Origin of the sequence: Micrococcus endophyticus, from assembly GCF_014205115.1 — a bacterium.
GTDB lineage: Bacteria > Actinomycetota > Actinomycetes > Actinomycetales > Micrococcaceae > Micrococcus > Micrococcus endophyticus.
The window spans coordinates 335,667-797,039 of the sequence record NZ_JACHMW010000001.1; the positions used below are offsets into that span (position 1 = coordinate 335,667).

At 74.4% G+C, this 461,373-nt stretch carries 384 protein-coding genes, 3 tRNA genes, 3 rRNA genes and 3 pseudogenes (2 of these 393 running past the window's edge); 237 read left to right on the plus strand and 156 right to left on the minus strand.

The window, feature by feature from the left end; genetic code table 11:
- Positions 1–289 carry the start of a 2,3,4,5-tetrahydropyridine-2,6-dicarboxylate N-succinyltransferase gene (gene dapD / locus HDA33_RS01650; protein ID WP_184170228.1) on the minus strand. 677 nt of this gene lie to the left of the window's left edge, so 289 of the gene's 966 nt are visible here — the first part of the coding sequence; its start codon is at positions 287–289; the stop codon falls past the left edge of the window.
- A 69-nt stretch (positions 290–358) separates the two neighbouring features.
- Here dapD and dapE point away from each other — a divergent pair, with 69 nt between their 5' ends.
- Positions 359–1,498, plus strand: coding sequence for a succinyl-diaminopimelate desuccinylase (gene dapE, locus HDA33_RS01655; protein ID WP_184170231.1), 1,140 nt, complete (start codon positions 359–361; stop codon positions 1,496–1,498).
- A gap of 96 nt (positions 1,499–1,594) precedes the next feature.
- Here dapE and HDA33_RS01660 read toward each other — a convergent pair whose 3' ends face one another.
- The 4 genes from HDA33_RS01660 to HDA33_RS01675 all read right to left on the minus strand — a co-directional run bounded on the left by HDA33_RS01660 (position 1,595) and on the right by HDA33_RS01675 (position 5,020).
- Positions 1,595–2,482: an amino acid ABC transporter permease gene (locus HDA33_RS01660; RefSeq protein WP_184170233.1), complete on the minus strand. Its 888-nt coding sequence runs from the start codon at positions 2,480–2,482 to the stop codon at positions 1,595–1,597.
- Positions 2,479–3,159 (minus strand): amino acid ABC transporter permease, encoded by a 681-nt coding sequence (locus tag HDA33_RS01665; RefSeq protein WP_158494365.1) that lies wholly within the window; start codon positions 3,157–3,159, stop codon positions 2,479–2,481. Before HDA33_RS01665 ends, HDA33_RS01660 begins: the two co-directional genes overlap by 4 nt.
- Positions 3,160–3,266: 107 nt before the next feature.
- A complete protein-coding gene (locus HDA33_RS01670; protein ID WP_184170236.1) occupies positions 3,267–4,157 on the minus strand; it encodes a glutamate ABC transporter substrate-binding protein in 891 nt (296 codons plus the stop codon).
- Positions 4,158–4,195: 38 nt separating this feature from the next.
- The gene (locus tag HDA33_RS01675) at positions 4,196–5,020 is read right to left on the minus strand and encodes an amino acid ABC transporter ATP-binding protein (RefSeq protein WP_420826905.1); all 825 of its coding nucleotides are present in this window, start codon (positions 5,018–5,020) and stop codon (positions 4,196–4,198) included.
- A gap of 112 nt (positions 5,021–5,132) precedes the next feature.
- On the opposite strand from HDA33_RS01675, the gene HDA33_RS01680 reads away from it, so the two are divergent.
- The 3 genes from HDA33_RS01680 (at position 5,133) to HDA33_RS01690 (ending at position 6,624) form a co-directional block, all read left to right on the plus strand.
- Positions 5,133–5,933: an LOG family protein gene (locus tag HDA33_RS01680; RefSeq protein WP_184170239.1), complete on the plus strand. Its 801-nt coding sequence runs from the start codon at positions 5,133–5,135 to the stop codon at positions 5,931–5,933.
- On the plus strand, positions 5,930–6,274 hold the full coding sequence (locus HDA33_RS01685) for a cell division protein DivIVA (protein WP_184170241.1): 345 nt from the start codon (positions 5,930–5,932) through the stop codon (positions 6,272–6,274). Before HDA33_RS01680 ends, HDA33_RS01685 begins: the two co-directional genes overlap by 4 nt.
- Positions 6,275–6,453: 179 nt before the next feature.
- Positions 6,454–6,624, plus strand: a complete 171-nt coding sequence (locus HDA33_RS01690) for a DUF3117 domain-containing protein (protein ID WP_017489063.1) — start codon at positions 6,454–6,456, stop codon at positions 6,622–6,624.
- A 64-nt stretch (positions 6,625–6,688) separates the two neighbouring features.
- Here the strand turns inward: HDA33_RS01690 and HDA33_RS01695 are convergent, their stop codons facing one another.
- Entirely contained in the window at positions 6,689–7,339 is a 651-nt protein-coding gene (locus HDA33_RS01695) for an O-methyltransferase (RefSeq protein ID WP_184170244.1), read from the minus strand.
- A 216-nt stretch (positions 7,340–7,555) separates the two neighbouring features.
- Between HDA33_RS01695 and HDA33_RS01700 the strand changes: the two genes are divergently transcribed.
- Positions 7,556–8,422, plus strand: coding sequence for a zf-HC2 domain-containing protein (locus HDA33_RS01700; RefSeq protein ID WP_184170247.1), 867 nt, complete (start codon positions 7,556–7,558; stop codon positions 8,420–8,422).
- Positions 8,423–8,482: 60 nt separating this feature from the next.
- Positions 8,483–9,088: a twin-arginine translocase TatA/TatE family subunit gene (locus HDA33_RS01705; protein ID WP_184170250.1), complete on the plus strand. Its 606-nt coding sequence runs from the start codon at positions 8,483–8,485 to the stop codon at positions 9,086–9,088.
- Positions 9,089–9,103: 15 nt separating this feature from the next.
- Here HDA33_RS01705 and HDA33_RS01710 read toward each other — a convergent pair whose 3' ends face one another.
- The 3 genes from HDA33_RS01710 to HDA33_RS01720 are packed head-to-tail and all read right to left on the minus strand — an operon-like array spanning position 9,104 to position 12,393.
- A complete protein-coding gene (locus HDA33_RS01710) occupies positions 9,104–10,252 on the minus strand; it encodes an Mrp/NBP35 family ATP-binding protein (RefSeq protein WP_184170252.1) in 1,149 nt (382 codons plus the stop codon).
- Positions 10,249–11,085 (minus strand): DUF1003 domain-containing protein, encoded by an 837-nt coding sequence (locus HDA33_RS01715; RefSeq protein WP_184170255.1) that lies wholly within the window; start codon positions 11,083–11,085, stop codon positions 10,249–10,251. The genes HDA33_RS01710 and HDA33_RS01715 overlap by 4 nt, the downstream gene beginning before the upstream one ends.
- 39 nt (positions 11,086–11,124) lie before the next feature.
- On the minus strand, positions 11,125–12,393 hold the full coding sequence (locus HDA33_RS01720; RefSeq protein WP_184170258.1) for a magnesium transporter MgtE N-terminal domain-containing protein: 1,269 nt from the start codon (positions 12,391–12,393) through the stop codon (positions 11,125–11,127).
- Positions 12,394–12,485: 92 nt separating this feature from the next.
- On the opposite strand from HDA33_RS01720, the gene HDA33_RS01725 reads away from it, so the two are divergent.
- Positions 12,486–13,322: a YflT domain-containing protein gene (locus HDA33_RS01725; protein ID WP_184170261.1), complete on the plus strand. Its 837-nt coding sequence runs from the start codon at positions 12,486–12,488 to the stop codon at positions 13,320–13,322.
- 52 nt (positions 13,323–13,374) lie between these two features.
- Here the strand turns inward: HDA33_RS01725 and HDA33_RS01730 are convergent, their stop codons facing one another.
- The gene (locus tag HDA33_RS01730; RefSeq protein WP_184170264.1) at positions 13,375–15,171 is read right to left on the minus strand and encodes a pyruvate kinase; all 1,797 of its coding nucleotides are present in this window, start codon (positions 15,169–15,171) and stop codon (positions 13,375–13,377) included.
- A 33-nt stretch (positions 15,172–15,204) separates the two neighbouring features.
- On the minus strand, positions 15,205–16,815 hold the full coding sequence (locus tag HDA33_RS01735) for an aminopeptidase P family protein (protein ID WP_184170268.1): 1,611 nt from the start codon (positions 16,813–16,815) through the stop codon (positions 15,205–15,207).
- A 62-nt stretch (positions 16,816–16,877) separates the two neighbouring features.
- On the opposite strand from HDA33_RS01735, the gene HDA33_RS01740 reads away from it, so the two are divergent.
- On the plus strand, positions 16,878–17,738 hold the full coding sequence (locus HDA33_RS01740; protein WP_184170272.1) for a PHP domain-containing protein: 861 nt from the start codon (positions 16,878–16,880) through the stop codon (positions 17,736–17,738).
- Positions 17,739–17,884: 146 nt separating this feature from the next.
- Here HDA33_RS01740 and HDA33_RS01745 read toward each other — a convergent pair whose 3' ends face one another.
- The 5 genes from HDA33_RS01745 to HDA33_RS01765 all read right to left on the minus strand — a co-directional run bounded on the left by HDA33_RS01745 (position 17,885) and on the right by HDA33_RS01765 (position 24,076).
- Positions 17,885–19,786: a DEAD/DEAH box helicase gene (locus HDA33_RS01745; RefSeq protein WP_184170275.1), complete on the minus strand. Its 1,902-nt coding sequence runs from the start codon at positions 19,784–19,786 to the stop codon at positions 17,885–17,887.
- A 255-nt stretch (positions 19,787–20,041) separates the two neighbouring features.
- Positions 20,042–21,607, minus strand: a complete 1,566-nt coding sequence (locus HDA33_RS01750; protein ID WP_184170278.1) for an RNB domain-containing ribonuclease — start codon at positions 21,605–21,607, stop codon at positions 20,042–20,044.
- Between the two features lie 72 nt (positions 21,608–21,679).
- The gene (locus HDA33_RS01755; RefSeq protein ID WP_017489253.1) at positions 21,680–21,904 is read right to left on the minus strand and encodes a DUF3107 domain-containing protein; all 225 of its coding nucleotides are present in this window, start codon (positions 21,902–21,904) and stop codon (positions 21,680–21,682) included.
- A gap of 124 nt (positions 21,905–22,028) precedes the next feature.
- Positions 22,029–22,694 carry a TetR family transcriptional regulator gene (locus tag HDA33_RS01760; RefSeq protein ID WP_184170280.1) on the minus strand — a complete coding sequence of 222 codons (666 nt, stop codon included), beginning with the start codon at positions 22,692–22,694 and terminating at the stop codon, positions 22,029–22,031.
- Positions 22,695–22,723: 29 nt separating this feature from the next.
- A complete protein-coding gene (locus HDA33_RS01765; protein ID WP_184170283.1) occupies positions 22,724–24,076 on the minus strand; it encodes a glutamyl-tRNA reductase in 1,353 nt (450 codons plus the stop codon).
- Between the two features lie 154 nt (positions 24,077–24,230).
- Between HDA33_RS01765 and hemE the strand changes: the two genes are divergently transcribed.
- The 6 genes from hemE to HDA33_RS01795 are packed head-to-tail and all read left to right on the plus strand — an operon-like array spanning position 24,231 to position 31,063.
- Positions 24,231–25,454, plus strand: a complete 1,224-nt coding sequence (hemE, locus tag HDA33_RS01770; protein ID WP_184170286.1) for a uroporphyrinogen decarboxylase — start codon at positions 24,231–24,233, stop codon at positions 25,452–25,454.
- On the plus strand, positions 25,451–26,956 hold the full coding sequence (locus tag HDA33_RS01775) for a protoporphyrinogen/coproporphyrinogen oxidase (RefSeq protein WP_184170288.1): 1,506 nt from the start codon (positions 25,451–25,453) through the stop codon (positions 26,954–26,956). Before hemE ends, HDA33_RS01775 begins: the two co-directional genes overlap by 4 nt.
- Positions 26,957–27,005: 49 nt before the next feature.
- Complete coding sequence (gene hemQ, locus HDA33_RS01780) at positions 27,006–27,722, plus strand: hydrogen peroxide-dependent heme synthase (RefSeq protein ID WP_184170292.1); 717 nt, start codon at positions 27,006–27,008, stop codon at positions 27,720–27,722.
- Positions 27,722–29,077, plus strand: coding sequence for a ferrochelatase (locus HDA33_RS01785; RefSeq protein ID WP_184170295.1), 1,356 nt, complete (start codon positions 27,722–27,724; stop codon positions 29,075–29,077). Before hemQ ends, HDA33_RS01785 begins: the two co-directional genes overlap by 1 nt.
- Positions 29,078–29,082: 5 nt before the next feature.
- A complete protein-coding gene (hemC, locus tag HDA33_RS01790) occupies positions 29,083–30,222 on the plus strand; it encodes a hydroxymethylbilane synthase (protein ID WP_184170298.1) in 1,140 nt (379 codons plus the stop codon).
- Position 30,223: 1 nt separating this feature from the next.
- Positions 30,224–31,063, plus strand: a complete 840-nt coding sequence (locus tag HDA33_RS01795) for a uroporphyrinogen-III synthase (RefSeq protein ID WP_184170301.1) — start codon at positions 30,224–30,226, stop codon at positions 31,061–31,063.
- 27 nt (positions 31,064–31,090) lie between these two features.
- On the opposite strand, the gene HDA33_RS01800 is transcribed toward HDA33_RS01795, so the two are convergent.
- The 3 genes from HDA33_RS01800 to brnQ form a co-directional block, all read right to left on the minus strand.
- A complete protein-coding gene (locus HDA33_RS01800) occupies positions 31,091–31,372 on the minus strand; it encodes a hypothetical protein (RefSeq protein ID WP_184170305.1) in 282 nt (93 codons plus the stop codon).
- 99 nt (positions 31,373–31,471) lie between these two features.
- Entirely contained in the window at positions 31,472–32,536 is a 1,065-nt protein-coding gene (locus tag HDA33_RS01805) for an NYN domain-containing protein (protein WP_184170308.1), read from the minus strand.
- A gap of 10 nt (positions 32,537–32,546) precedes the next feature.
- A complete protein-coding gene (gene brnQ / locus HDA33_RS01810) occupies positions 32,547–33,941 on the minus strand; it encodes a branched-chain amino acid transport system II carrier protein (protein ID WP_184170311.1) in 1,395 nt (464 codons plus the stop codon).
- 142 nt (positions 33,942–34,083) lie between these two features.
- Here brnQ and hemB point away from each other — a divergent pair, with 142 nt between their 5' ends.
- Entirely contained in the window at positions 34,084–35,070 is a 987-nt protein-coding gene (gene hemB, locus HDA33_RS01815; RefSeq protein WP_184170314.1) for a porphobilinogen synthase, read from the plus strand.
- Entirely contained in the window at positions 35,067–36,392 is a 1,326-nt protein-coding gene (hemL, locus tag HDA33_RS01820) for a glutamate-1-semialdehyde 2,1-aminomutase (protein WP_184170316.1), read from the plus strand. The genes hemB and hemL overlap by 4 nt, the downstream gene beginning before the upstream one ends.
- Before the next feature lie 123 nt (positions 36,393–36,515).
- On the opposite strand, the gene HDA33_RS01825 is transcribed toward hemL, so the two are convergent.
- Positions 36,516–37,202: a 3'-5' exonuclease gene (locus HDA33_RS01825; protein ID WP_184170318.1), complete on the minus strand. Its 687-nt coding sequence runs from the start codon at positions 37,200–37,202 to the stop codon at positions 36,516–36,518.
- A gap of 78 nt (positions 37,203–37,280) precedes the next feature.
- Between HDA33_RS01825 and HDA33_RS01830 the strand changes: the two genes are divergently transcribed.
- The 3 genes from HDA33_RS01830 to HDA33_RS01840 are packed head-to-tail and all read left to right on the plus strand — an operon-like array spanning position 37,281 to position 44,658.
- A complete protein-coding gene (locus HDA33_RS01830) occupies positions 37,281–37,685 on the plus strand; it encodes an MGMT family protein (RefSeq protein ID WP_184170321.1) in 405 nt (134 codons plus the stop codon).
- Positions 37,682–41,098, plus strand: a complete 3,417-nt coding sequence (locus HDA33_RS01835; protein WP_184170324.1) for an ATP-dependent helicase — start codon at positions 37,682–37,684, stop codon at positions 41,096–41,098. The genes HDA33_RS01830 and HDA33_RS01835 overlap by 4 nt, the downstream gene beginning before the upstream one ends.
- Positions 41,086–44,658, plus strand: a complete 3,573-nt coding sequence (locus tag HDA33_RS01840; RefSeq protein WP_184170327.1) for an ATP-dependent helicase — start codon at positions 41,086–41,088, stop codon at positions 44,656–44,658. Before HDA33_RS01835 ends, HDA33_RS01840 begins: the two co-directional genes overlap by 13 nt.
- Here the strand turns inward: HDA33_RS01840 and HDA33_RS01845 are convergent.
- Positions 44,645–45,754 carry a phosphotransferase gene (locus HDA33_RS01845; protein WP_338104219.1) on the minus strand — a complete coding sequence of 370 codons (1,110 nt, stop codon included), beginning with the start codon at positions 45,752–45,754 and terminating at the stop codon, positions 44,645–44,647. The two genes, HDA33_RS01840 and HDA33_RS01845, sit on opposite strands and share 14 nt — an antisense overlap.
- A 72-nt stretch (positions 45,755–45,826) precedes the next feature.
- On the opposite strand from HDA33_RS01845, the gene nudC reads away from it, so the two are divergent.
- On the plus strand, positions 45,827–46,846 hold the full coding sequence (gene nudC / locus HDA33_RS01850; RefSeq protein WP_184170330.1) for an NAD(+) diphosphatase: 1,020 nt from the start codon (positions 45,827–45,829) through the stop codon (positions 46,844–46,846).
- Between the two features lie 15 nt (positions 46,847–46,861).
- Positions 46,862–48,991 (plus strand): ATP-dependent DNA helicase UvrD2, encoded by a 2,130-nt coding sequence (locus tag HDA33_RS01855; protein WP_158492808.1) that lies wholly within the window; start codon positions 46,862–46,864, stop codon positions 48,989–48,991.
- Positions 48,992–49,064: 73 nt separating this feature from the next.
- Here the strand turns inward: HDA33_RS01855 and HDA33_RS01860 are convergent, their stop codons facing one another.
- Positions 49,065–49,835 (minus strand): ThiF family adenylyltransferase, encoded by a 771-nt coding sequence (locus HDA33_RS01860; protein ID WP_246416842.1) that lies wholly within the window; start codon positions 49,833–49,835, stop codon positions 49,065–49,067.
- Positions 49,836–49,934: 99 nt separating this feature from the next.
- Between HDA33_RS01860 and HDA33_RS01865 the strand changes: the two genes are divergently transcribed.
- Entirely contained in the window at positions 49,935–50,765 is an 831-nt protein-coding gene (locus HDA33_RS01865; RefSeq protein WP_184170333.1) for a M48 family metallopeptidase, read from the plus strand.
- A gap of 64 nt (positions 50,766–50,829) precedes the next feature.
- Here HDA33_RS01865 and HDA33_RS01870 read toward each other — a convergent pair whose 3' ends face one another.
- On the minus strand, positions 50,830–52,230 hold the full coding sequence (locus HDA33_RS01870) for a zinc-dependent metalloprotease (protein ID WP_184170336.1): 1,401 nt from the start codon (positions 52,228–52,230) through the stop codon (positions 50,830–50,832).
- Between the two features lie 194 nt (positions 52,231–52,424).
- Between HDA33_RS01870 and HDA33_RS01875 the strand changes: the two genes are divergently transcribed.
- From HDA33_RS01875 to HDA33_RS01885, 3 genes are all read left to right on the plus strand, one after another.
- Complete coding sequence (locus HDA33_RS01875) at positions 52,425–53,495, plus strand: YlbL family protein (protein WP_338104220.1); 1,071 nt, start codon at positions 52,425–52,427, stop codon at positions 53,493–53,495.
- A gap of 131 nt (positions 53,496–53,626) precedes the next feature.
- On the plus strand, positions 53,627–56,827 hold the full coding sequence (locus HDA33_RS01880; RefSeq protein WP_184170339.1) for a UPF0182 family protein: 3,201 nt from the start codon (positions 53,627–53,629) through the stop codon (positions 56,825–56,827).
- A 186-nt stretch (positions 56,828–57,013) separates the two neighbouring features.
- Positions 57,014–57,087: transfer RNA gene (locus HDA33_RS01885), tRNA-Met, on the plus strand.
- A gap of 265 nt (positions 57,088–57,352) precedes the next feature.
- Here HDA33_RS01885 and HDA33_RS01890 read toward each other — a convergent pair.
- The 3 genes from HDA33_RS01890 to HDA33_RS01900 all read right to left on the minus strand — a co-directional run bounded on the left by HDA33_RS01890 (position 57,353) and on the right by HDA33_RS01900 (position 62,057).
- Positions 57,353–58,753 (minus strand): sodium/glutamate symporter, encoded by a 1,401-nt coding sequence (locus HDA33_RS01890; protein ID WP_017488800.1) that lies wholly within the window; start codon positions 58,751–58,753, stop codon positions 57,353–57,355.
- 172 nt (positions 58,754–58,925) lie between these two features.
- On the minus strand, positions 58,926–59,753 hold the full coding sequence (locus tag HDA33_RS01895) for a PspA/IM30 family protein (protein ID WP_184170342.1): 828 nt from the start codon (positions 59,751–59,753) through the stop codon (positions 58,926–58,928).
- Between the two features lie 141 nt (positions 59,754–59,894).
- Positions 59,895–62,057, minus strand: a complete 2,163-nt coding sequence (locus HDA33_RS01900) for a TPM domain-containing protein (protein WP_184170345.1) — start codon at positions 62,055–62,057, stop codon at positions 59,895–59,897.
- Between the two features lie 288 nt (positions 62,058–62,345).
- Between HDA33_RS01900 and HDA33_RS01905 the strand changes: the two genes are divergently transcribed.
- Both HDA33_RS01905 and HDA33_RS01910 read left to right on the plus strand, forming a co-directional pair.
- Complete coding sequence (locus tag HDA33_RS01905; RefSeq protein WP_338104221.1) at positions 62,346–63,677, plus strand: S1C family serine protease; 1,332 nt, start codon at positions 62,346–62,348, stop codon at positions 63,675–63,677.
- Positions 63,674–64,450 carry a PIG-L family deacetylase gene (locus tag HDA33_RS01910; protein WP_184170350.1) on the plus strand — a complete coding sequence of 259 codons (777 nt, stop codon included), beginning with the start codon at positions 63,674–63,676 and terminating at the stop codon, positions 64,448–64,450. The genes HDA33_RS01905 and HDA33_RS01910 overlap by 4 nt, the downstream gene beginning before the upstream one ends.
- A 78-nt stretch (positions 64,451–64,528) precedes the next feature.
- Here HDA33_RS01910 and HDA33_RS01915 read toward each other — a convergent pair whose 3' ends face one another.
- The 5 genes from HDA33_RS01915 to folP all read right to left on the minus strand — a co-directional run bounded on the left by HDA33_RS01915 (position 64,529) and on the right by folP (position 69,374).
- Complete coding sequence (locus HDA33_RS01915; protein ID WP_184170353.1) at positions 64,529–65,974, minus strand: anti-sigma factor; 1,446 nt, start codon at positions 65,972–65,974, stop codon at positions 64,529–64,531.
- A gap of 7 nt (positions 65,975–65,981) precedes the next feature.
- Positions 65,982–66,542 carry a tRNA (cytidine(34)-2'-O)-methyltransferase gene (locus HDA33_RS01920; protein ID WP_420826906.1) on the minus strand — a complete coding sequence of 187 codons (561 nt, stop codon included), beginning with the start codon at positions 66,540–66,542 and terminating at the stop codon, positions 65,982–65,984.
- 65 nt (positions 66,543–66,607) lie between these two features.
- Positions 66,608–67,567, minus strand: a complete 960-nt coding sequence (locus tag HDA33_RS01925; RefSeq protein ID WP_184170356.1) for a J domain-containing protein — start codon at positions 67,565–67,567, stop codon at positions 66,608–66,610.
- Positions 67,564–68,379 (minus strand): dihydrofolate reductase family protein, encoded by an 816-nt coding sequence (locus HDA33_RS01930; protein WP_184170359.1) that lies wholly within the window; start codon positions 68,377–68,379, stop codon positions 67,564–67,566. The genes HDA33_RS01925 and HDA33_RS01930 overlap by 4 nt, the downstream gene beginning before the upstream one ends.
- Entirely contained in the window at positions 68,376–69,374 is a 999-nt protein-coding gene (gene folP, locus HDA33_RS01935) for a dihydropteroate synthase (protein WP_184170362.1), read from the minus strand. The genes HDA33_RS01930 and folP overlap by 4 nt, the downstream gene beginning before the upstream one ends.
- A gap of 135 nt (positions 69,375–69,509) precedes the next feature.
- Between folP and HDA33_RS01940 the strand changes: the two genes are divergently transcribed.
- From HDA33_RS01940 to secA, 10 genes are all read left to right on the plus strand, one after another.
- A complete protein-coding gene (locus HDA33_RS01940) occupies positions 69,510–70,784 on the plus strand; it encodes a cysteine desulfurase family protein (protein WP_184170365.1) in 1,275 nt (424 codons plus the stop codon).
- A complete protein-coding gene (gene mnmA / locus HDA33_RS01945) occupies positions 70,781–71,917 on the plus strand; it encodes a tRNA 2-thiouridine(34) synthase MnmA (RefSeq protein WP_184170367.1) in 1,137 nt (378 codons plus the stop codon). The genes HDA33_RS01940 and mnmA overlap by 4 nt, the downstream gene beginning before the upstream one ends.
- 9 nt (positions 71,918–71,926) lie before the next feature.
- Positions 71,927–72,364: a chorismate mutase gene (locus HDA33_RS01950; protein ID WP_246416844.1), complete on the plus strand. Its 438-nt coding sequence runs from the start codon at positions 71,927–71,929 to the stop codon at positions 72,362–72,364.
- Complete coding sequence (locus tag HDA33_RS01955; RefSeq protein ID WP_184170372.1) at positions 72,357–73,460, plus strand: hypothetical protein; 1,104 nt, start codon at positions 72,357–72,359, stop codon at positions 73,458–73,460. The genes HDA33_RS01950 and HDA33_RS01955 overlap by 8 nt, the downstream gene beginning before the upstream one ends.
- Before the next feature lie 118 nt (positions 73,461–73,578).
- Positions 73,579–74,259: an MtrAB system response regulator MtrA gene (mtrA, locus tag HDA33_RS01960; RefSeq protein ID WP_184170374.1), complete on the plus strand. Its 681-nt coding sequence runs from the start codon at positions 73,579–73,581 to the stop codon at positions 74,257–74,259.
- 4 nt (positions 74,260–74,263) lie between these two features.
- A complete protein-coding gene (gene mtrB, locus HDA33_RS01965) occupies positions 74,264–76,219 on the plus strand; it encodes an MtrAB system histidine kinase MtrB (RefSeq protein WP_184170377.1) in 1,956 nt (651 codons plus the stop codon).
- Positions 76,216–77,973 (plus strand): LpqB family beta-propeller domain-containing protein, encoded by a 1,758-nt coding sequence (locus HDA33_RS01970; protein WP_184170380.1) that lies wholly within the window; start codon positions 76,216–76,218, stop codon positions 77,971–77,973. Before mtrB ends, HDA33_RS01970 begins: the two co-directional genes overlap by 4 nt.
- Positions 77,974–78,082: 109 nt before the next feature.
- Complete coding sequence (locus tag HDA33_RS12845; protein WP_184170383.1) at positions 78,083–78,898, plus strand: ComF family protein; 816 nt, start codon at positions 78,083–78,085, stop codon at positions 78,896–78,898.
- A gap of 151 nt (positions 78,899–79,049) precedes the next feature.
- Positions 79,050–79,730, plus strand: coding sequence for a ribosome hibernation-promoting factor, HPF/YfiA family (hpf, locus tag HDA33_RS01980; protein ID WP_184170385.1), 681 nt, complete (start codon positions 79,050–79,052; stop codon positions 79,728–79,730).
- Between the two features lie 175 nt (positions 79,731–79,905).
- On the plus strand, positions 79,906–82,641 hold the full coding sequence (secA, locus tag HDA33_RS01985) for a preprotein translocase subunit SecA (RefSeq protein WP_184170387.1): 2,736 nt from the start codon (positions 79,906–79,908) through the stop codon (positions 82,639–82,641).
- A 113-nt stretch (positions 82,642–82,754) separates the two neighbouring features.
- Here secA and HDA33_RS01990 read toward each other — a convergent pair whose 3' ends face one another.
- The gene (locus tag HDA33_RS01990; RefSeq protein WP_184170389.1) at positions 82,755–83,309 is read right to left on the minus strand and encodes an Rv3235 family protein; all 555 of its coding nucleotides are present in this window, start codon (positions 83,307–83,309) and stop codon (positions 82,755–82,757) included.
- A gap of 50 nt (positions 83,310–83,359) precedes the next feature.
- A complete protein-coding gene (locus tag HDA33_RS01995; protein WP_246416847.1) occupies positions 83,360–84,160 on the minus strand; it encodes a LysM peptidoglycan-binding domain-containing protein in 801 nt (266 codons plus the stop codon).
- 157 nt (positions 84,161–84,317) lie between these two features.
- On the opposite strand from HDA33_RS01995, the gene HDA33_RS02000 reads away from it, so the two are divergent.
- On the plus strand, positions 84,318–84,875 hold the full coding sequence (locus tag HDA33_RS02000; RefSeq protein ID WP_184170391.1) for a hypothetical protein: 558 nt from the start codon (positions 84,318–84,320) through the stop codon (positions 84,873–84,875).
- Between the two features lie 109 nt (positions 84,876–84,984).
- On the opposite strand, the gene HDA33_RS02005 is transcribed toward HDA33_RS02000, so the two are convergent.
- Positions 84,985–85,209 carry a helix-turn-helix domain-containing protein gene (locus HDA33_RS02005; RefSeq protein ID WP_184170395.1) on the minus strand — a complete coding sequence of 75 codons (225 nt, stop codon included), beginning with the start codon at positions 85,207–85,209 and terminating at the stop codon, positions 84,985–84,987.
- A 230-nt stretch (positions 85,210–85,439) separates the two neighbouring features.
- On the opposite strand from HDA33_RS02005, the gene HDA33_RS02010 reads away from it, so the two are divergent.
- Genes HDA33_RS02010 through HDA33_RS02020 form a run of 3 tightly spaced genes read left to right on the plus strand, consistent with a single transcriptional unit; the run spans position 85,440 to position 89,358 of the window.
- Positions 85,440–86,090, plus strand: coding sequence for an SAF domain-containing protein (locus HDA33_RS02010; RefSeq protein ID WP_158492529.1), 651 nt, complete (start codon positions 85,440–85,442; stop codon positions 86,088–86,090).
- Complete coding sequence (locus HDA33_RS12595) at positions 86,087–87,880, plus strand: CpaE/TadZ family protein (RefSeq protein ID WP_338104222.1); 1,794 nt, start codon at positions 86,087–86,089, stop codon at positions 87,878–87,880. The genes HDA33_RS02010 and HDA33_RS12595 overlap by 4 nt, the downstream gene beginning before the upstream one ends.
- Positions 87,850–89,358, plus strand: coding sequence for a sensor histidine kinase (locus HDA33_RS02020; protein WP_184170398.1), 1,509 nt, complete (start codon positions 87,850–87,852; stop codon positions 89,356–89,358). The genes HDA33_RS12595 and HDA33_RS02020 overlap by 31 nt, the downstream gene beginning before the upstream one ends.
- Before the next feature lie 75 nt (positions 89,359–89,433).
- Here the strand turns inward: HDA33_RS02020 and HDA33_RS02025 are convergent, their stop codons facing one another.
- Positions 89,434–89,682 (minus strand): WhiB family transcriptional regulator, encoded by a 249-nt coding sequence (locus HDA33_RS02025; RefSeq protein WP_002854852.1) that lies wholly within the window; start codon positions 89,680–89,682, stop codon positions 89,434–89,436.
- A gap of 367 nt (positions 89,683–90,049) precedes the next feature.
- Here HDA33_RS02025 and HDA33_RS02030 point away from each other — a divergent pair, with 367 nt between their 5' ends.
- Positions 90,050–90,523, plus strand: a complete 474-nt coding sequence (locus HDA33_RS02030; protein ID WP_184170401.1) for a hypothetical protein — start codon at positions 90,050–90,052, stop codon at positions 90,521–90,523.
- 105 nt (positions 90,524–90,628) lie between these two features.
- Here HDA33_RS02030 and HDA33_RS02035 read toward each other — a convergent pair whose 3' ends face one another.
- Positions 90,629–91,000 carry a DUF1844 domain-containing protein gene (locus tag HDA33_RS02035; protein WP_158494420.1) on the minus strand — a complete coding sequence of 124 codons (372 nt, stop codon included), beginning with the start codon at positions 90,998–91,000 and terminating at the stop codon, positions 90,629–90,631.
- A gap of 294 nt (positions 91,001–91,294) precedes the next feature.
- Between HDA33_RS02035 and infC the strand changes: the two genes are divergently transcribed.
- The 4 genes from infC to HDA33_RS02055 all read left to right on the plus strand — a co-directional run bounded on the left by infC (position 91,295) and on the right by HDA33_RS02055 (position 94,156).
- Complete coding sequence (infC, locus tag HDA33_RS02040) at positions 91,295–92,344, plus strand: translation initiation factor IF-3 (RefSeq protein WP_338104224.1); 1,050 nt, start codon at positions 91,295–91,297, stop codon at positions 92,342–92,344.
- 103 nt (positions 92,345–92,447) lie between these two features.
- The gene (rpmI, locus tag HDA33_RS02045; RefSeq protein WP_158492533.1) at positions 92,448–92,642 is read left to right on the plus strand and encodes a 50S ribosomal protein L35; all 195 of its coding nucleotides are present in this window, start codon (positions 92,448–92,450) and stop codon (positions 92,640–92,642) included.
- An 89-nt stretch (positions 92,643–92,731) separates the two neighbouring features.
- Complete coding sequence (gene rplT, locus HDA33_RS02050; RefSeq protein ID WP_158492534.1) at positions 92,732–93,118, plus strand: 50S ribosomal protein L20; 387 nt, start codon at positions 92,732–92,734, stop codon at positions 93,116–93,118.
- A gap of 138 nt (positions 93,119–93,256) precedes the next feature.
- On the plus strand, positions 93,257–94,156 hold the full coding sequence (locus HDA33_RS02055) for a TrmH family RNA methyltransferase (protein ID WP_184170404.1): 900 nt from the start codon (positions 93,257–93,259) through the stop codon (positions 94,154–94,156).
- 146 nt (positions 94,157–94,302) lie between these two features.
- Here the strand turns inward: HDA33_RS02055 and HDA33_RS02060 are convergent, their stop codons facing one another.
- Positions 94,303–94,572, minus strand: coding sequence for a GlsB/YeaQ/YmgE family stress response membrane protein (locus HDA33_RS02060; RefSeq protein WP_017489561.1), 270 nt, complete (start codon positions 94,570–94,572; stop codon positions 94,303–94,305).
- Positions 94,573–94,727: 155 nt separating this feature from the next.
- On the minus strand, positions 94,728–96,035 hold the full coding sequence (locus HDA33_RS02065) for an MFS transporter (RefSeq protein ID WP_246417006.1): 1,308 nt from the start codon (positions 96,033–96,035) through the stop codon (positions 94,728–94,730).
- A gap of 63 nt (positions 96,036–96,098) precedes the next feature.
- Between HDA33_RS02065 and HDA33_RS02070 the strand changes: the two genes are divergently transcribed.
- The gene (locus HDA33_RS02070) at positions 96,099–96,611 is read left to right on the plus strand and encodes an NUDIX domain-containing protein (RefSeq protein WP_184170407.1); all 513 of its coding nucleotides are present in this window, start codon (positions 96,099–96,101) and stop codon (positions 96,609–96,611) included.
- Positions 96,612–96,662: 51 nt separating this feature from the next.
- On the opposite strand, the gene HDA33_RS02075 is transcribed toward HDA33_RS02070, so the two are convergent.
- The gene (locus HDA33_RS02075; RefSeq protein ID WP_184170410.1) at positions 96,663–97,751 is read right to left on the minus strand and encodes an Rv2578c family radical SAM protein; all 1,089 of its coding nucleotides are present in this window, start codon (positions 97,749–97,751) and stop codon (positions 96,663–96,665) included.
- An 82-nt stretch (positions 97,752–97,833) separates the two neighbouring features.
- Here HDA33_RS02075 and HDA33_RS02080 point away from each other — a divergent pair, with 82 nt between their 5' ends.
- Positions 97,834–98,505, plus strand: a complete 672-nt coding sequence (locus HDA33_RS02080; RefSeq protein WP_184173716.1) for a pyroglutamyl-peptidase I — start codon at positions 97,834–97,836, stop codon at positions 98,503–98,505.
- 20 nt (positions 98,506–98,525) lie between these two features.
- Here HDA33_RS02080 and HDA33_RS02085 read toward each other — a convergent pair whose 3' ends face one another.
- Complete coding sequence (locus HDA33_RS02085) at positions 98,526–98,996, minus strand: hypothetical protein (protein WP_246416848.1); 471 nt, start codon at positions 98,994–98,996, stop codon at positions 98,526–98,528.
- Positions 98,997–99,082: 86 nt separating this feature from the next.
- Here HDA33_RS02085 and pheS point away from each other — a divergent pair, with 86 nt between their 5' ends.
- The 3 genes from pheS to HDA33_RS12600 all read left to right on the plus strand — a co-directional run bounded on the left by pheS (position 99,083) and on the right by HDA33_RS12600 (position 103,428).
- The gene (gene pheS, locus HDA33_RS02090) at positions 99,083–100,165 is read left to right on the plus strand and encodes a phenylalanine--tRNA ligase subunit alpha (RefSeq protein ID WP_184170413.1); all 1,083 of its coding nucleotides are present in this window, start codon (positions 99,083–99,085) and stop codon (positions 100,163–100,165) included.
- A 3-nt stretch (positions 100,166–100,168) separates the two neighbouring features.
- A complete protein-coding gene (pheT, locus tag HDA33_RS02095) occupies positions 100,169–102,745 on the plus strand; it encodes a phenylalanine--tRNA ligase subunit beta (protein ID WP_184170416.1) in 2,577 nt (858 codons plus the stop codon).
- Between the two features lie 287 nt (positions 102,746–103,032).
- Complete coding sequence (locus HDA33_RS12600) at positions 103,033–103,428, plus strand: 4'-phosphopantetheinyl transferase family protein (RefSeq protein WP_246417007.1); 396 nt, start codon at positions 103,033–103,035, stop codon at positions 103,426–103,428.
- Between the two features lie 94 nt (positions 103,429–103,522).
- Here HDA33_RS12600 and HDA33_RS02105 read toward each other — a convergent pair whose 3' ends face one another.
- The 3 genes from HDA33_RS02105 to HDA33_RS02115 all read right to left on the minus strand — a co-directional run bounded on the left by HDA33_RS02105 (position 103,523) and on the right by HDA33_RS02115 (position 110,057).
- Positions 103,523–104,863: a M1 family metallopeptidase gene (locus tag HDA33_RS02105; RefSeq protein WP_184170419.1), complete on the minus strand. Its 1,341-nt coding sequence runs from the start codon at positions 104,861–104,863 to the stop codon at positions 103,523–103,525.
- Entirely contained in the window at positions 104,860–108,870 is a 4,011-nt protein-coding gene (locus HDA33_RS02110; protein ID WP_184170422.1) for a Pls/PosA family non-ribosomal peptide synthetase, read from the minus strand. The genes HDA33_RS02105 and HDA33_RS02110 overlap by 4 nt, the downstream gene beginning before the upstream one ends.
- A 185-nt stretch (positions 108,871–109,055) precedes the next feature.
- Entirely contained in the window at positions 109,056–110,057 is a 1,002-nt protein-coding gene (locus HDA33_RS02115) for a quinone oxidoreductase family protein (RefSeq protein ID WP_158494429.1), read from the minus strand.
- Between the two features lie 85 nt (positions 110,058–110,142).
- Here HDA33_RS02115 and argC point away from each other — a divergent pair, with 85 nt between their 5' ends.
- Genes argC through HDA33_RS02145 form a run of 6 tightly spaced genes read left to right on the plus strand, consistent with a single transcriptional unit; the run spans position 110,143 to position 116,098 of the window.
- Entirely contained in the window at positions 110,143–111,183 is a 1,041-nt protein-coding gene (gene argC, locus HDA33_RS02120; RefSeq protein ID WP_184170425.1) for an N-acetyl-gamma-glutamyl-phosphate reductase, read from the plus strand.
- Positions 111,180–112,340 carry a bifunctional glutamate N-acetyltransferase/amino-acid acetyltransferase ArgJ gene (gene argJ / locus HDA33_RS02125; RefSeq protein ID WP_184170428.1) on the plus strand — a complete coding sequence of 387 codons (1,161 nt, stop codon included), beginning with the start codon at positions 111,180–111,182 and terminating at the stop codon, positions 112,338–112,340. The genes argC and argJ overlap by 4 nt, the downstream gene beginning before the upstream one ends.
- 11 nt (positions 112,341–112,351) lie before the next feature.
- Positions 112,352–113,362 (plus strand): acetylglutamate kinase, encoded by a 1,011-nt coding sequence (gene argB, locus HDA33_RS02130; RefSeq protein ID WP_184170431.1) that lies wholly within the window; start codon positions 112,352–112,354, stop codon positions 113,360–113,362.
- Complete coding sequence (locus HDA33_RS02135) at positions 113,359–114,639, plus strand: acetylornithine transaminase (RefSeq protein WP_184170434.1); 1,281 nt, start codon at positions 113,359–113,361, stop codon at positions 114,637–114,639. Before argB ends, HDA33_RS02135 begins: the two co-directional genes overlap by 4 nt.
- Positions 114,636–115,610 carry an ornithine carbamoyltransferase gene (argF, locus tag HDA33_RS02140; protein ID WP_184170437.1) on the plus strand — a complete coding sequence of 325 codons (975 nt, stop codon included), beginning with the start codon at positions 114,636–114,638 and terminating at the stop codon, positions 115,608–115,610. Before HDA33_RS02135 ends, argF begins: the two co-directional genes overlap by 4 nt.
- Entirely contained in the window at positions 115,610–116,098 is a 489-nt protein-coding gene (locus HDA33_RS02145; protein WP_158494434.1) for an arginine repressor, read from the plus strand. Before argF ends, HDA33_RS02145 begins: the two co-directional genes overlap by 1 nt.
- 61 nt (positions 116,099–116,159) lie before the next feature.
- Here the strand turns inward: HDA33_RS02145 and HDA33_RS02150 are convergent, their stop codons facing one another.
- Positions 116,160–116,975, minus strand: a complete 816-nt coding sequence (locus HDA33_RS02150; RefSeq protein ID WP_158494435.1) for a hypothetical protein — start codon at positions 116,973–116,975, stop codon at positions 116,160–116,162.
- Positions 116,976–117,248: 273 nt separating this feature from the next.
- Complete coding sequence (rpf, locus tag HDA33_RS12850) at positions 117,249–118,136, minus strand: resuscitation-promoting factor Rpf (protein ID WP_184170440.1); 888 nt, start codon at positions 118,134–118,136, stop codon at positions 117,249–117,251.
- A 612-nt stretch (positions 118,137–118,748) separates the two neighbouring features.
- Between rpf and HDA33_RS02160 the strand changes: the two genes are divergently transcribed.
- From HDA33_RS02160 to HDA33_RS02230, 15 genes are all read left to right on the plus strand, one after another.
- On the plus strand, positions 118,749–119,990 hold the full coding sequence (locus HDA33_RS02160; protein ID WP_017488686.1) for an argininosuccinate synthase: 1,242 nt from the start codon (positions 118,749–118,751) through the stop codon (positions 119,988–119,990).
- Between the two features lie 88 nt (positions 119,991–120,078).
- Entirely contained in the window at positions 120,079–121,539 is a 1,461-nt protein-coding gene (gene argH, locus HDA33_RS02165; protein ID WP_184170443.1) for an argininosuccinate lyase, read from the plus strand.
- A gap of 150 nt (positions 121,540–121,689) precedes the next feature.
- Positions 121,690–123,978: a HelD family protein gene (locus HDA33_RS02170; RefSeq protein WP_184170446.1), complete on the plus strand. Its 2,289-nt coding sequence runs from the start codon at positions 121,690–121,692 to the stop codon at positions 123,976–123,978.
- Positions 123,979–124,047: 69 nt separating this feature from the next.
- A complete protein-coding gene (gene tyrS / locus HDA33_RS02175) occupies positions 124,048–125,406 on the plus strand; it encodes a tyrosine--tRNA ligase (protein WP_158494439.1) in 1,359 nt (452 codons plus the stop codon).
- A 752-nt stretch (positions 125,407–126,158) separates the two neighbouring features.
- Positions 126,159–127,681 (plus strand): 16S ribosomal RNA (locus HDA33_RS02180).
- Positions 127,682–128,123: 442 nt separating this feature from the next.
- Positions 128,124–131,216: ribosomal RNA gene (locus HDA33_RS02185) — 23S ribosomal RNA — on the plus strand.
- 190 nt (positions 131,217–131,406) lie between these two features.
- Positions 131,407–131,523, plus strand: a 5S ribosomal RNA gene (gene rrf, locus HDA33_RS02190).
- Together the 16S, 23S and 5S rRNA genes form the textbook arrangement of a ribosomal RNA operon.
- Before the next feature lie 777 nt (positions 131,524–132,300).
- Positions 132,301–133,242: a hypothetical protein gene (locus HDA33_RS12615; protein ID WP_338104225.1), complete on the plus strand. Its 942-nt coding sequence runs from the start codon at positions 132,301–132,303 to the stop codon at positions 133,240–133,242.
- Positions 133,239–134,075, plus strand: a complete 837-nt coding sequence (locus HDA33_RS02200; protein WP_158494441.1) for an HAD-IIA family hydrolase — start codon at positions 133,239–133,241, stop codon at positions 134,073–134,075. The genes HDA33_RS12615 and HDA33_RS02200 overlap by 4 nt, the downstream gene beginning before the upstream one ends.
- The gene (locus tag HDA33_RS02205) at positions 134,068–134,913 is read left to right on the plus strand and encodes an SAM-dependent methyltransferase (protein WP_184170451.1); all 846 of its coding nucleotides are present in this window, start codon (positions 134,068–134,070) and stop codon (positions 134,911–134,913) included. The genes HDA33_RS02200 and HDA33_RS02205 overlap by 8 nt, the downstream gene beginning before the upstream one ends.
- Positions 134,914–135,051: 138 nt before the next feature.
- The gene (locus HDA33_RS02210; RefSeq protein ID WP_158494443.1) at positions 135,052–136,140 is read left to right on the plus strand and encodes an NAD kinase; all 1,089 of its coding nucleotides are present in this window, start codon (positions 135,052–135,054) and stop codon (positions 136,138–136,140) included.
- Positions 136,137–137,879, plus strand: a complete 1,743-nt coding sequence (gene recN, locus HDA33_RS02215; protein WP_158494444.1) for a DNA repair protein RecN — start codon at positions 136,137–136,139, stop codon at positions 137,877–137,879. The genes HDA33_RS02210 and recN overlap by 4 nt, the downstream gene beginning before the upstream one ends.
- A 113-nt stretch (positions 137,880–137,992) precedes the next feature.
- Positions 137,993–138,700 (plus strand): NUDIX domain-containing protein, encoded by a 708-nt coding sequence (locus HDA33_RS02220; protein ID WP_184170454.1) that lies wholly within the window; start codon positions 137,993–137,995, stop codon positions 138,698–138,700.
- Entirely contained in the window at positions 138,697–139,689 is a 993-nt protein-coding gene (xerD, locus tag HDA33_RS02225; protein WP_420826907.1) for a site-specific tyrosine recombinase XerD, read from the plus strand. The genes HDA33_RS02220 and xerD overlap by 4 nt, the downstream gene beginning before the upstream one ends.
- 9 nt (positions 139,690–139,698) lie before the next feature.
- On the plus strand, positions 139,699–141,408 hold the full coding sequence (locus HDA33_RS02230; protein ID WP_081091340.1) for a CTP synthase: 1,710 nt from the start codon (positions 139,699–139,701) through the stop codon (positions 141,406–141,408).
- Positions 141,409–141,661: 253 nt separating this feature from the next.
- Here the strand turns inward: HDA33_RS02230 and HDA33_RS02235 are convergent, their stop codons facing one another.
- Genes HDA33_RS02235 through HDA33_RS02250 form a run of 4 tightly spaced genes read right to left on the minus strand, consistent with a single transcriptional unit; the run spans position 141,662 to position 146,018 of the window.
- On the minus strand, positions 141,662–142,807 hold the full coding sequence (locus HDA33_RS02235) for a bifunctional 2-methylcitrate synthase/citrate synthase (RefSeq protein ID WP_184170457.1): 1,146 nt from the start codon (positions 142,805–142,807) through the stop codon (positions 141,662–141,664).
- A 60-nt stretch (positions 142,808–142,867) separates the two neighbouring features.
- Entirely contained in the window at positions 142,868–143,806 is a 939-nt protein-coding gene (gene prpB, locus HDA33_RS02240) for a methylisocitrate lyase (RefSeq protein WP_158492047.1), read from the minus strand.
- Positions 143,806–145,332: an MmgE/PrpD family protein gene (locus tag HDA33_RS02245; protein ID WP_017489411.1), complete on the minus strand. Its 1,527-nt coding sequence runs from the start codon at positions 145,330–145,332 to the stop codon at positions 143,806–143,808. Before HDA33_RS02245 ends, prpB begins: the two co-directional genes overlap by 1 nt.
- Positions 145,329–146,018: a GntR family transcriptional regulator gene (locus HDA33_RS02250; RefSeq protein WP_184170460.1), complete on the minus strand. Its 690-nt coding sequence runs from the start codon at positions 146,016–146,018 to the stop codon at positions 145,329–145,331. The genes HDA33_RS02245 and HDA33_RS02250 overlap by 4 nt, the downstream gene beginning before the upstream one ends.
- Before the next feature lie 205 nt (positions 146,019–146,223).
- Between HDA33_RS02250 and HDA33_RS02255 the strand changes: the two genes are divergently transcribed.
- Positions 146,224–148,179, plus strand: coding sequence for an AMP-binding protein (locus HDA33_RS02255; protein ID WP_184170463.1), 1,956 nt, complete (start codon positions 146,224–146,226; stop codon positions 148,177–148,179).
- Positions 148,180–148,186: 7 nt separating this feature from the next.
- Here HDA33_RS02255 and HDA33_RS02260 read toward each other — a convergent pair whose 3' ends face one another.
- Entirely contained in the window at positions 148,187–148,903 is a 717-nt protein-coding gene (locus tag HDA33_RS02260; protein ID WP_184170466.1) for a response regulator, read from the minus strand.
- The gene (locus tag HDA33_RS12985; RefSeq protein ID WP_338104361.1) at positions 148,900–149,160 is read right to left on the minus strand and encodes an ATP-binding protein; all 261 of its coding nucleotides are present in this window, start codon (positions 149,158–149,160) and stop codon (positions 148,900–148,902) included. The genes HDA33_RS02260 and HDA33_RS12985 overlap by 4 nt, the downstream gene beginning before the upstream one ends.
- Before the next feature lie 132 nt (positions 149,161–149,292).
- Between HDA33_RS12985 and HDA33_RS02270 the strand changes: the two genes are divergently transcribed.
- The 7 genes from HDA33_RS02270 to HDA33_RS02300 all read left to right on the plus strand — a co-directional run bounded on the left by HDA33_RS02270 (position 149,293) and on the right by HDA33_RS02300 (position 155,918).
- A complete protein-coding gene (locus HDA33_RS02270) occupies positions 149,293–150,153 on the plus strand; it encodes a ParA family protein (protein WP_051040013.1) in 861 nt (286 codons plus the stop codon).
- 223 nt (positions 150,154–150,376) lie between these two features.
- Positions 150,377–151,333, plus strand: a complete 957-nt coding sequence (locus HDA33_RS02275; protein WP_158494450.1) for a pseudouridine synthase — start codon at positions 150,377–150,379, stop codon at positions 151,331–151,333.
- The gene (locus HDA33_RS02280; protein ID WP_184170468.1) at positions 151,330–152,490 is read left to right on the plus strand and encodes a prephenate dehydrogenase; all 1,161 of its coding nucleotides are present in this window, start codon (positions 151,330–151,332) and stop codon (positions 152,488–152,490) included. Before HDA33_RS02275 ends, HDA33_RS02280 begins: the two co-directional genes overlap by 4 nt.
- A gap of 1 nt (position 152,491) precedes the next feature.
- The gene (gene cmk / locus HDA33_RS02285; protein ID WP_158492038.1) at positions 152,492–153,223 is read left to right on the plus strand and encodes a (d)CMP kinase; all 732 of its coding nucleotides are present in this window, start codon (positions 152,492–152,494) and stop codon (positions 153,221–153,223) included.
- A complete protein-coding gene (gene der / locus HDA33_RS02290; RefSeq protein ID WP_184170471.1) occupies positions 153,220–154,758 on the plus strand; it encodes a ribosome biogenesis GTPase Der in 1,539 nt (512 codons plus the stop codon). Before cmk ends, der begins: the two co-directional genes overlap by 4 nt.
- A 143-nt stretch (positions 154,759–154,901) precedes the next feature.
- Positions 154,902–155,495, plus strand: a complete 594-nt coding sequence (locus tag HDA33_RS02295; RefSeq protein ID WP_158494451.1) for a hypothetical protein — start codon at positions 154,902–154,904, stop codon at positions 155,493–155,495.
- Positions 155,496–155,844: 349 nt separating this feature from the next.
- Positions 155,845–155,918: transfer RNA gene (locus HDA33_RS02300), tRNA-Pro, on the plus strand.
- Between the two features lie 210 nt (positions 155,919–156,128).
- Here the strand turns inward: HDA33_RS02300 and HDA33_RS02305 are convergent.
- From HDA33_RS02305 to HDA33_RS02320, 4 genes are all read right to left on the minus strand, one after another.
- Entirely contained in the window at positions 156,129–157,298 is a 1,170-nt protein-coding gene (locus HDA33_RS02305; protein WP_338104226.1) for a tyrosine-type recombinase/integrase, read from the minus strand.
- 43 nt (positions 157,299–157,341) lie between these two features.
- Entirely contained in the window at positions 157,342–157,554 is a 213-nt protein-coding gene (locus HDA33_RS02310) for a helix-turn-helix transcriptional regulator (RefSeq protein WP_184170477.1), read from the minus strand.
- A complete protein-coding gene (locus tag HDA33_RS02315) occupies positions 157,551–158,132 on the minus strand; it encodes a hypothetical protein (protein WP_184170480.1) in 582 nt (193 codons plus the stop codon). Before HDA33_RS02315 ends, HDA33_RS02310 begins: the two co-directional genes overlap by 4 nt.
- Positions 158,133–158,214: 82 nt before the next feature.
- On the minus strand, positions 158,215–159,933 hold the full coding sequence (locus HDA33_RS02320; RefSeq protein WP_184173724.1) for a type IV secretory system conjugative DNA transfer family protein: 1,719 nt from the start codon (positions 159,931–159,933) through the stop codon (positions 158,215–158,217).
- Positions 159,934–160,700: 767 nt separating this feature from the next.
- Here HDA33_RS02320 and HDA33_RS12990 point away from each other — a divergent pair.
- The gene (locus HDA33_RS12990; RefSeq protein WP_184170483.1) at positions 160,701–163,178 is read left to right on the plus strand and encodes a tetratricopeptide repeat protein; all 2,478 of its coding nucleotides are present in this window, start codon (positions 160,701–160,703) and stop codon (positions 163,176–163,178) included.
- A gap of 42 nt (positions 163,179–163,220) precedes the next feature.
- Here HDA33_RS12990 and HDA33_RS02330 read toward each other — a convergent pair.
- The 5 genes and pseudogenes from HDA33_RS02330 to HDA33_RS12625 all read right to left on the minus strand — a co-directional run bounded on the left by HDA33_RS02330 (position 163,221) and on the right by HDA33_RS12625 (position 167,102).
- A pseudogene (locus HDA33_RS02330) lies at positions 163,221–164,723 on the minus strand (ATP-binding protein).
- Positions 164,720–165,160, minus strand: a complete 441-nt coding sequence (locus HDA33_RS02335; protein ID WP_184170486.1) for a hypothetical protein — start codon at positions 165,158–165,160, stop codon at positions 164,720–164,722. Before HDA33_RS02335 ends, HDA33_RS02330 begins: the two are co-directional and overlap by 4 nt.
- A protein-coding gene (locus HDA33_RS02340; RefSeq protein WP_184171058.1) for an IS3 family transposase occupies positions 165,157–166,307 on the minus strand; the annotation gives its coding sequence in 2 pieces (ribosomal slippage) (positions 165,157–166,037 and positions 166,037–166,307; 1,152 coding nt in all). Before HDA33_RS02340 ends, HDA33_RS02335 begins: the two co-directional genes overlap by 4 nt.
- A gap of 246 nt (positions 166,308–166,553) precedes the next feature.
- Positions 166,554–166,766, minus strand: a pseudogene (locus tag HDA33_RS12620) (DNA-processing protein DprA); the annotation flags it as partial.
- 21 nt (positions 166,767–166,787) lie between these two features.
- Entirely contained in the window at positions 166,788–167,102 is a 315-nt protein-coding gene (locus tag HDA33_RS12625) for a hypothetical protein (RefSeq protein WP_246416849.1), read from the minus strand.
- A 214-nt stretch (positions 167,103–167,316) separates the two neighbouring features.
- Here HDA33_RS12625 and HDA33_RS02350 point away from each other — a divergent pair, with 214 nt between their 5' ends.
- The 3 genes from HDA33_RS02350 (at position 167,317) to HDA33_RS02360 (ending at position 171,416) form a co-directional block, all read left to right on the plus strand.
- Positions 167,317–167,649, plus strand: a complete 333-nt coding sequence (locus HDA33_RS02350) for a sulfate permease (RefSeq protein ID WP_184170489.1) — start codon at positions 167,317–167,319, stop codon at positions 167,647–167,649.
- A gap of 240 nt (positions 167,650–167,889) precedes the next feature.
- Positions 167,890–168,855 carry a HamA C-terminal domain-containing protein gene (locus tag HDA33_RS02355; protein WP_184170493.1) on the plus strand — a complete coding sequence of 322 codons (966 nt, stop codon included), beginning with the start codon at positions 167,890–167,892 and terminating at the stop codon, positions 168,853–168,855.
- Positions 168,852–171,416: a DEAD/DEAH box helicase gene (locus HDA33_RS02360; RefSeq protein WP_184170496.1), complete on the plus strand. Its 2,565-nt coding sequence runs from the start codon at positions 168,852–168,854 to the stop codon at positions 171,414–171,416. Before HDA33_RS02355 ends, HDA33_RS02360 begins: the two co-directional genes overlap by 4 nt.
- A gap of 430 nt (positions 171,417–171,846) precedes the next feature.
- Here HDA33_RS02360 and HDA33_RS02365 read toward each other — a convergent pair whose 3' ends face one another.
- Complete coding sequence (locus tag HDA33_RS02365; RefSeq protein ID WP_184170499.1) at positions 171,847–172,368, minus strand: adenine phosphoribosyltransferase; 522 nt, start codon at positions 172,366–172,368, stop codon at positions 171,847–171,849.
- Between the two features lie 198 nt (positions 172,369–172,566).
- Between HDA33_RS02365 and HDA33_RS12630 the strand changes: the two genes are divergently transcribed.
- The 10 genes from HDA33_RS12630 (at position 172,567) to HDA33_RS02410 (ending at position 183,840) form a co-directional block, all read left to right on the plus strand.
- Positions 172,567–172,716 (plus strand): twin-arginine translocation signal domain-containing protein, encoded by a 150-nt coding sequence (locus HDA33_RS12630; protein WP_246416850.1) that lies wholly within the window; start codon positions 172,567–172,569, stop codon positions 172,714–172,716.
- 144 nt (positions 172,717–172,860) lie between these two features.
- A complete protein-coding gene (locus HDA33_RS12870; protein ID WP_338104228.1) occupies positions 172,861–173,955 on the plus strand; it encodes a M28 family peptidase in 1,095 nt (364 codons plus the stop codon).
- Positions 173,956–174,067: 112 nt separating this feature from the next.
- Positions 174,068–175,606 (plus strand): oligopeptide:H+ symporter, encoded by a 1,539-nt coding sequence (locus tag HDA33_RS02375; RefSeq protein WP_184170502.1) that lies wholly within the window; start codon positions 174,068–174,070, stop codon positions 175,604–175,606.
- An 85-nt stretch (positions 175,607–175,691) separates the two neighbouring features.
- The gene (gene gcvH, locus HDA33_RS02380) at positions 175,692–176,078 is read left to right on the plus strand and encodes a glycine cleavage system protein GcvH (RefSeq protein WP_017488669.1); all 387 of its coding nucleotides are present in this window, start codon (positions 175,692–175,694) and stop codon (positions 176,076–176,078) included.
- Positions 176,079–176,185: 107 nt separating this feature from the next.
- Positions 176,186–176,611: an FHA domain-containing protein gene (locus HDA33_RS02385; RefSeq protein ID WP_184170505.1), complete on the plus strand. Its 426-nt coding sequence runs from the start codon at positions 176,186–176,188 to the stop codon at positions 176,609–176,611.
- Between the two features lie 12 nt (positions 176,612–176,623).
- Positions 176,624–177,376: a transcriptional regulator FtsR gene (gene ftsR, locus HDA33_RS02390; RefSeq protein ID WP_184170508.1), complete on the plus strand. Its 753-nt coding sequence runs from the start codon at positions 176,624–176,626 to the stop codon at positions 177,374–177,376.
- Entirely contained in the window at positions 177,373–177,885 is a 513-nt protein-coding gene (locus HDA33_RS02395; protein WP_184170511.1) for a bifunctional nuclease family protein, read from the plus strand. The genes ftsR and HDA33_RS02395 overlap by 4 nt, the downstream gene beginning before the upstream one ends.
- Before the next feature lie 217 nt (positions 177,886–178,102).
- Positions 178,103–178,666: a MerR family transcriptional regulator gene (locus tag HDA33_RS02400; protein ID WP_017488665.1), complete on the plus strand. Its 564-nt coding sequence runs from the start codon at positions 178,103–178,105 to the stop codon at positions 178,664–178,666.
- Positions 178,667–178,777: 111 nt separating this feature from the next.
- The gene (locus HDA33_RS02405; protein ID WP_184170514.1) at positions 178,778–182,296 is read left to right on the plus strand and encodes a pyruvate carboxylase; all 3,519 of its coding nucleotides are present in this window, start codon (positions 178,778–178,780) and stop codon (positions 182,294–182,296) included.
- 77 nt (positions 182,297–182,373) lie between these two features.
- Positions 182,374–183,840, plus strand: coding sequence for a mycothione reductase (locus HDA33_RS02410; RefSeq protein WP_184170517.1), 1,467 nt, complete (start codon positions 182,374–182,376; stop codon positions 183,838–183,840).
- Between the two features lie 80 nt (positions 183,841–183,920).
- On the opposite strand, the gene HDA33_RS02415 is transcribed toward HDA33_RS02410, so the two are convergent.
- Both HDA33_RS02415 and HDA33_RS02420 read right to left on the minus strand, forming a co-directional pair.
- Positions 183,921–185,756 carry an AMP-dependent synthetase/ligase gene (locus tag HDA33_RS02415; RefSeq protein ID WP_184170520.1) on the minus strand — a complete coding sequence of 612 codons (1,836 nt, stop codon included), beginning with the start codon at positions 185,754–185,756 and terminating at the stop codon, positions 183,921–183,923.
- A 136-nt stretch (positions 185,757–185,892) separates the two neighbouring features.
- The gene (locus HDA33_RS02420; protein ID WP_221432943.1) at positions 185,893–186,702 is read right to left on the minus strand and encodes an alpha/beta hydrolase; all 810 of its coding nucleotides are present in this window, start codon (positions 186,700–186,702) and stop codon (positions 185,893–185,895) included.
- Positions 186,703–186,770: 68 nt separating this feature from the next.
- On the opposite strand from HDA33_RS02420, the gene HDA33_RS02425 reads away from it, so the two are divergent.
- Both HDA33_RS02425 and HDA33_RS02430 read left to right on the plus strand, forming a co-directional pair.
- Positions 186,771–187,478: a 1-acyl-sn-glycerol-3-phosphate acyltransferase gene (locus tag HDA33_RS02425; protein WP_184170523.1), complete on the plus strand. Its 708-nt coding sequence runs from the start codon at positions 186,771–186,773 to the stop codon at positions 187,476–187,478.
- Positions 187,479–187,556: 78 nt separating this feature from the next.
- Entirely contained in the window at positions 187,557–188,969 is a 1,413-nt protein-coding gene (locus tag HDA33_RS02430) for a class II 3-deoxy-7-phosphoheptulonate synthase (protein WP_184170526.1), read from the plus strand.
- Between the two features lie 12 nt (positions 188,970–188,981).
- On the opposite strand, the gene pknB is transcribed toward HDA33_RS02430, so the two are convergent.
- Together pknB and HDA33_RS02440 are read right to left on the minus strand one after the other, a co-directional pair.
- A complete protein-coding gene (gene pknB / locus HDA33_RS02435) occupies positions 188,982–190,928 on the minus strand; it encodes a Stk1 family PASTA domain-containing Ser/Thr kinase (protein WP_221432945.1) in 1,947 nt (648 codons plus the stop codon).
- A gap of 55 nt (positions 190,929–190,983) precedes the next feature.
- Positions 190,984–192,120 (minus strand): LysM peptidoglycan-binding domain-containing protein, encoded by a 1,137-nt coding sequence (locus tag HDA33_RS02440; protein WP_184170529.1) that lies wholly within the window; start codon positions 192,118–192,120, stop codon positions 190,984–190,986.
- A gap of 334 nt (positions 192,121–192,454) precedes the next feature.
- Between HDA33_RS02440 and HDA33_RS12640 the strand changes: the two genes are divergently transcribed.
- Positions 192,455–192,853, plus strand: coding sequence for an Rv2175c family DNA-binding protein (locus HDA33_RS12640; protein WP_184170532.1), 399 nt, complete (start codon positions 192,455–192,457; stop codon positions 192,851–192,853).
- A 70-nt stretch (positions 192,854–192,923) separates the two neighbouring features.
- On the opposite strand, the gene HDA33_RS02450 is transcribed toward HDA33_RS12640, so the two are convergent.
- Complete coding sequence (locus tag HDA33_RS02450; RefSeq protein ID WP_184170535.1) at positions 192,924–194,039, minus strand: polyprenyl synthetase family protein; 1,116 nt, start codon at positions 194,037–194,039, stop codon at positions 192,924–192,926.
- Positions 194,040–194,118: 79 nt separating this feature from the next.
- Here HDA33_RS02450 and dinB point away from each other — a divergent pair, with 79 nt between their 5' ends.
- The 24 genes from dinB (at position 194,119) to nrdR (ending at position 221,867) form a co-directional block, all read left to right on the plus strand.
- Positions 194,119–195,393: a DNA polymerase IV gene (gene dinB, locus HDA33_RS02455; RefSeq protein ID WP_184170538.1), complete on the plus strand. Its 1,275-nt coding sequence runs from the start codon at positions 194,119–194,121 to the stop codon at positions 195,391–195,393.
- Between the two features lie 141 nt (positions 195,394–195,534).
- On the plus strand, positions 195,535–195,942 hold the full coding sequence (locus HDA33_RS02460) for a DUF3040 domain-containing protein (protein ID WP_184170541.1): 408 nt from the start codon (positions 195,535–195,537) through the stop codon (positions 195,940–195,942).
- Positions 195,943–196,273: 331 nt separating this feature from the next.
- Positions 196,274–196,705 carry a division/cell wall cluster transcriptional repressor MraZ gene (mraZ, locus tag HDA33_RS02465; RefSeq protein WP_017489691.1) on the plus strand — a complete coding sequence of 144 codons (432 nt, stop codon included), beginning with the start codon at positions 196,274–196,276 and terminating at the stop codon, positions 196,703–196,705.
- Between the two features lie 143 nt (positions 196,706–196,848).
- Positions 196,849–197,844, plus strand: coding sequence for a 16S rRNA (cytosine(1402)-N(4))-methyltransferase RsmH (gene rsmH / locus HDA33_RS02470; protein WP_017489692.1), 996 nt, complete (start codon positions 196,849–196,851; stop codon positions 197,842–197,844).
- Positions 197,841–198,446: a cell division protein FtsL gene (gene ftsL / locus HDA33_RS02475; RefSeq protein ID WP_184170544.1), complete on the plus strand. Its 606-nt coding sequence runs from the start codon at positions 197,841–197,843 to the stop codon at positions 198,444–198,446. The genes rsmH and ftsL overlap by 4 nt, the downstream gene beginning before the upstream one ends.
- Entirely contained in the window at positions 198,443–200,269 is a 1,827-nt protein-coding gene (locus tag HDA33_RS02480) for a peptidoglycan D,D-transpeptidase FtsI family protein (RefSeq protein ID WP_184170547.1), read from the plus strand. Before ftsL ends, HDA33_RS02480 begins: the two co-directional genes overlap by 4 nt.
- Before the next feature lie 38 nt (positions 200,270–200,307).
- On the plus strand, positions 200,308–202,077 hold the full coding sequence (locus tag HDA33_RS02485) for a Mur ligase family protein (RefSeq protein WP_184170550.1): 1,770 nt from the start codon (positions 200,308–200,310) through the stop codon (positions 202,075–202,077).
- Complete coding sequence (locus tag HDA33_RS02490; RefSeq protein ID WP_184170553.1) at positions 202,074–203,597, plus strand: UDP-N-acetylmuramoyl-tripeptide--D-alanyl-D-alanine ligase; 1,524 nt, start codon at positions 202,074–202,076, stop codon at positions 203,595–203,597. Before HDA33_RS02485 ends, HDA33_RS02490 begins: the two co-directional genes overlap by 4 nt.
- Complete coding sequence (mraY, locus tag HDA33_RS02495) at positions 203,594–204,721, plus strand: phospho-N-acetylmuramoyl-pentapeptide-transferase (protein WP_184170555.1); 1,128 nt, start codon at positions 203,594–203,596, stop codon at positions 204,719–204,721. Before HDA33_RS02490 ends, mraY begins: the two co-directional genes overlap by 4 nt.
- Positions 204,718–206,304, plus strand: a complete 1,587-nt coding sequence (gene murD / locus HDA33_RS02500) for a UDP-N-acetylmuramoyl-L-alanine--D-glutamate ligase (protein ID WP_338104230.1) — start codon at positions 204,718–204,720, stop codon at positions 206,302–206,304. The genes mraY and murD overlap by 4 nt, the downstream gene beginning before the upstream one ends.
- 59 nt (positions 206,305–206,363) lie before the next feature.
- Positions 206,364–207,653 (plus strand): putative lipid II flippase FtsW, encoded by a 1,290-nt coding sequence (gene ftsW, locus HDA33_RS02505; protein ID WP_184170558.1) that lies wholly within the window; start codon positions 206,364–206,366, stop codon positions 207,651–207,653.
- Positions 207,653–208,783, plus strand: a complete 1,131-nt coding sequence (murG, locus tag HDA33_RS02510; RefSeq protein ID WP_184170561.1) for an undecaprenyldiphospho-muramoylpentapeptide beta-N-acetylglucosaminyltransferase — start codon at positions 207,653–207,655, stop codon at positions 208,781–208,783. Before ftsW ends, murG begins: the two co-directional genes overlap by 1 nt.
- Entirely contained in the window at positions 208,780–210,267 is a 1,488-nt protein-coding gene (gene murC, locus HDA33_RS02515; protein ID WP_184170564.1) for a UDP-N-acetylmuramate--L-alanine ligase, read from the plus strand. Before murG ends, murC begins: the two co-directional genes overlap by 4 nt.
- Positions 210,268–210,332: 65 nt before the next feature.
- Positions 210,333–211,061, plus strand: coding sequence for a cell division protein FtsQ/DivIB (locus tag HDA33_RS02520; RefSeq protein ID WP_184170567.1), 729 nt, complete (start codon positions 210,333–210,335; stop codon positions 211,059–211,061).
- A 325-nt stretch (positions 211,062–211,386) separates the two neighbouring features.
- Positions 211,387–212,631 carry a cell division protein FtsZ gene (gene ftsZ, locus HDA33_RS02525; protein ID WP_184170570.1) on the plus strand — a complete coding sequence of 415 codons (1,245 nt, stop codon included), beginning with the start codon at positions 211,387–211,389 and terminating at the stop codon, positions 212,629–212,631.
- The gene (locus HDA33_RS02530) at positions 212,628–213,449 is read left to right on the plus strand and encodes a laccase domain-containing protein (protein ID WP_184170573.1); all 822 of its coding nucleotides are present in this window, start codon (positions 212,628–212,630) and stop codon (positions 213,447–213,449) included. Before ftsZ ends, HDA33_RS02530 begins: the two co-directional genes overlap by 4 nt.
- Complete coding sequence (locus HDA33_RS02535) at positions 213,446–214,243, plus strand: YggS family pyridoxal phosphate-dependent enzyme (RefSeq protein ID WP_184170577.1); 798 nt, start codon at positions 213,446–213,448, stop codon at positions 214,241–214,243. The genes HDA33_RS02530 and HDA33_RS02535 overlap by 4 nt, the downstream gene beginning before the upstream one ends.
- Positions 214,244–214,360: 117 nt before the next feature.
- A complete protein-coding gene (locus HDA33_RS02540) occupies positions 214,361–215,002 on the plus strand; it encodes a cell division protein SepF (RefSeq protein WP_184170580.1) in 642 nt (213 codons plus the stop codon).
- A 7-nt stretch (positions 215,003–215,009) separates the two neighbouring features.
- The gene (locus HDA33_RS02545; protein ID WP_184170583.1) at positions 215,010–215,306 is read left to right on the plus strand and encodes a YggT family protein; all 297 of its coding nucleotides are present in this window, start codon (positions 215,010–215,012) and stop codon (positions 215,304–215,306) included.
- 156 nt (positions 215,307–215,462) lie between these two features.
- Positions 215,463–216,128, plus strand: coding sequence for a DivIVA domain-containing protein (locus HDA33_RS02550; RefSeq protein ID WP_184170585.1), 666 nt, complete (start codon positions 215,463–215,465; stop codon positions 216,126–216,128).
- A 56-nt stretch (positions 216,129–216,184) separates the two neighbouring features.
- Positions 216,185–216,655: a signal peptidase II gene (lspA, locus tag HDA33_RS02555; RefSeq protein WP_184173732.1), complete on the plus strand. Its 471-nt coding sequence runs from the start codon at positions 216,185–216,187 to the stop codon at positions 216,653–216,655.
- A gap of 5 nt (positions 216,656–216,660) precedes the next feature.
- On the plus strand, positions 216,661–217,623 hold the full coding sequence (locus HDA33_RS02560; protein WP_184170588.1) for an RluA family pseudouridine synthase: 963 nt from the start codon (positions 216,661–216,663) through the stop codon (positions 217,621–217,623).
- Positions 217,624–217,735: 112 nt separating this feature from the next.
- On the plus strand, positions 217,736–221,332 hold the full coding sequence (gene dnaE, locus HDA33_RS02565; protein WP_184170591.1) for a DNA polymerase III subunit alpha: 3,597 nt from the start codon (positions 217,736–217,738) through the stop codon (positions 221,330–221,332).
- A gap of 43 nt (positions 221,333–221,375) precedes the next feature.
- A complete protein-coding gene (gene nrdR / locus HDA33_RS02570) occupies positions 221,376–221,867 on the plus strand; it encodes a transcriptional regulator NrdR (RefSeq protein ID WP_184170594.1) in 492 nt (163 codons plus the stop codon).
- 202 nt (positions 221,868–222,069) lie between these two features.
- Here nrdR and ppgK read toward each other — a convergent pair whose 3' ends face one another.
- On the minus strand, positions 222,070–222,894 hold the full coding sequence (ppgK, locus tag HDA33_RS02575) for a polyphosphate--glucose phosphotransferase (protein WP_158494486.1): 825 nt from the start codon (positions 222,892–222,894) through the stop codon (positions 222,070–222,072).
- Positions 222,895–222,915: 21 nt separating this feature from the next.
- Positions 222,916–223,860 (minus strand): type I methionyl aminopeptidase, encoded by a 945-nt coding sequence (map, locus tag HDA33_RS02580; protein WP_184170597.1) that lies wholly within the window; start codon positions 223,858–223,860, stop codon positions 222,916–222,918.
- Positions 223,861–223,896: 36 nt separating this feature from the next.
- On the opposite strand from map, the gene HDA33_RS02585 reads away from it, so the two are divergent.
- Positions 223,897–224,109 carry an SPOR domain-containing protein gene (locus tag HDA33_RS02585; RefSeq protein WP_184170600.1) on the plus strand — a complete coding sequence of 71 codons (213 nt, stop codon included), beginning with the start codon at positions 223,897–223,899 and terminating at the stop codon, positions 224,107–224,109.
- A gap of 109 nt (positions 224,110–224,218) precedes the next feature.
- On the opposite strand, the gene panB is transcribed toward HDA33_RS02585, so the two are convergent.
- A complete protein-coding gene (gene panB / locus HDA33_RS02590; protein WP_184170603.1) occupies positions 224,219–225,085 on the minus strand; it encodes a 3-methyl-2-oxobutanoate hydroxymethyltransferase in 867 nt (288 codons plus the stop codon).
- Between the two features lie 37 nt (positions 225,086–225,122).
- On the opposite strand from panB, the gene glnA (HDA33_RS02595) reads away from it, so the two are divergent.
- On the plus strand, positions 225,123–226,463 hold the full coding sequence (gene glnA, locus HDA33_RS02595) for a type I glutamate--ammonia ligase (protein ID WP_184170607.1): 1,341 nt from the start codon (positions 225,123–225,125) through the stop codon (positions 226,461–226,463).
- Positions 226,464–226,473: 10 nt separating this feature from the next.
- Complete coding sequence (locus HDA33_RS02600) at positions 226,474–229,626, plus strand: bifunctional [glutamine synthetase] adenylyltransferase/[glutamine synthetase]-adenylyl-L-tyrosine phosphorylase (RefSeq protein ID WP_184170610.1); 3,153 nt, start codon at positions 226,474–226,476, stop codon at positions 229,624–229,626.
- Positions 229,627–229,698: 72 nt separating this feature from the next.
- On the opposite strand, the gene HDA33_RS02605 is transcribed toward HDA33_RS02600, so the two are convergent.
- Positions 229,699–230,703, minus strand: coding sequence for an LLM class flavin-dependent oxidoreductase (locus tag HDA33_RS02605; protein WP_184170613.1), 1,005 nt, complete (start codon positions 230,701–230,703; stop codon positions 229,699–229,701).
- A gap of 199 nt (positions 230,704–230,902) precedes the next feature.
- Positions 230,903–232,327, minus strand: coding sequence for a type I glutamate--ammonia ligase (glnA, locus tag HDA33_RS02610; RefSeq protein WP_184170616.1), 1,425 nt, complete (start codon positions 232,325–232,327; stop codon positions 230,903–230,905).
- A 151-nt stretch (positions 232,328–232,478) separates the two neighbouring features.
- Between glnA (HDA33_RS02610) and HDA33_RS02615 the strand changes: the two genes are divergently transcribed.
- Positions 232,479–232,979 carry an RDD family protein gene (locus HDA33_RS02615; RefSeq protein WP_049146950.1) on the plus strand — a complete coding sequence of 167 codons (501 nt, stop codon included), beginning with the start codon at positions 232,479–232,481 and terminating at the stop codon, positions 232,977–232,979.
- Positions 232,980–233,083: 104 nt separating this feature from the next.
- On the opposite strand, the gene HDA33_RS02620 is transcribed toward HDA33_RS02615, so the two are convergent.
- From HDA33_RS02620 to lipB, 3 genes are read right to left on the minus strand one after another with little or no spacing between them, the layout of a single operon-like run.
- On the minus strand, positions 233,084–233,896 hold the full coding sequence (locus tag HDA33_RS02620) for a DUF4191 domain-containing protein (protein ID WP_184170619.1): 813 nt from the start codon (positions 233,894–233,896) through the stop codon (positions 233,084–233,086).
- Between the two features lie 26 nt (positions 233,897–233,922).
- Positions 233,923–234,930 carry a lipoyl synthase gene (gene lipA, locus HDA33_RS02625; protein WP_184170622.1) on the minus strand — a complete coding sequence of 336 codons (1,008 nt, stop codon included), beginning with the start codon at positions 234,928–234,930 and terminating at the stop codon, positions 233,923–233,925.
- Complete coding sequence (gene lipB / locus HDA33_RS02630; RefSeq protein WP_184170625.1) at positions 234,927–235,628, minus strand: lipoyl(octanoyl) transferase LipB; 702 nt, start codon at positions 235,626–235,628, stop codon at positions 234,927–234,929. Before lipB ends, lipA begins: the two co-directional genes overlap by 4 nt.
- Positions 235,629–235,736: 108 nt before the next feature.
- On the opposite strand from lipB, the gene HDA33_RS02635 reads away from it, so the two are divergent.
- Positions 235,737–237,422, plus strand: a complete 1,686-nt coding sequence (locus tag HDA33_RS02635) for a serine/threonine-protein kinase (RefSeq protein ID WP_184170628.1) — start codon at positions 235,737–235,739, stop codon at positions 237,420–237,422.
- A 116-nt stretch (positions 237,423–237,538) separates the two neighbouring features.
- On the opposite strand, the gene HDA33_RS02640 is transcribed toward HDA33_RS02635, so the two are convergent.
- The 4 genes from HDA33_RS02640 to HDA33_RS02655 all read right to left on the minus strand — a co-directional run bounded on the left by HDA33_RS02640 (position 237,539) and on the right by HDA33_RS02655 (position 242,895).
- Positions 237,539–237,883: a hypothetical protein gene (locus HDA33_RS02640; RefSeq protein WP_010078527.1), complete on the minus strand. Its 345-nt coding sequence runs from the start codon at positions 237,881–237,883 to the stop codon at positions 237,539–237,541.
- A gap of 18 nt (positions 237,884–237,901) precedes the next feature.
- Positions 237,902–239,758, minus strand: coding sequence for a 2-oxoglutarate dehydrogenase, E2 component, dihydrolipoamide succinyltransferase (gene sucB / locus HDA33_RS02645; protein WP_184170631.1), 1,857 nt, complete (start codon positions 239,756–239,758; stop codon positions 237,902–237,904).
- A gap of 109 nt (positions 239,759–239,867) precedes the next feature.
- Complete coding sequence (gene lpdA, locus HDA33_RS02650) at positions 239,868–241,247, minus strand: dihydrolipoyl dehydrogenase (RefSeq protein WP_158491978.1); 1,380 nt, start codon at positions 241,245–241,247, stop codon at positions 239,868–239,870.
- A 115-nt stretch (positions 241,248–241,362) separates the two neighbouring features.
- Positions 241,363–242,895: a leucyl aminopeptidase gene (locus HDA33_RS02655; RefSeq protein WP_184170634.1), complete on the minus strand. Its 1,533-nt coding sequence runs from the start codon at positions 242,893–242,895 to the stop codon at positions 241,363–241,365.
- 233 nt (positions 242,896–243,128) lie between these two features.
- Between HDA33_RS02655 and HDA33_RS02660 the strand changes: the two genes are divergently transcribed.
- The 3 genes from HDA33_RS02660 (at position 243,129) to HDA33_RS02670 (ending at position 247,071) form a co-directional block, all read left to right on the plus strand.
- Positions 243,129–244,085 carry a PAC2 family protein gene (locus HDA33_RS02660; RefSeq protein WP_158494495.1) on the plus strand — a complete coding sequence of 319 codons (957 nt, stop codon included), beginning with the start codon at positions 243,129–243,131 and terminating at the stop codon, positions 244,083–244,085.
- Positions 244,086–244,121: 36 nt separating this feature from the next.
- Positions 244,122–245,246 carry a DUF4192 family protein gene (locus HDA33_RS02665; protein WP_184170637.1) on the plus strand — a complete coding sequence of 375 codons (1,125 nt, stop codon included), beginning with the start codon at positions 244,122–244,124 and terminating at the stop codon, positions 245,244–245,246.
- A 172-nt stretch (positions 245,247–245,418) separates the two neighbouring features.
- Complete coding sequence (locus HDA33_RS02670; RefSeq protein ID WP_184170640.1) at positions 245,419–247,071, plus strand: RNA polymerase sigma factor; 1,653 nt, start codon at positions 245,419–245,421, stop codon at positions 247,069–247,071.
- A 94-nt stretch (positions 247,072–247,165) separates the two neighbouring features.
- Here the strand turns inward: HDA33_RS02670 and HDA33_RS02675 are convergent, their stop codons facing one another.
- Complete coding sequence (locus HDA33_RS02675) at positions 247,166–247,375, minus strand: DUF7455 domain-containing protein (RefSeq protein WP_080981729.1); 210 nt, start codon at positions 247,373–247,375, stop codon at positions 247,166–247,168.
- A gap of 261 nt (positions 247,376–247,636) precedes the next feature.
- Between HDA33_RS02675 and HDA33_RS02680 the strand changes: the two genes are divergently transcribed.
- Entirely contained in the window at positions 247,637–249,742 is a 2,106-nt protein-coding gene (locus HDA33_RS02680) for a DNA gyrase/topoisomerase IV subunit B (RefSeq protein WP_017489671.1), read from the plus strand.
- Between the two features lie 539 nt (positions 249,743–250,281).
- Here HDA33_RS02680 and HDA33_RS02685 read toward each other — a convergent pair.
- From HDA33_RS02685 to HDA33_RS02705, 5 genes are all read right to left on the minus strand, one after another.
- The gene (locus tag HDA33_RS02685) at positions 250,282–251,355 is read right to left on the minus strand and encodes an NAD-dependent epimerase/dehydratase family protein (RefSeq protein ID WP_184170643.1); all 1,074 of its coding nucleotides are present in this window, start codon (positions 251,353–251,355) and stop codon (positions 250,282–250,284) included.
- A complete protein-coding gene (locus HDA33_RS02690) occupies positions 251,352–254,291 on the minus strand; it encodes an alpha/beta fold hydrolase (protein WP_184170646.1) in 2,940 nt (979 codons plus the stop codon). The genes HDA33_RS02685 and HDA33_RS02690 overlap by 4 nt, the downstream gene beginning before the upstream one ends.
- Positions 254,292–254,313: 22 nt before the next feature.
- Positions 254,314–255,345 (minus strand): 3-oxoacyl-ACP synthase III, encoded by a 1,032-nt coding sequence (locus HDA33_RS02695; RefSeq protein WP_017489669.1) that lies wholly within the window; start codon positions 255,343–255,345, stop codon positions 254,314–254,316.
- A 132-nt stretch (positions 255,346–255,477) separates the two neighbouring features.
- Positions 255,478–256,452, minus strand: coding sequence for a M48 family metalloprotease (locus HDA33_RS02700; protein WP_184170649.1), 975 nt, complete (start codon positions 256,450–256,452; stop codon positions 255,478–255,480).
- Positions 256,453–256,470: 18 nt separating this feature from the next.
- Complete coding sequence (locus tag HDA33_RS02705; protein WP_184170652.1) at positions 256,471–256,815, minus strand: BlaI/MecI/CopY family transcriptional regulator; 345 nt, start codon at positions 256,813–256,815, stop codon at positions 256,471–256,473.
- Between the two features lie 167 nt (positions 256,816–256,982).
- On the opposite strand from HDA33_RS02705, the gene HDA33_RS02710 reads away from it, so the two are divergent.
- The 3 genes from HDA33_RS02710 to cydC are packed head-to-tail and all read left to right on the plus strand — an operon-like array spanning position 256,983 to position 263,339.
- Complete coding sequence (locus HDA33_RS02710; protein ID WP_095347518.1) at positions 256,983–258,563, plus strand: cytochrome ubiquinol oxidase subunit I; 1,581 nt, start codon at positions 256,983–256,985, stop codon at positions 258,561–258,563.
- Positions 258,564–258,591: 28 nt separating this feature from the next.
- A complete protein-coding gene (gene cydB / locus HDA33_RS02715; protein WP_049147391.1) occupies positions 258,592–259,614 on the plus strand; it encodes a cytochrome d ubiquinol oxidase subunit II in 1,023 nt (340 codons plus the stop codon).
- Complete coding sequence (gene cydC / locus HDA33_RS02720; RefSeq protein WP_338104231.1) at positions 259,611–263,339, plus strand: thiol reductant ABC exporter subunit CydC; 3,729 nt, start codon at positions 259,611–259,613, stop codon at positions 263,337–263,339. The genes cydB and cydC overlap by 4 nt, the downstream gene beginning before the upstream one ends.
- On the opposite strand, the gene HDA33_RS02725 is transcribed toward cydC, so the two are convergent.
- Positions 263,290–265,893, minus strand: a complete 2,604-nt coding sequence (locus HDA33_RS02725) for a DNA gyrase/topoisomerase IV subunit A (RefSeq protein WP_184170655.1) — start codon at positions 265,891–265,893, stop codon at positions 263,290–263,292. The two genes, cydC and HDA33_RS02725, sit on opposite strands and share 50 nt — an antisense overlap.
- A gap of 49 nt (positions 265,894–265,942) precedes the next feature.
- On the opposite strand from HDA33_RS02725, the gene HDA33_RS02730 reads away from it, so the two are divergent.
- Genes HDA33_RS02730 through HDA33_RS02740 form a run of 3 tightly spaced genes read left to right on the plus strand, consistent with a single transcriptional unit; the run spans position 265,943 to position 270,575 of the window.
- Positions 265,943–268,672: a bifunctional acetate--CoA ligase family protein/GNAT family N-acetyltransferase gene (locus HDA33_RS02730; protein ID WP_158493219.1), complete on the plus strand. Its 2,730-nt coding sequence runs from the start codon at positions 265,943–265,945 to the stop codon at positions 268,670–268,672.
- Positions 268,673–268,728: 56 nt separating this feature from the next.
- Entirely contained in the window at positions 268,729–269,397 is a 669-nt protein-coding gene (locus HDA33_RS02735) for a DUF5998 family protein (protein WP_017489515.1), read from the plus strand.
- The gene (locus HDA33_RS02740) at positions 269,394–270,575 is read left to right on the plus strand and encodes an alkaline phosphatase family protein (RefSeq protein WP_184170658.1); all 1,182 of its coding nucleotides are present in this window, start codon (positions 269,394–269,396) and stop codon (positions 270,573–270,575) included. Before HDA33_RS02735 ends, HDA33_RS02740 begins: the two co-directional genes overlap by 4 nt.
- A 104-nt stretch (positions 270,576–270,679) precedes the next feature.
- Here the strand turns inward: HDA33_RS02740 and sepH are convergent, their stop codons facing one another.
- Positions 270,680–272,284 carry a septation protein SepH gene (gene sepH / locus HDA33_RS02745; RefSeq protein ID WP_184170661.1) on the minus strand — a complete coding sequence of 535 codons (1,605 nt, stop codon included), beginning with the start codon at positions 272,282–272,284 and terminating at the stop codon, positions 270,680–270,682.
- Between the two features lie 293 nt (positions 272,285–272,577).
- Between sepH and HDA33_RS02750 the strand changes: the two genes are divergently transcribed.
- Positions 272,578–272,877, plus strand: a complete 300-nt coding sequence (locus HDA33_RS02750; RefSeq protein ID WP_184170665.1) for a DUF4193 domain-containing protein — start codon at positions 272,578–272,580, stop codon at positions 272,875–272,877.
- A gap of 19 nt (positions 272,878–272,896) precedes the next feature.
- Here the strand turns inward: HDA33_RS02750 and HDA33_RS02755 are convergent, their stop codons facing one another.
- Positions 272,897–273,439, minus strand: a complete 543-nt coding sequence (locus tag HDA33_RS02755) for a DUF3093 domain-containing protein (protein ID WP_184170668.1) — start codon at positions 273,437–273,439, stop codon at positions 272,897–272,899.
- Positions 273,440–273,557: 118 nt separating this feature from the next.
- Between HDA33_RS02755 and dut the strand changes: the two genes are divergently transcribed.
- The 4 genes from dut to HDA33_RS02775 are packed head-to-tail and all read left to right on the plus strand — an operon-like array spanning position 273,558 to position 275,867.
- On the plus strand, positions 273,558–274,040 hold the full coding sequence (dut, locus tag HDA33_RS02760; RefSeq protein WP_338104232.1) for a dUTP diphosphatase: 483 nt from the start codon (positions 273,558–273,560) through the stop codon (positions 274,038–274,040).
- Positions 274,037–274,804 (plus strand): DUF3710 domain-containing protein, encoded by a 768-nt coding sequence (locus HDA33_RS02765; RefSeq protein ID WP_184170674.1) that lies wholly within the window; start codon positions 274,037–274,039, stop codon positions 274,802–274,804. The genes dut and HDA33_RS02765 overlap by 4 nt, the downstream gene beginning before the upstream one ends.
- The gene (locus HDA33_RS02770) at positions 274,801–275,151 is read left to right on the plus strand and encodes a single stranded DNA-binding domain-containing protein (protein WP_338104233.1); all 351 of its coding nucleotides are present in this window, start codon (positions 274,801–274,803) and stop codon (positions 275,149–275,151) included. Before HDA33_RS02765 ends, HDA33_RS02770 begins: the two co-directional genes overlap by 4 nt.
- Entirely contained in the window at positions 275,148–275,867 is a 720-nt protein-coding gene (locus HDA33_RS02775; protein ID WP_184170677.1) for a DUF3159 domain-containing protein, read from the plus strand. The genes HDA33_RS02770 and HDA33_RS02775 overlap by 4 nt, the downstream gene beginning before the upstream one ends.
- Here HDA33_RS02775 and HDA33_RS02780 read toward each other — a convergent pair.
- Positions 275,759–276,532: a potassium channel family protein gene (locus tag HDA33_RS02780; RefSeq protein WP_184170680.1), complete on the minus strand. Its 774-nt coding sequence runs from the start codon at positions 276,530–276,532 to the stop codon at positions 275,759–275,761. The two genes, HDA33_RS02775 and HDA33_RS02780, sit on opposite strands and share 109 nt — an antisense overlap.
- Positions 276,529–277,236, minus strand: coding sequence for a potassium channel family protein (locus HDA33_RS02785; RefSeq protein WP_184170683.1), 708 nt, complete (start codon positions 277,234–277,236; stop codon positions 276,529–276,531). The genes HDA33_RS02780 and HDA33_RS02785 overlap by 4 nt, the downstream gene beginning before the upstream one ends.
- A gap of 146 nt (positions 277,237–277,382) precedes the next feature.
- On the opposite strand from HDA33_RS02785, the gene HDA33_RS02790 reads away from it, so the two are divergent.
- The 7 genes from HDA33_RS02790 to HDA33_RS02820 all read left to right on the plus strand — a co-directional run bounded on the left by HDA33_RS02790 (position 277,383) and on the right by HDA33_RS02820 (position 287,990).
- Positions 277,383–279,356, plus strand: coding sequence for an amino acid permease (locus HDA33_RS02790; RefSeq protein WP_184170685.1), 1,974 nt, complete (start codon positions 277,383–277,385; stop codon positions 279,354–279,356).
- Positions 279,357–279,498: 142 nt separating this feature from the next.
- The gene (locus tag HDA33_RS02795) at positions 279,499–280,971 is read left to right on the plus strand and encodes a class I SAM-dependent RNA methyltransferase (protein ID WP_184170688.1); all 1,473 of its coding nucleotides are present in this window, start codon (positions 279,499–279,501) and stop codon (positions 280,969–280,971) included.
- A 204-nt stretch (positions 280,972–281,175) separates the two neighbouring features.
- On the plus strand, positions 281,176–283,878 hold the full coding sequence (gene acnA / locus HDA33_RS02800; RefSeq protein ID WP_184170691.1) for an aconitate hydratase AcnA: 2,703 nt from the start codon (positions 281,176–281,178) through the stop codon (positions 283,876–283,878).
- A 172-nt stretch (positions 283,879–284,050) separates the two neighbouring features.
- The gene (gene dxs / locus HDA33_RS02805) at positions 284,051–286,066 is read left to right on the plus strand and encodes a 1-deoxy-D-xylulose-5-phosphate synthase (RefSeq protein WP_184170694.1); all 2,016 of its coding nucleotides are present in this window, start codon (positions 284,051–284,053) and stop codon (positions 286,064–286,066) included.
- Positions 286,063–286,581, plus strand: coding sequence for a hypothetical protein (locus tag HDA33_RS02810; protein WP_184170697.1), 519 nt, complete (start codon positions 286,063–286,065; stop codon positions 286,579–286,581). The genes dxs and HDA33_RS02810 overlap by 4 nt, the downstream gene beginning before the upstream one ends.
- Positions 286,582–286,585: 4 nt before the next feature.
- On the plus strand, positions 286,586–287,560 hold the full coding sequence (locus tag HDA33_RS02815) for an aldo/keto reductase (protein WP_184170700.1): 975 nt from the start codon (positions 286,586–286,588) through the stop codon (positions 287,558–287,560).
- A gap of 13 nt (positions 287,561–287,573) precedes the next feature.
- Positions 287,574–287,990, plus strand: a complete 417-nt coding sequence (locus HDA33_RS02820; protein WP_184170703.1) for a PLD nuclease N-terminal domain-containing protein — start codon at positions 287,574–287,576, stop codon at positions 287,988–287,990.
- A 28-nt stretch (positions 287,991–288,018) separates the two neighbouring features.
- Here the strand turns inward: HDA33_RS02820 and HDA33_RS02825 are convergent, their stop codons facing one another.
- Complete coding sequence (locus HDA33_RS02825) at positions 288,019–288,555, minus strand: QcrA and Rieske domain-containing protein (RefSeq protein ID WP_184170706.1); 537 nt, start codon at positions 288,553–288,555, stop codon at positions 288,019–288,021.
- 128 nt (positions 288,556–288,683) lie between these two features.
- On the opposite strand from HDA33_RS02825, the gene HDA33_RS02830 reads away from it, so the two are divergent.
- Complete coding sequence (locus HDA33_RS02830) at positions 288,684–289,334, plus strand: hypothetical protein (protein ID WP_184170709.1); 651 nt, start codon at positions 288,684–288,686, stop codon at positions 289,332–289,334.
- A 123-nt stretch (positions 289,335–289,457) separates the two neighbouring features.
- Positions 289,458–290,417, plus strand: coding sequence for a GNAT family N-acetyltransferase (locus HDA33_RS02835; protein ID WP_184170712.1), 960 nt, complete (start codon positions 289,458–289,460; stop codon positions 290,415–290,417).
- Positions 290,418–290,631: 214 nt separating this feature from the next.
- Here the strand turns inward: HDA33_RS02835 and HDA33_RS02840 are convergent, their stop codons facing one another.
- The 5 genes from HDA33_RS02840 to msrB all read right to left on the minus strand — a co-directional run bounded on the left by HDA33_RS02840 (position 290,632) and on the right by msrB (position 296,568).
- The gene (locus HDA33_RS02840) at positions 290,632–292,800 is read right to left on the minus strand and encodes a 3-hydroxyacyl-CoA dehydrogenase NAD-binding domain-containing protein (RefSeq protein WP_184170715.1); all 2,169 of its coding nucleotides are present in this window, start codon (positions 292,798–292,800) and stop codon (positions 290,632–290,634) included.
- A gap of 66 nt (positions 292,801–292,866) precedes the next feature.
- Entirely contained in the window at positions 292,867–294,117 is a 1,251-nt protein-coding gene (locus HDA33_RS02845; protein ID WP_184170718.1) for a ribonuclease D, read from the minus strand.
- Between the two features lie 90 nt (positions 294,118–294,207).
- Complete coding sequence (locus HDA33_RS02850) at positions 294,208–294,837, minus strand: DUF3000 domain-containing protein (RefSeq protein ID WP_184170721.1); 630 nt, start codon at positions 294,835–294,837, stop codon at positions 294,208–294,210.
- A 70-nt stretch (positions 294,838–294,907) separates the two neighbouring features.
- On the minus strand, positions 294,908–296,041 hold the full coding sequence (locus HDA33_RS02855; protein WP_184170724.1) for a beta-eliminating lyase-related protein: 1,134 nt from the start codon (positions 296,039–296,041) through the stop codon (positions 294,908–294,910).
- Positions 296,038–296,568, minus strand: coding sequence for a peptide-methionine (R)-S-oxide reductase MsrB (gene msrB, locus HDA33_RS02860; protein ID WP_184170726.1), 531 nt, complete (start codon positions 296,566–296,568; stop codon positions 296,038–296,040). Before msrB ends, HDA33_RS02855 begins: the two co-directional genes overlap by 4 nt.
- Positions 296,569–296,655: 87 nt before the next feature.
- On the opposite strand from msrB, the gene HDA33_RS02865 reads away from it, so the two are divergent.
- A complete protein-coding gene (locus HDA33_RS02865; RefSeq protein WP_184170729.1) occupies positions 296,656–298,050 on the plus strand; it encodes an alpha/beta hydrolase family protein in 1,395 nt (464 codons plus the stop codon).
- Positions 298,051–298,102: 52 nt separating this feature from the next.
- On the opposite strand, the gene HDA33_RS02870 is transcribed toward HDA33_RS02865, so the two are convergent.
- On the minus strand, positions 298,103–300,208 hold the full coding sequence (locus tag HDA33_RS02870) for a M3 family metallopeptidase (RefSeq protein WP_184170732.1): 2,106 nt from the start codon (positions 300,206–300,208) through the stop codon (positions 298,103–298,105).
- 181 nt (positions 300,209–300,389) lie between these two features.
- Here HDA33_RS02870 and HDA33_RS02875 point away from each other — a divergent pair, with 181 nt between their 5' ends.
- From HDA33_RS02875 to HDA33_RS02910, 8 genes are all read left to right on the plus strand, one after another.
- The gene (locus tag HDA33_RS02875) at positions 300,390–301,148 is read left to right on the plus strand and encodes a YebC/PmpR family DNA-binding transcriptional regulator (RefSeq protein ID WP_184170735.1); all 759 of its coding nucleotides are present in this window, start codon (positions 300,390–300,392) and stop codon (positions 301,146–301,148) included.
- A gap of 38 nt (positions 301,149–301,186) precedes the next feature.
- On the plus strand, positions 301,187–301,831 hold the full coding sequence (gene ruvC / locus HDA33_RS02880) for a crossover junction endodeoxyribonuclease RuvC (protein ID WP_184173738.1): 645 nt from the start codon (positions 301,187–301,189) through the stop codon (positions 301,829–301,831).
- A 191-nt stretch (positions 301,832–302,022) separates the two neighbouring features.
- Entirely contained in the window at positions 302,023–302,664 is a 642-nt protein-coding gene (gene ruvA, locus HDA33_RS02885; protein WP_184170738.1) for a Holliday junction branch migration protein RuvA, read from the plus strand.
- Positions 302,661–303,683 carry a Holliday junction branch migration DNA helicase RuvB gene (gene ruvB, locus HDA33_RS02890; RefSeq protein WP_184170741.1) on the plus strand — a complete coding sequence of 341 codons (1,023 nt, stop codon included), beginning with the start codon at positions 302,661–302,663 and terminating at the stop codon, positions 303,681–303,683. The genes ruvA and ruvB overlap by 4 nt, the downstream gene beginning before the upstream one ends.
- A gap of 60 nt (positions 303,684–303,743) precedes the next feature.
- On the plus strand, positions 303,744–304,208 hold the full coding sequence (yajC, locus tag HDA33_RS02895; RefSeq protein ID WP_184170744.1) for a preprotein translocase subunit YajC: 465 nt from the start codon (positions 303,744–303,746) through the stop codon (positions 304,206–304,208).
- Between the two features lie 72 nt (positions 304,209–304,280).
- On the plus strand, positions 304,281–306,122 hold the full coding sequence (gene secD / locus HDA33_RS02900; protein ID WP_184170746.1) for a protein translocase subunit SecD: 1,842 nt from the start codon (positions 304,281–304,283) through the stop codon (positions 306,120–306,122).
- Entirely contained in the window at positions 306,119–307,159 is a 1,041-nt protein-coding gene (gene secF, locus HDA33_RS02905) for a protein translocase subunit SecF (RefSeq protein WP_017489153.1), read from the plus strand. Before secD ends, secF begins: the two co-directional genes overlap by 4 nt.
- A 155-nt stretch (positions 307,160–307,314) precedes the next feature.
- Positions 307,315–309,615, plus strand: a complete 2,301-nt coding sequence (locus HDA33_RS02910; protein ID WP_184170748.1) for a RelA/SpoT family protein — start codon at positions 307,315–307,317, stop codon at positions 309,613–309,615.
- A gap of 18 nt (positions 309,616–309,633) precedes the next feature.
- Here HDA33_RS02910 and HDA33_RS02915 read toward each other — a convergent pair whose 3' ends face one another.
- Positions 309,634–310,218, minus strand: coding sequence for a hypothetical protein (locus HDA33_RS02915; protein WP_184170751.1), 585 nt, complete (start codon positions 310,216–310,218; stop codon positions 309,634–309,636).
- A 129-nt stretch (positions 310,219–310,347) separates the two neighbouring features.
- Positions 310,348–312,066 carry a DUF349 domain-containing protein gene (locus HDA33_RS02920; RefSeq protein WP_184170754.1) on the minus strand — a complete coding sequence of 573 codons (1,719 nt, stop codon included), beginning with the start codon at positions 312,064–312,066 and terminating at the stop codon, positions 310,348–310,350.
- A 179-nt stretch (positions 312,067–312,245) separates the two neighbouring features.
- Here HDA33_RS02920 and hisS point away from each other — a divergent pair, with 179 nt between their 5' ends.
- On the plus strand, positions 312,246–313,631 hold the full coding sequence (gene hisS, locus HDA33_RS02925; RefSeq protein WP_184170757.1) for a histidine--tRNA ligase: 1,386 nt from the start codon (positions 312,246–312,248) through the stop codon (positions 313,629–313,631).
- Positions 313,632–313,833: 202 nt separating this feature from the next.
- Here hisS and HDA33_RS02930 read toward each other — a convergent pair whose 3' ends face one another.
- Complete coding sequence (locus tag HDA33_RS02930; RefSeq protein ID WP_184170760.1) at positions 313,834–315,144, minus strand: amino acid permease; 1,311 nt, start codon at positions 315,142–315,144, stop codon at positions 313,834–313,836.
- Positions 315,145–315,353: 209 nt separating this feature from the next.
- Here HDA33_RS02930 and aspS point away from each other — a divergent pair, with 209 nt between their 5' ends.
- Complete coding sequence (aspS, locus tag HDA33_RS02935; RefSeq protein WP_184170763.1) at positions 315,354–317,189, plus strand: aspartate--tRNA ligase; 1,836 nt, start codon at positions 315,354–315,356, stop codon at positions 317,187–317,189.
- Positions 317,190–317,422: 233 nt separating this feature from the next.
- Positions 317,423–317,962, plus strand: a complete 540-nt coding sequence (locus tag HDA33_RS02940; RefSeq protein WP_184170765.1) for a DUF4232 domain-containing protein — start codon at positions 317,423–317,425, stop codon at positions 317,960–317,962.
- A gap of 261 nt (positions 317,963–318,223) precedes the next feature.
- On the opposite strand, the gene dtd is transcribed toward HDA33_RS02940, so the two are convergent.
- Together dtd and HDA33_RS02950 are read right to left on the minus strand one after the other, a co-directional pair.
- Positions 318,224–318,676: a D-aminoacyl-tRNA deacylase gene (gene dtd / locus HDA33_RS02945; protein WP_184170768.1), complete on the minus strand. Its 453-nt coding sequence runs from the start codon at positions 318,674–318,676 to the stop codon at positions 318,224–318,226.
- A 68-nt stretch (positions 318,677–318,744) separates the two neighbouring features.
- Positions 318,745–320,457, minus strand: a complete 1,713-nt coding sequence (locus tag HDA33_RS02950) for a choice-of-anchor I family protein (RefSeq protein WP_184170770.1) — start codon at positions 320,455–320,457, stop codon at positions 318,745–318,747.
- A 198-nt stretch (positions 320,458–320,655) separates the two neighbouring features.
- On the opposite strand from HDA33_RS02950, the gene HDA33_RS02955 reads away from it, so the two are divergent.
- The 27 genes from HDA33_RS02955 (at position 320,656) to HDA33_RS03085 (ending at position 351,246) form a co-directional block, all read left to right on the plus strand.
- Entirely contained in the window at positions 320,656–322,086 is a 1,431-nt protein-coding gene (locus HDA33_RS02955) for a replication-associated recombination protein A (protein WP_184170772.1), read from the plus strand.
- A 157-nt stretch (positions 322,087–322,243) separates the two neighbouring features.
- Entirely contained in the window at positions 322,244–322,789 is a 546-nt protein-coding gene (locus HDA33_RS02960) for a YflT domain-containing protein (protein ID WP_246416851.1), read from the plus strand.
- Positions 322,790–323,153: 364 nt separating this feature from the next.
- Positions 323,154–323,888: a 30S ribosomal protein S4 gene (gene rpsD, locus HDA33_RS02965; protein ID WP_338104024.1), complete on the plus strand. Its 735-nt coding sequence runs from the start codon at positions 323,154–323,156 to the stop codon at positions 323,886–323,888.
- Between the two features lie 157 nt (positions 323,889–324,045).
- On the plus strand, positions 324,046–325,446 hold the full coding sequence (locus HDA33_RS02970; RefSeq protein ID WP_221432951.1) for an amidohydrolase family protein: 1,401 nt from the start codon (positions 324,046–324,048) through the stop codon (positions 325,444–325,446).
- A gap of 38 nt (positions 325,447–325,484) precedes the next feature.
- Positions 325,485–325,880, plus strand: a complete 396-nt coding sequence (locus tag HDA33_RS02975; protein WP_184170775.1) for a hypothetical protein — start codon at positions 325,485–325,487, stop codon at positions 325,878–325,880.
- Positions 325,877–328,588, plus strand: a complete 2,712-nt coding sequence (gene alaS / locus HDA33_RS02980; protein ID WP_184170778.1) for an alanine--tRNA ligase — start codon at positions 325,877–325,879, stop codon at positions 328,586–328,588. The genes HDA33_RS02975 and alaS overlap by 4 nt, the downstream gene beginning before the upstream one ends.
- Positions 328,548–329,117 carry a Holliday junction resolvase RuvX gene (ruvX, locus tag HDA33_RS02985; RefSeq protein ID WP_184170781.1) on the plus strand — a complete coding sequence of 190 codons (570 nt, stop codon included), beginning with the start codon at positions 328,548–328,550 and terminating at the stop codon, positions 329,115–329,117. Before alaS ends, ruvX begins: the two co-directional genes overlap by 41 nt.
- On the plus strand, positions 329,114–330,373 hold the full coding sequence (locus HDA33_RS02990; RefSeq protein WP_158494538.1) for an endolytic transglycosylase MltG: 1,260 nt from the start codon (positions 329,114–329,116) through the stop codon (positions 330,371–330,373). Before ruvX ends, HDA33_RS02990 begins: the two co-directional genes overlap by 4 nt.
- Entirely contained in the window at positions 330,373–331,344 is a 972-nt protein-coding gene (locus HDA33_RS02995) for a shikimate dehydrogenase family protein (RefSeq protein WP_184170784.1), read from the plus strand. The genes HDA33_RS02990 and HDA33_RS02995 overlap by 1 nt, the downstream gene beginning before the upstream one ends.
- 70 nt (positions 331,345–331,414) lie before the next feature.
- Positions 331,415–332,650, plus strand: coding sequence for a chorismate synthase (gene aroC, locus HDA33_RS03000; protein ID WP_158493326.1), 1,236 nt, complete (start codon positions 331,415–331,417; stop codon positions 332,648–332,650).
- Positions 332,651–332,703: 53 nt separating this feature from the next.
- Positions 332,704–333,330, plus strand: a complete 627-nt coding sequence (locus HDA33_RS03005; RefSeq protein WP_338104234.1) for a shikimate kinase — start codon at positions 332,704–332,706, stop codon at positions 333,328–333,330.
- Complete coding sequence (gene aroB, locus HDA33_RS03010; protein ID WP_158493328.1) at positions 333,327–334,502, plus strand: 3-dehydroquinate synthase; 1,176 nt, start codon at positions 333,327–333,329, stop codon at positions 334,500–334,502. The genes HDA33_RS03005 and aroB overlap by 4 nt, the downstream gene beginning before the upstream one ends.
- Before the next feature lie 118 nt (positions 334,503–334,620).
- Entirely contained in the window at positions 334,621–335,184 is a 564-nt protein-coding gene (gene efp / locus HDA33_RS03015) for an elongation factor P (RefSeq protein ID WP_026106924.1), read from the plus strand.
- The gene (nusB, locus tag HDA33_RS03020; protein WP_017488904.1) at positions 335,177–335,629 is read left to right on the plus strand and encodes a transcription antitermination factor NusB; all 453 of its coding nucleotides are present in this window, start codon (positions 335,177–335,179) and stop codon (positions 335,627–335,629) included. The genes efp and nusB overlap by 8 nt, the downstream gene beginning before the upstream one ends.
- A gap of 191 nt (positions 335,630–335,820) precedes the next feature.
- Complete coding sequence (pyrR, locus tag HDA33_RS03025) at positions 335,821–336,438, plus strand: bifunctional pyr operon transcriptional regulator/uracil phosphoribosyltransferase PyrR (protein ID WP_184170789.1); 618 nt, start codon at positions 335,821–335,823, stop codon at positions 336,436–336,438.
- 4 nt (positions 336,439–336,442) lie between these two features.
- Positions 336,443–337,426: an aspartate carbamoyltransferase catalytic subunit gene (locus tag HDA33_RS03030; protein WP_158493330.1), complete on the plus strand. Its 984-nt coding sequence runs from the start codon at positions 336,443–336,445 to the stop codon at positions 337,424–337,426.
- On the plus strand, positions 337,423–338,802 hold the full coding sequence (locus HDA33_RS03035) for a dihydroorotase (RefSeq protein ID WP_158493331.1): 1,380 nt from the start codon (positions 337,423–337,425) through the stop codon (positions 338,800–338,802). Before HDA33_RS03030 ends, HDA33_RS03035 begins: the two co-directional genes overlap by 4 nt.
- Positions 338,799–339,428 (plus strand): PH-like domain-containing protein, encoded by a 630-nt coding sequence (locus HDA33_RS03040; RefSeq protein WP_158493332.1) that lies wholly within the window; start codon positions 338,799–338,801, stop codon positions 339,426–339,428. Before HDA33_RS03035 ends, HDA33_RS03040 begins: the two co-directional genes overlap by 4 nt.
- Positions 339,425–340,612 (plus strand): glutamine-hydrolyzing carbamoyl-phosphate synthase small subunit, encoded by a 1,188-nt coding sequence (gene carA, locus HDA33_RS03045; protein ID WP_184170792.1) that lies wholly within the window; start codon positions 339,425–339,427, stop codon positions 340,610–340,612. Before HDA33_RS03040 ends, carA begins: the two co-directional genes overlap by 4 nt.
- Before the next feature lie 3 nt (positions 340,613–340,615).
- Positions 340,616–343,912 (plus strand): carbamoyl-phosphate synthase large subunit, encoded by a 3,297-nt coding sequence (carB, locus tag HDA33_RS03050; protein WP_184170795.1) that lies wholly within the window; start codon positions 340,616–340,618, stop codon positions 343,910–343,912.
- 50 nt (positions 343,913–343,962) lie between these two features.
- Positions 343,963–344,784 (plus strand): orotidine-5'-phosphate decarboxylase, encoded by an 822-nt coding sequence (pyrF, locus tag HDA33_RS03055; protein ID WP_246417039.1) that lies wholly within the window; start codon positions 343,963–343,965, stop codon positions 344,782–344,784.
- A 152-nt stretch (positions 344,785–344,936) separates the two neighbouring features.
- The gene (gene mihF / locus HDA33_RS03060; protein WP_184170798.1) at positions 344,937–345,251 is read left to right on the plus strand and encodes an integration host factor, actinobacterial type; all 315 of its coding nucleotides are present in this window, start codon (positions 344,937–344,939) and stop codon (positions 345,249–345,251) included.
- A 72-nt stretch (positions 345,252–345,323) separates the two neighbouring features.
- Positions 345,324–345,974, plus strand: a complete 651-nt coding sequence (gene gmk / locus HDA33_RS03065; protein ID WP_158493337.1) for a guanylate kinase — start codon at positions 345,324–345,326, stop codon at positions 345,972–345,974.
- Positions 345,975–346,042: 68 nt separating this feature from the next.
- Positions 346,043–346,483, plus strand: coding sequence for a DNA-directed RNA polymerase subunit omega (rpoZ, locus tag HDA33_RS03070; protein ID WP_158493338.1), 441 nt, complete (start codon positions 346,043–346,045; stop codon positions 346,481–346,483).
- A 7-nt stretch (positions 346,484–346,490) separates the two neighbouring features.
- The gene (locus tag HDA33_RS03075) at positions 346,491–347,792 is read left to right on the plus strand and encodes a bifunctional phosphopantothenoylcysteine decarboxylase/phosphopantothenate synthase (RefSeq protein WP_184170801.1); all 1,302 of its coding nucleotides are present in this window, start codon (positions 346,491–346,493) and stop codon (positions 347,790–347,792) included.
- A 15-nt stretch (positions 347,793–347,807) separates the two neighbouring features.
- Entirely contained in the window at positions 347,808–349,070 is a 1,263-nt protein-coding gene (gene metK, locus HDA33_RS03080; protein ID WP_158494547.1) for a methionine adenosyltransferase, read from the plus strand.
- A gap of 97 nt (positions 349,071–349,167) precedes the next feature.
- Positions 349,168–351,246 carry a primosomal protein N' family DNA-binding protein gene (locus HDA33_RS03085; RefSeq protein ID WP_184170805.1) on the plus strand — a complete coding sequence of 693 codons (2,079 nt, stop codon included), beginning with the start codon at positions 349,168–349,170 and terminating at the stop codon, positions 351,244–351,246.
- Between the two features lie 87 nt (positions 351,247–351,333).
- Here the strand turns inward: HDA33_RS03085 and HDA33_RS03090 are convergent, their stop codons facing one another.
- Complete coding sequence (locus tag HDA33_RS03090) at positions 351,334–352,380, minus strand: alpha/beta fold hydrolase (RefSeq protein ID WP_184170808.1); 1,047 nt, start codon at positions 352,378–352,380, stop codon at positions 351,334–351,336.
- Between HDA33_RS03090 and HDA33_RS12645 the strand changes: the two are divergent.
- From HDA33_RS12645 to holA, 7 genes and pseudogenes are all read left to right on the plus strand, one after another.
- Positions 352,375–352,746, plus strand: a pseudogene (locus HDA33_RS12645) (FGGY-family carbohydrate kinase); the annotation flags it as partial. The gene HDA33_RS03090 and the pseudogene HDA33_RS12645 overlap by 6 nt on opposite strands.
- Positions 352,747–352,861: 115 nt before the next feature.
- Positions 352,862–354,136, plus strand: coding sequence for a YkvI family membrane protein (locus HDA33_RS03100; protein WP_184170811.1), 1,275 nt, complete (start codon positions 352,862–352,864; stop codon positions 354,134–354,136).
- A gap of 128 nt (positions 354,137–354,264) precedes the next feature.
- A complete protein-coding gene (leuS, locus tag HDA33_RS03105; RefSeq protein WP_184170814.1) occupies positions 354,265–356,772 on the plus strand; it encodes a leucine--tRNA ligase in 2,508 nt (835 codons plus the stop codon).
- Between the two features lie 32 nt (positions 356,773–356,804).
- On the plus strand, positions 356,805–357,779 hold the full coding sequence (locus tag HDA33_RS03110; RefSeq protein WP_184170817.1) for a DegV family protein: 975 nt from the start codon (positions 356,805–356,807) through the stop codon (positions 357,777–357,779).
- 101 nt (positions 357,780–357,880) lie between these two features.
- Positions 357,881–358,789 carry a ComEA family DNA-binding protein gene (locus HDA33_RS03115; protein WP_184170820.1) on the plus strand — a complete coding sequence of 303 codons (909 nt, stop codon included), beginning with the start codon at positions 357,881–357,883 and terminating at the stop codon, positions 358,787–358,789.
- Positions 358,786–361,425 carry a ComEC/Rec2 family competence protein gene (locus HDA33_RS03120; RefSeq protein ID WP_184170823.1) on the plus strand — a complete coding sequence of 880 codons (2,640 nt, stop codon included), beginning with the start codon at positions 358,786–358,788 and terminating at the stop codon, positions 361,423–361,425. The genes HDA33_RS03115 and HDA33_RS03120 overlap by 4 nt, the downstream gene beginning before the upstream one ends.
- Before the next feature lie 9 nt (positions 361,426–361,434).
- Entirely contained in the window at positions 361,435–362,454 is a 1,020-nt protein-coding gene (gene holA, locus HDA33_RS03125; RefSeq protein ID WP_184170826.1) for a DNA polymerase III subunit delta, read from the plus strand.
- 65 nt (positions 362,455–362,519) lie between these two features.
- Here the strand turns inward: holA and rpsT are convergent, their stop codons facing one another.
- Together rpsT and HDA33_RS03135 are read right to left on the minus strand one after the other, a co-directional pair.
- Entirely contained in the window at positions 362,520–362,786 is a 267-nt protein-coding gene (rpsT, locus tag HDA33_RS03130; protein WP_002854699.1) for a 30S ribosomal protein S20, read from the minus strand.
- A gap of 281 nt (positions 362,787–363,067) precedes the next feature.
- Positions 363,068–363,754, minus strand: a complete 687-nt coding sequence (locus HDA33_RS03135; protein WP_184170829.1) for a type II toxin-antitoxin system PemK/MazF family toxin — start codon at positions 363,752–363,754, stop codon at positions 363,068–363,070.
- Between the two features lie 113 nt (positions 363,755–363,867).
- On the opposite strand from HDA33_RS03135, the gene lepA reads away from it, so the two are divergent.
- Together lepA and hemW are read left to right on the plus strand one after the other, a co-directional pair.
- Positions 363,868–365,727, plus strand: a complete 1,860-nt coding sequence (lepA, locus tag HDA33_RS03140; protein ID WP_017489171.1) for a translation elongation factor 4 — start codon at positions 363,868–363,870, stop codon at positions 365,725–365,727.
- Complete coding sequence (hemW, locus tag HDA33_RS03145) at positions 365,728–367,005, plus strand: radical SAM family heme chaperone HemW (RefSeq protein WP_158494554.1); 1,278 nt, start codon at positions 365,728–365,730, stop codon at positions 367,003–367,005.
- 75 nt (positions 367,006–367,080) lie between these two features.
- On the opposite strand, the gene HDA33_RS03150 is transcribed toward hemW, so the two are convergent.
- Both HDA33_RS03150 and HDA33_RS03155 read right to left on the minus strand, forming a co-directional pair.
- Positions 367,081–367,500, minus strand: coding sequence for a DUF4870 domain-containing protein (locus HDA33_RS03150; RefSeq protein ID WP_158494555.1), 420 nt, complete (start codon positions 367,498–367,500; stop codon positions 367,081–367,083).
- A 104-nt stretch (positions 367,501–367,604) separates the two neighbouring features.
- Positions 367,605–368,465: a DUF3097 domain-containing protein gene (locus HDA33_RS03155; RefSeq protein ID WP_158494556.1), complete on the minus strand. Its 861-nt coding sequence runs from the start codon at positions 368,463–368,465 to the stop codon at positions 367,605–367,607.
- A 168-nt stretch (positions 368,466–368,633) separates the two neighbouring features.
- Here HDA33_RS03155 and hrcA point away from each other — a divergent pair, with 168 nt between their 5' ends.
- The 10 genes from hrcA to HDA33_RS03205 all read left to right on the plus strand — a co-directional run bounded on the left by hrcA (position 368,634) and on the right by HDA33_RS03205 (position 379,282).
- On the plus strand, positions 368,634–369,647 hold the full coding sequence (gene hrcA, locus HDA33_RS03160) for a heat-inducible transcriptional repressor HrcA (RefSeq protein WP_184170832.1): 1,014 nt from the start codon (positions 368,634–368,636) through the stop codon (positions 369,645–369,647).
- An 89-nt stretch (positions 369,648–369,736) separates the two neighbouring features.
- Positions 369,737–370,870, plus strand: coding sequence for a molecular chaperone DnaJ (gene dnaJ, locus HDA33_RS03165; protein WP_184170835.1), 1,134 nt, complete (start codon positions 369,737–369,739; stop codon positions 370,868–370,870).
- Positions 370,867–371,631, plus strand: a complete 765-nt coding sequence (locus HDA33_RS03170; RefSeq protein ID WP_184170838.1) for a 16S rRNA (uracil(1498)-N(3))-methyltransferase — start codon at positions 370,867–370,869, stop codon at positions 371,629–371,631. The genes dnaJ and HDA33_RS03170 overlap by 4 nt, the downstream gene beginning before the upstream one ends.
- Before the next feature lie 80 nt (positions 371,632–371,711).
- A complete protein-coding gene (locus tag HDA33_RS03175; RefSeq protein ID WP_234404065.1) occupies positions 371,712–372,743 on the plus strand; it encodes a PhoH family protein in 1,032 nt (343 codons plus the stop codon).
- On the plus strand, positions 372,733–373,206 hold the full coding sequence (gene ybeY / locus HDA33_RS03180) for an rRNA maturation RNase YbeY (protein ID WP_184170844.1): 474 nt from the start codon (positions 372,733–372,735) through the stop codon (positions 373,204–373,206). The genes HDA33_RS03175 and ybeY overlap by 11 nt, the downstream gene beginning before the upstream one ends.
- 10 nt (positions 373,207–373,216) lie before the next feature.
- The gene (locus HDA33_RS03185) at positions 373,217–374,545 is read left to right on the plus strand and encodes a hemolysin family protein (RefSeq protein WP_184170847.1); all 1,329 of its coding nucleotides are present in this window, start codon (positions 373,217–373,219) and stop codon (positions 374,543–374,545) included.
- Between the two features lie 62 nt (positions 374,546–374,607).
- Positions 374,608–375,573, plus strand: coding sequence for a GTPase Era (gene era / locus HDA33_RS03190; protein ID WP_184170850.1), 966 nt, complete (start codon positions 374,608–374,610; stop codon positions 375,571–375,573).
- A 297-nt stretch (positions 375,574–375,870) separates the two neighbouring features.
- Positions 375,871–377,604 (plus strand): 2-isopropylmalate synthase, encoded by a 1,734-nt coding sequence (gene leuA / locus HDA33_RS03195; protein WP_184170853.1) that lies wholly within the window; start codon positions 375,871–375,873, stop codon positions 377,602–377,604.
- Complete coding sequence (gene recO, locus HDA33_RS03200; RefSeq protein ID WP_184170856.1) at positions 377,601–378,422, plus strand: DNA repair protein RecO; 822 nt, start codon at positions 377,601–377,603, stop codon at positions 378,420–378,422. The genes leuA and recO overlap by 4 nt, the downstream gene beginning before the upstream one ends.
- Positions 378,419–379,282 carry an isoprenyl transferase gene (locus HDA33_RS03205; protein WP_184170858.1) on the plus strand — a complete coding sequence of 288 codons (864 nt, stop codon included), beginning with the start codon at positions 378,419–378,421 and terminating at the stop codon, positions 379,280–379,282. Before recO ends, HDA33_RS03205 begins: the two co-directional genes overlap by 4 nt.
- Here HDA33_RS03205 and HDA33_RS03210 read toward each other — a convergent pair.
- A complete protein-coding gene (locus tag HDA33_RS03210; protein ID WP_184170861.1) occupies positions 379,222–380,334 on the minus strand; it encodes an alpha/beta hydrolase in 1,113 nt (370 codons plus the stop codon). The genes HDA33_RS03205 and HDA33_RS03210 overlap by 61 nt on opposite strands.
- 57 nt (positions 380,335–380,391) lie before the next feature.
- Between HDA33_RS03210 and HDA33_RS03215 the strand changes: the two genes are divergently transcribed.
- Positions 380,392–381,519: a quinone-dependent dihydroorotate dehydrogenase gene (locus tag HDA33_RS03215; RefSeq protein ID WP_184170864.1), complete on the plus strand. Its 1,128-nt coding sequence runs from the start codon at positions 380,392–380,394 to the stop codon at positions 381,517–381,519.
- An 85-nt stretch (positions 381,520–381,604) separates the two neighbouring features.
- Here HDA33_RS03215 and HDA33_RS03220 read toward each other — a convergent pair whose 3' ends face one another.
- Positions 381,605–382,228, minus strand: coding sequence for a DUF3043 domain-containing protein (locus HDA33_RS03220; protein WP_184170867.1), 624 nt, complete (start codon positions 382,226–382,228; stop codon positions 381,605–381,607).
- Between the two features lie 71 nt (positions 382,229–382,299).
- On the opposite strand from HDA33_RS03220, the gene HDA33_RS03225 reads away from it, so the two are divergent.
- The 5 genes from HDA33_RS03225 to HDA33_RS03245 all read left to right on the plus strand — a co-directional run bounded on the left by HDA33_RS03225 (position 382,300) and on the right by HDA33_RS03245 (position 387,551).
- Entirely contained in the window at positions 382,300–383,703 is a 1,404-nt protein-coding gene (locus tag HDA33_RS03225; RefSeq protein WP_158492828.1) for a dipeptidase, read from the plus strand.
- Between the two features lie 133 nt (positions 383,704–383,836).
- Positions 383,837–384,229 carry an iron-sulfur cluster insertion protein ErpA gene (gene erpA / locus HDA33_RS03230; RefSeq protein ID WP_017488331.1) on the plus strand — a complete coding sequence of 131 codons (393 nt, stop codon included), beginning with the start codon at positions 383,837–383,839 and terminating at the stop codon, positions 384,227–384,229.
- A 297-nt stretch (positions 384,230–384,526) separates the two neighbouring features.
- On the plus strand, positions 384,527–385,444 hold the full coding sequence (gene ctaC, locus HDA33_RS03235; RefSeq protein WP_476703394.1) for an aa3-type cytochrome oxidase subunit II: 918 nt from the start codon (positions 384,527–384,529) through the stop codon (positions 385,442–385,444).
- On the plus strand, positions 385,444–387,153 hold the full coding sequence (ctaD, locus tag HDA33_RS03240) for an aa3-type cytochrome oxidase subunit I (RefSeq protein WP_158492827.1): 1,710 nt from the start codon (positions 385,444–385,446) through the stop codon (positions 387,151–387,153). The genes ctaC and ctaD overlap by 1 nt, the downstream gene beginning before the upstream one ends.
- On the plus strand, positions 387,150–387,551 hold the full coding sequence (locus HDA33_RS03245) for a cytochrome c oxidase subunit 4 (RefSeq protein ID WP_184170870.1): 402 nt from the start codon (positions 387,150–387,152) through the stop codon (positions 387,549–387,551). The genes ctaD and HDA33_RS03245 overlap by 4 nt, the downstream gene beginning before the upstream one ends.
- Positions 387,552–389,093: 1,542 nt before the next feature.
- Here the strand turns inward: HDA33_RS03245 and qcrB are convergent.
- The 4 genes from qcrB to ctaE form a co-directional block, all read right to left on the minus strand.
- Complete coding sequence (gene qcrB, locus HDA33_RS03250; protein ID WP_184170873.1) at positions 389,094–390,797, minus strand: cytochrome bc1 complex cytochrome b subunit; 1,704 nt, start codon at positions 390,795–390,797, stop codon at positions 389,094–389,096.
- 5 nt (positions 390,798–390,802) lie between these two features.
- Complete coding sequence (qcrA, locus tag HDA33_RS03255; protein ID WP_158492824.1) at positions 390,803–391,879, minus strand: cytochrome bc1 complex Rieske iron-sulfur subunit; 1,077 nt, start codon at positions 391,877–391,879, stop codon at positions 390,803–390,805.
- A gap of 69 nt (positions 391,880–391,948) precedes the next feature.
- Positions 391,949–392,755, minus strand: a complete 807-nt coding sequence (gene qcrC, locus HDA33_RS03260) for a cytochrome bc1 complex diheme cytochrome c subunit (protein ID WP_158492823.1) — start codon at positions 392,753–392,755, stop codon at positions 391,949–391,951.
- Positions 392,756–392,841: 86 nt separating this feature from the next.
- The gene (gene ctaE, locus HDA33_RS03265) at positions 392,842–393,480 is read right to left on the minus strand and encodes an aa3-type cytochrome oxidase subunit III (RefSeq protein WP_455565735.1); all 639 of its coding nucleotides are present in this window, start codon (positions 393,478–393,480) and stop codon (positions 392,842–392,844) included.
- Positions 393,481–393,672: 192 nt separating this feature from the next.
- On the opposite strand from ctaE, the gene trpD reads away from it, so the two are divergent.
- Both trpD and HDA33_RS03275 read left to right on the plus strand, forming a co-directional pair.
- Positions 393,673–394,731 carry an anthranilate phosphoribosyltransferase gene (gene trpD / locus HDA33_RS03270; protein ID WP_158492822.1) on the plus strand — a complete coding sequence of 353 codons (1,059 nt, stop codon included), beginning with the start codon at positions 393,673–393,675 and terminating at the stop codon, positions 394,729–394,731.
- Between the two features lie 112 nt (positions 394,732–394,843).
- A protein-coding gene (locus HDA33_RS03275) for an IS5 family transposase (protein ID WP_184170876.1) occupies positions 394,844–395,738 on the plus strand; the annotation gives its coding sequence in 2 pieces (ribosomal slippage) (positions 394,844–395,200 and positions 395,202–395,738; 894 coding nt in all).
- Here HDA33_RS03275 and HDA33_RS03280 read toward each other — a convergent pair.
- From HDA33_RS03280 to HDA33_RS03310, 7 genes are all read right to left on the minus strand, one after another.
- Complete coding sequence (locus HDA33_RS03280) at positions 395,735–396,757, minus strand: cytochrome c oxidase assembly protein (protein ID WP_223247519.1); 1,023 nt, start codon at positions 396,755–396,757, stop codon at positions 395,735–395,737. The genes HDA33_RS03275 and HDA33_RS03280 overlap by 4 nt on opposite strands.
- A 91-nt stretch (positions 396,758–396,848) precedes the next feature.
- Positions 396,849–397,079 carry a hypothetical protein gene (locus HDA33_RS03285; protein ID WP_127913478.1) on the minus strand — a complete coding sequence of 77 codons (231 nt, stop codon included), beginning with the start codon at positions 397,077–397,079 and terminating at the stop codon, positions 396,849–396,851.
- A gap of 55 nt (positions 397,080–397,134) precedes the next feature.
- Positions 397,135–397,818 (minus strand): vitamin K epoxide reductase family protein, encoded by a 684-nt coding sequence (locus HDA33_RS03290; protein WP_080695921.1) that lies wholly within the window; start codon positions 397,816–397,818, stop codon positions 397,135–397,137.
- Between the two features lie 8 nt (positions 397,819–397,826).
- On the minus strand, positions 397,827–398,579 hold the full coding sequence (locus HDA33_RS03295) for a thioredoxin domain-containing protein (protein WP_158493424.1): 753 nt from the start codon (positions 398,577–398,579) through the stop codon (positions 397,827–397,829).
- A gap of 80 nt (positions 398,580–398,659) precedes the next feature.
- Entirely contained in the window at positions 398,660–399,577 is a 918-nt protein-coding gene (locus HDA33_RS03300; RefSeq protein ID WP_158493425.1) for a cation diffusion facilitator family transporter, read from the minus strand.
- 39 nt (positions 399,578–399,616) lie between these two features.
- Complete coding sequence (locus HDA33_RS03305) at positions 399,617–400,363, minus strand: cation diffusion facilitator family transporter (RefSeq protein WP_069942017.1); 747 nt, start codon at positions 400,361–400,363, stop codon at positions 399,617–399,619.
- Positions 400,360–400,692 carry an ArsR/SmtB family transcription factor gene (locus HDA33_RS03310; protein WP_020628509.1) on the minus strand — a complete coding sequence of 111 codons (333 nt, stop codon included), beginning with the start codon at positions 400,690–400,692 and terminating at the stop codon, positions 400,360–400,362. The genes HDA33_RS03305 and HDA33_RS03310 overlap by 4 nt, the downstream gene beginning before the upstream one ends.
- Before the next feature lie 142 nt (positions 400,693–400,834).
- Here HDA33_RS03310 and HDA33_RS03315 point away from each other — a divergent pair.
- Positions 400,835–401,729, plus strand: a protein-coding gene (locus HDA33_RS03315; protein ID WP_184170879.1) for an IS5 family transposase whose coding sequence is annotated in 2 segments (ribosomal slippage) — positions 400,835–401,191 and positions 401,193–401,729 — 894 coding nt in all. Because the reading frame shifts where the segments join, the coding sequence is not laid out codon by codon here.
- Here HDA33_RS03315 and HDA33_RS03320 read toward each other — a convergent pair.
- Together HDA33_RS03320 and HDA33_RS03325 are read right to left on the minus strand one after the other, a co-directional pair.
- Entirely contained in the window at positions 401,726–402,007 is a 282-nt protein-coding gene (locus tag HDA33_RS03320; RefSeq protein WP_017488339.1) for an Lrp/AsnC family transcriptional regulator, read from the minus strand. The two genes, HDA33_RS03315 and HDA33_RS03320, sit on opposite strands and share 4 nt — an antisense overlap.
- A gap of 127 nt (positions 402,008–402,134) precedes the next feature.
- A complete protein-coding gene (locus HDA33_RS03325; RefSeq protein ID WP_158492786.1) occupies positions 402,135–402,551 on the minus strand; it encodes a DUF3054 domain-containing protein in 417 nt (138 codons plus the stop codon).
- A gap of 74 nt (positions 402,552–402,625) precedes the next feature.
- Here HDA33_RS03325 and HDA33_RS03330 point away from each other — a divergent pair, with 74 nt between their 5' ends.
- Together HDA33_RS03330 and HDA33_RS03335 are read left to right on the plus strand one after the other, a co-directional pair.
- Complete coding sequence (locus tag HDA33_RS03330; RefSeq protein WP_184170882.1) at positions 402,626–403,252, plus strand: hypothetical protein; 627 nt, start codon at positions 402,626–402,628, stop codon at positions 403,250–403,252.
- Between the two features lie 250 nt (positions 403,253–403,502).
- Positions 403,503–403,745 carry a superinfection immunity protein gene (locus HDA33_RS03335; RefSeq protein WP_158492784.1) on the plus strand — a complete coding sequence of 81 codons (243 nt, stop codon included), beginning with the start codon at positions 403,503–403,505 and terminating at the stop codon, positions 403,743–403,745.
- A 107-nt stretch (positions 403,746–403,852) separates the two neighbouring features.
- On the opposite strand, the gene HDA33_RS03340 is transcribed toward HDA33_RS03335, so the two are convergent.
- Together HDA33_RS03340 and HDA33_RS03345 are read right to left on the minus strand one after the other, a co-directional pair.
- Entirely contained in the window at positions 403,853–404,401 is a 549-nt protein-coding gene (locus HDA33_RS03340) for a maltokinase N-terminal cap-like domain-containing protein (RefSeq protein ID WP_184170885.1), read from the minus strand.
- 81 nt (positions 404,402–404,482) lie between these two features.
- Positions 404,483–406,588: an NADPH-dependent 2,4-dienoyl-CoA reductase gene (locus HDA33_RS03345; protein WP_184170888.1), complete on the minus strand. Its 2,106-nt coding sequence runs from the start codon at positions 406,586–406,588 to the stop codon at positions 404,483–404,485.
- Between the two features lie 148 nt (positions 406,589–406,736).
- On the opposite strand from HDA33_RS03345, the gene HDA33_RS03350 reads away from it, so the two are divergent.
- The 3 genes from HDA33_RS03350 to HDA33_RS03360 all read left to right on the plus strand — a co-directional run bounded on the left by HDA33_RS03350 (position 406,737) and on the right by HDA33_RS03360 (position 408,882).
- On the plus strand, positions 406,737–407,213 hold the full coding sequence (locus tag HDA33_RS03350) for an NfeD family protein (protein ID WP_184170891.1): 477 nt from the start codon (positions 406,737–406,739) through the stop codon (positions 407,211–407,213).
- Positions 407,214–407,264: 51 nt separating this feature from the next.
- Positions 407,265–408,446: an SPFH domain-containing protein gene (locus tag HDA33_RS03355; RefSeq protein ID WP_184170893.1), complete on the plus strand. Its 1,182-nt coding sequence runs from the start codon at positions 407,265–407,267 to the stop codon at positions 408,444–408,446.
- A gap of 88 nt (positions 408,447–408,534) precedes the next feature.
- Positions 408,535–408,882: an RNA polymerase-binding protein RbpA gene (locus tag HDA33_RS03360; RefSeq protein ID WP_158492780.1), complete on the plus strand. Its 348-nt coding sequence runs from the start codon at positions 408,535–408,537 to the stop codon at positions 408,880–408,882.
- Positions 408,883–408,996: 114 nt separating this feature from the next.
- Here the strand turns inward: HDA33_RS03360 and HDA33_RS03365 are convergent, their stop codons facing one another.
- The 10 genes from HDA33_RS03365 to HDA33_RS03410 form a co-directional block, all read right to left on the minus strand.
- The gene (locus HDA33_RS03365) at positions 408,997–409,728 is read right to left on the minus strand and encodes a polyprenol monophosphomannose synthase (protein ID WP_184170896.1); all 732 of its coding nucleotides are present in this window, start codon (positions 409,726–409,728) and stop codon (positions 408,997–408,999) included.
- Between the two features lie 91 nt (positions 409,729–409,819).
- Entirely contained in the window at positions 409,820–410,926 is a 1,107-nt protein-coding gene (locus HDA33_RS03370) for a hypothetical protein (protein ID WP_184170900.1), read from the minus strand.
- A 10-nt stretch (positions 410,927–410,936) separates the two neighbouring features.
- Complete coding sequence (locus HDA33_RS03375) at positions 410,937–413,942, minus strand: DEAD/DEAH box helicase (protein ID WP_184170903.1); 3,006 nt, start codon at positions 413,940–413,942, stop codon at positions 410,937–410,939.
- A gap of 76 nt (positions 413,943–414,018) precedes the next feature.
- A complete protein-coding gene (gene tatC / locus HDA33_RS03380) occupies positions 414,019–414,873 on the minus strand; it encodes a twin-arginine translocase subunit TatC (RefSeq protein WP_184170906.1) in 855 nt (284 codons plus the stop codon).
- 19 nt (positions 414,874–414,892) lie between these two features.
- Complete coding sequence (gene tatA / locus HDA33_RS03385) at positions 414,893–415,165, minus strand: Sec-independent protein translocase subunit TatA (protein WP_158494583.1); 273 nt, start codon at positions 415,163–415,165, stop codon at positions 414,893–414,895.
- Positions 415,166–415,201: 36 nt separating this feature from the next.
- Positions 415,202–417,307, minus strand: coding sequence for a helix-turn-helix transcriptional regulator (locus tag HDA33_RS03390; RefSeq protein ID WP_184170909.1), 2,106 nt, complete (start codon positions 417,305–417,307; stop codon positions 415,202–415,204).
- Positions 417,308–417,321: 14 nt separating this feature from the next.
- Entirely contained in the window at positions 417,322–417,717 is a 396-nt protein-coding gene (locus HDA33_RS03395) for an FKBP-type peptidyl-prolyl cis-trans isomerase (protein ID WP_017488239.1), read from the minus strand.
- 32 nt (positions 417,718–417,749) lie between these two features.
- On the minus strand, positions 417,750–418,835 hold the full coding sequence (locus tag HDA33_RS03400; protein ID WP_184170912.1) for an FKBP-type peptidyl-prolyl cis-trans isomerase: 1,086 nt from the start codon (positions 418,833–418,835) through the stop codon (positions 417,750–417,752).
- A gap of 59 nt (positions 418,836–418,894) precedes the next feature.
- The gene (pafA, locus tag HDA33_RS03405; protein ID WP_184170915.1) at positions 418,895–420,289 is read right to left on the minus strand and encodes a Pup--protein ligase; all 1,395 of its coding nucleotides are present in this window, start codon (positions 420,287–420,289) and stop codon (positions 418,895–418,897) included.
- A complete protein-coding gene (locus HDA33_RS03410) occupies positions 420,286–420,477 on the minus strand; it encodes a ubiquitin-like protein Pup (RefSeq protein ID WP_017488237.1) in 192 nt (63 codons plus the stop codon). The genes pafA and HDA33_RS03410 overlap by 4 nt, the downstream gene beginning before the upstream one ends.
- Before the next feature lie 124 nt (positions 420,478–420,601).
- Here HDA33_RS03410 and HDA33_RS03415 point away from each other — a divergent pair, with 124 nt between their 5' ends.
- Together HDA33_RS03415 and HDA33_RS03420 are read left to right on the plus strand one after the other, a co-directional pair.
- The gene (locus tag HDA33_RS03415; protein WP_017488236.1) at positions 420,602–421,066 is read left to right on the plus strand and encodes a pyrimidine dimer DNA glycosylase/endonuclease V; all 465 of its coding nucleotides are present in this window, start codon (positions 420,602–420,604) and stop codon (positions 421,064–421,066) included.
- 40 nt (positions 421,067–421,106) lie between these two features.
- A complete protein-coding gene (locus HDA33_RS03420; protein ID WP_184170918.1) occupies positions 421,107–421,700 on the plus strand; it encodes a cyclodeaminase/cyclohydrolase family protein in 594 nt (197 codons plus the stop codon).
- Between the two features lie 15 nt (positions 421,701–421,715).
- Here the strand turns inward: HDA33_RS03420 and dop are convergent, their stop codons facing one another.
- From dop to HDA33_RS03445, 5 genes are read right to left on the minus strand one after another with little or no spacing between them, the layout of a single operon-like run.
- Positions 421,716–423,443, minus strand: coding sequence for a depupylase/deamidase Dop (gene dop / locus HDA33_RS03425; RefSeq protein WP_338104239.1), 1,728 nt, complete (start codon positions 423,441–423,443; stop codon positions 421,716–421,718).
- Positions 423,440–425,185: a proteasome ATPase gene (gene arc, locus HDA33_RS03430; RefSeq protein WP_420826908.1), complete on the minus strand. Its 1,746-nt coding sequence runs from the start codon at positions 425,183–425,185 to the stop codon at positions 423,440–423,442. Before arc ends, dop begins: the two co-directional genes overlap by 4 nt.
- A gap of 7 nt (positions 425,186–425,192) precedes the next feature.
- On the minus strand, positions 425,193–426,257 hold the full coding sequence (locus HDA33_RS03435; RefSeq protein WP_158492767.1) for a tRNA (adenine-N1)-methyltransferase: 1,065 nt from the start codon (positions 426,255–426,257) through the stop codon (positions 425,193–425,195).
- Between the two features lie 23 nt (positions 426,258–426,280).
- Complete coding sequence (locus HDA33_RS03440; protein WP_184170923.1) at positions 426,281–427,423, minus strand: M50 family metallopeptidase; 1,143 nt, start codon at positions 427,421–427,423, stop codon at positions 426,281–426,283.
- Complete coding sequence (locus tag HDA33_RS03445; protein WP_184170926.1) at positions 427,420–428,178, minus strand: HAD family hydrolase; 759 nt, start codon at positions 428,176–428,178, stop codon at positions 427,420–427,422. Before HDA33_RS03445 ends, HDA33_RS03440 begins: the two co-directional genes overlap by 4 nt.
- A 93-nt stretch (positions 428,179–428,271) precedes the next feature.
- Here HDA33_RS03445 and HDA33_RS03450 point away from each other — a divergent pair, with 93 nt between their 5' ends.
- A complete protein-coding gene (locus HDA33_RS03450; protein ID WP_184170929.1) occupies positions 428,272–429,222 on the plus strand; it encodes a PAC2 family protein in 951 nt (316 codons plus the stop codon).
- Positions 429,223–429,235: 13 nt separating this feature from the next.
- Here HDA33_RS03450 and mshC read toward each other — a convergent pair whose 3' ends face one another.
- The 3 genes from mshC to HDA33_RS03465 all read right to left on the minus strand — a co-directional run bounded on the left by mshC (position 429,236) and on the right by HDA33_RS03465 (position 431,701).
- Positions 429,236–430,507, minus strand: coding sequence for a cysteine--1-D-myo-inosityl 2-amino-2-deoxy-alpha-D-glucopyranoside ligase (gene mshC, locus HDA33_RS03455; protein ID WP_184170932.1), 1,272 nt, complete (start codon positions 430,505–430,507; stop codon positions 429,236–429,238).
- Between the two features lie 65 nt (positions 430,508–430,572).
- Positions 430,573–431,406: an undecaprenyl-diphosphate phosphatase gene (locus HDA33_RS03460; protein WP_184170935.1), complete on the minus strand. Its 834-nt coding sequence runs from the start codon at positions 431,404–431,406 to the stop codon at positions 430,573–430,575.
- A gap of 70 nt (positions 431,407–431,476) precedes the next feature.
- The gene (locus HDA33_RS03465) at positions 431,477–431,701 is read right to left on the minus strand and encodes a hypothetical protein (RefSeq protein ID WP_184170938.1); all 225 of its coding nucleotides are present in this window, start codon (positions 431,699–431,701) and stop codon (positions 431,477–431,479) included.
- Positions 431,702–431,804: 103 nt separating this feature from the next.
- Between HDA33_RS03465 and HDA33_RS03470 the strand changes: the two genes are divergently transcribed.
- A complete protein-coding gene (locus tag HDA33_RS03470) occupies positions 431,805–432,044 on the plus strand; it encodes a DUF5703 family protein (protein WP_184170941.1) in 240 nt (79 codons plus the stop codon).
- 103 nt (positions 432,045–432,147) lie between these two features.
- Here the strand turns inward: HDA33_RS03470 and HDA33_RS03475 are convergent, their stop codons facing one another.
- Positions 432,148–433,473 carry a M20/M25/M40 family metallo-hydrolase gene (locus HDA33_RS03475; protein ID WP_184170944.1) on the minus strand — a complete coding sequence of 442 codons (1,326 nt, stop codon included), beginning with the start codon at positions 433,471–433,473 and terminating at the stop codon, positions 432,148–432,150.
- A 112-nt stretch (positions 433,474–433,585) separates the two neighbouring features.
- Here HDA33_RS03475 and HDA33_RS03480 point away from each other — a divergent pair.
- Together HDA33_RS03480 and malQ are read left to right on the plus strand one after the other, a co-directional pair.
- A tRNA-Leu gene (locus tag HDA33_RS03480) sits at positions 433,586–433,669 on the plus strand.
- A 136-nt stretch (positions 433,670–433,805) separates the two neighbouring features.
- Entirely contained in the window at positions 433,806–437,303 is a 3,498-nt protein-coding gene (gene malQ, locus HDA33_RS03485) for a 4-alpha-glucanotransferase (RefSeq protein WP_246416852.1), read from the plus strand.
- 108 nt (positions 437,304–437,411) lie between these two features.
- On the opposite strand, the gene HDA33_RS03490 is transcribed toward malQ, so the two are convergent.
- From HDA33_RS03490 to HDA33_RS03500, 3 genes are read right to left on the minus strand one after another with little or no spacing between them, the layout of a single operon-like run.
- Positions 437,412–438,305, minus strand: coding sequence for a MaoC/PaaZ C-terminal domain-containing protein (locus HDA33_RS03490; RefSeq protein WP_184173752.1), 894 nt, complete (start codon positions 438,303–438,305; stop codon positions 437,412–437,414).
- Positions 438,306–438,307: 2 nt separating this feature from the next.
- A complete protein-coding gene (locus tag HDA33_RS03495; protein WP_184170950.1) occupies positions 438,308–439,657 on the minus strand; it encodes a 3-oxoacyl-ACP reductase in 1,350 nt (449 codons plus the stop codon).
- Positions 439,658–439,685: 28 nt separating this feature from the next.
- Positions 439,686–441,014, minus strand: a complete 1,329-nt coding sequence (locus HDA33_RS03500; RefSeq protein ID WP_184170953.1) for an acetyl-CoA C-acetyltransferase — start codon at positions 441,012–441,014, stop codon at positions 439,686–439,688.
- A 119-nt stretch (positions 441,015–441,133) separates the two neighbouring features.
- On the opposite strand from HDA33_RS03500, the gene HDA33_RS03505 reads away from it, so the two are divergent.
- Both HDA33_RS03505 and HDA33_RS03510 read left to right on the plus strand, forming a co-directional pair.
- On the plus strand, positions 441,134–441,850 hold the full coding sequence (locus tag HDA33_RS03505; RefSeq protein ID WP_184170957.1) for a TetR family transcriptional regulator: 717 nt from the start codon (positions 441,134–441,136) through the stop codon (positions 441,848–441,850).
- The gene (locus HDA33_RS03510) at positions 441,847–443,970 is read left to right on the plus strand and encodes an acyl-CoA dehydrogenase family protein (protein ID WP_184170960.1); all 2,124 of its coding nucleotides are present in this window, start codon (positions 441,847–441,849) and stop codon (positions 443,968–443,970) included. Before HDA33_RS03505 ends, HDA33_RS03510 begins: the two co-directional genes overlap by 4 nt.
- A gap of 75 nt (positions 443,971–444,045) precedes the next feature.
- Here the strand turns inward: HDA33_RS03510 and glgA are convergent, their stop codons facing one another.
- Positions 444,046–445,254 carry a glycogen synthase gene (gene glgA / locus HDA33_RS03515; protein ID WP_184170963.1) on the minus strand — a complete coding sequence of 403 codons (1,209 nt, stop codon included), beginning with the start codon at positions 445,252–445,254 and terminating at the stop codon, positions 444,046–444,048.
- Positions 445,255–445,369: 115 nt separating this feature from the next.
- Between glgA and glgC the strand changes: the two genes are divergently transcribed.
- Complete coding sequence (gene glgC / locus HDA33_RS03520; RefSeq protein ID WP_184170965.1) at positions 445,370–446,614, plus strand: glucose-1-phosphate adenylyltransferase; 1,245 nt, start codon at positions 445,370–445,372, stop codon at positions 446,612–446,614.
- 213 nt (positions 446,615–446,827) lie between these two features.
- Positions 446,828–449,509 (plus strand): aminopeptidase N, encoded by a 2,682-nt coding sequence (gene pepN, locus HDA33_RS03525; RefSeq protein WP_184170968.1) that lies wholly within the window; start codon positions 446,828–446,830, stop codon positions 449,507–449,509.
- A 94-nt stretch (positions 449,510–449,603) separates the two neighbouring features.
- Here the strand turns inward: pepN and HDA33_RS12650 are convergent, their stop codons facing one another.
- From HDA33_RS12650 to HDA33_RS03555, 7 genes are all read right to left on the minus strand, one after another.
- Entirely contained in the window at positions 449,604–449,876 is a 273-nt protein-coding gene (locus HDA33_RS12650) for a hypothetical protein (RefSeq protein ID WP_246416853.1), read from the minus strand.
- Positions 449,792–450,409, minus strand: coding sequence for a hypothetical protein (locus tag HDA33_RS03530; RefSeq protein WP_246416854.1), 618 nt, complete (start codon positions 450,407–450,409; stop codon positions 449,792–449,794). Before HDA33_RS03530 ends, HDA33_RS12650 begins: the two co-directional genes overlap by 85 nt.
- 61 nt (positions 450,410–450,470) lie before the next feature.
- A complete protein-coding gene (locus HDA33_RS03535; RefSeq protein WP_184170971.1) occupies positions 450,471–451,529 on the minus strand; it encodes a lipoate-protein ligase LplAB in 1,059 nt (352 codons plus the stop codon).
- Between the two features lie 257 nt (positions 451,530–451,786).
- A complete protein-coding gene (locus HDA33_RS03540) occupies positions 451,787–452,044 on the minus strand; it encodes a type B 50S ribosomal protein L31 (RefSeq protein ID WP_017489131.1) in 258 nt (85 codons plus the stop codon).
- A 187-nt stretch (positions 452,045–452,231) separates the two neighbouring features.
- Entirely contained in the window at positions 452,232–453,092 is an 861-nt protein-coding gene (locus tag HDA33_RS03545; RefSeq protein WP_184170974.1) for a TrmH family RNA methyltransferase, read from the minus strand.
- The gene (locus tag HDA33_RS03550) at positions 453,085–453,930 is read right to left on the minus strand and encodes a TSUP family transporter (protein ID WP_184170977.1); all 846 of its coding nucleotides are present in this window, start codon (positions 453,928–453,930) and stop codon (positions 453,085–453,087) included. The genes HDA33_RS03545 and HDA33_RS03550 overlap by 8 nt, the downstream gene beginning before the upstream one ends.
- Positions 453,927–454,751, minus strand: coding sequence for an ABC transporter ATP-binding protein (locus tag HDA33_RS03555; RefSeq protein ID WP_184170980.1), 825 nt, complete (start codon positions 454,749–454,751; stop codon positions 453,927–453,929). Before HDA33_RS03555 ends, HDA33_RS03550 begins: the two co-directional genes overlap by 4 nt.
- A gap of 85 nt (positions 454,752–454,836) precedes the next feature.
- Between HDA33_RS03555 and serB the strand changes: the two genes are divergently transcribed.
- Positions 454,837–455,673, plus strand: coding sequence for a phosphoserine phosphatase SerB (serB, locus tag HDA33_RS03560; RefSeq protein WP_184170983.1), 837 nt, complete (start codon positions 454,837–454,839; stop codon positions 455,671–455,673).
- Positions 455,674–455,775: 102 nt separating this feature from the next.
- Here the strand turns inward: serB and HDA33_RS03565 are convergent, their stop codons facing one another.
- Together HDA33_RS03565 and HDA33_RS03570 are read right to left on the minus strand one after the other, a co-directional pair.
- Positions 455,776–456,540, minus strand: coding sequence for an SDR family oxidoreductase (locus HDA33_RS03565; protein WP_158493130.1), 765 nt, complete (start codon positions 456,538–456,540; stop codon positions 455,776–455,778).
- A gap of 44 nt (positions 456,541–456,584) precedes the next feature.
- Positions 456,585–457,331, minus strand: a complete 747-nt coding sequence (locus HDA33_RS03570; RefSeq protein WP_158493129.1) for a beta-ketoacyl-ACP reductase — start codon at positions 457,329–457,331, stop codon at positions 456,585–456,587.
- Positions 457,332–457,498: 167 nt separating this feature from the next.
- Here HDA33_RS03570 and HDA33_RS03575 point away from each other — a divergent pair, with 167 nt between their 5' ends.
- From HDA33_RS03575 to HDA33_RS03585, 3 genes are read left to right on the plus strand one after another with little or no spacing between them, the layout of a single operon-like run.
- Complete coding sequence (locus HDA33_RS03575) at positions 457,499–457,969, plus strand: DUF3099 domain-containing protein (protein WP_184170986.1); 471 nt, start codon at positions 457,499–457,501, stop codon at positions 457,967–457,969.
- A complete protein-coding gene (locus tag HDA33_RS03580; RefSeq protein WP_246416855.1) occupies positions 457,966–458,325 on the plus strand; it encodes a hypothetical protein in 360 nt (119 codons plus the stop codon). The genes HDA33_RS03575 and HDA33_RS03580 overlap by 4 nt, the downstream gene beginning before the upstream one ends.
- Entirely contained in the window at positions 458,322–459,239 is a 918-nt protein-coding gene (locus tag HDA33_RS03585) for an SURF1 family cytochrome oxidase biogenesis protein (RefSeq protein ID WP_184170989.1), read from the plus strand. The genes HDA33_RS03580 and HDA33_RS03585 overlap by 4 nt, the downstream gene beginning before the upstream one ends.
- A 9-nt stretch (positions 459,240–459,248) precedes the next feature.
- Here the strand turns inward: HDA33_RS03585 and HDA33_RS03590 are convergent, their stop codons facing one another.
- Positions 459,249–460,847: an ABC-F family ATP-binding cassette domain-containing protein gene (locus tag HDA33_RS03590; RefSeq protein ID WP_158493126.1), complete on the minus strand. Its 1,599-nt coding sequence runs from the start codon at positions 460,845–460,847 to the stop codon at positions 459,249–459,251.
- A gap of 124 nt (positions 460,848–460,971) precedes the next feature.
- On the opposite strand from HDA33_RS03590, the gene ypfJ reads away from it, so the two are divergent.
- On the plus strand, positions 460,972–461,373 hold the 5' portion of the coding sequence (gene ypfJ, locus HDA33_RS03595) for a KPN_02809 family neutral zinc metallopeptidase (protein ID WP_184170992.1). The gene runs 534 nt beyond the window's last position; 402 of the gene's 936 nt are visible here — the first part of the coding sequence; it begins with the start codon at positions 460,972–460,974; its stop codon lies beyond the right edge, outside the window.

Below are 461,373 nucleotides of genomic sequence, written 5' to 3' on the forward strand. Positions count from 1 at the left end.
CGAGGCGGTGGGACAGGGCGTGCAGGCGCAGCCACGCGTCCTCGGCGGTCGCGGGGGCGGCGTCGAGGTCCGCCTCCAGCTCGACCACGGACTGGGTGGTGCCGCGGTCCGCGTCGTCCGCGGCGAGGGAGCGCAGGGTCTCGGCGAGGGCGGCGTCCGCGTCGGCGAGCGGGCCGGCCACGGGGGCCGGGAACCACACGTCGAGCACGGTGCCGTCGGCGGCCGTGGTGGCCAGGCCGTGGCCGGAGACGAGGCGGGCGGAGGGATGCTGGGCAGCGGTCTCGGTCATGCGTCCCAGGATAACGACGGGCCCGGACGCGGCCCGGGGGAAGACGGACCGCGTCCGTAGACTGGACGCATGACTGAGACCGCCGCCCCTTCCCTGCCCGACCTCGCCGATCCCGGCCTCGACGTCGCGGAGCTCACCGCCGTCCTGCTGGACGTCCCGTCGGTCTCGGGGGACGAGGGTCCGCTCGCCGACGCCGTGGAGGCCGCGCTGCGCGCCCTGGGAGGGCTCGAGGTGCGGCGCTTCGGGGACGCCGTGGTGGCCCGCACCGACCTCGGCCGGGACACCCGCGTGATCCTCGCCGGCCACCTGGACACGGTGCCCCTGCCCACCGTGCCCGGCTCCCGCGGCACCGTGCCCTCGGCCTGGGAGGGGGACGTGCTCTACGGCCGCGGCGCCGTGGACATGAAGTCCGGGGTGGCCGTGCAGCTGGCCCTCGCCGGGCGCTACGGCCGCGCGGACGGGCCTGCCCCCGCGCACGACGTGACGTGGGTGTTCTATGACCACGAGGAGGTCGCCTCGGACCTCTCCGGCCTGGCCCGGGTGGCCCGGCAGGCCCCCGAGCTGCTCGAGGGCGACTTCGCGGTCCTGCTCGAGCCCACCGACGGCGTCGTGGAGGGCGGGTGCAACGGCACCTGCCGGTACCGCGTCTCCTTCTCCGGGGTGGCGGCGCACTCGGGCCGCGCCTGGCGCGGGGAGAACGCGATCCACAAGCTCGGCGCGGTCCTCACGGCCCTGGCCGCCCACGAGCCCGCCACAGTCACCGTGGAGGGCCTGGACTACCGCGAGGGCCTCAACGCGATCCGCGTGGCCGGGGGAGTGGCGGGCAACGTCATCCCGGACGCGGCCCACGTGGACGTGAACTACCGCTTCGCCCCGGACAAGACCCTCGAGCAGGCCCACGCCCGCGTCCGCGAGGTCCTGGAGGGCGTCGGCGTGGACTGGGACGCCCAGGTGCGCATCGACGACGCCTCGCCCGCCGCCCGGCCCGGCCTCGACCGGCCCGCCGCGGCCGCGTTCGTGGCCGCGGTCGGGGGAGAGCCCCAGCCCAAGTACGGCTGGACGGACGTGGCCCGGTTCTCCGAGCTCGGCGTGCCCGCCGTGAACTTCGGCCCGGGCGACGCGCTGCTGGCCCACACGGACGACGAGCACGTGCACCGGGCCGCCGTCCACGCGTGCCTCGACGCCCTCGACGCCTGGCTGGCCGGCTGACGCCCGGCCCGCCCGCCGCGGGGATCTCGTCCCGCGCAGACGACGACGGCGCCCCACCGGTCGGACCGGTGGGGCGCCGTCGTCGTTCGGGGCCGGTCAGGCCGGCTTGTCCGTCGGCGCGCCGACCACGGGCGTGGTCGGGGCGCCGGCGTCGCCGGCGGCGCGCGAGGACAGCCGCCGGGACAGGCGGGTGGCCGCCCACGTGAGGAGGAAGTTGATGACGATGAAGATCAGCGCCGCCACCACGAGGGACTGCAGGATGTTGCCCTGACCCGAGCCGAGCTGGCGGGCGTACTGCAGCAGCTCGAAGAAGCCGATCAGGTAGCCCAGCGCGGAGTCCTTGAGGATCACCACGAACTGGCTCAGGAGCGAGGGCAGCATCGCGATGAGCGCCTGCGGGACCTCCACGAGGCGCAGCGACTGCGTGCTGGTCATGCCCACCGCCGCGGCGGCCTCGCGCTGGCCCTTGGGCAGGGAGCGCACGCCGGAGCGCACGAGCTCGGCGATCACCGAGCCGTTGTACAGCGTCAGGGCGACGATCACCGCGTAGTACGGGCTGTCCGCGGGGGCGATCACCCCGGTGCGCGCCACCTGGGCGAACACCTGGTAGAAGAACACCATCATGATGAGCACGGGCACGGCGCGGAAGAACTCCACCACGAGGCCCGCGGCGCCCCGGAGGGGGGCGAACGGCGCCAGGCGCAGGAAGCCGAACACGAGGCCGAACACCACGGAGGTCAGCACCGCGATGGCCGCGGCCTGGACGGTGAACTGCAGTCCGGGCAGGTAGTAGTTCGTCCACGCGTTGGCGTCGAGGGCGGCGGTCCAGCGGCGGGCCTCGAGCTGGTCGGCGTCCGCCATGCGCATCAGCACGACGACGGCCAGGGCCAGCACCGCGGCGAGCGCGACGAGGTTGGCGATCAGGATGCGCCGGCGGGCCAGGGGGCCCGGGGCGTCGAAGAGGACGGAGGCCTGGGAGCTCATCGTGCCACCGCCCACTTGTCGGAGGCCCACGTGGTGAGCAGGCCGATCGGGATCACGATCAGGCAGAAGCCGATCGCGAAGGTCAGGAAGATCGCCACCATCACGTCCGGGCTGAACTCGATCATGCGCTTCATCAGGCCCGAGGCCTCGGCCACGGAGGCCGCGGCTGCCACGGTGGTGTTCTTGGTCAGCGCGATGACCGTGTTGCCGAGCGGGGTGATGGCGCCGCGCAGGGCCTGCGGCAGGATGACGTGCCGCGCCGCGGGCAGGAACCCGAGCCCGATGGCGCGGGCCGCCTCGGCCTGCCCCAGGGGCACCGTGTTGACGCCGGAGCGGATGGCCTCGCACATGAACGCCGCGTGGTACAGCGAGAGGGCGATCACGGCGTAGATGAAGAAGTTCAGCGTGAAGTCCGAGGAGAAGGTGATCTTCAGCTGGCCCCAGACGGCGAGCACGCCGAGGAGCATGACGATCGTCAGCGGGGTGTTGCGGACGACGTTGACGTAGGCGGTGCCGATCGCGCGCAGCGAGGGCACGGGGGAGATGCGGAACAGGGCGAGCACGACGCCGAGGACGAACGAGCCCAGGGTCGCGAGGAACGCGAGCCTGATGTTCGTCCAGAACGCGAGCGGGATGTCCGCGCCGTAGTCCGCGAGGAGCGAGGAGATCGATTCCATGACTTCTCCGAGGGTCGGGACGGAGCTGACGGGGGCCGGATCGCCGCGGGGCGGGCCGGGGCGGACCGCTCAGGTCACGCCCCGGGCCCGCCCCGCGACGGGTGGGATCAGGAGCAGGACTCGAACTCGGCGTCCGCGCCGGAGTTCAGGGCCTCGTCGTACTCGTAGCCGGTGCCCTCGGTGTTGGCGTCGAGGGACTCTTTCCAGGCGCCGGAGTCCTTCATCTCCTTGATGGCCTCGTTGATGTCCTCGCAGCGGTCGTCGCCCTTGGCGATGCCGACGCCGTAGCGCTCGGTGGTGAAGGTGTTGCCGACGACCTTGAACTTGCCCTTGTTGGCGTCGGTGGCCGCGAGGCCGGCGAGGATGATGTCGTCCGTGGTCACGGCGTCCACCTGGCCGGACTCGAGGTAGGTGACGCACTCGGCGTAGCCGCCCTGCTCCACCAGGTTCACGCCGGTGGCGAACTGGTCCTTGATCTTCTGGGCGGAGGTGGAGCCGGTGACCGAGCAGAGGTTCTTGCCGTCCAGGGCGTCCGGGCCGGTGATCTCGGTGTCGTCCGCGCGGACCAGCAGGTCCTGGCCGGCCACGAAGTACGGGCCGGCGAAGTCCACGCGCTCCTTGCGGGCGTCGGTGATGGAGTAGGTCGCGAAGATCATGTCGACCTCGCCGTTCTCCAGGGCGTTCTCGCGGTTGGCGGACGGGGTCTGCACCCACTCGATGTCGCCCTCGGCCACGCCCAGCTTGTCCGCCACGTAGCGGGCCACGTCGGTGTCGAAGCCGGTGGGCGCCCCGGAGCCCTCGCGGAAGCCGAGGCCGGGCTGGTCGAACTTGATGCCGATGCGCAGGCCCTCGCCGGAGCCGGCGGACTGGGAGCCGCCGGCGGGGGCGGAGCCGGAGCCCTCGCCGCCGCCCTGCTGGGCGGAGGGGGAGCAGGCGGTCAGGGACAGGGCGGCCGCGGCGGTGACGGCGGACAGGGTCAGGAGGTTCTTGCGGAACATGGTGCTCTCCTCGGGGTCGGTGCGGGGACGGGGACGGGTCAGTGCGCGAGGATCTTGCCCAGGAAGTCCCGGGCGCGCTCGTGCTGGGGGGCGGTGAAGAACGACTCGGGGTCGGTGTCCTCGAGGATGGCGCCGTCGGCCATGAAGACCACGCGGTCCCCGGCCTTGCGGGCGAAGCCCATCTCGTGGGTGACGACCACCATGGTCATGCCGCCCTCGGCGAGCTGGACCATGACGTCCAGCACCTCCTGGACCATCTCGGGGTCGAGGGCGGAGGTCGGCTCGTCGAACAGCAGCGCCTTGGGCTCCATGGCCAGGGCGCGCGCGATGGCCACGCGCTGCTGCTGGCCGCCGGAGAGCTGGGCGGGCGTCTTCTTGGCCTGCTGGGCCACGCCCACGCGCTCGAGCAGCTCCATGGCGTGGCGCTCGGCGTCCGCCTTGCGCTTGCCCTTGACCTTGATCGGCCCCAGGGTGACGTTCTCGAGGATCGACTTGTGCGCGAAGAGGTTGAAGGACTGGAACACCATGCCCACCTCGGCGCGCAGCTGGGCCAGCTGCTTGCCCTCGGCCGGTAGGGGCTGCCCGTCGAGGAGGATGCGGCCGCCGTCGTCGTCGATGGTCTCGAGGCGGTTGATGGTGCGGCAGAGCGTGGACTTGCCGGAACCCGAGGGGCCGACCACGATCGCCACCTGGCCGCGGGGGATGCGCAGGTCGATGTCCTTCAGCGCGTGGAAGTCCCCGAAGTGCTTGTTGACGTTCTCGAGGACGATCAGGTCGTCGCCCGAGGCCGCACGCGAGCGGCGCGGGGCCGCCTCGTCGCGGGCGTGGGCGCCGTGGGGCTCCTCAGGCGTGATCTGCGTCATGGCACTGGAATATATCGCACCTCACTTCCGCCCCCGCGCGTCGACGGGCTCGACGCCGCGCCGCGGGGACGACGCCGGACGCCCCGGCGGGCCCGCTCGCTAGGCTGGCGCCATGGACCCCGACCAGCACCCCAGGACCGACGCCGTCCCCGCGCCCGAGCGCGTCCGCCGTGGCGGGCAGGTGCTGCGCGGCGAGGCCGCCCGCCGGCCCACCTTCGACCAGCTCCTGCTCGACGCCCGCCACCCGGGGGACGCCCTGCCGCCCGCCGCCGACCTGGCCTCCACCACCTCCGAGGCCTGGCGCGTGCTGCGCATCCAGGCCGAGTTCGTGGAGGGCTTCGGCACCCTGGCCGGGATCGGCCCCGCCGTCTCGGTGTTCGGCTCGGCCCGCACGCCCGAGGACAGCCCCGAGTACGCGCTGGCCCGCGAGGTGGGGGCCCGCCTGGCCGAGGCCGGGTTCACCGTGATCACCGGCGGCGGGCCCGGGTCGATGGCCGCGGCCAACCGCGGCGCCCACGAGGCCGGCGGCGAGTCCGTGGGCCTGGGCATCGAGCTGCCCTTCGAGGCCGGCCTGAACGAGTGGGTGCACGTGGGGGTGGACTTCCGCTACTTCTTCGCCCGCAAGGTGATGTTCCTGAAGTACGCGCAGGGCTTCGTGGTGCTGCCCGGCGGCTTCGGCACCCTGGACGAGCTGTTCGAGGCCCTGACCCTCGTGCAGACCGGCACGGTGACCCGGTTCCCCGTGGTCCTCGTGGACTCCTCCTTCTGGGGCCCGGTGGTGGACTGGATCCGGGGCACGCTCGTGGAGCGCGGGATGATCTCCCCGGGGGACCCCGAGATCTTCCACGTGGTGGAGACGGCCGAGGAGGCCGTCGACTGCGTGCTGCGCGTGTGCGGGCCGGGTGCCCCGTGAGCACGCCCCTGTGGATCGCGGTGATCGCCGCGCTCGTCGTCGTGGTGGCCGCCCTGGCCGCCGCGGCCGCCGGCCGCCTCACCCTGCGGGCCGGGGAGCCCGCGGGGCAGGCTCCGGTCCACCCCGTGGCGCTGCCCGAGCGGCCGCGGGCCGACGACGTGGCCTTCGTGCGGCTCGCCGTGGCCGTGCCCGGCTACCAGCGGGACCAGGTGGACGCCGTGCTGCTGAGCCTGCGCGACGCCCTCGCGGACCGCGAGGACCAGGTCGCCGCGCTGCGCGCGCGCCTCGCCGAGCTCGAGGCGGACGCCGCCCGGGACGCCGAGCGGACGGGGCCGCGCTGAGCGTCGCCCGCCGCGCGGACGGGCCCCGCGTTTGGCGCGGCGGCGCGCCGTCCGCGATAATGGTGATGTGACCGGCCTCGCGTGCGACTGTGCGCGCGGGTGCCGGAGGCGTCCAGACACGCCCGCTCCCGCGGTCGCCGGACGTCGAGACGGGAACATCATCCAGAAGGGAAGTCGCAATGGCCGCCATGAAGCCCCGCACCGGGGACGGTCCCATGGAAGTGACCAAGGAGGGGCGCAGCCTGATCATGCGCGTGCCGATCGACGGCGGCGGCCGTCTCGTGCTGGAGATCAACGCGGACGAGGCCCGCGAGCTCAAGGAGTGCCTGGAGGGCGTCATCCAGGGCTGAACGCCGACCGCCTGCGGAACCCCGCGCACCGTCACGGTGCGCGGGGTTCCTGCATTCGACGGGGTCAGCGGCGCACGGCGATCAGCACGCCCGTGCCGGAGGGCACGACGGCGGAGACCCAGCCCTCGTCCTCGCGGATGAGGCGGTCCACGGCGCGGGCCGAGACCGTGGACTCCCCGCGCACGGCCGGGCGGGGCACGCGGTCGGCGTCGAGGGCGTCCACGAGCACGAGCACGCCGCCGGGGGCGAGCATGCGCGCGGCCTGCTCCACGTCGAACTGGCGGGAGGCGGGGTCGCCGTCCACCACGACCATCTCGTAGGCGCCGCTGGTGAGGCGGGGGAGGACCAGGCGGGAGCGGCCCGTGATCATGCGGGTCCGGCCGGTGGGCAGGCGGGCCTCGGAGAACGCCTCGCGGGCGGCCCGCTGGGCCTCGGCGTCCGGGTCCACGGTGGTCAGCACGGTGCGCTCGGGCAGGCCGCGCATCAGCGCCAGCCCCGAGACGCCGGCGCCCGTGCCGACCTCCACCACAGCCGAGGGGGCGCGCGTGGCGGCCAGGACGGCCAGCAGGGCCGCCGTCCCCTCGCTCACGGGGCGCACGTCCAGCTCGGCGGAGCGCTCGCGCGCCCGCAGCACCACCTCGTCCTCGACGCCGCGGCTCTCCGTCCACGCCCACGAGGCGTGCTTGACGGTGGGCTGGGGCTGCAGGGCGCTCATGGCTGACTCCGGGACGACGAGGGTGAAGGGGGACGCGCCCGCGGCGCAGGCGACGCGGGCCAGTGTACGGGCAGGTTCGCACGTCCGACTCAGAATTCTCCCAGGAGCCGGGCCGATGATGGAGCGCGGAGCAGACCGACCGTCCCGGCGAGCGCGAGGGCGGCGCCGGGCCGCCCGCCCTCGCGGCGGGCCGACGAGGACGGAGGACGCAGTCGCATGGGACGTGGACACACGCTTCGCCACCTCGACGCCTACCTCGAGGACGCCCTGCCCTCCGCCTCCCGCCGGCGCATCGCCCGCCACCTGGACGGCTGCCCCGACTGCCGCGCCGCTGTCCGCGCCCGGGCCCGCGTCCTCGCCGCCGCCCGCACCGTCCACCAGCGCCCCGCCGGCGTGGTCGCCTCTCCGGTGCTGCGCTCGCGCGGGATCTCCGGCCGCGTCGTCGTGGGACTGCTGGCGTTCGTGGTGCTCGTCGGCGGCCTGCTCGCCGCCGTCTGGATGGCCGGGGCGCCCCGGGCCGGGGTGGCCCGGCTGGCTCCGAGCCACACGGACGCCGTCGGCCTGGTGAGCGGCGGGTCCGCGGACGGGCGCGTCGCCGTCGCCCAGCTGCGCGGCCACGGCTGGACCGTGCCCTCCCTGCTCGGGGCGGGCCTCGAGCCCCTCACTGTGGACGCGGCGCAGACGCCGCGGGACGTCGAGGTCGTCGTCGGCTGGGGCCTGCAGGAGCCTACCGTCACGGTGCGCGAGTGCCGCCCGCGGATCGCCGGAGCCGCCCCGGAGGGCTGCGCGTCCGCGGCCCCGCTGCCCGCGGACGCCCAGGAGCGCACCCTCGCCGGCGGGGACGTCTACCGCATCCAGCCCGCCGAGGCGGACGGGGCGTGGACCGCCGAGCTGACCACCGCCCAGGCCGCCTACCGCGTGGAGGCCCGCCTGCCGGACGAGCGCGCCGACGCCGTCCTCACCCACCTGCTCGTCTCGGAGCGCTCGCGGGTGCGCGAGCTCGGCGGCCCGGACGCCGTGGAGGAGCGCCTCGAGCGCGGCATCGAGCGCATCGTGGAGTCCGTGCCCCGCGTCCGGGACTGAGCCCGCCGCGGTCCCCGCATCCCGCGTCCGCGCGCACCGTGCTCTAGTAGAGTGCGGATCGTGTTTGGAATCAACGGCTCCGAGCTGGTCATCCTCGTGGTGCTCGCGATCGTGATCCTCGGGCCCGACAAGCTCCCGGAGTACACGCGCATGCTCACGGAGTGGCTGCGCACCCTGCGGGACAAGGCCGAGGGCGCCAAGACGCAGTTCAAGGAGGAGACCGGCACGGACTTCGACGAGGTGGACTGGCGCAAGTACGACCCCCGCCAGTACGACCCCCGCCGGATCATCCGGGACGCCCTGCGCGAGCCCGTCGGCGGCTCCTCCACCCCCGCCTCCCGCGCCTCGGCCGCCACCGGCGTGCGCGCCGAGGACGTGCACGGCGGCCTCACCCGCCAGGACCTCGTGGACATGGATCCGCGCTCCCTCTTCCGTCGCCCGGCCGGCGCCGGCAGCTCGGCCGCCCCGGCGGCGTCCTCCGGATCCGCGGCCCCGGCCGCGGGCGCCTCGCTCGCGACGGGCGCCGCGGTGGGCGGCGCCGCCGCCGCGCTGATGGCCTCGGGCCGCGCCGAGGAGGCCGTCGCCGAGGAGCGGCCCGCCGTCGAGCCGGACCCCCTCGAGCTGCTGGGGCTGGCGCCTGCCCCCTACGACGTCGACGCCACCTGAGCCGCCGCCCGCGCCTCAGCGCGGGGACAGGGGCAGTCGCCGCCCGGCCAGGCCGCGCGGCCGCACCGCGAGGCGCTCGGCGACCCCGGCCAGCGCCCGTCCCGCGGGGCTGTCCGGCGCGGAAAGGACCACCGGGTCGCCGGAGTCGCCGCCGCGGCGCAGGGCCGGGTCCAGCGGCACGGAGCCCAGCAGGGGCACCGCCGAGCCCAGCACCCGCGCCAGCCGGTCCGCGACCTCCTGGCCGCCGCCGGCGCCGAACACGTCCAGCACGGTGCCGTCCGGCAGCGTCATCGGGCCCATGTTCTCGATCACCCCGGCCACGGCCTGACCGGTCTGCTCGGCCAGCTGGCCGGCGCGCGCCGCCACCTGGGCGGCGGCGTGCTGCGGAGTGGTGACCACGAGCAGCTCGGAGGCGGGCAGCAGCTGCGCCGTCGAGATCGCGATGTCCCCGGTGCCCGGGGGCAGGTCCACGAGGAGCACGTCCAGGTCGCCCCAGTGCACGTCCGTGACGAACTGCTCGAGCGCGCGGTGCAGCATGGGCCCGCGCCAGGCCACCGGCCGGTCCTCGTCCAGGAACATGCCGATGGAGATGACCTTCACGTCCCGCACCACGGGCGGCAGGATCATGCGGTCCAGCTTGGTGGGGGAGGCGGTGACGCCCAGCAGCCCCGGGATGGAGTAGCCGTGCACGTCCGCGTCGATCAGGCCCACGGCCAGCCCGCGGGCGGCCAGGGCGACGGCGAGGTTGGCGGTCACCGAGGACTTGCCCACCCCGCCCTTGCCGGAGGCCACGGCGAGCACCCGGGTCAGCGAGCCCTCGCCGAAGGGGTTGGCCGGGCGGGCGGCGCGCAGGGCGTCCTGCAGGGCCAGCCGGCGCTCGGGGCTCATCACGCCCGTGCGCACGTCCACCGCGTCGCAGCCGGGCACGTCGGCGACGGCGGCCGCGACGTCGCCCTGGATGGTCCCGCGCAGCGGGCAGGCCTCGATGGTCAGCAGCACGGTCACCTCGACCGTGCCGGGGGCGGTCTCCACGACCGACTCCACCATGCCCAGCTCCGTCACCGGGCGGCGGATCTCCGGGTCCTGGACGGTGGCGAGCCGGTCCAGGACCCGCCGCTCCAGGTCCGTGCGGACCTCGGGCACGTGCAGGCCCAGATCGCTCATCGTGCGGCTCCGTCCGCGTCGTCCCGGCCGTCGACGGCGCGGCCGGCCTCCGGGCCGGCGTCCTGCCCGGCCTGCGCGGACTGCGCGGACTGCGCCGCCTGGGCGGCCTCGCGCGCCGCGATCACCGCGAGCGTGGTGGTGGAGGGGTCCACGCCGTCGTCGCCGGCGCGCCGCTCGTCCCGGCCGCGGTCCCGGCCCTTGTGCTTCTTCTGCTTGCGGGGGCGGGGCTCGGCCCCGGGGTCGGTCCGCTCGCGGCGGCCCTCGGCCAGCTCGGCGCGCAGCTCCGCCCGGATCTCCTCGCGCAGCTCGGCGCGCAGGGCCTCGCGCAGCTCGTCCCGCAGGTCCTCCTGGACCCCGCGCAGCTCGCCGCGCACGAAGTCGCGGGTGGCGACCTCCTGGACGGCCAGGCGCAGCCCGGAGATCTCCCGGGTGAGGAACTCGGTGTCCGCGAGGTTCCGCTCGGCCCGGTCCCGGTCCTCGCGCAGGGCAACCTTGTCCCGGTCGTCCTGGCGGTTCTGGGCCAGCAGCAGCAGCGGCGCCGCGTAGGAGGCCTGCAGCGAGAGCATCAGGGTGAGCGCCGTGAAGCCCAGGGCCGCCGAGTCGAAGCGCAGGTCCTCCGGGCCGAACGTGTTCCATCCCAGCCACGCGGCGCAGAACAGCGTCATCCAGACGAGGAACTGCGGCGTGCCCATGAACCGGGCGATGCCCTCGGTGGCCTCGCCGAACGCGTCCGGGTTGGGCGCGAGGCGGGGCACCCGGCGCCCGCTGGCGCTCAGGGGGGTGTCCAGGCCGGTGCCCCGGCTCGGGCGGGCGTCTCGGGACGTCTGGGACATGGTCACTCCTCCGGTGTCGGGCGGCGGCAGGCCGCGGGGTCAGGCTGCGGGGCGGGGATCGTGGTCGTCATGGTCCATGGCCCGCCAGTCGTCCGGGAGGATGTGGTCCAGGACGTCGTCCACGCTCACGGCGCCCACCACGCGGTGGTGCTCGTTCACCACGGGGATGCTGGTGAGGTTGTAGGTGGCCAGCTCGCGGGTGACGTGGGCGATCGGGGCGAGGTCCGAGACGGGCTCGAGGTCCTTGTCCATGATGTTGCCCACGGCCTCCGGCGGCGGGTAGCGCAGCAGCCGCTGGAAGTGGACCACGCCGAGGAACCGGCCCGTGGGCGTCTCCAGCGGCGGGCGGGCCACGATCACCAGGGAGGCCAGGGCGGGGGAGATCTCCTGCTGGCGGATGGTGGCCATGGCCTCGGCCACGGTGGCTTCGGGCGGCAGGATGACGGGCACGGGCGTCATGACGGAGCCCGCGGTGCCCTCCTCATACTCGAGCAGGCGCCGCACGTCCTCGGCCTCCTCGGGCTCCATGCGCTCCAGCAGCAGCTCCTGCTGGGAGTCGGGCAGCTCGTGGAGGAGGTCGGCGGCGTCGTCCGGGTCCATCTCCTCGAGCACGTCCGCGGCGCGGTCGATGTCCAGCTGGGAGAGGATCTGCACCTGGTCGTCGTCGGGCAGCTCCTGGAGCACGTCCGCGAGGCGCTCGTCCTGCAGCTCGCGGGCCACCTCCACGCGCCGCTTCTCCGGCATCTCGTGGAGCATGTCCGCGAAGTCGGCCGGCTTGAGGTCCTCGTGGGCGGCGAGGAAGCTGGTGGCCGCCTGGGGCTCGGCCTGGCCGGTCCAGCGGGCCTCGTCCCAGTCCAGCAGCAGGTGCTCGCCGCGCTGGGCCCGGCCGAAGGGGCCCCGCCCCACGATCCGGCGCACGTAGAGGTCCGAGACCAGCCAGTCGCCGTTGCGCTGCTGCTCCAGGCCGATGTCCTCCAGGAACGCCTCGCCGGAGCCGTCCGTGAGCCGCACCCGGCGGTCGAAGAGGTCGGCGGCCACGGTCTGCTCGGCGCCGCGGCGGGAGAACCGGCGCAGGTTGATCAGGCCGGTGGTGATGATCTGCCCCGAGTCCATGGAGGTCACCCGCGTCATCGGCACGAAGACGCGCTTCTTGCCGGGCACCTCGATCACGAGGCCGGTGGCGAACGGGGGCACGGCGGGGCCGCGGTCCAGGACGACGACGTCCCGCAGCCGGCCGAGGCGGTCGCCCAGGGGGTCGAAGACGTCCAGGCCCAGCAGCCGGGCCACGAAGATCTTGGGGGAGCTCACCGCCCCAGCCTACGGCGTGCGCCCCGTGCGCCCCGTGTCCGCGCACGGCGGAGTCCCGCCCCGCCCCGCGCCCGGGCGGGCACAATGGGGTCATGTCCTTCATGATGTCCAGCCCCCCGCCCGGCGCCGACCGGGGCCTGCCCCGCGGCGAGCTCCTGGCCACCTACGCCTCGTACGCGGACGCGCGCGAGCAGGTGGACCGCCTCGCGGCCACGGACTTCCCGGTGAGCGCGGTGTCGATCGTGGGCAAGGACCTGCGCGTGGTCGAGCGCGTGCGCGGCCGCCTGAACTACGCGCAGGTGGCGCTGTCCGCCGGCGTGCGCGGCGTCTTCTTCGGCGGCCTGATCGGCGTCTTCCTCTTCCTCCTCACGCCCGAGGGCGGCGCGGGGCAGATCCTCACCTCGATGCTGCTGGGCCTGGCCGTGTGGCTGATCTTCGGCGTGATCGGCTTCGGGATGCGCAAGGGCCGGCACGGCTTCGCCTCCTCCCAGGCCGTGGTGCCCACTGGCTACGACCTCGTGGTCGCCTTCGAGCACGCCGCCCGGGCCCGCACCGAGCTGGGCCTCGGCGGGGCGGCCGCCACGGCCGCCGCCGCGGTCTCCACGTCCCCGGCGACGCCGGCCCCCGCGGCCCCGCAGGCCGGGCCCGCCCAGGACGGAGCGGGCCAGGTCGACGCCCCCCGGCCCGACGCGCCCCAGGCGGACGCTCAGCATGCACCCCAGGCCGGGGCGCCGTCGTCGGGCGGGTCCCACGCCGCCCCGGACGCCGACGCACAGCCGGCCGGGGCCGAGGCGGCGCCGGCCGCCGGCGCCGTGCCCACCGGGCTGGACCGCTCCTACGGCGTGACCCTGCCGCCGGAGGAGGTGGCCAAGCTCATCCAGGCCCGCGGCGGGCAGGCGAGCCGGCCGCAGGAGGACCCCCGGGACTGAGCCCGGCCCAGCGGGGTCCGGCACAGAGAGGACCCGCTCAGAGAGACCCGACTCAGAGGGACCAGGACTCCAGCCGACGGAGCATGTCCCGCTTCTTGCGGGCGTGCCCGCCCATGCGCCCCAGGATGTCGCCGAGGGCCGTGATGGCCTCCTCGATGTAGGGCCCCTTGTTGAGCATCGCGGCCTCGGCGCGCTGCGCCATGGCGGCGTCGGTGATCTCCGCGCGAGAGGGCAGGCCGGTCTTGGCGAGGGACTCGAGGATCTGGGTGGCCCAGATCGCCGGCACGTGCGCGGCCTCGCACAGCCACAGGATCTCCTCCTGCAGCTCCGCCATCCGCTCGAACCCGGCCTCCACCGCGAGGTCGCCGCGGGCGATCATCACGCCCACGTCCCGCCATCGCATGGCCTCCAGGAGCATCCGGGGCAGCTGCTCGAAGGCGGCCACGGTCTCGATCTTCAGGGTGATGTCCACGTCCGTGGCGTCCTCGGCGGCCAGCGCGTCGATCAGCTGGGCGACGTCCTCGGCCGAGCGCACAAAGGACAGGTTCACCATGTCCGCGTGGCGGGCCACGAAGGGGATGTGCGCGAGGTCCTCGTCCGTGAGCGCCGGGATGGACAGCGCGGTGTCCGGGAAGTTCACGCCCTTCTCGGCCTTGAGCTTCGTCCCGTTCGGACCGGCCTCGGTGACCTCCAGCGTGATCTCGTCCGCGTCCGCCGCGCGCACCACGGCGTCGATCTTCCCGTCGTCGATGGACACGCGGTCCCCGACCGCCACGTCCTCAAACGCCTGAGCCAGGGTCAGCCCGATGCGGTACGGGGGAGCGCTCGCGGCGGGGACCGGATCCAGGGAGCGGGCGAGCACCACCTGATCGCCGCGGCGCACCCGCATGGACTGCTCCAGCGGCGCCAGCTCCCCGACCGTCAGGGTCCCGCGCGGGGTGTCCACGGCCAGGCCGGTGCCCCAGTAGACCGTCTTGTCCGCGCGCACCAGCGCGCCCGCGGTCCCGGCCTGCTCCACGGTCAGGACGCGGTGCGAGCCGCGGGCGTCCGTCAGCTCGACCTCGTCGCCGGCGGCCAGGCCCGCCAGGACCTCGGCGCCGGCCTCCGTCACCGGGACGACGACGGCGCCGGCGGGCGCGTCCGCCGCCTCGGCCCCGGCCGCGGCCAGCCACACGCGGGAGGGCTCCGTGACCAGGCCGGCGGGCGTGCGGGCGGGCTTGACCTTCACGACGCGCGGGCCCGGCTGGATCGGGCCGGTGCGCACCTTGGGCCCGGCCAGGTCCATGGCCACCAGGGGGGCGGGGCGCTCGGGGGTGGCGCAGGCGCGGACCGCCTCGATCATCGCGGCCCAGGCCGCCTCGTCGTCGTGCGCGCAGTTCACGCGCGCCAGGTCCATGCCCGCCTCGGCCATCCGCGCCACGAGGTCCGGGTCCCGCGCGGCCTCGGAGGGCAGCGTCACCATGATCCGGGCGGCGCGGTCCGGCCGGGCCGGGCCCAGCAGCCGGTCCGCGTCCCGGGCCAGGATCTCCCGGCCCCGCGCCGGGGTGAGCGCGTCGTCGTCGGGGGAGGGGGCGTCCTCGCCGTCCAGGGCGCGGACGGCGGCGAGCACCGCGTCCACGTGGCCCAGCACGCCGGCCTCCATGCGGCCCAGTGAGGAGAGCCCGACGTCGCTCAGCGCGTCCTGCAGGGGGCGCAGGTCGGTGCCGCGCAGGGCGACGTAGTGCACGAGGTTCCGGGCCGAGGCCCGGTGGCGGTCCCGGACGCGGGAGATGAGGTCGGCGTGCTCCGCCTCGGCGGAGAGGAGGCGGTCGCGGAGGGCGGTGAGCTCGGTGGTCAGGTCGATACCCATGGTCCGAACCCTAGGAGCGCCCTCCGCGCCGGATCACGCCTGGAGCCGCGCCATCCAGGCCTCGATCTCGTCCGGGGTGCGGGGGAGGGCCGCGGAGAGGTTCTCGGCCCCGTCCTCGGTCACGAGGATGTCGTCCTCGATGCGCACGCCGATGCCGCGGTACTCCTCCGGCACGGCCAGGTCCTCCTCCTTGAAGTACAGGCCCGGCTCGATCGTGAAGACCATGCCCGGCTCGAGCACGCCGTCCAGGTAGAGCGCGCGCTTGGCCTGCGCGCAGTCGTGCACGTCGAGGCCGAGGTGGTGCGAGGTGCCGTGGGGCATCCAGCGGCGGTGGTGCTGGCCGTCCTCGGACAGGGCCACCTCGGCGGACACGGGCAGCAGCCCCCAGTCGGCGAGTCGCTCGACGAGCACGCGCATGGCCTCGGCGTGGATCTCCCGGAAGCGGATGCCCGGGCGCACGATCGCGTACGCGGCGTCCGCCGAGTCCAGCACGGCCTGGTAGATCCGGCGCTGCACGTCCGTGAAGGAGCCGGAGACCGGCAGGGTGCGGGTGATGTCCGCGGTGTAGAGGGAGTCGTCCTCCACGCCCGCGTCCAGCAGCAGCAGGTCGCCCTCGCGCACCGTTCCGGTGTTGCGGATCCAGTGCAGGATGGTCGCGTTGTTGCCCGAGGCCGCGATCGTGTCGTAGCCCAGGTCGTTGCCCTCGAGTCGGGCGCGGGCGAAGAAGGCGCCCTCCACCACGCGCTCGCCGCGGGCGTGGCCCACCGCGCGCGGCAGGGCCCGCACGACGTCCTCGAAGCCGGAGATCGTGGCGGCCACGGAGGCGCGCATGCGCTCCACCTCCCACTCGTCCTTGACCAGGCGCAGCTCGGAGAGGAACTCGGCGACCTGCGCGTCCGCGGAGGCGGCGGCCTCCGCGTCCACGCCGGCCTCGGCGCGCACGCCGGCCAGCAGGGCGTCCATGTCCTGGTCGGCCTCGCGCAGCAGGCGCACGGCGGTGCCGTCCGCGGAGACGTTCTTGGTGACGGCGGACTCGAGCTCCTCGAGCCCGGCGGTGCGCAGGCCCGTGCGGGCGGCCAGGCCGGCGAGCGTGGGGCGCGGGCCGATCCAGAACTCGCCGGCGCGGGCGTCCGCGTAGAACTGCTCCGTGTCCCGGCCCGCCAGGGGACGGAAGTACAGGGTGGCCGCGTGGTCCGAGCCGCCGTCCCCGGCGCCCGGGTCCGTGGGCTCGAGCACGAGCACAGCGTCCGGCTCGTGGTCCACGCCGAGGCCCGTGAGGTGCGCGAAGGCCGAGTGCGCGCGGAAGCGGTAGTCCGTGTCGTTCGAGCGGACCTTCAGGCGGCCGGCGGGGACCACGATCCGCTCGCCCGGGTAGCGGGCCGAGACGGCGGCGCGGCGCCGGGCCGCGTGCGGGGCCGAGGCGTCCTGCGCGGGCAGCTCGTCCGAGGACGGCGCCCAGTCGGCGCCCATGAAGGCGCGGAAGGCGTCCGAGGACGGGCGCTGCGAGCGGTTCTCCACGCGCTCGGCCAGCGGCTGGGGGCTCACCGCGCCCTCGGCGTCGACGCCCGCCTCGGGGGTGGCGGCGGGGTCCTGGGGGCGGTCCTGGTCGGCGTGGTGTGCGGGGTGCTGTGCGGCATCGGTCATCCCCCCATCATGGCATCGCCGGGGAGCGGCACCGCCGGGGCTGGCCCGCGCGCCTCGGTAGCATGGCACGCATGGCCCGCTACGACCTCCACTCGCACTCGATCGAGTCCGACGGCACCGAGCCGCCGGCCGACGTGGTGCGCGCGGCGGCCCGGGCCGGCCTCGACGGTCTGGCCCTGACGGACCACGACACCACCGCCGGCTGGGCGGCCGCGGCCGAGGCCGCGCTCGCCGAGGGGATCGCGTTCGTGCCGGGCATGGAGATGTCCTGCATGGCGGCGGACGGGACGAGCGTGCACGTGCTCAGCTACCTGCACGACCCCGCGGACCCCTCGCTGCTGCGCGAAATCGGCACCGCCCGCTCGGCGCGCCTGACCCGTGCGCAGGAGATGGTGGACCGCCTGGCCCGGGACTACCCGATCACGTGGGAGCTCGTGCAGGAGCACGCCGCCGAGGGCGCCACCATCGGCCGTCCGCACCTGGCGGACACGCTCGTCACCCTCGGCGTGGTGGAGGACCGCTCCGCCGCGTTCGCGCACATCCTCACGGGTCGCTCGAAGTACTACGTGCCGCACTACGCGCCGGACCCCGCGATCGCCGTGGAGCTGATCCGCTCCGCCGGCGGCGTGCCGGTGTTCGCCCACCCGCGCGCCGTCACCCGGGGCCGGGTGGTGGGCGTGGAGGTCATCGAGGAGATGATCGACGCCGGCCTGGCCGGGCTCGAGGCGGACCACCGGGACAACCCCGAGGAGGAGCGCTCCTGGCTGCGCGAGGTCGCCGCCCGGCACGACCTGTTCGTGACCGGCTCCTCCGACTACCACGGCACCGGCAAGCCGAACCTGCTGGGGGAGTTCAGCACGGGCGAGGACGTCCTCGCCGAGATCGAGCGCCAGGGCACCGGCGCCGCCGTCGTGCGCGGCTGACCCGCGCCCGACTCCGCTCACCCCCGGCGCGCCGCGCGTCGGTCGCTCCCGGGGACGCTGTCGTGCGGGAAACGGGAGAGCCTCCCGGACCACGCTCGCGCGTGGCCCGGGAGGCTCTCGTCTCGTCCGGGCGGGGGCGGGGACGGTCAGCCGTCCACGACCTCCCCGTTGCGACGGCGGGTGCGGGTGCGGCCGCCGCGGCGACGGCGGGCCTCGGCCCGGGCCTCGGCGCGCTCGGCCATGCGGGCCTCCGTGCGCTCGACGCCGGCCACCGGCTGCTTCGCGCGGGCCTCGGACGCCTCGGTGCGGGACTCGCCGCGGGTGCGGGACTCGCCGGAGCGCCCGCCCCGGCCACGGCCCGTCGACTCGCCGCGGCCGCCCTCGCGCCCGGCACGCTCGCCGCCGCGCCCGCGGCCCTTCGACTCGCCGGCCTCCTCGCCGCGCGCCGGGGACTGCTCGGCGTCGCGGCCACGGCCGCCCTCGCGACCGGCCCGCTCGCCACGACCGCCCCGGCCGCCATCGCGGCCGCCGCGCTCGTCGTCACGGGAGCGCCCGCCGCGACCGCCGCGGCTGCCGCGCTCGCCACGTCCGCCGCGACCGCCCCGGCCGCCGTCGCGCTCGCCGTCACGGGTGCGCCCGCCGCGGCCGCGCGGCGCGGACTCGGGACCGCCGAGGTCCTCGAGCACCTCGCCCTCGAGGCCCTCGAGCACGCGCTTCTCCTTGGGCAGGCGACCCTTGGTCCCCTTGGGGATGCCCAGGTCCGCGAACAGGTGCGGCGAGGAGGAGTAGGTCTCCTGCGGCTCGGGCTGGCCGAGGCCCAGCGCCTTGTCGATCAGCGACCAGCGCGGCATGTCCTCCCAGTCCACGAGGGTCACGGCCACGCCCTTGTTGCCGGCGCGGCCCGTGCGGCCCACGCGGTGCACGTAGGTCTTCTCGTCCTCGGGGGCCTGGAAGTTGAACACGTGCGTGACGTCGTCCACGTCGATGCCGCGGGCGGCGACGTCGGTGGCCACGAGGATGTCCACCTTGCCGTTGCGGAACGCGCGCAGGGCCTGCTCGCGGGCGCCCTGGCCGAGGTCGCCGTGCAGGGCGCCGGCTGCGAAGCCGCGGGCGGTCAGCTCGTCCGCCACGCGGGCGGCGGTGCGCTTGGTGCGGGTGAAGATGATGGTGCGGCCGCGGCCCTCGGCCTGCAGCGCGCGCGCCACGAGCTCGTCCTTGTCCATGTGGTGGGCGCGGTAGACGAGCTGGCGGATGTCCTTCTTCGTCAGGCCCTCGTCCTCGGGGTCCGCGGCGCGGATGTGCGTCGGCTGCGTCATGTACCGGCGGGCCATGGCGACGACGGGGCCCGGCATGGTGGCCGAGAACAGCATGGTCTGGCGGACGGCGGGCACGGCGCCGAGCAGGGTCTCGACGTCCGGCAGGAAGCCGAGGTCCAGCATCTCGTCCGCCTCGTCCAGGACCACGGTGTTCACGAGGTCCAGGCGCAGGTGGCGCTGGCGCATGAGGTCGATCAGGCGACCGGGGGTGCCGACGACGACCTCGACGCCGCGCTGCAGCTCCTCGATCTGGGGCTCGTAGGCGCGGCCGCCGTAGATGGTGGCGATGCGCAGCGGGCGCTGGGCCGCGGCGGCCGTGAGGTCGCCGGCCACCTGCACGGCGAGCTCGCGGGTGGGGGCCACGATGAGGGCCTGCGGGGCGCCCGCGGAGCCCTTCGCCTCCAGCTTGTCCCAGCCGGGCTCGCCCGGGCCGATCGCGCGCTGCAGCGCGGGGATGCCGAAGCCGAGGGTCTTGCCGGTGCCCGTCTTGGCCTGGCCGATGATGTCGTGGCCGCCGAGGGCCACCGGCAGGGTCATGGCCTGGATGGGGAAGGGGTGGACGATGCCCCTGGCCTCGAGGGCCTGGACGATCGCGGGGTGCACGCCGAAGTCGGCGAAGGTCTGCTCGGGGGCCGTCTCGACGGCCTCCTCGGTGACGATCTCCTCGGCGATCTCGGCGACCTGGGGGTCGACGTCGGCCGGGGCGGGGGTGTGCTCGGAGTTCTGGGTCATGGCGACTCGCGTTCCTGTTCGGGCGCCGGCACGGCGGGCGGGAGGGCCCGGACGCGCCGTGCGCGCGGTTCATGGCGGAAGCCGATCGCGGGGCAAGCACGCGGGGCGGCCGGCGGGCGGCGCCCCGTGGAACCGGGCCGGGCGCGCCGTGCGAGGGCGGGCCGTGCCGGATCCGGCAGGTCATGGCGCCGTCCCGGGCGTCAGGGGCGCGGGCGGCGGGTCAGGGTGATCAGAGAGCGACCGGTCATCCTGGGGTCAGCGTGAGCTGTGCGGCCAGTCTACCCCGGAGGCCGTGACCTCGCCCGAGGCCCGGTCGACGCCCTCGATCCGCACCCGCACCCGGGTGCCCGGCTCGGCCTCGCCCGGCACGCGCAGCGTCACGGCGGGATCCAGGAGCCAGACCTCGGCGCCGCCCTTCACGCCGCGCACGGCGATGCCCGCGAGCTCGGCACCCACGTGGTCCTGGAGGGCGGCCGCCTCCACGAGGTCCGTCGCGGCGCGGTCTGCGGCCGAGGTGCGCCGCGAGGACTCGGTCATGAGCGCGGGCAGCTCCGGCAGGGCCGCGCGGGCCCACTCGGGAGCGGGGGCGCCGGTGGCGTGCGCGTGGCACAGGGCGAGCACGAAGCGGTCCACGAGCCGGCGCAGGGGAGCGGTGGCGTGGGCGTAGGGCGCGGCGAGCGCCGCCTGCTCGGGCTCGGACGGCGGGGTGCGCAGCTCGGGATCCTCGGCGTGAGCGTCGAAGGCGGTGTAGCCGGCGCCGCGGAACAGGCTGGTGGCCTCGTGCAGCACGGCCAGGTGTCCGGGGTCCGCCGGGTCCAGGGTGCGCAGGTAGGCGCCGTAGTCCTGGCCCTCCTCCCACGGGGCGCCGAGGGCGCGCGTGCGGGAGCGGAAGGCCGCCACGGCCTCGGCGTCCGGGGCGGGCATGGTCCGCAGGATCCCGACCCCGGCCTCGAGCATGAGCCGCGCGGCGGCCATCCCGGTCATCAGGGACAGCTGCGCGTTGTGGTCCTCGGCGGGCAGGGGCGCGCGCTGGACGAGGCAGTGGCGGCCGTCCTCGGCCACGTGGACCTCCTGGTCCGGCAGGTTCAGCGAGGCGCCGCCGCGGGCGGCCTCCTGGGCGGCGCGGCGGCGGCCCACCTCGGGCAGCAGGGCGAGGGAGTTCCGCAGCGGCGCGTCCCAGCCGCGGTGGGCGGCGTGGTCGGCCTCGTCGAGGCCCGGGCGCGGCGCCGCGGGGGCCTCGGCGTCCGGGAGGGCGTCGAGGAACGCCTGGACCTGGGCGTAGGTCAGCTGGGCGCGGGAGCGGATGCGGGCCCGCTGCAGGGACGTGTTCACGACGGCGCCCGCGGCGTCCAGCACGAAGGTCCACACGAAGGCGGGGCGCTCCCGGTCCGGGAGCAGGGAGGCGGCGTCCTCGCTGAGCGCCTCGGGGTGCAGGGGCACGCGCCCGTCCGGCAGGTACACGGTCTGGCCGCGGCGGCGGGCCTCGGCGTCCACGGCGCCGCCGGGGGCGACGAATGCGGGCACGTCGGCGATGGCGTAGCGGACGGTGATCGCGTCCCCGTCCGCGGCCTCGAGGTGCAGGGCCTGATCCAGGTCCGTGGAGCCGGCGGGGTCCACCGTGACGAACGGGACGTCCGTGCGGTCGGCGTAGGCCGGGTCCGAGGCCAGCGCGGCGAGCACGTCCCGCGCGGCGGCGTCGGCCTCCTCGAGGACCTCGGGCGGGAAGCCCGCGGGCAGCTCCTGTTCCGTGCGCAGCGCGGCCAGGCGCTCGATCAGGCCCGGGTCGGGGCGCCCGCGGAGGGCGACGGCGCGGTGCGGCATGGGCGGGCTCCTCGGGGATCGACGGCGGAGACGACGCACGCCCCGGTGGATCACCGGGGCGTGCGGGGCGGGTCAGGAGGCGGCGAACCCGAGGGGGCCGGACTTCTTCGCGTTGATCTCCACGAAGCCGATCCGGTCGCCGGGGACCACCACCTGGCGGCCCTTCGCGTCCGCGAGGACCAGGGTGGAGCCGTCCGCGACGGCCGCGTCCACGAGGGAGCGGACCTCCTCCGCGGGCTGCTCGCTCTCGATGACGACCTCGCGGCCGACGTGCTGCACTCCGATGCGGATCTCCATGGGGACCTCTTCTTCCTCGTCGCGTCCTGTGCGGTCTGCGGTCAGCCTACGGGACGGGCACGAGGCGCGGCGGGGCGTCGGCGGCGTTCACCCGCGGGCGAAAACCGGCCTCGGGGCCGCCGCGTCAGAGGGCGTCCTCGTCCGTGGGCAGCGTGGCCAGGCCCCGCCAGACCAGCGCGTCCACCGTCCGGGCCATCTCCGCGGCGGGCGGGCGGGCCTGGACGTCGAGGCGGTCGGCCCAGTGCCGCGCCGCGCCCAGCAGCAGCCCCACCAGCCCGCGGGAGAGGACCTCGGCCTCGGCCTCGCCCACCGACGTGTCGGCGCTGATGGTCCGGGTGATCTCCGAGGAGAGCAGCCGGTGCACGGCCTCGCTGCGCGAGCGGACCTCGGGGTCCTGGTCGGCGCCCGAGTCGAAGACCAGGCGGTGGGTGCGCTCGGGGGCGCCCATGTACTCGAAGAAGGCGGCCACGGTGGCACGGACGCGCTCGCGGTTGTCCCGGCCGCGGCGGGCGTCCATGGCGGCGCCCAGGCGCTCCTGGAGGTCGGCCACCTCGGCGTCGAGCAGCTCCAGGAACAGCTCGTGCTTGCCGGGGAAGTGTTGGTAGAGCACCGGCTTGGACACCTCGGCGCGCTCGGCGATCTGGTCCATGGACGCGCCGGCGTAGCCCTCGGCGGCGAACACGGCGCGCGCGCAGCCCAACAGCTGGCGGCGGCGCTCCTCGCGCGGCAGGCGGGTGGACCGCGCGGACTCATCCGGGGCCTCGACGGCGGGGGCGGGGCGGTCGGTCACGGTGCCTCCTGGCGTGGGAGCGGGCGGGCTCAGGCGATGCGCGCCGTGCCGGCCTCGTCCTCGTGGGCGGGACAGCCGGCGTCGGGACGCTCGGCGGGGGAGGACGTCGAGCCCGGGGGCTCGATCCCGAAGACGGCCTCGAGGCCGTCCTCGTAGCGGTCCAGTCGGCCCTCCGCGGCGAGCCGCTTTGCCCGCACGCTGGGCTCGTGCAGGAGCTGGTTGACCATGCGGCGCAGGGCGAACTCCACCTCCTCGGCGGCGGCCGTACAGCCGTGACGGGCGCGCACGCGCTCCATCTCCCGGTCCAGGGCGGCGAGGGTGTGGCGGCGCAGGGCCTTGATCGAGGCGTCGGCGCTGCGGCCGCGCTGGGCGTCGCGGTACTCGGCCACGGCGCCGTCCACGAGCACCCGGGCCTCGGCGACGGCGGCCCGCGCCTGCTCCGGGGCGGCCAGGCGCACGGACTCCAGGGTGATGAGGTCGACGCCCGGCAGGTCGCCGACCGCGGGGTCGAAGTCGCGGGACAGGGCGAGGTCCACCACGGTGAGCGGGCGGTCCGCGTCCTCGCGCAGCTCCTGGAGGCGCTCGGGGCTGATCTGCCGTTCGCCGCCGGAGGAGCCGATGATCACGTCCGCCTCGGCGACGGCGCCGGCCACGGCCTCGCCGCCGAGCGCGAGGGCCCAGCCGCCGCGGTCCGCGACGAACTGCTCCGCGCGGCCCGAGGCCGAGTGCACGCCGACGGTGGTCGCACCCCGGTCCGCCAGCTGCGCGAGCGTAGTGCCGGCGTAGGCGCCCGTGCCGATCAGCAGGATGGTGGCACCGGCCCAGAAGTCGCGCTGGGCCGCAGCGTCGGTGAGACCGCGCAGCTCCTCCGCGAGGTCCAGGGCGACGGAGACGACCGAGCGGCCGGCCGCGCCGAGCGCCGTGTGGGAGCCGACGTCCTTGGCCGTGCGGGTGGCGAACTCGAACAGGCGCACCAGCGAGCCGGACGCGGTCCCGGACTCGCGCGCCATGGACAGGGCCCGGCGGACCTGCCCGGCGATCTCGCGCTCGCCCACCACGGCGGAGTCCAGGCCGGCGCCCACCTCGAACAGGTGGCGGGCCGTGGCCTCGGAGTCGAGCACGCGGAAGGCGGAGCGGACGGCCTCGTCCGGCAGGGACGAGTGGGCGGCCACGGCGGCGACCAGCCCCTCGCGGGCGGCCTCGACGCCGGACTCGTCCGCCTCCGCGTAGATCTCCACGCGGTTGCAGGTGGCCAGCACCACCGCACCGGCCGCGCCGCTTCCGGGCAGGGCCGGGCCGACCCCGGTGGCGCCGGCGCTGAGGCGGGCCACGGTGTCCAGGTCCAGGTGCTGGTGGGACGCGACGAGAGAGAAGACAGTCACAACGTCCGCCATTCTAGCCCGGCCCCGGCGGCCGCTCCGGGAAGGGTCGCCTGCCCCGCGCCCGGCCTGAGCCCCGCACGTGAGACGGCCGTGAGAGGCATCACAGGCGGTGCGGATGTGCCACCGCGCCGTCGCCGATGGGAGACTGGGGGGCATGTCCGACCTGTCCCAGACCTCTGAGATCCGCGCGGGCGCCCCCGCGCTGCCCGCCGATCACCCGTTGCGCACGCAGGATCCCGCCCGCTCCACGGCGGCCAGCCCGCTCGTGCGCGCGCTGCGCGGCCAGCGGCCCGATCGGCATCCCGTGTGGTTCATGCGCCAGGCCGGGCGCTCCTTGCCGGAGTACCGCGAGGCCCGCGCGGGCATCGGCATGCTCGAGTCCTGCCTCATGCCCGACCTCGTGCGCGAGATCACCCTGCAGCCGGTGCGCCGCCACGACGTGGACGCCGCCATCTTCTTCTCCGACATCGTGGTGCCGCTGCGCCTGGCCGGGGTGGACGTGGAGATCCAGCCCGGCGTGGGCCCCGTGCTCGGCCGTGCGGTGCGCACCGCCGAGGACGTCGCCGCCCTGCCGGTGCTCGAGGACTCCGCGCTCGACGTGATCCGCGAGGCCGTGTCCTCCACCGTCGCCGAGCTCGGGCCCCGCCCGCTGATCGGCTTCGCCGGCGCCCCGTTCACGCTCGCCGCCTACATGGTGGAGGGGCGCCCCTCCCGCGACCACTTCGGGCCCCGCCGCATGATGCACGGCGACCCCGAGGCCTGGGCCGCCCTCGCCGGCTGGGCCGCCACCGTGTCCGGCCAGTTCCTGCGGGCCCAGCTCGAGGCCGGCGCCTCCGCCGCCCAGCTGTTCGACTCGTGGGCCGGCTCCCTCTCCGCCGAGGACTACCTCGAGCACGTGCAGCCGCACTCCCGGGCAGCCCTCGCGCACGTCGACGATTTGGCCGGCCCCGGCGTGGACGGCGGCGCGCCGCTGCTGCACTTCGGCACCGGCACCGGCGAGTTCCTCCACCACCTGCGCGACGCCGGCGCGTCCGCGGTCGGCGTGGACCACCGCCTCACCCTCTCCGAGGCACACCGCCGCCTCAGCGAGCGCCCCGGCCCGGACGGCCGCACCGCCGTGCCGCTGCAGGGCAACATCGACCCCGCGCTGCTGGCCGCCCCGTGGCCGGTGCTCGAGGCCCACGTGCGCGACGTCGTCGCCTCCGGTGCGGCCGCCCCGGGCCACGTGGTCAACCTGGCCCACGGCGTGCCCCCGGAGACCGACCCGACCGTGCTGACCCGCGTGGTCGAGCTGATCCACTCCCTGCCCGTCTCCGAGCGCGAGGGCCAGGACCCCGCCCCGCCGGCCGGGGCCGCCGCGGGAGAGGGGCGCGCATGAGCGGGACGGCGCTCGTCGTCGGCGGCGGGATCGCGGGCCTCGTGGCCGCGCACCGCCTGTGCGCGGCAGGCTGGGAAGTGACCCTCGCCGAGGCCACCTCGGTCCTCGGCGGCGCCGTCTCCGCCCGCTTCCTCGACGTGCCCTCGCACGGGGAGACCGGGGCGCCCGAGTCCCAGACGCTCGAGCTGGACGCCGGCGCCGAGTCCTTCGCCGTGCGCGGCACCGCCGTGCGCGCGCTCCTGGAGGAGCTGGGCCTGGGCGGCAAGGTCGTCGCCCCCGAGCCCCTCGGCTCCTGGCTGCACGGCCCCGCGGGCCCCGTGCCCGCCCCCCGTCTCGGCCTCGCCGGCATCCCCGGTGACCTCGAGGCCGAGGACCTCGCCGCGGCCCTGAGCGGACCGGGCCTGGCCCGGGCCCGCGAGGACGCCGTGGCCCCCATGGACCGCTGGGCCGACGCGCTCGCCGCGGGCGAGCCCGTCACCGTCGCCGCGATCGTCGCCGACCGCCTGGGGGAGGAGGTGCTCGAGCGCCTCGTGGCCCCCGTGGTGGCCGGCGTGCACTCGGCCGACCCCGCCGTCGTCGAGCTCGAGCGCGTGGCCCCCGGCCTGCTCGCCTCCGCCGTGGAGCACGGCGGCCTGGCCGCGGGCGTCGCCGCCCTGCGCGGCTCCAGCACCCCCGGCTCCCTCGTGGCCGGCGTGGACGGGGGCATGTCCCGCGTCACCGGACGCCTCGTGGACGCGTTGCGCGAGGCCGGCGCCACCGTGCTGCGCGGCGTGCGCGTGGCCGCCCTGTCCCGCGTGCCCGCCACGGGCGGCTGGTGGGCCCAGATCTCCGACCGCGACGACGAGGTCGTCCGCGGCCTCGACGTGGACCGCGTGGTGCTCGCCGTGGACGGCGCCACCGCGTGGGACCTGCTTGCCCCGCTCTCCGGCGGCGACCTCGACCCGGACGCCGGCCCCGCGCTCGGCGACGGGGTCGCGCTCACCACCCTCGTGGTGGAGGCCCCCGGCCTCGACGCCGCCCCCCGCGGCACCGGCGTGCTCGTCGGCGCCGGCACGGACGTGGCCGCCAAGGCCCTCACGCACGCCACCGCCAAGTGGGCGTGGCTGCGCGAGGTCGTGGCCCGCCCGGACCACGACGGCGTCGCCCGGCACCCGCACCGCCACGTCGTGCGGCTCTCCTACGGCCGCTCCGGCGCCGAGCCCGGCGGCCTGGGCCACCGCAGCACGGACGAGGAGCTGCTCGCCCGGGCCGTCGTCGACGCCGCCGCCCTCACCGGCGTGCCCCTGTCCGAGCAGGACGTGGTGGCCCGCGCCGTCGTGCGCTGGCGCCCCTCCATCCCGCCGCAGGCCGGCCCGGACCGCGAGGCCGCCGACGCGCTCATCGCGTGGTCGCGCGGCCAGGCCGGACTCGACCTGGTCGGCAGCTGGGTGCACGGCACCGGGCTGGCCGCCGTCGTCGCCGGCGTGGACCGCGCCTTCGACGCCCCGACCCCCGCGGGCTGAGCCCGCCCCGCCCACCCCTTCACGCCCCCGTATCCCGAGGAAGAGGACCATGACCAAGGACACCACCACCACCCCAGCCGAGGCCGGCAAGGACTGGTTCACCACCTACACCGTGTTCGCCCGCCCCCAGGGCCAGCCGGGCTGGCTCGGCCTCGAGGGCCGCGACGCCAAGAAGGCCGTCCGGGAGTTCGACGCCCTCGTGGCGGACCTCGCCGAGGCCGGCGTCACCGTCCGCGGCGTGTACGACGTCTCCGGCATGCGCGAGGCCGGCGACGTGATGGTCTGGATGTACGGCCAGGTGCCCGAGGACCTGCAGGCCGCCATCCGCCGCCTGCGCCGCACCCGCCTGCTCGAGCGCACCACCATGGTGCTCTCCGCGATGGGCGCCGACCGGCTCGCCGAGTTCAACAAGGACCACATCCCCGCCTTCGCGATGGGCCGCAAGGCCCTGCCGTGGCTGTGCTTCTACCCGTTCGTGCGCTCCTACGACTGGTACGTCATGGAGCCCAAGGAGCGCGCCCGCATGCTGCGCGAGCACGGGCAGCTCGGCCAGGAGTTCCCGCAGGTGTGGGCCAACACCACCAGCGCCTTCGGCCTCAACGACTGGGAGTGGCTGCTGGGCCTCGAGGCCCCCGAGCTCAAGGACCTCGTGGACATGATGCGCCACCTGCGCAACAACGAGACCCGCCTCTACGTGCGCGAGGAGGTCCCGTTCTACACGGGCCGCCTCGTGGAGACCGCCGACCTGCTGGAGGTGCTGGCCTGATGACCGCCGCCCCCGAGCCCCGCGCCGACGCGCCCGTCCACACCGGCCCGGACGCCGGCGTCGCCCCGACCCTGCGCGCCCCCGAGAAGGCCGCCGCCGGCGTCGACTTCGACGTGTGCGGCGTGATGGCCCCCAAGGACTACGACGCCCTCCTGCTCGCCTCCTTCGGCGGGCCCGAGGGCCAGGACGACGTGATCCCGTTCCTGCGCAACGTCACGCGCGGGCGCGGCATCCCGGACGAGCGCCTCGAGGAGGTCGCCACCCACTACCGCGCCAACGGCGGCGTCAGCCCCATCAACGCGCAGAACCGCGCGCTGAAGGCGGCCATCGAGGACGAGCTGGCCGCCCGCGGCCTGGACCTGCCCGTGTACTGGGGCAACCGCAACTGGGAGCCCTACTTCCCGGACACCCTCGAGCGGATGCACGCCGACGGGCACCGCCGCATCCTGACGGTCACCACCTCCGCGTACTCCTGCTACTCGTCGTGCCGCCAGTACCGCGAGGACATGGGCATGGCCATGGAGCAGACCGGCCTGACCGGGAAGGTGGACCTGGACAAGACGCGCCAGTACTTCAACCACCCCGGCTTCATCGAGCCGTTCCGGGACGGCCTGCGCGCCGACCTCGCTTCCCTGCGCGAGGAGCTGGGGGACGACGCGCGGATCCACGTGCTCTTCGCCACGCACTCCATCCCCACCTCCGACGCCGCCGCCGCCGGCCCGCGCGGCCTCGCCGCCGACCTGCGCGCCCAGGCCGGCGCCGAGCCGGGCGAGGAGGGCGCGGATGTGTACTCGGCGCAGCACCTCGACGTGGCCCGTGAGATCCTCGCCGGCGTGCCCGAGGCCGCGGACGTGCCGTGGTCGCTCGTGTACCAGTCGCGCTCCGGCCCGCCCTCGGTGCCGTGGCTCGAGCCGGACATCAACGACGCGATGGAGCACCTCGCGGGCGAGGACGCCGAGACGGACGCGCAGGGTCGTGCCGTGGCGGGCTTCGTCGTCGTGCCCCTGGGCTTCGTCTCGGACCACATGGAGGTCCTCTGGGACCTCGACACCGAGGCCCGGCAGACCGCCGCCGACCTCGGAGTGGGGTTCCGGCGCAGCCCCACCCCGGGCACCGACCCGCGGTTCGTCTCCGGGCTCGTGGACATCGTTGAGGAGCGGCTGGGCCGGCGCGAGGGCCGCGCCGCGGCCGGCTGCTTCCCGGCCTGGTACGACGTGTGCCGGCCGGACTGCTGCACCAAGGTGATGCGCGACGGCACCGTGCGCCCGACCACCTCCGCCGTGGACGCGGACGTGCGCGGCCTGACCGAGCACGAGGCCGGCACCGCGCCGGCCGGCCGCACCGAGGAGGGCTGAGGACCATGTCCACGCTGCGCATCGGCACGCGGGGCTCGGCCCTGGCCACCACCCAGACCACGCACGTGGCCCAGGCCCTGGCCGAGCGCGCCGGGCTCGACCACGAGCTCGTGGTGATCCGCACGGAGGGGGACGTGACCACCGGCTCGCTCGCCTCCCTCGGCGGGACCGGCGTGTTCGCCTCGGCCCTGCGCGCGGCGATCCTCGACGGGGCCGTGGACCTCGCGGTGCACTCCCTCAAGGACCTGCCGGCGGCCCAGCCGGACACCCTCGAGATCGCGGCGGTGCCCGAGCGGGCCGACCTGCGTGACGCCCTGTGCGCCCGCGACGGCCTCACCCTGGCCACGCTGCCCGAGGGCGCCCGCGTGGGCACGGGCTCGCCGCGCCGCGTGGCCCAGCTCAAGGCCCTGCGCCCGGACCTCGTGCTCGTGGACATCCGCGGCAACGTGCAGACGCGCTTGGCGCGCGTGCCCGGGCTCGAGCAGCACGACGACGGCGCCCCCGCCGCCGCCGGCTCCCCGCGGGGGGACCTGGACGCCGTGATCCTCGCGTGCGCCGGCCTGGACCGCCTGGGCCTGGACCACGTGATCACCGAGCGGATCGACCCGGACGTGATGGTCCCGGCCCCCGGCCAGGGCGCCCTGGCCGTGGAGGTCCGCGCCGAGGACGAGTCCTTCCTCGGCGCGGCCCTGCTGGAGCCGGACGCTCCGGTGGGCCGCCTGCGCGCCGGGCTCGAGCTCGTGGACGACCGCGCCACGCACGTGGCCGTGACGGCCGAGCGCGCCCTGCTGCGCCGCCTGGAGGCCGGCTGCGCCGCCCCGATCGGCGCGGTGGCGCGCGTGGTGGACGGCGAGGCTGGCGCCCCGCGCATCGAGATGACCGCCATGGTGGCCGCCGTGGACGGCTCGCGCGTGCTGCGACGGACCTCCTCCGTGCAGCTCGACCCTGTCCCCGAGGACCTGGCCGCGGACCCCGCGGCCGCCGACGAGTGGCTCGAGGACACCCTGTTCGTGGCCGCCGAGGCGCTCGGCGTCCACGTGGCCGAGCAGTTCGTGGCCGAGGGCGCGGACCTGCTGCCGGGCACGGTGCGCGGGGTGTCCGCGACCGCCCTCGAGGCCGCGCCGCAGTCCGACGACCCGGCCTGAGATGCGCGTCCTGCTCACCCGCCAGCCGGCCCAGGCCGGCGACCTCGAGGCCGGTCTCGCCGGCGCCGAGGTGGCGGGGCGGCGGCTGCGGGTCGGCTTCCTGCCGCTGACCGACTTCGCGCTGCCCGACGACGACGGCCCGCTGCGCGCGCTGCTCGCGGACTGGGCGGGGGTCGACGGTGATGCGGCCGGGCCGGGGCGCTCGGACGGGTCCCGCTGGCTCGTGCTGACGAGCCCCAACACCGTGCGCGCACTCAGGGCCGTCGGCTGGGACGGCCATGTCCCAGTGGGTGCGCGGATCGCGGTCACCGGACCGGGCACGGCACGGGTGCTGACCGAGGCGGGCTGCGACGCGGCGCCGTGGCTGCCGCCCGAGGACCGCTCCGCCGAGGGCCTGATCGCCGGACTCGCCGCCCTGCACCCCCGCGGTGCCCGTGCGTGGCTGCCCCAGTCCGATCGGGCCCGGCCCCGCCTCGCCGACGGCCTGCGCGCGGCGGGCTGGGACGTGCGGACCGGGCTCGCCTACCGGACGGTGCCGTATTCGGCGCAGGCCGGCAGGCGGCTGCTCGACGCGGCGGCGGACGAGGGCCGGGGGGACGTCGTGACGCCCGCGCGGCTGGCCGCGGTCGCGGCGGGGACCGCCGTGGTGCTCACCAGCTCCTCCGCGGCGGAGGAGTTCGTGGCCGCGGGGCTGACGCCGCTGGTGGGGGAGCGGGTGCGGCTCGTGGCGATCGGCGCGCCGACCCGTGACACGTGTGCGCGGCGGGGTCTGCCCCTGCTCGGGACGGCCCCCACGCCGGACGCGGCCGGAGTGCTGGCCGTGCTGCGCGCTGCGGCCTGAGCCGCCCGGCCGCACGCGAGGCGAGGCTCAGTCGGGGCGGTCGCCGTCCGGGTCGGTCGCGTCGTCCTCCGTCGGCGCGGGGCCGGCGTCGTGCCTCTCGTCCTGCGGCACGCCGGTGGCGGAGGCCATCAGGTCCACCCGCGGCTCGCGGAGGATGGCGACGGCCACGTTGTTGAACCCCGTGTTGGACAGCAGCTGCGAGGCCTCCTCGTCCGTGAGGTCGTAGGCGTGGGCGAGCATGCGCACGTTCTCCGTGTAGAAGGCGTGCAGGCGGTCGACCCCGCGCAGGAAGTCCAGCGTGTTCCCCATGGCGGGGAGCCTACCGGGCGGGCGTGGTGGCCGGGTGGCCGGCGGGTGAACGGCCGGTGGACCGGCCCGCCGGCCGCGGGGGACGACGGGCCGCGGCGCTCAGCCCTCGGCGCGGCGGCTGCGGCGGCGGACCAGCGAGACCTCCATGGTCCGGCCCTCGGTGCGGGTGCGCAGGTACGGCTGGTCCTCCACGAGGGTGGAGAGCTTGGAGTGCCCGAAGTCGCGCGGGTCGAAGTCCACGTGGGTGCGGCTCAGGTGCTGGCCGATGAGGGACAGCGTGGCCCAGCCGTCGTCGGTGCTCGTGGCGTTGACGGCCTTGGTGAGCGCGGCCTGCAGGTCGATGCGCGGGGCGGCGTCGGCCTCGTCGTGCTCGGGCTCGGCCTCGACCGGCACCTCGGGCGGGGTCGGGTCCTCGGTGACGTCCGACGACGACGCACGGCGGCCCCGACGGCCGGCTCCGGACTTCGCCTCCGGGCCCTTCCCGTCCCTGCCGGTGGCGGCGTCCCCGGCGGGCGCCGCGTCGGCGGCGGGGGCCTCGGCGTCCGCGTCCGTGGCCTCGGGGGTGTCGGTGGCGTCGGTGGTCTTCGACCCGCGACCGCGGCCTCGACCGCCGCGGCGGGACCCCGAGCGGCCGGAGCCCTCGGACGCCTTGGCGTTCTCCTCCTTGGCGGGGGCGTCCTCACCCGTCTCGTCGTCGTCGACGTCCTGGTCCGTGGCGGTGCCGAGCAGCTCGAGGTAGATGAACTGGTCCACGGCGTTGCGCAGCGAGGCGGGGGTCTTGCGGGCGCCCAGGCCGATCACCCGCTTGCCGCCCTCGCGCAGGCGGGTGGCCAGGCGCGTGAAGTCGGAGTCGGAGGAGACCAGGGCGAACGCGTCCACGTTGCCCATCCAGAGCAGGTCCATCGCGTCGATGATGAGCGCGGAGTCCGAGGAGTTCTTGCCCACGGTATAGGCGAACTGCTGGACCGGCTGGATCGCGTGGTGGTTCAACGCCTTCTTCCAGCCGTTCAGGTTGGTGGTGGTCCAGTCGCCGTACGCGCGCTTGATCGTGGGGGTGCCGTAGGTGGCCAGCTCCTCGAGGATCAGGGGGGCGAACTTGGGGGAGACGTTGTCGCTGTCCATCAGGACGGCGATGCGCAGGGATGCGGGGGTGGGTTCGGGCATGTGTTCCACCCTAGTCGGCGGCGGTGCGCCCGTGGCCGGCGGCGATCGGGGTCGCCTCCCGCTCGCCCCGGCGCGGGCGGGGCCGCGAGGCGGCGGCCACCGTGCCGACGACCAGCCCGACGAGCGCCGGGACCACCCAGCCGAAGCCGACCGCGTAGCCGGGCAGCACCCGACCGGCCAGGCCCGTCAGGGCGGTGACGGGGGCCGTCGTTCCGAGCGACTCCGGCAGGGCGCCCAGCAGGTCGAAGACGGCGGCGAACCCCGTGCAGGCGACCACCCAGCGGGCCACCGCCGGGCGGTCCCGCACCCAGGCCCAGGCGAGCCCGAGCAGGATGACGACGACGGCGATCGGGTAGAGGAGCATCAGCACCGGGACGGACCAGGCGATGATGGCCTCCAGGCCCAGGTTGGCGAGCGCGAAGGACACCACGAGGAAGAGGCCCGCCCACAGCCGGTAGGACCCGGGGAACATCTCCGCGAACATCTCGGCGCACGCCACGATCAGTCCGATGCAGGTCTTCAGGCACGCGACGAAGACGATGGCCGCGATGAGGTACGCGCCCGCCGTGCCGAAGAAGTGGCTCGCGGTGCGGGCGAGGACGTCGCCGCCGTTCGCGGCCTGCGCGAACGCACCGTGGCTCGTGGCGCCGATGTACGCCAGCGAGGCGTAGACCACCGCCATCGCCGCGCCGCCGAGCAGCCCCGCCTTGCCCAGCTCCACCGCCATGCGGCGCGGACCCGTCACGCCCAGGCGCCGGGCGGCGTCGACGATCACGACCGCGAAGGCGAGTGAGGCGAGCGCGTCCATCGTGGTGTAGCCGTCCAGCAGGCCCCGCACGAGCGCCCCGTCGGCGTAGGCGGGTGCGGGCGAGGGCAGGGCGCCCGTGCTCATCGGGGCGACGACGGCGGCCGCCACCAGGGCGCCGAGCAGGACCAGGAACGCCGGGGTCAGGTACCGCCCCACCCACTCCATGAGCCGGCCCGGACGGAACGCCGCGACCGCGGCGACCGCGAAGAACGCCGCGGTGAAGCCGAGCAGCCGCAGGCTGCCGTCACCCGCCAGGGGCGCGACACCGATCTCATAGGACACCGTGGCGGTGCGGGGGATGGCGAAGAGGGGGCCGATCGTCAGGTACAGCAGGCACGTGAACGCCACGGCGAAGCGCCGGGAGACGGGCACCGTCATCTCACGGGCCGAGCGCGCCCCCGTCACCGCCGAGGCGACGATGCCCAGGACCGGCAGCCCCACTGCCGTGACGAGGAAGCCGAGCGTGGCCGGCGTGACCGCGTCGCCCGCGTCCCGGCCCAGGGACGCGGGGAAGATCAGGTTGCCGGCGCCGAAGAACAGGCCGAACACGAGCGAGGCCAGCAGCAGGGTCTGACCGGGGCGCAGGCGCGGGGGCATCACGGGCCTCTCGACGGCGGACGGGGCGCCACGACTGTACCCGGCGCGCAGACTCGTGGAGCGGCCGAGCCACGCCCGGGGAGCGATCAGCCTCCGCGCCTAGACTGGACGGGTCCCCGAACCAGGAGCGTGTGACCCCGTCATGTCCTTCCCGCTGCACCGTCCCCGGCGTCTGCGCCGGTCCGCCGCAATGCGCCGTCTCGTGGCCGAGACGCGCCTGCACCCGGCCGAGCTGATCCTCCCGGCCTTCATCAAGGAGGGCGCGCCCGAGCCGATCGCCATCGCGTCGATGCCCGGCGTCGTGCAGCACACCTCGGACACCCTCAAGGCCGCTGCCGCCGAGGCCGCCGAGCTGGGCCTGGGCGGGATCATGCTGTTCGGCGTGCCGGAGACGCGCGACGCCGTCGGGAGCGCCTCCCTGGACCCCGAGGGCGTGCTGAACCAGGCGATCCGGGACGTGAAGTCCGAGGTGGGCGACGCCCTCGTGGTGATGTCCGACCTGTGCCTGGACGAGTTCACGGACCACGGCCACTGCGGCGTGCTCACCGAGGACGGCGCCGTGGACAACGACGCCACCCTGGACATCTACGCGCAGATGGGCGTGGCCCAGGCCGAGGCCGGCGCGGACGTGCTCGGCCCCTCCGGGATGATGGACGGCCAGGTCCGCGTCATCCGCGAGGCCCTCGACGCCGCCGGCCACGTGGACACGGGCATCCTCGCCTACGCGGCCAAGTACTCCTCGGCGTTCTACGGCCCGTTCCGGGACGCCGTCGACTCCCAGCTCACCGGCGACCGCAAGACCTACCAGATGGACGCCGCCAACCGGACCGAGGCGCTGCACGAGGTCGCCCTGGACCTGGAGGAGGGCGCGGACATGGTGATGGTCAAGCCCGCCATGAGCTACCTGGACATCGTCCGGGACGTCGCCGAGCTGGCCGACGTGCCGGTCTCGGCGTACCAGATCTCGGGGGAGTACGCGATGATCGAGGCCGCCGCCGCGAATGGCTGGATCGACCGGAAGGCCTCCATCGTGGAGTCCGTGCTCTCCATCCGGCGCGCCGGCGCCGACACCGTGCTGACCTACTGGGCGGCCGAGCTCGGCCGCTGGATGAAGGAGGGGTCCCTGTGACCACGTCCACCCGCACCACCAACGCCGCCGCCTTCGCCGCGGCCCAGGCCGTCATCCCCGGCGGCGTCGACTCGCCCGTGCGCGCCTTCGGCTCCGTGGGCGGCACGCCCCGGTTCATGGCCGGCGCCCGCGGGCCCTACCTGACCGACGTCGAGGGCCGCGAGTACGTGGACCTCGTCTGCTCGTGGGGCCCCATGCTGCTGGGCCACGGCCACCCCGAGGTGACGGAGGCCGTCCACGCCGCCGTCGACCGCGGCCTCGGCTTCGGCACCTCCACCCTCGAGGAGACGGCGCTCGCCGAGCTGATCGCCGCCAAGGTCCCGGTGGAGCGCGTGCGCTTCGTGTCCACGGGCACCGAGGCCACCATGACCGCGCTGCGCCTGGCGCGCGGCGTGACGGGGCGCAACCTCATCGTGAAGTTCGCCGGCTGCTACCACGGCCACTCGGACGGGCTGCTCGCCGCCGCCGGCTCCGGCGTGGCCACCGCCGCCCTGCCCGGCTCCGCGGGCGTCACCGAGGCCGCCGCCTCCGAGACCCTCGTGGTGGACTACAACGACCGCGACGCCCTCGAGGCCGTGTTCGCCGAGCACGGCGAGCGCATCGCGGCCCTCATCACCGAAGCCGTGCCCTGCAACATGGGCGTCGTGGAGCCCGCCGAGGGCTTCAACGCGTTCCTGCGCGAGATCACCGCCCGCCACGGCGCCCTGCTCATCTGGGACGAGGTCCTCACCGGCTTCCGCGCCACCGCCACGGGCGGCTGGGGCCTGTCCGGCCAGGTGGACGGCTGGACGCCGGACATCTGGTGCTTCGGCAAGGTGATCGGGGGCGGCATGCCCGCGGCCGCGCTCGCCGGCTCCGCGGAGATCATGAACCACCTGGCCCCGCTGGGCCCCGTCTACCAGGCGGGCACCCTCTCCGGGAACCCGGTGGCCATGGCCGCCGGCCACGCCACCCTCTCCCGGGCCGATGACGCCGTCTACGCCGCCCTGCAGCGCGCCTCCGACGCGGTCCGCGAGGGCCTCGTGGCGGCCCTGGATGCCGAGGGCGTGGACCACTCGATCCAGCGCGCCGGCACCCTGTTCTCCGTGGCCTTCGGCACCTCCGGGACCGGCGTGCGGGACTACCGGGACGCGCAGGCCCAGGAGGCCTTCCGCTACGCGCCCTTCTTCCAGTCCATGCTGGAGTCCGGCGTGTACCTGCCCCCGTCCGTGTTCGAGGCCTGGTTCGTCTCCGCGGCGCACGACGACGCGGCGGTGCAGCGGGTGCTCGACGCGCTGCCGGCCGCCGCGAAGGCCGCCGCGGCCGCCACGCCGCAGGGCTGAACCACCGGGGGCCCGAGCCCGCGCACGCCCCGCCCGACGGCCCCGCCGCCGGTCCCGCCCGCCGGGATCGACGGCGGGGCCGTCCGTGCGTTCGGCGGGGGACGGCGTCTCGTCGGCGTCCCGTCAGCGGCCGGACTCGACCGGCCAGTCCCGGGAGACCGTGGCCTGGGGGTCCTTGCGGCGCAGGTACTCCTCGAAGCTCTCGGCCTGCTCGGCCTTCCAGCGCACCTGCCGCTCGTGCAGCTCCGCCGGGTCCACGCGCAGCTGCTCGTGCCGCTCGGCGAGGGCGTCGGCCACCTGCACGGCGGCCAGGGCGTCCGCCGCCGAGGTGTGGGCGTTCTCCAGGGTGACGCCGTAGTGCTCGGAGACGGCCGAGAGGGTGCGCTTGCCCTTGCGGAACCGGTCCACCTGCTTGTCCAGCACGAACGGGTCGATCACCGGGCGCGCCTCGAGCGGGGCCAGGCCGTGCCGCCGCGCCTCCCGGTCCATCACGGTGAAGTCGTACACGCCGTTGAACGCGACCACCGGGATGCCCGCGGCGAACAGGTCGCGCAGGGTCTCCGTGATCTCCGTGACGCCCTGCGCGGCGGGCATGCCCTCGGCCTGGGCGCGCTCGGTGGTCACCCCGTGGACCTCCGCCGCCTCCGCGGGGATGGGCACGCCCGGGTCCAGGAGCCACTCGGCCGAGGCCGTGGCCCGGCCCTGCGCGTCCACCATCACCAGGGTGGCGGTCACGATCAGGGCGGAACGCGGGTCGCGCCCCGTGGTCTCGAGGTCGAAGCCGGCGCGGATGCTCTGATGCCAATTCACGGGGCTCACGCTACCCGCCGGTCCGGACACGGCACGCGGCGCACCGCCTGGCCCCGCCGTCCCGTGCAGGATGGGACCGTGACGACGCCGCCCGCCGACCCCCGTCCCGTCCCGGACGGCCCGCTGACCCTGGGGGAGGGGCTCGAGGCCGTGGCCCGGCTCGTCCCGGCCGGGCGGGCGGTCAGCTACGGGGGCCTGGCCGGGCTGCTGGGCGTCGGCGGACCGCGCCAGGCCGGCCGGGCCATGGCCGAGTCCGCCCCCGGCACGCCGTGGTGGCGCGTCGTCGGGGCCGACGGGTCGCTCCCCGGGGAGCTGGCGGGGCGGGCCGCCGTCGAGCACGCGCGCGAGGACACGCCGGTCCGCCCGGGCGGGCGCGTGGACCTGCGGCGGGCCCGCTGGGAGCCGGACGAGGCGGCGCTGGGCGCCGTGGCCGCGATCGCCGCGCGTATCGTGTCCGGGCCCGGTGCGAGGATGCAGGCATGACCTGGCAGGCAGACGAGGACCTCCTCCTGGACGACGACGCCGCGGCCCCCGAGCGCGCGGCGCGGCTGGTGAGCCCGGCGGCCGCGCCGGCCGAGCGGGTCGCGCTGACCCCGGAGCAGGAGGCGGTGGCCGCGATGGGCCCGGGCCACGGGGCCGTGCTCGTGCTGGGCGCGCCCGGCACGGGACGCACCACCGTGGCCGTGGAGTACGCCGCGCGCCGGCTCGAGTCCGGGACGGACCCGGAGTCCCTGCTGCTGCTCGCCCCGAGCCGGGACGCCGCCGCCCGCCTGCGGGACGCGCTGACCCGCCGCCTCGCCGCCGCCGGCCGCGGCACCCGCGCCGTCACGCCCGTGCGCACGTGGACCTCCTACGCGTTCGACCTGCTCCGCCGGGCCCGCGTCACCGGCCCGCTGAGCCACCTGCCCGTCGCCCCCCGCCTGCTCACGGGCGCGGAGCAGGACACCGTGATCGCGGAGCTCCTGGAGGGGTACGCCGCCGGCCACGCCGAGGCGCCGCGCTGGCCGCAGGACGTGGCCGCCGCCGTCGAGACCCGCGGCTTCCGCCGCGAGGTGCGCGAACTGGTGGACCGCATGAGCGAGTTCGGCGTGGAGCCCGGCCGACTGCAGGAGCTCGGGGCCGCGCACGCCCGGCCGGTGTGGGAGGCGGCCGCCGTGCTGCTGCAGGACTACCGGGACCGGATCGACCTGGGCCTGGCCGAGGCGTTCGACGCGGCGGGGCTGATCTCCGCCGCGGTGCGCGTGCTCACGGAGCGCCACCCGGAGGACCCCGAGCGCGACGCCGCCGCCCTCGCCTTCGCCGCCGCCGAGCGGGAGCGGCTGCGCACGCTCGTGGTGGAGGACCTCCAGGAGGCGACCCCGGCCGTCCACGACCTGCTCGCCGTGCTGGGCCGCGGCCGGGACGTCCTGCTCACGGCCGGCCCGGACACCGCCGTCGAGGGCTTCCGCGGGGCGCGCCCGGACCTCGTCTCGCGCTACCCGCAGGCCCTCGACCCCGACCCGGTGCCCGGAGCCCCGGAGGCACCGTCGCCCGAGGAGCGCACCCGCGTGCTCACGCAGGGGCACCGCATGGCGCCCGAGGTGCAGGACGCCTTCCTGCGGGTGGCGCGCCGGGTGCGCCAGCGCACCGCCGCCGTCGAGCACACCCGCACGCAGACCGCCCCCGCGGACGGCCCCGGCACGGTGCGCGGCCACGTGGTCCCCACCCGCGCCCACGAGGACCAGCTGGTGCTCGAGCGGGTGCTGCGCGTGCACCACGAGGACGAGGTGCCCCTGGACCGCATCCTCGTGGTGGCCCGCTCCGGCTCGCGGGTGGCCGCACTGGCCCGCCACCTCGAGGCCGAGGGCGTGCCCGTGCTGCGCGACGCCGCCGGCCTGGTGCTCAAGGAGGAGCCCGCCGTCGCCCCGCTGCTCACGCTGCTGGCCGCCGCCGGTGCGCTCGCGGACGACCCCGAGGCCGGCGTGGAGGACGTGCTGGACCCGGACGAGGTGGTGGCGCTGCTCACCGGCCGCTACGGGATGGCCGGGGCGCTGCACGTGCGCCGGCTGCGCCAGGACCTGCTCGCCGCCGAGCGCGGCCGCGGCGGACGGCGCTCCTCGGACGCCCTGCTCGCCGCCGCCCTGCTGGACCCGGCCCTGGCCGGGCCGGAGCACGAGCGGCACCGGGCCCTGCGCCGCGTGCACTGGATGCTGCAGGCGGGGCTCGAGGCCGCCCGCGCCCCGTCCGCCTCGCCCGAGGCGGTGCTGTGGGCGCTGTGGTCGGCCTCCGGCCGGGCCGAGCGGTGGCGCTCGACCGCGCTGCGCCCCGCCGAGCACGCGAACGACCGCCGCGAGTCCCGCCGCGCGGACGCGGACCTGGACGCCGTCGTCGCGCTGTTCAAGGTGGCCGAGCGCTTCGTGGACCAGTTCCCGGGCGCCGCCCCGGAGGCCTTCGCGGTGTACATGGAGTCCCAGGACCTGCCCGTGGACACCCTGGCCCGGCGCGCCGAGGCCGGCGACGCCGTGCACGTGCGCACGCCCGCGGCCGCCGCCGGACAGGAGTGGGACACCGTGATCGTGGTGGGCCTGCAGGAGGGCGTGTGGCCCAACACCCGCCTGCGCGGTCAGCTGCTCGGCGCCACCGACCTGGCGGACCTGCTCACCCTGCCCGAGGGCGGCGCCTGGCCCACCGACCACCGCACCCGGCTGCAGGAGGTGCGCCAGGACGAGCTGCGCATGCTCGCCGCCGCCGTCTCCCGCGCCCGCCGCCAGGTGGTCGTCACCGCCGTACGGTCCGCTGAGGACGCGCCCTCGGACTTCCTCGACCTCGTGGACCCGCCCGAGCGGCTGCCCGCGCCGGCCCGGGACGAGGCCGGGGTGCGCCGCCTCACCGCCGTGCCCGACCCGATCACGGCGCCCGCCCTCGCGGGCACGCTGCGCCGCCGCCTCGAGGAGGACCCGGGTCAGGGCCCCGCGGCCGCCGGCCTGGCCGCCCTGGCCCGGGACGGGGTGGGCGTCGCCGACCCGCGGCGCTGGTGGGGCCTGCTGCCGCTGTCCACCGACGCCGCGCTCGCGGACCCGGCGCAGGACGTCGTCGCCCTCTCGCCCTCCCGCGTGGAGACCGCCCTGCACAACCCCCTGAACTGGCTGCTCTACCACGTCGGCGCGACGGCCGGCGGCACCCTCGCCCAGTCCGTGGGCACCCTGGTGCACTCCGTGGCCGAGCACCACCCCGAGGGCGTGCCGGAGCAGGTGCGCGCCGAGCTCGAGCGTCGCCTGCCCGAGCTGGGCCTGCCCGAGGGCTGGATCACCGAGATCGAGCACGAGCGGGCCCGCGCCCTCGTGGACGCCTACATCGGCTACTGGAGCATCGCCCGGGACGCCGGCCGCCGCCCCGTGGCCCAGGAGGTGCGCCTGCTCGCCGAGCTCACGTGGGGCGGGACCACCGTGCGCATCACCGGCGTGGTGGACCGGCTCGAGGCGGACGCGGAGGGGCGGCCCTTCATCGCCGACCTCAAGACCGGCCGCAGCGCCCCCACCGGCCCCGAGATGGCGCGCCAGCCCCAGCTCGCCGCCTACCAGGTGGCCGTCCTCGCCGGCGGCCTCGCGCAGATCCGCGACGACCCGGACGCCGACCCCGCCCTGCGAGCGGCGCTCGCGGACCTGGCCCGGCCCGCCGCCCCGGCCGGCGCCGCGCTCGTGCAGCTCGGCGCCGGCACCCAGAAGACCAAGGTCCAGGACCAGCCCGCCCTCGGGCCGGAGGACGACTGGGCGCTCGAGCAGGTCTTCACCGCGGCCCGGCGCACCGTCGGGCCCCGGTTCCTGGCCATCCACGAGGCCGGGGGCCGCCGGTGCGCGCTGCCCTCCGTCTGCCCGCTCTGCTCCGAAGGAAGGCAGGTCACCGAATGGCCCCGCTGACCGGCGGCCCCGCCGCCCCCGACGCCGGCCGCCCCGCCGGACCCGACGCCGTGCCGGCCGACCGCCCGGGCACCGCGGACGCCGTGCACGCCCCGCAGGACATCGCCGCCCGGCTGGGCCTGCCCGCACCCACCGAGGAGCAGGCCGAGGTGGTCACCGCGCCCCTGGCGCCGCGGCTCGTGCTGGCCGGCGCCGGCTCCGGCAAGACCGCCACCATGGCCGACCGCGTGGTGTGGCTCGTGGCCAACGGCGTCGTGCGCCCGGACGAGGTCCTCGGCGTCACCTTCACCCGCAAGGCCGCCGCCGAGCTCGCCGAGCGGATCAACGGCCGCGTGGACGCCCTGCTGCGCTCCGGGCTGCGGATCCCCGGCTTCGACGGCGAGCCCGAGGACCTGGGGCGGGCGTCCGTGTCCACCTACCACTCGTACGCCGGCGCCCTGGTGCGGGACCACGGGCTGCGCATCGGCGTGGAGCCGGAGGCCCGGCTGATGGGCGGGGCGGACGCCCACCGCCTCATGGGCTCCGTGGTGCGCTCCCACCCGGTGGTCGCGGACACGCTCGGCGTGGCCCCCTCCCGCCTCGTCTCGCAGGCCCTGCACCTGGCCGGGGACATGGCCGAGCACCTCGTCACCCCGGAGGAGGTCCGCACCCACCTGGCCCGCGTGGCGCAGCAGGGGCGGGACCTGCCGCTGCCGCCCCGCACGAAGGCCCCCACGAAGGAGATCGCCGCGTTCTTCACGGGGCTCGCCGACCGGGCGCTCATGTCCGACCTCGTGGCCCGCTACGACGAGGTCAAGCGCGAGCAGGACGTGATGGACTTCGGCGACCTGCTGCGGCACGCCGCCCGGATCGCCTCCGAGGTGCCGGCGGCGGGGGAGCAGGAGCGGGCCCGGTTCCCCGTGGTGCTCCTGGACGAGTTCCAGGACACCTCGCACGCGCAGATGCGGATCTTCGCCGGGCTGTTCGGGCCGCGGGGTCCGGAGGACGACGCCGCCGGGCTGGGGCACTGCGTCACCGCGGTGGGGGACCCGCACCAGTCCATCTACGGCTTCCGCGGCGCCTCCGCCGGCCAGCTCTTCGCGTTCCCCCACGCCTTCCCGCGCCTGGAGACGGGCCCGGACGGCGGCCGGCGCCGCGTCAACGCGGACGTGTCCCACCTGACCGTCGCGTGGCGCAACGAGGAGTCGATCCTGGCGGTGGCCAACACCGTGGCCGCCCCCCTCAACGCCCACGCGGCCGCCTCCGGCGGCGCGCCCGTCGAGGTGCGCACGCTGCGGCCCCGCCCAGGGGCCGGCGACGGCGTGGTCCGGGTGGACCGGTTCCTCACCCCCGAGGAGGAGGCGCACGACGTCGTCCGGCGGCTCGCCGACCTGGCCGAGGCCGACGGCGCCGCGCCCAGCCGGGCCGTCCTGTGCCGCACGCGCGCCCAGTTCGGCCCCGTGCTGGAGGCACTCGAGGCCGCCGGCGTGCCGTACGAGGTGCTCGGCCTCTCCGGGCTGCTGGCCCTGCCCGAGGTGGCCGAGGTGCTCGCCGTCCTCCACGTGCTCGCCGACCCGGCCCGCGGCGACCAGCTCGTCCGTCTGCTCACCGGGCCGCGCTGGCGCATCGGCCCGGCGGACCTCGAAGTCCTCCACGAGCGCGCCCGCTTCGTGGCGCGGATGCGCGCCCGGCGGGCCGCCGGCGAGGACGCACAGGACCCGGAGGGCACGGGCGGCGCGGACCCCAAGGCCGCGGCGGCCGAGGACGTCAGCCCCGAGGAGGAGGCCGACTCCGCGGCGCTGCTCGAGGCCCTCGACTCCCTGCCGGGCGAGGGCACCGAGTGGACCGGCTCCCGGGGCCGGGGCTTCTCGGCCGAGGGGCTCGCCCGGCTGCGCGCCGCCCATGCGGAGCTGCGCCGGCTGTCCGCCCGGGCGGGGGAGGACCCCGCCGACCTCATCGCCGAGGTGGTGCGGGAGACCGGTCTGGACGTCGAGGTGGCTCTGCGCCCCGGCCACTCCGCGGCCGCCGCCCGCCGGCACCTCAATGCGTTCCAGGACGCCGCCCGGGACTTCGGCGCCGGCACCGCCGGGGCCGACCTCGCCGCCTTCCTGGCCTGGACCGAGTCGGTCATGGAGCACGAGGACGGCCTCGGCGTGGAGAACGCCGAGCCGACCCCCGGCCTCGTCCAGGTGCTCACCGCCCACGCCTCCAAGGGCCTGGAGTGGGACGTCGTCGCGGTCCCGGGCCTGCAGGAGGGCACCTTCCCCTCCACCCGGGCGGACCGCTGGACCACCCCCGGCTCCGGGGCGCTGCCGTGGCCCCTGCGCGGTGACCGCGGCTCACTGCCACAGTGGGACGGGACCTGGGCGCAGGACCAGCGCGACTGGGTGCAGTCCGCAGGCACCAAGTACAGCTCGAAGGCGGCCCAGGAGGGCAACCCGGACCCGTACGCGGCCGCCGTCGAGGCCCACGCGGAGCGGGAGGAGCGCCGCCTCGCCTACGTCGCCGTCACCCGCGCCCGGCGCGAGCTCTGGCTCAGCACCTCCGCGTACAAGGGGACGAACAAGGACCCGCTGCCGCCCTCGGCGTTCCTGGAGGAGGCGGCTGGGCTGGCCGGCCGGGTCCCGGGCATCGTCGCCGGCCACGCCCCGGACGAGGACGGGATGCCGGAGGCGAACCCGGCGGCCGGGCGCACCCTGGTCGCCTGGTGGCCGTTCGATCCCCTGGACGGCCCCGAGGCGTTCCTCGCCGACCCGGAGGACCCCGAGGACGAGGGCCGGTGGCGGCCCCTGCCGCGCCGGGCCCGCGCCCGCCGGGACGCCGTCGAGGCGGCCGCGGCCGCCGTGCGCGCCGCCGAGCCGTCCGCCCTGGCCGCCGAGCCCGAGCTCGCCCGCCAGGTGGACTGGGTGCTGCTGCGCCGGCGCGACGTCGCGGGCTCCGGCGGAGACGTCGCGCTGCCGGACCACGTCTCGGTCTCCCTCTACGGGGAGCTCGCCGCGGACCCGCAGGCCGTGGCGGAGCAGCTGCGCCGCCCCCTGCCGCGTCCGCCCGCGCACGCCGCGCGCCGCGGCACCGCCTTCCACGCCTGGCTGGAGGAGCGCTTCGGCGCCACCGGCATGCTGGACATCGACTCCGCGGAGGACGCCGAGGACCTCTGGGTGGACGAGGCCCTCGACCTCGAGCCCATGCAGGCCTGGTTCCGGTCCTCGCGCTGGGCCGAGCGGACGCCGGCGTTCGTGGAGGCGCCCGTGGAGACCACCGTCGGCGGGATCACCCTGCGCGGCCGCGTGGACGCGATCTACCGCTCCGGGGGAGACCCGCGGAACCCCGTGGACCCGGAGGCCGACTGGGAGCTCGTCGACTGGAAGACCGGTGCCGTCCCGCGGGGCCGGGACCTCGAGCTGAAGTCCCTCCAGCTGGCCGTCTACCGGCTCGCCTGGTCACGGCTGCACGGGATCCCGCTCGAGCGGATCGGCGCGAGCTTCGTCTACGTGGCGCACGGGCAGGAGCGGTCCTTCCCGGACCTGCCGGGCGAGGCCGAGCTCGAGCGCCGTCTCGCCGAGGCGCTCAGGCGTCGGTGACCCGGCGGTGGCCGGAGGCTCCGCCCGGCTCCGCGCCGCCCGGCGCCGAGCCCTCTTGCACGGCCGCGTGGCGCTGCGCGTCGTCGCGGGCGTCGGCCGCCGCGTCGGCGGCGTCCTCGGCCGCGTCCGCGGCGGCCTGCTCCCGGTCCTGCCGGTCCTGGGCCTCCTGCGCGGCGCGCACGTCCGCCGCGAGCTCGGCCAGCATGGCCTCCGCCTCGGCCACCATGGCGGCGTCGTGGCGGTCCAGGCCGCGGGCGAGCCACTGGGCGAGCGCGAACTCGGCCAGCAGGGCGGCGCGGCGCATCAGGTGCGTGTCGCCGTCGTCGGCGGCCCCGGCCGCGGCCCGGCGGGACTCGTAGGCGTCCAGGACGCGGTCGGCCAGGTCCGGGTCCTCGGCGGCGGCCAGCCACGCCACGTCCGCGGCCGGGTCGCCCCGGTGCAGGTCGGTCCAGCCGGTCACGCCCACCACGCGGCCGCGCTCGAGCAGCAGGTTGTCCTCGTGGAGGTCGCCGTGTACGGGCACGGGCGTGAACCGCCACAGGGCCTCCTCCTCCATGGCCTCCTCCCAGCGGCGCAGCAGCAGCGGGGGGACGCGCCCGGAGGTGGCGGCCTGATCCAGCGCGTGCAGGTGCCGCTGACGAATCTCCTCGGCGGAGTAGGACGGCAGGTCGGCCTGGTCCACGACGTCGTCCGGGAGGGTGTGGATGGCGGCCAGCACGCGCCCCACGTCCTGGACGGCGGGCTCGCCGAGGCGGGCGAGCTCGTCCAGGGAGACCGGGCGGCCCGGCATGTCCTGGTAGACGAAGGTGCGCAGCCCCTCGAGCCGGACGGCGCCGGCCACGGAGGGGGTGCGGAACGGCAGGGCCGCGCGCACGGCGGGGGTCAGGCCCGCCAGGACCTGCAGCTCCGTCTCCAGGCGGATGCCGGCCTCGGGGGTGCGGGGGGAGCGCACGCGCCAGCGCTGGCCCTCCCCGTCCACCACGACGGCGGTGGAGAAGTCCGCGGGGTCGTCCGGGCTCGCCTCCACGGAGACGGGGGCGAGGCCGGGGACGGCCGCGGCGGCCAGGGCTGCAAGACGTAGGGGCTGACGATCCACCCCTCCAGCCTAGGCGCGACGCGGCGTCCGGCGCCGCCGGGCGCACCGGCGGCGGCTCGATAGCCTGGTGCCATGCCCGTCCCGGACCCCTCCGCGCCCGCCCCCGAGCCCCGCCACGACCCCGCACCGGCCTCCGCCCCGGCGGCGCCCCTGGCGCTGCCGCTGGCGCGCGAGGAGGTGGACCGCGGCGCCGTCGCCCGCCTGGACCCGGGGCACCTGGCCGCGGCCTGGGAGCGGGAGGGCACTGAGGTGCTGTGGCTGCAGGGCGGCCGCGCCCCGGTGGCGGACGGCCGCCTGCGCTTCACCACGCCCTCCGGCCCCGTCCCGCCGCAGGCCGCCTACCTGGGCCGCGGCACCGCGGCCGACCTCGGCCCCGGCGGGCGGGAGCGGGCCGTGGTGGCCGTGGCGCTCGAGCCGCCGGCGGTCCTGCCCCCGGATGCGGCGGCCGCCCTCGGGGACGCCGCCTGGGTGGGCCTGCGCGACGCCGCGGCCGCCCTCTCCGACGCGGACGCCGGGCTGTTCGTGGCCGCCGTCGCCAACGCCAACTGGCACGCGGCCCACCGGTTCTGCTCCTTCTGCGGCGGCGCCACCGCGGTGGAGGCCGCCGGCTGGGTGCGCCGCTGCGAGGCCTGCGGCCGGGAGCACTTCCCGCGCACGGACCCGGCCGTGATCGTGGCCGTCACGGACCCGGACGGCCGGATCCTGCTGGGCCGCAACGCCGCCTGGCCCGCCGGGCGGTACTCGTGCCTGGCCGGCTTCGTGGAGCCGGGGGAGTCCCTCGAGCACGCCGTGGTGCGCGAGGTCGCCGAGGAGTCCGGCGTCACGGTGGCCGACCCGCGCTACCGCGGCTCCCAGCCCTGGCCGTTCCCGCGCTCGCTCATGCTCGGCTTCACGGCCCAGGCCCCCGCCGGCGCCGAGCCCGTGGCGGACGGCACGGAGATCCTCTCCGTCCGGTGGTTCGAGCGCGAGGAGCTGGCCGCGCTGGCGCGCGAGGGCGAGATCACGCTCCCGGGCGCCGTGTCCATCGCCCGGGCGCTCATCGAGGATTGGTACGGTGGGACGCTGCCCGATGCGCAGACCCTGATCACCTAGGAGGACTCGTCCCGCATGAGCACTCCCGACGAGATCCTCCGCGGCCTCGACCCGGAGCAGCGCCGCGCCGCCACCGCCCTGCAGGGGCCCGTGTGCATCCTCGCCGGCGCGGGCACCGGCAAGACCCGCGCCATCACCCACCGCATCGCGTACGGCGTGGCCTCCGGCGTCTTCGACCCGCACCGCACGCTCGCGCTGACCTTCACGGCGCGCGCCGCCGCCGAGATGCGCACCCGCCTGCGCGACCTCGGCGTGGCCGGCGTCCAGGCCCGCACCTTCCACTCCGCCGCCCTGCGCCAGCTGCAGTACTTCTGGCCGCAGGCCGTGGGCGGCCCCATGCCCTCGCTGATCGAGAACAAGGTGCGCCTGCTCACCGAGGTCGCCCAGGGCATGCGGATGAGCGTGGACCGGGCCGGGCTGCGCGACCTCGCCGGCGAGATCGAGTGGGCCAAGGTCTCCCTGCACGCCCCCGAGGGCTACGCGGAGGCCGCGCGCGGCCGCGAGATGCCCGCCGGCTGGGACGCCACCACCGTGGCCCGCCTCTACACGGGCTACGAGGAGGCCAAGACGGCCCGGAACATGATCGACTTCGAGGACGTCCTGCTGATCCTCGTGGGCATCCTCTCCACGGAGCCGCGCATCGCCGCCACCATCCGGGACCAGTACCGCGTGTTCCTCGTGGACGAGTACCAGGACGTCTCCCCGCTGCAGCACCGCCTCCTGGACCTGTGGCTGGGGGACCGGGGCGACCTGTGCGTGGTGGGCGACGCCTCCCAGACCATCTACTCGTTCACCGGGGCCACCTCCCGCTTCCTCACGGACTTCCGGGAGCGCCATCCGGACGCCACCGTCGTCGAGCTCGTGCGCGACTACCGCTCGAGCCCGCAGGTGGTGGAGGCCGCGAACCGGCTGCTCGCGGACCGCACCAAGGCGGGCCAGCGGGACCGCACGATGCCCCGCTGGCCGGACCCGCTCGAGCTCGTCTCCCAGCGCCCCAACGGGCCGGATCCCGTGTTCGCCGAGTGCACGGACGACGAGGCGGAGGCCGGCTGGGTCGCGGACCGGATCCGCGCCCTGATCGACGACGGCGTCGCCGCCTCGGAGATCGCCGTCCTGTTCCGCACCAACGGCCAGTCTCAGGCGTTCGAGACGGCCCTGTCCTCGGCCGGCATCGGCTACCAGCTGCGCGGCGGCGAGCGGTTCTTCTCCCGGCGCGAGGTGCGCGACGGCATCCTGCAGCTGCGGGCCGCGGCCCGCGCCGCGCAGGACCTCACCGGCGACGACGTCCCGGACCGGGTGCGCGACGTGCTCGCCTCCCTGGGGTACTCGGCGCAGCCGCCGGCTGCGACGGGCGCGGCGCGCGAGCGCTGGGAGTCCCTGCACGCCCTCGTGAACCTCGCCGAGCAGCTGGCCGGCTCGCGCGGGGCGGAGTTCACGCTCACCGAGCTGGTGGCCGAGCTGGACGAGCGGGCGCAGCACCAGCACGCCCCCACCGTCCAGGGCGTCACCCTGGCCTCGCTGCACTCGGCCAAGGGCCTGGAGTGGGACGCCGTGTTCCTCGTGGGCCTCTCCGAGGGCCTCATGCCGATCTCCTTCGCCGAGACCCAGGCCGAGGTGGACGAGGAGCGCCGCCTGCTCTACGTGGGCATCACGCGCGCCCGCGAGCACCTGTCCCTGACGTGGACGCTCTCCCGCGGCACGGGCGGGCGCTCCACCCGCCGCCCCTCCCGCTTCCTCTGGGCGATCGACCCCACCCTCGGGGGCACCCGCGAGCACGCACCCGCCCGCGGATCCGCGCCCGGCGCCGCCAAGCCCCGCCGGCGCGGGGCCACCGTGGCCACGTGCCGCACCTGCGGCAAGCCCCTGGAGACGGGCGCCGAGCGCAAGGTCGGCCGCTGCCTGGACTGCCCGGCCACCTACGACGAGGCGGTGCTCGAGCAGCTGCGGGACTGGCGCAGCCGCACCGCCGCCGAGATGAAGATGCCCGCGTTCGTGGTGTTCACGGACGCCACGCTCGTGGCCATCGCCGAGGCCATGCCCGCCTCGCCGAAGGAGCTGCTGGCGGTGCCGGGGCTGGGGCGCACGAAGCTGGAGAAGCACGGCGAGGCGCTGCTCGAGCTGCTGCACGGCACGCCGACGGCCTGAGCCGGCCGCCCGCGGCCGCACGGGTGGCCCCGGCCGCCCCCGCAGCCACTGCCGTCCCCCGCGGGGACCCTCCTCACGTGCCCCAGGCGAGCGCGTCCGGATCGCACGCGCACCCGGCCCGCGGCCGGACCCGCGCCCGGCGGGTGCGCCCGCTCGCCCGGTCGGCCCGCACCACGCCGGCCGACGGGCCGGCCCGCAGGGCGTCGGCGACGAGTACGGCCGCCCGCTGGGCGGTGAGGGCGTCCACGGCCGCCGCTCCGGCCGCACCGGAGGACGTCGCCCGTCCTCGGGCCGACCGCCGGCCGGACGGGCCCACCGGGTCGGCCGGCAGCGAGCACAGCGGGCAGCCCACGACGCCGGGGGCGCACCAGGGCCCCACCGCCACCGCGCGGGGCCCCACGCGCACGGGCAGGAGCGGGTGGTCGGCGGCGAGGGCCTGCGCCGCGAGGTCGGCGTCGAGGACGTCTCCGACGGCGACGCTCGCCTGGCCGACCAGCACGGGCAGCGGGCCGTGATGGGCGTAGACGCGCAGCCCCGGGGCCACGTCGAGCAGGCGCCGTTCGAGGGCACGGGCCCGCGGACGCCCGAGGTCCCCGGGCAGCAGCCCGGTGCCGAGGTCGGCAGCGTCCACGGGGCGCGGATCCCACAGGGCCATCCGGTGGGCGCCGGCGCCGGCCAGCGCGTGGGCCACCGCCACGCCGACGGGGTCCAGGCCCGCGACGTGGACGTCCACGGGCGGCTCCCACCCCGCGCCGGGAGGCCCGGGGTCGAGGGCAGGGCGGACGGCGCCGGGCTCGGCGGAGGACAGGGCGTCGGACAGTGCGGAAGACGGGGCGGCGGGCATGGCGGCTCCTCTCGGGCGGGTGCGCCCCACCCTGCCAGGGCGCCGTCGGGCCGCCCGGGGTTGTCCACAGCCGGAGCGCCGATGGCGGACAATGGCCGGATGCCTCCTGCCGACGCCGCCGTGCCCGTGCCTGCCGAGCCCGTGCCTGCCGAGCACGAGCGCGGAGAGCCCGTGCCCGCCGAGCACGAGCGCGGAGAGCCCGTGCCCGCCGCCGCGGCCGTCTCCGCCCTGGCCCGTCGCCCGGCGCGCCGGGGCGCCGTGCGGCAGAGCACCGACCTGGACTGGGAGGGCACGCCCGTGCGGCTCGTGCGCTCCACCGCCCGCACCCGCACCGTCTCGGCGGCCTGGCGCGAGGGCCGCCTGCAGGTCAACGTCCCCGCCCGGCTCACCCCGGCCCAGGAGCGCGAGTGGATCGCCCGCATGGTCGAGCAGGTGGCGTGCCGCGCCGGCGCCGGAGCGTCGCCCGGGCGCGCTGGCGCCGGCTCGCAGCCCGGATCCGGCCCGGGCGCGGGCTCCGGCGGGGACGAGGCCCTGATGGCCTGGGCGCAGCGGCTCTCCGCCGCGCACCTGGGCGGACGGGCCCGGCCGGCGTCGGTGGCCTGGTCCGCGCGGCAGCGCCGCCGCTGGGGCTCGTGCACGCCCTCCCAGGGGACCATCCGGCTCTCGGACCGCCTCCGGGGCATGCCGGACTGGGTGGTGGCCGCCGTCCTCGTCCACGAGCTGGCCCACCTGCTCGAGTCCGGCCACGGGCCGGCGTTCCGCCGCCTCGTCGCCGCGTATCCGCGCTACGAGGAGGCCATGGCCTTCCTCGACGGCGTCGCCTTCGCCGAGAGCCGCGGGCGCACCGCCCCGGACGCCTGGGCCGACGACGAGGACGCGACGGACGCGGACGCGCCCGACGACGGCCCGACCGAGGACGAGCGGGCCTGAGACGACCGCGGGCGGCCCGCACCGTGGTGCCGGACCGCCCGCCGTCGTCGTGGGGGAGAGGGGATCAGCCCTCCTTGGGCGCGTCCCCGAAGCCGCCCTCGAGGAGCTTGCGCAGGTCGTCGTCGAGCGAATCCGTGCTGGCGTCCGCGGCGGTGCGGCGGCCGGCGTACCCGGCCGGGTCCTCGAGGTCCTCGGCGGTGGGCTGGCGCTCGGGGTGCCGCCAGATCTCCTCGCGGTACTCCTTGCCCTGCTCCGCGGTGACGTGCTCCCAGAAGGCGGCGGCCTCCCGCAGGCGGCGCGGACGCAGCTCCAGGCCCACGAGCGCGGCGAACGCCTGCTCGGCCGGGCCGCCCGAGGCGCGGCGGCGGTTCATGGTCTCGCGCAGGGCGGCGGCGGACTCCAGCGGTGTGGCGGCCTCGGCCACCACCACGTCCACCCAGCCCTCCACGAGGGCCACGAGCAGCTCGAGCTGCTGCAGGGCGGCCCGCTGGGTGGCGTCCGGGGCGGCGATGAAGGAGGAGCCGTCGAACACGGCCTGCATGGACTCGGGGTCCATGGGGTCCACCGACCGCGCGGCCTGCTCGATGCCCTCGGTGTCCAGGCGGATGCCGGCCGCGTACTGCTCGATGGCCGCGTAGAGGTCGCGCTCGAGCCACGGGGAGTGCAGGAACAGGCGCATGCGGGCGGCCTCGCGCAGGGCGAGGTAGATGCGGACCTGGTCGTCCGGCACGCTCAGGCCGTCGCCGAACTCCTCGACGTTCACCGGTACCATGGCCAGCCGGTGCCCGGCGATCGGCAGGCCGATGTCCGTGCCGGAGAGCACCTCCTTGCCGAGGGCGCCCACGGCGCCGCCGAGCTGCAGGCCGAACATGGTGCCGCCCATGTTCTTCAGCATCGGCTGGAGGCCGGCGAGCATCGAGGCGTCCATGCCCTCGGGGAGCTGGCCCGGCAGCTGCTGCTCGATCGCGGCGGACATGGCCCGGGACATGGACACGGCCACGGGCTCGGTGAGGCGGCGCCACTGGTCCATGGTCGCCTCGACCCACTCGGCGCGGGACCAGGCGACGCCCACGCTGCCCACCGGCTCGGTCTGCGTGGCGCCGTCGAGCCACAGCTCGGCCAGGCGCAGGGCCTCGTCCACCTCGCGACGCGCGAACGAGCCGATCGCCGGGTCCTCGCCGGCCACGGCCTGGCGCGCGGCCTGCTTGGCCAGGGTCCAGTTCACGGGGCCCTCGGAGCCGGGGCCGGGGTTCATCATCGCCTGGAACTGCGCCATGGCCTGCTGCATCATCGCGGGGTCCAGCTGCGAGGGGTCGAAGGGCATCCCGCCGGGGCCGCCCATGCCCTCCATGGCGCGGCGGATCTCGTCCGGGTCGGGGCCGTTGCCGCCGAAGAGCTGCCGGAGCATCTCCTCCAGCGGGTCTCGGCCGTCGTCGGATCCGGGAGTGCGCGGGTCGTTGCTCATGGCCCCAGCGTATCCGCGCGGCCCCGGGGTGCACCCGCCCTCCCGACGCCGCGGCGGCCCGGTTCGCCCTCGGCGCACGCCCGCGCCCGAGCGGGGCCCGGGGTCCGCGTAGACTGGGACGACCGTCGCCGTGCGGCACGTGCCCGGCGGCGAGGACGGCCCCTGACCAGGACCAGCAGGAAAGTCGGTGTCGCGTGCGCGCAGTGCCCCCGAGGACCACCCGTGCCCCGCGCCTGCCCGCGTCCGGATGGCTCGCCCTCGGCAGCGCCGGCCTGGCCCTGCTGCTTCCCACCCCCTACATCCTCGAGAGCCCCGGCCCCGCCGTGGACCTGCTGGGGGAGCGCGAGGGCGCCGAGGTGCTCCGCGTGGAGGGCGGGACGCCGGACGAGGGCGAGGGGACGCTGGACATGACCACCGTGATGGTCGGCGGCCCGCCCATCAGCACCACCTCCGTCATCGACCTCGCCGGGGCCCTGGCGGACCCTGCCGTGGACGTCGTCCCGCGCGAGCTGATGTACCCCACCGGCATGAGCTCCGAGGAGGTCGGCGCGGCCAACACCGCCGCCATGTCCGACTCGCAGGACACCGCCGCGGCCGCCGCCCTCCACGCGCTCGGCCGCCCCGTGCCCAGCACCCTCGTGGTGCACGAGCTGGTGCCCGGCGGCCCCTCCGAGGGCGTCCTGCGCCCCGGGGACGAGGTGATCGCCGCCGCGGGCGAGCCCGCCGAGGACCTGGAGGACCTGCGCGCCGCCGTCGGGTCCGCGGGCCCGGACCCGGTGACGCTCACCGTGCGCCGGGACGGCGCGGTGACGGAGCTGCGCGTGCCCGTGGCGGCCGCCCCGGAGGGCGCGCCGCAGCCGTGGCAGATGGGCGCGCTCATCGAGACCGTCGTCGACGTCCCCCTGGACGTCGAGCTGACCGTGCCGGACATCGGCGGCCCCTCCGCGGGCCTGATGTTCGCGCTCACCGTCCTCGAGCGGCTCACGCCCGGCGCCATGACCGGCGGCGCGCCGATCGCGGGGACGGGCACCATCACCCCCGACGGGGTCGTCGGGCCCATCGGCGGCATCCCGCAGAAGGTGCGCGGCGCGGCGCAGGCTGGGGCGACGACGTTCCTCGCCCCCACCGCCAACTGCGGCGAGCTGGACGGCCGGGTGCCCGAGGGGCTCCAGGTGTACGCCGTGGACACGCTCGCCCAGGCCCGGGAGATCGTCGAGGCCGTCGGCCGGGGCGAACCCCCCGAATCCGCCCGCACCTGCGGCTGAGCGCGCCGGAGCGCGCCGGCCGGCACGAGACCGCAGAACCAGACCACGAGACCCATCGTCTCGGCCGCGGGGCGCAGCGCCCCCGGCCGGCAGCAGATCCCCGCGGACGCGGGAGGGAAGAGGACAGAGCAGTGAGCTTCGGACAGGGAGGCGGCGGGCCCTTCGGCGGCCCGCCCCGGGACGGCGGCGGATCCGCCGGGGGCTCCTCCGGCCCGTTCGGGGCGTTCGGCCCCTTCGGCGGCGCGCCGCAGGGACCGGGCGGCGACGGCCGTGACGGCGGCCAGGGCGGCGGGCCCTTCGGCCCGTTCGGCGGGGGAGCCGGGGGCTCCTCGGCCGCAGACCGGCCCCGCTCCGGCCGGCCCGGGCGCCCCAGCGCGCTCGTGCTCACCGTCATCGCGGTGGCCATCCTCGTGGGGCTGTTCGTGCTCTTCACGAACGTCTACACCGAGGTCCTCTGGTTCTCCCAGCTGGGCTTCACCGAGGTGTTCTGGACCGAGGTCCTCGCCAAGGCCGCGCTGTTCCTGCTCGGCGCCCTGGGCATGGCCCTGGCCGTGTGGCTGGCCATCCGCACCGCGTGGCGGCACCGTCCGTCGGACGCCTCGGCGGCCGGGCGCGACTCGCTGAGCCAGGCGCAGCGCCAGCTCGAGCCGATCCGGCGCCTCGTGTTCCTGGGCGTGCCCGTGGTGCTCGGCCTCTTTGCCGGCTCCGCGGCCATGAACGGCTGGGACACGGTCCTGCTGTTCCTCAACCAGGTGCCCTACGGCCAGGCGGACCCGGAGTTCGGCCTGGACATGATGTTCTTCATGGCCACGCTGCCGTTCCTGAGCCTCGTGGCCGGGTACCTGACCTCCGTGGTCCTCGTGGCCGGCATCGCCGGCGTGCTCGTGCACTACCTGTACGGCTCCGTGCGGGTGGAGGAGGGCGGCGGCATCCGCGTCGCCCCGGCCGCGCGCGTGCACGTCGGCGTGGTCCTCGCCCTGTTCCTGCTCCTGCAGGCCGTGAACTTCTGGCTCAACCGGTACCGCACCGCCCAGTCCCAGTCCGGGTCCTGGGCCGGCGCCCTGTACACGGACGTGAACGCCGTGATCCCGACCTCGGCCATCCTCGCGGTGACCGCGGTGATCGTGGCCGGCCTGTTCGTGTGGACCGTGTTCTCCGGCAAGTGGCGCCTGTCCCTGATCGGCACCGCGGTGCTCGTGATCACCGCGCTCGTGGTGGGCACCGCCTACCCGTTCGTGGTGCAGGAGTACCAGGTCAAGCCGTCCGAGCGCACGCTCGAGGCCGAGTACATCAGCCGCAACATCGAGCTGACGCGTGAGGCCTACGGCCTGGACGCCGTCGAGGTGACCAACTACGAGGGCGTCACCGAGACCGAGGCCGGCGCCCTGGCGGGGGAGGAGGCCAACACGGCCAACGTCCGCCTCATGGACCCGAACCTGATCTCCCAGACCTTCGGCCAGCTCCAGCAGTTCCGCCCCTACTACGCGTTCCCGAACACCCTGCACGTGGACCGCTATGAGGTGGACGGGCAGACCCGCGACACCATCCTCGCCGCGCGCGACGTGAACGTGGACGAAACCCAGTCCTGGGTTAACCGCCACACCATCTACACGCACGGCTACGGCATGGTGGTCGCGGACGCGTCCGAGGTGGCCGCCGGCGGCCGCCCGCAGTGGCTGCTCTCCGAGATCCCGACGCGCGGCCCGCTCGCCTCGGACGAGGACTACGAGCCGCGCATCTACTTCGGCCAGAATTCGCCGTCCTACTCCGTGGTCGGCGCGCCCGAGGGCGCCCCGGCCGTGGAGCGCGACCGCCCGCAGACGGCGGACTCGCAGGACGACACCGCGTACACCTTCTCCGGTGACGGCGGCCCCTCCGTGGGCGGCCTGTTCAACCGGCTGGCCTACGCCGTGAAGTTCGGCTCGCCCGAGCTCGTGCTCTCCTCGGACGTCAACGAGGCCTCCCAGATCCTCTACGACCGCGACCCCGCGGACCGCGTGAGCAAGGTGGCCCCGTACCTGACCGTGGACACCTCGCCGTACCCGGCGATCGTGGACGGCCGCGTGCAGTGGATCGTGGACGCCTACACCACCTCGGACCAGTTCCCGTACTCCACCGCCCAGCAGCTGGGCGAGGTGACCGTGGACTCGCTGAGCCAGGGCCCGAACGCCGCCCTGCAGGGCCGGGTGAACTACATCCGCAACTCCGTGAAGGCCACCGTGGACGCCTACGACGGCTCCGTGACCCTCTACGCGTGGGACGACCAGGACCCGCTGCTGCAGGCCTGGCAGAAGGTGTACCCGAGCTCCCTGCGTCCGTACTCCGAGATGAGCGCGGCGCTGATGGACCACGTCCGCTACCCGGAGGACATGTTCAAGGTCCAGCGCGAGCTGCTCGGCCGCTACCACGTGACCGACGCCGACGACTTCTACGAGAACAACGACGCATGGTCCGTCCCCTCGGACCCCACGCGCGACGGCGACGTCAAGCAGCCCCCGTACTACATGACGCTGCAGATGCCCGGCCAGGAGGAGCCCGCCTTCTCCCTGACGAGCAACTACATCCCGCAGATCACGCAGGGCACCCAGCAGCGCAACGTGCTCTACGGCTTCCTCTCCGCCGCCGGCGACGCCGGCACGGGCGAGGACGGCGTGAAGGCGGAGGACTACGGCACGCTGCGCCTGCTCGAGCTGCCGCGCTCCACCACGGTTCCCGGCCCCGGCCAGGCGCAGGCGAACTTCGACTCGAACGCCACCGTCTCCCGCGAGCTGAACCTGCTGCGCCAGGGCGCCTCCGAGGTGCTCAACGGCAACATGATCACCCTGCCGGTCGCGGGGGGCGTGCTCTACGTGCAGCCCGTGTACGTCCGCTCCTCGGGCGGCACCACCTACCCGACGCTGCGCAAGGTCCTCGTGTCCTTCGGCGACAAGGTGGGCTTCGCGGACACCCTCCAGGAGGCCCTGGACCAGGTGTTCGACGGCGACTCCGGGGCCGTCACCCCGGAGGAGGGCCAGGCCGGCGACCCGCCGCAGGGCGAGGACGGCGCCGCCCCGGCGCCGGGATCGGTCGAGGAGGAGCTCTCTGCCGCCCTGGCCGAGGCCCAGGACGCGCTGACCCGCGGCCAGGAGCGCCTGGCCGAGGGCGACTGGGCCGGGTACGGCGAGCAGCAGGACCGCCTCAACGAGGCCCTGCGCCGCGCCACCGCCGCGGACGACGCCCTCGACGGGGACGCCCCGGCCGACGGCGAGGCCCCGGCGGAGGGCGAGGCCCCGGCGGAGGGCCAGCCCCCGGCCGAGGGCTCCGAGGCGCCCAGCCCGGCGCCCGAGGGCTGACCGCAGGGACCGGCCCCGCTCCACGGGGCCGGTCCCTCCCGGCCGGTCCGAGCATCACGAGGCGGGCCGCCCCCCACGCCGAGCGCGCGGGAGGCGGCCCGCCTTCGTCGTCGGGGGTGGGGCCCGGACCGCCTCGGGGGCCGATTTGGACTCCGTCCGGAAGGTGTGTATAGTTCTATGAGTCGCCGCGGGGTGGAGCAGTTCGGTAGCTCGCCGGGCTCATAACCCGGAGGTCGCAGGTTCAAATCCTGCCCCCGCAACGAGAAGAGAAGGCCCCCAGCATATGCTGGGGGCCTTCTCGCATGTCCGGGCCCGTGTCGACCGCCCCGATGCCACCTCGCCGAGGCCGGTCCCGCCACACCGCCGGCCCGCTCCTTCGCCGCCGGCCCGCCTCTCCTCGCACCGCCCGGCCGGCCACCCCGCCGCCGGCAGGAGCCCCGCAACGCCCGAGGGCGGCCGCCCCGGCCGCCGGCACGGGGCCGGGCCGCGGGGCGACCGCCCTCGGGCGATCGGTGCGGGGACGGGTCAGCGGCTGGCGGCCCGGACCGCCTGCTGGGCGGGGGAGCGCACGCCCGGGTCGGTGCGGCGCAGCCAGATCGCGGCGAGGATCGCGGCGATCGCGATCGCGCCCCAGATCCCGACGACCGCCCAGGACAGGCCGGCGATGAGCAGCAGGGGCACGAAGGACACGGCGGCGATCTCCACCGGGACCACGGGGATGTAGGCGACGCCGAACTGCTCCATGGTCCCGGACTTCAGCTTGGGGTCCACGATGCGGAGCATGGCCACGCCCGTGGCGACGGCGCCGGTGGCCCAGCCCCACGTGAACAGCTGCTTCTCGAACCACGCGTCGGTCATCACGCGCGGAGCCACCACGAGGCCGAGGAACAGGGCGAGGGCGAGGCCGATGACGAACAGCACCAGCAGCGGCTGCCAGTAGTCGACCACCACGGTGGGGGCGATCGAGGCGATGCCGCACACGATGAGGATGTCCGTGGCGGTGCCGGACACGGAGTTCAGAGACCCGGGGTCGAGAAACTTCGCGGTCTTCGTGGCCTGGAAGACCACGCGGCCGATCAGGCCGAGGATGAACGCGACGGCGAAGGCGGGGATGATCAGCTTCGGGCCGTCCTCGCCCACGATGTTCGGCCACACGGCGGTGATCCACGTGACCACGCCGTGCGCGGCGGCGGCGATCATCGCCACGACGCCGACCTGGAAGGCGAGGGACTCCACCGAGGCGGCGGAGAAGGTGTGGCGGCCGATCACGGGGCGCTCCTGGACCTGGTCCAGCACGCCGGTGCGCAGCTCGTCCGGGATGGAGGTCAGCCCGGCGAACTCCTTCGCGTGGCCGCGCTTGGCGCCGATCTTGGCCTGGATGATGCCGCCGACCACGCCGACGATCATGCCGACCGTGGCGGAGGTGTACGCCAGGGAGGTGACGGTCATGTCCCCGTTGGCGGCGTAGGCCTGGCCCACGGCCGCGGCGGAGCCGAAGCCGCCCGCCCAGCCGGCGAACAGCAGCGCGGCGAACGAGTCCGGCGTGGAGAACAGCGGCTGCAGCACGAGCAGCGCCACGAGCGCGCCGATCGCCACCTGCGAGGCGTAGATGAGCACGCCGTAGGAGGCGAAGGAGCCCACGGGGCGGCCGATCTTGCGGACGTCGAAGTCGTCGGTCAGCGCGATGCAGACGAACACGATCACGATCAGGATCGAGCCGTAGGTGCCCAGCTGGGTGCTGAACGGCAGCCAGCCCAGGACGTTGGGGCCCAGGACGAGGCCCAGGATGCCGGCGATCACGGAGGCCGGGATCATGAGCGTCTGGAGCGGCTTGATGACGGCGCGTGCCAGCGTGCCGACGGCCAGCAGGGCGCCGATCAGGCCGGCGTCGACCAGCACGGACCAGGCCGTGAACTGCTCTTGCATGGGGTTCTCCCTCTGTGCGGAGGCGGATGCGAGGCGCCCCCGTGGGTCGGCCCGGGGACCCAGGGACACTAGCAGAGGGCGCGCGCACGCTCCGCGCCGCCCGGGGCCGGGCACGACGACGGCCCGCCGCTCCGGCAGGTGCCGGGCGACGGGCCGTCGGGGAGGGGGAGGGTCAGCCGCGCTCGACGCGGGTCTGCTCGGCGCCCTGCTCCGCGGTGGTCTCGACGCCGTAGTCCAGCGCCAGGTCCGAGTCCTCGGAACCGCCGGCGGTCAGGGCGGACTGGCCGGCGCCGCCGGACTTCAGGGCGGCCAGGCGGGCCTCCACCTCGGTCTTCTCGCCGAGGTCCTCGAGGGACTCGAACTGGGCGTCCAGGGAGGAGGCGGCGAGCTCCTGCTGGCCGCGGACGCGGGCCTCCTCGCGGCGCACCTTCTCCTCGAAGCGGGACACCTCGGAGGTCGGGTCGAGCAGGTCGATCGACTTCACGGCGTCGGCGACGGCGGACTGCGCGTGCGCGGACTTGGCGCGCGCGGTCAGCTCGTCGCGCTTGGACACGAGCTGCTGGCGCTTGACCTTCATCTGGTCCAGGCCGGTCTTCAGGCGCTCCACGATCTCCCGCTGGGAGGTGATGGTCGGCTCGGCCGACTTGGCCTGGCGCTCGGAGTCCATCTGACGCTCGATGGCCACCTTGGCGAGGTTGTCGAACTTGTCCGCGGAGGCGGCGTCGCCCTTGGTGCGGAAGTCGTCCGCCTTCTGGGAGGCGGCGATCGCCTTCTGGCCCCAGCTGCGGGCGGCGTCCTGGTCCTCGCGGTAGTCGTCCTCGATCATCCGCAGGTTGCCGATCGTCTGGGCGACGGCGGCCTCGGCCTCGGCGATGTTGTTGGTGTAGTCCCGGACCATCTGGTCCAGCATCTTCTGGGGGTCCTCCGCCTTGTCCAGCATCGCGTTGATGTTGGCCTTCGCCAGCGTGCTGATGCGGCCGAAGATGGACTGCTTGACCATGATGTCTGCCTTTCGTCGGTCTTTCACGTCAGCGCAGACCGTCGGCCTGCGTCCGTCCCGTCCCGCCTCCGCGGGCCGGGCCCCGGCCGGGTGAGCGGTCCGGGCCGATGCGCCGTGCACCGGAGTCGTAGGGGGCGTCGGTCAGAAGCCGCCGCCCGAGATGTCGCCGAACCCGCCGAAGTCGCCTCCGCCGAGCCCGCCGCCGTCGAAGCCGCCGAAGCCGCCGCCGCCCCAGCTGCCGCCGCCGCTGTTGAACATGGAGTTCATCAGGATACCGCCGAGCAGCGCGCCGCCCAGGCCGCCGCCGAAGCTGGCACCGGCGCCGCTGCGCTGGCGGCCGCCGTACATGCCGCCCATGCCGGGGCCGTACATGCCGCCGCCGTAGCCGAAGCCCTCCACGTCCTGGCGGGCGAGCTCGGAGGCGCGCTCCGCGAGCTGGGAGGCGCGCTGGGCCTGCTGCAGGGCGGTGACCGGGTCCGTGCGGGACAGGTCGATCGCGGCGCGCAGGGTGTGGTCCGCCTCGGCGAGGCGGGTGCGGGCCTCGGAGCCGACGGCGCCGCGGCGGGCGCCGATGAAGTCGGCGGTGCCGTCGATCTGGGCCTGGGCCTGGGCGATCGCCGAGTTGAGCATCTGCGAGGCCTGGCGGGCCTGCTCGCGGGCGTCGCGCACGCCGGACAGCGGCGTGTTGAGCTGCCGGTGCGCCGCCTCGAGCTGGTGCAGCAGGTCGAGGGGGTCGGGGCGGCCGCCCGAGAGGGAGCGGCGCACGGCGGCCAGGGTGCTCTTCATGCCCGCCACGGGGCCGGCCAGCTCGGGGTGCGAGCCGTTGGCCACGAGGGTCTCGGCCTCGGCGAGGTCCTGCTCCGACTGGGCGAGGCCGGTCTGGAGGTTGCCCACGATGGTGCGCAGCGAGCCCTCCGCCTTGCCGACCGCCTCGGTGAGCGTGTCCACCTGGCTGAGGGACTCCTCCGCGGCGCGGACGGCCAGGGCCGCGGTGGAGCGGTCCTGGCTCTCCCAGGCCTGGCGGGCCTTGGCCTCGGCGGTCTCCACGAACTCGAGGCGCTCGCGCGCCTGGGCCGCGTTGTCCGCGACCTCGGCCAGCGCTGACTCGGCGTACTGGCCGTGGAGCGCGGAGATCGAGGACTCGGCCTGCTGGACCCGAGCGCGGGTCTCGGGCAGCCGCGCGTCGATCCGCTCGAGGGCCTCGGGCACCTTGTTCTCGAGGTCGCGCAGCGAGTCGAAGTCCTTCTGGTGGGAGGCCAGGGCGGCGCCGACGGCGTCGCTGCGCTGGATGATCTCCTTGAGCCAGGAGCGCTGGTCCTCCTCGGTGTCCGGGATGTGGTCGTCCAGCTGGTGCTGCAGCTGGAACGAGGCCCGCATGTGCTCCTTGGCCTGGTCGATGTCCTCGCGGAACGTCCGCACGGCGTCCTCGCCGTACGAGGCCATCGCGAAGCCCAGCTCCTGCTCGGAGGAGCGGATCGCGTCGTCCGCCGCCACGAGCTTCGAGCCGGCACGGGTGCGCAGGTCCTCCAGGCTCATCTCGTCCAGGGGGTCGCGCTCCACGGGGCGGGCGTCCCGGCCCGAGCGCTCGACGGCGCCGCCGTCCTTCTTCCGCCGGTTCCGGGCCACGAGCACGCCGCCGCCGACCGCGGCCGCCACGGCGCCCGCCCCGAGCACGGCGGTCAGGGCGCCGCCGCCGGAGGACTCCTGGCCGGCCGAGCCGGCCCCGCGGCCCTCATCCCGCGCCGCGCGGCCGGGCAGCGTGCCGGCGGGGTCGTACTCGGCGCCGGAGGCGCCCACGCCGTCCAGCTCGCCGTCCGCGGCGTCGTCCACGCCCTGGACGGCCGCCAGCGCCGGGCCCAGCCAGCCCGTCCGGGAGGCGTCCTGCAGGGCGGGGCGGATGTAGGTGGCCGTGACGTCGTCCTGCAGGGCCGTGTCCCGCGCCCCGGCGTCGAAGCCGAAGGAGCGCTGCTCCACGGCGATCGCCAGGATCGAGTCGGTCGTGCCGAGCCCGCGCTGGTCCGCGACGTCCTGCGCCAGGTCCTGCGCGTTCGTCTCGAACTCGTCCACGTAGACCACGTACAGCCCCTGGCCGGTCTCGCGGCCGAGCGCGGTGATCTCGTTCGTCAGCCGCTGCTCCTCGGCCGGGGTGAGCACCTGAGCCTCGTCCACCACGTACACGCCCGGGGGCACCGTCACGGCGCCCGCCGCCGGGGCGGCGAGCAGGAGGCCCGCGCCTCCCAGGCCCGCGGCGGTCACGGCGCGGGCCAGGCGGCCGGCGGCGGCGGGGCGGGCGGTGGGGGTCATGCGGGGGCTCCTTCGACGGCGGAGGCGGGCCGCCCTCTCGAGGCGGTCCGCCGGATCCTGCGGTCGAGTGTAGGGCGGTCGCCGAGCCGGAGAGAAGGGATCCGGGCCGCCGTCCTGGGGGAGAGGGCGCGCGGCCCGGGCCCCGCCCCGGCGCGGGGAGCGTTCCCGGCGGACGTTCAGAGGACGCCCAGGATCAGGGGCCAGCATGGTCCCGCCCCGGGACGCGCGTCCGCCGCCCGTGACGTCCGCGTCGACCGCCCGGGGCATCCGATGCGAAGCGAGGACACCGTGGCCCACACCCCGACGGACCAGACCCCGACGGACCAGACCCTGACGGATCAGACCCCGGCACCCGCCCGGCCCGCCGCGGAGGCGCGGCACCCCGGTCGACGCGCCCCGCGCGCCCGAGCCGGACTCGGCCTGCTCGCCTCCGCCGTGCTCGTGACCGGACTGGCCGGCTGCGGCGTCGCGGCAGAGCCGGGGGCCGACGCCTCCGGCTCCGCGCCGGACTCCTCCACGTCCTCGGGCCCGGCCTCCGCCGACCCCGGCCAGGACGTGGCGGACACCGCCGTCGGCACGGCCGCCAAGACCGCGCTGCCCTCCGTGGTGACCATCTCCGCGACCTCCGGGCAGGGCTCCGGCTCGGGCTCCGGCTCGATCCTGGACGAGGAGGGGCACATCCTCACCAACACGCACGTGGTCACCCTGGGCGGCCAGACCTCGGACGCGGAGCTGACCGTGCGCACCTCAGACGGCACGGTGTACGCCGCCACCGTCGTCGGCACCGACCCGCTCTCGGACCTGGCCGTCATCAAGATCGACGCCCCGGACCTCACCCCCATCCAGATGGGGCGCTCGGCGGACCTGAAGGTCGGCGACGACGCGATCGCCATCGGCGCCCCGCTCGGCCTGCCGAACACCGTCACCGACGGCATCATCTCCACCCTGGACCGCACCATCGCCGTCGCCTCCTCCGAGGCGCCCCGGCAGCAGGAGTCCGGGCAGGGCCAGGGCCCCGGCCAGGGCTCGTCCTCCGGACCGGAGCGCTTCCGGTTCGAGCTGCCCGGCGCCCAGCAGAGCCCCCAGGGCGAGGTCTACATCAACGTGCTGCAGACCGACGCGGCCATCAACCCCGGCAACTCCGGCGGCCCCCTCGTGGACGGGCAGGGCCGGCTCGTGGGCGTGAACGTCGCCATCGCCTCGGCCGGGCAGGGCCAGGGCGAGGCCGGCAACATCGGCGTGGGCTTCGCCATCCCCGTGGACTACGCCCAGCGCGTGGCCCAGGACCTGATCGAGCACGGGGAGGCCACCCACGCGGTCCTCGGCGTCAGCGTCACCCCCGAGCCGGCCGAGGTGCAGGGCGGGGACGCGCAGGCCCGGACCGTGTTCAGCGACGGCGCCCGCGTCCACGAGGTCGTCGCCGACTCGCCGGCCGCGCAGGCCGGGCTGCGGGAGGGCGACGTGATCACCGCGGTGGGCGAGCGCGCCGTCATCGACTCCGAGTCCCTCACGGCCGTGGTCCGCGAGCACCGCGTGGGAGACTCGGCCGAGATCACCTATCTCCGCGACGGCGCGGAGCAGAAGGCCCAGGTCGAGTTCCAGGAGGACACCAGCCAGTGACGACCCCGATCACCCCCGCCGCGCTCGCGGCCGAGCACGGCTGGCGCACCGTCCTGGCCGTCGGCGCCCACCCCGACGACCTGGACTTCGGCGCCGCCGCCACCCTGGCCGGCCTCAGCGCGGCGGGGCTGCGCGTCGAGCTCTGCGTCGTCACCGACGGCGACGCCGGCGGCTTCGACTCCGAGGGCCCCGAGGCGATGACCGCCCGCCGCCACGCGGAGCAGCGGGCCGCGGCCGCCGTCGTCGGCGCCCACGAGGTCCACTTCCTCGGCGAGCGCGACGGCCACCTCGAGCCGGACCACGGCGTGCGCCGCAAGCTCGTGGCCCTCATGCGCCGAGTGCGCCCGGACGTGGTGCTCAGCACCCACCCCGAGCGCGACTGGGAGCTCATGCAGGCCGCCCACCCGGACCACCTGGCGTGCGGGGAGGCCGTGGTGCGCGCCGCGTACCCGGCCGTGGAGAACCCCTACGCCTACCCCGAGCTCGCCGCCGAGGGCCTCGAGGCCTTCAAGATCCGCCACCTGCTGCTCTACAGCGCACCCGCGGCGCGGCGGAACACGGTCGTGGACGTCACCGGCCTGGAGGACGTGAAGCTGCGGGCCCTGGACGCCCACATCTCCCAGCACCCGGACGTGGCCGCCATGCGCCGGCACGTGCACGCGCAGATGACGGAGCACCACCGGCACGCCGCCGGCCCCGCCGCCGCGCCGGGCCTCGCCGAGGCCTTCCACCTGGTCACCGTCAACGGGCCGGGCACCATCTCCGGGTTCTGAGCCCGGGGCCTGAGCCGCCGCGGGACAGCGAAGGGGCCGGCGACGTCATCCGTCGCCGGCCCCTTCGCCGTGTGAGCCTCAGTTGGTGCTGGGCCGCCCGCCGTAGCGGGGGCCCGTGTGCGCGGTCGGGTCGAGGTCCACACCCACGAGCGTGTCCGTGGTCGGCACCTCGGAGCCCGAGCTCGGCTCCACGGTGATCCCGACAGCGGCGAACCGGTCCAGGCCGCGGAAGGTGACGGGCTCGCCGAAGCCGTTGGCGTCGAAGGTGCCCAGCGAGGCGGGGGCGGTGCCGTCGTCGGGGTACAGCCACACCTGGTAGGCCTGGCCGTCCGGCAGCTGCGGCATGCCGCTGACCGTCACGTAGCCGCTGTTCTGGTCGCGGGAGAGGAAGGCCTGCGCGGTGCCTCCGTCGCGGGCCGGGTTCTCCGAGGTGGTGAATAGGTCCTCGGACTGGTCCACGCGGTGCACGATGCCCGGGCGGGTGAACTGGCTCCAGACCGTCCACGCGCCGACGCCGAGCACCAGCGCGGCCAGCAGGACCATGGCGGTGATCTTGAGCCAGCGCAGCCGGTCCTTCGGCGGGCGGGCGGGCGCGGCCTCCTCGCCGATCAGGTCCATGCCCACGTCCTGGGCGGGCAGGCGGCGCAGGACGTCGTCCAGCATGGCCGAGGGGGGCTCGGCGGTCACGGAGCGGAAGGCCCAGGCCACCGCCTGGCGCGCGCCGTCCACCCGGGAGCGCCAGCGGGGCAGGTCCCCGCCGCGGCGCTGCACCGCCGAGACCGCCGCGGTGTGGCCGGCGGTCTCCAGGGCGTGGACGGCCGAGAGGTCGGCCAGCTCCAGGGCGTGGCCCGCCTCGACGTCCTCGCGGACGGAGGTGGCCAGCGCCGGGCGCGCGGACGTCGCCGGGGAGCGGTCCGCCGCGTCGCGGGTCAGCGCGCGGTGCGCCTCGACGACCTGCCGGACGCCGTCGCGCAGCAGCGTGCGGGACTCGGCCACCGGGCGGCCCATCCGCTCGGCGACCTGCCGGTCCGTGAGCCCGCCCAGCCAGGCCAGGCGCACGGCCTCGAACGCAGCCGGGTCCACCCGGGAGTCCAGGTCCTCGGGCCGCTCGGCGGGTCCGGCCGAGCCGGGCCCGGCGCGGTCCGGGAGCAGCCCGTGCCCGGCCTCGGGGAGGCCGTCCGTGCGCAGGAGCGTGGTCATCACGCGGTGCGCCAGGACCTCGAGCCACGTGAACACCTGGCGCTCGCGGTGGGAGGCGGCGTCGTGCTCGCTCAGGTCCAGCCCGGCCTCGGACGCCTCCTCCCACGCGGTCAGGTAGGTGCGGGTCGTGGCCTCCGCGGCGTCGTCCGCGGAGCGGAACATCGCCGAGGCCAGGCCGTGCACCCACGGCACCGTGGCGTCGTAGAACGCGGAGAAGGCCGCGCGGTCGCCCTCGGCGCTGCGGCGGAGCAGGGTGTCCAGGGCGGGCGCGCCGGCCGCTGCGGAGCGGTCGGCCCGGGGCTCGGACGCGTCAGGAGTCTGCATGGTGGCCTCAGTCTAGGGAATCGGTCGCGGACGCCGCACCGGCGAACCCGTGTTGACGCCACGCCTCGTAGACGGCGACGGACACGGCGTTCGCGAGGTTCAGCGAGCGCCGCGAGGGCTGCATGGGCAGCGCGACGGTCTCGGCGACGCGGGGGTCGGCGACGACCTCCTCGGGCAGCCCCGTCGACTCGCGGCCGAAGAGCAGCACGTCCCCGGGCCGGTAGTCGACCCGGTCGTGCCGCACCCGCCCGCGCGCCGTGAACGCCAGCACGCGGGCCGGGGCGAGCGCGGCCAGGGCGGCGTCCAGGTCCGGGTGCACGGTGACCACGGCGAGGTCGTGGTAGTCCAGGCCGGCGCGCCGCAGGTGCGCGTCCTCGAAGCCAAAGCCCAGCGGCTCCACCAGGTGCAGCTCGGCCCCGGTGATCGCGGCGAGCCGGATCGCGTTGCCGGTGTTGCCGGGGATCTCGGGCGTCAGCAGCAGGATGCGGAAGCGGGGGGTGCCGGGCGCGGGCGCGCGCTCGGCGCCCTCATGGGGGTTCGGGCGGGGCGGGGCGGGGGAGTCGGACACGCGCTCAGCCTAGTGGCGCGGCGCCTCCGCGGCCCGGAGCACGGGGACCGGGACGCGGACCCGGGTCAGTGCAGCCGCTCGACGAGGGTGCCGAGCACGCGGCGGTCCACCAGGTCCGGGTCCTCGCCCGTGCCGAGGAACAGGAGCATGTCGCGGACGAACTGCAGGCCGGGGGCGGGCGGGGCGGTGAGCAGGTCGGCCCGGGCGCCGGGGTCGTCGGCCCCGCGAGCGTGGCGGATCACGGGCCCGTGGAGGGCGTCGCGGTCCGTCATCACGTGCACGAATCCGCCCACCGTGACCTGGGGGAGCACCTGCTGCCAGGCCATCATGGCGGGCCCCAGCAACGGGGGCGCCACCGGCCGCCCGCGCGAGCGCAGGTCGGACCCGTCCCACGTGTAGGCGCCCTCCGGGACCATCACGGAGCCCACGAGCGCCAGGCGGTGCCCGCACAGCACGGCATGGTCGACGTCGAGGGGCCGGCCCCAGCGGCCGGCCAGGCGCAGCCCGGTGAGCACGCGCGCGGCCGGCAGCGCGTCGGCCACGTGGCGCAGCAGGAGGTCCAGGGTGCGGGCCTGGCGGAGCACCCGGTGCTCGTCCGGGAGGATCCCGCGGGGCCGCGGCGCGCCGTGCACGCGCTGGCTGGAACGGGGCAGGTCCAGGACGGCGGCGTCGGACTCGCCCTCGCCGGGCGGCGGCTCGTACCGCACGGTGCGCGCCGGGCGGCCGGCGGCGCCCCGGGCCGGTCTCGACGCCGCGGCCCGCCCCGGTCGGGCAGCGCCGCAGGAGGCGGGGGCCCGGCCGGCGCCGGGGGCCGGCAGGGACAGGTCGTAGCGGCGGCGGGCGTCGGCGTCGCCGAGGACCTGCCAGGCCCGGGAGACGGCGCGGAACGCCGCGGGATCGCCGCCGGCGTCGGGGTGGGTGCGGCGGGCGGCGGCCCGGTAGGCGCGGCGCACGGCCGCGTCGTCGGCGTCGCGGTCCACGCCGAGGACCTCGTAGGCCGTGCGGTGCTCGTCTGCGGCGCTCATCGACCCGTGCCCGCCCGTCCGTCGAGCACGGGCGCGTCGGCCAGCAGGGCCGCGTGGCGCTCGTGGAGCAGGCGCAGGTAGAGGTCCCCGTCCTGGGTGAGCACGTGGTGGGGGAGCATCCGCGCCGGCAGCCCGATCCCCTCCACGACGGGGACCAGGCGCGGCCCCGCCCCGCCGGCCAGCAGGGAGGACAGGGTGAGGAGCAGCTCGTCCACGGCGCCGGCGGCGGCGAGGGCGCCGAACAGGGTCGGCCCGCCCTCGCAGTGGACGACGCGCACGCCGCGGCCGGCCAGGAGCGCCAGCAGCTCCCGCGGCTCGACGTCCCGGACGCCGGCGGTCAGCACGTCGGCGACCTCCGCCAGCGCCGCGGCGCGCTCCGGCCGGGCCGCGACGGCCCGCTCGGAGGCGATCACCCACGGGCGCACGGGGGCGGCGCGGAAGAACTCGCCGTCCGGGTCCAGGTCCAGCGAGCCGGTCACGACGGCCACGGCCGGGTGCTCCGGCAGGCCCCGGGCGGCGCGGCGGGCCCGGGCGGCGGCGTCCACGAGGGGGCCGGCGTAGCCCTCGGCGCGCACGGTGCCGGCGCCCACGAGGATCACGTCCGCGTCCGTGCGGGCGAGCGCGAACTGCCGCCGGTCCGCCGGCGAGCCGAGCGTGCCCGAGCGGCCGTCCAGGGCGGTGGCCCCGTCCAGGGAGGACACGAACACGGCGCGCACCCACGGCCCCGGGGCGTCCTGAGGGGAGGGGGCGCGGCGCAGGGCGAGCAGGTCCTCGTCCGAGAGCTCCGGGCCGACGGCGGCCAGGCGCCTCACCGCGTCCCTCCGGCCCGGACGCGGCCGGCACGGTGCTCGGCCAGGGAGGTGCGGTCCGGGGCGGGGTTGGCCTCGCCCATGTTGTGCACCAGGCGGGCGGGCTCGCGCCAGCCGAACACGCACTCGAGCAGGCGGGCGGCGGAGACGGACGCGGCGGCGTCGTGCATGCGCAGGATCCGGGCGCCGCCGTGCACGCAGGCCACGGCGGCGGCGAGCGAGCCGGCGAGGCGCTCATGGCGGTGCTGGTCCAGGCTCTCGCCGATGAAGTCCTTGTTGGACACGGCGGCCAGGACGGGGAGCCCGAGCGCGGCGATCTCGTCCAGCCGCCGCGTGATCTCGAGCGTGTGCAGGGTGTTCTTGTTCAGGTCGTGCCCCGGGTCCACGATGATCCGCTCCTCGGGGACGCCCAGGGCGACGGCCCGCTCCACGGTGCGCAGCAGGTACTCGCGGACCTCCGCGACGACGTCGTCGTACCGGGGCTGCGGCGCCACCGCCCGGGGGCCGTGGACGTGCGCCAGCGAGTGGGTGACCACGAGGTGGGCCTGCGAGGCGGCCACCACGCGGCCCAGGTCCGCGTGAACGAGGCCGGAGGTGTCGTTGACGACGTCGGCGCCCGCCGCGATGGCCGCCTCGGCGACGGCGGGCTCGAACGTGTCCGCGGAGAGGATCAGCCCGGCCACGGCCTCGGAGCGCTCGGCGGCCTCCCCGCGCAGGGCCGCGATGAGCGGCACCACCCGCCGGGCCTCCTCGCCGGGGTCCAGGGCGGGGCCGGGCGCGAACGGGACCCCGCCCACGTCCACCCACTCCGCGCCGGCCTCGGCGGCCGCCCGGGCCTGGTCCACGGCGGCCTCGAGGGCGAACGCCGCGCCGTCGTCGTAGAAGGAGTCCGGGGTGCGGTTCACCACGGCCATCGTCAGGATGCGACGGCGGAAGTCCACCTCGCGGCGGGCGAAGCGGCGGACGGGGTGGCGCAGGGCGGGCTCGGTCAGGGTCATGGCGACATTCTGGCGCATCGGACGGACCCGGGATCGCCGCACCCCTGGGCAGGCGGGCGGCACAGGAGCACCGTCCCGCTTCGTGCGCACCGCCGAGGCCGGACGGTGCGTGCGGGCGGCTCGTACACTGGTCCGATGCCCTCCGCCGCGACCCCGCGCCCCCTCGGGGAGCGCGTGCACCTGGACCACGCCGCCACCACGGTGGTGCGTCCGAGCGCGCTCGCGGCCCTGGCCGAGGCGGCCGCGCTGCCCGGCAACCCGGCCTCGCTGCACGCCTCCGGGCGGCGCGCGAAGCTGGCGCTCGAGCAGGCGCGCGAGGCGGTCGCCGCGGCCCTCGGCGCGCACCCCAGCGAGGTGGTGCTCACCTCCGGCGGCACCGAGGCGGACAACCTCGCCGTCCAGGGCCTGTTCCGCGCTCGGCGGGCCGCCGACCCGCAGCGGCGGCGGATCGTGCTCACCGGCGCCGAGCACCACGCCGTCCTGGACGCCGTGGACTGGCTCGCCGCCCACGAGGGTGCCGAGCCGGTGATCGTCCCCGTGGACGCCGACGGCGTCGTGGACCTCGCCGCGTGGGATTCCGCGCTCGCCGCGGCCTCCGAGCGCACCGCCCTGGCGGCGCTGATGTGGGCCAACAACGAGATCGGCACCGTCCAGCCCGTGGCCGAGGCCGCGCGGATCGCCGCCGCCCACGGCGTGCCCCTGCACACGGACGCCGTGCAGGCGGTCGGCGCCGTGCCGGTGGACTTCGCCGCCTCCGGGGCGGCCACCCTCGCGGTGTCCGGGCACAAGGCCGGCGCCCCGGTGGGCGTGGGTGCCCTGCTGGTGCGCCGCGACGTGGCCCTGACGCCCGTGGTCCACGGCGGCGGCCAGGAGCGCCGGCTGCGCTCGGGCACCGTCTCCGTGGCGCTGGCCGCCGCGCTCGCGGCCGCCCTCACCGAGGCCGTGGCCGAGCAGCCGGCCGAGGCAGTGCGGCTCGGGGCGCTGCGGGACCGGGTGATCGACGCCGTCGAGGCCCTGGAGACCGTGGCGCTGACCGGGCCGCGGGACGCGGACCCGGCCACGGGGGAGCCCCTGCCGCCGGGCACCCGGCGCCTGCCTGGCAACGTGCACGTCACGGTGCCCGGCCGCACCGCCGACGCGCTGCTGTTCACGTTCGACACCGCCGGCCTGGACACGTCCTCCGGCTCGGCCTGCACCGCCGGGGTGGCCGAGCCCTCCCACGTGGTGGCCGCCCTGCCCGGGCGCACCGAGGCCGACGCGCGGGCCACCCAGCGCTTCACCCTGGGGCGCACGAGCACCCCGGCGGACGTGGACGCGCTGATCACCGCGCTGCGCGCCCTCGCCCCCGCGCCGCGCCGCGGCGCACCGACGCCGAAGGGCGCACCGACCACGAAGGAGGAGAGCCGATGAAGGTCCTGGCTGCCATGTCCGGAGGAGTGGACTCCGCCGTCGCCGCCGCGCGCGCCGTGGAGGCGGGGCACGACGTCGTCGGGGTGCACCTGGCACTGTCCCGGATGCCCGGCACGCTGCGCACCGGCTCGCGGGGTTGCTGCACCATCGAGGACGCCTCGGACGCGTGGCGCGCCTGCGAGCGCCTGGGCATCCCCTTCTACACGTGGGACTTCTCCGAGCGCTTCGCCGAGGACGTGGTGGAGGACTTCGTCGCCGAGTACGCGGCCGGGCGCACGCCGAACCCGTGCATGCGCTGCAACGAGCGCATCAAGTTCGCCGCCCTGCTGGAGCGCGCCCTCGAGCTCGGCTTCGACGCCGTGTGCACCGGCCACTACGCCGCTGTGCGCCCCGGCCCGGACGGCGGCCTCGAGCTGCACCGGGCCGCCGACGATGCCAAGGACCAGTCCTACGTCCTCGGCGTGCTCACCGCGGACCAGCTCGCCCACTGCCTCTTCCCCCTCGCGGACACGCCCTCCAAGGAGCTCGTGCGCGCCGAGGCGGCCGAGCGCGGCCTGTCCGTGGCCGCCAAGCCAGACTCCCACGACATCTGCTTCATCCCGGACGGGGACACCCGCGGCTGGCTCGCCGAGCGCATCGACCTGACGCCCGGCCCGATCGTGGACGCGGACGGCCGCGCCGTGGGCGAGCACGCCGGCGCGCAGGCGTTCACGGTGGGCCAGCGCAAGGGCCTGGCCATCGGCCGCCCCGCCCCGGACGGCCGGCCGCGGTTCGTGCTCGAGGTGCGGCCCAAGGAGAACACCGTGGTGGTGGGCGGCCGGGAGCTGCTGGACGTGGACCGCATCACCGGCATCCGCCCCACGTGGGCCGGCGCCGCGCTGCCCGAGGCGCGGACGGGGGAGTGGTTCGACTGCGCCCTGCAGTTCCGCGCCCACGGGGAGATCGTCGACGCGCGGGCCCGGCAGCTCGAGGACGAGGCCGGCGGTCCGCGCTGGGAGATCGAGCCGGCCCGGGCGCTGCGGGGCGTGGCGCCGGGGCAGACCGCCGTGCTCTACCGCGGCACCCGCGTGCTGGGCCAGGCCACCATCGACACCGCCCGCAATGCCCGACTCGCCGCCGGATCCGATGCGTAGGCTTCGGCCATGAGCCCGGACTACGACCCCCACGCCAGCTCGCTCACCGGCCGGACGGACCCCGAGGTCCTGGCGGAGCTGTACGCGATCCGCGGGAGCATCGACAACATCGACGCCTCGCTCGTCTACCTGCTCGCCGAGCGGTTCAAGTTCACGCAGCGGGTCGGGGCGCTGAAGGCGCGCCACGAGCTGCCGCCCTCGGACCCGGGCCGCGAGGCCGCCCAGATCGAGCGCCTGCACCGGCTCGCCATCGAGGCCGACCTCGAGCCCGCGTTCGCCGAGAAGTTCCTGAACTTCATCATCGCCGAGGTGATCCGCCACCACCGCGCCCTCGCCGCGGGGGCGGGGCCCGAGGCGCCCGCCGGGGACCCGGCGGCCGATGCGGCGCCGGACCGGACGCGGACGGACGCCGGGGACGACCCTCGGCGCGGCGGCGCCGATGCCTGAGGCGCACGACGACGGCGCCCGCCCGGTGGCGCTCGGCGGCTCCCCGTGGGCCGGCACGGACGCCGCCGAGGCCCAGCGGGTGACCCTGGGCGAGCTCGGGGCCGAGCACTGGCCGGTCCTGCCCGAGCTGCCCGCCCGCGGCCCCGGCGCCGACGCCACCGGCCGCTCCGCCGCGCTGCTGTCCGAGCTGGCCGTGGACCTGCAGCCCCACGGCTGGCGGGTGAGTCCGCCCGGGGCCGCCGGCTCCGGCATGGACCGGCGGCGCGCCGCGTCCTTCTGGCGCGAGGACGCGCACCGCTGGGCGGACACCGCCGGGGCCGAGGGCGCCGTCGTCGAGCGGCTGGCCGTGCGCGTGCGCGGCCCGCTGAGCCTGCTGGGCGGGCTGTGGCTGCCCGGCGGCGAGCGCGTGCTCGCCGACCACGGCGCGCGCCGCGACGTCGCCGCCTCCTACCTCGAGGGGCTGCTCGAGGCGGTCCCGCGTCTGCGCGCGGCCACCGGGGCCGCGGGCCTCGGCCTGCTGGTGGACGAGCCGTGGGCCGCCGCCGTCCTGGCCGGCGCCCTGCCCACCGCGAGCGGCTACCGCACCGTGCGCTCGCTGCCCCGCGACGAGGCCCGCGGCCTGTGGCGCGAGCTGCTCGCCGCCCTCACCGCCCTGCCCGGTGTGGCGTCCGTGTGGCTGGCCCCCGGCCGCCGGACCGCCTCCGCGGCGGACGTGCCCGCCACGGCCGAGCTCGCCGCGCTCGCGGGGGAGTGCCTGCCCGCCGCGGGCGGGGAGGACGACGACGGAGGCGCCCCGGTCCGCCTCGTGGTGCCGGTGGGCGACCTCGACGACGGCCCGGACGGCGCCGCCGGCACCCGCGCCGCCTGGGAGAGCGCCGCCGGCTGGGCCGACGCCGGCCGCGGCCTCACCCTGAGCCCGGCGGCGCACCTGCGCCCGGCCGACGTGGTGACCACGTGGGAGCGCCTCGGCGCGGACCCGGCGCACCTGCGCGGGACGGGCCTGACGGCGCCGGGCCGCCACGACGCGACCGTGCTGCGGCGGCTGCGCACGGACGCGGCGGAGCTGGCCGCGCGACTCGACGACGTGCTGGGGTGAGCCCGGCGGACGGGGGCGTCCCGGGCGGCCGCTATCATCGGTCTGAACCTGCAGGATCCCTGTGCCCGGGCCGCGTGACGCCCGTGGTGCCGGACCGCGCGCGGACGAGGAGGGCACGATGAGCAGGGCCAAGATCCTGGTGGTGGACGACGACGAGGCGCTGGCCGAGATGATCGGCATCGTCCTGCGCAACGACGGCTTCGAGGCCGCGTTCGCCGCGGACGGCACCGCCGCCCTGCCGGCCTTCCACCGCGAGCGCCCGGACCTCGTGCTCCTGGACCTCATGCTGCCCGGCATGGACGGCATCGAGGTCTGCAAGCTGCTGCGCTCCGAGTCGGACGTGCCGATCGTGATGCTCACCGCCAAGTCGGACACGGCGGACGTGGTCCGCGGCCTGGAGTCCGGCGCCGACGACTACGTGCCCAAACCGTTCAAGCCCGCCGAGCTCGTCGCCCGCGTCCGGGCCCGGCTGCGCGAGGGCGAGGCCAAGCCGGCCGAGGTGCTGCAGATCGGCGACCTCGAGATCGACGTCGCCGGCCACCAGGTCACCCGCGACGGCGCCGCCATCTCGCTCACGCCGCTGGAGTTCGACCTCCTCGTCGCCCTCGCCCGGCGCCCCCGTCACGTCTTCACCCGCGAGATGCTGCTGGAGGAGGTCTGGGGCTACCGCCACCAGGCGGACACCCGCCTCGTGAACGTCCACGTCCAGCGGCTGCGCTCCAAGGTGGAGCCGGACCCGGAGAACCCGTGCGTCGTCCTGACCGTCCGCGGCGTGGGCTACAAGGCCGGCCAGGGCTGAGCGCATGACCGTCTCCGGCGCCGGCTCCGCTGCGGCCCCCGGGCCGGACGCCGGCCCGGGCGGGTCCGCGCCCCCGCCGTCCGGCGCTCGGCGCCGCCCGTGGACCCCGGTCCGCGGCTGGCGCGGGCTGCGCCGCCGCTGGGGCCGGTCCCTGCAGCTGCGCACCGCCGTGCTGGCCGGGCTGCTCACCCTCCTGGCCGGGCTGGCGTTCTCCGGACTGCTCACCCAGCAGATCACGCAGGCCCTCTTCGACTCCCGCTACGAGCAGGTCCAGGCCGAGGCCCGCCGCGGCCTGAGCCAGGTGCGGGACACGTTCGCGCAGACCTCCGCCACGGACGCCCAGAGCACGGACGCGCTCGTCACCCAGACGCTGCGCGCCCTCGAGGGCGACTCCGGCACCACCATCCGCCGCCGCTACCACCTGGCGCCGCTGCCGGACTCGGAGTCCGCCTACGTGGGCACGATCTCCTCGACCGGCCTGGACCCCGGCGTGATCCCGGCGGACCTGCAGGAGGCCGTCGCCTCCGGCCCCGGCGTCTACGACGCCAGCGTGGCCCTGCCCGATGCCTCCGGCGCCACGCGGCCCGGCCTCGTCTTCGGCGCCCAGGTGGTGCTCCCGCCGGGCGCCGCCTACGGCCTCTACCTCGTCTACGACCTCTCCGACGTGCAGGAGTCCCTCGACTCCGTGCTGCGGGTGCTGCTCGTGTTCGGCGCCGGGTTCCTGCTGGTCAACGTGCTCGTGTCCTGGTGGGCCTCGCGGCGCGTGGTGCGGCCCGTGCAGCAGGCCGCCCGGGCCGCCGAGTCCATCTCCGGCGGCAACCTGGCCGTGCGCATGCCGGTGCGCGGCGAGGACGAGATGGCTCGCCTGGGCACCTCGTTCAACCGGATGGCGGACAGCATCCAGGACCAGATCGGCCAGCTCGCGCAGCTCTCCCAGATGCAGCAGCGGTTCGTCTCGGACGTCTCCCACGAGCTGCGCACCCCGCTGACCACCGTGCGGATGGCCGCGGACGTGCTCTACGGCTCCCGCGACGACTTCGATCCCGTCAACCGCCGCTCCACCGAGCTGCTCTACCACCAGGTCGACCGCTTCCAGGCCATGCTCGCCGACCTGCTCGAGATCACCCGGTTCGACGCCGGCGCCGCCACCCCGGCCCTCGAGGAGACCGACATGCTCGAGCTCGCCCGCGACGTCGTTCTCACCGCCCAGCCGCTGGCGGACCAGATCGGCGTGCCCGTCTACCTGGTGCCGATGGACCGGGATCGCCCGGACGGCTACGGGGCCCGCGTGGACCCGCGCCGCATCGAGCGCATCCTGCGCAACCTGGTGAACAACGCGATCGAGCACGCCGAGGGCCGACCCGTGGACGTGCTCGTGGCCGCCGACGAGGAGGCCGTCAGTCTGGCCGTGGTGGACTACGGCATCGGCATGAGCCCCGAGGAGGTGCAGCGCGTGTTCGACCGGTTCTGGCGCGCCGACCCCTCGCGCAAGCGCACCACGGGCGGCTCCGGGCTCGGCCTGGCGATCGCCACCGAGGACACCCGCCTGCACGGCGGACGGCTCGAGGCCTGGGGCGAGCTGGGGGAGGGCTCCACCTTCATGGTGACCCTGCCGCGGCAGCCGCGCGAGACCGCCCCGGGCGCCGAGGCGCCCGAGCCGATCGGCCGGTCGGTGCTGCCCATGCCTCCGCAGTACAGCACCGCGGACCGTCGGTTCGCCGAGGACCTCACCCGGCCCGTGCCGCAGGACCCCGACGTCGACGGGTTCGACGTCGTCGACCCCGACGCCGCGGCGGGGACGGACGGCGCCGGCGGGCCCGCGGAGGCCGCGGAGCCGGCGTCCTCGGCGCGCCACGCCGAGCAGGCGCTGCTCCCGCCCTCCCGCCTCCTGGGCGCGCCGGCCGCGCAGGGGGACGACGGCGGACGGTCCGGCCGCGACCCCGGAGAGGACGACCGATGAGCCCGACCCGCCCGACCCGCCCGACCGGTCCCCGCCGCGCACGCCGCCTGGCCGGCGTCGGCCTGGCCGCCGCCCTGGCCCTCGCCCTGGGCGGCTGCACGCAGATCCCGCAGTCCTCCGACGTGCGCAGCGCCGGGCCCCTCGACGGCGCCACGGCCGCCCCGGAGGCCCCGCAGTTCCGGCCGCCGGGCCCCTCCGCGGACGACACGGCGGAGGACGTCATCCGCGGCTTCCTGCTGGCCGGCACGAGTCCGCAGGACGACTACGCGGTGGCCCGCGAGTTCCTCGACGGGCCGGCCGCCGCCCGGTGGACGCCGGGTCAGCGGACGGTGGTGTACTCCGCCCAGCCGCGCATCACCCGCGGCGAGGGGACCGGCAACTACCAGGTCCAGGTGGAGGTGGACTCCGAGATCGACGAGTTCGGCCTGCGCACCATCGCCCCGCAGGGCACCACGCGGGCCTGGCAGGTGAGCGTCCAGGAGCGGCCGGAGGGCATGCGTATCACCGCCACCGAGAACGGCACGCTCCTGTCCCAGTCCCAGTTCGGCCAGCTCTTCGCCCCCCACGAGCTCGCCTTCTACGACACGGCCCAGCGCTACGCCGTCCCGGACGTGCGGTGGTTCGTCAACCGCGGCACCACCGTGACCGCGGTGACCCGCGCCCTGCTGCGCGGGCCCGCCCCGTACCTCACGGGCGCCGTCGAGACGGCCTTCCCGCTGCGCACCGGCGCCGACCTCACCGGCCCCACCGTGCCCGTGGACGAGGACGGGGTGGCCCACGTGGACCTCACCGAGGCCGCCGCGGAGGGCGCCGACGCCGACCGCCGCCATCGCATGCGCGAGCAGCTCGAGATCACGCTCCTGGGCCTGCAGTCGGTGAGCGACGTGCGGGTCACCGTCGACGGGGCCGAGCTCTCCGCCTCCGGCGAGAACCCGCCTCCGCCGGTCCAGGACGAGCCCACGACCGGCTCCGTGCAGGTGGGCATCGACTCCGCCACGGGCGACCTCGCGTACTTCCAGGGCATGAGCGTCGGCCCCGTGGGCGGCGCGCCGGACGTCTCGGCCCTCGACCCGGTGGACCCCACGATGTCCCGCGACCGCAGCCGGTTCGCGTTCGTCACCCGGGACCGCACCGCCGTCCACGTGGCCGGCACGGACGGCTCCCTGCGGGAGGCCATGCGAGGGACGGGGCTGACCTCGCCGTCGATCGACGGCTTGGGCTGGGTGTGGGCGGCCGACGGCGCCGAGACCTCGCGCGTGCGCGCCGTGCCCGCCGAGCCCGGCCAGGAGGCGCGCATCGTCACGGCCACCTGGCTGCGGCCGGCCGAGCGCATCGTGGACTTGCGCGTCTCGCGCAGCGGGGCGCGGGCCGCCCTCCTCGTCGACGACGGCGACCGGCGGACCGTGCGGGTGGCCGGCATCGTCCGGGGCTCGGACGGGGTGCCGAGCGCGCTCACGGAGCCGATCCTGCTGCCCTCCACCGGCAGGGCCGCCTCCGTGGAGTGGGCCGGCGACACCAACCTCCTCGTCTCGCCGCGCGCGGCGACCCTGGACGAGCGGGTGGTGCCCCGGATCGTGTCCATCGACGGCACCGTGCGCGAGCTCAACCCCCTCGGCGGGCTCACCGGGGTGTCCGCGGGCGACGGCGGCGCCCTGTACGCCGAGACGGACGAGCTGGTGTTCCTGCTGGTCGGCTCCTCCTGGCGCGCCCAGGAGCTCGAGCGCGGCGTGCGGGACCTCTCCTTCCCCGGCTGAGCCGGGCGCGCGGTCCGGTCCGGCGGTGGCCGCTCCTGCACAGCGGGCCGGCCCCGCACATCGGCCCCGGTGCCCCGCCGAGGCGCGGCGCGCGCGGTGGACTGGGGCCATGCCGCACGCCCGCGCCGCCGAGCCCCTCCTCGAGTCCGACTCCGGCCTGCCCGCTGCGCGGCGGGCGATCGCCGCGCTCGGCGCGGCGTTCGTCGACCTCGTCCTGCCGGCCGAGTGCGCCGTGTGCGCCGCCCCCGGCCACCGGCTCTGTGCGCCCTGCCGTCTCGACCTCGACGCCGCCCTCGCACGGCCGTTCCGCGCCGAGCACGGCGCCGCGGCGCTCCCGCTCGGACCCGGCGGAGTGCCGCTGCCCGTCGTCGCCGCCGGCCGCTACGCTGACGCGCTGGCTGCCGCCGTGCTCGCCTTCAAGGACCACCACGGCCTGCACCTGCGCGCCGTCCTCGGCGAGGCCCTGTGCCGGTCCGCCGCCGTCGCGCGCCTGGCGCCCGACGTGCCCGAGGCGGCCCACGCGCTCCTCGTCCCCGTCCCCGGCGGCGCGGCCGGCTTCCGGCGCCGCGGCTACGACCCGCTGGCCGAGCTCGTGCGCGCCCTGCCCGCCCCGTGGGTGGTCTCCGACGCGGTGCGGGCGCCCCGCGGCCCCGGCCGAGCTCGACGCGTGGGCCCCTCCCACGCCGGGGCGGGCTCGGCCCAGCGGCGCCGTCGCGCGCGCCGCTGGCGGCCCGTGCCCGGGCGGCTGCCCGCCGGCGCCCCGGTGCTGCTCGTGGACGACGTGCTCACCACCGGGGCCACGCTGGGCGCGCTCGCGGAGGCGGTGCGCCGGGCCGGCGGGCGGCCGGTCGGGGCCGTGGTCCTGGCCGCCGTGGCCCCGCCCGCTGACGACCCTGGTCCCGTCACGGGGGCGGGGGTAGGGTGACTCGCACGGAGCCGGAACCCGGCTCCGGTCCCGCCGACGGTGGAAGGAGGCCCCCCTCGGACCCCCGCCGTCCTGCGGACGTCGAGACGGACGAGGCGCAGCCCCCTCCCTCCCGAGGCCGGACCCGTGAGAGTCGGATCAGGAGGACGCCATGACCATGGATGTCAGCTACATCGCCCGCAACCTCAGCCTCCCGGAGAGCTTCCGGGACCATGTCGCCGAGCGCACGGAGCGCCTCCACACGCTCGCCGAGGGGGCCGAGACCCTCGAGGTGCGCGTCACCAAGTCCTCGCACCACAAGCACTCCGACGAGACGGTCCGCGTGGAGCTCACGGCCCGCGGCCCCCGCGAGGTGGTGCGCGCCGAGGCGGACGCGGACGACAAGCAGGTCGCCTTCGACATGGCCGTCACCCGCCTGGCCGAGCGGCTGCGCCGCATGCGCGACCGCCGCAAGGACCGCCGGCACGGCAAGCTCGGCGCCTCCCGCGGTGCGGGCGAGGTCGGCTTCGTCCCGCCGCTGCCGCCCAACGGCGCGCAGATGGCCGCGGAGGACGCCGCCCGCGAGCAGGACATCCCGGAGGAGGGCACCCCGGTGCGCATCCGCGAGAAGGCCTTCCCGGCGACCCCGATGACCGTGGACGAGGCCGTCGACGCCATGGAGCTGGTCGGCCACGACTTCTTCCTCTTCCAGAACGTGGAGACGGGCGTGCCCTCCGTGGTCTACCGCCGCCGCGGCTGGAGCTACGGCGTCATCCGCCTCGACGAGTCCCTCCCGGCGGACCACGTCTCCGCCACCGAGGGCGAGCGGGCCTACCAGGCGCGCGAGGCCTGAGCACCCGGGGCCGACGCGCGGCGTCGGCCCCGACCAGACGCGGCGCCCGTCCGAGCGGACGGGCGCCGCGGCGCGTGCGGCCTCGGCCCGTACACTGTCCCGGAGACCGCGCCACGGCCGTGCGGGAGGGGCACCCGGCCCCACCCCGGCCACACCGCAAGGGAGCAGAGAACCAGTGCCTTCGATCATCGACCGCGTCCTGAAGATCTCGGACAACCGCGTCCTGCGCCGCATGCAGGGCACGGTGGACGCCGTGAACCTCCTGGAGGAGGACTTCCGGGCGCTGAGCGACGCCGAGCTGCGCGCCGAGACGGACACGCTCAAGGCGCGCCACGCCGACGGCGAGTCCCTGGATCTGCTCCTGCCCGAGGCGTTTGCCGCCGTCCGCGAGGCGGCGGGCCGCACCCTCGGCCAGCGCCACTACGACGTGCAGCTGCTCGGCGGCATCGCCCTGCACCAGGGCAACATCGCGGAGATGAAGACCGGCGAGGGCAAGACCCTCGTGGCCACCGCCCCGGCGTACCTCAACGCGCTGACCGGCCGCGGCGTCCACGTGATCACCGTCAACGACTTCCTGGCCTCCTACCAGGCCGAGCTCATGGGCCGCGTCTTCCGCTTCCTCGGGATGGAGACCGGCGTGGTCGTGGCCGGCCAGCTGCCCGCCGTGCGCCGCGAGCAGTACGCCGCGGACATCACCTACGGCACGAACAACGAGTTCGGCTTCGACTTCCTGCGGGACAACATGGCCTGGTCCCTGGACGAGCTGGTCCAGCGCGAGCACCACTACGCCATCGTCGACGAGGTGGACTCCATCCTCATCGACGAGGCCCGCACGCCGCTGATCATCTCCGGCCCGGCCCAGGGCGAGGCCAACCGCTGGTACGGCGAGTTCGCCCGCCTCGTCCGCCGCCTCGAGGAGGGCTCGGACTACGAGGTGGACCACAAGAAGCGCACCGTGGGCGTGCTCGGTCCGGGCATCGAGAAGGTGGAGGACCACCTCGGCATCGCCAACCTGTACGAGACGCAGAACACCACCCTCATCCAGTTCCTCAACAACGCCGTGAAGGCCAAGGAGCTGTTCAAGCGGGACAAGGACTACGTGGTCCTCGACGGCGAGGTGCAGATCGTCGACGAGCACACCGGCCGCGTGCTCAAGGGCCGCCGCTACAACGAGGGGCTCCACCAGGCCATCGAGGCCAAGGAGGGCGTGGAGGTCAAGCCGGAGAACCAGACGCTGGCCACCGTCACCCTGCAGAACTACTTCCGCGGGTACGACAAGCTCGCCGGCATGACCGGCACCGCCGAGACGGAGGCCGCGGAGTTCACGTCCACGTACGGCCTCGGCGTCGTCGTGATCCCCCCGAACCGCGAGCGCCAGCGCGTGGACCACAACGACGTGGTCTACAAGAACGAGAAGGTGAAGTTCGACGCCGTCGTCGAGGACATCGCCGAGCGCCACGAGCGCCGCCAGCCGGTGCTGGTGGGCACCACCTCCGTGGAGAAGTCGGAGTACCTGTCCACCCTGCTGGCCAAGCGGGGCATCCGCCACGAGGTCCTCAATGCCAAGAACCACGCCCGCGAGGCCGCGATCGTGGCCCAGGCGGGCCGTCCGGGCGCCGTCACCGTGGCCACCAACATGGCCGGCCGCGGCACCGACATCATGCTGGGCGGCAACGCCGAGTTCACGGCAGTCGCCCGCATGCAGGAGCTCGGCCTCGACGCCGCGGAGGACCCGGAGGCCTACGAGGCCCGCTGGCCGCAGGTGCTCGCCGAGGCGGAGGCCGCCGTCGCGGACGCCAACCGCGAGGTGCTCGAGGCCGGCGGCCTCTACGTGGTGGGCACCGAGCGCCACGACTCCCGCCGCATCGACAACCAGCTGCGCGGCCGTTCCGGCCGCCAGGGCGACCCGGGCGAGTCCCGCTTCTACCTGTCCCTCACGGACGAGCTGATGCGCAACTTCAACCCCGGCGTGGCGCAGCGGATCATGAACAGCCCGTCCATTCCGGACGACATGGCGCTCGAGTTCGGGTTCGTGTCCAAGGCGATCCAGAACGCGCAGGCGCAGGTCGAGGGCCGCAACGCCGAGCAGCGCAAGAACGTGCTCAAGTACGACGACGTGATGAACCGCCAGCGCGAGGCCATCTACGCGGACCGCCGCTCCATCCTCGAGGGCGAGGATCTCAAGGACCGCGTGCGCCGCTTCGTGGAGGACGCGGTGGGGAACATCGTGGACGCCACCACCGAGGAGGGCCACGCCGCCGACTGGGACCTGGACCAGCTGTGGCGGGACCTGTCCGAGCTGTACCCGGTGGGCATCACCCAGGAGGACGTGCTCGAGGAGGTCGGCGGCCGCGGCCGGCTCAAGGCCGAGGACCTGCGGCGCGAGCTCGTCTCGGACGCCCTGCTCGCCTATGAGGACCGGGAGGCCCAGGTGGGCTCCGAGGCCCTGCGCGAGGCCGAGCGCCGGGTGGTGCTCTCCGCGATCGGGCGCCGCTGGCAGGAGCACCTCTACGAGATGGACTACCTCAAGGAGGGCATCGGCCTGCGCGCGATGGCCCAGCGCGAGCCCCTCGTGGAGTACCAGCGCGAGGGCTACACGATGTTCCAGAACATGCTGGCCGGCATCCGCGAGGACTCCGTGCGCACGCTGTTCAAGGCCCAGATCACCGCGGCCCCCGCGCCGACGTCGCTGCCCGGCATCAAGGACGCCCGCGGCCTGACGATGACCCCGCAGATCTCCGTGGAGGGCGTCGAGGCCCCGCAGCGGCCCTCGCAGCTGCGCTTCACCGGCCCCGCCGAGGACGGTCAGGGCGCCGTCACCCGCGCGGGCACGGAGACCGGCGCGACCGTGGAGGCCGGCACCAACCGCCGGTCCCGTCGCGAGGCCGAGCGCCGCGAGCGCCGGAGCTGACCCCGGCGGGCGAGGCCCCGCCGCACACGTCCGAGGCCCGGTGACGATCGTCGTCACCGGGCCTCGGCCGTCCCCGCGCGCGCCCGGACGGAGGCCGAGAGCGGAGGCGGGGCTCAGCCGATCTCCACGGAGGTCACCTTCCAGCGGCTGATCCGCCGCTCGAGCCGCAGGGCGAAGGCCCGGGCGCGGCCGTCGCAGAGCACGGTGGCGCTGGCCTCCACCCGTCCAGGGGCGACCTCGCAGACGCGCGCGCCCACGGGCCGGGGAGCGGCGGCCGGGGCCCGGGAGACACCGGCGGCCGCGGACCGCGCCCGGGGCCGGTCCTGCTCGGCGAGCCCGAGCAGGTCCATCCGCCGGGTCATCTTGTCCAGGACCTCGGGCGAGAGCCACGCCGAGAGGTCCCGCAGCGCGCGGCGCCCGGTCTCGACCTCCACGCAGGCCACCGCGATCACGGCGGCCAGGGAGCGGACCCGACGCAGCTCCTCCCGGCCCTGCTCGACGGCGGCCCGGCGGGCGATCTCCTCGCCGCGGGGCAGCACGGCCGGGCCGTGGGCGGGACCGTGCAGCAGCGCGGCGGCGGGACGGTCGGCGCGACGGTCCGCGTGCCGAGCGAGACCGCGGGCGCTGCCGTGGACGGTGGACTGGGGGCGGGCGGCGAGGGCGGGCATGGCGGGCTCCTGCGGTCGGGTCGTGGTCGGGGTGGTCCGGGAACGGGGCGTCATGGCCGGCCCTGCTGGGGTGCGGCGTGGGGGCTGAACACCGGGGCCGTGAGGACGGTGCCCGGGAGCAGCAGGTGCGGATCGTCGCCGATCACCCGCCGGTTGGCCTCGTGCCAGCGGCGCCAGCGGGCGTCGATCTCCCGCGGGGTGGCGTCCGGGCCGAGCTCGGCGGCGGCGATGTCCCAGAGGCAGTCCCCGCGGCGGACGGTCACGGTCGGCCGGTCCGAGAGGTCCCGGGCGGCGCTGGCGCCGGGCGGTGCCGGGACGGGCGTCCGCGGGGTCCACCCGGCCTCGGGCACTGCGGCGGGCGCCGACGCCGTCGTGGAGGCGGGTGCGGCGTGGGAGACGGCCCAGCCGGCGACGGGCACGGGGCCGACGGCGGGCTGCTCGGCCCAGGCGGCCGGGGCGGCCAGCATGTGCGCCCCGAGGACGGCGCCGGCCACCCGGCCCAGCAGCGCGGGGGTCAGCCGCGCACCGAGCCGGGCGAAGCCGGGACGTCCGATGCGCCGACCCACGGTCGCGAGGACCAGGCCGAGCAGGCCCACGGCCCACCAGGCGACCAGGCCGAGGCCGGCGATTCCGGCGCCCAGCCCGAGCAGGCGCACGAGCTCGGACGAGGCGGCGCCCTCACCGGGCTCCAGCAGGGCGGCGGCGCCGATGAGCAGGGCCGGCGCCGCCAGGGCCAGGACCACCAGGCCCGCCGCGTCCACGGCGTCCACCCGGTGACCGTCCGCCCGGGGGCCGTCCGCCTCCGGGAGTGCTGCCCGGCCCCGGCGGGCCGGTTCGGTGATGCGCTGCATGACGTCCCCTCCTGCGCGTCGCGTCGGTGTGGTCCCCGTGACCTCACCGGTGTCGATGGTCACAGTGAACTGCAAGGCATGGATGGATGTCAACAGTGATGTTTGATGATGTTTGATCATCGTCGACGCAGAGTCGGCCTGCTCCTAAGCTGGCCGCATGCGGTGGGACGGACTCTTCGACGATCTCGAGGCCCGGTGGGCCGACCTGGGCTGGCGCCAGAGCGAGGCGGAGGCGGCCGAGCTGACGCGCGCCGAGTGGATGGCACTGACCCTGGCCGACCGCCTCCGCGGCGAGCGGGGGAGGCCGGTGCGCCTGCACTTGGCCTGGGGCGAGGCCCTGGACGGCGTGCTGCACGCAGTGGGGGAGGACTGGGCGGGGCTCCACCTGAGCGGGGGCGGCTCCGCGGTGGTGCCGCTGCCCGGCGTCGCGGCCGTGGAGGCCGGGCTGCACCGGGCCGTGACCGCGCCCACCGGCCCCGCGACGGGGCTGGGAGCGGTGCTGCGGGGGATCGCGCGCGAGCGCGTGCCCGTCGTCGTCACGGGGACCCGGGGTGCGACGCTCGTGGAGGGCACGGTGGACCGGGTGGGGCGGGACCACCTCGACGTGTCCCGCCACCCGCGTGACGAGGCGCGGCGGGCCGCGGCCGTGCGGGGCCGCCTCGTGGTGCCCTTCACCGCGCTCGGCGTGGTCCGGACGGCCTCGCGGCTCGCCTGAGCCGGCACGGCCGGCGCGGGGTCGACGGGTCAGCGGCGCAGCAGGCCAGCGACGCAACTGGTCGGCGACTCGACCGGTCGGCGACTCGGCCGGCCGGTGGCCCGACTGGTCAGCGGCTCTTGGCGTCGGCCTCGGCCCACTCCTGGACGCGCGCCCGGGTGGCCTGGCGCTGCCGGTCCACGTACTCCTGGAGCCAGGACTCCTCGATGCGCCACTGCCCGCGGCCGCCCACCTGGATGGCCTGCAGCTCGCCGGAGCGGATGAGGGCGCGCGCGGCCTGCCCGGAGATGTTCAGCGTCTCCGCGACGTCGGTCAGGGTGAGGAAGCGCTGCACGGTGCTCCTTCGGCGGCTCGGCACGGGCGGGGAGGGCCGGGGCGGCGCCCCGGCGTGGACCCATTCAACCCCGAGACGGGCCCCGTCCGACACTTTTCCACACCTGCGCGCCGGACCGGGGGCCGGGCGGCCGCGCTGGCTACCCTGGATGCAGCGCGGAGGGGGCCGGCACCGACGGGGTGCCGGGGCCGCGCCGGCCCGGCCGGGCCGGTCCGAAGGGGGAGCATCCGGTGTCCACATCCACGTCCGCATCCGCTGAAGGCGGCCGCCTGCGCCGCCCGCGCTGGCGCGATCCCCGGCTGCTGGTCGGGCTCGTCCTCGTCCTCGCCTCGGTCGCCGGAGTCGTCGCGCTCGTCGCCTCCTCCCAGCGGACCTCCGCCTACTGGGCCGCCGCCGTGGACCTGCCCCCGGGCACGCCGCTCGAGGCGGGCCAGCTGCGGGCCGTGGAGGTCAACCTCGCCGACGCGGAGGGGAAGTACCTGGCGGCCGCCCCGGACTCGGCGCCGTCGGGCCGGATGGTCGCGAGCACGGTGCGCGCCGGGGAGCTCCTGCCCGCCGCCGCCCTGGTCGACGCCGACCCCGAGGGACGGCGACCCGTGGGCGTTCGCCTCCGCGAGCCGCTCGCGGGCGGCGTCGGGGTGGGGGACCGGGTGGACGTCTGGGTGGCGATGCCCGCCGAGGGCGGCCGCGGCCACGCCGACCCCGAGCGGCTCGCCGAGGCCCTGGAGATCGCCGAGGTGGCCACGGAGCAGGGCTCGATCGGCGGATCCGGGGAGACCCGCGTGCAGCTGCTCGCCCCCGAGGCCACGCTGCCGCGTGTGGTGGACGCCCAGGTGAAGGACGCCCGCATCACGCTGGTGCCCGCCCACGGGGTGCGGTGACCGTGCGGATCGCGCTCGCCACCACCGTCCTGCCCGGCCTCGACCACATCGGGCCGCTGGAGCGCCATCAGACGCGGATCACCGTGGTCCGGCGGGCCGAGGACCTGGCCGAGCTGCTGGCGATCGCCCGGTCCGGCCTGGTGGACGCCGTCCTCGTGGCGGGCGCCACCGAGGCCGTCACCGGGGCGTTCCTGGAGGAGCTCGCCCGGCTGCCCCGGCCCGTGGGCGCGGCCGCGATCAGCGAGGTGCGCGCCGAGCGCCGTCGGCTGCGGGCGCTCGGGGTGCCGTGCGTCCGGGCCGACGCCGGGCCCGAACCGCTCGCCGCCGCCGTCGTGGAGGCCGCGCTCGCGGCGGCCGAGGGGCGGCGTGCCCGCGCCGACGCCATGGCGGAGGACGAGGACGGCGAGGACCCCGTCGACGGTCTGGACGGGATCGAGCTGACCTACGGGGTGCTCGACGACGGCCCCCGCCTCGGCCCGCCCCTGCTCGGAGGGGACCCGGAGCGGTCCGCGGCGAGCGCCGCGCGGCCGGGGGCGGGCGCCGGCGACGAGGCCGTGGACGACGGCCGACGCGGCGGCCGGGCGGGGGACGACCTCGTGCCGGCCGACGCCGCCCAGGGCGGTGTCACCCGGGACGGTGTCGCGCAGGACCGCGCGCAGGACGGCTCCGCTCCGGGCTCCGCTCGGGACGACGCGCAGGACTCCGCGGCGTGGGACGCCGATGCGGCGGGCCGGTCCGTGCCGGACGTCGACCGCCCCGACCCGCGGGACCCGAACGGCGACGCGGCGGAGCACGCCGAAGACCGGCCGGACGTGGAGGCCTCCGGGACGCCCGGGGACGCGCGCGTCATCGCGGTGTGGGGGCCCACCGGCGCCCCCGGACGCACGACCGTCGCCGTGAACCTGGCGGCCGAGCACGCCGTCGCGGGCCGGAGCACGCTGCTGGTGGACCTGGACACGTACGGCCCGTCGGTGGGCGCGCACCTCGGCCTGACTGAGGAGTCGGCGGGCGTGGCCCGGGCGATCCGGCGCGCCGACCACGGGCCGCTGGGCCCCGCGGACCTGGAGGCCGCGGGCGTGCGCGTCCGCGTCGCCGGCGCCGAGCTCACCGTGCTGACGGGGCTGACCCGCGTGGACCGCTGGCCCGAGCTGCGCCCCGCCGCCCTCACATCCCTGCTGGCCGCCGCCCGGGAGCGCTGGGAGCGGGTGGTGGTGGACGTCGGGTTCGGCCTGGAGCAGGACGAGGAGCTCTCCTTCGACGTCCCGGCGCCGCAGCGCAACGGCGCCACCCTGGCGGCGCTGGCCGCCGCGGACGAGGTCCTCGCCGTCGGCGGCCCGGACGCCGTCTCCCTGCCGCGGCTCGTCCGGGGCACCGAGGAGCTCGCCGAGGCGGCCCCCGAGGCCCGGCTGCGCGTGGTGGTCAATCGCCTGCGCCCCGCGGCGGCGGGCGTCTCTCCCCGGTCCCAGGTGGAGGCCGTCTGGTCCCGCTACGCGTCCGCCGGCATCCCGCTGGCCGCGTTCCTGCCGTGGGACCCCGCGGCGGCCGACCGCGCCCTGCTCGGCGGCCAGGTGCTCGCCGAGGCCGCCCCGAACAGCGCCCTGCGCCGGGCGCTGGCGGAGCTGGCCGACGTCGACCCGCGCGGGGCCCGCCGGACCGGGCGCCGCCGTCGCCCGACCGGGCAGGGGCCCGCCGGCGCCGCGCGACGACACCCGCAGGACGAGGGCGCGGCGCGGCCCTCCCGCCGCCGTACCCTGATGCCATGGTCAGCTCGCTCGCGCAGGACCCCCTGACGTCCCACCCGGACCTGGCGGACGAGGACCGCTCGTGGCTGCAGCTCCTGGTGGGGGACTGGCAGCTCGTGGCGGACCTCGCCCTCGCCGACCTCGTGCTGTGGTGCCCCGCCCCGCGGCCGGACCCGGCCGAGGGCTTCGTCGCGGTCGCCCAGGTGCGCCCGTTCACCGCCCCCACGCTGTTCCACCGGGACATCGTGGGCTCGCGCGCCCGCGCGGACCTGCGCGCCGTCGTCGCGAGCACGTGGTCCGGCGGGGAGCGCCCCGAGGGCGCGGGCCCGGTCGAGACGCCGGACGGCACGCTGCAGGTGCGGCTGTGGCCCGTGGTGCGGCGCGGCCGGGTGGTGGCCGTCCTGTCCGCGCACGGCGATCCCAACGGCCGGCCCTCCCGCTCGGTGATCGAGGAGAACTACATCCGCACGGCGGACAGCCTGCTGGACATGATGCAGCACGGGCGGTGGCCGGCCCCCGAGGAGTCGGCGGGCCTGTGGGCCGGCGGCACCCCGCGCGTCGGCGACGGCCTCGTGGTGCTCGGCCCGGACTCTGTGGCCCGGTTCACCAGCCCCAACGCGGTCTCGGCCCTGCGCCGCCTGGGCATCGCGGCCACCCTGGAGGGGCACCGCCTCACGGACGTGCTCGCGGGGACGGACGCCGCCCGCCAGCCGAGCGAGGAGGGCACCTGGGCGGTGCTCACGGGCCTGCGGGCCGGGCGCCGCGAGGTGCAGTCCCGGGGTGCGTCCCTCACGGTGCGCTCCGTGCCGCTCCTGGGCCCCGCCGGCTGGCACGGGGCCCTCCTGCTGCTGCGCGACGTCACCGAGCTGCGCCGCCAGGAGCAACGGCTGGTCTCCAAGGACGCGACGATCCGCGAGATCCACCATCGCGTGAAGAACAACCTCCAGACGGTCGGCTCCCTGCTGCGCATGCAGGCCCGCCGGACCTCCTCGCCGGAGGCCGATCGCGCGCTGCGCCAGGCGATGCGGCGCGTGGACACCATCGCGCTCGTGCATCAGACCCTGAGCGAGGAGATCGACGGGCAGGTCCCCGTGGACGACCTGCTCAAGCGTCAGTTCCGGCTCGCCGTGGAGGTCTCCGGCGACGGGCGGCCCCTCGAGGCGGCCGCCTCGGGGGAGTTCGGGGAGCTGCCCTCGCACGTGACCACCCCGCTCGCGCTCGTGCTCAACGAGCTCGCCGCCAACGCCGTGGAGCACGGCACGGCCCCGGCCGGCGGACGGGTGGAGCTGCACGCCGAGCGCGAGCTCACGCCCGCCGGATCGGTCCTGGTCGTCTCCGTCACGGACGGCGGGTCCGGCGTCCAGGACGGCTGGTCCCCGGGGGAGTTCCAGCCGGCCGCGGACGGGGCGGGGCTGGGGCTGCGAATCGTCCAGACGATGGTGGAGGGGGACCTGCGCGGCACCCTGCGGTGGGAGCGGCTGCCCGACGGCGGCACGCGGGTGGTGCTGCGCATCCCGACCGCCTGATCCGGGCCGGGCAGGACGAAGGCCCCGCCGAGTGATCGGCGGGGCCTGTCCGAGGGGCTCCGAGACGGCGGGGCGTCAGGAGGCGCGGCGGGCGCGCGCGGCGCGGCGCTTCATGGCCCGGCGCTCGTCCTCGCTCATGCCGCCCCAGACGCCGGAGTCCTGCCCGGACTCCATGGCCCACTTCAGGCACGTGTCCACGACCTCGCACGAGCGGCACACGGCCTTGGCCTCCTCGATCTGCAGGAGGGCCGGGCCCGTGTTGCCCACGGGGAAGAAGAGCTCCGGATCCTTGTCCAGGCAGGCTGCCTTGCTACGCCAATCCATCGGTCCGCTCACTTTCTGTCGGGAAGCCGGAGCCCGGAGGCGCCGGTGGTCGCGGCCTCCACCGGCGGCGGGTCCGGGGGACCGGCGCGGGCGACGCGCGGCACAGCCGGAACGGGAGGGCGACCCTGGTCATTGCAACGGGGACCGCCTTCATGCGAATGCGGCCCCCGGAAATCTCTTGCGTGTCATCCTCGCACGGCCCCCGCGCGGGAACAAGAGGGGTGCTGGTCCGCGCCCGGCCTGCGGCGTGAGTCATTCGTCACACCGACCTCGGTCTTCTCGGCGGGCCCGGGTCCGCCGGCCGCGGCACGACCGCCGCCCGACGTACCGTGGAGTCACGTCCGCGCTCCCGAGGAAGAGGCACCCCATGGCGCAGTCCCGCCGCCCCGATCCCGTCGATCCCCGCGAGGCCCCAGCCGCTCCCGCGCCGGAGGGCCCCCGCACGGGCGGCCGCGCGCCCGTCGCCGCGCTCGTGGTGGCGGCCGCGCTCGCGCTGCAGGCCGCCGCCCTGCTCTGGCTCGCCGGCGACGCGATCGCGCACCTGGGGGACGGGGTGCTGCCCGCCGGGGCGCGGGTGATGCTCATCGTGATCTACGTGCTGCTGGGCCTGTGGGTCCTGGTGACGTCCGTGGCCCTGCTGCGCGGCCGGGCATGGAGCCGGGGCGCCGCCACCGCGGTGCAGCTCTTCGGCGTCCTGCTCTCCTCCTGGCTGTTCAGCGTGGGGGAACCGGTGGTCGGCGGCGTGCTGCTCGCCGTCTCCGGCATCGCCCTGGTCACCCTGTTCTCGCGGCCGGTGACCGCCCACCTGTCCTCGGCGGCGCGGGAGCCCTCCGCCGAGTGACCGGTGCGGCCCCCGAGCCCCCGGCCCCGACGACGACGGCGCGCCCGCTGCGGACAGGGGGCGCGCCGTCGTCGTGGTGCGGGTCCGCCGCGCGGACCGCGCGGGTCAGTTGACCGGGCCGGTGAACTTCTCGCCGGGGCCCTTGCCCGGGGCGTCCGGGAAGGGGGAGGCCTCGCGGAAGGCCAGCTGCAGGGAGCGGAGCCCGTCGCGCAGCGGACCGGCGTGCTGGCTGCCGATCTCGGGGGCGGCCGCGGTCACCAGGCCGGCGAGGGCCGTGATCAGCTTGCGCGCCTCGTCGAGGTCCACCAGCTCGCGGGCGTCGGGGGAGTCGGCCAGGCCGCACTTCACGGCGGCGGCCGTCATGAGGTGCACGGCGGTGGTGGTGATGACCTCCACCGCGGGGACCTCGTGGATGTCGCGGACCTCCGCGGGGGAGTCCTGGTCGTTGGCGTCGTGGGCCTGACGTTCGTCTGTCATGGTGGTAAGCTTCCCATAGACCACTCCTGGTCTGCGCCCGTTGCGTCCTCCGGTGAACCCGGCGGCCGGCGGACATGGCCCGGGAGCAGCAAAGTGGAGGCCTCTCTCCCACCCGCGTCAGCAGCATGTCCGGTTCGCCCCGGGCCGAGTTGCCGGGTCACCGGTCGGGACGATCGCCCTCGTGGCGCGCGTCCTGCGCCGAGGGTCCCGCCCGTCGGGATCGTGTCGAGGCCTCCGTCCGCGTCCACGCGGGGAGGCCTTCCTCATTTCCGGGGGCCTGTCCGGCGGACGCGGGTGAACCCGTCGCCTCAACACAGGAGTAGCACCATCAGCGATCCCCGCATCAACGAGCGTATTCGCGTTCCGGAAGTCCGCCTGGTCGGTCCGAACGGCGAGCAGGTCGGCATCGTCCGCGTCGAGGACGCCCTCCGTCTCGCCGCCGAGGCGGACCTGGATCTCGTGGAGGTGGCCCCCACGGCCAAGCCTCCGGTGTGCAAGCTGATGGACTTCGGCAAGTACAAGTACGAGGCCGCGGTCAAGGCTCGCGAGTCGCGCAAGAACCAGGTGAACACGGTCCTCAAGGAGGTCCGCTTCCGCCTGAAGATCGACAAGCACGACTACGAGACCAAGACCGGCCACGCCAAGAAGTTCCTGAGCCAGGGCGACAAGGTCAAGGCCATCATCCAGTTCCGCGGCCGTGAGCAGCAGCGCCCCGAGCTCGGCATCAAGCTGCTCCAGCAGTTCGCCGAGGACGTGGCGGAGCTGGGCACCGTGGAGTCGCAGCCCCGTCAGGACGGCCGCAACATGGTGATGGTCATCGGCCCGCTGCGCACCAAGGCGGACGCCCGTGCGGACCAGCGCAAGAACTCGGAGGACAGCCACCGTGAGCGTCAGGGCGGCGGCTCGCGCCGCGACCAGGCCGCCCGCGAGGCCAAGGCGCGCGCCGCCGAGAAGGCCGCGGCCAACGCCGCCCCGGTGAAGAACTCGGTCGGGGACGCGTTCCCGGAGCAGCTCAAGGCCATGGCGGCCCGCACGCAGGAGTCCGCTCCCGCCGCGCCGGCCGCCTCCGTCGAGCCGAAGCAGGCGCCGAAGGCCCCCGCGAGGCCGGCGGCCAAGGCCGCGCCGAAGCAGGCACCCAAGGCCCCGGCCAAGCCGGCGGCTGCGGCGAAGCCCGCCGCGAAGCCGGCGGCGGCTCCCAAGCCCGCTGCGGCGTCGAAGCCGGCGTCCTCAGGCAAGCCGGCCGCTCCGGCGTCGGCCCCCAAGCCGGCGGCGAAGCCCATGCCGGCTCCGCCGAAGCCCGTAGCCCCGCGCGGCGGCGCCCCCAAGCCCGGCCCCCGGGCCTGACCCCTCGGGGTCGCACCAGACCAGCCCGGTCCGCACGGACCGGGTGACCAGCACTGCCGCGTGCGCCGCGCACGGCAGCGATGAGTGAAGGAGAACGGCAGCCATGCCGAAGATGAAGACCCACAGCGGTGCCAAGAAGCGCTTCCGCGTGACCGGCTCCGGCAAGATCATGCGCCAGCAGGCCAACCGCCGCCACTACCTGGAGCACAAGTCCTCGCGGCTGACCCGCCGCCTGAAGGGCGACAAGCTCGTCTCCAAGGGCAGCCTGAAGCAGATCAAGCGGATGCTCGGCATCTGATCATCCCTCCGGCCCTGCCGGAACCCCCTCCTTCCCGGCTGTGACGCGCCAGTCCGCGCCCCGGGGACCACACAGATTGGAGTACGCACGTGGCACGTGTGAAGCGGGCAGTGAACGCCCACAAGAAGCGTCGGACCATGCTGGAGCTCGCCTCCGGCTACCGCGGTCAGCGGTCTCGCCTGTACCGCAAGGCGAAGGAGCAGATGCTCCACTCGTTCACCTACAACTACCAGCACCGCCACAAGCGCAAGGGTGACTTCCGTCGCCTGTGGATCACCCGCATCAACGCGGCCGCCCGCGCCAACGGCATGACCTACAACCGCTTCATGCAGGGCCTGAAGCTGGCCGGCGTCGAGGTGGACCGCCGCATGCTCGCCGAGATCGCCGTCTCGGACGCCGCGACCTTCGCCGTGCTGGTGAAGACCGCCCGCGAGGCCCTGCCCGCGGACGTCAACGCCCCCGCCGCCTCCCGCTGAGCCGGCCCAGGGACCCCCGGGTCCCCGCCACGTGTCAGACGTGGACACCGCCGCCGACGGGGCGGGCCCTCCGATGAGGAGGCCCGCCCCGTCGGCGTCTGCGCACCCGCGCCCCGCCGAACCCGACCAGGAGAGCCCATGACCCCGCCCGCCGAGCCGCTGACCCACCCCCGCGCCGAGCGCGTCCGCGCCGTCGCCGCCCTGGCCGGCCGGCCCGCGCGACGCCGGACCGGCACGTTCCTGGTGGAGGGCCCGCAGGCGTGCCGCGAGGCGCTGCGCGCGCACCTGGGGGAGGGGCCGGCGGGCGCGGCGCGGCAGTGGCCGGCCGGTCGCGTCCTCACCCAGGTCTACGTCTCCGCCGGGCTCGCCGAGCGGGACCCGGACCTGGCCGCCCTCGTGGAGCGGGTGGCCGACGGCGGGCCCGGCGGCGGCGAGCAAGTGTTCGTGCGGGAGGCCTCGGACGAGGTGCTCACCGCCATGGCGGACGCCGTGACGGGGCAGGGGATCGTGGCCGTGGCCCGCATCCCGGAGCAGCCGCCGCTGGCGCAGGTCTTCGAGGGTGCGGCGCTGGCGGCGGTGCTGTGCCGGGTGCAGGACCCGGGCAACGCCGGAACGGTGCTGCGCGCCGCGGACGCCGCCGGCGCGGACGCGGTGGTGCTCACCGCCTGGTCCGTGGACCCGTTCAATCCCAAGGTGGTGCGCTCCACCGCGGGCTCGCTGTTCCACCTGCCCGTGCTCACCGGCGCGGAGGCGGCCGCCGTCGCGGATGCGTCCCGCGGGGCCGGCCTGCAGGTGTGGGCGGCCGACGGCTACGGCGACGACCGCCTCGACGCGCTCGCCCCGGAGACGACGGCGGCGCCCACGGCCTGGCTGTTCGGCAACGAGGCGCAGGGACTGGATGAGGCGGAGCTCGCCCTGGCGGACCGCCGGGTGGCCGTGCCGCTCTACGGCGCCGCGGAGTCTCTGAACGTGGGGACGGCGGCCACCGTCTGCCTCTACGCCTCGGCCATGGCGGCCGCGGTCCGTCGGGACGGCTGATCCGGCCGCCGGGCTCGCGCGGCGCCGTCCGTGATCGGCGTGCGCGTGGCCGGTCGTGGGGGAGCCGGGCATGCGGAAAGGGCGGGGATCCGTGAGGATCCCCGCCCTTTCAAGCGGTCCCGGCCGAAGCCGGGTCACGTCTCAGCTCAGACGCGGGTGCCGCGACGGCCGGTGATGGCCTGCCAGATGAAGGCCACGATGACACCGCCGATGATCGCGAAGATCCAGGTGGCGAGGTCGAAGAAGCCGTCGTTGGTGGAGAAGCCCATCAGGCGGCCGATCCAGCCGCCCAGGAGGGCGCCCAGCACACCGGTGATGAGAGCGCCGAGCCAGCCGGTGCCCTGACGGCCCGGGAGGATGGCGCGAGCGATGGCGCCGGCGATGAGACCGAGGACGATCCAAGCGATGAAGCCCATGATGATGTTCCTTTCAAGTGCGAACTCTGACTTACGGGAAAGAAGCTAGCAAGGGGTTTCGCGGAAGCGCCACCTCTGATCTCCCGACTTTCCGGGGTTCCTGTCCTCTGTGCACAAGGCCACAGCAGGGGGGCGGCCGGCGGCTCGTGCCGCGCTCAGCGGGCGTCGGCCGCCGTCGCCGCCGAGGTCGGGGAGGCGCGTCGCACCAGCATGAACGCGAGGACCAGGCCCGCGAGGGCGATGGCCGCCCCCACGAGCGGGGGCGTGCGCAGGGAGGCGCCCGCCCCGATCGCCGCGGCCCCGACCCAGGCGCCCATCGCGTTCGCCATGTTGAGGGCGGAGTGGTTCAGGGAGCCGGCCAGCTGCGGCGCGCCGGGGGCCGAGTCCACGAGCAGCACCTGCAGGGAGGGGGCGATCCCGGATCCGCTCACGGCCACGCAGAACAGCAGGAGGACCATCACCGGCGCCCACTGGGCGGTCAGGCCCACGGCCAGGAGGGAGACGGCGCTGAGCCCGAAGCTCAGGCGCAGGGTGCCCACGGGGTCGCGGTCCGTCAGGGCGCCGCTCACGAGCGTGCCCACGACCATGCCGATCCCGTACAGGGCGAGGACGGCGGGGACCCATCGCTCGTCCAGGCCGGCCACCTCGGTGAGCAGCGGGGCGATGTAGGTGTAGAGGGCGAACATCCCGGCGAAGCCGATCACGCCCACGGCCACCGTGGCCCAGAGCCGGCCGGAGGCCAGGCCCCGCAGCTCGCGGCGCACGGACGCGCCCGCGGGGGCGGGGACCGGCGGCACGAGCCACGCGGTGGCGGCCACGCAGGCGAGCGCGCAGGCGGCGACGATCACGAACATCCAGCGCCAGCCGGCGGCCTGGCCGATCGCCGTCGCGGCCGGCACGCCCACCACGTTGGCCACGGACAGGCCCGCCATCACCCACGCGACGGCCTGACCTCGCCGCGCGGGCCCCGCCAGGTCGGCGGCGGCGAGGGCGGCGGCGGAGAAGTAGGCGCCGTGGGGCAGCCCGGAGACGAACCGCGCGGCCATCATGGTGGCCGTGTCCGGGGCGAGGAACGCGCCCGCGTGGCCGACGGTGAACAGCAGCATCAGCACGATGCCGGTGGTCCGCCGGTCCACCCGGGCGAACGCGGCGGCCAGCAGCGGGGCGCCGACCACCACTCCGAGGGCGTACATGGAGATGAGCACGCCGCCGGCCTCGAGGCCGATGCCGAGGTCCGCCACCGCCTGCGGCAGCAGGCCCATGATGGCGAACTCGGTGGTGCCGATCGCGAAGCTGCCGAGGGCGAGCGCGAGGATCGCCGGCAGCAGCCGGACCCGTCGCCCGCCCAGCAGGGCCTGGGGTCCCACGGCGCCGGCGGCCGGGGAGCCCGCGGCGCCGGCCGGGTCGGGGCGGGCGGGCATGGACGGGGACGCGGCGGGGTCGCCGGAGGCGGGGCTGGGCATGGGCACCGGCCCAGCCTACGGACCGGGTCCGGGAGCGCGGCGCGCCGTCGCTAGCCTGGGCCCATGACTTCTGCCACATCCCCGTCCGCCGGGACTGCCTCCCGCCCGACGACACCCCGGGGCCCCGGAGCGCGGTCGCGGCTCGTGGTGGGGCTGGCGCTGCTCGACGACGCGGCGGCGCCGAGCCGCTTGCTGGCCGCCCGGCGCAGCGCCCCCGCCGTGCTGCGAGGCCTGTGGGAGTTCCCGGGCGGGAAGGTGGAGACGGGGGAGGGCCCGCGGGAGGCGCTGGCCCGGGAGGTCCGCGAGGAGCTGGGTGTGGCCGTGCGGCTCGGCGCCGAGGTGCCGTCCCCGGACCCGGAGGGGTGGGAGCTGGCCAACGGGGCCCGGATGCGCGTGCTCTGGGGCGTCCTCGCCGAGGAGGGGGCCGAGCCGGCCGCCCTCGAGGACCACGATCTGCTCGCCTGGGTGCCCCTGTCCGGGGCCGGCGCGCACCACCTGGACTGGATCCCCGCGGACCGCCCGATCGTGTCCGCCGTGGTGGCGGGGGCGGCCACGGCCTTCGCCGCCGCGCCCTGAGCCCTGAACACTGAGCCGCCGATCGGCGGGCCGACGCCGCGGCGCGGGATCTCAGAACAGCGCCGGCTGGGCGGGGGCCGCCGGGGCCGGGACGGCCACGGGCGTGGAGCGCGGGACGGGCCGGGCGACGGGCCCGTCCTCGCGGCGGATGCCGTGGGCGCCCCCGCGGGTCAGCCCGTGTCGGGCGGCGGCCTCGCCGGCCGCGCGGGCCAGCGTGCGCCGGTAGGACTCGGGCGCGTAGGCGGAGCGGGCGTACATCTGCTCGTAGCCGGCCAGCAGGTCCGGGTGCTCCTGCCGGATCCAGCGCAGGTACCACTCCTTCGCGCCGGGGCGCAGGTGGAGGGCGCCGGGCATCACGCGGGCCGCCCCCGCCGCGGCGAGGGCGCGCATGAGCGCGTCGAGGTCCCGGTCCCCGTCCGTGAGCCAGGGCAGCAGGGGCATGGCCATCACGGTGACGTCCGCCCCCGCGGCGGCCAGGCGCTCGATCAGGCGCAGGCGAGCGGCCGGGGACGGGGTGCCGGGCTCCACGGCGGCGGCGACCGTGGGGTCGAGCATCGCCAGGGACAGGGACACCTGCACGGGGACGCTGCGCGAGGCGGCCTGCAGCAGCGGCACGTCCCGCGCCAGCAGCGTGCCCTTGGTGAGCACGGAGAACGGGGTGCCGGAGTCCGCGAGCGCCTCGATGATCCCCGGCATGAGGGAGTACCGGCCCTCGGCCCGCTGGTACGGGTCCGTGTTGGTCCCCAGGGCCACGGCCTCCCGGCCCCACGTGGGCCGGGCCAGCTCGGCGCGGAGCACCTGGGCCACGTTGACCTTCACCACGATCTGCCGGTCGAAGTCCTCGCCCGCGTCCAGGTCGAGGAAGGAGTGGGTGCTGCGCGCGTAGCAGTAGCGGCACGCGTGCGTGCAGCCGCGGTACGGGTTGACGGTCCAGCGGAACGGCATGGCCGAGGCGGCGGGGACGGCGTTGAGCGCGGTCTTGGCCAGCACCTCGTGGAACGTCACGCCGGCGAACTCGGGCGTGGTGACGCTCCGCTGCAGGTCCGAGAGCGGCAGCAGGGCGGCGGAGCCGGCCGGTGTGCCGGCCGCCTCCCGCTGGGCTCCGCTCTCGGACCGCAGGGTCTGCGCTTCCCATCGCATGCCCAAAAGTAGAACACATGTTCGAGTACGCCCGCAAACGTGTTCGATCCCGGGCGTGGCGTGGCCCGCCCCGCCCGCTACCGTGGTCGCCATGACGACCCCCGCCTTCGCGTCCGCCGTCCGCGTGCTGCTCACCGGCTTCGAGCCGTTCGGCGGGGACGGGCACAACCCCTCGATCGTCGCCGCCCGCGACGCCGTGGCGCTCCTGGCGGAGCGGGGGGTGGCCGCCGAGGCCGTGGAGCTGCCGTGCGCGTTCGCCGCCGCCGGCCCCGCACTGGCCGCCGCCCTCGAGCGGACCCGGCCCGAGGCGGCGGTCGCCGTCGGACTGGCCGGCGGGACGGGTGCCGTCCGGGTGGAGCGGATCGCCGTGAACCTGCAGGACGCCCGCATCCCGGACAACGCGGGGGACCAGCCCGTGGACCGCCCGGTGCGCGCCGAGGGCCCCGCCGCCCACTTCGCCACCCTGCCGGTGAAGCGCGCCGTCGAGGCGGTTCGGGCGGCCGGCGTCCCGGCCGAGCCGTCGCTCTCGGCCGGCGCGTTCGTGTGCAACCACGTGATGTACGCGCTGCTGGACGCCCCGGGGACGGCCCGCGCCGCCGGCTTCGTGCACGTGCCGTGGGACCTGGCGCATCGCCCGCAGCCGGACACCCCGGCCCTGCCGGCCGAGGACCTCGCCCGCGCGGTCGCGGAGGTCGCGCTCGTGGCCCTCGAGGGCGGCGCCGACCTCGACGTGCCCGGCGGCACCCTCCACTGAGGCCCCCTGCGGCGCCCGCCTCAGCGGCGCCGTCGGGGTCCGCGGCGCACGGGCCGCTCGACGTACCCGCCCAGCACCAGCCCGGCGCCGCGCTCGAACGGGTTGCGGGAGGCTGGGTCCCCGGTCCGCCAGGACGACCACGCCGCCGCCGCGGCGTACGCCGGCAGGAACGGCAGCCCCAGCATCCCGGCGTACTGGGCCGCGTGCCCGGCCTCGTGCCGCCACAGGTCCTCGGTCATCCGCAGTCCGGGCCGGGTGAACACCACGTCGCCCACGGTGAAGGCCGCGCCGCCGGGGAAGGAGTGCCGCCAGCCGCGGGCCTCGATCAGCCCGTGCGGACCGGGCCGCAGCGCGCAGCCGCTGACGACGGCGCCCACCAGCCCCAGCGGCGTGGACAGGTTGACGAGGTTCCACAGGCCCCGGGCGCGGGTGCGCCGGCGCAGGGGCGGGGGCCCGGCGCCCACGCCGGCGGGGGAGTCCGGGGCGGTCATGCGCCTCAGCCTAGGCCTGACGCGTCCGGCGCGGACACTAGACTGGCGGGCGTCCCACCGTCCCCCATGCGAAGGTCGTTGCCCCGATGACACCCAGCCCCGAGACCGGCGCGGAGCCCACGGCGCCCGCGGCGGAGATCTCCCCCGTGGACGCGGAGGCGGTGGACGCCGCCGTGCAGGACGCGCTCGCCGCGTTCGACGCCGCGGCCGACCTGGACGAGCTCAAGGCCGCCCGCCTGGCCCACACCGGCGACCGCGCCCCCCTGACCCTCGCGAACAAGGGGATCGGCGCCCTGCCCAAGGAGCGCAAGGCCGAGGCCGGCAAGCTCATGGGCGGCGCCCGCGGCCGCCTGAACAAGGCCCTGGCCGCCCGCACGGAGGTGCTCGAGGCCGAGCAGGCCGAGCGCATCCTGCGCGAGGAGACCGTGGACGTCACCGCGGCCGTCCGCCGCCGCCGCGTGGGCGCTCGCCACCCGCTGTCCCTGACGATGGACCGCGTGTCCGAGATCTTCGTGGGGATGGGCTGGGAGATCGCGGAGGGCCCCGAGCTCGAGTCCGAGTGGTTCAACTTCGACTCCCTGAACTTCGCCCCGGACCACCCGGCCCGCGAGATGCAGGACACCTTCTTCGTGGAGCCCTCCGAGGCCCACCTGCTGCTGCGCACCCACACCTCCCCGGTGCAGATGCGCTCCCTGCTCGAGCGCGGTGCGCCCACCTACGTGCTCTGCCCGGGCCGCACCTTCCGCACGGACGAGCTGGACGCCACCCACACCCCGGTGTTCCATCAGTTCGAGGGCCTGGCCGTGGACCGCGGGCTGACCATGGCCCACCTGCGCGGCACCCTCGAGTACTTCGCCCGGCAGATGTTCGGCGAGGAGGCGGCCATCCGCCTGCGCCCGAACTTCTTCCCCTTCACGGAGCCCAGCGCCGAGCTGGACATCTGGCACCCGGGCGCCAAGGGCGGGCCCCGCTGGATCGAGTGGGGCGGCTGCGGCATGGTCCACCCGAACGTGCTCCGCGCCGCCGGCCTGGACCCGGAGGAGTTCTCCGGCTTCGCGTTCGGCATGGGCGTGGAGCGCACGCTCATGTTCCGCAACGAGGTCCCGGACATGCGGGACATGATCGAGGGCGACGTCCGCTTCTCCCAGCACTTCGGAATGGAGGTCTGATCCATGCGCATCCCCCTGGACTGGCTGCGGGAGTTCGTGCCCGTGCCCGCCGAGCATCGCGCCGAGGACGTCATGGCGGACCTCGTCCGCGTGGGCCTCGAGGAGGAGGACGTCCACCGACCCTCCGACGAGCTGCGCGGCCCGATCGTCGTCGGGCAGGTGCTCTCCAAGGAGCCCGAGCCCCAGAAGAACGGCAAGACCATCAACTGGTGCACCGTCCGCGTGGTGCCCGAGGGCGCCGAGCAGACGCTCACCGGCGAGGGCATCGACCCGAGCGGCGTGCAGGGCGTGGTCTGCGGCGCCCACAACTTCGAGGTCGGGGACAAGGTCGTCGTGACCCTGCCCGGCGCCGTGCTGCCCGGGGACTTCCGGATCAGCCCGCGCAAGACTTACGGCCACGTCTCGGCCGGCATGATCGCCTCGGTGCGCGAGCTGGGCATTGGCGACGACCACGACGGCATCCTCGTGCTCTCCACCCTCGGCCTGGACCCCGAGCCCGGCACGGACGCCCTCGAGGTGCTGGACCTGCAGGGCGAGGCCGCCGAGATCAACGTGACCCCGGACCGCGGCTACGCGTTCTCGATGCGCGGCGTGGCCCGCGAGTACGCCCACGCGACGGGCGTGCCGTTTACGGACCCGGCCGCGGCGCTCACCCCGCCCGCCGCGGACGACGCCGGCCACCCGGTCCGGATCGCCGACGACGCCCCGATCTACGGCGCCCCCGGCGCCACGCGCTTCGTGGCGCGCACGGTCTCCGGCGTGGACGCCTCGCGTCCGACGCCGCCGTGGATGGCGGCGCGCCTGCGCCTGGCCGGCATCCGCTCCATCTCCCTGCCCGTGGACATCTCCAACTACGTGATGTGGGAGCTCGGCCAGCCGCTGCACTTCTACGACGCGCAGAAGCTCGCGGGCGAGATCGTGGTCCGCCGGGCCCGGGCGGGGGAGACCCTGCGCACCCTGGACGACAAGGAGCGCACGCTCGACCCCGAGGACCTGCTCATCACCGACGACTCCGGGCCCATCGGCCTCGCCGGCGTCATGGGCGGGCTGGCCACCGAGGTCACGGACGCGACCACGACGATCGTCATCGAGTCGGCGAACTTCGACCCCATCTCGATCGCCCGCACCCGCCGTCGCCACCGCCTGCCCTCCGAGGCCTCGAAGCGCAACGAGCGCGGCGTGGACTGGGAGATCGCGGACGAGGCGGCCGAGCGGGCCGTGCAGCTGCTCGTGGAGCTGGCCGGCGGCACCGCCGAGCCCGGCGTCACGGACGTCGGCACGCGCCCCGAGCCGGCCGTCGTCGAGATGGCCGCGGACTTCCCCACGGCCCTGGTGGGCGTGGAGTACACCGCGGACGAGGTCGCCGAGACCTTGCGCGCCCTGGGCGCGCAGGTGGAGGCCGCCGAGGCCGCCGACGGCGCCGCCCCCCGCCTGCGCGTGACCGCGCCCTCGTGGCGCACCGACCTGCGGATCCCCGAGGACCTCGTGGAGGAGGTCGCGCGCCTGCGCGGCTACGACGCGATCCCGTCCGTGGTGCCGGTGGCCCCGCCCGGGCGCGGCTTCACCCGCCGCCAGGCGCAGCGCCGCCGCGTGTCCGCCGCGCTCGCGGCCGCCGGGCACACCGAGGTGCTCGCCTACCCGTTCGTCTCCGCGGAGCAGAACCGCCGCTTCGGCGTGGACTCCGAGGAGCAGGGCGTGGCGCTGGAGATGGTGGCCCTGGCCAACCCGATCTCCTCGCAGTACCGGTACATGCGCCTGTCCCTGCTGCCCGGGCTCGTGGAGATCGCGCGCCGCAACCTGGGCCGCGGGTTCCGCGACCTCGCCCTGTACGAGGCGGGCCTCGTGTTCCTGCCCGGCACGCAGCTGGGCTCCGCGTCCATCCCGCCGCGCGCCGCGCACCCGGCCCCGGAGGTCCTCGCCGACCTCGAGGCCGGGATCCCGGCCCAGCCGTGGCGCGTGGCCGGCCTGTACGCCGGCCACGACTCGGCGCCCGGCCCGGACCACGCCCCGCGCCCCGTGGACTGGCAGGACGCCGTCTCCGGCGCCCTCGCCGTCGCCGACGTGCTCGGCGTCGAGCTCGCGGTCCGCCAGGGCCGCCACCACGCGTTCCATCCGGGCCGCGTGGCCGAGCTCGTCGTCCTCGGCGAGCGCGGGGACCAGGTGGTCGGCGTCGCCGGCGAGCTGCACCCGCAGTGGCTCGAGGCCGAGGATCTGCCCGCGCGCACCAGCGTGTGGGAGCTGGACCTCGACGCGCTGTGCGCCGCGGCCCCGCCGGCCGTGGTGGCCGCGCCGCTGTCCACGTACCCGATGAGCACCCAGGACGTGGCGCTCGTGGTGGAGGAGGCGGTCGTCGCCGGCGACGTGCGCGCGAGCCTCGCCGAGGGCGCGGGCGAGCTGCTGGAGTCCGTCGAGCTGTTCGACGTCTACCGCGGCCCCGGGGTCCCCGAGGGGAGCAAGTCGCTCGCGTTCTCGCTGCGCTTCCGCGCCCCGGACCGCACCCTCACCGCGGAGGAGGCCTCGGAGGCCCGGGCCGCGGCGACGGCGCTCGCCGCCCAGCGGCACGGGGCGGTCCAGCGCTGACCCCGCACCCCGCCGTCCGCGCCGGGATCCCCGGCGCGTGGGGCCTGACGTCGGCCGTCCCCGCTGAGGCGGGGGCGGCCGACGCCGCGTCCGGGGCCATCCTCGGACAGGTTGCGGCGGCGCTCGGCCGGCTCTGGGACGAGCCGGTCGGCCCCCTCGCGCTGGAGCGCCGCTGCCCGGGGTGCGCCGGCACGGACCACGGGGCCCCGCGGCTGCGGGGGCTGCCGGCCGGCCGGCGCGCGCTCGTCTCGTTCTCCCGAGTCACGGATCCGCGCACCGGCGTCCGGCTGCGGGTCGGCGCCTGGTGGGCGCCGGGCGGCGACGGTGACGGCGCCGAGGACGCTGCGGGGCCCGACGACGGTCCCGCCGCCGCGCAGGGCCTCGGCCTCGACGTGGAGCGGGTGGACGCGCCCGCGTTCGCCGATCCTGGCGCGCTCGGCGAGGTCGGCTTCTCGCCGGCGGAGCGCGGGTGGGCGGCCGCGCTGCCGCGGTCCGAGCGGCCCGCGGCGCGGGCCCGGCTCTGGACGCGCAAGGAGGCGCTCGTGAAGGCGGCCGGCACCGGCTTCACGGGGGACCCGGCCGACGTCGCCGCGCTGCACCCGCCGCCCGGCGTCGTGCTCCTCGACGTGGCCGCCGGGCTGCCGGACGGGATCGTCGGCTCCGTCGCCCTTCGCCGCGCCTGAGGGCCGCGCCGCCGCTCCGGTCCGGAGGGTCGCAGCGCCGCGCCGCCGCTCCGGTCCGGAGGGTCGCAGCGCCGCGCCGCCGGCCGGCCTCTCCTCAGCCGGGGAAGGGCGGCAGCTCGGACCGCCGGGTCCACGTCTCGAAGAGCTCGTCGACCTGCTCGGGCGTGACCTGGGCCCGCGGGGCCCACGCGTGGACGTGGGCGCGCAGGCCGGCGGTGTCCACGGTGCCGAAGCGGTGCTCGTCCACCCACGCGCGCAGCATCGAGCCGAAGACCTCCCGGCCGAGCAGCACGCGCAGCGCCTCCACGGTGAGGGCGCCGCGCTTGTAGACCCAGTCTTCGAACATCTCGGCGGCGCCGGGCTCGGTGAGCACGTGCTCCACGGGGTCCTCGGCCAGCCGCTGCCAGGCCCGTCGCGCCATGGAGGCGATGCTCGAGCGCCCGGACGCCTCCGCCCAGAGCCACTCGGACCAGCAGGCGAAGCCCTCGTGCAGCCACAGGTCCGCCCAGCGGCCCAGGGTCACGGCGTTGCCGAACCACTGGTGGGCCATCTCGTGGGCGATCAGCCGCTCGGACTCCCACGAGCCGTCCAGGTGGTTGGTGCCGAACAGGGACATGCCGGCCGCCTCGAGCGGGATCTCCAGGACGTCGTCCGCCACCACGGCGGTGTACTCCTCGAACGGGTAGGGGCCGTAGGCGGCGATGAAGGCCGCCATCATGGCCGGCTGGGCGGCGAGGGCCGCGCGTGCCCGCTGCTCGGTGCGCGTCGAGGCCACGAGCCGCAGCGGCGGCAGGCCGTCGGCGGGCGCGGCGGCGTCCACGAGCCGGTAGCGCCCGATCTGCACCGTCAGCAGGTAGGCGGGCACGGGCTGGGTCAGGCGCCACCGCCAGGTCACCCGTGAGCCGCGGGTGCGCACGGGCGCGCCCACGCCGTTGGCGACGGGCAGGTAGCCGGCGTCGCAGGTCAGGGTGATGTCCGCCGTCGAGCGGGAGACGGGGGAGTCCACGCACGGCAGCCACGTGGAGGCGCCGTGGGGCTGGCCGGCCACGAGGACGCCGTCGGTCAGCTCCTCCCAGCCGATGGTGCCCCAGGGGCTGCGCCGGGGCGTGGGCGTGCCCGCGTAGGCCACGGTGAGCTCCACGAGCGTCCCCTCGGGCCGGCTCTCGCCCAGGTCCACCACGAGACGGCTCGGCCAGCGGCGGGGCTGGGAGAAGGAGGCGGGCAGCGCGCGGCCGTCGACGGCGGCGCCCACCTTCGACACGCGCAGGCGGTGCAGGTCCAGCTCGATCCGCCGGCTCTGGCGCGTCAGGCGCACGGACAGGACGGCCGTGCCGGAGACCCGGTTCGCGGCGAGGCGGACGTCGAGGTCCAGCACCACGTGCTCGATCACGGCGGCGTCGGTGCCGACGCCGGGGACGTAGGGGTCGGTGCTCATGCTGCCTCTCGGGACGGTGCGGGGGGCGGGTCGGGCACGCCGTCGGGGCGGCGCCAGGGGGAGACGGGGTTGCCGAGCCACCAGGTGCCGGCGGGCAGCTCCTCGCCGCGCATCACGAGGGAGCCGGCGCCGACGGTGGTGCCACGGCCCAGCCGCGCCGCGGGCAGCACCACCGAGTTCGGGCCGAGCGTGGCGCCGTCGGCGAGGACGACCTCGTCCAGGGACATCACGCGGTCGTGGAACAGGTGCGTCTGGACGACGCAGCCGCGGTTCACGGTGGCGCCGTCGCCGAGGGTGACGAGGTCGGCCTCGGGCAGCCAGTAGGACTCCACCCAGGCGCCGCGGCCGATCCGGGCGCCCATGGCGCGCAGGAACCACACGAGGGCGGGGGTGCCGGCGGCGGCGCGGGCGAACCAGGGCGCCGCCAGGAACTCGGTGAACGTGTCCGCCACCTCGTTGCGCCAGATGAACGAGGACCACAGCGGGTGTTCGCCGGGGCGCACGCGGCCCACGAAGGCCTTCTTGGCCAGGACGGTCAGCGTGGCCGCCGCGGCGCCGGCGGCCAGGAGCACGGCGCCGCCCAGGACGGCGGCCAGCGCCCATGTGCCCACGGCGGTGAGCGCGGCCAGGGCGGCGCCCGTCGCGATGGTCAGGGCCACGTGCAGCCACACGGGGATCGCGCGCAGCAGCTCCCAGCCGGTGCGCGCGGCCTTCAGGCGGGCGGTGGGGGCGTAGGTCACGGAGGCGTCCGCGGCCACCTCGGTGCGGCGCAGGCGCACGGGCGGGGAGCCCATCCACGAGGTCCCGGCCTTGGTCTTGGCCGGGGTGGTGGAGAGCACGGCCACGAGCGAGTCGCGGCGCAGGGTGCGCCCGGCGGGCACCATGCCGGAGTTGCCCACGAAGGCGCGCTTGCCCACCTTCGCGGGGGCCACGTGCATCCAGCCGCCCTCGAGCGAGTAGGAGGAGACCATCGTGTCGTCGGCGAGGAAGGCGCCGTCGCCCACGCGGGTCATCCCCGGCAGCAGCACCACGGTGGAGGCCTCGACGCCGCGGCCGACCTCCGCACCGAGCAGGCGCAGCCACACGGGGGTGAATCGGGAGGCGTAGAGCGGGAACAGCTGGTCGCGGGCCGCGTCGAGGATCCGCTCCGTGGCCCAGATCTGCCAGCCCACGCGGGAGCGCACGGGATGGTGGCCCTCCGTGATCCCCACGGAGAGCAGGCGCACCGCGCCCAGCACGAGCAGCATCTGCGCCCCGAACCAGACCGCGGCGATCAGCGGGCTGGCCGCGAGCAGCCGCAGCGCCGTGACGCCCACGGCGGCCGCGGGGCCGGCGGGGTCCGCCGGCGGCCACCAGGTCAGGGACCAGGAGCCCACGGCGGCCGCGGCGCCGGCCGCCACGAGTCCCAGCAGGGCGACGAGCGTGGAGAGCACCGTCGAGACGGCCCGCCAGCCGGTGGCCCGGGGCGGGGCCACGTTGGGCCCGTCCGCGCGGACCTTGCCCACCTTGGCGGCGGGGGAGCCGGCGTGCCGCTGGCCGCCGCGCAGGCGCCCGGCCACCGTGGACCCGGCCTCCACGTGGGCCCCGGCGCCCACGCGGGCGCCGGGCAGCAGGGTGCTGCGGGCCCCCACCACGGCGCCGGCGCCGATGCGCACCTCACCGATCCGGACGACGTCGCCGTCCACCCAGTATCCGGACAGGTCCACCTCGGGCTCGATCGAGGCGCCCTCGCCCACCGTGAGCAGGCCGGTCACCGGCGGGACGCTGTGCAGGTCCACGTCCGCCCCGATGCGGTTGCCGAGCAGCCGCGCGTAGGCGGGCACCCACATCGCGCCGGCCAGGGAGTAGGGGTCCACGACGTCCGTGATCTGCTGGGCCAGCCACAGGCGCAGGTGCACCCGGCCGCCGCGGGGGTGGGAGCCGGGCTCCACGCCGCGCAGCAGCAGGCGCGCCGCCAGGGCCGTCACGAGCATGCGCCCGGGCACCGTGACCACGAGCAGCCCGGCGACCGCCAGGACCCACCAGGGGACGGTCGGCAGCCCGGGGGCCAGCCCCGTGAGGGCGAGCAGGTTCAGCGCCAGCCCCGTCCACACGCCCAGGCGCAGCGCGGGCAGCACGAACACGGGCAGGCCCACGAGGGTCTGGGCCCACTGGGTGCGGTGACGGGTGCTCGCCACGTGCCGGTCGTGCACCTCGATGCCGCCGTCCTCGCCGACGACGGCGGCCGCCAGCGCCGAGGCGGTGGGGCTGCGGTAGACGTCCTGGACCGTCACGGCGGGGTGGCGCAGCCGCAGGCGGGCCACGAGCTGCGCGGCGGCGAGGGAGCCGCCGCCGGCCTCGAAGAAGTCGGCGTCCGGGCCGGACGGCGGCGCGCCGAGCACGTCCGCCCACTGGCGCAGCACCCAGCCGTGCGGGGAGGCCTCGTCCGGCTGGGGCGCCTCGTCGTCCGGCTCGGCGCCGGGCAGCGGCCAGGGCAGGGCGTGGCGGTCCACCTTGCCGGAGGTCTTCGTGGGCAGGGCGTCCATGAGGGCGAGGCGGGGCACGAGGGCGGCCGGCAGCTCCTCGGCGAGGCGTTCGCGGGCCAGGTGCAGGTCGAGGTCCGCCTCCGGGTCGGCGGACACGAGGTAGCCGACGAGGATCTGGTGGCCGGCCGGCGTCGTCTGCACGGCGGCCGCGCCGCCGTGCACGCCGGGCAGCGCCTGGAGGGCGGCGTCGACCTCGCCGAGCTCGATGCGCCGCCCGCCCAGCTTCACCTGGTCGTCGGCGCGGCCCACGAACAGCAGGCCCTCGGGCTCGAACACCACCAGGTCGCCGGAGCGGTAGGCCCGCTCCCAGCCGAGGGTCGGCATCGGGGCGTACTTCTCGGTGTCCTTGGCCGGGTCCAGGTAGCGGGCCAGCCCCACGCCGCCGATGATCAGCTCGCCCGTGGCGCCCTCGGCCACCGGCACCCCGGTGGCGGGGTCGACGACGGCCAGGTCCCAGCCGTCCAGCGGCAGGCCGATCCGGACGGGGCCGACGCCGGTCAGCGGCGCGGCGCACGCCACCACGGTGGCCTCGGTGGGACCGTAGGTGTTCCAGACCTCGCGGCCGTCCTCGGCGAGGCGGGCGGCGAGCTCGGGCGGGCACGCCTCGCCGCCGAAGATCAGCAGGCGCACGTTGTCCAGCGCCTCGGTGGGCCACATGGCGGCGAGGGTGGGCACGGTGGAGACGGCGGTGATCCGCCGCTCCGCCAGCCACGGGCCGAGGTCCATGCCGGAGCGCACCAGGGAGCGCGGGGCCGGGACGAGGCAGGCGCCGTGCCGCCAGGCCAGCCACATCTCCTCGCACGAGGCGTCGAAGGCCACGGAGAGGCCGGCGAGCACGCGGTCGCCGGGGGCCAGGGGGTCCTCGGAGAGGAAGATCCGCGCCTCCGCGTCCACGAAGGCCGCGGCCGAGCGGTGGCTCACGGCCACGCCCTTGGGGGTGCCGGTGGAGCCGGAGGTGAAGATGATCCACGCGTCGTCCTCGAGCCCGGGGGCGCGGTCCTCCGCGTCCGGGCGGGGCGCGTGGACGGCGGCGGGGGCGTAGACGCGCTCGTCCGTGAGCACGCCGGCCACGCGGGCCTCGCCGAAGACGAGCCGGGCGCGCTCCTCGGGGTCGTCCGCGTCCACCGGCACGTAAGCGGCGCCGGCGGCGAGCACGCCCAGGATGGACACGTAGAGGGCGGCGGTGCCGGAGGCGATCCGCACGCCCACCCGGTCCCCGGTCCGCACGCCGGCGGCCCACAGGTGCCGTGCGGTCTCGTCGACGCGCGCCTGCAGCTCGGCGTAGGTCAGCGGCTCCACGCCGTCGTCGAGGGCGGGGGCGTCAGGGTGCTCGCGCGCCGTCGCGTCGAACAGCTCGACGAGCGTGCGCGCGGGCGGGGTGCGCAGCGCGCCGGGCAGCTGAGGCGGGTGGACCGCGGCGGCGTCGTCGGCGGGATCGACGGGGTCGGGCGGCGGGACGGGCGCGACGGACGGATGGGACACGGGGCCTCCGGGGGACGAGGGCGGCGCGACGGGGAAGGGGCGATCGGCGCGGACCGGGCCGCCGGGGGTCAGTCTAGGCCCGCACCGCAGGCCGGGGTCCGTGGTGAGGGGGTCCGTGCGGCGGGGCCGCCCGCGGCGCCCCGCCGCGCCGCGGCCGCGGGCGGAAGGCCGGCCGGGCGCGCGGCTCAGCCGAGGGTGAGCAGCACCTTGCCTGTGGTCGCCCGGGACTCGAGGGCGGCGTGGGCGGCGGCGGCCTCGGCCAGCGGGATGCGCTCGCCGATCCGCACGTCCAGCTCCCCGGCGGCCCACGCGGCGAACAGCTCGTCGCTGCGGCCGCGGGTCTCCTCCTCGGTGCGCGTGTAGTGCACGAGGGAGGGGCGGGTGACGTACAGCCCGCCCGCGGCGTTGAGCCGCTGCAGGTCGAAGGGCGGCACCTGCCCGGAGGCGCCTCCGAAGAGCACGAGCGTGCCCCGCACCCGCAGCACCCGCAAGGACGTCTCGAAGGTGTCCTTGCCGACGCCGTCGAACACCGCGTGCGCGCCGTGCCCGTCGGTGAGGCGGTCGACGGTCGCGGCCAGCTCCGGGTAGTCCACGGCCGCGGCGGCACCCGCCGCGCGGGACAGCTCCCGCTTCGCCTCGGTGGACGCCGTGGTGATCACCCGGGCCCCGCGCGCGGCGGCCAGCTGCGTCAGCAGCAGCCCGACGCCGCCGGCGCCGGCCGTCACCACCACGGTCTGGCCCTCCTCGACGGGGAAGGTCGAGCGGCACAGGTAGTGCGCCGTCATGCCCTGCAGCGGCAGCGCCGCGGCGTCGGCGAGGTCCACGCCCTCGGGCACGGTCAGCAGCCGGTCCGCGGGCGCGGTGAAGTGCTCGGCGTACGCGCCCTGCGCCGTCGCGGTGGCGACCCGGGCGCCGAGCAGGGTCGGGTCCACGCCCTCGCCGAGCCCGACCACGGTGCCGGAGGCCTCGGTGCCGGGGACGAAGGGCAGGTCCATCGGGTACACGCCGGCGCGCTGGTAGGTCTCGATGTAGTTCAGGCCGACGGCGGCCGTGCGCACCAGGACCCGGCCCGGGCCGGGGGCGGGGACGTCGGCCTGCGTCCACCGCAGGACCTCGGGGCCGCCGGTCTCGGCGACGACGACGGCGTGGTGGGTGCGGGGGACGGCGGGGCTGCTGGCGTGGGGCATGGCCTCAGTCTACGATCGGGGCACCGGCGGCGACGGGTTACGCATACATATGCCGCACGTTGCATATATCGGCTAGGGTGGGTGCATGACTCACACCGTCGCCGTCTCCGGGGCCAGCGGATACGCCGGGGGAGAGGCCCTGCGCCTGCTCGCCGGCCATCCCGACGTCGCCGTCGGGGCCATCACCGCCCACTCCAACGCGGGCGAGCGCCTGGGCGCCCTCCAGCCCCATCTGCACTCCCTCGCCGACCGCGTCCTCGAGGAGACCACCGCGGACGTGCTCGCCGGGCACGACGTCGTGATCCTCGCCCTGCCCCACGGGGCCTCCGGCGCGCTCGCGGCCCAGATCGCCGAGCGCTCGCCCGAGACCCTCGTGATCGACGCCGGCGCCGACCACCGCCTCGAGTCGGCCGCGGACTGGGAGGCCTTCTACGGCTCCGAGCACGCCGGCACGTGGCCGTACGGCCTGCCCGAGCTGCCGGGCCAGCGCGAGCGCCTGGCCGGCACGCGGCGCATCGCCGTCCCCGGCTGCTACCCCACCACCTCGATCCTCGCCCTGGCCCCCGGCTTCGCGGCCGGGCTGCTGGAGCCGCAGGACGTGGTGATCGTCGCGGCCTCGGGCACCTCCGGCGCCGGCAAGGCCGCCAAGCCCCACCTGCTCGGCTCCGAGGTCATGGGCGGCATGAGCCCCTACGGCGTGGGCGGCGGCCACCGCCACACCCCCGAGATCGAGCAGGGGCTCACCCAGGCCGCGGGGGAGCGGGTGCAGATCAGCTTCACCCCGACCCTGGCCCCCATGGCCCGCGGCATCCTCGCCACGGCGACGGCGCGGCTGCGGCCCGGCGCGGACCCGGCGGCGGTGCGCGGCGCCTGGGAGCGGGCGTACGCGGACGAGCGCTTCGTCCACCTCCTGCCCGAGGGGCTGTGGCCGGCGACGAAGTCCGTCCTGGGCTCCAACCACGTGCAGATGCAGCTGGCCGTGGACGAGCGGGCCGGCCGCGTGATCGTCACCGCGGCCCTCGACAACCTCACCAAGGGCACCGCCGGAGGCGCCGTGCAGTCCATGAACATCGCCCTGGGCCTGCCGGAGCAGGCGGGGCTCGAGCAGCAGGGGGTCGCACCGTGAGCGTCACCGCAGCCCAGGGATTCCGCGCCGCCGGCGTCACCGCCGGCCTCAAGGCCTCCGGCACGCCGGACGTGGCCGTCGTCGTCAACGACGGCCCGCGCCGGGCGGCCGCCGCCGTCTTCACCGCCAACCGCGTGGCCGCCGCCCCCGTGCTGTGGTCGCGCCAGGCCGTCTCGGACGGCCGCGCGGACGCGGTGGTGCTCAACTCCGGCGGCGCGAACGCGGCCACCGGCACCCCCGGCTTCCAGGACGCGCACGCGACCGCGGAGCACGCGGCCGAGGCCCTCGGAGTCTCCTCCGGGGACGTGCTCGTGTGCTCCACGGGGCTGATCGGCGAGCGCCTCGACCGCGAGCGGCTCTTCGCGGGCGTCGCCGCGGCGGCGGGCGCCCTGTCCGCGGACGGCGGCGAGGACGCCGCCGTGGCCATCAAGACCACGGACACGGTGGCCAAGACCGCCCAGGCCCGCGGCGAGGGCTTCATCGTGGGCGGCATGGCCAAGGGCGCGGGCATGCTCGCCCCCGGCATGGCCACCATGCTCTGCGTGATCACCACGGACGCGGACGTGCCCGCCGCCGTGCTCGACGCCGCCCTCAAGGACGCCGTGCGCACCACCTTCAACCGGGTGGACTCGGACGGCTGCATGTCCACCAACGACACGGTGATCCTGCTGGCCTCGGGCGCCGCCGGTGTCGCCCCGGACCCCGAGGCCTTCGCCGCGACCCTGCACGAGGTGTGCGCGGACCTGTCCCGCCAGCTCGTCGCGGACGCCGAGGGCGCCGCGCACGACGTCGCCGTGCGCGTGCACGGGGCGCAGACGGAGGACGCCGCCGAGGCCGTGGCCCGGGCCGTCACCCGCTCCAACCTGTTCAAGGCCGCGATCTTCGGCCAGGACCCCAACTGGGGCCGCGTCATCGCCGCCGTCGGCACCGTCCCCGAGGAGGTCGCCGCCTTCGACCCCTATGCGCTGGACGTCTCCTTCAACGGCGTCCAGGTGTGCCGCGCCTCCGGCGTGGGGGAGGACCGCGCCCTCGTGGACCTGTCCGCGCGGGAGGTGCTGGTGGAGGTGGACCTGCACGCCGGCGACGCCGAGGCGACCGTCTGGACGAACGACCTGACGCACGACTACGTGCACGAGAACTCCGCCTACTCCACGTGAGGACCGCCCCCATGAGCCAGTCATCGAGCCCTCAGCCCGACCCCGTCACGACGGCCGCCGCACCCGTCCTCTCCGCCGCCGACCGGCTCGACCGTGCCGAGTCCAAGGCGGAGGTCCTCATCGAGGCGCTGCCGTGGATCCAGCGCTTCGCCGGCTCGGTCATGGTGATCAAGTACGGCGGCAACGCGATGGTCTCGGACGAGCTGCGCCGGGCCTTCGCCGAGGACGTCGTCTTCCTGCACCACGTGGGCGTGCACCCCGTGGTGGTGCACGGCGGCGGCCCGCAGATCAACGCGATGCTGGACCGGCTCGGCATCGAGTCCGAGTTCCGCGGCGGGCTGCGCGTCACCACCGAGGAGGCCATGGACGTGGTCCGCATGGTCCTCACCGGCCAGGTGGGCCGCGAGCTCGTGGGCCTCGTGAACTCCCACGGCCCCTACGCCGTCGGCTTCTCCGGCGAGGACGCGGGGCTGCTGCGCGCCCGCCGCACCGGTGCCGTGGTGGACGGGCAGGAGGTGGACCTCGGCCTCGTGGGCGAGGTCACCGGCGTCGACCCGACCGCGATCCTCGACGTGGTCCGCTCCGGGCGGATCCCCGTGGTCTCGTCGGTCGCCCCCGAGATCGACGACGACGGCGAGCCCACCGGGCAGGTGCTCAACGTCAACGCGGACACCGCGGCCGCCGCGCTCGCCTCCGCCCTCGGCGCCGCCAAGCTCGTGCTCCTCACGGACGTGGAGGGCCTCTACGCGGACTGGCCGGACCGCGATTCGCTCATCAGCTCTCTGACGGCGGGCCAGCTGCGGGCGCTGCTGCCCTCCCTGGCCTCCGGGATGATCCCCAAGATGGCCGCCTGCCTGGCCGCCGTGGACGCCGGCGTGCAGCGCGCCCACGTGGTGGACGGGCGCCGCCCCCACTCGATGCTGCTGGAGGTCTTCACCTCGGCCGGCGTCGGCACCCAGGTGGTGCCCGACGCCGACACGGCCGGCCGCCCCGCCCCCACGACCGTGCAGGAGGACGCATGAGCACCACCCAGGACGCGCTGCTGGCGCGCTACGCGGACTCCCTGACCGGGGTGTTCGGCCGTCCCGCTCGCGTGCTGGTGCGCGGGGAGGGCGTGCACGTGTGGGACGCCGACGGGCGCCGGTACACGGACCTGCTCGCCGGAATCGCCGTGAACTCCCTCGGGCACGCCCACCCGGCGGTGGTGCGCGCCGTGAGGGAGCAGATCGCCGGCCTCGGGCACGTGTCCAACCTGTTCACGTCCGAGCCCCAGATCCGGCTCGCCGAGGAGTTGCTCGCCGTCGCCGACGCCCCCGCCGGCTCCACCGTGTTCTTCGCGAACTCGGGCACGGAGGCCAACGAGGCCGCGTTCAAGCTCGCGCGGCGCCACGGCGGGCAGGACCCGTTTGGCCGCCGCACCCGTGTCATCGCCCTCGAGCGGGCGTTCCACGGGCGCACCATGGGCGCGCTCGCCCTCACCCACAAGGAGGCCTATCGGGCGCCCTTCGAGCCGCTGCCCGGGGGCGTCGAGCACGTGCCCGGCGGCGACGTCGACGCCCTGCGGGCCGCCCTCGCCCCGGACGCCTCCGGCGCCACCGTGGCCGCCGTGGTCCTCGAGCCCGTCCAGGGCGAGGCCGGCGTGCACGGCTGGCCCGTCGGCTACCTGGCCCAGGTCCGCGCCCTCACCCGCGAGGCCGGGGCCCTCATGATCCTGGACGAGGTCCAGTCCGGCATGGGCCGCACCGGCACCTGGTTCGGCTTCCAGAACCCCTCCGTGACCGGCTCGGATGACCCCGTGCTGCCGGACGCCTTCACCCTGGCCAAGGGCCTGGGCGGCGGCGTGCCGATCGGCGCCCTGGTGTGCGTCGGCCCCGAGGTGTCCGGTCTGCTTTCGGCGGGCCAGCACGGCACCACCTTCGGCGGCAACCCGCTGGCCACCGCCGCGGGGCTGGCCGTCCTGGAGACGATCCGCTCCGAGGGCCTGCTCGAGCACGTGCGGGCCGCCGGCGAGCGCGCCGCGAAGCTGCTGGCCGACCTGCCCGAGGTGGCCGCCGTGCGCGCCCACGGGCTGTGGATCGGCGTGGACCTCGCCGCGCCGCGCGGCCCCGTGCCCGACGGCGGACTGGCGCCCGCCGTCGTCGCCGCGGGCCTCGAGGCGGGTTGGATCCTCAACGCCACGGGCCCGGACACCCTGCGCCTGGCCCCGCCTCTCGTCATCGCGGCCGAGGATCTGGAGCGGTTCGTCGAGCTGCTGCCCGCCCTCGTGGCCGCCGCCACCACCGAAGGAGACCCCTCGTGACCCCCGCCCCGACCCCCGCCCCCGCCGCCGTGCGCCACTTCCTCGTGGACACGGACCTCACCCCGGGGGAGCAGGCCGAGGTCCTGGACCTGGCCGCGCAGATGAAGACCGACCGGTTCGCGCACCGGCCGCTGGCCGGCCCCCGCACGGGCGTGGTGTTCTTCGACAAGACCTCCACGCGCACGCGCGTCTCGTTCGCGGCCGGCATCGCCGAGCTCGGCGGCAGCCCCCTGATCGTGAACCCGGGGGAGTCGCAGCTGGGCCACAAGGAGTCCGTGGCGGACACCGCCCGCGTGCTCGAGCGCATGGTCGGGATCATCGTGTGGCGCACGTTCGCCCAGTCCGGCCTCGAGGAGATGGCCGCCCACTCCCGCGTGCCGGTCGTCAACGCCCTGAGCGACGACTACCACCCGTGCCAGATCCTCGCCGACCTGCTCACCGTCCGTGAGCACCTGGGCGGCACGCAGGGCCGCGTGCTGGCCTACCTCGGGGACGCCGCGAACAACATGGCCCACTCCTACCTGCTGGGCTGCGCCACGGCGGGCATGCATGTGCGCATCGCCGGGCCCGCCGGGCACCTGCCGGCCGAGCACGTGGTGGCGGCGGCGCAGGAGCGGGCCGCCGAGACCGGCGGCTCGGTCCTGGTGACCACGGACGCGGCGGAGGCGCTGGACGGCGCCGACGTCGTCGTGACGGACACGTGGGTCTCCATGGGCCAGGAGGACGAGAAGGAGGCGCGCCTGGCCCTGTTCCGGGACTACCAGGTGGACGCGGCCGCCATGGCCCGCGCGGGGAGCGACGCGATCTTCCTGCACTGCCTGCCTGCGTACCGCGGCTACGAGGTGAGCGCGGAGGTGATCGACGGCCCGCAGTCCGTGGTGTTCGACGAGGCCGAGAACCGCCTGCACGCCCAGAAGGCGCTGATGGCCTGGCTGCTCTACCGCTCCGGCCTCGCCGAGGATCCGCGCTGATGGCGGTCCCCACCACCAAGACGGCCCGGCAGGCGGCCATCCGGGAGATCCTGGCCACGCGCGGCATCCGGTCCCAGGCCGAGCTCTCGGACGCCCTGGGCGACCGCGGGCTCTCCGTCACGCAGGGCACGCTCTCGCGCGACCTCGTGGACCTCGGCGCGGTGCGGACGCGCGGGCCCGGGGGGATGGTCTACGCGCTGCCCGCCGAGGGCGACGACGGCGCCCTGCCCGGCCGCGGCTCCGACGCCCAGCTCAGCCGGCTGTCCAGCATGGCCCGGGAGCTGCTGATCTCCGCCGAGCCCACGGAGAACCTCGTGGTGCTGCACACCCCGCCCGGGGCCGCGCAGTTCCTCGCCAGCGTCATCGACCAGGCGCGCGTGGAGAACGTCATGGGCACGATCGCCGGCGACGACACCATCCTGCTCATCACCACCGGCGTGTCCGCCGCGCCGGTCGTCGCGGCGCACCTGCTCGGCCTGGCCGGCTGAGCCCGCGTCCGGCGGTCCAGGCCGCCGGACGCCGTGGTCGGCGCGTCGTCCAGGGCGACGGTCAGAGCCCGGGCCGGTCCCAGACGTCCGCGGCCGGCGGGGCGACCACCGGCGGGACCGCGTCCCAGTCGTCGAAGTCGACCGACTCGACGCGCGGCAGCAGGGCGCCCGCCGGGTCCGGGGAGGCGTTCGAGGTGGGTGCCGCACCAGACCTTGAGCTCGGAGCCGCCGTGGCGTCGGCCGTCGCATCGGCGGACCGCGCGACGCGCGCCAGCCGTCCCCGGGCGTCCAGATAGAGGTCGACCGGCCCGGCGCCGTCGAGACGGACCCCCGAGAACAGCTCGAGCCGCTCGCCGTCCACGGTGACCTCGCGTCCCTCGACGGCCGCGTCCTCCGGGGCGAGCGTGTCGGGCAGCTCCGCGCGCACCTGCGCGATGAGCTCCGCGGGGGAGACCAGGTCCTGCGCCGGCCCCGGGAGGGCGAGCCACCGCCCGGGGTCCACCCCGTCCAGCGCGTCCCCGGCGCCCTCGCCGCGCAGGTAGGTGACGCCGTCGGCGTGCACCGCCTCCACGGCCCCCTCGGCTCCCGTCGATGTCCCCCGGTAGGCGCCGTCGGCCTCGAGCGAGCCCGCGAGCGTGACGACGGCGGCGGGCCGGGCCCATCGGGCCGTCACGGCCACGGAGCGGGCGGAGTCCAGCGACTCGTTCAGCTCCGTCCACCGCCCCCCGAGCGTGTCCGGGTCTTCCCCGGCCGGCACCCCGGGCGCGGCGCAGCCGGCCAGCGCCAGGCAGAGGGCGGCCCCCACGGCCAGCGGGCGGCGCCGGGCGCGAGGGCCGGCGACGGCGGAACGGGGCACGGCGAGGGCGGGGGCGGACATGGGGCGCTCCTCTCGGCGTGCTCGGCGTGCTCGGCGTGCTCTGCTGCTGGGCGGACCTGCGGACCTGCGGCACTGGGGCCAGCGGCACTGGGGCCAGCGGCACTGTGGCTCAGGGGCCTGCGGCACTGGGGTCTGCACCCCGTCGGCGGGTCGGTCGGTGCACCAGCCTAGCCGCCGCCCCTCGTGGACTGGCGCGATGCCGGCCGGGCATGACGAAGGCCCCCGCCGTGGCGGGGGCCTTCATCGTGGACCGGTGACGACCGGTCAGGCGTCTCAGGCCTGGGGCAGGACGAGCTCCTGGCCGACGTAGATCATGGCGGCGTCGGAGACGGTGTCCTTGTTGGCCTCGTAGAGGGCGGTCCAGCCACCCTCGACCTCGTGCTCGGCGGCGAGCTTCCACAGGGAGTCACCGGCCTTGACGACGATGGTCTCGGCCTCGGCGACGACGGCCTGCTCGGCGGCGGCCTGATGGGCAGCGGCGCGCTCGGCGGCGGCGGCCTTCTTGGCGGCGGCCTTCTCGGCGGCGGCGGCACGCTTGGCCTCGGCACGCTCGGCGGCGGCCTGCTCGGCGGCGGCCTGCTCAGCGGCCCACTGCTCGGCGGCGGCCTGCTCGGCGGCGGCCTCCTCAGCGGCAGCCTGCTCGGCGGCGGCCTCCTCAGCGGCAGCCTGCTCGGCGGCGGCCTCCTCAGCGGCAGCCTGCTCGGCGGCGGCCTCCTCAGCGGCAGCCTGCTCGGCGGCGGCCTGGCGCTGCACGGAGGAGGTGCGCTCGACGGCGACCGGCGCGGCGTCGGTGGCGTCGGCGTCGGCCTGGGTCAGGCCGGCGGCGCACTTGGGCCAGGCGCCCCAGCCCTGCAGGTCCTGGAGCATCTCTGCGCGCTTGATCTGCTCGGCCTTCGAGGCCTGGTGCGGGTAGCCCTGGCCGCCCACGCCCTGCCAGGACGACAGGGTGAACTGCAGGCCGCCGTAGAAGCCGTTGCCGGTGTTGATGTCCCAGCGGTTGGTGGACTCGCAGAACGCGATGGCGTCCCAGGTCTCCTCGGTCGCGGCCTGGGCCGGAGCGGAGAAGCCCACGGCGGCGGCGCCCATGAGGGTCATGCCGGCGGCGACGGAGGCGGTGGTGCGGCGAGTGCGGGTGGAGGTGAAGAGAGTCATGGTGTCCATGGCGAGTCCTCGCTGATCGGCGGCCGGGGCGCACCGGGGTCGTCCTTCTCCTTGGTCGGGTCATGTCCTCCGGCGGTTCGGGACGACCCAGCAGCGGGCGACCGTCAGAGTGAGTTCGATCTCGTGGCCGGTCCCGCTTCCCGACCTCTCGGTCAGATCACGGTTCGATCACGAATCGGCTACGGAAGAGTCAACGACGCCGACCCCCCTCGCGTCAAATCGAGCGCGGGCGATCTCTGGCCTGTCCGTCTCGAATCGGTCGTGAGAGGACATCACGTCAAGCGGATCGTCTCATCGGGGTCGATTCGTCCACCCGAGGGCCGAAATCTGCGCAGGACATCTTCCGGCGACCTGTGGACGGTCGGCGTCCCGCAGGTCACGGCGCCGTGTCCTTCCTGTGATCCAGGTCGCGATCGGCCGTGATCCGGGTGGTGGAAGAAGGTCTCGGTCAGGCCGCGGGGGAGGTTGCGGCGGCCGGTCGGGGAGCGTGGCCCGCCCAAATATTCGGAAGTTTGCATACTTATTCGAAACGCGAGTAGGATCGGCTCCGAGACCGCCTCCGCAGGCCGCCCGGCCGCTGTCGGAGACGCACCCTATATAAGAGGAGAGAACGTGAAGGAACGCATCATCCTTGCCTACTCGGGCGGCCTGGACACCTCGGTGGCCATCGGCTGGATCGCCGAAGCCACCGGCGCCGAGGTCGTGGCCGTCGCCGTGGACGTGGGCCAGGGCGGCGAGTCCCTCGAGACCATCCGCCAGCGCGCGCTGGACTGCGGCGCCGTGGAGGCGTACGTGGCGGACGCGCGCGACGAGTTCGCCGAGCAGTACTGCATGCCCACGCTCAAGGCCAACGCCCTCTACATGGACGCGTACCCGCTGGTCTCGGCCATCTCCCGGCCCGTCATCTCCCGCCACCTCGTGGCCGCGGCCCGGCAGTTCGGCGCCTCCACCGTGGCGCACGGCTGCACCGGCAAGGGCAACGACCAGGTGCGCTTCGAGGTCTCCATCCAGACGCTCGGCCCGGACCTGAAGTGCATCGCGCCCGTGCGCGACCTCGCCCTCACCCGTGACAAGGCCATCGACTACGCAGAGCGCAACGAGCTGCCGATCGTCACCACCAAGAAGAACCCCTTCTCGATCGACCAGAACGTCTGGGGCCGCGCCGTCGAGACCGGCTTCCTCGAGGACATCTGGAACGGTCCCACCAAGGACGTCTACGACTACACGGACGACCCCGCCTTCTCGCCCGCCCCGGACGTGGTGACCATCGCCTTCGAGCGCGGCGTCCCCACGGCCCTCGACGGCCGCGCGCTGAGCTCCCTGGAGATCATCGAGGAGCTCAACCGCCGCGCCGGCGCCCAGGGCGTGGGCCGCATCGACATCGTCGAGGACCGCCTCGTGGGCATCAAGTCCCGCGAGATCTACGAGGCCCCCGGCGCCATGGCGCTGATCGCCGCCCACCGTGAGCTCGAGAACGTCACCCTCGAGCGGGAGCAGGCCCGGTTCAAGAAGACCGTGGACCAGCGCTGGACCGAGCTCGTCTACGACGGCCAGTGGTTCTCGCCCCTGAAGCGGAACCTGGACACGTTCATCGACGCGACCCAGGAACACGTCAACGGCGAGATCCGCCTCGAGCTGCACGGCGGCCGGGCCACCGTCCAGGGCCGCCGCTCGGAGACCGGCCTGTACGACTTCAACCTCGCCACCTACGACGAGGGCGACTCGTTCGACCAGTCCTCCGCGCGCGGGTTCATCGACATCTTCGGCCTGTCCGCCAAGACGGCCTCGGAGCGGGACCAGCGCCTGCGCGGCGGCGACGACCTCAAGGACGTCGCCCGCCTGGCCAACAGCTGACCCGCAAGGCACCCGCGCACGACGGCGGCCCGCCCATGACCGGGCGGCCGCCGTCGTGCTGTCACCCCCGAACCTGAGGAGACCCACGATGACCGAGAACCCCGAGGCCCGGCACGGCACCAACGAGGGCGCCCTGTGGGGCGGCCGCTTCGCCGGGGGCCCCTCCGAGGCGCTCGCCGCGCTGAGCAAGTCCACGCACTTCGACTGGCGACTGGCCCCCTACGACATCGCCGGCTCGCGCGCCCACGCCCGGGTCCTGCACGCCGCCGGCCTGCTCGGCGCCGAGGACCTCGAGGGGATGATCGCCGCCCTGGACCGGCTCGAGACGGACGTGCGCTCCGGCGCCTACGCCCCGGCGGACTCCGACGAGGACGTGCACGGCTCCCTCGAGCGCGGCCTCATCGAGCGCGCCGGGCCCGAGCTGGGTGGCCGTCTGCGCGCCGGCCGGTCCCGCAACGACCAGGTGGCCACCCTCGGCCGGATGTTCCTGCGCGACCACGCGCGCATCATCGCCCGGGGCCTCGTGGCCACCGTGGACGCGCTGCTCTCCCAGGTGCAGGCGCATCCGTACGCGCCCATGCCGGGGCGCACCCACCTGCAGCACGCCCAGCCCGTGCTGCTCTCCCACCACCTGCTCGCGCACGCCTGGGCCTTCGCCCGCGACCTGCAGCGGCTCGTGGACTGGGACGCCCGGACCGCCGTCTCGCCCTACGGCTCCGGCGCCCTGGCCGGCTCCTCCCTGGGGCTGGACCCGGAGGCCGTGGCCGCGGAGCTCGGCTTCGACTCCGCCGTGTGGAACTCGATCGACGGCACCGCCTCGCGCGACGTGTACGCGGAGTTCGCGTGGGTGGCGGCCATGGTCGGCGTCGACCTCTCGCGGATCTCGGAGGAGGTCATCTTCTGGGCCACGAAGGAGGCCGGCTTCGTGAAGCTGCACGACGCCTACTCCACGGGCTCCTCGATCATGCCGCAGAAGAAGAACCCGGACGTGGCCGAGCTGGCCCGCGGCAAGTCGGGCCGCCTCATCGGCGACCTGGCGGGGCTGCTGGCGACGCTCAAGGGCATGCCGCTGGCCTACAACCGCGACCTGCAGGAGGACAAGGAGCCGGTCTTCGACGCGGCCGACACCCTCGAGCTGCTCCTGCCGGCCGTGTCCGGGATGATCGCCACCCTCGAGTTCGAGACTGAGCGCATGGCCGAGCTGGCGCCGCAGGGCTTCGCCCTCGCCACCGACGTGGCCGAGTGGCTCGTCCGCCAGGGCGTGCCGTTCCGCGAGGCTCATGAGCTCTCCGGGGAGGCCGTCAAGGCCGCCGAGGCCCGCCGCGTGGAGCTGTGGGACCTCACGGACGAGGAGTACGCGGCGATCTCGCCGGCGCTCACGCCGCAGGTGCGCGAGGTGCTCAGCACCGAGGGCTCGCTGAACTCCCGCGACGCCCAGGGCGGCACCGCCCCCGCCGCCGTCGCCGCGCAGGTCGAGGCCCTCGAGCGGACCCTGGAGCCGCTGCGCCGCTGGGCGCAGACCCCCGGCTCCGTCGTCGACGCGCGCTGAGCCCGTCCCGCAGGTCCCGCCGGGTGCGGGGATCTGCGGGACGCGGCCGCGTCACCCGCCGTTCACCGGGGTCGGCGTAGCATGGGTGGTCACTTTCCCCGGGTGCGCCGCGGCGCGGCACGCCCCCGACAGCACCGCGAGGACCTCCCGATGACAGATGCCGTGTCCGTCCGCCAGTCCGAGCTCGAGCTCGAGCGGGCCCGGGTGGCCGAGCGGTACGCCCGGCTCGACGCGCTGCGCGAGGAGAAGGAGCGCCAGCTCGCGGCGGTGCGCCGGACCGGCCTCGAGGGCTCGCTGCAGAACCACTCCGAGCGCGACGCCTTCGCGAGCCTCTACGAGGACCGCCTCGCCCAGCTCCTCGCCGTGGACGACCGGCTGGTCTTCGGACGCCTCGACCTGGACCCCGAGCGGGCCGGCGATCCGGACGAGGAGCGGTACATCGGCCGGATCGGCCTCACCACCGAGGAGCACGAGCGGCTCCTCGTCGACTGGCGGGCCGCGGAGGCCGGCGCCTTCTACCAGGCCACGGCGGCCCACCGGGGCCGCGTGCGCCGTCGTCGTCACCTGATGCTGCGCGGCCGCGAAGTGCGCGACCTCGAGGACGACGTCCTCGACCCCGACCTGCTGGGGCAGGAGGGCGTGCGCGCGGACGCGCAGGGCGCGCTCCTGGCCGCGGTGACCGCCCGACGCACGGGCCGGATGGGGGACATCGTCGCCACCATCCAGGCCGAGCAGGACGAGGTCATCCGCGCGCCCCTGGCGGGCGCCGTGGTGGTCCAGGGCGGGCCCGGCACGGGCAAGACCGCCGTCGCTCTGCACCGCGCCGCGTACCTCCTCTACACCCACCGCGAGCGGCTGGCGCGCTCCGGCGTGCTCATCGTGGGCCCGTCCACGGCGTTCATGCGCTACATCGAGCGCGTGCTGCCCTCCCTCGGCGAGACCGGCGTCATCATGGCCTCGCTCGGCACGCTCATGCCGGGCGTGCAGGCCGGTCCGGAGCGGGACCTCGACGCCGCGGCCGTGAAGGGCCGCCTCGAGATGGCGCAGGTGATCGCCCACGCGGTGGCCCAGCGCCAGCGCCTGCTCGCGCAGCCGCGCCGACTCATGATCGAGGGCACCGCCGTCAAGCTCAAGCCCGCCGCAGTCCGCCGGGCCCGGGATCGGGCGCGCGCCACGGGCAAGCCGCACAACGAGGCCCGCGTGACGTTCGTGAAGATCCTCGTGCGCGAGCTGGCGGAGAAGCTGAGCAAGAAGCTGGAGAAGTCCTCCGGCGCGCCCGTGCAGCGCGACCTGCTCCTCGAGGACGTGCGGACCTCCCGCGACGTCCGCGTCGCCCTGAACCTGTGCTGGATGCCGCTGACCCCGCAGAAGCTCGTGGGGGACCTGCTCACGCGAGAGCACCTGCTGCGCGCGGCGGCCCCGTGGCTCTCGGACGGGGAGGTCGGCGCGCTGCTGCGTCCGGCGGACGCCCCCTGGACCGAGGCGGACGTGCCGCTGCTGGACGAGGCGGCCGAGCTGCTCGGCCGGCTGGAGGCCCCCGTCAAGGGCGGCGAGTCGGCCGCCCAGCACGAGCGGAACCTGGAGAACGCGCGGGCCTCCCTGGAGAACATGCACCAGACCCTCGCGGACATGGGCGTGGACGGCGTGGTGGACGCCGAGCAGCTGGCCGCGGCCAACGAGGCCCGGGCGGTGCGGCGCACGACGGCGGAGACGGCGGCGCACGACCGCACCTGGACGTACGGCCACGTGGTGGTCGACGAGGCCCAGGAGCTCTCGCCCATGCAGTGGCGGCTGCTGGCCCGGCGCTGCCCCATGAAGTCCTTCACCATCGTGGGCGACATCGCCCAGTCCTCGCGGCGTGACGCCGCCGGCTCGTGGGCGTCGGTGCTGGAGCCCGAGTTCGGCGACCGCTGGCGGCTCGAGGAGCTCACGGTGAACTACCGCTCGCCCGCGCGCGTGATGCGCTGGGCGTCCCAGGTGGCGCAGGCCGCCGGCCTGGAGGTCTCCCGGCCGCGCGCCGTCCGCGAGGGCGAGCACGCCCCGCGGCTGACCGTCCGCCCGGGAGCCGACCTCGTCGCCCTGACGCTGGACGCCGTCGCGGGGGAGCGGGACCGGGTGCCGGAGGGGCTCGTCGCGGTCATCACCGCGGCCGCGCACGCGCCGGAGCTGCTCGCAGCGCTGCGGGAGCGCTGGGGCCGGGCCCGCGTGGACACCGCGCCGCTGCCCGGCGTCGAGATCGTGGTGGCCACGCCGTGGGAGACGAAGGGCCTGGAGTTCGACGCCGTCGTCCTGGCTGCTCCCGAGCGCCTCGTCGACGACGCGCGGGGCGTGGTCGGCGACCTCTACGTGGCGATGACCCGGGCCACCCAGTCGCTGTCCGTGGTGTCCACGGCCGCCGTCGCCGCCCTGCCCGCCGGCCTCGCCGACCCGCCGGCCTGAGCCGAGGGCCGGGACGTCGCGTGCGCGCCGCGGACCGGTCGGGCGCGTGCGCGTCGCTAGGCTGGAGCCATGGCACCCGATAACGAGGAACGCGCGGCACGGCTGCGCGCGCAGGCGAACGATCCGAGCTTCGAGAACGTGTGGCAGGAGCTGCTCTGGCGCGGCCTCGTGCACGTGTCCACGGACGAGGCGGCGCTGGAGGAGGCGCTGGCCGGGGAGCCGATCTCGTACTACTGCGGCTTCGACCCCACGGCGGCCTCCCTGCACCTGGGCCACCTCGTGCAGCTGCTCACGCTGCGGCGCCTGCAGCTCGCCGGACACCGTCCGATGGCCTTGGTGGGCGGCGCCACCGGCCTGATCGGCGACCCGCGCCAGACCTCCGAGCGCGTCCTGAACTCCCAGGAGACCGTGGCCGGCTGGGTGGAGTCCCTCCGCGAGCAGATCCAGCCCTACCTCTCCTTCGAGGGGGAGAACGCCGCGACCATGGTGAACAACCTGGACTGGACCGCCGGCATGAGCGCGCTGGACTTCCTCCGTGAGGTGGGCAAGAACTTCCGCGTGGGCACCATGATGAAGAAGGAGATCGTGGCCAAGCGCCTGAACTCCGAGGAGGGCATCTCCTACACGGAGTTCTCGTACCAGGTGCTGCAGGGCAACGACTTCCTCGAGCTGTACCGCCGCCACGGGGTGAGCCTGCAGACCGGCGGCTCGGACCAGTGGGGCAACCTCACCGCGGGCACCGAGCTGATCCGGAAGGTGGAGGGCGTGCCGGCCCACGCCCTGGGCACGCCGCTGATCACCAACGCCGACGGCACGAAGTTCGGCAAGTCCGAGGGCAACGCAATCTGGCTCGACGCCGCGATGTGCTCCCCGTACGCCTTCTACCAGTTCTGGCTCAACACGGCCGACGCCGATGTGGTGGACCGCCTCAAGGTGTTCACTTTCCTCACGCGCGCCGAGATCGAGGAGTACGCGCAGAAGGTGGCCGACGAGCCGTTCCGCCGGGAGGCCCAGAAGCGCCTGGCCTGGGAGGTCACCTCGCTCGCCCACGGCGAGGAGGCGACGACGAAGGTCATCGAGGCCTCTCAGGCCGTCTTCGGCGGGGGAGACCTGGGCGAGGTCGACGCCGAGACCCTCGGCGCGATCCTCTCCGAGCTGCCGCAGGCCGACCGCACGCAGTGGGAGGGGGAGCCGGGGACGGTGACCGCCGTTGAGTTGCTCGTGTCGACCGGGCTGGTGGGGTCCAAGTCCGAGGCGCGCCGGACCGTGAAGGAGGGCGGGGCGTCCGTGAACAACGAGCGCGTCTCCGACGCGGACCGGGTGTACACCCGTGAGGATGCGCTGGCCGGCCGGCATCTGCTCGTGCGCCGGGGCAAGAAGAACATGGCGGGCGCGGACTTCGGGTCCCAGGACGCCGACCGAGGCTGACCGGACCCGTCCGCCGCCTGTGACCGACGACACGGGACGGGGATCCGACGGCCAGGGGCCCCGAGTGAGGGACAGAGGCCCCCGCCGCCGCGTGTTTACGCGGGGGAGGGGGCCTTCCTCGTGGGGGCTTCCCCTCGATTTGGTTTTCCGCGCGGGGCAGGGGTAGAGTTCCTTCTCGTGCTCACGACGCCGACCGGGTGACCGGGAGGTGCGGTGAGGAACATGAGATCCGCGGATTCATGCCGAGAATGGCAGGTCCAGGGCGGATGGTGTTCACCGGGCACGCGGCCGGTAGTGATGCGGGTCGAGACTCCTGAAGAAGATGATCTGGTGCGAGTCACCGGTGTCTGTGCGGTGAGGTTCTGATGAACCTGTCCCGTGCGTGAGCCGGCGATGGAGCAGCCCGGCAGGAATGCAGGGTTGACAGCGACCGAGAATGTGGTAGGGTTTTCAAGCCTGATCGCGTGAACGGCGAGTGAAGGCCTCGAGAACGGGGTTGACATGGTCGCAGCGGATGGTCTAGGATGGAGAAGTTGCTCCAGAGCGAAACGGCCCGCGGAGCGGGTCGCTGAAGCTGGAAGCGCCTGTTGTTTGAGAACTCAATAGTGTGCCAAGTTTGTTGATGCCAATTGTTTTAACACATATTGGTTGATCATCGCTCACCACCCCCGTGGTGTGGTGATGGTCTGCCGGGTATTGAATTGATGTCATGGTGGTTATTTCCGGCTGCTGTGATGTTGTTCTGTAATTTTTTTACGGAGAGTTTGATCCTGGCTCAGGATGAACGCTGGCGGCGTGCTTAACACATGCAAGTCGAACGATGAAGCCCAGCTTGCTGGGTGGATTAGTGGCGAACGGGTGAGTAACACGTGAGTAACCTGCCCTTGACTCTGGGATAAGCCTGGGAAACTGGGTCTAATACCGGATAGGAACGTCCACCGCATGGTGGGTGTTGGAAAGATTTATCGGTCATGGATGGACTCGCGGCCTATCAGCTTGTTGGTGAGGTAATGGCTCACCAAGGCGACGACGGGTAGCCGGCCTGAGAGGGTGACCGGCCACACTGGGACTGAGACACGGCCCAGACTCCTACGGGAGGCAGCAGTGGGGAATATTGCACAATGGGCGAAAGCCTGATGCAGCGACGCCGCGTGAGGGATGACGGCCTTCGGGTTGTAAACCTCTTTCAGTAGGGAAGAAGCGAAAGTGACGGTACCTGCAGAAGAAGCACCGGCTAACTACGTGCCAGCAGCCGCGGTAATACGTAGGGTGCGAGCGTTATCCGGAATTATTGGGCGTAAAGAGCTCGTAGGCGGTTTGTCGCGTCTGTCGTGAAAGTCCGGGGCTTAACCCCGGATCTGCGGTGGGTACGGGCAGACTAGAGTGCAGTAGGGGAGACTGGAATTCCTGGTGTAGCGGTGGAATGCGCAGATATCAGGAGGAACACCGATGGCGAAGGCAGGTCTCTGGGCTGTAACTGACGCTGAGGAGCGAAAGCATGGGGAGCGAACAGGATTAGATACCCTGGTAGTCCATGCCGTAAACGTTGGGCACTAGGTGTGGGGACCATTCCACGGTTTCCGCGCCGCAGCTAACGCATTAAGTGCCCCGCCTGGGGAGTACGGCCGCAAGGCTAAAACTCAAAGGAATTGACGGGGGCCCGCACAAGCGGCGGAGCATGCGGATTAATTCGATGCAACGCGAAGAACCTTACCAAGGCTTGACATGTTCTCGATCGCCGTAGAGATACGGTTTCCCCTTTGGGGCGGGATCACAGGTGGTGCATGGTTGTCGTCAGCTCGTGTCGTGAGATGTTGGGTTAAGTCCCGCAACGAGCGCAACCCTCGTTCCATGTTGCCAGCACGTAATGGTGGGGACTCATGGGAGACTGCCGGGGTCAACTCGGAGGAAGGTGGGGACGACGTCAAATCATCATGCCCCTTATGTCTTGGGCTTCACGCATGCTACAATGGCCGGTACAATGGGTTGCGATACTGTGAGGTGGAGCTAATCCCAAAAAGCCGGTCTCAGTTCGGATTGGGGTCTGCAACTCGACCCCATGAAGTCGGAGTCGCTAGTAATCGCAGATCAGCAACGCTGCGGTGAATACGTTCCCGGGCCTTGTACACACCGCCCGTCAAGTCACGAAAGTCGGTAACACCCGAAGCCGGTGGCCTAACCCTTGTGGGGGGAGCTGTCGAAGGTGGGACCAGCGATTGGGACTAAGTCGTAACAAGGTAGCCGTACCGGAAGGTGCGGCTGGATCACCTCCTTTCTAAGGAGCATTAAGTGCCCGTTGCATCACCGAGTGTGTGATGGCGGGTTGCTCATGGGTGGAACATCGATGAATGGTGCCAGTGGTGGCGCCGGCAGTGCTCGAGTACGCCGAACCTCTTTGGGGGTTGGGTTGGAATGGGTGGTGTTGGTGGCTGCGAGCTGGTGTTGGCACACTGTTGGGTCCTGGAACAGCAGGCGCCCTGCCCGTGGGGGTGGGGTTGTTGTTTCTGGTCTCCGCGCCTTGTGAAGCTGCACCTTGTGGGTGAGTGGATGGGGTGTGGGTTGTTGTTTGAGAACTGCATAGTGGACGCGAGCATCTTATTTTTATTGTTGCTGCATCGTTGATCGCACTGTTCCCCCTGGGGTGGTGTGTGAGGTGTGGTGACGCCGAGAATGACATCTTAGTTATATTTTTGCTCATTTGAGGACTTTCATTGTGTGTGGAAGTTTCTAAGGGCGCATGGTGGATGCCTTGGCAACAGGAGCCGAAGAAGGACGTGGGAATCTGCGATAAGCCTGGTGGAGTCGATAACCGGACGTTGAGACCAGGATTTCCGAATGGGGAAACCCCGCACGACGTGTCGTGTGACCACCGGTTGAACACATAGACCGGTTGGAGGGAACGTGGGGAAGTGAAACATCTCAGTACCCACAGGAAGAGAAAACAAAAGTGATTCCGTTAGTAGTGGCGAGCGAACGCGGATGGGGCTAAACCGTATGTGTGTGATACCCGGCAGGGGTTGCATGTGCGGTGTTGTGGGCCCCTCCTTGTCATGTCTGCCGGCATGGCGCAGTGAGGTGCGGGCATATAGACGAACCAGTGTGGATGCTGGACCGTAGAGGGTGAGAGTCCCGTAGTCGAAATGTGTTCCGCCGCTGTTGGAGGGTCGCCCGAGTAGCACGGGGCCCGAGGAATCCCGTGTGAATCTGCCAGGACCACCTGGTAAGCCTGAATACTACCTGTTGACCGATAGCGGATCAGTACCGTGAGGGAATGGTGAAAAGTACCCCGGGAGGGGAGTGAAATAGTACCTGAAACCATGTGCCTACAAACCGTTGGAGCCTCCTTGTTGGGGTGACAGCGTGCCTTTTGAAGAATGAGCCTGCGAGTTAGTGATACGTGGCGAGGTTAACCCGTGTGGGGAAGCCGTAGCGAAAGCGAGTCTGAATAGGGCGATTGAGTCGCGTGTCCTAGACCCGAAGCGGAGTGATCTACCCATGGCCAGGTTGAAGCGCGTGTAAGAGCGCGTGGAGGACCGAACCCACTTCAGTTGAAAATGGAGGGGATGAGCTGTGGGTAGGGGTGAAAGGCCAATCAAACTCCGTGATAGCTGGTTCTCCCCGAAATGCATTTAGGTGCAGCGTCACGTGTTTCTTCCCGGAGGTAGAGCTACTGGATGGACGATGGGCCCTACAAGGTTACTGACTTCAGCCAAACTCCGAATGCCGGGAAGTGAGAGCGTGGCAGTGAGACTGTGGGGGATAAGCTTCATAGTCGAGAGGGAAACAGCCCAGACCACCGGTTAAGGCCCCTAAGCGTGTGCTAAGTGGGAAAGGATGTGGAGTTGCTGAGACAACCAGGAGGTTGGCTTAGAAGCAGCCACCCTTGAAAGAGTGCGTAATAGCTCACTGGTCAAGTGATTCCGCGCCGACAATGTAGCGGGGCTCAAGTACACCGCCGAAACCGTGGCATTCAGTTTTGCTGGATGGGTAGGGGAGCGTCGTTCACGAGGTGAAGCCAGCGGGTAACTTCTGGTGGATTGTGGACGAGTGAGAATGCAGGCATGAGTAGCGAAAGACGGGTGAGAAACCCGTCCGCCGGATGACTAAGGGTTCCAGGGTCAAGCTAATCTGCCCTGGGTAAGTCGGGACCTAAGGCGAGGCCGACAGGCGTAGTCGATGGACAACGGGTTGATATTCCCGTACCAGTGAAGAACCGTCCCTGCTGAGCCGGTGATACTAACCGCCCGAACCATCCCGAACCCCGTCTTTGACGGGGTCGGTGGTGGGGAGCGCGGGACCTGAACCGGGGAGGCAAGCGCATTAACAGGTGTGACGCAGGAAGGTAGCCGGGCCAGGCAATGGAATCGACCTGGTCTAAGGGTGTAGGGCTGCCGGTAGGTAAATCCGCCGGCTATGTGCTTGAGACCTGATGGGCGCCCACGTGGTGGGTGATCCGGTGATCCTATGCTGCCAAGAAAAGCATCGGCGCGAGGTTCAAACTGCCCGTACCCTAAACCGACACAGGTGGTCAGGTAGAGAATACTAAGGCGATCGAGAGAATCATGGTTAAGGAACTCGGCAAAATGCCCCCGTAACTTCGGGAGAAGGGGGGCCCCAACCTTGAGCACCACGTGCTGGTGTGAGGGGATCGGGGCCGCAGAGACCAGGGGGAAGCGACTGTTTATCAAAAACACAGGTCCATGCGAAGTCGTAAGACGATGTATATGGACTGACTCCTGCCCGGTGCTGGAAGGTTAAGAGGACCCGTTAGCTTCGGCGAAGCGGAGAATTTAAGCCCCAGTAAACGGCGGTGGTAACTATAACCATCCTAAGGTAGCGAAATTCCTTGTCGGGTAAGTTCCGACCTGCACGAATGGAGTAACGACTTCCCCGCTGTCTCAACCGTGAACTCGGCGAAATTGCATTACGAGTAAAGATGCTCGTTACGCGCAGAAGGACGGAAAGACCCCGTGACCTTTACTATAGTTTGGTATTGGTGTTCGGTGTGGCTTGTGTAGGATAGGTGGGAGACTGTGAAGCGGGCACGCCAGTGTTCGTGGAGTCATCGTTGAAATACCACTCTGGTCACTCTGGATATCTAACTTCGGCCCGTGATCCGGGTCAGGGACAGTGCCTGATGGGTAGTTTAACTGGGGCGGTTGCCTCCCAAAATGTAACGGAGGCGCCCAAAGGTCCCCTCAGCCTGGTTGGCAATCAGGTGTCGAGTGCAAGTGCACAAGGGGGCTTGACTGTGAGAGTGGCAGCTCGAGCAGGGACGAAAGTCGGGACTAGTGATCCGGCGGCTCGTTGTGGAACGGCCGTCGCTCAACGGATAAAAGGTACCTCGGGGATAACAGGCTGATCTTGCCCAAGAGTCCATATCGACGGCATGGTTTGGCACCTCGATGTCGGCTCGTCGCATCCTGGGGCTGGAGTAGGTCCCAAGGGTTGGGCTGTTCGCCCATTAAAGCGGTACGCGAGCTGGGTTCAGAACGTCGTGAGACAGTTCGGTCCCTATCCTCTGCGCGCGTTGGAAGTTTGAGAAGGTCTGTCCTTAGTACGAGAGGACCGGGACGGACGAACCTCTGGTATGTCAGTTGTACCGCCAGGTGCATGGCTGATTAGCTACGTTCGGGATGGATAACCGCTGAAAGCATCTAAGCGGGAAGCCGGCTTCGAGATGAGATTTCCTTGCCCCTTTGAGGGTGTGAGGCCCCCAGCTAGAACACTGGGTTGATAGGCTGGATGTGGAAGCGAGGACTGAAGACTCGTGAAGCTGACCAGTACTAATAGGCCGATGACTTACACACACTTTTTTCTTTGCTGCCCATGCTTCGGGTGGTGAGGGTGTGGTGCTTGCGTCCACTGTGCGGTTGTCTGATTGCAACCGGTCGCCCTGTTGGGGTGGTTGAGTATTGTTGAATAGTGTCACTGTTGTGTGACCCGTGATGGTTTCCCACCATGCCTGGTGTTTGTCGGGTGTGGGGTGGGATGAAGGGTTACGGCGGTCATAGCGTGGGGGAAACGCCCGGTTCCATTCCGAACCCGGAAGCTAAGGCCCACAGCGCCGATGGTACTGCAACCGGGAGGTTGTGGGAGAGTAGGTCGCCGCCGGACATTCTTTGGGGAGGGCCCTGCACTTTGGTGCGGGGCCCTTCTTGCATTCCCGGGCTCTTTCGCCGTCGCGGCGTCAGGTGCCCTCCCGTGCCGGGGCACTACCCTGGTTCTCTGATGCAGCGCGCCGCCCGATGCGGCGATCGACCACCGAGCTCTCCCGCGGACTCCCGCGCGAGACCGTCCAGGAAGGACACCATGGCTGAGGACACTCCCCGCGGACGCCGCGACGACCGTCGATCCCCGGGCGACGGAGCCGGCCGTTCCCGTGGTGGCTCCGGTGACGCCCGCCGCTTCGGCGGCCCCCGAGACGGACGCCGCTCCGGCGGCTCCGGTGAGGGCCGTTCGGGCCAGGACCGCCGCGATCGCTCGTCCGAGGGCTTCCGCGGCGGGCGATCGGGGGACGGCCCCCGGCGCGAGCGCTCGTCCGACGGCCCCCGGCGTGAGCGCTCGTCCGACGGCCCCCGGCGTGAGCGCTCATCCGACGGCTTCCGTCGGGATCGTTCCTCCGACGGCCCCCGTGGCGAGCGCAGCGGGGACGGCCCCCGTGGCCCCCGTGCCGGCGGGGATCGCCGGCAGTCCGGGGCGGGCTCGGCCCGCGGCGGCTTCGAGGGTCGTCGTGGGGGAGAGCGTCGTGAGGGCGCCGGCGGCGAGCGTCACGACCGCCGTTCCGCGTCGTCGTCGCCCCGGTGGGAGGGCCGCGGCCAGGACCGGACGGAGCGGACTGAACGCCGGGAGCGCCCCGCGCACAACCCTCGCGACCTGCGCGCGGCCAACCGCGTGGACCAGGAGCGCTCGCCGGACATCGACGCCGACGTGACCGGCCAGGAGCTGGACCGCGGCACCCTCAAGGAGGTCAAAGGCCTCGACGAGCGCCCCGCGAGCTGGGTGGCCAAGCACCTCGTCATGGCGGGCCGGTACATCGACGTCGACCCCGCCCTCGCGTTCCAGCACGCGCTGGCCGCTTCCCGCAAGGGCGGTCGCCTGTCCCGCGTGCGCGAGGCCGTCGCCCTGACCGCCTACGCGGCGGGGGAGTACGCCGACGCGCTGCGCGAGTTCCGCACGTACCGCCGGATGACCGGCGACGACACCCACGTCGCGGCGCAGGTGGACAGCGAACGCGCCCTCGGGCGACCCGCGAAGGCGCTGCAGCTCGCCGCCGAGATCGACACCGCGCGCCTGGACCGTGCCGCCCGGGTGGAGCTGGCCATGGTCGTCTCCGGCATCCGCGAGGACGCCGGCGACCTCCAGGGCGCCCACGACGCGCTCCAGATCCCCGAGCTCGACCGCCGCCGCGGATACCCGTTCTCCCCGCGGCTCTTCCAGCGCCAGGCCGACGTCCTGCTGCTGCTGGGACGCGCCGACGAGGCACGCCTGTGGGCGCGGGCCGTGCGCGTGGCCGAGAAGGCCCTGGGCATCGGCGGCTTCGCCGAGCCGGAGATCGTGGACGTGGACACCGAGCCGGTCGACGACCGACGCGAGCGGGGCCCCTCGCCGCGCGAGCGTCGCTACGCGGAGAACGCGGCCCCCGCCGCTGAGGAGGTCCCGGACACCCCGGAGGCCGATGACGAGGTCGCCGCGGACGCCGACACCGAGGCGCCGGCGTCCACCGAGTCCGAGCAGGACGCCCCGCCGGCCGCCGTGGCGCAGGCCGACGAGGTGGACCCGAACCAGATGTCGCTGTTCGACGAGCTCGACGGCGGCGAGGGCGAGGGCCGATGAGTCCCACCCTGCCGCGGGGCCACGACGGCCTGCTCTGCGACCTCGACGGCGTGGTCTACGCCGGCGGGGGCGCGGTGCCCGGCGCCGTCGAGACACTCACCGCCCTGGCCGAGCGCGGCGTGCCGGTGGGCTTCGTCACCAACAACGCGTCCCGTGCCCCGGAGTCCGTGGCCGAGCATCTGCGCTCGCTGGGCGTCCCCGCCCGCCCGGAGCAGGTCTTCGGCTCGGCACCGGCCGGTGTCGACCTGCTCGAGGAGACCCTCGGGGCCCGGACCGGCCGCGTGCTGGTGGTCGGCTCCGACTACCTGCGCCAGGTGGTCCGCGACCGCGGGTTCGAGGTCGTGGCCGCCTCGCAGGACCGCCCGGACGCGGTGATCCAGGGCTTCGACCCCGGCGTCGGCTGGGCGGAGCTGGCCCAGGCGGCGTATGCCGTCAACGCGGGCGCGGCCTGGGTGGCCACCAACCTGGACGCCTCCATCCCGCGGGCCGAGGGGATCGCCCCCGGCAACGGGGCCCTCGTCGGCGCGGTCGGGCAGGCCACCGGGACGGCCCCCGCGGCGGCCGGGAAGCCCGAGCCGCTGCTCTTCCGCACCGCGGCCCGCGCCCTGGGCCTCACCCGGCCCCTCGTGGTGGGCGACCGCCTGGACACGGACATCCGGGGCGGCAACGCGGCCGGCTTCGACACGGTCCTCGTCCTCACCGGCATCGACACCCGCGAGAACGCCGGCTCGGCGCCGGAGGCCGACCGGCCCACGTGGATCGTCGAGGACCTCCCCGCCCTGCTCTCCGAGCCGGACGGGCAGGCGGGGACCGCGGACGGGCGGCGTGGCTGAGGCGGTCCGCGCGGACGTCGCCCTCGCGGCGCGCGGCCTGGCGCGCTCGCGCACCGAGGCGTCCGCGCTGATCCGCGCCGGCCAGGTGCTCGTCGACGGCCGCCCCGTGCGGCGCGCGTCCGAGCGCGTGGCCCCGACGGCGTCCCTCACCCTGGCCGACGACGGGCCCCGCTGGGTCTCCCGCGCCGCCCACAAGCTGGTCAGCGCCCTCGAGGCGTTCCCGGACGTGGCGGTCCGGGGCCGGCGGGCCCTCGACGCGGGCGCCTCCACCGGCGGCTTCACCCAGGTGCTGCTGGAGGGCGGCGCGGCACGGGTGGCCGCCGTCGACGTGGGCCACGGGCAGCTCGTGGACCTCGTGCGCACCGATCCCCGGGTCCTCGTGCGGGAGGGCCTGAACGTCCGGGACCTCACCGTCCAGGACGTGGAGGGTGAGGTGGACCTCGTGGTCTCCGACCTCTCCTTCATCTCCCTGCGCCTGGTGATGGACGCCCTGGCCGGCGTCTGCCGTCCCGGCGCGGACCTGCTGCTCATGGTCAAACCCCAGTTCGAGGTGGGCCGCGCGGCCCTGCCGCGCACCGGCGTCGTGACCGACCCCGCGGCCCGGCGGGACGTCGTCGCGGCCGTGGCCGCGGCCGCCCTGGACTCCGGGCTGGAGCTGCGCGGCCTCGCCCGCTCCGGCCTGCCCGGCCAGGACGGCAACGTGGAGTTCTTCCTGCGGCTGCGCCGGCAGGCGGCCGACGCGGCCGGCGCGCCCGGGACGGGCCTCGACGACGACGCCCCCGCGGCCGAGGCCGTCGCGGCGGCGTGGACGGCTGCGGCCGAGGTCGACTGGGCCTGACGGGACGGCACCGCCGGGCGGGCCCCGCCCCCGCGGGACGCCGTCGTGCGTCCACGGACGACGCCGGGCCCGTTCGCGCGTCCGGCGTCGTGGCTATCCTGGACCGCAGTGCCCGGCACCCTGCCCGCGGAAGGAACCATGCCCCACAACCCCGGACGTCGCGTCCTCGTCCTCGCCCACACCGGACGCGAGGACGCCATCAGCGCGGCGCTGCAGGCCACCCGCATCCTCGAGGAGGAGGGCCTCGTCAGCGTGATGCTGGAGCAGGACGTCGCCGCGATCCGCGAGAACGCGGACGCCCCCGCCGGCTTCGCCCCGCAGACCCTCGGCGTGGACTGCGGGCTCGAGGACATCGTCCTGGGGCTGGTCCTCGGCGGCGACGGCTCCGTGCTGCGCGCGGCCGACTTCGTGCGCGGCTACGACGTCCCGCTGCTGGCCGTGAACCTCGGCCACGTGGGCTTCCTCGCCGAGTCCGAGCGCACCGACCTGCAGCGCACCGTCCAGGCGATCGCCTCCGAGGCGTACGTGGTGATCGAGCGCATGGCCCTGGACGTGGTGGTGCGGGTGGAGGACCGCGAGGTGGCCCGCACCTGGGCCCTCAACGAGGCCTCCGTGGAGAAGTCGAACCGGGAGCGGATGCTCGAGGTCGTCATCTCCGTGGACAACGCGCCGATCTCCTCCTTCGGCTGCGACGGTGTGGTGCTGGCCACCCCCACCGGGTCCACCGCCTACGCGTTCTCCGGGGGCGGGCCCGTGGTGTGGCCCTCCGTGGAGGCCCTGCTGTGCGTGCCCATCAGCGCGCACGCCCTCTTCACCCGCCCCCTCGTGGTGGGGCCGCGCTCCACGATCGGCGTCGACGTGCTCACCCGCACCCGGGAGACCGGCGTGCTGTGGTGCGACGGCCGGCGCACCGTGGAGCTGCCGCCGCAGGCCCGCATCGAGGTGTCCCGCTCCGCGGAGCCCGTGCGCCTCGCCCGCCTGAATCCCACCCCGTTCGCCGAGCGCCTGGTCCGCAAGTTCCGCCTGCCGACCGACGGCTGGCGGGGCCCGGTCACCGCCCAGGAGCGCGAGGCCGTGCTGCGCGAGGTGGAGACGGTCGAGCCCCGGCACGCCGGGCCGCGCCCCGACGTCGTGGAGCCGGCCACCATGCCGCTGTCCGTGCTCTCGGCCGCGGACATCCAGCGCTACCGCGACCGCGGTGCCCGCTACCCGGGGGAGGACGCATGATCGAGCACCTGAGGATCTCCGGGCTCGGCGTGATCGGCGAGGCCACGGTGGACCTGGACCCCGGGCTCACCGTGGTCACCGGCGAGACCGGCGCCGGCAAGACGATGGTGGTCACCGCCCTCGGCCTGCTCCTGGGCGCCCGCGCCGACGCCGGGGCGGTCCGCCGCGGCGCGGCCCGCGCCGTCGTGGACGCCGGCGTCCGCCTGCCCGAGGCGCACGCCGCGCTCGCCCTCGCCGAGGACGCCGGGGCCGTGCTGGACGAGGCGGACGACGGCGTCCGCGAGCTCGTCCTGAGCCGCAGCGTCACGGCGTCCGGGGAGGGGACCCGCTCGCGCGCCGCCGCCGGCGGGCGGACCGTGCCCGTCGGCCTGCTCGCCGAGATCGGGGCGACCCTCGTGGCCGTGCACGGCCAGAACGACCAGGTGCGCCTGCAGGGCGCCGAGGCCCAGCGCCGCGCCCTGGACGCCTTCGGCGGCGCCGAGCTCGCCGCGTCGCTGCGCGCCTACCGCGCGGACCACGCCGCAGTCAGCGCCGCGCGTCGGGAGCGGGACGAGCTGACCGCCCATCGCCAGGAGCGCGCCCGCGAGGCGGAGGCCCTGCAGCGCTCCCTCGAGGAGATCGACCTCGCCGAGCCACTCGCCGGGGAGGACGCCGAGCTGCGCGAGCTCATCCGCCGGCTGGAGGACGTCGAGGAGCTGCGGGCCGCCTCCGGCGAGGCGCACGCTCGGCTGGCCGGGGCGGAGATGGACGCCCTGGAGGAGACGCCCGGGGCCGTCAGCCTCGTGGAGGGCGCCCGGCAGGCCGTGCTGGCCGCGCCCGGGGACGACCCGGCGCTGGCTGCCGCGGCCGAGCGGCTCGCCGAGGCCGCCGTCGTGCTCACAGACATCGCCGCCGACCTCGCCCGGTACACCGCCGACCTGGACACCGACGCCGCCTCGGACCTGGACGCGGCCCAGTCCCGCCTGGCCGAGCTGACCCGCCTGCAGCGCCTCTACGGCCCGGAGCTGGAGGACGTCATCGGCTGGGCCGAGACCCAGCGTCCCCGCCTGGACGAGCTCCAGGGCGACTCCGGCCGCCTCGAGGAGCTCGAGGGCGAGCTGGAGCGCCTCGAGTCCGCCCTGCGAGAGCGCGCCGCCGCCCTCACCGCGCTGCGCACCGCCGCCGCCGGCCGGCTCGAGGAGGCCGTCACGCAGGAGCTGCACGCCCTGTTCATGCCGGACGCCTCCTTCCACGTGGACCTCGCCCCGGTGGGCGGCGACGGGCTCGGCCCCCACGGCGCCGAGGACGTGGCCCTGGCCCTGCGGCCCCACGCGGGCGTCGAGCCCCGGCCCCTGGGGCGCGGCGCCTCCGGCGGCGAGCTCTCCCGCGTGATGCTCGCCCTCGAGGTCGTCCTGGCCGCCACGGACCCCGTCCCCACCTTCGTGTTCGACGAGGTGGACGCCGGCGTGGGCGGCGAGGCGGCCGTGCGCATCGGCGCCCGTCTGGCCCGGCTGGCCCGCCACGTGCAGGTCATCGCCGTCACCCACCTGCCTCAGGTGGCCGCCTACGCGGACCGGCACGTGCGCGTGGAGAAGAACTCCGACCCCGCGGCGGGCGTGACCACCTCGGACGTCGTCACGCTCTCGGCGGAGGAGCGCGTCGAGGAGCTGGCCCGCATGCTCGCCGGCCACGGCGACTCCGCGGCCGCCCGCGAGCACGCCCGCGAGCTGCTCGAGGCCTCCGCGCGCGAGCGCGGCTGAGCCGCCACCGGGCGGGCGGCGCCGCGGGCGCGACGGGCGGGCGGCGGCCTGGCCCTGCACCGGCCCCGCCCCTCCCTCCTGCCGCGCGCTCCGGCCCATGAGAGGATCGCCCCATGCCTGAGATCTCCGCCTGCGCGGGTCGCTCGCCCCTGCGCGACCTGCACGTCCCCCGGCCGGTGAAGAAGTCGAAGACCGTCTACGAGGGCCGGGTCTGGGACATCGCCCGCGAGTCCTTCCGGATGGACCCCGAGCACAAGGGGCAGGACCCCCTCACGCGCGAGCTGATGGTGCACCCCGGCGCCGTGGCCGTCCTGGCCGTGCGCACCCAGCTGAGCACCGTGGGCCCGCGCGAGCAGGTGGCCCTCGTCCGCCAGTACCGCCACCCGGTGGGCATGGAGCTGTGGGAGGTCCCCGCCGGCCTGCGGGACGTGGACGGGGAGGACCTGCACCAGGTGGCCGTGCGCGAGCTCGCCGAGGAGGCCGACCTGCGCGCCCGCGAGTGGCACACCCTCGTGGACTACTACACGAGCCCCGGCGGCTCCACCGAGGCCATCCGCGTGTTCCTCGCCCGGCAGGTCGAGGAGATCCCCGAGGCGGAGCGGCACGCGCGCACGGACGAGGAGGCCGCCATGCCCCTGGCCTGGGTGGGCCTGGACGAGGTGACCGACGCCGTCCTGGACGGGCGCGTGCACAACCCCTCCACGGTCGTGGCGATCCTCGCCCTGGGCGCCCACCGCGCCCAGGGGTGGCGGCGCCTGCGCCCCGTGGACGCCCCCTTCGTCCCGGACCGCCACGGCCCCGGAGCGGACTGGCCCGCGTGAGCGCCGACCCGGCACCCCGGGGGAGCCGTGGGGGCCGGGGCGCGGAGTCCGCCCTCGCGGCCCCGTTCCGCCGCCACCTGGAGCATCTGGCCGTCGAGCGGGGCCTCGCCGCGAACACGCTGGCCGCCTACCGCCGCGACCTTGAGCGCTACCGCCGCTGGCTCGAGGCCCAGGGGGTGCGCGCCCCCGCCGACGTCGACCCCGGCCACGTCTCGGGCTTCCTGCGGGCGCTGGGCACCGGCGAGGACGGCGGGCGGCCCCTCGCGGTCCGCTCGGCGGCCCGCGTGCTCGCGGCCGTGCGCGGCCTGCACCGGTTCTGGGCCCTCGAGGGCCTCACGCCCGCCGACCCCGCCCGCGACGTCCACCCGCCGAAGCCGGGCGCTCGCCTGCCGAAGGCGCTCCCCGTGGAGCAGGTGACGGCGCTGCTGGAGGCCGTGCCCGTCGACACCCCCGCCGGACTGCGGGACCGCGCGCTGCTCGAGTTCCTCTACGGCACCGGCGCCCGCATCTCCGAGGTGGTCGGCCTCGACGTCGACGACGTGGTGGGGCTCGCGCAGACCGGGGACGACGGCGGCCAGCCCGTGGTCCGCCTGTTCGGCAAGGGGTCCAAGGAGCGCGTGGTGCCGATCGGCTCCTACGCGGCCGCCGCGCTCGACGCATGGCTGGTGCGGGGACGGCCCACGATCATGACGGGAGTCACACGCTCCACGCCCGCCCTGTTCGTCAACGCCCGCGGGGGCCGGCTCTCCCGGCAGTCCGCGTGGGCCGTGCTGAAGCGGGCGGCCGAGCGCGCCGGCCTCGAGGCGGACGTCTCGCCCCACACCCTGCGCCACTGCTTCGCCACGCACCTGCTGGCCGGCGGCGCGGACGTCCGCGTGGTCCAGGAGCTGCTCGGGCACGCGTCCGTGACCACCACGCAGGTGTACACCCTCGTCACCGTGGACTCCCTGCGCGAGGTCTACGCCGCCGCGCATCCGCGCGCGCGCTGAGCCCCGCACCTGATACGCTCGAGATCCGTGGTGAAACGAACTTCTCGTACTCAGACGTCCACGCGCGTCACCCGTCACGTGTTCGTGACCGGCGGTGTCGCCTCCTCCCTCGGCAAGGGGCTCACGGCCTCCTCGCTCGGCCACCTGCTCAAGGCGCGCGGGCTCAGGGTGGTGATGCAGAAGCTCGACCCCTACCTCAACGTGGACCCGGGCACCATGAACCCGTTCCAGCACGGCGAGGTGTTCGTTACCGAGGACGGCGCCGAGACGGACCTGGACATCGGCCACTACGAGCGCTTCCTCGACGAGGACCTCGACGGCCTGGACAACGTGACCACCGGCCAGGTGTACTCCACCGTGATCGCCCGCGAGCGCCGCGGCGAGTACCTCGGGGACACCGTCCAGGTCATCCCGCACATCACCGACGAGATCTGCCGCCGGATGCGCCTGCCCGCGGAGCCCCGCGGCGACCGCCCCGCCCCGGACGTGATCATCACGGAGATCGGCGGCACCGTCGGCGACATCGAGTCGCAGCCCTTCCTCGAGGCCGCCCGCCAGGTCCGCCAGGACGTCGGCCGCGACGACGTCTTCTTCCTGCACGTCTCCCTCGTGCCGTACATCGGCCCCTCGCAGGAGCTCAAGACCAAGCCCACCCAGCACTCCGTGGCCGCCCTGCGCTCGATCGGCATCCAGCCGGACGCGATCGTGCTGCGCTCGGACCGCGCCGTCCCCGACGACGTCCGCGGCAAGATCGCCCGCATGTGCGACGTCCCGCAGGACGCCGTCGTCAACTGCGCCGACGCCCCCTCCATCTACGACATCCCCCGCGTCATCCACGACCAGGGCCTCGACGCCCACGTGGTGCAGTCCCTGGACCTGAAGTTCAAGGACGTGGACTGGACCGCGTGGGACGCCCTCATGGACGCCGTGCACCACCCGGAGCACGAGCTGACGGTGGCGCTCGTGGGCAAGTACGTGGACCTGCCAGACGCCTACCTGTCCGTCACCGAGGCGCTGCGCGCCGGCGGCTTCGCCCACCGGGCCAAGGTGGGCATCCGCTGGGTGGCCGCGGACGAGTGCGCCACCCCCGAGGGCGCGGCGGCGGCGCTCGCGGACGTCGACGCCGTGTGCGTGCCCGGCGGCTTCGGCGTGCGCGGGCTCGAGGGCAAGCTCGGGGCGCTGCGGCACGCCCGCGAGCAGCGGATCCCGACGCTGGGTCTGTGCCTGGGCCTGCAGTCCATGGTCATCGAGTACGCCCGCAACGTCCTCGGCCTGGAGGACGCGGACTCCACCGAGTTCGACCCGGAGACCGCCTCGCCCGTGATCGCCACCATGGCCGAGCAGGAGCAGATCGTGGCCGGCGAGGGGGACCTCGGCGGCACCATGCGCCTGGGCGCCTTCCCCGCGACCCTGCGCCCGGGCTCCGTGGTGGCCGAGGCGTACGGCACCACCGAGGTGACCGAGCGCCACCGCCACCGCTACGAGGTGAACAACGCCTACCGCGACCGCCTCGAGGAGGCCGGCCTCGCGATCTGCGGCACCTCCCCGGACGGCGCCCTCGTGGAGTTCGTGGAGCTGCCCCGGGACGTGCACCCGTACTACGTGTCCACGCAGGCCCACCCGGAGTTCTCCTCCCGGCCGACCCGCCCGCACCCGCTGTTCGCCGGCCTCGTCGCCGCCGGCCTGGCCCGCCGCGCCGACGCGGCGGCCCGACGCTGAGGGGCTGCCGACCGGCCCGACACAGTGGTCACGACACGCCGTCGCCGCACCCGGCACGCGGCGTGTCGTGACCACTCTGCGAGGGCGTCGCACCGATGACGACACGACGACGGCGGGCCGCCCCACCCGGGGCGACCCGCCGTCGTCGTGCGCGCGGGGTGCGGGCACCGCACCGCGAGCGAATGGGGCGACTTGCCGGAGGTGATCTGCGTCTACACCTCCGACACGTCGCCCCGACCGCCCCTCACGAGGCTCAGCCCGCCGGCAGCTCCCGCTGCTCGGGGCCGTCGTAGGCCGAGAGCGGGCGGATCAGCGCGTTCGCGGCGCGCTGCTCCATGATGTGGGCGGTCCAGCCCGTGATGCGCGAGGCGATGAACAGCGGGGTGAACATCTCCGTGTCGAAGCCCATCAGGTGATAGGTCGGGCCGGCCGGGTAGTCGAGGTTCGGCTTGATCTGCTTGGCCTCGTCCATCGCGGACTGCAGGCCGTCGTACAGCCCGAGCATCTCCTCGCGGCCGTAGTGCTCGATCATGCGGTCCAGCGCAGCCTTCATGGTGGGCACGCGGGAGTCGCCGTTCTTGTACACGCGGTGGCCGAAGCCCATGACCTTCTTCTTCTGGGCCAGGGCGTCCTCCATCCACGCCTTCGCACGGGCGGCGGCGTCCTCGCGGGACTCCTCCTTGCGGATGCCGATCTCGTCGAAGGTGTGCATGACCGCCTCGTTGGCGCCGCCGTGCAGCGGGCCCTTGAGGGCGCCGATGGCGCCGGTCACGGCCGAGTGAAGGTCGGAGAGCGTGGAGGTGATCACGCGCGCCGTGAAGGTGGACGCGTTGAAGGAGTGCTCGGCGTAGAGCACCATCGAGACGCGGAACGCGTCCACGACCTCGGGGGCGGCCTCCTCGCCGAACGTCATCCACAGGAAGTTCTGCGAGTAGTCCAGGTCCTCGCGCGGCTCCACGACGTCCTGGCCGCGGCGGCGGCGCTGGTCGTAGGCGACGGCGGCCGGGAACGCCGCGAAGAGGGCCTTGGCCTTCTCGAGCTCGGCCTCGGGGGAGGAGTCCTCCGCCTTCGGGTGGTTGGCGCCCAGCACGGACACGGCGGTGCGGCCGACGTCCATCGGGTGGCAGTCGGTGGGCAGCAGGTCGATGGCCTGCTTCACTTTCGGGTCGAGGGCGCGGTGAGCGCGCTCGAAGCGCTGGAAGTCGGCCAGCTCCTCGTCGGTGGGCAGCTCGCCGTTCCACAGCAGCAGCGCGACGGACTCGAACGGCAGCCTCGCCGCGAGGTCCTGCACGGGGTAGCCGCGGTAGAGCAGGGAGTTGGTGTCCGGGTTGACCTTGGAGATCGCCGTGGTGTCCACGACGACGCCGGCCAGGCCCTTCTTGATCTCGGTCTCGGTCATGGTGTCCCTCCTGAAGGGGAGGCGGCCCGCCCGCGCACGGGCGGGCCGCGGTGACGGGTGTCAGAGGTTGGCGTTGTTCTCGTCGATGTCCAGCGTGGGGACGTCGAAGTTGAAGATGCCGGTGTCGAACGCGTTGTAGCCCTCATAGTCCACGAGTTCGTACAGGCGCGCACGGGTGAGCATCTCGTCCACCTGCGAGGCCTGGGTGCCTTCGTCCTTGATGGCGTCGAGCACCCGCTCGGCGGCGCCCATCGCGGAGCGCAGCAGGGTGACCGGGTAGATCACCATGGCCACGCCGGCGTCGGCCAGCTGCTGCCGGGTGAACAGCTCGGACTTGCCGAACTCGGTCATGTTCGCCAGCACGGGCACGCCCAGGGGCGCCAACTCCCGGCACACGGTCTCGAACTCGCCGATGTCCTTGAGGGCCTCGGGGAAGATCGCGTCCGCCCCGGCCTCCACGAGCGCCTTCATGCGGGCGATCGCGGCGTCCAGGCCCTCCACGGCGCGCAGGTCGGTGCGCGCCATGATCAGGAAGTTCGGGTCGCGGCGGGCGTCCACGGCGGCGGCGATGCGCTTGACCGCCGTGTCCAGGTCCACCATGTTCTTGCCGTCCAGGTGGCCGCAGCGCTTCGGGTTGAACTGGTCCTCGATGTGACAGCCGGCCAGGCCGGCGTTCTCGAACTCCTGCACGGTGCGGGCCACGTTCATCGGCTCGCCGAAGCCCGTGTCCGCGTCGATCAGGCAGGGCAGGTCCGTGAGCCGGGCGATCTGCCCGCCGCGCAGCGCGACCTCGGTGAGCGTGGTCAGCCCGACGTCGGGCAGGCCCAGCTCGTTGGCGAGGACGCCGCCGGAGATGTAGACGCCCGGGAAGCCCTTCTCCTGGATGAGCTTCGCGGTCAGCGGGGTGAAGGCGCCGGGGAACTGCTGGGCGCCGCCCTCGGCGAGCGCAGCGCGCAGGTCCACGCGCTTCTGCTCGGCGGTCTTGGTGGAGTACAGCATCAGAAGAGGCCCTTCGGGGCGTTGTCCAGGTCGGCCTGGGACAGGAACGCGGGGTCGGCCATCACGTTGAGCTGGTCCAGCTCGCCCGGGCCGAGCTCGGAGACGCGCTGCACGGCGTCGAGGAAGCGGTCCTGCTCCTCCTTCGTGACGATGCCCTCGGCGAGGGTGCGGAACTTCTGGATGTACTGCTCGCGGGCGAACGGCCGGGCGCCCAGCGGGTGGGCGTCCGCCACGGCGATCTCGTCGGTGATGACGGTGCCGTCCGTGAGGGTGATCTCCACGGCGCCGCCGAAGGCCTTCTCCGTGAGGTCGTTGGAGTGGTAGCGGCGGGTCCACTCGGGGTCCTCCACGGTGGTCACCTTGTGCCACAGGGCCACGGTGTCCTCGCGGGCGGCGCGCTCCGGGGCGTAGGAGTCCACGTGGTGCCACGCGCCGTCCTGCAGGGCGACGGTGAAGATGTAGGGGATCGAGTGGTCCAGGGTCTCGCGGGAGGCCGTGGGGTCGTACTTCTGCGGGTCGTTCGCGCCGGAGCCGATCACGTAGTGCGTGTGGTGCGAGGTCTTGATGAGCACGGACTCGACGTTGGCCGGGTCGGTGGCCTCCGGGTGCTCCTTGTTCAGCTTGCGGGCGAGGTCGATCCAGGCCTGGGCCTGATACTCGGCCGAGTGCTCCTTGGTGTAGGTGTCCAGGATGCCGCGCTTGGGCTCGCCGGCCTCGGGCAGCGGGACCTCGTAGGAGGCGTCCGGGCCGTCGAGCATCCAGGCGATCACGCCGTCCTCGCCCTCGTAGATCGGCACGGGGGAGGTCTGGCCGCGCATGGCGCGGTCGGCGGCCTCCACGGCCATCTTGCCGGCGAACGCGGGGGCGTGGGCCTTCCACGTGGAGATCTCGCCCTTGCGGGACTGGCGGGTGGCGGTGGTGGTGTGCAGGCCCTGTCCGATGGCCTGGAAGACGGTCTCGGTGTCGAGGCCGAGCAGGGTGCCGATGCCGGCGGAGGCGGACGGGCCGATGTGGGCCACGTGGTCGATCTTGTGCTTGTGCAGGCAGATGGACTTCACGAGGTCCACCTGGACCTCGTAGCCGGTGGCGATGCCGCGGATCAGGTCCTTGCCGGAGCGGCCGGCGTGCTGGGCGACGGCGAGGATCGGCGGGATGTTGTCACCCGGGTGGGAGTACTCCGCGGCCAGGAAGGTGTCGTGGTAGTCCAGCTCGCGGACGGCCACGCCGTTGGCCCAGGCGGCCCACTCGGGGGAGACCTTCTGCTCGACGCCGAACACGGTGGCGCCGGCGCCGCCGGTGGAGACGGGGTGGGACAGGGCCTGGGCGCGGGCGGCGACGATGGGGCCGCGCTGGAGGGAGGCGACGGCCACGGACGCGTTGTCGATGATGCGGTTGACGATCATCTCCTCGACCTCGGGCAGCACCTCGACGTCGTCGACGGCCACCTCGGCCAGCTTCCAGGCGAGCTGGTCCTTGCGCTCGAGGTTCTCCTCGGAGCGGTGCACGCGCACGTGATGGTTCTTCATGGTCGGTCTCCTTCGGTGGGGGACAGCAGGGTCGGGGTCTCGTCGGCGCGGGTGCGCCGGGTCAGGTGATGGAAGGCGTGGTGGAGGTGGACGCGGGTGGTCGCCTCGGCCAGGTCGGCGGCGCCGGAGCCGACGGCGTCCGCGATGTCCGCGTGCTCGGCGGCGGAGGTCGCCAGGCGGGCGGGGTCGTCCGCGGCGAGCCGGCGCAGCCGGGCCAGGTGCAGGCGCAGGGTGCGCAGCGTGGACACGAGGTAGGGGTTGGCCGCGGCCTCGTCGAGGCTCGCGTCCAGCTCGGCGGTCATCGCGTAGTAGTCGGCGGGGTCGGTGCCGGCGCGCAGCGCCTCCCCGGCCTCGTGGAAGCGGGCCGCCAGGGCGGTGAACCGAGCCGCGGTCTCCGGGGTGGCCCGCTGCGCGGCCCGGCGGGCCAGCAGGGACTCGAGGGCGATCCGCAGGTCGAACAGCTGGTCGGCCTGCTCCAAGGACAGGTCGGCGACGACGGTGCCCCGGCCGGGCGCCTGCTCGGCGAGGCCGTCGGCCACCAGGCGGGAGAGCGCCTCGCGCACCGGGGTGCGCGAGATGCCCAGGCGCTCGGCCTGCTCCACCTCGCCCAGTCCGGCGCCCGGGGGCAGGGACCAGTCGAGGATCTCCGCCCTCAGGGCCTGGTACGCCCGCTCACTCGCTCGCATGCCCTCAGTGTATACACACGGTCTCCTCGATGAGGAGGGGCGGATCCGCGCGCGTGTCCGCCGCGGGGGCCGCCGGTCCGGGGGAGTTGACCCACAGTTCCCCGAAGCGCCGCCGTCGGGGGCGGCGTGCCGGGGCCCTCCCCGGGTCGCCGAAATGTATACACATCTCTTGTGAAAGTGTGATGCACAGCACTACCCTGAGCGCATGGCGACCCATGATGCCCCCACCGAATCCCGCCCCTCCGGCGCCTACGCCGCCGCCCACGCCCGCTCCCTGCACGATCCCGAGGGGTTCTGGCTCGAGGCGGCCGAGGCCATCGACTGGACGGTGCCCCCGACGCGCGCCCTCGACGACTCCGCCGCGCCCCTGTACCGCTGGTTCCCGGACGGCGAGTTGAACACCGCCTTCAACTGCCTGGACCGGCACGTCGAGGCGGGCCGCGGGGACGCCGTCGCCCTGATCCACGACTCCGCGATGACCGGCGAGGTCACCCGCTTCACGTACGCCGAGCTCACGGACGCGGTGGCCCGCCTGGCCGGCGCCCTGGCCGCACGCGGCGTCGGCAAGGGCGACCGCGTCCTCGTGTACCTGCCGATGATCCCGCAGGCCCACATCGCGATGCTGGCGTGCGCCCGCCTCGGTGCGGTGCACTCCGTGGTCTTCGGCGGCTTCGCCCCGCGCGAGCTCGCCTCCCGCATCGACGACGCCACCCCCGACGTCGTGCTCACCTGCTCCGGCGGCATCGAGCCCAAGCGCCGGGTCGAATACCTGCCCGCCGTGGCCGAGGCGCTCGAAACCGCCGCGCACCCCGTGCGCACGGTGCTGGTCCACCACCGCGAGGGCTTCGAGACCTCCCTGGCGGACGTGGCCGGGCGCGGGGGCGCGAGCTGGGAGGACTGGGGCGAGGCCGTCGCGGCCGCCGAGCCGGCCGACTGCGTGCCGGTCAAGGCCACCGACCCGCTGTACGTGCTCTACACCTCGGGCACCACGGGCAAGCCGAAGGGCGTCGTCCGGGACAACGGGGGCCACGCCGTCGCCCTGCGCTGGACCATGGAGAACATCTACGACGTCGGCCCGGACCAGGCGATGTGCACGGCCTCGGACGTGGGCTGGGTGGTGGGGCACTCCTACATCGTCTACGGCCCGCTGCTGGCCGGGGCCACCACGGTCATGTACGAGGGCAAGCCCGTGGGCACCCCCGACGCCGGCGCGTTCTGGCGGCTCATCGAGGACCACGGCGTGCGCTCCTTCTTCACGGCCCCCACGGCGCTGCGCGCGATCCGCCGCGCCGACCCCGAGGGCGAGCTGCTCCAGGACCACGACCTGTCCTCCCTGCGGCACTTCTTCGCCGCGGGCGAGCGCCTGGACCCGGAGACGCAGCGGTGGATCGAGGGCCTGCTGGGCATGCCGGTGATCGACCACTGGTGGCAGACTGAGACCGGCTGGGCCATCGCGGCGAACCCGGTGGGCCTGGAGCAGCTGCCGGTGAAGACCGGGTCGTCCTCCGTGCCCTCGCCGGGCGTCGATCTCGTGGTCCTGGACGGCCTGGGCGAGCCCGTACCGGCCGGGACCGAGGGCAACATCGCCCTGCGCCTGCCGCTGCCCCCGGGCACCCTGCCCACCCTGTGGCGCGACGACCAGCGCTACATCGACTCCTACCTCAGCGCGTTCCCCGGCCACTACGCGACCGGTGACTCCGGAGTCGTGGACGAGGACGGCTACGTGTTCGTGCTCGGGCGCACCGACGACGTCATCAACGTCTCCGGCCACCGCCTGTCCACCGGCGTGCTCGAGGCCGCGCTGGCCTCCCACCCGGCCGTGGCCGAGTGCGCCGTGATCGGCGTGGCCGACCAGCTCAAGGGCCAGCGCCCCTCCGGCTACGTGGTTCTCAAGTCCGGCGTCGAGACGCCCGAGCCCGGCTCCGAGGCCGAGGGCGCGCTCCTGGACGAGCTGCGCCAGGCCGTGCGCCGCGACGTCGGCCCGGTGGCGGACTTCCGCGACGTCGTCGTGGTGGACGCGCTGCCCAAGACCCGCTCCGGCAAGATCCTGCGCAAGACCATGCGCCAGATGGCCGACGGCGAGGAGTATTCGGTGCCCTCGACCATCGAGGACTCCGCCGTGCTCGAGGCTCTGGCCGGGGTGCTGCGCCCGGCCCGCTGAGCCTCGCTCACGCGCGGCCGGCCCAGCGGTACTCCTGCTCGGGCCGGCCGCGGCCGCCGTGCCGGGCCGAGCGCCGCACCCGGCGGATCCGCTCGAGGTGCTCGAGGTAGCGCCGCGCCGTCACCCGGGAGATGCCCAGCCGCTCGCCGACCTCGGCCGCGCTGTGTCCGCGCCCGGGGTCCGCGCCGAGCAGGTCCACGACCTCGCGCAGCGTGCCTTCCGTGAGCCCCTTCGGCAGCTCCTCGGCGCGGCGCTCGCGGGAGACCCGGAACACGGCGTCCACCTGCTCCTGGCCCTCGAGCGCGCCGCCGCCGGCCAGCAGGGCGGAGGCGGCCCGGAAGCCGCCGAGCCGGGCGGCGAACTCGTCGAAGCCGAACGGCTTCACGAGGTACTGGACCACCCCGTAGGCCACGGCCCGGCGCAGCACCGGCAGGTCCGTGGCGGCCGTGAGGGCCAGGACGCCGCCGTGGAAGCCGGCGCCGCGCAGCTGCTGGAGGAAGTCCAGGCCGTGCCCGTCCGGCAGGTTCATGTCCAGCAGCACCACGTCGAAGGGGAACCGGCCGTCCGCGTGCAGGCCGGCCGCCGTCACCTTGCGCGCCTCCAGGAGGGAGCCGGCCACCGCGGCCACCTCGAACCCGGGCAGCCGGTGCGGGTGGTCCACGGACGTCTGGGCGGTGAGCGCCTCGTCCTCGACGACGAGCACGCGGTAGGGGCGCGCGCTCACGCCGTCTCCGCCTCGGGCTCCGCCGCCGGGGGCACCTCCACGGTGAACACGGTCCCCGAATCCGTGGCGACCTCGGCGACGCCGCCGGCCTCCTCGGCGATCCGCCGGGTCAGCCACAGCCCCATGCCGCGGCCCGCGGCGCCGGCGGGCTTGGTGGACCAGCCGCGCTCGAAGAGCCGCTGACGGTCCTGCGGGGCCGGGGAGGCGGGTCCGAGTGGCCCGTCGCCCCGGCCCCGCCGTCGTCCGCCCCGTGCCAGGCACTAGGGTGGGGGACGAGAAGGACACGCCGCCCGCGGCGACCGCGGGACCCCGCGGCCCACGGGCCGGGCGTGCAGACCAGCCTGGAAGGAGCCGGCGCCGCCGTGACCTCGAGAGAACCGATCCCCGTGATGACGATCCACGGCGAGCCCGTGCTCGGGCCAACCGGACGCCCCAAGCACGACTTCCCGGAGCCCGCGCCGCTGAGCTCGCACGGCCCGGCCCGGATCATCTCGATGGTGAACCAGAAGGGCGGGGTCGGAAAGACCACCTCCACCATCAACCTCGGCGCCGCGCTCGCCGGCTACGGCCGTAAGGTGCTCATGGTGGACTTCGACCCGCAGGGCGCGCTCTCCGCCGGCCTCGGCGCGAACCCGCACGACTTGGAGACCACCGTCTACAACGTGCTCATGGAGCGATCCGTCACCGCGCGGGACGCCATCCTGCCCACCCCCTTCGAGGGCATGGACCTGCTGCCGGCGAACATCGACCTGTCCGCGGCCGAGGTCCAGCTGGTCAACGAGGTGGCCCGCGAGCAGGTGCTCGAGCGGGCGCTGCGCCAGGTGCGGGACGACTACGACGTGGTCCTCATCGACTGCCAGCCCTCCCTCGGCCTGCTCACCGTGAACGCGCTGACCGCCTCCCACGGCGTGATCATCCCGCTCACCGCGGAGTTCTTCGCCCTGCGCGCGGTGGCGCTGCTCGTGGAGACCATCGAGAAGGTCCAGGACCGCCTGAACCCGGACCTGGAGATCGACGGCGTCCTGGCCACCATGTTCGACCAGCGCACCCTGCACTCCAAGGAGGTCGTGGGCTCGCTCGTGGCCGGCTTCGGGGACAAGGTGTTCGAGACCGTGATCAAGCGCTCCATCAAGTTCGCCGACGCGACCGTGGCGGCCACGCCCATCACCCTGTTCGCCGAGAACCACGACGGAGCCAAGGCCTACCGCCAGCTCGCCCGCGAGCTCATCTGCCGCGGCGGCGCGCCCTGATCCTCCAGGCGTAGGCGGCCGCGCCGCCCCGCGCACCACGGCCCGGATCCCCGCGGGGACCCGGGCCGTCGTCGTCCCCGGACCCGGCCGGAGGCGCCGCGCCGGGGGATCTGCGAGAATGGACGACGGCGCGGCCGACTCCGGCGCGCGCCCGACCCCCAGACCCGCACGACGCCGGCCCGCCGGCGTCGTCGACGCGCACCTGCAGAGAGGACGCACTCCCATGAACTCCCGCAAGCCGAGAGGCTCCGGACGCACCCCTTCCGTCGGACGACGAGGAGGCCCGTTCCAGGAGCGCGACTTCCAGCGACAGCTCGGGGCCCGCCGCGGCCCCGCCGGCCCCCGCGACGAGGCGCCCTTCGACGAGGACGCCGTGCCCCGCACCCGCGGCCGCCGCGGCCGCGGCGCCGGCGCCGCCCGCGCCAAGGCCGCGAACCTCGACCGCATCCACGACGAGTCCGGCGAGCGCCTCCAGAAGGTGCTGGCCTCCGCGGGCGTCGCCTCCCGCCGCGTCAGCGAGGACCTCATCGCCGAGGGCCGCGTGGAGGTGGACGGCGTGATCGTCACCGAGCCCGGCGTGCGCGTGGACCCCGCCCGTGCCGTGATCCGCGTGGACGGCATCTCCGTGCAGACGGACGTCACCAAGCAGTACTACGTGTTCAACAAGCCCCGCGGCGTCATCTCCACCATGGTGGACCCCGAGGGCCGGCCCTCGATCGCCACGTACCTCAAGCCCGGCCAGGAGCACCTGTTCCACGTCGGCCGCCTGGACAACGAGACCGAGGGCCTGCTGATCCTCACCAACGACGGCGAGCTGGCCAACCGCCTGACCCACCCCAGCTACGAGGTCCCCAAGACCTACGTGGTCCAGACCCGCGGCCCGCTGGCCAAGGGCGTGTCCAACCGCCTGCGCGAGGGCGTGGAGCTCGAGGACGGGGTGGCCAAGGTGGACTCCTTCAAGCTCGTGGACTCGACCCCGGGGCACGTGCTCGTGGAGGTCGTGCTGCACTCGGGCAAGAACCGGATCGTGCGCCGCATGTTCCAGGAGATCGGCCACCCCGTGGAGCGCCTCGTGCGCGTCAAGGTGGGCCCCATCCTGCTGGGCGACCAGAAGCAGGGCAGCGTCCGCGCGCTGTCCGCGCAGGAGCTGGGCCACCTCAAGGCCCTGGTCGGCCTGTGAGCGCCGCCGCCGAGACCGCCGCGGCGGTGCCCGGCGCGCTCCCGGCCGGGATCCCGCAGCCCGTGCTGGTCCGGGGGACCGGCCTGCTGGGCGCCTCCATCGGCATCGGCCTGAGCGCCGCCGGGGCGGACGTGCTCCTGCACGACCTCTCGCCGGCCGCGCTCGCGGTCGCCGCGGACATCGGTGCCGGGCGCCCGATGCGGATCGACGACGGCGGGGACGCCGGGCCGGCCCCCGCCCTCGTGGTGGTGGCCGCGCCGCCGGACGTCACCGCCGAGGTCGTGGTGGACTCCCTGCGCCGCTGGCCCGGGGCCCTCGTGCTGGACATCGCCTCCGTGAAGGAGGCGATCGCCGCGGGCGTGCGCGCCGCCGTCGACGACGGCCGGCTCGGCCCGTCCGACCCGGACCGGCACCTCGGGACCCACCCGATGGCCGGCTCGGAGCGCTCCGGGCCCGTGGCCGCCCGCGGCACCCTGTTCACGCAGGCGCCGTGGGTGCTGTGCCCCACGGACACGACGCTGCCCGCCGCGGTGCAGGCCGGGCGCGCCCTGGCCCTGGCGCTGCGGGCCACGCCGTACCGCATGGACGCCCGCGCGCACGACGAGTCCGTGGCGATGATCTCGCACCTGCCGCAGATCGCCGCCTCGCTCGTGGCCGCGCGCCTGCAGGACACCCCGGACCAGGCCCTGGCGCTGGCCGGCAATGGGCTGCGGGACACCACCCGGATCGCCGCCTCGGACCCGCAGCTGTGGGTGCAGATCCTCTCCGGCAACGCCGAGCGGATCGTGCCCGCGCTGCACGGGCTGCGCGACGACCTGGACCGGCTGATCCGCACCCTCGAGGCGCCGGGCGCCCCGGGGTCCCGGCTGGACATGGCCCGGCTGATCGCCGAGGGCAACGCCGGGCGCGCCCGCGTGCCCGGCAAGCACGGCGCCCCGCCCCAGGCGTTCGCGGTCGTCACCGTGATCGTGGACGACACCCCGGGGCAGATCGCGGCCGTCCTCGACGAGGTGGGCCGCACCGACGTGAACGTGGAGGACCTGAGGCTCGAGCACGCCTCGGGCCACCGGGCCGGCATGGTGGAGATTTCCGTGCTGCCCGGCCGCAGGGACGAACTCGTGGCGGCGCTGTCCGCCGCCGGATGGAAGGTGGTCTGAGATGACCGAGCACACCCGCGACGACGTCGCGACGACGCCCCTCGTGGTGGCCGTGGACGGGCCCTCGGGCTCGGGCAAGTCCTCCGTGTCCAAGGCCGTGGCCCGCCGCCTCGGCGCCGCCTACCTGGACACCGGCGCCATGTACCGGGCCGTGGCCTGGCACTGCCTCAACGAGGGCGTGGACCTCGCCGACGCCGACGCCGTGGCGGCCGCCGCCGTGGCCATGGAGCTCGAGCAGTCCACGGACCCGGACGTGGAGGCCGTTCGCGTGGGCGGCACCGACGTCACCGAGGCCATCCGCGGCGCCGAGGTCACGGACACGGTCTCCACCGTGGCCGTGGTGATCCCCGTGCGCGAGGAGCTTCGCCGCCGCCAGCGCGAGACGATCGCCGCCGCCGGCCGCATGGTGGCCGAGGGCCGGGACATCACCACCGTGGTGGCCCCGGACGCCCACGCCCGCGTGCTGCTCACGGCCTCCGAGGCCGTCCGCACCGCCCGCCGCTCCGGGCAGCTGGCCGCGGCGGGGGAGCCCGGCGTCGACGCCGGCACGCTGCACCGTCAGGTGGCCGGGCGGGACGCCCGCGACGCCACCGTGTCCACGTTCGACCGCCCCGCCGAGGGCGTGGCGCTCGTGGACTCCACCGAGCTCGACTTCGAGCAGACCGTGGCGGCCGTCCTGGCCGCCGTCGAGGACCAGGCCGGCACCCCGGCCGTGAAGGGAGGCCGACGATGACCGAGAACGCCCAGCACCGCTCCGGCGATGACGAGTTCGTCCCCGCCGGCGAGGACCAGGTCGCCGAGCGACTGGCGGACATGACCGAGGAGGAGGCCGAGGCGCGCGCCGCGTCGCTGCGCGCCGGCCTCGCCGACTACGAGCTCGAGGACGACGACGCCGCCCTCCTCGACGCCTGGCAGCTCGGCCCCGACGAGGACCTGGATGCGCCGGTGCCCCCGGTGCTGGCGATCGTGGGCCGGCCCAACGTCGGCAAGTCCACGCTCGTCAACCGCATCATCGGCCGCCGTGAGGCCGTGGTGGAGGACGTGCCGGGCGTGACCCGCGACCGCGTCTCCTACGACGCCGAGTGGAACGGCCGCGAGTTCACCGTGGTGGACACCGGCGGCTGGGAGCACGACGCCAAGGGCATCCACCGCCGGGTGGCCGAGCAGGCCGAGCTGGCCGTGGACGTGGCCGACGCCGTCGTGTTCGTGGTGGACGCCACCGTGGGCATGACCGCCACGGACGAGGCCGTCGTCTCGATGCTGCGCCGCAAGGACCGCCCCGTGATCGTGGCCGCCAACAAGGTGGACGACATGGTGCAGGAGGCCGACGCGGCCTCGCTGTGGTCCCTCGGCTTCGGCTACCCGTACCCCGTCTCCGCCGTGCACGGCCGCGGCGTGGCCGACCTGCTGGACGCCGCGCTCGAGGCGATGCCCGAGGAGTCCGCCCACGGCGGCCTCGTGCCCCGCGGCGGCCCCCGCCGGATCGCCCTCGTGGGCCGCCCGAACGTGGGCAAGTCCTCCCTGCTGAACCGGCTCGCCGGCTCGGACCGCGTGGTGGTGGACGACCTCGCCGGCACCACCCGCGACCCCGTGGACGAGCTCGTGGAGCTCGGCGGGCGCCTGTGGCGCTTCGTGGACACCGCCGGCATCCGCCGCCGCCAGCACATGGCGCACGGCGCGGACTACTACGCCTCCCTGCGCACCGCCTCCGCCCTGGACCGCGCCGAGGTGGCCGTGGTGTTGCTCGAGGCGCCGTCGGTGATCTCGGAGCAGGACGTGCGCATCCTGCAGATGGTGCTCGACTCCGGCCGCGCCCTGGTGATCGCATTCAACAAGTGGGACCAGGTGGACGAGGACCGCCGGCACCAGCTGGAGAAGGAGATCGATCGGGACCTGGCCCACGTGGCCTGGGCCCCGCGCGTGAACATCTCCGCGAAGACCGGCTGGCACAAGGACCGCCTCGTGCCCGCCCTGGACACCGCGCTGGACTCGTGGGACACCCGCATCCCCACGGGCAAGCTCAACGCGTTCCTCGGCGAGCTGGTGGCGGCCCACCCGCACCCGCTGCGCGGCGGCAAGCAGCCCCGCATCCTCTTCGCGACGCAGGTCTCCAGCCGGCCGCCGAAGTTCGTGCTGTTCACCACCGGGTTCCTGGACCCGGGGTACCGCCGCTTCATCGTGCGCCGCCTCCGCGAGACCTTCGGCTTCGAGGGCACGCCGCTGGAGATCGGCATGCGCGTGCGCGAGAAGCGCGGCCGGCGCCGCTGAGCGCGGCGGCCGCAGACGACGACGGCGCCCCGCGGGCCCGGAGGGGATCGACGGATCCCGCCCCGGCCGCGGGGCGTCGTCGTCCCACCCCCTCCCGGGGGAGCTCCCATGGTTTCCTCATGTTCCGCGCCTAGCGTGGGGCCATGACCACCCTGCGCCCCCGCCGTCCCGCAGTCCTGTCCCTCGCCGCGCTGGCCGCCCTGAGCCTGGCCCTGAGCGGCTGCGGTGTGGACGAGGGGGACGCGCAGGCGGCCCTGGAGAGCGCGGAGGACCGCCTCGCGCAGGCCGAGGACCGCATCAGCGAGCTCGAGGCGGACGCCTCGAACCGGGTGGACCTGGGCGAGCTGCAGCGGCAGGCCGAGGGCGCCCTGGACGGGGCGGACCAGCGGGTCGGCGAGCTCCTCGAGGACCTGCGCGGCCGGGCGGAGCCGCTGCGCGAGATCACCGAGCAGGACCTGCGCGACCTGGAGCTGCCCCGCATCGAGGGGCTGGACCTGGAGGCGGAGGCCGCCGTCGAGGACCTGATGAAGTCCCTGCCCTCCGGCCCGGACATGGCGGACGTGGAGGCGCTGCGCGAAGACGGCCGCGTGATCGTGGAGTACGCGGAGTCCGCACTCGAGGCCGATCCCCAGGTTCTCGAGGACACGATGCGGGAGGTGGCGGAGCAGGCGCGCAACGCCATCCCGGACCTGAAGGACGTCGAGTTCCGCGTGGGGGACCAGAGCTTCAGGTTCTGACCCGCCGGGCCCGCCCGGATGCGGATCCGGAGGGCTCCCGGCGTGGTACCATTCCCGGGTGCACGACTGAACCCTCGCCTGAGGGGGAGACGAGTGCAGACCATCCGTGCCGCCGGCTCTCCGGTGGGCGGGGGTCGCCGGGGGACTCACGGTCGGGTCACCCTTGGTCAAGGGATGAGGGGTTCGCGTCTGTGAAGAGGACGTGGGCCCCTTGTTCGTTCTCCAGGGTCTCGTCCACGCCCCGGAACGCAGTCGGCGCGCACCCGACGCGCCGACCGCCGATTCGCGCACGGCCGCGCCCGTGCGCTATGCTCATCGGGTGCTGAAACGCGGATGACGCGATTCGCCACGGGCTGTAGCGCAGCTTGGTAGCGCACTTGACTGGGGGTCAAGGGGTCGCAGGTTCAAATCCTGTCAGCCCGACCGAGGAAAGTCCCGGTGAGAATCTGATTCTCACCGGGACTTCATCATGTCCAGGGGTCGTTTTCCGTGGTCCCCCTCTGGTCCCCCTGGAGTGATGCCGGACGGTCGCCTGTGGACAGCCGGACCACCTCGGCCCGCTTCCCTGGGGATAAGGGGACCAGAAGGGGACCAGAACGACTGTGAGGCTGCTCGCGCGTACGCGGGCGCACATCACAGGCCCCTGGCCGAGGGGCCGCTGCGCCGGGCCTGTTTGCGCTGTCCTGCGGCGGAAAGGAAGGCGTTGGCCTGCTCGGCTGCCGACGCGAGATGCCGGTCGTCGGGGTGGAGATAGCCGCGGGTGGTTTCCATCGAGGCGTGGCCGAGGATGTCTTGCAGCACGTGCAACGGGATGCCTGCGTCGGCCATCCAGGTCGCCCCGGTGTGGCGCAAGCCGTGGCGGGTGAGGTCGGGCAGTCCGAGCCCCGCGACGATGCTGTCCCAGTCGGTGGCGTCGCGGACGGTCGCGGTGGTGAGGTAGCCGCCCTTCGGTCCAACGAGCAATGAGTCTTCCGGCTGCTTGCCCTCGGTGAGACGATCCAGGACAGGACGGAGCGGTTCGAGGATCGGCACCCGGCGCTCTTTGCGGCTCTTGGCCGGCTTGATCGCCAGGCCGCCCTTGCCGGGGAAGACCTGCCTACGGATCACGACGAGGTTCTTACCAAAGTCCACGTCCCCGACCTGCAATCCGAATACCTCCGAGGACCGTGCGGCCAGTAGCGCGGCGAGCATCACGAAGTCGCTGTAGGGCTGGTGGACCTTGCCGCACGCCTTGGCGAGCCGGTTGAGGGTCTTCATGTCTGGGATCGCGTGCGCCCGCGGGGAGGACTGCTCGGCGGACTGGCCGCGGAAGGCGTTGCGGTTCAGGCTCCGCGTGGCGCGGTTCTTCGCCGGGTTGATCTGGATTAGCCCGTCCCGGACCGCTTCATCGAGTACGCGGACCAGCGGTGCGATGGTGTTCTTGATGGTCGAGGCGCCGTGGCGCTGCTCCCACTCGTCGATGGTGCGGTCGATGATGCCTGCGGTGATCTGCGTGACGGGCAGGTGTCCGAGCGCGGGCAGCACCCGGAGTTTCAGTCCGTATCCGTAGGTCTCGCCGGTGGAGGTCGGGTCCAGGCCTCGCGCCCACCGGTCGCCGATAGAGGTGACGAACTCCAACAGCGTCATCGACACGTCCATGCCCTTGGTCGATGAGTTGCGGAGCTGGTCGAAGAAGGCGTGCGCCGCGGCCTCGTCGGGCACGATCTCCGACCGGGTGACACGTCGTTTGGTGGTCGGGTCGGTCCACCGGGCTCGGGCGCGGATGCCGTAGGAACGACGCTCCATGTCCGTGGACAGCTTCACCCCGATCGGCGGCACCGGCTTAGGCGCAGCGGTCGGCTGGGGCTCAGCTCTCCGGGGCATGGTCGTGTTCGAGCTCGGCCAGCCAGCGGTCCATCGCATCGAGCCGGTACCGGGCGATCCCGCCGAGGCGCAGGAACGGCGGTCCGGTCCCGGCGGAGCGCCACCGCGACAGCGTGGACTCCGAGACCTTCAAGTACGCTGCGACCTCGCGGCTGTGCATCAGGGGTGACACCACGAGTGGTCCGTTGTCGCTCATGACACTTCTCCGGTGTCGGGGTCGAGGTCGCGGTAGAACGCTTCCTCGGCCTCGCGGCGGGCGGTGACGTCGGCCATGACGAACTTCACGAACTCGGCGTCGCGGTCGATGATCGGGATGTCCTCGATCGGCTGGGCGGGTTCTTCGCCGGGCCAGACGGTCTGCCTGGTCGGCCGGTCGTGGTCGAGCTTGGTGCCCGACGCCGCGACCCATTCGCGGAGCCGCTGGCGGGCGTCGGCGAAGTCGCGGTGCCATCCCAGCGGTGCGCTGCCGTTCTGCTCGGGGTCGTAGGCGCAGAGCCAGTGCAGATGCAACGCGGAGAGTTCCCACAGCAGCTCGGGGTGCGTGTACCAGGCCGGCGGGATGACAGAGGCGGGAAGCCCGTAGGTGTGCCTGAGCCAGTCCACCCAGCGGTTCAGTTCCAGCCACTCGACCTCGGCGTCGTCGGGGTTCAGCAGGTTCCAGTCGATCGGGTGCGGGGGCTCGGCGATCAGCGGGTCGTCGTAGCCCTCATCCATCTCGTCCAGGTCCGGGTCGGGAACGTTGCTCGCGGTCACGTCATCGGTGGCGTCGGACATGCTGTGCTCCTGTCTGCTCACGCGAGCGGTCATCGCGGCTCGCTGTGGGAGCGAGGTGAGCCGCGAGGCGACTGGCGCCCGTTCAGTCAGTGCGGCGCAGCAGAGCCTCAATCTCGGAGCGGTCGGCGGTGAGCTGGGCGGCGTCGGGGCGCTTGGGCCACGGGTGCAGGTCGGTGACGATCGGTGGTGCGGAGCGCAGCAGCACGATCCCGGTTCCGAACGGGAGCCGGCGGATACGGTAGGGTGGGAAGATCGGCACCCGCCGAACGGACCTCTGGTTGGAGCGGGTGCCGTGATCGCCGAGGGTCACGGAGTCTGTGTACTCGTCGCGTTCCCCGACGAGCGCGGACAGGTCTTGCAGGTCGCGGCTGTTGGTGGCGCCGCCGAGGATCACCTTGACGATCGAGGCGTCCCAGATCGCGCCCGCCTGGCGCTCGTTCCACTTGTCCCTGGCTTGGGCGAGGCTTTGCAGCACCGGCATCGTCGTGATGCCCGACCCGCCCCCTGCGGCCATCAGCGTTGGAAGCGACGGCAACGGGCTGAGGTTGGCTATCTCATCCAGCGCCAGAAGCAAAGGCGGATCGAGCCTGGCGCCGGGCGAGCGGGCGGCGAGCCTGCGGACGGTCTCGATCAGGTCTTCCACGAGCGCGGCCACCAGCGCCGCGGATGCGCCGGCCCCTGATCCGGTGGCCAGCAGGAACAGGGTGCCCTTGTTCTGGATGAACTGCTCGGGGTCGAAGCCCTCGCCCGGGCCAGGTGAGACGGCATCGAGCACCCGCGGGTCGGCCAGCGAGCCAAGCGCCAGGGAGACGCCCTGCCAGATCGAGGCGCGGGTGCGCGGGTCGGAGTCGATCATCGCGTCCAACGACTCTGCCCACCCCGTCGCCGCGAGCGGAGAACTGGTCAGGATCGCCACGGCATCGGCGGCCGTGGTCGGGTCGAGGGTCCACCGGAACAGCTCGGCCGGCGGCCGGTCGTTGATCGCCGCAGCGTGCAGCCGCGATTGCAGGGCGGCCCGCGTCTTGCCCTCCCAGAACCCGCCACCATCGACTCCGCCGGCGGACAGCCCGGTGCCGGCGGCGAGCCCGGCGGCTCGGATCATCGCCGTCTGCGGCGACTCGCATCCACGGATCGGCGACCACCGCATCCCCGCAGGTAGACCCTCCGCCAAATGTTGGGGGTCGAAGATCGCGCCCGGGCCGATCCGACCCCAGGCGCGCATCGTCGCGGTCAGGTTGTCCGGGCGGGTGCTCGTGGCCACGACTGCGCCGGGAGCGTCGAGGATCGCGGGGATAACCAGGTGCAGGCCTTTGCCGCTTCGGGGCGGGCCGATGACCATGATCGAGTCCTCCACACTCGCCCACACGCCCGCGCCCTTGGAGACACCCAGCCGGTAGCCCACGTCCTGCGGACGCGGACTGTCCAGACCGGGCCGGAGGCTCCCCGCCCGGCGCAGCAGCGCCTTCTCAGACGCGGCAGTGTTGACCTCCGAGCGAGTAGCGATACCGGCCATCCGACGCGGGTCCTGATCGACCCGGTGCGTGTGCCGGCGCAGCCGCGACCACACCCCTACCGCGCACGCGACGAGCACGGCGAGCAGCAGGCTCACGACGATCCAGTAGACGACTGGGCTCAGGCCAGGCGCACCGAGCGCACTGGCGGGATCGCCGGGATCGAAAAGCACGCCGCCGCCGGTGGCGGGACCGCCGGTCGGTTGGCTCGTGCCCGTGAGCCATGCCGCAACCGATCCGGCGCCACGAAGCATAAGAGCGACGCCGAACAGCACGACCAGCCCGATCATGGCCGCGTTGGTCAGCTCGTCTCCAAAGGAGCCGGTCTGCCGACCCTGACCGTTCACGGCACCACACGCTGGACGACGACCGTGCCGGAAACGCGCCCGAACAGCAGCACTTCAACGACCCGCCGGAGGCGTCCGCGGGATTGACGAGGGCGCGAGCGGTGCCGGTCCCGGCAGCGTCAGTGTGCTCGGTGATGACGGCGACGGCCACATCCTCACACGGCACGAAGCCGTCGCCCTCGACAGCGAGGAACGCAGGCCCCGATACCGGCTTCTCAGCCTCGGGCTGCGACTGGGTTCTCCGGCGGCGGGGAGCGATGATGTCGGTGAAGATCGTGCCGTCCGCCTCGCGGACCTCGACCCGCACCGCTGTCGTCCGGTCGTTGGTGGCGCGGTCGATGATCTGCCCGAACGAGGATCGCCGCCACGGCGGCGCGAAAAGGTCGGGGTCCAACCGTCTCCCGTCTACGGTGACGGTGATCGTGCCGTCCTCGCGCACGTCGAGCACGACGAGCGGGATGGATACCGGGACGGAGTCGGGCTCGGGTTTCCTCATGGTCGCGAGGTGAGCAAAGTGCTCCCCCAAGTTAGTCCGCGCGCCTACAACAGCCGTTATGAGCCGCTCGGCACTGGCAAGGAAAGCTCGCACAGTCGGGGCCATCGCCTTCTCGGCCTCAGAAGCACCGGAACGCTAGGCTTGGGAGGGACTGGGTTGGGAGCCGCCATGTGGGCTGAGCCCCCGCTAAACGACTACCAACGGAGGTACCGCAGTGACAACGAAGAGGTACTTCATCTCCCATGCGGGTGCCGACAAGCCGTTGGCCCTGGAGCTGAAGGCGGCACTCGGAGACGATGCTTGGGTCGACCTTCACGAGATCGATGTCGGCCAACTCCTTCTGCACGAGATCAGTGCCGGGATCGAAGCATCGACCGACTTCGTATTGCTCTGGTCTAGAGCATCTTCTGAGTCCCGCTGGGTGCAGTTTGAGACAACGATGGCCTTCACGCGCTGGCTGGAGGATTCGGCAATCGCGTTGAGAATCGTGTGTCTCGACTCAACTCCTGTACCCCTGCATTTTCGGCCCTTCCTGCAAGCCAGGACGACGACTACACCTGCAGAGATTGCGTCACTCCTGGGGGGGAACACCCCAGCCCCACGACCTAGAAGAAGATTCTTCAATAGGAATACCGAAATCAACCGCATTGAGGAAGCACTCTACGACAGCACCATTTCGACACTGTGGATCTGCGGAATTCCGGGGAGCGGGAAGCGCTCCCTGGCCCGCGAGGGACTTGCGCGAATAACTACCGGATCAGGGACTGTCCTAACAATCACTGTGGACGAAGGGACAGCCGAACCGGAACTGAATCTTCGATTGAGCAGCTCCTTGCGCGTCGAGCCCGCCGAGGAAGGTGCTGCCCTCGACTCGATCGTTACGCATAGTGTGGGAATCCTCAAGACCTTCGTAGCCAACGGAGGCATTCTGGTTTTCGAGGACGCTGAACACTGGTTAGAGGACGACGGTAGTCTCGGCAGGGTTGCCAAACAGGTTGTAGACGCCGTTCATCAACCATCGAACAACACAAATCGGCTCATCGTTTTCACTTCCCGACGCAAGCCGCGTCTTGGCGCTGGGTACGAACAGTCCTCCAGCGATTTTTATCTTGACGGACTTAAGGTCCAGCACTCGCTTCCACTCTTGCGATCTCATGACGCCACAGGGACAGATGAGCAGCTAACCGCGGTCGCTCGTGAACTCGATGGCCATCCCTTAGCTCTAGAAGTGGTTGCACCCCGTTTGCCATTGAGTGCCGGGGAACTCAACGAACAGCGACACGAGATCGCAACGGATCTCATCGATCCTAATCGTATTGGCGTCACGAGTTGGAGGCTTCTAGAAATCCTATCCCTCGTCGATGGGCCACTCAGTGGCGAGGAATTGAGCGAGGTACTCGAATTAAACGCAGGATCGTACAACGAAGCTGTAGCAGAGGTCACCGAGTCAGGTCTGGTTCGGCTTGCTTCTATTGGAACACTCACGTTGCACCCGCTGTTGCGGGACTACTTCCTTCGTTCTTACCGCAAGCATTCTGGCTACCTGGAGCTTACGGACCGGCTCGCGACCTTGCTTGTTGCGCGGTTGGAGCGGATCACTCCCGCGGGGGACAGTTATGTCGAGACGTTGTTGTCTACGGTCAAAGTCCTCGGCCTGGCTGGTCGCCTGAATGAGGCGCGCGCACTACGTCAGGGGCTGATCGGCACGCTGTTCCAGACCGGCAAGGAGTTGTTCCAGGAGAAGAGGTGGGCCGAGGCTCTCGCGTATCTTGAGGAAGCTCTCACCGGGGACGACGAAGTTGACCTTCCAGCGCAGCAGATCATCATGAAGACCCTTGCCAGCCTTGGACGGATGCCCGAGGCCCGAGAACTGGGCGCCCAGCTTGTTTCAGCGCACCCCCAAAGTCCATCGGTTCTGCGGGACAGGGGGCGAGTAGAGCAGATCGACCGCAAGTGGGCTGCAGCTATCTCGTGGTATGAGAAGGCGATCCATTTCCGCCATAATAACTCGCAGCTATACGCCGATATTGCTCAAGTCAGGATTCGAATGGAGGATTGGGACGGCGCTGCGGCCGCCGCGAAGACCGCGATCGACAAGGGTGGAGATACACCCTTTGCGCTCTCGATTTATTCTCAAGCATTGGAAGCACTGGGCGAGTTCGAGGACGCTAGGACGATGATGTCTCGCGCCGTTCAACGTGAACCCAGTAACCCCCGCTACCGTCATCGGCTGGGTCGTATCGCGCTGCAACTCAACAAGCCCTCTCAGGCAATGAAAGAGTTTCAGCGTTCTGTTGAGATCGACGCCGCCTTCGTTGACTCCTGGCTGTCATTGGCGAGCGTCCAGGTTGACCTGGGAGACTTTGCCAAAGCTCGAGAGTCCCTATCGAACGCACAGGAGCTACCGGGCGCGCCGCTCGCTGTAGTTCAGAATGTCCGAGCCAAACTTGCGCTAGCGGTCAATGATCTGGATGAAGCTGACACAGCCATCGTTGCGGCCTTGGGTGAGAGGCGTGATCCACAAAACCTTGCGCTCGCTGTCCGCATCGTTATCGCACGCGCAGAAGCCGGCAAGATGACAGCCGGTCAGGGGCGGGCGCAGGCGCGTCTGTTCGCGAAAGAGCTAATGGGTATGAATCAGCTTTCGATGATTTTTGATCTGTCGCAGCGCTTTCCTCGCTATTTCGAGTGATCGCATGGATCGTGGTGGAGCGTTGCGACTCCGGCTGCGCAATTAGCAGAGATCAGGGCCGCCGCCTTTACCGGTCATGCGGGCGGTGGTGTCGAAGGCGGCCAGCTCTGCGGGGTGGAGCTGGTGCAGCACGACGAAGGAGCGGTCCTTGATGCGTCAGAGGCCCTGCCCGGTGCCGAGGCCGGGCAGGAGGCGCTGTTCGGTGCCGGTGAGGCCGAGCGCGGCTGCAGTGGGACCAAGCTGATCGGTCTCCTGCCGGTACACGATCCGGGTCTCGGCGTTCGCCAGGAGGTGTTCGCCAGTGCCCGGTTCGCTGAGCCCAGGTTGCCGACGTTCTCCAAATCGGTGAGCTTGTGGACCACCAGCAGATTCGTCAGCCTGTAGTGCCTGGCGAGCCGCCAGTGCGCGTCCATCCGGCGCAGCAGCGCCGGGTGGGACATGAGCCTCCACGCTTCGTCGTAGATCACCCAGCGGCGGCCGCCGTTTGGGTCGAGCAGCGCGGCTTCCATCCACGCCGATGAGCAGGTCATCAGCACCGAAATCAGAGTGCTGTTCTCCGTGACCCGCGACAGGTCGAGGCTGACCATCGGCAGCGACGGATCGAACTTCACCGTCGAGGGGCCATCGAACAACCCGCTGAGGTCACCAAGGACGAGGCGGCGCACGGCGTGGCCGACGAGCCGGCCATCCTCGGTGAGCCGCCCGTCCGGGTCGTCGGCCGGGTCGGGGCGCAGCAGACGATCGACCACCATCGGCAGGCTCGGCACCTCAGCATCACGCACCGCCCCCAGCAAGGGCGGTGTCGATCGCGGTGTGTTCGAGGGCCGCGAGCGGCCGGTCCAGCACGGTCTCGGTGAGCGCGCCGAGCAGATCACGGCGCCGCGCGACGACGGTCGTCGCCCACTCGTGGTCCGAGAGGCCGCCCGGCCTGTAGCCCTCGTCCAACGGGTTGAGGCGGTTGCCCATCCCGTGCCCGAGGATGATCGCCTTCCCGCCCACGGCCTCAGCGACGCCGCTGTGCTCTCCTTTCGGGTCGCCGGGGACGTAGACGCGGTATCCGAAGGGCAGGCTTCGGGTGTAAAGGCTCTTGGCGAGGCTGGACTACCCGGAGTCGACGATGCTCGCCAGGATCAGATTCGGGGCGGTGATGATGCCCCGCTGGTAGAGCACCCACGGGTCGTAGACGAACGACGAACCGGAGTAGAGGTCCTGGCCGATGAACATGCCCGCTGACCCCAGCCCGGCCGCCACGAGAAACGGGTACTGCCCGGCGAGCACGGCACTGGTGTCCTGATGCCGGGGCAGCCGGAACCGGCCCGGAGAGCGAAGCGTCGCCGGACCCGGTTCACCTGCTGAGGGGAGGTAGACGGTGGCGCGCCGCTCGGCGCGCTCGGCCTCGGTCTTGGCGCGCGCCGTCTCCTTCTCCGCCTGCCGCTGCTCGGAGACAAGCCGAGCGGCCGCCTCCTTCCGGGCCTTCCCCAACCGCCTCCGCTCCGACGCGGGAGCGACGAGGACCGCGGTGTGCAGCTTCTCGTCCCGGCTCACAGCGAGAGCCCTCGGGACTGCTTGACGGCGGCGACGCCGGGATGCTCGAACCAGCCGCCATCACCCACGGCGCTCCGCCGTGGGGTCGTCTCGCGAGCGGCAGCCGAGCGTCGCGCGGGAACGTGCGCCTCGATGGGCGGGTCGATGGCGTCTTCGGCGCGGATCAGGTGTCGCCGGTAGTGGGCGACGTGCCCGGCCTGCGGGTTGTAGGTCATCGCGTAGACGCCGGTCTCAGCCTGCCGGTCACCCGCGTAGACAGGCGCGGAGTCGTGGACATCGCCGCCCTCCATCGCCGCGTCAGTGGTCTCAGCGCCGTAGTCCCAGTGCGACAGACGCTCGATGTCCGCCTCGGCACCTTTGGCGTCGATGAGGTCGAACACCTTGTCGGCTTCCTCGCCTTGGAGGAACACAATGCCGACCTGAGCCGCCCCCTTCATTCGGTCCGGACGTTCTGTGAGTCGTCGGTTTCCATTTGATGGGTGCACTGCCGAGCGTACTCGGCTGGGGTTAGGTAGCCGAGCGAGGAGTGCCGGCGGTGGTGGTTGTACTCGTCCTTCCAGTCGCCGATGATGACCTGTGCGTGCAGCAGCGAGTAGAAGCTGTTGATGTTGAGGCACTCGTCGCGGATCCGGCTGTTGAACGACTCGACGTACCCGTTGCGCCACGGCGAGCCCGGAGGGATGTAGGACAGGCCGGTGCGGGTGCCGGCCCAGTCGGCCATCGCCTCGCTGATGAACTCCGGCCCGTTGTCCGACCTGAGCACCGCCGGGGCGCCCCGGGCGGCGACGAGGTCCTCGAGGTGGGCGGTGAGTCGGTCGGCGGTAATCGAGCGCTCCACGAGGTCGCCGATGCACTCCCGGGTGTGTTCGTCGACGATCGAGCAGATCTTGATCGGTCGTCCGTGCTCGTCGGCGTCGAACTGGAAGTCCACCGCCCACACCACGTTCGGCGCGTCCGCCGTCGGCGCGTCGACGGTCGAGGACCCGACGCGCTTGCGTCGACGCCGCTGCGGGACCCGGAGCCCTTCGTCACGCCACAGGCGTTGGATCTTCTTGTGGTTCACCACCCACCCCTCGGCGCGGGCGTCGTGATACGCCCGCCGATACCCGTAGCGGGGATGGTCCTTCGCCCAGGCGCGCAGCCACTGCCTGAGCGCCCGATCCGGGTCCGCGACCGTGTCGCCCTTGAGCGGTCGCCGGTACGCGGAGCGGCTCAGCCCGACCAGACGGCACGCCATCCGTTCGCTCACCCGCAACTTGCGCTTGAGGTGATCGACGGCGGCGCGGCGCCTGTCCGGGCTTAGAAGTTTCCCTCAGCCAGCTCCTTGAGCGCGGCCTTCTCCAGCTCCGCTTCCGCGAGCAGACGCTTCAGGGTCGCGTTCTGCTTCTCCAGCTCCTTCAGGCGCTTTGCGTCGTCGGCCTTGAGGCCGCCGTACTGGTTCCGCCACCGGTAGTACGTCTGCTCGGACACCCCGAGCTCCCGGCACACCGCCGCGACGTCCTGACCATCGGCGAGCATCCTGTCGGCCTGCCCGAGCTTACGGACGACCTGCTCCGGGGTGTGACGCTTCCTGCTGTTCGTCATGATCTGACCAGTCTCCCTGCCCGAGACCGCGGGCAACAGGACGACTCTCATAACGACTGGACCTACGAAACGGGGGCAGCCCAGACCCATCGCTCCACGAGACGATCCTGCGGGCTCCACACGATGCGGCCCGAGTGCGTCATCGCGGCATAAGACCCCACCTGTCACCTCTCGGTGCAGCAGTCCCTGACGCAGCAGGTCGCTGTGCCCCGCAGGGTAGGGACGGTCCAGACCGCCCGCGAGCACCGCGACCGTCTGCCCGCCGGCTGCGAGCACGGCGCGATGCGCGGCTCCTTCGATCCCGTAGGCGCCGCCGGCGACAACGATGCGTTCCTCGTCTGCCATCCCCGTCGCCAGGTCGCCGGTGACGTGCTCCCCGTATGACGTTGAGGCGCGGGAGCCGGTGACCGTGACGCGATCGCTCAGCGCCGCCGCCAGGAACGAGGTCGCCCCGCGCATCCACAACAGGTACGGAGCACGCTAACCCAGATCATCCAGACCGGCGGGCCATTCCTTGTCCGCCGGGATGAGAGTGCCGAACTCTCCGCCTTGCGTCTCGGCCACCCGGTCGGGCAAGTCGGGTGTGACCCGAGCAGCGAGGCGTTCGCGCCACATCAGCGCATCCGCGCGGGCAAGACCGAGCACCGGATCGTCGGACTCGACCAGCCGCAGCGTCTCGATCCCGCCGACGTGGGCGAGGACGCGGCCGCTGGCGGCGTCGTTCGGCTCGGCGATCATCGACAACGCGACCCGCGCCATCCGCTCACCCTGCATCTGCTCCGCCAGCGTCCCCATGATTCGGTGTCCTCTCGCTCCAAGGTCACCGACGAGGTACACACCGCCCACCGACGACGGGCTACCTCTGTCAGACCACGGTCGTAGACTGGACTACGAGGCAGGTTCTCCAGCTACGCGGGTCCTACGGGACAGCCCCTTCGAGGGCACTCGGTTCATAGCCGCCTCCACGACGGAACACCGTCGCGCTATGACGAGGAAAGTGAGACCCGCGATGCTTCGCACATCGGTCGCGCTCAGCGCGCGAGACTACGGCGTACTCCGCTACGCACCCGCCAACCTGCTCATCAACACCATCCGCACCAGACGCGGCCTCAAGTGGGGCATCCCCGCGATGCTCCTGGCCGTGCCCTACCTCTACGCCGCCGCGATCTGCACCACGATCATCAATGACGGCGACCCCGGCTGGCTTTACCTGCTGGTCCTGCTGCTCGTCTGGAACGCCCTCAAGCTCATCTGGATCGGACCGGTCAGCGTCGTGCTCCTCGTCCACCATCGGTGCGGCCGCCCGCACCACACGTCAGAGTCTGTGAGGTCGCCACGGTAGCCCCGATTGTGAGCGGCGGCACCCGAACTGCGGCTCCTCAGCAACATGGCTGTCCGCGTCGCCGTGTCGCGGCCTCTCGGCCATGGCGATACGGCAAGATGGGCGACATGACAGTCTGACCCGGGTCGTCGGTCCACTCGACCCTCAGCTGAGGAGGTCGATGATGAACCAACACGAGTCTTGGGGCGTTGGACCGCGGGTCGTCGCGTCGTCCGCCCGGAGCAAGATCGGCTTGACCGCATGACTAGCGAGGCGGCTCAGACTGCCGTTGACGAACAAGTGCCGTTGATCGAAGCGGTTCAGCGGCTCGTGCGGGGTGGCTGGGATGAAGTAGAGAGTTCGTTAGTCACTTACGGCGAACCGATCGCTGTTGAAGGCACGCGTTCGATTGTCCGCTGCCACTTTCTCCGAAGTGACCCTCTGGGGAACCCTCGCCTCAAGACGCTGGCGCAGCAGCTTGCGAATCAGATCGTCAACTACTGCATCCCTCGGACGGAAATTGAGAAGGTTGGACTACTATCTCCAGATCGGCAGATTCCGGAGATTACTCGCCTAGCTAACGATGCGGCACGCCTGTTCACTCAAACCCAGGTCAAGACCGGGGAGGGTGCAGAACTACTTCTATACGCGTTGCTTGAGAAAGGACTCCAGATACCGCAGGTCCTTAGCAAGATGTCTCTAAAGACGAGTACCGAGATGCAGTACCACGGCGCTGACGGAGTCCATGCGAAGCTCCTTGATAACGGGGATCTAGCTGTTTATTGGGGTGAAGCAAAACTCTATGAGTCGGTTGCTAAAGCAATGACGGATTGCATGGACAGCATCGAGCCGTATTTGACTGGTACCGCTCACGAGCAGGACGTTTTCCTGATCAGACACTACGTCGACGCTGGAAACGCGGAGGTGACGGCCCGCCTGCTCGAGTACTTCAACGACAAATCGATCCTTTCTGCGAATGTCGAGATGCGTGGCGCCTGTCTTATTGGCTTCCTGCATGAGAACTATCCAAGTCTTCCTCGTGAAGAAGCGTCCGTGAAGGCTGAACTGGACGAAGTCCTCAGTAGCTGGGCAAAATCCACAAAGACGCGCCTTGAGAATCGTTCCCTGACTAAACACGCTATTGAGGTGTTCTTCTTTCCAATGCCGTCCGTCGAGGAATTTCGAAAGGCGATCAAGGCTGAACTCCGGATCGAGGTCAAGTCGTGAGCCAGTTGTCTGACCGTGTGCTCGCCCTGAGCCGGTTCCGAGCTGGACTTGAGGAAATAGCGGTCAGTTCGGTGCAGGCGGATGTGCCTTTGCTGGACGACTCCGCGTCTCCTACACGCGAGCCTGACTGGGCCTTTCTCTTGGTGTGTGCGAGCGCCCTAACGCCTGAGGTGAATGAGGTTGCTCAGGATGCCGTGCTGCGTGTTGCGCAAGGCTGCCTTCGGTCGCGCCAAAGTACAGACGAGCAGCGGGCCGCGGCCATTCTTCTACTAGATCGTGTGGGGAATCAGCCAGCAATCGCTCTGGCGCGAGACCGTGACGAAAGCATCCTGGCGTCGATCGAAGCAAACTCGTCGACACTTGTCCTTGATGCGCTTGGCCGTCGCGCCGAACTGACGGTAACGCTGCCGAGCGGCGACGTTATCGACGTCAATCCCTTTCAAAAGGCGTTCTGGGAGCTCGCTTCCGCCAATGACTGGGTGAGTGTATCTGCGCCGACATCCGCAGGTAAGTCGTACATCATCCGCGAGTGGATGTTCTCCGAACTGCGAGGATCGACGCCTGCGCGACTTGTGTACATAGCACCCACCAGAGCCCTGGTTGAGGAGGTTAGCGAAGTCTTCCGATCCAAACTGGATGACAGCGTGGGGGTTCATACCCTCCCGTGGGACCCTGAAATTCCTGGCTTCGAACGACAGGTATTCGTCCTCACGCAAGAGCGTCTTCACCTGCTGCATCAGCGGTTGCCGCAGTTTGCACCATCGGTGATCTTTGTAGACGAAGCGCAGAAGATTGCCGATGGAACTCGCGGGATACTGCTAACGCAGGTGCTTGACGAAGCCCTTCGTCGGGACCCAACTGTTCGGTTAGTGTTCGCAAGTCCCTTGTCAGCAAACCCCGGGGTACTCCTGGATCCCGCATCCTCACAGGAGCGAAAGGCCGCGCTTGTCGGCGAGACGGTGACGGTGAATCAGAACCTTGTCTTCGTCAACCAGGTCCGTCGGAAGCCGCGCCGCTATGCGCTCTCGCTCGTGTACGAGGGTGAGGAGCGGGAGGTTGGTCAAATAGAGCTACCCCTTGCTCCAGATGGCGTTGGGCAGAAAGTTCCTCTCATCGCTGCCGCGATTGGGGGCGACTCCACTGGGAACCTTGTCTTTGCGAACGGACCAGCTGAAGCGGAGAAGTTTGCTAGAACCATATTTGATGCTCTGGGTGAAGGCCTCGCGATAGAGTCGGATGCGATCCAAGAATTGGTCGACTTCTCCAAAGGCGTCGTGCACGAGAGGTTTCAACTCGCCGAGTTCGCCAGGCGGGGTGTCGCCTTCCACTACGGTGATATGCCTCTTGTGCTCAAGGCGAAGGTAGAGGAGTTGTTCAAGCGAGGAGAACTCAGATACCTGGTATGCACTTCCACCCTTCTTGAGGGAGTGAATCTGCCGTGCCGGAACCTCTTCCTACGTGCTCCGCACAAGGGGCCCAGGATGCATATGCCCATGCCAGACTTCTGGAACCTGGCCGGAAGAGCTGGTAGATGGGGCACTGAGTTCCAGGGGAATATATTCTGCGTCGATACATCAGATTCGAAGGCCTGGCCTGAGAAGCCCGGCAGGCGAGAGCGGTCATCGATCGTGCCTGCGGCGACTACGACGCTGTCCAACGTAGCTAGCGTGATCGACTACATCGATCGTGGCGCACAAAAAGCTGATCGCGAGACGCCTCCGGAGCTCGAATCAGCCTTCAACTGGCTTGCTGGTCGTTTCATATCTGACGGGAATCTGGTTGGACTTCATGGTGTCGCCTTCAGGGCGGAAGAGACCGACCGGATTGCTGAGGCACTTGGGCGCGTTACGCCAACTCTCCGGCTTCGCTCAGACCTCGTGAAGAAGCATGCAGGCATCAGTCCGATGTCGATGCAGCGCCTCTTGGACGCCGTCTTGGCGAACGGTCACCCGGAGGAACTTGCTCTCGTTCCTCCAACTAGCGATGACGCTTTTGATGAGTACAAGATCGCGCTGGACTATGTTGCTGAGTACCTGGGCGGATCGTTCGAGCCCGAGTCTCGTCGCCTGTCGCTTGCGCGCCTCATCGTTCACTGGATGAGAGGAGTGCCTCTCAGCGTCATTATCGACAACCGCGCGAGGTGGCGACGCGATCAAGGCCAAGAAGTCTCCTATCCCGGCCTGATCCGCAAGGTGATGGCGGACGTCGAGGACATCGCGCGTTTTGAGGCGCCAAGGTACCTTTCCTGCTACGCCGACGTCGTGGCGCAAGCGGCGGGAGAACTTGGTCGGCAGATCGATGCGGATGCCGTCGATATCGAGATGATGCTTGAACTGGGAGTGCCACGGCCAACCGACATGTCCTTCATCTCGGTTGGGTTGTCAAGGGCTACTACTCGCGCGATTGCGGAGTTTGTCCTGGAGCCCTCGCTCTCTCCTGCGCAATGCACAGCTTGGATCGAGAATGTTGACGTGGAGCAGCTTGAGCTGCCTGCGTTCGCCGCACGCGAGATCGTGGCTCTACGACAACTATTCTCCGAGCGTCGCTGGCGAGCAGGCTAGTTCGTCGGCACTGTCTCGGCCCCGAGGGGGATCAGAAGGGGACCAGAGCCATGCCAAACATGCATCTTGTGACGTGCTCTGCATGATTTGAGCCCCGGAATCATGCGGATTTTGGCTCTGGCGAAGCCGTCTGGACGCCTGGGGGTCAAGGGGTCGCAGGTTCAAATCCTGTCAGCCCGACCGAGGAAAGTCCCGGTGAGAATCTGATTCTCACCGGGACTTTCGCGTTTCCGGAGGCCCGTGATCTCGGCGAGCTGTCCTGTAGACGGCCGTCATAGGCCGCGGAATCGCCCTCATCCCGGCCGTTTGCAGGTCAGCTCGGTGGGAAGTGGGCGTGTGAAGGCAGGGCCGGCATGGGGGAGAGGCGGCGCCCGGGGGCGACGACGGCGGCACGGCGGGCCGCTCGTCGACGGGGAGTCCCGCCCCCTCGTCATACGCCGATCAGCGTGTGCACGTCCGGGACCACGTCCCGACCGCCGAGGCCGTCGAGCTCGAGCAGGCACGCCGAGCCGGCGACGCTCGCCCCGCGCGCGGCCACCAGCCGGTGGGCGGCGGCGAGGGTGCCGCCGGTGGCGAGGACGTCGTCGACGACCAGCACGCGGTCGCCGGCGCCCAGGTCCTCGGACACCTCGATGCTCGCCTGGCCGTACTCGAGCACGTAGTCGGCGCGTGCGGCCGGCGCCGGCAGCCGCCCCGCCTTGCGCAGCGGGATCAGCCCGCTGCCGGTGAGGACCGCCGCGGCCCCGGCCAGCAGGAACCCGCGCGCCTCGAGGCCGGCCACCACGTCGAACCGCCCGGCGAACGGGGCCACCATCGCCTCCACGCACGCGCGCAGGGCCCGCGCGTCGGCCAGCAGGGGGGTGATGTCCTGGAAGGCGATGCCCGGCTCGGGGTGGTCGTGGACCACCCGGATCAGGCCGCGGGCACGGAGGATGTCGTCGTCGGCGGTCACGGTTCCACCCTAGTCCGCAGGGCCTCCGGGCTCCCGGCGCGGGCCTCCTTCTCGCGGATCCTCCGCGGCGAAGCCTCGGGGCGGCGCGCCGGGGCCCGTGCCCCCGTCGCCCTGCGGCGACGGACGTCGCGTTGGGTGCGACCTGCGTCACACTGCGTGGCGCCGACCGCACCTTGTCCCGTCATCACCAGGAGCGCCATGTCCACCTCCTCCCTCTCCCGCCGCTCGTTCCTCGCCCTCACCGGTGCCGCCGGCGCGGCGGGCGCGTTCGCGATGCCCGCCTGGGGCCTCGACGACGTCCGCCCGGGCGCCGCCCGCGCCCCGCGCCTGACCGGCCAGGACCGGTAGATCATCAACCAGATCCGCCCCGCCCGCGCGGTCGACCACCTCACCCTCCTCACGGAGGAGATCGGCCAGCGCTACACCGGCACCCCGGCCGAGCACCGCGCCGCGGACTACATCGCCGCGCAGCTCGAGGGCTACGGCTACGACGTGGACCTCGAGTGGTTCGACGTCCCGGACCGCCGGGTGGGCCTGCTCGAGGCGCCGGAGCTGGACGGCCGCTGGAGCTGGGGCGTGGGCTCCGCCGCCGCGGCGGCGCAGGACGTCACCGTGGCCGGCCGCGTGGTCCTCGCGCCGAGCGGCTCCGTCGCGGACCTGCCCGCGGAACTCACGGGCATGGTCCTGATGCGCGTCGTCACGGCGTCCGAGGACATCACCCCGCTGGCCGTGGCAGCCCAGGCGCGCGGCGCCGTCGCCGTCATCGCCACCCGCCGGGACTCGAACCCGCCCGGGCAGGCCTCGGCCTTCGCCCCCGTGCTCACGCGGGCGAGCCTGGACATCCCCGTGGTCGGCGTCTCGCAGGTGCAGAAGCACGCGCTGCTCGACGTGCTCGCCGCGGGCCCGCTGCGCCTCACCGTCAGCACCGTGGAGCACCGGGGCACCCGCAGCGCCAACATCGTGGGCACCCGCGCCGGCCGCAAGGGCCCGGGCGAGGGCGGCCGCGAGCGGGTCATGCTCGGCGCCCACTACGACTCCGTGATCGGCTCGAGCGGCGCCAACGACAACGCCTCCGGCACGGCGGCCTGCCTCGAGCTCGCACGCGTGATGCGCAACGCGCCCACCGCCGCGGACCTGTCCTTCGGCTTCTGGGGCTCGGAGGAGGTCGGCCTCGTCGGCTCGCGGATCCACGCCCAGGCCATGCCGGCCGACGAGCGCTCCCGCCTGCGCGGCGTCTTCAACAATGGCATGATCGCCACCAGCTGGGACCCCGCCGAGAAGTACTGGCTCCTGGACCTGCGCGGCGAGGCCAACGACGTCAACCGCGCCGTCTACGCGGCGGGGGAGCGGCTGGGCTACCGCACCTCCATGTCCGACCTGTTCACCATGGGCCGCTCCGACCACCAGTCCTTCAGCGAGATCGGCGTGCCCAGCGGCAACTTCGGCTGGCTGCACCGCGACGGCTTCATCCTCGAGCCCGAGTACCACTCCTCGGACGACACGGTGAAGGAGAACATCTCCGTGGAGCGCCTCATGGCGGCCATGGAGATCCAGGGCTGCGCCGCCTACGCGCTCGCCTCCCGCTGACGACGACGGCGCCCCGGACCGGCCGTCGTCGGCCCGGGGCGCCGCCCTCGCGCAGAGCCGAATCGCCGTCGGCGGATTTGATCGACCTCCGACAGGGGAGGACAGTGGGCCGGTGCACACCCCACAGAATCCCCCCACGGGCCACGAGCCCACCGTCGAACCGTCCGCCCGCGTGGCCGCGCCCACCGCCGCCGCGCCCGACCCCGCCGCCGCGCCCGACTGGCACGGCCGCCCCTTCCTCGGCCAGCCCGGCCCCCTGGCGAACCTCTTCTCCGTGGAGATGTGGGAGCGCTTCTCCTTCTACGGCATGCAGGCCATGCTCGTGTACTACATGTCCTGGACGCTCGCGGAGGGCGGCCTGGGCATCGACGTCGCCGTGGCCACCGGCATCGTGGGCGCCTACGGCGGCATGGTGTACGTGTTCTGCATCCTCGGCGGCTGGATCGCCGACCGCCTGCTCGGCTCCGAGCGCACCATGTTCTACAGCGCCGTGACCATCATGCTCGGCCACATCGCGCTCGCCCTGGTCCCGGGCATCCCGGGCCTGGCCCTCGGCCTGATCCTGGTGGCCGTCGGCTCGGGCGGCCTCAAGGCCAACGCCGCCAACCTCGTGGGCGCGCTGTACTCGCAGCAGGACCCCAAGCGCGACGCCGGCTTCTCCATCTTCTACATGGGCGTGAACATCGGCGCCCTCTTCGGCCCGCTGCTCACCGGCCTCGCCCGCGACAGCTGGGGCTTCCACTTCGGCTTCGGCCTCGCCGCCGTCGGCATGGCCATCGGCCTGGTCCAGTACGCCCTGACCCGCAAGAACCTGCCCTCGGACGTGCACCGGATCCCGAACCCACTGCCGCGCTCGCAGTACGGCCGCTGGGTCCTCATCGCGCTCGCCGCCGTCGCCGTCGGCGTCGTCCTGTTCCTCACCGGCATCGTCACCGTGGCCAACCTGGCCGACGCCGTCGTGGTGCTGGCCGCCGTCGCCGCCATCGGCATCTTCGCCGTGCTGCTGACCTCCAAGAAGGTCACCGAGGAGGAGCGCTCCCGCGTCAAGGCGTTCATCCCGCTGTTTATCGGCACCGCCGTGTTCTTCGCCCTGTTCCAGCAGCAGTTCACCGTGATCGCGCTGTACTCCGAGAACCGCCTCGACCGGAACCTCTTCGGCTGGGAGATGCCCATGGAGTGGGTCAACTCCATCAACCCGATCTTCATCATCGCCTTCGCGCCGGTGTTCGCGGCGCTGTGGACGAAGCTCGGCCCGCGCCAGCCCGGCACGCCCGTGAAGTTCGGCATCGGCATCGTGCTGATCGGCCTCGCGTTCCTGCTGTTCATCCCGGTGGCGGACGTGCTCGCCGTGCCGCTGCTGTGGCTCGCGCTGATCCTCTTCGTCTGCACCATGGGCGAGCTGCTCGTCTCCCCGGTGGGCCTGTCGCTGTCCACGAAGGTGGCGCCGCGCTCGTTCCCCGTGATGATGGTCTCGCTCTACAACCTCTCGGTGGCCCTGGGCACCGCGCTCGCGGGCTCGCTGGCCGGCTCGTACTCCGAGGAGAACGAGGTCGGCTACTTCGGCGTGATCGGCGCCGTCACCGTGGGCGTGGGCCTGCTCATGCTGGCCATCGCCAAGCCGGTGCGCCGCGGCATGCGCGGCGTCCTGTGACCGTGTCGGTGGCGCGAATCACGCGCCGCTCGGTAGTCTGCGAGACGACGACACTCCACCCGACCGAACGAAGGACGCGAACCCGATGAGCTCCATCCCCGAAGGACTGAAGTACTCCGCCGAGCACGAGTGGATCGCCGAGGCCGGGCAGGCCGGCACCGTCCGCATCGGCATCACCGACTTCGCGCAGGACGCACTGGGCGACGTGGTCTACGTGGACCTGCCCGAGGTCGGCTCCGAGGTCACCGCGGGCACCGCGGTGGGCGAGGTCGAGTCCACCAAGTCCGTCTCGGACATCTATGCCCCGGTGACCGGCACCGTGGCCGCCGTCAACGAGGACCTGGACGGCGAGCCCGGCCTGGTCAACTCGGCGCCCTACGAGGGCGGCTGGCTGTTCGAGGTCACCCTCGCGGACGAGGCCCAGCTCGAGGGCCTGCTGGACGCCGAGGGCTACGCCTCGCACACGAGCTGACCCCTCGTCGCCCTCGCCCCGCCGCGTGACCGGCGGGGCGTCGGCGTACCCTCCGACCCTCCCTCCGGCCGGCGACCACGGCGCCGGCCCACGCACAGGAGCCACCCATGAACCAGCCCGGACGCGAACCGGACCTCTCCACCTCCTCCATCAACCTCACCGAGCTGGCCCCGCTGGTCGCCGCCGACCTCTCCGCCGAGGAGTCGGACGCCATCCGTGCCCTCCCGGCCGGCTCGGCGCTCCTGCTGGCGGACGGCGGGCCCGAGAAGGCCGCCCGCTTCCTGCTGGACCAGGACGTGGTCACCGTCGGCCGGCACCCGGACGCGGACATCTTCCTCGACGACGTCACCGTCTCCCGCCGCCACGCGGAGTTCCGCGCCGAGGCCGGCGGCCACCGCCTCGTGGACATGAACTCCCTCAACGGGACCTTCGTGAACCACGACCGCGTGGACGACGTCCTGCTGCGCTCGGGCATGCACGTGCAGATCGGCAAGTACCGGCTCACGTACTTCACCAGCACCCAGCGGGGCTGAGCCGTCGACGCCGTGACCGAGCCGCAGCACGCCGACGCCGGCCCCCGGACCCGCCCTTCGGGCCGGCTGGGCATCGGTGAGGTCGTGGCCGCCCTCGAGTCGGACTTCCCCGGCGTGAGCGCCTCGAAGGTGCGCTTCCTCGAGGACCGTGGCCTCGTGCTGCCCGAGCGCACTCCGGCCGGGTACCGCCGCTACCGCCCCGAGGACGTGGACCGGCTGCGGTTCGTGCTCACCGTGCAGCGCGACCACTTCCTGCCGCTGAAGGTGATCGCCGCCCAGCTCGCCGCCCTGGACCGCGGCGAGGTCCCGGCGGACCTGCCCGGCGGCGTCGTGGCCCCGGGCGCCTCGGACGCCTCGCGCCTGGGGCGCGAGGTCGCCGCCGGACGGCGCGGCTGGACCCGGTCCGAGCTGGCCGAGGAGTCGGGCGCGGGGGAGGAGCTGCTGGCCGAGCTGGACCAGTACTCCCTGTTGCCGGCGGACGAGGACGGCGCCTACTCGTCGCACGCCATGGAGGTGGCCCGCGCCGCCGTCGTGCTCGCCGGCCACGGCCTGGAGCCGCGCCACCTGCGCCCCTTCCGGGCCGCCGCGGACCGCGAGCTCGGCCTCGTGGAGCGCGCCGTCGCGCCGCTGCAGGCCCGCCGCGACGCCGACACGCGGCCCCGGGTGGCCCGCTCGGCCCAGGAAATCGCCCAGGCGAGCCTGCGGCTGCACTCCGCCCTCGTGGCCGAGGGCCTGGAGCAGTGGGATGACGGAGCAGTGGGATGACTGAGCCCCGCCCCGAGGACGTGCCGGAGGCCGGCGACGTCCCGATGTCCGTGCTGGGCGTGCGCGTGGAGCTGCCGGAGCAGCACCACGTGATCCTGCTCGTGGACCCGCCCGGGCGCATCATGGTGCCCCTGTGGGTGGGGGCCCCGGAGGCGGCCGCCGCCGCGCTCGCCCTCGAGGGCGTCAGCGCGCCCCGGCCCCTCACGCACGAGCTGCTGCTCTCCACCGTGGCCGCCCTGGGCGCCGAGGTGGTCCGCGTGCGGCTCACGGAGGTCCGGAACGACGTCGTCCACGGCGAGCTCGAGCTCTCCACCGGCGCGCGCGTGGACGCCCGCGCCTCGGACGCCGTGGTGCTGGCCCTGCGCGCCGACGCCCCCGTGCTCGCCAGCCCCGCGGTGCTGGCCGAGGCCGGGATGTCCGCCCGCTCGGGGGAGGAGGACGGCCAGGAGCGCACCGTGGAGGACTTCCGGGACTTCCTGGACTCGGTCCGCCCCGAGGACTTCGCCTGAGCCGTCCGGCCGCGACACGGCCGACCGCCGACCGCCGGGTTCGTTGACCGCCCCGCGGGCCCGGCGTACCTTCGTCAGCAGAGGGTCCCGCATGTCCGGGACGTCCTCGTCGTCCTCCACACGGTCACCGGGGAGCGCCGCCACGGTCACCGGCGGCATGCGGCGGGGCCCGTCCCCTTCCTTCCCGCACCGGGGACCCCGCACCAGGAGGTTCCCCGTGACACCCACCGCAGGTTCCGGCCGGCCCCCCGCGCTCGGCGCGCAGGGCACCCTCTTCGACGAGGACGTGACCCCGGGCGACGACGTCGGCTTCCGCGGCCCCACCGCGTGCAAGGCCGCCGGCATCACCTACCGCCAGCTCGACTACTGGGCGCGCACCGACCTCGTGGTCCCCACGGTCCGCGGCGCCGCCGGCTCCGGCTCCCAGCGCCTCTACTCGTTCCGCGACATCCTCGTGCTCAAGGTGGTCAAGCGCCTCCTGGACACGGGCGTGTCCCTGCAGCAGATCCGCACCGCCGTGGGCCACCTGCGCGAGCGCGGCGTGGACGACCTCGCCCAGATCACCCTGATGAGCGACGGCGCCTCGGTCTACGAGTGCACCTCGGCGGACGAGGTCGTCGACCTGGTCCAGGGCGGCCAGGGCGTCTTCGGGATCGCCGTCGGCCGCGTGTGGCGCGAGGTCGAGGGCAGCCTCGCCGAGCTGCCGCGGGAGAGCGTGATCGTCGCCCCCGAACCGGGGGACGAGCTGGCCGGGCGGCGTCGGGCCCGCCGCTCCGCCTGAGCCTCCCCCGCGGGCGCCCCGGAGGGCCGAGCCCAGTAACCTTTCGTCTCGCAACGGTGAGTGTGCGTGACACGAGACGGAATTTGCGTGCGGTGTGACACACTCCCAACCATGACCGCACCTGTCGAGAACTTCACCCCTCCAGAGGACGCGGCCGGGTCGACCGGAGCCGGCGCCGTCTTCTCCAAGGTCTTGGTGGCGAACCGCGGCGAGATCGCCGTCCGCGCCTTCCGCGCCTGCTACGAGCTGGGCGCCCGCACCGTCGCCGTCTTCCCCTATGAGGACCGCAATTCGATCCACCGCCAGAAGGCGGACGAGGCCTACCGCATCGGCGAGGAGGGCCACCCCGTGCGCGCCTACCTCGACGTGGACGAGATCATCCGCGTGGCGAAGGACGCCGGGGCCGACGCGATCTACCCGGGCTACGGCTTCCTGTCGGAGAACGCCGGCCTGGCCCGCGCCGCGGCCGAGAACGGGATCACCTTCGTCGGCCCGCCCGCCGACGTCCTCGAGCTGACCGGCAACAAGGTCGAGGCCCTGCGCGCGGCCAAGCGTGCGGGCATCCCCACCCTGGCCTCCTCGGACCCGAGCGCCGACGTCGAGTGGCTTCTGGAGCAGGCCGAGGAGATCGGCTTCCCCATCTTCGTCAAGGCCGTCGCCGGCGGCGGCGGCCGCGGCATGCGCCGCGTCGAGCGCCGCGAGGACCTGCGCGGCTCCCTCGAGGCAGCGATGCGCGAGGCGGACACCGCCTTCGGCGACCCCACCGTGTTCCTCGAGCAGGCCGTCCTGCGGCCGCGGCACATCGAGGTGCAGATCCTCGCCGACGGCGAGGGCAACGTCGTGCACCTCTTCGAGCGGGACTGCTCGCTCCAGCGCCGCCACCAGAAGGTCATCGAGATGGCCCCGGCCCCGAACCTGGACGAGGAGATCCGGCAGGCCCTGCACCGGGACGCCGTCGCCTTCGCCAAGGAAATGGGGTACGTCAACGCGGGCACCGTCGAGTTCCTCGTGGACACGGCGGGCGAGCGTGCGGGCCAGCACGTGTTCATCGAGATGAACCCCCGCATCCAGGTGGAGCACACCGTGACCGAGGAGGTCACGGACGTGGACCTGGTGGGCGCGCAGCTGCGCATCGCCGCCGGCGCCACCCTGCCCGAGCTGGGCATCACGCAGGACGCCCTCCAGGTCCGCGGCTTCGCCATCCAGTGCCGCATCACCACTGAGGACCCGGCCAACGGCTTCCGCCCGGACACCGGCACCATCACCGCCTACCGCTCGGCCGGCGGCTCCGGTGTGCGCCTCGACGGCGGCACCATCTACGCCGGTGCGGAGATCAGCCCGCACTTCGACTCGATGCTGGTCAAGCTCACCTGCCGCGGACGCGACTACGCCACGGCCGTGCGCCGCGTGCGCCGCGCCCTGGCCGAGTTCCGCGTGCGCGGCGTGGCCACCAACATCCCGTTCCTGATGAACGTGATGGACGACCCGCAGTTCGTCAGCGGCGACGTCGCCACGGACTTCATCGACAAGCATCCCGAGCTGGCCACGGTGAACCGCTCCCAGGACCGCGGATCCAAGGCCCTGCAGTACCTCGTGGACGTCACCGTCAACCAGCCGCACGGCCCGCGCGTCGAGGGCATCGACCCCCGTGACCGCCTCCCGGAGCACCCGGGCGACAAGCACCAGGAGCCGGACCGCTCGCCGTTCGACGGCCCGAGCCGGAACGAGGACGCGGTGCCCCCGCACGGCTGGCGTCAGGTGCTGCTGGAGCAGGGCCCCGAGGGCTTCGCCCGCACCCTGCGTGAGCAGACCGCACTGGCCGTCACGGACACCACCTTCCGCGACGCCCACCAGTCCCTGCTGGCCACCCGCGTCCGCACGCGCGACCTGCTGGCTGCCGCCCCCGCCGTCGCGCACACCCTGCCGGGGCTGCTCTCGGTGGAGGCCTGGGGCGGGGCGACGTACGACGTCGCGCTGCGCTTCCTCCACGAGGACCCGTGGCAGCGCCTCGAGCTGCTGCGCGCGGAGCTGCCGAACATCCCGATCCAGATGCTGCTGCGCGGCCGCAACACGGTGGGCTACACGCCGTACCCCACCGAGGTGACGGACGCGTTCGTTGCCGAGGCCGCGGCATCCGGCGTCGACGTGTTCCGCATCTTCGACGCCCTCAACGACGTCGAGCAGATCACCCCGGCCATCGAGGCGGTGCGTGCCACGGGCACCGCCGTGGCCGAGGCGGCCCTGTGCTACACGGGCAACATGACGGACCCGAAGGAGACGCTCTACACGCTCGACTACTACCTGGACCTCGCCCGCCGGATGGTCGACGCCGGCGCCCACGTCCTGGCGATCAAGGACATGGCGGGCCTGCTGCGTCCCGCCGCCGCGCGCGAGCTGGTCACCGCCCTGCGGGCCGAGTTCGACCTGCCCGTACACCTGCACACGCACGACACCGCCGGCGGTCAGCTGGCCACCCTGCTCGCAGCGGCGGAGGCCGGCGTGGACGCCGTCGACGCGGCCACCGCGTCCATGGCGGGCACCACCAGCCAGGTGCCGCTGTCCGCCCTGGTCGCGGCGCTCGAGCACACGGAGCGGGACACCGGTCTCGGCCTCGAGGCCGCCACCGCGATGGAGCCCTACTGGGAGTCCGTCCGCGCGGCGTACGCGCCCTTCGAGGCGGGGCTGCCCGCCCCGACCGGCCGCGTGTACCACCACGAGATCCCGGGCGGCCAGCTGTCCAACCTGCGCACGCAGGCGATCGCGCTCGGCCTGGGGGAGCGGTTCGAGGCCATCGAGTCGATGTACGCCGCGGCCGACGACCTGCTCGGCCACCTCGTCAAGGTCACCCCGTCCTCCAAGGTGGTGGGCGATCTGGCGCTGCAGCTGGTCGGCTCCGGCGTGGACCCGAAGGAGTTCGCGGAGCGTCCGCAGGAGTTCGACATCCCGGACTCCGTGATCGGCTTCCTGCGCGGCGAGCTCGGTGACCCGCCCGGCGGCTGGCCGGAGCCCTTCCGGACCAAGGCCCTCCAGGGGCGCCGCGAGGGCGCAGGCATGGTGGAGATCTCCGCGGAGGACTCGACGGCCCTCGGCGAGGCCGGACAGACCCGCCGCGCGGTGCTGAACCGCCTGCTCTTCCCCGGCCCCACGAAGGAGTTCGAGGCGCACCGCGAGGAGTTCGGGGACACCGTCACCCTGCACACCCGCGACTTCCTCTACGGCCTCGTCCCCGGGCGCGAGCACGTCATCTCGCTCGGACGCGGTGTGCGGCTGCTCGCCACCCTCATGTCCGTCTCCGAGCCGGACGAGAAGGGCATGCGCACCGTGATGGTCACCCTGAACGGCCAGCTGCGCCAGATGACCGTCCGCGACCGCTCGATCGAGTCCACCGTGCGCACCGCGGAGAAGGCGGACCCCGGCACCCCCGGCCACGTCGCCGCCCCGTTCGCGGGCTCGGTCACCGTCCAGGTGGCGGAGGGCGACGCCGTGGAGGTCGGCCAGCCGGTCGCCACCATCGAGGCCATGAAGATGGAGGCCGCCATCACGGCCCAGGTGGCCGGCACCGTGCGCCGCGTCGTCACCGAGGGGGTGACCCCCGTCAACGGCGGGGACCTGCTGCTCGTGATCGAGTGAGCCGCCCGCCCGCCTGCGCGGGAGGAGCACCGGGCCCGGACGCCGTCGCGTCCGGGCCCGGCCCTATCCTGGGAGGCATGGCCACCTCCACGGAACACCACGACCTGCTCATCATCGGCTCCGGATCGGGCAACTCGCTCGTCACCGAGCACTGGGAGGGCCGCAGCGTGGCCATCGCCGACTCCGGCGTGTTCGGCGGCACCTGCCTGAACGTGGGCTGCATCCCCACGAAGATGTACGCCTACCCGGCCGGCCTCGCCGCCTCGGCCGGCGCCGAGTCCGAGCGCCTGGGCGTGGGACTGGAGTTCACCGGAGCGGACTTCCCGGCCATCCGGGACCGGATCTTCCAGCGCATCGACGCCATCAGCGAGGGCGGGCTGCGCTACCGCCGGGACGAGCTGGAGCACACCTCCGTGATCCAGGAGGAGGTCCGGTTCGTGGGCCCGCGCCGCGTGCGCACCGCCTCCGGGCGCGAGGTCACCGCGGACCAGGTGGTGATCGCCGCGGGCTCGCGGCCCACCCTGCCCCGCATCCCCGGCGTGGACCTGCCCTCCGTGCACACCTCGGACACCGTGATGCGCCTGCCCCGCCTGCCCCGACGGCTGCTCGTGATCGGCGGCGGGTTCATCGCGTGCGAGTTCGCCTCGATCTTCGCCGCCCTCGGCTCCGAGGTCATCCAGGTCAACCGCGGCCACCGCCTGCTCAAGGCCCACGACCTCAGCGTGTCCACGGCCTTCACCGAGATCGCCGCCCGCCAGTGGGACGTGCGCACGGGCTGGACCCCGGCGGGCGTCGAGCCCGCGGCGGACCCGGACCGCGCCGCCCAGGGCTGGGTGCGCGTGCGGCTCGACCGCGCCGAGGGCCAGGAGCAGACGGGCACGGTGGAGGAGGTCGTCGAGGCGGACGCGGTGCTCATGGCCATCGGGCGCACCCCCAACACGGACCGGCTCGACGTGGACGCCGCCGGCCTGGACGTCACCGAGGACGGCGTGCTCGCCACGGACCGGCACCAGCGGGTCCTCTCCGGCGGCGCCCCGGTCGAGGGCGTCTACGCGCTGGGCGACGTGGCCAACACGTGGCAGCTCAAGCACGTGGCCAACCACGAGGCCCGCGTCGTCGCCCACAACCTCGAGCACCCCGAGGACCTGCGCTCGGCCGACCTGGCCCCCGTGCCCGCCGCCGTGTTCACCCGGCCGCAGGTGGCCGCCGTCGGGCTCACCGTGGAGCAGGCCCTGGCCGAGCACGGCGCGGACGCGATCACCGTGAAGACCCAGGCCTTCGGGGACGTGGCCTACGGCTGGGCCATGGAGGACTCCGAGGGCCTGTGCACCGTGGTCGCGGAGAAGGCGACCGGGCGGATCCTGGGCGGGCACATCCTGGGCCACGACGCCGCGAACCTGATCCAGCCCCTCGTGACCGGCATGGCGTTCGGCATCGACGCGCACCGGCTCGCCCGCGGCCAGTACTGGCCGCACCCGGCGCTGACCGAGGTCGTGGAGAACGCCCTGCTCGGCCTCGACGTGCCGGACTCCGGCCTGCTCTGAGCCGGGCCCGCCCGCGGGGGCGGACCGTGGACGCGCCGCAGGGGCGGGCCCGTGACGGGCCCGCCCCTGCTCGCGTCGGATCAGCCCTGCGCGGGGGCCTCGCCGTAGATGTCCGCGATCTCCGCGGCGAAGTCCTGCATGATCACGGCGCGCTTCATCTTCAGCGACGGCGTCATGTGGCCCTCCTCCATGGAGAAGTCGCGGTCCAGGATGCGGAACTCGCGGATGCCCTCGGCGCGGGAGACCGCGCTGTTGGCCTTGTCCACGATCTCCTGGACGTGCCGGCGCACCCGGTCCTCCTTCGCGGCCGCGGCCACATCGAGGTCCTTCGGCAGGCCGTGGGCGGCCAGCCACGAGGGCAGGGTGTCCGCGTCCAGGGTGACGATCGCCGCGATGAACGGCTTGGCGTCGCCCACCACCATCACCTGGGAGATCAGCGCATCCGAGCGGATCGCGTCCTCGAGCATCGCCGGGGCCACGTTCTTGCCGCCGGCCGTGACGATGAGCTCCTTCTTGCGGCCCGTGATGGTGAGGAAGCCGTCCTCGTCCAGCGAGCCCAGGTCGCCGGTGCGGAACCAGCCGTCCTCGAAGGCCTCTTCGTTGGCCTCCGGGCGGTCGTGATAGCCGCGCATCAGCGAGGTGCCGCGGGTGAGGATCTCGCCGTCCTCCGCGATCCGCACCGCGTTGCCGCCGAGGGGCAGGCCCACCGTGCCGATCTTCAGCCGGCCCGGGCGGCCCACCGTGATGGGGGCCGTGGTCTCGGTGAGGCCGTAGCCCTCGAGGATGGTCAGGCCCACGCCGCGGAAGAAGTGCGCCAGGTCGGGGGAGAGGGGGCCGCCGCCGGAGACGGCGTACTCGAGCCGGCCGCCCATCGCCGCGCGGATGCGCCGGTAGATCAGGGCGGAGTAGAACGCCCGCTGCAGGCGCAGCGGCGCGGTCATCTTCCCCGAGTCCAGGGCGCGGGACCAGCGGACGGCCACGTCCGCGCCGCGGCGGAAGATCTTGTCCTTGCCGCCGGACTGCGCGTTGAGCAGGGCCGCGTTGTAGATCTTCTCGAACACGCGCGGCACGGCCAGCACGAAGCTCGGCTGGAAGGTCTGCAGGGAGTTGGAGAGCCGCTTGAGGTCGGTGACGTGGCCGCAGCGGGCGCCGGCGGCCACGGTGAGCACGGAGACGAAGCGGGCGAACACGTGGGCCAGCGGGATGAACAGCACCGTGGAGGTGTCCGGGCGGACGACCTCGCCGAGGGAGGAGGACAGGGTCTGGTTCACCAGCTCGGCGAAGTTCTCGTGGGTGAGCTCGCAGCCCTTGGGGCGTCCGGTGGTGCCGGAGGTGTAGATGATCGTGGCCAGGTCCTCCAGGTTCGCGGCCGAACGGCGGGCCTCGAGGTCCTCGTCGCTCACGTCCGCGCCGAGAGCCGCCAGCTCGTCGAGGCCGGAGCCCGGCTCACCGCCGGCGACGTCCATGGCCCACACGTCGCGCAGCTGGGGCAGGTGCTCCCGGTGGACGGCGTCGCGCACCGTCTTGACGAGGGACTCGTCCCCGGCGACGACGGCGCACACGTCCGCGTCCTCGACGATCCAGGCCACCTGGGTGGCCGAGGAGGTCTCGTAGATCGGCACGGTGACGGCGCCGGCGTACCAGATGGCGAAGTCCACGAGCGTCCACTCGAGCCGGGTGGCGGCCATCAGGCCCACGCGGTCGCCCGCGCCGACGCCGGCGGCGATCAGGCCCTTGGCCAGGGCGCGCACCCGCTCGCGGGCGTCCCGCGCGGAGACGTCCGTCCACTGGTCCTGCTCGTCCGCCACGGCGAAGAGGCCGTGGTCGGGGCGCTCGTCGGCCTGGCGCTCGAGGAAGTCGGTGATGTTCGACTCGGGGGACAGGCGCGGGTGGTAGGGCTCACTGATCTCTCGCATGGTGCTCCTCGGCTGAGTCGGCGGCCCGCCGTCCGACCGGGGCCGGGGATGGCGGTGCGGTCGGCATTGCGGGACGGGGCGTGATGGACGTCACGGTCACTCTACATGCGGGGAGGCGGGCCTCCGGGGCCGGGGCTCAGGCGCGCGTGGCGGCCTCCACGGCGGCCCGGCTGCGCTCGATCAGTAGGGGCAGGTCGTAGTCCAGGGTGGCGACGTGCCGGCTGCGCGGCAGGGGCACCACGTCCACCGGCGCGCGGCGCAGCCCGCGCAGCAGGGTCCGGTGGCTCGCGGCGGGCACGACGGCGTCCCGGGCGGAGCGGAAGACCGTCACCGGCGCGGTGATCCGCGGCAGGGCCCGGCGCGCAGCCCGCTGGATGCGGCCGACCGCGGCCACGCCCGCCACGGGGGTGCGCGGATAGGCCAGCTCCCGGGCGTCGGGGTCGGCGATGTCGTTCGCGATCGGGGCCACGGACGGCACGAACGGGGCCAGCGCGGGGGCCAGCGGCGCCAGCGGGCTCGCGAAGCGCAGCGCCGGGTTCACCACGATCGCCGCCGAGACCGGCCGGTGCGCCGCGGCGTCGAGGGCCAGGGCGCCGCCCATCGAGATCCCCGCCACCACCACGTGCCGGTGCCGGGTCAGCTCGCGGTCCACGGCCTCGCGCACGGCCCCGCGGATCTCGTCCGCGCCCGTGGCCGCCAGGTCCTGCCACCGGGTGCCGTGGCCGGGCAGCAGGGGGACGCTCACGTGGGAGCCGCCCGCGGCGATCCCCTCGGCCCACGCGCGCACCGAGTCGGGGCCCGAGGTGAACCCGTGCAGGACGACCACGCACCGGTCCGCGCCGGCGCCGGAGCCCGGCGCCAGGCGCACCGGCAGGTGGACGGGGTCGACGGCGGGCGCTGGCACGGCGGGGGGCGCGGGCTCGACGGGGGGCGCAGGGCGGTCCATGCTCCCAGCGTAGGGGCGGGGACCGTACGATGAGCAGGCACCCGACCCCTCGCACCGGAAGGACCGCCGTGTCCACGTTCTACTGGTCAGCCAAGACCTTCGCCGTCGCGCCCGCCACGCGCCTGCTCTTCCGGCCCTGGGTCAAGGGGCTGGGCAACGTGCCGGCCGAGGGGGCCGCGATCCTGGCCAGCAACCACCTGTCCGTGTCCGACTCCGTGTTCATGCCGGCCATGCTCAAGCGCCAAGTCCACTTCCTGGCGAAGAAGGATTACTTCACCGGCGCCGGGCCCAAGGGCTGGATCACGCGCAAGTTCTTCGAAGCCACCAACCAGCTGCCCATGGACCGCTCGGGCGGCGAGGCCTCCCTGCGCTCGCTCGACGCCGGCCTCGAGGCGCTGCGCGAGGGGCGCCTGCTGGGCATCTACCCCGAGGGCACGCGCAGCCCCGACGGCCGCCTGCACCGCGGCAAGATCGGCGTGGCCAAGCTCGCGCTGGCCTCCGGCGCCCCCGTGGTGCCCATCGCCATGATCGGCACGGACCAGGCTCAGCCGATCGGCCGCACCCTGCCGCGCATCCGCCGCATCGGCATGATCTTCGGCGAGCCCCTGGACTTCTCCGACCGCGCCGAGGGCGTCACCGACGCCCGCGTGCTGCGCGCCGTCACTGACGAGATCATGGAGGCCATCCGCCGCCTCTCCGGCCAGGAGTACGTGGACGCCTACGCCGCGGACGTGAAGTCCGGCCGGGTCCCCGCCCCGCCCCGCGCCCGCGACTGACCCGCCGGCGCCGGGCGCGCCGTCGTCATCCGGGGACGCCCGTTCTGCGAGGCGGCCCGCCGCCCCTAGGCTGGTGGCATGACAGAGGACCCCCGCGAGAAGATCCTGGCCTTCGGCACCGCCATCTCGGAGGGCGCCGCGGACATCCCCGGACTCGACCACTGGCGCTCCCTGCCGGTGGCCCAGGCGCCCTCGTGGGCCGACGAGGCCGAGCACCGCGCCGCCGTCGCCGAGCTGAGCCAGGTCCCGCCGCTCGTGTTCGCCGGCGAGGTGGACCTGCTGCGCGCCCGCCTCGCGGACGTCGCCCAGGGCCGGGCCTTCCTGCTGCAGGGCGGCGACTGCGCCGAGACCTTCGCGGGCTCCACCGCCAACCGCATCAGCTCCCGCGTGAAGACCATCCTCCAGATGGCCGCCGTGCTGACCTACGGCGCGTCCATGCCCGTGGTGAAGATGGGCCGCATCGCCGGCCAGTTCGCCAAGCCCCGCTCCTCGGACACCGAGACCCGCGACGGCGTCACCCTGCCCAGCTTCCGCGGCGAGATCGTCAACGGCTACGAGTTCACCGAGGAGGCCCGTCGCCACGACGCCCGGCGCATGGTGCAGGCGTACCACACCTCCGCCTCCACGCTGAACCTCGTCCGCGCGTTCACCCAGGGCGGCTTCGCCGACCTGCGCAGCGTCCACCAGTGGAATCAGGGCTTCATGGCCAACCCGGCCTACGCCCAGTACGAGGAGATGGCCGCGGAGATCGACCGCGCCGTCCGCTTCATGAACGCCGCCGGCGTGGACTTCGAGGCCATGCGCCGCACCGAGTTCTACTCCGCCCACGAGGCGCTGCTGCTCGACTACGAGCGCGCCCTGACCCGCGTGGACTCCCGCAGCGGCGACCCGTACGCCACGAGCGCCCACTTCCTGTGGATCGGTGAGCGCACCCGCCAGGTGGACGGCGCCCACGTGGACTACCTCTCCCGCGTCCGCAACCCCATCGGCGTGAAGCTGGGCCCCACCACCTCCGCGGCGGACGCCCTGGAGCTGGCCGAGCGCCTGGACCCGGAGCGCGAGCCCGGCCGCCTCACCTTCATCACCCGCATGGGCGCCGAGCGCATCCGCGACGTGCTGCCCGGCATCGTCGAGGGCGTGCGCGACGCCGGCCTCGAGCCCGTCTGGGTCACCGACCCGATGCACGGCAACACCGTCACCGCCGCCAACGGCTACAAGACGCGCCGCTTCGAGGACGTCATGGACGAGGTCAGCGGGTTCTTCGAGGTGCACCGCGCCCTGGGCACCCGCCCGGGCGGCATGCACGTGGAGCTCACCGGCGACGACGTGGCCGAGTGCCTCGGCGGCTCCGACCCCATCAACGAGGCCGACTTCGACGCCCGCTACGAGACCCTGTGCGACCCGCGCCTGAACCATCAGCAGTCGCTGGAGATGGCGTTCAAGGTGACCGAGGCGCTCTCCCACCCCGAGCGCGTCGCCCCGCGCCGCTGACCGGCGGGCCGCTCAGCGGCTCCAGAGCTCGACGCGGGTGCCCTCCAGCAGGGGGGTGCCCGCGGCGGGGGACTGGTGCAGCACGCGCGCCTCGTCACCGGCGGGCAGCGGCACCAGGACCCGGTGCTCGCGCACGTCCCAGCCGTCGTCCTGCAGGCTCGTCCGGGCGGCTGCCAGGCTGAGCCCAGTCACATCCGGGACCGGGCGCACCGCCCGGCCCTCCGAGAGCACCACGCGGACCACGGTGCCCGGCGTCGCCCGCTCGCCCGCGGCGGGGCGCTGCTCGAGGACGGCCCCGGCGGGCACGTGCGGGTCGGAGCGGCGCGCGTCCACCTCGACGGCGAACCGGGCGTCCCGGGCCACGCCGTGGGCGTGGCGGACGGCGACGCCGGCCAGGTCGGGCACCGGCACCGGCGCGGGCCCCGCGGAGACCGTCACCTCGACGGGCGTGCCCCGGTCCACCTGCTGACCGGCCTGCGGGCTCGTGGCCACCACGGTGCCCTCGGTGCGCAGCTCGTCGTGCCGGACGGTCACCGCGGTCGCCAGGCCGGCGGCCACGAGCCGCTCCTCGGCCGCCTCGCGGGCCAGCCCGTCCAGCTCCGGCACCACGGCCGTGGCGCCCACGCCGAGCCCGCCGGAGCCGAGCGTCCAGCCGAGCAGCAGGGCGACCCCCGTGAGCAGCAGGGTCACGGCCGCGCCGATCGCGGCGGCCCGGCCGGTGCCGCGGCCCAGGTCCAGGGCGGGGCGGCGGGCCTCCCGGCGCGCCGCGCGCCGGGACCGACGCGCCGACGGCGCCGGGGCCTCGGCGGCGTCCGCCGTCAGGGGCGCCTCCGGTGCCGGGCCGGGGGAGCGCCGGACGACGTCGTCCGCCGCGAGGGCCTCGGTGGGCAGGGCGTCCGCGGGGAGGGAGGGCAGCACACGGGTGGCGTGGTGGTCGCCGGCGTCCAGGGCCGTGGTCTCGTCGCCGTCGGCGTCGTGGAGCGGGTCGTGCGGGTCGTTCGGGTCGAGGGCGTCGAGCGTCGTGGTCTCGTCGTGCTCCGGGCCGGGGCGCCCCTCGACCGCGTCCGGGACGCGGACCGGCGGCCGGTCGAGCTCGGCCGGGCCGAGCTCCGCGGCCACGGCGTCGAGGCGGTCGAGGACCTCCCCGGCGTCCGCGGGGCGGTCGGCCGGGTCGGGCTCGGTGGACCACAGGACGAGGTCGTCGAGGGCCTCGGGCAGGCCGGGCTGGAGCGTGGAGGGCACGGGCACCCGCTCGTGCACGTGGCGGTAGGCGACCTGCAGCGCCGTGGCGGCCGTGAAGGGCTGCCGCCCCGTGAGCAGCTCGAAGAGGATGATCCCGGCGGCGTAGACGTCCGAACGGGCGTCCGCGGGAGCGCCGGCGATGTGCTCGGGCGCGAGGTAGGCGGGGGTGCCCACCACGGCCTGGCCGGCCGAGGTGTGGGCGGTGGCCGCGCGGGAGAGGCCGAAGTCGGCCACGGTGATGCGGCCGTCCGTGCGGACGAGGACGTTCTCCGGCTTCACGTCGCGGTGCACGAGCCCGGCCCGGTGCGCTGAGGCCAGACCGTCCACGAGCGGGCGCAGGTGGCGCAGGGCCTCGCGCGGCGTGAGCGGGGCCTGCTCGCGGATGACGGTGCGCAGGGTGTGGCCGGGCACGTGCTCCATGACCAGGTAGGCCAGGACCTCGCCGGACGGATCCTCGGTGTGGCCCTGGTCCAGCACGGCGACGACGTGGGGATGCGACAGCCGCGCGGCGGTCTTGGCCTCCTGCTCGAACCGGCCCACGAGGACGGGGTCCTCGGCCAGGTGCGGGTGCATGACCTTGAGGGCGACCTCGCGGTCCAACCGCGTGTCCAGGGCCAGGTAGACCGTGGACATCCCGCCCCGGGCCAGCCGGGCGAGGACCTCGTACCGGCCGTCGACGATGCCCCCCACCAGGGGGTCGCGGCGTGTGCTGCTCATCGTCCCAGCCTAGGCCAGCGCCGGGGCCCGGGGGCGGGGGTCCGCCGGGGGCGGATCAGAACATGGCCATGGCGGCGCGGACCGTGGCGACGTAGGTGCGCCCCTCCGCGCTGAGGCCGCCCTGCAGGACGCCGCCGAGGCCCTGGTAGTAGGCGCCGATGCCCGTGTCGAGCGTGGGCGTGCGGTCCTGCACGTACTTGATGTACGCGACGCCGGCGACGGCGTTGTCGTACGGGTCCAGCAGGTTCAGCTCGCGGCCCACGAGCTCGGAGGCGAACTCGCCGGTGATCGGGATGACCTGCATGGCGCCGATGGCGTTGGCGGGGGAGACGGAGGCCATGCGGAAGCGGGACTCGGTGTAGGCGTGGCCGAGGGCCAGGCGCGGGTCCACGCCCATGCGCACGGCGGTCTCGCGGACGATCTCGCGCATCTGCTCCGGCGACGGCTGCGGCACGGACCGCAGCAGGCGCAGGTTCTCGTTGGCCGAGGCGGTGACGTGCGAGGGGTAGGTGCGGCCGAGGAAGGTGTCGCCGATCGGCTGGACGTCGGAGACCGGCTCCACCTCGAGGGTGCCGTCGGAGATCACGAGGACCTGGCCCGGGTGCAGCATCGAGGAGCGGGTGAGGCCGTTGAGCTCGCGCAGGCGGGGGATGGACACCTCGAAGCGCTGGGAGATGCCCCACATGGAGTCCCCGGAGACCACGGTGTAGCGGATGACGTCCCCGGTGGCGGGAGCCGGCGCCGGCGTGGGGGCGGGGGTCGGGGCGGGGGCCGCCGCCTTCCCGGCGGTCGTCAGCACCATGCCCGGGTGCAGCATCGTGGAGGCGCTCATGCCGTTGAGGCGCTGCAGCTCGGCGGCGGAGACCCCGGTGCGGCGGGCGATGATCCACCAGCCGTCGTCGGGCTGGACGGTGTAGGTGCCGGCCGCGGCGGCGGGGGCGGCCTCGCCGGTGAGACGGATGGCGTCGCCCGGGTAGATGATCGACTCGTGGTCCAGCCCGTTCAGGCGGAAGAGGTCCACCAGGGGCACCCCGTGGGCCGCCGAGATGGCGGTGAGGGTGTCGCCCGGGCGGACGGTGTGGACCGGCGCCTCCTGGGCCTGTGCCTGCGCGGGCAGGCCGGTGAGCAGGAGCAGGGGCACGGCACCGCCGGCGAGGGCGTGGCGCAGGCGGCGGGAAGGGGTGTGGGACACGAAGGACCTCGGCATCGTCGAAGGGGACGGGACTGTGGGGAAGGGACGGGCGGAGCCCGCGGCCCCCCGGGGCCGTCCGACGTCGTCGGCGTCCGGCTGCGGAGCCTCGACGATGTTATCCGGCCGTGATCTCCGTGACCATTCCGAGATTCAAGCCGCTCTCCGCCGCGGAATCATGCGGATCTCCGGCCCGTTCTTCCCATCGGGAACGGGCCGTCCAGCAGGTCGAAGGGCGTCGAGAGTGACCCTCCTCACTGGCGAAAAAGGCGGCGCACAGCAGGTGCAGGGCACAGGCAGAGAGTCGGCGGCGCCGACGCGACGTAGTCTGGCGCACGTGAGCACCTCTTCCTCCGACACCCCGGTCCCCGCCGACGCCATCCCCGCCGAGCTGGACGCCCTCGTGGGCGACTGGCTGACGATGCCCGACGTCGCCGAGCGCCTCGACCAGCGCGTCACGCGCGTGCACAACCTCGTGAAGGACCACCGCCTGCTGGCGGTCCGCCGCCCGGACCCCGCCGTCCGCGCCGTGCCGGCGCTGTTCCTGACCGAGTCGGGGCTGCTCGAACCGCTGCAGGGCACCCTCGTGCTGCTCGCGGACGCGGGCTACTCGGACGAGGAGTCGCTGCGCTGGCTGTTCACCGAGGATCCCTCGCTGCCGGGTCGGCCCATCGACGCCCTCCGGGACGGCCGGAAGACGGAGGTGCGCCGCCGCGCCCAGGCCCTGGCCTGGTGACGCCGGCCCCCCGGGTCCCGCGGCGGCCGACGCCGCCCGGTCCAGGGCGATGGCCCGGGCGGAGCCCCGGTCAGTGCCGCCGGGTCGTGGCGGCCTGGATCAGCGCGGTGAGCTCCGCGCGCACGTCCGCGGGGACTTCGTGGGCCTCGAGCGCGCCGACGGCCTCCGCGGCCCGCGCGGACAGTGCGGCCACCCGGTCGGCCACTGCCTGACGGGCCCCGCACTCCTCGAGCGCCCGCTGCCAGTGGGCGATGCGCTCGGCGCTGAGCCCGGGGTCGCCCAGGTCCGCGTCGAGCGCCGCGGCGTCCGCGGGGGAGAGCAGCGCGACCGCACGGGCGATCAGCACCGTGCGCTTGCCCTCGCGCAGGTCGTCGCCGGCGGGCTTGCCCGTGGCGGCGGGGTCGCCGAACACGCCGAGCAGGTCGTCCTGGTACTGGAACGCCAGGCCGAACGGCAGGCTGACCTCCGCGAACGCGGCCACGAGCGCGTCGTCGGCGCCGGCCAGCAGGCCGCCCAGGGCCAGCGGGTGCACGGCCGAGTAGCGCGCGGACTTGTGCTCCACCACCGCCTCCGCGGCGGCCTCGGCCTCGGCCGGGTCCGTGGCCGGCGGCGCCATCTCGGCGGCGACGTCGAGGTACTGGCCCACCATCACCCCGAAGCGCATCCGCTCGAACTCGTCGCGGGCCCGCGCCGGCCGCCCGGCGCCCTCGAGGGCGGCGGCGAACGCGGTCTCGCTCATGCCGAGCGCCACGTCGCCGGCGAGGATGGCGGCGGACACCCCGAAGTGGCCGGCGTCGTGCCGCCAGCCCGACGCGCGGTGCTCGGCCTCGAACCGGCGGTGCACGCTGGGCATCCCGCGGCGCGTGTCCGAGCGGTCCAGGATGTCGTCGTGGATCAGCGCTGCGGCCTGGAACAGCTCGAGCGCCGCGCCGGTCCGGGCGATGCGCGGGTCCTCCGGGTCTCCGCCGGCCGCCCGCCAGCCGAGCCAGCCGAGCACGGCGCGCAGCCGCTTGCCGCCGGCGGCCAGGTCGCCCACCGCGTCCACGAGGGGGACGGTCAGGGGATGGACGGCGCGGGCGCGCTCGCGGTGCTCGTCCAGCGTGCGCGTCAGCTCCTCGGCGACGGCGGCGCGGAACCGGTCCTGGTCGGCGGGGCGGGGGCGGGTCACGGCGGCGTCGACGGGCATGGGCTCACCTTAGCCGCGCGGGCGGGGCGCGCGAGGCGGTCGGCGGGCGTGACGAGCGCGCCTGGCTAGGCTCGGGGGCATGTCCGACACCGCCGCCGCGCAGGCCCGCCCCGAGGCCTCGATCCTGCACGTGGACATGGACGCCTTCTTCCTGTCCGTGGAGCTGCGCGAACGGCCCGACCTGACGGGGCGGCCGGCCGCCGTCGCCGCGCCGAGCGGACGCTCCGTGGTGCTGTCGGCCTCCTACGAGGCCCGGGCCTACGGCGTGCGCTCGGCGATGCCCCTGGCCCACGCGCGCGCCCTGTGCCCGCCGCTCGTGGTGGTCCCGCCCCGGCAGGACGTCTACCGCTCGGTCTCGGCGGACGTGATGGCCCTGCTCGGCCAGGTCACCCCCGTGCTGGAGCAGCTCAGCGTGGACGAGGCGTTCCTCGACGTCGCCGGGGCCCGGCGCCGCCTCGGCCCGCCCGCGCGGATCGGGGGCCTGATCCGTCGGCGGGTCCGCGAGGAGCTGGGCCTGCCCTGCACCGTGGGGGCGGCGGGCGTGAAGTTCGTGGCGAAGATGGCCTCCACCGCCGCGAAGCCGGACGGGCTGCTCGTGGTGCCCCCGGAGCGCACCCTCGAGTTCCTCCACCCGCTGCCCGTGGGACGGCTCTGGGGCGTGGGCCCCAAGGCGGCCGAGGCCCTGCGGCGCCGGGGAATGGCCACCATCGGGGACCTGGCCGCCGCGGACCCGGAGCAGCTCGAGCGCGCGTTCGGGGCCGCGGGGCGCTCGTGGGTGCAGCTCTCGCGGGGGATCGACCCGCGGCCCGTCGCCCCCCGCCCCGCCGCGCGCAGCATCGGCGCCGACCACACCTTCGACGTCGACCCCCTGGACGTGGCCGGGGTCGACCTGGAGGTGCTGCGCCTGTGCCACCGCGTGGCCGCCCGGCTGCGCGCCGAGGAGGTCGCGGCGGGCGCCGTGACCGTCCGGCTCAAGGACCCCGACGGGCGAGTGCGCAGCCGGACCGCCCGCCTGGCCCGCCCCACCACCACGGCGCACGGACTGCTCGGGCCCGCCCGCCGGCTCGTCGCCGAGCTGCACGCGCAGCGCCCCCATCCGGTCCGGCTCGTGGGCGTGCGCGCCGAGCGCCTGACGGACGCCGACGAGCCGGCGCCCGAGCAGGAGGCGCTCTTCGGCGGCCCCGGGTTCGGCGACGACGACGCCGCCGAGGGCGTGGCCGGCGACTGGGCCGGCGCCGAGGCCGCGGCGGACGCCGTGGCGCGCCGCTTCCCGACGGCGGCGGTCCGGCCCGCCTCGTTGCTGCGCCGCGGTGCCGAACAGCCCGACGCCCGGCACGAGGCCCCCGGTCCGTGAGGCCCGCGCGTGTCCGCTGACAGGGGAGGACGCCGTCTGGTTGGAAGGGGTCCGGACGCCGTATCCTGGAGGACAGATCGGACGCGTGGGCGTCCCCTCCCGGTCCCGGAGGCGTCGGAGGCCGAGTTCGAAGGAGTCGCCGTGCCCCTCTCTGAGCATGAGCAGCGGATGCTGGACCAGCTGGAGCACCAGCTGCGCACCGAGGACCCCCGCCTGGCCACCCAGATGGCGGACACGCGCCGCGACCCCGTGCCGGTCAAGCGTGTGGTGCTCGGCGCGGTGCTCGCCGTCGTCGGGCTGCTCGTGATCGTCATCGGCGTCGCCAACCAGCTGGTCCCCGTGGGCGTGCTCGGCGCTCTCGTGGTGGGCGCGGGCATCTTCCTCGTGACCACCCGGCCCCGCGGGGGCCGGGCCGCCGGCGCGGACCGTCCGGGCCCCGGTCGCGGGGGACGGCCCGGCGGCGGCCGCCCCGAGGGCGGGCGACCGGGCGGCGACTTCATGGGCCGCCTCGAGCGCCGCTGGGACGCCCGGCGCGAGCAGGGCGACTGACCCCCTCCACCTTCCTCCACCGAAGGCCCCGATCCACTGCGGATCGGGGCCTTCGCCGTGCCGGGAGCCCTTTCGGCGCCCCGGGCCGCCCCCCACCCCTCCACTCCGCCCCCGCCCCTCCACTTCGCCCCACCCGGTTCCCCGACCCCGCTCAGCCGCAGGATCCTGCGGTCTGGGCGGGGTCGTCCGTGCGCGCCGCGCGACGCGCGTGAACACAGGAAGGCCAAAGGGGGTTGAAGGTGGAGGGAAGTGGGGTAATGTGGAGGACAGGAGAGAGCATGGGTCCCGACCTTGGTCGGGAGGGACCACTCGACGAGTCAGGGGGTGTGCCGTGTTCTTGGGCACGTACACCCCCCGGCTCGACGAGAAGTCCAGGCTGATCCTCCCCGCGAAGTTCCGTGAGGAGCTGGCGGAGGGGCTGGTCCTGACCCGAGGTCAGGAGCGCTGCGTGTACGTGTTCAGCGCTCGTGAGTTCGAGCGGGTCCACGAGCAGATGAGGTCGGCTCCACTGTCCTCCCGCCAGGCCCGGGACTACATCCGCGTCTTCCTCTCGGGGGCGTCGGACGAAGTGCCGGACAAGCAGGGTCGAGTGACCGTGCCGGCGCCGCTGCGGCAGTACGCGGGGCTGGACCGGGACGTGACCGTGATCGGCGCGGGGACCCGGGTGGAGATCTGGGACTCCGAGTCCTGGAACGCCTACCTCGCCGAGCAGGAGGCCGCCTTCTCCGAGACCGACGAGGACGTCCTGCCGGGCGTCTTCTGACCACCAGCGCACCGACCCCGTACGAGACCTCCAGCCGACGCCGACGCACCTGACCCGCCTTCCCCTGGGCCAGGCGCGACGGCGGACGGATGGGGATCCCGCCCGGGGTCGGCCGCGAACCAGACGCGAGCAGGAGGCCGATCGTGGACGCAGACCAGCTCCGCCCCGAGGACCGCCACGTCCCCGTCATGCGGGACCGCGTGGTCGACCTGCTCGCCCCCGCCGTCCAGGCCGCCCTCGACGCCGGCCGCGCGCCCGTCGCCGTCGACGGCACCCTGGGGATGGGCGGCCACACCGAGGCCATGCTCACCCGCTTCCCGGAGCTCACCGTCATCGGCATCGACCGCGACGCCCACGCCCAGGCCCTCGCCGCCGAGCGCCTCGGCCCGCTGGCCGAGCGCCTCGTCCCCTTCCACGGCACCTACGACCTCGTGCCCGAGGCGATGGCCGCGGCCGGCGTCGAGAAGGTGGACGCCGCCCTGTACGACCTGGGCGTCTCCTCCTACCAGCTGGACGACCGGGAGCGCGGCTTCGCCTACTCCTACGACGCGCCGCTGGACATGCGCATGGACGACACCGCCGAGCGCTCCGCCGCGACACTCGTGGCCGAGCTCGACGAGCACGAGCTGCGGCGCATCATCCGCCGCGACGGCGAGGAGCGCTTCGCCGGGCCCATCGCCCGCGCGATCGTGCGCGCCCGAGCCGAGGCGCCCATCGAGACCACCGGGCGGCTCGTCGAGGTCATCCGCACCGCCGTCCCGGTCGCCGCCGGCGCCACGGGCGGCCACCCCGCCAAGCGCACCTTCCAGGCGCTGCGCATCGCCGTGAACGAGGAGCTGGACATCCTCGACGCCGCCGTGCCGGCCATCCTGGACGCCCTCCACGTGGGCGGACGCCTCGTGGTGATGAGCTACCACTCGCTCGAGGACCGCATCGCCAAGCGCCACCTGAGCGCCTGGGCCGCCTCCACTGCCCCTCCCGGGTTCCCGGTGGTGCTGGAGGAGCACGAGCCGGTGGTGCGCACCCTCACCCGCGGCACGGAGAAGCCGACCGAGGAGGAAATCCTCGAGAACCGCCGCGCCTCCTCCGCGAAAGTGCGTGCGGTTGAGAAGATCAGGACGTCGAGGACCCCGGCATGACGCTGCACGAGGAGATGAGCATGGCCGCACACGCACGGATCGCGGAGCCCCTGCGTCACGCGGGCGCGCCCGCGCGCCCCGCCCCGCAGGAGCGCACCCCGCTGTCCGTGGTGCCCGCCCCGCTGCCGCGCTCGCGCTCCGGGATGACCGTGCTGTGCGTCGTCGTGCTGCTGGCCGCCCTGGCCGCCGTCCTCGTCATGAACATCACCATGTCCAACCGGCAGTACGCCCTCCTGGACCTGCGCCAGGAGCAGCAGGCCGTCACCGAGGTCAACGAGCGCCTCGCCGAGCAGGTCGGCTACCTCGAGGCCCCGCAGAACGTGGCCGCGCGCGCCGACGCCCTCGGCATGGTCGCGCCCGCCGGCACCGCCTCCGTGGACGCCGCCACCGGCGAGTTCCGCGGCGAGGCCCAGCCCGCCCGCGAGGGCGAGATCTCCGCGACCTACGTCGCCCCGCCGGTCAACGCGGACGCCGTCCGCCAGGGCTCCGCCGGCTCGGCCGACGCCGACCGCGGCGACATCGAGGGCCCCCGCACCCTCGCCGCGCCGGCCGCCGCCCCGGGCGCCGCCGCCTCCGACGACCGGGACGCCTCCGACCGTTGACGGACCGTCCCGCGTCCTCCTCACCCCGCGGCGGATCCACGGTCGGTCCCGCCCCCGGGCTCCCCGACGCGCGCATCCGCGGCCTCCTGCTGCTCGTGCTCGTGCTCCTCGGCGGGCTCGCGCTGCGCCTGGTGTACGTGCAGGGCGTGGACCCCACGGGCCAGGCCGCCGCGGCCATGGACAAGCGCCTGACGCATCAGGAGACCCTGCCCGAGCGCGGGTCGATCCTCGACCGGGACGGCGACGTGCTGGCCTCGAGCGTGCGCCGCTACGACATGGTGGTGGACCAGCGCCTCGTCAAGGACTTCAACGAGTGGGACCGCGAGGCCCGCAAGACGGTCCTCGTGGACGTGGACTCGCGGCTGGCCAGCCTGGCTGAGGTGCTCGAGCTGCCCGAGGAGCAGGTCCGCGAGGCCACGATCGGCTCCCGCCCGTACAACGTGGTGAAGCGCTCCGTGACCCCGGAGATGCGCGACGCCGCCATGGCGCTCAAGGTCCCCGGGCTGCTCGCCGAGCCGGTGGACCGGCGCGTGTACCCCAACGGCTCGGTGGCCGGCAGCATCGTCGGGTTCATGGGCGGGGACGGCACGCCGCTGGAGGGCCTGGAGCTCAGCCAGGACGACGTCATGACCGGCACCCCCGGCACCCGCACCTTCGAGGTCGGCGCGGACGGCATCCGCATCCCCAACGCGCCGCTCGAGGAGGTCCCCGCCGTCGACGGCGCCGACCTGCGCCTCACCCTGGACAAGGACGCCCAGTGGTTCGCCCAGGAGACGATGGGCGCCCTCGCCGCCGAGCACGACGCGGAGTGGGCCAACGCCGTCGTGCTGGACGCGAAGACGGGCGACGTGCTCGTCATGGCGGACTCCACCACCGTGGACCCCGCGGATCCGGAGGGCACCGAGCCCTACTTCCGCTCCTCGACGGTGATGAGCACCCCCTACGAGCCCGGCTCCACCGGCAAGGCCCTGCCGATCGCGGCCGCCCTCGACGCCGGGGCCGCCACGGCCACGGACGGCTACACCGTCCCCAGCAGCCAGGAGTTCGACGGGCAGACCATCCGCGACTTCGCCCCGCACGAGACCTACGACATGACGGTCGCCGGCATCTTCGCCCGCTCCTACAACACCGGCACCGTGCAGGTGGCGGAGGAGATCAGCGACGAGCTGCGCTACGAGTACATGCGCTCCTTCGGCGTCGGCAAGCCGATCGACCTGGGCCTGCCCCGCACCGCGGGCGGCGTCCTCGTGCCCCCCGGGGAGTGGGACGGACGCCAGCGGCTCACCACCGCGTTCGGCCAGGGCTACACCCAGACCACCCTGCACACCGCTCAGATGTACCAGGCGATGGCCAACGGCGGCGTCATGGAGCCCGCGCGGCTGATCGACGCCACGGTGGACGGCGACGGCGCGGAAAAGCGCTGGGAGCCGGCCGCGGAGCCGCACCGGGTGGTCTCGGAGGCCACCGCCGCCGACATGCTGCGCATGATGGAGACCGTGGTGACGCAGGGGACCAGCAAGGCCGCGGCCATCCCCGGCTACCGGGTGGGCGGCAAGTCCTCCACCGCGGAGGCCGCGAGCGACACCGGCCGCTACGACGGCTACAACTTCGGCTTCACCGCCGTCGCCCCGCTGGACGACCCGCGGTTCGTGGTCTCGGTGTCCATGCACCGGCCCCCGTCCCAGCTGGGCTCGCGCGCGGTGACGAGCGCCGCCGCGCGGATCATGGAGCACATGCTCCGCCAGGCGGACGTGCCGGCCGACGGCGCCGCCCCGCAGGACTACGACGTGTTCGTCGACGACCCCCAGGACCGACCGTGGTGACGCCTCCGAGCCCGCCGCCCAGCCCCCAGGAGCACCGCATGAGCAGCCAGCCCGCGCAGCCGGAGCCGCTGACGCCCGCCCAGCAGGACGCCGCCTTCCGGCCCTCCCGGACGCCGGCCACGCCGTGGGACGAGCTGACCCGCGCCCTGCAGGCGGCCGGCGTGGCCGCCCGGACCCACGGCCGGGGCCCCGCGGCCGGCGTGACCGGCGCGTGCCTCGACTCGCGCGTCGTGCGCCCCGGCGACCTCTATGTGGCGGTGCCGGGCGCCCGCTCCCACGGGGCGGACTTCGCCCGGGCCGCGGTCGAGGCCGGCGCGGCCGGCGTGCTGACCGACGCCGAGGGCCGCGCGCGGCTCGCGGAGCAGGGCCTGGACGGCTCCGCCGTGATCGAGGTCGACTCGGTGCGCACCGCCGCCGGCGTCGTCGCCGCCCGCGTGTACGGCGGCGGGCAGGATGCCGGGCCCCGCCTGATCGGCATCACGGGCACCAACGGCAAGACGACGACGAGCTTCCTCGCCGCCGCCCTCCTCGAGGCCCTCGACCGCCGCTCCGGCGTCATCGGGACCATCCTCATTCGCGCCGGCGGCCGGGAGGTGCCCTCCACCCTCACGACCCCCGAGTCGACCCAGCTCCACGCCCTCATGGCGCTCATGCGCGAGGAGCAGGTGGACACGGCGGTCATGGAGGTCTCCTCCCACGCCGTGGCCTACCAGCGGATCGCCGGGCTGCGCTACGCGGTGGCCGGCTTCACGAACCTGACGCGGGACCACCTGGACATGCACGGGTCCATGGAGGAGTACTTCGAGGCCAAGGCCGGGCTGTTCGACCCGGAGCGCACCGCCCGCGCCGTCATCACGGTGGACGGCGGCGCGGGCCCGCGCTGGGGCCTGGCCATGGCCCGCGCCGTGCGCACGCCGGTCACCACCCTGGCCCTGGGCCCCGCCGCCCCGCACCCGGGCGCCCTGGCCGAGGAGGACCCGGACTTCCGGGCCGACTGGGAGATCGCCGAGCTGGTCCCGGACGGCCTGGGCCACCGCTTCACGCTGCGCCACGGCGCCACCGGCCGCGCGCTGCGGGCCTCCGTCGGCCTGCCCGGCCGGTTCAACGTGGCCAACGCCGCCCTGGCCGTGCTCCTCGTGCTGCACGCCGTGGGGGAGGAGCACCTCGACGCGCTCGCCGCCGTGCTCGACGTGCCCGCGGGCGAGGGCCCCCTCGCCGCCGCCGTGCCCGGGCGCATGGAGGTCGTGGGCCGGGCCCCGGACGCCGTCGTGGACTTCGCGCACAACCCGGACGGGATGGTGCAGGCGCTGCGCTCCCTCGCCGACGCCCGTGAGGCGGCCGGCCGCTCCGGGCGCACGCTGATCGTCTTCGGCTCCGCCGGGGACCGCGACCGCGAGAAGCGCCCGATCATGGGCGAGATCGCCGCCCGCGCCGCGGACGTGGTGATCGTCACGGACGACACCCCGCACACCGAGGACCCCGCCCCCATCCGCGCGCAGATCCTCGAGGGCGCCCGCGCCGAGGCCGCGCGCCTCCTGCAGGCCGAGGGCCGCACGGTCCTCGTGGAGGAGGTCGCCGACCGGGCTGAGGCCATCCGCCGCGCCGCGGAGCTGGCCGCGCCGCAGGACGGCATCCTCGTGGCCGGCCGCGGACACGAGACCACCATGGACTACGACGGCGAGCTCGTGCCCCTGGACGACCGGCAGGCCCTGCGCGAGGCCCTCGCGGCGCGCGCCGCCGCGGCCCCGCCGCGGGCCGCGGACCCGGGCTCCGGCGCGCCGCGCGGGGGTAAGGTCGACGAGTCATGATCGCTCTCACCGCCGCCCAGATCGCCGAGGCCGTGTCCGGCACGCTCTCGCCCGCCCTCGACCCGCAGACCGTGCTGGTCCACGTCACCCCCGACTCCCGCGAGGTCGCGGCCGAGGGGACCCTCTACGTCGCCAAGCCGGGGGAGCGGGCCGACGGCCACGACTTCATCGATGCCGCCCTGGCCGCCGGCGCCGTCGCCGTGCTCGCCGAGCGACCCACGCAGGCGCCCGACGGCGCCGAGCACCCCTCGATCGTGGTGGAGGACGCGGTCCTGGCCATGGGCGCCCTCGCCCGCGAGGTCGTGCGCCGCATCCGGGAGCACTCGCCGACCACCGTCATCGGCATCACCGGCTCGGCGGGCAAGACCACCACGAAGGACCTGCTGGCCGCCCTGCTGGCCACCCAGGGCCCCACCGTGGCGCCCGTGGGCTCCTACAACGGCGAGGTCGGCGTGCCGCTGACCGTCTTCCGGGCCGAGCTCGAGACCCGCTACCTCGTGGTGGAGATGGGCGCGGACCACGTGGGCAACATCGCCTACCTGTGCGACATCGTGCGCCCGGACGTGGGCGTCGTCCTCATGGTGGGCACCGCGCACGCGGGCAGCTTCGGCGGCGTGGCGAACATCGCCGCCACCAAGGGCGAGCTCGCGGAGGCCGTGGGCCCCGAGGGCGCCGTCATCCTCAATCTCGACGACGACCGGGTGGCCGCCATGGCCTCCCGCGCCCAGGCCCCCGTCACCTGGTTCACCGCCGACGAGGCGGGCGCCGCCCGCGCCGCCCAGGACGTCGCCGCCGGGCGCGCCGCCGGCCTCGTCGCCGCGCGCGGGCTGCACGCCGACGACCACGAGCGGGCCGCCTTCGACCTGCAGATCGGCGCCGACGCGGACGCGCCCCGCCACCCGCTCACCTCCGGCCTGACCGGCCTGCACCACGCCCACAACGTGCTCGCCGCGGCCGCCGCGGCCCACGCCGCGGGCATGGCGCCGGCGGACGTCGCCCGGGTCCTGGACGGCCTCGGCCCGACCAGCCGCTTCCGCATGGAGCGCACGGACCGGCCGGACGGCGTCACGATCATCAACGACGCCTACAACGCCAACCCCGAGTCCATGCGCGCCGCCCTGCGCACCCTGGCCACCCTGGGCCGCTCCAGCGGCCGGCGCACCTGGGCCGTGCTCGGCGAGATGCTCGAGCTCGGGGACGCGCGCGTGCGCGAGCACACCCTCGTGGGCGAGTCCGTCGTGCGGCTGAACATCGCCCAGCTCCTCGTGGTGGGGGCCGGGGCCCGGCCCCTCTACATCGGCGCCCTCAACGAGGGCAGCTGGGGGGACGAAGCCCACTTCGTCGAGGACGCGGCGCAGGCCGAGGAGTTCCTCGCCGAGCACCTCGCCCCGGGTGACCTGGTCCTCGTGAAGTCCTCCAACGGCGTCGGGCTGGCCGCCCTCGGCGAGCGCCTCGCCACGGCCGGGGCCTCCGACCCCGCCCCCGCCCCGTCCGCCTGCCCGAAGGAGTCCCGACCGTGATCGGACTGCTCATCGGCGGCGTGCTCGGCCTGGTCCTCTCGGCCGCCGGCACCCCGCTGTTCATCCGGTTCCTCGTCAAGCGGGGGTACGGCCAGTTCGTCCGCGACGACGGCCCCACCACCCACAAGACCAAGCGGGGCACGCCCACCATGGGCGGTGCGGTCATCATCGGCGCGTTCGTGCTCGCCTACCTGCTGACCCACGGCATCCTGGCCCTGCTGGGAGTGGGCTTCGGCGGTCCGACGGCGTCCGGGCTGATCCTGCTGTTCCTCACCGTGGGCATGGCGTTCGTCGGGTTCGTGGACGACTTCACCAAGATCACCAAGCAGCAGTCGCTCGGCCTCACCCCGCGCGGCAAGATCATCCTGCAGGGGCTGATCGGCACGGCGTTCGCCGTCCTCGCCCTGAACTTCCCGGACGACCGGGGGCTGACCCCGGCCTCGACCACCATCTCCTTCGCCCGCGACGTGCCGTGGCTGGACCTGGCCTTCGCCGGCCCCGTGGTGGGGCTGATCCTCTTCGTGATCTGGTCCAACCTCATCACCACCGCCACCACCAACGCCGTCAACCTCACGGACGGCCTCGACGGCCTGGCCACCGGCGCCACCGCCATGATCACCGGCGCCTACGTGCTGATGTCCATCTTCCAGTCCAGCCAGGCCTGCTCCCTCGTGGACGAGCCGGGCTGCTACGAGGTCCGCGACCCCATGGACCTCGCCCTCCTCGGCGCGATCCTCACCGGCTCCCTGCTGGGCTTCCTGTGGTGGAACACCTCGCCCGCGAAGATCTTCATGGGCGACACCGGCTCCCTCGGACTCGGCGGCGCGCTCGCCGGCTTCGCGATCCTCTCCCGCACGGAGCTGCTCGTGGTGCTCCTGGCCGGCCTGATGGTCGCCATCACCGTCTCCGTGATCGTCCAGGTGGGCTGGTTCCGGATCTCCGGCGGCAAGCGCGTGTTCCTCATGGCGCCGCTGCAGCACCACTTCGAGCTCAAGGGCTGGGCCGAGGTGACCGTGGTGGTCCGCTTCTGGCTCGTGTCCCTGATGTGCGTCATCGCCGGGCTCGCCGTGTTCTACGGCGAGTGGATCGTGCGCCAGGGCGGCCTCGCGGGGGTGACCCCGTGAGCGCCTCCGAGAACACCGCCCTCGCGCCGGTGCGCCGCCCGCTCGCCGACACCGGGCGCACCGCCGCGCTGACCTCCTGGGACGCCGAGGGCTGGGCGGGCCTGCGCGTCGTCGTCGCCGGCCTGGGCGTCACCGGGTTCTCGGTGGCGGACACGCTGGCCGAGCTGGGCGCCGTCGTCGTGGTCGTGGACGGCAACGACGGCCCCGAGAACCAGGCGCGCGCCGAGACCCTGCGGATCGTGGGGGTGCACGAGGTCCTCCTGGACGCCGCGGCCACGCGCTCCCTGCCCGAGGTCGAAGGCGCCCCCGCCGAGCTCGTGGTGACCTCCCCGGGCTGGCGCCCGGACCAGCCGCTGCTGATGGCCGCGCACGCCGCCGGCCTGCCGATCTGGTCGGACGTGGAGCTGGCCTGGCGGGTGCGCGAGCGCGCCGGCCGGCCGACCGCCGACTGGGTGTGCCTGACCGGCACCAACGGCAAGACCACCACAGTGACCATGGTCGAGGCGATCCTGCGGGCGGACGGCCGCCGGGCGATCGCGTGCGGCAACGTCGGCACCCCCGTGCTCGACGCCATCCGCGACCCCGAGGGCTACGACGTCCTCGCCCTCGAGCTCTCCAGCTTCCAGCTGCACTGGACCCACCGCGTCGCCCCCGCCTCGTCGGCGGTGCTCAACCTGGCCGAGGACCACGTCGACTGGCACGGCTCCATGGAGGAGTACGCCGCGGCGAAGGGCAAGGTGTACGAGAACACCCGCGTGGCCTGCGTCTTCAACGAGCACGACCCCGTGACCCGCACGCTCGTGGAGCGGGCGGACGTCCAGGAGGGCTGCCGGGCCGTCGGGTTCACCACCGACACCCCGGGCCTGTCCGACGTCGGCGTCGTGGACGGGATCCTCGTGGACCGCGCCTTCACCGAGAACCGGCGTCACGAGGCGATCGCCCTCGCCGAGCGCACCGATCTCGGCCCCGTGGCCCCGCGGCACACCATGGCCAACGCGGCCGCCGCGGCCGCGCTCACCCGCGCCGTCGGCGTCGCGCCGGCCGCCGTGGCCGAGGGCCTGCGCTCCTACGACCGCGGCGAGCACCGCATCCAGCTCGTGGCGACCTCCCGCGACGTCATGTGGGTCAACGACTCCAAGGCCACCAACCCGCACGCCGCCGACGCCTCGCTGGCCGCCTTCACCTCCGTGGTGTGGATCGCCGGCGGGCTGCCCAAGGGCGTCACCTACGAGGAGCTCGTGGGCGCCCACGCCCACCGCCTCCGCGCCGTGGTCCTGCTCGGGACGGACGCCTCCGCCCTGCGCTCGGCCCTGGCCGCGCACGCCCCGGACGTGCCCGTGCACGCCCCGCTGGCGGACGCCGACGGGACGGGCCCGGCCGACGGCGCCGCCGTGATGGCCGAGGCCGTGCGCGTGGCCGACGGGCTCGCCCGCCCCGGCGACACCGTCCTCATGGCCCCCGCGGCCGCCTCCATGGACCAGTTCCGCTCCTACGCCCAGCGCGGCGAGGCGTTCATCGACGCCGTCGCCGCCCTGATGCGCGAGCACGGCTGGGACACGGACGCAGGCACCGCCGCCCCCTGACCCCGCCCGACCGACCCCGACCGTCCGACCGCCGCCCCGCTTCCCCCGTGAGGAGGACCATGTCCCCGACCGAGCTGCATCCGGTCCGCACGCCGGCGGACGAGGAGGAGACCGAGGCGCGCTCGCGCCCGCTGCAGCGGCTGTGGCGGCTCGTGGAGGGCCGCCGCGCCCTGGACCTGTCCGTCCTGCTCATCGGCGGCAGCACCTTCCTGCTGACGGCACTGGGCCTGGTGATGGTGCTCTCCTCCTCGTCCGTGGAGGCGATCGGCACCGGCGGCGGCTCCTACGGGCTGTTCCTGCGCCAGACCATGTGGGCGGTCGCCGGCCTGGCGGCCCTGCTCCTCTTCTCGCGCCTGCCGATCGGCTGGATCAAGGCCCTCGCATGGCCCGCGTTCGGGCTGGCGGTGGTGCTGCTCTCCCTCGTGGCGTTCACCCCGCTGGGCGTCACGGTGGGCGGCAACACCAACTGGCTGGGGATCGGCGGGTTCCGCATGCAGCCCTCCGAGGCCGCGAAGCTGGCGCTGGCCCTGTGGGCGGCGGCCGTCCTGGAGCGCAAGCACCGGCTGGTCACGCAGGTGCGGCACGCGCTCGTGCCCGTGCTGCCCGGCGGCCTGCTGCTGATCGGGCTCGTGATGGCGGGCAGCGACCTCGGCACGGCCATCATCCTGGCCCTCGTGCTCGCGGCGGTGCTCTTCGTGGCCGGCACCCACCGCGGGGTGTTCATCGCCTTCTCCGCCGTGACCGTCGTGGGCGCGATCGCCCTGACGCTGCTGGCCCCGCACCGCATGGTCCGCGTGCAGGCCTGGCTGGGCGACTGCTCGGACGCCTCGGACCCCTGCTTCCAGCCGGACCACGGCATGTACGCGCTCGCCTCGGGCGGCTGGTGGGGCGCCGGCCTGGGGCAGTCCCGCCAGAAGTGGAGCTACATCCCCGAGGCGGAGAACGACTTCATCTTCACCATCCTCGGCGAGGAGCTCGGGCTCGTGGGCACGCTCGGCGTCCTGCTGGCCTACCTGGCCCTGGCCGTGGGCATGTACCGCGTGGCCGCGGGCACCACGTCCCCGTTCATCCGGCTGGCCACGTGGGGCATCATGGCCTGGCTCGTGGGCCAGGCGTTCGTGAACATCGCCATGGTCTCGGGCGTCATCCCCGTGGTGGGCGTGCCGCTGCCGTTCATCTCCTATGGTGGTTCCGCGCTGACCCTGTCCCTGACCGCGGTGGGCATCGTGCTGGCCTTCGCCCGCCACGAGCGCCGCCGCGCCGAGGAGCCGGACGCCCGCCCGGACGCGGACGACCGGGACACCGACCCGCTCCCCGTGATCCCCGCCCCCGCATCCCAGGAGTCCTGATGCCGCAGACCCCCGATCCCGCCCGAGAGCTGCGCGTGGTGCTCGCCGGCGGCGGCACCGCCGGCCACATCTCGCCCATGCTCGCCATCGCCCGCGCCCTCGAGTCCGACGGCGCCGGCCCGGTGCGGTGCACCATGGTCGGCACGGCCTCCGGGATGGAGACCCGCCTCGTCCCCGCGGCCGGCTACGAGCTGGACCTGATCGAGCGCGTCCCGATGCCGCGCCGGCCCTCGATGGACGTCGTGCACTTCCCTGCCCGGATGCGGGCCGCCGTCGCCGCCGCCGGCCGCATCCTGGCCGAGCGCCGGGCGGACGTCGTCGTGGGCGTGGGCGGCTACGTCGCCACCCCCGTGTACCTGGCGGCCTTCCGCGCCGGCGTGCCCGTGGTGGTGCACGAGGCCAACGCCCGCCCGGGCCTGGCCAACCGCATCGGCGCCCTGCGCGCGGCCCACGTGGGCACCGCGCTGCCGGACACCCGCCTGCGCGGCGCGCGCTGGGTGGGCATGCCGATGCGCCCGGAGATCTCGGGGCTGGACCGCGCTGCGCAGCGCCGGGCGGCCCGCGCGGCCCTCGGCCTGGACCTGGGGCGCACCACCGTGGTGGTCACCGGCGGCAGCTCGGGAGCGCTGGCCGTGAACCGCACCGTCCGCGACTCCCTCGACGACCTGCTCGGCGCCGGCCTGCAGGTGTTCCACCTGACCGGCCGGGACAAGGCCCTCACCGAGGCCGACGGCACCCCGCTCCGGCGCGAGGGCTACGTCCAGCGCGAGTACCTGGACGGCATGGAGCAGGCCTACGCCGCCGCCGACCTCCTCGTGGCCCGCTCCGGCGCGGGCACCGTGTGCGAGGTCTCCGCGGTCGGTCTGCCCGCCGTGTACGTCCCCCTGCCCATCGGCAACGGCGAGCAGGCGCTCAACGCCCGCCCCGTGGTCGAGGCGGAGGGCGCCCTGACGGTCCGGGACGACGCCTTCGGGCGCGCCTGGGTGCAGCGGCAGCTGATCCCGCTCGCCACCGACCCGGAGCGCCTGGCGCGCATGGGCGAGGCGGCCGCGCGCTTCGGCGTGCGGCACGCGGACGTGACCATGGCCGGCCTCGTGCGGTCGGCCGCCGAGGAAGGAGCCCGGCGATGAGCCGAGACGAGTCGACCCGCCCCGCGGCCGAGGGCCGCTTCGACGAGCTGGGCCGCGTGCACCTGCTGGGGATCGGGGGCGTCGGCGTGTCCGGCGTGGCCCGCATCCTGCAGGACCAGGGCGTGGCCGTCTCCGGCTCCGACGCCAAGGACCTGCCGGTGATGCGCGAGCTCGCCGCCGCCGGGGCGCGGATCACCGTGGGCTACGACGCCGCCCACCTGGGCGAGGACGTCACCACGGTGATCGCCTCCTCGATCGCCGGCCCCGGCAACCCCGAGCACGACGCCGCGGTGGCCCGCGGCCTGCGGGTGCTGCACCGCTCGGAGGGGCTCGCCCTGGCCATGCGCGGGCACCGGGTGCTCGCGGTGGCCGGCACGCACGGCAAGACCACGACCTCCTCGATGGCGGCCATGGCGTTCGCCTCGGCCGGCTGGGACCCGACGTTCGCCGTGGGCGCCGCCGTGGCCGGCCTGGGCACGAACGCCCGCGCCGGACGGGGGGAGTGGTTCATCGCCGAGGCCGACGAGTCGGACGGCACGCTGGTCAACTACCCGACCACGATCGCGGTGGTCACCACCGTGGAGGCCGACCACCTCGACCACTACGGCACCGAGGAGGCCGTCCACCAGGTGTTCCGCGACTTCGCGGCGGGCCTGCCGGACGCCGCGTCCGGCGGCGTCCTCGTGGCCTGCCTCGACGACGACGGCGCGGCCGGCCTCGCCGCCTGGGCCCGCGAGCACGCCGCGGCGCGGGTGCTCACCTACGGCACCGGCCCCCGGGACGGCGTGGCACCCGACCTGCTGGTGACCGACCTCGCCGTGGAGCCGGGGGAGTCCGGCGTGGGCCAGCGCGCCACGTTCCGCCTGGCCTCCGGGCCGGAGGTGACGCTGCACCTGCAGGTCCCGGGCCGCCACAACGCCCTGAACGCGGCGGCCGTGGCGCTGGCCGCCGTGCAGGCCGGCATGGGGTTCGAGGACGCCGTGCGCGGGCTCGAGGCGTTCCGCGGCACCGCGCGCCGCTTCGAGTTCCGCGGCGCCGGACGCGGGGTCAAGGTGTTCGACGACTACGCCCACCACCCGACCGAGGTGGCGGCGGCGGTCTCCGCCGGCCGCGCCGTGGCCGGCGACGGGCGGGTGCACGTGCTGTTCCAGCCGCACCTGTTCTCCCGGACCCGCGAGTTCGCCGCCGAGTTCGCCGCGGCGCTGTCCGCGGCGGACGTGGTGCGCGTGCTGCCCGTGTACGCCGCGCGCGAGGAGCCCATGGAGGGCGTCGACTCCTCCCTCATCGCCGGCCGGCTGACCACCGCCGCCGACGCGGACCGCGCGGTGGCCGAGGACCGGGCCGCCGCCGTCCGCGAGCTGGCCGCCGGCGCCGAGTCCGGCGACGTCATCCTGACGATGGGCGCCGGCGACGTCACGGCCCTCGGCGCGGACCTCGTGGCCGCCCTGGGCCCGGACGCGGCGCCCGGCGCCGCGGGACGGTGACCCGCGGCCGCGGGGGCCGTCCGCCCCGCCCCGCCGGTCCCGCCCAGCCGCCCGCCGGCTCCACCGTGGTCCCGTTCCCGGGGCGCAGCGTGCGCCGGCGGCTGGCCGTGCGATGGGCCGTCGCGGGCGCCGTCGCCGCCCTCCTGGGCGCGCTGGCGTGGGTCCTGCTCTTCTCGCCGGTGCTCGCCGTGGACGAGGTGGACGTGACCGGCACCCGGCACGTCTCCGCCGAGGCCGTGCAGGAGCGCCTGGCGCCCCTGCACGGGGTGCCGCTGCCGCGGGTGGGCTCCTCGGCCGTGCGCGAGCTGGTCGGAGACCTTCCCGGCGTGGCCGAGGTCCGCGTCGTCGCCCACCCGCCGACCCGCGTGGAGGTGGCCGTCCGGGAGCACGAGGCACGCGCCCGCCGGGACGGAGAGGCCGGCGTCGACCTGCTCCTGGACGACGGCACCGTGCTGGCCGGAGTCCCGGCCGAGCGCGTCGAGGGGGAGTCGCTGCCGGAGTTCTCCGAGGAGCTGTCCGCCGGTCCGCGTCGGGACCGCGAGGAGGTCGCCGCCGTGCTGGCGGGGCTGCCCGCGTCGGTGGCCGAGCGGGTCGAGAGTGTGGACTCGAGCCGGGTCGGGCAGGTGCGACTGGGCCTGCGGGACGGGGTGGTCCTGGTGTGGGGCGACGCCGAGGACGCGGAGCTCAAGGGCACGGTCGCGACCGCGTTCCTGGAGGACGAGCGGCACGGCTCGCGCCCCGGCGGCGTCCGGGAGGTCGACGTCTCGGTGCCGACCCGGCCGATCACGCGCTGAGGCCGCCGACGGAGCGGGAGAGACCTTCAGGTCGAAGGTGAGGGTGAAGGTTTCCGGCGCCGCCCGCCGGATGCGTCGGGGCGAACCCGGCCCGCGGGGCAGGCTGCAACCCTCACGTGAAGGTCGAAGGTCGATCGTCATTCTTCCGCGTGGACACGCCGTTTTCTTTGCGCGCGGACGGGCCGTGCCACTACGGTGGTCCTCGAACGCGCGCGAGGCTTGCTTCACGCTGTGCTTGAAGGTGCCCGTGCGACGCGGGCGCCGATCGTCGAGGCGAGGCGCCTCGCGCTGACCTCATGGATTCCGAGCAAAGGGAATGGACACCGTGGCTGCACCCCAGAACTACCTGGCCGTCATCAAGGTCGTCGGCATCGGCGGCGGCGGCGTCAACGCCGTGAACCGCATGATCGAGGTGGGGCTCCGCGGCGTGGAGTTCATCGCCATCAACACGGACGCGCAGGCGCTGCTGATGTCGGACGCGGACGTGAAGCTGGACGTGGGCCGCGAGCTCACCCGCGGCCTGGGCGCCGGCGCCAACCCCGAGGTGGGCCGCCAGGCCGCCGAGGACCACGCCGAGGAGATCGAGGAGGTCCTGCGCGGGGCCGACATGGTCTTCGTCACCGCCGGCGAGGGCGGCGGCACCGGCACCGGCGGCGCGCCCGTCGTGGCCCGCATCGCCCGCTCGCTCGGCGCGCTGACCATCGGCGTCGTCACCCGTCCGTTCACGTTCGAGGGCCGCCGCCGCGCCGGCTCGGCCGAGGCCGGCATCGACGCGCTGCGCGACGAGGTCGACACGCTGATCGTCATCCCGAACGACCGCCTGCTCTCCATCTCGGACCGCAACGTGTCCGTCATGGACGCCTTCCGCCAGGCGGACCAGGTGCTTCTCTCGGGCGTGCAGGGCATCACCGACCTCATCACCACCCCGGGCCTGATCAACCTCGACTTCGCGGACGTGAAGTCCGTCATGCAGGGCGCCGGCTCCGCCCTCATGGGCATCGGCCACGCCCAGGGCGAGGACCGCGCCGTCAAGGCCGCCGAGCTGGCGATCGCCTCGCCGCTGCTCGAGGCCTCCATCGACGGCGCCTACGGCGTGCTGCTCTCCATCCAGGGCGGCTCCGACCTCGGCCTCTTCGAGATCAACGAGGCCGCCCGCCTGGTCCAGGAGGTCGCGCACCCCGAGGCCAACATCATCTTCGGCGCCGTCATCGACGACGCCCTGGGCGACGAGGTCCGCGTGACCGTCATCGCCGCCGGCTTCGACAAGGTCGACGCCACCTCGGCCCCCGCCTCGCCGCAGGCCGGGCAGTTCCAGCAGGCCCCGCAGCGCCCCGCGCAGCAGGCCCAGCCGCAGCAGCAGGCGCCCGCGCCGCAGCAGCACCAGGCGCAGCCCGCGCAGCAGGAGCAGCCGCAGCAGGTCCAGCCGCAGTCCGTCCGCGGCACCGTGCCGCTGGCGCCGCAGCAGCCGCAGCAGCCCGAGCAGCGCCGCCAGCAGGACCTGCCCACCGTGGTGGAGCCGGACCTCGGCGCCGGGTCCTCGGACCTGGACGTCCCGGACTTCCTGAAGTGACGGCCGCGGAGGGGCCGGTCGGGACCGTGCCGGTCCCGGCCGGCCCCTTCGTGCACCGGGAGGCCGTCGCCACGGCCGGTGGGACCGTGCACGTGGCCTGGTCTGGCGTGGCCGCCGGCAACCTGGGCCTGCACGTGGTGGCCGACGAGGACGCCGCGGGCCGCCGCGCGGTGGGCGAGGCCCGCCGTGGCCTCGAGCGGGCCATGGGCGTGCCCGAGGGCTCGACCCTCTACCTGGACCAGGTGCACTCCGCCGACGCGGTGTGGGCCGACGGCCCCGGCTGGGGCGAGGAGGCCGGGCCGACGGCCGACGCCGCCGTGAGCCGTGACGGGGGCCGCACCCTCGCGGTGATGGTCGCGGACTGCCTGCCCGTCGTCCTCGTGGACGAGGCCACCGGCGCGACCGCGGTGGCCCACGCCGGGCGCCGCGGCCTGCTCGATGGCGTCCTCGAGGCCACCGTGGACCGCCTCCTGTCCCTGCGCCCCGCGGAGCGCCGCGACGCCCCCGGCCTGCGGGCCTGGATCGGCCCGGGCGTGTGCGGGCGGTGCTACGAGGTGCCCGAGCAGATGCGCGCCGAGGCGGCCGAGCGCGTGCCCGCCACGGCCGCGACCACCGCGTGGGGCACCCCCGGCCTCGACCTGCCGGCCGGTGCCGTCGCGATCCTGCGCGGGCGCGGCGCCGACGTCGCCGTCGTCCAGGCCTGCACGCTGGAGGACGAGCGCCTGTTCTCTCACCGGCGCGCCCCCGGGCAGGGGCGGTTCGCCGGCCTCGTCTGGCGCGCGGACGAGGACGCATCGACCCCGACAGGAGCGGCATGAGCACCCCGGAGCAGCACCCGACCCCCGACGACGCGGCGGCCGAGGCCCGCACGCGGGAGATCGCCGCCGGGTTGGCGGCCGTGCGCGAGCGGATCGCCCGCGCCGCCCGCGAGGCCGGCCGTGCCGACGAGCCCGCGCTCGTGGTGGTGACCAAGACCCACCCGGCCGAGGACGTCGTGCGCCTGGCCGGGCTGGGCGTCGCCGCGGTGGGGGAGAACCGCGACCAGGAGGCCCGGCCGAAGGCGGCCGCCGTCGCCGAGGCCCTGGGCGACGCCGCCCCCCGCTGGCACTTCATCGGCCAGCTGCAGACCAACAAGGCCAAGCACGCCGTGCGCTACGCGTCGGTCGTGGAGTCCGTGGACCGCCCCGAGCTCGCCGAGGCCCTCTCGCGGGCGCTCGTGCTGCGCCGGGAGCGCGAGCCCGGCGTCGAGGTCCCCGACCTCGAGTGCCTCGTGCAGGTGGACGTGGACGACCGCGCCGACGAGGACCGGCCGGAGGGCATCGGCCCCCGCGGAGGAGCGGCCCCCGAGGACGTCCCTGCGCTGGCCGCCGCGATCGCGGCGCTGCCCGGTCTGCGCCTGGGCGGGCTGATGTGCGTCGCTCCGCGCGGCCTCGACCCCGAGGCCTCCTTCCGCCGGCTCGCCGCCCTCGGCGAGGAGCTGCGCCGCGCGCACCCGGACGCCTCGACCCTGTCCATGGGGATGAGCGCGGACCTCGAGGCCGCGGTCCGGGCGGGGGCGACACAGGTGCGGATCGGATCCGACGTCCTGGGGGCCCGCCCCGCAGTGGGCTAGCCTGGACCCCGCGCGTCCCCGCGGGACGCGCCCGGACCGTGCGGACGCACACGCACCGAGGACGAACGACGGCGGCCCCCGGCAGTGGGGGCCCGAGGACGTGGCGAAGGAAGATCCATGGCTGGTGCCCTGAAGAAGACGATGATCTACCTCGGCCTCGCCGACGGCGAGGAGTACGACGAGCAGCAGCGCGCCGCTGAGCGCGACGCCGCCGAGCGGCGGGACGTCGTCGAGGCGCGCCGTGCCGCGGAGCCCGACACCGACCCGAGCATGGAACCGGTGCGCTCCGCGACCGTCGTGCGCCCCGAGCGTGTCGAGCGCGCCGAGTCCCCGGCGCCGTCCGGGTCCACCGCGGCCGCGCCCGCCGAGCCGGCCGAGCCCCGGCGCCCCTCCCGTCCCGAGCCGGTCGACCCGGGCTACCGGGCCCCGGTCACCCCCATCAAGCGAGCCGCCGCGTCGTCGGCCGAAGGAGCCCCCGTGAGCACCCTCTCCACCGTCCACCCCCGCTCCTACAACGACGCGAAGGCGATCGGCGAGGCGTTCCGCTCCGGCATGCCCGTGATCATGAACGTCACGGAGCTCGGCGAGAACGAGGCCAAGCGCCTCGTGGACTTCGCGGCCGGCCTCGTGTTCGGCCTGCACGGCTCGATCTCCCGGATCACCAGCAAGGTGTTCCTGCTCACCCCCGCCAACGTGGACGTGGTGGGCACGGAGCAGGGCGACGCCGAGGCGTCCGGCGACCCCTACGACGGCGACTGAGGCGCCCGTGCAGCTGATCCTCGCCCTCGTCTACATCGTCCTCACCGTCGTGCTGGCGGCCCTGACGGTGCGGATCGTCCTGGACGTCACCCAGTCCTTCGCCCGCCGCTGGCGGCCGACCGGCGCCGCCCTCGTGGCGGCCAGCGCCGTGTACGCGGTCACCGACCCGCTCATGCGACCCGTGCGCCGGGCCGTGCCCCCCGTCAACTTCGGCGGGATCGGCCTCGACGTGGCCTTCCTCGTGGTCTTCCTCGGCGTGGTGCTGCTGCGCGTGCTCGTCCTGGTGCTCGCCGGAAACCTCTGAGCCTCCCCGGCGGCCTCCGCGCCCCGAGCGCGCCGACCCCCGGTGATAGTCTTCGGCTCGAGAGCCGCGACGCCCTGCGGGGCGCGGCGCGCTCGAACGTCGCGCCACCCCCGTACCGGCGCGCCGAGGCCCTGAGACGAAGAGGGAGACGGATCCATGGCGCTGTCCTGGGAAGACGTGGTCAACAAGCAGTTCCAGCCCACGAAGTTCCGCGAGGGATACGACCAGGGCGAGGTGGACGACTTCCTCGACGAGATCGTGGGGGAGCTCAAGCGCCTCCAGGGGCTCAACGAGCAGCTGACGGCCGAGAACGAGGCCCTCCGCGCCGGTGGCGCCGTCCCGGCCGTCGAGGCCGCCCCGGACGCCGACGCCGCGGTGGACGCCCCCGTGGCCGACGCGGACGCCGCCGCCGTGGTCGATGCCGGGCAGTCGCCGGCCCCCGCCGCGCTCGCCGACGCCGAGCCCGGCCTCGAGGTTGAGCCGACCCCGTCCTCCGCCGACCCGGCCAGCGCCTCGGCCGCCGGCGTGCTGGCGATGGCCCAGCGCGTCCACGACGAGCACGTGGCCGCCGGCGAGCAGCGCCGCGACGAGCTGATCTCCGAGGCCGAGGCCCGGGCCGAGGCCCTGGTGGCCGAGGCCGAGGAAACCCGGACCCGCACGCTGGAGGAGCTCGCCGCGGACAAGGCCGGCCTGGAGGCCGAGGTCGAGCAGCTGCGCGGCTTCGAGACCGACTACCGCAGCCGTCTGACCGCGTACATCGAGGGCCAGCTGCGCGAGATCCGCTCCCAGGAGCGGGTCGAGCCGGCCCAGCGTCCCGCGTGAGCGCCGCCGTCGAGGCCCCGGCACCGGCCGCAGGCCCGGGCGCGCGCCGCCGGGTCGTGCTGGCCGCGCTGCTCGTGGCCGTGCTCGCCTACGCCCTGGACCAGCTCACCAAGCTCTGGGTGGAGACCACCATGGAGCTGGGCGACTCCGTCACGGTGGTGCCCGGCCTGCTGCGCTGGCACTACATCCTCAACCCGGGCGCCGCGTTCTCGATCGGCGAGGACCACACCTGGGTGTTCACCGTCATCCAGGCGGTCGTCGCGGTGGCCGCCGTCGTCGCCATCGTCCGGGCGCGCTCCCTGCCCTGGGCCCTGGCCCTCGGCGGGCTCGTCGGCGGCGTCCTCGGCAACCTGACCGACCGGCTGTTCCGGCCGCCGTCGTTCGGCCAGGGACACGTGGTGGACATGATCTCGGTGCCCCGCTTTGCCGTGTTCAACGTGGCCGACTCGTTCATCGTGTGCTCCATCCTGGCGATCGCGTTCCTGGTGATGACCGGGCGGCGCCTCGACGGCACGCGCGAGGCGTGAGCGGCATGGAGCCGATCCCCGGCGCCATCGCGCGCATCGAGGTGACCCCGGACCGGGCCGGGCGCCGGGCCGACGCCGTCCTGGCCGAGGTGCTGGGCCTGTCCCGGTCGGCCCTGGCGGAGTGGTTCTCCCGGGGCCTGGTGCGCGCGGAGTCCCCCACGGGACGCCGGGACCGGGTCCTGGCCAAGTCCGCGAAGGCGGTGGCGGGGGAGGTCCTCGCCGTCGACGTCCCGGACGACCCCGACCCCCTGGAAGTGAGGGCTGAGCGAGTGGACGCACTGAGGATCCTGCACGAGGACGAGCACCTGATCGCCGTGGACAAGCCCACCGGGGTGGCCGCGCACCCCTCGCCGGGCTGGGCGGGCCCCACCGTGGTCGGCGCCCTCGCCGCGCTCGGGCACGACATCTCGACCTCGGGCGCGCCCGAGCGGCAGGGGATCGTGCACCGGCTCGACGTCGGCACCACCGGCGTGATGGTCGTGGCCAAGACGGAGCAGGCCTACGCCGCTCTGAAGGACCAGTTCCGCCGGCGGGTGCCGGAGAAGGTCTACCACGCCCTCGTCCAGGGCATCCCGGACCCCCTGAGCGGCACGGTGGACGCGCCCATCGGCCGCCACCCGGGGCACCACTGGAAGTTCGCCGTGCTCGACGGCGGCCGCCCCTCGGTCACCCACTACGAGACCCTCGAGGTGTTCGGCCGGGCCACGCTGCTGGAGGTCCACCTCGAGACGGGCCGCACCCACCAGATCCGCGTGCACACCTCGGCGCTGCGCCACCCGTGCGTCGGCGACCTCACCTACGGGGCGGACCCCCGCCTCGCCGCCGAGCTGGGCCTGACCCGCCAGTGGCTGCACGCCCACCGCCTCTCCTTCCCCCATCCCGTCACGGGGGAGCCGGTCTCCGTGACCTCCGAGCACCCGGACGACCTGGCCCACGCCCTGGCCCGCCTGCGCGGCGACGGATCCTGACCCGCCCCCGTCCCGAGCCGGACCGGCGGCGGGCGCGGGGGCCGCGGCTCCCAGGCGCGCCGAGTACGCTGGTCCGGCCTCGCCGTCCACCCCGCCGAAAGGTCCCGCCCGCATGACCGTGTCCGCCGACGCCCGCGCCGACGCCGTGAAGGACGGCGGCTTCGTCCACCTCCACACGCACACCGAGTATTCGATGCTCGACGGCGCCGCGAAGCTGGACGACCTCTTCGCCGAGGCCGAGCGCCTCGGCATGGACTCGCTGGCGATCACGGACCACGGGTACCTGTTCGGCGCCTACGACTTCTGGTCCAAGGCCAAGTCCGCGGGGATCCGGCCGATCATCGGCCTCGAGGCCTACGTCACGCCGGGACACCAGCACCGCACGGACAAGGAGAAGACCCGCTGGGGCGAGCCCCACCAGCGCGGGGACGACGTCTCCGGCGGCGGCGCCTACACCCACATGACGCTGCTGAGCGAGAACACCGCCGGCATGCACAACCTGTTCCGGATGAGTTCAATCGCCTCGCTGGACTCGGTCTACGCGAAGTGGCCGCGCCTGGACCGCGAGCTGCTCAGCCAGTACTCCTCGGGGCTGATCGCCACCACCGGCTGCCCCTCCGGCGAGGTCCAGACCCGCCTGCGCCTGGGCCAGTACGACGAGGCCGTGGCGGCCGCCGCCGAGTTCCGGGACATCTTCGGCAAGGACAACTACTACTGCGAGATCATGCACCACGGCCTCGACATCGAGCGCCGGGTCATGACGGACCTGCGCCGGCTGGCCAAGGACCTGGGCCTGCCGTTCGTGGCCACGAACGACCTGCACTACACGCACGAGCACGACGCCAAGGCGCATGAGGCCCTGCTGGCCCTGCAGTCCGGCTCCAAGCTCAACGAGCCCAGCTACGACCAGGGCGGCTCCCGCTTCGCGTTCTCGGGCACCGAGTACTACCTGAAGTCCCCCCGGCAGATGCGCGAGCTGTTCGCCGAGCTGCCCGAGGCCTGCGACAACACGCTGCTGATCGCCGAGCGCTGCGACGTCGAGTTCGACACCAAGGCCAACTACATGCCCGTCTTCCCCACCCCGGAGGGCGAGGACGAGACCAGCTGGCTCATCAAGGAGGTCGCCTCGGGCCTGGCCTACCGCTACCCGGACGGCGTGCCGGACCACGTGCGCAAGCAGGCCGACTACGAGCTGGACGTCATCATCTCGATGGGCTTCCCCGGCTACTTCCTCGTGGTGGCCGACTTCATCAACTGGGCCAAGGAGAACGGGATCCGCGTGGGCCCGGGCCGCGGCTCGGGCGCCGGCTCGATGGTGGCCTACGCCCTGCGCATCACGGACCTGGACCCGCTCAAGCACGGCCTGATCTTCGAGCGCTTCCTCAACCCGGACCGCGTGTCCATGCCCGACTTCGACGTCGACTTCGACGATCGCCGCCGCCCCGAGGTGATCGACTACGTCACCCGCAAGTACGGCGACGAGCGCGTCACCATGATCGTCACCTACGGCACGATCAAGACGAAGCAGGCGCTGAAGGACTCCGCGCGCGTGATGGACCAGCCCTTCTCCCTGGGCGAGTCCCTCACGAAGGCGCTGCCGCCGGCGGTGATGGCCAAGGACATCCCGCTCAAGGACATCGAGGACCCGGCCGCCCCCCGCTACGGGGAGGCCGCGCCCTTCCGCGAGCTGATCGCCACGGACCCGGTGGCCAAGGAGGTCTTCGAGACCGCCAAGGGCCTCGAGGGGCTGAAGCGGCAGTGGGGCGTGCACGCGGCCGGCGTGATCATGTCCTCGGAGCCGGTGATCGACGTCATCCCGATCATGCGCCGCCTGCAGGACGGCCAGGTGATCACCCAGTTCGACTACCCGATGGCGGAGTCGCTGGGCCTGATCAAGATGGACTTCCTGGGCCTGCGCAACCTCACGATCATCTCGGACGCGATCGAGAACGTGAAGGCCAACCAGGGGGTCGAGTTGGACCTCGAGACCCTGGACGTGGACGACGCCGCCTCGTACGACCTGCTGGCCCGCGGCGACACGCTCGGCGTGTTCCAGCTCGACGGCGGCCCGATGCGCTCGCTGCTGAAGATGATGCGCCCGGACAACTTCGAGGACATCTCGGCGACCATCGCGCTCTACCGCCCCGGCCCCATGGGCGCGAACTCCCACACGAACTATGCGCTTCGCAAGAACGGGCAGCAGGAGATCACCCCGATCCACCCGGAGCTCGAGGAGCCGCTGCGGGAGATCCTGGACACCACGTACGGCCTGATCGTGTACCAGGAGCAGGTCATGGCGATCGCCCAGAAGGTGGCCGGGTACTCGCTCGGCCAGGCGGACATCCTGCGCCGCGCCATGGGCAAGAAGAAGAAGTCCGAGCTGGACAAGCAGTACGAGGCGTTCCATCAGGGCATGCTGGACCGCGGCTACTCCGAGGCGGCGGTGAAGGCACTGTGGGACATCCTGCTGCCGTTCTCGGACTACGCGTTCAACAAGGCCCACTCGGCGGCCTACGGCCTCGTCTCCTACTGGACGGCGTACCTCAAGGCGCACTACCCGGCCGAGTACATGGCGGCGCTGCTCACCTCGGTGGGCGACGACAAGGACAAGCTCGCCATGTACCTCAACGAGTGCCGCCACATGGGCATCACCGTGCTGCCCCCGGACGTGAACGAGTCGCACCTGACCTTCACCCCGGTGGACCGGGACATCCGCTTCGGCATGGGCGCGGTGCGCAACGTGGGCGCGAACGTGGTCAAGGGCATGGTCCAGGGCCGCGAGGACAAGGGCGCCTACACCGGGTTCGGCGACTTCCTGGCCAAGGTGCCGCTCGTGGTCTGCAACAAGCGCACCATCGAGTCGATGATCAAGGCCGGCGCCTTCGACTCCCTCGGCTACGCCCGCCGGGCGCTGCTGGCCGTGCACGAGGAGGCCGTGGACGCCACGGTCTCGCAGAAGCGCAAGGAGGACCACGGCGAGTTCACGTTCGACCTGTTCGCCCTGGGCGGGCCGCAGGAGGACGAGTCGGACGCCGCGGACGGCGTCGCGGTGCCGGACCTGCCGGAGTGGGCCAAGAAGGAGAAGCTCGCGTACGAGCGCGAGATGCTCGGCCTCTACGTCTCGGACCACCCGCTGCAGGGCCTGGACGGGGTCCTGGCCCAGCACGCGGACACCCAGATCACCCGGGTCCTCGACGACGACGGGCCCGCGGACGGCTCGCAGGTCACCATCGCGGGGCTCATCACCACGCTGGAGCGCCGGATCGCGAAGTCCTCGGGCAACGCGTACGCGCGCTGCGAGATCGAGGACCTCGGCGGCTCGATGGACGTGATGTTCTTCGGCCAGGTCTACGCCCCGATCGCGATGATGCTGGCCGAGGACCTCGTCGTCGCCGTGAAGGGCCGCGTGCAGCGGCGCGACGACGGCTCCGTCTCGCTCTCGGCCATGGAGCTGACCATCCCGGAGCTCTCGGACGGCCCGGGCGGGCCCGTGCGCATCTCGATGCCCTCGTTCAAGGCCACCGAGCAGGTCGTGGGCCAGCTCGCCGACGTGCTGCGCACCCACGAGGGCTCCTCCGAGGTGCGGCTGTCCCTCGTGGGCCAGCGCGGCACGCAGGAGTTCCAGCTGGGCCCGCAGTTCCGGGTGAACCCGAACCCGGCGCTCTTCGGGGATCTGAAGATCCTGCTGGGCCCGGCCTGCCTGTCCTGAGCGGACGTAGCATGGGGGTGCCCGGCCGAGAAGGAGAGAGCTGATGCACTGCCCGTTCTGCCGCCACGAGGACTCCCGCGTGGTGGACTCGCGCTCGCTCGACGACGGCTCGGCCATCCGGCGGCGCCGCCAGTGCCAGTCCTGCGGGAAGCGGTTCACCACCATGGAGACCACGGCACTGACCGTGGTGAAGCGCTCCGGGGTGGCCGAGCCCTTCGACCGCTCCAAGGTGATCAACGGCGTCCGCAAGGCGTGCCAGGGCCGGCCCGTCACGAGCGACGACCTCGCCATGCTCGCCCAGGAGGTGGAGGAGACGGTCCGCGCCTCCGGCAACGCCGAGGTGGACGCCCACGACGTGGGGCTGGCGATCCTGGACCCCCTGCGCCGGCTCGACCAGGTGGCGTTCCTGCGCTTCGCGTCCGTGTACCGGGACTTCGAGTCCCTCGACGACTTCGCCGACGCCATCGCGGAGCTGCGCGCCGGCACGGACGAGCGCGGCCGCCCCGCCGTGCAGCCGCGCCTGTTCAGCCGCTGACCTGGGACGATGCGCCGCCGCGGGCGGTCCCGGATCCGCGGTGGTGCCGGCGGCGATCACCGGCTACAGTGTTCGTCGGGGAACGTCCTGGTGACGTCCCCCACAGACTGCCGAGGGCGGTTCCGGAGGGGAAGCCGGAACCGCCCTCGGTGCGTCTGCGCCCGGTCTCCGGGCGACCGTCCGGTCCCGGGCTCGGCGGGGCTCAGCGCGCGTCGGCGAGCGAGTCGTGCGCCGCGAGGGCGGCGCCCACGATGCCGGCGTTGTTGCGCAGCTGCGCCGGGACGATCGGGGTGCGCAGGCTCAGCAGGGGCAGGTAGTCGTCCGGGCGCTTGGAGATGCCCCCGCCCACGATGAACAGGTCGGGGGAGAAGACATGCTCCACGTGGGAGAAGAAGCGCTGCAGGCGCTGCGCGTACTCCGCCCAGCTCAGGTCCTCGCGCTCGCGGGCCTTCGCCGAGGCGCGGGTCTCCGCCATCACGCCGTCGAGCTCCAGGGAGCCGACCTCGAAGTTCGGGACGAGGACCCCGTCGTGCACCATGGCCCCGCCGATGCCGGTGCCCAGGGTGATCACGAGCACCAGCCCGGACACGCCGCGGCCGGCGCCGTAGCGGGCCTCGGCGAGGCCCGCGGCGTCGGCGTCGTTGACCACGCGGACGGGGCGGCGCAGGTGCTCCTCGAAGGCGGCCTTGAGGTCCGTGCCGATCCACGAGGGGTCGATGTTGTTCGCGGACAGGCAGACCCCGTCCTTGACGATCGAGGGGAAGCACACGCCCAGCGGCGCGGTCGGCGCCGGGGCCTTGTCCCGCGCGTCGAGCTCGGCGGTGATGGCCGCGAGCGTCGCGGCCACCGGCTCGGCCATGGCCGGCTGGGGGGTCGGGATCCGGAAGCGGTCCCCGCGCAGGGTCCCCGACTTCGGCCCGGAGCCTAGGCGGACGAGGCCGCCCTTCATGCCGGTGCCGCCGACGTCGATGCCGATCGTCGTGGGGTGCTTGGAGGAGCGCTGGGCGGTGGTGGTGTGCGTCGTCACGGCCCCCAGCTTAGTGCCACCTCAGGGCAGTGTGAGGATCTCGGCCCCGTCGTCCGTAACCACGAGCGTGTGCTCGAACTGCGCGGTGCGCCGACGGTCGCGGGTCACCACGGTCCAGCCGTCGTCCCACTGGTCCCAGTCGATCGTGCCGAGGGTGAGCATCGGCTCGATGGTGAACACCATGCCGGGCTCGAGCAGGCGGTCGTGGGCCGGGGCCGCGTCGTAGTGGGGGATCACGAGGCCGGAGTGGAAGTCCACGCCCACGCCGTGGCCGATGAAGTCACGCACCACGCCGTAGCCAAAGCGCTTGGCGTAGGACTCGATGGCGCGGCCGATCACGTTGACCTGACGGCCGGGCTTCACGGCGCGGATGCCGCGGCGCAGGGCCTCCTCGGTGCGCTCGACGAGCAGACGGGACTCTTCGTCCACGTCGCCGACCAGGTAGGTGCGGTTGTGGTCGCCGTGGACGCCGTCCAGGTACGCGGTGATGTCCAGGTTGACGATGTCCCCGTCCTCCAGGACGGTGCCGTCCGGGATGCCGTGGCAGATGACCTCGTTGATCGAGGTGCAGATGGACCGCGGGAAGCCGCGGTAGCCGAGGCACGAGGGGTAGGCGCCGTGCTCGACCAGGTAGGCGTGGGCGATCCGGTCCAGCTCGTCCGTGGTCACGCCGGGGCGGATGTAGGCGGCGGTGTGCTCCATGGCGCGGGCGGCCAGGCGGCCCGCGGCCCGGATCCGCTCGATCCCGGCTGCGTCGTAGACGTCCGAGGCGTTGCCCTCGTCCGCGGTCGCCCGGCCCACGTACTCCGGGCGGGGGATCGAGGCCGGTACAGGCGGGGCCGGCGAGGGCGCTCCCGGGGTCAGCGTCCCGACGGGCGCCAGCGACCCCGGCTGCGGTGCGGCCGGCCCCTCGGGGCGGGGGCCGTTGTGGCTGGACGGGGACGCGGTGCTCTGGCGGTGGGACATGTCCGCCAGCCTATCGGCCCCACTACTGTGGCCCGCATGAGCGAGAAGAGCGAGTACTGGTACAACGTCCGCACCCAGCAGGTGGAGGAGGGCGCGCAGTCGGACTGGTCCCAGCTGCTGGGCCCGTTCGGCACCCGCGAGGAGGCGCAGGGCGCGATGTCCCGCGTGCAGGCGAACAACGAGGCCGCCGACGCCGCCGATGAGCGCGACGACAACTGGGACAACAACCCCCTCAACGACGCGGACTGACCCCCGCCGTCCACGCCGCGGCCGCCCGGCCCGACCCCCCGCGGGGATCGGAGCGGGCGGCCGTCGTCGTGCCGGGCCGCGCGTCGTCCCCGGCGGACGACCCGGCGGCTCAGGCCTCGAAGCCGTGCTCCGGGGCCGGGAAGGCGCCGTCGAGCACGTCGCGGCGGTAGGCGCGCACGCCCTCGCCGATCACCTCGTGCAGGCGGGCGTACTGCCGCACGAAGCGGGGGGTGCGTCCCTCGCGCAGGCCGAGCATGTCCTGCCACACGAGCACCTGGCCCGTGGTGCCGGGGCCGGCGCCGATGCCCACGGTGGGCACCCGCAGCGCGGCGTCGACGGCGGCGGCGACGTCCGAGGGCACCATCTCCATCAGGACGGCGAACGCCCCGGCCGCCTCGAGGGCGCGGGCGGAGGCGGTCATCGCCTCGACGGCGCCCTCGCCGCGGCCCTGCACCCGGTAGCCGCCGAGCACGTGCTCGGACTGCGGGGTGAAGCCGATGTGGGCCATGACCGCGACGCCGGCGGCCGTCATCGCGGCCACGTGCTCGGCGAAGCGCTCGTCGCCCTCCACCTTGACGGCGTGCGCGCCGGACTCCTTCACGAGGCGCACGGCCGACTCGACGGCCTGCCGGGGGGAGGCCTCGTAGGAGCCGAAGGGCAGGTCCGCGACCACGAGGGCCCGCTCGGCACCGCGCACCACGGCCTGGGTGAACAGGATCATCTGGTCCAGGGTGACCGGGAGCGTGGAGGAGTGGCCGAGCACCGTGTTGCCCACGGAGTCGCCCACGAGCAGCACCTCGACGCCGGCCTCGTCGAACAGCGCGGCCGTCATCGCGTCGTACACGGTGAGCATCGCGAAGCGGCGGCCCTCGTCCTTGGCCCGCTGCAGGTGGACCGTGCGGTAGCGGGACGGGGCGGGCGGGCCGTAGGGGGCGGCGACGTCGTCGTTCTTCCGGGGGGAATCGGGAGCGGACATGGCCCGGAGTCTACGCGGCGCGTTCTAGAGTGGCCGCATGGATCGACAGCAGGACTACGTGCTCCGCACCATCGAGGACCGGGACGTGAGGTTCGTGCGCCTGTGGTTCACGGACGTCGTCGGGACGCTGAAGTCGGTGGCGCTGTCCCCGGCCGAGGTGGAGAACGCGTTCGCCGAGGGGCTGGGCTTCGACGGCTCCTCGATCGACGGCTACACCCGCATCTCCGAGTCGGACATGCTGCTGCAGCCGGACCCGGCCACCTTCCAGATCCTGCCCTGGCGCGGGGACAGCGGGCAGAGTTCGCGCATGTTCTGCGACGTCCTCACCCCGGACGGGCGCCCCGCCCCGGCCGACCCCCGCCACGTGCTGCGCCGCGTGCTGGAGAAGGCCTCGGACATGGGCTTCTCCTGCTTCATGCACCCGGAGATCGAGTTCTACCTGCTCACGAGCGACCAGCCCGGCCCCGACGGCCGGCCCGTGCCGGTGGACCGCGCCGGCTACTTCGACAACGTGCCCGGCTCCGACGCCGCCGACTTCCGCCGCGACGCCGTGACGCTGCTGGAGAGCATGGGCATCTCCGTGGAGTTCAGCCACCACGAGAACGGCCCGGGCCAGAACGAGATCGACCTGCGCGCCGCCGACGCGCTGACCACCGCGGACAACGTGATGACGTTCCGCACCGTGGTCAAGGAGGTGGCCGCAGCCCAGGGCACCTACGCCACCTTCATGCCCAAGCCGTTCTCCGAGCACCCCGGCTCGGGCATGCACACCCACATCTCCCTCTTCGAGGGCGACTCCAACGCCTTCTACGACCCCGCAGACGAGTTCCGGCTCTCCGTGACGGGCCGCCGGTTCATCGCCGGCCTGCTGCGCCACTCCGTGGAGATCAGCGCCGTCACCCACCAGTTCGTCAACTCCTACAAGCGCCTGTGGGGCGGCGGCGAGGCGCCCTCGTACGTCTCCTGGGGACACAACAACCGCTCCGCGCTCGTGCGCGTGCCCCTGTACAAGCCGGACAAGGCCGGCTCCGCCCGCATCGAGTACCGCGGCATCGACGCCTCGGCCAACCCGTACCTGGCCTACGCGCTGCTGCTGGCCGCCGGCCTGAAGGGCATCGAGGAGGGCTACGAGCTGCCCGAGTCCGCCGCCGAGGACGTCAGCGCGCTCACCACCCACGAGCGCCGGGTCCTCGGCCACGACCCGCTGCCCGGCACCCTGCACGACGCCCTGCGCGCCGCCGAGGAGTCCGAGTTCGTCGCCTCCGTGCTGGGCGAGCACGTCTTCGACGCCCTGCTGCGCAACAAGCGCCAGGAGTGGGACGACTACCGGGTGGAGGTCACGCCGTACGAGCTGCGGCGCTACCTCTCCGGCCTCTGAGGCGCCGGCCGTGTCCGCCCTGCCAGAGGCGGCGACCGCCGACGCCCCGGACCGCCGCGCCCTCGCGCAGGCGGGGGTCGCCGACGCCCGCCGCGTCCAGTCGCTGCTCGCCTCCCCGGAGTTCGAGGGGGCCGACGTCGCCCCCCTCGTGGAGCGGCTCGGCCACGCCGCCGACCCGGACCGCGCCCTGCTGCTCTGGGTGCGCCTCGCCGAGCGCGAGCCCCGCGTCCACCGCGCCCTGCGGGACCCGGAGACCACCGCGCGCCTGCTGCGCCTGCTCGGCGCCTCCGAGGCGCTCGGCGAGTTCCTCATCCGCCGTCCCGAGCACCTCGACCTCGTCCTCGAGCCCGAGTCCGCCGCCGCGACCGCCCCGGCGCTCGCCCAGCCGGACCCCGCGGACGGCGAGGAGTGGGCCGACGAGCCCGCGGCCCTGCGCCGCCTGCTCCTGGAGGCGGTGGAGGCCGACCCCGACGCCGACCGGCCCCGCGCCGGGCTGACCGGCACGGACGCCGCCGTCGCCCTGCGCCGCGCCTACCGACGCCAGCTCGCCGCGATCGCCCTGCGCGACCTCGACTCCGCGGATCCCGCCGCCGTCATGCCCTCCGTCGGCCGCTGGCTCGCCGACCTGGCCGGAGCCGCCGTGGACGCCGCGCTCGCGGTCTCGCGGGCCACGCTCGCCGAGCGCGAGGGCCCCGCGGTGGACCGCGTGGACCTGGCCGTGATCGGCATGGGCAAGTGCGGCGCCCGGGAGCTGAACTACATCTCCGACGTCGACGTGGTCTTCGTCCACGAGCTCCTCGACCCCGGCCCGGACGCCGCCGGGGAGGCCGGTGCGGACGGGGCCGACGGGGAGGCGTCCGACGCCGTCGACGGCACGCGCGCCGCGGTGCTGGCCGCCGAGCTCGCCGCCGGCATAGGCCGCGTCATCCAGGCCGCCGCCCCCGAGCCCGGCCTCTGGGAGGTGGACGCCAACCTGCGCCCCGAGGGCAAGGACGGCGCCCTCAGCCGCACCCTGGACTCCCACACCGAGTACTACCGCCGCTGGGCCCACGGCTGGGAGTTCCAGGCGCTGCTCAAGGCCCGCTCCATCGCCGGCTCCGCCGACCTGGGCGCCCGCTACCTCGAGCGGATCTGGCCCCGGGTCTGGGAGTCCTCGGCGCGCGAGGGCTTCGTGGACTCGGTGCGGGCCATGCGCTCGCGGGTGCTGGAGACCATCGCCCCGGCCGAGCGGGAGCGGCAGATCAAGCTCGGCTCCGGCGGGCTGCGGGACGTGGAGTTCACCGCGCAGCTGCTCCAGCTCGTGCACGGGCGCGCGGACGAGTCGATCCGCGTCCGCGGCACCCTGGACGCCGTGCGGGCGCTGCACGAGGCCTCCTACATCAGCACCCGGGACGCGGCCGCCTTCGACGAGCACTACCGGTGGCTGCGCACGCTCGAGCACCGCATCCAGCTCGTGCACCTGCGACGCACCCACCTGATGCCGGTCAAGGACGAGGCCCTCCGCATCGTCGCCCGCTCGCTGCGCGGCTCCCAGGAGACCGGGCCGGCCACCGGCGAGGACCTGCAGGCCGCGTTCACGCGGGTCCGCCGGGCCGTGCGGGGCCTGCACGAGACGGTGTTCTACCGGCCGCTGCTGTCCACCACCGCCGCCCTGTCCGACGACGAGGTGCGCCTGTCCGCCGAGGCGGTGCGCGAGCGCCTCGCGGCCCTGGGCTACCGCGACCCGAAGGGGGCGCTGCGGCACATCGAGGCGCTCACCCAGGGCGTCTCCCGCCGGGCCGCGATCCAGCGCCAGCTGCTGCCGGCCATGCTCGGCTGGTTCGCGGAGGGCGCGGACCCCGACGGCGGCCTGCTCGCCTTCCGCCGGCTGTCCGAGTCCCTGGGCGGCACGTCCTGGTACCTGCGGATGCTGCGCGACTCCTCCGACGCCGCCCGGCGGCTCTGCCTCGTGCTCGCCGCCTCGCGGTTCGTCGGGGACCTGCTGGAGCACTCGCCCGAGGCCGTGGCATGGGTGGGCGACGACCGCGAGCTCGAGCCGCGCGGCACCGTCCAGCTGTGGCGCCAGGCCGACGCCCGCCTGGACCGGCGCATTGAGGCGCAGGAGGCCCCGGCCGCCGTCCGCCACGTGCGGCAGGTGCGCCGCAGCGAGACCCTGCGCGTGGCCCTGGCGGACATCTCGGGGCTGCTGGACCTCGAGGCCGTCACCGGGGCCCTGTCGGACATCGACCAGATCACCGTGGTCGGCGCCCTGCGCGTGGCCTCGCGCGCCGTCGTCGGGGACGCCGACCCGCTCACCGACGTGCTCGTGGTGGCCATGGGCCGCCAGGGCGGCCGGGAGATCACCTACGGCTCGGACCTCGACGCCCTGTTCGTGCACCGGCCACGCCCCGGCGTCGACGAGGGGCGGGCGCGCGAGCAGGCCGAGGAGGTCGTGCGGACGCTGATGTCCCTGCTGCACCGCCCCGCGACCCCGCCGCTGCCCGGCGAGCGGCCGCTCGAGGTGGACGCCGACCTGCGCCCCGAGGGACGCCAGGGGCCGCTCGTGCGCACCCTGGACTCGTACCGGGAGTACTACGGGCGCTGGGCGGAGGTGTGGGAGCGCCAGGCGCTGCTGCGCGCCCGGCCCCTGGCCGGCGACGACGACCTCGCCACCGACTTCCGGCGGTGGGCCGACGGGGTCCGCTACGCCGGGGACCTGACCACCGCAGACGCGCGGGAGATCCGGCGCATCAAGGCCCGTGTGGAGGCCGAGCGCCTGCCCCGCGGCGCGGACCCCTCCCGGCACGTCAAGCTCGGCCGCGGCGGGCTCTCGGACGTGGAGTGGCTGGTGCAGTCCCTGCAGCTGCGCCACGCGGGCGAGGTCGAGGACCTGCGGGTCACCGGCACGCTGCCGGCCCTGCGGGCGATCGCCCGGCACGGGCTGCTGCCCGAGGCCGAGGTCGCCGTGCTGGAGGAGGCGTGGCTGCTGGCGAGCCGGATCCGCGCGGCCGTGCTGCTGTGGACCGGGAAGGTCGGGGACGTGCTGCCCACCAACATGCGCGACCTCGAGGCCATCGCCCGGCTCAGCGGCGTCGGGACCGCCGGAGGCGAGCTGGAGGAGCGCTACTTGCGCGTCACGCGGCTGGCACGGCAGGTGTTCGAGGCCCGCTTCTACGGGCTCTGAGCCCCGACGCCGGCCCGCGCGCGGCGGGGCACCGCGGACGGCCGCGGGGCCGCCGGGAGGCCCCGGCCGGGCTCAGGCCCGGACGACGTGCTCGCCGAGCAGCTCCAGGGTGCGCCGACGCACGCCGGCGTCCTGGGCCGCCGTCGTGATGATCAGCTCGTCGGCCTGGACCTTCGCGGCGAAGTCCCGCAGCCAGGTCGCGGTCTCCTCGCCGGTGCCCACGGCGGTGCACTCGAGCATGGTGAGCACCTGCTGGCCGGCGGGGGAGTGCAGCAGCATCTCCACCTCGTCGTCGCTCAGCGTGCGGCCCCGGCCGAGCATCATGCGGATCCGGGCGCGGCGGGCGGCCTCCCACTCCCGGTCGGCCTCCTCCCGCGTGTCCGCGGCGATCACGTTGGCCGCCGCGATGAAGTGCGGCTCGGCCAGCGCCTCGGAGGGCTCGAAGTGCTCGCGGTACAGGCGGGCCGCGTGCTCGAGCATCTGCGGGGCGAAGTGGCTGGCGAACGCGTAGCCCAGGCCCAGCTGGGCGGCCAGCTGGGCGCCGAACGCGGAGGAGCCGAGGATGTAGAGCGGCACGTCGGTGCCCTTGCCCGGGTACGCCTCGATGCCGGGGATGCGCGTGCGGCCCGTCAGGTAGCCCTGCAGCTCCAGGACGTCCTGCGGGAAGCGCTCGGCGGCCGAGGGGTCTCGGCGCAGCGCCTGCAGGGTGCGCTGGTCCGTGCCGGGGGCGCGGCCCACGCCCAGGTCGATGCGGCCGGGGTGCAGCTCGGCCAGGGTGCCGAACTGCTCGGCGATGACCAGCGGCGAGTGGTTGGGCAGCATGACCCCGCCGGACCCGAGCCGGATCGACTCGGTGTGCGCCGCCACATGCGCGATGAGCACGGACGTGGCCGAGGAGGCGATGGCCGGCATGTTGTGGTGCTCGGCGTACCAGACCCGGCGGAAGCCGGCCCGCTCCGCCGCCTGCGCCTGCTCGACGGACTCGGCGACGGCCTCGGCCACGCTCGCGCCGTCGCGGACGGTGGCCAGGTCCAGCAGGGACAGCGGCAGGTCGGTGGGGGCGCGGTGCTCGGTCATGGTCCTCCTCGTGGGGCGCGGGCGTCTCTCCCCGGGTCCAGCGCGGGTCCGGGCCCCGATATTCCGGGCGCGCGGTCCGGCGTGGCCCCGGCATGCCCCCGGAACGCCGACGGCCGGCACCCTCCCGCAGGGGAGGACGCCGGCCGTGGGCGGTCGGGCGCCGTGCGGACCGGGGGTCCGCGGCGCCCGGTCCGGCGGATCAGACCGAGTAGTACAGCTCGAACTCGTAGGGGTTCGGGCGCGCGGCCAGCGGGGCGATCTCCATCTCGCGCTTGTACGCGATCCAGGTCTCGATCAGCTCCTCGGTGAACACGTCGCCGGCCAGGAGGAACTCGTGGTCCTCCTCGAGGGCGTTCAGGGCCTCGTCCAGGGTGGCGGGTGCCTTCTGGATGTCGGCGGCCTCCTCGGCCGGCAGCTCGTAGAGGTCCTTGTCGATCGGCTCGGCCGGCTCGATGCGGTTGCGGATGCCGTCCAGGCCGGCCATCAGCTGCGCGGCGAACGCGAGGTACGGGTTGCCCGAGGCGTCCGGGGCGCGGAACTCGATGCGCTTGGCCTTCGGGTTGGGGCCGGTGATCGGGATGCGGATGCCCGCCGAGCGGTTGCCCTGCGAGTAGACCATGTTCACGGGGGCCTCGAAGCCCGGCACCAGGCGGCGGTAGGAGTTCACCGTGGGGTTGGTGAACGCCAGGACCGCGGAGGCGTGCTTCAGCAGGCCGCCGATGTACCAGCGGGCGGTGTCCGAGAGGTTCGCGTAGCCCTTCTCGTCGAAGAACAGCGGCTCGCCGCCGTTCCACAGGGACTGGTGGCAGTGCATGCCGGAGCCGTTGTCGCCGAAGACGGGCTTGGGCATGAAGGTGGCCGTCTTGCCGAACTGCTCGGCGACGTTCTTGACGACGTACTTGAACTTCTGCAGGTCGTCCGCCGAGTGGGTCAGCGTGTTGAAGCGGTAGTTGATCTCCGCCTGGCCCGCGGCGGCCACCTCGTGGTGGGAGCGCTCGACCTCGAGGCCGACCTCGGCCAGGACCGCGCAGATCTCGTCGCGCAGGTCGGCCTGCTTGTCCGTGGGGGAGACGGGGAAGTAGCCGCCCTTGAGGCTGGTCTTGTGGCTCAGGTTGCCGCCCTCGTCCTCGCGGGAGGCGTTCCACCAGGCCTCGTCCGAGTCCACGGCGTAGAACGAGCCGCGGGGGGAGGACTCGTAGCGGACGTCCTCGAAGATGAAAAACTCGGCCTCGGGGGCGAAGAACGCCGTGTCCGCGATGCCGGAGGAGCTCAGGTAGGCCTCCGCGCGCTGGGCCACGCCGCGCGGGTCGCGCAGGTAGGGCTCGCCGGTGCGGGGGTTCACGATGGAGAAGTTCATCGTGAGGGTCTTGCGGACGCGGAAGGGGTCCACGAAGGCCGTCGCGACGTCCGGAATGAGCTGCATGTCGGACTCGGCGATGCCGGCGAAGCCCCGGATGGAGGAGCCGTCGAACAGCTGGCCCGTGGTGAAGAAGTCCTCGTCGACCGTGGACGCGGGCACGTTGAAGTGGTGCTGCATGCCGGGGAGGTCGGTGAAGCGGATGTCGACGAACTCGATCCCCTCTTCCTTGATGTACGCGAGGACGTCCGCGGGGGAGGTGAACATGGTGCGCTCCTGTGGTCGTGACGATGGTGGCATGTCCGGCACGGCGGCGCTGGCGTGGCGGGTGTCACCACCCTACTTGCCCGGCGGCCCCCGTGGGCGTCGGTGACGCCCCACGGCGAGCCTCGCGGTTCCGCGCCGGTAGGCTGGGCCGGTGGCACGCAGAGCACCCGACCCCGCGCAAGAGCCCGAACCGACCCGCCGTGACGAGCCGCTGATCACCCGGCGCGACCTCGCCGGCTGGGTGGACGGTCCGGGCGGCGGCCTGGCCGGCGGCCGCTGGCCGGGGGACCTCCTGGGCCTGCCGGAGCACGGCCCCACCTCGATGGCCACCGCGGCCCGCCGCGCCGTCGCCCTCGTGATCGACTGGTTCCTGGCCCTGGGCGTGTCCTGGCTGCTCTTCGACTCCGACGCGATCGCCACCCTGATGGTCTTCGCGACGATGCACATCCTCGGCATCACCCTGCTGGCCACCACCGTGGGCAAGGCCGTGTGCCGCACCCAGGTGGTGCGCCTCGGCGGCCGGACCGCCCCCGTGCACCGCGTGGTGGTGCGCACGGCGCTGCTGTGCCTCGTGCTGCCGGCCGTCGTCGTCGGCCCGGACGGCCGCGGCATGCACGACAAGGTCGCCGGCACCGTCGAGATCCGCATGTGAGCACACCGGCCCGCGCCAGACGGCGCCGGGCCTGACGCGATGAAGGGGGCCGCCCCGCCGAGGATTCGGCGGGGCGGCCCCCTTTCGCGCGGGTGCGGCGGCGCTCAGCGGCCGCGCATGGCGCGCCGGCTCGGGCGGGCCTTCATGGGGTCCACACCCTTGGGGATGGGCAGGCGGTTGACGTTGAGCGCGTTCACGCGCTTGTCCACGGCCTGCACCTCCTGGGCGGTGAGCGCCTTCTTCATGGACTTCAGGGTGCGCGGCAGCTCGTGCAGCGGGACCTGGCCCTGGCCGTTGCCGGCCTCCACCACGGTCACGGGCACGCCCGGCAGGAAGCGGCGCATGGCCTTCTCCTCCTTGCCCACGAGCGCGGCGATGCGGTTCGAGGGGCCCTCGGTGACGAGCACGACGCCGGGACGGCCCACGGCGCGGTAGACCACGTCCTGGGTCTTGGGGTTCACGGCCACGGGCTGCTCGGGCACGATCCAGCCGCGGCCCAGTGTGGACAGCGCGGCGCCGGCGGCGCCCGGGCGGCCCTCGAGCTGGGCGAAGCCGGCGCGGCGGGCCTTGCGGTTGAGGATCACGACGGCGGCCAGCACGCCGAACGGGATGGCGATCAGCAGCCAGGTGATCCAGTTGTTGAGCAGCAGGCCGATGACGAGGCCGAGGACGAGCACGCCCACGAACGCCAGCAGCATCCACAGGCCGACCTTCGGGTCGTTCGCCTTGGTCATGGCGTACGCCTGCTTGAGCTGGGCGATGATGCCGGGGCCCCGGTTGGCACGCTTGTCCCGACGCTGGGCGCGGGTCTCCTCCTTGACGCGACGGCGGCGGTCGCGCTGCATGGCCTTGACCTGCTTGAGGTCGGCCGAGGTGGAGCCGGAGGAGGACGCGGGGGGCTGGCTGTTCTTCGTCATGACGGGGTCCAGTCTAGTCGGGCGGCTCAGGACATCTGGGCGACGACGGCGGAGGCCTCCTGGCGGGCCGTCTTCTCCCCGGCCAGGTGCGCCAGGTTCTCCGGCAGGGTCCGGCCGAGTCGCTGCATGGCCTGCGCGTAGAGCTTGCCCGCGCGGTACGACGAGCGCACCAGCGGGCCCGCCATGACGCCCTGGAAGCCGATCTCCTCGGCGCGCTGGGACCACTGGACGAACTCCTGCGGCTTCACCCAGCGGTCGATGGGGTGGTGCAGCTTCGAGGGCCGGACGTACTGCGTGATGGTGATGATGTCGCAGCCGGCCTCGTGCAGGTCCACCAGGGCCTGGTCGATCTCGTGGTCCTCCTCGCCCATGCCCAGGATGAGGTTGGACTTAGTGACGAGCCCGTCGGCCTTGGCCATCGTGAGCACCTTGAGGGACTTCTCGTACGTGAAGGCCGGGCGGATGCGCTTGAAGATGCGCGGCACCGTCTCCAGGTTGTGCGCGAACACCTCGGGCCGCGCGTCGAACACCTGCTGGACGAGCTCCGGCACCGCGCCGAAGTCAGGGGGCAGGATCTCCACGCCCGTGCCGGGGTTGAGCGCGTGGATGCGGCGGATGGTCTCCGCGTAGAGCCAGGCCGCGCCGTCCTTCTGGTCGTCGCGGGCGACGCCCGTGACGGTGGCGTACCGCAGGTCCATCTCGCGGATGTTCTCGGCAACCTTCTGCGGCTCCTCCATGTCCAGGGGACGCGGCTTGCCGGAGGTGATGTCGCAGAAGTCACACCGGCGGGTGCAGATGTCGCCGCCGATGAGGAACGTGGCCTCGCGGTCCTCCCAGCACTCGAAGATGTTGGGGCAGCCGGCCTCCTCGCACACGGTGTGCAGGCCGGAGGACTTGACCTTGTTCTTCAGGCCGATGTACTCGGGGCCCATGTGGACCTTGGCCTTGATCCACTCGGGCTTGCGCTCGACGGGCACCTCGGCGTTGCGCGCCTCCACGCGCAGCAGGCGGCGTCCTTCGGGGGCGAGGCTCATGCGGGGATTCCTTCCGTGGGGGTGACGGCGATGTACGCGGGCCCGAGCTCGTCCAGATGACGGGTGAGCACGGGCACGACGTCGGCCGGGGTGATGGTCCGGCCCGTCTCGACCGACAGGGTGGTGGTGGCGGCGTCCGTGATGCCGCACGCGATGATCCCCTCGTAGGGGGCCAGGGAGTTGGAGCAGTTCAGGGCGAAGCCGTGCATCGAGACGCCGTCGTGGATGGACAGGCCGATGGCGCCGACCTTGCGGTCCGGGCGGGCCGCGCCGTCGTCGTCCCGGTCCGCGAGGACCCAGATCCCCGCCCGCCCGTCCACGCGGACGGCCGTGACGCCGAACTCGGCGGCGGTGCGGATCAGCAGCTCCTCGAGGAACCACACGTAGTCCTTGACGTGGGCGCGGTCGCGCAGCCGGACCACGGGGTAGCCGACCAGCTGGCCCGGCCCGTGCCACGTGATCTTGCCGCCGCGGTCCACGTCCACGACGGGGGCGCCGTCCGTGGGGCGCTCGGCGTCCTCGGTACGGCGACCGGCCGTGTAGACGGCCTCGTGCTCCAGGAGGAGGAACTCGCCGTCGGAGCGGCCGGCGACGACGTCCGCGTGCAGGGCGCGTTGGGCGTCCCAGGCGGCGTGGTAGTCCACCAGGTCGGGCGCCAGGCCGAGCACGCGCAGGGGCGGCAGAAGGGTCTCGGGCATGACGTCCACTGTAGTCCTCGGGCCCGGACCTGTGGACAACCGCCGTGACGCCCGGGGACATGCGGCACCCTGGGATGGAACGGACGGCGCGGCGGAGAGGGGAGCCGGATGCGGGACTGGGACGAGGCGGACGACGGCGCGGTGGGACGCGTCGGCGGCGGGCCGGAGACGGAACCGGAGAGGACGTCGGAGCTGGGCACGGCTGCGCCGCGCGCCCCGGGCTGGGCACCCGTCCGGCTGCTCGGCGCGGGCGCCCAGGCGGAGGTCTGGCTCGTCGAGGACGGCCGGGGCGTCCGGGCCGCCCTGAAGGTGCCCCGTGCCGGCGCGGCGCCGGACGCCTTGGCGGCGGAGGCGCAGGCCGGACGGGTCGCGCATCCCCATCTGCTGCGCGTGCTCGGCGTGGTGGAGACGGACCGGGGCCTCGGAGTCCTCACCGAGCACCGCGCGGCCGGCACGCTGCAGGACATGGTGCAGCGGGTCGGCCCCCTGAGCCCCGGGCAGGCCGTCACCGTGCTCGTCCCGATCGCGCAGGCACTCGCGTGCCTCCACCGCGAGGGGGTGGTGCATGGCGACGTGTCCCCGGCGAACGTCCTGTTCGGCGTCGACGGCAGCCCGGCCCTCGCCGACCTCGGCGTCGCCCGCGTGGTCGGCGGGGCGTCGGGGGCCGGGGCGACGCCGGGCTTCGCGGCCCCCGAGGCGCTCGCCGCGGTGCAGGGGGCCGGGGCGGAACCGGAGGCGTCGCCCGCGGTGGGAGCGCCGAGCGACGTCCACGCGTGGGCCGCCCTGGGCTGGTACGCGCTCACCGGTCGCGCGCCGGGGGCCGCCGGGCATCGGGCGCCGCTGCCCGTCCTGGTTCCCGAAGCATCCCCCGAGCTCGCGCTGCTGCTCGATGCGGCGCTCTCCCCGGACCCGGCGGCGCGGCCGAGCGCGGAGGAGGCCGCCGCCGCCGTGTATGCGACGGCCCGGCCCGAGCCGGTCCCGCTCGGAGAGGCCGCCCCCGCCGAGGTGGCGCACCTGCTGCCCACGGTGCTGCCGGGCTCCGGGCCCACGCGGCGACGCCGACGACGCGCGGGTCCGGGACGGCGCGCGCTCGTGGGACGACGTGGGGCGGCGCCACGCCGGGGCGTCCTCCTGGCCGCAGGGCTGGCCACCGCGCTGGCCGTGGGCGGTGGCACCGCCGGGCTGTGGTGGCCGGCGGCTCCGGGCTCGGCAGCGGAGGGGGCGCCGGCGGAGGGGGCGCCGGAGCCGGCGGGCACGGAGCCGACCGGCACCCCGGTGGACGCGGCGCGCCCGGCGGACGGGACGCCGGAGAGCGGGACGCCGGCGCGGGCGACGGACACGGGCGCCCCCGGCGAGGACGCCGCCGGGGCGGACGCCGTCGACGTGGGCGAGGCGCTGGCCGCGGTCGGCCAAGCCCGGACGGCCGCGCTCACCGACCCGGAGCCCGCGCGACTGGACGCCTACGCCGTGCCCGGGGGACCGGCGTGGGAGAACGACCGGGATCTGCTGCGCCGGCTGACGGACGAGGGCTTCGCCTTCTCCGGCCTCGAGGTGACGGTGGAGCAGGCCGGACCCGCCCGGCGGGCCGGGGACGACGCGCTGCGTGTCGACGCCGTGCTCCGGACGTCGGCCCACACCGTGCTGGACCGCGCGGGACGGGTGGCGGCGCATCGGGAGGCGACGGCCGAGGAGGTCGTGCTGGTCCTGCGCAGCGGCCACGGAGAGGACCCCGAGGCGCGCGACGGCGGCGCGGCGGGTCGGACGTGGCGGGTCGAGACCGTCGATCCGCGCTGACCCCGAGCTCGGATCCAGCGCCGGAGGCCGGCGGTCCCGACGGGGGGACGCCGCGGGCCCCGGGGAAAAGCTCCCCGGGGCCCGCGGCGTGGTGCGGCGTCAGCCGCCTGGGCTGATCACTGCCAGAGGACGGCGACCAGGATGTTCACCAGGCCCAGACCGCCCACCGCGTGGGCCAGGCCCGTGGGCACGACCTCCCCGCGGTTGGACTTGCGGCGGCCGATCAGGGCGGCCACGAAGACGATGACGCCGATCAGGAACTTGACGCCCAGCTTCATGTGGTTCGGCTCCCCGCTCATGGCGAGGCCGAAAAGCACCACGCCGGAGACGATCATGCCCACGGAGCCCCACCACTGCGAGGTGGTGACGGTCGGGTTGCGGAAGTGCGCGAACCAACCGCCCACGATCGCTGCGGCGGACACGATGTGCACGGCCACCAGGATGCTGTGCAGGATATCCACAGTCCTTCTCCCTTTCCGTCAGAGACCCAGCTCGTTGGCGAACTCGCCGCCCTCGAGACGCTGACGCAGCGTCGTCAGGAAGCGGCCCGCGTCGGCCCCGTCCACCAGGCGGTGGTCGTAGGTCAGGGACAGGTACATCATGTGGCGGATGGCGATCGAGTCGTTGCCGTCCGCGTCGGTCACCACCATGGGACGCTTCACGATCGCACCGGTGCCCAGGATCGCGACCTGCGGCTGGTTGATGATCGGCGTGTCGAACAGCGCGCCCACGGAGCCGATGTTCGTGATCGAGAACGTGCCGCCCGAGAGCTCGTCCGGCGAGATCTTGTTCGTGCGGGTGCGCTCGGCCACGTCGGCGATCTTCTGGGCGAGGCCCGTCAGGTTCAGGGAGCCGGCGTCCTTGATGACGGGCACCAGCAGTCCCTTCTCCGTGTCCACGGCGATCGCGATGTCCTCGGACGCGTGGTAAGTGATCTCCTTGTTGTCCTCGGAGAACGACGCGTTCAGCTTGGGGTGCTGCTTGAGGGCCTCGGCGACCGCCTTGGTGATGAACGGCAGGTACGTCAGGTTCACGCCGGCCTGCTGCTGGAAGGAGGCCTTCGCCTTCTTGCGCAGCTGCACGATGCGGGTGACGTCCACCTCGTGCACCTGGGTCAGCTGGGTGGACAGGTCGAGGGACTCGCGCATGCGCTGGGCGATGACCTGGCGGATGCGCGGCGCCTTCTCCACCTCGCCGCGGACCGAGGGGTCCACGGAGGAGGCGACGGCCGGGGCCGAGGACGCGGCGGCGGCCTGCTCCTTCGAGCCCTGCTCCTGCGCGGGGGCGGACTCGGTGGAGCCGGCCTGCTGGGCCAGCGCGGCGGCGAGCACGTCCTGCTTGCGGATGCGGCCGCCGACGCCGGTGCCGCGGACCGTGGAGAGGTCCACGTCGTTCTGGTGGGCCAGGCGGCGCACCAGCGGGGTCACGTAGCCCTGGCCGGGCGAGGTGGCCTCGGGAGCGTCGGCCGCAGCGGCCTTCTCCTGCTCGGCGGACTCCTCGCGGGATGCGTTCTCGGAGGCGGAGGCCTCGGGGGCCTTCTCCTCCTTCTCCTCGCCGGCGTCCTGGGCCGCCTCCTCGGTCTCCTCGCCGGTCTCGGCCTCGGTGGCCTTGTCCTCGATCTCCTCGGCGGAGGCCTCGTCCGGGGCGGAGTCGTCGGAGGAGTCCGAGGAGCCGCCGGCGGAACCGGAGCCCACCAGGGCGAGCACGGCACCGACCTCGACGGTCTCGTCCTCCTCGGCGCGGATCTCCAGCAGGGTGCCGGCCACGGGGGAGGGGATCTCGGTGTCGACCTTGTCGGTGGAGACCTCGAGCAGCGGCTCGTCGACCTCGACCTCGTCGCCCACGGCCTTGAGCCAGCGGGTGACGGTGCCCTCGGTGACGGACTCGCCCAGCGCGGGCAGGGTCACCTCGGAGGCGTCGCCGCCGGACGCGCCGCCGGAGGACTTCTCCTCGGAGTCCTGCGTGGAGGAGCGCTCCTCGGGGGCGGGCTCGCCCTCGGGCTCCTGCTGCTCCTCGTCCTCCTGGGCCTCCTCGGCCGCGGGCTCCTCGGACTCCTCGGCCTGCGCGTCGTCGTCGGACTCGGAGGAGCCGCCGCCGTCGCCGTCGCCGATGGTCGCCAGCGGGGCGCCGACCTCCACGGTCTCGTCCTCCTCGGCCAGGATCTCCTGGAGCACGCCGGCCACCGGGGAGGGGATCTCGGTGTCCACCTTGTCGGTGGAGACCTCCACCAGGGGCTCGTCGACGGCGACCTCGTCGCCGACGGCCTTGAGCCAGCGGGTCACGGTGCCCTCGGTGACGGACTCACCGAGTGCGGGCAGGTTCACGGTTTCGGACATGGGACCGTCTCTCCTCACGGGGGTGGCGCGGCGGCGGTGCGGCCGCCGCGCCGGGGGTGGGTGTGATGGGGACCGACGGACGGCCCCCGGATGTGTCGGGCGGGTCGGCTCAGCCGTGCAGCGGGTGGCCGAACAGGGCCATCGCGGCCTCGCCGAGCGCCTCGTTCTGCGTCGGGTGGGCGTGCACGAACTGGGCGACGTCTTCCGGATAGGCCTCCCAGTTCACGATGAGCTGCGCCTCGCCGATCTGCTCGCCGATGCGCTTGCCGATGCCGTGGACGCCCACGATCGGGCCGTTCTTCTGGCGCACCATCTTGATGATGCCGCCGGTGCCCAGGATCGAGGACTTGCCGTTGCCGGCGAGGTTGTACTCGACGACCTCGACGTTGTCCTTGCCGAACTTCTCCTCGGCCTTGGGCTGGGTGTAGCCCACGGACATGATCTCCGGCTCGGTGAAGGTGACCTTGGGGATGTTGATGTCCTCGACCACCATCGGGGAGTTCCCGGCGATCTCCTCGGCCACGAAGATGCCCTGCTGGTAGCCGCGGTGGGCCAGCTGCAGGCCGGGGACGATGTCGCCCACGGCGTAGATGCTGCCAACGCCGGTGTGCAGGCGCTCGTCGGTGATCACGAAGCCGCGATCCATCGTGATGCCCTGCTCCTCGTAGCCGAGGCCCTCGGTGTTCGGGCCGCGGCCCACGGCGACGAGGCAGACCTCGGCCTCGAACTCCTTGCCGTCCGCCAGGGTCACCTTAACGCCCGAGTCGGTCTCCTCGACCTTGTCGAAGAAGGTGCCCAGGTTGGTCTTGATGCCCTTCTTCTTGAACTCGCGGGCGAGCACCTTGATGATCGCCGGGTCCTCGTTGGGGACCAGGGTCTCCAGGCCCTCGATGATGGTGACCTCGACGCCGAAGGAGTTCCACAGGGAGGCGAACTCGGAGCCGATGACGCCGCCGCCGAGCACGATGGCCGACTTCGGGGTGTAGTCCAGCTCGAGGGCCTCGGTGGAGGTCATGATCTTCTTCGAGATCGGCAGGCCCATGGTCTTGGCCACGGAGCCGGAGGCGAGCACGATGTTCTCGGCCTTGTAGCGGGTGCCGTCGACCTCGACCTCGTTCTTCGAGACGAGCTTGCCCTCGCCCTCGATGACCTGGACCTTGCGCATCTTCAGCAGGCCGGTCAGGCCCTTGTGCTTGCCGGCGACGATGCCGTCCTTGTAGTCGCGCACCTTGGCCATGTCCACGGACTCGAGGGTCGCGTTGACGCCGAACTTGGCGGAGTTGCGGGTCTCGTCGGCCACCTCGGCGGCGTGGAGGTAGGCCTTGGTGGGGATGCAGCCCCAGTGCAGGCAGGTGCCGCCGAGCTTGGACTTCTCCACGAGGGCCACGGACTTGCCGTATTGCACGGAACGCAGGGCTGCGGCGTACCCGGCGGAGCCACCGCCGAGGACGAGGACGTCGAATTCCTGAGCGGTTGCCGAATCGGCCACGGTGTTGCTCCTTGATGCTGGGTTCGATGGAACGTGGTGCTGCTGCTTCACCGTCGCCCCGGTCGGCCGGCGGCGGGCCGGCCGACCTCTCGGGCGACGGACATCGGGGACAACCTTACCGGCCGCGCCCCTCGATGAGACCCATCAGGGTCCGCACCATCACGCCGGTCGCGTCCTGCGGGGTGTAGCCGTGGGCGGCCGACTCGTTGAAGGACGGGCCGGCGATGTCGAGGTGGGCCCACGGGGTGCGGGGGGCGTCCTCCTCGCCGGTGCGGCCGGCGTCGACGAACTCACGGAGGAAGGCCGCGGCGGTCATCATGCCGCCGAAGCGGTCGCCCATGTTGGAGATGTCTGCGACCCGGGAGTTCAGGGACGCGCGCTGGTTCTCCGGGATGGGCATGGCCCAGGCCAGCTCGCCCACGCGGTCGGCGGCCTCGACGACCTCGGTGCGCAGGGCGTCGTCGCCCATCACGCCGGTGTAGCGGGTGCCCAGGGCGACCATCTGCGCGCCGGTGAGGGTGGCGACGTCGAGCACGGCGTCCGGGCGCTCGTCCGTGGCGGCGACGAGGGCGTCGGCCATGACCACGCGGCCCTCGGCGTCGGTGTTCATGATCTCCACCGTCTTGCCGCCATACATGGTGACGACGTCGGACGGGCGGATCGCGGTGTCCGAGGGCATGTTCTCGGCCAGCGCCAGCCAGCCGGTCACCTTGACCGGCACGTCGAGGGCGGCGGCGGCGCGGACCACGGCGAACACGGTGGCCGCGCCGGCCATGTCCGACTTCATGGTCATCATCGAGGCCGCCGGCTTCAGCGAGATGCCGCCGGTGTCGAAGGTGATGCCCTTGCCCACCAGGGCGATGTGCGCCTTCGCCTCCGCCGGGGCGTGCTCGATGCGCACGAGGCGCGGCGGGCGGGAGGAGCCCTGGCCGATGGCCAGGATGCCGCCGAAGCCCTCGGCGGTCAGGCGCTCCTCGTCCCAGACGTCCACGCTCACGGAGGAGCCGGAGAGGTCCTGCGCAACGGCGTCGGCGAAGGTGCCGGGGTACAGGTGGGAGGGGGCGGTGTTCACGAGGTCGCGCACGGCGCAGACGGCGTCGCCCAGCACGGCGGCCCGGCGCAGGGCCGCCTCGGCCTCCTCGGCGCCGAGGGCGGTGACGAACTCGAGGCCGCGGACCGGCCGGGACTTCTCCGCCTCCTCACGGGCCTTCTCGGACTTCAGGGCGGTGAACGCGTAGGCGCCCATCGACGCGCCCTCGGCCACGGCGGAGAGCCGCTGCGCGGTGTCGGCGGGCAGGGCCAGGGCGACGGCGTCCGTGCCGGCCAGGGAGCGCACGGCCGCGCCGGCCGCGCGGCGCAGGGCCTCGTCCGAGACCTCTCCGTCGTCGTCGAGCGGGCCCACGCCCACGAGGACGAGCATCGGCACCGGCGAGCCGCCCAGGCCGGGCAGGCGGTGCACCTCGTCCTGGGCGCCGCGCACGCCGAGCAGGTCGAAGGAGGCCTCGAGGGCGGAGGCGGCCGGGGCGTCCAGGGCGTCCGTCAGCAGCACGGGGCCGTCCGGGCCGGTCCCCACCCCTACCACGAGGGCCGAGGCGCTCACGTCCTCCAGGGTGCGGGCGGTCAGGGTCGGGCGGTCCAGGGTGATCACGGACGGGCCTCTCTTCCGGGGGTCTCGGGAATGCGCCCGGCGGGGTGGGCCGGGCCGTCCCGCGTCATCCTAGCCACCGGCCTCGCGCCGCGGTCCAGGGCGCGCGGGCGCGGAATAGGCGGACCCGGCCCCGTGGTTGACTGACGAGACAGGACGCGGGACGCGCCGCTGCGTCGCCCTCGCGGGGCCGCAGGCCCCCGCGGGGACAGGACCACGGACGAAGGGGACCCGACGTGCAGGACGCCGCTCCGATCTACACGCGACACGACGCCGAGGCCGTGCCGCCGGGGCTCGCCCTGCTCGTCACCCTCACCGGGCACATGGACGCGGGCCGCGTCAGCCGCCAGGTGCGCACCGCCCTGCGCGAGCACCTGGAGCACCGCACCGTGGCCTCCTTCGACGTGGACTCCATGTTCGACTACCGCGCCCGCCGCCCCCGCATGCGCTTCGACCGGGACCGCTACCGTGACCTGCGGCTGCCCACCCTGGAGGTGCAGCTCGTGGAGGACCTGATCGGCCACCCGTTCCTGCTCCTGGCCGGGCCCGAGCCCGACTTCCGCTGGCAGGCCGTCGTCGAGGCCGTGTTGGGCCTCGCCGAGGAGTGGCAGGTGGACTCCCTGACCTTCCTCGACGCCGCGCCGCTGCCCGTGCCCCACACCCGGCGGATCGGCGTGACCACGCACGGCACCCGGGCCGAGGCCGTCGAGGGCCTGTCCACGTGGAGCCCGGAGGCGGAGATCGTCTCGGGGCTGCTCCAGATGCTCGAGCTGCGCGCGGACGAGGCCGGGATCCCGACGGCCGGCTACACGGTGCACGTGCCGCACTACGTGGCCGAGGCGTCCTTCCCGCAGGCCGCGGTCGCCGCCCTCGAGTACGCCGGCGCGGCCATGGGGCTCATGCTGCCCTCGGACGACCTGCGGGACGCCTCCCGCGAGATCGAGGCCGAGCTGGAGCGGCAGGTCTCCGGCTCGGAGGAGGTCCAGCAGATGATCGCCGGGCTGGAGCGCAACTTCGACCAGAACGCCGAGGACCAGGAGCGCTCCCTCCTGGAGACGGAGGAGGGCCTGCCCGACGGCGACGAGCTCGCCTCCGCCGTGGAGGCGTACCTCGCCGGCCGGGCCGGCCCGGACGGGTCCGCTCCTGCACAGGAGGACGGACCGCCCCGCCCGTCCACCGACGACGAGCGCTGACCCGCCGCGGACGGCCCGGGCCGCCAGGGTGGCGGCATGGAACCCGCCGCCTCCCTTGACGTCCCCGTCCTCCCCGCCCGCGGCCCGGAGGACCTCCTCGCCTACGCCGGCCACGCCCTGGGCCGGCTGCCGGCCGGCAGCCTGCTGCTCATCACCCTCGCCGCGGGGCGCCTGCGCGCCGTGGTCCGCGTCGACCTGCCCGAGCCCTCCGCCGCGCCCGCCCCGCCCGATCCGGCGGAGGCGGTCGAGTGGGCCCGCGCGGTGGCCGGGGTCTGCCGCCGCGATGCCGAGGCCGACGCCGTCCTGGCCCTCGCCCTGCCCGCCGGGCCGGCGCCCGGGCTCGACGCCCCGTCCTGCGCCGCCGCGCTGACGGCGGCCCTGGCGGTGGCGGGCCGGCCCCTGGCCGGGGCCTGGACCACCGCCGGAGGCCGCGCCCGCCCGTGGAGCGGCCGGGACCGCGGGCAGGACCACGACGTCGACCCGCGCAGCGCCCCGCTGTCCCTGCACCTGATGGCCCGGGGCTCGGTGTGGGACCGCGCGGCCGCGCCCGAGCCGGTCCCGCGGGCGGGGCCCGTGCCGCGCGGTCGGCGCGCCGCGTCGTGGCGGGCGCCGGCGGCGGACGACGACGCGGCGCGCCGGGTGTGGCTCTCGCAGTGGGAGTCCGTCCTGGCGCGGGAGCGGGGCGCGGCCCGGCCCGTGACCGCCGAGGGGACCGCCCCGGTGTCCGGGACGGAGGAGCACCCGTCCGCGGATGCCGCGGTCCTGGGTGCGCCCCTGACCCTCCCCTCTTGGCGCGATGCGCTCGTGCTCCACGCCGCCGTGCGCCCCGGCGACCCGCCGCCGGAGCCCGCCGAGCGCGAGCGATTCCTCATAGCCGGCTCCGAGCAGGCCCCGCCCTGGGAGCGGCTCGACCGGCTGCGCGCGGGCCTGCGCCGCCTCGTGCCGGCCGCCCCGCCGCCGGCGGCCGCCCAGGCGCTGGCCCTGGCCGGCTGGGTGGGCTGGGCGCGCGGCCAGGGCTCGGACGCGGCGGCCCACCTGGCGGCCGCGGCCGAGCTGGCGCCGGACGACCCGTTCGTCACGCTGATGCGCCGCGTCGTCGACACGGGGTGCGTGGCCGGCTGGGCGGCGCACCCGGACACCGCGTGGCGGCCCGGGGCGTAGGCCGCGCGTGAGAGGATGGTCCGGCTCCATGTCGGCGGGCACTCCCGGGCCCGTTCCCGGGGAGGCGGAATAGATCCCGCACCGCCGGTGTTGGACACGCACGGACCCTGCAGTCTGCGGGCCCGGACGGCCGACGCCGTCCGAGGCCGGGACTTGACAGGGTCACGCGTATATGGACTGCACGGCTCCGCGGACGACCGCGGACCAGACGGAAAGGCCTCGAGTGACCACGTCGACGACCAACGGTGCGCAGGACGCCCCGGAGACCACCGACTCCGGCGCCGCCACCACGCGCTCCCGCTCCACGGCCGCGAAGAAGACGACCGCGGCGAAGAGCACCACGGCCAAGGGCACCGCCGCGCGCAAGACCGCCTCCTCCACGACGGCCGCCAAGTCGACCGCGAAGTCGGCCGCGGCCAAGGGCGCCGCCACCAAGGCGGCCGCCAAGACTGCCGCGGCAGACGGCGAGGCCCCCGCGAAGACCACCACCCGCCGGACCGCTGCGTCGAAGACGACCGCCGCCAAGTCGACCGCGACCAAGCCGGCCGCCAAGACGACCGCCCGGAAGAAGGCCGCGCCCGCCGCGACCGCCAAGGGCAAGAAGGCGACCGCGTCCGCCGCCGCCCAGGCAGAGCAGGACGAGGAGCTGGCGGACGCCGTCGAGCGCACCGACGCCGCCGACGCCGTGGACGCGGACGTGGCCGACCTCGTCGACGGCGAGGCCAAGGCCGCCACGGAGGACTCGGACGACGAGGACGCCGACGGCTCGGACGCCCCCGACGCCCCGGCCATGGACCAGGAGGCCGTGACCGGCACCAAGGCCGGCTCCGGCCAGGCCGTGGCCCAGACCAAGGGCGCGTTCGTCGTGGACGACTCCGAGGACGACGCCCCGGTCCAGCAGGTCGTGGTGGCCGGCGCCACCGCCGACCCGGTGAAGGACTACCTCAAGCAGATCGGCAAGGTCGCCCTGCTCAACGCGGAGCAGGAGGTGGACCTCGCCATGCGCATCGAGGCCGGCCTCTACGCCGAGCACGTGGTGCAGGCCGAGGCCTCCGACGACTACCGCGAGCGCCGCGACATCCAGCTGATCATCGCGGACGGCCGCAAGGCCAAGAACCACCTGCTCGAGGCCAACCTGCGCCTGGTGGTCTCGCTGGCCAAGCGCTATACCGGCCGCGGCATGCTGTTCCTGGACCTGATCCAGGAGGGCAACCTCGGCCTCATCCGCGCCGTGGAGAAGTTCGACTACACCAAGGGCTTCAAGTTCTCCACCTACGCCACGTGGTGGATCCGACAGGCCATCACCCGTGCCATGGCGGACCAGGCACGCACCATCCGCATCCCCGTGCACATGGTGGAGGTCATCAACAAGCTCGCCCGCGTGCAGCGCCAGATGCTTCAGGACCTCGGCCGCGAGCCCACCCCGGAGGAGCTGGCCAAGGAGCTGGACATGACCCCGGAGAAGGTCGTGGAGGTGCAGAAGTACGGCCGCGAGCCGATCTCGCTGCACACCCCGCTCGGCGAGGACGGCGACTCCGAGTTCGGCGACCTCATCGAGGACTCCGAGGCCGTAGTCCCCGCGGACGCCGTGTCCTTCACGCTCCTGCAGGAGCAGCTGCACTCCGTCCTGGACACGCTCTCGGAGCGCGAGGCCGGCGTGGTCGCGATGCGCTTCGGTCTCACCGACGGCCAGCCCAAGACCCTGGACGAGATCGGCAAGGTCTACGGCGTGACGCGCGAGCGCATCCGCCAGATCGAGTCCAAGACCATGTCCAAGCTGCGCCACCCGTCCCGCTCGCAGGTGCTCCGGGACTACCTGGACTGAGCCGAGGCGGCATGACGAAGGGCCGGACCCCCGCGAGGGTCCGGCCCTTCGGCTGTGCGGGGCGCCTCGCCGGCGCGCGAGGCGTGCGCCGCGGTCAGGCGCCGGCGGTCAGGCGGTCGGTCTCGTCCTGCCAGTGAGCGGCCTGGGGACGCAGCGCGTCCTCCACGGCGCGGGCGTGGTGGCCGCAGAACTGGAGGGCGCCGCCGGAGGGCAGCACCGCGCGGACGTAGGCCTGGGCTCCGCAGCGGTCGCAGCGGTCGGAACGGGTGAGGGCGGCCGGCTCGGCCACGGCGGTGATGGACATGGAGTCCTCCTCAGGTCTCTCGGGTCCGGAGGGCGGCGTCGCCGTGGGGGCGGGCCGGTCCTCCTCTTGTCCCATGGAACAGCAAGGATGGCAGGGAACTTCCCGCCCTGTCCGCACCCGGGAGCGTGTTTCGCCAGCCGCGTACGCGCCGGCCCTCGGCCGCCGCGCCGGGCCACGGGCCGGGACCCCCGCCGCGGCCCTGTCGCGTCCGGGGCGCGGAGTACGCTGGACGGGCCGTCGTCGTCCACCGAAAGGCCCCCCGTGCCCGCGAACTCCGAGTACAACGCCCGCCACCTCTCCGTCCTGGAGGGGCTCGAGGCCGTGCGCAAGCGGCCGGGCATGTACATCGGCTCCACCGACTCCCGCGGCCTCATGCACTGCCTCTGGGAGATCATCGACAACTCGGTGGACGAGGCGCTGGCCGGCTACGGCCAGTCGATCGAGATCACGCTCCACCCGGACGGCTCCGTGGAGGTCGAGGACAGCGGGCGCGGCATCCCCGTGGACGTGGAGCCGCGCACCGGCCTGTCCGGCGTCGAGGTGGTCTTCACCAAGCTGCACGCCGGCGGCAAGTTCGGCGGCGGCTCCTACGCGGCCTCCGGCGGCCTGCACGGCGTGGGCGCCTCCGTGGTCAACGCGCTCTCCTCCCGCCTGGACGTGCAGGTGCTGCGCGGCGGCAAGGTGCATCAGATGTCCTTCCGCCGCGGCGAGCCCGGCCGCTTCCAGGACGGCTCGCGCCCGTCCCCGGACGCCCCCTTCGAGCCGTCCACGGACGCCTCGCCGCTGGACGTCGTCGGCAAGGCCAAGCGCGGTCAGACCGGCACCCGCGTGCGGTACTGGGCGGACGAGCAGATCTTCATCAAGGACGCCGCGTTCTCCGCGGACGACCTGCACGCCCGCGCGCGGCAGACCGCGTACCTGATCCCCGGGCTGCGCATCACCGTCAAGGACCTGCGCCGCCGGCCGGGCACCCCCGGGGCGGAGGGACCGGTGGAGGAGGTCTTCCAGTACGACGGCGGCATCTCCGAGTTCGTGGAGCACCTCACCCCCGCCACGCCGGTCACGGACGTGTGGCGGATCCAGGGGTCCGGATCGTTCAAGGAGCGTGTCCCTGTGCTCGGCGAGGACGGGCGCACCGCCATGCAGGACGTGCAGCGCACGTGCGAGGTCGACCTCGCGCTGCGGTGGGACGTCGGCTACGACACCGTGTTCCGCTCGTTCGTGAACATCATCGCCACCCCCAAGGGCGGCACCCACCAGTCCGGGTTCGAGGCCGCGCTGCTCAAGGCGTTCCGCACCCAGGTCGAGTCCAACGCCCGCCGCCTGAAGGCCGGTTCGGACAAGGTGGAGAAGGACGACGTGCTGGCCGGCATGACGGCGGTGCTCACCGTCCGGCTCGCCGAGCCCCAGTTCGAGGGCCAGACGAAGGAGATCCTCGGCACCTCCGCCGTGCGCCGCATCGTGGCGCAGGTCGTGGAGAAGGAGCTGACTGCCCGCCTCACCGCCACGGCGCGCGCCCAGAAGCAGCAGGTGCACGTCCTGCTGGAGAAGGTCGTCGCCGAGATGAAGTCGCGCATCTCGGCCCGCACGCACAAGGAGAACCAGCGCCGCAAGAACGCGCTGGAGACCTCCACCATGCCCGCCAAGCTGGCCGACTGCCGCAGCAACGACGTCGCCTCCTCCGAGCTGTTCATCGTGGAGGGCGACTCCGCGCTGGGCACCGCCAAGCTGGCCCGCTCCTCGGACTTCCAGGCGCTGTTGCCCATCCGCGGCAAGATCCTCAACGTCCAGAAGGCCTCCGTCTCGGACATCCTGGCCAACGCCGAGTGCGCGGCCCTGATCCAGGTGGTCGGCGGCGGCGCCGGGCGCAGCTTCGACCTGGACGCCGCCCGCTACGGCAAGGTGGTGCTGATGACGGACGCGGACGTGGACGGCGCCCACATCCGCACCCTTCTGCTGACCCTGTTCTTCCGCTACATGCGCCCCATGGTGGAGGCCGGCCGCGTGTTCGCCGCCGTGCCCCCGCTGCACCGGATCGAGGCCGTGACCAAGGGCGTGAAGGAGCGCGAGGTCATCTACACGTACTCCGAGCAGGAGCTTTACGCCACGCTCGCCCGGCTGGAGAAGGAGGGGCGGTCCTACAAGGAGCCCATCCAGCGCTACAAGGGCCTGGGCGAGATGGACGCGGACCAGCTGGCGGAGACCACCATGGACCCCCGGCACCGCACCCTGCGCCGCGTGAACATCGCCGAGGTGGAGGCGGCCGAGCGGGTGTTCGACCTGCTCATGGGCTCCTCCGTGGCCCCGCGCAAGGACTTCATCGTCTCCCACGCGGACGAGCTGGACCGCGAGCGGATCGACGCCTGAACCGACCCGCTTTCGTGCGGGAAACGGGAGGCATCCCGGACGTTTTCGTGCGGGAAACGGGAGGCTTCCCGGGCGTTTTCGTGTGGGAAAAGGGAGGCTCGGGCCCTCACCCCAGGGCCCGGTCCTCAGCCGCTGTGAGAGCCTGACGGCATGCCTTCACACAGGAATGCACGAGACGCCCCGATGACACGGAGGGCGTGGCGGCTGCGCATCGTCCTGGCGTCGACGGCCTTCGGGGCGCTGGTCGTCCTGCTGACCGTCGGGCTGTCCGTGGTGCCGGCGTGGGTCATCGGGGCCCTGCCGGACCCAGCACTGCAGTATCCCGCGGCGGCCGTGCTGGCGGCCGCGGTGGCGTCGGCCGTGCACGGCGTGCTCTCCCTCACCACGACGCCGACGCCCCAGCCCGTTCCCGACGTCGTCCGGCCCGGACCGTCGACCGGCTGGCGGGAAGGCTCCCGTTTCCCGCACGAAAGCACCCCGGAAGGCTCCCGTTTCCCGCACGAAAGCGTGGGGGCGGCGGGGGAGGGGACGGGCCGGAGTCAGCGGGCGCGGTAGTACGCCGCGAGGCGGTGTAGGCCCTCGTCGATGCTCACGGACGGGGTCCAGTCGAGCACTTCGCGGGTGCGGCGCTGGTCGAACCAGTGGGCGGTGGAGAGCTGCTCGGCGAGGAACTCGGTGAGCGGGGGCTCGCCGTCGTCGGAGCCGACGCCGCGCGATCGCAGGCCGAACAGGTCCCGCTCCCAGGCGCGCTCGATCAGGGCCCCGGCCCGGCGGGCGAGGCCGGCGGGCACGTGGCGCTCGGGCTCCTCGGCGCCGCCGGCGAGGGCGATCTGGCGGACCAGCTCGCCCACGGGGCGCGGCTCGCCGTTGGTCACCACGAGTGCCTCGCCGTGGTGGTGGTCGGCCGCGGACACGGCGGCCACCACGGCCTCGACGGCGTTGCCCGTGTAGAGCGTGTCGATCAGCGGCGCGCCGGTGCCCAGCACGGGCATCCGCCCGGCGCGCGCCCGCTGCACGATGCGGTCGGTGAGCTGCATGTCCCCGGGGCCCCACATCAGGTGGGGGCGCAGCACCATCACGCGGAAGTCGTCCCGGTTCGCGGCCAGGGCGAGCCGCTCGCCCGCCGCCTTCGTGCGCGCGTACGGTCCGCGCGCGTGCTCGGGGCTGGCGGGGCCGGCGCCCTCGCCCACGATCGAGTCGCCCGCGTGGGCCACCGAGGGGGAGGAGATGTGCACGAACCGGCGCACCCCGTGCCGCTGGGCGGCGTGCAGCAGGATGCGGGTGCCCTCCACGTTCACGGCCTCGAACTCGTGCTCGGGACCGGAGACGGAGACCTTCGCGGCCACGTGCACCACGGTGTCCACCCCGGCCACGGCGCGCTCGACGGCGGCCGGGTCGGTGACCGAGCCCTGCACGTCGCGGGCGCCCGCCACGCCGGAGGGCCGGCGCTGCAGCGTCACGACGTCGTTGCCCGCGTCCGCGAGCACCCGGGCGACGCCGGCGCCGAGCAGGCCCGAGGCCCCGGTCACCAGGACGCGCCGGCTCTCAAGGCGCTCCACGAGCTCGGGCATGCCCGCCTCGTCGAGGCCGACGTCGTAGCCGAACCCGCTCACAGCGCGCCTGCCCGTCCGCCGGCCAGCACGCCCTCGGCCCAGCGGGCCACGCGGGCCCGGTCGATCTTCGAGTTGTGCCGGATGTCGGTGGGGATCTCGTCGGCCACCAGAACGGCGGCCACGGGCAGCGGCTCGAGCGCCGCGCGCACGGCGGAGGCCAGGGCGGTGGGGGCCAGGCCCTGCTTGGGTCGCCCGTCCCGGTGCTGCCCGGCGCGGCGCGCCGGCCGGGTGGCCGGGACCGCGGCCTCCACCACCACGACGACGGCCTGGGTGCCCCGCGGGCCCACACCCACCACGGCGCTGCGCCGGACGGGGCCGAGCGCGTCCACGGTCTTCTCGGGGCCGCCGGGGCCGAGCGGCCCCTCGGGGGTGGTGATGACATGCTGCAGCCGGCCCTCGAGCCAGACGCGCCCCTCGGCGTCGAAGTGGCCGATGTCCGCGGTGCGGTGCCAGACGCGGCCGTCGCGGCGCCACAGGCCGTCCCGCTTGCTCTGCTGGTCGGTGTGCCAGAGCGCGTCGTACCGGTCCTTCAGGTGCGGGGCGCTCACCACGATCTCGCCGAGCACGCCGTGGCCCTGGGCGGGGTCGAGGATGAGGTCCTCGGCGGTGCCGTCCTCGAGCAGCGGGGCGATGGCCAGGGACACCGTGGGCAGGGCGGTGCCCACGCACACGCCCTCGTCGTCGGCGCCGCGCAGCCGCTGCACGGTCTCGCCGTCGATGTCCGTGAGCAGCAGGCCCTCGGTCATGCCCCACGGCGTGTGGACCTCCGCGTTGGGCATGAGGTCCCGGACCTGTCGCATCAACTGGGGGTGCACGGGCGCGCCGGCGGAGAGCACGAGGCGCACCGCGTCCAGGGCGTCCCGACGCGCGGCGTCGAGGCCGTCGGCGGTGGCGACCACGTTGGCCAGCGCGGCGGGGGAGGCGAAGAGCACGGTGGACTGGCCGGCGATCGCGGCGTCCGCCAGGCTCCGCGCGGTCAGCGTGGCCGGCTTGGTGACGTCCATGTCCGGGGACACGGAGGCGGCGCCGAGGGCCGGGCCGAGCAGCGCGAAGGGCGCGAACCCGGCCAGGAGCGAGCCGCCGGGCCGGATGCCCAGGGTCCGGGAGATCATCGTCACGAGGCGGCCCAGGCGCTCGTGCGTGTAGACGACGCCCTTGGCCGGCCCCGTGGAGCCGGAGGTGAACAGGACGGCGGCGTCCGCGGCGAGGGCGGGCTCGGGCAGCGGGCTCCCGTGCTCGTCCACGGGCTCGCCGACGGCCGGGTCCCGATGCCGCTCGATCATGGCGTAGATCGAGTCCGAGACGTCGAGCAGCCGCTTCTGGGCTGCGCCGGGCTCGGTGACGGAGATCCGGGTGCCGGGCCAGGACTGGGCGCGGGCCAGGGTGAGGCCGGGGGTGCGCCCGATGATCCAGCGCGGCCGGGCGGACTTCATGGCACGGGTCATGCCGGCGATGCCGAGGCCCTGGTCGGCCACCACGGCCACGCCGCCCACGCGCAGCACCGCGTAGAGCGCGGCGGAGAGGTCGCGGCCCGGGGGCACGAGCATGGCGACGCGGTCGCCCGGGCGCATGCCGGCGGCCCACAGGCCGGTGGCGATCGCCGAGACGGTCTCGTGGAGCTCGCCCCAGCTCACGGCCACGGGGCGGCGGGCACCGCCCACGAGGGACCGGCCGGTCTGCGCGCCGGCCATGTCCACGAGGGCGGTGTACTCGCGGTGCTCGGAGCCGGGGGCGCCCCAGTCGCGCAGGTGGTCCCACAGGCGGGCGACGTCGTCGCCGGCGGGCGCGGCGTGCTCGCCCAGGTCCACGTGGAGCCCGTCCTCGTCCGCCGGGGACGCAGCCGACGCGTGCGGCACGGGCCCGGGCAGGCCCGAGCCGGGGTCGTCCAGCTGCCCGGCGCGCAGCAGCTGGGCCCACTGCAGCAGGGGGGCGGTGACGTCGCGGTCGTCGACCAGCAGGTGGCCGGCTTCCTCGTAGCGGTGCACGCGCGCCTGGGGCAGGCGGTCGCGCAGGTCGTCGAGGTAGCGGTCCAGGAACACGGGGTCGTCGGCGCCCCACAGGATGAGCGCGGGCGTGCCGGCCCGGCCGAGCGCGGAGACGCCCTCCCACACGCGCCGCAGCTCGGCGTGGCTGCCGTGCGAGGGCTCGGCGGGGATGTCCGCCACGAAGCCGCCGACGCCGCCGCGGCGGTCCGCGGTCTCGTAGGGCAGGTGGTAGGCGGCGCGCACGTCCGAGGCCAGGGCGGGCTTGGCCAGGGAGGTGGTCACGGAGATGAACGCGTCCGTCAGGACGGTGGAGGCGGGCAGCACGGGCCCGGCCAGGGCGGCCTGCAGGGGCGCCGGGATGGGCGCGCCCTCCGGGTGGTGCACCGCCGTGTTGAGGGTGGCCACGCCGTCCACGAGCTGCGGGTTGCGGCCCGCCCAGCCGAGGGAGACGACGCCGCCCCAGTCGTGGCCGAGGGTGATCAGCGGGTGTCCGGTCGCCGCGAGGTCCCGCAGGCCGAGCGTCTCCAGCAGGGCGTCGAGGTCGTCGATGCGCGCGCCGAGGGAGCGGTAGGTGTCGCCGTCACGGCCCATCGAGGCGGCGGCGGGGTGGCCCGGGTGGGCGAGGCGCTCGGAGAAGCCCATGTCCAGCTGGTCCGGGGCCACCACGCGCCACGCGGCCATGCCGCGCCGGGCGCGGCGGACGGTCTCGACGAGCAGGGAGCGCCACAGCCAGGACCAGGTGGGGTTGCCGTGCACCGCCACGATGGTGCCCACGATCTCGGCGCCGGCGGCCGCGAGCACGGGGCCCGTGTCCGCCACGTGCAGGGTGCGCACCGTCCCCTCCGGGTCCGCGGCCGAGCGGATCTCCACGAGGCGGGACCACGCCGGGTCCCAGCCGGGCAGGCGGTCGGCGGGGGGCAGGACGGCGGGGGCGGCGGGGATCTGCGGCATGGGTCTCCTCTGGTCCTTCAGTTCACCACTGGATCTCGAGCATGGCGGTGTTCAGGCCCGAGCCCACGCCCAGGCACACCACCGTGTCCCCGGCGGACAGCTCGTCCATCTCCCGCACGAGGGTGATGGGCAGCGAGGCCGGCCCGACGTTGCCCAGCACGGGGAACGTCGTCGGGATCCGGTCCAGGGGCAGGCCGGCGGACTCGGAGATCGCGTTGGTGTGGAGCTGGGAGACCTGGTGGGTGATGAACCGGTCCGCGTCCTTCCACGCCCACTCGGCGGGGGTGTCGTTCCACGCGTCCATGACGAGCTCGAGGCCGTCGTTGAGCAGGGCGGTGGAGTCCGTGTACATGCCGCGGTGGTCGCCGACGCACAGGTCGTGGTGGTCGGTGCCGGCGCGGGTGATGCCGCGGACGATCCGGTGGGCGTCCGGGTGGTCCTCGATGGAGCCGACGACGGCGGCCGCGGCACCGCAGCCCAGGGTGAGGGAGGCGAACTGCTCCATGAAGTTGCCGCGGTTCGTGGTGGAGGCGTGCAGGTTCTCCACGGTGGCGTCCTGGACCTTGGAGGCGTCCTCGCTGGCGACGACCACGGCGTAGTCCACCTGGCCCGCGTCCACGAGGGTGGAGGCCATCATCAGGCCGTTGACGAAGCCGAGGCAGGCGTTGGTGATGTCGAAGTTCGTGGCCGAGGTGGGCAGGCCCATCATGTGGTGGATCCGCACGGCCACGGAGGGCTCGAGGGTCGCCCGGGTCACCGAGGTGTTGATGAGCAGCCCGACGCGCTCGGGACCGATCCCGGCGGCGGCGAGGGCGGCGGTGCCGGCCTGCGCGGCGGCCTCCTGGAAGTCCTGGGAGGCGTCCCAGTTGCGCCGGGCGCGCACGCCCGCGACGCGCTGCAGCAGGTGGGGCGGGAGCTTGAGCCGCCGGAGCACGTCCGCCAGCCGCTCGTCGAGGTCGTCCGAGGTCACCTCGAGGGGCGCCTCGACCTCGGTGACCGCCAGGAGGGCGGCGCGGGAGTACTCGTAGCTGGCGTTGCCGGACACGTTCGTCACCAGGACCAATCTGCGGGAGGACGGGGGACTCACCCCGGGGTGAGGCGAGATGTCACTCTATCGGAGCGGTGCGGACGCCCGCCCGGGATGGGTGTCGCTCGGCCCGGGGCGAACACGCCCGGGGGCGCCGGCTCAGGGCAGGCCGAGCAGGGCGGCCGCGGTGGCCGCCGGCAGGGCGAGGGAGGCCGCCGCCACGAGCGCCGCCGCCGCGGCGGGCAGGGGCGCCGGCCGGGTGAGCAGCCGCGCGGCCCGGTCTCCGAGGCCCGCGGAGGTCGGCCCGGTCGCGTCGGCCTGGCCGGCCGGACCGGCGTCGGGGCCCGGGGCGGCCTGCGCGAGGGCCCGGACGAGCACGTCTGCCGGGGCACGGCGCAGGGCGGCGTCGTCGGCGAGCATCTCGGTCACCTGGACCACGGCCAGGCGCGCGGTCTCGGCGGTGGGCAGCCACGCGCACGCCCGCGCCCACGCGGCGAAGGCCAGGCGCAGCAGGCCGTGGTGCTGGTCGAGGTGGGCCCGCTCGTGGGCCACGACGGCGTCCAGCTCCTCCGGCGACAGGCGCGCCAGCAGGCCGCTCGAGACGACGGTGAGGGCCTCCCCTCCGCGCGGGGAGCCGGGCACGCAGTAGGCCAGCGGGTCGTCGACGGGCAGCTCGCGGGCCCCGCGCGCCCCGCCGGGCCACCGGCCCGCGTCGGCGGGGCCCGTGGCCACGAGCTCGACGGCGTCCCGGTGGCGGGCCCGGGCCCGCAGGGTGCGGACGGCGGTCACGGCCGTGGTGAGCAGCAGGTGCACCGCGATCCCGGCCCCGGCGCCCACCGCCATCAGGTGCAGGCCGACGGGCAGGCCGGTGGGCCGCGGCGCGGCGGCGGCGTCGCCGGCCAGGTGCGCGGCCAGCCGGGGCGCCGCCGCCACGAGGCCCTCGCCCCACGGCAGCAGGCCCCACACGAGGGGCGCGCCCAGCAGGGCGAGTCCGCCGGCGAGGGCGACGGCCTGCCAGGCGAGGGCGGCGAGCACGGGGGAGCGGGCCGGCCACGCGGCGCGCCCGAGCAGCACGGGCACGGGTCCGGCCAGGGCCACGGCGACGACGGCGAGCAGCAAGACGGGGACGGACACGGTGCCTCGGCGTCCGGGTCAGTCCAGCAGGCGGCGCAGGGCGGCGGAGTCGGTCTCCGAGATGCCGCCCACGAAGGCGGCCAGGACGGTCTCCCGGTCCGGGGCGGAGCCGAGGAGGTCCCGCAGCAGCTCCGCCGTGTGGGCCTCCCGGGTCACGGCGGCGCGGAAGCGGCGGGGGCGGCCACCCTCGGCGGGGCGCACGCGGCCCTTGGCCGCCAGCCGGGTGAGGGCCGTGTGGACGGTGGTCAGGGCGGGCGGGGCGCCCTTGCGGTGCAGGAGGGTGCGGACCTCGGCGGCCGTGAGGCCCTCGGCGTGGTCCCAGAGGAGGTCCATCACGGCGCCTTCGAGGCGGGCGCGGGTCATGGGTCCTCCTTCGTCTCACCGGTGCGTGCCCCCCGATCCTAGGCCAGGGGCGCCGGCGAGGCCCGTCGCCGTCGGTCGTTTTCTACAACGTGTAGAAAAAGTGGCTAGGGTGGACGGGACCCTCCGGTCCGTCCCCGCCGGAGCCCGCCTCGTCTCAGGAGCCGTCCGTGGATCCCCTCGACCTCGCCCGGTGGCAGTTCGGCATCACGACCGTCTACCACTTCCTCATGGTGCCCCTGACCATCGGCCTCGGCCTGGTGGTCGCCGTCATGCAGACCCTCTGGGTGCGCACCGGCCGGGAGCAGTACCTGCGCATGACGAAGTTCTGGGGCAAGCTCTTCCTGATCAACTTCATCATGGGCGTGGCCACGGGCATCGTGCAGGAGTTCCAGTTCGGCATGGCCTGGTCCGAGTACTCCCGGTTCGTGGGCGACGTCTTCGGGGCCCCGCTGGCCCTGGAGGCGCTCATCGCCTTCTTCCTGGAGTCCGTGTTCCTGGGCGTGTGGATCTTCGGCTGGGGCCGGGTGCCCCGCCGCCTGCACCTGGCGGCCATCTGGTGCGCCGTGATCGGGGCCCACCTGTCCGCGTACTTCATCATGACCGCGAATGCCTTCATGCAGCATCCGGTGGGCTACGAGGTGGTCGACGGGCGGCCCGTGCTGAACGACATCGGTGCGGTGCTGGCCAACCCCATCGTCCTCACGCACTTCCCCCACACCATCGCCGGCTCCTGGGCCGTCGCCGGAGGCTTCCTGCTCGGCATCTCCTGGTACCACCTGTGGAAGCGCCGGCGGGACGGGATCGACACCGTGGACGAGCACGGGCGCGTCGTCGTCGGCACCACGGGCTCCAAGGCCCGCGACCGCCTGGACCACCGCGTGTGGATCACGTCCCTGCGCGCCGGCGCCGCGGTGGCGATCGTCGGCTTCCTCGGCACCGCCTTCACCGGGCACGCCCAGGCGCAGCAGATGATCGAGTTCCAGCCCACGAAGATGGCCTCCGCCGAGGCCGCGTGCCACGACGGCACCGCCTTCTCCGTCCTCACCCTGGGCGACCTGGGCGCGGGCGACCGCACCACCTGCACCGACGTCACCACGGTGATCGAGCTGCCCGGGCTGCTCTCCTACCTCGCCTACGAGGACTTCACCACCCCCGTGCCCGGCCTGAACTCCCTGCTGCCGGACTTCGAGGAGCGCTACGGCACGCACCTGCCGGACGACCCGCTGTACGGCGAGCGCGCCGGAGCGCCCATCGACTACCAGCCGCTCATGGAGGTCACCTACTGGGGGTTCCGCCTCATGATCACCTTCGGCGGCCTCGGCGCGCTGGCCGGGGCGCTCACCCTCTGGATGACCCGCCGCGGCACGGTCCCCGACTCGCGGGGCTGGACGGCCACCGCCGTCGCCTCCATCGGCGCCCCCTTTGCGGCGAACGTGGCCGGCTGGGTGTTCACCGAGATGGGCCGGCAGCCCTTCGTGGTCTACCCGAACCCCGCCATGGGCGTCGACGAGGTGTACATGTTCACGGCCGCCGCGGTCTCCCCGGGCGTGAGCGCCCAGGAGGTGCTCGCCTCCCTGATCGTGCTCGTGGGGATCTACGCCGTGCTGCTCGTCGTCGAGGTGGTGCTGATGGTGCGCTACGTGCGCGGCGGCGTGCCCGCCGGCATGCCGGAGCTCACGGCGGACGAGCACCGGGACCCCGACGAGGACCGCCACGACCGCGACGACGTGCTCGCGTTCGCCTACTGACCCCCGCAGCTGAGAGGACCGAACGAGAATGGCCGAGGCCCTGCCCGTCTTCTGGTACGTGATCATCGCCGTGCTCTGGCTCGGCTACCTGGCCCTGGAGGGGTTCGACCTCGGCGCGGGCATGCTCATGCAGGCCTGGGCCCGCGACGAGCGGCGCCGCCGGGTGCTGCTGAACGTGATCGGCCCCGTGTGGGAGGGCAACGAGGTCTGGCTCATCACGGCGATCGGCGCGATGTTCGCGGCGTTCCCGTTCTGGTACGCCTCCCTGCTCTCCACGCTGTACCTGCCCATGCTGCTGCTCCTGCTCGCCCTGATCCTGCGGGCGGTCTCCATCGAGTACCGCGGCAAGGCGCGCACGGACCGCACGCGGGCGGTGTGGACCTGGTGCCTGGCCCTGGGCTCCTTCACGGCCGCCTTCGTCGTGGGCGCCTTCCTGGCCCTGACCACCACCGGGCTGCCCATCGACGCGAACGGCGACCGCGTGGGCGGGCCCTTCGCGTGGCTCAACGGCTGGGCCGTGCTGGGTGGGCTGGCCGTGGTCGGCTTCTCCATCGCCCAGGCGTGGGCGTTCATCGGGCTCAAGACCGACGGCGCCCCGCGGCAGGCGGCCGCCCGCTTCCTCTCGCGCTGGACCCCGGTGGCCCTCGTCCCGCTGCTCGTGTGGGCCGGCGCCGTCCTGCTGCGTGGCGACCGCCCCTGGACGTGGGCGCTGCTGGCCGCCGGCGTCGCGGCCGCGGCCGGGTCCGTCGTGGCCGCCCGCCGAGGCCGGGAGGGCCTCGCCCTGGCCGGCCTGACGCTGTTCCTCGTGGCGGCCTGGAGCGCCGTCATGATCGTCCAGTTCCCCGTGCTGCAGCCCTCCACCGTGGACCCGGCCTTCGACCTCACCGCCGAGATCGCGGCCTCCGGCCCGTACACGCTGGGCATCATGGCCGTCATCAGCCTCGTCTTCGTGCCGATCGTGCTGGCCTACTCCGCGTGGTCCTACTGGGTGTTCCGCCGTCGCGTGCGCGAGACCCACATCCCCGAGCCCCACGCCGTGGAGCCGGTGTGACCGACGACGGCGCGCCCCGTGGGCCAGGCCGCAAGCACGACGACGGCCCCCGGCGCCGCCGCGGCCCCGACCTGAGCCCGGCCGCGCGCCGCGCCGTCGCGGCGATGCTCGGGCTCGCCGCGCTGCGGGCCGCGGGCTGGATCCTGCTCGCCGAGTCGCTCGCCCGCCTGCTGACCCGCATGGCCGACACGCTCGACCCCGAGGGCACGGCCCAGCTCGTCGAGATGCTCTTCCTCCCGCCCGCGCCCGTCGGGCCGGTCGGTGCGGCGTCGTCGTTCGCCGGGGCCCTCGCGCTCGGCGCCGCCGGCGTGGGGCTGCGCGCCCTGGCCGACGCCGGCCAGCGGGTGTGGGGCCGCCGCGCCGCGCTCGGCGTGCAGGTGGGCGTGCGCCGCGACCTCGTGGCCCACCGCCTGGCCTCCGCGGACGGCTCGCGCCCCCGCTCGGGCGCGGACGCCGTGCTGGTCACCCACGGCCTGCAGGGCCTGGACGACTACTACACCGAGGTCCTGCCGGCCCTGGCCTCCGCCGCCGTCGTGCCCCCGGTCCTCGGCGCCTGGATCCTCACCCGGGACCCGCTCTCCGCCCTCGTGGTGCTGCTGACCGTCCCGCTCGTGCCGTTCTTCATGGTCCTCATCGGCCGGCACACCCAGGAGCGGATCGACGCCGCCCAGGACGGGCTGGACCGCCTCTCCGGCCACCTCGTGGAGCTCGCCCGCGGACTGCCCGTGCTCGTGGGGCTGCGCCGGGCCGGCGTCCAGCGCCGCGCCCTCGAGCGGGCCTCGCAGCGGTACCACGCCGCCACCCTGGGCACCCTGCGCACCGCGTTCGTCTCCGGCATGGCGCTCGAGCTGATCGCCTCGCTCTCCGTGGCCGTGATGGCCGTGTTCATCGGCCTGCGCCTCGTCTACGGGCAGATGGACCTCGGTGCCGGGCTCGTGGTCCTCGTCCTGGCCGCCGAGGTGTACCTGCCCCTGCGTGACGTCGGCAGCGCGTACCACGCCTCCGAGGACGGCCGCGAGGCCGAGGGCCGGGCCCGCGCCGCCGCGCGGGCGCCCGTGCCCGGGGCGGCCCGGGACGCGCTCGCGGACCCCACCGCCGCACCGGCGCGCGCGGCCGGCCCCGCGGCGGCCCCGCCCGGCGCGGTGGTCCTCGAGGACGTCGGCGTGGCCTTCGGGGACCGGCCCGTCCTGCAGGGCGTGGACCTGCGCGCGGCGCCGGGCACGCTCACCGTGCTCGGCTCGGCCTCCGGCACCGGCAAGTCCACCCTCCTGCACCTGCTCGCGGGACTGCTGCGCACCACGGACGCCCGCGTGCAGGGGAGGGTGAGCGGCGTGGACCCGGACCGCACCGTGTGGGTCGGCCAGCATCCGCGCCTGCTCGAGCCCACGGTGGGCGAGGAGCTCGACGCCGCGGCCGGCCGGGCGCTTGCGGACTCCGAGCGCGCCGCCGTGCTCGCCGCCGTCGCCCTGGACGGCGCGGCGCACCGGCGGCCCGTGGAGCTCAGCCCCGGCGAGCTGCGGCGCGTCGCCCTGGCCCGGGCGCTGGCGCGGCTGAGCAACGCCGGCGCGGACCGGCGCCCCTGGCTCGTCCTCCTGGACGAGCCCACCGCCCACCTGGACGACGCCGCTGCGGCCGCCGTGCGCGCCGGCGTCGTCGCGCTCGCCCGCGCGGGCGTGCCCGGCCTGGCCCTGCCGCCGTGCACTGTGGTGGCCGCCTCCCACGACCCGGCGCTGCAGCGCACCGCGGACGCCCTCGTCGACGCGCAGGGCACGCCCCTGGCCCCGGCCGGGGCCGCGGTCGGCGGCGCCGCGGATCCCGAGGCCGCCGCGGCCGGCGGCGCCGCGGATCCCGAGGCCGCCACGACGGCCGCCGTCGCCCTGCCGGCCGCGGTCGCCTCGCCGGTCGAGGCGGAGCCCGTCCCCGCCTCCGCGACCTCCACCGCGCCGTCCCCGGCGGCTGCGCGCCGTGCCCGGACGCGCGCCGCCCTGCGGATCCTGCCGTGGCGCTCGGGCCGGCTGTGGGCCGGCGTCGCGTGGGCCACGGGGACGCACCTGTCCGCGGCGCTGCTCGCGGGGCTCTCGGGCTGGCTCATCGTCACCGCGGCGGGGCGGCCGCCCGTGCTGTACCTGCTCTCCGTGATCGTGCTGGTCCGCGCCTTCGGCCTGTCCCGCGCGGTGCTCCGCTACCTGGACCGGCTGGCCACCCACGACGCCGTCCTCGGCTGGGCCTCCCGGCTGCGGCTGTGGCTGTGGGACGCCCTGGGTCGCCGGCCCGCCCTGTGGGGGCGCCTGAGCCGCGCCGACGGGGCGCTGTCCGTGCTCGTCGCGGACGTGGACGCCCTGCGGGACGCCGCGCCGCGCGTGATGGTGCCCGTGCCGGCGGCCGTGCTCGCGTGGCTCGTGAGCGCCGGGGCCGTGGCCCTGCTGGCCCCGGAGCTGGCCGTGGCCGCCCTCGTGCCCGGCGCCCTGGGGCTCGTGGCGATCCCCGTCGTCGTCGCGGCGCTCGACCGGCGCCAGACCCAGGCGGCCGTGCGCCACCGCGCTGGGATGCTGGACCGGGTCGCGGCCGTGCTCGCCGCCGCCCCGGACCTGCATGGCCTCGGCCGGGCCCGGGCGGCCGCCGACCGGCTCGCGGAGGCGGACGCCGCCCTGCAGGCGCCCCAGCGCCGGGCGGCGTGGGCCGCGGGCGCCGGCCGGGCGCTGGCGGTCCTCGTCTCCGGGGGCACCGCGCTGGCCGTGGCCCTGACGGCCACCCAGACCGGCACCGCCGCGGCCGTCGCCGCCTTAGCGGTGCTGCTCGTCCTGTCCTGGGCGGAGCCCTACGGGGCCCTCGCCCAGTCCGCCCAGGAGCTGGGCACCCTGGCGTCCCAGGCGCGCGCCGCGGCCGACCTGCTGGGCGAGGACGAGCCCGGCACCGCGGTCCCGGACGCAGCGGACCCGGGCCGGGCCTCGGCCACGCCCGACCCGACGTCCGCCTCGATGTCCGCCGACTCGGAGCCGGCGGCGCCCGTGCGCGTCACGGGCCTGGTCCTGCGCGGCGCGGCCGTCCGCTTCGAGGGCGCGGACGCGCCGCTCTGGAGCGGCGTCGACCTGCGCGTCGAGCCGGGGCAGACCGCCGTCGTCACCGGTCCCTCCGGCGCGGGCAAGTCCACCCTGCTGGCCGTGCTGCTGGGGTTCCAGCCGCTGGCCGAGGGCGCCTACCTGCTGCGCACCGAGTCGGACGGGCGCCGCGTCGAGGCACCCGCGGACGCGGCGGCGCTGGCGCGCGTGGCGTGGACGCCGCAGGACGCGCTCCTGTTCGACTCCAGCCTGCGCGGCAACCTGGCGCTCGCCCGGGATCCCGAGGACGCCCCGGACGACGCGGAGCTCACCGCGGTGCTCGAGCGCGTCGGCCTCGGCCCCTGGCTGGCCGCGGCCCCGGAGGGACTGGACACGCCCGTGGGCGCCGGCGGCCGCGTGCTCTCGGGAGGCCAGCGCCAGCGCCTGGCCGTGGCGCGCGCCCTCGTGGCCCGGGCCGACGTCGTGCTCCTGGACGAGCCCACCGCGCACGTGGGCCAGGACGAGGCCCTGGCCCTGATGGCGGACCTGCGCGCGGCCCTGGCCGGGCGGATCGCCGTGGTGGTCACCCACGACGAACGCCTGGCCGCGGAGGCCGACGTGCGGCTGCGCCTGGGCGTCAGTCCGCCGAGACCGTCACGGGGTCGTCCGCGACCGGCAGCGCGCTGAGCAGCTCGGGGGAGGCCCCGGCGCCGACGGCCTCGATGCGCTGGTCCACGGGCACGCCCGAGCCGTCGCGGCGCCCGTACTCGACCGGCAGCGCCCGGGCCACGCCGGCCTTCGAGGCGGCCAGCGCGGGGCCGGCGCCCACCCAGCCGAGCACGAGGGACGTCTCGCCCTTGAGCAGCCGGTGCGCGCGCACGCCGCCGGTGCCGCGCCCCTTGGCCGGGTACTCGCCCAGGGGCGTGACCTTCACGGAGCCGCCGGCGGAGCCGAGCAGATCGCCCTCGCCGTCCGTCACCGTCACCACGACGGCGGGGCGCGGGTGGGCGGCCGCGTCGTCGCCGGAGCCGGTGAGGGAGGCGGCGGGGGCCACGCCGAAGGTGAGGACCGCGTCGTCGGCGGCCACCCGCAGGCCGGCCACGCCGCCGGCGGCCGGACCCTGGGGGCGGACCGCGGACGCGGCGTAGCGCAGCAGCTGCCCGGCGCGGGTGAGGAAGACCAACTGGTCCTCGTCGTCCACGGCTGGGGCGGCGCCGACCACCGCGTCGCCGTCCTTGAGGGCGATCGCCTCCGCCACCTCGCGGTTCAACGGCCACTCGGGGCGCACCCGCTTGACCACGCCCTGGGCGGTGCCGAGGGCGATCACGGCGTCCAGGGGCACGAGCGCCACGAGGCTCTCGCCCTTGCCGAGGGGCACCAGCTCCTTGGCGGGGACGGACCCGGTCATCGCCGGGGCCGCGGAGGGCTCGGGCGCGGCGGGCAGGTCCACGGCCTGGATCCGGTGCAGCGCGCCCGTGGAGGTGAGGGCGCCGATCTCACCGCGGGCCGTCGTCGCCACCACGGAGGCGAAGGCGTCGTGCTTGCGGCGCCGCCCCTGCGAGGCGATCGGGGTGCGGTCGGCGGTGCGCAGCAGGCGCCCGGAGGTGGTGAGCACGGCCCAGCAGGCGGTGTCCGGGACCATGAGGTCCGCCCCGGCCTGGGCGGCCCCGGCGGGGGTGGGCCCGCCGGCGGTCGAGGCGGCGGGGGCGGCCACGGTCTCGGCCTCGAGCAGGACGGTGCGGCGGTCGTCGCCGAACTCGTCGGCCACGGCCTGCAGCTCGGCGGAGACCACCTCGCGCAGGCGCGCCTCCGAGCCGAGGATCGCCTCGAGCTCGGCGATGGCGGCCTGCAGCTCGTCCCGCTCGGCCTCGAGCTCGATCCGGGAGAACTTCGTGAGCTGGCGCAGGCGCAGCTCGAGGATGTGGTCCGCCTGCACCTGGGTGAGGTCGAAGACCCCCATCAGCCGGGTGCGCGCGGCGGCCGTGTCGTCCGAGGAGCGGATGATCTCGATGACCTCGTCGATGTCCACGAGGGCGAGCAGCAGGCCCTCCACGAGGTGGAGGCGGTCCTGGCGGCGCTGCAGCCGGTGGGCGGTGCGGCGGCGGACCACGTCGAGGCGGTGGTCCACGTAGACGCGCAGCAGCGGCAGCAGGCCCAGGGTCTGCGGCTGGCCGTCCACGAGGGCGACGTTGTTGATGCCGAAGGTCTCCTCGAGCGGCGTGTGCCGGTAGAGGGCGGCGAGCACGGCCTGCGGGTTGAAGCCCGACTTCAGCTCGATCTGCAGGCGCAGCCCGTTCTTGCGGTCCGTGAGGTCCACGACGTCGGCGATGCCGCTGAGCTTCTTCGCGTCGACGCCGGCCTTGATCCGCTCGATGACCTTCTCCGGACCCACGGCGTACGGCAGCTCGGTGACCACGAGCCCGGTCCGGCGCGCCGAGACCTGCTCCACGGCGACGGCGGCGCGCATCCGGAAGGTGCCCCGGCCGGTGGCGTAGGCGTCGCGCACCCCGTCCAGCCCCACGATCCGGCCGCCCGAGGGCAGGTCGGGGCCCGGGATGTGCGCCATGATCGCCTCGAGGTCGGCCTCGGGGTCGGCGAGCAGGTGGCGGGCGGCCGCCACCACCTCGCGCAGGTTGTGCGGGGCCATGTTCGTGGCCATGCCGACGGCGATGCCCGTGGTGCCGTTGACCAGCAGGTTCGGGTACGCGGCGGGCAGGACGGCGGGCTGCTGGAACTGGTTGTCGTAGTTGGGGACGAAGTCCACCGTGTCCTCGTCGAGGTCCGCGGTGAGCGCCAGGGCGGCCGGCGCCATGCGGGCCTCCGTGTAGCGCGGGGCCGCGGGGCCGTCGTCGAGCGAGCCGAAGTTGCCGTGCCCGTCCACCACGGGCAGGCGCAGGGAGAACGGCTGGGCCAGGCGGACCATCGCGTCGTAGATCGCGGCGTCGCCGTGGGGGTGCAGCTTGCCCATCACCTCGCCCACCACGCGGGCGGACTTCACGTGGCCGCGGTCCGGGCGCAGCCCCATCCGGGACATCATGTAGAGGATGCGCCGCTGCACCGGCTTGAGCCCGTCGCGGGCGTCCGGCAGGGCGCGGGAGTAGATCACCGAGTAGGCGTACTCGAGGAACGAGGCCTCCATCTCCTCGGAGACGTCGACGTCGACGATGTTCTCCTGCTCCAGCGGGAGCGGGCGCGCGACGTCCTGCTCGGAGGGGCGGGAACGGGAAGAACGGGACATCATGGTGCTCGGGGAGTCCTCACGGCGTCGGGGATTGTCTAGGGTGAATCCTATGGGTGACACCGAACCGGTCCGCGACTATCCGAGCCACTGGGAGGCCGACGTCGTCCTCCGCGACGGCGCCACGGCGCGTCTGCGCCCCATCACCCCGGAGGACGCGGACGAGCTGAAGCGCATGCACGCCGGGCAGTCCGAGACCTCGATCTACCTGCGCTACTTCACCTACAAGTCCGAGCTCAGCGCCAAGGACCTGGACCGGTTCACGCACGTGGACCACAAGGACCGGGTGGCGTTCGTGATCACGCGCGGCGGCCGCCTGCTCGGCGTGGGCCGGTACGACCGCTACGGGGACTCCGACGCCGCCGAGGTCGCGTTCAACATCTCCGACGCCGCGCAGGGCCGCGGCCTGGGCTCCATCCTCATGGAGCACCTGGCGGTCGCCGCCCGCGAGCACGGCATCCGGCGGTTCACCGCGGAGGTGCTGCCGGAGAACCGCAAGATGCTCTCCGTGTTCCAGGAGTCCGGCTTCGAGGTCACCCGGCGCTTCGAGGACGGCGTCGTGGCCGTCGAGTTCCCCATCGACCCCACCGCCCGCTGGCGCGCCGTGGTCGAGTCCCGCGAGCACCGCGCCGAGGCCCGCAGCGTCGCCGAGCTCGTGGCTCCGGAGTCCGTGGCCGTCGTCGGCGCCTCCCGCGACCCCCAGGCCGTCGGCTCCATGGTGCTGCGCCACATCCTCGAGGGCGGGTTCACCGGCCCCGTGCACGCCGTGAACCGCGCCGCCGGCGAGGTGCAGGGCCTCACCGCCCACGCCTCGCTCGCCGAGATCGGCGAGGAGGTCGAGCTCGTGGTGGTCGCGGTCCCCGTGGACCAGGTGGAGGCGCTCGTCCCCGAGGCCGCCGCCGCCGGCGCCGCCGGACTGCTGGTCCTCACCTCCGGCTACGCCGACGCCGGCGCGGAGGGCCTCGAGGCCCAGCGCCGGCTCGTCTCCCTCGCCCGCGCCCACGGCATGCGCGTGATCGGTCCCGCCTCGGCCGGGCTCGTCCGCACCGACCCCGCCGTGCGGCTCAACGCCTCGCCCTACCCGGGCCTGGCCCAGCGCGGTCCCGTCGGCCTGTTCAGCCAGTCCGGCGCCGTGGGCGCCATGGTCTCCGCCGGCGCCAAGCGCCGCGGGGTGGGCGTGTCCACCTCGATCAGCGCCGGCAACCGCGCCGACGTCTCCGGCAACGACGCCATGCAGTTCTTCGAGGCCGACCCGCACACCGCCGCCGTCGGCGTCTACCTCGAGTCCTTCGGCAACCCGCGCAAGTTCACCCGCATCACCCGGCGCCTGTCCCGCACCAAGCCCGTCGTGGTGGTCCGCTCCGACGTCACCGGCCGGTTCCTGCCCCCCGGGCACGAGACCCGCACCACCCAGGCCCCCGAGGGCGCCGTGGACTCGATGCTGGACCAGACCGGCGTGCTCGAGGTCCACACCCACGAGGCCATGCTCGACCTGCTCATGGCCGTGGCCAGCCAGCCCCTGCCCACCGGCCGCCGCGTGGTGCTCGTGGCCGACTCCCTCGCCGTGGACCGGCTCGCCCGGGACGCCGCCGCCGAGGCCGGCCTCGACGTCGTCGCCACGGTGGGCCTGGCCGGCAGCGAACAGGGCGTGGCACCGCCCGCCGAGACCCTCGTCGCCTCGGTCCGCGAGGCCGTCGCCCACGAGCAGGCCGACGCCGTCGTGGTGGTGGGCCGCCTGGGCCTGCACCAGGAGGACGACGACCCCGAGACCGTGGCCCGCGCCCTGGCCGAGGCCACGGCCGGCGCGCGGATGCCCGTGCTCGTCTGCCTCACCGACGTCGTCTCCCCGCGCTACGCCGGGGCCACCCTCGGCGCCTCGGGCCCCGTGGCCGACGACGCCGAGCCCGGCTCCTTGCAGCCCGGCGTGCCCTTCTACCCCTCGCCCCAGCAGGCCATGAGCGTGCTCGGCGCGCTCGCGGACTATGTCCGGTGGCGCGGGGAGGACGCCGGCGAGCCGCTCGAGCCGGCCGACGTGCGCCTGCACGCCGCCGAGGACCTGGTGGAGGCGGCCGCCGCGCGCGCCGAGGGCACCGAGCTGGTGCGTCTGAGCCCGGCCGAGACCGAGGAGCTCCTCGGGCACTACGGGATCGCCGTGCTGCCCTCGGCCCGCTTCGAGACGGCGGACGAGGCCGTGGCCGCCGCCGAGAGGCTCGGCTTCCCGGTGGCCGTCAAGGCCGTGGACCCGCACCTGCGCCACCGGCTGGACCTGGGCGGCGTGCGGCTGAACGTGGTGGACGCCGACTCGCTGCGGCGCAACGTGGAGCAGATGCGGCGCGTCCTTGCGCCCTTCGGGGTCACCGAGCTCGAGGTCCAGGCCATGGCCCCGGCCGGGCAGGCCTGCATGGTCACGGCGCTGGAGGACCCGCTGCTGGGCCCCGTGGTGTCCTTCGGCATCGCCGGCGACGCGACCGACCTGCTGGGGGACTGGGTGCACCGGGTGCCCCCGCTGACAGACCGCGACGTCGCCCGCATGGTCCGCGCCCCGCGCGCGGCGGCCAAGCTGGAGGGCGGCGGCGGGGTGCCCGCTGTGGACCTCGCCGCCCTCGAGGACCTCGTGGGCCGGGTCAGCGTCCTCAAGGACGACCTGCCCCAGGTGGCCCGGCTGCGCTTCTCGCCCGTGCTCGCCTCCCCGGAGGGCGTCACCGTCCTCCAGGCCGAGGTGGACGTGGCGAACGCCGCCGGCCGCACCGACTCCGCCCGCCGCGCCCTGCGCGGCAGCTGAGCGGGCCGTCCCCAGGCACCGGTCGCCCGGCGCGGGCGGCCCGTAGCATGGAGCCCATGAGCCCGTTCCGCAGGAGTCACGAGTCCGGCCGTCCCGAGCACCGCCCCGGCGCCCCGGCGTCGGGGGAGCACCGGCACGAGGCCCGCACGCTGGAGGGCGCCGGCGGGCTCGGCGCCTCGCTCGCGCGCGCCGGCTTCTACCCGGAGCTGGTGGCGCACGCGATCGCCGTCGAGCTGGGGGAGCGCACCCCGGACGCGCACCTGGTCCACGTGGACACGCACTTCGACTACGAGGAGATCCACCGGCACATCACCGTGCTCGTGCTCGCCCAGGACGCGCTGCTGGCCGTCCACCTGGACGACCACGCCGCGGACGCCGCCGGCCAGGCCGTGCTCGCGCAGGTCTCCACCGAGATGGTCCCGGTGCGGGCCCTGGGCTCGGTGGTGCTCACCACCGGCCACGCCGACCCGGCCCGCTTCAGCCCCGCGGACCCCGTGGCGGAGATGACCCTCGGCCTGATCTGGGCCGGCGGCCAGCGCCTTGACCTGCAGCCCGCGGGCTGCGCGGACCCGCAGTGCGACCTCGACCACGGCTACACCGGCACCGCCACCCGCGAGGACCTCGTGATCCGCGTCGCCGCGGACGCCGACGGGCAGGGCGCCGTGGACGGCGCGCTCGCCTTCGCCCGTGCCCTGCGCCGGGCCCACCTGGCGGCCACCGCGTGAGCGGACCCGCCGTCCCCGTCGGCGTCGTGCCCCCGGAGCGGGCGCTGCGCTCGGTCCTGACCTCCGCGGCCGCCGCGCTCGGCGTCCCCGGCTGCGAGAACGCGCTGGGGGTGCCCGCGAGCCGCCGCGTCGTCGTCGCCCTCGTGGACGGGCTCGGCCGATCCGTGCTCAAGCGCTTCGGCGGGCACGCGCCCACGCTGCGCGCGGCGATGGCCGACAGCGGCCGGGTGCTGCAGGCCGCCGTGCCCACCACCACCGCCGCGTCGCTGACGAGCCTGGGCACCGGTCTGGACGTCGGCGAGCACGGGGTGGCCGGCTACGACGTGCTCGACCCTGAGCGGGACGCCGTGGTCAACCAGCTCGGCGGCTGGGACGAGGCCACGGACCCCGTGGCCTGGCAGCCGCGGCCCACCGTGTTCGAGCGGGCCGGGGCGGCCGGCGTGGACGCCGTGACCGTCTCCCTGCCGGCGTTCGAGCACTCCGGGCTCACCCGGGCGGGGCTGCGCGGCGGGCGGTTCGTGGCCGGCCGCGGCCTGCTGGCCCGCGCGCAGGCGGCCGAGCGGGTGCTCAAGGACGCCCGCGAGCCCACCCTCGTGTACTTCTACGTCAACGAGCTGGACAAGGCGGGGCACCGGGACGGCGTCGGCTCGGACCGCTGGCTGCACGCGCTGGAGGAGATCGACGGCGCCCTGCGCCGCCTGGTGGACCGCGTCCCCGCCGGCACCGTGGTGCTCGCCACCGGCGACCACGGGATGGTGGACGTGCCGCCGACGCGGCGCGTGGACTACGCGGCCGCCGACGAGTCCGGCGCGCTCGCCGACCCCGCCCTGCTCGAGGGGATCGCGCACACGGCGGGGGAGCCGCGCCTCGTGCAGCTGCACTTCCGGCCCGACGCCGACGCCGACGTGCGCGCGCGGGTGCGGAGGGCCTGGGAGGACCGCTTCGGCGCCCACGCGTGGGTGCTCACCCGCGACGAGGCCGTGGCGGCCGGCTGGTTCGGGACCGTGGTGGAGGAGCGGGTGTGCGGGCGCATCGGCGAGCTGCTCGTCGCGGTGCACGGCGACCTCGCGCTCTACGACGGCCGCCGCGTGGCCCCGCACGCCTTCGAGATGGTGGGCCAGCACGGCTCGCCCACCCGCGCCGAGCGCGAGGTCCCGCTGCTCACCTGGCGGCGCTGAGCCGCGGGATCCGGCGCCTCCGGCAGCGGGGATGCGGCGGCGACCTGCGGGGACGGCGACGGCCCGCGACCGGATCGGTCGCGGGCCGTCTGCGCGGCGGCTGCTCAGTCGCCCTTGCGGCCGAACACGATCTCGTCCCAGCTCGGCACGGACGCCCGGCGCGCCGCGGAGCGGGCGCGGGGCCGCGGGGTCACCACGGGCATCGCCGGACGATCGCGGGCCGCGGGCGCCTCGGCCTTCCGGGCCTCCTCGTCGTCCGCGTCCTCCGCCGCGTCCGAGGGGGTGTCGGCGGGGACGTCGTCGTCGGCGGCGTCGGTCGGAGCGGCCTCGGAGGCGTCGGCTACCTCGGCCGCGGGGTCCGCGGTCGTCTCCGGCGTCTCGTCCGCCCGGTCGACGACGGCCTGGACCTCGGCGGGGGTCGCGGCATCGGCGCCGACACCGGCCGGGCGCTCGTGCGGGGAATCCTCTCCGGAGCCGGCCTCGTCCGCTGCGGCTCGGCGGCCCTCCGCGTCCACGGGGGCGAGGCGGCGCGGGGCGTCGTCCTCGCGGGCCTGGCGGTCGGCGTGCTCGCGGGCGATCAGGTGGGCCAGGGCGTCGTCGGACTCCACGTCCGCGCCCACGCGCTGGCCGCGGCGCACCCGCAGGATCTCCAGCAGGTCGGCGTCCCGGTCCGTCCTCGCGGAGGCGGCGCCCGCCGGGGTGACGGACTCCGGCGCGTCGGCCGCGACCTCGGCATCCACGGACTCCAGCGGGGCGTCGGCGGGGGCGCCGGCCTCGGCGCGGGAGAACACGTCCCAGGCCTCGGCCTCGGAGAGGACGCGGGCCCACGCGTTCCGGGGCTCCAGGTGGCGGCCGGCCGGGCGGAAGGACCACAGGGCGGGCGGCTGCTCGCGCGTGGGCAGGCCGGTCAGCCCCGCCACGGAGAAGCGGGCGGCCACGGTCCAGCCGCCCTGCTCGCCGCGCCAGGCGTCCCACTCCAGGGAGGAGCCGTCCACGCCGATCTCGGCGAGGCGGTGGCCGGCGAGGAGGCCGAGGGTGCTGGGCCCGCCGTCCTCGACGACGTCGGAGTAGAGGTCCGGGCCGCCGACCCAGACCTCCACGGCCTGGGCCTGCTGGGCCATCCAGCCGCGCTCGGCCAGCACCGGGTAGCCGTAGGTGCGGATGCGGGAGAACGCGTTGCCGCTCTCCCGGGCCACCTGCTCCACCGAGGCGCCGGCGCGGATGCGCTGCTGGATCTCGCGGGGGGAGAGGGGTTCCGCCTCCTGGGTGGCGGCGGCCTTCACGGACTCCTGGTCCGTGAGCGCGGCGGGGGAGGCGGCAGCGGGGGCCGTGTCGTCGTCCTCGGCGTCGGCCGCGGGCTGCGGGGTCTGCGTCGGGGCCGGCTCGGGGTCGATGCGCGGGGTCAGGGACAGCTCCTCGTCCGGACGGGTGGGGCCGGGGGCGTCCTCGCTCTGGCCGGCCGCGTCATCGTCGTCCGACGGTTCCTCGCCCCCGGGCGAGTCCTCCTCGGCGGCCTCGTCCATCTCCGCCAGGTCGTACCAGGAGGAGGATGCGGGGGCGGCGTCGTCGTCGCCCGCCCGCTCGGCGTCCTCGAGCACGAGGCGGCGCAGGTAGGGGGTCAGGGGGAGCGCGTGCTCGGCGCCGTCGGGATCCAGCAGGCGCAGGGCGTCGCCGTCCTCGGTGGGTCCGGTCAGTCGCAGCTCTGCCATGGCGGTGGTCCCTCCCACGTCGTGTTCTCGTCACCGGGCGCGCGGCCGCCCGGCCGGGCATTCCCCGATCCTAGCGGCCGGGCCGCGCGGCGGACCCCGACCGGCGCCCGCCGGGACCCGCGCGTCCGCCGTCGGCGAGACGGCCCGTCATCATTTGGCAGGGCGGAGGTCATGGTGCACAATCTACGCGCAACGGCGCAGGCCGGTCCCGTGTGCTCCGGCCACGGGCCAGTCCCGCCACTGCCCGGCACCGGTCCCGGTGCCGTCCCCCACCAGCGGAGCGTGAGAACCCCATGGCCACCGACTACGACGCCCCTCGGAAGAACGAGGAAGAGCTGAGCCAGAACTCCATCGAGGAGCTGAAGGCGCGGCGCACGGACACGCAGTCCGCCGTGGTGGACGAGGACGAGACCGAGGCGGCGGAGGGCTTCGAGCTGCCCGGCGCGGACCTCTCCGGCGAGGAGCTCTTGGTGCGGGTGCTGCCCGCACAGTCGGACGAGTTCACCTGCGCCTCGTGCTTCCTGGTCCGCCACCGCTCGCAGGCCGCCCGCGAGAAGAACGGCATGACCTACTGCACCGACTGCGAGGGCTGAGCCCGGCGCAGCCTCCCGGTCAGCGGTCCTCGTCCGCCGTGTCCTCCTGGACCATGGTGCCGCCGAGGGCCGCGACCAGCTCCTCGGGGCGCCGCGTGCTGGTGAGCCAGTAGGGCGTGCGGTCCCGCTCGTCCGTCAGCTGGATGCGGACCACGGGGGAGATCCAGCCGCGGACCACCACGAAGGCCAGGCCGTGCAGCAGGGGGCCGCGCTGCCGGCGGGCGTCCTCGCCGCGGTGGCCGGTGACCTCGCCGACGTGCCGGCGCTCGATCGAGGCCCGGCCCACCTGCAGCGTGCGCTCGCGCACCACGATGCGCGGCGTCGTCGTCAGCAGCAGGAGCGCCTCGAGGCCGAAGAAGACGACGGCCGCGGCCACCCCGACCCACAGGTCGATCGGCGCGAACACCAGGATCGTCAGCGACGCCAGCATCAGCGCCACCACCCACACGCCCGCCGAGGGCGTCAGCCGCTCCTCGAACAGGACCCGGTCCGACCCCTGGGCGGGGTCCTGGGGGCGGTCGACGGGCGCATCGGAGACGGGGTGCTGCTGGGGTTCACGCATGGATCCCAGCTTCCCACATCCCGGGCCCCACGACGGCGCGACGGCGCCGCGGACGGCGGCCGCGGCGCACCGCGCGCACCGCCCGTGGGGGCGCGGGGCTCGTGTAGGGTCGGGCCTCGTGACCGACTCCGCCGAGCTGCCCGTGCCCCTGCACGCCCTGGACCCGGCCCTGGCGCCGCCCGCCTACGCCCAGCCCGGCGACGCGGGCGCCGACCTGCGCGCCGCCGTCGACGTGACGCTCGCCCCCGGCGAGCGGGCCCTCGTCCCCACCGGCGTGGCCCTGGCCATCCCGGAGGGCTTCGCCGGCTTCGTGCACCCCCGCTCGGGCCTGGCCGTGCGCCACGGCCTCAGCGTGGTCAACGCCCCCGGCACCATCGACGCGGGCTACCGCGGCGAGATCAAGGTGCCCCTGATCAACCTGGACCCGACCGACGCCGTCGAACTGCGCCGCGGCGACCGCATCGCCCAGCTGGTGATCCAGCCGGTGGTGCGGGCCCGCTTCGAGCCCGTCGACGCGCTGCCCGGCTCGGAGCGCGGCGCGGCCGGCTTCGGCTCGACCGGCGGGTTCGGCACCGAGAACGCCCCTGGGAGGACATCGTGATCTTCGGACGGAACCGCAAGGTGCGCCACGAGCAGGTGAGCCTGCCCGAGGAGCTGCTGGAGGAGCGCGACCACGAGGTCGCGGCCCTCCCCGAGGCCGCCGAGACCGGCCCGCACGACGTCGCCACCCGCCCCGACCCGGCCGGCGCCATCGACCTGGGCTCGTTGCGCGTGCGCGCGGTGCAGGGCATGAAGCTGCGCCTGGACGTGGAGGACTCCACCAAGCGCATCGTCGCGGCCACCATCACCCTGGGTCGCTCCGCGCTGCAGGTGCAGGCGTTCAGCGCCCCGCGCCGCGCGGGCCTGTGGGACGAGGTGCGCGAGGAGCTGCGCGACTCCCTGGACACCACCCCGAACGCGACCGTGCAGGAGCAGGCCGGCCGCTTCGGCACCGAGATCCTCACCCGCGTCCCCGCGGCCCTGCCGGACGGCTCGCCCGGCTGGAACGTCGTCCGGTTCGTGGGCGTGGACGGCCCGCGCTGGTTCGTGCGCGGCGCGTTCCAGGGCGAGGCAGCCTTCCAGCCCGACGCCGCCGCCCAGCTCGAGCAGGTGTTCTCCGACATCGTGGTGGTGCGCGGCGATGAGCCGATGCCCCCGCGCGAGCTGCTGCCCCTGCGCCCGCCGGCCAACGCCCGCCCTGTCCAGCGCCGCCGCCCCGGCGCCGCGCCCGACGCCGGCCGTGACGTGCTCGCGGACACCGAGCGCGGCCCGCAGGAGGCCCCCGCTCTGCCCGAGCGCGGCCCGGAGATCACGGAGATCCGGTGAGCCCCGCCGCCGGGGAGCGGGCCGACGCCGGCCCCGGCGACCTGATCGAGCGCCGAGGCGTCGTCGCCTCGGTGACCCTGCCGGGCGCCGACGACGCCACCGTCTTCCGCGCCACCCTGACCGACCGCCTGCCGGAGCCCGGCAGCGTCACGCCGACGGAGTCCCTCCAGCTGGTCTGGCACGGCCGACGCCGGGTGCCCGGGGTGATGCCCGGCCAGTGGCTGGCCGTGCGCGGGCGCCTGACGCGACCGGACGGCGTCCTCACCCTGCACAACCCCGCGTTCGACCTGATCGACGCACCCGAGGCCGCGCTGCGCGCGCGCCCGCCCCGAGAGGAGAGCCCGTGACCGAGCCCCGCGGACCCGAGAGCCCCGCCCCGGACGTCGCCGGAGCGCTGCCGTCCCGGGCCCGCGTGGACGAGCAGGGCCGCCTGGACGCGCTGGCGAGCGTGGGCGGCTGGCGCGGCATCGTCGAGGCCTCCCTGCCCACACTCGTGTTCATGGCCGCCTACGTCGTCAGCCAGCAGGTCTGGCCCTCGGGCGTCGCGGCGGTCGCGGTGGCGCTCGTGCTCGGCGTCGTGCGCCTGGTCCAGCGGCAGTCGCCGGTGCAGGTGCTGGCCGGCCTGGCCGTCGTCGTGCTCTCCGTGGTGGTGGCCCTGACCACCGGGCAGGCCCGCGACTACTACCTGTGGGGCTTCGTGACGAACGCCGCCTACGGGCTGGCCTTCGCGCTCTCCGTGGCCGTCGGCTGGCCCGCCGCGGGCCTCGTGCTGGGGCTCGTCCGCGGCGAGGGCATGCACTGGCGCCGGAGCCCGCGCCGGCGCCGCGCCTACGCGACGGCCACGTGGATCCTCGTAGCGGTCTTCGCGCTGCGCCTGGCCGTGCAGGTGCCGCTCTACCTCGCGGACGCGGTCACCGCCCTGGGCGTGGCCCGGCTGGTGATGGGCCTGCCGCTCTACGCCCTCGGGCTCTGGCTCGCCTGGTCGGTGAGCGCGCCGGCGCCGGGAGAGGACGACGGCCTGCGCCCGGCGGCGGAGGACGAGCCGGCCCCCGGGCGGGCCTGAGCGCGGTCCTCGCCGACCAACAGGCGGCGCAGGGCCGTCTCGGCCGCGGCCGCGGCCAGGAAGAACAGCTCGTCCCCGGCCTCGAGCACCTCGTCCGCCGTGGCGTGGCGTGGCGCGCCGTCGCGGACGACGGCCACGAGCGGGGCGTCCTGCGGCCACGAGACGGTGCCCACGCGGCGCCCGGCCAGCCAGTGCTCCGCCGGCACGCGGAACTCCGAGAGCGCCGTGCCGCCGGCCTCGAGCCTCAGCAGCCGCACGAGGTCGCCGGTCTCCACGGCCTCCTCGACGAGCGCCGTCATGATCGACGGCGTGGACACCGCGACGTCCACGCCCCAGGACTCGTCGAAGAGCCAGTCGTTGAGCGGGTTGTTCACGCGGGCCACGGTGCGGCCCACCCCGAACTCGGATCGGGCCAGCAGCGAGCACACGAGGTTGGCGCGGTCGTCGCCGGTGGCGGCCACGAGCACGTCCGCCTCCATGGCGCCGCACCGCTCGAGGAGCGCGAGGTCGCACGCGTCCCCGAGCACGAGCTTCGCCCCGCCCACGTCCGCCTTGCGCGCGGCATCCGGGCGGATCTCGAAGACGACCACCTCGTGGCCGTGCGCGTGCAGCTCCCGGGCCACGGAGGCGCCCACGGCGCCGGCCCCGGCGATGACGGCCCTCATGCCCGTCCCTCCTCGTCCTCGTCCTCGGCGTCCCGGTCCGGTCGGACGGCCTCGCCCTGCAGGGCGGCCTCCACCTGGTCCCGGCGGTCCACGGGGTACACGGCGTGCAGCAGGTCGCCCTCCTGGAGCCGGTCGCCCGGCTGGGGGAGCAGCCCCTCGCCGCGCCGCGTGAGATACGCGATGCGCAGCCCGGCCCCGGACTCGACGTCCGTGAGGCGCCGGCCCCACCACGAGGGGTGGGGGACGAGCCCGGTGACGAGCAGCCGTCCCGAGGCGTCCCGGCGCTCGACGTCGGCGGTGCCGGCCGGCAGCAGGCGGTGCAGCACCTGGTCCGCCGTCCACTGGACGGAGGCGACCGTGGGGATCCCCAGGCGCTGGTACACCTTCGCCTGGTCGGCGTCGTAGATGCGGGCCACCACGTGCTCCACGTGGAAGGTCTCCCGGGCCACGCGCGCGGCGATGATGTTGGTGTTGTCCTCCGCCGTCACGGCCGCCAGGCCCTGGGCGCGGTCCACGCCCGCGGCCAGCAGGGCCGCGCGGTCGAAGCCGACGCCGGCCACGAGCTCGCCGGAGAAGCCGGGGACGAGCCCGTCCACGGTGCGCGGGTCGCGGTCCACAAGCGCCACGGAGTGCCCGGCCGCGTCGAGCGCGCAGGCCAGGCGGGTGCCCACCCGGCCGCCGCCGACGATCACGTAATGGGCCATGCCCGCTCCTGCCTCTCGTGCCGAATGCCGCGCGTCGGGGAGCCGGCGCGCGGGCACCATCCTCGCACCCGGCGGCCCCGCCGGGGAGCATCCCGCCCCGTGGGACGGGAGGCCGGGCGGGGCCCGGCGCGGAGTACCGTGGTCCGGTGGCCACGCTGTCCTCCCTCCTGCGCCGCGGCCTGCTCGGCCGCCCCGTGGCGTCGCACGACGTCGCCGAGCCCCGGATGAGCCGGTGGCAGGCCCTGCCGGTGACGTCCTCGAACGCCCTGTCCTCGCTGGCCTACGCGCCGGACGAGATCGTGCTCACCCTCGTGGCGGCGGGCACCGCGGCGCTCGCGCTCGGCCCGCTGGTGGGCTGGGGCGTCGTCGTGGTCATGCTGCTGATCGTGGCGTCCTTCCGGGCCGCCGTGGCGGCGGTGCCGCAGGGGGGCATCTACCAGATGGCCCGCACCAAGCTGGGCCCCCGCGCCGGCGTGGTGGCCTCGGCCGCCCTGCTGCTGGACTTCGTCTTCACGGCGGCCGTGTCCGTGGCCGCCTTCGCCCACTTCGCCGCTGCGCTGCTGCCGGGCCTGGGCCTGGAGAGCCGCGTGCTGGTGGCCTGCGCGGCCCTCGTGGGCGTGCTGCTGGCCTCGCTGCGCAGCGCGCGGCTCTCCCGCTGGGCCCTGCCCGTGCTGGTGAGCGCCTTCGTGGCGCTGACGGCGCTGCTCGTGGCGGCCGGCCTGTGGCAGGAGGGCCAGGGCCTGCTGGGCCGGGCGGCCACGTCCGGCTGGACCCAGGAGGGCGCCGGGATCGGCGGCACGGTGGGCGCGGTCGCGACGGCGCTGCTCGCCCTGCGCGCGTTCAGCGCCGGCTCGGTGCTGCTCACCGGCGTCGAGGTGCCGGTCTCCAGCAGCTCCGCCATGGCCCGCCCCGCCGTGGCCACCGTGCGCTGGGTGCTCGCCGTCATGGCCCTGACCCTGGGCGCGCTGACGCTCGGCGTCATGCACCTGGCCCAGCGCACCGGCGTCGTCGTCGCCCTGGACCCCGCCCGCCTGCGCGACGCGGCCGGCCGGCCGGTCGCCGAGGCCGACACTCCGGCGCCCGTCATCGCCCAGCTCGCGGACACCGTCTTCGGCCCGGGCAGCGTGCTGTCCCTGGCGACGATCGCGGCGACCGCCCTGCTGCTGCTCTTCGCCGCCCGCTCCGCGTTCCGCTCGTTCCCCGCCCTGGCCTCCCGGCTCGCGGAGGACGGCTACCTGCCGCGCCAGCTGCGCGTGCGCGGCGACCGGCTCGTGCACACGTGGGGCGTGCTCGCCCTCGGGGCGGCCGCCCTCGCGCTGGTGCTGCTGTTCCGCGCCCAGACCGCGCTGCTCGTGCAGCTCTACGTGATCGGCGTGCTGCTGGCCTTCACCCTGGCGCAGGCCGGGATGCTGCGCCTGTGGCGCCGCCGCCTGGCCCAGACCCCCGGCGCCCGGGCGCGGGCGGCCGTGCGCCTGCGGCTGACGATCACGGCCGTCGCGTGGGTGGTGACGGCGCTGGCCGGCGTGGTGGTGCTGGTCACCCGGTTCGCGCAGGGGGCGTGGGTGGCGCTGCTGGCGATCGTGCTCGGCTCCCTCGTGATGGGCCGCATCCACCGGCACTACGAGGACGTGGGCCGCGAGCTCGCCCCCGACCCCGAGGACGACGCGCGGGCCCTGCCCTCCCGGGTGCACGTGGTGGTCGTGGTCAGCACCCTCAACCGGCCCGCGCTGCGGGCCCTCGCCTACGCCCGAGCCACGCGGCCCTCCTCGCTCGAGGCCGTGGTGGTCGACGCCGACCGGGCCGTCACCGAGGACGTGATCGACGCGTGGTCCCGCGCCGGGCTCCCGGTGCCCCTGACCGTCGTCGCCGCGCCCTACCGCGACACGGTGGTCCCGCTCGTGCGGCACCTGCGCGAGCGGCGCCGCCGCTCGCCGCGCGACCTGACCATGGTCTTCATCCCCGAGTACGTGGTGCGTCCCGGCTGGCGCACCCTGATGCACAACCGGACCGCCACCCGGCAGAAGCGGCGCCTGCAGCGCGAGGCCGGCGTGATGATCGGCTCGGTCCCGTGGCAGATCCACGAGGGCCAGGGGGACGGCGATCGGTCCACGACGGTGTGATCTTCAAGTGATCCAGCTGTGAGACGCGCCGACATCCGAGGCGACACGAGGGCACCTCGTCTGGGAGGATGGGGGAGAGGATCAGACCAGACGACGCGATGGGCAAGACCTGACGCGCGCTGAGATCCGAGAGGAGTCGGAAATGGCAGTCATCGACACATCCACGGGCGTCACGGGCATCGGGGGCACGATCGAGGTGGAGGTCGGGGCCATGGCCCACGGCGGCCACTGCGTCGCCCGCCACGAGGGCCGGGTCGTCTTCGTCCGCCACGCCGTCCCGGGCGAGAAGGTCCGCGTGGCCCTCACCGAGGCCGAGGAGGGCGCCCGCTTCTGGCGCGGGGACGTCGTCGAGGTGCTCCGGCCCTCCGAGTTCCGCCGCATCCACCAGTGGAAGCTCGCGGACATGCTGCGCGCCCACGCCTCCGGCCGTCCGCCGGTGGGCGGCGCCGAGTTCGGCCACATCGTGGTGCCCCATCAGCGCCGCCTCAAGGCCCAGGTCTTCCGGGACACCGTGCACCGCATCGCCGGCCTGACGGTCGAGCCCGAGGTCTGCTTCGCCGGCCCCGAGGACGAGCCCACGGGCCAGCGCTGGCGCACCCGCAACGCGTTCACCGTCACGCCGCAGGGCCACATCGCCATGCACGCGTACCGCTCCGCCACCCTGCTGCCCGTGCGCAACATGCCCCTGGGCGTGCCCGCGCTGGACGCCCTCGCCCTGTGGGACTGGGACTTCACCGGCGCCGCCCGCGTGGACGTCGCGACGCCGGCCTCCGGGTCCCGGCCGCTCGTGCTCGTCACCCCCACGCCGCAGACCCGCGCGGACGAGGCCAAGCTCGGCCGCCTGCGCACGCGCATCCGCCAGGCCGCCAACGCGTGCGGCGTGGACGTCTCCACCGGCCTGGCCCTGCCCGGCCCGAAGCGGCACTCCCCGGTCAAGGTGGAGCGCATCACCGGCAAGACCTGGGTCGAGGAGACCGTGGAGTCCGAGCGCGGCGGCACCAAGCGGTTCCGCGTCACGGGCGACGGCTTCTGGCAGGTCCACCGCCACGCCCCCGCCACCCTCGTGGACGCCGTCCTCGAGGACGCGCGGATCGAGCCCGGCCAGACCGTCGCGGACCTATACGGCGGCGCCGGCCTGTTCAGCGCCTACCTGGCCGACGCGGTCGGCCCCGAGGGTCGGGTCTTCTCCGTGGAGGCCGCCGGGCAGGCGTCCAAGGACGCGCGCCGCAACCTGCACGGCCAGCCGCAGGCCACCGTGCTCAACGGCCCCACGGACAAGGTCCTGGGCAGCTGGCTCAAGTACCCGGAGCGCACGGTCGCCGACGGCGGCCTCGAGGGCGCCTCGCTGGACACCGTCGTGCTGGACCCGCCCCGCGCGGGCGCCGGCCGCCGGGCGATCGAGCGCCTCCTCGCCCTGGAGCCCGGCCGCATCGTCTACGTCTCGTGCGACCCGGCGTCGTTCGCCCGGGACCTGGCCTGGCTGCGCGACGGCGGCTACGAGGTCGAGCGCGCCCGCGTGTTCGACCTGTACCCGGACACGCACCACCTCGAGTCGGTGACCGTGCTGGTCCCGGCCACTCAGCTCGCCGCGGTCCCGGCCATCGTCGAGATCTGACCCGCAGGGCGTGCGGCGGGATGCTCCCCGCCGCGCGCCATGCCGCCGTCACACGCGAGCGGCGCGGTACCCTGGGAGGCAGTGCGGCACCTGTGACGCAGACGACGCCCGTCCCGGACGGACCGTCGCCCGCGTAGGACGGGTGACCACCCCCCCCCACTGGACGAACGCCCGGAGGAACCGGGCGGGAAGAGGAGTCCTCTCGTGACCACCGTCGACAGCTTCGGCTCCAAGGGCGTCCTGGACGTCAAGGGCGCCGAGTATGAGATCTTCCGCCTGAACAAGGTCGAGGGCGCGGAGAAGCTGCCCTACTCCCTGAAGGTGCTGCTGGAGAACCTCCTGCGCACCGAGGACGGCGCCAACGTGACCGCCGAGCAGATCAAGGCCCTGGCCTCCTGGAACCCGGACGCGCAGCCGGACACCGAGATCCAGTTCACGCCCGCCCGCGTGATCATGCAGGACTTCACCGGCGTCCCCTGCGTCGTGGACCTCGCCACCATGCGCGAGGCCATCCAGGACCTCGGCGGCGACCCCGAGCGCGTGAACCCGCTCTCCCCGGCCGAGCTCGTGATCGACCACTCCGTGCAGATCGACTCCTTCGGCAACGACGCCGCCATCGAGCGCAACATGGAGATCGAGTACGAGCGCAACGGCGAGCGCTACAAGTTCCTGCGCTGGGGCCAGACCGCGTTCGACGACTTCAAGGTCGTCCCCCCGGGCATGGGCATCGTGCACCAGGTCAACATCGAAAACCTGGCCCGCACCGTCATGACCCGCGAGGTCGACGGCGTGCTGCGCGCCTACCCCGACTCCTGCGTCGGCACCGACTCGCACACCACCATGGTCAACGGCCTGGGCGTGCTGGGCTGGGGCGTCGGCGGCATCGAGGCCGAGGCCGCCATGCTCGGCCAGCCGGTGTCCATGCTGATCCCGCGCGTCGTGGGCTTCAAGCTGACCGGCTCCATCCCGGCCGGCGCCACCGCGACCGACGTGGTGCTCACCATCACCGAGATGCTCCGCCAGCACGGCGTGGTCGGCAAGTTCGTCGAGTTCTACGGCGAGGGCGTCGGCTCCGTGCCGCTGGCCAACCGCGCCACCATCGGCAACATGTCCCCGGAGTTCGGCTCCACCGCCGCCATGTTCCCGATCGACGAGGTCACCCTCGACTACCTGCGCCTCACCGGCCGCACCGCCGAGCAGGTCGACCTGGTGGAGGCCTACACCAAGGAGCAGGGGATGTGGCACGACCCGTCCTCCGAGGTGAAGTACTCCGAGTACCTCGAGCTGGACCTGTCCACCGTGGTGCCCTCCATCTCCGGCCCCAAGCGCCCCCAGGACCGCATCGAGCTGTCCGACTCCAAGCACCAGTTCCGCAAGGACCTGCACAACTACGCCACGCAGGACGAGGCCGGCGAGGGCCGCCCGTCCAAGCTCGTGGACGTGTCCATGGAGGACGGCCGTCAGTTCCAGCTGGACCACGGCGCCGTCTCGATCGCGTCGATCACCTCGTGCACCAACACGTCCAACCCGTCCGTGATGATGGCCGCCGGCGTGCTGGCCCGCAACGCGGTCGCCAAGGGCCTGAAGTCCAAGCCGTGGGTGAAGACCTCCGTGGCCCCGGGCTCCCGCGTGGTGACCGACTACTACGAGAAGTCCGGGCTGCGCGAGTCCCTGAACGACCTCGGCTTCAACGTGGTCGGCTACGGCTGCACCACCTGCATCGGCAACTCCGGCCCGCTGGAGTCCGAGATCTCCGAGGCCATCCAGGAGAACGACCTGTCCGTGACCGCGGTGCTCTCCGGCAACCGCAACTTCGAGGGCCGCATCAACCCGGACGTGAAGATGAACTACCTGGCCTCCCCGCCGCTGGTGGTCGCCTACGCCCTGGCCGGCACCATGGACTTCGACTTCGAGAACGAGGCCCTGGGCCAGGACGCCGAAGGCAACGACGTCTTCCTCAAGGACATCTGGCCGGACCCGACCGAGGTCCAGAAGATCATCGACGAGTCCATCGACACGGAGATGTTCACCTCCCAGTACGGGACCATCTTCGACGGCGACGAGCGCTGGCAGTCCCTCGAGACCCCCTCGGGCTCCACCTTCGAGTGGGACGAGCAGTCCACCTACGTGCGCAAGCCCCCGTACTTCGAGGGCATGACCATGCAGCCGGACGCGGTCTCGGACATCTCCGGCGCCCGCGTGCTGCTCAAGCTGGGCGACTCCGTCACCACGGACCACATCTCCCCGGCCGGCTCCTTCAAGTCGGACACCCCGGCGGGCAAGTACCTGCTGGAGAACGGCGTGGAGCGCAAGGACTTCAACTCCTACGGCTCCCGCCGCGGCAACCACGAGGTGATGATCCGCGGCACGTTCGCGAACATCCGCATCAAGAACCAGCTGCTGGACGGCGTCGAGGGCGGCTTCACCCGCGACTTCACCCAGGACGGCGCCCCGCAGGCCTACGTGTACGACGCGGCGCAGAACTACGCCGCGGCCGGCACCCCGCTGGTCGTGCTGGGCGGCAAGGAGTACGGCTCCGGCTCCTCCCGCGACTGGGCGGCCAAGGGCACCGCGCTCCTGGGCGTCAAGGCCGTGATCACCGAGTCCTTCGAGCGCATCCACCGCTCGAACCTCATCGGCATGGGCGTGCTGCCGCTGCAGTTCCCCGAGGGCGAGAACGCCGACTCGCTGGGCCTGACCGGCACCGAGACCTTCGACATCTCCGGCATCACCGCCCTCAACGAGGGCACCACGCCGAAGACCGTCAAGGTCACGGCCACCGGCGAGGACGGCAAGGTCACCGAGTTCGACGCGGTCGTCCGCATCGACACCCCCGGTGAGGCCGAGTACTACCGCAACGGCGGCATCCTGCAGTACGTGCTCCGTCAGATCGCCTCCAAGGCCTGATCCACGGGACACCGCCCGCTCGCGGGCACCACGACGGCGGCCCGTCGTCCTCCACGCGGAGGGCGGCGGGCCGCCGTCGTCGTCGGGCCCGGGCGGGCGCGGTGCGGGGAGGCGCAGGCCACGTCCGCGCGTCCCGGCTCCGGGGGATGATGCGGAGTACTCTGGACGGACCATGGAACATCTGCCCCCCACGAGCCCCGGCGCCCCGCTGCTGCCGCAGATCGCCTCCCCGGCCGACCTCGCGGACCTCTCTGAGGAGCAGCTCATCGCGCTGGCGGCGGAGATCCGCGAGTACCTCATCGCCCACGTCTCGAAGACGGGCGGCCACCTCGGGCCCAACCTGGGCGTCGTCGAGCTCACGCTCGCCGTGCACCGCGTGTTCGAGTCCCCGAAGGACGCGGTGCTCTTCGACACGGGCCACCAGTCCTACGTCCACAAACTGCTCACCGGGCGGCAGGACTTCACCACCCTGCGCCAGGAGGGCGGGCTCTCCGGCTACGGGGACCGCGCCGAGTCCGAGCACGACGTGGTGGAGTCCTCCCACGCCTCGAGCTCGCTGTCCTGGGCGGACGGCATCGCCCGCGCCTGGCACCAGACCGGCCAGGGCGACCGCACGGTGGTGGCCGTAATCGGCGACGGCGCCCTCACCGGCGGCATGGCCTGGGAGGCCGTGAACAACATCGCCGCCGGCCGGGACCGCCGCGTGGTGATCGTGGTCAACGACAACGGCCGCTCCTACGCGCCCACCGTGGGCGGGATCGCCGACCACCTGGACGGGCTGCGCCGCGGGGTGCTGGACAAGGTCCGCACCCACCACCGCTACGAGCAGACCCTGGACTTCCTCAAGCGGCGCCTCCAGGAGGCCGGGACCGCGGGGGAAATGGTCTACCGCCCGCTGCACGCGGCGAAGAAGGGCCTCAAGGACCTGTGGGCCCCGCAGGGCCTCTTTGAGGACCTGGGCATGAAGTACATCGGACCCGTGGACGGCCACGACCTCGGCGAGCTCGAGGAGGCGCTGGAGGACGCGAATGCCTACGGCGGCCCGGTGATCGTGCACGCGCTCACCGAGAAGGGCCACGGCTACGCCCCGGCCCGCGCCCACGAGGACGACCAGTTCCACGCCATCGGCGTGATCGACCCGTCCACGGGCGAGCCCGTCACCTCCTCCACGGCCCAGTCCTGGACCTCCGTGTTCGGCGAGGAGATGCTCGCCATCGCGGACGAGCGCCCGGACGTCGTCGCGATCACCGCCGCCATGCGCAACCCCGTGGGCCTGGCGCCCATGGCCCTGGCGCACCCGGACCGCGTGTTCGACGTGGGCATCGCCGAGCAGCACGCCGTGGCCTCCGCCGCCGGAATGGCCTTCGGCGGGCTGCACCCGGTGGTGGCCGTCTACGCCACGTTCCTCAACCGCGCCTACGACCAGGTGCTCATGGACGTGGGCCTGCACCGCGCCGGCGTCACCTTCGTCCTGGACCGCGCCGGCGTGACCGGCCCGGACGGGCCCAGCCACCACGGCATGTGGGACCTGGCGCTGCTGCAGTCCGTGCCCGGGCTGCGGATCGCCGCCCCGCGCGACGCCGAGACGCTGCGCGAGGAGCTGCGCGAGGCCGTGGTCGTGGAGGACGCCCCCACCGTGGTGCGCTTCGCCAAGGGCTCCGTGGGCGAGCCGGTGCGCGCGATCGAGCGGCTCGCCGACGGCACGGACGTCCTGGCCCGCCGCGGCGAGGCCGGGGCCCGCGACGGCGCCGAGCGGGACGTGCTGATCGTGGCCGTGGGCGCGCTGGCCGAGCTGGGCCTGGACGTGGCCGAGCGGCTCGAGCGGCACGGGATCTCCTCCACCGTGGTCGACCCGCGCTGGGTGCTGCCCGTGGCCGAGTCCGTCATCGAGGCGGCCGCCCGCCACCGGATCGTCGTGTGCCTCGAGGACGGGGTGCGGGCCGGCGGCGTCGGCTCGCGGATCCGCCAGGAGATGCGCGCCGCCGGCGTGGACACCGCCCTCAACGAGGTCGGCCTGCCCGTCGAGTTCCTCGCCCACGGCAGCCGGGAGCAGGTCCTCGCCCGCGTCGGCCTCACCGCCCAGCGCGTCACCCAGGACACGGTCGCCCAGGTCCTGGGCGCCAAGGTCCCCTACGCCCGCCCCGTCCCGCAGGACGAGGCCGCCCGCCACCCGCAGGAGCACGCATGAGCATCGTGAGGCTGTACCGCGAGACCACGAACGAGGACGGCTCCCGGCTGTTCGAGTACCGGGAGGCGTGGGCCGATGTCGAGGGGGGCGAGTTCGTCGTCCACCACGGCCGCGTCGGCCACCCCGGCACCGTGGGGGAGCAGCCTCTCGCGGACGAGGCCGAGGGCGAGGAGCTGCTCGCCGCGTTCCTCGCCCAGGGCGCCGAGGAGGGCTTCGCCGAGGCGGACCCCGCCGGCTTCGCGCTCCTGCCCGTCGCCTACCGCCTGCGCGGGCGCGAGGCCTCGGACATCGAGCGGCGCAACGTGGAGCACCTGCGCGTGGAGGTCACGCATCAGCTGGCCTGGCGCGGCCTCGGCGAGGTCGAGGACGTCACGGAGGAGCCGGGCGCGCTCGTGCTCGCCGTGCGCACCCCGCACGCCCGCAAGGCCGCCGCGGAGATCCCCGTCGCCGCCCGGCGCGCCGACGGCGTGCAGCCCAACAAGGTGGAGGTCCGCTCCGCCGTCCAGGAGGACTGATCCCGTGCGCCACACCCGCCTCGGCCGCTCCGGCCTGACCGTCTCCGTCGTCGGCCTCGGCTGCAACAACCTCGGCCGCCCCGGCACCGCCACCCTCGAGCAGGACGGCACGGACGCCGTCGTGCACGCCGCCCTGGACGCGGGCATCACCTTCTTCGACGTCGCGGACATCTACGGCGCGCAGCCCGGCCTGTCCGAGGAGCGGCTGGGCCGTGCCCTCGGCGCGCGCCGCGACGACGTGGTGATCGGCACCAAGTTCGGCATGGACATGGCCGGTGCGAACGGGGTGGACCACGACGCGCGGGGCTCGCGCCGGTACATCGTGCGGGCCGTGGAGGCCTCGCTGCGCCGTCTCGGCACGGACTGGATCGACCTGTACCAGTTCCACACGCCGGACCCGGCCACCCCGATCGACGAGACCCTGCGCGCGCTCGACGACCTCGTGCGCGACGGCAAGGTCCGCTACGTGGGCCACTCCAACCGGACCGGCTGGCAGATCGCGCAGGCCGAGTACGTGGCCCGCGAGCTGGGCACGGAGCGGTTCGTCTCCGCCCAGAACCACTACAACCTCCTGGACCGGCGCGCCGAGCTGGAGGTGGTCCCCGCCGCCGCCGAGTTCGGCCTGGGCGTGCTGCCCTACTTCCCGCTGGCCAACGGCCTGCTCACGGGCAAGTACTCGCAGGGCGCCGCGCCCGAGGGCTCGCGCCTGTCCCACGTGCGCCAGCAGATGGTGGCCGACGCGGACCTCGAGCAGCTGGCCGCCTTCGGGGAGTTCGCCCGGGCCCGGGGGATCACCGAGGTGCAGGCGGCCATCGGCTGGCTCGCCGCGCAGGGGCCGGTGTCCTCCGTGATCGCCGGGGCCACCCGCACCGGGCAGGTCGCCGAGAACGCCCGCGCCGCCGACTGGGAGGCCACCGAGGCCGACCTGGCCGAGCTGGACGCCCTGTTCCCCGGCCCCGAGAAGGTGGCGCTGTTCTGATGGGCGAGTGCTGATGGGCGGGGCCGCGGCGGCCGCCCTGGCGGCGGCCGCGAATCCGCTCATGCCGACGCCCGTGGAGGCCGTCCTCGGCTGGGGCCTGTCCCTGGCCGCCGGGGCGCTGTGGCTCGCCGGGTTCGTCTCGCTCTCGCGCGGGCCCCTCGATGCCCGCGGCCGGCTGCCGTGGGCCGGGGCCATGCTGCTGCTGCCCGTGCTGGGCGCCCTCATCTGGTTCTGGTGGCGGCACCGGTACTACCCGGCCCGCCGCCGGGAGCAGCCCGGATGGGACCCGAACGACCGCGGCGCCGTCGTCGTGCCCCCGCGCCGGGGCCGACCGGTGCCCAGCGGCATCGGCCGGCCGGACCCGTACGCAGGCGTGGCCGCGCCCAAGGGGCTCGCCCCGCGCCGGCGCTACGGCGCCGAGCGGGACTGAGCCCGGGCGGAGGAGCCGGCGGTCCGGCTCAGAGCTTGACGACGATGCGGTCGCCGTCCACGACCGCCTCGTAGTCCATCAGGGGCTGGCGGGCCGGGCCGCCGAAGGGCTTGCCGGTCTGCACGTCGAAGTGCGAGCCGTGGCACGGGCACGCGAACGAGGGGCCCTCCGCGCGGTCCACGACCTGCAGCAGGCAGCCCTGGTGGGTGCACACGTTGGTGAAGGCGGTCACCGTGGTCTCGTCCACGCGGTGCATCATCAGCGTGCGGCCCTCGACCTCGACCTCGCGGGCCGCGCCCACCGGCAGGTCGGCCGCGGGCAGGGCCTCGACGGCGTCGGCCCCGGCGAAGTGGTCCTGCGCGTTCTCCTTCTCGCGCAGCTGCTCGGTGCAGCCGGACAGTGCCAGGGCGCCGGCGCCCGCAGCGGCGACGGCGGCCCCGCGGCCCAGGACGGTGCGGCGGGAGGCCTCGGGGCGGGCGGCGTCCGCGGCGGCGCGGCCGCCGCAGCAGCCGGCGGGAGCGGCGGCCGAGGGATCGGGGGTGGGGGTGGAGTCCTGTGCGGTCATCTGCCCATTGTCCCCCGGATCGCGGCGGGTGCGACCCGGGCGCGCGGGTGCGAGGATCGGAGGGAGCAACCCGCCACGCCCGGAGCGCACGACGCCCCGGGCCTCCACCAACCCCTAGGAGCGCTGTCGTGACCGATACGGCCCCCGTCCGCCCGTCCCTCGACCTCACCCCCTTCGAGCGCTGGGAGGCCGTGACCCTCGACGGCGAGCACGTCGGGTTCCTGCACCGCGTCCTGGACGGGACGCTGCTCACGACGCGCATGGGCTTCGCGCCGACGCCCGCGCAGCGGCGTGCCCGCCCCGAGCTGCCGGAGCGCTACCTCGCCCAGAGCCAGGTGAGCTTCACCGCGGACGGGACGAGCTGGGACTGGACCTCGCACGAGGACTCCGCCGGTGCGCAGCGCGTGCGGATCGACCGCGAGCGCGCCGGCCTCGACGCGGACGTGCTGCCCTCCTATGCCGAGTATCTGCTGCTGGCCGTCGCCGCGGCGGACGGGCCCGTCGTCGTCGCCGCGCGGCTGGAGGAGTCCTCGCCGCTGCAGGGCGGCCTGCGGATGCCGCGGGCCGAGCTGCGCCCGGCGGACGCCGGGGACGGCGACGTGTCGGTGACCGTGGTGGCCGACGGGGCCCCGCTGGGCGCCCACCTGGTGCGCGACGGCGCGGTGGTCGCCTCGGACTGGGGCGGCGGCACGGCGTCGACACCCGTGGCAGGGCGCGCCGAGGCGACCGAGGGGCTGGACGAGCACGTGGTCACCTTCTCGGGGATGCCCCTCGTCTGACCACGCGTCCTGACGTCTCGCGTTTCGGGTGACTTGTCGGAGGTGTTCGGGCGCCCGACCCCCGACAAGTCACCCCAAACGCCTGACGTGGGGGTCGGGCGGGCCGTGGCCTAGATTCGGGGCATGATCCTGCACATCGCCCTCCCGGAGGACTGGGCGGCCGCCCGGGCCGCCGGGCACTACACCGTCTCGACGCGCGGGGCCACGGTCGATCGCGTCGGCTTCCTGCACGCCTCGGAGGACGCCGCGCAGGTCGGGATCGTGGGCCCGGCCGTCTACGCGGACCGGCCGGACGCCGTCGTGCTGGCGATGGACGAGGCGGCCCTCGAGGCGGCGGGGCTGACCGTGCGCCGTGAGCGCGGCGTGCCGGGCGACCCGCACTCGCCCCTGTTCCCGCACGTGTACGGCGGGCCCGTGCCCGTGGGGCTGATGACGCCGCTGCCGCGGGCCGACGTCGACCCGCGCGTCGTGCGCGAGGACGATGCCGAGGCCCTCCGCCTCCAGGACGCCGGCTGGACCCCGGCCTCCACCTCCTGGGGTGCCCGGCTGCGCCTGGCCGACGATGCCGACCTCGCCCCGTACGAGCGGCGCGTTGCGGCCGTGCGGGCGGCCGGATTCCAGGTCCGCCGCCTCACGCCCGACGACGTGGGACAGGTGCGTCGCCTGGATGGTGAGACGGCTGCGGACTATCCGGCCACGGCCGCCTCATCCCATTCCCCGTTGCCCGAGGACCTGGCCGTCCGCCTGACCCTCCCCGGGCATCGCGGCTACGGCGCGTTCCAGGACGGCGTGCTGGCGGGCTTCACCCTGCTGGACCGGCTCGACGATCGCTGGGACGTCGACCGCACGGCCGTGCACCCGACCGGACGACGGCGAGGCCTCGCCGCGGCCGTGAAGGCCCTCTCCGTCCTCGAGACGCACCGCGAGGACGGCGCGCGCACGTGGGGGACCGGGGGAGCCGGGGCGAACGCCGGCTCCCTGGCCATGAACCGGACGCTCGGCTTCGAGCTCGAGCCCCTCTGGCTCGCCCTCGTCCCTGCCCTCACCTGGCCCGAGGCGGCGGCGACGTCGGGCACCCCCTGAGCCGGCCGCCGTCGGGACGCCGCGCACCCGCCCCTGAGGCCCTTACCCACGCGTTTCGGGCGACTTGTCGGAGGTCCAAACTGCCCTGACCTCCGACAAGTCGCCCGAAACGCGCCCGGTGGGAACGCGCCCGGTGGGAACGCGCCCGCTGTGGGGATGACCGGCGGCGGGACCAGCCCGCTGGCGGAACAACCGGCCGGCGGCGGGGCGGGCGTCAGCTGTGGAAGCGCTTGCCGTTGACCCGCTCGGCGGCGCCGCAGTCGTCCAGGTACGGGGTGATCCCGCCCAGGTGCAGCGGCCAGCCGGCGCCGAGGATCATGCACAGGTCCACGTCCTCCGGGGCGGCGACCACGCCCTCGGCCAGGAGCAGGCCGATCTCCTCGGCCAGGGCGTCCTCCACGCGGCGGCGCAGCTCCTCCGCGGTCTGCGGGGACGAGCCCTGCTCGATCAGGGCGGCGGTGCCGGCGGGGATGGTCTCGCCCGTGGCGCCCGCGGCCTCCTCCTCGACCTTGTCCCGGCGGACGTCCTTGGCCCAGATGGCGGTCTTGCCGGCGTCGATGAGGCGCTGCAGGTTCGCGGAGACCGGGAACCGCTCGGCGCCGAAGGCGGCCTGCAGGGACTCGGAGACGTGCTGGGCCACGGGGATGCCCACCATCGCCAGGAGCGTGAACGGGGTCATGGGAAGCGCCAGCGGGTCGAGGGCGTGGTCGGCGGTGTGCGCGTCCGTGCCCTCGTCGAAGGAGGCCTGGACCTCGCCCATCATGCGCAGCAGCACCCGGTTCACCACGAACGCGGCGGCGTCGTGCACCAGCACGCCGGTCTTGCGCAGCCGCCGGGAGAGCTCGAAGGCGGTGGCCACGGCCTCGTCCGAGGTCTCGGCGACGCGGACCACCTCGATCAGCGGCATCTGCGCCACGGGGTTGAAGAAGTGGAAGCCCACGAGGCGCTCGGGGTGCTCGAGGGCCTCGGCCATCGCGGCCACGGACAGGCTCGAGGTGTTCGTCATGAGGATGGCGTCCTCGCGGACGATCGGCTCGAGCTCGCGGAACACGGTCCGCTTGACCTCGAGCTCCTCGAACACGGCCTCGATGACCACGTCCGCGTCCGCGTAGACGGACTTGTCCGTGCTCGCGGTGATCAGCCCGGCCAGGGCCTCGCCCTGCTCGGCGGTGATCCGGCCGCGGGAGACCATCTTCTCCACCTGCCCGCGCACGCCGGCCAGGCCGCGGTCCACGCGCTCCTGGTCCATGTCCGTCATCACCACGGGCACCCGCAGGTGCTGGGCGAACACGAGGGCGAGCTGGCCGGCCATCAGGCCCGCGCCCACGACGCCGACCTTCGTCACCTCGCGCGCGAGCTCCTTGCCGGGATCCCCGACGGGCCGCTTGGCGCGGCGCTGCAGCAGGTCCAGGAAGGCGTAGACGGTGCGGCGGAACTCGTCGCTGCCGATCAGCCCGTGCAGGGCCTCGGCCTCGGCCTCCGCGGACTCCTCGCGGGTGCGCGTGCGGGCACCGGCGAACAGCTCCTGCAGGGCACGACGCGCGGGCAGGTCGCGTCCGGGGCGCCCGGCCTGCAGGGCCTCGATCGCCTCCAGGGCGCGGTCCCACGCGGCGTCCGAGACGTCCCGGTCCCGGTGGTCGCGCGCGGCGGCGAGCGCCGCGTCGTCGCCGGCCACGATCCGCGCGGCGAACGCCAGCCCGGCCTCCAGGAGGTCGCCCTCGGCCACCTCGTCCATCAGGCCGAGCCCGTGGGCGGTGCGCGCGTCCAGCATGCGGTTGTTGTCCAGCGGGTTCTTCAGCACGACCTTGACGGCGGCCTCGGGGCCGATCAGGTGGGGCACCCGCCACACGCCGGACCAGCCGGGGATGAGGCCGAGCCGCACCTCGGGCAGGCCGAAGCCCCGGGCGTCCGCGGCGACCACCCGGTGGTCCGCGGCCAGGGCCAGCTCGAGGCCGCCGCCGAGGGCGGTGCCGTTGACGAGGGCGAGGGTCGGAGCGGGGAACGCGTCGATCCGGTCGTAGACGGCGTGGCCGAGGCGGGCGAGGTCGCGGCCCACGGTGCGGTCCTCGATCCCGGCGATCAGGGACAGGTCCGCGCCGGCCGCGAAGGTGCCCTCCACGCCCGTGAGGGCGAGCGCCTGGACCTCGCCGGCGCGGGCGCGCTCGGCCTGGGCGTCCACGGCCCGGCCCAGCTCGAGCAGGGAGGCGGGGCCGAGGGTCGCCGGGCGGCGCGGGCCCTGGCCGTTGTCCAGGGTGAGCAGCACGAGCGTGCCGGCGCCGCCGGGCAGGACGTGGTCCGTGGCGGCCACGTGCGTGAGGACCTCGTCCGGGACGAGGGGGAGCAGGGACTCGAACGGCGCCAGGGGAGCGGGGGTGAAGGTCATGGAGGTCACATTACCGAGGAGTAGGCCCCCGGCCAACGGCGGCGTCGGCGCGCCGCCCGCCCCGGCTCAGGCCTCGGCGGGGTCCGGGTCCAGCAGGGCCACGGTGACCACCGCGCCCACCTGGTCCACCTGCCAGGGCCGGGCCCCGCGCTCGAGGAGGAACGCGTCCACGGCCTCGGGCGTCAGCGGCTGCGGCGGCGCCCAGCAGAGCCGGCGCAGGGTGTCCGGGGTGAGCAGGTTCTCCGTGGGCAGGCCCAGCTGCTCCGCGCGCCGGGCCACGCGCGCCTTGGCGGTCTTCAGGCGGCGGTCTGCGAGCGGGTCGCGGTCCTTCCACGCCCGGGGCGGGGGCGGGCCGTCCCCGCCGCGCACCTGGGCGGGCGGGGCGTCGCCTCGCTCGGCGTCCTCGACGCCGGCGCGGATCGCGGTGATCCAGCGGGGGGCCTCACGGGAGGCCGCGCGGCCGTGGAAGCCGGAGGTCTGGCGCAGGGCCGGGACGGTGCGCGGCTGGGACTCGGCGGCGGCGATGAGCGAGCGGTCCGGGATCAGCCGGCCCGGGGCGACGTCGCGGTGGCGGGCCAGGTCCTCGCGGGCCTCCCACAGGCGCTTGAGGACGGCGCGCTGCACGGGACGGCGCAGGGTCTGCGAGCCGGAGGTGCGCCGCCACGGGTCGGCGCGGGGCCCGGGCGCGGGCGCGGTGCGCACGTGCTCGAACTCCTGCTCGGCCCACTCGCGCTTGCCCTCGGCCTCGAGCAGCTCCAGCATCGCCGCGCGCAGCGGCACGAGCAGCTCCACGTCCAGCGCGGCGTAGGCGAGCATCGCCTCGGGCAGCGGGCGCACGGACCAGTCGGCGGCGGAGTGCTCCTTGGCCAGGGTGACGCCCAGCATCGACTCCAGGACGGCGGCCAGGCCGACGCGCGGCAGCCCGGCCACGCGGGCGGCGAGCTCGGTGTCGAACAGCCGGTCCGGGCGCAGGCCCTGCTCGGCCAGGCACGGCAGGTCCTGGCTGGCGGCGTGCAGGATCCACTCCACGCCGGAGAGGGCCTCCTGGAGGGGCTCCAGCCCGTCGAGGGCCTCGGGGTCCACGAGCCAGATGCCGGCGCCCTCGCGCTTGAGCTGCACGAGCATGGCGCGCTGGCCGTAGCGGATGCCGGAGGCGCGCTCGGCGTCGACGGCGACGGGCCCGGTGCCGGCGGCCAGGGCCGCGGCGCAGGCCTCGAGGCCGGCGGGGGTGTCCGTGACGCGCGGGACGCCGTCCGCCGGCTCGGCGATCAGCCGCGGGGTGGCGTCCGGCTCTGCCGGCTCGGGGACGTCGGTCATGGTGCTCCTGTTCGGGACGGGTCTGCGGGGGCCGGGCGGTGCTCGGCCCGGGGTGCCGCGCGCGGCGGCGCGGCGCGGGGGCGGCTCGGGTCAGGGGCCGGGGGCGGCGGGGGCGTCGTCGCCGGCCTCGGGGGGCAGCCCGGCGAACGCGCAGATCATGTCCGACCACGCCTCCAGGTGCGCGCCGAGGTCCCGCGGGGCGGGGGTCCAGGAGGCGCGCAGCTCGATGTCCGTCGCATCGGGGGCCGTGCCCAGGGTGCCGAACCCCTCGGCGATGCTGCGGGTGGCGGTGCCCCCGGCCTGGGTGTGCTCCGCGTGGCGGCGCTCGAGGGCCTCCACGAGCCACGTCCAGGCGACGGCCCCGGCCAGCTGGTCCAGGGCGACGTCCGGCTCGAGGCTGGCGCGGATCCAGGTGACGGCCCGGAACCCGCCGGGCCAGCGGGCGGCCGGGGAAGGGTCGTGCAGGAGCACGAACCGCCCGGTGGCCAGGACGTCGTCCGCGCCGGGGCTCCCGCACACCTCCGCGGCGAGGGCCACGGCGTGCGGGGCCTGCCCCGCCGGCGCCGCGATCTCCCGCAGCCGCACTTCGGGCCGCGGCCGCGCGGTGCGCAGGTCCGCCAGGGCCCGGCGGAACGCCGCCGGCAGCGGGGCCGGGGCCGGCGCGACGGCGCCGCGCGGCCCGGTGACGGGCGCGAGGCGACGGGGGCCGATGACGGTCATGGACGCCAGCCTAGGCCGCCGGGCCCGGCCGACGCCGGTGGCGCGCCGTGCCGGCTCCGGAGCACCGGGCTCACCGGCGCCGGCCGTGGGAGAGCGCCTCTCCCAGGGCCGCGGCGAACGAGTCCACGTCCGCGGCCGTGGTGTCCCACGAGGTCATCCAGCGCACCTCGTGGCGGGCCGCGTCCCAGTCGTAGAACGGGTGCCGGACCCGGGCGCGGTCGGCGGCCTGCGGGTCCAGCACTGCGAACACGGCGTTCGCCTCCGGGGCGCGGGTCACCTCGACGCCGTCGATCGCGGCCACCCGCCCGGCCAGCTCGCGGGCCATCGCGTTGGCGTGGGCGGCCAGGCGGCTCCCGAGGTCGCCCTCGAGCAGGGCGGTGAGCTGGGCCGAGACGTAGCGCATCTTCGAGGACAGCTGCATGGAGGACTTGCGCACGTACTCCACCGCCAGCCGTGCCCGCTCCCGGGGCCCCGCGTCGGCGGGCAGGTCCCGCTCGGGCACCAGGGACGCGAGCGTCACGGCCTCGGGGCGCAGCACGACGACGGCCTCCGCGCCCAGCGCGCCGGCCTTCGTCCCGCCCAGGGAGACGACGTCGACGCCGGCGTGCGTGGTGAAGGCGGACAGGGGCAGCTCCAGGGCCGCGGCTGCGTTGAACAGCCGCGCCCCGTCCATGTACAGGCCCATGCCGTGGCCGTGTGCGTGGTCGGCCAGGGCGCGCACCTGCTCGGGCGTGTAGACGGTGCCCAGCTCGGTGACCTGGGCGATCTCCACCACGGCCGGCTGCGCCCGGTGGACGAAGCCCCAGCCGTGGGCCTCGCGGTCCACGAGCTCCGGGGTGAGCCGCCCGTCCGGGGTGGGCACGGTGAACAGCTTGGTGCGGCCCATGCGCTCGGGGGCGCCGCCCTCGTCATGGTGGATGTGGGAGGTGTCCGCGGCCACCACCGCGCCCCACGGCGGGAGCATGGACTGGAGGGCGACCACGTTGGCACCGGTGCCGTTGAACACCGGCAGCGCGACGGCGTCGGGGGCGTCGAACGCCTCCCGCACGGCCTCCTGGAGCCGCTCGGTGTGCGGGTCGGCCCCGTACGCGGGCGCGTGGTCCGCGTCCACGTCGGCCAGCGCCGCCCAGACGTCCGGGTGGACGCCCGCGTAGTTGTCCGACGCGAAGGCGCGCAGCCCCGCGGCGGGGGCGCCGGCGCTCACGCGCGGCCCGCGGCGTCGTCGTCGGAGCCCGCGCCGGACGCGTCGGCCGGGGCCAGGCGCAGGGAGATCGAGTTGATGCAGTAGCGCAGGTCCGTGGGCGTGTCGTAACCCTCGCCGGCGAACACGTGGCCCATGTGGGAGCCGCACGCGGCGCAGCGCACCTCCACCCGCTCCATGCCCAGGGTGGTGTCCTTGAGGTACTCCACCCGGTCCTCGGCCAGGGGCGCGAAGAACGAGGGCCAGCCGCAGTGCGAGTCGAACTTCTCGTCCGAGCGGAACAGCTCCGCCCCGCACGCGCGGCACGCGTAGACGCCCTGCACGTGGGAGTCCCAGTACTCGCCGGTGTAGGCGCGCTCGGTGCCGGCCCGGCGCAGCACCTGGAACTCCTCCGGGGTCAGGCGGCGGGCCCACTCCTCGTCCGTGAGTCGGGCGCCGCGCGGGGCGCCCGCGCCGTGCCCGACGACGGGGCTCGCCTGGGCGGCGTCGGTGCGGTCCGGGTCCTGGGGGGTCTGTGGGGTGTCGGTCATGGCCGGTACAACGGCGCAGGAGCGCGGCGTGTTCCCCTGGGCGGAGGCGTTGGCGGGCACGCCCGCCCGTGGGTGAGAATGGCCCGCATGGCCGCACCACGACGCCGCTTCCCCGCCCGCCCCTCCGACCGCCGCCGCGGCGGACGGCCCGCGCTGGCCGCCGCCGTCCTGGCCCCGGCCCAGGCGGACGGCGACTCCCGGACGCGGCGCGCTGGCCGGCTGGTGCGCGGCTCCGTGCGCACCGGCGTCAAGGCGGCCTCGCCCCTGGCCCGCTGGACTCCGCCCGTGCTCAGCGTCCTCGCCTCCTCCGCCTTCGTGCTCGCCGGGGCCAGCTCCGCGCTCGCGGGCGTGTTCGCCCGCACCGTGGTGACCCCGGTGCGCCGCCACACCGAGACGACGGCGGTGCTCGCCGTCGTCGACACCCCCACCGGGCCCGAGGTGATCCTGAAGGCTGACGAGTACACCACCGTCCCCGGCGTGTACTCGCTGACCTTCGACGGCGGCGCCGGCTGCGCGCGCATCGGGAGGATCTCCTCCTTCGACCCGCGCGACGGCACCGTGCAGCGCGTGGTCGAGGAGGTCTACTTCGGCGACCTGGCCGCGGCGACCCGCGGGCGGCTCACCGGATTCGTCTACCCCACGCCCGCCGACGCCGGCCTCGACGCCGAGGAGGTGCTCGTGCCCGTGCCCGGCGGCCACGCGCCCGCCTGGCTCGTGGGCCCCGACCCCGACGACGACGGCGCCGCCCGGCCCGCCGCGGGGATGTGGGCGATCATGGTCCACGGCCGCGGCGCCCGCCGCAACGAGGGCATCCGCACCGTCCCCACCGCGCAGCGCCTCGGCATGACCTCGCTGCTGATCTCCTACCGCAACGACGGCGACGCCCCCGACGCCGCCGACTCCCGGTACGGCCTGGGCACCACCGAGTGGGAGGACGTGGAGGCGGCGATCCGGTACGCCCTGGAGAACGGGGCGAGCGACGTCGTGCTGTTCGGCTGGTCCATGGGCGGGGCCGTGGTCCTGCAGGCCGTGGACCGCTCCGACCTGGCCCCCCACGTGCGCGGCGTGGTCCTCACCGGCCCCGTGGTGGACTGGGTGGACGTGCTGCAGCACCAGGCGCGGCTCAACCGCATTCCCGAGGCCGTGGGCGTGCTCGGGCAGTGGCTGCTCTCCAACCGGGCCGGCCGCTTCATCACCGGCCTGGCCGCCCCCGTGGACCTCAAGTCCCTCGACTGGGTGACCCGGGCCGAGCACGTGCGCGTGCCCACCCTGATCATCCACTCCGAGGACGACGAGTACGTGCCCGTCGGCCCCTCCCAGGACCTCGCCGAGCGCAACCCCGGGCTCGTGCGGTTCGTCCGCTTCCACCAGGCCCGGCACACCCGCGAGCAGAACGTCGACCCCAAGCGCTGGGACACCACCGTGCGCGGCTGGCTGCGCGCGGTGCTGAACGCGGACCGCCCCGGCGCCGCGGAGCGCTGACGCCGGGGCCCGCGCTCGCGGACGTGCCCGGGCGAGGGGCCGACGTCGCCCGTCAGGCGGCCGCTTCCACCAGCCCGCGACGGCGCAGCAGCGGCTCCAGCTCCGCATCCCGGCCGCGGAACGCTCGGTAGGACTCCAGCAGGTCGCGGGTCTCGCCCCGGGAGAGCAGCTCCTCGGCGAAGCGGCGGCCGTTCTGGCGGGTCATGCCGCCGTGCTCCCGGAACCACTCCACGGCGTCGGCGTCCAGCACCTCCGCCCAGATGTACGAGTAGTAGCCGGCCGCGTAGTCGTTGCCGAAGATGTGCTTGAAGTAGCCCGTGCCGTAGCGCGGCGGCACCAGCTCCGGGTCGATCCCCGCCTCGGTCAGCACGCGGCGCTCGAACGCCGCCGGGTCCGCGGTGGCCGCCTCCACGGTGTCCTCGGTCAGGCTGTGCCAGGCCCAGTCCACGAGCGTGGCGCCCAGGTACTCCACGGTGCGGTAGCCCTCGCCCCACAGGTCCGCGGCCTCGAGCCGATCGAGGGTGCCGGCGGGCAGCGGCTCACCGGTCTCCACGTGGCGGGCGTACTCGGCCAGCAGCGCCGGCTCGCGCAGCCACACCTCGTTCACCTGGGAGGGGAACTCGACGACGTCGCGCGGCACGTGGGTGCCGGACAGCGAGACGTACTCGCCCTTCGCCAGCAGCCCGTGCAGCGCGTGGCCGAACTCGTGGAACAGGGTGGTGGCCTCGTCCAGCGTGAGCAGGGCGGGGCGGCCCGGGGCCGGGGCGGGCACGTTCATGGTGTTGAACACGACCGGGCGCTCGTCCAGGGCGTCCGCGGCGTCCCGCACGGTGTGCATCCACGCGCCGCCGGACTTCGTGGACCGGGCGAACAGGTCCGCCACGAACAGCCCGACGCCGGCGCCGTCCTCGTCCCGCACCTCGAACACCCGGATCCCCGGCCGGTACAGGCGCCCGGCCAGCTCGGGGCGCTCCTCGAAGGTGATCCCGTACAGCGCCGTGGCCGCGGCGAACACGCCCGCGTGCAGCACCCGGTCCAGCTCGAAGTGCGGGCGCAGGGCGCCGGCGTCCACCGCGAAGCGCTCCCGCGCGTACGCCGCGGACAGCGCCGGCCAGTCCCACGGGGCCACGGCGCCGCCGACCCGACCGGCGTGCGCGGACGCCGTCGCCGCGTCCGTCCGGGCGTTGGCCATCGCGCGCGGGGCCATCGTGGCCAGCAGCTCCTCCACCGCCGTCGTCGACGGGGCGGCGCGGTCCTTCAGCGCGTGCTCCGCCCACGACGCCGAGCCCAGCAGCCGGGCCTTGCGCAGGCGCAGCCGCACGACCTCCATCGCAGTGGAGAGGGTCTCGTGCTCCCCGGCGGCGCCGCGGCCCACCGAGGCCTCGAACACCTCGCGGCGCAGCGACTCGTCCTCCAGGGACGCCAGCCACGGCTGGGAGGTGAACAGGGACAGCGTCAGCAGCCACGGGCCGGCCTCGTCCCGGCCCTCCCCGTCGGCGCCGCCGTGGCCGGCCTCCCGGGCCGCCGCCGCGGCCGAGGCCAGATCGTCCTCGGACAGGCCCGCCAGGCGCTCGCGGTCGGTGACGAGCACGGCGCGCTCGGCGGTGTCCGCCACCAGGCGACGGGTGTAGGCGGCCGTGAGCCCGGCCAGCTCCGTGTTGATCCGGCCCAGCTCGGCCCGCTCCGCCTCGCCCAGGCCGGCGCCGGCCAGATCCAGGCGGCGGCGCAGCACCTCGAGCAGGCGGGCGTCCTCGCCGGTCAGCCCGGCGCCGTCGATCGCCGCCACCCGCTCGGCCAGCCGCGGGTCCAGCAGCAGCGCGTCCTCGTGCGCCGCCAGCTCGGGGGAGAGCTCCTCGGCCAGGCCCTGGCGGGCGTCCGTGCCGTCCGCGCTCACGAGGGTGAAGAACATCGCGGCGCTGCGGCGCAGCAGCTGCCCCGAGAGCTCGAACGCGCGGACGGTGTTCTCGAAGGTCGGCGCGGTCGCTGCGCCGAGGATCTGCTCCACCTCGGCGCGCTGGGCAGCCATGCCGGCGCGCACGGCCTCGGCCAGCTGCGCGTCGGTGACGGCGGAGAAGTCGGGCAGCCCGTAGGGCAGCTCGGAGGGGGTCGCCAGCGGGTGGTCGGCGGGCAGGACGGAGGACGCGGGGGTGGGGGTCATGGGCGCGAGTGTAGTCAGCCGTGATCCGTGCCACCCGCCCGTCCGGGCCGGGGCGCCGTCGTCGTGCTCGCACGCCGGACTCTCGTGCCGCGCCCGCGCGTCGCGGTCCCGCGCCGGGCCCCGGGGGCCGCGCCCCACTAGACTGGGCCGTCGAGCCAGCAGACGACACCGAGGAGGCGTGATGGCAGGGCATTCCAAGTGGGCCACCACCAAGCACAAGAAGGCCGTCATCGACGCGCGGCGCGCGAAGGCGTTCGCGAAGTACATCAAGAACATCGAGGTCGCGGCCCGCGCCGGCGGCGCCGACCTCGCCGGCAACCCGGCCCTCGACCTGGCCGTGTCCAAGGCCAAGAAGGCCTCGGTGCCCAACGACAACATCGACCGCGCCGTCAAGCGCGGCGCCGGCCTGACCGGCGAGGTCGTGGACTACGCCGAGATCATGTACGAGGTCCGCGGCCCCCAGGGCTCCGCCGTCCTCGTGGAGTGCCTCACGGACAACAAGAACCGCGCCGCCGCCGAGGTGCGCACCGCCGTCACCCGCAACGGCGGCACCATGGCCGACTCCGGCTCCGTGTCCTTCCTGTTCACCCGCCAGGGCGTCGTCCGCCTGCCCGCCGAGGGCCGCACCGAGGACGAGCTGCTGGAGGCCGTGATCGAGGCCGGCGCCGAGGAGGTCGTGCTCTCCGGCGACGAGTTCGAGATCGTCTCCGACCCCTCCGACCTGCGCGCCGTGGCCGAGGCCCTCGACGCCGCCGGCATCGACTACGAGTCCGACGAGACGGAGTTCGTGCCCACCATGAAGGTGGAGCTCGAGGACGCCAAGGGCGCCGGCACGTTCCTCAAGCTCGCGGACGCCCTCGAGGAGCTCGACGACGTCCAGAACGTGTACTCGAACGTGGACATCTCCCCGGAGGTCCTCGCCGAGCTCGACCGGGACTGATCGCCCTGAGCGCGCGCCGGCCCGCCGACGTCGTCCGGATCCTGGGGGTCGACCCCGGGCTCACCCGCTGCGGGATCGCCGTGGTGGACGTGGACGCACGACGGCGGGCCGCGCTCGTGCACGTGGAGGTGGCCGGGACCCCGGCCACCGCCTCCCTCGACCAGCGCCTGCTGCGGATCGACGAGGCGGTCTCCGCCGCCCTGGCCGCCCACGCCCCGGACCGCGCCGCCGTGGAGCGGATGTTCGCCAACACGAACACCCCCACCGTGCTCGGCACGGCCCAGGCCGCGGGCGTGGCCATCGCCGCCGCCGCCCGCGCCGGGATCCCCGTGGGTCTGCACACCCCCTCCGAGGTCAAGGCCGCGGTGACGGGGTACGGCGACGCCGGCAAGGAGCAGGTCACCACGATGATCACGCGCATCCTCGGCCTCGACGCGCCCCCGCGGCCCGCCGACGCCGCCGACGCGCTCGCCCTGGCGATCGCCCACGGCTGGCGCGGCACCGCCCTCGGCGCCGCCGCCGGGCAGACCGGCCTGGATACCTCCGACCTCGCCTCGCGAGCCGGGCGCTCGCAGTTCGCGGCGGGGGTGAGGAGCCGCGGCGGGCGGCGCGGGGAGCTGACGGCGGCGCAGCGCGCCTGGCTGGACGCCGAGCGCTCCGCCGGCGGCGGCCGCCGGCGCTAGCGCGGCGCCGTCGTCCGTCCCCGCCGGAGTCCTTTTCGTGTGGGAGACGGGAGCCTTCAGCCTCCCGTCTCCCACACGAAAGCGGTGGGGGAGCCTCCCTTTTCCCACACGACAGCGGGGTGGGGGCGTTCGATGATATGTTCGAATGCGCGCCGACCGGCGCCCGCGCGTCCGACCCAGGAGGGCCCCTCATGATCGCCTCGCTCAGCGGCACCGTGGAGCACGTGGCCCTCGACCGGGCCGTGATCGCGGTCGGCGGCTTCGGCGTGCAGTTCTCCGCCACGCCCCAGACGCTCGCCACCCTCCACGAGGGGCGCACGGGCAGCGTGCAGACCCACCTGGTGGTCAAGGAGGACGCGCTCACCCTGTTCGGCTTCGCCGACCGCCACGAGCGCGAGGTGTTCGAGGTGCTCATCACCGCCAACGGCGTGGGCCCCCGCCTGGCGCTGGCCGTCCTGTCCGTCCACCACCCCGAGGCCGTGCGCCGCGCGGTGACCGAGGAGGACGAGAAGGCCCTCACCCGCGTGCCGGGCGTCGGCCCGAAGCTCGCCCGCAAGATCATCGTGGAGCTCTCCGGCCGGCTCGCTCCCACGGGCGAGCAGGTCCCCGCCCCGGAGGAGCCCGCCGCCCCCGAGACCCCCGAGACGGCCTGGCACGCCGACGTCGTGCAGGCCATGACCGGCCTCGGCTGGTCCGAGAAGGAGGCGCTCAAGGCGGTCGAGGCCACCGTGGCCGCCCGGCCCGAGCTGGACGAGGCCCGCGACGTCGCCGCGCTCCTGCGGGCCACGCTGCGCGACGTCGGCACGGCCGGCACGGTGCGGGGCGGACGATGAGCGCGGAGCCGTCCCCGCTGTCCGGCCTCGCGGCGGACCCGGAGGAGCGCCGCCTCGAGGCCGCCCTGCGGCCGAAGCACCTGGACGAGTTCGTCGGCCAGCGGCGCGTGCGCGAGCAGCTGGACCTCATGCTCGCCTCCGCGCGCCTGCGGGACCGCGCCGCCGACCACGTCCTGCTCTCCGGCCCGCCGGGGCTCGGCAAGACCACCCTGGCCATGATCGTGGCCGCGGAGATGAACGCGCCCCTGCGCCTGTCCTCCGGCCCGGCCATCCAGCACGCCGGCGACCTCGCGGCGATCCTCTCCTCCCTCACCGAGGGGGAGGTGCTCTTCCTCGACGAGATCCACCGCATGTCCCGGCCGGCCGAGGAGATGCTCTACATGGCTATGGAGGACTTCCGGGTGGACATCGTGGTGGGCAAGGGCGCCGGCGCGACCTCCATCCCGCTCGAGCTGCCGCCGTTCACCCTCGTGGGCGCCACCACCCGCGCCGGGCTTCTGCCGGGGCCGCTGCGCGACCGCTTCGGCTTCACCGGCCACCTGGACTTCTACGCCGAGGAGGAGCTCGAGCGGGTGCTGCGGCGCTCGGCGCTGCTGCTGGACGTGCGCCTGGCCTCGGACGGCTACCGGCAGATCGCCACGCGTTCGCGCGGCACGCCGCGCATCGCCAACCGGCTCCTGCGGCGCGTGCGCGACTGGGCGCTGGTCAAGGGCGTCGAGCAGGTCGAGTCCGACCACGCGGCGGCCGCCCTGGACATGTACGACGTCGACGCGCGCGGCCTGGACCGGCTGGACCGCTCCGTGCTCACCGCGCTGTGCACCACCTTCGGCGGGGGCCCCGTGGGCCTGACCACGCTGGCCACCGCGGTGGGGGAGGAGGCCGAGACCGTGGAGACGGTCGCGGAGCCCTTCCTGATCCGCGAGGGCATGGTGGCCCGCACCCCGCGCGGCCGCATCGCCCTGCCCGGGGCGTGGGACCATCTGGGGCTCGCCCCGCCGGAGGCGGGTCCCGGGGCCTGACATCCAGGGTCGGCCCCTACACTGGACTGGCCCGTCGACCCCGAGCACCAGGAGCACCCCATGCCCGTCGCCACCGCAGCGACCCTTCCCGTGATCGCCCAGCAGGCCCAGGGAGGCAACGGCAGCATGCTGATGCTGATCGCCTTCGCCATGCTCGCCGTCATGCTCTTCCTGTCCTTCCGCAAGGGCAAGAAGGTCCAGCAGCAGCAGGCGGAGATGCGCAGCACCCTCGCCCCCGGCGTGGAGGTCATGACCGGCGCGGGCATCTTCGGCACCGTGGTGTCGGTGGACGCCGAGAACCATCGCGTGACCATCGAGACCGCCCCGGGCACCCGCATGGACGTGCACCTGCAGGGCGTCACCAACGTCGTCGAGCCCACGGCGGCCGCCGCGGCCACCCCGTCCGAGGACGCGGCGCGCCTCGACGCCGCCCCCGGCGCCGAGTACGGCGCCCAGCAGCCCGTCGTCGAGCCTCGCGCCGACGACGCCGTCGACCCGCGGGACCGCCGCGGCGACCTGGCCTGAGCACCACCCACCCCCTTGCACACGCGGCCCCGCCTGGCGGGGCCGCTCGGATGTGACGGAAGCACCTGACCCATGGCGAAGAGAACACCCACCGGCTCGGCCCGGCGCACCCTGGCCTGGCTGGCCGCCCTCACCGTGGCCCTGACCTCGATCCTCGGCTGGGGCGTCGCCTCGGGCGCGGCCTCGTGGGCGCCCAAGCTGGCGCTGGACCTCGAGGGCGGCACCCAGATGGTCCTGGCCCCCGAGACCGCGACGGGTGAGTCCGTCACGTCCGAGCAGCTCGACCAGGCGGTGGAGATCATCCGCCAGCGCGTGGACGGCTCCGGCGTGGCCGAGGCCGAGGTCGCCACCCAGGGCGCGGAGAACGTCGTCGTCTCCCTGCCCGGCGTCCCGGACGAGGAGACCCGCCGCCTGATCCAGGCCTCCGCGGACATGCAGTTCCGCCCCGTCCTGCAGTCCGGGGCCGGCGAGGCCACCCCGGAGGACCAGCGCCTGCCGGAGGACCAGCTGCCGCAGCCCGAGGGCGAGCCCGCCGACGCCTACGACCCCAACTGGGTGACGCCGGCGCTGCTGACCCAGTACCAGGCCCTCGACTGCGCGGCCCCGCGCGACCCGGCCGCCCCGCCGCCGCCGTCCGACCAGGCGATCGTGGCCTGCGAGCCGCCCGCCGACCTCGGCGAGGGCGTCCAGACCCCGGCCCGCAAGTACATCCTGGGCCCCGTGGTCATCCCCGGCACCCAGATCGAGGGCGCCACGAACGGCCTGGCCCAGGCGCAGGGCGGCGTGTCCACCAACCAGTGGGTCGTCAACATCGACTTCGACGACGAGGGCGCCAAGACCTTCTCCGAGGTCACCCAGAAGCTCACCCCGTACCCGGACGGCGACCCGCGCAAGCAGTTCGCGATCCTGCTGGACGGGGACGTCATCTCGGCCCCGCAGTCCAACGCGGTGATCACCGCCGGCAGCGCCCAGATCAGCGGGCCCACGCTGAACGAGGAGACGACGGCGCAGCTCGCCGAGCAGCTCAACTACGGCTCGCTGCCGATCTCCTTCTCCATCGAGTCGGAGCAGCAGATCTCCGCCACGCTCGGCCAGGACCAGCTCTTCTGGGGCCTGATCGCCGGCCTCATCGGCCTCGCGCTGGTGGCCGTGTACCAGTTCTTCCAGTACCGGGCGCTGGGCCTGCTGACGTTCGCCTCGATCGTGGTGGCGGGCATCCTGACCTACCTGGCCATCGCGATCCTCGGCTGGACGGACAACTACCGCCTGTCCCTGGCGGGCATCGCGGGCCTGATCGTGGCGATCGGCCTGACGGCCGACTCGTTCATCGTCTACTTCGAGCGCATCAAGGACGAGCTGCGCGCCGGCCACAGCGTGCCGATGGCCGTCCACGAGGGCTGGAAGCGCGCCAAGCGCACGATCACCGCGTCCAAGGCCGTGAACCTGCTGGCCGCCGTCGTGCTGTACTTCGTGGCCGTCGGCAACGTGCGCGGCTTCGCGTTCACGCTCGGCCTCACCGCCATCGCGGACCTGATCGTCGTGTTCATGTTCACCCACCCGATCATGGTGCTGCTGGCGCAGACCCGGTTCGTGGGCGGGGGCCACCGGATGTCCGGGCTCGACCCGTCCCTGCTCGGCCGGCAGGCGCTCTACGAGGGCGCCGGGCGCTTCCGCGAGCCGGGCGGCGCGCGCCGCACCGGGTCCACCGCGGCCCCGGCCGCCGAGGCGGGCGCCGACGTCGCCGACGACGACGGCGCGCGCGTGCCCGTGCCCGTGGGCGCGGCGCCGGCCGACGAGGCCCCGGGCGAGGAGGGGACCGCGACGCGCGGGCTCCGCCGCCCGCGCCCCGCGCAGCCCATGACCATCGCCGAGCGACGCCGCGCCGAGCGCCGCCGCCAGGAGGAGGACCAGTGAACCGCTTCGCCGACTGGGGCAACGCCCTCTACTCGGGACGGGTCTCCTACCCGTTCGTCCAGCGCTGGCGGCTGTGGTTCGCCCTCGCGGCCCTGCTGCTCGTCCTCGCCGGCGGCCTGACCGCCCTGCGCGGCGGCTTCAACCTCGGCATCGAGTTCCGCGGCGGCTCGGAGTTCACGGTCTCGCAGACCGCCGCCACGGACATCGCCGCCGGCGAGCGGGCCGTGACCGACGTGCTGGCCGGCGGCCATGCGACCGTCACGAACATCGCCCCGGGCACCGTGCGCGTGCAGACCGAGCAGCTCGACGACGCGCAGACCCGTCAGGTGGCCGCCAACCTGCAGGACGCCTACGGCGTCGGCCAGGACCAGGTGACGTCCACGTTCGTGGGCCCGACGTGGGGCGCGGCTGTGTCCCAGCAGGCGCTGCTGGGCCTGGTGATCTTCGTGGTGCTGGTGACGCTGTTCATGGCGTTCTACTTCCGCACCTGGAAGATGTCGCTGGCCGCCGTGATCGGCATGCTCTACGTGGTGGCGCTGACCGCCGGCATCTACGGGGCCACCGGCTTCGAGATCACCCCGTCCGCGATCATCGGCTTCCTGACGATCCTGTCCTACGCGCTCTACGACACCGTGGTGGTGTTCGACAAGATCCGCGAGAACACGATCGGCCAGGAGGAGGACCCCGAGCGCACGTTCGAGCAGAACGTGAACCTGGCCGTGAACCAGACGCTGGTCCGCTCGATCACCACCTCGATCGTGGGCATCCTGCCGGTCGGCTCCATCCTGTTCATCGGCGCGGGCCTGCTGGGCGCGGGCACGCTGCGGGACATCGCGCTGGCGATCTTCGTGGGCATCATCGTGGGCACCCTGTCCACGCTGTTCATCCAGGCCCCGCTGTACGCGCTGCTGCGCCGCGGCGACGAGGACGTCCGCGACCACGACGCACGGGCCGCGGCCCGGGCCGCCCGCGAGAACCGCGGGGACACGGTCACGGACCCCGACGTCGCCCCCTGGGAGGACGGCGCCCGCCTCTGATCCGGGCACGGCGCAGCCGGGGCCGGTCGCCCGTCGTCACGACGCGCGGCCGGCCCCGTCGTCGTCCTGGGGCGGGTCGGCCGCGGCGCGGGTAGACTCGCCGATCATCCCGGCCGCGGCGGCCGGGACCGCGATCACCGAGGAAGGCGTGGGCCATGAGCGAGCACGATCCGACCCACGCCCCGGCCCGCGTCGCGGCCGTCCGCCCCCGGGGCCGCATCGCGCGGCTGACCGGCCGGCACGCCACCGAGTACTCGCCCCTGCTGGAGCCGCTGATGCGCACGGTGCGCCAGCGGGCCACGAAGGCCGAGCTGGCGGACCTGATCCGGGCCTTCGAGGTCGCCCGCGCGGCCCACGAGGGCCAGATGCGGCGCTCGGGGGACCCGTACATCACCCACCCCGTGGCCGTCGCCACGATCCTCGCCGAGATCGGCGTCAGCGGTCCCACGCTCCTGGCGGCCCTGCTGCACGACACGGTGGAGGACACCGACTACTCGCTCGAGCGTCTGCGCGCCGACTTCGGCCCCGAGGTCGCCCTGCTCGTGGACGGCGTGACCAAGCTGGACAAGGTCACCTACGGCGCGGCCGCGCAGGCCGAGACCGTGCGCAAGATGGTCATCGCCATGGCCCAGGACGTCAACGTCCTGCTCATCAAGCTCGCGGACCGCCTGCACAACGCCCGCACCTGGCGGTACGTCTCCCCGGAGTCCAGCGCCCGCAAGGCGCAGGAGACCCTGGACATCTACGCGCCCCTGGCCCACCGGCTCGGCATGAACACGGTGAAGTGGGAGCTCGAGGACCTCTCCTTCGCGGCGCTCAAGCCCAAGATGTACGCGGAGATCGTCCGCCTGGTGGGGGAGCGCAACCCCGAGCGGGAGAAGCACATCGCGGCGCTGCGCACCGTGATCGAGGACCACCTGCGCGAGCACCGGATCCGCGCGGAGGTCACCGGCCGGCCGAAGCACTACTACTCGATCTACCAGAAGATGGTGATGCGGGGGAAGGACTTCGACGACATCCACGACCTCACCGGCATCCGGGTGCTCGTGGACTCGGTGCGGGACTGCTACGCCGTGCTGGGCGTCATCCACGCCCGCTGGAACCCGGTGCCCGGGCGGTTCAAGGACTACATCGCCGTCCCGAAGCTCAACATGTACCGCTCGCTGCACACCACGGTGATGGGCCCGGGCGGGCGCCCGGTGGAGATCCAGATCCGCACACACGAGATGCACCGCCAGGCGGAGTACGGCGTGGCCGCGCACTGGCGCTACAAGGCGCAGGCCGCGGCCGAGTCCTCCTCGTCCTCGTCCGGCACGCCCGCGTGGCTGCGCTCGGTGATGGACTGGCAGAAGGACACCCGCGACCCGGACGAGTTCCTGGACTCGCTGCGCACGCAGATCGGCGCGGACGAGGTGTACGTCTTCACGCCCTCGGGGGAGATCCGCTCGCTGCCGGCCGGCTCCACCCCCGTGGACTTCGCCTACGCGATCCACACGGACGTGGGCCACCGGACCATCGGCGCGAAGGTCAACGGCAAGCTCGTGCCGCTGTCCACGCCGCTGAACCACGGCGACACGGTGGAGGCCTTCACCTCGCGCGCCGAAGACGCCGGCCCGAGCCGCGACTGGCTCGGCTTCGTGGTCTCCCCGCGGGCCCGCTCCAAGATCCGCCACCACTTCGCCACCCAGCGCCGCGACGAGCAGGCCGAGCGGGGCCGCGAGTCCCTCACCCGCCAGCTGCGCAGGGCGGGCCTGGCCGTGCAGAGCGTGCTCGGCGGCGAGGAGCTGGCCCAGGTGGCCTCGGACATGGGCTACGCGGACCTCGACGGGCTGCTCGTGGCGCTCGGCGACGGGCACGTCTCGGCGCAGGCGGTGCAGGAGCGCGTCTCCGAGCGGCTGGCACCCCCGCCGCCGGCGCGCACGGAGCCCCAGGGCGAGCTGACGGTCGGCGAGGTGGACCTGGCCGAGCTGGTCCCGGCGCAGGCGCGCCGCACCCCGGCCCGGGCCACCAACGACGCGGGCGTCCTCGTGGACGGCGACGGCGGCGTCATGGCCAAGCTTGCCCGCTGCTGCAACCCGCTGCCGCCGGACGCCATCGACGGCTTCGTCACCCGCGGCTCGGGCGTCTCGGTGCACCGGCTCGACTGCCCGAACCTCGCCACGCTGCTCGAGCAGGAGCCCGAGCGGCGCACGCCGGTGGGCTGGGCGCCGTCGCGGGACACCGTGTACCTCGTGGAGATCCAGGTGGAGGCGCTGGACCGCAAGTCCCTGCTCTCGGACGTCACCCGAGTGCTGTCCGAGAACCACGTGAACATCCTCTCGGCCTCCGTGAACACCACGCGCGACCGCGTGGCCATGAGCCGGTTCGTGTTCGAGATGGGCGACCCCCGATTCCTAGGGCACGTGATCGCGGCGGTGCGCCGGATCGACGGCGTGTTCGACGTGCACCGCACCTGAGCCCGCCGCGCGTCCGGTTCAGCCGGCCGCCTCGAGCGCCCCGAGCAGGACGTCGAGCCGGCGCCGGGCGGCCACCACGCCCGAGCGTCGGCTGTGCCGGGCCAGCCGCTCGCGCAGCCCCGCCGCCCCGTGCGCCGCGATCACGGCGGCCGCCGTGCGCGCCGCGTCCGGGTCGGGGCTGAGCAGCAGGTCCTCCACGGTGCGCTCCGGGGTGGTGACCCGCAGCGGCCCGATCCGGAGCACGTCCTCCTCCGCCGGGGCCTGCCCGTCCGGACCGGCCGCCACGTCCGACTGGGTGAGCGTCCAGGGCAGCGGCGAGCCCCCGGCGGGCAGGCGGTGGAAGTGGGGGACCGCCGCGTGCAGGCGCTCGGGCACGGCGCCGCCGGTGAGCACCCACGCGGCGGAGGAGCCGATCGCCGTCCACCCGCCCGCCAGCACCGGGCCGCCGAGCATCCACAGCGCCTCGGCCCGCACCCCGGGCCGCCGCGCCGCCTCCGGCCGGGCCCACACCCCCGGCACCAGGGGCACCACGGCCCCGCGGGACCCCAGCGCCTGCAGCTCGGCCGGGGTGAACGGCTCGCCCGCCAGGATCAGTCCTTCCATGCGGGGGAGTCTGGCAGAGACGACGCGGCCCCCGGGTCCGCCTGTGGACAGGCGGGCCGCGGGGGCCGGGTCGGCCGGCTCAGGCCGGCGGGGCGCTCGTCAGCCGGGCGCCGGTCGGCTGAGCGCCGTTCAGCTGAGCTCGGAGGCGGAGGCCTCGAGGGCCTGCTTCCACTGCAGGCGGGCGTCGAGGGCCTCCTGGGCCTTCTTCACCGCGCGCTCATCGCCCGAGGCCTGGGCCTTGGCCAGGTCGGCCTCGAGGCCGGCGATGGTCTCCTCGAGCTGGGTCAGGGCCGAGCTGGTGCGGGCCTTGGTCTCGGGGTCGGTGCGACGCCAGTGCTCGTTCTCCGCCTGCTTGAGGGCGTCCTCGAGCGAGCGGAAGCCCTCCTCCATGCGGCGGACGTCCCCGCGCGGCACACGGCCGGCGTCCTCCCAGCGGCCGCGCAGCTCGTTGAGGGCGCGACGGCCGGCCTTGACGTCCTTGAACGGCAGCAGCTTCTTGCCGTCGGCGAGGATCTGCTCCTTCACCTTGAGGTTGGCGCCGTACTCGCGGTCGATCTCCTGGTTCACGGCCTTGCGGGCGTCGAAGAAGACGTCCTGGGCGGCGCGGAAGCGGGCCCAGAGGGCGTCGTCCTCCTTGCGGGACGCCCGCGGGGCGCGCTTCCACTCGTCCATGAGGTCGCGGTACTTGCCGGCGGTCACGCCCCAGTCGGTCGAGGAGGAGAGCTCCTCGGCGCGGGCGATGAGGCGCTCCTTGACCTGCTTGGCCTCGGCCGACTTGGCGTCGAGCTGGGAGAAGTGGGCGCGGCGGGTCTTGTCGAAGGCGGTGCGGGCGCCGCGGAAGCGCTTCCACAGGCCGTCCTCGACGGACTTGGACAGGCGCGGGCCGGCCTTCTGGGCGGCCTTCCACTCCTCGAACAGGGCGGTCATGCGGGTGGAGGCGGTCTTCCACGGCATGCGCTCGGCCGGGGTGGCGGCGAACTCCTCGGCCTCGGCCACGATGGCCTCGCGGGTGGCCAGCTGCTGCGCCTGGGCGGCCTGTCGGGCCTCCTGCTCGGCGCCGCGGTAGTCGCCCAGGAGGGTCTCGAGGGCGGCCAGGCGGGTGCGCAGGGCGTCCATGTCGCCGACCATGTGGCGCTCGTTCACGGCGGAGGTCATCTGGCCGAGGGCCTTGCCGAGCTCGCTCGAGGGCGCGCCGGCGGCGATGCGCTGCTCGAACAGGGCCATCTGGGCGCGGACGTCGTCGTACTTGCGCACGAAGTAGGCCAGCGCGTCCTCGGAGCTGGCGTCCGGCACCTGGCCGACGGCGTGCTCCTCGTCGCCGTCCAGCAGCGTGACGTGGCCGTCCTCGCTCACGCGGGCGAACTTCGAGGCCTCCTCCAGCGGGGTGGGCGGGACCGTGGGCGCGACGACGGCGGCCGGCTTGGCGGTGCCCGCGGCGGGGCGCACGGTGCCCGGGGAGGCCTTCTTCATGGCCGCCGGGGACGGCGCGGCCGGCTTGGCGGCCTGGGCCTCCGGCCGAGCCTGGGCGTCCTGCGCCTCGGCGGCCTCGGGGGCCGCCGGCTCGGTCGCGGCCTGCTCCTCCTGCTCGGCCTGCTCCTGCTCGGCCTGCTCGGCGGCGGGCTGGTCGTCCCGGGCCGCGGCCTCGGGCTGAGCGGACTCGGGCGCCTCGGGGGCGGCGTCGCCCTCGGTCTCGGCCGCGGGGGCGTCCTCGCCGTGCTCGGAGGCGTCGGGCGCGACCTCGGGGAGGGGCGTCGCCTCGGCGGGCACGGTCTCCGGGGCGGCGTCCTGGGACGTCTCGACCTCGGGGGCGGGGGACTGCTGGTCGTCGGGCTGCATGTGGTTGGTCACCGCTGGAACTCTCCCTGACTGCGCCGGCGCGCGGTCGAGGGTCGATGCGGCCGGTCGGGATGGACACGAACAGGGCCAGCGTACCGGGCGGCCGCGCGCCCGCGCCTAGAATGAGCCGATGCGCCGCCGGGGGACCGTGCGGGCGCACCCCGCCGCCGTCGTCGTCTCGAAGGATCCTCATGTCCCGCAAGGCCTCCCTGTCCGGTTTCCACGAGTGGCTGCCCGCCGAGCGCCTCGTGGAGCAGCACGTGCTCGACACGCTGCGACGGACGTTCGAGCTGCACGGGTTCGCGGGCATCGAGACGCGCGCCGTCGAGACCCTGGGCCAGCTGCTGCGCAAGGGCGAGGTGGACAAGGAGGTCTACGCGGTCTCCCGCCTGGCCGAGGACGAGGAGGTGGCCGCCGGCCGCCGTGAGGCCAAGGACCCCGCCGACCCCAAGCGGCTCGCCCTGCACTTCGACCTGACCGTGCCCTTCGCCCGCTACGTGGTGGAGAACGCCGGCCACCTGGCCTTCCCGTTCCGCCGCTACCAGATGCAGAAGGTCTGGCGCGGCGAGCGCCCGCAGGAGGGCCGCGCCCGCGAGTTCACGCAGGCGGACATCGACGTGGTCGGCGACGGCGAGCTCTCGCCCCGCCACGACGCCGACGTCGCGCTCGTGATGGCCGAGGCGCTCGGCGCCCTGCCGATCGGCGACTTCCTCATCCGCGTGAACAACCGCAAGCTCGCCGAGGGCTTCTACCGGGGCATTGGCCTGACCGACGCCGCCGGCGTCCTGCGCAGCATCGACAAGCTCGAGAAGATCGGCGCCGACGAGGTGGCCCGCCTGCTCCAGGAGGAGGTCGGCGCGAGCCCCGAGCAGGCCCGGCAGGCCCTGGCGCTCGCCGCGATCCGCACCGAGGACGTCTCCTTCGTCGAGCAGGTGCGCGCCCTCGGCGTCTCGGACCCGCTCCTGGAGGAGGGACTGGCCGAGCTGGCCGACGTCGTCGAGACCCTGCACCGCCGCGCCCCCGGGCGCGCCGTGGCGGACCTGTCCATCGCCCGCGGCCTCGACTACTACACCGGCACCGTCTACGAGACCGTGCTGGTGGGCCACGAGCAGCTCGGCTCCATCTGCTCCGGCGGCCGCTACGACGCGCTGGCGTCCAAGGGCAACCGCGTGTTCCCGGGCGTGGGCCTGTCCATCGGCGTGACCCGCCTCGTGATGCGCATGCTCTCCCAGGAGATGGCGCAGGCGTCCCGGTCCGTGCCGACGGCGGTGTACGTGGCCCTCACCGCGGACGAGGACTGGTCCGAGGCCCAGGACGTCGCGGCGCTGCTGCGCGAGCGCGGCATCCCCGCCGAGGTGGCGGTGTCCGCGGAGAAGTTCGGCAAGCAGATCAAGTACGCGGACCGCCGGGGCATCCCGTTCGTTTGGTTCCTGGGCCGTGACGACGCCGGCGCGCGCGTCCACGAGGTCAAGGACATCCGCTCGGGCGAGCAGCACCCGGCGGACCCCGCCGACTGGACCCCGCCGGCCGAGGACCTGCTGCCGCAGGTGACCCGCACGGAGTCCACTGAGGGTTGAGCCCGGGGACTCCGTGGGGCCGGGCGCCGCGGCTCAGGCCGTGAGCAGGAGCGTCGCCAGGGTGGCCACCACCAAGGAGTTGAAGCCGAACGCCACGAGGCGATCACGAGGCCCACGCAGACCATGCGCAGCCGGCGCACGAGGCCGCGGTGGTCGTGGCGGGAGTAGGTCCATCACGTCAGCGCGATGTACCCGGCGGACATCAGGGGGCGACGGCGCCACGCCGGCCGGGCCGTCCGCGTCCGGCGAGCACGAACGCGCGCCCGCCCACGCCCACGAGGAACACGGCCAGCATGGCGACCACGGCCATCGGCGGCAGCGTGGCCGCGAGGACGGCGCACAGCACCAGGCCGAGCACGTTGACCGCGCGCGGCACGCGGAGGGGACGGGGGAGCGCCGGATCCCGGCCGTCCTCGCCGCCGCGCAGGGTGGCCGCGGCCAGGTTCGCCACGGCGTAGTAGACGAGCACGCCGAACGAGCTGAACCCCACCACCGTGAGGATGTCCGTGGTGAGCAGCAGCAGGATCACCGCCACGGCGATCGTGAGCTGGCCGACCCACGGGGTGCCCGTGCGCGCGTTGACCCGGGCCAGGGGACGCGGCAGGTCCGACTCGCGGGCCATGGCCAGCGCGGTGCGGGAGATCCCCGTGAGCAGGTTCAGCGCCGCGCCCGCGGCGGCCAGCGCGGCGCCGGCGAGGGCCGCCCAGCCCCAGGCGGTCCCGAGGGTGGTCTCGAGCAGCTCGCGCACGGGCGCGGGTGACAGGGCCAGGCCGGTGGGGCCGAGCCCGGCGAGCAGCGCCGCCGTCAGCAGCACGTAGAGGCCGGCGGTGAGGCCGAGGGCGATCAGGATGGCCCGGGGGATGCTGCGGCGGGGGTCGATGACCTCCTCGCCCATCGTGGCCACGCGCGCGTAGCCGGCGAACGCGAAGAACAGGATGCCCGCGCCCATCAGCACCCCGGTCACGGGGGAGTCCGCGACGCCGGCGAACGCGTCCGCCTCGGACGGCGCGCCCAGCGCCAGCCCGGCGCCGATCGCCAGCGCGAGCACGGCCGCCACCGGCACGAGGATCGCCATCGTGGCCTGCGCCGTGCGGGTCACGCCCGCCATGGCCACGGCCGTGAGCACCACTACGGCGGCCACACCGGTGAGCCGGGCCGGCGCGGCGTCGTCGGGGAACAGGTACAGGCCGATCGTGGCCGCCATGGCGGCCACCGAGGCCGTCTTGCCGGTGACGAAGCCCCAGCCGGCCACGAAGCCGGCGAGCGGGTGCAGCTGCCGCCGCCCGTACACGTAGGCGCCGCCGGACTCGGGGTGGACCGTGGCCAGCTGCGCCGTGGACAGCGCATTGCACAGGGCGGTGAGCAGGGCCAGGGCGAGGGCGGCGTAGAGCAGGCCGGGGTGCCCGCCGGTCAGGGCGGCGGCCAGGCCGATCGCGGTGAACACGCCCGCGCCGATCATCGAGCCCAGGCCGATCACGACGGCGTGGGTCAGGGTCAGGCGGCGCTGCAGCACGGGGTCTCCTCATCGGGGGCGTGGGGCGGGCCGCCGACGCGTCTCTCGCGCGCGGCCGGAGCCGCCCGGGGCCGGGGCGGGGGCCCGTGAGTGAGTAGACTCGCCCACGACGGTCCGCGCCCATCCCCGCATGGGTATCACATCGGGCCGAATCCGACATGAACCCCACGATCTCGTCCGGGCGATCCCCGGACGGAGAGGACGCCTTCGTGCTGCGCACACACCAGCTCGGCGAGCTCAACGCCTCGCTCATCGGCCAGACCGTCACCGTCACCGGCTGGGTGGCGCGGCGTCGCGATCACGGCGGCGTGGCCTTCGTGGACCTGCGGGACGCGACGGGCTTCGCCCAGGTCGTGGTGCGCGACGAGGCCGATTTCGATCCGCTGCGCAACGAGTGGGTGCTGCAGGTGAGCGGCGTCGTCGAGCGCCGACCCGAGGGCAACGAGAATCCGAACCTGCCCTCCGGCGAGATCGAGCTGATCGCCGAGACCGTCACCGTGCTGAACACCGCGGCCGCCCTGCCGTTCCAGGTGGACGAGCACGTGGAGGTCGGCGAGGAGGCGCGCCTGCGCCACCGCTACCTGGACCTGCGCCGCCCCGAGCCCTCCCGCATCATGCGCCTGCGCTCTGAGGTCAACCGCACCGCCCGCGAGATGCTGCACGGCGAGGGCTTCACCGAGGTGGAGACCCCCACGCTCACCCGCTCCACCCCCGAGGGCGCGCGCGACTTCCTCGTGCCGGCCCGCCTGGCCCCCGGCTCCTGGTACGCGCTGCCCCAGTCCCCGCAGCTGTTCAAGCAGCTCCTGCAGGTCGGCGGGATCGAGAAGTACTACCAGATCGCTCGCTGCTACCGCGACGAGGACTTCCGCGCCGACCGCCAGCCCGAGTTCACCCAGCTGGACATCGAGGCCTCCTTCGTGGAGCAGGACGACGTGATCGCCCTCGGCGAGAAGATCGTCAAGGCCGTGTGGGCGCTCGTGGGCGTGGACGTGCCCACCCCCATCCGCCGCATGACCTACGCCGAGGCCATGGAGAAGTACGGCTCGGACAAGCCGGACCTGCGCTTCGGCCTCGAGCTGACGGACCTCACCGAGTACTTCAAGGACACCCCCTTCCGCGTGTTCCAGAACGAGTACGTGGGCGCCGTCGTGATGCCCGGCGGCGCGTCCCAGGCCCGCCGCACCCTGGACGCCTGGCAGGAGTGGGCCAAGCAGCGCGGCGCCAAGGGCCTGGCCTACGTGCTCATCCAGGAGGACGGCTCGCTCACCGGCCCCGTGTCCAAGAACATCTCGGATGAGGAGAAGGCCGGCCTGGCCGCCGCCGTCGGCGCGAACCCGGGCGACTGCGTGTTCTTCGCCGCCGGCAAGCCCAAGGAGTCCCGCGCCCTGCTGGGCGCCGCCCGCGTGGAGATCGGCCGCCGCTGCGAGCTGTTCACGGACGCCGGGAACGGCGTCGAGGCCAAGGACGCCGACTGGGCGTTCGTGTGGGTCGTCGACGCCCCCATGTTCGAGCCGGCCGCGGACGCCGTGGCCTCCGGCGACGTGGCCGTGGGCTCCGGCGCCTGGACCGCCGTGCACCACGCCTTCACGTCCCCCAAGCCGGAGTTCGCGGACACCTTCGACACCGACCCGGGCTCCGCGCTGGCCTACGCCTACGACATCGTGTGCAACGGCAACGAGATCGGCGGCGGCTCCATCCGCATCCACCGCCAGGACATGCAGGAGCGCGTGTTCTCCGTGATGGGCCTGTCCCAGGAGGACGCCCAGGAGAAGTTCGGCTTCCTGCTCGAGGGCTTCAAGTACGGCGCCCCGCCGCACGGCGGCATCGCCTTCGGCTGGGACCGCGTGGTGGCGCTGCTCGCCGGCACCGAGTCCATCCGCGAGGTCATCGCCTTCCCGAAGACCGGCGGCGGCTTCGACCCGCTCACCGCCGCGCCCGCGCCCATCACCGCGCAGCAGCGCAAGGAGGCCGGCGTCGACGCGAAGCCCGAGCCGAAGAAGGCCGAGGGCGAGAAGGCCGAGGCCGCCGGGCAGCCGCAGGCGTGATCTCGCCGGGGACCGGCCGCACGGCCGCCGACGCTCGGACTCCCCGGGCGCGGCGGCGGTGCGGCCGGTCCCCGCAGCCGGGCGGGCGGACCTGGCCGCCCGCCGTCCTTCTCGGCCTGCTCGCCGCGGGGCTGCTCGCCCTGACCGGGTGCGCCGACTCCGCCCCCACGGCGCCGTCCCCCGGCGCGGCCGCGTCCGAGGGTCCCGCGCACGAGAGCGAGGCGGCGCCCGGGGTGGACGAGCCGGACGACCGGCCGGTCGTGCCCTTCGCCGCCCTCGACGACGACGCCCGGCGGGCGCTGCTGCGGCTTCCCGCCTCGGACGCCGGCGGGGAGGGCGCCTGCGGGCCGGCGGACGTGCGGGCGGCGCTGGTCTTCGAGGACGCGGCCCTGGGGCACCGCTACGGGACCATCACCATCACGAACGCCGGCGCCGAGCCGTGCTCCCTGCGCGGGTACCCCGGCCTCGGCGCCCGGGGCGCGTACGGCCACCGCTTCACCCCCGAGGTCCAGCAGCTGCCCTTCACCGAGGGGTTCCAGCACGGCGACGAGGGGGCCGTCGCCACGGACCTGCGGGTCCCGGCGGGCGGCGCGGCGCAGGTGCGGATCGAGTGGTCGGGGGCCCTCGGCGGGGCCGAGAGCGAGCCCCTGGGCGACCTCGTGCTGCAGCTGCACGCCGACCAGCCGCCCTTGCGCGTCGAGGACGCCGAGCGCGAGGCCGCCGACATCGGGGCGTTCACGAGCCTGCGGGTGGGGCAGTTCTCGCTCAGGTGAGCCCGGCGGCCTGCAGGTCCGCGGCGATGCGCTCGGCCTGCGCGCGATCCTCGGTCACCACCGTCCACCGCCGCCCCGGTCGACCTCGACGCGCAGCCGAGCGCGCAGGAAGCCGGCCTGCAGGAGGACGACCAGGACCGCCAGCGCAGCCAGGGAGGCGATCGCGGTGCCCGGGGTGCGCGGCGGCCTCCGACGCCGGCCGGGCGGCGCCGGCGCGCTGCTCCGTGCGCGCCCGGGCTGCGGAGGGGCGGGGGTCGCCGCTCATCCGCGCCGCGGCCCGGCGAGGTCGGCGGTGTCCACGACGAGTGTGAAGGGGCCGTCGTTGACGAGGGTGACGTCCATCTGCGCCCCGAACACCCCCCGCTCCACGCGCACGCCCTCCGCCTCGAGCCCCGCGGCGAACCGCTCGTACAGCGGCTCGGCGTGCTCCGGGCGGGCGGCGCCGGTCCAGGAGGGGCGACGGCCCTTGCGGACGTCCCCGTAGAGCGTGAACTGGCTGACCACGAGCGCGGGCGCGCCGGCGCTGACGAGCGAGGCCTCGCCGTCGAGCATGCGCAGGGTGGCCACCTTGGCCGCCAGGGCGTCGGCCTCGGCGCCGGTGTCCTGCGTGCTCACCCCGAGCAGGATCACCAGCCCGGCGCCCTCGAAGGTGCCGACCACCTCCCCGGCGACGGTGACGGAGGCGGATCGGGCGCGCTGCAGGACGGCTCTCATGGGGTCATTCTGCCCCGAGCCGTCCCGCAGCGCGCCTGTGCGATGAGCGCCAGGCCCGCGTCAGAGGGTCACTTGCGCTTGCCGCCCCTCACCGGGTCCACCTCGTACACCGTGGTGGAGCCCGAGACCTCGTTGGCCACGATCAGCAGGGCGGTGCCCGAGGGGGAGTCGGAGGCCGGCACGAAGGCCAGGCCCTCCGCGCCCATGTCGCCCAGACCGGCGTCACCGTTCTCGCCCACGGCGTCCCAGGTCCGCTCGTTGACGTAGTCCACGTAACGGGCGTCGGTGGGATCGGTGATGTCGAAGACCATCACGCCGCCGATGCGCTCGAGGCCCACGAACGCGTACTGGCGCCCCTGCACCTCGCCGACCACCACCGACTCGGGCTCCACGCCCTTGTCGTCGGAGCGGGAGTCGAAGCTCGGGGTCTCGTCGTTGTTCGCGTTGAAGGCGTGCGCGGGCAGCTCGCCCGCGGCGATCAGGCGGGCGATCTGCTCCTCGAGCATCCCGGACGAGTCGAAGAGCCGCTGCCCGTCCGCGGTGTAGATAGAGAAGCCGCGGCCGCCCAGGGCGTGCAGCTCGGTGTGGCAGCCGCGCTCGGCGTCGTAGCCGAGGTCGGTCAGGACGTTCAGACGGCCGAGGGCCTCGTTCTTCTGCAGGGCCTTCGCGTGGGGGAACACGTCGGCGCAGAGGTCGAGGTCCTTCACCCGCTCGGCGTCCACGAAGTCGCCCCACTCACGGGAGTCGCCTTCGTTGGCGGTGACCACGAGGATCTGGCCGCGGTACTTGTACGTGGCCAGGCCGTCGGGCATCGGCACACCCAGCACGGGCTGGTGCGCCAGGGAGATCGCGCCGTCCTTGTCGGAGACGTCGAGCACGCCCTCGGTGGACCAGTCGGTCAGCTGCAGGGCCCAGAAGTCCGCGAGGGAGGCGGACGCCAGGTCCACCGCCACCACGGCGTTCGCCTCCTGCACGGAGACGTACGCGGTGCGGCCGGTCGGGTCGATGGAGACGTACTCCGGCTCGAGGTTGCGGGCGATGCGGCCGGCCTCCTCGTGGCCGGCGGGGACGGCCACGTCCGGGCCGACGACGCGCACGCCCGCGGGCAGGGCGGCGCCCTCGTCGTCGGCGCGGAAGTCCACGGTGCGCACAGCGTCCTGGCCCAGACGGGCGAACTGCCGGGCGTTCTTCGGGACGGACACCACGGAGATCGTGCCCTCGGGGTCCGCGGAGAAGTCGTCCGCCGGCTCGCCCTCGTTCGCGACCACGGCGTACGCCCCGTTCGGGGCGAGGGCCACGGAGTCCGGCAGGGCGCCCACGCGGACGCCGCCGAGGAACCCGAGGGTCCGGGTGTCGAAGAAGACGAGCCAGCCGTGGCCCGTCTTGTCCTCGGCCTCGACGGTCGCGGCCATGACGCCGCCGGCCACCGCCACCGAGTTCACCACGGCGCCGGCGTCCGTCACCGAGCCGTCCGCGGCGGGCAGTCCGGCCACGGAGAGCACGGTCTCGGCGGCGGGCGCGGCGTCCTCGCCCACGATCAGCACGTCGATCGCGCCCTTCTGCGCGTTCACCACGAACAGGCGGCCGGTGGTCTTGTCGAAGGCCGGGATCTCGGCGGCGGCGGCGTCGAACACGCCGGTCTCGTGGGTGCCGGCGGCCGTGAGCTCGATGCTCCTGCCGGACGGGTTCGCGGCGGGCGCGGCCACGGTCAGCGGGGCGACGACGGCGGCGGACAGGGCGACCATCGAGGTCGCGGCGGCCAGGCGGGACAGGGTGCGCATGGGGATGCTCCTGGGGCGGGGGACGGGGATGCGCCCTCGAGCACACGCCACGCGGATGAACGGGATCCGTGCGGCCGGTCAACGCCCGGCCAACCCCGGGTGACCCCCGGGGCACGCGCGTCGGGGCGGGCGACGGGGCCGCGCGCCGCCGTCGTACGCCGTGGTCGTGTCCGGGGCGGGGCCTAGGCTGGGGGCACCATGGCTGACCTCTTCTCCGCGGCGCACGAGTCCGACGACGACGGCCCCTCCGGCACGGTCGCGGCGCCGCGCGCCTCGGCCCCCCTGGCGGTGCGGATGCGCCCGCGCACCCTCGAGGAGGTGCTGGGCCAGCGCCACCTGATGCGACCCGGATCGCCGCTGCGCAAGCTCGCGGAGCCGGACCCGGGCTCGCCCGCCGGCCCGAGCTCCGTGATCCTCTATGGGCCGCCGGGCATCGGCAAGACCACCCTCGCGCACGTGATCGCGCGCGCCCCGGGGCGCACGTTCACCGAGCTCTCGGCCATCACCGCCGGCGTCAAGGACGTGCGCCAGGTGATGGAGCAGGCCCAGCGGGAGCGGGACCTGTACGACCGCACCACCGTCCTGTTCCTCGACGAGATCCACCGCTTCTCCAAGGCCCAGCAGGACGCGCTGCTGCCCGGCGTCGAGAACCGCTGGGTCGTGCTCGTGGCCGCCACCACGGAGAACCCGAGCTTCTCGGTGATCGCCCCGCTGCTCTCGCGCTCGCTGCTGCTCACCCTGCGCCCGCTCACGGACGAGGACATCGTGGGCCTCGTGGAGCGGGCCGTGGTGGACGAGCGCGGGCTGAACGGGGCCGTGGACCTCGACGACGACGCGCGGGACTACGTGGTCCGCATGGCCGGCGGCGACGCCCGTCGGGCGCTCACCGTGCTCGAGGCCGCCGCGGGCGTGGCCCTCGACAAGGCGCGGCAGGCCGGGGCCGACGAGGACGCCGGGGGAGACGGCGGGGCGCGTGCGGGGGCGGCCGCCCCGGTGACGGTGACGGAGGAGGACGCCGCGCAGGCGATGGACCACCACGTCCAGCGCTACGACAAGGACGGCGACCAGCACTACGACGTCATCAGCGCGTTCATCAAGTCGATCCGCGGCTCGGACGTGGACGCGGCCCTGCACTGGCTGGCCCGCATGCTGGAGGCGGGGGAGGACCCGCGGTTCATCGCACGGCGCCTGATCATCTCGGCCTCCGAGGACGTCGGGATGGCGGACCCCACCGCGCTGCAGACCGCGGTGGCCGCCGCGCAGGCGGTGCAGCTCATCGGCATGCCGGAGGGGCGGATCATCCTGGGCCAGGCGGTCACGCACCTGGCCACGGCGCCCAAGTCGAACGCCTCGTACGCGGCGGTGAACGAGGCGCTGGCGGACGTGCGGGCCGGCGGCACGGGGCAGGTCCCGCCGCACCTGCGCGACGCCCACTACCCGGGGGCCGCCGCGCTCGGCCACGGCAAGGGCTACGTGTACAGCCACGACGAGCCGCACGCCGTCGCCCGGCAGCAGTACGCGCCGGACCCGCTGGTGGGCAAGGACTACTACCGCCCCAAGCCGATCGGCGCCGAGAAGCGCCTCGTGGACCAGGTGGCGGCGCTGCGCAGGATCACCCGCGGGGAATGAGCGAGGTGGCCGCGCACCGTGCGCGGCGCGGGGGAGTGAGGCGGGGCACAGTCCCGCCGGCGGGGAACACGCAGGTCAGCGGCCGGGTTGTCTCCAGGGGAGAGGACGGCGGAGCCGCTCCGCCGTCTCGACCATTCGAGACCGAAGGAGCCCCGCCATGTCCCAGCAGCAGCCCTACGCCCAGGACCCCCGCAGCACCGTCCCCGCCACGACCGCCGACGCCGCCTACGCGGGCGGCCCGCTGGGCGCGGCCGACCACCGCGTCCTGGAGTCCGTGCCGGACTACGCCCGCGCGCAGGCGATCGTGGACCAGCTCTCCGACGCCGGCTTCCCCGTCGAGCACGTGCGGATCGTCGGCACGGGGCTGCGCACCGTGGAGCAGGTCCTCGGCCGGATGACCACCGGGAAGGCCGCCGGTCGCGGCGCCGTGCAGGGCCTCTGGTTCGGCCTGCTGCTCGGCCTGCTCTTCTCGATCTTCTCCCCGGGCTTCGGGTTCCTCTGGATCCTGCTCATCTCCCTGGGCCTCGGCGCCCTGTGGGGTGCCGTCTTCGGGGCGATCGGCCACGCCGCGACCCGCGGCCGCCGCGACTTCAGCTCCCTGCAGACCCTGGACGCCGCCTCGTACGAGGTGCAGGTGGAGGCCGCCCACCTCGATCGGGCCCGCCAGACCCTGGGCGCCGGCCCGGCCGCCCCGCGCGCCTGACCCGTCCGCCGGAGGGGCCGGTCCGCGCCGTCCGGTCTGGACAGGCCCCGCACCCCGCCCCGGCCCGCACAGGCCCCGAGCCGAGCGGCCCGCATCCCTCGCGTTGCGCTCACGACACGCCGTCGTCGTCGAGTGCAGGCGGCGAGTCGTGAGCGCAACGGGGGTGGCACCGCCCCGGACACACCGCCCCCGTCCGTTTCGGGCCGACGCCGGACGCTCTGGTAGGATGGACCGGTCTGGCAGGCGCTGCGCCCCGGACGCATCCCCCTCGAACGGATCCCGCGGACACCCGCGTGCCCGGACGGGGGTCGCGCAGCGCATCAGTGGATGACGGGCGGCGGCACGCCCCTCAGCTCTCCTCAGGATCGCGGGGAGGCCAGGTTCGAGTCCCCTTGACCCGTGCGCGAGCACGGAGACGGACCCTCGAGACAAACCCCATCCGTGCCGCACGTCAAGGAAAGTGAGGACCACCATGAGTGGCAACCTTCGCACCCGCCGCACCGTCCGGCACTCGCGCGCCCTGGGCATCGCCCTGACCCCCAAGGCCGAGAAGTACATGGAGCGCCGCCCGTACGGCCCCGGCCAGCACGGCCGCGCCCGTCGCAAGCAGGACTCCGACTACGCGGTGCGCCTGAAGGAGAAGCAGCGTCTGCGCGCTCAGTACAACATCCGCGAGGCGCAGATGCGTCGCTACTTCGAGGAGGCCAAGCGCACCGCCGGCCTGACCGGTGAGAACCTGGTCGAGCTCCTCGAGATGCGCCTGGACGCCCTCGTGCTGCGCGCCGGCTTCGCCCGCACCATCCAGCAGGCCCGCCAGCTCGTCGTGCACCGCCACATCATGGTGGACGGCAAGCGCGTGGACATCCCCTCGTTCCGCGTGAAGGAGGGCCAGATGATCCACGTGCACGAGCGCTCGGAGAAGATGGTGCCCTTCCAGCTGGCCGCCGCCGGCGCGCACCAGCAGGTCCTGCCCGCCACCCCGGGCTACCTGACCGTGGAGATCGATAAGCTCCGCGCCACCCTGACGCGTCGCCCGAAGCGCTCCGAGGTCCCCGTGACCTGCGAGGAGCAGCTCGTGGTCGAGTACTACGCGCGCTGATCCGTCCCGCCGGGGCTCGCCCCGGACGACGGCGCCGCGTGCGTCCCGCAGGCCCGGTCCCCTTCACGGGGGGCCGGGCCTGCGGCGTTCCTGGGACCGGCGGCATCGCCGGGCCCGGACCCCGTGTCCCGTCCGCCCCGGCGGCTACGGTGGCGCCATGAGCACCGGCAGCACCCCCAGCGACCCCTCCGAGCAGCGAGACCAGTCCAACCGGACCGCCCCCTCCGACCACCCCAGCTCGCGGGGCGGCGGTCCGCACGCGGCCGCGGCGGCCCTCGCGCGCCTGGCGGAGAGCCCGGCCCGAGTCGGCCTCGTCCGCGACGTCCGCCCGTGGGGCGGGCCCCGCGTGGACCTGCGCCTGCAGGACGGGCGCGTGGCCGCCGTCGTGCCCCACGACCCCGCCGCGCACGCCGCCCCCATTGCACCCCACGCCTCGGAGACCGACGACGGCCTCGTCGTGGAGGGACACGGGGCCCTGTGCGTGCCGACCCTCGCGGACGCCCACGCCCACCTGGACTCCGTCCGGCTCGGCCTGCCCTTCCGTCCGCACACCGGCCGCCCCGGCGTGTGGGGGATGATGTCCAACGACCGCGAGAACTGGCGGCACGCCGAGGCCCCGATCGGGGAGCGGGTGGAGACCGCGCTGGGCATGATGATCGCCCGCGGCACCACCCACGTGCGGACCTACGCGCAGGTGGACGTCGACGCCGGGCTCGAGCGCCTCGAGGCCGTCCTCGCCGCCCGGGAGCGGTTCGCGGACGCCGCCGACGTCGAGGTCGTCGCGTTCCCGCAGGCCGGCCTGCTCCTGGAGGCGGGCAGCGCGGACGTGCTCGCCGCCGCCATGGACGCCGGCGCGGACGTCGTGGGAGGGATCGACCCCTGCCAGCTGGACCGGGACCCCGTGCGCCACCTCGACGCCGTGTTCGGGCTCGCCGAGCGGCACGGCGCCCCCGTGGACGTCCACCTGCACGAGCAGGGCAGCCTGGGCGCGTTCTCCCTCGAGCTGATCGCCGAGCGGGTCCGCGCGCTGGGCATGCAGGGGCGGGTCACGGTGGCCCACGCGTTCGCGCTGGGCACCCTCCCGGACGCGCGCCGGGACGCGTTGCTCGCCACGCTGGCCGAGCTCGACGTCGCCCTCACCACGATCGCGCCGGCCGGCGCCGGGACGCTACCCCTGGACCGGATCCTCCAGGCCGGGGTCCGCCTCGGCCTCGGCGAGGACGGCCAGCGTGACTACTGGTCGCCCTACGGCAACGCGGACCTGGTGGACCGGGCGTGGCAGTTGGCCTTCACCCAGGGGTTCCGTGCGGACGACGACGTCGCGCGCTGCCTCGAGGTCGCCGCGGTGGGCGGGCGCTCGGTCCGGGACCCCGCGGCGCCGCGGATCTCGGCGGACCGGCCCGCGACGGCGCGGACGATCACGGCTGGCGACGCCGCCGACCTGCTGCTGGTGCCGGCCGAGACCCTCGCCTCCGCCGTGATGGACCGTCCCGCCGAGCGCACGGTGATCCACCGCGGGCGGCTGGTCGCCGCCGGGGAACCCGACGCCGGGCGGTAGGCTGGGCGGGCACCCCACCGTCTCCAGGAGGCCCCGTCATGCTCCGCTCGCTGCTGCTTGTGACCGCCGGCGCCGCGTCCGGCTGGCTCGCGCACCGCGCGCTCGGCGACCGCGCCGCCGCGGACGCGGCCCCGGGCCGCTCCGACGCCGGCCCGCAGGCCCGCCCCGGCCGCGCCCGTCTGGACCCGGAGCACCTGGCCCGCCAGGCGGGCCAGGCCGCCGGGGACGCCGCCGCGGCGGCCCTGAACGAGGGGGCGCGCCGGCTCGCCGACCGCGTCCGTGCCGAGGCCCCGTGGGCGGCGCAGTTCCTGCCCCACACCGGGCCGATCATCGAGGGAGAGACGGTGGAGCCGCCGTCGCCCTCCGGCCCGGGCGGCCCCCGCCCCCAGACCACCATCCCGACCACCACCACGCAGAAGGACACGCACGCATGAAGTCCCAGGAGATCGCCCGCCGCTGGATCGCCTTCTTCGAGTCCAAGGGGCATCAGCACGTGCCCTCGGCGTCGCTCGTCTCGCCGGACCCGTCGCTGCTGTTCACGGTGGCCGGCATGGTTCCGTTCATCCCGTACTTCCTGGGCGAGCAGACCCCGCCGAGCCCCCGCGCCGTGTCCGTGCAGAAGTGCATCCGCACCGCGGACATCGAGGAGGTCGGCAAGACCGTGCGCCACGGCACCTTCTTCCAGATGTGCGGCAACTTCTCCTTCGGCGACTATTTCAAGGAGAAGGCGATCCCCATGGCCTGGGAGCTGCTGACCACGTCCGTGGAGGACGGCGGCTACGGCCTGGACCCGGAGCGCCTGTGGGTCACCGTCTACGAGGAGGACGACGAGGCCGCCCGCATCTGGGAGGAGTCCGTGGGGGTCCGCCCCGAGCGCATCCAGCGCATGGGCAAGGACGACAACTACTGGAACACCGGCCAGCCCGGCCCCGGCGGCCCCTGCTCGGAGATCTTCTACGACCGCGGCCCGGAGTACGGCGCCGACGGCGGCCCGGCCGCGGACGACACGCGCTACATCGAGATCTGGAACCTGGTGTTCATGCAGTACCGCCTCTCCGCGGTGCGCTCGAAGGACGACTTCGACGTGGCCGGCGAGCTGGAGAACAAGAACATCGACACCGGCCTCGGCCTCGAGCGCCTCGCGATGCTCCTGCAGGGCGTGGAGAACATGTACGAGACGGACCAGGTCCGCCCCGTGCTGGACCGCGCCGCCGAGCTCTCCGGCCGCGAGTACACCTCCACCGAGGACCCGACCGACCCGCACTACGAGGACGACGTGCGCCTGCGCATGGTGGCGGACCACGTCCGCTCGGCGCTGATGCTCATCGGCGACGGCGTGCGCCCCGGCAACGAGGGCCGCGGCTACGTGCTGCGCCGCCTGATCCGCCGCGTCATCCGGGCCCTGCGCCTGATGGGCGTGACGGAGCCGGCGCTGCCTGAGCTGCTGCCCGTCTCCCGCGACGCCATGAAGGGCACCTACCCCGTGGTCGCGGACGAGTTCGAGCGCATCTCCCGCATCGCCTACGCCGAGGAGAAGGCGTTCCTGCGCACCATCGTCGCCGGCACCGCGCGCCTGGACGCCGCGGTCGGCCAGGCCCGCACCGCGGGCGGCGGCATCGCCGGCGCGGACGCCTTCGAGCTGCACGACACCTACGGCTTCCCGATCGAGCTGACCCTGGAGATCGCCGAGGAGGCCGGCGTCGCCGTGGACGAGGCGGGCTTCCGCGCCCTGATGGCCGAGCAGCGCGACCGCGCCCGCGCGGACGCCAAGGCCAAGAAGTCCGGCCACACGGACACGGCGCTCTACCAGCGCCTGCGCGCCGAGGGGCAGACCCACTTCACCGGCTACACCGAGCACACCACGGAGTCCGTGGTGCGCGGCCTGCTGCTCGACGGCGAGGAGGTCGCCTCCGCCTCTGCAGGCACCGAGCTCGAGGTCATCCTCGACGCCACCCCGTTCTACGCCGAGTCCGGAGGCCAGGCCGCCGACACCGGCCTCATCACCGGCGACGGCTTCCGCCTCGAGGTGCTCGACGTGCAGGCGCCCGTGCGCGGCCTGTCCGTGCACCGGGTGAAGGTCCTCGACGGCGAGGTGCCCGCGGGCGCCGAGGCGCTCGGCGCGATCGACCTGCAGCGCCGCCTCGACGGCGAGAAGGCCCACTCCGGCACGCACCTCGTGCACGCGGCCCTGCACCAGGTCCTCGGCCCGGAGGCCACGCAGTCCGGCTCCTTCAACAAGGAGGGCTACCTGCGCTTCGACTTCCGCTGGGCCGAGTCGCTCTCGGCCGGGGCCCGCTCCGAGGTCGAGGACGTGGTGAACATCGCCATCCGCGACGACCACACCGTGCTCACTCAGGAGATGAGCCTCGAGGAGGCGCGCGCACTCGGCGCGATGAGCCTGTTCGGCGAGAAGTACGGCGACCGGGTGCGCGTCGTGGAGATCGACGGCGCCTGGTCCCGCGAGCTGTGCGGCGGCACCCACGTGGGCCGCACCGCGCAGATCGGCTCGCTGACCCTGCTCGGCGAGCAGTCCGTGGGCTCGGGCAACCGGCGCGTCGAGGCCCTCGTCGGCCTGGACTCGTTCCGCCACCTCGCCGCAGAGCGCACCCTGGTCTCCGAGCTGTCCGAGATGTTCAAGGCTCCCGCCGAGGAGCTCAAGGACCGCATCGCCGCCAGCATGGACCGCCTCAAGGCGGCGGAGAAGCAGATCGCCGAGCTGCAGGCGAAGGCGCTGCAGGCCCAGGCGGGCGCGCTGGCCGCCCAGGCGCAGGACGTCACCACCGCCTCGGGCGCCTCCGTGCGCGTCCTGGCCCACCACGCCGGCAATGTGGCCGGGGACCAGCTGCGTTCCCTCGCGCTGGACCTGCGCTCGCGCATCGAGTCGGCCGGCGGCAACGCGGTCGGCACCCCGGTGCTCGTCGCCCTCACGGGCGAGGCCAAGGGCCGTCCGCTCGTCGTCGTCGCCACCAACGAGGCCGCCCGCGCGGCGGGCCTCAAGGCCGGCGCCATGGTCAAGACGGCCACGGGCGTGCTCGGCGGCGGGGGCGGCGGCAAGGACGACGTCGCCCAGGGCGGCGGCCAGGACGTCACGCGCGTCGGGGATGCCCTCGACGCCGTCGTTGCCGCGGTGCGCGCGGCCTGAGGCGGACGTGAGCGCAGGTCAGGACGGGGCCGCCACGGCGACCGACGCCGTGCGCCGGGGCCGCACCCTCGGCGTCGACGTCGGCCGGGCCCGTGTGGGCCTGGCCACGGCGGACCCGGACGGGCTGATCGCCACCCCGGTGGCCACCCTGGCCCGGGACGCCCGGCGCGGGCGCGACGTCGGCGAGCTCGTGGCGCACGCGCTCGAGCTGGACGTCGTGGCGGTCTACGTCGGGCTGCCGGTGAACCTGCGCGGGGAGCACACGCCCTCCACGCAGGACGCCCTGGACTACGCCCGCTCCGTGGCCCGCGCCCTCGCGGACGCGGGCCACGCCGTCCCGGTGCGGCTCGTGGACGAGCGCCTGAGCACCGTCTCGGCCCAGGCCGGGCTGCGCGCGGCGGGGCGCACCGTCAAGGACAGCCGCGGCGTCATCGACCAGGCGGCGGCCGTCGCCATCCTGCAGGCCGCCGTGGACGAGCAGCGCCGCACCGGCCGGTGGGCGGGGCAGGACCCGGAGGAGATTGCGTGAACCGGCCCCCCGAGCACGACTGGGACGACCTGCCCGGCGACGAGGCGGACCCGGACGACGACCTCGACGTCTTCGGCTTCGTGCACGAGGATGCCGACGACGACCCCGACGAGGCCCGCCGGCTCGGCGCCCCGGCGGCCGCGGCCGGCGGCCGGCGGCGCGGGCTGCTGCGCCGCCGCGGCACCGGGTCGCACCCGGCCGCGCCCGGCCGGTCCCGCCGCGGCTCCCGCCTGCGGGGCGGCATCGCCCTCGGCGCGGCGGCGCTGGCGTTCCTGGCCGTTGTCGTGCTGGTCGTCCAGGGGTTCCTGGGCGGCGCGGACCACGACGGGATCGAGGGCGAGGAGCTGACCTTCTCCGTGGAGCCGGGGGAGGACCTGGCCTCCGTGGCCCGCCGCCTCGACTCTGCGGGCGTCGTCGCCTCCGCCCGCGCGTTCGAGCGCGCCGCCGAGGACTCGGCGTCCGGCGTCGTGCGCGCCGGCGACTTCGTGATGCGCGAGCGCATGCCCGCCGCGGACGCCCTGGCCGTCCTGCAGGGCACCGCGGACGGCGCCGTGCACTACGTGCTGGTGGAGCGCGGCCGGCGCCTCACCGAGGTGCTGGACGCCCTCGCCGAGTCCACCGGCCTGCCGCGGGAGGAGCTCGCGGCCGCCACGCAGGACCCCGCCCGCTACGGCGTCCCCGCCGAGGCGCAGACCCTCGAGGGGTGGCTGGACCCGGGGGAGTACCGCCTGCCCGTGGAGGCGAGCGCCGAGGAGGTCGTCGACGCACTGGTGCGGCCCGTGCTCGCGGACCTCGCCGAGCTCGGCGTCGACGACCCGGACGAGCAGCGCCGCGTGCTCACCGTCGCCTCCCTGCTCGAGGCCGAGGCGCTGCCGCGGGACTACCGCACGGTCGCCGGGGTCATCGAGAACCGCCTGGCCCCGGACAACACGGAGACCCGCGGGCTGCTGCAGATCGACGCCGCCGTCACCTACGGCCTGGGCGTGCGCAGTCTCAGCTTCAGCGCCGGCCAGCGCCAGGACGCCTCCAACCCGTACAACACCTACGTGCACCCGGGCCTGCCCCCGGGACCGATCGGCATGCCCTCGGACGCCGCCGTCGCCGCCGCCCTCGACCCGGCGGACACCGACGCCTACTACTGGGTGACCACGGACATCGCCACGGGCCACACCGAGTTCTCCCGCACGTACGAGGAGCACCAGGAGCACGTGCGCACCCTGCAGCGCTACTGCGCCTCGAACCCGGGGGTGTGCTGATGGGCGCGCCCTCGGACGTGCGGGCGGAGGCGAGCGCGGGCGCGCCGGCCGCCCCGCGGCTGCGCGCGGCGGTGCTGGGCCGGCCGATCGCCCACTCCCTCTCCCCGGTGCTGCACGGCGCCGCCTACGGGGTCCTGGGCCTGGACGTGGACTACGGGCGCCGGGACCTCGGCGAGGACGAGGTCGGCGCCTTCGTGGCCGGGCGCCTCGGCGCGCCCCGGACCGCTGACGGCGGGGACGCCGCCGCGCGCGGGGAGGACTGGCTGGGCTGCTCGGTGACGATGCCCCTCAAGCGCGCCGTGGTGGGCTGCGCCGGCCGCGTGAGCGAGCGGGTCCGGCTCCTGGGCACGGCCAACACACTGGTCCGCGACCACCCGGAGCACCCGGGGCTCGTCTCCGCCGAGAACACGGACGTGGACGGCATCCTCGGTGCCCTCGCCTCCGCCGGCCTCGCGGAGCGGGGCTCCGGCGGCGCGGTCGGGATCCTCGGCAACGGGGGGACGGCGACGGCGGCCGTCCTCGCCGCCGCCACGCTCGGCGCGGACGAGGTCGTCTTCGGGGTGCGGGACGCCGCCCGCGCGGCCGAGGTAACCGCCCTGGCGGACGCCCTCGGCCTGGCGTGGCGGACGGTGGGCCAGCCGGAGCTGGCGGCCGCCGCCCCCGGCCTGCGCGCCGTCGTCGCGACCCTGCCGCCGCGGGCCGCGGACCCGCTCGCCGCGCACGTGCCCGTGGGCGCGGCCCTGCCGCCGCTGCTGGACGCGGCGTACGACCCGTGGCCGTCCGCGCTGGCCTCGGCCTGGACGGAGGCGGGCGGCGCCGTCGCCTCGGGGCTGTCCATGCTGCTGCACCAGGGCGTCGAGCAGGTGCGCCTGTTCACCGCGCGGCCCCGCGCGGCCGCCGGGATGCCGGAGCCCGACTGGGCGGCCGTGACCCGCGCCGCCGCCCGGGCGCTCGGACCGGCGGCGGGCTGAGCCGCCCCCGGCGCGTCCCGGCCGGTCACACGGTGCGGGAGCGGGTGGGGCGCGTGAGAGACTGCACGCCATGGTGCGCTGGTTGACAGCGGGGGAGTCTCACGGCCCCGCGCTCACAGGAATCGTCGAGGGACTGCCGGCCGGAATCCCGGTCACGACGCAGGACGTGCAGGACGCGCTCGCGCGCCGCCGCCTGGGGTACGGCCGCGGTGCCCGGATGAAGTTCGAGCAGGACGCGGTGACGATCCTCGGCGGCGTCCGCCACGGTCTGACCCTGGGCTCTCCGGTGGCCATCCAGGTGGGCAACACCGAGTGGCCCAAGTGGGAGAAGGTCATGGCCGCGGACCCGGTGCCGGCCGAGGAGCTCGAGGGCCTGGCGCGCAACGCCGCCCTCACCCGCCCCCGCCCCGGCCACGCGGACCTCACCGGCATGCAGAAGTACGGCTTCGACGACGCCCGGCCGCTGCTCGAGCGCGCCTCCGCTCGCGAGACCGCCGCCCGCGTGGCCCTGGGCACGGTGGCCCGCGCGTTCCTGGCTCAGCTGGGCGTGCGGATCGTCTCCCACACCACCGCGTTTGGCGAGGCGGCCCTGCCCGAGGGCCATCCCTTCCCGCTCCCCGAGGACCAGGACCGGCTCGACGCGGACCCCGTGCGCTGCCTGGACCCGGAGACCTCCGCGGCGATGGTCGCCGAGGTCGACGACGCCCACAAGGCCGGGGAGACCCTCGGCGGCGTCGTGGAGGTGCTCGCCTACGGGGTGCCCATCGGCCTGGGCTCGCACGTGCACTGGGACCGGCGCCTGGACGCGCGCCTGGCCGGCGCGCTCATGGGCATCCAGGCCATCAAGGGCGTGCAGGTGGGCGACGGGTTCGCGACGGCGGCCCGTCGGGGCTCGGCCGCCCACGACGGCATCGTCCGCGGCGAGGACGGCCGCCCGCGGCGCACGAGCGACCGGGCCGGCGGCATCGAGGCGGGGATGTCCACGGGCGAGGTGCTGCGGGTCAGCGCCGCCATGAAGCCGATCGCGACCGTGCCGCGGGCCCTGCCCACGGTGGACGTGGCCACCGGCGCCGAGACCACAGCGCACCACCAGCGCTCCGACGTCGCGGCCGTGCCCGCCGCGGGCATCGTCGCCGAGGCCATGGTGGCCCTCGTGCTGGCGGACGCCGTGCTGGAGAAGTTCGGCGGCGACTCCGTGGGCGAGACGCGCCGGAACATGGCCGCCTTCCAGGCCGCGGTGCCCGCCCTGCCCGAGCCCTCGGCCGACGCCGACGCCTCGGGCCACATGGGGGACCCGCTGCAGTGAGCGACGCATCCGGTCCCGGGCCGGTCCCGGGCCCGGAGGAGGCCGCGCGGCCCGTGCCCGGGCCCGTGTCCCTGTGCGCGTGGGAGGCCATGACAGGCGCCCTCGAGGCGCGCCTGGCCACGGCGGCGGCGGCGGCGGACGGGGCGCACGCGCCGCGCATCGTCCTCGTGGGGCCCATGGGCGCCGGCAAGACGACCGTCGGCCGGGCCCTGGCCGCGACCACGGGCCTGCCCTTCGTGGACGCCGACGAGCTGTTCGTGCAGGTGCACGGCCCCATCCCCGAGTTCTTCGCCGCCCGCGGCGAGGCAGCCTTCCGCGAGGAGGAGGCCCGCGTGATCGCCCACGTGCTCGGCCGGCCGAGCCCCTGCGTGCTCTCGTGCGGCGGCGGCGCGGTGCTGCACCCAGCCACCCGGCGGGCCCTGCGCGGGCCGGGCTCCGACGTCGTGCACCTGGCGGTGGACGAGGCGGAGGCGCTGCGCCGCGTGGGCGGCGGCGCCGGCCGGCCTGTGCTGGCCGGGGATCCGGCGGGCACGTGGCGCAGCATCCTCGCCGAGCGCGAGCCGTTCTACCGCGAGGTCGCCGACCTCGTGGTGGACACCACAGGGCTGACGGCCGCCGAGGCCGCCTGGCGTATCGTGGAGGGCGTCCACCGCCCCCGAAGGAGTGAGTCACACCCATGACGGACCGTCATCCGGACCCCGCCGAGCCCGAGATCCCGGGGGAGCCGCCCGCGGCCGAGCCCGCCGCGGCGGGACAGGAGGACGTGACCGTCATCCCCGTCTCCGGGGGACAGGAGGCCGCCGCCCACGGCGGCTACGACGTGGTGGTGGGCCGCGGCCTGCTGGCCCGCCTGCCCGAGATGCTCGGCCCCGGCGTGCAGCGGGTGCTCGTCATCCACCCCCGCGCCCTGCGCGCGACCGGCGACGTGGTGAAGAACGACCTCGAGGCCGTGGGCCTCACCGCCCTGACCGCCGAGATCCCGGACGCCGAGGAGGGCAAGCACCTCCAGGTCGCCGGCTTCTGCTGGCAGGTCCTGGGCCAGAACGACTTCACCCGCTCGGACGCCGTGGTCTCCGTGGGCGGCGGCGCCGTCTCCGACCTGGCCGGCTTCGTGGCCGCCACGTGGCTGCGCGGCGTGCGCGTGGTGCACATGCCCACCACGCTGCTGGGCATGGTGGACGCCGCCGTGGGCGGCAAGACCGGCATCAACACCTCCGAGGGCAAGAACCTCGTGGGCGCGTTCCACCCGCCGGCCGGCGTGCTGGCCGACCTGGACACGCTGCTGACCCTGCCCGCCAACGAGCTGATCTCCGGCCTCGCCGAGGTCGTCAAGTGCGGCTTCATCGCGGACCCGGCCATCCTCGACCTCATCGAGCAGGACCCGGCCCAGTCCCAGAACCCCCACTCGGCCCGCCTGCGCGAGCTGATCGAGCGCTCCATCCGCGTGAAGGCGGACATCGTCTCCCGCGACCTGCGGGAGTCGGGGGAGCGGGAGGCCCTGAACTACGGCCACACCATGGGCCACGCGATCGAGCTGGCCGAGCGCTACCAGTGGCGTCACGGCGCCGCCGTGTCCGTGGGCCTGGTCTTCGCGGCCGAGCTCGCCCGCTCGCTGGGCCGGCTCGACGACGCCACCGCGGACCGCCACTGGTCCGTGCTGACCGCCCTCGGCCTGCCCGTCTCCTACCGGGGCGACCGCTGGCAGACCCTCCTCGAGGGGATCCGCCGGGACAAGAAGAACCGCGGCGACCAGCTGCGCTTCGTCCTGCTGGACGGGCTCGCGCAGCCGTCCACCGTGGACATCCCGGACCCCTCCCTGCTCTTCGCGGCGTACCAGGAGATCGCCGAGTGAGCCCGCGCTGAGCGCGGACCGCGCGGCCGGCCGCGAAGTAGACTGGCCCGCGCACCTCAAGACCCCACCACTGACGGCGGACCCGCGACGGTCCGCGACACCGATCGGGAGCACACACGTGGCAACGAGCAACGACATCAAGAACGGCGCCGTCCTCAAGCTGGAGGGCCAGCTCTGGAACGTCATCGAGTTCCAGCACGTCAAGCCGGGCAAGGGCGGCGCGTTCGTCCGCACCAAGATGAAGAACATCACCACCGGCAAGGTCGTGGACAAGACCTTCAACGCCGGCGCCAAGGTGGAGTTCGCCACCGTGGACCGCTCCGACTACCAGTACCTGTACCAGGACGGCTCGGACTACGTGTTCATGGACGTCAAGGACTACGACCAGATCACGGTCTCGGAGTCCGTCGTGGGCGACGCCGCCAAGTACATGCTGGAGAACACCCAGGTGGTCATCGCGCTCAACGAGGGCACCCCGCTGTACCTCGAGATGCCGGCCTCCGTGGTCCTGGAGATCACCTACACCGAGCCGGGCCTGCAGGGCGACCGCTCCTCCGCCGGCACCAAGCCCGCCACCGTGGAGACCGGCGCCGAGATCCAGGTGCCGCTGTTCGTGGAGCAGGGCACCCGCGTCAAGGTGGACACCCGCACCGGCGACTACCTCGGCCGCGTCAATGACTGAGCCGGCCTCCGCCGCCTCCGGTGCCAAGCGGGGGACCACGGCGCGCAGCCGCTCCCGGCAGCGTGCGGTGGAGATCCTCTTCGAGGCGGAGCAGCGCGGGGCCACGGTCGCCGAGGGCATCCGCACCCGCCGGGAGAGCACCGACCTGCAGGTCAACGCCTACACCCAGCGCCTCGTGGAGGGCGTCATCGCGGACCAGGAGCGTCTCGACGAGGCCCTGAGCTCCTACTCCCGCGGCTGGTCCCTGGACCGCATGCCCGCCGTGGACCGCGCGATCCTGCGCGTGGGCGCGTGGGAGCTGCTGTTCCAGGACGACGTCCCGGACGCCGTCGCCGTCTCGGAGGCCGTGGCCCTGGCCGCGCAGCTCTCCACGGACGACTCCCCGGAGTTCGTCAACGGCCTCCTCGGCCGCCTGCAGCAGGTCAAGCCGACCCTGCTCGCCTGAAGCGGGGCCGCCCCCCGCACGAGCCGTACGAGACCTTCGTCACGAGGCCTGTCCCGACGCGTCATCCGCGTCCCGGGACGGGCCTCGCTGGTAGAGTCGGGCGCGTCCGGACCGGCCCGCCACGGGCCCGTCGGGACCAGACCACGCATCCTTTAAGAGCCGTCCTGTGAGGCGGGGAAGGAGGCGCCGGCATGGGAGCAGACCCCGCCGCACCTCGTGCTGCCCGAACCGTCCTGTCCGCGTCCGAGATCGACCGGGCGCTGACCCGGATCGCCCACGAGATCCTCGAGTCCAACAAGGGCGCCGAGGGCCTCGTCCTGATGGGGATCCCGCGACGCGGCGCCCCCCTCGCCCGCCGCCTCGGCGCGCTGCTGGCCCGCATCGAGCCCGCCTTCGACCCGGAGGCCGCCGTCGGCGAGGTCGACGTCACCCTGTACCGGGACGACCTGCGCCGCAGCGCCGCCCGCACCCCCATGCCCACCCGCCTGCCCGCCGTCCCGCTCGACGGCGCCGTGGTGGTCCTCGTGGACGACGTCCTCTTCTCCGGCCGCACCGTGCGCGCCGCCCTCGACGCCATCTCCGAGCTCGGCCGCCCTGCCGCCGTGCGCCTGGCGGTCCTCGTGGACCGCGGCCACCGCGAGCTGCCCGTCCGCGCCGACTTCGTGGGCAAGAACCTGCCCACCTCCACTTCCGAGCGCGTCCAGGTGCGCCTCGTGGAGGTGGACGGCCCCGAGGGCACCGGCGAGGTGTTCGAGGACGCGGTGAGCATCGCCGACCAGGCCGACCGGCCCGAGCAGCGGGAGGCCTGAGACCGTGCGCCACCTGCTCTCCACCGCCGGGCTCTCCCGGGCCGACGCCCTCGCCGTGCTGGACACGGCCGAGGAGATGGACGCGGTCAACCGCCGCGAGATCAAGAAGCTGCCCGCCCTGCGCGGCCGCACCGTGGTGAACCTCTTCTTCGAGGACTCCACCCGCACCCGCATCTCCTTCGAGGCCGCCGCCAAGCGCCTGTCCGCGGACGTCATCAACTTCTCCGCCAAGGGCTCCTCCGTGTCCAAGGGCGAGTCGCTCAAGGACACCGTGCAGACCCTCGAGGCCATCGGCGCGGACGCCATCGTGATGCGCCACTGGTCCTCCGGGGCCGCCCGCCAGCTGGCGGACTCCGGCTGGGTGCGCTCCGCCGTCGTCAACGCCGGCGACGGCACCCACGAGCACCCCACGCAGGCCCTGCTGGACGCCTTCACCCTGCGCCGCCGCCTCGCGGCCGCCACCGGCGAGGACCTCGTGGGCCGGGACCTGGCCGGCATGCACGTGGTGATCGTGGGGGACATCCTGCACTCGCGCGTGGCCCGCTCCAACGTGTGGCTGCTGGCCACCCTCGGCGCCAAGGTCACCCTCGCGGCGCCGCCCACCCTGCTGCCCGTCGGGGTCTCCGCCTGGCCGTGCGAGGTCACCTACTCGCTGGACGAGGCCCTCGACGCCCGCCCGGACGCCGTGATGATGCTGCGCGTGCAGGCCGAGCGCATGGGCGGGGCCTTCTTCCCCTCCGCCGGCGAGTACACCCGCACCTGGGGCCTGACGGACGAGCGGTTCGCCCGCCTCACCGCCGGCTCCGGCGCGCTGCTGTCCGAGCCCGTCGTCATGCACCCCGGCCCTATGAACCGCGGCCTGGAGATCAGCCCGGCCGCCGCGGACTCGCCCCGCAACACCGCCCTCGAGCAGGTCGCGAACGGCGTGTCCGTGCGCATGGCCGTGCTGCACCTCGTCCTCAACCACGACCAGGAGGTCCGCCCGTGAGCGCCCCCACCCCCGCCCCCCTGCTGCTGCGCGGCGCGCGCCTGACCACGGGCGAGACCGCCGATGTGCTCGTGGCCGAGGGCCGGATCGCCGCCCTCGGCGCGGAGGCCGCGGCGCAGGCGGCCGGCCTGGACCCGGCCCCCGAGGAGGTCGACTGCGCCGGCCTGGTGCTGCTGCCCGGCCTCGTGGACCTGCACACCCACCTGCGCCAGCCCGGCAAGGAGGACGCGGAGACGGTGGAGACCGGCACCCGCGCCGCCGCCATGGGCGGGTTCACCTCGGTGCACGCCATGGCCAACTCCACGCCCACCGCGGACACCGCGGGCGTCGTCGAGCAGGTCTGGCGTCTGGGCCGTGACGCCGGCTGGTGCGACGTGCACCCCGTGGGCGCCGTGACCGTCGGCCTGGCCGGGGAGGCCCTGGCCGACCTCGGCGCCATGGCCGACTCCCAGGCCCGGGTGCGGATGTTCTCCGACGACGGCATGTGCGTCCACGACGCCGTGCTGATGCGCCGCGCCCTCGAGTACGTGAAGTCCTTCGGCGGCTTCGTGGCCCAGCACGCGCAGGAGCCCAAGCTCACCGCCGGCGCCCAGATGAACGAGTCCGAGCTCTCGGGCGTGCTCGGCCTGGCCGGCTGGCCCGCCGTGGCCGAGGAGGCGATCATCGCCCGCGACGTGCTGCTCGCCCAGCACGTGGACTCACAGCTGCACGTCTGCCACGTCTCCACCGCCGGCTCGGTCCGCCTCATCCGCTGGGCCAAGGAGCAGGGCGTGCGCGTCACCGCCGAGGTCACCCCGCACCACCTGCTGCTCACCGAGGAGCTCGTGCGCTCCTACGACCCGGTGTTCAAGGTCAACCCGCCCCTGCGCCGCGAGTCCGACGTCATGGCCCTGCGCGAGGCCCTCGCGGACGGCACCATCGACACCGTGGGCACCGATCACGCGCCCCACACCGCCGAGACCAAGCAGTGCGAGTGGACCGTGGCCGCCATGGGCATGACCGGGCTGGAGACCGCCCTGTCCGTCGTCCAGCACGCCATGGTGGACACCGGCCTGATGGACTGGGCCGGCGTCGCCCGCGTGATGTCCGTGACCCCCGCGAGCATCGCCGGCCTGGAGGACCAGGGCCAGGCGGACGAGCGCGGCGTGCCGCGCGTCGGCGCCGTGGCCAACCTCGTGCTCGTCGACCCCGAGGCCCGCCGCACGGTGGACCCGGAGCAGCACCTCACGAAGTCCCGCAACAGCCCGTACCGGGGCATGGAGCTGCCCGGCGCGGTCCGGCACACCGTCTACCGCGGCGCCCGCGTGGTGGCCGACGGCGCGCCGGCGCAGCCGTACCGCCACCCGGCCGTGGCCGAGGCGGGGGGCCGGGCGTGAACGCGCTCGCCCTCGCGGCGGCGACCCTGGCCTCCCGCCCCGTCGCCCCGCAGACGCCCGGCAAGGACTACTCGGACGTGTGGCTGCCGATCACCCTCGGCACCCTCGCCGTGATCCTCGTGCTCGTGGGCCTGTTCGCCCTCGGCTGGCGCGCCCGCCGCCGCTCCCAGGCCGACCTCCCCGCACCCGCCGCCGTGCCCGCCGCGCTCTACGAGCAGGAGCCGGCCGCGTCCGCCTCCGGCATGCACGTGGGCACCGTCCGCGGCGAGCACCGCCTGGACCGCGTGGCCGTGCACCAGCTCGGCCTGCGCTCGCACGCGGTGCTCGAGGTGCACGACGCCGGCGAGCACCGCGGCCTGCTCGTGCTGCGCCCCGACGTCGCCAACCTGTACATCCCGGCGGCCGACCTCCTGGAAGCCGGGCTGTCCGCCGGCATCGCCGGGAAGTTCGTGGAGCCCGGCGGGCTCGTCGCCTGGGGCTGGCGCCTCGGCGACGCCGAGCTGACCTCCGCCTTCCGCCCCGACCGCGCCGAGGACCGCGACCGCCTCCTCGCCGCCCTGCAGACCCTGATCGACCCCGCACCGGCCCGCTCGGCCGGCCGCGCTGGAGAAGGAGACCTCCGATGAGCACCCCCACCGACGACCTCGCCCTGCTCGTCCTCGAGGACGGCACCGTGCACCGCGGCCGCGCCTACGGGGCCCGCGGCCGCACCCTCGGCGAGGCCGTGTTCACCACGGGCATGACCGGCTACCAGGAGACCCTCACGGATCCCTCCTACGCGGGGCAGATCATCGTGCAGACCTCCCCGCACATCGGCAACACCGGCGTCAACGACACGGACCGGGAGTCCCGGGCGATCTTCGCCGCGGGCTACGTGGTCCGGGACGCCGCCCGCCGGCCCTCGAACTGGCGCGCCGAGCGCACCCTCGACGAGGAGCTCGAGGCGTTCGGCGTCGTCGGGATCCGCGAGGTGGACACCCGCGTGATCACCCGGCGCCTGCGCACCGAGGGCTCCATGCGCGCCGGCGTGTACTCCGGCGAGCACGCGGGGCGCCCGGAGGCCGAGCTGCTGGCCGAGGTCCGCGAGCAGCCGTCCATGGCCGGCGCCCGCCTGGCCGAGACGGTCACCACCGAGCAGCCCTACGTGATCGAGCCGGCCGCCCACGGCTGGGAGGGCGAGCCCCTCGCCGAGATCGCCGCCCTGGACCTCGGCATCAAGGCAGCGACCCCGCGCCACCTCGCCTCCCGCGGCATCCGCGTGCACGTGCTGCCCGCCACCGCCGGCCTCGAGGAAATCCGCGCGGTGAGCCCGGACGGCGTGTTCCTCTCCAACGGCCCCGGCGACCCCGCCACCGCGGACGCCCAGGTGGCGCTGCTGCGCGAGGTGCTCGACGCCGGCCTGCCGTTCTTCGGCATCTGCTTCGGCAACCAGATCTTCGGCCGCGCCCTCGGCTTCGACACCTACAAGCTCAAGTTCGGCCACCGCGGCCCGAACCAGCCGGTGATGGACAATGCCACCGGCCGCGTGGCCATCACCTCCCAGAACCACGGGTTCGCGGTGGACGCGCCCCTCGGGGAGCCCGTCGAGGCGCCCGAGACCCGCTACGGCCGGGTGGAGGTCTCGCACTGGTCGCTGAACGACCAGGTGGTCGAGGGCCTGCGCCTGCTGGACCGCCCCGCCTTCTCCGTCCAGTTCCACCCCGAGTCCGCCGCCGGGCCCAACGACACGCTGGACCTGTTCGACCGCTTCGTGCGGATGCTCACCGAGCACCGCGACGCCGCCGCCCCCGCCGCCACCGAAGGAGCCTGATCCATGCCCAAGCGCCCCGACCTGAAGTCCGTCCTGGTCATCGGCTCCGGCCCCATCGTGATCGGGCAGGCCGCCGAGTTCGACTACTCCGGCACGCAGGCCATCCGCGTGCTCAAGGAGGAGGGCGTCCGCGTCGTCCTCGTCAACTCCAACCCGGCCACGATCATGACCGACCCGGAGCTGGCCGACGCCACCTACGTCGAGCCCATCACCCCCGCCGTGGTCGCCAAGATCATCGAGAAGGAGCGCCCCGACGCCCTGCTGCCCACCCTCGGCGGGCAGACCGCGCTGAACACCGCCATCGCCCTGGACAAGGACGGCGTGCTCGAGCGCTTCGGCGTCGAGCTGATCGGCGCGAACATCGAGGCCATCGAGCTCGGCGAGAACCGGGAGCTGTTCAAGGGCGTCGTGGAGCGCGCCGGCGGGGAGTCCGCCCGCTCCCACATCGTGCACACCATGGAGGAGGCCCTCGCCGCCGTCGAGGACCTGAAGTACCCCGTCGTGGTGCGCCCCTCGTTCACGATGGGCGGCCTCGGCTCCGGCATGGCCTACGACGAGGCCGACCTGCACCGCATCTGCGGCGCCGGCCTGCAGTACAGCCCGACCTCCGAGGTCCTGCTCGAGGAGTCCATCCTCGGCTGGAAGGAGTACGAGCTGGAGATGATGCGCGACAAGAACGACAACGTCGTGGTCGTCTGCTCCATCGAGAACGTGGACCCCGTGGGCGTGCACACCGGCGACTCCATCACCGTGGCCCCGGCCATGACGCTGACCGACCGCGAGTACCAGAAGCTGCGCGACATCTCGATCAACGTCATCCGCGAGGTCGGCGTGGACACCGGCGGCTGCAACATCCAGTTCGCGGTGAACCCCGCGGACGGCCGCGTCGTCGTCATCGAGATGAACCCGCGCGTCTCGCGCTCCTCAGCCCTGGCCTCGAAGGCCACCGGCTTCGCGATCGCCAAGATCGCCACCAAGCTGGCCCTCGGCTACACGATGGACGAGATCCCCAACGACATCACGCAGAAGACGCCGGCCTCCTTCGAGCCCGTCCTCGACTACGTGGTGGTGAAGGTCCCGCGCTTCGCGTTCGAGAAGTTCCCGGCCGCCGACCCCACGCTCACCACCACCATGAAGTCGGTGGGCGAGGCCATGGCGATCGGCCGCAACTTCACCGAGGCGCTCCAGAAGGCGCTGCGCTCCCTCGAGCAGAAGGGCTCCGAGCTGGCGTTCCCGCAGAACGCGGACCCGCGCGAGCTGCTGCGGCGCGCGCGGACCGCCACCACCGACCGCCTCGCCCAGACCCAGCAGGCCCTGTACGCCGGCGGCACGATCGAGGAGGCCTTCGAGGCCACCGCGATCGACCCCTGGTTCCTGGACCAGTTCGTGCTGATCAACGAGGTCGCCGACCAGATCCGCGACGCCGAGGTCCTCGACGAGTCCCTCCTGCGCCACGCCAAGCGCCACGGCTTCTCGGACGCCCAGATCGGCTCGCTGCGCCACATGGGCGCGGACGTCGTGCGCGGCGTGCGCCACGCCCTGGGCGTGCGCCCCGTGTACAAGACCGTGGACACCTGCGCCGCCGAGTTCGAGGCGTTCACCCCCTACCGCTACTCCAGCTACGACCTGGAGACGGAGGTGGCCCCGCACGAGGGCCGCTCGGTGATCATCCTCGGCTCCGGCCCCAACCGCATCGGCCAGGGCATCGAGTTCGACTACTCGTGCGTCCACGCCACCATGGCGCTGCGCGAGGCCGGCTACGAGACCGTCATGGTCAACTGCAACCCGGAGACGGTCTCCACCGACTACGACATCTCGGACCGCCTCTACTTCGAGCCGCTCACCCTCGAGGACGTCCTCGAGGTCATCGCGGCCGAGGAGGCCTCCGGCGGCGTGCTCGGCGTCTACGTGCAGCTCGGCGGCCAGACCCCGCTGAAGCTGGCCCAGCAGCTGGCCGACGCGGGCGTGCCGATCCTGGGCACCTCCCCGGAGGCCATCGACCTGGCCGAGCACCGCGGCGAGTTCGCCCGCGTGCTCGACCGCGCCGGCCTCGTGGCCCCGAAGAACGGCACCGCCGTCTCTTTCGAGGACGCCAAGCGCGTGGCGGACGAGATCGGCTACCCCGTGCTCGTGCGCCCCTCGTACGTGCTCGGTGGCCGCGGCATGGAGATCGTCTACTCCGAGGAGGCGCTGGCCCACTACGTGGAGCACGCCACGGAGATCACCCCGGACCAGCCGATGCTCGTGGACCGCTTCCTCGAGGACGCCATCGAGATCGACGTGGACGCCCTCTACGACGGCGAGCGCATGTACCTCGGCGGCGTGATGGAGCACATCGAGGAGGCCGGCATCCACTCCGGCGACTCGGCGTGCGTGCTGCCCCCGGTCACCCTCGGCCCGGACGTGCTCGAGCGCGTGCACCGCGCCACCGAGCAGATCGCCGCCGGCGTCGGCGTGCGCGGCCTGATCAACATCCAGTTCGCCCTCGCCTCGGACGTGCTGTACGTGATCGAGGCCAACCCGCGCGCCTCCCGCACGGTGCCGTTCGTCTCCAAGGCCACCGGCGTGCAGCTGGCCAAGGCGGCGGCGATGATCGGCGTCGGGAAGTCCATTGCGGACCTGCAGGCCGAGGGCGTGCTGCCCACGGCCTACGACGGCGCCACCCTGCCGCTCGGCGCCCCCGTGGCGGTCAAGGAGGCCGTGCTGCCCTTCACCCGCTTCCGCACCGCCGAGGGCCGCGTCGTGGACTCGCTGCTGGGCCCGGAGATGCGCTCCACCGGCGAGGTCATGGGCATCGACCGGCACTACGACACGGCCTTCGCGAAGTCCCAGGCCGCCGCCGGCGGTCCGCTGCCCACCTCGGGCCGCGTGTTCGTCTCGGTGGCCAACCGGGACAAGCGCACCCTCGTGGGCCAGGCCAAGCGCCTCGTGGACCTGGGCTTCCAGATCGTCTCCACGGGCGGCACCGCGGAGGTGCTGCGCCGCAACGGCATCCCGGCCGAGACGGTCGCGAAGATCGCCGAGGCCGGGGGAGAGGACGGCGCCGGCACCGTGCTCGAGCAGCTGCACGCCGGCACCGTGGACCTCGTGCTGAATACCCCCTCGGGTGGCGACGCCCGCACGGACGGCTACGAGATCCGTGCGGCGGCCACCTCCCTGGGCGTGCCGGTGATCACCACCACCGCCGAGTTCGGCGCCTGCCTGCAGGCGATCGAGGCCATGCGCGCCTACGAGTGGTCCGTCACCTCCCTCCAGGAGCACGACGCGCGGCTGCAGCAGGCCGTCGAGGCCTCGGCGTGAGCGCGGCGGCCCCGGCCCGGGCGCCCTTCGGCCGCCGGCTGAGGTCGGCGATGGCCCAGGCGGGGCCGCTGTGCCTCGGCGTGGACCCGCACCCGTCCCTGCTGCGGCAGTGGGGGCTGCCGGACACCCCGGCCGGCCTCGAGGCGTTCTCCCTGACCGGTCTCGAGGCCGCCGTGGGGCCCGACGGTCCCCGGGTGGCCGCGATCAAGCCGCAGGTGGCGCTCTACGAGCGGCACGGCTCGGCCGGGCTCGCGGCCCTGGAGCGCCTCCTCGCCGAGGCGCGGGACGCGGGCGTGCTGACGATCGCCGACGCCAAGCGCGGGGACATCGGCTCCACGATGGACGGCTACGCCGCCGCGTGGACCTCGGACGCCTCGCCCCTGGCGGCCGACGCCGTCACTCTCAGCCCGTACCTCGGCTTCGGCACCCTGGTGCCCACGATCGAGGCGGCCCACGCGGCCGGCCGCGGTGTGTTCGTCCTCGCGCTCACCTCCAACCCGGAGGGGCGCGAGGTCCAGCACGTGGGCCGGGACGCGGGCGAGGGCGCGGTGGCCCGGCGGATCGCCGCCGCGGCCGCGGACCTCAACGCCGCGCTGCGCGCCGAGGACGAGTGGGGCCCGGTGGGCCTGGTGCTCGGCGCCACGGTGGCCGAGGACGCGGAGCGGCTCGGCCTGGACCTGCCCGGTCTCGCCGGGCCTCTGCTGGCCCCCGGCTTCGGGGCCCAGGGCGCGACGGCGGCCGGCATGCGGGAGGGGTTCGGACGGGCCTGGCCCCAGGTGCTGGCCACCTCCTCCCGGGGCATCCTCGCCGGCGGGCCCACGGTGGCGGGGCTCGTGGAGCGCATCGAGCGCGACAGGGCTGACCTGGGCTGACGGGGGGGGGGGGGGGGGGGGGCGCGCAACAGCGTTTCCCGCCCCTCCGGTGGGGATGGTATTTTCCTTTCCAATCGGCCCCGAAAAGATTCGTTGAATCTGGAACGGATCGGTCGGACAGGTTGAGGGACGAGAGACATGAGGGCACGGACATGGCGTTGCGACAGCTGAGCGTGGAGGAGCGGGCGGAGGCCCGCTCGAAGGCACTCGCGGCCCGTCAGGAGCGCGCCGCGCTGAAGGCGGACTTCGCCGCCGGACAGGTGTCCTTCGCCGAGGTCTTCTCCCGCGCGGACGCCGAGGACGCCATCGGCCGCCTGCGCACGGTGGACCTGCTGCAGGCGCTGCCCGGCGTCGGCGAGGTGCGCGCCCGCGAGGCCATGGCCGGCTGCGGGATCTCGCCCCGCCGCCGGCTCCGCGGCCTCGGCCGTCGTCAGCGCGAGGCGCTGATCGCCTATATTGGCCGGTGACCCGCCCCGCCCCGGCGGGTCCGCGCCGTCCCCGCTGAGGGGCGGACCGTGCCCGTCCCAGCAGGAGGAAGCGTGACCGACGCGTTCGACCACGGCCCCGCCCCGGCCGTCCCCGTGGCCCGCACCGCCGCCCAGGAGCGCCGCCCCGGCCCCGGCGTCACGGTGCTCGCCGGACCCACCGCGGTCGGCAAGGGGACCGTCTCGGCCTACGTGCGCGAGCACTACCCGCAGGCCTGGCTCTCCGTCTCCGCCACCACCCGGCCGGCCCGGCCGGGGGAGGAGGACGGCGTCCACTACTACTTCACCACCCCCGAGGAGTTCGACTCCCTCGTGGCGGCGGACGAGATGCTCGAGTGGGCCGTGGTGCACGGGGTGCACCGGTACGGCACGCGCCGGGACCGGGTCATGGAGGCCGTGGCCCAGGGCCGGCACGTGCTGCTGGAGATCGACCTGCAGGGCGCGCGCCAGGTGCGCGAGTCCCTGCCGGAGGCGACCTTCGTGTTCCTGGCCCCGCCGAGCTGGGAGGAGCTGGTCTCCCGGCTGGTCGGACGCGGCACGGAGGGGCCAGAGGAACAGCGCCGTCGCCTCGATACGGCTAGACTGGAGCTCGCCGCGGAACCCGAGTTCGACGCCGTCGTCGTGAACGACCGCGTGGAGCGGGCCGCCGAGGAGCTGGTGAGGCTCATGGGGCTGGACCCCGAGCACAGCTCGCCCGAGGCCTGAGGACCGGCCGGATCCGGTGCCGCACCCGGCACCGACGAGACAGTGAGACGAAGACTTTGGAGACACCCGTGACCGAACAGTACGACGGCATCGTCAACCCGCCCATCGACTCCCTGCTGGAGCGGGTGGACTCGAAGTACGCCCTGGTGCTCTTCGCCGCCAAGCGGGCCCGTCAGATCAACGCCTACTACTCGCAGCTCCACGAGGGCCTGTTCGAGTACGTCGGCCCGCTCGTGGACACCCAGCTCAACGAGAAGCCGCTGTCCATCGCCCTGCGCGAGATCGAGACGGACCTGCTCGAGTCCCACGAGGCCGTGGAGGCCACCCCGGAGGCCGACCTGGCCGCCGAGGACTTCGGCGACTTCTCCCTGCCGGGCGAGGACGACCCGTTCGCCACGCTCGAGCCCTCCGACGCCGGCCAGCCGGTCGGCGACCCCGAGGCCATCGAGGAGGCCGCCGAGGCCGTGCGCGCCGAGGAGGGCACCTCCGAGGACGCCCCGGAGGCCTGATCCCGCCATGGAGATCGTCCTCGGCGTCGGCGGAGGCATCGCGGCCTACAAGGCCGCCCTGTTGCTGCGCCTGATGACCGAGGCCGGTCACGGCGTGACGGTGGTCCCCACCGCCAACGCCCTCGAGTTCGTGGGCACGGCGACGTGGGAGGCGCTGTCCGGCCGGCCCGTGCGCACGGGCACCTTCGAGGCCGTCGACGAGGTCAACCACGTCCGCCTGGGCCGGCAGGCCGACCTCGTGGTCGTCGCCCCGGCCACCGCCGACCTGCTCGCCCGCACGGCCGCGGGCATGGCCCCGGACCTGCTCGGCAACGTGCTGCTGACGGCCACGTGCCCCGTGGTCCTGGCACCGGCCATGCACACCGAGATGTGGCACCATCCCGCCACGGTCGCCAACGTCGCCCTGCTGCGCGAGCGCGGGGTCACCGTCGTGGAGCCCGCCGTGGGGCGGCTGACCGGCGCCGACTCAGGCGCCGGCCGCCTGCCCGAGCCCGACGAGATCTGGGAGCTCGCGCAGGCCGCCGCCGCCGACCCCGCCGCTCGCCGCCCGCGCGCGACGACGTCGCGGCCCGGCCCGGCCGCGGCCGGCGCGGCCCCGGGTCCGCTCGCGGGGCGCACCGTGGTGATCACCGCCGGCGGCACCCGCGAGGCACTCGACCCGGTCCGCTACCTCGGCAACCGCTCCTCCGGCAAGCAGGGCGTCGCCCTGGCCCGGGCGGCCCTGGCCGCCGGCGCCCGGGTGCGCTTCATCGCCGGGTCGATGTCCGTCCCCGTGCCCGAGGGCGTGGAGCGCGCGGTGCACGTGGAGTCCACCGCCGAGCTGCTGACGGCCGTGCTCGAGCAGGCCGCGGACGCCGACGTGCTCGTGATGGCCGCCGCCGTCGCCGACTTCCGCCCCGCCGAGGCCTCCGAGTCCAAGATGAAGAAGGGTGACGACGGCTCCTCGCCCGTCATCGTCCTGGAGCGCACCGAGGACGTGCTCGCCACGGCGGTGCGCACCCGCGCCGCCGGCGGGCCCATGGCGCCGCTGATCGTCGGCTTCGCCGCCGAGACCGGGGACGCCGAGTCCTCCGTGCTCGAGTACGGCCGCGCCAAGCTCGCCCGTAAGGGGTGCGAGATGCTGGTGGTCAACGAGGTCGGCCGGGACAAGGTGTTCGGCCGGGATGAGACCGCCGTCACCATCCTCTTCGCGGACGGCAGCCCGGCCGTCGAGGCCGCCGGGTCCAAGGACGAGGCCGCCGCCGCCGTGGTGGGCGCCGTCGTCGACCGGCTCGCCGCGTCCGCCCCGGGAAGCGCGTCCGCCCGCTGACCTAGACTGTGCGGCATGACCGACGCCGCCCAGCCGAGCCCTGCCCGCCACGCCGACCCGTACACGGGCGTGGGCGGCGGCGAGCTCCGCCTCTTCACCTCCGAGTCCGTCACCGAGGGCCATCCGGACAAGATCTGCGACCAGATCTCGGACGCCATCCTGGACGCGATCCTCGCTGCGGACCCCGCCGCGAAGGTGGCCGTGGAGACCCTCACCACCACCGGCCTCGTGCAGGTGGCCGGCGAGGTGAACACGTCCGCCTACGTCGAGATCCCGCGGATCGTGCGAGAGACCATCCTGGACATCGGCTACGACTCCTCCGCCAACGGGTTCGACGGCGCCCAGTGCGGCGTGAACATCTCCATCGGCCAGCAGTCCTCGGACATCTTCGCCGGCGTGACCCGCTCCCTCGAGGCCCGCGAGTACGGCTCGGCGGACGAGGTGGACGAGCAGGGCGCCGGGGACCAGGGCATCATGTTCGGCTACGCCACGGACGAGACCCCTGCGTACATGCCCATGCCCATCTACCTGGCCCACCGGCTCTCGGAGCGACTCACCGCCGTGCGCCGCCAGGAGAACACCCCCATGCCGTACCTGCTGCCGGACGGCAAGACGCAGGTGACGATCGGCTACGCCCCCGGGCACGTGCCCACCACGGTCGAGGCCGTCGTGGTCTCCACCCAGCACCACGACTGGGTGGGCCAGGAGCAGCTGCGCAAGGACGTGGAGGAGCACGTGATCCGTCCCGTGATCGAGCGCTCCGGCCTGGACACCTCGGGCATGCGCGTCATCATCAACCCGGGCGGCAAGTTCGTCATCGGCGGCCCCGTGGGCGACGCCGGCCTCACCGGCCGCAAGATCATCGTGGACACCTACGGGGGCATGGCCCGGCACGGCGGCGGCGCCTTCTCCGGCAAGGACCCGTCCAAGGTGGACCGCTCCGCCGCGTACATGCTGCGCTGGGTGGCCAAGAACGTGGTGGCCGCCGGCCTGGCCTCCCGCGCGGAGTTCCAGGTGGCCTACGCGATCGGCTCCGCCCGCCCCGTGGGCCTGTACGTGGACACCTTCGGCACCGCCGTGGTGCCCGAGGAGCGCATCATCCAGGCCGTCAACGAGGTGTTCGACCTGCGCCCGGCCGCGATCGTCAAGGAGCTGAACCTGCTGCGCCCCATCTACCGCAAGACCGCGGCGAACGGCCACTTCGGCCGGGACGACGCGGACTTCACGTGGGAGCGCACGGACCGGGTGGAGCGGCTGCGCGCCGCCGCCGGCCTCTGACCGGAGGCGGGCCATCACGGACGCGCTGTTCGCCCTGCCGGAGCCCCCGGACCGGCCCCGGCTGCCCGAGAACCCGGATGGCTGGCCCGAGCGGCCAGTGGCGCGCGTCCTGCTCGACTCCCCGGTGCCGCACCTGGACCGGGAGTTCGACTACCTGATCCCCGTCACGCTCGACGAGCGGGCCCGGCCCGGCTCCCGCGTGGCCGTCCGCTTCGGCGGCCGGCCCATGACCGGGTGGCTGGTGTCCCGGGAGGACGAGCCGGCCACGGGTGCCCAGCTCACGGAGCTCACCGCCGTGCTCACCTCGGTGCCGCCCCTGACGGAGGAGGTCCTCGCCTCGGCGCGCGCCGTGGCCCGGCGGCAGGCCGGCGTCGTCACGGACGTGCTGCGGGCCGCCGTGCCCCCGCGCGTCGCGCAGGTGGAGAAGGCGGCCCTGGCCGAGGACGCCGGCGCCGCGGCGGACCACCCCGTGACCCTGGCGGTGGAGGAGGCCCCGGAGGGCGAGCCGGTCGGAGCCGGCGAGGGGATTGCGCCCACCGTGTGGGAGTCTCTCGAGGGCGGCCGGGCCTTCGTGGCGGCCGTCCTGGCCGGGGACGGGCCGCGGGCGGCCGCCGTGGTCCCCTCGCGCCTGCTCGAGTGGGACGAGGCCGCCGCGATGGCGCACCTGGCCCGCGCGGTCGCCGCCGGCGGGGGTGGCGTGCTGCTGCTCGTGCCGGACCACCGCGACCTGGACCGGCTGTGCGCGGCCCTCGACGACGCCGTGGGGGAGGAGGCCTACGCGCGCATCGGCTCGGAGGACGGGAACACCCCCCGGTACCGGGCCCACCTGGCCGCCCTGCGAGGCACCCGCCGCATCGTGGCCGGGACCCGCGCGGCGGCGTGGGCGCCGGTGCGCGACCTGCGGCTGACGGTGCTCTGGGACGACGGCGACGACGCCTGGGCCGAGCCCCGCGCCCCCTACTTCCACGCCCGCGAGGTGGTGCTCGAGCGGACGCGCCGCACCGGCTCGGCGCTGCTGTTCGCCGGGCCCTCCCGGTCCGTGCCCGTGCAGCGGCTGGTCGAGTCCGGATGGCTGCTGCATTTGGGCCCGTCCCGGGCGGCCCAGCGCGAGATCGGACCGCGGATCGTCTCGACCGCGGACGCGTGGGAGACCGCGCGGGACCCCTTCGCCCAGCGGGCGCGGCTGCCGCAGGCGGCCTGGGGCGCGGCGCGGGCGGCGCTGCTCGGCGAGCGGCCGGGCCCGGTGCTCGTCCAGGTGGCCCGGGCCGGGTTCATCCCCGCCTTGGTCTGCGACCGGTGCCGCACCCCCGCTCGCTGCCGGCGCTGCGCGGGGCCGCTGGGCTTCCGCGACGCGCGGGCCGCCCGGCTCGGCGAGGTCGCCTGCCGCTGGTGCGGCACCCGCGAGCGGGGCTTCCGCTGCACCGAGTGCGGGGCGGGCGCCCTGCGCGCCGGGGCGCGCGGCGTGGACCGCACGGCCGAGGAGCTCGGCCGCGCCTTCCCCCGCATCCCCGTGCACTCCTCCTCCGCCCAGCACCGGCTCGGCACGATCCCGCCGGGGCCGTCGCTGGTGGTCGCCACCGTGGGCGCCGAGCCCGTGGCCGAGGACGGCTACGCGGCGGCCCTGCTGCTCGACGGCGACGCCCAGCTCCAGCGCGAGGGCCTGGACGTGCCGGGCCGGGTGCTGGCCCGCTGGCTCGCGGCCGCGTGCCTCGTGCGCCCCGCCGCGGACGGGGGAGTCGTGGTGGTCACCGCGGACGCCGGGGAGGCGGTGAACGCCCTGGTGCGCCGGGACCCGGACGGGTTCGCCGCCCACCAGGTCGCCGAGCGCAGGGAGCTGCACCTGCCGCCGGCCGGCCGGCTGGCCGAGGTGACCGGGGAGGCGTCCGCCGTGCGCGAGTACCTGGACCTCGTGGAGGCGGCCCGGCGGGAGCGGCCCGAGGAGGACGTGCACGAGGACCCGCACTCGGCCCCGCTCGACGGCGGCCCCGCCCGGCTGCCGTGGATCGGCCCGGTGCCGGACGCCGCGGACGAGACCCGGTCCCGGGCCCTGCTGCTCTTCCCCTACGCGGCCGCGGACGCGACCGTCGCCGCGCTGCGCGCCGCCCGCTCTGCTGCGTCGGCGCGCCGGGAGACGTCCCCCGTGCGGGTGCGGCTGGACCCCGCCGGCGTCCTCTGACCCGGCGTCCTCCGACCCTTCTGGCCCCGACCCGGCGCGCGGCCTCTGACCTCGCGCGCCCGCTGACCTGACGAGCCCGGGCGCAGCTCAGCGGCCGCGGGCCGCCCCGGCGCGCAGCAGGGCCGCGCATTCGCCCGGCCGCTCGTAGTGCAGCAGGTGCCCGACGCCGTCGAGCACGTGCAGCTCGGCCCGCCCGCCGCCGGCCTCGATGGCGGCCGCCAGCGCCTCCTGCGCGGGCACTGAGCCGAGCGGGTCCTCGCGGCCGGCGACGAGCAGCACCGGCAGGCGCAGCCGGTCGGCCGCGTCGGCCACGGTCCCCGTGCTGGACGCCCGGTAGGACTCGGAGAGCATGCGCGCGGACGCGAACCGGGAGAAGTACCGCCGGTGCTGGTCATGGGTGTACGCCAGGACGCGCCGGTCCGGCGTGCGCGACATGGCGAGGGTGGTCACCCACACCACGGGCGCCGCGCCGAGCACGAGGCGGCCGGCCCGCTCGGGCAGCCGCGCCGCGAGCTCGTAGTAGCCCCGGGCGAGCGCGGCGAGGCCGCGGCTTGTCCAGGACGCGGAGGCGTCCAGGGCGGGCTCGGCGATGGGGTTGAGCAGGGCCAGGCGGTCCCAGCGGCCGGGGTCGCGGGCCACGAGCTCGGCCCCCACCACCGTGCCGTAGGAGTGGGCCACGAGCACCGGCCGCTGCGAGGGAGGCATCGCGGCGAGGACGGCGGCCACCGCGTCCGCGTGGTGGGCCACGGTGTGCTCCGCGTCCGGGAACGGCTCGGAGTCCCCGAAGCCGGGCAGCTCGATCGAGGTGATCGCGCGCTCGGGCAGGGCGTCGGCGAGCAGGGCCAGCCCGTGGTGGTCCCCGCGGAAGCCGTGCACGAACACCGTCCGGGGCGGGGCGGCGGCATCGCGGTGGGCGGGGGCGACCTCCGGCTCGTACTCCCACACGGCCACGCGCAGGGGGCGCCCGCTCACGGGGTCGGCCACGGCGACCTCGCGGCGCCGCGGGGTCCGGACCGGATGCCCGGTGAGGACAGCGGGGGAGCCCGACGGACGCGGGATGCGGACGCGGTCGCGCCAGCGCACGGGCGGCGCGTCGCGGTGCGGGCGGGGGCCGGCGTCGTCAGAGAGAGCCACGCGCCCACCCTAGCCAGGGCCGCTCGGGTCGTGCGCATCAGCGCAGCGCAGGCCGTCGTCGTCATCGTCCCCGCCTTCTCCGGGCTCGACGCGCCGCACTGGCGGCCGGACGCGCGCGGGGTCATCGCGGGGCTGACGGGCTACGCCGGGCGCGGGCACCTGGCGCGCGCCGCCGTCGAGGCCACGGCCTACCAGAGTCGGGACCTGCTCGAGGCGCTCACCGCGGACACGGGCCGGCGGATCGAGGCGCTGCGCGTGGACGGCGGCATGACGGTGAACGAGTCCCTGCTCCAGTTCCAGGCGGACATCCTCGGGGTGCCCGTGGTGTGCCCCCGCGTCACCGAGACCACCGTGCAGGGGGCCGCGGGAGGGGTCGCCGGCCCTGGCCGCGCCGCGCGGAGGGCCCGTAGGGTGCTCCGGTCCCTTCCCGACCCCGTGCGCGGCCGGGCGGACCGTCCCGTCCCCCACGAGAGGCCCCTGCATGCGGCACTCCGCCATCCTGAGATCCGTCAAGATCGCCCTCGCCTTCGTCGGTCTGCTGGTCGGCGCCGGCTTCGCCACCGGCGCCGAGGTCATCCAGTACTTCGTGGGCTTCGGCTGGATCGGGATCCTGGGGGCGGGCCTGGCCGGTGTGCTCGTGGCCCTCGGCGGCGCCGTCATCCTCCAGCTGGGCAGCGTGTTCCTCGCCGCCGACCACAAGGTGGTCTTCCGCAGCGTCTCCCACCCGGTGATGGCGCGCATCCTGGACGTCACCGTGACCGTCACGCTCTTCGCGATCGGCTTCGTCATGCTGGCCGGCGCCGGCTCCACCCTCGCCCAGCAGCTCGGCTGGCCCACCTGGGCGGGCGCGGGGCTGATGACGGCCCTCGCGCTGGTCACGGGCATGCTGGACGTGGAGAAGGTCTCGGCGATCATCTCCCTCATCACGCCGCTGATCATCCTCGCCGTGGTGGCCGGGTTCGTCCACGTGCTCCTCACGCACGAGGGCTCCTTCACCGCGAACGAGGCCCTCGCCGTGCAGGCCGCCACGCCGGTGGCGCCCTGGTGGCTGTCCTCCGTGAACTACTTCGGCCTCGTCGTCGTGATGGCCGTGTCCATGTGCCTGGTGATCGGCGGGTCCATCACCAACCCCCGCGAGGCGTTCGCCGGCGGCCTCACCGGCGGCGTGCTCTACACCGTCCTGCTGCTGCTGGCCTCGGTGCTGCTCTACCTCGGCTACGCCGAGATCGGCCGGGCCGACGTGCCCATGCTCCAGCTGTTCGCCTCGATCGCCCCGTGGCTGGGCTGGACGATGGTCGTGGTCATCTACCTGATGATCTACAACACGGCGATCGGCATGTTCTACGCCCTGGGCCGCCGCCTCACCGCCGAGCGCCCCGGGCGCTACCGTCCCGTGTTCATCGGCGTCACCCTGCTGGCCTTCGCCGTCAGCTTCGTGGGCTTCGGCGACCTCATGAACGTCGTGTACCCGGCCCTGGGCTACCTCGGCATCGTCCTGGCCCTCGTGCTGATCGCCTGGTGGGTCCTGCACCGCCGCCAGATCTCCGCCGAGTCCGGCCTGCGCCTGCGCCTGCGCGCCCTCCTGCGGCTGCGCGAGCACCCCGAGAAGACCTTCACCGCCCAGCACGCCGTCCTGCTGCAGGAGGCCGCCGACGAGTCCGTGGCCGCCACGGCCGTGGTGACCGAGGCCGTGGAGGAGGAGGTCGTCCAGGCCATCGAGGCGGACGAGCCGGACGGGGACCCACGCCGGTCCTGACCGGCCCCGGGGCGCCGTCGCCGTAGGATGGCAGTGCCGGCCGCCGTCGCCGGCCCCTTTGCGCGCCGCCCGTCCGGGCGGGCGCGCCCGCCATCCCGACCCCCGACTGCGTGAGGACACGAACCGCCGTGAGCCAGACCCCCCAGAGCGCCGCACCGGCCACCCCCCGGATCCCCGCCGACGCGGAGTACTCCTTCCGCGAAGTCGAGGCCCGCTGGGCCGGGTACTGGGAGCAGGCGGGCACCTTCGCCCCCCTCGAGGACGGCTCCGAGACGCGCACCGTGGTGGACATGTTCCCCTACCCCTCCGGCGACCTGCACATGGGCCACGCCGAGGCGTTCGCGATGGGCGACGTCGTCGCCCGCCACTGGATGCAGCGCGGCTACGACGTGCTGCACCCCATCGGCTGGGACTCCTTCGGCCTGCCCGCCGAGAACGCCGCCATCAAGCGGGACGCGCACCCGGCCGAGTGGACCTACGCCAACATCGAGACGCAGAAGCGCTCCTTCCAGCGCTACGGCATCGCCGTCGACTGGTCCCGCGAGCTGCACACCTCCGACCCCGAGTACTACCGGTGGACGCAGTGGCTGTTCCAGCAGCTGTACCGCCAGGGCCTGGCCTACCGGAAGGACTCCCCGGTCAACTGGTGCCCGCAGGACCAGACCGTGCTCGCGAACGAGCAGGTCGTGGACGGGCGCTGCGAGCGCTGCGGCACCGAGGTCACCAAGCGCACCCTGAACCAGTGGTACTTCCGCATCACCGAGTACGCGGACGCCCTGCTCGACGACATGGACCAGCTCACCGGCCACTGGCCCGAGCGGGTGCTGGCGATGCAGCGCAACTGGATCGGCCGCTCCGAGGGCGCCCACGTGGACTTCCAGATCGAGGACGGTCCCCAGGTCACGGTGTTCACCACCCGCCCGGACACCCTGCACGGCGCCACCTTCATGGTGGTGGCCGCGGACGCCCCCCTCGCCGCCGAGCTCGCCGACGAGTCCGTGCGCGCCGAGCTCGAGGCGTACCGCGAGGAGCTCAAGAAGGTCTCGGACATCGACCGCCAGGCCACCGACCGCCCGAAGACCGGCGTGTTCCTGGGCCGCCACGCGATCAACCCGCTCAACGGCGAGCGCCTGCCAGTGTGGGCCTCGGACTACGTGCTGGCCGACTACGGCACCGGCGCCATCATGGCCGTGCCCGCCCACGACCAGCGCGACCTCGACTTCGCCCGCGCCATGGGCCTGCCCGTGCGCGCCGTGCTGGACACCGGCGAGGAGGACCCCGCCGTCTCGGGCGTGGCCACCACCGGCGACGGCACCCTCGTGAACTCCGGCGAGCTGGACGGCCTGGACAAGACCGCGGCGATCGCCCGCGCCATCGAGATCGTCGAGGGCCGGGGCACCGGCCGCGGCACCACCACGTACCGTCTGCGTGACTGGCTGCTCTCCCGCCAGCGCTTCTGGGGCACCCCCATCCCCGTGGTGCACTGCGAGGCCTGCGGCGAGGTCCTCGTCCCCGAGGACCAGCTGCCCGTCACCCTGCCCACCGACCTCAAGGGCGAGCAGCTCGCCCCCAAGGGCCAGTCGCCCCTGGCCGCGGCGACGTCGTGGGTCGAGGTCGCCTGCCCCGACTGCGGCGGCCCCGCCCGCCGGGACACCGACACCATGGACACCTTCGTGGACTCGTCCTGGTACATGCTGCGCTACGCCTCCCCGAACGACGACACGCAGGTCTTCGACCCGGAGGCCGTGCGCCGCTGGCTGCCCGTGGACCAGTACGTGGGCGGCGTGGAGCACGCCATCCTGCACCTGCTCTACGCCCGCTTCTTCACCAAGGCCCTGCACGACCTGGGCCTCGTGCCGTTCACCGAGCCCTTCCGCGCCCTGCTGAACCAGGGCCAGGTGCTCAACGGCGGCCGGGCCATGTCCAAGTCGCTGGGCAACGGCGTGGACCTGGGCGCGCAGCTCAACGAGTTCGGCGTGGACGCCGTCCGCCTCACCATGGTGTTCGCCTCCCCGCCGGAGGACGACGTGGACTGGGCCGACGTCGCCCCCGGCGCCGCCGGCAAGTTCCTGGCCCGCGCCTGGCGCCTGGCCCGCGACGTCCGCGAGGCCGGCACCCCGGCCGACGCCGACCCGGCGACCGGCTCCGCTGCCCTGCGCCGCGTGACCCACCGCAGCGTGCACGAGGCCGGCCAGCTCCTGGACGACGGCAAGTTCAACGTGGTGATCGCCAAGACCATGGAGCTGGTCAACGCGGCCCGCAAGGAGATCGACGGCGGCGCCGGCGCGGCGGACCCCGCCGTCCGCGAGGCCGCCGAGGCCGTCGCCGTGCTGCTCTCCCTCGTGGCCCCCTACACCGCCGAGGACATGTGGGTGATGCTCGGCCACGAGCCCTCCGTGGTGCGCGCCGGCTGGCCGGCCGTGGACGAGTCCCTGCTGGTCGAGGACACCGTCACCGCGGTCGTCCAGGTCAAGGGCAAGGTCCGCGACACCCTCGAGGTCCCCGCGGACATCACCGCCGAGGACCTCGAGGCCCGTGCCCGCGCGTCGCAGAAGGTCCTCACCTTCATCGGCGACGCCGAGATCGTCAAGGTGATCGTGCGCGAGCCCAAGCTCGTGAACCTCGTGATCCGCTGACCGCGCGCGAGCGCGCGGAGAGGAGGCCGGCCGTGGCGACCATCGAGCAGTGGCGCGACGACGCCCTCGTGCGCCTGCGCTCCCGTCGGTCCCAGCTGGTCGGCCGCGCCCGGTACGGGCTGAAGCCGCCGCGCCGGGACCGGACGGCCGTGGTCACGGACTCCGCGGCCGCCCTGCCGGCCGCCGTGCTCGGCCACTCCCTGGCCGCCGGCATCCGGCAGGTGCCGCTGCCCGTGATGGTGGGGGACCAGATCCACGCCGAGGGCACGGACGACCTCGCCCTCGAGCTGCCGCTGGCCCTCGCGGCGGGCACCGCGCTGCGCACCTCGCGCCCCTCGCCCGGCGCGTTCCGCAGCGTCTACGCGCAGCTGGCGCGGGAGGGGTACGCCCGGATCCTCTCCGTGCACCTGTCCGGGGAGCTCTCCGGCACCGTGGAGGCTGCACGGCTCGCCGCCGCGGACGCCGAGCGGCCCGTGACCGTGGTGGACTCGCGGACCGTGGGCTTCGCGCTCGGCATGGCCGTGGTGGACGCGGCCGTGGACGCCGGGGTGGGCATGCCCGTGGCCCGGATCCGCGAGCGGCTCGAGGCCACCGTGGACTCCAGCCACGTGCTGTTCACGGTGCCGAGCCTGGAGCAGCTGCGCCGCGGCGGGCGGATCAGCGGGCTCGCCTCGCTGATCGGCACGCTGCTGCACGTGCGCCCCGTCCTGGCCGTCGACGACGGCGCCATCAGCCTCGTGGACCGGCCCCGGTCCGCGGCCCGCGCCGTGGACCGGCTCGTCGAGCTGGCCACCGAGCGCGCCGGAGACGTCCCGGTGCGGATCGCCGTGCACGAGTACGGCGACCCCGAGACCGCCGCCGCCCTCGCCGAGCGGCTCACGCCCGTGTCCACCACGCCGGTCCCCGTGGTGGAGCTGCCCGCCGTGCTCGCCGCGCACCTCGGTCTCGGGGCGCTCGGCGTGGTGGTGTGCCCGTTGGAGTCGCCCACGGGGGGCTCCGGGGACTGACGCCGGCGACGGCTCCTGCACAGGCGCCCGCGACGGGTCGGCCGTCCCCAGGCACGGCCGCCGGCCGTGGCGCGGCCGGGGGACCGGCGCAGACTCCCGGCATGAGCCACCCCCACCGCCTCGCCCCGGACGCCGCCCTCTCCGACGACCCCGCCGAGGACGCCCCGCGTCCGACCTGGTCCCGTTCCGCCGGCCCCGCCGCGCGCGGGCCCTCCGCGTGGGAGCGCGTGCCCCCGCGCGGGCGCGTCCTGCGCTGGCGCCCCGCCCTCCTGGCCGTCACCGTGCTGCTCGTGGCGGCCGCGGCCTGGTGGGCGGTCGCCTGGCTGACCAGCCCCGCACCGCCGTCCCCGGCGCCCGCCGCCTCGGCCGTCGAGGCCCGGGTGGAACCGGAGACCGAGGACGGGCCGGACGCGGCCGATGCCGCGCCCCCCTCCGACGGTGCCGGACCCGCCGCGGAGCCGTCGGGCGGGTCCGGGCCGGTGGCCACGCTGCTGCGGGTGCACGTGGTGGGGGAGGTGGAGCGGCCCGGGGTGGTCAGCCTGGCCCCCGGCGCGCGCGTGGCCGACGCCGTGCGGGCCGCCGGCGGGGCAACGCGGGAGGCCCGGACCGAGCGCATCAACCTGGCGGCGCCCCTGGCGGACGGGCGGCAGGTGCTCGTCCCCTCCGCCCGCACCCCGGAGGAGGACCTCGCCCGAGTGGCCGGCGGCCAGGACGGACCGGGCGGTGCGGAGGGTGGCGCGGCCGGGACAGCGCCGGACGCGGCGGCGTCGGCGCCGGCGGGACCCGCTCGGGCAGGCGGGTCGGGCGGCGCGGGGGCCGGCCCCGTGGACCTCAACGCGGCCGACGCCGTCGCCCTGCAGACCCTGCCCGGGGTGGGACCGGCCACGGCGGAGAAGATCATCGCCCACCGCGAGACGGTCGGCCCGTTCACGGGCCTGCAGGACCTCGACGCCGTCCCGGGCGTCGGCCCGGCCGCGCTGGAGCGGCTGCGGGACCGCGTCACGTGGTGAGCGCCCCGGCCGGCTCCCGGCCGCCGGAGGCCCCCGGGGCCCGGACCGACCCGGCGGCGCGGCGCGGCGACGTCCCCGGCCCCCTCGACGCCCGCTGGGTGCCCGCCCTCCTGGCCTGCCTGACGCTCGGCATCGTCTCCGACGGCTGGGAGGCGGCCACCCGGACGACCGTGGCCCTCGCCTGCCTGGGGGCGGCGGCCGCGGCCGTGCTGCTCGCCGCGCGGGCGCCCACCCCGGCCTGGATCCGGGGCGCGGGCACCGCAGTCGCCCTGGCGGGGGTCGCCGTCGCCCTGATGCTCCAGCACTCGGCCGTCCCGGCGGCGGCCCTCGAGCGCACGGGCTGGGCGGACGTGGTCCGGGAGCAGGCCGCGGTGCGGGTCGAGCTGGCGGTGACCGGCGCGGCCGTGGAGACCGCAGGGACCTTCGGCCCCCGGTGGAGCGCCCCCGTGCGCGTGCGCGCCTTCGGCCACCCCGCCCGAGCTCCGGAGGCGGCGGTCGCCGCCCGCCTGTCGGGCCCCGGCACCGTCCCGTCCGCGCTGGGCGCCGCTCCGGACTCCGAGCCCGCCCCGGGAGGACGGGTCGTCGGCCCGCCGGCCGCGACCGTGCTGTGCGTCGTCGTCACCCCGGACACCGGCGACGGCACGGTGTTCCTCACCGCGGCCGCGGCGCCCACCCCGGGGCCGTGCCCGGCGGCGGACGCCGCCCACGGTGCCGCCTCCGTCGAGGACGAGCCGCCCCCGCGGCGGGAGGCCCTGCGCGCCGCGTTCCGGGCCGCGGCCGCGGGCACCGCCGGCACGGCCCCCGAGCTCATCCCGGGGCTCGTCCTGGGCGACCGCTCCGCCCAGGGGCGGCCGCTCGACGCGGCAATGAAGGCGTCCGGGCTCTCCCATCTCTCCGCGGTCTCCGGAGCGAACGTCGCCCTGCTGCTCGGGTTCACCGCCGTGGCCCTGCGGTCCCTGCGCGTGCACCGCGCCGTGGTGATCGCCGCCGGGCTGGGCCTCCTGGCGGTCTTCGTCGTCGTGGTAGGGCCCGAGCCCTCGGTGCTGCGGGCGGCCGTCATGGGCGCGCTCGGCGCCGTCGCCGTGTTCCTCGGCCGCGGGCGCCAGGCCTTCGCGCTCCTGGCCGTCGGCGGGACCGCCCTGCTGGTGGCCGTGCCGTCCCTCTCCGTCGAGCCGGCCTTCCACCTCTCCCTCGCGGCCACCGCCGGGATCGTCCTGGCCGGGTCCTGGGGCGACCGCACCCTGCACGGGCCCCTGCGCCGCGTCCTGCCCGACGCCGCGGCCCGCTGGCTGTCCGCGTCGCTCGCGGTGACCCTCGCCGCTCACCTGGCGTGCCAGCCGGTCCTGCTGGCGATGACCGGGGAGCTCTCCGCCTACGCCGTCCTGGCCAACCTCGTGGCGGCGCCCGCGGTGGCCCCGGTGACGGTGCTGGGCACCCTCGCCGCCGCCCTCGTGCTGCCGGCCCCCGCCGTGGCGGCCGCGCTCGTGTGGCTCGTCCAGTGGCCCTCGGCTTGGATCGGGGTGGTGGCGCACGCCGCCGCTGGGCTGCCCGGCGCGCTGCGGCCCTGGCCGTCCGGGGCCCTCGGCGTGGGCCTCGGGGCGCTCCTGACCGCCGCCACGCTCGCGGGCTTCGCGGCCGTGCTCGTGCTGGAGCGCCGCCGCCACGCCCGGGTCCGCCGGGTGGGGGCGGGCGCACCCCTGCCCCCGGAGCGCACGCCCGCGCTGGTGCTGCTCGCCGCCGTGCTCGTCGCGGCGGCCGTGGGCAGCGTGGGCGCGGTCCTCGTGCCCCGGCCGCCCGGCGCGGCCCCGCCGGACTGGGCGGTGGCCTTCTGCGACGTCGGCCAGGGGGACATGGCGGTGTTCCGCTCCGGGTCGCGGGCCGGCGTCGTGGTGGACGTGGGGCGCGAGCCCGAGGCCGCCCGGCGCTGCCTCGAGGACCTCGGGGTGGACCGCGTGGAGGCCGTGCTGCTCACCCACCTGCACGCCGACCACGCCGGCGGCCTCGCGGGAGTCGCCGACCGGGCCGTCCCCGGGGCGGTGCGCTACGCCACCCGGGACGCCGCCGGCGTCGGCCGCTCCGGGGCGACGGCGGGGGAGGCCCCCGGGGTCGCCCCGCCCGCCGGGGGCGCCCGGCTCGTCACGGGCGAGCGGGGCGCGGCGGGTCAGGCGCGCTGGGAGGTGCTGCTCGCCGACGCGCGGGCGGCCGAGGAGAACGACGCCTCGGCCCAGCTCCTCGTCACCGTCGACGCCCCGGCCGGTCCGGTGACCACGCTCGTCACGGGGGACATGGAGGAGGAGGCCTCCGGCGTCTGGGCCGCCGGGCGGCGCTCCGACGCGGCCGGGCCGCCGTCCGTGGACGTGCTCAAGGTGGCCCACCACGGCGCCCGCAATGGCGGCACGGCGGTGCCGCGCGCGGTCCGGGCGCGCCTGCACGTCGTCTCGGTCGGCGCGGAGAACACGTACGGGCACCCGCACCCGGCGACCCTGGACGCCCTGCACCGGCTGGGGCCGGTCGCGCGCACGGACCTGCACGGCACGATCGCCCTCGTGGCCGAGGGGCCGGACGGCGCGGCCGGGGCCGGGGAGATCGGCGTGTACACCGTCCGCCCGCCCTCGGCCGTCCGCACCGCGCCCTAGGATGGGGGCATGTCCGCCGCCCGCAGCCCCCGTTCCGGCCGAGCCGGCCGCGTCGACCCCCTGGCCTGGCGGAAGGCCGAGCCCGCCCCGCTCATGCTGCTGAAGGGCCCCGAGGACCACGCCGCCCGCTGGGTCACGGACAAGGTCACCGCCGCGCTGCGCGAGCGCCACGGCGAGCTCGAGGTCCACAGCCTGCGCGCGGGGGAGTACCAGGCCGGCCAGCTGGCCACCGCCGCGAGCCCCTCGCTGTTCGCCGAGCCCACCCTCATCAAGGTGGACGGGCTGGAGTCCATGAACGACGCGTTCCTCGAGGACGCCCTGCGCCTGGTGCAGCAGGGCCCCGGGGCCGACGACGTCACGCTCGTGCTGCGCCACGCCGGCGGCAGCCGGGGCAAGCGGCTGCTGGACGCCGTCGCGAAGGCGGGCACCGTGGTGGACTGCGTGCCTCTGAAGAAGGACGAGGAGCGCCTCGCCTTCGTCCTGGCCGAGTTCCGGGACCGCCGCCGGCGGATCGAGGAGGACGCCGCCCGCGCCCTGCTGCGCGCCACCGGCGCCTCCCTCACCGAGCTGGCCGCGGCGTGCGCCCAGCTCGTGGACGACACCGAGGGCACCGTCACCGCCGCCATGGTGGACACCTACTACGGCGGCCGGGTCGAGGCCACGAGCTTCGCCGTCGCCGATGCCGCCCTGGAGGGACACGCCGCCCGAGCCGTCTCCCTCGTGCGGCACGCGATGGCCACCGGGGTGCACCCCGTGATGGTCACCGCGGCCCTCGCCCTCAAGGCGCGGCAGGTGGCCCGGATGATCGACGCCCACCGCCCGGCGGGAGAGCTGGCGGCGCTGCTGGGCGTCGCCCCTTTCCAGGTGCGCTACATCCAGCAGGCCGCCCGCCACTGGACGCCCGCCGGCATCGCGCAGGCCATGGAGTGGATCGCCCAGGCCGACGCCGAGGCCAAGGGCGCCTCCCGCAACCCCGAGTTTGCCGTCGAGCGCGCGGTCATCCGCGTCGCCACCGCCGTCAGCCGCTGAACGCGACGCGGCCCCCGCTCCGAGCGATCGGAGCGGGGGCCGCGGTCACAGCCGTGCGGCGTGGATCAGCCGAGGAGGGCCTTCACGCGGGCGGCGATGCCGGACTTGCGGTTCGCGGCCTGGTTCTTGTGGATGACGCCCTTGGAGGCGGCCTTGTCCAGCTTGCGGGAGGCGGTGCGCAGGGCGGCGGCGGCGGCCTCGGCCTCGCCGGCGGCGACGGCCTTGTCCACGGCGCGGATGGCGGTCTTCAGCTCGGACTTCACCGCGACGTTGCGCTGGCGCGCCTTCTCGTTGGTGAGGATGCGCTTCTTCTGGGACTTGATGTTAGCCAAATCGGGTCCTTCGTCGTCGGCGGCGCGGACGAGACGTCCGTGCGCCGCATGAACAGGGGGGTCGTGGAGGGTGCCCGGATCCGTGGACTGAGCGGCGTGGGGAACACCGATGATGACCCGTTCCGGGGGTGCCCGTCGACCGGCGGACACAATGCGCACGATCCTACCACCGCGTCGCCGGGCACGCGGTCACCGGGCGGGCCCCGTGTCGGCCGGGAGGGCCGGACCCGTCGCCGCGGGGACGGCGGGGGCAACGGGAGCGCAGCGGGCCAGCGCCCGGATCAGCGGCGCCAGCCCTGGGCGCGGGCCAGCGCGTCGCCGACCCGCTCGAAGGCAGCCAGGTCCAGCACGCCGCCCTCGCGGCGCACCGCGGCGGGGTCCACGCGCAGCACGCGGTCCAGCTTGGCCTCGGACGGGCGGCCGGCGCGGTCCCACGGGCCGGAGCCCACGTCCACGTAGTCCTCGTCGCGCACGCGGGCGTTGTTGCGGTCGCGGCTGGTCAGCATCAGGCCCAGCAGCAGGTCCCCGTCGCGGCCCACGAGCAGCACGGGCCGGTCCTTGCCGCGGCCGTCCATCTCCTCGTACGGCACCCAGGTCCACACGACCTCGCCGGGACCGGCCGCCGGGCCGGGCACGGGCGCGTACTCCACGCGGCCCATGCCGGTGAAGTCCGCCAGCAGGGCGCGGCCCTGCGGGTCCGTGGCGCCCGACGCCGGCCGCGTCCGGTCCTGCCCGCCCCGGGGCCGGCCGTCGTGGCCCCGGTCGGGGAAAGGCCAGGAGTCGGTCGGCTTCTTCGGGTCCCACGCGCGGCCGGCGGGGCCGGGAGGACCGGGGAACGGGGCGGCGCCGGAGCCCCGCCCGCCGGCGTCGCCGGTCCAGGAGCGGCGGGCGTCGTCGTCGCGGAGGGAGCCGATCAGGCGGATCGCCCGGCGGCCGAGGGCGAGGGCGCGGTTCAGGTCGAAGGCCATGCAGGGGAATCTAGTGGACGCGCGGGGCCCACGGCGCGGGGCCGGGCCCCGTCGGGGCCATGAGAGACTAGGCGGTCAGAGTCCTGATCCCTTCACCCGTAGAGGAAGTGCCCGTGTCGCCCCTGGCGTCGAACCCCCCGGTGCCCGCTGCCACCGAGCCCTCGGTGATCCGCAACTTCTGCATCATCGCCCACATCGACCACGGCAAGTCCACGCTGGCCGACCGCATGCTGCAGGCCACCGGCGTGGTGCAGCCGCGGGACATGAAGGCCCAGTACCTGGACCGCATGGACATCGAGCGCGAGCGCGGCATCACCATCAAGTCGCAGGCCGTGCGCATGCCGTGGGAGCTGGACGGCGTGGACTACGCGCTGAACATGATCGACACGCCCGGCCACGTGGACTTCACCTACGAGGTCTCCCGCTCGCTCGCCGCGTGCGAGGGCGCCATCCTCCTCGTGGACGCCGCACAGGGCATCGAGGCGCAGACGCTGGCGAACCTCTACCTCGCCATGGAGCACGAGCTGGAGATCATCCCCGTGCTCAACAAGATCGACCTGCCCGCCGCGGATCCGGACCGCTACGCGGCCGAGCTGGCGACCCTGATCGGCTGCGAGCCCGAGGACGTGCTGCGCGTGTCCGGCAAGACGGGCGTCGGCGTCGAGGACCTGCTGGACCGTGTGGTCCGGTCCATCCCCGCCCCCGAGGGCGAGGCGGACGCCCCGGCGCGCGCCATGATCTTCGACTCGGTGTACGACACCTACCGCGGCGTGGTCACCTACGTCCGCGTGGTGGACGGCCGGCTCTCCCCGCGCGAGAAGATCCGCATGATGTCCACGGGCGCCACCCACGAGCTCCTCGAGATCGGCGTGTCCTCCCCGGAGCCGACGCCCACGAAGGGCCTGGCCGTGGGCGAGGTGGGCTACCTCATCACCGGCGTGAAGGACGTGCGCCAGTCGAAGGTGGGCGACACGGTCACCAACCACGCCAAGCCGGCGGCGGAGGAGCTCGGCGGCTACGAGGACCCCAAGCCGATGGTGTTCTCCGGCCTGTACCCGATCGACGGCTCGGACTACCCCGTGCTGCGTGACGCCCTGGACAAGCTCAAGCTCAACGACGCCGCGCTGGTCTACGAGCCCGAGACCTCCGTGGCGCTCGGCTTCGGGTTCCGCGTGGGCTTCCTGGGCCTGCTGCACCTGGAGATCGTGCGCGAACGCCTCGAGCGCGAGTTCAACCTGGACCTGATCTCCACCGCCCCCAACGTGGTCTACGAGGTCACCCGGGAGGACCGCGAGGTGGTCACCGTGACCAACCCCTCCGAGTTCCCCGAGGGCAAGATCCACGAGGTGCGCGAGCCCATGGCCTCGGCCACGATCATCGTGCCCGCCGAGTTCATCGGTGCCGTCATGGAGCTGTGCCAGGCCAAGCGCGGCAACCTGCGCGGCATGGACTACCTCTCCGAGGAGCGCGTGGAGATCCGCTACTGGATCCCGCTCGCGGAGATCGTGTTCGACTTCTTCGACCAGCTCAAGTCCCGCACCAAGGGCTACGCCTCGCTGGACTGGAAGGCCGACGGCGACCAGGTGGCGGACCTCGTCAAGGTGGACATCCTCCTGCAGGGCGAGCAGGTGGACGCCTTCTCCTCGATCACCCACAAGGACAACGCCTACTCCTACGGCGTGATGATGACGGGCAAGCTCAAGGAGCTCATCCCGCGCCAGCAGTTCGAGGTGCCGATCCAGGCCGCCATCGGCTCGCGCGTCATCGCCCGCGAGAACATCCGCGCGATCCGCAAGGACGTGCTCTCCAAGTGCTACGGCGGTGACATCTCCCGCAAGCGCAAGCTGCTCGAGAAGCAGAAGGAGGGCAAGAAGCGCATGAAGATGGTCGGCCGCGTGGAGGTGCCCCAGGAGGCGTTCATCGCCGCCCTGTCCTCCGACGGCGCCGGCGCCGACTCGGCCGCGAAGAAGTAAGTGCCCGCCCTGCCCCTGGGCGCGCCCGTGCCCGACGACGGCCGGCTGCCGGCCGCCGTCGGCGAGCGGGTGCGCGCGGCCGAGGACGGCGCGGCGCGCACCTTCAGCCTGTACGTCCACGTGCCCTTCTGCACCGTGCGGTGCGGCTACTGCGACTTCAACACGTACACGGCCGTGGACCTCGGCCCCGGCGCCGGCCGCGGCGACTACTGGGAGTCCGCCGTGGCGGAGCTGGGCTTCGCGCAGCGCGCCCTCGAGGCGTCGGCCGTGCCGGCCCGCCCGCTGCACACGGTGTTCTTCGGCGGCGGCACGCCCACGCTGCTGCCCGCGGCGGACCTCGTGCGGATCCTGCGCGAGGCCGTGGAGCGGTTCGGGATCGTCCCCGGGGCCGAGGTGACCACCGAGGCCAACCCGGACACCGTCACCCCGGAGTACGCCCGGGAGCTCGCCGCGGGCGGCTTCACGCGCCTGTCCCTGGGCATGCAGTCGGCGGCGCCTCACGTGCTGGCCACGCTGGAGCGCACCCACCGCCCCGAGTCCGTGCCGGCCGCCGTCGCCGCGGCCCGCGACGCAGGGCTCGAGGTGTCCCTGGACCTGATCTACGGCACCGCGGGAGAGTCCCTGCAGGACTGGCGGGACACCCTGCACGCCGCCGTCGAGCTGGCCCCCGACCACGTGAGCGCGTACTCGCTGATCGTGGAGGAGGGCACGAAGCTCGGCGCCCAGGTGGCCCGCGGCGAGGTCGCGGACGTGGACCCGGACGACCAGGCGGACAAGTACCTGCTCGCCGAGGAGGTCCTGGGCGCGGCGGGGTTCCGCTGGTACGAGGTCTCCAACTGGGCGCACGACCCGGAGGGCGCCGGCGTCCACCGGGCCCGGCACAACGTGGCCTACTGGGAGGACCAGGACTGGTGGGGGATCGGCCCCGGCGCGCACTCGCACGTGGCCGGCGTCCGCTTCTGGAACGCCAAGCACCCCGCCGCCTACGCGCAGCGCCTGGCCACCGGGGTGACGCCCGCCGTGGGGCGGGAGCAGCCCGACGCCGCGGCGCGCCGGCTCGAGCGGATCATGCTGGCGGCGCGGACCTCGGAGGGGCTGCCGGCCGCGGAGGCGGTCTCGGACGAGCCCGGCGACGGCGAGCGTGTCCGCCGGGTCACGGCCGAGCTGATCGCCGCGGGGCTGCTGGACGGCCGCGCGGCGCTGGCCGGGCGGCTGGTGCCCACGCTGCAGGGCCGGCTGCGCAACGACGCGATCGTGCGCGCGCTGGCCGGGTTCTGAGCGGCGGGACCCCGCTCGGCCCGACCCCACCCGGGGGCCCGAGCGTCGCCGCGTTCGCGCGGCGCGGGCCGGAGGTCAGCGCAGGATGCGCAGGTTGAACGGGTAGCGGAAGGGCCGGCCCTTGGACACGTTCGAGGCGCCCATGACGCCGTACACGGCCATGACGGCCCAGGAGAGCGCGCCGAGGATCGCGAAGATCGCGCCGATCACGGGCAGCAGCGCGAGGAAGAAGAACAGCGTGGTGATCAGGGTCGGCGGCCCGGAGAAGTTCAGGGCCTCCTTGGACTCCTGGGAGGTGAACGGCCCGCGGTCCCGGTAGAGCAGCCACACCACGAGCGGGCCGAGGACGCCGAACGCGAGGCTCAGGTGGGCCAGGGCCGCGCGGTCCCGGTCCTGTTTGGCCGTGAGCGGGGTGGCCCGGCCGCCGGCGGAGGCCAGCCAGGCGGGCGGCTCGTGGCCGGGGCGGCCGGCGTCGGGCTGCGCGCTGGGGTTCACGAGGGGCTCCTGATCGGTCGCGTGGCCCGGTCCGCGTGGGCCGGGCTCGGGGCATGGGTCAGCATAGCGTGGCGCCCGGACCGGGCGCGGGAGCCGGGGGCCGCTCAGCGCTCCGGCTCGGCGGTGAGGAAGTCGATGAGCTCCTCCACCCGGCCCAGCAGCGAGGGCTCGAGGTCGGCGTAGCTGCCCACGTGGGACAGCAGCCGCTTCCAGCCCAGGCCCGTGGCCTCCTTCGTGCCGTGGGGCCAGCCGAGGCCCTGGAGCACGCCGGTCTTCCAGTCCTGGCCCTTGGGGACCACGGGCCAGGTCGGGATGCCCAGGACGGCCGGCTTGATGACCTGCCACACGTCCACGTAGGGGTGGCCGAGGATGAGCACGTTGCCGGCGGCGCCGGGCACGCGCATGGCCTCGGCGGCGATACGCTCCTCCTTGGAGCCGGGGACGAGGTGGTCCACGAGGATGCCCAGCCGACGTCGGGGTCCGGGGTCGAAGGCGGCGATCGCGCCGGCGAGGTCGTCGACGCCGTGCAGGGGCTCGACGACGATCCCCTCCAGGCGCAGGTCCTCGCCCCAGACCTTCTCCACCAGCTCGGCGTCGTGCACGCCCTCGACCCAGATGCGGGAGGCGCGTGCGGTGCGGGCCCGGACGCCCTCGACCCGGCGGGAGCCGGAGGCGGTGCGGGCGGGCGGGCGCGGGGCGGAGGCGACGTGGGGGACCAGGGTGACGGGCTCGCCGTCGATCCAGAAGCCGCCGCCGAGGGGGAAGCCCCGGCGCACGCCCCGGCGGTCCTCCAGCACCACCGTGTGCACGCCGCCGGCGCGCTCCACGCGGATCACGGCGCCGGTGAACCCGGAGGCCACGTCCTCCACCACGGTGCCCGGCGCGGCGGGCACGTCCCGCGCGGGGCGCCCGGGACGCCGCGTCATCTCCTCGTGGCCCGCGGGGCCCCAGCTGCTCCAGTCCATGGGAGAGCACGGTAGCAACGGGCCGGGGCGATCACCGTGAGCGAAGCCGCCTCCGGGACGCGGGCGCCCGGCGTGGACCGGGCGATAGGATCAGCACTTGACTGGCCGGAGTGCCAGTCGTGAGCCGCCGGCGCCCGGCCGGGACCGCGAAGACAGAGGAGGACCGAGATGACGGAGCAGCCCCGCCGCCTCCAGGTGCTCCAGGCGATCGTGGAGGAGTACGTGGCCCGCCGTGAGCCCGTGGGCTCCAAGGCCCTGGTGGAGCGGCACGCCCTCGGCGTGTCCTCGGCCACCGTGCGCAACGACATGGCCGCCCTCGAGGAGGAGGGGCTCATCGTGGCCCCGCACACCTCGGCCGGACGGGTCCCCACGGACAAGGGGTACCGCGTGTTCGTGGACCGGCTCTCCGAGGTCAAGCCGCTCTCCCCGGCCGAGCGCCGGGCCGTGCGCACCCTGCTGGACCCCTCCACCGACACCGAGCACATGATGGAGACCACGGTGCGCCTGCTGGCGCAGCTGACCCAGCAGGTCGCGGTGGCGCAGTTCCCCCACGAGGACGGCTCCACGGTGCGCCACCTCGAGCTCGTCCCGCTGACCCCGGCCCGCGTGCTCGTGGTGCTCATCCTCTCCACCGGGCGCGTGGACCAGCGCCACGTGGTGCTGGAGACGCCCCTGCCCGAGGCGGACCTCGCCGTGCTGCGCGGGCTGCTGCTGGAGGCCGTGCTCGGCCTGGGCCCCGCCCAGGCCGCCGCCGTGGTGGACGCCGCGGTGGTCCGCATGCGCCCCGAGCACCGCGAGGCCGCGGCCCTGGTGGCCGGGGCCGTGCACGCGCTGCTCGAGGCCGGCCGCCAGGACCGGATCGTGATGGCCGGCACCGCGAACCTGGCCCGCTCCACCGGGGACTTCGGCGCGTCCATCGGGCCCATCCTCGAGGCGCTCGAAGAGCAGGTGGTGCTGCTGCGCCTGCTCACGGAGATGGAGCACGACGCGCACGGGGTGTCCGTGCGCATCGGCTCCGAGAACGCCGGATCCCTCGCGGACACCTCGGTGGTGGCCGCCGCCTACGGACCCGGCGCCGTGGCCAAGGTCGGCGTCGTCGGCCCCACCCGGATGGACTACCCGGGCACCATGGCCGCCGTCCGCGCCATCGCCCGGTATCTCTCCCGCATCCTGACCACCTGAGGGGCGCCCCGCCGCGTCCCGCCCGCCGGGCCCGAGCCCGAGCCCGCACCCCCTGCACGTCCCGCTCGTCCTGAGAGGAAGACCCCACCGTGACCGACCACTACGCGACCCTCGGCGTCAGCCGCGACGCCAGCACCGAGGAGATCCGCCGGGCCTACCGCAAGCTCGCCCGCACCCACCACCCGGACGTGAACCCGGACCCGGAGTCCGCCGAGCAGTTCAAGCGCATCTCCCACGCCTACGAGGTCCTCTCGGACGAGGGCCGCCGTCGCGCCTACGACACCACCGGCAACGAGAACGGCCAGTCCGGCTTCCCCGGCGGGTTCGGCGGGGGCGGGGGCTTCGGCGGCTTCGCCGACATCTTCGAGACGTTCATGAACGCCGCCGGCCAGGGCGGCCGCGGCGGTCCGGCCAGCCGCGCGCGCCGGGGCCAGGACGCGCTCGTGACCGCCCCGATCGATCTCGAGGACGCCGTGTTCGGCGGCGAGCAGACCATCACCCTGGACACGGCCGTGCGCTGCGAGCGCTGCGAGGGCTCGTGCTGCGAGCCCGGCACCGAGCCCGAGACCTGCCAGACCTGCCAGGGCCACGGCATGATCCAGCGCCCCATGCGCTCCCTGCTGGGCACCGTGATGGCCACGGAGGCCTGCCCCGCCTGCCAGGGGTTCGGCACCGTCATCCCCGACCCCTGCCACGAGTGCGCCGGCCAGGGCCGCGTGCGCACCCGCACCCCGCTCACCCTGCGCATCCCCGCCGGCGTGGACGACGGCACCCGCATCCACCTCGCCGGCCGCGGCGAGGCCGGCCCCGGCGGCGGCCCGAACGGCGACCTCTACGTGGAGATCGCTGTGCGCCCGCACGAGACGTTCCGCCGCGAGGGCGACCACCTGGCCACCACGGTCACCGTGCCCATGGCCGCGGCCGCCCTCGGCACCACGGTCACCCTGGCGACCCTCGACGGCGAGCAGACCGTCCGCCTCGAGCCGGGCGTGCAGTCCGGCCACGTCGAGACTCTCGCCGGCCTCGGCGTGGGGCGGCTGCGCGGGCAGGGCCGCGGCGACCTCAAGGTGGACGTCGTCGTCACCACGCCGACCGACCTCGACGACGAGCAGCGCGAGCTGCTCGAGCGCCTGGCCGAGCTGCGCGGCGAGGAGGTCGTGCACGGCACGCCCCCGGCCCGCGGCATGTTCGCCCGGCTGCGGGAGAACCTGAGGAACCTGTGACCGCGCCCCTGTTCCACCTCGAGCCGGGCGCGCTGACCGGCGCGGCGCCGGGCGCCGAGGTCTCCTTCGGCGGCCCCGAGGCTCGGCACGCGGCCGCCTCGATGCGGCTCGCGCCGGGGGAGTCGGTCCTGCTCGCGGACGGCTCCGGGGTCCGCGGCCACGGCACCGTGCTCGCCGCCGCCCCCGACGCGGTGACGGTGCGCCTGGACGCGGTCGACGAGGAGCCCGCCGCCGTCCCGGCCCTCGTGCTCGTGCAGGCCCTGGCCAAGGGCGACCGGGACCTCATGGCCGTCCAGGCCGCCGTCGAGCTCGGCGTGGACGCCGTGGTGCCGTGGGAGGCCGAGCGCTCCATCGTGCGCTGGAAGGGCTCCAAGGCCGAGAAGGCGCGGCAGAAGTGGGCGGACACGGCGCGCGCGGCCGCCAAGCAGGCCCGCCGCGCCCGCGTCCCCGAGGTCCGCGGCCACGTCTCCGGGACCGGCGTGGCCGGCCTGGCCTCCGCGCCCGACGACGGCGCCCGGCTCGTCCTCGTCCTCCACGAGGACGCGGAGCGGGGGCTGTCCGAGGTGCCCGTCGAGCGGCTGCGCGAGGCGGGGGAGATCGCCGTCGTCGTGGGCCCCGAGGGCGGCGTCGGCCCCGCCGAGCTGGAGGCCTGCACCGCCGCCGGCGCGGTGCCGGTCCGCCTCGGTCCCCACGTGCTGCGCGCCTCCACGGCCGGCCCGGCGGCCCTCGCCGTGCTGGCCCACCGGCTCGGCCGCTGGTGAGACCCGGCGCGTCCGGCGCCACCACGCCTAGACTGGACCCGGCATTCCGTCCCCGACACCCCGAGGTGATCCGACCCATCGTGACCGTCCCCGCCACCCCCCTGACGCCGCCCGCCTCCGCCCACGAGGGCGTCTCGTTCGAGTCCGCCGACCTCATGGTCCGCACCCTCGGCCCGCAGGACGCCCTCCTGCGGATCCTCGGCGGCGTGTTCCCCGCGGTGGACCTGACGGTGCGCGACCAGCGGCTGGAGATGGCCGGCCCCGTGCCGGACGTCGCCTCGGTGCGCCGCGTCGTCGAGGACCTGCGCTCGATCGCCCGCCGGGACCAGGCCGTCACCCCCGAGGTGATGGAGCAGGTCGTCACCCACGTGCGCGGGGCCGCCGCCGGCCGCGGCGCCGGTCAGCTGCACCTGGACTCGATCCTCTCCGGGCGCGGCCGCCGCATCCGGGCCAAGACCCTCCACCAGCAGGACTACGTGGAGGCCATCGACCGCTCCACCGTGGTCTTCGGCATCGGCCCCGCCGGCACCGGCAAGACCTACCTGGCCATGGCCAAGGCCGTGCAGGCCCTCCAGGCCAAGGAGGTCAACCGGATCATCCTCACCCGCCCGGCGGTCGAGGCCGGCGAGCGGCTCGGCTTCCTGCCCGGCGGGCTCAGCGAGAAGATCGACCCCTACCTGCGCCCGCTCTACGACGCGCTGCACGACATGATCGAGCCCGAGTCCATCCCGCGGCTCATGGAGGCCGGCACCATCGAGGTCGCCCCGCTCGCCTACATGCGCGGGCGCACGCTCAACGACGCCTTCGTCATCCTCGACGAGGCCCAGAACACCACCGGCGAGCAGATGAAGATGTTCCTCACCCGCCTCGGCTTCGGCGCGCGCATGGTGGTCACCGGGGACACCTCTCAGGTGGACCTGCCGCGCGGCACCCGCTCCGGCCTGTCCCAGGCGGTGGAGGTCCTCGAGGGGATCGAGGGCCTGGAGATGGTGCGCTTCGACTCCTCGGACGTGGTCCGCCACTCCCTGGTCAGCGCCATCGTGGACGCCTACGACGCCGCCCGCGGCGCCGAGCCCGCCCCGCGCGGAGGAAGGGGCCACCGTGGCCGTTGAGATCCTGAACGAGTCGGGGATCGAGGTCCCCGAGGACGAGCTGCTGCGCATGGCACGGCACGTCTACGCCTCCCTGCACGTCCACGAGCGCACCGAGACCGCGGTCACCGTGGTGGCCGCCGCCCGCATGGCCGAGCTCCACGAGGAGTGGATGGACCTGCCCGGGCCCACCGACGTGATGAGCCTGCCCATGGACGAGCTCACCCCCGGCACCGCCGAGGCCCCCGCGGAGGGGATGCTCGGCGACGTCGTGCTCTGCCCCGAGGTGGCCGCCGAGCAGGCCGCCCGCGGCGGCCACAGCCGTGACGACGAGCTGATGCTGCTGCTCACCCACGGCATGCTGCACCTGCTGGGCTACGACCACATGGACGACGCCGACCGGCTGGAGATGTTCGCCCTGCAGGACCGCCTCGTCTCCGAGGTGCTCGGCAGGCCGGCCCCGGCCCCCACCATCGAGGACTGACCGCCCCGCCATGCTCACCCCCGCCGTGCTCTTCGCACTGTTCCTCGTCTTCCTCGCGCTGGTGTGGACGCTCTCCCTGGCCGAGTCGGCCTTCACCTACCTCTCCCGCCGGGACGCGGAGGACATCGTCCGCCGCCGCCCCGGCTCCCGGGTCCTGGACGTCACCGCCGAGCGGGACAGCCACCTGGGCGCGCTGCGCGTGTGGCGGTTCGTGGCCGAGGCGCTGTCCGCCGTGTGCCTCACCGCGGCTGCGGACGCCGTCGTGGACAACACCTGGCTCGCCGTGCTCATCGCCGCCGCCGTCCTCGTGGGCGTGGCCGCGCTGCTGGGCGTGTGGAGCCCGCGGCCGTTCGGCTCGCGCAACGAGGCCGCCGTGGCCCGCCGCCTCGGCGGGCTCGTGTGGGGCCTGCGCAGGGCCCTGGGCCCGCTGGCCGACCGCCTCGGCCGGGACCGGCGCCGCCGCGAGGACGAGCTCGAGGAGGAGGACGACTTCCAGGAGCGCCACCTGCGCGAGGTCGTCGCCCGCGCCCACGACGCGGACGTGCTCGCCGACTCCGAGGCCGAGCTCATCCAGTCCGTGTTCTCCATGAACGACACCATCGTCCGCTCCGTGATGGTGCCGCGCACCGACGTCGTCACCATCGACGCGGACCACACCCTCGGCCAGGCCATGGCCCTGTTCCTGCGCTCCGGCAACTCCCGCATCCCCGTGATCGGCGAGGACGCCGACGACATCCGCGGCATGCTGCACCTCAAGGACGTCACCCGCGCGCTGCACCAGGACGGCGCGGCGCAGTCCGGCCCGGTCACCGCGGCCATGCGCGATGTGCGCTTCGTCCCCGAGTCCAAGTCCGTGGCCGCCCTCCTGCAGGAGCTGCAGCGCGAGTCCACGCACGTGGCCGTGGTGGTGGACGAGTACGGCGGCACCGCCGGCCTCGTCACGCTCGAGGACCTCATCGAGGAGATCGTCGGCGAGATCTACGACGAGGACGACCTGCCCGACCGCGCCGAGGTCGAGATGATCGAGCCCGGCGTGTACTCCGTGGACGCCCGGATGGGCCTCCACCACTTCCGCGAGGAGTTCGAGCTCCCCGAGGAGGAGGACGAGGACGACGACGTCGACACCGTCGGCGGCCTGCTCGCCAAGGAGCTCGGCCGCGTGCCGATCCAGGGCTCCCGCGTGGTGGTGCAGGGCCTCGAGCTGCTCGCCGACACGCTCGAGCCCCGCCGCAACCGCGTCGCCCGCCTCCGCGTCTCCGAGACCCCGGACCGCCCCGCCCGGCTGCGCCGCCGCGACGAGGAGCCGCACGGCTCCTCCGCCGCGGAGACCGTGGCCTGACCCCGCGCCGACGCGCACCGACCGACCCCGCCCGCCGTCCCGCCCCGCGAAGGATGACCCCCATGACCGACCTCGTCGACCCGGCCCGCGCCGCGGACGGACACCGCTCCGGCTTCGTCTCGCTCGTCGGACGCCCCAACGCGGGCAAGTCCACCCTCACCAACGCGCTCGTGGGGGAGAAGGTGGCCATCACCTCCTCCAAGCCCCAGACCACGCGCCACACCATCCGCGGAATCGTGCACCGCGAGGACTTCCAGCTCGTCCTCGTGGACACCCCCGGCCTGCACCGGCCCCGCACGCTGCTGGGCCAGCGCCTCAACGACCTCGTGGCCGAGACCCTCGGCGAGGTGGACGCGGTGGGCTTCTGCCTGCCCGCGGACGAGGCGATCGGCCCCGGCGACCGGTTCATCGCCCAGCAGCTCGCCCACCTGCACCGCACCCCCGTGGTGGCCGTCGTGACCAAGACCGACAAGGTCGGCCCCGAGCAGCTCATGGCGCAGCTGCTCGCCGTGACCGCGCTCGGAGAGGAGGTCCTCGGTCCGGAGAACGGCGGCGAGGGCTTCGCGGCCGTCGTGCCGGTCTCCGCCGTGGCCGGCCGCCAGGTGGACGACGTCCTGGAGGTGCTGCGCGGCCTGCTCCCCGAGGGCCCGCCGCTGTACCCGGACGGCGAGCTCACCGACGAGCCCGAGGCCGTCATGATCGCCGAGCTCATCCGCGAGGCCGCCCTCGAAGGCGTCCGCGACGAGCTGCCCCACTCGGTGGCTGTGGTGGTCGAGGAGATGGCGCTGCGCGAGGGACGTCCCGACGACCGTCCCCTGATGGACGTGTGGGCCAACCTCTTCGTGGAGCGCGACAGCCAGAAGGGCATCATCATCGGCAAGGGCGGCTCCCGCCTGCGCGAGATCGGCGTCCGGGCCCGCGCCGGCATCGAGAGGATGCTCGGCACCAAGGTGCACCTGGACCTGCGGGTCAAGGTCGCCAAGGAGTGGCAGCGCGACCCGAAGCAGCTCGGCCGCCTCGGGTTCTGACGGCCGTCGTCGAGCGTCACACGGGCGCGCAGGCCTGAGGCGGGCCGGGGCCCGGTGCTAGGGTCGGGCACATGTCCCGTCGCCCCCACCCGACGGCGCCGCACGCGGCCCGCCTGCTACTTCCCGGCCGCACGGGGTCCCCGTGCCAGGCCGCGATCGTCGCCGCCTGAGCGCGAGCGGAGGCAGGACGCCTCCCACCGGACCGGACGCCCCGTGCGGAGCAGCCGTCCCTCCGGCCCGGCACCCGACCATCCACCGTTCGCGCGCATCGAGCGCGCACGTCGAGGGAGAACACGCATGAGCGCCCATCTGCAGAAGCCGTCCGGGATGAAGGTCCACAAGTACGTCCCGTACCAGGACCAGATCCAGGTCTCGCTGCCGGACCGCACCTGGCCGGACAAGGTCATCGAGAAGGCGCCCCTGTGGTGCGCCGTGGATCTGCGCGACGGCAACCAGGCCCTCATCGACCCGATGGGCCCCGAGCGCAAGCTGCGCATGTTCCAGCTGCTCGTGGGGATGGGCTTCAAGGAGATCGAGGTGGGCTTCCCCTCCGCCTCGCAGACCGACTACGACTTCGTCCGCCAGCTCATCGAGGGCGACCACATCCCGGACGACGTGACCATCCAGGTCCTCACCCAGTCCCGCGAGCACCTGATCGAGCGCACCTTCGAGTCCCTCGAGGGCGCCGACCGGGCCATCGTGCACTTGTACAACTCCACGTCCGTGCTGCAGCGCCGCGTCGTCTTCCGCCAGGACGAGGACGGCATCGTGGACATCGCCACCTCCGGCGCGCGCCTCGTGAAGAAGTTCGAGGAGCAGCTCAAGGGCACGCAGATCACCTACGAGTACTCGCCCGAGTCCTACACCGGCACCGAGCTGGAGTTCGCCCGCCGCATCTCGGACGAGGTCGCCCAGGTGCTGGAGGCCTCCACGGACCGCAAGATGATCCTGAACCTGCCGGCCACCGTCGAGATGGCCACCCCCAACGTCTACGCCGACTCGATCGAGTGGATGCACCGCAACCTGGAGCACCGGGACTCGCTGATCCTGTCCCTGCACCCGCACAACGACCGCGGCACCGGCGTGGCCGCCGCCGAGCTCGGCTACCTGGCCGGCGCCGACCGCATCGAGGGCTGCCTGTTCGGCAACGGCGAGCGCACCGGCAACGTGGACCTGGTGACCCTGGGCATGAACCTGTTCTCCCAGGGCATCGACCCCATGATCGACTTCTCGGACATGGACCACATCAAGCGCACCGTGGAGTACTGCAACCAGCTCCCCGTGCCCGAGCGCTCGCCCTGGGGCGGCGACCTCGTGTTCACCGCCTTCTCCGGCTCCCATCAGGACGCCATCAAGAAGGGCTTCGAGGCCATGGAGGCCGACGCGAAGGCCGCGGGCAAGACCGTGGACGAGATCGACTGGGCGGTGCCGTACCTGCCCATCGACCCGAAGGACATCGGCCGCTCCTACGAGGCCGTGATCCGCGTGAACTCGCAGTCCGGCAAGGGCGGCGTGGCCTACCTGCTCAAGTCCGAGCACAACCTGGACCTGCCGCGCCGCGCGCAGATCGAGTTCTCCCACGCCATCCAGGAGATGGCCGACGCCCAGGGCGGCGAGGTCTCCGGCGCCGACCTGTGGACCGCGTTCCAGGACGAGTACCTGCCGGCGGAGGCCAAGGACGAGCAGTGGGGCCGCTACCGGCTGCGCTCCGTCACCTCCGCCTCCGGCGAGGACGGCGCGTTCCGCATGGAGGCCGAGCTCGAGGTCGACGGCGTCACCCAGACGCGCACCGCGCAGGGCAACGGCCCCATCGACGCATTCCTGCGCATGCTGGGCGAGGACGACATGGACGTCCGGGTGCTCGACTACACCGAGCACGCCCTGTCCGAGGGCGGCGCCGCCATGGCCGCCGCCTACGTGGAGGCCGCCGTCGGCGACCGCGTGCTCTGGGGCGTGGGCCTGGACCACAACACCACCACCGCCTCCCTGAAGGCCGTGGTCTCCGCGGTGAACCGCGCCGTGCGCGCGTGAGCGGATCCGGCCCCTCCCGGCGGGGTGCGCGGCACGGCGGCTACGCGGCGAACTCGTTTCGCACCGAGGCCATCGTGCTGCGCACCCATCGGCTGGGGGAGGCCGACCGGATCGTCGAGGCCCTCACCCCCGAGCACGGGCTCGTGCGGGCCGTGGCCAAGGGCGTGCGCAAGACGTCCTCCCGGCTGGGCTCCACGGTGGAGCCGTTCATGCACACCACGCTGCAGCTCGCGCGCGGGCGGGGGGAGCTGCTCACCGTCACCCAGGCGCAGCTGCTGCACCCCTACGCCACGATGCTCGCCGCGGACTACGACGCGTACGCGGTCGCCGGGGCGCTGGCCGAGGCCGTCGAGCGCATCCCGGCGGTGGACGAGGCCGGCCGCCGCGCCCAGTACCGCCTGCTCCACGGGGCCCTGGCCGCCCTGGCCCGCCGCCGGCACGACCCGCGGCTGATCCTGCACTCCTTCCTGCTGCGCACCCTGGCCCAGGCCGGCTGGGCGCCGACCTTCGACCGGTGCGCCCGCTGCGGTGCCCCGGGCCCGCATTCGGCGGTGCACGTGGCGCTCGGCGGGGCGGTGTGCCCCGAGTGCCGCCCGCCCGGCGCCGCCCACCCCGCCCCGCAGACCCTCGCCCTGCTCGCCGCCCTCGCCGCGGGGGACTGGGCGACCGCGGACGCCTCCGACGCCGCCGCCCGGCGGGAGGCGGCCGGTATCGTGGCCGCGTACCTGCAGTTCCACGCCGAGCGGCGCCTGGTGTCCCTGTCCGTCCTGGACCAGGACCTCGGCCTCCCCGCCCCGCGCGTCGAGAGGAGACCATGAGCGCCGACCGTGCCCCGCAGTCCCCGCCGCCGCACCCCTCCGGTGCGGTCGCCCCCCGGATCGACCCGCGGTTCGTCCCCCGACACGTGGCGATCGTGATGGACGGCAACGGGCGCTGGGCCAACCAGCGCGGTCTGCCCCGCACCGAGGGCCACCGGGCCGGCGAGGCGGCGCTGCTGGACGTCGTCGCCGGCGCCGTGGAGCTGGGCGTGGGGCACGTGTCCGCGTACGCGTTCTCCACGGAGAACTGGCGACGCTCCGCCGAGGAGGTGCGCTTCCTGATGGGCTTCTCCCGGGACGTGCTGCGCCGCCAGCGGGACACCCTGCACTCGTGGAACGTGCGCATCCGCTGGAACGGGCGCGCCCCGCGGCTGTGGACCCCCGTGATCCGCGAGCTGCAGGAGGCCGAGGAGCTCACGCGGTACAACACCGGCACCACGCTGCACATGTGCGTGAACTACGGCAGCCGCGCGGAGATCCAGGACGGCGTGCAGGCCCTCGCCGAGGAGGTCCGGGCCGGGCGGATGCGGCCGTCGGACATCACCGAGGACGTCATCACGCGCTACCTGGACCGCGGCTTCCGCGCCGGCCAGGACGTCGACGTCGTCCCGGACGTGGACCTGTTCCTGCGGACCTCGGGGGAGCAGCGCCTGTCCAACTACCTGCTCTGGCAGTCCGCCTACGCGGAGCTGCTCTTCCTCGACGTGCTGTGGCCGGACGTGGACCGCCGCACGCTCTGGGAGGCCATCGAGACCTACGCCCGGCGGGACCGCCGGTACGGCGGGGCCGTGGACACCCCTCAGCCGGCGCCGTCGTCCGGCGCGCCGGACTCGGCCTCGGACGCCGACGGCGGCGCGTAGGCTCCCAGCCACGTGAGCGTCGCGGCGCCGGCCGCCTCGCGCACCGACGCGGGGGAGGCGAACACGTCGTGCAGGGCGTCGGGGAGCCGGTGGACCGTGACCCGATCGCCCAGCCGCAGGGACCTGCGGGCCATGGCGTCCGGGTCCAGCACGATGTCCGAGGCGAGCATCGCCTCGTCGTAGGAGGTGCCGCGGTGGCCGCGCGCGGAGACCAGCACGAGGATCGGGGCGTTGACCTGCAGGCGCCGGGCCACCGTGCGGTGCCCCTTGAGGACGGCGCTGAGCCAGGCCGCGGGCACCTGGAAGGCGTGGGTGGGCCGCCACAGCGGATGCAGGTCCCACTCGCCCTCGGCCTGGTCGGAGAGGGTGCGCCAGTAGTAGTCGATGCGGGGCAGGGTGAGCATCGCGTACGGCTTGAGGGCGGAGACCGGGTCCACGATCGTCTTGGCCAGCAGCCGCACGCCCGCGCTGCCCTGCATCTCCAGCCAGGGGCTGTTCAGCACGAGGGCGGAGATCCGGCCCGGATTGCGGTGCGCCCACAGGGAGGCGATGAGGCCGCCCGTGGAGTGGCCCATGAGCACGGGCGGCAGGGGATGGTCCTCGGCGATCGTGGCCAGGGCTGCCTCGAGGTCGGCGTCGTAGCGGGCGAGGTCGTCCGTCCAGCCGGGGGTCTGCCCCTCGCGCAGCGAGCGGCCGTAGTGGCGCAGGTCCACGGCGTGGAAGGCGTAGCCGGCCTCCTCGAACGCGCGCGCCAGGGGCGCGTTGTAGAAGTAGTCGCTCCAGCCGTGGACGGAGAGGATGGCGCGCCGGGTCCGGTCCCGCGGGCCCGTGGCCTGCGGCCGCACCACTGTGACAAGGTTCTGGCCTTGTTCGTCCGTGTCGAGGCCGAGGGTGAGGCGCTCGAAACCGGCCATCCCGTCCTCCACCCAGCCCAGGCCCGGGGGGTCGTGCAGCAGCGGGCGGGTGTCCTCGTCGGTGGGCCCGCCCTCGGGGGGCCGGCTCGGCTCCGACTTGTCGGCGGGGATGGGCTGCTCGGCCGGCACGATGGACATGCGTCCCACTCTAGGAGCGCACCGTGACCCCGGGCACGCGCGTGGGAGGATGGGCCCATGCAGCTGCCCGATCCCAAGGCCGCCGTCGACGGCGTGCTCACCTCCCGTGCCCCCCGCCTCTACCCGCCCTTCTTCCGCGCCGTGTTCGGCGGCATGGACGCCGAACAGGCGCACCACCGCGGCTTCGACGCGATCCGGCTCGCCGAGCGCACGGGCGCCTCGGCGGCCCTGCGCGCGGCCTTCCGCCCGGACCCGCTGCTGGCCCGCACCGTCATGGGGCTGCGGTTCCCCACGCCGTTCGGCCTCGCCGCCGGCTTCGACAAGGAGGGGCGGGGGACCGCCGCCCTGGCGGACCTGGGCTTCGGCCACATCGAGGTCGGCACCATCACCGCCCAGGCACAGCCGGGCAACCCGCAGCCGCGCCTGTTCCGCCTGGTGGAGGACCGCGCCCTGGTGAACCGGATGGGCTTCAACAACGACGGCGCCGCCGCGGTGGCCCCCCGCCTGGCGCGCACGCGCGCCGTCTTGGAGCGCCGCTTCGGCGCCGTGCGCCCCGTGCTCGGCGTGAACATCGGCAAGACCAAGGTCGTCGCGCTCGAGGACGCGGCCGAGGACTACCGCGCCTCCACGCGGCTGCTCGCTCCGCACGCGGACTACCTCACGGTGAACGTGTCCTCGCCCAACACGCCCGGCCTGCGCCAGCTCCAGGAGATCGACGCCCTCGAGCCGATCCTCACCGCCGTCCGCGAGGAGGCGGACCGCGTGGTGACCGGACGCCGGGTGCCCCTGACCGTGAAGATCGCCCCGGACCTCACGGACGAGGACGTGCGCGCCGTCGCCGCCCTGGCCGAGCGCCTCGGGCTCGACGGGGTGATCGCCACCAACACCACGATCTCCCGGGAGGGTCTGGCCACGCCCCGCGCCGACGTCGACGCCCTGGGCGCCGGCGGCCTCTCCGGCGCGCCCCTGAAGGAGCGTTCGACGGAGGTGTTGCGGGAGCTGCGGGCGGCCCTGCCCGCCGGCACCGCCGTGATCAGCGTGGGCGGCGTGACCGACGCCGACGACGTCCAGGCCCGGCTGGACGCCGGCGCGGACCTCGTCCAGGGGTACACGGCCTTCCTCTACGAGGGTCCGTTCTGGGCCGGGCGCATCTCCGCCGGCCTGGCGCGCACGCTGCGCGGCTGACCGCGGCACGCACCCGCATGCGATGAGGCCCGGACCCCTGCGGGTCCGGGCCTCATCGCAGAGTCGCCCGGCGGACGGGCGGGGCTCAGGCGGGGAACTGGCCGCGCTTGACCTGGGGCTTGGGCAGGCGCAGGCGGCGGAACTGCAGGGCGCGCATCACGCCGTAGAAGCCGGTGCCCGACTCGGGCTCCCCGAAGCGCTCCGTGAGGCCCTTCTTGATGCGGCGGGCCACGATGAGGCTCTCGATCACCACGAGCGCGACGAGCGCGTAGAGGCTGATCATGAGGAACAGCTGGACCTCCCGGCCGGGGAGGAACATCAGCAGCACGTAGGCGAAGACCACGGGCATGAGCCACTCGCCGATGCCGGTGCGGGCGTCCACGTAGTCGCGCACCCAGCGCTTCTGGGGGCCGCGGTCGCGCAGGGGCAGGCCGCGCTCGTCGCCGGTCTCGAGGGCCACGCGCTGGCGCATGCGGTCCCGGGCGGCCGCCTCGCGCGCGGCCTTGCGGGCCGCCTTGCGGTCCTCGGGGACCATCGTGCGGCGGCGCGCCGCCTCCTGGTCGCGGCGGCGGGGGGTGGGGCCCTGCTTGCCCTGTGCCCGGTCGCGGGGCGCCTCCGGGTCCGCGGCGGGGCCGTCGGCGCGGACGGCGGTGGAGCCGTGGGTCGAGGGGGCGGGCGCGGTCTCGGGGGTCTTGTCTCGCTTGAACACCCGCCCAGTCTAGTCGGGCCGCGAGGCGCGGGGCCGGGAGGGGGCGGGTCCGGACGTCTAGGCTGGCGGGCATGACTGAGACCACACCCCCCGTGCGGGACGACGCCGCCCTCGTGGCGGCCGTGCGCGACGCCGTCGACGCCCGCTTCCCCCAGACCCTGCAGACCCTGACCGACCTGGTGGCGATCCCGGGCATCGCGTGGGACTCCGCCGACCGCGCCCAGCTCGAGCGCTCGTCCGAGGCCGTCGCGGCCCTGCTGCGCCAGGCCGGCCTGCAGGGCGTGGAGATCGTGACGGAGACCCGTGAGGACGGACGCCCCGGCGGCCCAGCGGTCATCGGCGAGAAGCCCGGCGCGTCCGACAAGCCCACCGTCTTGTTGTACGCCCATCACGACGTGCAGCCCATCGGTGACGAGGCGCTGTGGGACACCGAGCCCCTCGTGGCCACCGAGAAGGGCGGCCGCCTCTACGGCCGCGGCGCCGCCGACGACAAGGCGGGCATCATGGTCCACCTCGCGGCCCTGGCCGCCCTGAAGGACGTGCTGCCCGACGCCGGCGTCGGCGTGCGCGTGTTCATCGAGGGCGAGGAGGAGGCCGGCTCCCCGACCTTCCGCACCTTCCTCGAGAACCACCGCGCCCGACTGGAGGCCGACGCCATCGTCGTCGCCGACTCCTCGAACTGGGCCGTGGGGGAGCCGGCGCTCACCACCTCCCTGCGCGGGCTCGTGGACGGCACCGTGACCGTGCGCGTGCTCGACCACGCCGTGCACTCCGGCATGTTCGGCGGCCCCGTGCTGGATGCCGTCGTCCTGCTCTCGCGTCTCATCGCCACCCTGCACGACGCCGACGGCGCCGTGGCCGTCCCCGGCCTCGAGCCGCGGCGCTCCGCGAGCCTGGACTACCCGGAGGACGTCTTCCGCGCCGACGCCGGCGTCCTGGACTCGGTCACCCTCGCCGGGCGCGGCCCCGTGGCCGACCGGCTCTGGAACGCCCCGGCGCTGAGCGTGATCGGCATCGACGTGCCCTCCGTCGCGGAGTCCTCGAACACCATCCAGCCGCAGGCCCGCGCCAAGTTCTCGCTCCGCCTGGGCCCCGGGATGGACCCGGCCGAGGCGTTCGAGGCGCTCAAGGCCCACCTCGAGGCGCAGTCCGCGGCCGTGCTCGGCGCCGAGATCACCGTGGAGGCGGGGGAGTTCGGGCAGCCGTTCGACACCGACACCTCGGACCCGCTCGCCGCCGCCATGATGGGCGCCCTCGGGGACGCGTGGGGCGTGGCCCCCAAGGAGGCCGGCATGGGCGGATCCATCCCGTTCACCGCGGACCTCGCCGAGGTATTCCCGGACGCCACCATCCTCATCACCGGCGTGGAGGACCCGGACTCGCGCGCCCACTCGGCCAACGAGTCCCTGCACATCGAGGACTTCCGGCGCGCCGTCGTCGCCGAGGCCCTCTGGCTCGCCCGCCTCGCCGGCTGAGACGGACCCGGCCCGCCGCGACCTCGCGCGCGGGCCGGGAATGGCCGCCGCGGGGATAGTGTTGAGCAGACGACACCGCGCGCGACGGGCCCGGCCCGCCGGCGCGCCCCCCCTGATCCTCAAGGAGGTCACGATGGCTCTGTCCGCGGACGAGACCGGCGTCGAGATCGGCGCCACCCAGGATGCCGAGGGCCTGCCCCCGCACGAGGTCGAGCTGACCGACGTCGCGGCCGGCAAGGTGCGCTCGCTGCTCGAGCAGGAGGGCCGCACCGACCTGCGCCTGCGCGTGGCCGTGCAGCCTGGCGGCTGCTCCGGCCTCATCTACCAGCTCTACTTCGACGAGCGCGTGCTCGACGGGGACACCGTGCGCGACTACGACGGCGTCCAGGTGATCGTCGACAAGATGAGCGTGCCCTACCTCATGGGCGCCACCATCGACTTCGAGGACACCATCTCGAAGCAGGGCTTCACGATCGACAACCCCAACGCCGTCGGCTCCTGCGCCTGCGGCGACTCCTTCCACTGACGCGCGGGGGCGCATCCGCCCCGCCCGTGAGGCGACCCGGCGGGTCGGCCCCAGGCCGGCCCGCCGTCGTCGTGCCCGGGGGAGCAGGCCCCGCCGGCGCGTCCAGGAGGCTCGGACCCGACTCCCAGACACGATCCTGACGTGTCACGGTGCGGCGAAACGGCCCACGTCGGCTTAGACTGGCTGACGAATCATCAGGGCATACCCGCGCTCCCTGCGTGGCACCTGCGAGAACTCGCGGAACCACCGGGGTGACGGGCCCGCCCCTCGTACACGAGATGAAGAGGAAGGCCGTCTGTGAGAGCACAGAATGACGCCGGACGTCGGACTCGCCGCCGCTGGACCGCCGGTGCCGTGGGCACCACGGCGCTCCTGGTGCTGACCGGCTGCTCGGCAGAGGTCCAGCGCGGCTGGTACCCCGGCACCCGGGAGACCACCAACCACAACGCCCAGCTCACCGACCTGTGGGTGAACTCCTGGATCGCGGCCCTGGTCGTGGGCCTGCTCGCCTGGGGCGCCATGATCTGGTGCATGGTCGCGTACCGTCGCCGCAAGAACGACCAGGGCTTCCCCAAGCAGACGGCGTACAACGTGCCGCTCGAGACCATGTTCACGATCATCCCGATCCTGATGGTCTTCACCCTCTGGGGCTTCACCGACCGCGTGCAGACCGAGGTGGACCGTCCCGTGGACGACTCGCCGCTGACGGTCACCGTCTACGGCAAGCAGTGGTCCTGGGACTTCAACTACTCCTACGAGCAGGAGAACGGCGAGGTCGTGGAGGCCCACTACTCGGGCATCCAGGCTCAGCTGGACGGCTCCGAGGGCGTCCGTGACACCCTGCCCGTCCTCTACCTGCCGAAGGACGTGCCGGTGCACTTCGAGCTGAAGTCCCGCGACGTGGCGCACTCCTTCTGGATCCCGCAGTTCCTCCAGAAGCGCGACCTGATCCCCGGCAAGACCAACCACCTCTACCTGACCCCCCAGGAGCTGGGCAGCTACGACGGCAAGTGCGCCGAGCTGTGCGGCGAGTTCCACTCCGAGATGCTCTTCAACGTGGAGGTCGTCGACGAGGCGGAGTTCGTCCAGCGCCTCGAGGAGATGGAGCCGGGTCAGGTGGGCGACGAGTACAGCCGCAATCCCAACAACAACCCTGACGGCGCCGGGACGATGGAGCGCGATCTCCAGACCCCCCGCGGTGGAGGTAGCCACTGATGACCACTTACGAGTACGCAACGGATGAGGTGCGCTCACAGGCGCAGCCTCGTGTGGTGCCCCGTTCGCTGGGCAAGATCGTCGTCAGCTGGCTGACGACGACCGACCACAAGGTGCTCGGGTACATGTACCTGATCACGTCCTTCGTCTTCTTCTGCATCGGCGGCGTCATGGCCCTCATGATCCGCGCGGAGCTCTTCGAGCCCGGCATGCAGATCCTGCAGACGAAGGAGCAGTACAACCAGCTGTTCACCATGCACGGCACGCTCATGCTGCTCATGTTCGCGACCCCGCTCTTCGTGGGCTTCGCCAACGTGCTGGTGCCGCTGCAGATCGGTGCTCCGGACGTGTCCTTCCCGCGTCTGAACGCCTTGGCGTTCTGGTTCTTCCTGTTCGGCTCGCTCATCGCGACCGCCGGCTTCCTCACCCCGCAGGGTGCGGCCTCGTTCGGCTGGTTCGCCTACGCCCCGCTCTCCAACACCACGTACTCGCCGGGCGTCGGCGGTGACCTCTGGGTGTTCGGTCTGGTCCTCCAGGGCTTCGGCACGATCATGGGCGGCGTCAACTTCATCACCACGATCCTGACGATGCGTGCTCCTGGCATGACGATGTGGCGCATGCCGATCTTCACCTGGAACACGCTCATCACCGGCATCCTGATCATGATGGCGTTCCCGCCGCTGGCCGCGGCCCTGTTCGCCCTGGGCCTGGACCGTCGCTTCGGCGGCCACATCTTCAACCCGGAGAACGGCGGCGCCATCCTGTGGCAGCACCTCTTCTGGTTCTTCGGCCACCCCGAGGTGTACATCATCGCCCTGCCGTTCTTCGGCGTCGTGTCGGAGATCATCCCGGTGTTCTCCCGCAAGCCGATCTTCGGCTACAAGTCCCTGGTCTTCGCGACGACGTCGATCGCCGCGCTCTCCGTGACGGTGTGGGCGCACCACATGTACGTGACCGGCGCCGTGCTCCTGCCGTTCTTCTCCGTGATGACCATGCTCATCGCGGTCCCGACCGGCGTGAAGTTCGTGAACTGGATCGGCACCATGTGGCGCGGTTCGATCACCTTCGAGACCCCGATGCTGTGGACGCTCGGCTTCATGGTCACCTTCCTGTTCGGTGGCCTGACCGGCGTCATCCTGGCGTCGCCGCCCCTGGACTTCCAGGTGTCCGACACCTACTTCGTCGTGGCGCACTTCCACTACGTCATCTTCGGCACCGTGGTGTTCGCGATGTTCGCCGGCTTCTTCTTCTGGTGGCCCAAGTTCACCGGCAAGATGCTGAACGAGCGTCTCGGCAAGATCCAGTTCTGGCTGCTGTTCGTGGGCTTCCACGGCACGTTCCTGGTGCAGCACTGGCTGGGCGTCATCGGCATGCCGCGTCGCTACGCGGACTACATGATCGAGGACGGCTTCACCGCGATGAACGCGTTCTCCACCGTGTTCTCCTTCATCCTGGGCGCCTCGCTGATCCCGTTCTTCTGGAACGTGTACGTGACCGCCCGCTACGGCAAGAAGGTCACCGTGGACGATCCGTGGGGCTTCGGGGCCTCGCTCGAGTGGGCCACTTCGTGCCCGCCGCCGCGGCACAACTTCCACTCCCTGCCGCGCATCCGCTCCGAGCGTCCGGCGCTGGATCTGCACCACCCGGAGCTCTTCCCGCACTCGCCTCAGAACACGTCTGAGGCCTTCGGAGAGAAGGTCGCACAGTGAAGGTCGCAGCCAACATCTTCTGGATCATCGGCCTGTTCTTCATCGCGGCCGGACTCCTCTACGGGTTCTGGGTCGAGTGGACCGAGTGGGCCGGCATCCCGGCCATCCTCGCCGTCGGCGCGATGTCCTGGATGATCGCCTGGTACCTGCAGGCCACGGACAAGAAGTTCGGCCTCGGCCCCTCGGATGACGAGGACGGCGAGATCACCGACTACGCGGGCACCTACGGCACCTTCGCTCCCTGGAGCTGGTGGCCGCTGGGCCTCGGCCTGGCCTGCGCGATCATCGTGACCGGCCTCGCGGTCGGCTGGTGGGTCTTCATCATCGGTGTGGTCGCCGCGGCGTACTTCACCTTCGGCTGGGTCTACGAGTTCTCTCGGGGCAAGTACGCCCACTGACCTCGGGTCGATCACGCAGCGCCACCGGCGCTGACGACGACGGCGGGCCGGTCCTCTTCGGAGGGCCGGCCCGCCGTCGTCGTGCCCCCCGGACGCTGAGCCCCGGCGCTTTCGTGCGGGAAACGGGAGCCTTCCCGAACGCTTTCGTCCGGGAAACGGGAGCCTCTCCAGGCCCCTCTGGCTGGGAAGCGAGTATCGAGCGGCCCGAACCCGCCGAGGCCGGGGGAGAGCTCCCAGGGCGCCGACCACGACGGCACGGGGTCTGGGCGGTGGCGGGGGCGTGGACCGGGCGCAACTCTCGACCACACGGTCTTCCCGTGTGTGGATCGGCCGACGACGTCGCGTGGGCACGTCCCGCAGCCTCTTCACCGTCACCAGCGGGCGGCCCGGCGCCGAGTCCCGTCCGGCAGCATCGGTCGATCAGCTCGTGCAGGCCCTCGTTGGCCTCGACCTCATATGGACCCGGCCGAGGAACGACGCGATCACGCGGCCCTGGTCGGCACGGTGGCGGCCGCGAAGTAGTGGCAGTGGAGCCCGACGGAGAAGGACGTGCTGGCAACGCACCCGAGCATCCGTGCGGTCCTGAGACCGGTGACCGAGCATGGGCTGGGCTCAGAGCAGGCCCACCACTGGGCCCACCCGTGGGCGGGCTCCCAGTGGGTGATCGGCTGGTGGGTACGAGAAGGCCGGGAGTCCGCTGCCCCAGGACCCCCGAGGCGTCCTCGAGGCCTGGGCACGGAACTAGGAGCGGGAGGAACCCCGCGCAGCGGCAGGACGGCCCGCAGGCCCCACGGCGACCCGGTCCGGGGCCCGCTGGTCGATCCCGGTGGGCATCACCGCAGCCGTCACGCAGGTGCCTGAGGGGTTGGATCTCATCGAAGACGATTCCGGGGCGGGGGCGGCTTCCGTGACCCCGGGGAACGACGTCGGACGTACGTACGAGGTGACCAGCCCGGGTGACCGGGCCCGGCTATGCCGTAGCGTCCCTCTGGACGTGAGTGCCTCCAGGGGCCACGACTGGCACCGGGTGACCGGGTGACCGGGTGAGCGGGTGAACGGGAGGGTCGGGCGATGGGTGATCCCGGGTTGCGATTGTGTGGCCCAGGATTGGGATGCGCTCCACCTGACGGCACTCGGCTGCCCCGCCTCCGCCACACGCTGTCTGCCCGTCGGCGAGGGCGACGCGACCGTGCTCGCCGGGTGGAACCCGGACACGACGCTGTGGCTGACCGACGTCATCCGACCCGCGCATGCACCCGTGCAGGGGTGGCGCCGGGACCCCGACGACGGCGCGTGGGTCTGGCGAACAGATGCACCGGACGACGCTCCCAGGGGAGGAGAACGGCCGGTTCGGCTTGACCCGGTCGGAGGGCGAGAGCTCGAAGCCTCCCGTTTCCCAAACGAAAGCTCCGTGGGAGACTCCCGTTTCCCGGACGAAAGTGTCCAGACGACAGGGGACGCGAAGGGGCGTGAGTCCGGACAGCGGAAGGCCCCGCACACCGAGAGGTGTGCGGGGCCTTCTGAGTCCCAGGGGATCGAAGGTCAGCCGTCGATCTTCGGGTTGTGCGAGCTCGGGTCGGCGCCCAGCTCGCGGTGGCCGGCGTCCTCGACGCCGTGGTGGCCGTGGGTGCGGGCCTCGACCAGCTCCTCGCGGGTCACCGGGGCGACGCGGTCCTGGTAGAACATGCGGTTCAGGCCGGCGCGGGCCTTCTCGATCATGCCCACCTTGCCGGAGCGGTTGGGGAGGGCCGGCACGGGGCGACGGTCCTCGAAGGACACGAGACGGTACAGCTCGTGATCGGTGAGCTGGCGATGGCGCTCGTGGAAACCGCCGTCGGGGGACATCTCGATCACGCCGGCCTCGTGGCCGTGGAGCACGAGCTCACGGTCCTTGCGCTGCAGCGACAGGCAGATGCGGCGCGTCACGATGAAACCGATCACCGGGCCCAGGAAGAACAGCGTGCGCAGGGCGTAGAGCACGTCGTTCAGGGACAGGTGGAAGTGCGTGGCGATGAGGTCCGAGGACGCCGCCGCCCACATCACGCAGTACCAGATGACCGCGGCGACGCCGATGCCCGTGCGGGTCGGGGCGTTGCGCGGACGGTCGAGCAGGTGGTGCTCGGTGTCGTCCTTGGTGATCCAGCGCTCGACCCACGGCCAGGCGCACATGCCCACGATCAGCACGCCGACCGGGATCAGCGGGACGAGGACGCCCATCGGCAGCGAGACCGAGGAGCCCCACGGCATGGGGATGTTCCACAGGAAGGAGAAGTCGCCGATCATGCCCGGCATCAGGCGCAGGGCGCCGTCGAACACGCCGATGTACCAGTCGGGCTGGGTGCCGGCCTGGACGGGGGACGGGTCGTAGGGACCGTAGTTCCAATTGGCGTTGATCGTGACGGTGGAGGCGATGAGGGCGAGGACGCCGAACACGATGAAGAAGAAGCCGCCGGCCTTGGCCGCGTACACCGGGCCGACCGGGTAGCCGACCACGTTGTTCTCGGTGCGGCCCGGGCCCGGGTACTGGGTGTGCTTGTGCACGACCACCATGAACAGGTGGATGCCGATCAGCAGCAGGATGGCCGCGGGCACGATCATGATGTGCAGCGCGTACAGACGGCCGATGATCGAGTAGCCGGGGAACTCGCCGCCGAAGAAGAAGGCGGAGAGGTAGGTGCCCACGAGGGGCAGCGACTTCAGGATGCCGTCGATGATGCGCAGGCCGTTGCCGGAGAGCACCTCGTCGGGCAGGGAGTAGCCGGTGAAGCCGGCGGCCCAGCCGGCCATCAGCAGGAAGCAGCCGACCAGCCAGTTCAGCTCACGCGGGCGACGGAACGCGCCGGTGAAGAACACGCGCAGCATGTGCACGGACATCGCGGCCACGAAGAGCAGCGCAGCCCAGTGGTGCAGCTGGCGCATGAACAGGCCGCCACGGACGTCGAACGAGATGTCGAGCGTCGAAGCGTAGGCCGCGGACATCTCGATGCCGCGCAGCGGGGCGTAGGCGCCGTTGTAGGTCACGTGCGACATCGACGGGTCGAAGAAGAACGTGAGGAACGCGCCCGACAGCAGCAGGATGACGAAGCTGTAGAGGGCGACCTCGCCGAACATGAACGTCCAGTGGTCAGGGAAGATCTTCCGACCGAAGAACTTCACGATGGGGGACATCCCCATGCGGGTGTCGACGAAGTTCGCGATGCGGCCGGTCGAGGTCGCCGGCTGGAACTCTTTCACGGTGGTGCTCATAGGTGTCAGCCACGCTCCCAGTAGACAGGCCCGACGGGCTCATGGAAATCGCTCTGGGCCACGAGGAAGCCCTCGTCGTCCACGGTGATCGGCAGCTGCGGCAGCGCGTGGCTGGCCGGGCCGAAGATGACCTTGCACTCCTGCGTGAGGTCGAAGGTCGACTGGTGGCAGGGGCAGAGCAGGTGGTGGGTGTGCTGCTCGTACAGGGCGATCGGGCAGCCCACGTGCGTGCAGACCTTGGAGTAGGCGAAGATGCCGTCCACGTTCCAGTCCTCGCGGCCCGGGGTGATCTGCACCTTGGCGGGATCCAGGCGCATGAGCAGCACGACGGCCTTGGCCTTCTCGTTGAGCTTGCCGTAGCTCATGTCGTTCAGGCCGTCCGGGATGACGTGCACGGCGGAGCCGAGGGTCACGTCCGAGGCCTTGATGGGGGAGCCGGTGGGGTCGCGCACGAGGCGCACGCCCTCGGCCCACATGGTGTGGCGCAGGCGCTCGGGGCCGAAGTTGTGGATCTCCTCGTCCGAGAAGTTGTCCGTGTTGTCCAGGTCGCGGAACACGGCGATGAACGGGAGCGGGGCCAGCAGGGCCGCACCGATGAGGGTGTTGCGCAGCAGGGGGCGACGCTTGATCTGCGACTCGTCCAGGATCTCCGAGATCATGTTGGTCGCGGCGACGCGGTCGGCCTCGGTGCGGACCTCGTGGCGCTCCTCGATCGTCTCGTGGTCGGGCATCAGGGTCTTGGCCCAGTGCACGACGCCGATGCCGATGCCGAACATGGCCAGGGCGGTGCCGAGGCCGAGCAGCAGGTTCTGCAGGTAGATCTTGCTGAACGCCTCGTCGTTGCCGATCTGTCCGACTCCGAAGTAGCCGATGAAGAACAGCACGGTGCCCACGATGGAGATGAGGAACATGACCGAGACCTGGCGCTCGGCGCGCTTCGCGGCCTTCGGATCCTCATCGGCCAGACGCGGACGGTGCGGCGGGAGGCCCGGGTTGTCGATCGCGTACCGGGGCGCGTCCTCGCCGGCGTGCTCGAGGGCGTCCGAGCGGTGCCCGGTCCCTTCAAAGCCTTTCTCGCCCATATGACCTGTTTCCTTTACTCGAGTGATGAATGTCGATGACGGGTGGCCGGCGTCGAGACGCCGACGAGATCAGGAGGACCGGCTGGTCAGCCAGACCATGAAGCCGATGATCAGCGCGAGGCCCGCGGTCCAGATGAACAGGCCCTCGGAGACGGGGCCGAGCGAGCCGAGCTGCAGGCCGCCGGGGGAGCCCTGGTTCTCGATGGTCTTGAGGTAGGCGATGATGTCGCGCTTGTCCTCGGGCTTGACGTTCGCGTCCGAGAAGACGGGCATGTTCTGCGGGCCGGTCTCCATGGCCTCGTAGATGTGCTTCTCCTCGACGCCCTGCAGCGACGGGGCGTACTTGCCGCGGGTCAGCGCACCGCCGGCGGCGGCGGCGTTGTGGCACATCGCGCAGTTGATGCGGAACAGGTCGCCGCCGCGGGTGATGTCCACGTCCTCGTTGTTGATGTCGAGGTACTCGTCCTCGGGGATGGCCGGGCCGGCGCCGAGGGAGGCGACGTAGGCGGCGAGCTGAGCGGTCTGCTCCTCGTTGAACTGGTTCGGCTTGGCCGGGGCCTGCGGGCCGTTCATCTGCATGGGCATGCGGCCGGTGCCGACCTGGAAGTCGACGGACGCGGCGCCGACGCCGATCAGGGACGGGCCGGAGGGGCCCCCCGCGGCGCCCATGCCGTGGCAGGTGGCGCAGTTGGCGTTGAAGAGCTTCTCGCCCTCGGTGATGTCATCAGCCGAGGCGGCCGCGGTGACCTGCGTGGCCGCCTGTGCCTGGTTCACGGTGCTCGCGACGGAGTACAGTCCGCCGGTCACCAGGAGTCCCAGCAGGAGGAGCGCCAGCCCCATCAGTGGATGGCGTCGGTTCTGCGAAAGTGCCTTCACGGGGGTTTCCTATCGTTCTCTTACGGGCCGGACCGCTGCGTGCCCCCGGCCCGTACCTGACGTCGGTGCGGTGAGTGAGGGTCGTCTTACTTCAGGAAGTAGACGATGAAGAACAGGGCGATCCAGACGACGTCCACGAAGTGCCAGTAGTAGGACACGACGATCGCGGACGTGGCCTCGTGATGGCCGAACCGGCGGGCCATGTAGGCGCGGCCGATGATGAAGAGGAACGCGATGAGGCCACCGGTCACGTGGATGGCGTGGAAGCCGGTGGTGATGTAGAAGGCCGAGCCGTACGCGTTCGCCGCGATGGTCACGCCCTCGGAGACGAGCACCGCGTACTCGTAGGACTGCACCGCCACGAAGATCGAGCCCATGATGAAGGTCAGGATGAACCACTCGACCATGCCCCACTTCCCGAACTGCAGGAAGCCGCCGGTGCGGCGGGGCTGGAGGCGCTCGGCGGCGAGGACGCCGAACTGGGCGGTGACGGAGGAGAGCACCAGGATCAGCGTGTTCGCCGCGGCGAGCGGGACGTTGAGGATCGCGGTGTTCTCGGCCCAGAGCTCCGGAGACGTGGAGCGGAGGGTGAAGTACATGGCGAAGAGCCCACCGAAGAACATGAGCTCGCTGGCGAGCCACACCATGGTCCCGACCTGCACCATGTTCGGCCGGCTCGGGAGGCCCGTGGTGGGCTGATGGAGAGTGGGGTTAGCTGTGGTCACCCGATCATTATGGCCCCAAACACGGCCCAGGGGGTAAATCGAAACTACCGTGTCGCGAGAGGGCTCGTCAGCCGGATGGAGATGATTCAGCGGCAGTCAACGGCTGACCATCAGAAGACGTCCAGTTTCGCGTCGGTCGGAACGTGACGCGGCAGAGGACGTCGCCGCGATCCAGGCGGATAGGCTCGCGGCGTGAGCATCCCGAACACCACCGCAGCAGCCCCTGAGACCACGTGGCCGGACGTGTTCCGCGCCCTGACCTTCGGCGAGGACCTCTCGGACGAGGCCGCGGCGTGGGCGATGGGGGAGATGATGGCCGGCGACGCGACCGAGGGCCAGGTGGGCGGCTTCCTGCTGGCCCTGGCCGCCAAGGGCGTGACCGTCCCGGAGCTGCGCGGCCTCACCGAGGCGATGGTGCAGGCGGCGCGTCCGGTGCAGGTGACGGGGGAGACCCTCGACATCGTCGGCACGGGCGGCGACCGGCTCGGCACCGTCAACCTGTCCACCATGTCCTCGCTGGTCGCGGCCGGCGCCGGTGCGCGGATCGTCAAGCACGGCAACCGCGGCGCCTCGTCCACCGCGGGCGCGGCCGACGTCATCGAGGCCCTGGGCGTGGACCTGTCCATGCCGCGCGAGAAGGCCGAGGAGTGCGCCGAGGCGGTCGGCATCACCTTCCTCTTCGCCCAGAACTACCACCCGTCGATGAAGTACGTGGCCCCCGTGCGCAAGCAGCTCGGCGTGCCCACCGTCTTCAACTTCCTGGGCCCGCTCAGCAACCCCGCCCAGGTCTCCGCCCAGGCGCTCGGCTGCTCGAGCGAGGTCATGGTGCCCCTGCTGGCCCGGGTCCTCGCCGACCGCGGCGTCCGCGGCTTCGTCTTCCGCGGCTCGGACGGCCGGGACAAGATCACCACCTCGGGCCCCTCCACCGTCATCGAGGTCCGTCACGAGGTGACCGCCCACGAGCTCGACCCGCGCGACTTCGGCATCGAGCTGGCCCCCGTGGAGGCGCTCGCCGGCCGGGACGGCGCCTACAACGCCACCCTCGTCCATGCCCTGCTGGCGGGGGAGAAGGGGCCGATCCGCGACGCCGTCCTGCTGAACGCCGCCACCGGCCTCACCGCGTGGGACACCGAGGCCCAGGGTCCGCTGGCGGACCGGCTCGCCGCGAACATGGCCCGCGCGGCGGAGTCGCTGGACTCCGGCGCCGCCCGCGACGTCCTCGACCGCTGGGTCGCGTTCTCCCGCTCCTGACGCACGACGACGGGCCGGCACCTGCCTCGGTGCCGGCCCGTCGTCGTCGGGGAAGGGCGGGATTAGGGCGTGTCTGAGAATAGATGCACGAGTCAGCTGAGACCCTGGGGACATGTCCCGGTTCCAGATGCTCTCCGATGCCCAATGGGAGTTGATCGCCCCGATGCTCCCGACCCGGACCGGCAGGGCCGGCAGGCCGTTCGCCGACGCCCGCACCATGGTGGAGGCGATCATCTACCGGTACCGGTGCGGAATCGCTTGGAGGGATCTGCCCGAGGTCTACGGGCCCTGGCAGACCGTGTGGACCTGGCATCGGCGCTTGGCCGAAAAAGGCACCTGGGACACGGTGCTGGCGAGGCTGACCGCCGCCGCTGACGCCGAAGGCCTGATCGATTGGTCGGTCTCGGTGGACTCCACGATCGCCCGCGCCCACCAGCACGCGACGAACATCACCCGCCACACAGGGGGATGGATCGAACTACAAGAATCCGCGTGAGGAGCCGGCCGATCACGGCATCGGGCGCTCCCGTGGCGGGCTGAGCACGAAGATCCATCAGCTCGTCGATGGGACCGGGCTGCCGCTGGTCAGCCTGATCACCCCCGGCCAAGCCGGGGACTCCCCGATGCTGCTGCCGCTGCTGGGGCGGCTGCGCGTGGCACGGCCGGTAGGGCGGCCCCGGACCCGCCCCGAGGCGGTGCTGGGCGACAAGGCGTACTCCTCCCGGGCGATCCGCACCCACCTGCGTGCCCGCCGGATCAAAGCCGTGATCCCCGAGCCGGCGGATCAGCAGGGCCACCGCAGGCGCCGCGGCTCGGCCGGTGGCCGTCCCGTGGACCTGGACTCGCAGGCTTACAAGGGCCGGAACGTGATCGAGCGCCAGTACGCGCACCTGAAGCAATGGCGGGGCCTGGCGACCCGGTACGACAAGTACGCGATCGTCTACCGGGCCGCCGTGGTGTTGAACGCTGTGCTCGCGTGGTCCAAACGATTGTCAGACATGCCCTAGCTCTCGTTCCGTCTTCGGGAGAGGCTGGCGAGGTACTCGTTGTAAGAGTCGAGTTCGGCGTCCTCGGCTTTCTGTCGCTGTCTCGAGGTGCGCACGTCGCGGGCTCGCCAGCGGGACAGGCAGACGATGAGCACTACGAACATCGGCAGCTCCGCGTAGGTCCATACCAGCGTGCCGGCGATCGCCTGGTCGATGACGGGGTCATGGCTGCCTGTGGGGGTGGCGTATGCGCTGAACAGCGGTGTGGCGGTACGGAGCAGGATCAGGCCGAAAATGGCGTGGATCTGGATCTCGACGGCGATATCGACGAATCGTGCGGCGAAGGAGGGTTGGCGCGGTAGCGGATCGGAGGACCATAGCGGTGTTGCCGAGACGATGCCGAGGACGAGGATGACGAAGAGCAAGGCGTCCTGGCCGAAGGGGATGCGCATGATGACGCTGATCGCGTCGGTCAGGTAGAGGACCGGGTACAGCAGTATCGCAATGACGATGGCGACCACAGGGTGCAGTGCGGCGCTCCAGAATCGTGAGCGCAGTCCCCCGTGCGCGGCACGGAGCACGAGACGCCCGAGGCCGGTGTGCGGTGTGCTGCGCAGGAGCAGCAGCCCGGGTGACCCTGCGATGAGGAGCGGCGGAACGACGGTCAGCAGGGTGATCTGCTGGAACACCAGCGCTGTGATGGATTCCGTCGCGAGACGGTTCACACCGAACATCGTGATAGCGAAGATCAGGGCGCACCCGATCAGGAACGATGCTGTGCGGGCGATCGCCCAACGGCGCCTGTTTCGCCACATCCAGATCGCTCCTCGCAGATACAGTGCCGCGAACAGCAGAGCGGCGATGCCGACGGGTGAGCCGGTGAGGGGTTCGAACGTGACCCACTGGTCGATCGGCGGCATAGCGAATTTCCCTTCATCGAGGCGATCAAACGTCGGCGACTTCGGCCGCGGTGGTGGTGCCGGAGCGGGGTCAGGTGAGGCCGGAGTAGGAGTGGGGCCTTGGCCCTTGATCGTGGACACGGTGTCGGTTCGGTTATGCCGCTTCCGCAAGCGGCACCGGCTCCCAGGGCAACCAGGTACAAGGGAATCTGCCACCGCTCCAGCCAGCCGATCATGTACTTCCTTTCCGGGCGAGGACCTTGCCTCCATCCTCACGGAGCTGCCCGGTTGTCGCGACGTGGCGGTAGAGGGCCTGTTGGACAAGGAACCTACTGCCTGCCCTTCTCGGTTTCCCAACCTGTGTCCGGCTTTGCCGACAGCTCGGCTCCTCACGCCTCAGGTAGTGCCCGAGCGCCAGCCCTGCTTGGCGGGCGCCGATCACTAGCACGTCGGTCTCGGCCATGGTGTGGTTTCTCCTCGTTGCGGGCGCGTGGGCGGGCCGTAGTGCGGCTGGTGTGTCAGTAACCGGTGAGGGCCGGGAAGAAGGTCCAGAACACCGAGGCGGCCACGGCCACATAGGCGATGGCCACCAGGGTTCCGGCCCAGCCGGCGGAGAACCGCACCACCGCGGCGTGCGCGGGGATCACGCCGTGGGCGAGGTTGCGCACGGTGAGCAGGATGAACAGCGGGATCATCGCCGCCCACACGATCATGCAGTACAGGCACAGGATGTGGATCTCGAACAACGCCTGGGACCACAGCCAGATGGTGAACACCGTGCCGGCGGTGACCCCGGCCTGCAGGCCGGCCCAGTACCAGCGCCCGGGGCTCGCCCCGGAGAGGGTCACCATGGCGGTGGTGATGACCACGGCGAACGCCACGATGCCGATCAACGGGTTGGGGAAGCCGAACAGCTCGGACTGCCAGGTCCCCATCACCTTCCCGCAAGACACCCAGGGGTTGATGTCACAGCTGGTGATGTACCCGGCATCCTCGTACAGCTCCAGGCGTTCGAGCACCAGGATCGCCGAGGCCACCCAGCCGACCACCCCGGTGATCAACAGCACCAGGCCGAACGGACGGTGCCGGGCGACAGTCGGTATCCCCGCTACGTCGGAGGCCTGCCCGGTACCGGCAGGGCGGTCGGTGGTGGTCGTGGGGATCGTCACGGGTGAATTGGTGTCGGTGTCGGGGACACTCATGGGCCCGGTCAGTCCGTCGTGGCGGCGGCGTCGACCTCGGCGCGGAACTGCTCGAGGGTGTTCAGAGTGAGCATCTGTCCGTCCAGGAAGAAGGTCGGGGTGCCCTGCACGCCCAGCGCGGTCCCGTCGGCCACGTCGGCCTCGATGCGGTCGCGGGTGGCCGGGTCAGCCACCGCGGCATCGTAGGCGGCCATGTCCAGGCCGAGATCCTCGGCGTAACCGCGGAACACCGGGCTCCGGTCCTCAGTGGTATGGCTCCACTGCTCCTGGGTGTCGAACATCTGCTGATACATCGCCTCGTACTGTCCCTGCTGGCCGGCGGCTTCCACGGCTACGGCGGCGGTCATCGAGTTGGGATGTCCGGGCAGCGGGAAGTAGCGGTGCACAAAGGTCACCGTGTCGGCGTACTCGGCGCGCAGTTCTTCCACGACCGGGTAGGCGGCCTTGCAGCCCTCGCACTCGAAGTCCAGGAACTCCACCAGCACGGCCTGCTCGTTCGGGGCCTTGGACAGTACCCGGCTGTCTGGGCGCATCACCGGCGTGGCCTCCGAGGGGGCGCTCTGCCCGGTCCCGGAGGAGGCAGTTTGCCCGGAGCCCTGGGGGGCGGCGTCGCGGGGGCCGCTGGCGGCCACCACTCCGACGATCAGCCCGGCCAGCACCACAGCGGCCAGTACGACCCAGACGATGGTCTTGGCCTTGCGGGATGTGGTGCCCGGTGTTGACGGATCAGAGGGGGTCGGATTGCGGGTCGGTGTGTTCACGAAGGGATCCGTTTCGGTCGGTGGCGACGGCACCGTGCCGTCGGGGTGGGAATGAGCTGGGGCTGGGATGCAGGGGTGGGTCAGGGGTGGAGGGTCTCAGTGTGGGGGTGGGTGGCCGGTTCGATTTGGAAGGTGGAGTGTTCGATGGGTACTTGGAAATCCTGGGCCACGCACCGTTGCAGGTCGGTCAGCACAGTGCCCAGGTGCGCGGCGGTCAGGCAGCCGTTGTGCACGGTGACGTGCGCGGAGAGCACGGGGGTGTCGGAGTCGATGCGTGAAGCGTGCAGGTCATGGACCTCCAGCACGTGCGGCAGCTCCGATAGCCGGATGCGGACCGCCTCCAGGTCCAAGCCCTTGGGGGTGGTCTCCATGAGTACGTCGATGGTGTCGCGAAGCAGGATCAGGGCTCTGGGCACGATCAGTGCGGCGATCAACAGGGACACCACCGCATCGGCGCGATTCCAGCCGGTGGTGGCGATCACGATCGCCGAAACGATCACTGCGACCGATCCCAGGGCGTCGTTGAGTACCTCCAGGAACGCGGCCTTCATGTTCAGGTTCTCACCTCGGGAAGAGGCCAGGATCGCCAGACCGATGAGGTTGCCAGCCAAACCGATCACCCCGAACCAGAGCATCGCGGTGGATTCGACCTCGGGGGGTTCGATGAGCCGGCGTACGCCCTCCACGGCTACGAAGCCGCCCACGGCCAGCAGCACCGCGGCCTGCACGGCCGCGGCGATGATCTCGGCGCGCTTGTACCCCCAGGTGCGCTTGTCCGTGGCCGGGCGCAGCGCCAGGGTCGCGGCGGTCAGGGCGATCAGCAACCCGGCTGAGTCAGTAAACATGTGCCCGGCGTCGGCCAGCAGGGCCAGACTGCCCGAAGCCAGCGCGCCGATGACCTCGGCGACCATGATCGTCGCGGTGATGGAGAAGACCACGGCCAGCCGGCCCCGCCGGCCCGCCGCCGGAAGAGCATGGGAATGATCGTGTCCGCTCATACCAGGGTCTCTTCCACTCGATGAATCATCAGCTGAACGTCACCATCCTGTCCGGCGATACTGAAGGCACGCTGAATGCGCACAGCAGGCGCAATCCGCCCCGCAGCCATCGCCGTCCTTCTCGTTCTGGTCCCCGGCGATCAGCGCGGAGGCGGGGGTGCAGCAGGCATCCCCGCGCCAGGCCTCCACCCCTTCCTTGAGGGCGACGGCGGCGATCACCAGGGCCGCGACTGGGTCGGCCCAGGTCCAGCCCAGGGTGCTGTTGAGGACCAGGCCCACCAGCAGGACCGCCGAGAGGTAGGTGCAGATCAGGGTCTGTTTGGAGTCGGCCACCGCGGAGGCGGACCCGAGTTCGCGGCCAGTGCGCCGCTCGAACCAGGACACGAACGGCATGATGGCCAAGCTCACGGCGGCCAGCACGATCCCCACCGTGGAATGCTCCGGTTGCCCGGCCCCGAACAGGGTGCGCACGGCGTCGACGGTGATGAAGGCGGCCAAGCCGAAGAAGGAGAAGGCGATCAGGCGCAGCGCCACCTTCTCCCGGCGGTGCGGGTCCGGGGTGGCGAACTGCCAGGCCACCGCGGCGGCGGAGAGGACCTCCACGATGGAGTCCAAGCCGAAGCCGATCAACGCGGAGGACGAGGCCACGGTGCCGGCGGCCAGGGCGATGGCCGCCTCGATCACGTTGTAGGTGATGGTTCCGGCCACGATCCAGCGGATCCGGCGGTGCAGGACCGCACGGCGGTCGTCCGTGAGGGGCTTGGAGCTCAGCGTGAGGGTGCTCATGCGCAGGTGCATCCCGCAGCGGAGCAGCAATCCGGGTCGATGGTCAGCGTCAACTCCAGCAGCTCCCCAAGGGTCTGGCCCAGCCGGGGGTCGGCCAGGGCGTACCAGACGTTGCGGCCCTCGGCGGTAGTGGTCACCAGCCCGCAGCCGCGCAGGCAGGCCAACTGGTTGGACATCACCTGCTTGGACACCCCCAGCTCCCCGGCCAGCGCCGACGGGCGGGCCGGCCCATCACGCAGGGCCAGCAGGATCCGGGTCCGGGTGTCATCAGAGAGGGCATGGCCCAGTCGGGACAACGCCGAGACATGAGTGAGGGTCGTGGTGCTCATGCCTAGAACGGTACAGCATAACGTGTACCCTTGTCGGGGTGCCGCCCGGCAAGCGGCCGGCACCATGGCCCGATCCCAGGAGGTCCGCGCAACTAGGGCGTGTCTGAGAATAGATGCACGAGTCAGCTGAGACCCTGGGGACATGTCCCGGTTCCAGATGCTCTCCGATGCCCAATGGGAGTTGATCGCCCCGATGCTCCCGACCCGGACCGGCAGGGCCGGCAGGCCGTTCGCCGACGCCCGCACCATGGTGGAGGCGATCATCTACCGGTACCGGTGCGGAATCGCTTGGAGGGATCTGCCCGAGGTCTACGGGCCCTGGCAGACCGTGTGGACCTGGCATCGGCGCTTGGCCGAAAAAGGCACCTGGGACACGGTGCTGGCGAGGCTGACCGCCGCCGCTGACGCCGAAGGCCTGATCGATTGGTCGGTCTCGGTGGACTCCACGATCGCCCGCGCCCACCAGCACGCGACGAACATCACCCGCCACACAGGGGGATGGATCGAACTACAAGAATCCGCGTGAGGAGCCGGCCGATCACGGCATCGGGCGCTCCCGTGGCGGGCTGAGCACGAAGATCCATCAGCTCGTCGATGGGACCGGGCTGCCGCTGGTCAGCCTGATCACCCCCGGCCAAGCCGGGGACTCCCCGATGCTGCTGCCGCTGCTGGGGCGGCTGCGCGTGGCACGGCCGGTAGGGCGGCCCCGGACCCGCCCCGAGGCGGTGCTGGGCGACAAGGCGTACTCCTCCCGGGCGATCCGCACCCACCGGCGTGCCCGCCGGATCAAAGCCGTGATCCCCGAGCCGGCGGATCAGCAGGGCCACCGCAGGCGCCGCGGCTCGGCCGGTGGCCGTCCCGTGGACCTGGACTCGCAGGCTTACAAGGGCCGGAACGTGATCGAGCGCCAGTACGCGCACCTGAAGCAATGGCGGGGCCTGGCGACCCGGTACGACAAGTACGCGATCGTCTACCGGGCCGCCGTGGTGTTGAACGCTGTGCTCGCGTGGTCCAAACGATTGTCAGACATGCCCTAGTCCTCGAAGCCGAGGGCCCAGCCCTCGCCGAGGTCCTCGCTGGAGTACGTGCGGAAGGCGAGCATCGTCTCGGTGTCCTGAATGCCCTCGACCTTGGAGAGGTGGTCCGCGATGACGTCCGCCAGGTCCTCGTAACGGCGCACCTTGACCATCGCGACGAGATCCCACGCGCCGGTCACCGAGTAGACGGAGCCGATGCCCTCCAGGGCGGCGAGCGTCTCGGCGGTCTCCGGGATGCTGGACTTGTCGGTCTTGATCATCACGATGGCGGTCACCACGGTCGGTCCTCATTTCCTGGGTGCGGCGTTCGGTCCGTTCTCCGCCCGATCCTAGCCCCGGCGCATCGGCCGCCACCGCACTGCGTCATCCGGGGAGACCCTCGCTTCTGACAAGCCCGATGACTAGTCACACACTTGCGCGGCGGCGGATCACCCAGGCCGTGACCGCCCGTCGGCCCAGCAGGAAGACGCCCAGGACGCCCAGCGCCACCAGCACGAAGGAGAGGGGCGCGCCGCCCTGGTCCCACAGCACGCGCAGCGCCATGCCGACGGCCACCGTGCCGAGCCAGACGGCGACGCCGTGCGGCCACACCCGGTGCCACGTGCGGTGGCCGGCCGTGAGGACGGTGGCGGCGACCAGCCCGAGCAGAAAAGGCAACGCCGTCGCCAGCAGGCCGCCGAGGCCCCGATCGGTGGTGTGCTGGTCCTGGCCGAGCGCCACGAAGACGACGACCAGGACGGCGTCGACGGCGAGGGCGGTCGCGGCCCACAGGGGAGAGGGCGGGGACGCGGGTGAATGACGGCGAGTGGGGGAGTCGGTCATGCCTCCAGTCTGCGCCATCGTCTCGGACCGGTTTTCAGACAAGGTGTCAGCCATGTCGCAGCTAGGATGACCCCGTGATCGTGCTGCACCTGCTCCCGCTGACCGCTCCCGACGCCGCCGACGCCGCGTGGACCCGCGTCGGGGACGAGCTGAACCGCCCCGGGGCAGTGTCGAGCCTCCTGATGCCTTTCGACCGTCAGGGGGAGGGCTCGGAGGCCCGGTTGGTCGGGGGAATGGACTCCGGCGTGGAGGCCGTCGGGATCCTGCTGTCCCTGGTCCGGAGCGGGGCCTGGGCGGTCGTCGTTGAGGTCGCCGAGGGGCAGGCGGCTGGGGAGTCGCTGCTCCAGCGCGAGGCGGAGCGGGCACGGCGGGCCAACGGCCACTGCGCGGTCCTGGGCCCGAGCGGCCCCTCGGCTGCCTGGATCGAGCCGGCGCTGCAGCTGCTGGGCGCGTTGGAGCGCCGCCGGTCGGAGCCGCAGCAGGACGCGGGTCGCCGCGTGGAGGCCGGCGCCAGCCAGCGCGAGGTCGCGGCGGAGCTGCAGGTGAGCCAGCAGGCGGTCCACGCGCGCCTGCGCGGAGGGCTGTGGAACGAGACCCGGGCCCTGGCAGGCGCCACGGCAGACGCCCTCGACGTGCTGGCGCGCCGTGGTGACCGCGTCTCCGACGGCGGCGCGTCGCCGTCGACGTCCGAGCGCGGGTGACGGGTCAGGTGCGGCCCCGGCGGGGGACCCTCGTTCCTCGTTAGTTTACATAATGCACATTATCGGCCTATAAGAGACCGGCCCTGACCTGGGGTGATGCGACGCCCCCGCGGGCCGGACACGCCGCCGTTCCGCCCCGCCTGACCCGAGCCGCGCGCCGCCCGTGGCGCAACGCCACCCTGGACGGACGCATCCGGTCCCGCGCCCGAATCCTGTCGGCACCGACCCGGCGCTGGCTAGCCTGAGGTCCATGACGATCGTGACTGACAAGCGAGACCGACCGCTTCACGCGACCATCGCCATCATCCTGGCCATCCTCACGGGCGGCTACCTGGCGCCCTGGGCCGTCGCCGCCACCCGCGGCAAGTCCAACGTGTGGACCGTGTTCTGGGTCAACCTGCTCACCGGCTGGACCGTCATCGGCTGGGCCATCGCCCTGTACATGTCACTGACGAGCCACCGCACGGCCCGCGTCTGGGGTGCGCGCCGCTGACTTGACGCTCGAACGCCGCGAGGCCCACGTCGACCGGTCGGTCGACGTGGATCTCGTCGCGGTAGGTCGCCCCTGACGTCCGCCGTGCGGGTCCGGGCCGGGGCCTGTCAGGCCAGGTGGGCGACGACGGCCGTGAAGCCCTCGCCCTCGGCCACCAGGCGTCGGGGCCCGTCGCCGGACTCCTCAGCGGCATCGGCGAGCTCCACGGGCAGCTCCAGCTCGCCGCCGTCGCCCTCGCCGACGAGGCGCAGGGTCACGTCCGGCTGGCGGGTCTCGAGGTAGGTCCCCGACTCGTCGTGGAAATCCATGACGGCCTGCGGGATCTCACCGCGCAGGCCGGCGGTGAGGATGCGGCGGGCGTCGGGGTCGGTGGCGGCGTCCATGACCCAGCGCCGGCCGAGCACGGAGTGGTCGGTCTCGGCCACGATGTCCCCCTCTGTCGGGGCCTCGCCCCGGTAGGCGAACGCGGTCTGGTAGAGCCGGTCCCCCACGCGCACGATCATCGACTCGACGCCCACCTCGCCGGCCGGGTCGTCGAAGCGGTACGAGCCGACCTTCTCGGCGTCGACGTCCTCGGGCAGGCCGTGCGCGACGAGGCGGCGGCGGATCCACTCGGGCTTGTCCGGGTCCAGCTGTGCGGTGTAGATGAGGGCCATGCCCCGACCGTAGCCGCGTCCGCGCGCCGGCGGCGAGGCCCGGTCGGCCCGGCGCCCCCGTCGTCTCGTCCGCCCGCCGCCTCAGCCCTGGACGGCGCGCACGGCGTGGTCCATCGCCCGGTACGCGTCGAGCTCCCGCGCCTCGGCGGCGCCGCCCACGAGACGGACCGCCTCGGCGTGGTAGCCCGCAGCCACGAGGTCGCCCGCCAGTCCGTCCTCGGACTCCTGGCCCGCGCAGACCACCACATCCGTCACGTCCAGGGTGAGCGGGGTCCGCTCCTCGGGGCGCTCCGGGTCCGGGACCGTGACGTGCAGGCCCGCCGCGGACAGGCCCTCGTAGGCCACGCCGCTGTGCAGGCGCACGCCGTGGCGGCGCAGCTCGACGCGGTGCACCCATCCGGTGGTCGGCCGCAGGCGGGCGCCGATCGGCTCGGGGCTGCGCTGCAGCAGGTGCACCTCACGGGCGGGCGGCTCCCCCGTCGGCTCCCCCAGCTGGCCGGGCGTCGGCGAGTCCAGCGCCACGCCCCAGCGGGCCCGCCACTGCTCGGCACTCTCGGGCGTGCCGTCCGGCCGCTGCGCCCCGGCGGTCAGGGCCTCGGCGACGTCGACGCCGACTCCCCCGGCGCCGATCACCGCGACGCGCGGACCGAGCAGCGCGTGCCCCAGGACGACGTCGTCGTAGGCGTGCACGGCCGGGGCGCCGGGCTCCCCCGCGCCGGGCAGCTCGATGCGGCGGGGCCGCACCCCGGTGGTGAGCAGGACCTCGTCGAAGGCCGGCGCGCCCTCCGGTGTCAGGAGCGTCTGCACCGTGACATCTTCGCCCGTCAGGACCGTCACTCCCGACGCGCGTGCACGGGCGGCCAGGTGCTCGAGCGCCGGGCCGAACTCCTCCTTGCCGGGGATGCGCCGGGCCAGGCGGAACTGGCCGCCCGGCTCGTCGTGCCGGTCGAAGAGGGTGACCTCGTGTCCGAACCGGGCGGCGCGCTCGGCCGCCGTGAGTCCGGCCGGGCCCGCGCCCACCACGGCGACGCGCCGGCGCCGGCCGATCGCCACGGGCACCGGTCGCGCGTACGCCGGGTCGGTCTCGCGGCCGGCGCGGGGGTTCATGAGGCAGGAGACGGGCGCCCCGGTGAACACGTGGTCCAGGCACGCCTGGTTGCACGCGATGCAGGGGGTGAGCGCCGCCGCGTCGTCGACGCCGATCCCGGCCATCCAGTCGGGGTCGGCCAGCAGGGGCCGGGCCAGGCCCACGAGGGCGGCGGCGCCCGAGACGATCGCCTCCTCCGCCTCGGCGGGCGTGGTCAGGCGGTTGGCCGCGATCACGGGGATGTCGACGGCGGCGGACAGCGCCGCCGTCGCCGGCAGGAACGCCGCGCGCGGCACCGAGGTGACGATGGTCGGCACCCGGGACTCGTGCCAGCCGATGCCGGTCATGAGCACGTCCGCGCCCGCGGCCTCGAAGGCGCGCGCCGTGTCCGCGACCTCCTCGCGGGTCTGGCCGCCCGGCACCAGGTCGGCGGCGGAAGTGCGCACCGAGAGCACGCCGCGCTCCCCCAGTGCCTCGCGCACCGCTGCGACCACCGCGACCGGGAACCGGCGCCGGCGCTCGGCGTCACCCCCGTACTCGTCCACGCGTCGGTTCGTCGCCGGGGCGAGGAACTGGTTGAGGAGGTAGCCCTCCGAGGCCATGATCTCCACGCCGTCGTATCCGGCCTCCAAGGCCAACGTGGCAGCGCGTGCGAACGCGCCCACGGTCCGCTCGATGTCCGCGGTCGTCATCTCCCGGGGCGTGTGCCGCGAGATCGGGGCCCGCACCGCGGAGGCCGAGACCAGGTCGGGGCTCGGGGCGTAGCGTCCGGCGTGCAGCAGCTGGGCGAGCATCCTGCCCCCGGCTGCGTGGACGGCGTCCGTGACGACGCGATGGGCGCGCGCGTCCTCCTCGCTGGCGAGCAGCCCCCCGCCCAGCGTCACCGCGCCCTCCGGGACGACGCCCACGCCGCCGGTGACGATCAGCCCGACGCCGCCGCGTGCCCGCTCGGCGTAGAACGCGGCCAGGCGGGGCAGGTCCTCGTGGCGGTCCTCGAGCCCCAGGTGCATCGAGGCCATGACCACGCGGTTGGGCAGGGTCAGCGGGCCGAGGGTGATGGGCTCGAGCAGCGGTGAGGTGCGGGGAGGTGCGACTGTCATGGTGGTCACATTACCCACCGGTAGGACACGGCGGGACCCCGACCGGGGGACAGGCTGTGTGCGCGGCGTCTCCGTAGGGCAGGATGGGGGTCACACGCCGAGGCGCGGCCGGCAGGCCGGGCGGGCCGTCACCGAGGGGAGCGAGCGCATGGACTGGATCGAGGCGAACGCGGGCTGGCTGTGGCTGGTCGCGGCCGCGGGCCTGATCGGGGTCGAGCTGCTCACCCTGGACCTCGTGTTCCTCATGATCGCCGCCGGCGCGGGCGCCGCGGGCGTCGTCGCCCTGGCCGGCGGTCCCCTGCCGCTGCAGCTGGCCGCGTTCGCCGTCGTCGCGCTGCTCATGCTCGCCGCCGTGCGCCCCGTCGCCCTGCGCCACCTGCGCAAGGACACCGGCGCCGGCGCCTCCTACCTGGACACCCTGCCCGGGCGCCGCGTGGCGGCGCAGGGCGCCATCACCGCCGAGGCCGGCACGCTCACGGTCGACGGCGACACCTGGTCCGCCCGCGTCGAGGACGGCGTCCCGGACGCCGCCCCCGGCGCCGAGGTGACCGTGCTGCGCGTGGAGGGGGCGACCCTCGTGGTGCGCCCGCTGCCCCAGATCGACTGGGAGGACGGCCGCTCCTGAGCCGGCCGGGCCTCCCCCGTCTCCCACCCCGACCCCTACGGAGGGATCCCGATGGAAACCATCATCATCCTGGTCGTCCTCGCCGTGCTGGCGGCGGTGATCGTGGCCTCGTCGGTCAAGATCATCCCGCAGGCGCGCACGGCGAACATCGAGCGGCTCGGCAAGTACAACCGGACGGCCGGCGCCGGTCTGACGATGATCATCCCGTTCGTGGACCGCATGCTGCCCATGGTGGACATGCGCGAGCAGGTCGTCTCCTTCCCGCCGCAGCCGGTGATCACGGAGGACAACCTCGTGGTCTCGATCGACACGGTGGTCTACTTCCAGGTGACGGACGCGAAGGCCGCCACCTACGAGATCGCCAACTACATCCACGCCGTGGAGCAGCTGACCACCACCACGCTGCGCAACGTGGTCGGCGGCATGAACCTCGAGGAGGCCCTGACCTCCCGCGACTCCATCAACTCGCAGCTGCGCGGCGTCCTCGACGAGGCCACCACCCGCTGGGGCCTGCGCGTCTCGCGGGTGGAGCTCAAGGCCATCGACCCGCCCATGTCCATCCAGGACTCCATGGAGAAGCAGATGCGCGCCGAGCGGGACCGCCGCGCGGCCATCCTCACCGCCGAGGGCACCAAGCAGGCGGCCATCCTCACCGCGGAGGGCGAGCGGCAGTCCCAGATCCTCTCGGCCGAGGGCGAGGCGCAGGCCCGCGTCCTGCGCGCCAACGCCGAGGCCGAGGCCATCGAGGTGGTCTTCGACGCGATCCACAGCGGCGGCGCCGACTCCGAGGTCCTGGCCTACCAGTACCTGCAGGCCCTGCCGAAGATCGCCGACGGCGAGTCGAACACCATGTTCGTGGTCCCCGCAGAGCTCACCCGGGCCCTGCAGGGGCTCGGCGAGGCATTCTCCCCCGCCGGCGACGGCGAGTCCCGCCGCCCCTCCCCGTCCGGGGCCCGGGGCGAGGCCGCCGAGCGCGCGGGCGAGCACGGCGGCGCTTCGCCGGAGCGGCCGCGGCGTCCCCGCGGTTCCCGCCCGACGACGGCGGACGCCCTGCGCTCATCCGGCGTGATGGACGCGATGACCGCCGGCGCCGTGACGGCCCAGGAGATGCCCCAGACGTCTCTGGACGAGGCGCTGGCCACCCCGAAGGAGCTCGAGCCGGACCCCTCCGCGGGGCGCGCGCCGGGCCGACGCCCCGCGGGCGAGACCGACGGGAATGGTGTGGGACACTGAGTGGTTGCACCACTGAACATGATCTGCCGCGCCTCGGGCGCACCGCGCCCCCGCGCGGGCGCCGGCGCGGCGTGACGAGGAGGAGAACGTGAGCGATCGCAGCCTGCGGGGCATGCGCCTGGGCGCGCAGTCCCTGGAGTCCGAGGCCGGCGTCGAGCCCGCCGCGCGCCAGCGCGTGGAGTACCGCACGGAGGACGGCGAGCAGGTGTTCGTGACCTTCTCCGTGGAGGCGGACGTCCCGGCCACCTGGACCTCGAAGACCGGCAAGGAGGCGTTCCTCGTCAGCGGCGAGAAGCCCGCCGAGGCCGAGGGCAAGCCCGTGCGCACCCACTGGGACATGCTGCGCGAGCGCCGCAGCCTGGAGGAGCTCCAGGAGACCTACGCGCTCCAGCTCAACAAGCTGCGCGCCAGCCGCGGTGAGGACGTCGACGCCTGAGCGTCGCCCTCCCCCGCACACACGACGGGGCCGGATCCTCCTGGAGGATCCGGCCCCGTCGTCGTCGGTGGCGGTGGACGCCGGGCCGCCCCGTGGGGCGCGCCCGGCGCGGCGTCAGAGGCCCAGGCGGGAGCGCAGGCCCTCCCAGCGGGCGGCCAGGCCCCAGCGGGTCACGTTGACCACGGCCTCGCCGATGATGCCGCCGTTCATCTTGGACTCGCCCAGCTCGCGCTCCACGAAGGTGATGGGCACCTCGACGATGCGCTTGCCCAGGCGGGCGGTGCGGAAGGTCATGTCCACCTGGAAGCCGTAGCCCTTGGACTCGATCGCGTCGAGGTCGATGGCGCGCAGCGTCTCGGCGCGGTAGGCGCGGTAGCCGGCGGTGACGTCCGTCAGGCGCAGGCCCAGCATGATACGCGGGTAGAGGGAGCCGGCCCAGGAGATCATCTTGCGGGAGGCGGGCCAGTTGACCATCTTGCCGCCCGGCACGCGGCGCGAGCCGATCACGAGGTCGGCCGTGCGGACGGCGTCCAGCAGGCGCGGCAGCTGCTCCGGCTGGTGCGAGCCGTCCGCGTCCATCTCCACGAGCACGTCGTAGCCGCGCTCCAGCCCCCAGCGGAAGCCGGCGATGTACGCCCCGCCCAGGCCGTCCTTGGTGGTGCGGTGCAGCACGTGGACGCTCGGGTCCTGCGCGGCGCGGGCGTCCGCCCACTGGCCGGTGCCGTCCGGCGAGGCGTCGTCCACCACGAGCACGTCCGAGGTCGGGACGGCGTCCCGGAGGCGGCCGAGGGTCAACGGCAGCGACTCGATCTCGTTGTAGGTGGGGATGATGGTCAGCACGCGCATGCGTCTTACTCGCCTTCCGGCCGGGGATCGTGGGGGCGGCCAGCCGCGGGGCGGAGCCGTCTCATCCGTTCGAGTATAGGAAAGGCCGGGCTCAGGCGTGGTCGCCGGTGCCGTGCGCGTCGCCGTCGGCGGCCTCGGCTGCGATGCGGCCGCCCACCCAGGTGGCCCGCCAGCGCGGCAGCGGGGTCTGGTCGTCGAGGGCGGGCAGCAGGGGCGTGCCGGCGCGGGTGTCCGTGCTCCAGGCGGCGACGCGGCCGTCCGGGGACTGCACGGCCACGGCCTCGGCCTCCCACACCCCGAAGACGGCGGGGGCCGAGACGGCGAGGCGGGGCGCGGCGACCAGGTCGGCGTCGGCGGCGTCCGGCAGGGCGCGCAGCGGGGTGCGGGTGGCCGCGGCGAACGCGGAGCGGGCGGAGATCCGCTCCGCCTCCTCGGGGTGGGACAGGGCGGCGCGGACGGCGGCCCAGGGGTCCCGGCCGGGTCCGGCACCGAGGGCGACGGGGACGGCGTCGGCGAGCAGGCTGGCCACCGGCGCGCGCAGCGTCCCGTCCGCGGCGGGCACCACGGTGGCCGAGACGGCGACGGAGGCCAGGAACGCGCGGTCCTCGGCCGCCACCGGGGAGGTGACCACGAGGCGGTGGCGGACGCGGCCCAGGGCCGGGGCGCCCAGCTCGTCGGCCACGCGGCGCAGGGCGGCGATCGCGGCCGCCTGCGCGGCGGCCGGGGCCTCGGCGTCGCCCTGCCCGGCGGCGTCCGCGGCGGGCACGAGGTAGGCCTGCTCCCCCGCGCGCGTGGCCTCCGCCAGCGCGGCGGCGAGGTCGGCGGCGTCCACGTCGGCGGCCACGGGCAGCCACACGCCCACCGCGCCCTCGGCGGGGCCCTCGGCGTGGCGGTAGACCACGGCCTGGACGCCCTCGGCGGGCGCCACGTCCCCCGCGGGGCCGGCGAGCACGGTCACGACGGCGGTCCCCCGGGACAGCGCGTCCCGCGCGTCCTCGGGCCGGGCCAGCGGCTCCACGAAGGCGGGCACCACGACGTCCCCGTCCAGGTCCGTGCGGGCGTCCGCTGGGTCGGCCACGCGCTCGGCGGAGTCGTCCGCGCCGAGCCACGCGATCACCCCGTCCCGCACCAGGAGGGCCTGGGCGTAGGGGTCCGTGACGGAGTGGATGATGCCGGTGGTCAACAGGTGAGCGCTCACCCGCCCCACCCTAGTCCTCGTCCGCCTCCCGGGCGGTGGCGGCGGGCAGGGAGGTGGCGACGACGCCGCGAGAGACCAGGTCGGCCGCCTTGCGGCAGGCCCGGCTGCGGCGGGCGTCCCCGGGCACGTTGGCGAGCTGGTCCAGCACGTCGATCACCTGGCGCGCCCAGCGCACGAAGTCGCCGGCGGCGAGGTCCGCGCCCTCGAGGGTGCGGCGCAGGCTCGCGCCCCGCACCCAGCGGTGCATGGGCCCGACGAGGCCCGGGTCGGTGGGCGGGGTGGGCTCGAGCCGGGTCTGGGCCTCGTCCGTGCGCAGCCGCTCCTCGATGCGCTCGGCGGCGTCGGCCACCTCGGCCAGGCGTGCCGTGGGCATGGGGACGACGCCGTGGCCGGCCTCCCCCTTGCCCTGGTAGACGAGCAGCGCGGCGACGGCCGCCCACTCCTCCGGCGTGAGCCCCTGGACGGTGGGGTCCTGCAGCACGAGCGAGGTGAACAGGTCCCGCTCGCCGTAGATCCGGCGCAGTGCCTCGCCGCGGGCCGTGAGGGCCTGCCGCGGCGAGGAGGCGTCCTCGTGGACGTAGCCGTAGGAGCGCAGCAGCCCGACCACGCGGTCGAAGGTGCGGGCGATGGTGTTGGTGCGGCCGGCGATGCGCTCGCGCAGCACGGAGACCTCCCGGCGCATGCCCCACCAGCGGTCGCCCCAGCGGGCGTGCTCCTCGCGGTCCTGGCACGCGTGGCAGGGGTGGCGCTGCAGGGCGCGGCGCAGCTCCTCCACGCGGGGCGCGGCCGGGTCCTCCCGGAGCCGGAAGCCGCTGGCCCGGCGTCCGCCGCCGGAGGGCGGGCGCCCAGTGCGCACGGCCTCGCGCATGAGGGCGGCGACGTCCTTGCGCTGCGTGGGGGTCTTGACCTGGAGCACCTGGGGCAGGGCCGCGCCGGCCACGGGCTCGACCGGCCCGGCGACGTCGTCCACCGTGATGCGCCGCAGCTGCGCCTTGTCCGTCACCACGCCCACGCGCGGGTTCTGGGGGTTGCCCGCCGGGAACACGACGACGGCGCGGCCCAGCGCGCGGCCGGCGTCGAGCTCGACGACGTCGCCCACGGCGAGGTCCGCAAGGGACTCCTTCACGGCCGCGAGCTGGGCGCGGCGGCGCCCCTGTGAGCCGGACTTCTCGGCGGAGGCGAGCTCCTTGCGCAGGGCGAGGTACTCGGAGAAGTCCCCGAGGTGGCACTGCATGGCCTCCTCGTACTTCTCGAGGCTCGCCTGCTTGGAGCGCACCTCGCGGGCCAGCCCCACCACGGAGCGGTCCGCCTGGAACTGGGCGAACGAAGACTCCAGGATCCCCCGCGCCCGCTCCGCGCCCACCTGCGCGAGCAGGTTGGCGGACATGTTGTAGGTGGGCCGGAACGAGGACTTCAGCGGGTAGGTGCGGCGGGAGGCCAGGCCGGCGACGGCGGCCGGGTCCAGCCCGGGGCGCCACATCACCACGGCGTGGCCCTCGACGTCGATCCCGCGGCGGCCCGCGCGTCCGGTGAGCTGGGTGTACTCCCCCGGCGTGATGTCCACGTGGTTCTCGCCGTTGAACTTCACGAGCTTCTCGATGACCACGGAGCGCGCCGGCATGTTGATGCCCAGCGCGAGGGTCTCCGTGGCGAAAACGGCCTTGAGCGCGCCGGCGGCGAACAGGTCCTCGACGGCCTCCTTGAACGGGGGCAGCATGCCGGCGTGGTGCGCGGCGAAGCCGCGGGAGAGCCCGTCCCGCCACGCCCAGTAGCCGAGGATCTCGAGGTCCTCCACGGGCAGCAGGCGCGCGGCCTGCTCCACGCGCTCGGCCACGAGGGCCTTCTCGTGCGCGGTGGTGAGGTCGAGGCCGGCGCGCAGGCACTGCTCCACGGCGGCGTCGCAGCCGGTGCGGGAGAAGATGAAGGTGATGCACGGCAGCAGGCCCTCGCGGTCCAGCGCCCGGATCATCTCGGGGCGGGAGGTGGACAGCCGCGGCCCGCGCCGCTCGCCGTCCTCCTGGCCCCGGACGCGACCGGTGACGGGCCGCTCGCGGTCCATGGCGTGGGAGCCGTGCCGGCCGCGGCGGCCGGCGTCGCGCCCGCCCTTCCTGCCGTCCCCGCCCCGGCCTCCCCGGCCCCGCTGACCGCCGTCGCGGCCGCCGCGCCCGCGGTGCCGTCCGGGCCGGCCCCAGTCGGGGCGCTCGGAGCGGCGCTCGGCCTCCTGCCCGAGCCGCTTGAGCTCGGGGTTGAGCAGGGCCTCGCCGTCCCGGTCCGCCGTGTCCTCGAAGGCGATGTCCTCGGCGAAGAGGTCGTAGAGCCGCCCGCCGGCCATCACGTGCTGCCACAGCGGGACGGGCCGGTGCTCGGAGACGATCACGGTGGTGGCCCCGCGCACCGTGTCCAGCCAGGCGCCGAACTCCTCGGCGTTGGAGACCGTGGCGGACAGGGAGATCAGCTGCACGTGCTCGGGCAGGTGGATGATGACCTCCTCCCACACCGGGCCGCGGAACCGGTCCGCCAGGTAGTGGACCTCGTCCATCACCACGAAGCCGAGGTCCGTGAGGGTGTCCGACTGCGCGTAGAGCATGTTGCGCAGCACCTCGGTGGTCATCACCACCACGGGGGCGTCCGGGTTCACGGAGGTGTCCCCCGTCAGCAGCCCAACGTTCTCCGCGCCGTGCACCCGGGACAAGTCCGCGTGCTTCTGGTTGCTCAGCGCCTTGATGGGCGTGGTGTAGAACGCCTTCGTGCCGCGGGCCAGGGCCAGATGGACCGCGAACTCCCCCACCACGGTCTTGCCGGCACCCGTGGGCGCGGCCACGAGGACCCCGTGGCCGTCCTCGACCTCGGCGCACGCGCGCCGCTGGAAGTCGTCGAGCGGGAAGCCGAGGCGGGAGGCGAAGCGGCCCAGCTCGGAGCCGGCGTGGTGGCGGGCCGCCTTGGCGCGGGCGAAGCGCTCGGCCGGGCTGAGCTGCGGCTCCTCGGGCGGGGTCGCGGACGCGGGGGCGTGGGACATGCCCCCACCCTACTGGCGGGTCCGGACGCCGTCCCGGCCCGGGGATACGCCGTCGGCGGAGCGGGCGCGGCGCCGGTCAGATCTCGTGGAGCGGCTTCGGGCCCGAGGCGAGCTCGGTTTCGATGTCCTGCTCGCGGCGGACTGCGCGCCTGGCGCGACGCCGGTCGCCCCACAGGCACAGGGCGATCGCCACGCCGAAGAGCAGCACGAGCGGGACGGCCATGTAGACCATCGAGATCGCGTCCGCACCGGGGGCGGCGATGGCGGCGATCAGCATGATGAGGAACACCGTGATGCGCCAGTGCTTCACGATGGTGCGCCCCGGCAGGACGCCGAGCATGTTGAGGCCCACCAGCAGCACCGGCAGGACCATGGCCACGCCGAACGCCAGGTAGAGGCGCGTGACGAAGCTGATGTAGACCGACGCCGTGGGCAGGGTGGCCCCGCCCTCGGGGGTGAAGCCCACGAAGAACTGGACGGCCTGCGGCATCACGAGCCAGCCCAGGCCCATGCCGAGCAGGAAGAGCGGGACGGCGGCGGCGATGAACCCGAGCGCGTACTTCTTCTCCGCCTTCTTCAGACCCGGCACGATGAAGGCCCAGATCTGGTAGAGCCAGACCGGGCTGGAGACGATCAGACCAATGAAGAGGCTGACCTTGAGCATGAGGTCGAACGGCGAGGCCACGGTGTCGTAGGCGATCGCCGAGATGCGCCCGTCGCGGGAGAGCTCGTTGACCGGCCGGAACAGCTCGGCCATCACGGGCTGGTAGATGAGGAACCCGACCACCATGCCGAGCAGCACCGCCACGCCCGCCTTGACCACGCGGTTGCGCAGCTCGGTGAGGTGCTCGCGCAGCGGCATCTCCCCCGTGGGGTTGTCCCGGCGGCGCCGGCGCCGCGTGCGCCGGGCGACCTCCTCGACCTCGCTCATCGGGTGGGGACCCTCCGGCTCAGCGCTCGTCGCGGGGGCGGACGTCGGTCTCGTCGCGCTCGACGACGCGGCCCTCGACCGGCTCGTCGGCCGCGGTGGAGCCGCTACCGGAGCGCGCGTCCTTGCCGTCCTTGGCGCCCTTGTCCTCGGTGCGCATCTGCTTCACCTCGGAGGAGAAGATGCGCATCGACTGGCCCAGGTTGCGGGCCATCGCGGGCAGCTTCGGCGCGGCGAAGAGCAGGATCGCGAGGAGGATGATGATGACGAGCTGCCATCCCTGGAGACCGGCCATGGTGAGGTCCTTTCGATCGGGGTCCTGGGGACCAGGCTACCGCGCCGCGAGGGCGTCGACGGCGCGGTCCAGCGCGTCCTTCACATGGGCGCGCATCGCGGCCGGGGACAGCACCTCGACGGCGCCGCCGTGGCGGCCCACGAGGGCCGCGGCCACGTCCGCGTCGGTGAGGCGCACCCGGGTGAGACGGTCGCCGTCAGGCAGGTCCGCCTGCGCCTCGGGCCGGTAGCCTGCCGCGGCGTCGCGCACGCGGTGGGCCCAGCGCAGCACGGCCGGAGTGCCCGCCGCCTCGTCCGGGTGGACGCGCCAGCGGGCCGGCCGCGCGCGGGGGGCGAAGGCCTCCCCCGTCGCCGCGGCCGCGCCGATCCGGTCCACGCGGAACACCCGGTCCTCCCCGGCGGAGCGGCACCAGGCGCGCAGGTACAGGCGGGCGCCGTCCTGGACGACGGCGAGCGGCTCGACGTCGCGCTCGCTCAGCACGTCGGCGTGCACCGAGCGGTAGTCCAGTCGCAGGACGCGGCGCTCGGCGATCGCGGCCAGCAGCGTCCGGACGGTCTCCGGATCGACGGCCACGTCCCAGTGCGCGGCCACGGCCCCACCGGGCGCGGGAGTCGGCGCCGTCCCGGCCTCGGCCTCGGCCAGCGCCTCGTCGTCCGCCGCCGAGGCGGCCGCGCCGCCCGCGTCCAGGACGGCCTCGGCGATGCGCCGCTGCGCCGAGCGGGCGGCCGCGCGGTCGGCGTCGTCGAGCACGGGCAGGTCCGCCACGGTCTGCAGGGCGGCCACGAGGCTGTGCCCCTCCGGGCGCGTCAGCCGCACGGGGCCGGCGAGGTCGGCGGCGCGGCGCACGTGCACCCGACCGCCCTCCTCGTCCACCTCGAACTGGAAGCCGGGGAAGTCGCGCTCGGGCATGCCGCAGTAGCGCAGGGTCTCGAGGTCGGCGTCCAGCCGATCCTCGGTGACGCCCAGCCGGGCGCGCAGCTCGGCGCGGTCGACGCCGTCGGCCCGGTTGGCGAGCCCCACGATGTCCAGGAGCCGGCCCACGAGGTCTTCGCTCGAGTCCCGGGCGCGCCGCCGCACGGGCGGGGCCAGCGGCACCTCGAGCAGCGCGGGCGCGGCGGGCCCGGCGTGCGCCCGGGCGGCGGTGGCCAGGGCGTCGGCCACGCGCCGGGCCAGGTCCGGCTCGGCGGCAGAGGGCACCGCACGGCCCAGCAGGCCGCCGACCTCGGCGGCGAGGCCGTCCTCGTGGGTGCCGGCGGGCGCCTCCCAGAGCTCCCAGCCGTCCCCGGGCGCGGCACCGTCCTCGGCGCGGGGGTCGACCCGCTCGCCCACGGCCCGCACGCCCTGGCCGCGCCCGGGGGCGAGCCAGACGCGCACGCGCTCGGCGTCGGCCTGGCCGGCCAGGCGGGCCACCAGGTCGGCGTGGTCGTGGTCGGCGGGGCGCCCCGGCAGGGACGCGGCGCGCTCCACGCGGCGCGGCTCGCCCTCCATGCGGGTCAGGCGGAAGCTGCGCTCGGCCTCGCGGTCCGCGTCCCAGCCGGTGAGGTACCAGCGGCCGCGCACGAGCGTGAGGAACCACGCCCGCACGGTCCGCCGGCTCTCCCGGCCCCGCGCGTCGCGGTAGGGGAAGCGCAGGACGGCCTCCTCGGCGACGGCCTGGGTCAGGGCCTCGAGCCGGGGGTCCGCCCGCGGCGTGAGGGCATGGTAGCCGGCCAGCTCGTCGTCGGCGGCCAGGTCCGGGGTCGGGGCGAAGAGCAGCCCCACGGCGCGCACGACGTCGGCGCGCAGGGGCGAGTCGCCCCAGAGACGGCGGGCGCGCACGAGGGCGCGGCGCTCGTCCACGGTGAGGTCGAGGTCGCGCAGCAGCATCGCGTCGCGCACCACGCGGTGGCGGACGCCCTGCGCCTCCTCCTCGAAGGAGTCCGCCTCGAGCGTCTCCAGCGGGACCCCCACGGCGCGCAGCACGCGGCGGTCCCGCTGGAACAGCTTCTCGAAGGCGGCGTCCGAGAGCCCCTCGTAGCCGACGACCTGGCGCCGGATCCGGTCACGCTCGAGGCCGTGGGGTGCGGACAGCAGCAGCCACAGCAGCGAGATGATCCGCTCGGCGGCCTCGTCGCCGGCGCGCCGGGAGGCGGGAGGGGCCATGGACGGGACGCGGGTCAGTCGACCGAGACGAGGTCGCAGACGAAGATCAGCGTCTCGTTCGGGCCGATGGCCGAGCCGGCGCCGCGGGCGCCGTAGCCCAGGTGCGGCGGGATCTCGAGGCGGCGGCGGCCGCCCACCTGCATGCCCAGCAGGCCCTGGTCCCAGCCGGCGATGACCTGGCCGACGCCCACGGTCAGCGGCAGCGGGGTGCCGCGGTTCCACGAGGCGTCGAACTCCTCGCCGGTGGACCAGGCCACGCCCACGTAGTGGACCTGCACGCGGGAGCCGGCCTCCACGGCGGGGCCGGAGCCGGCGATCAGGTCCTCCACCACCAGCTCGGTGGGCGGGTTCTCGCCCGGGAAGTCGATCTCGGGCTTCGTGCGGTCGTAGTCGCGCTGTCCGAAGGACACGGTGCTCTCCTGAGGGGTCGTGGGTGCGGGGGTCAGTTCGCCGGCGGGGTGGACGGGGCCTGGGCGTCCAGGATGTCCACCACGAACAGCAGGGGCTCGTTCGGGCCGATGTCCGGCGGGCTGCCCTGCTCACCGTAGGCCTTCTCCGCCGGGATCGACAGCAGGACGCGCGAGCCCACGGGCTGGCCCGCCAGGCCCTCCTTCCAGCCGGGGATCACCTGGTTCAGGGAGAAGGAGATGGGGGCGCCGCGCTCCCACGAGGAGTCGAACCGGGTGCCCTCGGACCAGGTCTCGCCCACGTAGTTGACGGTCACGGAGTCGTCCGGGCCCACTTCGGGGCCCTCGCCGCGGATCAGCGGCTGGACCACCATCTCGGACGGGGCCTCGCCCTCGGCGTCGCCGATCTCCGGGGTGCCGTCGGTCACGGTGACCTCGGGCAGTCGCTCGTCGCGCTCGGCGACCTCCTCGCCCTGGGCCTGCGTGGGCAGGATCGACTCGATCTTGTACACGAAGAGCTGGGCGGGCTGGGTCTGTGTGGAGGGGGACGCGCTCGGCGAGGCGCCGTCGGCGGGCGGGGCGGGGACCTCGCGCTCGGGGCTGTAGGCAGCGACGACGGAGCCGACGCCGTTGCGCACCAGCAGGTCGTGCATCTCCGGGTTCATGCTCTTGAGCTGCTGGTCCACGGGCACGGACTCGGGGTCGCCGGTGAAGTTCTCGGCGAGCACGTCGCCGCTGGCGGGGTCCACGACGGCGATCGACATCTTCAGCACGTCGCCGTCCTGCACCTGGTCGCCCTCGCCGGCGGTGAGCACGCGGGTGGTGGGCTGGTCCGTGGCGAGCTCGCCGTCGACCTCGACGCTGGGGGCGCCGTCCTCGCCCTCGGAGAAGGACAGGCCCTCCAGGGCGTCCGGCTCGCCCTGGCCCTCGCCGACCGCGGCGCGCTCGGGCGCGGCGGACTGCGAGGCGGAGGCGGCGTCGTCGTGCGGCTCCGGCGTGTCGTCCTGGCCGGAGGCGCAGGCGGTGGCCAGGAACAGGCCGGCCACGCCCAGCGACACCAGGGGCAGGAGGCGACGGCGGCGACGCGGCGTCGTGGTCTCGGGGGTCTGGAACGAACTCATGCGCCACACCCTAGCGGCGGGCCCTGGGTGTCGGCCCGGGACCCGCCGGGCGCGCCCTGTCAGCCGATGCGCTCGAACAGCCGGTCCACGGCGTCCGAGGACGCGTCGAAGGGGTCCTTCGCCGCGATCGCGTGCAGCGGGTGGTCCGTGAGCTTGAGCGTGGTCCAGTCCACCGCGTAGCCCAGCCCCCGCTGACGGGCGCGGGCGATGAAGTCGGCGCGCACGCGGGCGCGCGTCGTGGGCGGGGCCGCGTCCACGGCCAGCCGGCCGGCGTCCTCGGGCAGCAGCCGCGCGGCCGCGCCGCGGCGCAGCAGGAGGCGGAACAGGCCCCGGTCCGGGTCGATGTCGTGGAAGGCCAAGTCCAGCTGCGCGAGCCGCGCCGAGCCCCAGTCCAGGTCCTGCCGGGCCCGGTAGTCCTCGAGCATGCGCAGCTTGATCGCCCAGTCGATGCGGTCCTCGATCCGGGAACGGTCCCCCGTGCGGACCGCCTCGATCACGTCCTCCCACAGGGTCAGGATCTCCTCCACGCGCTCGTGGTGGGCGCCCTCGGCGGCCACGAACGCCCGGGCGCGCTCGAGGTAGTGCTCCTGCAGCTCCAGGGCGGAGGCGTCCCCGTCCCGCAGCGCCACGCGGGCGGTGCCCGTGAGGTCGTGGGAGATCTGGCGGACGGCCAGGGTCGGGTGGGCGAGCACCCGGTCCCCGAGGGGGAAGCCGGCCTCGATCATGCGCAGCATCAGGTCCGTGGCCCCGAATCGGAGCAGGTGGGTGTGCTCGGAGAGGCTGGTGTCCCCCACGATCACGTGGAGGCGGCGGTACTCGGAGGCGTCCGCGTGGGGCTCGTCGCGCGTGTTGATGATCGGCCGGGACCGCGTGGTCGAGGAGGAGACCCCGTCCTGCACGAAGTCCGCCCGCTGGGAGAACGCGAAGTGCGCCGCGCCGTCACCCTCGGGCCACGTGCCGGCGGGGACCACCCGGCCGGCGCCCACGAGGATCTGGCGGGAGACGAGGAACGGCACGAGCGCCTCGGTGAGCCGGCGGTACTCGGTGCGCCGGCGCAGCAGGTAGTTCTCGTGGGAGCCGTAGGAGCTGCCCGAGGAGTCCGCGTTGTTGCGGTACAGGTGGATCCGGCCGCCGATCCCGTCCGCGGCCATGCGCTCCTGCGCCCGCGTGACGAGATCGTGGAGGATGAGGTCGCCCGCGGCGTCCGAGGCGATCAGCTCGTCCAGGGTGGAGCACTCGGCGGTGGCGTACTCGGGGTGGGAGCCCACGTCCAGGTACAGGCGGGAGCCGTTGGAGACGAACACGTTCGAGGAGTGCCCCCACTCGACGACGGGCCGGAAGAGGTAGCGGACGACCTCTTCGGGACTGAGCGGGCGCCCCTCCGGGTTCCAGTGCTGGACGCCGTACTCCGTCTCCAGCCCGAAGATCCGGCGGGCGCGGTCCGCGTCGGTCACTGGCCGCCCTTCTGGACGAAGCCCTTGACGAACTCCTCGGCATTGGACTCCAGCACCGAGTCGATCTCGTCCAGCAGGCTGTCCAGGCCCTGGTCCTGGGCCGCGGGCTTCACGTGCGCCTGGCCCGCCGCGGCGCCGGTCTCGTCGTCGCCGCCGGACGGGCGTGGGCGGATCTGCTCCTGGGACATGGTGGCCTCCTCGTGCGTCGACGCGGGTCGATGTGCTTCGTCCGCGTCCACCCATCCTGCCCCACGCACGGGCCACGTTTCAGCCCCACGTCCCCGGGTTGCCCCACCCTGGCAGGATGGGGGCATGCGCCTGTGGACCCTTCATCCCCGCCACCTCGACCGCCAGGGCCTGACGGGCGCCTGGCGCGAAGCCCTGCTCGCCCAGGCCGTCCTGGCCGGCCGCACGCGCGGGTATCGGGACCACCCGCAGCTGCTGAGGTTCCGGGAGCATCCGGACCCGTCCGGCGCCGTCGGCGCGTTCCTCTCCGGCCTCGAGGCCGAGGCCACGGCGCGCGGCTACCGCTTCGACCACTCCCGGATCGACCGGCCGTGCCCCGCCCCCGACGGCGCGGTGCGCATCCCGCCCGTCGGTCTCGCACCGATCCCGGCCACCACGGGCCAGCGCGACCTGGAGTGGCGTCACCTGTGCGCCAAGCTGGCCGCGCGCAGCCCCGCCTGGCTCGAACGGTGGTCGGACACGCCCGTCCCCGACGTGCACCCGCTGTTCACGATCGTCCCGGGGCCGGTCGCCTCCTGGGAGCGCGCCTGAGGGCGGGCCGCGGTCGGGCTCGGTCTGGCACCGTGGGGGCATGATCCGCGACGAGAGCATCGAGAGCTATCTGGGGCGCCTCGCCTCCGGCGAGCCCACCCCCGGCGGGGGCGCGACGGGCGCGCTCGCGGTCGCCGAGGGCGCCGGACTGCTGGCCATGGCGGCCCGGTTCAGCGCGTCCGAGGAGGACGCTCGGGCATCGGAGGGCTTGATCGCGGCGTGCCTCGGCCTCGCCGACGGCGACGAGCGGGGCTTCGGCGCCGTGGCCGAGGCGTTCGGGCTGCCCCGCGACACCCCGGAGGCCCGGTCCCGGCGCTCGGCCGCGATCCAGGCCGCCCTGGCCGAGGCCGTCCGGCCACCCCGTGGGATCGTCGACGCCGCCGAGCGTGCACTGGACCTGGCCGAGCGTGTGCTGGACGCAGCGAACCCGAACGTGCTCTCCGACGTCGGTGCGGCGCTCGGCTGCATCCGGGGCGGCCTCACCGCCGCCACGGTCACACTCGAGACCAACCTGGGCCCCCTCCGCGACGAGGGCGTGGAGGGCATCCTGCGCACCGACGTCGACCGGGCGGACCGTCTCGTCGCGCGGGCGGACGCCCTGCTGGGCCGCGTGCGCGCGGCCGTCACGGGCTGAGCGCCCGCCCTCGCCTCAGGCCCGCGCGCCGAACAGCGGCGGCAGCGTGGCCACGAGCGCCTCGTCGTCGGGCCGGGGCGCGGCGGCGTCCTCCCACCAGCCGGGCAGGTCCACGGCGGCGCCGACCAGCGGCTCGGCCAGGTGCAGCCGGTGCACCCGCTCCCCCGCCCCGCGCAGCAGCAGCGTCTCCCACGCGGCGCCGGCCACGCGGTCACCGTGGCGGCCCACGAGGTTGCCGCGGGTCCACGCGCGGGTGGCCCGCGGCGGCGTGGCGACGGCGGCACGGATCTCCGCCTCGTCGGCGAGCGTCCGGAGCGCGCCGGCGGCCACGAGCCGGCGGTGCAGGGAGCGGGCCGGGCGCAGGTCGGCGTACTGCAGGTCCACCATCGCGAGGCGGGGGTCGGTCCAGTCCGCACCCGCGCGGGCCCGCAGGCCCTCGAGGACGCGCAGCTTGGCCGCCCAGTCGGCGCGGTCGCTCAGGGACAGCGGATCCGCGGTGGCGTCGTCGAGGTCGATGGCCCAGGCCTCCAGCACCTCGCGCGTCTGCGGATCCGTCACCTCGAAGGCGGCGCAGTGGGCGTGGGCCGCGTCCAGGTAGGACCGCAGGATCTGCAGCCCGGTCCAGTGCCGGCGCACGGGGCCGTCCGCGGTGTGTTCGAGCAGCGACACCGTGGCCCGCAGGCCCGGGTCGTGGCTGATCGTCTGCAACGCGGCCACCGGGTCGTCCAGGGTGAGCCGGGGCGCCGTCCCGGCCTCGGCCATCGCGAGGACGAGCGCGGTCATGCCCATCCGCAGCCACGTGGCGTGCTGGCTCAGCGTCGCGTCACCGATGATCACGTGGAGTCGGCGGTAGGCCTCGGGACGGGCGTGCGGCTCGTCCCTCGTGTTGACGATCGGCCGGTGGATCGTGGTCTCCAGCCCCACGGGCTCCTCGAAGTAGTCGGCCCGCTGGGACAGCTGGAAGCCCGGCCGCTCCCCTGCCGGGCCGAGTCCCACGCGGCCCGCGCCCACGAGCACCTGCCGCGCCGCGAAGAACGGCAGCAGGACGGCGGTGAGCTCGTCGAAGTCGAGGGACCGGGCCACGAGGTAGTTCTCGTGTGCGCCGTAGGACTGGCCCTTGCCGTCCACGTTGTTCTTGTAGACCAGCACCTCCGGGGCGCCCTCGGCCTGGCCGATGTGCTCGGCCGCCGCCTGCGCGACCAGGTCCCCGGCGGCGTCCCAGACCATGGCGTCCCGCGGGGTGGTCGTCTCCGGCGAGGAGTACTCCGGGTGGGCGTGGTCCACGTACCAGCGCGCGCCGTTGGCCAGCACCGTGGAGAGCAGCAGGTGCACGGGCTCGCCGTCCGGGCCCACGAGCGCCTCGTCGGTCAGCTGCGAGGGGTGCGCCGCCGAACGCGGCAGCCGCCAGCCGCGGGCGTCCACGAGCGGCGACTCCCCCGTGTAGTCCCACTCGGTGCCGGCCACCGCCGAGCCGGTGCGGGTCACCAGGTCCGCGTAGGCGTTGACGAGCTCGACCGAGAGCACGCTGTGGTGCGCCCCCGGGTTGGCCGGCGCGTGGATGCCGAACTCGGTCTCCGTGCCCATCACCCGGTGCACGCCCCAGCCGGCGGCGTCCCGCCCGTTCGGGGGCACGGCCGCGCCGTGGAACAGCCGACGCTGGCCTTCGAAGGCCGGCGTGGCCCCCGGCTCGGCGGCACGCTCGCCGCCGAGGAGGTCCTGCCCGCCGCGGCCGAACGCGCTCACGACTGCGCCCCGCGCACCATCCGCAGCGACTGCAGGCGCGGGCCGCGCCAGCCGGAGGTGCGCGCCCACTCGGCGGGCGCGACCGTGGCCAGCAGGTCCGTCTGGTCCTCCAGCACCGCGTCCACGGCCTCGCGCAGGTGGCCCTCGCGAACGCCGCGGGCGGCCGGGTCCTGGTCGGCGCCGAGGTAGTCGCGCACGGCGTGGCGCTTGGCCCGGTCCACGACGTCGGCCACCACGGCGCCCGAGACGAGGTCGGCCAGGTGCAGGGCGCGGGTCGTGCCGGACACGTCCGTCAGCTCCGCCAGCGCGGTGCCCGTGCCGCGGTCGTAGAGGGCGGCGACCGTCCGGGCGATGAGCGTCGCGCGGGCCGCGCCGGCCGAGCCGGCCGCGGCGACGTCGTCGGGGTGCAGGGGCACGTCCGCGGTGAGGTGCTTGGCCATGATCTCCGCGGCGCCGGCCGCGTCGGGGCGGTCCACGCGGATCTTCACGTCCAGCCGGCCGGGGCGGAGCACGGCCGGGTCGATCATGTCCTCGCGGTTGGAGGCGCCGATGACGATCACGTTCTCGAGGGCCTCGACGCCGTCGATCTCGGTGAGCAGCTGCGGGACGATCGTGGTCTCCACGTCCGAGGAGACGCCGGAGCCGCGCGTGCGGAACAGCGACTCCATCTCGTCGAAGAAGATGACCACGGGGAAGCCGGCGTCGGCCTTCTCGCGGGCTCGGTCGAAGATGACGCGGATCTGCCGCTCGGTCTCGCCCACGTACTTGTTCAGCAGCTCGGGCCCCTTGACGTTGAGGAAGAACGAGCGCTCGCCGTCCGCGCTGCGGGCCGAGAGGGCGTTGGCCACAGCCTTGGCGAGCATGGTCTTGCCGGTGCCGGGCGGGCCGTACAGCATGATCCCCTTGGGGGCGCGCAGACCGTGCTCGCGGTATACCTCGGGGTGCAGGAACGGGATCTCGACGGCCTCGCGGATCCGGTCGATCTGCGGGCCGAGGCCGCCGATGTCCTCGAACGTGACGTCCGGGACCTCTTCGAGCAGCACCTCGTCCACCTCGGACAGCTCGACCCGCCGCAGCGCCCATTCGACGCGGGCGTCCACGGTGACGGCGTCCCCGTGGCGCAGCTCGACGCCCTCCAGCGCGGGCGCGCGCCGCACCACGCGCTCCTCGTCCGCCGTGCCGGCCAGGACGAGGCCGCCGTCGGGCAGCGCCTCCTTGACGCGCAGCAGCTGGCCGGATCCGGTGCCCGGGGCGACGCCCACGATCGCGCTGGACTCGTCCAGCAGCACCTGGGCGCCGGGCGTGAGGCGGGCGGCGTCGAGCAGCGGGGAGACCATCACGCGCAGCCGCCGGCCGTTCTGCACGACATCCGCTCCCCCGCGCACCACGGCGCCGGTCTCCACGCCCTCCTCGGGCTCACGCGGGGCGTGGACGGCCTCGAGGGTGGCGAAGGTGAACGGCGGATGCGTGACGGCGTCCAGGTTCTCCTTGAGCGTGGTGATCTCGGCGCGCGTGGCCTCGAGCAGCTCGACCATGCGCCGGTTGTTGCGGGCGGCCGTCTGGGTCTGGGCCTCGGCCTCCCGGCGGCGCTCGCTGAGGCGCGCGGCGTGCCGCTGGGCCGAGTCGAGCTGGTGCCGCAGCCGCTCGGCCTCGGCCTGGGACTGCCGCAGCAGCTCACGGGCCTCGCCGAGCCGGCGCTCGAGCTGCTCCGGTCCCCCCTGCGCGTCCTGGTCCACGGGCACCTCCCCTTCAGTCCTGGTCCTGCTCCTGGATCCTTCCACCGTACGCGTCCACGCCGCGCTCGGCGGCACGTGACCGGGCCGCCATGAGCCGGGCCTCCTTGGCCGCCTTGCGCGCCTTCTTGTCCGTGACGGGGCGCTCGCCGAGGGCCTCGGGGGTCCACCGGGCCTCGTCGGCCGGCTGCCAGGCCTCGACGTCCTCGGCCTTGAATTCGGAGACCTTGGAGCGCTTCTTCAGCCGCAGGGCCTCCTCGCCGGTGGCGAGGCGGCGGGCGGTGAGCAGGAACCCGGTGTGGGCGACCATCCGGTGGTCGGGGCGCACGGCGAGCCCGTCCAGGTGCCAGCCGCGCACGAGGGTCTCGTTGGCCTCCACCTGGGTGAACCGGCCGGAGTCCCGGATGGCCTCGGCCACGCGGGAGAGCTGGGTGGCGGTGGCCACGTAGTTCAGCCAGACGCCGCCGGGGGCGAGGACCTCGGCGACGGCGTCGAGGCACTCCCAGGGCGCGAGCATGTCCAGGACCACGCGGTCCACGGAGCCGGGCTCGTGGACGCGGGTCATCTGCTCCTGGGCGTCGCCGAGGTGGATGGACCAGGCGGGGTGCTCGGCGCCGAAGAACGCCTCCACGTTGGCGCGGGCCACGTCCGCGAACTCCTCGCGGCGCTCGTAGGAGTGCAGCCGGCCGTGGTCCCCCACGGCGCGCAGCAGGGACATGGACAGGGCGCCGGAGCCGACGCCGGCCTCGACCACCACGGCGCCCGGGAAGATATCCGCCTGCTGCACGATCTGGGCGGCGTCCTTGGGGTAGACCACGGTGGCCCCGCGCGGCATGGAGAGCACGAAGTCGTTGAGCAGCGGGCGCAGCACCTGGTAGGGCTGGCCGGCGGAGTTCTCCACCACCACGCCCTCGAAGCCGCCGATCAGGTCGTCGTGGCGCAGCACCCCCTGGTAGCTGTGGAACTCGCCGCCGGGCAGCAGGGTGATGGTGTTCAGGCGGCCCTTGGCGTCCTTGATCTGGACGCGCTGGCCGGCCCGCAGGGGGCCGCGGCGCGCGCTCACGCCGGTGGGTTCGGTCATCGTCGGGTGGCTCCTTCGTCGGGTCAGGGGCGCCGCGTCGCGTGGACGGCGGCGAGGATGCGTTCGCGGGGCACCACCGAGCGCACGAGTCCGCGCGCGTCGGTGAGCACCCACACGGGGGTCTCGGGGTCGGCCAGGACGGCCGCGAGCTCGGGGCCGGCCTCGGGCAGGGCCTCGCGCTCCAGCACGGCCTGCGGGGCCAGGGCGACGGCGGCGGCCGCCACGGGGGTGCCCGCGCGGGCGGCCGCGTCCAGGCGGCCCACGGCGGTGAGGTCGAGCACCCCGCGAGGCAGGCCTGCACCGTCCACGGCGACCGCAGCCCGCCGGCCGCCGTCGGCGTGGGCCAGGGCCTCGGCCACGGAGAGGTGCTCGGGGACGGCGACGGCGGCCAGCTCGAGGTCCGCCAGCCGCAGCCCGGCCAGCCGCCGGCCCCACCGCCCCCGCGCCACGGCGTCGCCGGCGCCCCGCCACAGGGTGAGCGCGGCCCAGATGAGGAGCACGGTGAACAGCACGTCCGGGGTCCGGCCCTGCAGCAGCGGCGCCAGCAGGGCGGCGGCGATGATAGCGGCGGAGATCACACGTCCGGCCCAGCCGGAGGCCTCGACGCCGCGGTCCCGGGACCCGGTGGCCGCCCACACGGCGGACTCCACCATGCGCCCGCCGTCCAGCGGGGCGCCGGGCAGGGCGTTGAAGGCCGCGAGCAGCAGGTTCGCCCACACCGTGACGTCCAGCAGCAGGGCGGCCACGGAGGGCCCGTCCACCGCGCGGGCGGCCAGGTGGGCGAGCCCGGCGAGGGCGAGGTTGGCGGCCGGGCCGGCCATCGCGGTGAACACCATGCCCAGCGGCCCGGCGTGCGCGCCGCGGAACTGGGTGTGCCCGCCCCACAGGGTGAGGGCGATCTCCTCGGCCCGCTGGCCCGCGGCGCGGCCGGCGAGCGCGTGGGCGACCTCGTGCACGAGCACGGACAGGGCCAGCAGCACGGCGTAGCCAAGGGCGACCCCGTAGGCGCCGGCGCCCAGCTCGGGCAGCGCGCGCCGGATCTGCGGGCCGAAGGCCAGGACGATCGCGGCGGCGATGAGCAGCCACGTCCAGGACAGCAGCACGGGCGCCCCGGCCACGGAGCCCAGGCGGAGGGAGCCGGTGCGCCGGGCGGCGGCGCCGCTCACGCGCGCCCGCCCGGGCCGGCGGGGGCGGGGGCGTCCTCGGCGCGGCCCGCCGCGACGTCGCGGACGGCGGCCAGGTCCGCCGGGGCGCGCCCGGCCAGGGTGTCCCACTCGACGGTGGCCGCCCCGGCCGGCAGCGGCAGGACGCTGGGCACGCCCACGGTGGGCAGGCCGGCGGCCACGGCCGCGGCGACGCCGACCGGCGAGTCCTCGACGGCGACGCAGCCGGCGGCGTCCAGGCCCGGATGCCGCGCGGCGAGCAGGTCCAGCGCGAGCAGGTAGGCCTCGGGGTCGGGCTTGCCGCGGGCCACCAGGTCTCCGGAGACGACGACGTCGAGGGCGCCCGCGGGGGCGCGCTCGGCGAGGGCGCGGGCCAGAGGGGTGTGCGACATGGTGACGAGCGCGCCGGGGACGCCGGCCTCGGCCAGGGCGGCGAGCAGCTCGCGGGCCCCGGCGCGCCAGGGGACGCGGTCCGCCACGCCGCGGGTCACGGCGCCCATGGTGCGCTCGATGATCTCGTCGACCGGCAGGTCCAGCCCTGCCGCCTGCAGGCGGCGCGCGCCCTCGTCAAGGGGGCGGCCCACGAGGGAGTCGGCCAGGGCCTCGGACCACACGCCGCCGTGCTCCGCGAGCAGGCGCCGCTGGGAGGCGTTCCACAGGGGCTCGGTGTCCACGAGGGTGCCGTCCATGTCCCAGAGGACGGCGCGCGGGAGGGCGCGGGCGCGCTCGGCCGGGCGGGCCGCGGGGGTGGAGGGCATGGGGTCCATCCTATCGAGCGCGCGGCGGGCGCCCGCACGGGGGCGGTGGCCCGCCCGTGACCGCGGTGCCGGGCCGTGCCTAGGCTGGCCGCCATGACCGACGCATCCTCCGTGGACCAGCCGGACGACGCCCTGGGGCCGCTCCGGACGCACCTGACGGCCACCGTCGACGACCTCGAGGCGGGGCTGCGCGCGCCCACGGTCCTGCTGCTGGCCTTCGAGGGCTGGAACGACGCCGGGGACGCGGCCAGCGGGGCGCTCGACGCCCTGCGCGAGCAGTGGGACGCCGCCGAGTCCGGCCGGATCTGCGACGGCGAGTTCTACGACTACCAGGTGACCCGTCCCGTGGTCCGCCGGGACGCGGACGGCATGGGCACCCTCGAGTGGCCGGCCGTGCGCCTGCACGAGGCACAGCTGGACGCGCAGGGCCGCCCGGTCGCCGGCGAGGCCGCGCCCCCGGACGGGGTGCGCGTGCTGCTGGCCGTCGGCGTCGAGCCCAACGTGCGCTGGCAGGCGTTCGCCGAGGAGCTGTTCGCGGCCGCGGCCGCGCGGCAGGTGGACGCCGTCGTCACCCTCGGGGCACTGCTGGCGGACGTGCCGCACAGTCGGCCCCTGCGGGCCCGGCCCACCTCCCCGCTCGTGGACGTCCGCGTGGCCGTGGGCGCGGACCGCCCCGCGTACGAGGGCCCCACGGGGATCGTCGGGGTCATCGCGGACGAGGCGGCCCGCCGCGGCCTGCCCAGCGTCTCCCTGTGGGGCGCGGTGCCGCACTACGTGGCCCAGGCGCCCTCCCCCAAGACCCTGCTCGGCCTCGTGGAGGCGATCGAGGACCTGTTGCACGTGAGCGTCTCCACGTGCGAGCTCGAGGACGACGCCCAGGCGTGGCAGCGCGGCGTGGACGAGCTCGCCGCCGAGGACCCCGACGTCGCCGCGTACGTCCGTCAGCTCGAGGAGGCGCAGGACACGCAGCAGCTGCCCGAGGCCTCGGGTGAGGCCATCGCCCGGGAGTTCGAGCGCTACCTGCGCGGGCGCAGCGGGCGCTGAGCCCTCCGCCGGCTCAGCGCAGGCGCAGGCCCAGCAGGGCCGAGGCGACGTCGGCCACGGCCACCGGGGCGGCGTCGTCGGCCGCGTCCAGGCCCGGCAGCGTGCCCGCGGCCCACGCGTCGAGCGCCTCGAGGGCGCGGGGGGCGTCCAGGTCGTCCGAGAGCGCGGCGTGGACCGCGTCGAGCACGGCGGAGCCGGCCTGCGCGTGCGGGCCCTCGAGGGCGGCGCGCCAGCGCGCCACGCGCTCCTGCGCGCGGGCCAGCACGTCTTCGGACCACTCCCAGTCGGAGCGGTAGTGGTGCGCGAGGATCGCGGCGCGCACGGCCACCGGCTCGACGCCGCGGGCGCGCAGCCGGGAGACGAGCTCGAGGTTGCCCAGGGACTTGGACATCTTCTGCCCGTCCAGGGCCACCATGCCGGTGTGGGCGTAGTGCCGGGCCAAGGGCCGGCCGTCCACGGCGGTGGCGTGGGCGGCGGAGAACTCGTGGTGCGGGAAGCGCAGGTCGGACCCGCCGCCCTGGACGGTGAACGGGGCGGGCAGGTGCGCGCGGGAGATCACGGAGCACTCGATGTGCCAGCCCGGCCGGCCCTCGCCGAGGGAGCGGCCGTCCCAGGCGGGCTCCCCGTCACGGTGCACGCGCCACAGCAGCGGGTCCAGCGGGTCGCGCTTGCCGGGGCGCTGCGGGTCGCCGCCGCGCTCGGGGAACACCTCGGTCATCTCGTCCAGCGGCATGGCCGAGACCTGGCCCAGCCGCCAGTCGCCGGCCGCCTCGGCGGCCCGGACGTCGAAGTAGACGTCGCCGTCGGGGGCGTCGGCCTCGCCGGGGACCCGGTAGGCCAGGCCGGCGGCCAGCATGGCCTCCACCGCGTCCACCACCAGGTCGATCGCCTCGGTGGCGCCCACGTAGTGGTCCGGGGCGAGCACCTCGAGCGCGGCCATGTCCGAGCGGAACAGGTCGGTCTGGTCGCGGGCGAGCTCCCGCCAGTCCACGCCCGTGGCGTCGGCGCGCTCGAGCAGCGGGTCGTCCACGTCCGTCACGTTCTGGACGTAGGCGACCTCGAGGCCGGCGGCGCGCCAGTAGCGGTTCAGCAGGTCGAAGGCCACATAGGTGCTGGCGTGGCCGAGGTGCGTGGCGTCGTAGGGGGTGATGCCGCAGACGTAGAGCGAGGCCTCCCGGGCGTCGTTGCCCGGGTGCCGGACGGCGCCGGTGGCAGTGTCGTGCAGGCGCAGCCGGTCCGGCCGGGTCGGCACGGCGGGCGGGACGGGGGTGGACCAGGACTTCACGGGACTCCTCGGCTTCGGGGCGGGCAGGCCCGACCGGGCCGGCGGGCGCGGTCGCGGGGGCGGGCTCAGGCGCTGATGACGCCGGTACCCAGGAGGGCGAACAGCCCCAGGCCCAGGGCGATGCGGTACCAGACGAACGGCATGTACGAGTTGGTGGTGATGTACTTCATCAGCCAGGCGATCACGGCGTAGCCGACCACGAACGCGATGACGGTGGCCAGGAAGGTCTCACCCATCCCGTAGGGGCCCTGCGTGCCGGGCTCCGCGAGGGACTGGAACAGCTTGTAGAAGCCGGAGGCGAACACGGCCGGCACGGCCAGCAAGAACGCGTAGCGGGCGGCGGCCGAGCGGGTGTAGCCCATGGCCAGGCCGGCGGTGATGGTGCCGCCGGAGCGGGAGACGCCGGGGATGAGCGCGAGGGACTGGGCGAAGCCGTAGAGGACGCCGTCGCGGACCGTGAGCCGCTCGAGGGGCTTGGTCTGCCGGCCGAGGCGGTCGGCCAGCGCCAGCAGCACGCCGAAGACGATGAGCATGGTCGCGGTGATCCAGAGGGAGCGGAACTCGGTGTCGATCCAGTCCTGCAGCAGCAGGCCGAGCACGGCGATGGGGAGGGAGCCGAGGATGATGAGCCAGCCCATGCGCACGTCCGGGTCGGAGTGCGGCAGGCGGCCGGCGAGGGCCTGGAACCAGCGGCCGATGATGCGGGTGATGTCACGCCAGAAGTAGATGAGCACGGCGAGCTCCGTGCCGATCTGGGTGATGGCCGTGAAGGCGGCGCCCGGATCCGACGCGGACGGCAGGAACTCCCCTACGATTCGGATGTGGGCGGAAGAGGAGATGGGCAGGAACTCCGTGAGGCCCTGCACCAGGCCCAGGATGATGGCTTCGATCCACGTCACGGAGAGTCACTGTACGCGACGACCCCGGGCGGGAGCCCAGGGTCGTGGGGTGGATCACGCGCGATGCGGCTCAGCCCTCGTCGTCGTCCTCCTCATCGTCGAACACCTCGAGGGGGGTGACCTCCTCGGTGTCGGCGTACAGGGCGTCCTCGTAGGCCTCGAAGGCGTCGGCGACGGCGAAGAACGCGGCCTCCACGGCGGGGTCGTCCTCGCCCCGCTTGTTCTGCGCGGCCACGAGGTGTTCGTTCAGGGCGGTGGTGAGGGCCTCCAGGGCCATGCGGGCGTCAGAGCTCATGGCTGAACGGTATCCCCCTCCCGGGAGGCCCGCCAGGGGTGGCGGGTGCTCCCCTGACCCGGGCAGCGCCCCGCCCGGGGCGCGACTCTGCCAGGATGGACGGGTGCGTGAACAGCTGATGTCCTCGACCCTGGACTCGATCGCCTGCGGCCAGAAGTGGGAGTACCTGGTGATCACGGTCTCCCCCGACGAGTCGCTGGGCGACGCCCGCCGCCGGCTCGTGGAGCACGCCGAGTACGGCCGCTGGGAGCTGCAGCGCTCCGTCCACTTCCGCGGCGGGGCCCGGCGCTACTGGCTGCGCCGCCGCGTGGTGCGCGTGGCCTCCACCCTCTCCTCCGCCTGAGCCCGCCTGGCCCCGCCTCGCCTCCACCCCAGGCGGACGGCGGACGGCCGACGACAACGGGCCGCGCCGTCGTCGTCCGCGGCCGGGCCAGCGGGTCGGCCGGTCAGCGGGGCTCGAGCATCCGCTCGAGCACGCGGCAGCCGAACTCGAGGGCGTCCACGGGCACGCGCTCGTCGATGCCGTGGAACAGCGAGGTGAACGCCAGGTCGGCGGGCAGGCGCATGGGCGCGAAGCCGTAGCCGGTGATGCCGAGGCGGGCCAGCGACTTGTTGTCCGTGCCGCCGCCGAGCATGAACGGCAGCACCTCGGCGCCCGGGTCCTCGGCCTGCAGGGAGGCGACCATGAGCTCCACGAGGTCGCCGGAGAACGGCGTCTCCAGGGCGACGTCGCGGTGCTCGGGCTCGATGGTCACGTCCGGACCGGCGAGCTCGGCGATCGTGGCCAGGGCGGCCTCCTCCTCGCCGGGCAGCAGGCGCGCGTCCACGGTGCCGGTCGCGGTGGAGGGGATCACGTTGTGCTTGTACCCCGAGGTCATCCCGGTGGGGTTCGAGGAGGTGCGCAGCGTGCCGGCCACCCACGAGCGGGCCTGGCCGAGCGCGTCGAGCTGCGGCGTCGGGTCCTGCTCGTCGAAGTCGACGCCCATGATCTCGGCGACCTGCTCGAGCAGCGCCCGCGTGGTCTTCGTGTAGACCAGGGGCCACTCGTGGCCGCCGATGCGGGTCATGGCCCCGGCCAGGCGCGTCACCGCATTGTCCGGGTGGGGCGCGGAGCCGTGGCCGGGGGCGCCCTCGGCGCGCAGGTTCAGCCAGGCGATGCCCTTCTCCGCGGTCTGCACGAGGTAGGCGCGCGAGCCGTGCACCTCGGTGGAGAAGCCGCCGACCTCGGAGATCGCCTCGGTGCAGCCGTCGAACAGCTCGGGGTGGTGCTCCACGAGCCAGCGCGCCCCGTAGACGCCGCCGGCCTCCTCGTCCGCGAAGAACGCCACGGTGAGCGGGCGCCGGGGTCGCCGGCCCGTGCGGGCCAGGTGAAGCAGGACGGAGAGCACCATCGCGTCCATGCCCTTCATGTCCACGGCGCCGCGGCCCCAGATCATGCCGTCCTTGAGCTCGGCGCCGAACGGGTCCACGCTCCACTCGTCTGCCTCGGCCGGCACCACGTCCGTGTGGCCGTGCACCACGAGCCCCGGCGCGTCCTCGTCCCAGCCGGGCAGGTGCCCGACGACGGACACGCGCCCGGGCGAGGACTCGAAGAGGCGGGGCCTCATCCCGGCCTCCTCCATGAGCCGGGCGCAAAGGGCGGCGGCCTCCGGCTCTCCCACGGAGACGTTGCCCCCACGGTTGGTGGTGTCGATGCGGATGAGGTCGCGGCAGATCTCCACGACGCGGTCCTCGGGGCGGGAGACGGGGGTGTCATGAGCGTTCTGGGTCATGGTTTTGAGCCTAGCCGCAGCGCGTGCTACAGTTCTCGAGTTGCCCGGCGAGGGAACGGCTCGAGAGAGTCGGACCGGACCAGGTGAACGGGCCTTCTCGGCCCGAGGATGAGCGCGAGTGGCGGAATTGGTAGACGCGCAGCGTTGAGGTCGCTGTGTCCGCAAGGACGTGGGGGTTCAAGTCCCCCCTCGCGCACCGCTCATCGAAGCAGTAGGAGCCCCGGTCGTCACGACCGGGGCTCCTCGCGTTCCCGCACCGCTGCGCATACTAGAGTGGAGACGTGTGACGGCAGGCGCCGTCAGCGACCGGAGACGACGGCATGGAGGACCCGATGGCCCTGGAAGCCCGCGCGCTGTTGCGCCAACTCGCCCGCGCGCACGGCGTGCAGACGGACTACGTCGGCCAGGACGGCTCGGCCCAGACCGTCCCGGACGAGGCCCTCGTGAAGGTCCTCGCCGCGCTCGGCGTCCGCGTCCGACCGGACGGCGTCGCCGGCCTGGCCGAGGCTCTCGAGGACGCCGAGACCGCCCCCTGGCGGGACGTCCTGCCGCCCACCGTCGCCGCCCGCGCCGGGCACCGGCTCTCCGTGCCGTGCCACGTCGCCGCCGGCGACACCGTCACCGCGCGGATCCACACCGAGTCCGGGCAGACCCTGGACGTGGACGTCAGCGAGCCGGTCGTCGAGGTGCGCCGCGTGGACGGCGTCGCGCGCGAGCGGCTGCACGTGCAGGTCCCCGGGGACCTGGCGCCCGGCTGGCACCGCCTCGAGGTCGTCAGCGGCTCCGGGTCCACCGCCTCCGCCGTCCTGGTGTGCGCCCCGGAGCGGCTCACCACGGCCGCCCCGTTCCTCGCCCGGCGCGGCTGGGGCGTCGCCGCCCAGGGGTACTCGGTCACCTCTGCGGACTCGTGGGGCATCGGCGACGCCGCGGACATGGCCGCCCTCGCCGAGCTGGCCGCCCCGCACGGCGCGGACTTCCTCCTGCTGCACCCGCTGCACGCCGTCGAGCCCGGCGCCGAGCCGGCCGACTCCCCCTACTCCCCCGTGTCCCGGCGCTTCCTCTCCGCGCTGCTCGTGCACGTGCCGGACATCCCCGAGTTCGCCGCGCTGCCCGCCGCCGAGCAGGACGAGCTGCGCGCGGCCGGCGCCGCCGTGCAGGCACGCCTGGAGCGCTCCGGCGCGATCGACCGCCCGGCCGTGGCCGCCGCCCTCTGGCCGGCCCTGCGCCGCGTGCACGCCGTGCCCCGCACCCCCGAGCGCGAGGCCGCCTACGCCGCCTTCCGCGCCGAGGCCGGGCCGGGCCTGGACGACTTCGCCCTCTGGTCCGCGCTGCGCACCGCCGACGACGTCCCCGGTCCGGAGCTGGCCGACCCCGCCTGGGCGCCGGGCGGGGAGCACGCCGAGCGCGTGCGCACCGAGCGCGCGGACGAGGTCGACCTGCACCGCTGGGTGCAGTGGGTGGCCGCCGAGCAGCTCGCCGCCGTGCAGCAGCGCGCCCGCGCCGCGGGCATGCGCATGGGCGTCATGGTGGACCTGGCGGTCGGGGCCACCCGCGAGACCGCGGACGCCTGGATGCTCGGGGACGTGCTCGTCCCCGGGATGTCCGTGGGCGCCCCGCCCGAGGTGTTCAATCAGCTCGGCCAGGACTGGTCCCAGCACCCGTGGCATCCGCGCCGCCTCGCCGAGACCGGCTACGCCGCGTTCCGGGACATGCTGCGCACTGTGCTGCGCAGCGCCGGCGGCATCCGCATGGACCACGTGCTCGGGCTCTTCCGCCTGTGGTGGATCCCGGTGGGCGCCGGGGCCACCCAGGGCGCCTACGTGGAGTACGACCACGAGGCGATGCTCGCCGTGCTCACCCTCGAGGCGGAGCGGGCCGGCGCCGTCGTGGTCGGCGAGGACCTGGGCACGTTCGAGCCCTGGGTGCAGCGCCGCCTGGCCGAGGCCGGCGTGCTGGGCACCTCGATCCTCTGGTTCGAGCAGCGCGACGGCGAGCCGCTGCCGCCGGAGCGGTACCGGCGCCTGGCCATGGCCGCCGTGAACACCCACGACCTGCCGCCCACGGCCGGCTACCTCGAGGGCGTCCAGGTGGACCTGCGCGAGCGGCTCGGCCTCTACACCGTGGACGTGGCGCAGGAGCGCCGCCGCTCGGCGGACGAGGTGGAGGCGTTCCTCGGCGCCGCGGTGCGACGCGGCCTGCTCGACGCGCGGGACGCCCGGGTGCGCCCCGACGACGCGGCCCAGCGCGAGGCGCAGACCGTGGCCCTGCACCGGCTCCTGGCCCAGGCGCCCTCGGCCCTGCACAGCGTCTCCCTCGTCGACGCCGTGGGCGAGCGCCGCATCCAGAACCAGCCCGGCACCACCCAGGACCAGCACCCCAACTGGACGCTGCCCCTCGGCGACCGCGAGGGGCGGATGCTGCGCGTCGAGGACTTGGCGTCCTCGGCGACGGCGACCCGCCTGTTCGACGCCGTTGAGGAGGAGCTGCGCGCCTCCGTGCCGGTCGGCATCGGCGTCAGCCTGCACACCTCGCCCCTGGCGCAGCCGGGCCGCGGGGACGCCGGCGGCCTGAACGTGTACGTGCGCCACGCCGCCCTGGCCCTGGCCCGGCGCGGGGTGCGCATGATCCTCCTCACCCGCGCCGAGGAGCCCGTGGGCCCGGAGGGCGCGCGCGTCACGCGGCTGGAGGCCGGCGGCGAGGCGCCCGCGGCGACGGTCGTGGAGCTGGCCGTGGGCCCGGCCGCGCCCCTGCCCAAGGCCGAGCTGGCCGCGCTGAGGGACGAGTTCACGGCGGCGGCCCGCGCCTGGTTGGCCTCCGACTCCGTGCCGGGCGGGCCGGTGCTGGCTCCGCAGGGGGTCGACGCGCGGGGCCTCGGCGCACCGGCCGCCCCGCCCGTCGCCTTCGTGCACGGCCACTACTGGCTCTCGGCGCCCACGGCCGCCGCCCTCGCGGCGGCGACCGGCGCCCCCCACCTGCACACCATGCACACCACCGCCGCCGTGAAGATGCTCGAGGACCCGGAGCTGCGCGAGCCGGCCGAGCGGATCGAGGCGGAGGGCGCCGTGGTCCGCGAGGCGGACCTGCTGGTGGTCAACTCCCCCGCCGAGGTCGTGGACCTGCGCGAGGCCCTCGGCGTGCCCCGGGCGCGCACCCGGGTGCTGCCCCCGGGCGCGGACCTCGCGACGTTCACCCCCGAGGGCCCGGCCCTCTGGCCGGGCGACCCCGACGACGGCGGCGCCCTGCGCGTGCTGTTCGCCGGGCGCATCCAGCGGCACAAGGGCCCGCACCTGCTGGTGGAGGCCCTGGCCGTGCTGCGCGAGCGGGCCGGCGGGCCCGGGGCCGACCCCGGCGTGCGCCTGCACGTGAACGGGGCGCCCTCCGGAGAGGAGGGGCTGGACCTGCCGGGCCTGGCCCTCGAGCGCGGCGTGGCGGACCTCGTGACCTTCTCCGAGCCGGTCCGGGCGGAGGAGCTGGCCGCGCAGCTCCGGGCGGCCGACGTCGTCGCGATGCCCAGCGCCTCCGAGTCGTACGGCCTCGTGGCCCTCGAGGCGCAGGCCTGCGGCACGCCCGTGCTCGCCCACCGGGTAGGCGGGCTGGTCCACGCCGTGATCGACGGCGCCTCCGGGCGGCTGGTGACGGAGGGCTCCCCCGAGGCCTGGGCCGACGCCCTCGCCGCCGTCCTGGCGGACCGCCCGGCGTGGGATGCCCTGGCCGCCGGCGCCGTGCGCCACGCCGCGGACCACTCGTGGGAGGCCTACGCCGACGGGCTGCTCGAGGCCGCCACCGGGCTGGCCCGCCGCCAGGACGGCGGCGGGGACGCCGGCGCCTGAGCCCGCGCGGCGCACCGCCCAGGACCGCGCCTCACCACGCAGGACCATTACGGCACAGGCCCCCGGGACGGAGCGTCCCGGGGGCCTGTGCCGTGCGGCGTCGTCCGCTCAGTCCGCGAGCGGGGCGATCCGGCCGGTGAAGTGCCGGCGGCCGCGGCGCCCGTCCCAGCCGATCACGCGGGTGCCCTGCCCGTCGGCGGGCTCGTAGCGGACGGCCACGGTGCCGGGCAGCACGACGGGCGCGTCGAACTCGATCTCCCAGCGGAACCCGCCGGCGGCGGGCTCGCGGCCCTGCAGCATGCGAGCGGCCAGCAGCATGCCGTGGGCGATCGCGCCCTTCATGCCGAACAGGCGCGCGCTCACCCCGGTGAGGTGGATGGGGTTCCAGTCCCCGGAGACGTCCGCGTAGCGGCGGCCGGCGCCGGCGCCGAGGCGCCACTCGGCGGTCCGGGCGGGGGCGGTGAACTCCTCGCGGGCCGGGCGCTCCGGCCGCAGGCCCGTGAGGTGCACGCCCTTGGCCAGGTATCGGGAGACACCCTCCCAGAGCACGGCCTCGCCGCCGGCGGGGTCCGGCCCCTCGACGGTGACGGCCACGTCCACGGCGGTGCCCGCGTGGTGCGGGACGAGCCCGACCGCGCGGGCCGTGACGCGCAGCGCCGTCTCGGCCGGCACCGGGCGGCGGTGCAGCACGGTGTTGGTCAGGTGCACCATGCCGGGCAGGGGCAGGGGGAAATCGGGGTCGGCCATGAGCTCCATGGCGGCCCCGAACACCTGCGTGTGGACGAGCACGGAGGGCAGCGCGGCCGGGTCGGCGGGGCCGACGGCGTCGCGCCATGCCGCCACCGCCGCGCGCGGGATGCGGTGGCCGGTGACCACTACCTCCCGCTCGGGCAGGACGGCGGGACGGGAGCGGCGGGTCAGCGCGTCCTTGGCGGCCTGCCCGGCGGCCCGGGCGTAGAGGCCGGCCAGCGACGGCGGCGCGGCGAGCTCGGTGGTGCGCATGCTCACGCCCCCAGCTTCGACTGGCCGCACACGCGCAGGGTGGCGCCGTTGGTGCCGCCGGCGGCGTCGGAGGCGAACCACGCGACGGCCTCGGCGACGTCCTGGGGCAGCCCGCCCTGCTGGAGCGAGTTGAGCCGGCGGCCGACCTCGCGGGTGGCCAGCGGGATCTTCGCGGTCATCTCGGTCTCGATGAAGCCGGGCGCCACGGCGTTGATCGTGCCGCCGCGCGCGGCCAGCGCCGGCGCGGAGGCGGCCGTCAGGCCGATCACGCCGGCCTTGGAGGCCGCGTAGTTGGTCTGGCCGCGGTTGCCGGCGATGCCGGAGATCGAGGCCAGGCCGATGATCCGCAGCCCCTCGCCCGTGACGTCCCGCGCGTCGTCCGCGAGGAAGGCCTCGTTCATGGCCAGCTGCGAGGCGGTGTTCACGGCGATCACCGAGTCCCAGCGCGCCGCGTCCATGTTGGCGAGCATGCGGTCCCGCGTGATGCCCGCGTTGTGCACCACCACGTCCATGCGCCCGTGACGGGCGCGGCAGTGCTCCAGGATGCGCGCGCCGGCCTCCGGGGCGGTGATGTCCAGGGCGAGGGCGGTGCCGCCCACCTCGTTCACGACGGCGGCCAGCGACTCCCCCGCCGCCGGGACGTCCACGCCCACCACGGCGGCGCCGTCGCGGGCCAGGGTGCGCACGATGGCCGCGCCGATGCCCCGGGCCGCGCCCGTGACCACGGCCACCTTGCCCGCCAGGGGGCGGGCCGCGTCCGCGGGGGTCGCGCCGTCCCGCGTGGTCACGGGGAGGAACTGGCCGGAGACGTACGCGGACCGGCCCGACAGCAGGAACGCGAGGGCGCCGGCGGCGCCGGGGGCGGTGAGGGGCACGCCCTCGCCCAGGACGATGCCGTTCGCGGTGCCGCCGCGGCGCATCTCCTGCGCGAGCGAGCGGGTCAGGCCCTGCACGCCCTGGCGGGCGGCCCGCACGGCGGGCTCGGCCGCGGCCTCGGGGTCCACGGACACCGTGACCACGCGGGAGGAGGCGCCCAGGGAGCGCAGCGCGCCGCCGATCTGCAGGACGGTCTCGCCCAGGTCGCCGGGGGCGGCGGCGTCGTCGAAGCAGGCGACGACGCCGGCGAGCCGCGCGCCCTCGCGGGGCGCGTCGGCCACCTCCAGACCCCACGAGGCCAGAAGGGTGCGGGCGTCCGCGGCGGCGGGGCCGGCGCCGAGGACGAGGACGGAGCCGTGGAGCACGGGCTCGCCGGGGGCGTGGCGGCGCAGCTCGACGGGCTGGGGCAGGCCGAGGGCGCCGGTCAGGCGGCGGCCCAGGGCGGAGGCGGCGAAGGCGCCGTAGCGGTCGGTCATGTCAGTGCCTCTCGGTTCTGTCGGGTGCTCAGCGGCCGCGCAGCAGGGCCACGATGCCCTGGCCGCCGGCGGCGCAGACGGAGACGAGGCCCAAGGAGCCCGCGCCCTTCTCGTGGAGCATCTTGGACAGCAGGGCCACGATGCGCCCGCCGGTCGCGGCGAACGGGTGGCCGGCGGCCAGGGACGAGCCGTGCACGTTGAGCTTGGCGCGGTCCACGCTGCCGAGGGCGCCGTCCAGGCCCAGGCGCTCACGGCAGTACTCCTCGTCCTCCCAGGCGGCCAGGGTGGCCAGCACGGTGCCGGCGAACGCCTCGTGGATCTCCACGAAGTCCAGGTCCTGGAGGGTGAGGCCGTGGCGGGCGAGCAGGCGGGGCACGGCGTAGGCGGGGGCCATGAGCAGGCCCTCGTCCCCGTCCACGAAGTCCACGGCGGCGTTCTCGACGTCCACGAACTCGGCGAGCACGGGCAGGCCGCGCTCGGCGGCCCAGTCCTCGGAGGAGAGGAGCACGGCGGAGGCGCCGTCGGTGAGCGGGGTGGAATTGGCCGCCGTCATCGTGGCCTCCTCGCCCAGGTGGCGGCCGAAGGCCGGCTTCAGCCCGGCCAGCTTCTCCGGGGTGGAGTCCGGGCGCAGGTTGTTGTCCCGGTCCAGGCCGCGGAACGGGGTGACGAGGTCGTCCATGTAGCCGGCGGCGTAGGCGGCGCCGAGGTTGCGGTGCGAGGCCGCGGCCAGCTCGTCCTGGGCCTGGCGGGTGATGCCCCAGCGGTGGGTGGTCAGGGCCTGGTGGTCGCCCATGGACATGCCGGTGCGGGGCTCGCCGGCGCCGGCGGGCTCGGGGGCCAGGTGGCCGGGGCGCAGGTCCTTGAGGGCCGCGAGGCGGTCCTTCATGGTCTTGGCTGCGTTGAGGCGCAGCAGGGCGCGGCGGGCGCCGTCCGAGAGGGAGACGGGGGCGTCCGAGATGGAGTCCACGCCGCCGCCGATCGCGGAGTCGATGCGGCCGAGGCGGATCTTGTCCGCGAGGGTGCCGATGGCCTCCATGCCGGTGGCGCAGGCGACCTGCAGGTCGGCGGCCGGGGTGTCGGAGGCCAGGGCGGAGCCCAGCACGGCCTCGCGGGTGAGGTTGAAGTTGCGGGGGTGCTTGAGCACGGCGCCGGCGGTGACCTGGCCGACGCGCTCCCCCTGCAGCCCGAAGCGGGCCACGAGGCCGTCGAGGGCGGCGGTGAGCATCTCCTGATTGCCGGCCTCGGCGTAGGCGGTGTTGGCGCGGGCGAAGGGGATCCGGTTGCCGCCCACGACGACGGCGGGGCGCAGGGCGCCCCCGGCGATGGCGGGACGGGCGGTGGTCTCGGGCTGGGTCATGGCGGTCCTCTCGACGGCGGGCCCGTCGCCGGGTCGGCGGGGGCGGCTCCGGCCCGGGACGATACGGACGTTCCGGGCCTGGGTGACTGTGACGCACAGTACCTGATACGCTCCGTTTCGTGAAGTCCGACACCCCCGCCCGCGACGGCCGCAGCGCCCGCTGGGACCGCCACCGGGCCGAGCGCCGCCTGGACCTGGTGCGCGCCGCCCGCGCCGCCGTGCACGCCCTCGGCGCGCAGGCCTCCATGGACGAGATCGCCTCCCACGCGGGCACCTCGAAGACGGTCTTCTACCGGTACTTCGGGGACCGCGAGGGGCTTCGCCTGGCGGTGGCCGAGCGCGTCACCGCGCACATGGAGCGCCGCCTGCTCGAGGCCGTGGACGGCCCGTCCTCCGGCGCGGACGCCCTGCACCGCATGGTCGAGGTCTACCTGACCGTGGCCGCCACCTCCCCGCAGGTCTACGCCTTCGCCGTCGCCCCCGCGCCCGCCGCCCCGGACGCCCCCGCCCCCGTCCTCGGGCCCTTCCTCGAGCGCGTCTACGGCGTGCTCGAGTCCGGGCTGGCCCGCGACCTGGCCGCGCGGGGCCGCACCACGGCCCCGGGCGACCCGCTGGCTCTGTGGCCGCGCGCCGCCGTCGGGCTGGTGCGCGCCGCCGCCGAGACCTGGCTGCGGACCCCGGCCGCCGGTCGCATCCCGGCCGAGGCGATGGCCCGTGCCATCGCCGACTGGCTGCTGACCGGCCTCACCGGCGCCGCACCCGGCGCCCCCCTCGACCCCGCGGCGGCCGACGCCGACCGCGCCCGCCCCCACTCACGAACAGGAGCATCGTCATGACCGTCCACGAGAAGCTCGCCGCCGAGGCCCCCCGCCACGCCACGGACGTCCCCTCCGACGTCGCCGAGATCGCCCCCGAGCACCCCGAGCCAGGCTCGCTGGACTCCGCCGCCCTGCAGGACGCCCTGCTGGGCGCGTGGGCCGAGGACCGCCGCACGGCGCGCGCCCTGGTGCGCGACCCCCGCCTGCACCGCGACCCCCTGCTGGGCATGGACGAGCACCGCGAGCGCGTGCTCGGGCAGCTGGGCGTGCTCGTGGAGAACGGCGCGGTGCACCGGATGTTCCCGAAGGAGTTCGGCGGCGACGACAACCACGGCGGCAACATCGCCGCCTTCGCGGACCTCGTGCTGGGCGACCCGTCGCTGCAGATCAAGGCCGGCGTGCAGTGGGGCCTGTTCGCCGCCGCCATCCTGCACCTCGGCACCGAGGAGCACCACCGCCGGTGGCTGCCCGGCGCCATGGACCTGTCCGTGCCCGGCGCGTTCGCCATGACGGAGATCGGGCACGGCTCGGACGTCGCCTCGATCGGCACCACCGCCACCTACGACGAGGCCGCCGGCGAGTTCGTCATCCATACCCCGTTCAAGGGCGCGTGGAAGGACTACCTCGGCAACGCCGCGCTGCACGGCCGGGCCGCCACCGTGTTCGCCCAGCTCATCACGAAGGGCGTCAACCACGGCGTGCACTGCTTCTACGTGCCGATCCGCGACGAGGACGGGGCCTTCCTGCCGGGGATCGGCGGCGAGGACGACGGCCTCAAGGGCGGCCTGAACGGCATCGACAACGGGCGCCTGCACTTCGACCAGGTGCGCGTGCCGCGCACGAATCTGCTGAACCGGTACGGCGACGTGGCCGAGGACGGCACGTACTCCTCCCCCATCGAGTCCCCCGGCCGGCGCTTCTTCACCATGCTCGGCACGCTCGTCCAGGGCCGCGTCTCGCTCTCGCTGGCCGCGACGACGGCCTCGTTCCTGGGCCTGCACGGCGCGATCGCCTACGGCGAGCAGCGCCGCCAGTTCAACGCCTCGGACCCGGAGCGCGAGGAGGTGCTGCTGGACTACCAGAACCACCAGCGCCGCCTCGTGGACCGGCTCGCCCGGGCCTACGCGGACGCCTTCGCCTCGAACGAGCTCCTCGAGCGCTTCGACGGCGTGTTCTCCGGCCGCGCCGACTCGGACGCGGACCGGCAGGAGCTGGAGACCCTCGCGGCCGCCATCAAGCCCCTGGCCACCTGGAACGCGCTGGACACGCTGCAGGAGACCCGCGAGGCCTGCGGCGGCGCCGGCTTCATGGCCCGCAACCGGATCCCCCAGATGCGCGCGGACCTGGACGTGTACGTCACCTTCGAGGGCGACAACAACGTCCTGCTGCAGCTGGTGGGCAAGCGCCTGCTGACGGACTACTCGCACGAGTTCGGCCGCCTCAACGTGGGCGCAGTCTCCCGGTACGTGGTGGCGCAGGCCTCGGACGCGATCCACCGCGCGGGCCTGCACAAGGCCGTGCAGTCCGTGAGCGACGGCGGCTCCGAGCGCCGGTCCGCGAACTGGTTCAAGGACCCGGAGGTGCAGCGCGACCTGCTCACCGACCGCGTGCGCGCCAAGACGGCGGACATCGCCAGCACCCTGGCCGGCGTGCGCGGCAAGACCCAGGCCGAGCAGGCCGCCGCGTTCAACACCCGCCAGCACGAGCTGATCGAGGTCGCCCGCAACCAGGGCGAGCTGCTGCAGTGGGAGGCCTTCACCCGCGCCGTGGAGGCCACCCGGGACGAGAGCACCCGCACCGTCCTGACCTGGCTGCGCAACCTCTTCGCGCTGCGCGTGCTCGAGGAGGACCTCGGCTGGCTCGTGGCCCACGGCCGCCTCTCCAGCCAGCGCGCCCGCTCCCTGCGCGGCTACGTGAACCGCCTGGCCGAGCGCCTGCGCCCCTTCGCGCTCGAGCTCGTCGAGGCGTTCGGCCTGGAGCCCGAGCACCTGCGCATGGACATCGCCACGCAGGCCGAGGCCGAGCGCCAGGCCGAGGCCCATGCCTGGTTCGAGGCCCGCCGAGCCGCCGGCGAGGAGCCGGAGGACGAGAAGGCCGTGCGCGCCCGCGAGAAGGCGACGCGAGGCCGCCGCGGCTGACCGCGGCCGTCCCCGGACGCACCGGGCCCCCGTCACCTCGCGGTGGCGGGGGCCCGTGTGCGTGGTCGGGCGGGCTCAGCGCAGCACGGCCTCGTAGACCTCGATCGTGCGCTCCGCAATGGTCTCCCACGAGAAGTGCTCGATGGCGCGGGCCCGGCCGGCCTCGCCCATCGCCGTCGCCCGTTCCGGGTCCTCGAGCACCCGGGTGAGGGCGGCCGCGAAGTCCGCGGCGAACGCGTCCTCGTCCACGGGGGCGCCGGTGCCGTCCGCGACCTGCTGGATCGGGACGAGCAGGCCCGTGACGCCGTCGTCGACGACCTCCGGGATGCCGCCCACCGCCGAGGCGACGACGGCGGTGCCGCACGCCATCGCCTCGAGGTTGACGATGCCGAGGGGCTCGTACACGGAGGGGCAGGCGAACACGGTGGCGGCCGAGAGGATCTGGGTGACCTCTCGGCGCGGGATCATGCCCTCGATGACGACGACGCCCTCGCGGGTGCGGCGCAGCTCGGCGATGAGCCCGTTGACCTCGTGGGCGAGCTCCGGGGTGTCCGGTGCGCCCACGCAGAGCACGAGCTGGACGTCTTCGGGCAGGCGCAGCGCGGCGCGCAGCGCGGCGCGCAGCAGGTGGGGCACGCCCTTCTGGCGGGTGATGCGGCCGACGAACGCCACGGAGGGACGGGTCGGGTCGATGCCGTACTTCTCCAGCGCGTCGGTCTCGGCCTGCGGGGTCCAGGCCTCGGTGTCGATTCCGTTGTGGACGGTGTGCACCTTCTCCGGGTCGACCTCCGGGTAGCAGGCGAGGATGTCCCGGCGCATGCCGTCGGAGACCGCGATCACCGCGTCGGCGCCGAGGTAGGCGGTCTTCTCCGCCCAGCTCGAGAGCGCGTAGCCGCCGCCGAGCTGCTCGGCCTTCCACGGGCGCAGCGGCTCGAGGGAGTGCGCGGAGAGCACGTGGGGGACGCCGTGCATGAGCTTGCCGAGATGCCCGGCCATGTTCGCGTACCAGGTGTGGGAGTGGATCACGTCCGCCCCCTCGAGGTCGCCGAGGATGGTGAGATCGGTGGCCAGGGTCTGCACGGCCCCGTTGGCGGCGTCGAACCCGGGCGGATTCGGGTACGTCAGGACGCGGGCCCCGTGGTAGTCCGGGTCACGCGGCTCGCCGAAGGCGTGCACCCGGACGTCGGCGCGGGAGGCGAGGACGCGGGTCAGCTCGGCGACGTGGACGCCGGCTCCGCCGTAGATGGACGGGGGGAACTCTTTGCTCACGATGTCGATGCGCACGCCCCTAACCTAGTTCAGCCCGGCTGGGGTCGATAGTCTGGCGGCACGGATGCCCCGCAACGCCCCGAGCACGCGTGCGGGACGCGACGACCCGGCTCACGAAGGAGTGACGCAGATGGTGCAGAAGAAGGTCCTCTCGGTCGTGCTGGCGGGCGGTGAGGGCAAGCGCCTGATGCCGCTGACGGCCGACCGCGCCAAGCCGGCCGTCCCGTTCGGCGGCACGTACCGCCTCATCGACTTCGCGCTGTCGAACCTGGTCAACAGCCGGTACCGCGAAATCGTCGTGCTGACGCAGTACAAGTCGCACTCGCTGGACCGCCACATCTCCGAGACGTGGCGGATGTCCACGTTGCTGAACAACTACGTGGCCTCCGTGCCGGCGCAGCAGCGCCGCGGCAAAGACTGGTTCACGGGCAGCGCGAACGCCATCTACCAGTCCATGAACCTGATCCACGACGCACGGCCGGACATCGTCGTCGTCATCGGCGCGGACCACGTGTACCACATGGACTTCCAGCAGATGGTGGATCAGCACATCGCCTCGGGCGCCAAGGCGACCGTGGCCGCGGTGCGCCAGCCGCTCGAGCTGGCCTCCTCGTTCGGGGTGATCGAGACGGACCCGCAGGACAGGACGCGGATCTCGGCGTTCGTGGAGAAGCCGCAGACCACCCCCGGCCTGCCGGACGACCCCACGCTGTTCCTGGCTTCCATGGGCAACTACGTGTTCGACACGGACGCCCTCGTGGCGGCGCTGAACCAGGACGAGGAGAACCCCGAGTCGAACAACGACATGGGCGGGGACATCATCCCGATGTTCGTGGAGCGCGGCGAGGCCGGGGTGTACGACTTCACCGCCAACGAGGTGCCCGGCGGCACGGCCGGCAAGCACTACTGGCGGGACGTCGGCACCCTGGACTCCTACTACGACGCGCACATGGACCTCGTGCAGCCGTGGCCCGAGTTCAACCTCTACAACCGCGACTGGCCGACCTACACCCGCCAGTCCGTTTCGCCGCCGGCCAAGCTGGTGCGGTCCTCCTCGGGCCGGCCCGGCTCGGCGAACGACTCGATCCTCTCCCAGGGCGTGGTCATCTCCGGGGGCACCGTGGCCCAGTCCGTGCTCTCCACGGACGTGCGCGTGGCCAACGATGCGTGGGTGGAGCAGTCCGTGCTGCTGGACTCCGTCGTGATCGGCGAGGGGGCACACGTGCGCAACGCCATCCTGGACAAGAACGTCGTGGTCCCCCCGGGCGCCCGGATCGGCTTCGACCGCGCCGAGGACGAGGCCAACGGCTACACCGTGACGGACTCCGGGCTGACGGTGCTCGCCAAGGACCAGTCCGTCCCCAAGCCGCACTGACCGCAGCGTCGTCACGCCCCCGGCGGGGCCGTCCCTCGGGCGGCCCCGCCGTCGTCTGTCGGCACGGCCCCGGCCCCGCCGCGGCCTCCCCGCCCCGGCCCCGCCGCGGGCCCGAGGCGCTACCCTCGACCGTGGCGCGCCTCACCCCGCGCGCCGGACCGCCGGCCCCGAGCCCGAGCGTCCCGCCCGCCCGTCCCGACCCCCGGAGGATCCATGCCCCGCCCCCACGCCGCCGTCGACCTCGACGCCACCAACGTCATCCGCGCGGAGGCCGCCGAGCGCTCCCGCCTGCTCACGGTGAGCGCGTACGAGGTCCACGTGGACGTGTCCGGCGCCCGCGACGAGGCGGCGGAGACCTACCCGGTGGAGGCCACGCTGCGCTTCGTGTGCGCCGAGCCGGGCGCCGCCGCGCACGTGGACTGGATCCACGCCGGCGTGGACGCCGTGGTCCTCAACGGCCGCGAGCTGGAGCCGGCCGAGGTCGTCGGCGACGCCCGGATCCTGCTGCCCGAGCTCGCCGCCGAGAACGAGCTCGTCCTGCGCGGGCGCTCGCGGTACTCGCGCTCCGGCGAGGGCCTGCACCGCTTCACCGACCCGGCCGACGGCCAGGTGTACCTCTACACGCAGTACGAGCCGGCCGACGCCCGCCGCGTGTTCCCGGACTTCGAGCAGCCCGACCTCAAGGCGGCGTTCACGTTCGCCCTCACCGGCCCCGCCGACTGGGTGCTGGCCTCGAACCGCCCCGAGGCCTCCCGCACCGAGGTGCGCCCCGGCGTCGTGCGCGTGGACTTCGAGCCGACCCTGCCGCAGTCCACCTACATCACCACCCTGCTGGCCGGGCCCTACGCGTCCTGGGAGGACCGCTGGGACGGCCACGCCGGCACCGGCGCGCCCGCCGTGCCGCTGCGCCTGTTCACCCGGCAGACCATGGCGGAGGCGTTCGACCCCGAGGCCGTGTTCGACGTGACCCGGCGCGGCCTGGACCTGTTCCACGAGCTCTTCGGCGTCCCCTACGAGTGGGGAAAGTACGACCAGGCGTTCGTGCCCGAGTACAACCTCGGCGCCATGGAGAACCCGGGCCTGGTGACGTTCACGGAGGACTTCGTGTTCACCTCGCGCGCCACCGCGGCGCAGTACGAGGGCCGGGCCAACGTGATCCTCCACGAGATGGCCCACATGTGGTTCGGCGACCTCGTGACCATGCGCTGGTGGGACGACCTGTGGCTCAAGGAGTCCTTCGCGGACTTCATGGGCACCCTCGGCGTGGACGAGGCCACGGACTTCGAGACGGCCTGGGTCACCTTCGCCTCCCGCCGCAAGGCCTGGGCGTACGTGCAGGACCAGATGCCCACCACGCACCCCATCGTGGCGGACATCGTGGACCTCGAGGCCGCCCGCCAGAACTTCGACGGCATCACCTACGCCAAGGGCGCCTCGGTGCTCAAGCAGCTCGCGGCGTACGTGGGCCGGGACGCCTTCCTCGACGCCGCGCGCCGCTACTTCCGCGCGCATGCCTGGGGCAACGCCGAGCTGACGGACTTCATGGCCGCGCTCGAGGCGGCCTCGGGCCGCGACATGGGCGCGTGGGCGGACGCGTGGCTGCACACCTCCGGCGTGCCGCGGCTGCGGGTCGAGGCCGGCGACGACGGCGCCCCCGTGCTGCACCAGGAGGGCGTGGACCCCGTGACGGGCCGGCCCGTGCTGCGCCCCCACGCGCTCAAGGTGGGCGTGTTCACCCCGGACGAGGCGGGCGTGCTGCGCCGCACCGCCCAGGTCGCGGCGGACGTGCCCGACGGGGCCGACGGCGCCGCCGTCGTGCTCGAGGGGCTGACGGTGCCGGCGGGCGTGCGGCTCGTGCTGCCCAACGACGAGGACCTCACCTACGCGGCGCTCGCCCTGGACGAGGCCTCCCTGCAGGCGGCCCTCACCCACCCCATCGCCGACCCGCTCGCCGAGGCCACCGTGTGGGCCGCCCTGTGGTCCATGACCCGGGACGGCGAGCTGCCCGCGGCCCGGTTCCTCGAGGCCGTCGAGCGGCTCTCCGCCGGGATCGAGACCGTGGGCGTGCACACCCAGGTCCTCACCCAGGCGGCCACCGCAGTCTCCCAGTTCGCGGCCGCCGCGGACCGCCCTGGCCTGCGCGCCCGCCTGGCCGAGACGCTCGCCGAGCAGGTCCGGGCCCTCGAGGCCGGCTCCGACCGGCAGCGCACCGCCGCCCGCACGTGGGCCCTCGTGGCCCGCGCCGACGCCGACCTCGCGCGTCCCCTCGCCGCGGCCCTGCTGGGCGGGACGGGGGCGGGCGCGGCCGACGACGGGGCCGGCGAGGACGCCCCCGGCCTGGCCGTGGACGCGGAGATCCGCTGGCTCGTGCTCCAGGCCCTCGCGGCCACCGGGCAGGCGGACGAGGCCCGGCTCGACGCCGAGCTGGCGGCCGGCCGCACCGCCCAGACCGTGACCTGGCACCGCCTGGCGACGGCCGCCCGGCCGGAGCCCGCCGTGAAGGCCGCCGCGTGGGAGGCCGTGATGGCCGGGCGCACCGCCGACGGGGTCGAGCTGTCCAACGACCTGCTCTCGGCCACGGCCGCGGGCTTCGCCGCCGGGGACGTGGAGCTCCTCGCCGAGCACGAGGCGGGCTTCTGGCCGCGCCTGGAGCAGGTGTGGGCCTCGCGCTCCAACGGGCTGGCGAGCCGGGCGATCGGCGGGCTCTTCCCGGGCCACCAGGACGCGGTGGCCGGCGACGCCGCCGCGCAGGAGTCCCACCCGACCCTCGCCTCGGCACAGCGCTGGCTCGACGAGCACCCCGACGCCCCCGGCGCCCTGCGCCGCCTCGTGGTGGAGCACACGGACCAGCTGCGCCGGTCCCTGCGCGTGCAGGCGGCCCAGCCGACCGCCTGACCGCCCCCGCTCCCCCGCTTTCGTGCGGGAAACGGGAGCCTCCCCCACCGCTGTCGTGCGGGAGACGGGAGGCGCCTGGGGGCGTGAGGATCCGTCAGCGGACCAGGAACCGCAGCTCGCGTCCCACGCGGCGCAGCCCCAGCTCGTTCGCCGCGCGCAGGGCGGCCCGGTCCCCCGCCGCCGCGGTCTCGACGAGGACGGGCCGCTCTCGCAGCGCGGCCACCAGGGCCGCGTGCCGGGCCAGGTGCTCCGCCCCGCCACGGGGGTTCAAGGAGAGCGCGTTCATGTCGGCGGCGAGGTTCCACCGCTCCTCGAACTGCTCGACCTCGCGGCCCAGGCGCGCGCCCAGGGCCGCGGGGTCGACCACGCGTCCGGGTCCACGCCGACCCGCTCGGCGAGCGCCCTCTGAAGTCCGACGACCGCCTCCGCGCTGAGCGCGTCCTCGGGCGGGCGGGTCCCGAGGCACTCCTCGGGCAGCCCCAGGAGGGCGGTGAGCGCCTCGGCCCGGTCCCGGCTCCGGGCCGCCAGCGCCTCGAGCGCGGCGGATGCCTCCGTCTCCAGCGGCAGCGCCCGCAGCGCGCCGGCCCGGATCGTCACGCCGGCGGCCTGCGCCAGCGCGACCAGGTGCTCCCAGTGAGCGTCCTCCTCCTGGGCGGCGGTCATCCCGGGGGCGGGCTCGTCCGGCCCGGTGACCGTCACAGCCGTCTCGGCCACCTCCGACGGGGTGAGCCCGTCCCAGCCCGCGCTCGAGCTCCACCCGCGGTCGGTCAGCAGCGGGACGCGCCGGCCGTCGGCGAGCTCCAGCTCGAGCACGCACTCCACGGCCACGGTGGTCCGCGGCCTCGCCGGGGCGTCGGAGCGCGCCACCAGGCGGACGGGCGCGGCGTCATCGTCGTTCATGCGCCGATCCTGCCACGCCGATCCTGCCACGCCGGTCCGCCGCACGCCCCGGCCGGGCCGGTCACGGCACGCGGGCGGTCCACTCCTGCGTGCCGAACTTCGTGCGCGCGAGCTCCTCGGCCTCGGCGCGCGTGGCGTCGTCGAGCTCCACGCGGCGGGCGCCGTAGCGCTCCTCGAACGTGGCCATCATGGTCTCCCAGATCTCCGGGCGCGCGACGCCGGTCTGGCGGCGCAGCGGGTCCACGCGCTTCTTCGCGGAGGCCACGCCCTTGCCCTTGAGCTTCTCGCGGCCGATGCGCAGGACCTCGAGCATCTTGTCCGCGTCGATGTCATAGCTCATGGTCACATGGTGCAGGAGACCGTCCTGCCCGACCCGCTTCTGGGCCGCCCCGCCGATCTTGCCCTGGTCCGTGGCGATGTCGTTGAGCGGCTGGTAGAACGCCTGCACGCCGAGCCGGGAGAGGGCGTCCATGGTCCACTCGTCGAGGAACGGGTAGGACTCGGCGGTCTCGAGCCCGTCCACGAGGGAGCGCGGCACGTGCAGGGAGTAGGTGACGCAGTTGTCCGCCTCCATGAACATGGCCCCGCCGCCGGAGATGCGGCGCACGACGTTGATGCCGTGGCGGCTCGCGCCCTCGGGGTCCACCTCGTTGGCCAGCGACTGGAAGGCGCCGATCACCACGGCGGGCTCGTTCCACTGCCACAGGCGCATGGTGGGACGACGGCGGCCCTCGGCCACCTGGCGCGTGAGCACCTCGTCCAGGGCGACGGTGAGCGCGATCGGCAGGGGCTCGGGCGGGATGATCTCCCACTCGTGGTCCTCCCAGGTGGTCGCCTTGCCGAGGGCGCGGCGCACCGCCGTGGCGATCGCGTGGGCGTCCACGCCGAACAGCTCGGCGTCCTCGCGCAGGCCGGCCTCGACGGCGGCCTGGATGACGCGGTGCTCGGCATCGGCCGAGAGGCCGGTGACGGCCGCGTTGAGGTCTTCGAGGGCCTCGTCCGGCTCGAGGAAGAAGTCGCCGTTGATGCTGGCCGCGGCGATGCGGCCGTCGTCGATGGTCAGGTCGGCGGCCACGAGCTTGCCGCCGACCACCTTGTACTCGCCGTGATGCGTGGTCATGCCCGCCAGACTAGGGACGACGCGCGGGCCGCGGCCAGGCGGTCCGCCGAGGGCGCAGAGGGGTCGGGTCCGTCGGACGCCGACGGACGCCGACGCGCCGCGGAAGGCTCCCGTCTCCCGCACGAAAGGGCCGGGGAAGGCTCCCGTTTCCCGCACGAAAGTGCCGGGGATGCGGACGGGCCCCGCGCCGCCCGGGATGGTCCGGGGGCGCGGGGCCCGTCGTCGTGCTGGTGTGAGAGCGGCTCAGGCCGCTGCGATCACTTGGAGCCGCCGAAGCCCTTGAAGCGCGCGTTGAAGCGCTCCACGCGGCCGGCGGTGTCCATGATGCGCTGCTTGCCCGTGTAGAACGGGTGCGAGGCGGCCGAGATCTCGACGTCGATCACCGGGTAGGTGTTGCCGTCCTCCCACTCCGCGGTCTTCTGCGAGTTCGCGGTGGTGCGGGTGAGGATCTTCTCGCCGGAGGCGAGGTCGTTGAAGATGACGTAGCGGTAATCCGGGTGGATCTCAGACTTCATGGTGCATCCTTCGTGTCAGCCGCCTGATTGGGACCAGGGGCGCGAGAGGTGGGATCGGGGGCACGCCAGACGGCGGACCGACCGCTTACTCTACCCCACGGGCGCCCGTCGCTCCCAGCGGGGCGTCCGGGGCGTGTCGCCGCGGTCCCCGACCCGCGCCGTCCCGCCCCGGCTCCGCGCCCGGCGCTCAACGGGCCCGCAACTCCCACAGCGCCACGGCCGCGGCGGCGGCCACGTTGAGCGAGTCGACGCCGTCGGGCATGGAGATGACGACGTCGGCGTCGGTGTGCTCCAGCGTCTCGGTGCGGACGCCCGGACCCTCCTGGCCCAGCACGAGCGCCAGCCGGTCGGCCGAGCGCAGCGGCTCCAGCTCCGGGCTGTCCAGGCCCACGGCCCGCTCGGTCACCTCGAGCGCGGCCACCGCGAACCCGGCCTCCCGCAGCGCGGGCACCGCCTCGGCCACGGGCCCCTCCAGCCGCGCCCAGGGCAGGCGGAACACGGTGCCCATGGACACGCGGATCGCGCGTCGGTAGAGCGGGTCGGCGGCCTGCGGGGTGAGCAGCAGCGCGTCCCAGCCCAGGGCCACGGCCGAGCGGACCACCGCCCCGAGGTTGGTGTGGTCCACGAGATCCTCGGCGATGAGGACCCGCCGGGCGCCGGCGAGCACGTCCGTCACGGGGCGCGGCGCGGGGCGGTCCATCGCGGCCAGGGCGCCGCGGTGCAGGTGGAAGCCGGTGAGGGAGGTGAGCACCTCGTCCGGGCCCGTGAACAGGGGCACGTCCGGGTGCGCGGCGAGCACGTCGGCGAACGACTCGCGGTACCGGTCCCCCAGCAGGAAGGAGCGGGGCGTGTGCCCGGCGGCCAGGGCCCGTCGCACCACCTGGGAGGACTCGGCGAGGAAGACGCCGTGCTCGGCGTCCACGCGGCGGCGCAGGGCGGCGTCCGTGAGCGTGGTGTACGGGGCGAGCCGGGGGTCCGCGAGGTCCTCGGCCCGGGCGAGCCGGACCTCGCGGCCGTCCGGCCCCGCGGACGCGGCCGGCTCAGCCACCGTCCACCAGCCGCAGGACCATGCTCACGAGCCCCGCCAGTCCCACCACCACGATCACGATGCGCAGCACCGTCGGCGAGATCCGCCGGCCGATCCGGGCGCCCACGAGGCCGCCCACCATCGAGGACGCGGCGATGAGCAGCACCGCGGTCCAGTCGATGCGGTCGAAGGCGAACAGCAGGTACGACGTCGCGGCGACGAGGTTGACCACCAGCGAGAGCCAGGTCTTGATCGCGTTGGCGTGCACGAGGGTGCCGCCCACGAGGAACACGCCGAGGATGCCCATCAGCAGCACGCCCTGGGCCGCCACGAAGTACCCGCCGTACACGCCGGCCAGGAACACGAGGACCCAGAGCACGGGGCTGACGGGCCGGCTCGGCCGGGCCGGGACGTCCACGACGCCGTCCTCGCGCGCGGCCGAGCGGCGCCGGACCCACACCTGCAGGCGCGGCTGGAGCACCACGAAGGCCAGCGCCACCACGATGAGCACGGGCGCTGCCACGCCGAACACCTCGGCCGGCAGCAGGATCAGCAGGAAGGCGCCGAGCACGCCGCCCAGCAGCGAGGCCACGGTGAGCACCGGCAACACGGCGCCGGACTCCTTGAGCTCGCGGCGGTAGCCGAACACACCGGAGAAGCCCGCGGCCACCAGGCCCATGGCGTTCGAGATCTGCGCGGTGACGGGCGGGAACCCGACCGCCACGAGGGTCGGGAAGGTGACGAGCGTGCCGGAGCCGATGACGGAGTTGATCGTGCCGGCCCAGAAGCCGGCCAGCAGCACCAGCAGGACCTGCCAGAGCTCGAGCCCGAGGACGTCCGCGCCGAGCACGCCGATCACTGGGCCACGGCGGTGTAGCGCCCGCCCGTCCGCGTCACGCGCAGGGGCGTGTCGAAGGCGGCCGAGAGGTGCCCCTCCGTGAGGGTCTGCTCGATCGGGCCCGCGGCCACCGCGTGGCCGTCGCGCAGCAGCAGCGCGTGCGTGAAGCCCGGGGGCACCTCCTCGAGGTGGTGGGTGACGAGCACGAGCGCGGGCGCGTCCTCGTCCCGGGCCAGCTCGCTGAGCTGGGCCACGAGGGCCTCGCGGCCGGCGAGGTCCAGGCCGGCGGCGGGCTCGTCGAGGAGCAGCAGCTCGGGGTCGGTCATGAGGGAGCGGGCGATCAGCACGCGCTTGCGCTCGCCCTCGGAGAGGGTGCCGAAGCGGCGGTGCGCCAGCCGGGAGAGCCCCCAGGAGGAGACCAGGCCCAGGGCCCGCATGCGGTCCTCGTCCTCGTAGCTCTCGCGCCACGTGCCGGTCACCCCGTACGCGGCCGTGACCACGGCGTCCTGCACCTTCTCCTCGTGCGGGACCTGCGCGGCCAGCTGCGCGGAGGACAGGCCGATGCGCGGGCGCAGCTCGAACACGTCGACGGCGCCGAGCACCTCCTCGAGGATCGCGACCTCGCCTCCGGTCGGGTGCAGGCGGGTGGCGGCGATCTGGAGCAGGGTGGACTTGCCGGCGCCGTTCGGCCCCATCACGATCCACCGCTCCCCCGCCCGGAGCGTCCAGTCCAGAGGGCCGAGGATGTCGGTCTGGCCGCGGCGCACGCGCACGCGGCGCATCTGCAGCACGGCGTCCTCGTCCGGGAGGAACCAGTCGTTGGAAGGCGCGGGGAGGGTCATGGGCTCCACCCTAGTCCGGCCCGCGGGACGACGCTTCAGCGACGCACGGGCCCGCCGGCCCCGTCCCCCGCCTAGGATGCGGCGCATGAGCACCCTGCGCCGACTCGTGGTCACCGCCGACCCCGCCCTCCTCGCCGACCGCACACCCCCGGCGGGCGTCCCCGACGACGCCGAGCGGCTCCTCGAGGACGGCCTGCTGGGCTGGCGGTTCGCCGCGGACGAGTGGGCCGCCGCCCCGGAGCCCGGTCCGGGCTGGGCCGTGCACACACTGCCGGCCGCCGTCGCCGAGGCGCCCGTGCCGCTCGTGGTGACGGACGTGGACTCCACGCTGATCCGGCAGGAGGTCATCGAGCTGCTCGCCGCCCACGCCGGCCGCGAGGCCGAGGTCGCCGCCGTCACCGAGCGGGCCATGCGCGGCGAGCTGGACTTCGCCGCCTCCCTCCACGCCCGCGTGGAGGCGCTCGCGGGCCTGCCGGTGGGCGTGGTGGACGACGTGGTGCGCGCGATCCGGCCCACCGCCGGCGCGCTCGCGCTGATCGAGGCGGTCACCGCGGCCGGCGGGCGGGTGTGCGCCGTCTCCGGCGGCTTCACCCAGGTGCTCGCGCCGCTCGCCCAGGCCTGGGGCGTGCACGCCTACTGCGCCAACGAGCTCGAGGTGCACGACGGGCACCTCACCGGCAGGGTGGCGGGCGACGTGGTGGACCGGGCCGCGAAGGCCGCCATGCTGCGCGCCTGGGCCGAGGACGCGGGCCTGTCCCCCGAGCAGGCCGTGGGCGTGGGCGACGGGGCCAACGACATCGACCTGCTCGACGCCGCCGGCGCCGGCGTGGCCTTGTGCGCCAAGCCGGTGCTGCGGGAGCACGCAGACGTCGTCGTCGACGTCCCCTCCTTCACCCCGCTGCGCTGGCTCCTGGGACTCTGAGCGGCCCCTGAGCGGCCCCTGACCCCGGCGGATCCGCCCGCGGACGCACGACACCCCCCCGGCCCTGACGGGTCCGGGGGGCGTCGTGCCTCGGCGCGGGGCTCAGCCCTCGCCGCGGGCGAGGAAGTCGCGGGCGCCGCCCACGAGCTCGGTGTGGCCGACCTCGAGGTCGTCCCGGCCCACGAGCGCGGCCACCTCGGCGGCGAACTCCTCCACGGAGTACAGCCGGCCGGCGGCCTCGCGGCGGGCGTCGATCGCGCCCGGCTCGGCACGGTCGAGCAGCGTGGCCGTAATGGTGCCCTCGATCATGTCGCCGGAGACGACGGCGAAGCCGACGCCCTTGGCCTCGAACGCGGGGATCCGCTCGCGCAGGGCGTCCTCGCCGGCACGCTTGGAGCGGGCCACGGGCTCGTAGGAGTCCATGGTGGCGACCTCGTCGATGAAGTGCGCCTGGTGCGAGGTGACGAACACGATCTGCCCGCCGGCGGACATGCGCTCGAGGGCGGCGTCGGCCAGCGCGGCCTGCGCGTCCCGGTTGAGCTTCATGGCGTAGTCCTCGCCGAACTGGGACTCCATGCCGCCGGAGGCGTTGAGGACGAGCACGTCCAGGGAGCCGAAGCTCTCCACCGCGGCGTCGAGCAGCGCGGCGCGGTCCTCGGCGGAGGTCACGTCCCCGCCCACGGCCACGGCGCGGCCGCCGGCCTCCTCGATCTTCTGCACCACCTTGTTCGCGCGGGGCGCCTTCTGGCGGTAGTTCACCACGACGCCCGCGCCGCGGGCGGCGAGCAGCTCGGCGGTGGCGGCGCCGATGCCGCGGGAGGATCCGGTGACGACGACGCCGCGCCCGGTGAGGTCCTTCTCAGTCATGTTCGTGTGCTTCCTGTCTGCTCTGCGATGGGCGGGAGGGCGGGTCAGTGGCCCATGCCCAGGCCGCCGTCCACGGGGATCACGGCGCCGGAGATGTAGGCGGCCTCGTCGGAGGCGAGCCAGCGCACGACGTCGGCGACCTCCTCCGGCTGCGCGAAGCGGCCGGCGGGGATCGACTTCTTGTACTGGGCCTTCAGGTCCTCGCCGAGGGACTGGGTCATCTCGGTGTCGATGTAGCCGGGGGCCACGACGTTGGCGGTCACGCCGCGGGCGCCGAGCTCGCGGGTGATCGAGCGGGCCATGCCCACGAGGCCGGACTTGGAGGCCGCGTAGTTCACCTGGCCGGGCGAGCCGAGCAGGCCCACCACGGAGGAGACGAGGACGATGCGGCCGCGCTTGAGGCGCATCATGCCCTTGGTGGCGCGCTGGACCACGCGGAAGGCGCCGGTGAGGTTGGTGTCGACGACGGAGGTGAAGTCCTCCTCGGACATGCGCAGCAGCAGCTGGTCGTTGGTGATGCCCGCGTTGGCCACGAGGACCTCCACCGGGCCGTGGGCCTCCTCCACCTCGCGGAAGGCGGCGTCCACGGACGCGGCGTCCGTCACGTCGGCCCGCACGGCGAGCACGCCCTCGGGGCCTTCGCCGGAGCGGGAGGTGACGGCCACGCGGTCGCCGTTCGCGGCGAAGGCGCGGGCGATGGCCAGGCCGATGCCGCGGTTGCCTCCGGTGACGAGGACGCTGCGGCCGGAGGCCTTCGCGTCCGCTGCGGTCGGGGTGGTCTGATCGGCCATGGGGCACCTTCCGGGCGGGATGGGACTAGACTGGAGCACCGGCGCGCCCCCGCGTCGCCGTCGTCCCGAGGGACGCCGCCGACGGGCGCGTCGGCCTGTGAACCACCACTCTACGTCCGAGGCCGCGCAGGGTCCTTCCGTGACCCGACGTGCCAGGAGGATCCGCCATGACCAGCTCCGCCGCCGGCTCCCGTGCCGGCCGTCCCGCCCGCGCCGGGTGCTCGACGGGGCCGCAGGTCCAGGGGGTGACGACCGCCTCCGCCGCCCGCAGCGAGGACCGCGAGGCGCGCATGAAGGTGTACCTCGTCCAGATGCTCATCCGCACCGTCTGCTTCGGCGCCGCCCTGTTCACCACGGGCTGGTGGCAGCTGCTGTTCATCCTCGGCGCGGTGGCCCTGCCCTACGTGGCCGTGGTCCAGGTGAACAACGCCGGCCCCCGGCAGGCCGGCAGCTTGCGCGCGGTCCCGGCGGAGGGTCCCGAGCTCACCGCCCGCCCGGCCGACGCGCCCGGCCCGGCCTCCCCCGTGGTCCTGACCGGCGACGTCGTGGACGACCCCCGCGAGGCCGGCCCCCGGGCGCTGCCCCCGGGCTCCCCTTCCGAGGGCGCCCGCCGGCTGCCCGGACGGGGCGCGGCATGAGCGGGGACGGCATGGACCTGCTCGGCGCCCTCGCCGCCGGCCGCCTGGACCCGGCCGCCGGGGCCCGCCCCGCCCCGCGTGAGGACGGCCCCGCCCCGGACGGGCCGGGCGGGCTGGTCTGCTCCCGCCGCGGCTGCACCGCCGCCGCCGACTGGGCGCTGGAGTGGAACAACCCGCGCGTCCACGCCCCCGAGCGCGTGAAGACGTGGCTCGCGTGCGCGGCGCACCGGGGCTTCTTGGACGACTTCCTGAGCGCCCGCGGCTTCCTGCGCGCGGCCCGCCCCCTCGGACCGGGCACGGCCCGCCCCGGCGGCGCCACCCGACCCGCGACCTCGAAGGAGCCCCCGCGCCCATGACCGCCCCCGCCCCCGCGACCGGCCGGCGCGATCCCGGCTCCGCGCGCCCGCCGCGCCTGCGCTTCGACTTCCTGGCCACGCCGCCGTGGATCCTCGGCTTCGTGCTGTGCATCCTGTTCGCGTTCGCGTGCCACTACCTGGCGCAGTGGCAGTGGGAGCGCCGGGTGCAGGTCCAGCACCAGGTCAACCGCGTCCTGGAGAACTACGACGACGCCCCGGTGCCCTTCGCCCAGGCCTCGCGGATGTTCACGGACTTCGACGCCCAGGACGAGTGGACCCCCGTCACGCTCTCCGGCGAGTACCTCGCCGAGGAGACCCTCGTGGTCCGCAACCGCCCCCGCGCCGGCCGCCCCGGCTACGAGGTGCTCGTGCCGTTCCGCACGGACGAGGGGCCCGTCGTCGTCGTGGACCGCGGCTGGCTGCCGGTGGGCAACACCCCCGGCCGCCCGGACGCGGTGCCCGCCCCGCCGGCGGGGCCCGCGGAGGTCGTGGTGCGCGTCAAGCCCGGCGAGCCCGCCCTGGACCGCGACGCCCCCGAGGGCCAGGTGCCTTCGATCGACCTCGCGGAGATCCGCGGGCACGTGGGCGGGCCGGTGGCGGACACCGCCTACGGGATCATGGTCGAGGAGGACCCGGCCGTGCAGGACCTCCCGCAGAAGCTGGTGGAGCCGACCCTCGACGAGGGCCCCCACCTCTCCTACGCGATCCAGTGGTACCTCTTCGCCGCCATGGGCTTCGGCGTGTGGGGCTACTCGGCGTGGATGCGCGCCCGCAACGACCGCGCCGACGCCCTCGAGGGCGTCCGCGACGACGGCATGCTGACCGCCCGCCGCGCCCCGCGCCCCAAGCCCGTGCGGCGCCGCCGGGACGGCCGCCCCACGGACGAGGAGGCCGAGGACGCGCTCTTCGACTGAGCGGACGGCTCAGGCCAGGGTGATGAGGTCCTTGTAGTCCTCGTTCCACAGGTCCTCGACGCCGTCCGGCAGCAGGACCACGCGCTCGGGGTCGAGTGCCTCGACGGCGCCCTCGTCGTGCGTGACGAGCACGACCGCGCCCTCGTACTGGCGCAGGGCGCCCAGGATCTCCTCGCGCGAGGCGGGGTCCAGGTTGTTGGTGGGCTCGTCGAGCAGCAGCACGTTGGCGCTGGAGGCCACGAGGGTGGCCAGGGCCAGGCGGGTCTTCTCGCCGCCGGAGAGGACGCGGGCGGGCTTGTCCACGTCGTCGCCCTGGAAGAGGAACGAGCCGAGGAGCGTGCGCGCCTGGGTGTCGCCGAGCTGCGGGGCGGCGTGGCGCATGTTGTCCAGCACGGAGGCGTCCTGGTCCAGCGTGTCGTGCTCCTGGGCGAAGTAGCCCAGCTTCAGGCCGTGCCCCTCCTGGACCTCGCCCGTGTCCGGGGCCTCCTCCCCCGCCAGCATGCGCAGCAGGGTGGTCTTGCCGGCGCCGTTGTAGCCGAGGATCACCACGCGGGAGCCGCGGTCGATCGCCAGGTCCACGCCGGTGAAGATCTCGAGGGAGCCGTAGGACTTGGAGAGGTTCTCGGCGCGCAGGGGCGTCTTGCCGGAGGCCTGGGGGGTGGGGAACCGGATGGCGGCCACGCGATCCGCGGCGCGCTCGCCCTCGACGCCGCGCATCAGCCGCTCGGCGCGCTTGATCATGTTCTGCGCGGCGGTGGCCTTGGTGGCCTTGGCGCGCATCTTCTCGGCCTGGGCCATCAGGGCCGAGGCCTTTTTCTCGGCGTTGGCGAACTCGCGACGGCGGCGCGCCTCGTCCTGCTGGCGCTGTGCGAGGTAGTTCTTCCACGTCATGTTGTAGACGTCCATGGTCTGCCGGTTGGCGTCCAGGTAGAGGACCTTGTTGACGGTCATCTCCATGAGCTCCACGTCGTGGGAGATCATCAGCAGGCCGCCCGGATAGGTCTTGAGGTAGTCGCGCAGCCACACGATCGAGTCGTGGTCCAGGTGGTTGGTGGGCTCGTCCAGCAGCATGATGTCCGCGTCGGAGAAGAGGATGCGGGCGAGCTCCACGCGGCGGCGCTGGCCGCCGGAGAGGGTGTGCAGCGGCTGGTCGAGCACGCGGTCCGGCAGGCCCAGGTTGGAGGTGATCCGGGCGGCCTCGGACTCGGCCGCGTAGCCGCCGCGGGCCTCGAACTCCGCCTCGAGCCGGGAGTAGCGGTCCATCGCGCGCTGGCGCTCGACGTCGTCGACGGCGGCCATGCCGGCCTCGGCCTCGCGCATGCGGCGGATGGTGTGGTCCAGGTCCCGCGCGGAGAGGATGCGGTCCCGGCCGGACTGGTCCATGTCCTCGACCTTGGGGTCCTGGGGCAGGTAGCCGATCCGGCCCGTGCGGGTCACGGAGCCGGCCGTGGGCTGGCCGCCGCCGGCGAGGATCTTGGTGAGCGTCGTCTTGCCGGCGCCGTTGCGGCCCACGAGCCCGACCTTGTCCCCCTTGTCCACGCGGAAGTTCACCTCGTCCATGAGGAGGCGGGCGCCCACGCGCAGTTCGACATCGGTGACGGTCAGCATGAGGGTGGCAGGCTCCTGGGGTCAGGGTGAGGGGGCGGGGTGGCTCGGCGGCGGTTCCGCGCGGCGGCGCAGGCGGGGCGCGGCACATCGCCGGGCCAGTCTAGTGCGTCTACACTCTGGCCCCATGAGCTTCAACGACAACGTGCAGATCGACGCCGGCCGCGCGCGCTCGGGCGGGGGCGGGATGGGCGGCCGCGGGCTGGCCATCGGCGGCGGCGGCGGCCTGCTCGCGTTGCTGCTCGCGATCTTCGCCCCCGGCCTGGCCGGGCAGCTCGGCATCGACACCGGCGGCTCCACCGGCCAGAGCCAGTACCAGCAGCAGGGCGCCGGCGGCACCCAGCCCGTGTCGGACGAGGAGTGCTCCACGGGCGCGGACGCCAACCGCAACACCGACTGCCGCGTGATCGCCGCCACCGAGGCGGCGGACCAGTTCTGGGGCGAGTACATGTCCCAGTTCTCGGACGTGGACTGGCGTCAGCCGCAGCTCACCCTCTTCGCCGGCAGCGTGAGCACCGGCTGCGGCAGC

What these genes read in the sequence shown, in the direction of transcription:
- HDA33_RS02845 (WP_184170718.1), bottom strand. Translation starts at nt 294,117, where the DNA reads ATGACCGACGTCCCCGAGCCGGCAGAGCCGGACGCCACCCCGCGGCTG.
- pepN (WP_184170968.1), top strand. Translation starts at nt 446,828, where the DNA reads ATGCCCCGCCCCCACGCCGCCGTCGACCTCGACGCCACCAACGTCATC.
- HDA33_RS02865 (WP_184170729.1), top strand. Translation starts at nt 296,656, where the DNA reads ATGGCCGCACCACGACGCCGCTTCCCCGCCCGCCCCTCCGACCGCCGC.
- dtd (WP_184170768.1), bottom strand. Translation starts at nt 318,676, where the DNA reads ATGAGAGCCGTCCTGCAGCGCGCCCGATCCGCCTCCGTCACCGTCGCC.
- HDA33_RS01890 (WP_017488800.1), bottom strand. Translation starts at nt 58,753, where the DNA reads ATGCAAGAGCAGTTCACGGCCTGGTCCGTGCTGGTCGACGCCGGCCTG.
- holA (WP_184170826.1), top strand. Translation starts at nt 361,435, where the DNA reads ATGTCCGCCGCCCGCAGCCCCCGTTCCGGCCGAGCCGGCCGCGTCGAC.
- HDA33_RS03390 (WP_184170909.1), bottom strand. Translation starts at nt 417,307, where the DNA reads ATGGCCCCTCCCGCCTCCCGGCGCGCCGGCGACGAGGCCGCCGAGCGG.
- HDA33_RS01795 (WP_184170301.1), top strand. Translation starts at nt 30,224, where the DNA reads ATGCGCGTCCTGCTCACCCGCCAGCCGGCCCAGGCCGGCGACCTCGAG.
- HDA33_RS01675 (WP_420826905.1), bottom strand. Translation starts at nt 5,020, where the DNA reads ATGACGCAGATCACGCCTGAGGAGCCCCACGGCGCCCACGCCCGCGAC.
- HDA33_RS02730 (WP_158493219.1), top strand. Translation starts at nt 265,943, where the DNA reads ATGGGTGACACCGAACCGGTCCGCGACTATCCGAGCCACTGGGAGGCC.
- HDA33_RS02950 (WP_184170770.1), bottom strand. Translation starts at nt 320,457, where the DNA reads ATGCGCACCCTGTCCCGCCTGGCCGCCGCGACCTCGATGGTCGCCCTG.
- HDA33_RS02755 (WP_184170668.1), bottom strand. Translation starts at nt 273,439, where the DNA reads ATGCGTGAACCCCAGCAGCACCCCGTCTCCGATGCGCCCGTCGACCGC.
- HDA33_RS03205 (WP_184170858.1), top strand. Translation starts at nt 378,419, where the DNA reads ATGAGCGCCGACCGTGCCCCGCAGTCCCCGCCGCCGCACCCCTCCGGT.
- HDA33_RS01870 (WP_184170336.1), bottom strand. Translation starts at nt 52,230, where the DNA reads ATGAGCAACGACCCGCGCACTCCCGGATCCGACGACGGCCGAGACCCG.
- tyrS (WP_158494439.1), top strand. Translation starts at nt 124,048, where the DNA reads ATGGCACCCGATAACGAGGAACGCGCGGCACGGCTGCGCGCGCAGGCG.
- HDA33_RS02785 (WP_184170683.1), bottom strand. Translation starts at nt 277,236, where the DNA reads ATGGCCCATTACGTGATCGTCGGCGGCGGCCGGGTGGGCACCCGCCTG.
- pheT (WP_184170416.1), top strand. Translation starts at nt 100,169, where the DNA reads ATGCGCATCCCCCTGGACTGGCTGCGGGAGTTCGTGCCCGTGCCCGCC.
- HDA33_RS02115 (WP_158494429.1), bottom strand. Translation starts at nt 110,057, where the DNA reads ATGCCCCACGCCAGCAGCCCCGCCGTCCCCCGCACCCACCACGCCGTC.
- HDA33_RS02220 (WP_184170454.1), top strand. Translation starts at nt 137,993, where the DNA reads ATGCCTGAGATCTCCGCCTGCGCGGGTCGCTCGCCCCTGCGCGACCTG.
- HDA33_RS03590 (WP_158493126.1), bottom strand. Translation starts at nt 460,847, where the DNA reads ATGCTGACCGTCACCGATGTCGAACTGCGCGTGGGCGCCCGCCTCCTC.
- der (WP_184170471.1), top strand. Translation starts at nt 153,220, where the DNA reads ATGACCGAGAACGCCCAGCACCGCTCCGGCGATGACGAGTTCGTCCCC.
- serB (WP_184170983.1), top strand. Translation starts at nt 454,837, where the DNA reads ATGAGCACCCTGCGCCGACTCGTGGTCACCGCCGACCCCGCCCTCCTC.
- HDA33_RS01800 (WP_184170305.1), bottom strand. Translation starts at nt 31,372, where the DNA reads ATGGGGAACACGCTGGACTTCCTGCGCGGGGTCGACCGCCTGCACGCC.
- mtrA (WP_184170374.1), top strand. Translation starts at nt 73,579, where the DNA reads ATGAGCAGGGCCAAGATCCTGGTGGTGGACGACGACGAGGCGCTGGCC.
- HDA33_RS02410 (WP_184170517.1), top strand. Translation starts at nt 182,374, where the DNA reads ATGGCCACCTCCACGGAACACCACGACCTGCTCATCATCGGCTCCGGA.
- HDA33_RS01680 (WP_184170239.1), top strand. Translation starts at nt 5,133, where the DNA reads ATGGACCCCGACCAGCACCCCAGGACCGACGCCGTCCCCGCGCCCGAG.
- HDA33_RS03445 (WP_184170926.1), bottom strand. Translation starts at nt 428,178, where the DNA reads ATGCCCTCCACCCCCGCGGCCCGCCCGGCCGAGCGCGCCCGCGCCCTC.
- HDA33_RS02415 (WP_184170520.1), bottom strand. Translation starts at nt 185,756, where the DNA reads ATGCGAGAGATCAGTGAGCCCTACCACCCGCGCCTGTCCCCCGAGTCG.
- HDA33_RS02620 (WP_184170619.1), bottom strand. Translation starts at nt 233,896, where the DNA reads ATGACGAAGAACAGCCAGCCCCCCGCGTCCTCCTCCGGCTCCACCTCG.
- hemC (WP_184170298.1), top strand. Translation starts at nt 29,083, where the DNA reads ATGTCCACGCTGCGCATCGGCACGCGGGGCTCGGCCCTGGCCACCACC.
- HDA33_RS02450 (WP_184170535.1), bottom strand. Translation starts at nt 194,039, where the DNA reads ATGCCCGTCGACGCCGCCGTGACCCGCCCCCGCCCCGCCGACCAGGAC.
- pyrR (WP_184170789.1), top strand. Translation starts at nt 335,821, where the DNA reads ATGGGAGCAGACCCCGCCGCACCTCGTGCTGCCCGAACCGTCCTGTCC.
- rpmI (WP_158492533.1), top strand. Translation starts at nt 92,448, where the DNA reads ATGCCGAAGATGAAGACCCACAGCGGTGCCAAGAAGCGCTTCCGCGTG.
- gcvH (WP_017488669.1), top strand. Translation starts at nt 175,692, where the DNA reads ATGAGCTCCATCCCCGAAGGACTGAAGTACTCCGCCGAGCACGAGTGG.
- HDA33_RS02820 (WP_184170703.1), top strand. Translation starts at nt 287,574, where the DNA reads ATGGGCGGGGCCGCGGCGGCCGCCCTGGCGGCGGCCGCGAATCCGCTC.
- HDA33_RS02795 (WP_184170688.1), top strand. Translation starts at nt 279,499, where the DNA reads ATGGCAGTCATCGACACATCCACGGGCGTCACGGGCATCGGGGGCACG.
- HDA33_RS03540 (WP_017489131.1), bottom strand. Translation starts at nt 452,044, where the DNA reads ATGAAGTCTGAGATCCACCCGGATTACCGCTACGTCATCTTCAACGAC.
- HDA33_RS02995 (WP_184170784.1), top strand. Translation starts at nt 330,373, where the DNA reads ATGGGCGCGCCCTCGGACGTGCGGGCGGAGGCGAGCGCGGGCGCGCCG.
- HDA33_RS01690 (WP_017489063.1), top strand. Translation starts at nt 6,454, where the DNA reads ATGGCCGCCATGAAGCCCCGCACCGGGGACGGTCCCATGGAAGTGACC.
- HDA33_RS12625 (WP_246416849.1), bottom strand. Translation starts at nt 167,102, where the DNA reads ATGGGGACGCTGGCGGAGCAGATGCAGGGTGAGCGGATGGCGCGGGTC.
- HDA33_RS01775 (WP_184170288.1), top strand. Translation starts at nt 25,451, where the DNA reads ATGAGCGGGACGGCGCTCGTCGTCGGCGGCGGGATCGCGGGCCTCGTG.
- HDA33_RS01715 (WP_184170255.1), bottom strand. Translation starts at nt 11,085, where the DNA reads ATGTCCCAGACGTCCCGAGACGCCCGCCCGAGCCGGGGCACCGGCCTG.
- HDA33_RS02060 (WP_017489561.1), bottom strand. Translation starts at nt 94,572, where the DNA reads ATGGGCTTCATCGCTTGGATCGTCCTCGGTCTCATCGCCGGCGCCATC.
- HDA33_RS03340 (WP_184170885.1), bottom strand. Translation starts at nt 404,401, where the DNA reads ATGGCCCTCATCTACACCGCACAGCTGGACCCGGACAAGCCCGAGTGG.
- HDA33_RS02105 (WP_184170419.1), bottom strand. Translation starts at nt 104,863, where the DNA reads ATGAGCACCGACCCCTACGTCCCCGGCGTCGGCACCGACGCCGCCGTG.
- erpA (WP_017488331.1), top strand. Translation starts at nt 383,837, where the DNA reads ATGGCTCTGTCCGCGGACGAGACCGGCGTCGAGATCGGCGCCACCCAG.
- HDA33_RS03530 (WP_246416854.1), bottom strand. Translation starts at nt 450,409, where the DNA reads ATGAACGACGATGACGCCGCGCCCGTCCGCCTGGTGGCGCGCTCCGAC.
- HDA33_RS03400 (WP_184170912.1), bottom strand. Translation starts at nt 418,835, where the DNA reads ATGAGTTCGTTCCAGACCCCCGAGACCACGACGCCGCGTCGCCGCCGT.
- HDA33_RS03510 (WP_184170960.1), top strand. Translation starts at nt 441,847, where the DNA reads ATGACCGTCCACGAGAAGCTCGCCGCCGAGGCCCCCCGCCACGCCACG.
- HDA33_RS02870 (WP_184170732.1), bottom strand. Translation starts at nt 300,208, where the DNA reads ATGACCCCCACCCCCGCGTCCTCCGTCCTGCCCGCCGACCACCCGCTG.
- HDA33_RS02275 (WP_158494450.1), top strand. Translation starts at nt 150,377, where the DNA reads ATGAACTCCCGCAAGCCGAGAGGCTCCGGACGCACCCCTTCCGTCGGA.
- HDA33_RS01745 (WP_184170275.1), bottom strand. Translation starts at nt 19,786, where the DNA reads ATGACCCAGAACTCCGAGCACACCCCCGCCCCGGCCGACGTCGACCCC.
- HDA33_RS03465 (WP_184170938.1), bottom strand. Translation starts at nt 431,701, where the DNA reads ATGAGCTCTGACGCCCGCATGGCCCTGGAGGCCCTCACCACCGCCCTG.
- HDA33_RS01805 (WP_184170308.1), bottom strand. Translation starts at nt 32,536, where the DNA reads ATGCCCGAACCCACCCCCGCATCCCTGCGCATCGCCGTCCTGATGGAC.
- cydB (WP_049147391.1), top strand. Translation starts at nt 258,592, where the DNA reads ATGGCCGAGGCCCTGCCCGTCTTCTGGTACGTGATCATCGCCGTGCTC.
- HDA33_RS03300 (WP_158493425.1), bottom strand. Translation starts at nt 399,577, where the DNA reads ATGAGCGGACACGATCATTCCCATGCTCTTCCGGCGGCGGGCCGGCGG.
- HDA33_RS02960 (WP_246416851.1), top strand. Translation starts at nt 322,244, where the DNA reads ATGTCCCAGCAGCAGCCCTACGCCCAGGACCCCCGCAGCACCGTCCCC.
- HDA33_RS03575 (WP_184170986.1), top strand. Translation starts at nt 457,499, where the DNA reads ATGACCAGCTCCGCCGCCGGCTCCCGTGCCGGCCGTCCCGCCCGCGCC.
- qcrB (WP_184170873.1), bottom strand. Translation starts at nt 390,797, where the DNA reads ATGAGCACCACCGTGAAAGAGTTCCAGCCGGCGACCTCGACCGGCCGC.
- glnA (WP_184170616.1), bottom strand. Translation starts at nt 232,327, where the DNA reads ATGTTCACCTCCCCCGCGGACGTCCTCGCGTACATCAAGGAAGAGGGG.
- HDA33_RS03415 (WP_017488236.1), top strand. Translation starts at nt 420,602, where the DNA reads ATGCGCCTGTGGACCCTTCATCCCCGCCACCTCGACCGCCAGGGCCTG.
- yajC (WP_184170744.1), top strand. Translation starts at nt 303,744, where the DNA reads ATGCCCGTCGCCACCGCAGCGACCCTTCCCGTGATCGCCCAGCAGGCC.
- HDA33_RS03580 (WP_246416855.1), top strand. Translation starts at nt 457,966, where the DNA reads ATGAGCGGGGACGGCATGGACCTGCTCGGCGCCCTCGCCGCCGGCCGC.
- argB (WP_184170431.1), top strand. Translation starts at nt 112,352, where the DNA reads ATGAGCCAGTCATCGAGCCCTCAGCCCGACCCCGTCACGACGGCCGCC.
- pknB (WP_221432945.1), bottom strand. Translation starts at nt 190,928, where the DNA reads ATGAGCAGCACACGCCGCGACCCCCTGGTGGGGGGCATCGTCGACGGC.
- HDA33_RS02235 (WP_184170457.1), bottom strand. Translation starts at nt 142,807, where the DNA reads ATGACCGAGACCGAGATCAAGAAGGGCCTGGCCGGCGTCGTCGTGGAC.
- HDA33_RS03345 (WP_184170888.1), bottom strand. Translation starts at nt 406,588, where the DNA reads ATGACAGTCGCACCTCCCCGCACCTCACCGCTGCTCGAGCCCATCACC.
- HDA33_RS02405 (WP_184170514.1), top strand. Translation starts at nt 178,778, where the DNA reads ATGACCGCACCTGTCGAGAACTTCACCCCTCCAGAGGACGCGGCCGGG.
- HDA33_RS01735 (WP_184170268.1), bottom strand. Translation starts at nt 16,815, where the DNA reads ATGACCGATGCCGCACAGCACCCCGCACACCACGCCGACCAGGACCGC.
- HDA33_RS02295 (WP_158494451.1), top strand. Translation starts at nt 154,902, where the DNA reads ATGACCACCCTGCGCCCCCGCCGTCCCGCAGTCCTGTCCCTCGCCGCG.
- ctaD (WP_158492827.1), top strand. Translation starts at nt 385,444, where the DNA reads ATGACCACTTACGAGTACGCAACGGATGAGGTGCGCTCACAGGCGCAG.
- lipA (WP_184170622.1), bottom strand. Translation starts at nt 234,930, where the DNA reads ATGAGCCTCGCCCCCGAAGGACGCCGCCTGCTGCGCGTGGAGGCGCGC.
- HDA33_RS01740 (WP_184170272.1), top strand. Translation starts at nt 16,878, where the DNA reads ATGGCACGCATGGCCCGCTACGACCTCCACTCGCACTCGATCGAGTCC.
- HDA33_RS02315 (WP_184170480.1), bottom strand. Translation starts at nt 158,132, where the DNA reads ATGTCCGACGCCACCGATGACGTGACCGCGAGCAACGTTCCCGACCCG.
- aroC (WP_158493326.1), top strand. Translation starts at nt 331,415, where the DNA reads ATGGTGCGCTGGTTGACAGCGGGGGAGTCTCACGGCCCCGCGCTCACA.
- HDA33_RS01785 (WP_184170295.1), top strand. Translation starts at nt 27,722, where the DNA reads ATGACCGCCGCCCCCGAGCCCCGCGCCGACGCGCCCGTCCACACCGGC.
- HDA33_RS01750 (WP_184170278.1), bottom strand. Translation starts at nt 21,607, where the DNA reads ATGCCGCACCGCGCCGTCGCCCTCCGCGGGCGCCCCGACCCGGGCCTG.
- HDA33_RS01710 (WP_184170252.1), bottom strand. Translation starts at nt 10,252, where the DNA reads ATGAGCGATCTGGGCCTGCACGTGCCCGAGGTCCGCACGGACCTGGAG.
- HDA33_RS03335 (WP_158492784.1), top strand. Translation starts at nt 403,503, where the DNA reads ATGACGATCGTGACTGACAAGCGAGACCGACCGCTTCACGCGACCATC.
- HDA33_RS01755 (WP_017489253.1), bottom strand. Translation starts at nt 21,904, where the DNA reads ATGGAGATCCGCATCGGAGTGCAGCACGTCGGCCGCGAGGTCGTCATC.
- sepH (WP_184170661.1), bottom strand. Translation starts at nt 272,284, where the DNA reads ATGGCAGAGCTGCGACTGACCGGACCCACCGAGGACGGCGACGCCCTG.
- HDA33_RS02675 (WP_080981729.1), bottom strand. Translation starts at nt 247,375, where the DNA reads ATGTCCATCACCGCCGTGGCCGAGCCGGCCGCCCTCACCCGTTCCGAC.
- HDA33_RS02735 (WP_017489515.1), top strand. Translation starts at nt 268,729, where the DNA reads ATGAGCCCGTTCCGCAGGAGTCACGAGTCCGGCCGTCCCGAGCACCGC.
- HDA33_RS02705 (WP_184170652.1), bottom strand. Translation starts at nt 256,815, where the DNA reads ATGACCCGCGCCCGCCTCGAAGGCGCCGTGATGGACCTCCTCTGGGAC.
- ftsL (WP_184170544.1), top strand. Translation starts at nt 197,841, where the DNA reads ATGACGCTGCACGAGGAGATGAGCATGGCCGCACACGCACGGATCGCG.
- HDA33_RS02335 (WP_184170486.1), bottom strand. Translation starts at nt 165,160, where the DNA reads ATGAAGGGGGCGGCTCAGGTCGGCATTGTGTTCCTCCAAGGCGAGGAA.
- HDA33_RS03570 (WP_158493129.1), bottom strand. Translation starts at nt 457,331, where the DNA reads ATGGCCGATCAGACCACCCCGACCGCAGCGGACGCGAAGGCCTCCGGC.
- dapE (WP_184170231.1), top strand. Translation starts at nt 359, where the DNA reads ATGACTGAGACCGCCGCCCCTTCCCTGCCCGACCTCGCCGATCCCGGC.
- HDA33_RS03555 (WP_184170980.1), bottom strand. Translation starts at nt 454,751, where the DNA reads ATGACCCTCCCCGCGCCTTCCAACGACTGGTTCCTCCCGGACGAGGAC.
- HDA33_RS03210 (WP_184170861.1), bottom strand. Translation starts at nt 380,334, where the DNA reads ATGTCCATCGTGCCGGCCGAGCAGCCCATCCCCGCCGACAAGTCGGAG.
- HDA33_RS02025 (WP_002854852.1), bottom strand. Translation starts at nt 89,682, where the DNA reads ATGGATTGGCGTAGCAAGGCAGCCTGCCTGGACAAGGATCCGGAGCTC.
- HDA33_RS03115 (WP_184170820.1), top strand. Translation starts at nt 357,881, where the DNA reads ATGAGCCACCCCCACCGCCTCGCCCCGGACGCCGCCCTCTCCGACGAC.
- lipB (WP_184170625.1), bottom strand. Translation starts at nt 235,628, where the DNA reads ATGCCCGAGACCCTTCTGCCGCCCCTGCGCGTGCTCGGCCTGGCGCCC.
- HDA33_RS01995 (WP_246416847.1), bottom strand. Translation starts at nt 84,160, where the DNA reads ATGCAGCGCATCACCGAACCGGCCCGCCGGGGCCGGGCAGCACTCCCG.
- hemB (WP_184170314.1), top strand. Translation starts at nt 34,084, where the DNA reads ATGTCCTTCCCGCTGCACCGTCCCCGGCGTCTGCGCCGGTCCGCCGCA.
- HDA33_RS02350 (WP_184170489.1), top strand. Translation starts at nt 167,317, where the DNA reads ATGCTTCGCACATCGGTCGCGCTCAGCGCGCGAGACTACGGCGTACTC.
- pyrF (WP_246417039.1), top strand. Translation starts at nt 343,963, where the DNA reads ATGGCCCAGGCGGGGCCGCTGTGCCTCGGCGTGGACCCGCACCCGTCC.
- panB (WP_184170603.1), bottom strand. Translation starts at nt 225,085, where the DNA reads ATGTCCGCTCCCGATTCCCCCCGGAAGAACGACGACGTCGCCGCCCCC.
- HDA33_RS03475 (WP_184170944.1), bottom strand. Translation starts at nt 433,473, where the DNA reads ATGACCCAGAACGCTCATGACACCCCCGTCTCCCGCCCCGAGGACCGC.
- hemQ (WP_184170292.1), top strand. Translation starts at nt 27,006, where the DNA reads ATGACCAAGGACACCACCACCACCCCAGCCGAGGCCGGCAAGGACTGG.
- murG (WP_184170561.1), top strand. Translation starts at nt 207,653, where the DNA reads ATGCCGCAGACCCCCGATCCCGCCCGAGAGCTGCGCGTGGTGCTCGCC.
- HDA33_RS01670 (WP_184170236.1), bottom strand. Translation starts at nt 4,157, where the DNA reads ATGTTCCGCAAGAACCTCCTGACCCTGTCCGCCGTCACCGCCGCGGCC.
- mnmA (WP_184170367.1), top strand. Translation starts at nt 70,781, where the DNA reads ATGAAGGTCCTGGCTGCCATGTCCGGAGGAGTGGACTCCGCCGTCGCC.
- HDA33_RS02725 (WP_184170655.1), bottom strand. Translation starts at nt 265,893, where the DNA reads ATGATGTCCCGTTCTTCCCGTTCCCGCCCCTCCGAGCAGGACGTCGCG.
- HDA33_RS03155 (WP_158494556.1), bottom strand. Translation starts at nt 368,465, where the DNA reads ATGGACTGGAGCAGCTGGGGCCCCGCGGGCCACGAGGAGATGACGCGG.
- HDA33_RS02585 (WP_184170600.1), top strand. Translation starts at nt 223,897, where the DNA reads ATGAGCGAGAAGAGCGAGTACTGGTACAACGTCCGCACCCAGCAGGTG.
- HDA33_RS02355 (WP_184170493.1), top strand. Translation starts at nt 167,890, where the DNA reads ATGACTAGCGAGGCGGCTCAGACTGCCGTTGACGAACAAGTGCCGTTG.
- alaS (WP_184170778.1), top strand. Translation starts at nt 325,877, where the DNA reads ATGAAGTCCCAGGAGATCGCCCGCCGCTGGATCGCCTTCTTCGAGTCC.
- HDA33_RS03310 (WP_020628509.1), bottom strand. Translation starts at nt 400,692, where the DNA reads ATGAGCACCACGACCCTCACTCATGTCTCGGCGTTGTCCCGACTGGGC.
- rpf (WP_184170440.1), bottom strand. Translation starts at nt 118,136, where the DNA reads ATGGACACCATGACTCTCTTCACCTCCACCCGCACTCGCCGCACCACC.
- HDA33_RS02850 (WP_184170721.1), bottom strand. Translation starts at nt 294,837, where the DNA reads ATGACCGTCATCGGCCCCCGTCGCCTCGCGCCCGTCACCGGGCCGCGC.
- dnaE (WP_184170591.1), top strand. Translation starts at nt 217,736, where the DNA reads ATGACCGTGTCCGCCGACGCCCGCGCCGACGCCGTGAAGGACGGCGGC.
- recN (WP_158494444.1), top strand. Translation starts at nt 136,137, where the DNA reads ATGATCGAGCACCTGAGGATCTCCGGGCTCGGCGTGATCGGCGAGGCC.
- argC (WP_184170425.1), top strand. Translation starts at nt 110,143, where the DNA reads ATGACTCACACCGTCGCCGTCTCCGGGGCCAGCGGATACGCCGGGGGA.
- HDA33_RS02000 (WP_184170391.1), top strand. Translation starts at nt 84,318, where the DNA reads ATGCGGTGGGACGGACTCTTCGACGATCTCGAGGCCCGGTGGGCCGAC.
- HDA33_RS02035 (WP_158494420.1), bottom strand. Translation starts at nt 91,000, where the DNA reads ATGACAGACGAACGTCAGGCCCACGACGCCAACGACCAGGACTCCCCC.
- cmk (WP_158492038.1), top strand. Translation starts at nt 152,492, where the DNA reads ATGACCGAGCACACCCGCGACGACGTCGCGACGACGCCCCTCGTGGTG.
- HDA33_RS02665 (WP_184170637.1), top strand. Translation starts at nt 244,122, where the DNA reads ATGGAACCCGCCGCCTCCCTTGACGTCCCCGTCCTCCCCGCCCGCGGC.
- HDA33_RS02670 (WP_184170640.1), top strand. Translation starts at nt 245,419, where the DNA reads ATGGACTGCACGGCTCCGCGGACGACCGCGGACCAGACGGAAAGGCCT.
- HDA33_RS03100 (WP_184170811.1), top strand. Translation starts at nt 352,862, where the DNA reads ATGCGGCACTCCGCCATCCTGAGATCCGTCAAGATCGCCCTCGCCTTC.
- HDA33_RS03420 (WP_184170918.1), top strand. Translation starts at nt 421,107, where the DNA reads ATGATCCGCGACGAGAGCATCGAGAGCTATCTGGGGCGCCTCGCCTCC.
- metK (WP_158494547.1), top strand. Translation starts at nt 347,808, where the DNA reads ATGACCGACGCCGCCCAGCCGAGCCCTGCCCGCCACGCCGACCCGTAC.
- HDA33_RS02915 (WP_184170751.1), bottom strand. Translation starts at nt 310,218, where the DNA reads ATGGAAGGACTGATCCTGGCGGGCGAGCCGTTCACCCCGGCCGAGCTG.
- HDA33_RS02270 (WP_051040013.1), top strand. Translation starts at nt 149,293, where the DNA reads ATGACGATCCACGGCGAGCCCGTGCTCGGGCCAACCGGACGCCCCAAG.
- prpB (WP_158492047.1), bottom strand. Translation starts at nt 143,806, where the DNA reads ATGCTGTACTCCACCAAGACCGCCGAGCAGAAGCGCGTGGACCTGCGC.
- HDA33_RS02200 (WP_158494441.1), top strand. Translation starts at nt 133,239, where the DNA reads ATGAGTCCCACCCTGCCGCGGGGCCACGACGGCCTGCTCTGCGACCTC.
- HDA33_RS01855 (WP_158492808.1), top strand. Translation starts at nt 46,862, where the DNA reads ATGAGCACTCCCGACGAGATCCTCCGCGGCCTCGACCCGGAGCAGCGC.
- HDA33_RS01660 (WP_184170233.1), bottom strand. Translation starts at nt 2,482, where the DNA reads ATGAGCTCCCAGGCCTCCGTCCTCTTCGACGCCCCGGGCCCCCTGGCC.
- hrcA (WP_184170832.1), top strand. Translation starts at nt 368,634, where the DNA reads ATGACGGAGCAGCCCCGCCGCCTCCAGGTGCTCCAGGCGATCGTGGAG.
- HDA33_RS12630 (WP_246416850.1), top strand. Translation starts at nt 172,567, where the DNA reads ATGTCCACCTCCTCCCTCTCCCGCCGCTCGTTCCTCGCCCTCACCGGT.
- tatC (WP_184170906.1), bottom strand. Translation starts at nt 414,873, where the DNA reads ATGAGCGAGGTCGAGGAGGTCGCCCGGCGCACGCGGCGCCGGCGCCGC.
- sucB (WP_184170631.1), bottom strand. Translation starts at nt 239,758, where the DNA reads ATGTCCGAAACCGTGAACCTGCCCGCACTCGGTGAGTCCGTCACCGAG.
- HDA33_RS02560 (WP_184170588.1), top strand. Translation starts at nt 216,661, where the DNA reads ATGGAGCCGATCCCCGGCGCCATCGCGCGCATCGAGGTGACCCCGGAC.
- HDA33_RS01860 (WP_246416842.1), bottom strand. Translation starts at nt 49,835, where the DNA reads ATGCCCGCCGCCCCGTCTTCCGCACTGTCCGACGCCCTGTCCTCCGCC.
- HDA33_RS01700 (WP_184170247.1), top strand. Translation starts at nt 7,556, where the DNA reads ATGGGACGTGGACACACGCTTCGCCACCTCGACGCCTACCTCGAGGAC.
- HDA33_RS03490 (WP_184173752.1), bottom strand. Translation starts at nt 438,305, where the DNA reads ATGCGCACCACCGAGCTCGCCGCGCCGCCGTCGCTGGCCGGCCTCTAC.
- HDA33_RS02310 (WP_184170477.1), bottom strand. Translation starts at nt 157,554, where the DNA reads ATGAGCGACAACGGACCACTCGTGGTGTCACCCCTGATGCACAGCCGC.
- HDA33_RS03500 (WP_184170953.1), bottom strand. Translation starts at nt 441,014, where the DNA reads ATGACCCAGCCCGAGACCACCGCCCGTCCCGCCATCGCCGGGGGCGCC.
- malQ (WP_246416852.1), top strand. Translation starts at nt 433,806, where the DNA reads ATGGCCCTGGAAGCCCGCGCGCTGTTGCGCCAACTCGCCCGCGCGCAC.
- map (WP_184170597.1), bottom strand. Translation starts at nt 223,860, where the DNA reads ATGTCCCACCGCCAGAGCACCGCGTCCCCGTCCAGCCACAACGGCCCC.
- HDA33_RS02075 (WP_184170410.1), bottom strand. Translation starts at nt 97,751, where the DNA reads ATGCGATGGGAAGCGCAGACCCTGCGGTCCGAGAGCGGAGCCCAGCGG.
- HDA33_RS03185 (WP_184170847.1), top strand. Translation starts at nt 373,217, where the DNA reads ATGCTCACCCCCGCCGTGCTCTTCGCACTGTTCCTCGTCTTCCTCGCG.
- hisS (WP_184170757.1), top strand. Translation starts at nt 312,246, where the DNA reads ATGTCCCGCAAGGCCTCCCTGTCCGGTTTCCACGAGTGGCTGCCCGCC.
- HDA33_RS01725 (WP_184170261.1), top strand. Translation starts at nt 12,486, where the DNA reads ATGTCCTTCATGATGTCCAGCCCCCCGCCCGGCGCCGACCGGGGCCTG.
- HDA33_RS02210 (WP_158494443.1), top strand. Translation starts at nt 135,052, where the DNA reads ATGCCCCACAACCCCGGACGTCGCGTCCTCGTCCTCGCCCACACCGGA.
- HDA33_RS02170 (WP_184170446.1), top strand. Translation starts at nt 121,690, where the DNA reads ATGACAGATGCCGTGTCCGTCCGCCAGTCCGAGCTCGAGCTCGAGCGG.
- carB (WP_184170795.1), top strand. Translation starts at nt 340,616, where the DNA reads ATGCCCAAGCGCCCCGACCTGAAGTCCGTCCTGGTCATCGGCTCCGGC.
- HDA33_RS01950 (WP_246416844.1), top strand. Translation starts at nt 71,927, where the DNA reads ATGAGCCCGGACTACGACCCCCACGCCAGCTCGCTCACCGGCCGGACG.
- HDA33_RS01955 (WP_184170372.1), top strand. Translation starts at nt 72,357, where the DNA reads ATGCCTGAGGCGCACGACGACGGCGCCCGCCCGGTGGCGCTCGGCGGC.
- HDA33_RS01990 (WP_184170389.1), bottom strand. Translation starts at nt 83,309, where the DNA reads ATGCCCGCCCTCGCCGCCCGCCCCCAGTCCACCGTCCACGGCAGCGCC.
- HDA33_RS02030 (WP_184170401.1), top strand. Translation starts at nt 90,050, where the DNA reads ATGGCGCAGTCCCGCCGCCCCGATCCCGTCGATCCCCGCGAGGCCCCA.
- HDA33_RS02085 (WP_246416848.1), bottom strand. Translation starts at nt 98,996, where the DNA reads ATGACCGCCCCGGACTCCCCCGCCGGCGTGGGCGCCGGGCCCCCGCCC.
- HDA33_RS03075 (WP_184170801.1), top strand. Translation starts at nt 346,491, where the DNA reads ATGGAGATCGTCCTCGGCGTCGGCGGAGGCATCGCGGCCTACAAGGCC.
- HDA33_RS03495 (WP_184170950.1), bottom strand. Translation starts at nt 439,657, where the DNA reads ATGACCGACCGCTACGGCGCCTTCGCCGCCTCCGCCCTGGGCCGCCGC.
- ftsW (WP_184170558.1), top strand. Translation starts at nt 206,364, where the DNA reads ATGTCCCCGACCGAGCTGCATCCGGTCCGCACGCCGGCGGACGAGGAG.
- murC (WP_184170564.1), top strand. Translation starts at nt 208,780, where the DNA reads ATGAGCCGAGACGAGTCGACCCGCCCCGCGGCCGAGGGCCGCTTCGAC.
- nudC (WP_184170330.1), top strand. Translation starts at nt 45,827, where the DNA reads ATGCCCGTCCCGGACCCCTCCGCGCCCGCCCCCGAGCCCCGCCACGAC.
- hpf (WP_184170385.1), top strand. Translation starts at nt 79,050, where the DNA reads ATGACCATGGATGTCAGCTACATCGCCCGCAACCTCAGCCTCCCGGAG.
- HDA33_RS03225 (WP_158492828.1), top strand. Translation starts at nt 382,300, where the DNA reads ATGACTGAGACCACACCCCCCGTGCGGGACGACGCCGCCCTCGTGGCG.
- HDA33_RS02970 (WP_221432951.1), top strand. Translation starts at nt 324,046, where the DNA reads ATGAGCACCGGCAGCACCCCCAGCGACCCCTCCGAGCAGCGAGACCAG.
- HDA33_RS02395 (WP_184170511.1), top strand. Translation starts at nt 177,373, where the DNA reads ATGACTGAGCCCCGCCCCGAGGACGTGCCGGAGGCCGGCGACGTCCCG.
- nrdR (WP_184170594.1), top strand. Translation starts at nt 221,376, where the DNA reads ATGCACTGCCCGTTCTGCCGCCACGAGGACTCCCGCGTGGTGGACTCG.
- hemE (WP_184170286.1), top strand. Translation starts at nt 24,231, where the DNA reads ATGTCCGACCTGTCCCAGACCTCTGAGATCCGCGCGGGCGCCCCCGCG.
- aroB (WP_158493328.1), top strand. Translation starts at nt 333,327, where the DNA reads ATGACGGACCGTCATCCGGACCCCGCCGAGCCCGAGATCCCGGGGGAG.
- HDA33_RS01895 (WP_184170342.1), bottom strand. Translation starts at nt 59,753, where the DNA reads ATGGTCAAGCAGTCCATCTTCGGCCGCATCAGCACGCTGGCGAAGGCC.
- HDA33_RS02875 (WP_184170735.1), top strand. Translation starts at nt 300,390, where the DNA reads ATGGCAGGGCATTCCAAGTGGGCCACCACCAAGCACAAGAAGGCCGTC.
- HDA33_RS01915 (WP_184170353.1), bottom strand. Translation starts at nt 65,974, where the DNA reads ATGCAGACTCCTGACGCGTCCGAGCCCCGGGCCGACCGCTCCGCAGCG.
- HDA33_RS02255 (WP_184170463.1), top strand. Translation starts at nt 146,224, where the DNA reads ATGGCGACCCATGATGCCCCCACCGAATCCCGCCCCTCCGGCGCCTAC.
- HDA33_RS02975 (WP_184170775.1), top strand. Translation starts at nt 325,485, where the DNA reads ATGCTCCGCTCGCTGCTGCTTGTGACCGCCGGCGCCGCGTCCGGCTGG.
- HDA33_RS02320 (WP_184173724.1), bottom strand. Translation starts at nt 159,933, where the DNA reads ATGATCGGGCTGGTCGTGCTGTTCGGCGTCGCTCTTATGCTTCGTGGC.
- HDA33_RS03450 (WP_184170929.1), top strand. Translation starts at nt 428,272, where the DNA reads ATGACCGACGCATCCTCCGTGGACCAGCCGGACGACGCCCTGGGGCCG.
- HDA33_RS02535 (WP_184170577.1), top strand. Translation starts at nt 213,446, where the DNA reads ATGAGCACCCCGGAGCAGCACCCGACCCCCGACGACGCGGCGGCCGAG.
- HDA33_RS02385 (WP_184170505.1), top strand. Translation starts at nt 176,186, where the DNA reads ATGAACCAGCCCGGACGCGAACCGGACCTCTCCACCTCCTCCATCAAC.
- HDA33_RS01835 (WP_184170324.1), top strand. Translation starts at nt 37,682, where the DNA reads ATGACCTGGCAGGCAGACGAGGACCTCCTCCTGGACGACGACGCCGCG.
- qcrA (WP_158492824.1), bottom strand. Translation starts at nt 391,879, where the DNA reads ATGGGCGAGAAAGGCTTTGAAGGGACCGGGCACCGCTCGGACGCCCTC.
- brnQ (WP_184170311.1), bottom strand. Translation starts at nt 33,941, where the DNA reads ATGCCCCCGCGCCTGCGCCCCGGTCAGACCCTGCTGCTGGCCTCGCTC.
- HDA33_RS03215 (WP_184170864.1), top strand. Translation starts at nt 380,392, where the DNA reads ATGCAGCTGCCCGATCCCAAGGCCGCCGTCGACGGCGTGCTCACCTCC.
- HDA33_RS03285 (WP_127913478.1), bottom strand. Translation starts at nt 397,079, where the DNA reads ATGGCCGAGACCGACGTGCTAGTGATCGGCGCCCGCCAAGCAGGGCTG.
- HDA33_RS01665 (WP_158494365.1), bottom strand. Translation starts at nt 3,159, where the DNA reads ATGGAATCGATCTCCTCGCTCCTCGCGGACTACGGCGCGGACATCCCG.
- HDA33_RS01730 (WP_184170264.1), bottom strand. Translation starts at nt 15,171, where the DNA reads ATGGGTATCGACCTGACCACCGAGCTCACCGCCCTCCGCGACCGCCTC.
- dxs (WP_184170694.1), top strand. Translation starts at nt 284,051, where the DNA reads ATGGAACATCTGCCCCCCACGAGCCCCGGCGCCCCGCTGCTGCCGCAG.
- HDA33_RS02135 (WP_184170434.1), top strand. Translation starts at nt 113,359, where the DNA reads ATGAGCACCACCCAGGACGCGCTGCTGGCGCGCTACGCGGACTCCCTG.
- HDA33_RS01840 (WP_184170327.1), top strand. Translation starts at nt 41,086, where the DNA reads ATGGCCCCGCTGACCGGCGGCCCCGCCGCCCCCGACGCCGGCCGCCCC.
- HDA33_RS02690 (WP_184170646.1), bottom strand. Translation starts at nt 254,291, where the DNA reads ATGCCGCAGATCCCCGCCGCCCCCGCCGTCCTGCCCCCCGCCGACCGC.
- HDA33_RS03435 (WP_158492767.1), bottom strand. Translation starts at nt 426,257, where the DNA reads ATGACCGAACCCACCGGCGTGAGCGCGCGCCGCGGCCCCCTGCGGGCC.
- glgC (WP_184170965.1), top strand. Translation starts at nt 445,370, where the DNA reads ATGGTGCAGAAGAAGGTCCTCTCGGTCGTGCTGGCGGGCGGTGAGGGC.
- mtrB (WP_184170377.1), top strand. Translation starts at nt 74,264, where the DNA reads ATGACCGTCTCCGGCGCCGGCTCCGCTGCGGCCCCCGGGCCGGACGCC.
- HDA33_RS03585 (WP_184170989.1), top strand. Translation starts at nt 458,322, where the DNA reads ATGACCGCCCCCGCCCCCGCGACCGGCCGGCGCGATCCCGGCTCCGCG.
- ruvB (WP_184170741.1), top strand. Translation starts at nt 302,661, where the DNA reads ATGAGCGCGGAGCCGTCCCCGCTGTCCGGCCTCGCGGCGGACCCGGAG.
- HDA33_RS02070 (WP_184170407.1), top strand. Translation starts at nt 96,099, where the DNA reads ATGACTTCTGCCACATCCCCGTCCGCCGGGACTGCCTCCCGCCCGACG.
- HDA33_RS02810 (WP_184170697.1), top strand. Translation starts at nt 286,063, where the DNA reads ATGAGCATCGTGAGGCTGTACCGCGAGACCACGAACGAGGACGGCTCC.
- nusB (WP_017488904.1), top strand. Translation starts at nt 335,177, where the DNA reads ATGACTGAGCCGGCCTCCGCCGCCTCCGGTGCCAAGCGGGGGACCACG.
- secD (WP_184170746.1), top strand. Translation starts at nt 304,281, where the DNA reads ATGGCGAAGAGAACACCCACCGGCTCGGCCCGGCGCACCCTGGCCTGG.
- argH (WP_184170443.1), top strand. Translation starts at nt 120,079, where the DNA reads ATGACCGAGAACCCCGAGGCCCGGCACGGCACCAACGAGGGCGCCCTG.
- HDA33_RS01925 (WP_184170356.1), bottom strand. Translation starts at nt 67,567, where the DNA reads ATGAGCGCCGCAGACGAGCACCGCACGGCCTACGAGGTCCTCGGCGTG.
- HDA33_RS02145 (WP_158494434.1), top strand. Translation starts at nt 115,610, where the DNA reads ATGGCGGTCCCCACCACCAAGACGGCCCGGCAGGCGGCCATCCGGGAG.
- HDA33_RS02420 (WP_221432943.1), bottom strand. Translation starts at nt 186,702, where the DNA reads ATGGACCGCCCTGCGCCCCCCGTCGAGCCCGCGCCCCCCGCCGTGCCA.
- HDA33_RS02020 (WP_184170398.1), top strand. Translation starts at nt 87,850, where the DNA reads ATGGTCAGCTCGCTCGCGCAGGACCCCCTGACGTCCCACCCGGACCTG.
- HDA33_RS02540 (WP_184170580.1), top strand. Translation starts at nt 214,361, where the DNA reads ATGGCTGGTGCCCTGAAGAAGACGATGATCTACCTCGGCCTCGCCGAC.
- HDA33_RS02750 (WP_184170665.1), top strand. Translation starts at nt 272,578, where the DNA reads ATGGCCACCGACTACGACGCCCCTCGGAAGAACGAGGAAGAGCTGAGC.
- HDA33_RS01865 (WP_184170333.1), top strand. Translation starts at nt 49,935, where the DNA reads ATGCCTCCTGCCGACGCCGCCGTGCCCGTGCCTGCCGAGCCCGTGCCT.
- glnA (WP_184170607.1), top strand. Translation starts at nt 225,123, where the DNA reads ATGGATCGACAGCAGGACTACGTGCTCCGCACCATCGAGGACCGGGAC.
- HDA33_RS01940 (WP_184170365.1), top strand. Translation starts at nt 69,510, where the DNA reads ATGCCCTCCGCCGCGACCCCGCGCCCCCTCGGGGAGCGCGTGCACCTG.
- HDA33_RS03375 (WP_184170903.1), bottom strand. Translation starts at nt 413,942, where the DNA reads ATGTCCCACGCCCCCGCGTCCGCGACCCCGCCCGAGGAGCCGCAGCTC.
- HDA33_RS02825 (WP_184170706.1), bottom strand. Translation starts at nt 288,555, where the DNA reads ATGACCGCACAGGACTCCACCCCCACCCCCGATCCCTCGGCCGCCGCT.
- HDA33_RS02635 (WP_184170628.1), top strand. Translation starts at nt 235,737, where the DNA reads ATGCGGGACTGGGACGAGGCGGACGACGGCGCGGTGGGACGCGTCGGC.
- HDA33_RS02150 (WP_158494435.1), bottom strand. Translation starts at nt 116,975, where the DNA reads ATGTCCGCCCCCGCCCTCGCCGTGCCCCGTTCCGCCGTCGCCGGCCCT.
- ruvA (WP_184170738.1), top strand. Translation starts at nt 302,023, where the DNA reads ATGATCGCCTCGCTCAGCGGCACCGTGGAGCACGTGGCCCTCGACCGG.
- HDA33_RS02245 (WP_017489411.1), bottom strand. Translation starts at nt 145,332, where the DNA reads ATGAAGAACCATCACGTGCGCGTGCACCGCTCCGAGGAGAACCTCGAG.
- ruvX (WP_184170781.1), top strand. Translation starts at nt 328,548, where the DNA reads ATGCCCTCGACGCCGTCGTTGCCGCGGTGCGCGCGGCCTGAGGCGGAC.
- HDA33_RS02430 (WP_184170526.1), top strand. Translation starts at nt 187,557, where the DNA reads ATGACAGAGGACCCCCGCGAGAAGATCCTGGCCTTCGGCACCGCCATC.
- HDA33_RS02250 (WP_184170460.1), bottom strand. Translation starts at nt 146,018, where the DNA reads ATGCGAGCGAGTGAGCGGGCGTACCAGGCCCTGAGGGCGGAGATCCTC.
- HDA33_RS03305 (WP_069942017.1), bottom strand. Translation starts at nt 400,363, where the DNA reads ATGAGCACCCTCACGCTGAGCTCCAAGCCCCTCACGGACGACCGCCGT.
- carA (WP_184170792.1), top strand. Translation starts at nt 339,425, where the DNA reads ATGAGCACCCCCACCGACGACCTCGCCCTGCTCGTCCTCGAGGACGGC.
- HDA33_RS02835 (WP_184170712.1), top strand. Translation starts at nt 289,458, where the DNA reads ATGATCCTGCACATCGCCCTCCCGGAGGACTGGGCGGCCGCCCGGGCC.
- HDA33_RS02910 (WP_184170748.1), top strand. Translation starts at nt 307,315, where the DNA reads ATGAGCGAGCACGATCCGACCCACGCCCCGGCCCGCGTCGCGGCCGTC.
- HDA33_RS02065 (WP_246417006.1), bottom strand. Translation starts at nt 96,035, where the DNA reads ATGCCCAGCCCCGCCTCCGGCGACCCCGCCGCGTCCCCGTCCATGCCC.
- HDA33_RS02605 (WP_184170613.1), bottom strand. Translation starts at nt 230,703, where the DNA reads ATGACCGAGCACCGCGCCCCCACCGACCTGCCGCTGTCCCTGCTGGAC.
- HDA33_RS02780 (WP_184170680.1), bottom strand. Translation starts at nt 276,532, where the DNA reads ATGAGGGCCGTCATCGCCGGGGCCGGCGCCGTGGGCGCCTCCGTGGCC.
- HDA33_RS03355 (WP_184170893.1), top strand. Translation starts at nt 407,265, where the DNA reads ATGGAAACCATCATCATCCTGGTCGTCCTCGCCGTGCTGGCGGCGGTG.
- HDA33_RS02955 (WP_184170772.1), top strand. Translation starts at nt 320,656, where the DNA reads ATGGCTGACCTCTTCTCCGCGGCGCACGAGTCCGACGACGACGGCCCC.
- HDA33_RS02840 (WP_184170715.1), bottom strand. Translation starts at nt 292,800, where the DNA reads ATGACCTTCACCCCCGCTCCCCTGGCGCCGTTCGAGTCCCTGCTCCCC.
- HDA33_RS03350 (WP_184170891.1), top strand. Translation starts at nt 406,737, where the DNA reads ATGGACTGGATCGAGGCGAACGCGGGCTGGCTGTGGCTGGTCGCGGCC.
- HDA33_RS03410 (WP_017488237.1), bottom strand. Translation starts at nt 420,477, where the DNA reads ATGTCCCAGGAGCAGATCCGCCCACGCCCGTCCGGCGGCGACGACGAG.
- HDA33_RS01970 (WP_184170380.1), top strand. Translation starts at nt 76,216, where the DNA reads ATGAGCCCGACCCGCCCGACCCGCCCGACCGGTCCCCGCCGCGCACGC.
- tatA (WP_158494583.1), bottom strand. Translation starts at nt 415,165, where the DNA reads ATGGCCGGTCTCCAGGGATGGCAGCTCGTCATCATCATCCTCCTCGCG.
- folP (WP_184170362.1), bottom strand. Translation starts at nt 69,374, where the DNA reads ATGACCCTGACCGAGCCCGCCCTGCGCCACCCCGTCCGCCGCTTCGCC.
- HDA33_RS03325 (WP_158492786.1), bottom strand. Translation starts at nt 402,551, where the DNA reads ATGACCGACTCCCCCACTCGCCGTCATTCACCCGCGTCCCCGCCCTCT.
- leuA (WP_184170853.1), top strand. Translation starts at nt 375,871, where the DNA reads ATGAGCGCCCATCTGCAGAAGCCGTCCGGGATGAAGGTCCACAAGTAC.
- HDA33_RS03290 (WP_080695921.1), bottom strand. Translation starts at nt 397,818, where the DNA reads ATGAGTGTCCCCGACACCGACACCAATTCACCCGTGACGATCCCCACG.
- HDA33_RS01695 (WP_184170244.1), bottom strand. Translation starts at nt 7,339, where the DNA reads ATGAGCGCCCTGCAGCCCCAGCCCACCGTCAAGCACGCCTCGTGGGCG.
- HDA33_RS01900 (WP_184170345.1), bottom strand. Translation starts at nt 62,057, where the DNA reads ATGACCCCCACCGCCCGCCCCGCCGCCGCCGGCCGCCTGGCCCGCGCC.
- msrB (WP_184170726.1), bottom strand. Translation starts at nt 296,568, where the DNA reads ATGACCGACACCCCACAGACCCCCCAGGACCCGGACCGCACCGACGCC.
- HDA33_RS02055 (WP_184170404.1), top strand. Translation starts at nt 93,257, where the DNA reads ATGACCCCGCCCGCCGAGCCGCTGACCCACCCCCGCGCCGAGCGCGTC.
- HDA33_RS03365 (WP_184170896.1), bottom strand. Translation starts at nt 409,728, where the DNA reads ATGCGCGTGCTGACCATCATCCCCACCTACAACGAGATCGAGTCGCTG.
- HDA33_RS03135 (WP_184170829.1), bottom strand. Translation starts at nt 363,754, where the DNA reads ATGGCCTTCGACCTGAACCGCGCCCTCGCCCTCGGCCGCCGGGCGATC.
- HDA33_RS03535 (WP_184170971.1), bottom strand. Translation starts at nt 451,529, where the DNA reads ATGACCACGCATCACGGCGAGTACAAGGTGGTCGGCGGCAAGCTCGTG.
- pheS (WP_184170413.1), top strand. Translation starts at nt 99,083, where the DNA reads ATGACACCCAGCCCCGAGACCGGCGCGGAGCCCACGGCGCCCGCGGCG.
- era (WP_184170850.1), top strand. Translation starts at nt 374,608, where the DNA reads ATGACCGACCTCGTCGACCCGGCCCGCGCCGCGGACGGACACCGCTCC.
- HDA33_RS12845 (WP_184170383.1), top strand. Translation starts at nt 78,083, where the DNA reads ATGCCGCACGCCCGCGCCGCCGAGCCCCTCCTCGAGTCCGACTCCGGC.
- dinB (WP_184170538.1), top strand. Translation starts at nt 194,119, where the DNA reads ATGTCCGACACCGCCGCCGCGCAGGCCCGCCCCGAGGCCTCGATCCTG.
- mihF (WP_184170798.1), top strand. Translation starts at nt 344,937, where the DNA reads ATGGCGTTGCGACAGCTGAGCGTGGAGGAGCGGGCGGAGGCCCGCTCG.
- HDA33_RS02485 (WP_184170550.1), top strand. Translation starts at nt 200,308, where the DNA reads ATGAGCAGCCAGCCCGCGCAGCCGGAGCCGCTGACGCCCGCCCAGCAG.
- HDA33_RS02490 (WP_184170553.1), top strand. Translation starts at nt 202,074, where the DNA reads ATGATCGCTCTCACCGCCGCCCAGATCGCCGAGGCCGTGTCCGGCACG.
- HDA33_RS02550 (WP_184170585.1), top strand. Translation starts at nt 215,463, where the DNA reads ATGGCGCTGTCCTGGGAAGACGTGGTCAACAAGCAGTTCCAGCCCACG.
- HDA33_RS03565 (WP_158493130.1), bottom strand. Translation starts at nt 456,540, where the DNA reads ATGACTGAGAAGGACCTCACCGGGCGCGGCGTCGTCGTCACCGGATCC.